Annotated in this window: 415 protein-coding genes, 8 tRNA genes, 2 other RNA genes, 2 pseudogenes and 1 riboswitch (2 of these 428 running past the window's edge); of the genes and pseudogenes, 231 read left to right on the top strand and 196 right to left on the bottom strand. The window is 65.4% G+C overall.

From position 1 onward, the window contains the following. Together recB and recC are read right to left on the bottom strand one after the other, a co-directional pair. A protein-coding gene (recB, locus tag ASD22_RS06675) for an exodeoxyribonuclease V subunit beta (protein ID WP_056080522.1) crosses the window boundary here: on the bottom strand, positions 1–2,864 show its 5' portion. The gene continues 808 nt to the left of window position 1, outside the view; 2,864 of the gene's 3,672 nt are visible here — the first part of the coding sequence; its start codon is at positions 2,862–2,864; its stop codon lies off the left edge, out of view. Continuing rightward, the gene (recC, locus tag ASD22_RS06670) at positions 2,861–6,343 is read right to left on the bottom strand and encodes an exodeoxyribonuclease V subunit gamma (RefSeq protein WP_082520172.1); all 3,483 of its coding nucleotides are present in this window, start codon (positions 6,341–6,343) and stop codon (positions 2,861–2,863) included. Before recC ends, recB begins: the two co-directional genes overlap by 4 nt. 92 nt (positions 6,344–6,435) lie before the next feature. On the opposite strand from recC, the gene ASD22_RS06665 reads away from it, so the two are divergent. After that, entirely contained in the window at positions 6,436–7,047 is a 612-nt protein-coding gene (locus ASD22_RS06665; protein ID WP_056080516.1) for a class I SAM-dependent methyltransferase, read from the top strand. Between the two features lie 157 nt (positions 7,048–7,204). Here the strand turns inward: ASD22_RS06665 and typA are convergent, their stop codons facing one another. After that, entirely contained in the window at positions 7,205–9,031 is a 1,827-nt protein-coding gene (typA, locus tag ASD22_RS06660) for a translational GTPase TypA (protein ID WP_056080515.1), read from the bottom strand. Between the two features lie 508 nt (positions 9,032–9,539). Between typA and ASD22_RS06655 the strand changes: the two genes are divergently transcribed. From ASD22_RS06655 to ASD22_RS06630, 6 genes are all read left to right on the top strand, one after another. Beyond that, positions 9,540–10,316 carry an iron-containing redox enzyme family protein gene (locus ASD22_RS06655; protein ID WP_056081076.1) on the top strand — a complete coding sequence of 259 codons (777 nt, stop codon included), beginning with the start codon at positions 9,540–9,542 and terminating at the stop codon, positions 10,314–10,316. Positions 10,317–10,379: 63 nt separating this feature from the next. After that, on the top strand, positions 10,380–13,136 hold the full coding sequence (locus ASD22_RS06650) for an EAL domain-containing protein (RefSeq protein ID WP_056080512.1): 2,757 nt from the start codon (positions 10,380–10,382) through the stop codon (positions 13,134–13,136). Between the two features lie 66 nt (positions 13,137–13,202). Next, entirely contained in the window at positions 13,203–14,189 is a 987-nt protein-coding gene (gene lipA, locus ASD22_RS06645; RefSeq protein ID WP_056080511.1) for a lipoyl synthase, read from the top strand. A gap of 59 nt (positions 14,190–14,248) precedes the next feature. Next, on the top strand, positions 14,249–14,449 hold the full coding sequence (locus ASD22_RS06640; RefSeq protein ID WP_056080508.1) for a hypothetical protein: 201 nt from the start codon (positions 14,249–14,251) through the stop codon (positions 14,447–14,449). Positions 14,450–14,506: 57 nt separating this feature from the next. Continuing rightward, positions 14,507–14,848 (top strand): carboxymuconolactone decarboxylase family protein, encoded by a 342-nt coding sequence (locus tag ASD22_RS06635; RefSeq protein ID WP_056080505.1) that lies wholly within the window; start codon positions 14,507–14,509, stop codon positions 14,846–14,848. A 75-nt stretch (positions 14,849–14,923) separates the two neighbouring features. Next, a complete protein-coding gene (locus tag ASD22_RS06630; protein ID WP_156458954.1) occupies positions 14,924–15,739 on the top strand; it encodes an arylamine N-acetyltransferase in 816 nt (271 codons plus the stop codon). Between the two features lie 205 nt (positions 15,740–15,944). On the opposite strand, the gene ASD22_RS06625 is transcribed toward ASD22_RS06630, so the two are convergent. The 4 genes from ASD22_RS06625 to ASD22_RS06610 all read right to left on the bottom strand — a co-directional run bounded on the left by ASD22_RS06625 (position 15,945) and on the right by ASD22_RS06610 (position 18,092). Then, on the bottom strand, positions 15,945–16,172 hold the full coding sequence (locus ASD22_RS06625; RefSeq protein ID WP_056080498.1) for an RNA-binding S4 domain-containing protein: 228 nt from the start codon (positions 16,170–16,172) through the stop codon (positions 15,945–15,947). A 48-nt stretch (positions 16,173–16,220) separates the two neighbouring features. After that, positions 16,221–16,652, bottom strand: coding sequence for a barstar family protein (locus ASD22_RS06620; RefSeq protein ID WP_056080495.1), 432 nt, complete (start codon positions 16,650–16,652; stop codon positions 16,221–16,223). Beyond that, a complete protein-coding gene (locus ASD22_RS06615) occupies positions 16,649–17,071 on the bottom strand; it encodes a ribonuclease domain-containing protein (RefSeq protein WP_056080492.1) in 423 nt (140 codons plus the stop codon). Before ASD22_RS06615 ends, ASD22_RS06620 begins: the two co-directional genes overlap by 4 nt. A 181-nt stretch (positions 17,072–17,252) precedes the next feature. Next, a complete protein-coding gene (locus tag ASD22_RS06610; protein WP_056080489.1) occupies positions 17,253–18,092 on the bottom strand; it encodes a DUF72 domain-containing protein in 840 nt (279 codons plus the stop codon). A 153-nt stretch (positions 18,093–18,245) separates the two neighbouring features. Between ASD22_RS06610 and ASD22_RS06605 the strand changes: the two genes are divergently transcribed. Then, positions 18,246–19,907, top strand: coding sequence for a serine hydrolase (locus ASD22_RS06605; protein ID WP_056080486.1), 1,662 nt, complete (start codon positions 18,246–18,248; stop codon positions 19,905–19,907). 215 nt (positions 19,908–20,122) lie between these two features. After that, a complete protein-coding gene (locus ASD22_RS06600) occupies positions 20,123–21,769 on the top strand; it encodes an alpha/beta hydrolase-fold protein (RefSeq protein ID WP_056080482.1) in 1,647 nt (548 codons plus the stop codon). A 45-nt stretch (positions 21,770–21,814) separates the two neighbouring features. Here the strand turns inward: ASD22_RS06600 and ASD22_RS06595 are convergent, their stop codons facing one another. After that, positions 21,815–24,223, bottom strand: coding sequence for a DUF3772 domain-containing protein (locus tag ASD22_RS06595; protein WP_056080481.1), 2,409 nt, complete (start codon positions 24,221–24,223; stop codon positions 21,815–21,817). 258 nt (positions 24,224–24,481) lie between these two features. On the opposite strand from ASD22_RS06595, the gene ASD22_RS06590 reads away from it, so the two are divergent. The 5 genes from ASD22_RS06590 to ASD22_RS06570 all read left to right on the top strand — a co-directional run bounded on the left by ASD22_RS06590 (position 24,482) and on the right by ASD22_RS06570 (position 29,284). Then, positions 24,482–26,320 (top strand): ABC transporter ATP-binding protein, encoded by a 1,839-nt coding sequence (locus tag ASD22_RS06590; RefSeq protein WP_056081073.1) that lies wholly within the window; start codon positions 24,482–24,484, stop codon positions 26,318–26,320. An 82-nt stretch (positions 26,321–26,402) separates the two neighbouring features. Further along, positions 26,403–26,675: a hypothetical protein gene (locus ASD22_RS06585; protein WP_056080478.1), complete on the top strand. Its 273-nt coding sequence runs from the start codon at positions 26,403–26,405 to the stop codon at positions 26,673–26,675. 281 nt (positions 26,676–26,956) lie between these two features. Then, positions 26,957–28,015: a Gfo/Idh/MocA family oxidoreductase gene (locus ASD22_RS06580; RefSeq protein ID WP_082520139.1), complete on the top strand. Its 1,059-nt coding sequence runs from the start codon at positions 26,957–26,959 to the stop codon at positions 28,013–28,015. A gap of 185 nt (positions 28,016–28,200) precedes the next feature. Further along, on the top strand, positions 28,201–28,710 hold the full coding sequence (locus ASD22_RS06575) for a peptidylprolyl isomerase (RefSeq protein ID WP_056080476.1): 510 nt from the start codon (positions 28,201–28,203) through the stop codon (positions 28,708–28,710). A gap of 157 nt (positions 28,711–28,867) precedes the next feature. After that, a complete protein-coding gene (locus ASD22_RS06570) occupies positions 28,868–29,284 on the top strand; it encodes a YidB family protein (RefSeq protein WP_056080473.1) in 417 nt (138 codons plus the stop codon). Between the two features lie 39 nt (positions 29,285–29,323). On the opposite strand, the gene ASD22_RS06565 is transcribed toward ASD22_RS06570, so the two are convergent. Further along, positions 29,324–29,575: a GlsB/YeaQ/YmgE family stress response membrane protein gene (locus ASD22_RS06565; RefSeq protein ID WP_056080470.1), complete on the bottom strand. Its 252-nt coding sequence runs from the start codon at positions 29,573–29,575 to the stop codon at positions 29,324–29,326. Between the two features lie 311 nt (positions 29,576–29,886). On the opposite strand from ASD22_RS06565, the gene ASD22_RS06560 reads away from it, so the two are divergent. After that, positions 29,887–30,873: a malate dehydrogenase gene (locus ASD22_RS06560; RefSeq protein WP_056080468.1), complete on the top strand. Its 987-nt coding sequence runs from the start codon at positions 29,887–29,889 to the stop codon at positions 30,871–30,873. Between the two features lie 144 nt (positions 30,874–31,017). Here ASD22_RS06560 and ahpF read toward each other — a convergent pair whose 3' ends face one another. After that, the gene (gene ahpF / locus ASD22_RS06555) at positions 31,018–32,613 is read right to left on the bottom strand and encodes an alkyl hydroperoxide reductase subunit F (RefSeq protein WP_056080465.1); all 1,596 of its coding nucleotides are present in this window, start codon (positions 32,611–32,613) and stop codon (positions 31,018–31,020) included. A 188-nt stretch (positions 32,614–32,801) separates the two neighbouring features. After that, complete coding sequence (ahpC, locus tag ASD22_RS06550; RefSeq protein ID WP_056080462.1) at positions 32,802–33,365, bottom strand: alkyl hydroperoxide reductase subunit C; 564 nt, start codon at positions 33,363–33,365, stop codon at positions 32,802–32,804. Between the two features lie 167 nt (positions 33,366–33,532). On the opposite strand from ahpC, the gene prpB reads away from it, so the two are divergent. From prpB to ASD22_RS06515, 7 genes are all read left to right on the top strand, one after another. Beyond that, positions 33,533–34,417, top strand: coding sequence for a methylisocitrate lyase (prpB, locus tag ASD22_RS06545; RefSeq protein ID WP_056080458.1), 885 nt, complete (start codon positions 33,533–33,535; stop codon positions 34,415–34,417). Positions 34,418–34,539: 122 nt separating this feature from the next. Beyond that, a complete protein-coding gene (prpC, locus tag ASD22_RS06540; RefSeq protein WP_056080455.1) occupies positions 34,540–35,685 on the top strand; it encodes a 2-methylcitrate synthase in 1,146 nt (381 codons plus the stop codon). Between the two features lie 506 nt (positions 35,686–36,191). Next, entirely contained in the window at positions 36,192–37,097 is a 906-nt protein-coding gene (locus ASD22_RS06535; RefSeq protein ID WP_056080453.1) for a hypothetical protein, read from the top strand. A 103-nt stretch (positions 37,098–37,200) separates the two neighbouring features. After that, complete coding sequence (locus ASD22_RS17025; RefSeq protein WP_235577561.1) at positions 37,201–37,590, top strand: hypothetical protein; 390 nt, start codon at positions 37,201–37,203, stop codon at positions 37,588–37,590. Beyond that, complete coding sequence (locus ASD22_RS06525; protein WP_056080451.1) at positions 37,587–38,279, top strand: C39 family peptidase; 693 nt, start codon at positions 37,587–37,589, stop codon at positions 38,277–38,279. Before ASD22_RS17025 ends, ASD22_RS06525 begins: the two co-directional genes overlap by 4 nt. Positions 38,280–38,404: 125 nt before the next feature. After that, positions 38,405–38,824, top strand: a complete 420-nt coding sequence (locus ASD22_RS06520; protein ID WP_056080448.1) for a hypothetical protein — start codon at positions 38,405–38,407, stop codon at positions 38,822–38,824. A gap of 56 nt (positions 38,825–38,880) precedes the next feature. Then, complete coding sequence (locus tag ASD22_RS06515) at positions 38,881–40,221, top strand: acetate kinase (RefSeq protein WP_056080444.1); 1,341 nt, start codon at positions 38,881–38,883, stop codon at positions 40,219–40,221. A gap of 286 nt (positions 40,222–40,507) precedes the next feature. Here ASD22_RS06515 and ASD22_RS06510 read toward each other — a convergent pair whose 3' ends face one another. Beyond that, on the bottom strand, positions 40,508–41,215 hold the full coding sequence (locus tag ASD22_RS06510) for a TerC family protein (protein ID WP_056080442.1): 708 nt from the start codon (positions 41,213–41,215) through the stop codon (positions 40,508–40,510). A gap of 266 nt (positions 41,216–41,481) precedes the next feature. Here ASD22_RS06510 and ASD22_RS06505 point away from each other — a divergent pair, with 266 nt between their 5' ends. The 3 genes from ASD22_RS06505 (at position 41,482) to ASD22_RS06495 (ending at position 45,134) form a co-directional block, all read left to right on the top strand. Then, the gene (locus ASD22_RS06505; protein ID WP_056080440.1) at positions 41,482–42,933 is read left to right on the top strand and encodes a bifunctional 2-methylcitrate dehydratase/aconitate hydratase; all 1,452 of its coding nucleotides are present in this window, start codon (positions 41,482–41,484) and stop codon (positions 42,931–42,933) included. Positions 42,934–43,117: 184 nt separating this feature from the next. Next, positions 43,118–44,236, top strand: coding sequence for an OmpA family protein (locus tag ASD22_RS06500; RefSeq protein WP_056080436.1), 1,119 nt, complete (start codon positions 43,118–43,120; stop codon positions 44,234–44,236). A gap of 124 nt (positions 44,237–44,360) precedes the next feature. After that, positions 44,361–45,134, top strand: coding sequence for a pseudouridine synthase (locus ASD22_RS06495; RefSeq protein WP_056080434.1), 774 nt, complete (start codon positions 44,361–44,363; stop codon positions 45,132–45,134). 27 nt (positions 45,135–45,161) lie between these two features. Here the strand turns inward: ASD22_RS06495 and ASD22_RS06490 are convergent, their stop codons facing one another. Then, complete coding sequence (locus ASD22_RS06490) at positions 45,162–47,306, bottom strand: EAL domain-containing protein (protein ID WP_056080431.1); 2,145 nt, start codon at positions 47,304–47,306, stop codon at positions 45,162–45,164. A 299-nt stretch (positions 47,307–47,605) separates the two neighbouring features. Between ASD22_RS06490 and ASD22_RS16360 the strand changes: the two genes are divergently transcribed. Together ASD22_RS16360 and ASD22_RS06485 are read left to right on the top strand one after the other, a co-directional pair. Beyond that, positions 47,606–47,806 (top strand): oxidoreductase-like domain-containing protein, encoded by a 201-nt coding sequence (locus ASD22_RS16360; protein ID WP_082520138.1) that lies wholly within the window; start codon positions 47,606–47,608, stop codon positions 47,804–47,806. Positions 47,807–47,856: 50 nt separating this feature from the next. Then, positions 47,857–48,573 (top strand): ion channel, encoded by a 717-nt coding sequence (locus ASD22_RS06485; protein ID WP_082520137.1) that lies wholly within the window; start codon positions 47,857–47,859, stop codon positions 48,571–48,573. 24 nt (positions 48,574–48,597) lie between these two features. On the opposite strand, the gene ASD22_RS06480 is transcribed toward ASD22_RS06485, so the two are convergent. Next, positions 48,598–49,584: an HDOD domain-containing protein gene (locus ASD22_RS06480; protein ID WP_235577560.1), complete on the bottom strand. Its 987-nt coding sequence runs from the start codon at positions 49,582–49,584 to the stop codon at positions 48,598–48,600. Positions 49,585–50,097: 513 nt separating this feature from the next. Then, on the bottom strand, positions 50,098–50,820 hold the full coding sequence (locus ASD22_RS06475; RefSeq protein ID WP_056080420.1) for an rRNA pseudouridine synthase: 723 nt from the start codon (positions 50,818–50,820) through the stop codon (positions 50,098–50,100). A gap of 131 nt (positions 50,821–50,951) precedes the next feature. Here ASD22_RS06475 and ASD22_RS06470 point away from each other — a divergent pair, with 131 nt between their 5' ends. Together ASD22_RS06470 and ASD22_RS06465 are read left to right on the top strand one after the other, a co-directional pair. Then, a complete protein-coding gene (locus ASD22_RS06470) occupies positions 50,952–51,938 on the top strand; it encodes an LLM class flavin-dependent oxidoreductase (RefSeq protein ID WP_056080418.1) in 987 nt (328 codons plus the stop codon). 58 nt (positions 51,939–51,996) lie between these two features. Beyond that, a complete protein-coding gene (locus tag ASD22_RS06465) occupies positions 51,997–52,854 on the top strand; it encodes a PA4780 family RIO1-like protein kinase (protein ID WP_056080414.1) in 858 nt (285 codons plus the stop codon). Between the two features lie 137 nt (positions 52,855–52,991). Here ASD22_RS06465 and ASD22_RS06460 read toward each other — a convergent pair whose 3' ends face one another. Then, positions 52,992–53,426, bottom strand: coding sequence for an FKBP-type peptidyl-prolyl cis-trans isomerase (locus tag ASD22_RS06460; RefSeq protein ID WP_056080411.1), 435 nt, complete (start codon positions 53,424–53,426; stop codon positions 52,992–52,994). A 24-nt stretch (positions 53,427–53,450) separates the two neighbouring features. After that, positions 53,451–54,008: a YaeQ family protein gene (locus ASD22_RS06455; protein ID WP_056080408.1), complete on the bottom strand. Its 558-nt coding sequence runs from the start codon at positions 54,006–54,008 to the stop codon at positions 53,451–53,453. Between the two features lie 59 nt (positions 54,009–54,067). On the opposite strand from ASD22_RS06455, the gene ASD22_RS06450 reads away from it, so the two are divergent. From ASD22_RS06450 to ASD22_RS06390, 13 genes are all read left to right on the top strand, one after another. Next, a complete protein-coding gene (locus ASD22_RS06450; protein ID WP_056080405.1) occupies positions 54,068–54,982 on the top strand; it encodes a pseudouridine synthase in 915 nt (304 codons plus the stop codon). Between the two features lie 51 nt (positions 54,983–55,033). Next, entirely contained in the window at positions 55,034–57,037 is a 2,004-nt protein-coding gene (locus tag ASD22_RS06445; RefSeq protein ID WP_056080402.1) for an oligopeptide transporter, OPT family, read from the top strand. Positions 57,038–57,186: 149 nt separating this feature from the next. Continuing rightward, positions 57,187–58,257, top strand: a complete 1,071-nt coding sequence (locus tag ASD22_RS06440) for a class I SAM-dependent methyltransferase (RefSeq protein ID WP_056080400.1) — start codon at positions 57,187–57,189, stop codon at positions 58,255–58,257. Between the two features lie 13 nt (positions 58,258–58,270). Continuing rightward, complete coding sequence (locus ASD22_RS06435) at positions 58,271–58,984, top strand: pseudouridine synthase (protein ID WP_056080397.1); 714 nt, start codon at positions 58,271–58,273, stop codon at positions 58,982–58,984. Positions 58,985–58,993: 9 nt separating this feature from the next. Continuing rightward, complete coding sequence (gene miaA / locus ASD22_RS06430; RefSeq protein ID WP_056080395.1) at positions 58,994–59,953, top strand: tRNA (adenosine(37)-N6)-dimethylallyltransferase MiaA; 960 nt, start codon at positions 58,994–58,996, stop codon at positions 59,951–59,953. 148 nt (positions 59,954–60,101) lie between these two features. Then, positions 60,102–60,395 carry an RNA chaperone Hfq gene (hfq, locus tag ASD22_RS06425; protein ID WP_056080391.1) on the top strand — a complete coding sequence of 98 codons (294 nt, stop codon included), beginning with the start codon at positions 60,102–60,104 and terminating at the stop codon, positions 60,393–60,395. Positions 60,396–60,453: 58 nt separating this feature from the next. Beyond that, the gene (gene hflX / locus ASD22_RS06420; RefSeq protein ID WP_056080387.1) at positions 60,454–61,752 is read left to right on the top strand and encodes a ribosome rescue GTPase HflX; all 1,299 of its coding nucleotides are present in this window, start codon (positions 60,454–60,456) and stop codon (positions 61,750–61,752) included. Positions 61,753–61,980: 228 nt separating this feature from the next. Beyond that, positions 61,981–63,057, top strand: coding sequence for an FtsH protease activity modulator HflK (gene hflK, locus ASD22_RS06415; RefSeq protein ID WP_056080384.1), 1,077 nt, complete (start codon positions 61,981–61,983; stop codon positions 63,055–63,057). Continuing rightward, positions 63,054–63,923 carry a protease modulator HflC gene (gene hflC, locus ASD22_RS06410; protein WP_007081727.1) on the top strand — a complete coding sequence of 290 codons (870 nt, stop codon included), beginning with the start codon at positions 63,054–63,056 and terminating at the stop codon, positions 63,921–63,923. Before hflK ends, hflC begins: the two co-directional genes overlap by 4 nt. 9 nt (positions 63,924–63,932) lie before the next feature. Then, the gene (locus ASD22_RS06405) at positions 63,933–64,115 is read left to right on the top strand and encodes a DUF2065 domain-containing protein (RefSeq protein ID WP_056080380.1); all 183 of its coding nucleotides are present in this window, start codon (positions 63,933–63,935) and stop codon (positions 64,113–64,115) included. 80 nt (positions 64,116–64,195) lie between these two features. Next, on the top strand, positions 64,196–65,488 hold the full coding sequence (locus ASD22_RS06400) for an adenylosuccinate synthase (protein WP_056081068.1): 1,293 nt from the start codon (positions 64,196–64,198) through the stop codon (positions 65,486–65,488). A 285-nt stretch (positions 65,489–65,773) separates the two neighbouring features. Then, positions 65,774–66,028, top strand: a complete 255-nt coding sequence (locus ASD22_RS06395; RefSeq protein WP_056080377.1) for a helix-turn-helix transcriptional regulator — start codon at positions 65,774–65,776, stop codon at positions 66,026–66,028. Continuing rightward, positions 65,958–67,259 (top strand): type II toxin-antitoxin system HipA family toxin, encoded by a 1,302-nt coding sequence (locus ASD22_RS06390; protein ID WP_082520136.1) that lies wholly within the window; start codon positions 65,958–65,960, stop codon positions 67,257–67,259. The genes ASD22_RS06395 and ASD22_RS06390 overlap by 71 nt, the downstream gene beginning before the upstream one ends. Positions 67,260–67,352: 93 nt before the next feature. Here ASD22_RS06390 and ASD22_RS06385 read toward each other — a convergent pair whose 3' ends face one another. Next, positions 67,353–67,883, bottom strand: coding sequence for a winged helix-turn-helix transcriptional regulator (locus tag ASD22_RS06385; protein WP_056080372.1), 531 nt, complete (start codon positions 67,881–67,883; stop codon positions 67,353–67,355). A gap of 141 nt (positions 67,884–68,024) precedes the next feature. Here ASD22_RS06385 and ASD22_RS06380 point away from each other — a divergent pair, with 141 nt between their 5' ends. From ASD22_RS06380 to ASD22_RS06365, 4 genes are all read left to right on the top strand, one after another. Further along, the gene (locus ASD22_RS06380; RefSeq protein ID WP_056080368.1) at positions 68,025–69,302 is read left to right on the top strand and encodes a D-amino acid dehydrogenase; all 1,278 of its coding nucleotides are present in this window, start codon (positions 68,025–68,027) and stop codon (positions 69,300–69,302) included. Beyond that, positions 69,302–70,375 (top strand): alanine racemase, encoded by a 1,074-nt coding sequence (gene alr / locus ASD22_RS06375; protein ID WP_056081065.1) that lies wholly within the window; start codon positions 69,302–69,304, stop codon positions 70,373–70,375. The genes ASD22_RS06380 and alr overlap by 1 nt, the downstream gene beginning before the upstream one ends. Before the next feature lie 76 nt (positions 70,376–70,451). After that, positions 70,452–71,744, top strand: a complete 1,293-nt coding sequence (locus ASD22_RS06370; protein ID WP_056081062.1) for a homocitrate synthase — start codon at positions 70,452–70,454, stop codon at positions 71,742–71,744. 115 nt (positions 71,745–71,859) lie between these two features. Further along, entirely contained in the window at positions 71,860–72,807 is a 948-nt protein-coding gene (locus tag ASD22_RS06365; RefSeq protein WP_056080365.1) for a sensor domain-containing diguanylate cyclase, read from the top strand. A gap of 81 nt (positions 72,808–72,888) precedes the next feature. Here ASD22_RS06365 and gcvP read toward each other — a convergent pair whose 3' ends face one another. Then, complete coding sequence (gene gcvP / locus ASD22_RS06360) at positions 72,889–75,813, bottom strand: aminomethyl-transferring glycine dehydrogenase (RefSeq protein WP_056080363.1); 2,925 nt, start codon at positions 75,811–75,813, stop codon at positions 72,889–72,891. 37 nt (positions 75,814–75,850) lie between these two features. Next, a riboswitch (glycine riboswitch) is annotated at positions 75,851–75,952 on the bottom strand. A gap of 168 nt (positions 75,953–76,120) precedes the next feature. On the opposite strand from gcvP, the gene ASD22_RS06355 reads away from it, so the two are divergent. Beyond that, complete coding sequence (locus ASD22_RS06355) at positions 76,121–76,588, top strand: VOC family protein (protein WP_056080360.1); 468 nt, start codon at positions 76,121–76,123, stop codon at positions 76,586–76,588. A 180-nt stretch (positions 76,589–76,768) separates the two neighbouring features. Here the strand turns inward: ASD22_RS06355 and ASD22_RS06350 are convergent. Beyond that, positions 76,769–76,855: transfer RNA gene (locus ASD22_RS06350), tRNA-Leu, on the bottom strand. A gap of 263 nt (positions 76,856–77,118) precedes the next feature. On the opposite strand from ASD22_RS06350, the gene rnr reads away from it, so the two are divergent. Genes rnr through ASD22_RS06335 form a run of 3 tightly spaced genes read left to right on the top strand, consistent with a single transcriptional unit; the run spans position 77,119 to position 80,719 of the window. After that, positions 77,119–79,707, top strand: a complete 2,589-nt coding sequence (gene rnr, locus ASD22_RS06345; protein WP_056081059.1) for a ribonuclease R — start codon at positions 77,119–77,121, stop codon at positions 79,705–79,707. Beyond that, complete coding sequence (rlmB, locus tag ASD22_RS06340; RefSeq protein ID WP_056080357.1) at positions 79,704–80,450, top strand: 23S rRNA (guanosine(2251)-2'-O)-methyltransferase RlmB; 747 nt, start codon at positions 79,704–79,706, stop codon at positions 80,448–80,450. Before rnr ends, rlmB begins: the two co-directional genes overlap by 4 nt. Beyond that, positions 80,447–80,719: a hypothetical protein gene (locus tag ASD22_RS06335; protein WP_056080354.1), complete on the top strand. Its 273-nt coding sequence runs from the start codon at positions 80,447–80,449 to the stop codon at positions 80,717–80,719. The genes rlmB and ASD22_RS06335 overlap by 4 nt, the downstream gene beginning before the upstream one ends. An 88-nt stretch (positions 80,720–80,807) precedes the next feature. On the opposite strand, the gene ASD22_RS06330 is transcribed toward ASD22_RS06335, so the two are convergent. Further along, a complete protein-coding gene (locus tag ASD22_RS06330; protein ID WP_056080352.1) occupies positions 80,808–81,590 on the bottom strand; it encodes an enoyl-CoA hydratase-related protein in 783 nt (260 codons plus the stop codon). A gap of 141 nt (positions 81,591–81,731) precedes the next feature. Between ASD22_RS06330 and ASD22_RS06325 the strand changes: the two genes are divergently transcribed. From ASD22_RS06325 to ASD22_RS06300, 5 genes and pseudogenes are all read left to right on the top strand, one after another. Next, positions 81,732–82,487 carry an FKBP-type peptidyl-prolyl cis-trans isomerase gene (locus tag ASD22_RS06325; RefSeq protein ID WP_235577558.1) on the top strand — a complete coding sequence of 252 codons (756 nt, stop codon included), beginning with the start codon at positions 81,732–81,734 and terminating at the stop codon, positions 82,485–82,487. Positions 82,488–82,524: 37 nt separating this feature from the next. After that, positions 82,525–83,312 (top strand): annotated as a pseudogene (locus ASD22_RS06315) (DUF1289 domain-containing protein). Next, on the top strand, positions 83,309–84,157 hold the full coding sequence (locus ASD22_RS06310) for a sulfurtransferase (RefSeq protein ID WP_056080344.1): 849 nt from the start codon (positions 83,309–83,311) through the stop codon (positions 84,155–84,157). Before ASD22_RS06315 ends, ASD22_RS06310 begins: the two are co-directional and overlap by 4 nt. 358 nt (positions 84,158–84,515) lie before the next feature. After that, positions 84,516–87,497: a TonB-dependent receptor gene (locus ASD22_RS06305; protein ID WP_056081053.1), complete on the top strand. Its 2,982-nt coding sequence runs from the start codon at positions 84,516–84,518 to the stop codon at positions 87,495–87,497. A 271-nt stretch (positions 87,498–87,768) separates the two neighbouring features. After that, on the top strand, positions 87,769–89,421 hold the full coding sequence (locus ASD22_RS06300) for a DUF5597 domain-containing protein (protein WP_200946323.1): 1,653 nt from the start codon (positions 87,769–87,771) through the stop codon (positions 89,419–89,421). A gap of 153 nt (positions 89,422–89,574) precedes the next feature. On the opposite strand, the gene ASD22_RS06295 is transcribed toward ASD22_RS06300, so the two are convergent. The 4 genes from ASD22_RS06295 to uvrA all read right to left on the bottom strand — a co-directional run bounded on the left by ASD22_RS06295 (position 89,575) and on the right by uvrA (position 95,295). Beyond that, on the bottom strand, positions 89,575–90,330 hold the full coding sequence (locus tag ASD22_RS06295; RefSeq protein ID WP_056080338.1) for an enoyl-CoA hydratase/isomerase family protein: 756 nt from the start codon (positions 90,328–90,330) through the stop codon (positions 89,575–89,577). Between the two features lie 11 nt (positions 90,331–90,341). Then, entirely contained in the window at positions 90,342–91,796 is a 1,455-nt protein-coding gene (locus ASD22_RS06290) for a DUF4139 domain-containing protein (RefSeq protein ID WP_056080335.1), read from the bottom strand. Between the two features lie 101 nt (positions 91,797–91,897). Further along, a complete protein-coding gene (locus tag ASD22_RS06285; protein ID WP_056080332.1) occupies positions 91,898–92,347 on the bottom strand; it encodes a thioesterase family protein in 450 nt (149 codons plus the stop codon). Then, entirely contained in the window at positions 92,344–95,295 is a 2,952-nt protein-coding gene (uvrA, locus tag ASD22_RS06280) for an excinuclease ABC subunit UvrA (protein WP_056080329.1), read from the bottom strand. Before uvrA ends, ASD22_RS06285 begins: the two co-directional genes overlap by 4 nt. A 193-nt stretch (positions 95,296–95,488) precedes the next feature. Between uvrA and rplU the strand changes: the two genes are divergently transcribed. The 3 genes from rplU to cgtA all read left to right on the top strand — a co-directional run bounded on the left by rplU (position 95,489) and on the right by cgtA (position 97,330). Then, positions 95,489–95,803 (top strand): 50S ribosomal protein L21, encoded by a 315-nt coding sequence (gene rplU, locus ASD22_RS06275; RefSeq protein ID WP_056080326.1) that lies wholly within the window; start codon positions 95,489–95,491, stop codon positions 95,801–95,803. A 19-nt stretch (positions 95,804–95,822) separates the two neighbouring features. Then, positions 95,823–96,080 (top strand): 50S ribosomal protein L27, encoded by a 258-nt coding sequence (rpmA, locus tag ASD22_RS06270; RefSeq protein ID WP_056080323.1) that lies wholly within the window; start codon positions 95,823–95,825, stop codon positions 96,078–96,080. Between the two features lie 170 nt (positions 96,081–96,250). Then, positions 96,251–97,330, top strand: coding sequence for an Obg family GTPase CgtA (gene cgtA / locus ASD22_RS06265; protein WP_056080319.1), 1,080 nt, complete (start codon positions 96,251–96,253; stop codon positions 97,328–97,330). A 154-nt stretch (positions 97,331–97,484) separates the two neighbouring features. Here the strand turns inward: cgtA and rpsT are convergent, their stop codons facing one another. Then, on the bottom strand, positions 97,485–97,748 hold the full coding sequence (gene rpsT / locus ASD22_RS06260) for a 30S ribosomal protein S20 (protein ID WP_007081762.1): 264 nt from the start codon (positions 97,746–97,748) through the stop codon (positions 97,485–97,487). A 249-nt stretch (positions 97,749–97,997) separates the two neighbouring features. Here rpsT and murJ point away from each other — a divergent pair, with 249 nt between their 5' ends. The 5 genes from murJ to ispH all read left to right on the top strand — a co-directional run bounded on the left by murJ (position 97,998) and on the right by ispH (position 105,313). Next, positions 97,998–99,608 (top strand): murein biosynthesis integral membrane protein MurJ, encoded by a 1,611-nt coding sequence (gene murJ / locus ASD22_RS06255; protein WP_056080316.1) that lies wholly within the window; start codon positions 97,998–98,000, stop codon positions 99,606–99,608. A 61-nt stretch (positions 99,609–99,669) separates the two neighbouring features. Next, complete coding sequence (locus tag ASD22_RS06250; protein WP_235577553.1) at positions 99,670–100,620, top strand: bifunctional riboflavin kinase/FAD synthetase; 951 nt, start codon at positions 99,670–99,672, stop codon at positions 100,618–100,620. A 98-nt stretch (positions 100,621–100,718) separates the two neighbouring features. Then, positions 100,719–103,580 (top strand): isoleucine--tRNA ligase, encoded by a 2,862-nt coding sequence (gene ileS, locus ASD22_RS06245; RefSeq protein ID WP_056080310.1) that lies wholly within the window; start codon positions 100,719–100,721, stop codon positions 103,578–103,580. 173 nt (positions 103,581–103,753) lie between these two features. After that, positions 103,754–104,251, top strand: a complete 498-nt coding sequence (lspA, locus tag ASD22_RS06240; protein ID WP_056080307.1) for a signal peptidase II — start codon at positions 103,754–103,756, stop codon at positions 104,249–104,251. 99 nt (positions 104,252–104,350) lie between these two features. Continuing rightward, positions 104,351–105,313, top strand: a complete 963-nt coding sequence (ispH, locus tag ASD22_RS06235) for a 4-hydroxy-3-methylbut-2-enyl diphosphate reductase (protein WP_007081767.1) — start codon at positions 104,351–104,353, stop codon at positions 105,311–105,313. 77 nt (positions 105,314–105,390) lie between these two features. On the opposite strand, the gene ASD22_RS06230 is transcribed toward ispH, so the two are convergent. Beyond that, a tRNA-Pro gene (locus ASD22_RS06230) sits at positions 105,391–105,467 on the bottom strand. Positions 105,468–105,630: 163 nt separating this feature from the next. Between ASD22_RS06230 and hisS the strand changes: the two genes are divergently transcribed. Together hisS and ASD22_RS06220 are read left to right on the top strand one after the other, a co-directional pair. Further along, on the top strand, positions 105,631–107,004 hold the full coding sequence (gene hisS / locus ASD22_RS06225) for a histidine--tRNA ligase (protein ID WP_056080304.1): 1,374 nt from the start codon (positions 105,631–105,633) through the stop codon (positions 107,002–107,004). A gap of 104 nt (positions 107,005–107,108) precedes the next feature. After that, positions 107,109–107,507: a DUF6165 family protein gene (locus ASD22_RS06220; protein WP_056080301.1), complete on the top strand. Its 399-nt coding sequence runs from the start codon at positions 107,109–107,111 to the stop codon at positions 107,505–107,507. Between the two features lie 81 nt (positions 107,508–107,588). Here the strand turns inward: ASD22_RS06220 and ASD22_RS06215 are convergent, their stop codons facing one another. After that, positions 107,589–108,644: a glycosyltransferase family 9 protein gene (locus ASD22_RS06215; RefSeq protein WP_056080298.1), complete on the bottom strand. Its 1,056-nt coding sequence runs from the start codon at positions 108,642–108,644 to the stop codon at positions 107,589–107,591. Positions 108,645–108,678: 34 nt separating this feature from the next. On the opposite strand from ASD22_RS06215, the gene ASD22_RS06210 reads away from it, so the two are divergent. The 8 genes from ASD22_RS06210 (at position 108,679) to ASD22_RS06180 (ending at position 113,941) form a co-directional block, all read left to right on the top strand. Next, the gene (locus ASD22_RS06210; protein ID WP_056080295.1) at positions 108,679–109,410 is read left to right on the top strand and encodes a 3-deoxy-D-manno-octulosonic acid kinase; all 732 of its coding nucleotides are present in this window, start codon (positions 108,679–108,681) and stop codon (positions 109,408–109,410) included. Continuing rightward, entirely contained in the window at positions 109,407–110,165 is a 759-nt protein-coding gene (locus tag ASD22_RS06205) for an MBL fold metallo-hydrolase (protein ID WP_056080291.1), read from the top strand. Before ASD22_RS06210 ends, ASD22_RS06205 begins: the two co-directional genes overlap by 4 nt. A 95-nt stretch (positions 110,166–110,260) precedes the next feature. Beyond that, positions 110,261–110,350 (top strand) — tRNA-Ser (locus ASD22_RS06200). A gap of 65 nt (positions 110,351–110,415) precedes the next feature. Further along, an RNA gene (gene ffs / locus ASD22_RS16355) (signal recognition particle sRNA small type) lies at positions 110,416–110,512 on the top strand. A gap of 336 nt (positions 110,513–110,848) precedes the next feature. Continuing rightward, positions 110,849–112,540, top strand: coding sequence for a DNA polymerase III subunit gamma/tau (gene dnaX / locus ASD22_RS06195; RefSeq protein ID WP_056080288.1), 1,692 nt, complete (start codon positions 110,849–110,851; stop codon positions 112,538–112,540). Between the two features lie 20 nt (positions 112,541–112,560). After that, positions 112,561–112,884: a YbaB/EbfC family nucleoid-associated protein gene (locus tag ASD22_RS06190; protein ID WP_056080285.1), complete on the top strand. Its 324-nt coding sequence runs from the start codon at positions 112,561–112,563 to the stop codon at positions 112,882–112,884. Positions 112,885–112,980: 96 nt separating this feature from the next. Then, entirely contained in the window at positions 112,981–113,580 is a 600-nt protein-coding gene (gene recR, locus ASD22_RS06185; protein WP_056080282.1) for a recombination mediator RecR, read from the top strand. A 16-nt stretch (positions 113,581–113,596) separates the two neighbouring features. Next, positions 113,597–113,941, top strand: a complete 345-nt coding sequence (locus ASD22_RS06180; protein ID WP_056080280.1) for a histidine triad nucleotide-binding protein — start codon at positions 113,597–113,599, stop codon at positions 113,939–113,941. Between the two features lie 64 nt (positions 113,942–114,005). Here the strand turns inward: ASD22_RS06180 and ASD22_RS06175 are convergent, their stop codons facing one another. From ASD22_RS06175 to ASD22_RS06150, 6 genes are all read right to left on the bottom strand, one after another. After that, positions 114,006–114,611, bottom strand: a complete 606-nt coding sequence (locus ASD22_RS06175; protein WP_056081050.1) for a Slp family lipoprotein — start codon at positions 114,609–114,611, stop codon at positions 114,006–114,008. Positions 114,612–114,658: 47 nt separating this feature from the next. Further along, the gene (locus ASD22_RS06170; RefSeq protein WP_056080277.1) at positions 114,659–116,635 is read right to left on the bottom strand and encodes a DUF3488 and transglutaminase-like domain-containing protein; all 1,977 of its coding nucleotides are present in this window, start codon (positions 116,633–116,635) and stop codon (positions 114,659–114,661) included. Then, on the bottom strand, positions 116,632–117,585 hold the full coding sequence (locus ASD22_RS06165) for a DUF58 domain-containing protein (protein ID WP_056080274.1): 954 nt from the start codon (positions 117,583–117,585) through the stop codon (positions 116,632–116,634). The genes ASD22_RS06170 and ASD22_RS06165 overlap by 4 nt, the downstream gene beginning before the upstream one ends. Continuing rightward, complete coding sequence (locus ASD22_RS06160) at positions 117,585–118,526, bottom strand: AAA family ATPase (protein ID WP_056080270.1); 942 nt, start codon at positions 118,524–118,526, stop codon at positions 117,585–117,587. The genes ASD22_RS06165 and ASD22_RS06160 overlap by 1 nt, the downstream gene beginning before the upstream one ends. 96 nt (positions 118,527–118,622) lie before the next feature. Continuing rightward, the gene (locus ASD22_RS06155) at positions 118,623–119,213 is read right to left on the bottom strand and encodes a Maf family nucleotide pyrophosphatase (protein WP_056080268.1); all 591 of its coding nucleotides are present in this window, start codon (positions 119,211–119,213) and stop codon (positions 118,623–118,625) included. Continuing rightward, entirely contained in the window at positions 119,210–119,656 is a 447-nt protein-coding gene (locus ASD22_RS06150) for a hypothetical protein (protein ID WP_056081047.1), read from the bottom strand. The genes ASD22_RS06155 and ASD22_RS06150 overlap by 4 nt, the downstream gene beginning before the upstream one ends. Before the next feature lie 152 nt (positions 119,657–119,808). On the opposite strand from ASD22_RS06150, the gene ASD22_RS06145 reads away from it, so the two are divergent. From ASD22_RS06145 to gyrA, 42 genes are all read left to right on the top strand, one after another. Continuing rightward, positions 119,809–120,324: a YceD family protein gene (locus ASD22_RS06145; protein WP_235577550.1), complete on the top strand. Its 516-nt coding sequence runs from the start codon at positions 119,809–119,811 to the stop codon at positions 120,322–120,324. Positions 120,325–120,404: 80 nt separating this feature from the next. Further along, entirely contained in the window at positions 120,405–120,599 is a 195-nt protein-coding gene (gene rpmF, locus ASD22_RS06140; protein ID WP_007081784.1) for a 50S ribosomal protein L32, read from the top strand. A 158-nt stretch (positions 120,600–120,757) separates the two neighbouring features. Then, positions 120,758–121,732, top strand: coding sequence for a beta-ketoacyl-ACP synthase III (locus tag ASD22_RS06135; protein ID WP_056080265.1), 975 nt, complete (start codon positions 120,758–120,760; stop codon positions 121,730–121,732). A gap of 146 nt (positions 121,733–121,878) precedes the next feature. After that, entirely contained in the window at positions 121,879–122,826 is a 948-nt protein-coding gene (fabD, locus tag ASD22_RS06130; RefSeq protein ID WP_056081042.1) for an ACP S-malonyltransferase, read from the top strand. A gap of 65 nt (positions 122,827–122,891) precedes the next feature. After that, entirely contained in the window at positions 122,892–123,635 is a 744-nt protein-coding gene (gene fabG, locus ASD22_RS06125) for a 3-oxoacyl-ACP reductase FabG (protein WP_056080262.1), read from the top strand. Between the two features lie 196 nt (positions 123,636–123,831). Next, on the top strand, positions 123,832–124,071 hold the full coding sequence (gene acpP / locus ASD22_RS06120; RefSeq protein ID WP_007081788.1) for an acyl carrier protein: 240 nt from the start codon (positions 123,832–123,834) through the stop codon (positions 124,069–124,071). Between the two features lie 229 nt (positions 124,072–124,300). Further along, positions 124,301–125,590 carry a beta-ketoacyl-ACP synthase II gene (gene fabF / locus ASD22_RS06115; RefSeq protein ID WP_056081039.1) on the top strand — a complete coding sequence of 430 codons (1,290 nt, stop codon included), beginning with the start codon at positions 124,301–124,303 and terminating at the stop codon, positions 125,588–125,590. 2 nt (positions 125,591–125,592) lie between these two features. Beyond that, positions 125,593–126,942: an aminodeoxychorismate synthase component I gene (locus ASD22_RS06110; protein ID WP_056080259.1), complete on the top strand. Its 1,350-nt coding sequence runs from the start codon at positions 125,593–125,595 to the stop codon at positions 126,940–126,942. Continuing rightward, complete coding sequence (pabC, locus tag ASD22_RS06105; RefSeq protein ID WP_056080257.1) at positions 126,942–127,769, top strand: aminodeoxychorismate lyase; 828 nt, start codon at positions 126,942–126,944, stop codon at positions 127,767–127,769. The genes ASD22_RS06110 and pabC overlap by 1 nt, the downstream gene beginning before the upstream one ends. After that, positions 127,766–128,803 carry an endolytic transglycosylase MltG gene (mltG, locus tag ASD22_RS06100; protein WP_056080254.1) on the top strand — a complete coding sequence of 346 codons (1,038 nt, stop codon included), beginning with the start codon at positions 127,766–127,768 and terminating at the stop codon, positions 128,801–128,803. Before pabC ends, mltG begins: the two co-directional genes overlap by 4 nt. Continuing rightward, entirely contained in the window at positions 128,800–129,450 is a 651-nt protein-coding gene (gene tmk / locus ASD22_RS06095; RefSeq protein WP_056080250.1) for a dTMP kinase, read from the top strand. The genes mltG and tmk overlap by 4 nt, the downstream gene beginning before the upstream one ends. Continuing rightward, on the top strand, positions 129,447–130,388 hold the full coding sequence (gene holB / locus ASD22_RS06090) for a DNA polymerase III subunit delta' (RefSeq protein WP_056080247.1): 942 nt from the start codon (positions 129,447–129,449) through the stop codon (positions 130,386–130,388). Before tmk ends, holB begins: the two co-directional genes overlap by 4 nt. 2 nt (positions 130,389–130,390) lie before the next feature. Then, positions 130,391–131,332 carry a PIG-L family deacetylase gene (locus tag ASD22_RS06085; RefSeq protein WP_056080244.1) on the top strand — a complete coding sequence of 314 codons (942 nt, stop codon included), beginning with the start codon at positions 130,391–130,393 and terminating at the stop codon, positions 131,330–131,332. Positions 131,333–131,508: 176 nt separating this feature from the next. Continuing rightward, a complete protein-coding gene (locus ASD22_RS06080) occupies positions 131,509–133,896 on the top strand; it encodes an EAL domain-containing protein (RefSeq protein WP_235577543.1) in 2,388 nt (795 codons plus the stop codon). A gap of 84 nt (positions 133,897–133,980) precedes the next feature. After that, positions 133,981–134,334, top strand: a complete 354-nt coding sequence (locus tag ASD22_RS06075) for a PilZ domain-containing protein (RefSeq protein ID WP_007081797.1) — start codon at positions 133,981–133,983, stop codon at positions 134,332–134,334. A gap of 296 nt (positions 134,335–134,630) precedes the next feature. Beyond that, positions 134,631–134,987, top strand: a complete 357-nt coding sequence (locus ASD22_RS06070) for an NADH-quinone oxidoreductase subunit A (protein WP_007081798.1) — start codon at positions 134,631–134,633, stop codon at positions 134,985–134,987. After that, entirely contained in the window at positions 134,978–135,535 is a 558-nt protein-coding gene (locus ASD22_RS06065; protein WP_056080241.1) for an NADH-quinone oxidoreductase subunit B, read from the top strand. Before ASD22_RS06070 ends, ASD22_RS06065 begins: the two co-directional genes overlap by 10 nt. 8 nt (positions 135,536–135,543) lie before the next feature. Continuing rightward, positions 135,544–136,272: an NADH-quinone oxidoreductase subunit C gene (locus ASD22_RS06060; RefSeq protein WP_056080238.1), complete on the top strand. Its 729-nt coding sequence runs from the start codon at positions 135,544–135,546 to the stop codon at positions 136,270–136,272. 2 nt (positions 136,273–136,274) lie between these two features. Continuing rightward, a complete protein-coding gene (locus ASD22_RS06055; RefSeq protein ID WP_056080235.1) occupies positions 136,275–137,528 on the top strand; it encodes an NADH-quinone oxidoreductase subunit D in 1,254 nt (417 codons plus the stop codon). A 169-nt stretch (positions 137,529–137,697) separates the two neighbouring features. Next, a complete protein-coding gene (gene nuoE, locus ASD22_RS06050; protein ID WP_056080229.1) occupies positions 137,698–138,264 on the top strand; it encodes an NADH-quinone oxidoreductase subunit NuoE in 567 nt (188 codons plus the stop codon). Further along, on the top strand, positions 138,264–139,574 hold the full coding sequence (nuoF, locus tag ASD22_RS06045) for an NADH-quinone oxidoreductase subunit NuoF (protein WP_056080223.1): 1,311 nt from the start codon (positions 138,264–138,266) through the stop codon (positions 139,572–139,574). Before nuoE ends, nuoF begins: the two co-directional genes overlap by 1 nt. Next, the gene (gene nuoG / locus ASD22_RS06040) at positions 139,571–141,898 is read left to right on the top strand and encodes an NADH-quinone oxidoreductase subunit NuoG (RefSeq protein WP_056080219.1); all 2,328 of its coding nucleotides are present in this window, start codon (positions 139,571–139,573) and stop codon (positions 141,896–141,898) included. The genes nuoF and nuoG overlap by 4 nt, the downstream gene beginning before the upstream one ends. Positions 141,899–141,903: 5 nt before the next feature. After that, positions 141,904–142,932: an NADH-quinone oxidoreductase subunit NuoH gene (gene nuoH, locus ASD22_RS06035; RefSeq protein WP_056081034.1), complete on the top strand. Its 1,029-nt coding sequence runs from the start codon at positions 141,904–141,906 to the stop codon at positions 142,930–142,932. A gap of 3 nt (positions 142,933–142,935) precedes the next feature. Beyond that, positions 142,936–143,427, top strand: coding sequence for an NADH-quinone oxidoreductase subunit NuoI (nuoI, locus tag ASD22_RS06030; protein WP_056080215.1), 492 nt, complete (start codon positions 142,936–142,938; stop codon positions 143,425–143,427). 9 nt (positions 143,428–143,436) lie between these two features. Continuing rightward, positions 143,437–144,081: an NADH-quinone oxidoreductase subunit J gene (locus tag ASD22_RS06025; protein ID WP_056080209.1), complete on the top strand. Its 645-nt coding sequence runs from the start codon at positions 143,437–143,439 to the stop codon at positions 144,079–144,081. Further along, positions 144,078–144,383 carry an NADH-quinone oxidoreductase subunit NuoK gene (gene nuoK / locus ASD22_RS06020; protein WP_007081808.1) on the top strand — a complete coding sequence of 102 codons (306 nt, stop codon included), beginning with the start codon at positions 144,078–144,080 and terminating at the stop codon, positions 144,381–144,383. The genes ASD22_RS06025 and nuoK overlap by 4 nt, the downstream gene beginning before the upstream one ends. A 127-nt stretch (positions 144,384–144,510) precedes the next feature. Further along, a complete protein-coding gene (nuoL, locus tag ASD22_RS06015; RefSeq protein WP_056080206.1) occupies positions 144,511–146,550 on the top strand; it encodes an NADH-quinone oxidoreductase subunit L in 2,040 nt (679 codons plus the stop codon). Positions 146,551–146,564: 14 nt separating this feature from the next. After that, complete coding sequence (locus ASD22_RS06010; RefSeq protein WP_056080203.1) at positions 146,565–148,073, top strand: NADH-quinone oxidoreductase subunit M; 1,509 nt, start codon at positions 146,565–146,567, stop codon at positions 148,071–148,073. An 18-nt stretch (positions 148,074–148,091) separates the two neighbouring features. After that, positions 148,092–149,546 (top strand): NADH-quinone oxidoreductase subunit NuoN, encoded by a 1,455-nt coding sequence (nuoN, locus tag ASD22_RS06005; protein WP_056080199.1) that lies wholly within the window; start codon positions 148,092–148,094, stop codon positions 149,544–149,546. A gap of 80 nt (positions 149,547–149,626) precedes the next feature. Next, positions 149,627–149,703 (top strand) — tRNA-Met (locus ASD22_RS06000). Positions 149,704–149,899: 196 nt separating this feature from the next. Further along, positions 149,900–150,433 carry a ribosome maturation factor RimP gene (rimP, locus tag ASD22_RS05995; RefSeq protein ID WP_056080196.1) on the top strand — a complete coding sequence of 178 codons (534 nt, stop codon included), beginning with the start codon at positions 149,900–149,902 and terminating at the stop codon, positions 150,431–150,433. 105 nt (positions 150,434–150,538) lie between these two features. Next, positions 150,539–152,044, top strand: a complete 1,506-nt coding sequence (gene nusA, locus ASD22_RS05990) for a transcription termination factor NusA (RefSeq protein ID WP_056080194.1) — start codon at positions 150,539–150,541, stop codon at positions 152,042–152,044. 127 nt (positions 152,045–152,171) lie between these two features. Then, positions 152,172–154,985 (top strand): translation initiation factor IF-2, encoded by a 2,814-nt coding sequence (gene infB / locus ASD22_RS05985; protein ID WP_056080191.1) that lies wholly within the window; start codon positions 152,172–152,174, stop codon positions 154,983–154,985. Between the two features lie 135 nt (positions 154,986–155,120). Further along, positions 155,121–155,501 (top strand): 30S ribosome-binding factor RbfA, encoded by a 381-nt coding sequence (rbfA, locus tag ASD22_RS05980; protein WP_056080187.1) that lies wholly within the window; start codon positions 155,121–155,123, stop codon positions 155,499–155,501. A 29-nt stretch (positions 155,502–155,530) separates the two neighbouring features. After that, positions 155,531–156,517: a tRNA pseudouridine(55) synthase TruB gene (gene truB / locus ASD22_RS05975; protein ID WP_082520168.1), complete on the top strand. Its 987-nt coding sequence runs from the start codon at positions 155,531–155,533 to the stop codon at positions 156,515–156,517. A gap of 106 nt (positions 156,518–156,623) precedes the next feature. Continuing rightward, entirely contained in the window at positions 156,624–156,893 is a 270-nt protein-coding gene (gene rpsO / locus ASD22_RS05970; RefSeq protein WP_007081817.1) for a 30S ribosomal protein S15, read from the top strand. Positions 156,894–156,978: 85 nt separating this feature from the next. Beyond that, positions 156,979–159,084 (top strand): polyribonucleotide nucleotidyltransferase, encoded by a 2,106-nt coding sequence (gene pnp, locus ASD22_RS05965; RefSeq protein WP_056080181.1) that lies wholly within the window; start codon positions 156,979–156,981, stop codon positions 159,082–159,084. A gap of 142 nt (positions 159,085–159,226) precedes the next feature. Next, positions 159,227–160,375 carry a poly(R)-hydroxyalkanoic acid synthase subunit PhaE gene (locus ASD22_RS05960; protein ID WP_235577541.1) on the top strand — a complete coding sequence of 383 codons (1,149 nt, stop codon included), beginning with the start codon at positions 159,227–159,229 and terminating at the stop codon, positions 160,373–160,375. 9 nt (positions 160,376–160,384) lie between these two features. Then, positions 160,385–161,449, top strand: a complete 1,065-nt coding sequence (locus tag ASD22_RS05955) for a class III poly(R)-hydroxyalkanoic acid synthase subunit PhaC (protein ID WP_056080176.1) — start codon at positions 160,385–160,387, stop codon at positions 161,447–161,449. Positions 161,450–161,518: 69 nt separating this feature from the next. Continuing rightward, positions 161,519–162,541 (top strand): S-methyl-5-thioribose-1-phosphate isomerase, encoded by a 1,023-nt coding sequence (gene mtnA, locus ASD22_RS05950; RefSeq protein WP_056080174.1) that lies wholly within the window; start codon positions 161,519–161,521, stop codon positions 162,539–162,541. Positions 162,542–162,559: 18 nt separating this feature from the next. Continuing rightward, a complete protein-coding gene (locus ASD22_RS16655; RefSeq protein WP_156458951.1) occupies positions 162,560–162,724 on the top strand; it encodes a hypothetical protein in 165 nt (54 codons plus the stop codon). Positions 162,725–162,841: 117 nt separating this feature from the next. Next, complete coding sequence (gene gyrA, locus ASD22_RS05945; protein WP_056080171.1) at positions 162,842–165,487, top strand: DNA gyrase subunit A; 2,646 nt, start codon at positions 162,842–162,844, stop codon at positions 165,485–165,487. A 63-nt stretch (positions 165,488–165,550) separates the two neighbouring features. Here the strand turns inward: gyrA and ASD22_RS05940 are convergent, their stop codons facing one another. Then, positions 165,551–166,048, bottom strand: coding sequence for a peroxiredoxin (locus ASD22_RS05940; protein WP_056080169.1), 498 nt, complete (start codon positions 166,046–166,048; stop codon positions 165,551–165,553). Between the two features lie 163 nt (positions 166,049–166,211). Here ASD22_RS05940 and ASD22_RS05935 point away from each other — a divergent pair, with 163 nt between their 5' ends. Both ASD22_RS05935 and ASD22_RS05930 read left to right on the top strand, forming a co-directional pair. Further along, on the top strand, positions 166,212–166,679 hold the full coding sequence (locus ASD22_RS05935; protein ID WP_056080166.1) for an Hsp20/alpha crystallin family protein: 468 nt from the start codon (positions 166,212–166,214) through the stop codon (positions 166,677–166,679). Between the two features lie 88 nt (positions 166,680–166,767). Then, positions 166,768–167,664, top strand: coding sequence for a DnaJ C-terminal domain-containing protein (locus ASD22_RS05930; RefSeq protein ID WP_056080163.1), 897 nt, complete (start codon positions 166,768–166,770; stop codon positions 167,662–167,664). A 72-nt stretch (positions 167,665–167,736) separates the two neighbouring features. Here the strand turns inward: ASD22_RS05930 and pilH are convergent, their stop codons facing one another. The 9 genes from pilH to ASD22_RS05885 form a co-directional block, all read right to left on the bottom strand. Beyond that, entirely contained in the window at positions 167,737–168,102 is a 366-nt protein-coding gene (pilH, locus tag ASD22_RS05925) for a twitching motility response regulator PilH (protein WP_056080160.1), read from the bottom strand. 68 nt (positions 168,103–168,170) lie between these two features. Continuing rightward, positions 168,171–169,169: a YhdH/YhfP family quinone oxidoreductase gene (locus tag ASD22_RS05920; protein ID WP_056080157.1), complete on the bottom strand. Its 999-nt coding sequence runs from the start codon at positions 169,167–169,169 to the stop codon at positions 168,171–168,173. 12 nt (positions 169,170–169,181) lie between these two features. After that, complete coding sequence (locus tag ASD22_RS05915; protein ID WP_056080154.1) at positions 169,182–169,778, bottom strand: TIGR00730 family Rossman fold protein; 597 nt, start codon at positions 169,776–169,778, stop codon at positions 169,182–169,184. A gap of 114 nt (positions 169,779–169,892) precedes the next feature. Beyond that, positions 169,893–171,317, bottom strand: a complete 1,425-nt coding sequence (lpdA, locus tag ASD22_RS05910; RefSeq protein ID WP_056080151.1) for a dihydrolipoyl dehydrogenase — start codon at positions 171,315–171,317, stop codon at positions 169,893–169,895. Positions 171,318–171,428: 111 nt separating this feature from the next. After that, positions 171,429–172,646 carry a 2-oxoglutarate dehydrogenase complex dihydrolipoyllysine-residue succinyltransferase gene (gene odhB, locus ASD22_RS05905; protein ID WP_056080149.1) on the bottom strand — a complete coding sequence of 406 codons (1,218 nt, stop codon included), beginning with the start codon at positions 172,644–172,646 and terminating at the stop codon, positions 171,429–171,431. Between the two features lie 83 nt (positions 172,647–172,729). Continuing rightward, a complete protein-coding gene (locus tag ASD22_RS05900; RefSeq protein WP_235577535.1) occupies positions 172,730–175,612 on the bottom strand; it encodes a 2-oxoglutarate dehydrogenase E1 component in 2,883 nt (960 codons plus the stop codon). Positions 175,613–175,825: 213 nt separating this feature from the next. Then, a complete protein-coding gene (locus ASD22_RS05895) occupies positions 175,826–176,776 on the bottom strand; it encodes a GNAT family N-acetyltransferase (protein ID WP_056080142.1) in 951 nt (316 codons plus the stop codon). Further along, positions 176,773–177,966 (bottom strand): cupin domain-containing protein, encoded by a 1,194-nt coding sequence (locus ASD22_RS05890; RefSeq protein ID WP_056080140.1) that lies wholly within the window; start codon positions 177,964–177,966, stop codon positions 176,773–176,775. The genes ASD22_RS05895 and ASD22_RS05890 overlap by 4 nt, the downstream gene beginning before the upstream one ends. A 24-nt stretch (positions 177,967–177,990) precedes the next feature. After that, entirely contained in the window at positions 177,991–178,740 is a 750-nt protein-coding gene (locus tag ASD22_RS05885) for a sulfite exporter TauE/SafE family protein (RefSeq protein ID WP_056080137.1), read from the bottom strand. 159 nt (positions 178,741–178,899) lie between these two features. Between ASD22_RS05885 and ASD22_RS05880 the strand changes: the two genes are divergently transcribed. From ASD22_RS05880 to ASD22_RS05870, 3 genes are all read left to right on the top strand, one after another. Further along, a complete protein-coding gene (locus tag ASD22_RS05880; protein WP_056080135.1) occupies positions 178,900–180,735 on the top strand; it encodes an assimilatory sulfite reductase (NADPH) flavoprotein subunit in 1,836 nt (611 codons plus the stop codon). An 81-nt stretch (positions 180,736–180,816) separates the two neighbouring features. After that, positions 180,817–182,505 (top strand): assimilatory sulfite reductase (NADPH) hemoprotein subunit, encoded by a 1,689-nt coding sequence (gene cysI, locus ASD22_RS05875; protein ID WP_056080132.1) that lies wholly within the window; start codon positions 180,817–180,819, stop codon positions 182,503–182,505. After that, on the top strand, positions 182,502–183,224 hold the full coding sequence (locus tag ASD22_RS05870) for a phosphoadenylyl-sulfate reductase (RefSeq protein WP_056080131.1): 723 nt from the start codon (positions 182,502–182,504) through the stop codon (positions 183,222–183,224). The genes cysI and ASD22_RS05870 overlap by 4 nt, the downstream gene beginning before the upstream one ends. Positions 183,225–183,699: 475 nt before the next feature. Here ASD22_RS05870 and ASD22_RS05865 read toward each other — a convergent pair whose 3' ends face one another. Continuing rightward, entirely contained in the window at positions 183,700–184,698 is a 999-nt protein-coding gene (locus ASD22_RS05865) for a LysR substrate-binding domain-containing protein (RefSeq protein ID WP_056080127.1), read from the bottom strand. 301 nt (positions 184,699–184,999) lie between these two features. Here ASD22_RS05865 and cysG point away from each other — a divergent pair, with 301 nt between their 5' ends. Together cysG and cysK are read left to right on the top strand one after the other, a co-directional pair. Then, positions 185,000–186,487, top strand: a complete 1,488-nt coding sequence (gene cysG, locus ASD22_RS05860) for a siroheme synthase CysG (RefSeq protein ID WP_056080125.1) — start codon at positions 185,000–185,002, stop codon at positions 186,485–186,487. An 82-nt stretch (positions 186,488–186,569) separates the two neighbouring features. Beyond that, positions 186,570–187,508, top strand: a complete 939-nt coding sequence (cysK, locus tag ASD22_RS05855; protein ID WP_056080121.1) for a cysteine synthase A — start codon at positions 186,570–186,572, stop codon at positions 187,506–187,508. 85 nt (positions 187,509–187,593) lie between these two features. Here cysK and ASD22_RS05850 read toward each other — a convergent pair whose 3' ends face one another. Beyond that, a complete protein-coding gene (locus tag ASD22_RS05850; RefSeq protein ID WP_056080118.1) occupies positions 187,594–187,941 on the bottom strand; it encodes a helix-turn-helix domain-containing protein in 348 nt (115 codons plus the stop codon). A 163-nt stretch (positions 187,942–188,104) separates the two neighbouring features. Between ASD22_RS05850 and gstA the strand changes: the two genes are divergently transcribed. Continuing rightward, positions 188,105–188,722 (top strand): glutathione transferase GstA, encoded by a 618-nt coding sequence (gene gstA / locus ASD22_RS05845; protein ID WP_056080115.1) that lies wholly within the window; start codon positions 188,105–188,107, stop codon positions 188,720–188,722. A 288-nt stretch (positions 188,723–189,010) separates the two neighbouring features. Next, positions 189,011–189,475: a glutathione binding-like protein gene (locus tag ASD22_RS05840; protein WP_235577531.1), complete on the top strand. Its 465-nt coding sequence runs from the start codon at positions 189,011–189,013 to the stop codon at positions 189,473–189,475. 140 nt (positions 189,476–189,615) lie between these two features. Here the strand turns inward: ASD22_RS05840 and ASD22_RS05835 are convergent, their stop codons facing one another. Further along, positions 189,616–190,074: a GNAT family N-acetyltransferase gene (locus ASD22_RS05835; protein ID WP_056080112.1), complete on the bottom strand. Its 459-nt coding sequence runs from the start codon at positions 190,072–190,074 to the stop codon at positions 189,616–189,618. 445 nt (positions 190,075–190,519) lie between these two features. Between ASD22_RS05835 and ASD22_RS05830 the strand changes: the two genes are divergently transcribed. Both ASD22_RS05830 and ASD22_RS05825 read left to right on the top strand, forming a co-directional pair. Further along, positions 190,520–190,732, top strand: coding sequence for an AbrB/MazE/SpoVT family DNA-binding domain-containing protein (locus ASD22_RS05830; RefSeq protein ID WP_056080110.1), 213 nt, complete (start codon positions 190,520–190,522; stop codon positions 190,730–190,732). Then, positions 190,732–191,109 (top strand): type II toxin-antitoxin system VapC family toxin, encoded by a 378-nt coding sequence (locus ASD22_RS05825; RefSeq protein WP_056080107.1) that lies wholly within the window; start codon positions 190,732–190,734, stop codon positions 191,107–191,109. Before ASD22_RS05830 ends, ASD22_RS05825 begins: the two co-directional genes overlap by 1 nt. A gap of 298 nt (positions 191,110–191,407) precedes the next feature. On the opposite strand, the gene ASD22_RS16350 is transcribed toward ASD22_RS05825, so the two are convergent. The 5 genes from ASD22_RS16350 to purB all read right to left on the bottom strand — a co-directional run bounded on the left by ASD22_RS16350 (position 191,408) and on the right by purB (position 195,124). Continuing rightward, positions 191,408–191,854 carry an HIT family protein gene (locus tag ASD22_RS16350; protein WP_082520134.1) on the bottom strand — a complete coding sequence of 149 codons (447 nt, stop codon included), beginning with the start codon at positions 191,852–191,854 and terminating at the stop codon, positions 191,408–191,410. A gap of 55 nt (positions 191,855–191,909) precedes the next feature. Continuing rightward, entirely contained in the window at positions 191,910–192,332 is a 423-nt protein-coding gene (locus ASD22_RS05820; RefSeq protein ID WP_056080104.1) for a VOC family protein, read from the bottom strand. A gap of 101 nt (positions 192,333–192,433) precedes the next feature. Beyond that, complete coding sequence (locus ASD22_RS16345) at positions 192,434–192,880, bottom strand: HIT family protein (RefSeq protein WP_082520133.1); 447 nt, start codon at positions 192,878–192,880, stop codon at positions 192,434–192,436. Between the two features lie 54 nt (positions 192,881–192,934). Continuing rightward, a complete protein-coding gene (locus tag ASD22_RS05815; RefSeq protein WP_056080100.1) occupies positions 192,935–193,597 on the bottom strand; it encodes a hypothetical protein in 663 nt (220 codons plus the stop codon). A 159-nt stretch (positions 193,598–193,756) separates the two neighbouring features. Then, positions 193,757–195,124, bottom strand: coding sequence for an adenylosuccinate lyase (gene purB, locus ASD22_RS05810; protein WP_056080098.1), 1,368 nt, complete (start codon positions 195,122–195,124; stop codon positions 193,757–193,759). A 157-nt stretch (positions 195,125–195,281) separates the two neighbouring features. Between purB and ASD22_RS05805 the strand changes: the two genes are divergently transcribed. Continuing rightward, positions 195,282–196,664, top strand: coding sequence for a class II fumarate hydratase (locus tag ASD22_RS05805; RefSeq protein WP_056080095.1), 1,383 nt, complete (start codon positions 195,282–195,284; stop codon positions 196,662–196,664). A gap of 30 nt (positions 196,665–196,694) precedes the next feature. Here ASD22_RS05805 and ASD22_RS05800 read toward each other — a convergent pair whose 3' ends face one another. The 9 genes from ASD22_RS05800 to ASD22_RS05760 form a co-directional block, all read right to left on the bottom strand. Further along, on the bottom strand, positions 196,695–197,219 hold the full coding sequence (locus ASD22_RS05800) for a hypothetical protein (RefSeq protein WP_056080093.1): 525 nt from the start codon (positions 197,217–197,219) through the stop codon (positions 196,695–196,697). Between the two features lie 22 nt (positions 197,220–197,241). Then, positions 197,242–198,135: a retropepsin-like aspartic protease gene (locus ASD22_RS05795; protein ID WP_162245062.1), complete on the bottom strand. Its 894-nt coding sequence runs from the start codon at positions 198,133–198,135 to the stop codon at positions 197,242–197,244. Between the two features lie 179 nt (positions 198,136–198,314). Next, a complete protein-coding gene (locus ASD22_RS05790) occupies positions 198,315–199,016 on the bottom strand; it encodes a hypothetical protein (RefSeq protein WP_056080085.1) in 702 nt (233 codons plus the stop codon). A 33-nt stretch (positions 199,017–199,049) separates the two neighbouring features. Further along, entirely contained in the window at positions 199,050–199,703 is a 654-nt protein-coding gene (locus ASD22_RS05785; protein WP_056080082.1) for a GDSL-type esterase/lipase family protein, read from the bottom strand. 142 nt (positions 199,704–199,845) lie between these two features. Further along, positions 199,846–200,817: an ABC-2 transporter permease gene (locus ASD22_RS05780; protein ID WP_235577530.1), complete on the bottom strand. Its 972-nt coding sequence runs from the start codon at positions 200,815–200,817 to the stop codon at positions 199,846–199,848. Beyond that, positions 200,814–201,671, bottom strand: a complete 858-nt coding sequence (locus ASD22_RS05775; RefSeq protein ID WP_056080079.1) for an ABC transporter ATP-binding protein — start codon at positions 201,669–201,671, stop codon at positions 200,814–200,816. Before ASD22_RS05775 ends, ASD22_RS05780 begins: the two co-directional genes overlap by 4 nt. Next, positions 201,668–202,042: a GntR family transcriptional regulator gene (locus ASD22_RS05770; RefSeq protein ID WP_056080076.1), complete on the bottom strand. Its 375-nt coding sequence runs from the start codon at positions 202,040–202,042 to the stop codon at positions 201,668–201,670. The genes ASD22_RS05775 and ASD22_RS05770 overlap by 4 nt, the downstream gene beginning before the upstream one ends. A 2-nt stretch (positions 202,043–202,044) precedes the next feature. Next, positions 202,045–202,359, bottom strand: coding sequence for a hypothetical protein (locus ASD22_RS05765; RefSeq protein WP_056080073.1), 315 nt, complete (start codon positions 202,357–202,359; stop codon positions 202,045–202,047). A 272-nt stretch (positions 202,360–202,631) separates the two neighbouring features. Beyond that, on the bottom strand, positions 202,632–203,216 hold the full coding sequence (locus tag ASD22_RS05760; protein WP_056080070.1) for an FMN-dependent NADH-azoreductase: 585 nt from the start codon (positions 203,214–203,216) through the stop codon (positions 202,632–202,634). Positions 203,217–203,328: 112 nt separating this feature from the next. Here ASD22_RS05760 and ASD22_RS05755 point away from each other — a divergent pair, with 112 nt between their 5' ends. The 3 genes from ASD22_RS05755 (at position 203,329) to ASD22_RS05745 (ending at position 206,325) form a co-directional block, all read left to right on the top strand. Next, positions 203,329–204,306, top strand: a complete 978-nt coding sequence (locus tag ASD22_RS05755) for a LysR substrate-binding domain-containing protein (RefSeq protein WP_056080067.1) — start codon at positions 203,329–203,331, stop codon at positions 204,304–204,306. 73 nt (positions 204,307–204,379) lie between these two features. Beyond that, the gene (locus ASD22_RS05750) at positions 204,380–205,522 is read left to right on the top strand and encodes a pyridoxal phosphate-dependent aminotransferase (RefSeq protein ID WP_056080064.1); all 1,143 of its coding nucleotides are present in this window, start codon (positions 204,380–204,382) and stop codon (positions 205,520–205,522) included. A 2-nt stretch (positions 205,523–205,524) separates the two neighbouring features. Beyond that, positions 205,525–206,325 (top strand): amidohydrolase, encoded by an 801-nt coding sequence (locus ASD22_RS05745; protein ID WP_056080061.1) that lies wholly within the window; start codon positions 205,525–205,527, stop codon positions 206,323–206,325. Positions 206,326–206,433: 108 nt separating this feature from the next. On the opposite strand, the gene arsC is transcribed toward ASD22_RS05745, so the two are convergent. Genes arsC through ASD22_RS05725 form a run of 4 tightly spaced genes read right to left on the bottom strand, consistent with a single transcriptional unit; the run spans position 206,434 to position 210,182 of the window. After that, positions 206,434–206,778: an arsenate reductase (glutaredoxin) gene (gene arsC, locus ASD22_RS05740; RefSeq protein WP_056080058.1), complete on the bottom strand. Its 345-nt coding sequence runs from the start codon at positions 206,776–206,778 to the stop codon at positions 206,434–206,436. Positions 206,779–206,809: 31 nt separating this feature from the next. Beyond that, on the bottom strand, positions 206,810–208,348 hold the full coding sequence (locus ASD22_RS05735) for a pseudouridine synthase (RefSeq protein WP_056080055.1): 1,539 nt from the start codon (positions 208,346–208,348) through the stop codon (positions 206,810–206,812). Continuing rightward, complete coding sequence (gene scpB, locus ASD22_RS05730; RefSeq protein ID WP_056080052.1) at positions 208,345–209,214, bottom strand: SMC-Scp complex subunit ScpB; 870 nt, start codon at positions 209,212–209,214, stop codon at positions 208,345–208,347. Before scpB ends, ASD22_RS05735 begins: the two co-directional genes overlap by 4 nt. A 35-nt stretch (positions 209,215–209,249) precedes the next feature. Further along, entirely contained in the window at positions 209,250–210,182 is a 933-nt protein-coding gene (locus ASD22_RS05725; protein WP_056080049.1) for a ScpA family protein, read from the bottom strand. A gap of 891 nt (positions 210,183–211,073) precedes the next feature. Between ASD22_RS05725 and ASD22_RS05720 the strand changes: the two genes are divergently transcribed. Beyond that, on the top strand, positions 211,074–211,439 hold the full coding sequence (locus tag ASD22_RS05720; protein WP_200946322.1) for a PilZ domain-containing protein: 366 nt from the start codon (positions 211,074–211,076) through the stop codon (positions 211,437–211,439). A gap of 52 nt (positions 211,440–211,491) precedes the next feature. Here the strand turns inward: ASD22_RS05720 and ASD22_RS05715 are convergent, their stop codons facing one another. Then, a complete protein-coding gene (locus tag ASD22_RS05715; RefSeq protein WP_056080045.1) occupies positions 211,492–213,189 on the bottom strand; it encodes an AMP-binding protein in 1,698 nt (565 codons plus the stop codon). 139 nt (positions 213,190–213,328) lie between these two features. On the opposite strand from ASD22_RS05715, the gene ASD22_RS05710 reads away from it, so the two are divergent. Next, the gene (locus ASD22_RS05710; RefSeq protein WP_056080042.1) at positions 213,329–213,775 is read left to right on the top strand and encodes a hypothetical protein; all 447 of its coding nucleotides are present in this window, start codon (positions 213,329–213,331) and stop codon (positions 213,773–213,775) included. An 88-nt stretch (positions 213,776–213,863) separates the two neighbouring features. Here ASD22_RS05710 and acnA read toward each other — a convergent pair whose 3' ends face one another. Further along, complete coding sequence (gene acnA, locus ASD22_RS05705; protein WP_056080039.1) at positions 213,864–216,617, bottom strand: aconitate hydratase AcnA; 2,754 nt, start codon at positions 216,615–216,617, stop codon at positions 213,864–213,866. Positions 216,618–216,847: 230 nt separating this feature from the next. Between acnA and ASD22_RS05700 the strand changes: the two genes are divergently transcribed. Further along, positions 216,848–217,774, top strand: coding sequence for a LysR family transcriptional regulator (locus ASD22_RS05700; RefSeq protein ID WP_056080036.1), 927 nt, complete (start codon positions 216,848–216,850; stop codon positions 217,772–217,774). A gap of 123 nt (positions 217,775–217,897) precedes the next feature. Here ASD22_RS05700 and hflD read toward each other — a convergent pair whose 3' ends face one another. The 3 genes from hflD to ASD22_RS05685 are packed head-to-tail and all read right to left on the bottom strand — an operon-like array spanning position 217,898 to position 220,158. Further along, positions 217,898–218,521, bottom strand: coding sequence for a high frequency lysogenization protein HflD (gene hflD, locus ASD22_RS05695; RefSeq protein ID WP_007081866.1), 624 nt, complete (start codon positions 218,519–218,521; stop codon positions 217,898–217,900). Positions 218,522–218,557: 36 nt separating this feature from the next. Then, positions 218,558–219,667 carry a tRNA 2-thiouridine(34) synthase MnmA gene (gene mnmA / locus ASD22_RS05690; RefSeq protein WP_056080033.1) on the bottom strand — a complete coding sequence of 370 codons (1,110 nt, stop codon included), beginning with the start codon at positions 219,665–219,667 and terminating at the stop codon, positions 218,558–218,560. After that, a complete protein-coding gene (locus ASD22_RS05685; protein WP_056081029.1) occupies positions 219,664–220,158 on the bottom strand; it encodes an NUDIX hydrolase in 495 nt (164 codons plus the stop codon). Before ASD22_RS05685 ends, mnmA begins: the two co-directional genes overlap by 4 nt. Before the next feature lie 110 nt (positions 220,159–220,268). Here ASD22_RS05685 and clpS point away from each other — a divergent pair, with 110 nt between their 5' ends. Beyond that, positions 220,269–220,595, top strand: a complete 327-nt coding sequence (clpS, locus tag ASD22_RS16340) for an ATP-dependent Clp protease adapter ClpS (RefSeq protein WP_007081869.1) — start codon at positions 220,269–220,271, stop codon at positions 220,593–220,595. A 64-nt stretch (positions 220,596–220,659) separates the two neighbouring features. After that, complete coding sequence (gene clpA, locus ASD22_RS05675; RefSeq protein ID WP_056080025.1) at positions 220,660–222,927, top strand: ATP-dependent Clp protease ATP-binding subunit ClpA; 2,268 nt, start codon at positions 220,660–220,662, stop codon at positions 222,925–222,927. 132 nt (positions 222,928–223,059) lie between these two features. Here clpA and infA read toward each other — a convergent pair whose 3' ends face one another. Together infA and ASD22_RS05665 are read right to left on the bottom strand one after the other, a co-directional pair. After that, entirely contained in the window at positions 223,060–223,278 is a 219-nt protein-coding gene (gene infA / locus ASD22_RS05670) for a translation initiation factor IF-1 (RefSeq protein WP_007081871.1), read from the bottom strand. 101 nt (positions 223,279–223,379) lie between these two features. After that, positions 223,380–223,655, bottom strand: coding sequence for a polyhydroxyalkanoic acid system family protein (locus ASD22_RS05665; RefSeq protein WP_040670856.1), 276 nt, complete (start codon positions 223,653–223,655; stop codon positions 223,380–223,382). Between the two features lie 109 nt (positions 223,656–223,764). Here ASD22_RS05665 and ASD22_RS05660 point away from each other — a divergent pair, with 109 nt between their 5' ends. From ASD22_RS05660 to ASD22_RS05620, 9 genes are all read left to right on the top strand, one after another. Next, positions 223,765–224,526 carry an FHA domain-containing protein gene (locus ASD22_RS05660; protein ID WP_056080023.1) on the top strand — a complete coding sequence of 254 codons (762 nt, stop codon included), beginning with the start codon at positions 223,765–223,767 and terminating at the stop codon, positions 224,524–224,526. Positions 224,527–224,593: 67 nt separating this feature from the next. Further along, a complete protein-coding gene (gene serC, locus ASD22_RS05655; protein ID WP_056080020.1) occupies positions 224,594–225,679 on the top strand; it encodes a 3-phosphoserine/phosphohydroxythreonine transaminase in 1,086 nt (361 codons plus the stop codon). Positions 225,680–225,752: 73 nt separating this feature from the next. Next, on the top strand, positions 225,753–226,841 hold the full coding sequence (gene pheA, locus ASD22_RS05650; RefSeq protein ID WP_056080017.1) for a prephenate dehydratase: 1,089 nt from the start codon (positions 225,753–225,755) through the stop codon (positions 226,839–226,841). A gap of 17 nt (positions 226,842–226,858) precedes the next feature. After that, positions 226,859–228,163, top strand: a complete 1,305-nt coding sequence (gene aroA, locus ASD22_RS05645) for a 3-phosphoshikimate 1-carboxyvinyltransferase (RefSeq protein ID WP_056080014.1) — start codon at positions 226,859–226,861, stop codon at positions 228,161–228,163. Positions 228,164–228,295: 132 nt separating this feature from the next. Then, complete coding sequence (gene kdsB, locus ASD22_RS05640) at positions 228,296–229,066, top strand: 3-deoxy-manno-octulosonate cytidylyltransferase (protein ID WP_056080011.1); 771 nt, start codon at positions 228,296–228,298, stop codon at positions 229,064–229,066. Then, positions 229,063–229,530 carry a low molecular weight protein-tyrosine-phosphatase gene (locus tag ASD22_RS05635; RefSeq protein WP_056080008.1) on the top strand — a complete coding sequence of 156 codons (468 nt, stop codon included), beginning with the start codon at positions 229,063–229,065 and terminating at the stop codon, positions 229,528–229,530. Before kdsB ends, ASD22_RS05635 begins: the two co-directional genes overlap by 4 nt. Positions 229,531–229,583: 53 nt before the next feature. Beyond that, the gene (uvrC, locus tag ASD22_RS05630; RefSeq protein ID WP_056080005.1) at positions 229,584–231,422 is read left to right on the top strand and encodes an excinuclease ABC subunit UvrC; all 1,839 of its coding nucleotides are present in this window, start codon (positions 229,584–229,586) and stop codon (positions 231,420–231,422) included. Positions 231,423–231,493: 71 nt separating this feature from the next. Then, positions 231,494–232,099, top strand: coding sequence for a CDP-diacylglycerol--glycerol-3-phosphate 3-phosphatidyltransferase (gene pgsA, locus ASD22_RS05625; RefSeq protein ID WP_056080002.1), 606 nt, complete (start codon positions 231,494–231,496; stop codon positions 232,097–232,099). Between the two features lie 37 nt (positions 232,100–232,136). Then, a tRNA-Gly gene (locus ASD22_RS05620) sits at positions 232,137–232,212 on the top strand. 246 nt (positions 232,213–232,458) lie between these two features. On the opposite strand, the gene ASD22_RS05615 is transcribed toward ASD22_RS05620, so the two are convergent. Beyond that, positions 232,459–233,046, bottom strand: a complete 588-nt coding sequence (locus ASD22_RS05615; protein WP_200945330.1) for a DNA-3-methyladenine glycosylase — start codon at positions 233,044–233,046, stop codon at positions 232,459–232,461. A 130-nt stretch (positions 233,047–233,176) separates the two neighbouring features. On the opposite strand from ASD22_RS05615, the gene ASD22_RS05610 reads away from it, so the two are divergent. Next, the gene (locus ASD22_RS05610) at positions 233,177–233,893 is read left to right on the top strand and encodes a uracil-DNA glycosylase family protein (RefSeq protein WP_056079995.1); all 717 of its coding nucleotides are present in this window, start codon (positions 233,177–233,179) and stop codon (positions 233,891–233,893) included. Positions 233,894–233,925: 32 nt separating this feature from the next. Here ASD22_RS05610 and ASD22_RS05605 read toward each other — a convergent pair whose 3' ends face one another. Then, on the bottom strand, positions 233,926–235,347 hold the full coding sequence (locus ASD22_RS05605) for an FAD-binding oxidoreductase (RefSeq protein WP_056079993.1): 1,422 nt from the start codon (positions 235,345–235,347) through the stop codon (positions 233,926–233,928). A gap of 177 nt (positions 235,348–235,524) precedes the next feature. On the opposite strand from ASD22_RS05605, the gene ASD22_RS05600 reads away from it, so the two are divergent. The 4 genes from ASD22_RS05600 to ssrA all read left to right on the top strand — a co-directional run bounded on the left by ASD22_RS05600 (position 235,525) and on the right by ssrA (position 236,410). Further along, positions 235,525–235,600 (top strand) — tRNA-Gly (locus ASD22_RS05600). 56 nt (positions 235,601–235,656) lie between these two features. Further along, positions 235,657–235,730: transfer RNA gene (locus ASD22_RS05595), tRNA-Cys, on the top strand. A 147-nt stretch (positions 235,731–235,877) separates the two neighbouring features. Next, positions 235,878–235,964 (top strand) — tRNA-Leu (locus ASD22_RS05590). Between the two features lie 91 nt (positions 235,965–236,055). Continuing rightward, positions 236,056–236,410: a transfer-messenger RNA gene (gene ssrA / locus ASD22_RS16335) on the top strand. An 86-nt stretch (positions 236,411–236,496) separates the two neighbouring features. Here the strand turns inward: ssrA and ASD22_RS05585 are convergent. Next, positions 236,497–237,687 (bottom strand): cation:proton antiporter, encoded by a 1,191-nt coding sequence (locus tag ASD22_RS05585; RefSeq protein ID WP_056079989.1) that lies wholly within the window; start codon positions 237,685–237,687, stop codon positions 236,497–236,499. A gap of 58 nt (positions 237,688–237,745) precedes the next feature. Then, positions 237,746–239,218 (bottom strand): MFS transporter, encoded by a 1,473-nt coding sequence (locus tag ASD22_RS05580; RefSeq protein ID WP_082520166.1) that lies wholly within the window; start codon positions 239,216–239,218, stop codon positions 237,746–237,748. A gap of 184 nt (positions 239,219–239,402) precedes the next feature. Here ASD22_RS05580 and rnk point away from each other — a divergent pair, with 184 nt between their 5' ends. The 3 genes from rnk to epmA all read left to right on the top strand — a co-directional run bounded on the left by rnk (position 239,403) and on the right by epmA (position 243,244). Then, positions 239,403–239,813 (top strand): nucleoside diphosphate kinase regulator, encoded by a 411-nt coding sequence (gene rnk / locus ASD22_RS05575; protein ID WP_056079987.1) that lies wholly within the window; start codon positions 239,403–239,405, stop codon positions 239,811–239,813. A gap of 85 nt (positions 239,814–239,898) precedes the next feature. Beyond that, positions 239,899–242,283, top strand: a complete 2,385-nt coding sequence (ligA, locus tag ASD22_RS05570; RefSeq protein WP_056081022.1) for an NAD-dependent DNA ligase LigA — start codon at positions 239,899–239,901, stop codon at positions 242,281–242,283. Next, positions 242,276–243,244, top strand: coding sequence for an EF-P lysine aminoacylase EpmA (epmA, locus tag ASD22_RS05565; RefSeq protein WP_056079984.1), 969 nt, complete (start codon positions 242,276–242,278; stop codon positions 243,242–243,244). Before ligA ends, epmA begins: the two co-directional genes overlap by 8 nt. A 48-nt stretch (positions 243,245–243,292) precedes the next feature. Here epmA and aqpZ read toward each other — a convergent pair whose 3' ends face one another. Beyond that, complete coding sequence (gene aqpZ / locus ASD22_RS05560; RefSeq protein WP_056079982.1) at positions 243,293–244,024, bottom strand: aquaporin Z; 732 nt, start codon at positions 244,022–244,024, stop codon at positions 243,293–243,295. A 196-nt stretch (positions 244,025–244,220) separates the two neighbouring features. On the opposite strand from aqpZ, the gene ASD22_RS05555 reads away from it, so the two are divergent. After that, a complete protein-coding gene (locus ASD22_RS05555; RefSeq protein ID WP_056079979.1) occupies positions 244,221–245,564 on the top strand; it encodes an MFS transporter in 1,344 nt (447 codons plus the stop codon). On the opposite strand, the gene ASD22_RS05550 is transcribed toward ASD22_RS05555, so the two are convergent. Both ASD22_RS05550 and sbcB read right to left on the bottom strand, forming a co-directional pair. Next, the gene (locus ASD22_RS05550) at positions 245,531–246,214 is read right to left on the bottom strand and encodes a DUF2461 domain-containing protein (RefSeq protein ID WP_056079977.1); all 684 of its coding nucleotides are present in this window, start codon (positions 246,212–246,214) and stop codon (positions 245,531–245,533) included. The genes ASD22_RS05555 and ASD22_RS05550 overlap by 34 nt on opposite strands. Positions 246,215–246,258: 44 nt before the next feature. Then, the gene (gene sbcB, locus ASD22_RS05545; RefSeq protein ID WP_056079974.1) at positions 246,259–247,707 is read right to left on the bottom strand and encodes an exodeoxyribonuclease I; all 1,449 of its coding nucleotides are present in this window, start codon (positions 247,705–247,707) and stop codon (positions 246,259–246,261) included. A gap of 75 nt (positions 247,708–247,782) precedes the next feature. Between sbcB and orn the strand changes: the two genes are divergently transcribed. The 4 genes from orn to ASD22_RS05525 all read left to right on the top strand — a co-directional run bounded on the left by orn (position 247,783) and on the right by ASD22_RS05525 (position 251,710). Then, entirely contained in the window at positions 247,783–248,349 is a 567-nt protein-coding gene (orn, locus tag ASD22_RS05540) for an oligoribonuclease (protein ID WP_056079971.1), read from the top strand. Between the two features lie 36 nt (positions 248,350–248,385). Continuing rightward, a complete protein-coding gene (gene folP, locus ASD22_RS05535) occupies positions 248,386–249,294 on the top strand; it encodes a dihydropteroate synthase (RefSeq protein WP_200946321.1) in 909 nt (302 codons plus the stop codon). A 52-nt stretch (positions 249,295–249,346) separates the two neighbouring features. Next, on the top strand, positions 249,347–250,699 hold the full coding sequence (gene glmM, locus ASD22_RS05530) for a phosphoglucosamine mutase (protein ID WP_056079969.1): 1,353 nt from the start codon (positions 249,347–249,349) through the stop codon (positions 250,697–250,699). Positions 250,700–250,771: 72 nt separating this feature from the next. Then, a complete protein-coding gene (locus ASD22_RS05525; RefSeq protein WP_056079967.1) occupies positions 250,772–251,710 on the top strand; it encodes a 2-oxoglutarate and iron-dependent oxygenase domain-containing protein in 939 nt (312 codons plus the stop codon). A gap of 4 nt (positions 251,711–251,714) precedes the next feature. Here the strand turns inward: ASD22_RS05525 and smpB are convergent, their stop codons facing one another. Beyond that, positions 251,715–252,203, bottom strand: a complete 489-nt coding sequence (gene smpB, locus ASD22_RS05520) for an SsrA-binding protein SmpB (protein ID WP_056079964.1) — start codon at positions 252,201–252,203, stop codon at positions 251,715–251,717. 82 nt (positions 252,204–252,285) lie between these two features. Between smpB and ASD22_RS05515 the strand changes: the two genes are divergently transcribed. Both ASD22_RS05515 and ASD22_RS05510 read left to right on the top strand, forming a co-directional pair. Further along, the gene (locus ASD22_RS05515) at positions 252,286–252,717 is read left to right on the top strand and encodes a type II toxin-antitoxin system RatA family toxin (protein WP_056081016.1); all 432 of its coding nucleotides are present in this window, start codon (positions 252,286–252,288) and stop codon (positions 252,715–252,717) included. Beyond that, the gene (locus ASD22_RS05510) at positions 252,710–253,009 is read left to right on the top strand and encodes an RnfH family protein (protein WP_056079960.1); all 300 of its coding nucleotides are present in this window, start codon (positions 252,710–252,712) and stop codon (positions 253,007–253,009) included. The genes ASD22_RS05515 and ASD22_RS05510 overlap by 8 nt, the downstream gene beginning before the upstream one ends. A 40-nt stretch (positions 253,010–253,049) precedes the next feature. Here ASD22_RS05510 and bamE read toward each other — a convergent pair whose 3' ends face one another. Continuing rightward, positions 253,050–253,520, bottom strand: a complete 471-nt coding sequence (gene bamE, locus ASD22_RS05505; RefSeq protein WP_056079957.1) for an outer membrane protein assembly factor BamE — start codon at positions 253,518–253,520, stop codon at positions 253,050–253,052. A 77-nt stretch (positions 253,521–253,597) separates the two neighbouring features. Here bamE and fur point away from each other — a divergent pair, with 77 nt between their 5' ends. Then, positions 253,598–254,020 carry a ferric iron uptake transcriptional regulator gene (gene fur, locus ASD22_RS05500; RefSeq protein WP_007081897.1) on the top strand — a complete coding sequence of 141 codons (423 nt, stop codon included), beginning with the start codon at positions 253,598–253,600 and terminating at the stop codon, positions 254,018–254,020. A gap of 407 nt (positions 254,021–254,427) precedes the next feature. Here the strand turns inward: fur and ASD22_RS05495 are convergent, their stop codons facing one another. After that, positions 254,428–256,035, bottom strand: a complete 1,608-nt coding sequence (locus ASD22_RS05495; protein WP_235577529.1) for an MASE1 domain-containing protein — start codon at positions 256,033–256,035, stop codon at positions 254,428–254,430. Between the two features lie 80 nt (positions 256,036–256,115). On the opposite strand from ASD22_RS05495, the gene ASD22_RS05490 reads away from it, so the two are divergent. Next, complete coding sequence (locus ASD22_RS05490) at positions 256,116–256,748, top strand: response regulator transcription factor (protein WP_056079954.1); 633 nt, start codon at positions 256,116–256,118, stop codon at positions 256,746–256,748. 108 nt (positions 256,749–256,856) lie between these two features. Beyond that, positions 256,857–258,167: an MFS transporter gene (locus ASD22_RS05485; RefSeq protein ID WP_056081009.1), complete on the top strand. Its 1,311-nt coding sequence runs from the start codon at positions 256,857–256,859 to the stop codon at positions 258,165–258,167. Positions 258,168–258,226: 59 nt separating this feature from the next. Here the strand turns inward: ASD22_RS05485 and yidD are convergent, their stop codons facing one another. Beyond that, complete coding sequence (gene yidD, locus ASD22_RS16330; RefSeq protein ID WP_082520131.1) at positions 258,227–258,490, bottom strand: membrane protein insertion efficiency factor YidD; 264 nt, start codon at positions 258,488–258,490, stop codon at positions 258,227–258,229. Further along, positions 258,396–259,166 carry a hypothetical protein gene (locus tag ASD22_RS16860; protein WP_162245052.1) on the bottom strand — a complete coding sequence of 257 codons (771 nt, stop codon included), beginning with the start codon at positions 259,164–259,166 and terminating at the stop codon, positions 258,396–258,398. Before ASD22_RS16860 ends, yidD begins: the two co-directional genes overlap by 95 nt. Here ASD22_RS16860 and dksA point away from each other — a divergent pair. After that, positions 259,156–259,830 (top strand): RNA polymerase-binding protein DksA, encoded by a 675-nt coding sequence (gene dksA, locus ASD22_RS05475; protein WP_235577580.1) that lies wholly within the window; start codon positions 259,156–259,158, stop codon positions 259,828–259,830. The genes ASD22_RS16860 and dksA overlap by 11 nt on opposite strands. Positions 259,831–259,934: 104 nt before the next feature. Here dksA and ASD22_RS05470 read toward each other — a convergent pair whose 3' ends face one another. Both ASD22_RS05470 and cysS read right to left on the bottom strand, forming a co-directional pair. Further along, positions 259,935–260,360, bottom strand: coding sequence for a SufE family protein (locus tag ASD22_RS05470; protein WP_056079951.1), 426 nt, complete (start codon positions 260,358–260,360; stop codon positions 259,935–259,937). 67 nt (positions 260,361–260,427) lie between these two features. Beyond that, positions 260,428–261,792 carry a cysteine--tRNA ligase gene (cysS, locus tag ASD22_RS05465; protein ID WP_056079949.1) on the bottom strand — a complete coding sequence of 455 codons (1,365 nt, stop codon included), beginning with the start codon at positions 261,790–261,792 and terminating at the stop codon, positions 260,428–260,430. A gap of 178 nt (positions 261,793–261,970) precedes the next feature. Between cysS and ASD22_RS05460 the strand changes: the two genes are divergently transcribed. The 12 genes from ASD22_RS05460 (at position 261,971) to ASD22_RS05405 (ending at position 275,046) form a co-directional block, all read left to right on the top strand. After that, the gene (locus ASD22_RS05460) at positions 261,971–262,498 is read left to right on the top strand and encodes a glycine zipper 2TM domain-containing protein (RefSeq protein WP_056079947.1); all 528 of its coding nucleotides are present in this window, start codon (positions 261,971–261,973) and stop codon (positions 262,496–262,498) included. A 376-nt stretch (positions 262,499–262,874) separates the two neighbouring features. Further along, positions 262,875–263,882 (top strand): N-acetylornithine carbamoyltransferase, encoded by a 1,008-nt coding sequence (locus ASD22_RS05455; protein WP_056079944.1) that lies wholly within the window; start codon positions 262,875–262,877, stop codon positions 263,880–263,882. A gap of 10 nt (positions 263,883–263,892) precedes the next feature. Beyond that, the gene (locus ASD22_RS05450) at positions 263,893–264,516 is read left to right on the top strand and encodes an FMN-binding negative transcriptional regulator (RefSeq protein WP_056079942.1); all 624 of its coding nucleotides are present in this window, start codon (positions 263,893–263,895) and stop codon (positions 264,514–264,516) included. Continuing rightward, the gene (locus ASD22_RS05445) at positions 264,513–264,986 is read left to right on the top strand and encodes an OsmC family protein (RefSeq protein ID WP_082520128.1); all 474 of its coding nucleotides are present in this window, start codon (positions 264,513–264,515) and stop codon (positions 264,984–264,986) included. Before ASD22_RS05450 ends, ASD22_RS05445 begins: the two co-directional genes overlap by 4 nt. Positions 264,987–265,067: 81 nt before the next feature. Continuing rightward, on the top strand, positions 265,068–266,330 hold the full coding sequence (locus ASD22_RS05440) for an argininosuccinate synthase (RefSeq protein WP_200946340.1): 1,263 nt from the start codon (positions 265,068–265,070) through the stop codon (positions 266,328–266,330). Positions 266,331–266,340: 10 nt separating this feature from the next. Beyond that, the gene (locus ASD22_RS05435; RefSeq protein WP_056079937.1) at positions 266,341–267,546 is read left to right on the top strand and encodes an acetylornithine deacetylase; all 1,206 of its coding nucleotides are present in this window, start codon (positions 266,341–266,343) and stop codon (positions 267,544–267,546) included. Then, positions 267,539–268,861, top strand: a complete 1,323-nt coding sequence (locus ASD22_RS05430; protein ID WP_056079934.1) for an acetylglutamate kinase — start codon at positions 267,539–267,541, stop codon at positions 268,859–268,861. Before ASD22_RS05435 ends, ASD22_RS05430 begins: the two co-directional genes overlap by 8 nt. Then, on the top strand, positions 268,858–269,811 hold the full coding sequence (gene argC / locus ASD22_RS05425) for an N-acetyl-gamma-glutamyl-phosphate reductase (protein ID WP_056079931.1): 954 nt from the start codon (positions 268,858–268,860) through the stop codon (positions 269,809–269,811). Before ASD22_RS05430 ends, argC begins: the two co-directional genes overlap by 4 nt. 84 nt (positions 269,812–269,895) lie before the next feature. Next, a complete protein-coding gene (argH, locus tag ASD22_RS05420; protein ID WP_056079929.1) occupies positions 269,896–271,191 on the top strand; it encodes an argininosuccinate lyase in 1,296 nt (431 codons plus the stop codon). A 157-nt stretch (positions 271,192–271,348) separates the two neighbouring features. Then, positions 271,349–272,518, top strand: coding sequence for a glutamate 5-kinase (gene proB, locus ASD22_RS05415; RefSeq protein ID WP_056079926.1), 1,170 nt, complete (start codon positions 271,349–271,351; stop codon positions 272,516–272,518). Positions 272,519–272,608: 90 nt separating this feature from the next. Further along, entirely contained in the window at positions 272,609–273,787 is a 1,179-nt protein-coding gene (gene proB / locus ASD22_RS05410; RefSeq protein ID WP_056079923.1) for a glutamate 5-kinase, read from the top strand. Next, the gene (locus tag ASD22_RS05405) at positions 273,784–275,046 is read left to right on the top strand and encodes a glutamate-5-semialdehyde dehydrogenase (protein ID WP_056079920.1); all 1,263 of its coding nucleotides are present in this window, start codon (positions 273,784–273,786) and stop codon (positions 275,044–275,046) included. The genes proB (ASD22_RS05410) and ASD22_RS05405 overlap by 4 nt, the downstream gene beginning before the upstream one ends. A 124-nt stretch (positions 275,047–275,170) precedes the next feature. Here the strand turns inward: ASD22_RS05405 and ASD22_RS05400 are convergent, their stop codons facing one another. The 4 genes from ASD22_RS05400 to ASD22_RS05385 form a co-directional block, all read right to left on the bottom strand. Further along, the gene (locus ASD22_RS05400) at positions 275,171–275,668 is read right to left on the bottom strand and encodes a pyridoxamine 5'-phosphate oxidase family protein (RefSeq protein WP_056079915.1); all 498 of its coding nucleotides are present in this window, start codon (positions 275,666–275,668) and stop codon (positions 275,171–275,173) included. 95 nt (positions 275,669–275,763) lie between these two features. Continuing rightward, the gene (kynU, locus tag ASD22_RS05395) at positions 275,764–277,059 is read right to left on the bottom strand and encodes a kynureninase (RefSeq protein ID WP_056079913.1); all 1,296 of its coding nucleotides are present in this window, start codon (positions 277,057–277,059) and stop codon (positions 275,764–275,766) included. Positions 277,060–277,094: 35 nt separating this feature from the next. After that, on the bottom strand, positions 277,095–277,604 hold the full coding sequence (locus tag ASD22_RS05390; protein WP_056079909.1) for a hypothetical protein: 510 nt from the start codon (positions 277,602–277,604) through the stop codon (positions 277,095–277,097). After that, complete coding sequence (locus tag ASD22_RS05385; RefSeq protein ID WP_056079907.1) at positions 277,601–278,635, bottom strand: amidohydrolase family protein; 1,035 nt, start codon at positions 278,633–278,635, stop codon at positions 277,601–277,603. Before ASD22_RS05385 ends, ASD22_RS05390 begins: the two co-directional genes overlap by 4 nt. A gap of 212 nt (positions 278,636–278,847) precedes the next feature. On the opposite strand from ASD22_RS05385, the gene ASD22_RS05380 reads away from it, so the two are divergent. Further along, positions 278,848–279,408: an ECF-type sigma factor gene (locus ASD22_RS05380; RefSeq protein WP_056079905.1), complete on the top strand. Its 561-nt coding sequence runs from the start codon at positions 278,848–278,850 to the stop codon at positions 279,406–279,408. A 26-nt stretch (positions 279,409–279,434) separates the two neighbouring features. On the opposite strand, the gene ASD22_RS05375 is transcribed toward ASD22_RS05380, so the two are convergent. From ASD22_RS05375 to ASD22_RS05340, 8 genes are all read right to left on the bottom strand, one after another. Beyond that, entirely contained in the window at positions 279,435–281,552 is a 2,118-nt protein-coding gene (locus ASD22_RS05375; protein ID WP_056079902.1) for an FUSC family protein, read from the bottom strand. Between the two features lie 792 nt (positions 281,553–282,344). Then, a complete protein-coding gene (yeiP, locus tag ASD22_RS05370) occupies positions 282,345–282,908 on the bottom strand; it encodes an elongation factor P-like protein YeiP (protein WP_056079900.1) in 564 nt (187 codons plus the stop codon). 112 nt (positions 282,909–283,020) lie between these two features. After that, a complete protein-coding gene (locus tag ASD22_RS05365; RefSeq protein ID WP_056079897.1) occupies positions 283,021–283,788 on the bottom strand; it encodes an SDR family NAD(P)-dependent oxidoreductase in 768 nt (255 codons plus the stop codon). A gap of 30 nt (positions 283,789–283,818) precedes the next feature. Next, positions 283,819–284,400 carry a GNAT family N-acetyltransferase gene (locus tag ASD22_RS05360; protein ID WP_056079894.1) on the bottom strand — a complete coding sequence of 194 codons (582 nt, stop codon included), beginning with the start codon at positions 284,398–284,400 and terminating at the stop codon, positions 283,819–283,821. A 55-nt stretch (positions 284,401–284,455) separates the two neighbouring features. After that, positions 284,456–284,944 (bottom strand): GNAT family N-acetyltransferase, encoded by a 489-nt coding sequence (locus tag ASD22_RS05355; RefSeq protein WP_056079892.1) that lies wholly within the window; start codon positions 284,942–284,944, stop codon positions 284,456–284,458. A 38-nt stretch (positions 284,945–284,982) separates the two neighbouring features. Continuing rightward, positions 284,983–285,885, bottom strand: a complete 903-nt coding sequence (locus ASD22_RS05350) for a hydroxymethylglutaryl-CoA lyase (protein WP_056079888.1) — start codon at positions 285,883–285,885, stop codon at positions 284,983–284,985. Between the two features lie 86 nt (positions 285,886–285,971). Further along, positions 285,972–287,978 (bottom strand): biotin carboxylase N-terminal domain-containing protein, encoded by a 2,007-nt coding sequence (locus ASD22_RS05345; protein ID WP_056079886.1) that lies wholly within the window; start codon positions 287,976–287,978, stop codon positions 285,972–285,974. 155 nt (positions 287,979–288,133) lie between these two features. Then, positions 288,134–288,928, bottom strand: coding sequence for an enoyl-CoA hydratase-related protein (locus ASD22_RS05340; protein ID WP_056079883.1), 795 nt, complete (start codon positions 288,926–288,928; stop codon positions 288,134–288,136). 115 nt (positions 288,929–289,043) lie between these two features. Here ASD22_RS05340 and ASD22_RS05335 point away from each other — a divergent pair, with 115 nt between their 5' ends. From ASD22_RS05335 to ASD22_RS05315, 5 genes are all read left to right on the top strand, one after another. Then, positions 289,044–289,289, top strand: a complete 246-nt coding sequence (locus ASD22_RS05335) for a FeoA family protein (RefSeq protein ID WP_007081932.1) — start codon at positions 289,044–289,046, stop codon at positions 289,287–289,289. After that, on the top strand, positions 289,286–291,121 hold the full coding sequence (locus ASD22_RS05330) for a ferrous iron transporter B (RefSeq protein WP_056079878.1): 1,836 nt from the start codon (positions 289,286–289,288) through the stop codon (positions 291,119–291,121). Before ASD22_RS05335 ends, ASD22_RS05330 begins: the two co-directional genes overlap by 4 nt. After that, positions 291,118–291,411, top strand: a complete 294-nt coding sequence (locus ASD22_RS05325) for a DUF6587 family protein (protein ID WP_056079875.1) — start codon at positions 291,118–291,120, stop codon at positions 291,409–291,411. The genes ASD22_RS05330 and ASD22_RS05325 overlap by 4 nt, the downstream gene beginning before the upstream one ends. Positions 291,412–291,507: 96 nt before the next feature. Further along, a complete protein-coding gene (locus ASD22_RS05320) occupies positions 291,508–291,846 on the top strand; it encodes a cupredoxin domain-containing protein (RefSeq protein WP_056079872.1) in 339 nt (112 codons plus the stop codon). Positions 291,847–291,851: 5 nt separating this feature from the next. Continuing rightward, positions 291,852–292,703, top strand: a complete 852-nt coding sequence (locus ASD22_RS05315) for an FTR1 family protein (protein WP_056079869.1) — start codon at positions 291,852–291,854, stop codon at positions 292,701–292,703. A gap of 33 nt (positions 292,704–292,736) precedes the next feature. Here the strand turns inward: ASD22_RS05315 and ASD22_RS05310 are convergent, their stop codons facing one another. From ASD22_RS05310 to ASD22_RS05300, 3 genes are all read right to left on the bottom strand, one after another. Beyond that, complete coding sequence (locus tag ASD22_RS05310) at positions 292,737–294,344, bottom strand: carboxyl transferase domain-containing protein (protein WP_056079865.1); 1,608 nt, start codon at positions 294,342–294,344, stop codon at positions 292,737–292,739. 175 nt (positions 294,345–294,519) lie between these two features. Further along, on the bottom strand, positions 294,520–294,915 hold the full coding sequence (locus ASD22_RS05305) for a hypothetical protein (protein ID WP_056079862.1): 396 nt from the start codon (positions 294,913–294,915) through the stop codon (positions 294,520–294,522). Positions 294,916–295,075: 160 nt separating this feature from the next. After that, a complete protein-coding gene (locus ASD22_RS05300) occupies positions 295,076–296,260 on the bottom strand; it encodes an acetyl-CoA C-acyltransferase (protein WP_056079859.1) in 1,185 nt (394 codons plus the stop codon). A 219-nt stretch (positions 296,261–296,479) separates the two neighbouring features. Here ASD22_RS05300 and ASD22_RS05290 point away from each other — a divergent pair, with 219 nt between their 5' ends. Next, positions 296,480–299,335 carry a S8 family serine peptidase gene (locus ASD22_RS05290; RefSeq protein WP_056079853.1) on the top strand — a complete coding sequence of 952 codons (2,856 nt, stop codon included), beginning with the start codon at positions 296,480–296,482 and terminating at the stop codon, positions 299,333–299,335. A gap of 110 nt (positions 299,336–299,445) precedes the next feature. Here the strand turns inward: ASD22_RS05290 and ASD22_RS05285 are convergent, their stop codons facing one another. The 20 genes from ASD22_RS05285 to ASD22_RS05190 form a co-directional block, all read right to left on the bottom strand. Then, positions 299,446–300,603 (bottom strand): isovaleryl-CoA dehydrogenase, encoded by a 1,158-nt coding sequence (locus tag ASD22_RS05285; protein WP_056079850.1) that lies wholly within the window; start codon positions 300,601–300,603, stop codon positions 299,446–299,448. A 95-nt stretch (positions 300,604–300,698) separates the two neighbouring features. Next, entirely contained in the window at positions 300,699–301,139 is a 441-nt protein-coding gene (locus tag ASD22_RS05280; protein WP_056079849.1) for a hypothetical protein, read from the bottom strand. Positions 301,140–301,230: 91 nt separating this feature from the next. Next, on the bottom strand, positions 301,231–301,959 hold the full coding sequence (fabG, locus tag ASD22_RS05275; RefSeq protein ID WP_056079846.1) for a 3-oxoacyl-ACP reductase FabG: 729 nt from the start codon (positions 301,957–301,959) through the stop codon (positions 301,231–301,233). Beyond that, entirely contained in the window at positions 301,952–302,419 is a 468-nt protein-coding gene (locus ASD22_RS05270; RefSeq protein WP_056079843.1) for a hotdog family protein, read from the bottom strand. Before ASD22_RS05270 ends, fabG (ASD22_RS05275) begins: the two co-directional genes overlap by 8 nt. Then, the gene (locus tag ASD22_RS05265; protein WP_056079840.1) at positions 302,416–303,627 is read right to left on the bottom strand and encodes a beta-ketoacyl-[acyl-carrier-protein] synthase family protein; all 1,212 of its coding nucleotides are present in this window, start codon (positions 303,625–303,627) and stop codon (positions 302,416–302,418) included. Before ASD22_RS05265 ends, ASD22_RS05270 begins: the two co-directional genes overlap by 4 nt. After that, a complete protein-coding gene (locus ASD22_RS05260) occupies positions 303,624–304,343 on the bottom strand; it encodes a class I SAM-dependent methyltransferase (RefSeq protein WP_056081004.1) in 720 nt (239 codons plus the stop codon). The genes ASD22_RS05265 and ASD22_RS05260 overlap by 4 nt, the downstream gene beginning before the upstream one ends. A gap of 8 nt (positions 304,344–304,351) precedes the next feature. After that, positions 304,352–304,795 carry an acyl-CoA thioesterase gene (locus tag ASD22_RS05255; RefSeq protein ID WP_056079838.1) on the bottom strand — a complete coding sequence of 148 codons (444 nt, stop codon included), beginning with the start codon at positions 304,793–304,795 and terminating at the stop codon, positions 304,352–304,354. Beyond that, on the bottom strand, positions 304,767–305,765 hold the full coding sequence (locus ASD22_RS05250) for a glycosyl transferase (RefSeq protein WP_056079835.1): 999 nt from the start codon (positions 305,763–305,765) through the stop codon (positions 304,767–304,769). Before ASD22_RS05250 ends, ASD22_RS05255 begins: the two co-directional genes overlap by 29 nt. Continuing rightward, positions 305,758–306,387, bottom strand: a complete 630-nt coding sequence (locus tag ASD22_RS17020; RefSeq protein WP_056079832.1) for a hypothetical protein — start codon at positions 306,385–306,387, stop codon at positions 305,758–305,760. Before ASD22_RS17020 ends, ASD22_RS05250 begins: the two co-directional genes overlap by 8 nt. Then, positions 306,384–306,935, bottom strand: coding sequence for a hypothetical protein (locus ASD22_RS05240; RefSeq protein ID WP_056079829.1), 552 nt, complete (start codon positions 306,933–306,935; stop codon positions 306,384–306,386). The genes ASD22_RS17020 and ASD22_RS05240 overlap by 4 nt, the downstream gene beginning before the upstream one ends. Continuing rightward, positions 306,923–307,219: a phosphopantetheine-binding protein gene (locus tag ASD22_RS05235; protein WP_056079827.1), complete on the bottom strand. Its 297-nt coding sequence runs from the start codon at positions 307,217–307,219 to the stop codon at positions 306,923–306,925. The genes ASD22_RS05240 and ASD22_RS05235 overlap by 13 nt, the downstream gene beginning before the upstream one ends. After that, a complete protein-coding gene (locus ASD22_RS05230; RefSeq protein ID WP_200946319.1) occupies positions 307,216–308,004 on the bottom strand; it encodes a lysophospholipid acyltransferase family protein in 789 nt (262 codons plus the stop codon). The genes ASD22_RS05235 and ASD22_RS05230 overlap by 4 nt, the downstream gene beginning before the upstream one ends. Continuing rightward, positions 307,983–308,717 carry a beta-ketoacyl synthase chain length factor gene (locus ASD22_RS05225; RefSeq protein ID WP_056079824.1) on the bottom strand — a complete coding sequence of 245 codons (735 nt, stop codon included), beginning with the start codon at positions 308,715–308,717 and terminating at the stop codon, positions 307,983–307,985. Before ASD22_RS05225 ends, ASD22_RS05230 begins: the two co-directional genes overlap by 22 nt. Continuing rightward, positions 308,714–309,973: a beta-ketoacyl synthase N-terminal-like domain-containing protein gene (locus ASD22_RS05220; RefSeq protein WP_056079821.1), complete on the bottom strand. Its 1,260-nt coding sequence runs from the start codon at positions 309,971–309,973 to the stop codon at positions 308,714–308,716. Before ASD22_RS05220 ends, ASD22_RS05225 begins: the two co-directional genes overlap by 4 nt. Then, positions 309,973–311,196: a beta-ketoacyl-ACP synthase gene (locus ASD22_RS05215; protein ID WP_056079818.1), complete on the bottom strand. Its 1,224-nt coding sequence runs from the start codon at positions 311,194–311,196 to the stop codon at positions 309,973–309,975. Before ASD22_RS05215 ends, ASD22_RS05220 begins: the two co-directional genes overlap by 1 nt. 40 nt (positions 311,197–311,236) lie before the next feature. Next, positions 311,237–311,998, bottom strand: a complete 762-nt coding sequence (locus ASD22_RS05210) for a glycosyltransferase family 2 protein (RefSeq protein WP_056080997.1) — start codon at positions 311,996–311,998, stop codon at positions 311,237–311,239. Positions 311,999–312,033: 35 nt separating this feature from the next. Beyond that, positions 312,034–312,306 carry an acyl carrier protein gene (locus ASD22_RS05205; RefSeq protein ID WP_007081957.1) on the bottom strand — a complete coding sequence of 91 codons (273 nt, stop codon included), beginning with the start codon at positions 312,304–312,306 and terminating at the stop codon, positions 312,034–312,036. A 350-nt stretch (positions 312,307–312,656) separates the two neighbouring features. Then, positions 312,657–314,801, bottom strand: coding sequence for a YccS family putative transporter (yccS, locus tag ASD22_RS05200; protein WP_056079815.1), 2,145 nt, complete (start codon positions 314,799–314,801; stop codon positions 312,657–312,659). 132 nt (positions 314,802–314,933) lie between these two features. Further along, positions 314,934–316,037 (bottom strand): Glu/Leu/Phe/Val dehydrogenase dimerization domain-containing protein, encoded by a 1,104-nt coding sequence (locus ASD22_RS05195; protein ID WP_007081959.1) that lies wholly within the window; start codon positions 316,035–316,037, stop codon positions 314,934–314,936. Positions 316,038–316,230: 193 nt separating this feature from the next. Continuing rightward, complete coding sequence (locus ASD22_RS05190) at positions 316,231–317,028, bottom strand: M48 family metallopeptidase (RefSeq protein ID WP_056079812.1); 798 nt, start codon at positions 317,026–317,028, stop codon at positions 316,231–316,233. A 103-nt stretch (positions 317,029–317,131) separates the two neighbouring features. On the opposite strand from ASD22_RS05190, the gene ASD22_RS05185 reads away from it, so the two are divergent. The 7 genes and pseudogenes from ASD22_RS05185 (at position 317,132) to ASD22_RS05170 (ending at position 325,632) form a co-directional block, all read left to right on the top strand. After that, positions 317,132–317,734, top strand: a complete 603-nt coding sequence (locus ASD22_RS05185) for a TetR/AcrR family transcriptional regulator (protein WP_056079809.1) — start codon at positions 317,132–317,134, stop codon at positions 317,732–317,734. Positions 317,735–317,744: 10 nt separating this feature from the next. After that, positions 317,745–318,671 carry an alpha/beta hydrolase gene (locus tag ASD22_RS05180; protein WP_056079807.1) on the top strand — a complete coding sequence of 309 codons (927 nt, stop codon included), beginning with the start codon at positions 317,745–317,747 and terminating at the stop codon, positions 318,669–318,671. A gap of 104 nt (positions 318,672–318,775) precedes the next feature. After that, positions 318,776–322,417 carry a methylmalonyl-CoA mutase family protein gene (locus ASD22_RS05175; protein WP_056079804.1) on the top strand — a complete coding sequence of 1,214 codons (3,642 nt, stop codon included), beginning with the start codon at positions 318,776–318,778 and terminating at the stop codon, positions 322,415–322,417. Between the two features lie 65 nt (positions 322,418–322,482). Then, entirely contained in the window at positions 322,483–323,655 is a 1,173-nt protein-coding gene (locus ASD22_RS16325) for a hypothetical protein (protein ID WP_200946318.1), read from the top strand. Between the two features lie 9 nt (positions 323,656–323,664). After that, positions 323,665–324,780 (top strand): hypothetical protein, encoded by a 1,116-nt coding sequence (locus ASD22_RS16650; protein WP_156458950.1) that lies wholly within the window; start codon positions 323,665–323,667, stop codon positions 324,778–324,780. A 347-nt stretch (positions 324,781–325,127) separates the two neighbouring features. Further along, a pseudogene (locus ASD22_RS16645) lies at positions 325,128–325,367 on the top strand (hypothetical protein); the annotation flags it as partial. A 28-nt stretch (positions 325,368–325,395) separates the two neighbouring features. Further along, complete coding sequence (locus ASD22_RS05170) at positions 325,396–325,632, top strand: hypothetical protein (RefSeq protein ID WP_056079802.1); 237 nt, start codon at positions 325,396–325,398, stop codon at positions 325,630–325,632. A gap of 57 nt (positions 325,633–325,689) precedes the next feature. Here the strand turns inward: ASD22_RS05170 and ASD22_RS05165 are convergent, their stop codons facing one another. Continuing rightward, the gene (locus tag ASD22_RS05165) at positions 325,690–326,388 is read right to left on the bottom strand and encodes a transposase (protein ID WP_056079797.1); all 699 of its coding nucleotides are present in this window, start codon (positions 326,386–326,388) and stop codon (positions 325,690–325,692) included. Between the two features lie 205 nt (positions 326,389–326,593). Here ASD22_RS05165 and ASD22_RS05160 point away from each other — a divergent pair, with 205 nt between their 5' ends. Beyond that, positions 326,594–327,511: an NADP-dependent oxidoreductase gene (locus tag ASD22_RS05160; RefSeq protein ID WP_056079794.1), complete on the top strand. Its 918-nt coding sequence runs from the start codon at positions 326,594–326,596 to the stop codon at positions 327,509–327,511. 232 nt (positions 327,512–327,743) lie between these two features. On the opposite strand, the gene ASD22_RS05155 is transcribed toward ASD22_RS05160, so the two are convergent. Continuing rightward, positions 327,744–328,760, bottom strand: coding sequence for an alpha/beta hydrolase (locus ASD22_RS05155; protein WP_235577579.1), 1,017 nt, complete (start codon positions 328,758–328,760; stop codon positions 327,744–327,746). Positions 328,761–328,954: 194 nt separating this feature from the next. On the opposite strand from ASD22_RS05155, the gene ASD22_RS05150 reads away from it, so the two are divergent. From ASD22_RS05150 to ASD22_RS05135, 5 genes are all read left to right on the top strand, one after another. Beyond that, a complete protein-coding gene (locus ASD22_RS05150; RefSeq protein ID WP_156458948.1) occupies positions 328,955–329,209 on the top strand; it encodes a hypothetical protein in 255 nt (84 codons plus the stop codon). A 672-nt stretch (positions 329,210–329,881) separates the two neighbouring features. Further along, positions 329,882–330,208, top strand: a complete 327-nt coding sequence (locus tag ASD22_RS17125) for a transposase (protein WP_343123423.1) — start codon at positions 329,882–329,884, stop codon at positions 330,206–330,208. Between the two features lie 39 nt (positions 330,209–330,247). Continuing rightward, on the top strand, positions 330,248–330,529 hold the full coding sequence (locus ASD22_RS05145; RefSeq protein ID WP_056079787.1) for a type II toxin-antitoxin system RelE/ParE family toxin: 282 nt from the start codon (positions 330,248–330,250) through the stop codon (positions 330,527–330,529). Between the two features lie 14 nt (positions 330,530–330,543). Then, complete coding sequence (locus tag ASD22_RS05140) at positions 330,544–330,834, top strand: HigA family addiction module antitoxin (RefSeq protein WP_056079783.1); 291 nt, start codon at positions 330,544–330,546, stop codon at positions 330,832–330,834. A 362-nt stretch (positions 330,835–331,196) separates the two neighbouring features. Then, entirely contained in the window at positions 331,197–332,039 is an 843-nt protein-coding gene (locus ASD22_RS05135; protein ID WP_056079780.1) for a glycoside hydrolase family 11 protein, read from the top strand. A 182-nt stretch (positions 332,040–332,221) separates the two neighbouring features. On the opposite strand, the gene ASD22_RS05130 is transcribed toward ASD22_RS05135, so the two are convergent. The 3 genes from ASD22_RS05130 to ASD22_RS05120 form a co-directional block, all read right to left on the bottom strand. Further along, complete coding sequence (locus tag ASD22_RS05130; protein ID WP_162245061.1) at positions 332,222–333,769, bottom strand: peptidoglycan-binding domain-containing protein; 1,548 nt, start codon at positions 333,767–333,769, stop codon at positions 332,222–332,224. 24 nt (positions 333,770–333,793) lie between these two features. Beyond that, a complete protein-coding gene (locus tag ASD22_RS05125) occupies positions 333,794–334,243 on the bottom strand; it encodes a lysozyme inhibitor LprI family protein (RefSeq protein WP_056079774.1) in 450 nt (149 codons plus the stop codon). 309 nt (positions 334,244–334,552) lie between these two features. Continuing rightward, positions 334,553–335,428, bottom strand: a complete 876-nt coding sequence (locus tag ASD22_RS05120) for an SMP-30/gluconolactonase/LRE family protein (protein ID WP_056079770.1) — start codon at positions 335,426–335,428, stop codon at positions 334,553–334,555. A 320-nt stretch (positions 335,429–335,748) separates the two neighbouring features. On the opposite strand from ASD22_RS05120, the gene gndA reads away from it, so the two are divergent. Then, on the top strand, positions 335,749–337,158 hold the full coding sequence (gene gndA, locus ASD22_RS05115; RefSeq protein ID WP_056080994.1) for an NADP-dependent phosphogluconate dehydrogenase: 1,410 nt from the start codon (positions 335,749–335,751) through the stop codon (positions 337,156–337,158). Positions 337,159–337,308: 150 nt separating this feature from the next. Beyond that, complete coding sequence (locus ASD22_RS05110; protein ID WP_056079768.1) at positions 337,309–338,103, top strand: class I SAM-dependent methyltransferase; 795 nt, start codon at positions 337,309–337,311, stop codon at positions 338,101–338,103. Between the two features lie 136 nt (positions 338,104–338,239). On the opposite strand, the gene ASD22_RS05105 is transcribed toward ASD22_RS05110, so the two are convergent. Both ASD22_RS05105 and ASD22_RS05100 read right to left on the bottom strand, forming a co-directional pair. After that, entirely contained in the window at positions 338,240–338,596 is a 357-nt protein-coding gene (locus ASD22_RS05105; protein ID WP_056079765.1) for a DUF1428 domain-containing protein, read from the bottom strand. Positions 338,597–338,709: 113 nt separating this feature from the next. Next, the gene (locus tag ASD22_RS05100) at positions 338,710–339,111 is read right to left on the bottom strand and encodes a YciI family protein (protein ID WP_056079761.1); all 402 of its coding nucleotides are present in this window, start codon (positions 339,109–339,111) and stop codon (positions 338,710–338,712) included. Between the two features lie 162 nt (positions 339,112–339,273). Between ASD22_RS05100 and ASD22_RS05095 the strand changes: the two genes are divergently transcribed. The 4 genes from ASD22_RS05095 to ASD22_RS05080 all read left to right on the top strand — a co-directional run bounded on the left by ASD22_RS05095 (position 339,274) and on the right by ASD22_RS05080 (position 341,922). Then, the gene (locus tag ASD22_RS05095; RefSeq protein ID WP_056079758.1) at positions 339,274–339,693 is read left to right on the top strand and encodes a YciI family protein; all 420 of its coding nucleotides are present in this window, start codon (positions 339,274–339,276) and stop codon (positions 339,691–339,693) included. 25 nt (positions 339,694–339,718) lie between these two features. Next, a complete protein-coding gene (locus tag ASD22_RS05090; RefSeq protein WP_056079755.1) occupies positions 339,719–340,126 on the top strand; it encodes a VOC family protein in 408 nt (135 codons plus the stop codon). Positions 340,127–340,159: 33 nt separating this feature from the next. Further along, positions 340,160–340,564 carry a VOC family protein gene (locus ASD22_RS05085; RefSeq protein ID WP_056079752.1) on the top strand — a complete coding sequence of 135 codons (405 nt, stop codon included), beginning with the start codon at positions 340,160–340,162 and terminating at the stop codon, positions 340,562–340,564. A 68-nt stretch (positions 340,565–340,632) separates the two neighbouring features. Further along, positions 340,633–341,922 (top strand): RNA polymerase sigma factor, encoded by a 1,290-nt coding sequence (locus tag ASD22_RS05080; protein WP_056080991.1) that lies wholly within the window; start codon positions 340,633–340,635, stop codon positions 341,920–341,922. Here ASD22_RS05080 and ASD22_RS05075 read toward each other — a convergent pair whose 3' ends face one another. From ASD22_RS05075 to ASD22_RS05050, 7 genes are all read right to left on the bottom strand, one after another. Then, positions 341,923–343,248 (bottom strand): dicarboxylate/amino acid:cation symporter, encoded by a 1,326-nt coding sequence (locus ASD22_RS05075; protein ID WP_235577528.1) that lies wholly within the window; start codon positions 343,246–343,248, stop codon positions 341,923–341,925. A 166-nt stretch (positions 343,249–343,414) separates the two neighbouring features. Beyond that, on the bottom strand, positions 343,415–344,998 hold the full coding sequence (locus tag ASD22_RS05070) for a Gfo/Idh/MocA family oxidoreductase (protein ID WP_056079749.1): 1,584 nt from the start codon (positions 344,996–344,998) through the stop codon (positions 343,415–343,417). A 228-nt stretch (positions 344,999–345,226) separates the two neighbouring features. Beyond that, complete coding sequence (locus ASD22_RS05065; protein WP_235577527.1) at positions 345,227–345,943, bottom strand: sulfur transferase domain-containing protein; 717 nt, start codon at positions 345,941–345,943, stop codon at positions 345,227–345,229. Continuing rightward, positions 345,879–346,535, bottom strand: coding sequence for a hypothetical protein (locus ASD22_RS05060; RefSeq protein WP_156458947.1), 657 nt, complete (start codon positions 346,533–346,535; stop codon positions 345,879–345,881). The genes ASD22_RS05065 and ASD22_RS05060 overlap by 65 nt, the downstream gene beginning before the upstream one ends. A 124-nt stretch (positions 346,536–346,659) precedes the next feature. Further along, positions 346,660–346,962 carry a hypothetical protein gene (locus ASD22_RS16640; protein WP_156458946.1) on the bottom strand — a complete coding sequence of 101 codons (303 nt, stop codon included), beginning with the start codon at positions 346,960–346,962 and terminating at the stop codon, positions 346,660–346,662. Between the two features lie 246 nt (positions 346,963–347,208). Further along, positions 347,209–347,658: a hypothetical protein gene (locus tag ASD22_RS05055; protein ID WP_056079743.1), complete on the bottom strand. Its 450-nt coding sequence runs from the start codon at positions 347,656–347,658 to the stop codon at positions 347,209–347,211. Between the two features lie 71 nt (positions 347,659–347,729). Continuing rightward, on the bottom strand, positions 347,730–348,641 hold the full coding sequence (locus ASD22_RS05050) for an AraC family transcriptional regulator (protein ID WP_056079740.1): 912 nt from the start codon (positions 348,639–348,641) through the stop codon (positions 347,730–347,732). A gap of 157 nt (positions 348,642–348,798) precedes the next feature. Between ASD22_RS05050 and ASD22_RS05045 the strand changes: the two genes are divergently transcribed. Next, a complete protein-coding gene (locus ASD22_RS05045) occupies positions 348,799–349,632 on the top strand; it encodes an oxidoreductase (RefSeq protein ID WP_056079737.1) in 834 nt (277 codons plus the stop codon). A gap of 162 nt (positions 349,633–349,794) precedes the next feature. Further along, positions 349,795–350,301: a methylated-DNA--[protein]-cysteine S-methyltransferase gene (locus ASD22_RS05040; protein ID WP_056079734.1), complete on the top strand. Its 507-nt coding sequence runs from the start codon at positions 349,795–349,797 to the stop codon at positions 350,299–350,301. A gap of 160 nt (positions 350,302–350,461) precedes the next feature. Here ASD22_RS05040 and ASD22_RS05035 read toward each other — a convergent pair whose 3' ends face one another. Together ASD22_RS05035 and ASD22_RS05030 are read right to left on the bottom strand one after the other, a co-directional pair. Next, on the bottom strand, positions 350,462–351,391 hold the full coding sequence (locus tag ASD22_RS05035; RefSeq protein ID WP_056079732.1) for a hypothetical protein: 930 nt from the start codon (positions 351,389–351,391) through the stop codon (positions 350,462–350,464). A 239-nt stretch (positions 351,392–351,630) separates the two neighbouring features. After that, the gene (locus ASD22_RS05030) at positions 351,631–352,368 is read right to left on the bottom strand and encodes a tannase/feruloyl esterase family alpha/beta hydrolase (RefSeq protein ID WP_056079729.1); all 738 of its coding nucleotides are present in this window, start codon (positions 352,366–352,368) and stop codon (positions 351,631–351,633) included. Positions 352,369–352,667: 299 nt separating this feature from the next. On the opposite strand from ASD22_RS05030, the gene ASD22_RS05025 reads away from it, so the two are divergent. Continuing rightward, complete coding sequence (locus ASD22_RS05025; RefSeq protein ID WP_056079726.1) at positions 352,668–354,317, top strand: sensor domain-containing diguanylate cyclase; 1,650 nt, start codon at positions 352,668–352,670, stop codon at positions 354,315–354,317. 31 nt (positions 354,318–354,348) lie between these two features. After that, entirely contained in the window at positions 354,349–355,353 is a 1,005-nt protein-coding gene (locus ASD22_RS05020; protein WP_162245060.1) for an alpha/beta hydrolase, read from the top strand. Between the two features lie 76 nt (positions 355,354–355,429). Here the strand turns inward: ASD22_RS05020 and ASD22_RS05015 are convergent, their stop codons facing one another. Both ASD22_RS05015 and ASD22_RS05010 read right to left on the bottom strand, forming a co-directional pair. After that, entirely contained in the window at positions 355,430–355,684 is a 255-nt protein-coding gene (locus ASD22_RS05015; RefSeq protein ID WP_200946316.1) for a DNA/RNA helicase domain-containing protein, read from the bottom strand. Between the two features lie 48 nt (positions 355,685–355,732). Beyond that, positions 355,733–356,401 carry a helix-turn-helix transcriptional regulator gene (locus ASD22_RS05010; protein WP_056079718.1) on the bottom strand — a complete coding sequence of 223 codons (669 nt, stop codon included), beginning with the start codon at positions 356,399–356,401 and terminating at the stop codon, positions 355,733–355,735. Between the two features lie 72 nt (positions 356,402–356,473). Between ASD22_RS05010 and ASD22_RS05005 the strand changes: the two genes are divergently transcribed. After that, the gene (locus tag ASD22_RS05005) at positions 356,474–356,998 is read left to right on the top strand and encodes an OsmC family protein (protein ID WP_056079714.1); all 525 of its coding nucleotides are present in this window, start codon (positions 356,474–356,476) and stop codon (positions 356,996–356,998) included. Next, positions 356,995–357,405: a hypothetical protein gene (locus ASD22_RS05000; protein WP_056079711.1), complete on the top strand. Its 411-nt coding sequence runs from the start codon at positions 356,995–356,997 to the stop codon at positions 357,403–357,405. The genes ASD22_RS05005 and ASD22_RS05000 overlap by 4 nt, the downstream gene beginning before the upstream one ends. A gap of 215 nt (positions 357,406–357,620) precedes the next feature. Here the strand turns inward: ASD22_RS05000 and ASD22_RS04995 are convergent, their stop codons facing one another. The 8 genes from ASD22_RS04995 to ASD22_RS04960 all read right to left on the bottom strand — a co-directional run bounded on the left by ASD22_RS04995 (position 357,621) and on the right by ASD22_RS04960 (position 363,108). Further along, complete coding sequence (locus ASD22_RS04995) at positions 357,621–357,818, bottom strand: hypothetical protein (protein ID WP_156458945.1); 198 nt, start codon at positions 357,816–357,818, stop codon at positions 357,621–357,623. A 137-nt stretch (positions 357,819–357,955) separates the two neighbouring features. Next, positions 357,956–358,609: a glutathione S-transferase family protein gene (locus ASD22_RS04990; RefSeq protein WP_056080983.1), complete on the bottom strand. Its 654-nt coding sequence runs from the start codon at positions 358,607–358,609 to the stop codon at positions 357,956–357,958. A gap of 167 nt (positions 358,610–358,776) precedes the next feature. After that, a complete protein-coding gene (locus ASD22_RS04985) occupies positions 358,777–359,481 on the bottom strand; it encodes a thioredoxin family protein (protein WP_056079706.1) in 705 nt (234 codons plus the stop codon). Next, the gene (locus ASD22_RS04980) at positions 359,478–359,912 is read right to left on the bottom strand and encodes a VOC family protein (RefSeq protein ID WP_056079705.1); all 435 of its coding nucleotides are present in this window, start codon (positions 359,910–359,912) and stop codon (positions 359,478–359,480) included. The genes ASD22_RS04985 and ASD22_RS04980 overlap by 4 nt, the downstream gene beginning before the upstream one ends. 67 nt (positions 359,913–359,979) lie before the next feature. Continuing rightward, positions 359,980–360,603, bottom strand: a complete 624-nt coding sequence (locus ASD22_RS04975; RefSeq protein WP_056079702.1) for a glutathione S-transferase family protein — start codon at positions 360,601–360,603, stop codon at positions 359,980–359,982. 54 nt (positions 360,604–360,657) lie between these two features. After that, the gene (locus ASD22_RS04970) at positions 360,658–361,113 is read right to left on the bottom strand and encodes a MarR family winged helix-turn-helix transcriptional regulator (protein WP_056079700.1); all 456 of its coding nucleotides are present in this window, start codon (positions 361,111–361,113) and stop codon (positions 360,658–360,660) included. 606 nt (positions 361,114–361,719) lie between these two features. Continuing rightward, on the bottom strand, positions 361,720–362,619 hold the full coding sequence (locus tag ASD22_RS04965) for a DUF1080 domain-containing protein (RefSeq protein ID WP_056079698.1): 900 nt from the start codon (positions 362,617–362,619) through the stop codon (positions 361,720–361,722). A gap of 57 nt (positions 362,620–362,676) precedes the next feature. After that, entirely contained in the window at positions 362,677–363,108 is a 432-nt protein-coding gene (locus ASD22_RS04960) for a hypothetical protein (RefSeq protein ID WP_056079695.1), read from the bottom strand. A 186-nt stretch (positions 363,109–363,294) separates the two neighbouring features. On the opposite strand from ASD22_RS04960, the gene ASD22_RS04955 reads away from it, so the two are divergent. Beyond that, positions 363,295–364,122, top strand: a complete 828-nt coding sequence (locus ASD22_RS04955; protein WP_056079691.1) for an SDR family NAD(P)-dependent oxidoreductase — start codon at positions 363,295–363,297, stop codon at positions 364,120–364,122. 42 nt (positions 364,123–364,164) lie between these two features. Here the strand turns inward: ASD22_RS04955 and ASD22_RS04950 are convergent, their stop codons facing one another. Then, positions 364,165–365,073 (bottom strand): polysaccharide deacetylase family protein, encoded by a 909-nt coding sequence (locus ASD22_RS04950; protein WP_235577526.1) that lies wholly within the window; start codon positions 365,071–365,073, stop codon positions 364,165–364,167. A gap of 136 nt (positions 365,074–365,209) precedes the next feature. After that, the gene (locus tag ASD22_RS04945; protein ID WP_056079690.1) at positions 365,210–365,554 is read right to left on the bottom strand and encodes a zinc ribbon domain-containing protein YjdM; all 345 of its coding nucleotides are present in this window, start codon (positions 365,552–365,554) and stop codon (positions 365,210–365,212) included. Between the two features lie 74 nt (positions 365,555–365,628). Between ASD22_RS04945 and ASD22_RS04940 the strand changes: the two genes are divergently transcribed. Then, positions 365,629–365,994: a DUF6164 family protein gene (locus ASD22_RS04940; RefSeq protein WP_056079687.1), complete on the top strand. Its 366-nt coding sequence runs from the start codon at positions 365,629–365,631 to the stop codon at positions 365,992–365,994. A gap of 41 nt (positions 365,995–366,035) precedes the next feature. Here ASD22_RS04940 and ASD22_RS04935 read toward each other — a convergent pair whose 3' ends face one another. Next, entirely contained in the window at positions 366,036–366,920 is an 885-nt protein-coding gene (locus ASD22_RS04935; protein ID WP_235577525.1) for a LysR family transcriptional regulator, read from the bottom strand. Positions 366,921–367,043: 123 nt separating this feature from the next. On the opposite strand from ASD22_RS04935, the gene ASD22_RS04930 reads away from it, so the two are divergent. Beyond that, positions 367,044–368,093 carry a hypothetical protein gene (locus ASD22_RS04930; protein WP_056079672.1) on the top strand — a complete coding sequence of 350 codons (1,050 nt, stop codon included), beginning with the start codon at positions 367,044–367,046 and terminating at the stop codon, positions 368,091–368,093. Between the two features lie 17 nt (positions 368,094–368,110). Here ASD22_RS04930 and ASD22_RS04925 read toward each other — a convergent pair whose 3' ends face one another. From ASD22_RS04925 to ASD22_RS04900, 6 genes are all read right to left on the bottom strand, one after another. Beyond that, entirely contained in the window at positions 368,111–370,486 is a 2,376-nt protein-coding gene (locus ASD22_RS04925) for a glycoside hydrolase family 95 protein (RefSeq protein ID WP_056079670.1), read from the bottom strand. Between the two features lie 162 nt (positions 370,487–370,648). Further along, on the bottom strand, positions 370,649–371,284 hold the full coding sequence (locus ASD22_RS04920) for a DUF4893 domain-containing protein (protein WP_156458944.1): 636 nt from the start codon (positions 371,282–371,284) through the stop codon (positions 370,649–370,651). Between the two features lie 100 nt (positions 371,285–371,384). After that, positions 371,385–372,926, bottom strand: coding sequence for an XVIPCD domain-containing protein (locus ASD22_RS04915; protein WP_056079663.1), 1,542 nt, complete (start codon positions 372,924–372,926; stop codon positions 371,385–371,387). Positions 372,927–372,952: 26 nt separating this feature from the next. Beyond that, positions 372,953–373,468, bottom strand: coding sequence for a lysozyme inhibitor LprI family protein (locus ASD22_RS04910; protein ID WP_056079661.1), 516 nt, complete (start codon positions 373,466–373,468; stop codon positions 372,953–372,955). Between the two features lie 427 nt (positions 373,469–373,895). Then, positions 373,896–375,344: a hypothetical protein gene (locus ASD22_RS04905; RefSeq protein WP_056079658.1), complete on the bottom strand. Its 1,449-nt coding sequence runs from the start codon at positions 375,342–375,344 to the stop codon at positions 373,896–373,898. A 123-nt stretch (positions 375,345–375,467) separates the two neighbouring features. Beyond that, complete coding sequence (locus ASD22_RS04900; RefSeq protein WP_056079656.1) at positions 375,468–377,579, bottom strand: M48 family metalloprotease; 2,112 nt, start codon at positions 377,577–377,579, stop codon at positions 375,468–375,470. A 219-nt stretch (positions 377,580–377,798) separates the two neighbouring features. On the opposite strand from ASD22_RS04900, the gene ASD22_RS04895 reads away from it, so the two are divergent. Next, complete coding sequence (locus tag ASD22_RS04895; protein WP_056079653.1) at positions 377,799–380,282, top strand: glycoside hydrolase family 9 protein; 2,484 nt, start codon at positions 377,799–377,801, stop codon at positions 380,280–380,282. A 37-nt stretch (positions 380,283–380,319) separates the two neighbouring features. On the opposite strand, the gene ASD22_RS04890 is transcribed toward ASD22_RS04895, so the two are convergent. From ASD22_RS04890 to ASD22_RS04855, 7 genes are all read right to left on the bottom strand, one after another. Further along, complete coding sequence (locus tag ASD22_RS04890; protein ID WP_082520124.1) at positions 380,320–381,450, bottom strand: GGDEF domain-containing protein; 1,131 nt, start codon at positions 381,448–381,450, stop codon at positions 380,320–380,322. Between the two features lie 123 nt (positions 381,451–381,573). Then, entirely contained in the window at positions 381,574–382,251 is a 678-nt protein-coding gene (locus ASD22_RS04885) for a glycosyltransferase family A protein (RefSeq protein ID WP_156458942.1), read from the bottom strand. Between the two features lie 171 nt (positions 382,252–382,422). Next, the gene (gene msrA, locus ASD22_RS04875) at positions 382,423–383,115 is read right to left on the bottom strand and encodes a peptide-methionine (S)-S-oxide reductase MsrA (RefSeq protein WP_056079637.1); all 693 of its coding nucleotides are present in this window, start codon (positions 383,113–383,115) and stop codon (positions 382,423–382,425) included. Between the two features lies 1 nt (position 383,116). Next, positions 383,117–383,641, bottom strand: a complete 525-nt coding sequence (gene msrB / locus ASD22_RS04870; RefSeq protein ID WP_056079634.1) for a peptide-methionine (R)-S-oxide reductase MsrB — start codon at positions 383,639–383,641, stop codon at positions 383,117–383,119. Between the two features lie 93 nt (positions 383,642–383,734). Beyond that, positions 383,735–385,081: an MFS transporter gene (locus ASD22_RS04865; RefSeq protein ID WP_056079633.1), complete on the bottom strand. Its 1,347-nt coding sequence runs from the start codon at positions 385,079–385,081 to the stop codon at positions 383,735–383,737. 134 nt (positions 385,082–385,215) lie between these two features. Continuing rightward, positions 385,216–385,593: a hypothetical protein gene (locus tag ASD22_RS04860; protein ID WP_056079630.1), complete on the bottom strand. Its 378-nt coding sequence runs from the start codon at positions 385,591–385,593 to the stop codon at positions 385,216–385,218. An 11-nt stretch (positions 385,594–385,604) separates the two neighbouring features. Beyond that, positions 385,605–386,624, bottom strand: coding sequence for an NADP-dependent oxidoreductase (locus tag ASD22_RS04855; RefSeq protein WP_056079627.1), 1,020 nt, complete (start codon positions 386,622–386,624; stop codon positions 385,605–385,607). A 75-nt stretch (positions 386,625–386,699) separates the two neighbouring features. Here ASD22_RS04855 and ASD22_RS04850 point away from each other — a divergent pair, with 75 nt between their 5' ends. Then, entirely contained in the window at positions 386,700–387,308 is a 609-nt protein-coding gene (locus tag ASD22_RS04850) for a TetR/AcrR family transcriptional regulator (protein ID WP_056079624.1), read from the top strand. 25 nt (positions 387,309–387,333) lie between these two features. Here the strand turns inward: ASD22_RS04850 and ASD22_RS04845 are convergent, their stop codons facing one another. Continuing rightward, positions 387,334–388,527 carry a PLP-dependent aminotransferase family protein gene (locus tag ASD22_RS04845; protein ID WP_056079622.1) on the bottom strand — a complete coding sequence of 398 codons (1,194 nt, stop codon included), beginning with the start codon at positions 388,525–388,527 and terminating at the stop codon, positions 387,334–387,336. A gap of 262 nt (positions 388,528–388,789) precedes the next feature. On the opposite strand from ASD22_RS04845, the gene ASD22_RS04840 reads away from it, so the two are divergent. Both ASD22_RS04840 and pbpC read left to right on the top strand, forming a co-directional pair. Continuing rightward, positions 388,790–394,795, top strand: coding sequence for an MG2 domain-containing protein (locus tag ASD22_RS04840; protein WP_056079620.1), 6,006 nt, complete (start codon positions 388,790–388,792; stop codon positions 394,793–394,795). An 11-nt stretch (positions 394,796–394,806) separates the two neighbouring features. Continuing rightward, positions 394,807–397,203 (top strand): penicillin-binding protein 1C, encoded by a 2,397-nt coding sequence (gene pbpC / locus ASD22_RS04835; protein WP_235577524.1) that lies wholly within the window; start codon positions 394,807–394,809, stop codon positions 397,201–397,203. 1 nt (position 397,204) lies between these two features. Here pbpC and ASD22_RS04830 read toward each other — a convergent pair whose 3' ends face one another. From ASD22_RS04830 to ASD22_RS04815, 4 genes are all read right to left on the bottom strand, one after another. Then, positions 397,205–398,431 (bottom strand): MFS transporter, encoded by a 1,227-nt coding sequence (locus ASD22_RS04830; protein ID WP_056079616.1) that lies wholly within the window; start codon positions 398,429–398,431, stop codon positions 397,205–397,207. Between the two features lie 112 nt (positions 398,432–398,543). Beyond that, positions 398,544–399,383 (bottom strand): hypothetical protein, encoded by an 840-nt coding sequence (locus ASD22_RS04825; protein ID WP_056079613.1) that lies wholly within the window; start codon positions 399,381–399,383, stop codon positions 398,544–398,546. Between the two features lie 123 nt (positions 399,384–399,506). Next, positions 399,507–401,978 carry a hybrid sensor histidine kinase/response regulator gene (locus tag ASD22_RS04820; protein ID WP_056079610.1) on the bottom strand — a complete coding sequence of 824 codons (2,472 nt, stop codon included), beginning with the start codon at positions 401,976–401,978 and terminating at the stop codon, positions 399,507–399,509. 126 nt (positions 401,979–402,104) lie between these two features. Then, entirely contained in the window at positions 402,105–403,013 is a 909-nt protein-coding gene (locus ASD22_RS04815; RefSeq protein ID WP_056079607.1) for a LysR family transcriptional regulator, read from the bottom strand. 106 nt (positions 403,014–403,119) lie between these two features. Here ASD22_RS04815 and ilvD point away from each other — a divergent pair, with 106 nt between their 5' ends. Continuing rightward, positions 403,120–404,961 carry a dihydroxy-acid dehydratase gene (ilvD, locus tag ASD22_RS04810; RefSeq protein ID WP_056080978.1) on the top strand — a complete coding sequence of 614 codons (1,842 nt, stop codon included), beginning with the start codon at positions 403,120–403,122 and terminating at the stop codon, positions 404,959–404,961. Between the two features lie 223 nt (positions 404,962–405,184). Further along, entirely contained in the window at positions 405,185–406,750 is a 1,566-nt protein-coding gene (locus tag ASD22_RS04805) for an alpha-L-arabinofuranosidase C-terminal domain-containing protein (protein WP_056079604.1), read from the top strand. 103 nt (positions 406,751–406,853) lie between these two features. Here ASD22_RS04805 and ASD22_RS04800 read toward each other — a convergent pair whose 3' ends face one another. Continuing rightward, the gene (locus ASD22_RS04800) at positions 406,854–407,357 is read right to left on the bottom strand and encodes a PepSY domain-containing protein (RefSeq protein ID WP_056079601.1); all 504 of its coding nucleotides are present in this window, start codon (positions 407,355–407,357) and stop codon (positions 406,854–406,856) included. 300 nt (positions 407,358–407,657) lie between these two features. On the opposite strand from ASD22_RS04800, the gene ASD22_RS04795 reads away from it, so the two are divergent. Then, positions 407,658–408,854: a serine hydrolase gene (locus ASD22_RS04795; RefSeq protein ID WP_056079598.1), complete on the top strand. Its 1,197-nt coding sequence runs from the start codon at positions 407,658–407,660 to the stop codon at positions 408,852–408,854. Between the two features lie 121 nt (positions 408,855–408,975). Here the strand turns inward: ASD22_RS04795 and ASD22_RS16635 are convergent, their stop codons facing one another. Together ASD22_RS16635 and ASD22_RS04790 are read right to left on the bottom strand one after the other, a co-directional pair. Continuing rightward, complete coding sequence (locus ASD22_RS16635) at positions 408,976–409,425, bottom strand: hypothetical protein (RefSeq protein WP_156458337.1); 450 nt, start codon at positions 409,423–409,425, stop codon at positions 408,976–408,978. 373 nt (positions 409,426–409,798) lie between these two features. Further along, positions 409,799–410,356, bottom strand: a complete 558-nt coding sequence (locus ASD22_RS04790) for a DUF3228 family protein (RefSeq protein WP_056079595.1) — start codon at positions 410,354–410,356, stop codon at positions 409,799–409,801. A gap of 163 nt (positions 410,357–410,519) precedes the next feature. Between ASD22_RS04790 and ASD22_RS04785 the strand changes: the two genes are divergently transcribed. After that, positions 410,520–410,921, top strand: a complete 402-nt coding sequence (locus ASD22_RS04785; RefSeq protein ID WP_056079592.1) for a VOC family protein — start codon at positions 410,520–410,522, stop codon at positions 410,919–410,921. Positions 410,922–410,997: 76 nt separating this feature from the next. On the opposite strand, the gene ASD22_RS04780 is transcribed toward ASD22_RS04785, so the two are convergent. Both ASD22_RS04780 and ASD22_RS04775 read right to left on the bottom strand, forming a co-directional pair. Next, positions 410,998–412,767 carry an ABC transporter transmembrane domain-containing protein gene (locus ASD22_RS04780; protein WP_056079589.1) on the bottom strand — a complete coding sequence of 590 codons (1,770 nt, stop codon included), beginning with the start codon at positions 412,765–412,767 and terminating at the stop codon, positions 410,998–411,000. A 129-nt stretch (positions 412,768–412,896) separates the two neighbouring features. Then, on the bottom strand, positions 412,897–413,493 hold the full coding sequence (locus ASD22_RS04775; protein WP_056079586.1) for a YigZ family protein: 597 nt from the start codon (positions 413,491–413,493) through the stop codon (positions 412,897–412,899). A 113-nt stretch (positions 413,494–413,606) separates the two neighbouring features. On the opposite strand from ASD22_RS04775, the gene ASD22_RS04770 reads away from it, so the two are divergent. Beyond that, a complete protein-coding gene (locus ASD22_RS04770; RefSeq protein ID WP_056080975.1) occupies positions 413,607–414,398 on the top strand; it encodes a YdcF family protein in 792 nt (263 codons plus the stop codon). Positions 414,399–414,443: 45 nt separating this feature from the next. Here the strand turns inward: ASD22_RS04770 and ASD22_RS04765 are convergent, their stop codons facing one another. After that, positions 414,444–415,298, bottom strand: coding sequence for a fumarylacetoacetate hydrolase family protein (locus ASD22_RS04765; protein ID WP_056079583.1), 855 nt, complete (start codon positions 415,296–415,298; stop codon positions 414,444–414,446). A 190-nt stretch (positions 415,299–415,488) separates the two neighbouring features. Here ASD22_RS04765 and ASD22_RS04760 point away from each other — a divergent pair, with 190 nt between their 5' ends. After that, complete coding sequence (locus ASD22_RS04760) at positions 415,489–415,956, top strand: DUF1456 family protein (RefSeq protein WP_056079580.1); 468 nt, start codon at positions 415,489–415,491, stop codon at positions 415,954–415,956. Positions 415,957–416,037: 81 nt separating this feature from the next. On the opposite strand, the gene ASD22_RS04755 is transcribed toward ASD22_RS04760, so the two are convergent. The 3 genes from ASD22_RS04755 to ASD22_RS04745 form a co-directional block, all read right to left on the bottom strand. Beyond that, positions 416,038–419,460: a glycosyltransferase gene (locus ASD22_RS04755; RefSeq protein WP_056079577.1), complete on the bottom strand. Its 3,423-nt coding sequence runs from the start codon at positions 419,458–419,460 to the stop codon at positions 416,038–416,040. Positions 419,461–419,565: 105 nt separating this feature from the next. Further along, positions 419,566–420,999: a hypothetical protein gene (locus ASD22_RS04750; protein ID WP_056079574.1), complete on the bottom strand. Its 1,434-nt coding sequence runs from the start codon at positions 420,997–420,999 to the stop codon at positions 419,566–419,568. Between the two features lie 178 nt (positions 421,000–421,177). Beyond that, the gene (locus ASD22_RS04745; RefSeq protein ID WP_056079571.1) at positions 421,178–422,608 is read right to left on the bottom strand and encodes an aldehyde dehydrogenase family protein; all 1,431 of its coding nucleotides are present in this window, start codon (positions 422,606–422,608) and stop codon (positions 421,178–421,180) included. A gap of 250 nt (positions 422,609–422,858) precedes the next feature. Between ASD22_RS04745 and ASD22_RS04740 the strand changes: the two genes are divergently transcribed. Next, entirely contained in the window at positions 422,859–423,950 is a 1,092-nt protein-coding gene (locus tag ASD22_RS04740; RefSeq protein ID WP_056079568.1) for a hypothetical protein, read from the top strand. Between the two features lie 138 nt (positions 423,951–424,088). Here ASD22_RS04740 and xseA read toward each other — a convergent pair whose 3' ends face one another. Continuing rightward, positions 424,089–425,432, bottom strand: coding sequence for an exodeoxyribonuclease VII large subunit (gene xseA / locus ASD22_RS04735; protein ID WP_056079565.1), 1,344 nt, complete (start codon positions 425,430–425,432; stop codon positions 424,089–424,091). Between the two features lie 100 nt (positions 425,433–425,532). After that, positions 425,533–426,990 (bottom strand): phospholipase D-like domain-containing protein, encoded by a 1,458-nt coding sequence (locus ASD22_RS04730; protein WP_056079562.1) that lies wholly within the window; start codon positions 426,988–426,990, stop codon positions 425,533–425,535. A gap of 71 nt (positions 426,991–427,061) precedes the next feature. Here ASD22_RS04730 and ASD22_RS04725 point away from each other — a divergent pair, with 71 nt between their 5' ends. The 3 genes from ASD22_RS04725 to ASD22_RS04715 all read left to right on the top strand — a co-directional run bounded on the left by ASD22_RS04725 (position 427,062) and on the right by ASD22_RS04715 (position 430,659). Next, complete coding sequence (locus ASD22_RS04725; RefSeq protein WP_235577523.1) at positions 427,062–429,005, top strand: acetyl-CoA hydrolase/transferase C-terminal domain-containing protein; 1,944 nt, start codon at positions 427,062–427,064, stop codon at positions 429,003–429,005. Between the two features lie 263 nt (positions 429,006–429,268). After that, positions 429,269–430,225: an XVIPCD domain-containing protein gene (locus ASD22_RS16310; RefSeq protein ID WP_156458941.1), complete on the top strand. Its 957-nt coding sequence runs from the start codon at positions 429,269–429,271 to the stop codon at positions 430,223–430,225. A gap of 11 nt (positions 430,226–430,236) precedes the next feature. Continuing rightward, positions 430,237–430,659: a hypothetical protein gene (locus ASD22_RS04715; protein WP_056079555.1), complete on the top strand. Its 423-nt coding sequence runs from the start codon at positions 430,237–430,239 to the stop codon at positions 430,657–430,659. A gap of 65 nt (positions 430,660–430,724) precedes the next feature. On the opposite strand, the gene ccoS is transcribed toward ASD22_RS04715, so the two are convergent. The 7 genes from ccoS to ccoN all read right to left on the bottom strand — a co-directional run bounded on the left by ccoS (position 430,725) and on the right by ccoN (position 436,724). After that, positions 430,725–430,898: a cbb3-type cytochrome oxidase assembly protein CcoS gene (gene ccoS / locus ASD22_RS04710; protein WP_056079553.1), complete on the bottom strand. Its 174-nt coding sequence runs from the start codon at positions 430,896–430,898 to the stop codon at positions 430,725–430,727. Then, on the bottom strand, positions 430,895–433,123 hold the full coding sequence (locus ASD22_RS04705) for a heavy metal translocating P-type ATPase (RefSeq protein WP_056079551.1): 2,229 nt from the start codon (positions 433,121–433,123) through the stop codon (positions 430,895–430,897). The genes ccoS and ASD22_RS04705 overlap by 4 nt, the downstream gene beginning before the upstream one ends. Further along, entirely contained in the window at positions 433,120–433,350 is a 231-nt protein-coding gene (locus ASD22_RS04700; protein WP_056079549.1) for a hypothetical protein, read from the bottom strand. The genes ASD22_RS04705 and ASD22_RS04700 overlap by 4 nt, the downstream gene beginning before the upstream one ends. Next, positions 433,337–434,263 carry a cytochrome-c oxidase, cbb3-type subunit III gene (gene ccoP / locus ASD22_RS04695; RefSeq protein ID WP_056079547.1) on the bottom strand — a complete coding sequence of 309 codons (927 nt, stop codon included), beginning with the start codon at positions 434,261–434,263 and terminating at the stop codon, positions 433,337–433,339. The genes ASD22_RS04700 and ccoP overlap by 14 nt, the downstream gene beginning before the upstream one ends. Continuing rightward, a complete protein-coding gene (locus ASD22_RS04690) occupies positions 434,260–434,481 on the bottom strand; it encodes a cbb3-type cytochrome c oxidase subunit 3 (protein ID WP_235577522.1) in 222 nt (73 codons plus the stop codon). The genes ccoP and ASD22_RS04690 overlap by 4 nt, the downstream gene beginning before the upstream one ends. Continuing rightward, the gene (gene ccoO / locus ASD22_RS04685; protein WP_056079543.1) at positions 434,478–435,131 is read right to left on the bottom strand and encodes a cytochrome-c oxidase, cbb3-type subunit II; all 654 of its coding nucleotides are present in this window, start codon (positions 435,129–435,131) and stop codon (positions 434,478–434,480) included. Before ccoO ends, ASD22_RS04690 begins: the two co-directional genes overlap by 4 nt. Positions 435,132–435,257: 126 nt before the next feature. After that, positions 435,258–436,724, bottom strand: coding sequence for a cytochrome-c oxidase, cbb3-type subunit I (ccoN, locus tag ASD22_RS04680; RefSeq protein WP_056079540.1), 1,467 nt, complete (start codon positions 436,722–436,724; stop codon positions 435,258–435,260). A 264-nt stretch (positions 436,725–436,988) separates the two neighbouring features. Between ccoN and ispG the strand changes: the two genes are divergently transcribed. Together ispG and ASD22_RS04670 are read left to right on the top strand one after the other, a co-directional pair. After that, on the top strand, positions 436,989–438,248 hold the full coding sequence (gene ispG / locus ASD22_RS04675; RefSeq protein WP_056079538.1) for a flavodoxin-dependent (E)-4-hydroxy-3-methylbut-2-enyl-diphosphate synthase: 1,260 nt from the start codon (positions 436,989–436,991) through the stop codon (positions 438,246–438,248). 175 nt (positions 438,249–438,423) lie between these two features. Further along, the gene (locus ASD22_RS04670; RefSeq protein WP_056079534.1) at positions 438,424–439,263 is read left to right on the top strand and encodes an HD domain-containing phosphohydrolase; all 840 of its coding nucleotides are present in this window, start codon (positions 438,424–438,426) and stop codon (positions 439,261–439,263) included. A 72-nt stretch (positions 439,264–439,335) separates the two neighbouring features. Here ASD22_RS04670 and aat read toward each other — a convergent pair whose 3' ends face one another. The 3 genes from aat to trxB all read right to left on the bottom strand — a co-directional run bounded on the left by aat (position 439,336) and on the right by trxB (position 442,279). Then, positions 439,336–440,058: a leucyl/phenylalanyl-tRNA--protein transferase gene (gene aat, locus ASD22_RS04665; RefSeq protein WP_056079531.1), complete on the bottom strand. Its 723-nt coding sequence runs from the start codon at positions 440,056–440,058 to the stop codon at positions 439,336–439,338. After that, the gene (locus ASD22_RS04660; RefSeq protein ID WP_056079529.1) at positions 440,055–441,227 is read right to left on the bottom strand and encodes a GNAT family N-acetyltransferase; all 1,173 of its coding nucleotides are present in this window, start codon (positions 441,225–441,227) and stop codon (positions 440,055–440,057) included. Before ASD22_RS04660 ends, aat begins: the two co-directional genes overlap by 4 nt. An 86-nt stretch (positions 441,228–441,313) precedes the next feature. After that, on the bottom strand, positions 441,314–442,279 hold the full coding sequence (gene trxB / locus ASD22_RS04655) for a thioredoxin-disulfide reductase (protein ID WP_007079738.1): 966 nt from the start codon (positions 442,277–442,279) through the stop codon (positions 441,314–441,316). Positions 442,280–442,734: 455 nt separating this feature from the next. On the opposite strand from trxB, the gene ASD22_RS04650 reads away from it, so the two are divergent. The 5 genes from ASD22_RS04650 to ASD22_RS04630 all read left to right on the top strand — a co-directional run bounded on the left by ASD22_RS04650 (position 442,735) and on the right by ASD22_RS04630 (position 448,755). Beyond that, the gene (locus ASD22_RS04650) at positions 442,735–445,062 is read left to right on the top strand and encodes a DNA translocase FtsK (RefSeq protein ID WP_056079523.1); all 2,328 of its coding nucleotides are present in this window, start codon (positions 442,735–442,737) and stop codon (positions 445,060–445,062) included. Between the two features lie 171 nt (positions 445,063–445,233). After that, a complete protein-coding gene (lolA, locus tag ASD22_RS04645; RefSeq protein WP_056079522.1) occupies positions 445,234–445,887 on the top strand; it encodes an outer membrane lipoprotein chaperone LolA in 654 nt (217 codons plus the stop codon). A gap of 10 nt (positions 445,888–445,897) precedes the next feature. Then, on the top strand, positions 445,898–446,572 hold the full coding sequence (locus ASD22_RS04640; RefSeq protein ID WP_056079519.1) for a YoaK family protein: 675 nt from the start codon (positions 445,898–445,900) through the stop codon (positions 446,570–446,572). A gap of 40 nt (positions 446,573–446,612) precedes the next feature. After that, positions 446,613–447,950 carry a replication-associated recombination protein A gene (locus ASD22_RS04635; RefSeq protein ID WP_056079516.1) on the top strand — a complete coding sequence of 446 codons (1,338 nt, stop codon included), beginning with the start codon at positions 446,613–446,615 and terminating at the stop codon, positions 447,948–447,950. A 19-nt stretch (positions 447,951–447,969) separates the two neighbouring features. Beyond that, positions 447,970–448,755: a sterol desaturase family protein gene (locus ASD22_RS04630; RefSeq protein ID WP_056079513.1), complete on the top strand. Its 786-nt coding sequence runs from the start codon at positions 447,970–447,972 to the stop codon at positions 448,753–448,755. An 88-nt stretch (positions 448,756–448,843) separates the two neighbouring features. Here the strand turns inward: ASD22_RS04630 and ASD22_RS04625 are convergent, their stop codons facing one another. The 7 genes from ASD22_RS04625 to ASD22_RS04595 all read right to left on the bottom strand — a co-directional run. Further along, on the bottom strand, positions 448,844–449,602 hold the full coding sequence (locus ASD22_RS04625) for a DUF1499 domain-containing protein (protein WP_082520121.1): 759 nt from the start codon (positions 449,600–449,602) through the stop codon (positions 448,844–448,846). Between the two features lie 163 nt (positions 449,603–449,765). Then, positions 449,766–450,494, bottom strand: a complete 729-nt coding sequence (locus ASD22_RS04620) for a DUF2064 domain-containing protein (RefSeq protein ID WP_235577521.1) — start codon at positions 450,492–450,494, stop codon at positions 449,766–449,768. After that, positions 450,491–451,228: a glycosyltransferase family 2 protein gene (locus ASD22_RS04615; RefSeq protein WP_056079508.1), complete on the bottom strand. Its 738-nt coding sequence runs from the start codon at positions 451,226–451,228 to the stop codon at positions 450,491–450,493. The genes ASD22_RS04620 and ASD22_RS04615 overlap by 4 nt, the downstream gene beginning before the upstream one ends. Next, positions 451,228–452,304 (bottom strand): methyltransferase domain-containing protein, encoded by a 1,077-nt coding sequence (locus ASD22_RS04610; protein WP_056079503.1) that lies wholly within the window; start codon positions 452,302–452,304, stop codon positions 451,228–451,230. The genes ASD22_RS04615 and ASD22_RS04610 overlap by 1 nt, the downstream gene beginning before the upstream one ends. Positions 452,305–452,440: 136 nt before the next feature. Continuing rightward, positions 452,441–453,424 (bottom strand): arsenosugar biosynthesis radical SAM (seleno)protein ArsS, encoded by a 984-nt coding sequence (gene arsS, locus ASD22_RS04605; RefSeq protein WP_056079501.1) that lies wholly within the window; start codon positions 453,422–453,424, stop codon positions 452,441–452,443. Then, on the bottom strand, positions 453,417–454,163 hold the full coding sequence (locus tag ASD22_RS04600; RefSeq protein ID WP_056079498.1) for a DUF3047 domain-containing protein: 747 nt from the start codon (positions 454,161–454,163) through the stop codon (positions 453,417–453,419). The genes arsS and ASD22_RS04600 overlap by 8 nt, the downstream gene beginning before the upstream one ends. Then, positions 454,160–454,270, bottom strand: partial view of a bifunctional TVP38/TMEM64 family protein/FAD-dependent oxidoreductase gene (locus ASD22_RS04595; RefSeq protein ID WP_056079493.1) — the final stretch only. It continues 2,031 nt past the right edge of the window; only the last 111 of its 2,142 coding nucleotides appear in the window; its start codon lies off the right edge, out of view; the stop codon is at positions 454,160–454,162. Before ASD22_RS04595 ends, ASD22_RS04600 begins: the two co-directional genes overlap by 4 nt.

Raw genomic sequence — 454,270 nt, 5'->3', positions numbered from 1 at the left:
TTGTCCTGCTGTGCCGTTTCCGGCGCCGGGTGACGCGGCGCCGCCTCCACCGAGGCGACTTTCAACGCGCTGTAACTGGCGATCCACCACGGTTCGGCCGGTTGTCCGTGGAAAGTGCGCGCGGGCTGGATGGCTGGTGTCTCGGCGGTGGGCTGGTGGCGCCTTGTTTCCGCTGGTTCTTCCAGCTTGCTGACATGGACGTATGGATGGCCATTTGAAAGCTGTTCGATCCGCGCCGAAAGCGCTTCCGCCTCGATGCTTTCGCCGCCGGCCAAGACATGGCCGAACGCGGATTTGTGCAGGCCGGAGGTTTTCTTCTGGCCATCCTTGAGATTGCCGATGCCCAGCCAGCAGCTGTGGCGCGCGCGGGTGAGCGCCACGTAGAAAAGCCGCAGATCCTCCTGCAACCGTTCGCGTTCGGCGGCAGCGAGTGCAGCGCCGGTCGGTTGAAGATCCAGCGCGGGTTGGTTGGCGTCGTCGTGCCAGACGAAGCTGTCGGTGAGTTTTGTCTCGCGCAGGCCGCAGACGAAAGGCAGCATTACCACGGGGTATTCCAGCCCCTTGGACTTGTGGATGGTGACGATCTTGATCAGCCCGGCCTCGCTTTCCAGCCGCACGATTTTCTCGTCGGCGGTTTCCATCGCGCTGCCGGCATCGGCGATCTGGGTGGTCAGGTGGCGGATCAGCGCATGTTCGCCATCCAGCGCGGTGGCGGCTTGCTGCAGCAGTTCGGCCAGATGCAGCAGGTTGGTCAGCGCGCGCTCGCCATCGGCGCGGGCCAGCAGTGCCGCGGGCAGGCGGAACGCATGCAGCAGGTCGTGCATCATCGCCAGCACGCCATGGCGCAGCCAGGTGTCGTGCAACTGGCGGAAGCGGTCGCCGCAGCTTTCCCAGTACATCTCGTCCTGATTCAGGCGATCCAGCTCGGCATAACCCTGGCCCAGCGTGTCGCTGGCCAACGCCGCGCGCATGGCGCGGTCGGAGCCGGGCTCGGCGCAGGCGTGCAGCCACAACAGCAGGTCGTGGGCCTCGGGCGAGGCGTACACCGAATCGCGGTCGGACAGATAGACGCTGGCCAACCCGCGCGATTGCAGCGCATCGCGCATGAGCTTCGCTTCGCTACCGGTGCGCACCAGGATGGCGATATCGCCGGTGGACAATGGCTTGAAGCCGCCCTGCGCATCGGCGAAACCGCATTCACCGCGCTGCGCCGCATCCAGCCATTGCACCAGCGTGGCGGCGGCGTGTGCGGCCATCATCTTCTGGTAGGCGTCCTTGCTCATCGGCGTTGGGTCGGCGGCCACGGCGAGTTGCAGCGCGGGCATGGGCAGGTCGTGCAGCAGCAGGCGCTCCGCGCGCCCTTGCGCGGTTACCGGCAGGAAGGGCAGGCCGTGCTGATCCTTGCCGAACAGGAAGGCACCCTGTGCGTGTTCCTCGGCGAAACCGAACACGCGGTTCACTGCTTTGACCATGTCCTCGGTGGAGCGGTAGTTGGTGGTGAGCGTCCAGGTCGGCTGGCGGGCGCTGTTGCGCGCCAGCAGGTAGGTGTGGATATCGGCGCCGCGGAAGCTGTAGATCGCCTGCTTGGGGTCGCCGATCAGCAGCAGTCCGGTGTCGGCGCGCTGCGCGTAAATCTGCCGGAAAATGCGCCATTGCTGCGGGTCGGTGTCCTGGAACTCGTCGATCAGCGCCACCGGGTATTGCGCGGCGATCGTGTTCGCCAGTTGCTCGCCGTTGCCGTCATGCAGCGCCCGGTCCAGACGCTTGAGCATGTCGTCGAAACCCAGTTGCGCGCGCTGCTGCTTGGCCGTTTCCATCTGCGCCGCGATCCATGGCACGGCGTGGGCCAAGATCAGCGGTTTGAGTGCCTTGCCGATGGGCCGGGCTTCCAGCAGTTGCTCAATGGCGGCGAAGGCGGGGTGCCGCGGTGTCTCGTGGTTCTTGTTGGTGGCGGCCAGCAGTTTGTTTTGCGTGTAGCGCGCCAGCGTCTTGTCGTCGATGGCGGCGTTGTCGCTGGCCCAGTGGCGCAATTCGTCCATGTCCAGGGGGAATTGCGCCGCCTTGTAGGTGGCAGCGCTGAGCGCCTTGGCCTCGATCGCGGCTTTCAGTTTGGCCTCGATGGTGTCGGCGGCGTCGCGCCAGAGCTGGCGCGCGATGTTGTCTGCTTCATGCAGCGGAGCCAGTTGTGCCTGCATGGCTATGGCGAGGCTGTCGATGACCGGCAGGGTTTGGCCGTCCAGACGAAGATTCTCCAGCGGCTGGCGCAACAGCGGTACGACGCTGGATTGCAGGTCGCCGGGTGCTTTCCACAGCGCGGTGACCTGCTCGGCATCGCGGCGGTCGAGCGCGAAAAAGTTCTGGCGCCAGTAGTCGCGCACGGCCTCGACAAGCAGTTCGGTTTCGTCGCCGGTGGCGTTCTGCACGAACGCGTGGCCGCTGTCGAACGCATGCTGGCTCAACATGCGTTGGCACCAGCCGTGGATGGTGTGGACGGCGGCCTCGTCCATCCATTGCGCGGCAAGTTCCAGCTGGCGGGCGGCGCGGGCGCGATCGTCGGCCTCCGGATACTCGGCGACCAGTTTGGTCAGGAAATCGTCGGCAAGGCCCTGGCCGCGGAACGCGGCGGCGGCTTCGCCCAGGCGTGCACGGATGCGCTCGCGCAGTTCGGCGGTGGCGGCCTTGGTGAAGGTGACCACCAGGATTTGCGGCGGCAGCAACGGCGTTGCGGTGTCGCCATGCCCGAGCACCAGGCGCAGATACAGCGCGGCGATCGTCCATGTCTTGCCCGTACCTGCGCTGGCCTCGATCAGGCGTACGCCGTGCAGTGGCAGGTGCAGGGGGGCGAGGGATTCGATCCGCGTCATGCGTCGCTCCCGCTGGTGGCATCAACCACGGCCTGATACAGCGGCAACCAGCGCTCGAAGCCACCCGCCTGCAATGCCTCGAAGCTGGGCCAGGCACGCGCCAGATAGGCGTCCTCGCCCGCTTCGCCGGGGATGTGGGCGAAGCTGTTGCCTTCGTAACAGGCCTTGGCCGCCGTGACCGGGTTTTTCGGTGATTGCAACCACGCGAACGCGGTTTTGCGGGCGATGGGCAGCGGCGATTGCATGCCTTCATGCAGGGCGGCGAGCAGGGCATCCAGTTGGGCAGCCGCGTCTTCGGGCGGCAACGCATCCAGCCGCGCCTGCGCATCGGCGCCGATCAGTCGGGTCTGCATGTGCAGGCCGTTCGCATTGGCCAGCAAATGGATCACCCACGCAGACAACAACTTTTCGTGGCGCAGTTTGCCGTTCTTGTCCGCCAAGGCGCCGTTGACCAGTTCCAGGCGGCCGTACTGTTCTGCGTCGTTGCGGCGCAGATCGGTGAGCCAGTCTTCGACCTGCAATCCCGCGCCGGCGTAATGCAGCTCGTGCTTGTCGTCGGTGAGTGGCCACTGCGCGCATGCCTCGCGCCATTCGCCGGCCAGCGCCTTGACCTGTTCGGCGATGTCCGCCTGCAACGCGGCACCGAATCCACCGGGCGGCAGGCGGCCTTCATCGTGCAGGCGCGCGGCCGCCGCGACGATGGCATGGTCGACGTCGTCGACGGCCGGGTCGATCGCGGCGTGCAGCACGGCCTGGGTGGCGCTGTAGCGCTGCAACCCATCGAGCGCGAACGGTTCGTCATCGCTGACGTCGTCGTTGTTTTCCGCGAAGAACACGTTCAAACGTTGATTGAAAAAATACGCCACAGGCTTGTGCAGGAAGCGTTGCAACGCGCCGATGCCCAACGCCACATCCGGTTGCCACGGCGCCAGCGTCGATGCCGGCAATGCGGCGGGAGCGGGCTGATGCGCCTGCTGCCACTCCCGCGCGTAGGTGAATACCCGCGCATCCTCGCCGGCGCCGAAATAGCAGCGGCTGAAGTGCTGCAGCGGATAGGTCGTGGTGAGCGCGGCGAGCAAGTTCTTGCCCGCGCCGGCGTCGGTGGGCGTATCACCGTTGCGGTACCAGCCGGCGGCCAGGTAGTCGCGCAATTGCCCCACCAGTACGGAGGGAGGCAGCGCGCTGTTGTCCCGCGCGCTGCGGCCGACCCAGCTCACGTACAAGGTTTCGCGGGCGGACAGCAGGGCTTCGAGGAACAGGTAGCGATCATCCTCGCGGCGCGAACGGTCGCCCGGACGGCTGTGGCCCGGTTGCGCCATCAGGTCGAAATCCAGCGGTGTCTGCTGGCGCGGGTAAGCGCCGTCATCCATACCCAGCAGGCACACCACGCGAAAGGGAATCGCGCGCATCGGCATCAGCGTGCCGAAGCTCACCGCGCCGCCCATGAAGCGCTGCGACAGCCGGCTCTCGTCGATGGCCTGCAGCCAGTGTTCGCGCACGATGGCCAGCGGAATGGGCTCGGCGAAATCCGCCTCGCGGCAGGCTTGCTGCCACTCGTCCAGAGCCTCGTCCAGGCGGTTCAGGCGCAGTGCGTCCTCGGCGTCGCTGCGGTCGAAGAAATCCGCCAGCAGCCCGTGCAGGCGGTCACTCCACACATCGGGCGTGGCGGGCAATCGCAATTGCTGCCAGTGGTGTTCCAGTTGATCCAGCAGCAGGCTCAGCGGCCCCAGCAGTGCAGCGTCCAGCCCGCCGACATCGGCGTACGGCGCGATGCCATCCAGCGATTCGCCATCGCCTACCGCGTAGCCAAGCAGCATGCGACGCAGGCCGAAGCGCCAGCTGTTCTGTTCCAGCGCGGGCAGGTTGAGGCTGCCTTTTTGCGCGCCATCCAGACCCCAGCGGATGCCGGCGTCCTCGATCCAGCGCCGCAGCGTGGGTAGTCCGGCTTCGGTAAAACCGAACCGCTCGCGCAGGGCCGGGACATCCAGCAGATCGAAAATTTCGCTGGCTGCGAAGCGTGATTCCGGCAAGGCCAGCAAGTGCTCCAGCGCCACGATCAACGGCACGCTGCCGCGCGCGGACTGGTCGGCCACACTGCAGGGCAGGTAGCGCGGATCGCTGGCCGGCAACCGTCCGAACACGGCCTGCACGTGCGGCGCATAGGTCTGGATGTCGGGCACCATCACGATCACGTCGCGTGGCGCCAGCGGCGTGCCCGCAGCGGCGGCGCGTTCGAACATCGCCAGCAACTGGTCGTGCAGGATTTCCACCTCGCGCTGCGGGCTGTGCGCCACATGGAATCGCAACGATGCGTCGTCGGCCCGCCAGGGTTTGCGCAATGACGGGTCGGCGGGCAGCGGTTCCAGATCCAGGATGGCTTGCTGAACCTGTTGCAGCAGGCCGTGGCCTTCCACGTCGTGGAACAGGTCGATGCCGCGGTCGATCGCGGCGAATTGCTGGCGGTAGCGGTCGGGCTGGTCGCAGCCATCCAGCAGGCGGATGTAATCGCGCCCCTGCTTGCCCCACGCCGCCAGCAGCGGATGGGCGTGCAGGTGCAGATCCTCGTAGCGCGGAACGGCGGGCGCGCCAGGTTTGCCGGCCTGTCGCCGCTGGCTGGCCTTGAGCAGTTCGCGCTCCTCGATGATGTCGGCCCAGTAATGGCGGCAGGGATTGGCGACCACCAGCAGCACCTGGGAAAAGCGCGCCAGCGCGGTGAGCGCCTCCAGCGTCTGCTGCGGCAGCGACGACATGCCGAACACCACGATGCGCCGGGGCAGCCCCGCTGGCCGTGCATCCAGTGTCGGTACGCGCTCGACGAACGCCTTGTGCACGGCGGCGCGATGGCTGCGCACCGACGCCGCGCCCACATCATCGAGCAGCAACCGCCACAGTCGCGGCTGCCAGCGCTGGTTCGGCGCCAGTGGCGTGAGGCGGTCACGCAGGGGATCGTGCAGGTCGTCGCGCCCGTGTTCCCAGTCGTCCAGCCAGTCGGCGCGGTAGACCTGGTATTGGTCGAACAGGTCGGCCACGCGCGCGGCCAACTGGTAGCGCTTCTGCCAGTCCGGGTCATCGCCCAGGAAATCGCGCATGGGCGCGAAGTCGTTGTCGTCCAGATGCTGCGGGATCAGCCGCAACAGCCGCCAGGCGAGCCGCGTCTTGTCGAACGGCGAGGTGGCCGGCACTGCATCGCGGCCCAGCACGGCGCGGTAGGCGGTCCACAGGAAACGCCCCGGCAGTTGCACGTCGATCGCCGCGCTGATGCCCAGCCCGCCGGCGTCCGGCGCGCGGGCCAGGGCCAGTTTCAGCCACTGCGCGATGCCGTTGCTCTGCACCAGCATCAGCTCGTTTTCCAGCGGCCGCAACGGCGCGCGGCCCAGCCAGGCGGCAAGCAGGTCGCGCAGATCCTCCAGCCGGTTGCCGTGCAGCACCATCAGGCCGGGTTCGATCGGTAGGGCAGTGGATCGCGCAGCTGAACTCACGGAAGGCAGCACTCCTGTGTGATCGGGGATTGTCGCCCAGATGGGTCGCGCCGTCTGCGACAGTTACCATGCAGCTTTGCCCGGGCCAGCGCATGCCGAAGACTTACGACCGCAACTATTTCGACAAGTGGTATCGCGATCCGCGTCACGCGATCGGTTCGCCCGCCGAGTTGCGGCGCAAGGTGGCGATGGTGGTGGCCCAGGCCGAGTACTACCTGGCGCGACCGATCCGCAACGTGCTCGACGTGGGATGCGGCGAGGCCGTGTGGCGCGCGCCGCTGCGCGCCTTGCGACCGGGCATCGATTACCGCGGGCTGGATGCCAGCGAGTATGTCGCCGCACGTTACGGCCGCAGCCGCAATGTGGGGTTGGCCAGCTTCGGCCAGCTGGAATACCTGCGTTTCGACCAGCGCTTCGACCTGATCGTATGCACCGACGTGCTGCATTACCTGAAGCCCGCCGAGATCCGCGCCGGCCTGGGCGGCATCGTGGAGATGCTGGAGGGGATCGCCTTCCTGGAAGTGTTCACCAGCCGCGATGACGTGATTGGCGACCGCCAGGGTTTCATCTCCCGCGCGCCGGCGTGGTATCTGCGCGAGTTCGGCGCCGCCGGGTTGTTGTCGTGCGGCTCGCATTGCTACCTGGGGCCGCGGCTGGAGCGGCATATTGCGGCATTGGAGCGGGCGCAATTGCCGGTGGTGTAACAGCCTTGGCGATGTCCCCTGTGGGAGCGGCTTCAGCCGCGATGCTCTTCGTTCCATTGAGCAAAAGCATCGCGGCTGAAGCCGCTCCCACAGGAGCATCGCCAACGACAAAAGGCCGCCTTGCGGCGGCCTTTTGTCTTTACCCGGCTGCGACAGCTCAGCTGCGCGAGGCGCGCTTGCGGTCGTTCTCGGTGAGGTGCTTCTTGCGCAGGCGGATCTCTTTCGGGGTGATCTCGACCAGCTCGTCGTCGTCGATGAAGTCCAGCGCCTGTTCCAGCGAGAACTTGATCGCCGGGGTCAGCTGAATCGCATCGTCCTTGCCGGAGGCACGCATGTTGGTCAGCGGCTTGGGCTTGATCACGTTGACGGTGAGGTCGTTGTCCTTGGCGTGAATGCCGACCAGCTGGCCTTCGTACACGTTGTCGCCTTCGGCCGCGAACAGCTTGCCGCGGTCCTGCAGCGGCCCGAGCGAGTAGGCCGGGGTGGTGCCGCCGGCATTGGCGATCATCACGCCGTTGAGGCGCTTGGCGATCTGGCCGTCTTCCTTCGGACCGTAATGGTCGAACACGTGGAACAGCAGGCCCGAACCCTGGGTCAGGGTCTTGAACTGGTTCTGGAAGCCGATCAGGCCACGCGCCGGGATTTCGTAATCCAGCCGCACGCGGCCCTTGCCGTCGGATTCCATGTTCTTCAGCTGGCCCTTGCGCATGCCCAGCTTTTCCATCACGGCGCCCTGGTGGACTTCCTCCACGTCGACCACCAGCTGCTCGATCGGCTCCATCTTCTTGCCGTCGATCTCCTTGATGATCACTTCCGGGCGCGACACGGCCAGCTCGTAGCCTTCGCGGCGCATGTTTTCGATCAGCACCGACAGGTGCAGCTCGCCGCGGCCGGAGACCAGGAACTTGTCGGCGTCCGAACCCTGCTCGACCTTCAGCGCCACGTTGTGCACCTGCTCGCGGTCCAGGCGGTCCTTCAACTGGCGGCTGGTGAGGAACTTGCCGCCGCTGAGGTCCTTGTTGCCGGCGAACGGCGAGTTGTTGACCTGGAAGGTCATGCTGATGGTCGGCTCGTCCACGGTCAGCGCGGGCAGGGCCTCGGGGGCCTCCAGCGCGCACACGGTGTCGGAAATGGTCAGCTCGGAAATGCCCGAGATGGCCACGATGTCGCCGGCCTCGGCGGTTTCCTGCTCGATCCGCTCCAGGCCCAGGAAGCCCAGCACCTGCAGCACCTTGCCCTGGCGCTTCTTGCCATGGCGGTCGATCACGGCCACCGGCATGTTCTTCTTCAACGTGCCGCGCTGGATGCGGCCGATGCCGATCACGCCCACGAAATTGTTGTAGTCCAGCTGGCTGATGCGCATCTGGAACGGGCCGTCCGGGTCCACGTCCGGCTTGCTCACGTGCTGCATGATCGCTTCGTACAGCGGGGTCATGTCGCCTTCGCGGACGTCGTCATTGAGGCCGGCGTAGCCGTTCAGCGCCGAGGCGTAGACGATCGGGAAATCCATCTGCTCCGGCGTGGCGCCGAGGCGGTCGAACAAATCCCATACCTGCTCGACGACCCATTCCGGACGCGCGCCCGGGCGGTCGACCTTGTTGATCACCACGATCGGCTTGAAGCCCATCGCGAACGCCTTCTGCGTCACGAAGCGGGTCTGCGGCATCGGGCCGTCCATCGCGTCGACCAGGATCAGCACCGAGTCGACCATCGACAGCACGCGCTCCACCTCGCCGCCGAAGTCGGCGTGTCCCGGGGTGTCGACGATGTTGATGCGGTTGCCCTGCCAGGTGATGGCGGTGTTCTTGGCCAGGATCGTGATGCCACGCTCCTTTTCCTGGTCGTTCGAGTCCATTACGCGCTCGGCCAGCACGGTGCGCTCATTGAGCGTGCCGGACTGCTTGAGCAGGCAATCGACGAGGGTGGTCTTGCCGTGATCGACGTGGGCGACGATGGCGATATTGCGCAGGTTTTCGATAGACATGGGATCGACTCGGGCGGCGCACAGGCCGTCACGCAGGTTTTTGAAGGACGAATTAACCGATTATACGGAGTTGTGCGCCAACTTGCCCGTGATTTCGTTCAGGCGGGGAGCGGTGGCGGAACCCGGCCCGTTCAGGAGCCGCCGTCGGATGGCTGCGGGGCGCCATCACACCGTGGACGTTCGGTGCTTTCTCTTGCCGCGGGACTGCGCGAGTATCGAAGGTCAATGCAGGTGGCGACCGTTGGCGCGCAGCCCATGAGAGTGGGCGCGCGGAGCCAGGCGCGCAAGGGGTGAAACCGGACGGTGCAAACACACACGTAGCAGACGGCGGCAGGCACAGGCTGATCGGGATTGTCGACCCACCAACGCCGACCACAGGACGGCGACAAAACGAGAATTTGGCATCGCTCGCGATGTTGAAGCACGCCGGCAACGGGATCCCTGTCTCCTGCCGGCTCAACGAGGCTGCAGCCCTGCAGCATTCCACTTGCATCTCAAGGAGAACGACATGAATACGCACTTCGAACGTACCGGCCCGCTGACCGAGCTGCGCAGTTACCCGCAATGGGCCCAGGATATGGTGGCGGACTGCGAGAGCACCAAACAGAGCGTGCTTGACCACGAACTGTGGGCGATGATGCGCGACGCCACGCTGGACCAGGCTTCCACGACCAACTTCATGGTTGGCGTCTGGCCCTTCATCGAACGCTTTCCCAGCTACATGGCGCTCAACTTGCTCAAGACCCGCTATGGCCGCAGCGAGGGGGACAACCTGGCGAGGCGCTGGCTCGTGCGCAATATCCGCGTCGAACAGAACCACGGCGAGTACTGGCTCAACTGGGCCGAAGGCGAGGGGGTTCCGCGCGAGGAAGTGTTGAATGCCCGGCCACCCCACGGTACCCAGACGCTGGCCAACTGGTGCGAGGAAATAAGCGCGAGCGGCACGTTGGCGGCCGGCATGATCGCCACGAACTACGCCATCGAGGGTGTCACCGGGGAGTGGTCGCAACCCATCTACGAAAGCGCGATCTACGGCGAGAGCTTCCCCGAGAAAACCAGGATACGCAGCCTGCGCTGGTTGCAATTGCACGCCGCGTACGACGATGTGCACCCATGGGAGGCGCTGGAAATCGTCTGTACCCTGGTGGGTACATCGCCGACTGCCGCCGAGGTGAAACACCTGGGCGAATGCGTTCGTCGCAGTTACACCAGCATGCGCATCATTGGTGATCTTTGCCTCGCGGATCGCCGTAGTCCACGGAGGGTGGTGGAAGCTGTCGCCTGATCGGAGGCGTCCAGTATCATCGCGGTCATTCCACTGATGGGCTTGGCGTGAGATAACGTAGGCATGCACGAGCCCTCACCACGGTTGCAGAGACCCCTGTCACGACGTTTACTGCCGTTGGCTTATGCGCTGATGGTGCTTGTCGGCGTGATTCTTCTGCTGACGTGGTTCGCGTTGCAGATTCAGGTCACTCTCGCTGGTTTTCTGAACAGCGAGAGTGTCTGGTCCAAGGCCCAGAAGCAGGCGGTCATCTCCCTTGACGCCTACGCGATCAGTGGCAACAGCGCGGACATGGCCACGTTCCGGCGCAACTACACCATCCTCGATTCCGATCGCCAGGCGCGGGACGAAATAGCCTCGGGCTCGTTCGACCGTGCCGTGGTCTCGCAGGCTTTCGTACGCGGCAATGTCATGCCCTCCGCCAAGTCGGGCATGATTTTCATGCTTCAGCATTTTCACCGTGCGCCTCACATGTACGAGGCTTTGCGCGAATGGCGGGCCACCGATACAGCGATTGCCGAGCTCGGCGCGATCGCCCGCGAGATCCAGCAGTATCGGCTTGAAGGTGGTTCGGATCCGAACGAGATCCGCCGCCAGATCCAGCGCATCAACGCGCTGAACGACGTGATCGAGCCCCGTGCGAACCAGTTTTCGGTAGAGATAGCAGAGGGTGCTGTCTGGCTTGGGCGCGTTCTGTTCAGCGGCGTACTGGCGGCGGCGACCATCGCCGTGCTGTTGTGGATACTCATGGCCCGGCGCACGCTGGCCAGCATTCGTGGTACCGAGGAGCGTTACCGGTTGCTGTTCGACAGCGCTTCGGACGCGATCGTGATGGTGGATGAAGCCAGCGGGCGCATCCTGGACGCCAACCGGGCTGCATCGGAATGGACCGGGCGGCGTGCCGGGGAGTTGATCGGCGACCGCTTCGTGCACCTGTTCACCCAGACGGTGTCCCAACTGGAAGGCCGCGCCGCCATCAATGGCTTGCTGGGCGCCGATGGCACCAAGCTCCCGGTGGAAACGCAGTGCAGCCTGGTCAATTGGGGCGACCGGCGTGTGCGCCAGGCGATCATCCGCGACATTTCCGAGCGGGTGGCGATGGAGCGGGAGCGGCGCATCGCCGCCGAGGCGCTGGCCAGCATCGCCGAGGGCGTGATCATTGCCGACCCGCAGCGCCGGATCATTTCCGTCAACGACGCGCACGAGCAGCTCACCGGTTTCGATGCCGATGCCGTGCGCGACAAGCGCCTCGACGCCACGCGCCGCCTGCCCGACGGCCACAGCCTGCCGCAGTCGATATGGGATGACATCGCCGCCGGCCGGAACTGGCTGGGCGAGGTGCAGAGCGTCCGTCGCGACGGCACCAGCTACCCCGAGCAGCTCAGCATCAGCGCCATTCGCGATACCGAACACCAGGTGCTCTATTACGTGGCGGTGTTCACCAATATCTCCGCGACCAAGCAGCAGCAGCAGCGCCTGGAACACCTGGCCCGGCACGATCCGCTCACCGGCCTGGTCAACCGGGCGGAGTTCGAGCGGTATTGCACCGACGCCATTGCCATCGCCGAGCGCGAGCGGTTGGCCACCGTGGTGCTGTTCATCGATCTGGACGCGTTCAAGATCGTCAACGACAGCTACAGCCATGCGATTGGCGACCGGCTGCTGGTGAAAGTGGCCGAGCGCATCCGCCGCCAGTTGTCCGAGGGCGATGTGGCCGGGCGCATTGGCGGCGACGAATTCACTGTGCTGATCCATCACCTCAACCTGCGCGAGGACGCGCGCGTGATGGCCGAGCGGCTGCTGGCGGTGTTGTCCGAACCGCTGCTGGTGGACGACTACGAGATCGTGCTGAGCGCCAGCATCGGTATCGCCGGCTACCCGCTGGACGGGCTCGACGCGGCGACCCTGGTCGCCAACGCCGACGCGGCGATGTACGCCGCCAAGACCGAAGAACGCAACACGCTGCGCTTCTACACGCCGATGATGCACGCCAGCACCAGCCGCCGCCTGCTGCTGGCCACCGAGCTGCGCCAGGCGTTGGCTCGCGAGGAGTTCCGGCTGGTTTACCAGCCCAGCATCGAGATGCGCACGGGCCGCATCGTGGCGGTCGAGGCGCTGGTGCGCTGGCAACATCCCGACCGGGGCGAGGTGTTGCCCAGCGAGTTCATCCCCGTGGCCGAAAGCCTGGGCCTGATCCGCCGCATCGACGAATGGGTGATGCAGACCGCCTGCGCCCAGATCGAGGCGTGGGACCTGGCCGGCATGCCGCCGGTGCGCGTGGCGGTAAACGTATCGGCGCGCGGGTTTGGTCACGCGGCCTTCGTCGATGGCGTGAGCCGCGCGATGCAGCAGCGGCGGGTGCCGCCCGGGCGGCTGATGCTGGAGATCACCGAAAGCGCCATGTTGCGGATGGGCGACGACACCGAGCGCACCATGCGTGCGTTGCATGCGCTGGGGCTGGAAGTGGCGGTCGACGATTTCGGCACCGGCTATTCCTCCATGGCCTATCTGAAGTTGCCGGCGGTGGCGTATCTGAAGATCGACCGCTCGTTCGTGTCCGGCCTGCCGGAAAGTACCGACGACGTGGCGATCATCGAAGCCATGCTGGCCATGTCGCGCAGCCTGGGGCTGAAGACCATCGCCGAGGGCATCGAGACCGAGGCGCAACACGAGTTCCTGATGCGCGCCGGCTGCAATGAGGGGCAGGGCTATCTGTATTCGTACGCGCTGACGGCCAGCGCCATCGAAAAGCTGATGTCGCCGCGCTCGTTTCACGTGCCGACCAAGCTGCGGCTGGTGCCGCCGAAGCGTGGCCTGTAGCCACCGACCGGGTGGCGCCTGATACATGTCATGGCGGGTCGCGCAAGTACGCGCGACACTCCGCCCATGTCCAGTGACCCGCAACCCACCCACGTCCCCGACGGCACCAAGTTCACCAGCCCGCAGGGCACCCGTGCGATCAAGGGCGGCATCCGCCCCAACGCAGGCAGTGCCACGCCCGACATCGGGCACAAACCGCCGTGGCTGCGCATAAAACTGCCCAGCGGCGCCCGCTACGAGGAAGTGCATGAGATCGTGCGCAGCCACAACCTGCACACCGTCTGCGCCGAGTCGAAATGCCCCAACATCGCCGAATGCTGGGGCCGCGGCACCGCTACGCTGATGCTGATGGGCTCGGTGTGCACGCGGGCCTGCCGCTTCTGCTCGGTCAGCACCGGCAACCCCAACGGCTGGCTCGATCCGCTGGAGCCGATGCAGGTGGCCGACGCGGTGGCCTTGATGGGGCTCAACTACGTGGTGCTGACCTCGGTGGATCGCGATGACCTGCCCGATGGCGGCGCCGCCCATTACGCCGCCTGCGTGCGGGCCATCCACCAGCGCTCGCCGCAAACCGCGGTGGAGGCGCTGACCCCCGATTTCGCCGGCCGACATGCCGACGTGGCGACGGTGCTTGATGCGGGGCTGGCCACGTATGCGCAGAACCTGGAGACGGTGGAACGCCTGACTCACCCTGTGCGCGACCCCCGCGCCGGTTACGCGCAGACGCTGGACGTGCTGGCGTTTGCCAAGCGCCACGCACCGAAGACGCTGACCAAGACCAGCCTGATGCTGGGGTTGGGCGAGACCGACGAGGAGATCGACCGCAGCCTGGACGACATCCGTGCCGCCAACGTCGATGTGGTCACCCTCGGCCAGTACATGCGGCCCAGCCCGCATCACCTGGCGGTGCAACGTTTCGTGACGCCGGAGGAGTTTCGCCAGTACCGCGAATTGGCCCTGGCCAAGGGTTTTCTGGAAGCCGTGGCCGGGCCGCTGGTTCGTTCAAGCTATCGCGCCGAGCGCGTGCTGGAGCACAACAACCTGGGGTTGTGAGCGCCATGCACGGTGGGCCCGGTGGCAGTTTCGTCGTTCGTTCACCAGGAGGTATTGCCATGTCCGTGTTTCGCCATCCATTGCATCGCCATGCCGTTGTGCCGGAGCGCGGCGGTATCAGCGGGCCCGGCCTTTCCGCATCTTCCGCGCTGGAACTGAGGCTGCAGCGCGAGCAGCGCATTGACGAGGAGCTGGCGCAGAGCTTTCCCGCCAGCGACCCGCCGAGCTGGGTGCAAGGCGTCTCGCCACGGCCTTCCTGATCCCCGTTCGATACCCCTGCGATCGAACCGGAAGCCGATTCCCCACGGAGCACAACCATGGACACACCCCTCTATCCCCAGGCCAGCGCCGAGCTGGCGCGCAAACGCCGCGAGCTGGCACCCGAGCCGCTGAAGGCGTTCAAGGCGTTCAGTGCCGCCGTGTTTGCCGAGGGCGCCGTGCCGGCCGTCACCAAGCAGCTGATTGCCGTGGCGGTGGCGCATGTCACCCAATGCCCGTATTGCATCAAGGGCCACACCGCCGAAGCGTTGAAGCAAGGCGCCAGCGAACAGCAGATCATGGAGGCGATCTGGGTGGCAGCGGAGATGCGCGCCGGCGGCGCCTACGCGCATTCGGCGCTGGCGCTGGACACCATGCAGCACGCGCACAACCACGATTGATCGGCGTCGCCTGCCATGGGGCGACGTGGCCCCGACGGTGATACCGTCATGTGCCCCATAACTACGGCCACCCGCGTGCTCCCGCCCATCGACTTGGACGCCTACCTGCGGCGCATCGACTATCGCGCCACCGTGGCGCCCGACCTGCCGACCCTGCGCGGGCTGGTAGCGGCCCATGCGGCCACCATTCCCTTCGAAAACCTCACTCCCTGGCTTGGCCTGCCGGTCGACCTGGAGCTCTCCGCGATCGAGCGCAAAGTGCTCCACGATGGCCGCGGCGGTTACTGCTTCGAACAGAACCTGTTGCTGCAAGCCGCGTTGCGGGCCATCGGTTTCGAGGTCTCCGCGTTGATCGCGCGGGTGCTCTGGCGGCAAACCGACGACACCATGACGGCGCAGACACACATGTTGCTGCGCGTCGATCTGGATGGTGATACCCGATTGGTCGACGTGGGCTTCGGCAGCCAGACCCTCACCGGCGCCCTGCGCCTGCAGGCAGATATCGAACAACCGACACCGCTCGAACCTTTCCGCCTGGTGCGGATGGACAGCGACTGGTGCATGCAATCGCGGGTGCACGGTGTCTGGCGCCCGCTGTACCGCTTCGACCTGCACACGCCGCATCCGATCGACCTGGTGGTCGCCAACCACTACGTCTCGACCTATCCCGGCTCCCGCTTCACCACCCATCTGGTGGCCGCCCGCATCGAAGGCGACCGCCGCCTGACCCTGCTCGACCGCGAGTTCACCGTGCGCCGGCTGGGCAATGAGCCCGAGCATCATTCGTTGCGTGATGGCGGGGAGGTGCGGCGGGTGTTGGAGGAACGGTTCGGGCTGCGTTTGCCAGAGCATGCCGACCTGGGTCGGCGGCTGGACGAACTGCCGGGTTGAGCGCCCCCTTCAGCCCTCCGGGCAGCTTCCCCCGCAGGCGGGGGAAGCAAGGCGTGAGCCTCGTCGTTTCCTTCCCCCGCTTGCGGGGGAAGGTGCCGAAGGCGGATGGGGGCGCTCTTGCTTCTGCTTTTCGCCGTCGGGAAAAGCCCCCCTTCAGCCCTCCTGGCAACTTCTCCCGCAAGCGGGAGAAGCAAGGCGGTTGCTCTCAGCCTTCGGGGTCGGCCAATACCCGGATTTCCACATCGCCAAGCGTGACCGTTTGGCCAGCTACGATCTTGCAGGTCTTGCGCAATTCGGTGGCGCCGTCGACCTTGACATCGCCCTCGGCCACCAGCCGCTTGCCGGCGCCGCCGCTGTCGCACAGGCCGACCAGCTTCAGCAGCATGTTCAACTCGACGTAGCTACCTTCCAGTTCGAAATCGATCGTTTGCATGGGTATCCAGGGTGATGGGTGCGTTGGCAAAGGCGTAGCGTGACACGATCAGCCGCCGTCGAATGCCTCGTCGGGCAGGGCCAGAAACGCGAACCAGGGTTTGTCGTGGTCGGCACCGAAGGTGGCCGCGTCGTCCAGCACGCCGAGCAGGGTGGTGAAATCTTCCGGTGCGGCCTTGCGCAGGTCGTCGCCGCGTTCGAACAGCAGCGCGTAGCCCCACGCGGGCAACCAGCTCATGTCGCGCAGGCAGTCCGCCAGGGCATCCCAGTTGTGGCCGAAGCTGGCGGGCAACGTCAGTGAAACGGCCAGGCGCTGCAGCAATTCGTGTTTGTCCGCGCAGCCGCCAAGGTCCGTGCGGCACACCTGCAACTCGTCGCGCCGCGCGGCCTTCGCCAGCCGATCGAGGTCGTCGGTGCCCACGAAATACACCCCGCTTTGCGCGGGCTGGGTCAGGTTGAGGTCGAAACGGTGCGCGCTCATGGTTGTAGCGTGAAGCGGCGGAAGCTGCGGTAATGGTCGTCGGTGTAGTAATAGACCCGCGGTGGTGTGTCGCCGGTGATGATGCGCCGCGCGCCGCGGTTGCGCGCGCCGGGCGTTTCCACGGTGTACTCGTGGTAATAGCCGCGCGGTTGTTGTGGCAGGTGGCGCTCGTAATTGCCGAATACGTTGCCATCCTGGCTATGGGCGAATGGCCCGCCGCTGGCGATGCGGCGCAAGGTATCGCGGGCCTCGGGCGGCAGGAACGCTGGCAGTGTCGACGAATCGCCCGCGTGATCGATCTGGCTGGCGACTTCCGGTGCGGTAGGGGTCACCCCCGGCGAGGTCGACGGTGGCTGTCGCCACATGACCAGCGCAACCACCAGCGCGGCAAGCAGGATCAGCGGATGGAATCGGCGCATGGCAGGTTGGCGGCAGGTCGGCTTGGGTCAGTCGTGATGATACGGAAACGCAACGGGCGAGTGCCGGTTGGCCGTTCGCATCGTAGCCGCATCGCGGCGAAACACCCTTCGACTTCGCCGCTGCGCGGCTACCCTCAGGGCGAACGGTGAGGGGGCGGCGCGCTGCCTTTCCCGATTCCCGTCAGGCCAGCCGATCAACTCGCTCCTGCAACGCCATCGCGGCGGCCGGGTTGCGCAGTTTTGCGCTGCTGATGAAAAAAACGAACACCTCGCGCGGTGGCCCGGGCGGTTGGGTGGGGCCGACGTGGGGTAGGGCAGCGATGTCGCGGCCCGCGGCCCATGCCTGGGCATGCGCCGCCCATTGATCCAGCGCCCTGTCTTCGTAGCCGGTGGCGATCTCTTCGATGCTGCGCATCAGCCGGGCATAGACGAAGTCGCCGGTGAGGTCGGCCAGCGATGGGAATTTCGGCGAGTCGGTGAACACGGTGGGGATCGCGTGCTTGCGCGCCAATTCCACATAAGCCGGGCACAGGAAGCCGGGGTTGCGCACCTCCAGCACGTGGCGCAGTGGTCGCCCGTTCAATACGCGAGGCAGCGCCTGCAGGAAGGCGTCCAGGTCGTCGGCATCGAATTTTCGCGACGGCGGCAGCTGCCACAGGATCGGGCCCAGCCGATCCCCCATTTCCTCGATGCCGCCGTAGATGAAGCTGTCCACGCCCTTGCCGCTGTGCGCCAGCGGCCGGCTTTCGGTGATGTAGCGCGGCGCTTTCAGCGAGAACACGAAACCCGGCGGCGTGGCCTCGGCCCACTTGGCGTAGGTGGCCGGTTTTTGCGCACTGTAGTAAGTGCCGTTGACCTCGATGGCGCGCAGGTGGCGGCTGGCGTAATCCAGCTCCAGCCGCCGCAGCAGGTCGGCGGGATAGAAATTGTCGCGCCAGGGCGCATACACCCAGCCGCCCACACCGACGCGGATGGGCCCGTGCAGCGCGCTGCTGGCGGCGGTGTGGTCAGGGTGTTCCATCGGAAACAGGCCTGGCGGAGTTGGTAACGCAGCATGCCGCGACGTGCATGCAACTGTCGTGAACGGCCGCCAGCGGCCGCGTGACTTCCGGCGCTGGCCTGCCGCCCGGTTTGCCGCGATAGTGGTGCGACTGCCCCTGTCATGGAGTTATCGATGCTGCAGCGACCTCTTGTCTTGCGCCTCTCGGTGGCGTGCGCGTTGTGCGTCGCCACGTTGGGTGCCGCGGCGCAGGCGCCGACCTCCTCGATACCGCAGCTGCCCATCTCCACCAACGACCAGGTACGCCCGCTGCTGCCCGCGCAGTTGCAGGATTTCGATGCGTATGTGGAAAGCGCGCGCAAGGCGTTCGACGTGCCCGGCATCGCCGTGGCGATCGTCAAGGACGGCAACGTGGTGCTGGCGCGGGGCTTCGGCCAGCGCGAGCTGGGTAAACCCGACGCCGTCGATGCGCACACCTTGTTCGCGATCGCCTCCAATACCAAGGCGTTCACCGCCGCCTCGCTGCAGCAGCTGGCCGAGGCGGGCAAGCTGAACATGGACGACCGGGTGATCGACCATCTGCCGTGGTTCCGCATGTCCGACCCGTACATTACCCACGAGATGCGTATCCGCGATTTGCTGGCGCATCGCAGCGGTCTGTCGCTGGGCGCGGGTGATCTGCTGTATTGGCCGCCCACCTCATACACCACCAAGGAGGTGGTGCAGCGGTTGGCGCATGTGCCGATCGCCAATGGTTTCCGCAGTGGCTATGCCTACGACAACATCCTGTTCGCGGTGGCCACGCTGGTGATCGAGGAAGCGTCCGGGCAGAGCTATGCCGACTATGTGCGCGACCACATCTTCAAGCCGGTGGGCATGGACGAGTCGCTGATCGACAAGACCTACATCAAACCCGGGATGGATGTGGCCACGGGGCACGCCAAGGCCGATTTCAAGGATCTGCAGCCGGTGCCGCCGATGGCCTGGCTCAACGATCCGGGCGCCGGCGGCATCTATGCCAGCGTGCACGACATGGCCAAGTGGATGAACGTGCAACTGGCCGGCGGCGTCCTGCCCACCAAGGGTACGGACGGCAAGTCGCAACGGCTGTTTTCCGAGAAGAGCCAGCAGCAGATGTGGAGCATGCTGACGCCCATCACTATCCGCAAACCGTCGATTCCCGAGCTGGCGCCGCTGACGCCGAAGTTCTCCGGCTACGGCGAGTCGTGGTTCCTGTCCGACTACCGCGGACAACGGCTGGTGTGGCACACCGGCGGCTGGCCCGGCATGGTGTCGCGGGTGACCCTGGTGCCCGACCAGCACCTGGGCGTAGTGGTGTTGACCAATGCCGAATCGGGCGCGGCCTTCAACGCGGTAACCTACCGCGTGCTGGATGCCTACCTGAACCGCGATCATAAGACGGACTGGGTGGCCGTCTATACCAAGGCGGTGAAGAAATCTCAGGCCCATGCCGACGACAGCTTCGCCAAACACGAGGCCGCCCGCGACAAGCACAGCAAGCCCTCGCTGCCGCTGGCGAAATACGCCGGCACCTACCGCGACCCCTGGTACGGCGACATCATCGTCAGCCAGGAGAACGGCAAGCTGCGCATGCGCTTCAGCAAGACCGCGCAACTGGTCGGCACCATGACGCCGTGGCAGCACGACACCTTCGTGGTGCGCTGGGACGACCGCACGCTGAATGCCGATGCGTTCGTCAGCTACGCGCTGGACCCGGACGGGGCCGTGCGCGAGGTGCGGATGGAGCCAATCTCGCCGCTAACCGATTTCAGTTTCGATTTCCAGGATTTGCGATTGAAGCCGGCGAACCACTGATAACTGATCCACCACCGCGCTGTTCGCGGCGCTCAGGCTAGGAGCGTGGGCGGTAGAAATCTTCCGGGCTGCAAAAGCGGTTGCGTGGTCCATATTTCCGCCGCTTCTTGGCCCATGGAACCACCACGGGCCGGCAAATCGGCAAAAATCTGTCCTCACGCAACCACTTTTTCGCCTCGAAAGTTTCTACCGCCCACACTCCAAGGGGAAGGGACATGAAGTATCGGCATCATGCGGTGGCGGTCCTGCTGTCGTTCGGGTTGCTGGTTGGCGCTGCCCAGGCGCGCGGCGACCACGCACTGGATCATCACTACATCCGGGTCGAACTCGGAACCAACGGCGCGCAACCGACCTCGGGCCGGCTGCTGCTGTTCGCGACAGACGCGAAAGTGGCCGAAGCGGCCGCCAAGGCAGAATCGAAGGGCAAGAGCAGCGTGGTCGAATCGGTGGATGCCGATCCGTTCAGCGGCACGGTCACCAGCGTGGCGGCACGCGAGGTGGAGCACTGGGTGCCGGGGAAGACGATCGACGTCGACCCCGAACACATGGCGTATCCCGCCGGCTGGTCGCAGCTGCCCCCGGGCGATTACCTGGTGCAGGCCGTGCTGGACGTGAACCACGACTACAACTACCTGGGGCGTGGCGCCGGCGACCTGGTCAGCGAGGTGGTCAAGCTGCATCTGCCCGCCGCCGGTGTGCCGAAACTGAAGCTGGCGAAGGCCTTGCCGGCAGACGATGACCCATGGACCGTGCCGCTGTCGGCGTCGCCGGCGATGCGCGAAAACGTGGCCGCGGCACGCCCGCACGCGCACTTGGTCGATTTCACCAGCCCGCTGCTGAGCGCGTTCTGGGGCCGGCCGATCCACATGCGCGGCTGGGTACTGACGCCGCCCGGCTACGACGCCAATGCCGCCACCCGCTACCCCACGGTCTATTACACCCAGGGTTTCGGCGGCAACAACGATCGCGTGATCCGCCCCATCGTCACCGTCTACACGGCGATGGCGAAGCAGCAGATGCCGCCGATGATCTGGGTGTTCCTGGATGAGTCCAGCCCCACCGGCACCCACGAGTTTGCCGACTCGGTCAACAACGGCCCGTGGGGACAGGCGCTGACCACCGAGCTGATCCCGCATCTCGAAGCGCATTACCGCATGGACGGTGACGTCAACGGTCGCTTCCTCAACGGCCACTCCTCCGGTGGCTGGGCCACGTTGTGGCTGCAGACGCGCTATCCGAAGGTCTTCGGCGGCACCTGGTCGACCTCGCCCGACCCCAGCGACTTCCACGACTTCACCGGCGTCGACCTGTACGCGCCGCATGCCAATGTCTATCGCCGCGCCGACGGCTCGGCCTACCCGCTGGTGCGCAACCACGACAAGGTGCTGGGTACGTTCGAGCAGTTCGCGAAGCTTGAACGCGTGCTGGGCAGCTACGGCGGCCAGCTGGCCTCGTTCGAGTGGGTGTTCTCGCCGCGCGGCAAGGATGGCCGGCCTGTGCCGATGTTCGATCGCGACACCGGCGACGTTGATCCGGCGGTGGTGTCATACTGGCGCGACCACTACGACATTGCGTACCGCCTGCAGCAGCAGTGGCCCGAGCTGAAACCCGACCTGGACGGCAAGATTCATCTCTACGTGGGCACCGCCGACACGTTCTACCTCGACGGCTCCGCGCACAAGCTGAAGGCTGTGCTCGATGGTCTGGGTGCGAAGTCCGAGTTCCGTTTCCTGCCCGACCGCACCCACGGCAATGTGTACTGGATCGGCGACGACCACCACGGCCTGCTCAAGCAGATCAGCTGGGCGATGTATGCCGTCGCGCGACCGGATTCAAGGCTGAAGCCTGTCGCCACGCCCTGAATTTCCGGCCCGCCGGTTAGCCTGCCGCGGGTTGCAACTACCGGCTCAGCCCGTGGGTTCGGCGTCCCCGGGCAGCGGCAGCGTGCGCACCAGCATGCTTTGCGTGCGCGCCAGCTGGAGCCCGGCCTTGCGCAGGCGGTCGAGCAGTTCGAACAGCAGGTCGCTTTTCACGCTGCCCACGTCGCGCGGGCTGTTGACGTAGGCGGTGCAACTGAAGGTCATCGAGTTGGCGTCGATGCCGGACAGCTGCACCAGCGGCGCGGGCGAGTCCAGCGTGGCCGGATGCGCCTGCAGCACCTCCAGCACCAATGACCGCACCTTGCCCGCGTCGGTATCCAGCGGCAGCGGCAGCACGATCTGCACGCGGCCCAGCGCGTTGGCGAGGGTCACGTTGCGCACGTTCTGGGTGATCAGTTGCGAGTTGGGCACGATCACGGTGGAGCGGTCACCCATGCGGATTTCGGTGGCGCGCACGTTGATGCGCTGGATGTCGCCCTCGACGTCCGACGACAGGCTGACCCAGTCGCCCACCTTCACCGGCCGCTCCACCAGCAGGATCAGGCCGGAGATGAAGTTCTGCACGATCGCCTGCAGGCCGAAACCGATACCCACCGACAGCGCGCTGACGATCCAGGCGATGCTTTTCAGATCCACATGCAACGCAGCCAGCGTCAGCACGAACACCAGCATGCTGCCTAGGTAGCCGAGCAGGGTAACCAGCGATTCCTGCATGCCGAGCTCCATGGTGGAGCTCGGCAGCAGTTTGTCGCGCAGCCAGCATTTGAGTCTGCGCAGCGTGTACCAGCCGATCGCGAACACCAGCGCGGCGGTGAAGATGCTGCCCGGATCGATCGCCAGATCACCCAGCTTGAGGTTGCCGAACGTTTGCTTCGCGCTGGTGATCAGGTCGCCGGGGCCGGCGCCGAACGGCGTCAGCACGGTCGCCAGCGCCAGCAGCACCAGAGTCACCCGCAGGACGGCATTCAGCACGATCACCGCCTGCTCCAACGTGTGCGGCCGCAGGTCGAACGTGCTTTGCAGACGCTGGCCGCCACGGCCCTGCGGCGCCAGCAGGGCCGTGACCAGATCCGTCAGCAGATGGATCAACAGGTAGGTGGATGCCACGATCACGCCCACCCACAGCATTTCCCTGGCCAGGAAAAATGCCAGCGCAATGAAGCCGGTCGCCACTGCCAGCCAGCAGAGCACCACGGCCAGCGTGGCGGCGGCCATCAGGATGCCTACCCACACGGGGCGATGTTGTGGTTCGGAGCCGCTGCTGGCTGATGCCAGGCGCGTGCGATGCATCCGCATCAGCGCCATGCCGATCAAGCCGCTGACGACCAGTGCAAACAGGCCGCGCGCCGCTACCGTGGCGGGCAGGCTGGTGCCGATCGTGCGGCTGGCGCGGTCGAACAGGCCAAATGCCAGCGCCGCCGCGCCCAGCCACCAGGGAAACGGACGCAGGCACTGCGCGACCCGGTCGGTCAACGCCGGCAGCCGCCACGACGGGCGCCGCACCGAGAGCAGCGCCCGGCCCAGCCCCACCACGTACGCCGCAAAGCACACCAGTTGCACCGCGGTATGGGCCAGCGTGGCGGTGTCGTCGTCGAGGATGTCGTTCCAGTTCAGCCCGAGGTAGGCCAGCTCCGCCGCCAGGCCGGTGGTGAAGACGGCCGTCAGCGCCACCGCCGTGGCCATCGCGCTGCGCCGCAGATGGCCATCCGGAACATGGCGCTTGGCCAGCCCCAGCAGCGCCCGTTCCAGCGCCCAGCGGCCGCCGCCGAGCAGCAGCACCGCGCCGATCAGGCAAAGCAGCAACGGTTTCCGGTTGGGCGGCTGCCACGCGTCGCTCCACGCATTGCCAAGGCGAACGCCAAGCCGTTTGAGCCGCTGGGTGTCGCCCGGCAAGGTGCGCGCCACATCGAGCCAGAACGCACCGCTGAACGGCGTGGCCGTACGCGAGGCCAACCTCGCCTGAAACTGGTCGTTGCGCATGCCGCTGATCTGCGCGGCCAGTTGCAATGCGTTCTGGCTGAGCAACTGCGCCTGCTTGATCTGCGCGTCCAGGTTGGTCTGCGCCCGGTCCAGTTGGCGTCGTTGTGCGGCAACCTCGGACGCTTCGGCGGGTGCGCCGCTGGCCGGCGCCGGCCCCAGCACGGTCAATTGCGCCTGCAAGGCCATCATTTGCGGCGCCAGACTGGCGGCCAGCTGGCGCGCCTGGTCCTGCACGCCCAGGGCGGTGGCGCGCAGGTCGGCCAGCGGCGGATTGCCATCCTTGCTCTTGAGATCGGCCCGCACCGAATCGAGTTGTTCGGTGAGTTGATCCAGCGATTGCGCCGGTGTGGCCGTCGGCGTGGCGGCGGCCGGCGACGGATCGCCGGTCTGGGCCAATGAAAGGCTGCTGCCGAAGCTCAGCAGCAGAAGCAGGAGACAGCGGAGCAGGATAGGCATCCGTGCATGATCGGAGCGCCGCCGCAGGCGGTCAATCGCGGCCGGCGCGTACGTGCCGGTTGCGGCGGCTGGCGTTCATGTTCGTGCCGATGGCCCCATCATGTGGGAGCGACTTCAGTCGCGATGCTCTTGGTCGGGAGTTTCAAAGCAAAAGCATCGCGACTGAAGTCGCTCCCACAGAAGTCGGTTCCACAGGCCCTTGCGAAACCCGGCGCGGACACGCAAGTTATCCCATCCCCCGCTCGTTGCCTCCCCATGATCTTCCGCTGGTTCGAATCCCTCATCGACGCATTCAAGGAACCGGTCGACGTGATGCCGCCGACGTCGGTGCGGCGCTTCTACCTGTTCTACCTGCGCCAGGCGTGGCCGGCATTCGCGGCGGCCATCGTGGTGGGTTTCGGCGTGGCCATCGTGGAGGTGGCGCTGTTCGGATTCATCGGGCGGCTGGTGGATCTGGCGCAGAGCGGGCCGGACGTCTTCTTCCGCACGCACGGCATGGAGCTGCTGGGCATGGCCTTCGTGGCCCTGGTGGCGCGGCCGCTGCTGAACAGTTCCCATGACCTGCTGGTGAACCAGGCCATCGTGCCCAGCCTCACCAACCGCATCCGCTGGCAGAACCATCGCTACGTGATCCGGCAAAGCCTGGCGTTCTTCCAGAACGATTTCGCCGGCCGCATCGCCAACCGCATCATGCAGACCGGCAGCGCGCTGCGCGCCTCGGCGGTGCAGATCGTCGATGCGATCTGGTACGTGGTGATCTACACCGGCAGCGCCATCGTGCTGTTTGCGCAGGCCGACCTGTGGCTGGCACTGCCGTTGTTCGCGTGGGTGTTTGCGTATGTCGGCCTGCTGGCGTTCTTCATCCCGCGCATCAAGCAGCGCTCGTGGCTGGCCTCGGAGGCACGCTCGAAACTGATGGGCCGCATCGTCGACGGTTACAGCAACATCCTGACGCTGAAACTGTTCGCGCATACGCGGCGCGAGGAAGCCTATGTGGCCGACGCGATGGCCGAGCAAACGGACAAGCTGCGCCGGATGACCCGCGTCACCACCGCGATGGACGCCAGCATCACCGTGCTCAACGGTTTCCTGATCGTGGGCACCTCGGCGCTGGCGCTGTGGCTGTGGAGCGAGGGCCGGGTGACGGTGGGCGCGATCGCGCTGTCGACCGGGCTGGTGATCCGCATCAACAACATGTCCGGCTGGATCATGTGGGTCGTCAACGGCATCTTCGAGGACGTGGGCACCGTGCAGGACGGCATCACCACGATCTCGCAGCCGCGCGCGGTGCAGGATCGCGAGGGCGCCATGCCGCTGGAAGTGGTCAACGGCGCGGTGCGTTTCGAGCACATCCATTTTCATTACGGCAAGCAGGGTGGCGTGATCGCGGGACTCGACCTGGCCGTGCGGGCCGGCGAGAAGATCGGCGTGGTCGGCCCTTCGGGTGCGGGCAAATCCACCCTGGTCAACGTGCTGCTGCGGCTGTACGACCTGGAATCCGGGCGCATCCTGATCGACGGCCAGGACATTGCCCACGTCACCCAGGAAAGCCTGCGCTCGCAGATCGGCGTGGTGACGCAGGACACCTCGCTGCTGCATCGCTCGATCCGCGACAACATCCTGTATGGACGTCCAGACGCCAGTGATGCGCAGATCGCCGCCGCCGTACGCAAGGCTCGGGCGGACGAGTTCATCCCCACGCTCAGCGACGGCGAAGGCCGCCGCGGCTATGACGCGCTGGTCGGCGAGCGCGGGGTGAAACTCAGCGGTGGCCAGCGCCAGCGCATCGCCATCGCCCGCGTGCTGTTGAAGGACGCGCCGATCCTGGTGCTGGACGAAGCCACCTCGGCGCTGGATTCCGAGGCGGAAGCCGCCATCCAGGACAGCCTCGACCTGCTGATGCAGGGCAAGACCGTGATCGCCATCGCCCACCGCCTGTCCACCATCGCCCGCATGGATCGGCTGGTGGTGCTGGACAAGGGCGTGATCGTGGAGAGCGGCACGCACGCCGAACTGATCGCACGCGATGGGCTGTATGCGCGGCTGTGGAAGCGGCAAACCGGCGGTTTCGTGGCGGCGGAGGATGCGCCGGGGTGAGGAGCGAATCCGCGCGGCAGCCAGCCGTTGGCTCGAGTCATGCGACAATATCGGCCTTCGCCATCCCGCACCTTCGAGTTTCATGACCGTCCCCAACGATGCATTCCGGCGCTTCCAGGAGGAACTCGCCGCCATCGATCGCAAGGAGCACCTTCCCGCTGATGTCCCCGTCGCCGACCAGCGACTCGCCAACGCAAGGGCGGATTTTCTGTCCCTGCGCAAGCGCTATGGCCTGACCGTGGCCGACGTGGTGGCGTTCTTTCCCGAGGAGGAGGGCATCGCGTATCTGCAGCAGCTGATTGCCGCCAGCGAGGCCAAGCCGGTGCGGCGCAGGAAGTCGCCGGCGGCGGATTGATTTGGGGTGTGCTGAAGATCGGGCCCCCTTCCGCCTTCGGCACCTTCCCCCGCAAGCGGGGGAAGGAAGCGATCGGACTCCTCGAAACGGCCAGTTTCCTTCCTCCGTATAAAGGGGGAAGGTGCCCGGCAGGGCGGATGGGGGCGCTCCTCAACGCCGAACAAAAACCACATCAATGCGCCCGCACTTTGCGGCTGCAATACTCCCGAACGTCCAGCGTCCCTCAGCCGACGCACAGCCCAACCGCATCTCCCCAAGCCAAACCATCACGGAGCTACCCCATGGCGGAAAACAAGCGCCCCATCGTCACCGGACTGTGCGCGTTCGGCATGTCGGGTCGGATGTTCCAGGCGCCGTTCCTGCATGCAATGGACGAGTTCTCGTTGCACGCCGTGGTGGAACGCCATGCCAAGCGCGTTGCGAACACCTATCCCGACATCCGCTCGTACGATTCGGTCGAGGCGATGCTGGCGGACCCGGCCATCGAGCTGGTCGTGGTGAACACGCCGAATGTGGACCATTTCGAGCACGTGCGGATGGCCCTGCTGGCGGGCAAGCATGTGGTGGTGGAGAAGCCTTTCTCGGTGACGTCCGCACAGGCCGCCGAGATGGTCGAACTGGCCGCACGGCAGGACCGCAAGCTGGTCGCATTCCAGAATCGCCGCTGGGACAGCGATTTCCTGGCCGTGCGGGAGGTTGTCGAAAAGGGACTGCTGGGGCAGCTGATCGAGGCGGAATTCCATTACGACCGCTACGAAAAAAACCTCAGCGCGAAGGCGCACAAGGAGGTCGATCAGCTGGGCACGGGCGTCATCTACGACCTTGGCCCGCATCTGATCGACCAGGCGATCTGCCTGTTCGGCAGGCCGGAGCGTGTTTTCGCAGTGCTGCGCACCCACCGGCCCGGCTCGGTGGTCAACGACTATTTCGACCTGACGCTGCTGTACGGCGCGTTTACCGTACGACTGAAGAGCAGCCTGCTGGCGCTGGAGCCGGTACCCGGATTCGTGGTGCATGGCGCGGAGGGCTCGTTCCTGAAATCCCGCGCCGACGTGCAGGCCGACATGCTGGATCAGGGCATCTCGCCGAATGTCGCTGACTGGGGCCGGGAGCCGGTGACGGAGCATGGCGTTCTGCACACCTGCGTCGATGGCCGCGACGAACGCCGCCGGTTTCCCTCGCCGGCGGGCCACTACCAGTCGTTCTTCGCGGGCGTCTATCGGCATGTGCGCGAGGGTGCGCCTTCGCCGGTGGCGCTGGCCGATACCTTGCTGAACGTGCGCATCATCGAGGCCGCGCTGGAGAGCAGCCGGACGCAGGCCGTGGTTTCGCTCAGCTAGTTTCCGGCCGCCGTGGATGAGGTCGCGCGGTTTTCACCCGCGCCACCGCATGCTGCGGAGGTAGCCGAGCGCACTGCGTCGCGGAAGGGCCTGGGTTATTCTTGGTGACCCCGGCGGCTCGTTTTGATGCAAGCCCCTCGTCCATGGCCATGGGCGCAAACCGTTTCCGACCTCAAGGACTATCGATGACCATCAATGTCACCTTCACCACCAACCGCGGCCCGATCCACCTGCGGCTGCACGACGACAAGGCGCCGGTCACCGTGGCCAGTTTCGTGAACCTGGCCAAGCGTGGTTACTACGACGGCCTGTCGTTCCACCGCGTGATCGCCGACTTCATGATCCAGGGCGGTTGCCCCGAAGGCAGCGGCCGCGGCGGCCCGGGCTACAAGTTCGAGGACGAGTTCAACCCGTCGCTGCGCCACGACAAGCCCGGCGTGCTGTCGATGGCCAACGCCGGCCCGCGCACCAATGGCAGCCAGTTTTTCATCACCCATGGCGCCACGCCGTGGCTGGACGGCAAGCACACCGTGTTCGGCGAAGTGCTGGGCGAGGAAGACCAGAAAGTGGTCAACGCCGTGCAGCAGGGCGACGTGATCGAGAAGGTGGAAGTGTCCGGCGACGTCGACGCGTTGCTGGCGGCGCAGTCCGAGCGCGTGGCGGAATGGAACGCGGTGCTCGACCAGCGCGGCTGAGTTGTCCACCCCGTACGCAAAAACCGCCGGTATCGAGCCGGCGGTTTTTTTATGGCGAGGTGAATGGGCGGCCAAGACATGGTTGGGGCTACGGCCTATGATCGAGCGGTTCCATGTATGCGCATTCCTCGACTGACAGTGCACAAGGAGAACGACCATGTCATTGCTCAATGATCTGCTGGGTGGCCAGGGACAACAGGCCGGAGCCGGTTCGCTTATTTCGGTGGCCGGACAATTGATCGAGCGCGCCGGCGGCGTGCAGGGCCTCATCGCCATGCTGCAGCAACACGGACTTGGCGACGCGGTGCAGTCGTGGGTGGGCACCGGGTCGAACCAGCCGGTCTCGGGCGACCAGTTGGGCCAGGCCTTGCAGAAGGGCGGCCTGGGTTCGCTTCTGCAGGAGGCGGCAGGCAAGTTGGGGGTCGATCAGGGCCAGTTGCTCGGCCAGCTTTCGCAGGTGTTGCCGGGCGCCGTTGATCACCTGACACCTGGCGGCCAGGTGGCTGCGCCGGGAGCGGGCGGCGGTTTCAACCTGGGCGCGCTCGAGGGCCTGGCCGGCAAGTTGCTGGGTTGAGTGGAGGCCCGGCGGGGGAAGACCCCGCCGGGCGCACGGTCAGGTCGTTTTGCGCTTGACCAGGTGATACAGCAACAGCAGCACGATGGCGCCGATCACCGAGGCGATGAAGCCGGCGGTTTGTCCTTCCTGATACCAGCCAAAGTTCTGGCCGACCCATGTCGCCAGCAGCGAGCCGGCGATGCCGATGATGGCGGTGATGATGAAGCCGCCCGGGTCCTTGCCCGGCATCAGCAGTTTGGCCACCAGGCCAACGATCAAACCAATCACGAATACCCATAGCCAGTGCATGCGCGTCTCCTTCGGTCGTGAGGTTGCGGTGCCCGCGGTGCGGACCTTCGTATCATGCCCGCGTTGCGACGGGCAGCACAGCAGGCTGCTGTCCCTGCGACGGAGAGGCTGGCGTGCGGGGCGCGGCAGCATTTCCAGCGCGCATCCGGTGCCGTGGTAAAATCCCCGCCTTTGTTCACCTTGCACGGGTGAAGGCCATGCCGCGGCGCGCATCGTATTCGCGTGTTTCCGGCGGGTAGCTGAGAAATCGCCACTGAAGTCGCACCAAACCAAGCCAACCGTTGAACATCCCCACGTAGGAGTCACCGCTCATGAAAGCCCCCGTTCGAGTTGCCATCACTGGCGCTGCCGGCCAGATCGGCTACGCGCTGCTTTTCCGCATCGCCGCTGGCGACATGCTGGGCAAGGACCAGCCGGTCATCCTGCACCTGCTGGAAATCACCCCGGCGCTGCCCGCGCTGCAGGGCGTGGTGATGGAACTGAACGACTGCGCGTTCCCCACGCTGGCCGGCGTCGTGGCCACCGATGATCTGAACGTGGCCTTCAAGGACGTCGATTACGCGCTGCTGGTCGGCGCGCGTCCGCGCGGCCCCGGCATGGAGCGCAAGGATCTGCTGGAAGCGAACGGCGCCATCTTCGGGCCGCAGGGCAAGGCCTTGAACGACCATGCCAAGCGCGACGTGAAGGTGCTGGTGGTGGGCAACCCGGCCAACACCAACGCGCTGATCGCGCAGCAGAACGCACCGGATCTGGATCCGAAGTGCTTCACCGCGATGGTGCGCCTGGACCACAACCGCGCGCTGAGCCTGCTGGCCGAGAAAACCGGCAAGCACAACACCGACGTCAAGCACATGACGATCTGGGGCAACCACAGCTCCACCCAGTTCCCCGACCTGTCGCACGTTACCGTCGACGGCAAGCCGGCGCTGGAGCTGGTCGACCAGTCCTGGTACGAAACCGATTTCATCCCCACCGTGCAGCAGCGTGGCGCGGCCATCATCAAGGCGCGCGGCGCCTCGTCCGCCGCCTCGGCGGCGTCGGCCGCGATCGACCATGTGCGCACCTGGGCGCTGGGCACGGCCGAGGGCGACTGGGTGTCGATGGGCATCCCGTCCGACGGTTCGTACGGCATCGAGCCGGGCGTGATCTACGGTTACCCGGTCACCGTGAAGGGCGGCAAGTACGAGATCGTGCAGGGCCTGGCCGTCAGCGATTTCGCCCGCGCCCGCATGGACGCCACCGCCAAGGAGCTGCGCGAGGAGCGTGCTGGCGTCGAGCATCTGTTTGCCAAGAAGTAAGCGGCGGATCCATGTGACACAAAAAAGCCGGCTTTCGCCGGCTTTTTTGTGTCACATGACTGTAGGAGCGACTTCAGTCGCGATGCCTTTGCTCTAAAAATTCGAAGCAAGAGCATCGCGACTGAAGTCGCTCCTACAGGTTCTTCAAGCGGCGACAGCGCTTTTGGTTTCGGCTGCCGGTGCCGACGTGCGGATCAGGTGGTCGAACGCGCTCAACGCCGCGGCCGAACCCGCACCCATCGCGATCACGATCTGCTTGTACGGCACCGTGGTGGCGTCGCCGGCGGCGAACACGCCAGGCAGGGAGGTCTGGCCGCGTTCGTCGATCACGATCTCGCCGCGCGGGGACAGTTCCAGCGTGCCCTTCAGCCATTCGGTGTTCGGCAGCAGGCCGATCTGCACGAAGATGCCTTCCAGCTCGAGCGTGTGCATCTCTTCGCTGACGCGATCCTTGTAGACCAGCGCGCTGACCTTCTGCCCGTCGCCCAGTACTTCCGTGCTGAGTGCGCTGACGATGACGTCCACGTTGGGCAGGCTGCGCAGCTTGCGCTGCAGGACATCATCCGCACGCAGCTTGCTGTCGAACTCGATCAGCGTGACGTGGGCCACGATGCCGGCCAGGTCGATGGCCGCCTCGACGCCGGAGTTGCCGCCGCCGATCACCGCCACGCGCTTGCCCTTGTACAGCGGGCCGTCGCAGTGCGGGCAGTAGGCCACGCCCTTGTTGCGGTACTGGTCTTCACCGGGCACGCCCATCTGCCGCCAGCGCGCGCCGGTGGAGAGGATCACGGTCTTCGATTTCAGCGTGGCGCCGTTGGCCAGTTGCACTTCCACCAGGCCGCCGGTGGCGTCGCTGGCCGGCACCAGCTTCTCGGCGCGCTGCAGGTTCATCACGTCCACCTCGTATTCGTGCACGTGCTGTTCCAGCGCCGCCGCCATCTTCGGGCCTTCGGTGTAGGGCACCGAGATGAAGTTCTCGATCGCCATGGTGTCCAGCACCTGGCCGCCGAAACGCTCGGCTGCCACACCGGTGCGGATGCCCTTGCGCGCGGCATAGATCGCCGCCGCCGCGCCGGCCGGGCCGCCGCCGATGACGAGCACGTCGAACGCGTCCTTGGCCTTGATCTTCTCCGCTTCGCGGGCGCTGGAGCCGGTGTCGATCTTCGCCAGGATCTGCTCCAGGCTCATGCGGCCCTGGTCGAACACCTCGCCGTTGAGAAACACCGTGGGCACCGACATCACTTGGCGCGCCTCGACCTCGTCCTGGTACAGCGCGCCGTCGATGGCGACGTGCTGGATGTTGGGGTTCAGCACGCTCATCAGGTTCAGCGCCTGCACCACGTCGGGGCAGTTCTGGCAGGACAGCGAGAAATAGGTCTCGAACTTGTACTCGCCATCGAGATTGCGTACCTGCTCGATCACGTCCGCCGCGGTCTTGGACGGATGCCCGCCGACCTGCAGCAGGGCCAGCACGAGCGAGGTGAATTCATGGCCCATCGGAATGCCGGCGAAGCGCACGCCGATATCGGTGCCGACGCGGTTGATCGCGAACGAGGGCTTGCGCGCTTCGCTGTCGTCGCGGCGCAGCGTGATCTTGTCGGACAGCGCGGCGATCTCCTGCAGCAGCTCGTCCAGCTCTGTGGATTTGGCGCTGTCGTCGAGCGCGGCAACCAGTTCGATCGGCTGCAACAGCTTTTCCAGATAGGCCTGCAACTGGGTTTTGAGGGTTTCGTCGAGCATGGCTACCACTCCAGTGATGGATGCGGAGAAAAATCGTGGGGGGAGGAAAGACGTTTGTGACAGCGGCCTGTACCGAGGGGAGGGTCGGCAGGCGGGGGAGCGTTGCCGGGCGCAAGCCGCTGACAGAAGCATCCAGAGTGAGGTGAAGCCGGGCGCTTTTCAGCGCCCGGTTTCGGTGGCGCGGTGAATCAGATCTTGCCGACCAGGTCCAGCGACGGCGCCAGGGTCTTTTCGCCTTCCTTCCACTTGGCCGGGCAGACCTCGTTCGGATGGGCGGCGACGTACTGCGCGGCCTTGACCTTGCGCAGCAGCTCCGCGGCGTCGCGGCCGATGCCGCCGGCGTTGATCTCGACGATCTGGATCTTGCCCGCGGGGTCGATCACGAAGGTGCCGCGATCGGCGATGCCGTCGGCTTCGATCAGCACGTCGAAGTTGCGCGAGATCGCGTGGGTCGGGTCGCCGATCATGGTGTAGTTGATCTTCTTCACCGCGTCGGAGGTGTCGTGCCACGCCTTGTGGGCGAAATGGGTGTCAGTGGAGACGCTGTAGATTTCCACGCCCAGCTTCTGGAATTCGGCGTAGTTGTCGGCCAGGTCCTCGAGCTCGGTGGGGCAGACGAAGGTGAAGTCGGCGGGGTAGAAGAACACGACCGACCACTTGCCCTTCAGGTCGGCGTCGGTCACTTCGATGAACTTGCCGCTCTTCAGAGCCTGCGCCTTGAATGGTTTGATTTCGGTGTTGATCAGGGACATCGGGAGCATCCTCGTTGGTGAAGGTGAGTCCTAAGATACGACGCAGCAATCGATATATCTAATTGATTGTCGGCATCGCTTCGATTGGCTGCGGCTATCGATATGTTGCCCTGCAGAACGGCCGCGCAGACGTGGTGGGCTAAAATCGCGGCTTTGACGGAGGCGCCATGACACAGACAGCTTCCCCCGGCGCGCGATTCCGCGCCGCCGTGGCGCAGGAGCAACCGTTGCAGGTTGTCGGCGCCATCACGGCCTATGCGGCGCGCATGGCCCAGCGCACCGGTTTCAAGGCCATTTACCTCTCCGGTGGCGGCGTGGCGGCCAATTCGCTGGGCGTGCCGGACCTGGGCATCAGCAGCATGGAAGACGTGCTGATCGACGCGCGGCGCATCGTCGATGCCACTGGCATGCCGCTGCTGGTCGACATCGACACCGGCTGGGGCGGCGCGTTCAACATCGCCCGCACCATCCGCAGTTTCACGCAGGCCGGCGTTGCCGCCGTGCACATGGAGGATCAGGTGGGCCAGAAGCGTTGCGGCCATCGTCCCGGCAAGGAAGTGGTGAGCAAGGAGGAGATGGTCGATCGGGTGAAGGCCGCGGTGGACGCGCGCACCGAGCCCGGCTTCGTGATCATGGCGCGTACCGACGCGGCGGCGGTGGAGGGCATCGACGCGGCGATCGACCGCGCTTGCGCCTATGTCGAGGCTGGCGCCGACATGATCTTCCCCGAGGCGATGAAGACGCTGGACGACTACCGCCGCTTCAAGGCCGCGGTGAAAGTGCCCATCCTGGCCAACCTCACCGAATTCGGCAGCACGCCGTTCTTCACCACCGACGAGCTGCGCGAGGCGAACGTCGACATCGCGCTGTATTGCTGCGGCGCGTACCGCGCGATGAACAAGGCCGCGCTGAACTTCTACGAAACCGTGCTTCGTGACGGCACCCAGAAAGCCGCGGTGCCAACGATGCAAACGCGCGAGGAGCTGTACGACTTCCTCGACTATCACGCGTACGAGGACAAGCTGGACGAGCTGTTTTCCCAGAAGAACTGACTCCCCCTGCAGGAGCGCACCCTGTGCGCGAAAGCTCTTCACGGACGCATTTCGCGCACAGGGTGCGCTCCTGCAGGACACACGTTTCAAGGTTCGAATTCCCTGCATCACAGGAGATATCCATGAGCGAGCAAGCCCTGCCCAAGGCCAAGAAATCCGTCGCACTGTCCGGTGTGGCCGCCGGCAACACCGCGCTGTGCACGGTGGGCCGCAGCGGCAATGACCTGCATTACCGCGGCTACGACATCCACGACCTGGCGTCCAAGGGCAACTTCGAGGAAGTGGCGTACCTGCTGGTGCACGGCGTGCTGCCGAACTGGACCGAGCTCAACAATTACCGCCAGCGGCTGAAGCGACTGCGCGGCCTGCCGGCGCCGGTGAAGGCGGCGATGGAACTGCTGCCGGCCTCCACCCATCCGATGGATGTGTTGCGCACGGGTTGCTCGGTATTGGGTACGGTGCTGCCGGAGAAGGACGACCACAACGTCACCGGCGCGCGCGACATCGCCGACCGCCTGATGGCCAGCTTCGGCTCGATGCTTTTGTACTGGTACCACTTCAGCCACAACGGCAAGCGCATCGAGACGGAGACGGACGACGAATCCATCGCCGCCCATTTCCTGCACCTGCTGCACGGCAAGAAGCCCAGCGACCTGCACGCGCAGGCGCTGGACAAGTCGCTGGTGCTGTATGCCGAGCACGAGTTCAACGCGTCCACCTTCGCCGCGCGCGTCATCGCCGGCACCGGTTCGGACATCTATTCGGCGATCACCGGGGCGATCGGCGCGCTGCGCGGTCCCAAGCATGGCGGCGCCAACGAGGTGGCGATGGAGATCATCTCCCGCTACCGCAGCGCCGATGACGCGGAGGCCGACATCCGCGCCCGCGTGGAGCGCAAGGAGATCGTGATCGGCTTCGGCCACCCGGTGTACACGGTGTCCGATCCGCGCAACGAGATCATCAAGGAAATCTCGCGCCGGCTGTGCACCGAGGGCGGCAACCCCACCTTGTTTGATGTTTCCGAACGCATCGAGACGGTGATGGCCGAGATCAAGAAGATGTTCCCCAACCTCGACTGGTTCTCCGCCAGCGCCTACCGCATGATGGGCGTGCCCACCGCGATGTTCACGCCGCTGTTTGTGATCGCCCGCACCTCAGGCTGGAGCGCGCACGTGATCGAGCAACGCGAGGACGGCAAGATCATCCGCCCCAGCGCCAACTACACCGGCCCGGAAGACCGCAGCTATATCCCCATCGACAAGCGCTGACGCTGTATATGTAGGAGCGACTTCAGTCGCGATGCTCTTCCACACGCCTGATTGAGGCCCCGCGGCAGCGGCAACACCGCCTTGCCGCGATACACCTGTAACAACCTCGATACACCACTCATTGACGCCACGGCGGGCACACCGAGCCCGCCGTGGCGCCATCGGTGCGCCTAATTGCCGACGGGTGATGCGCAGCGGGTGTATCACCGGTGTTACACCGTTTCCGCAACGGAAGCGTTTCGTTCTCCTGGTTTTAACCGCAAATCAATGATTTCGTTGAAATTAATCTGATCCGTCTGATCGGCACCGTTTATGCAAATTCCGCACGCTGCGAACACGAGCCGGTTGTAGCCAGGATCAGCAAGTCTTGATGGTTGTCATGGAATCGCCGAACGCACTGTCGTTCCGGTGAGCGCCTGATCCGACCCCTCTGGCATCGCAGACAACGGCCCCGGCCCGCCGGGGTGATTCCAGAGCTTGATCAGGCTTTCAAACGGAGAACGACCATGCGCAAGACACTTATCGCTACTGCCATCTGCCTCGGTATCGGCCTCACCTTGCCCGCCATGGCGGACAAGACCCAGAACAACGGTGGTGGCTCCAACGCCCAGGACAACGCGGCCGTGCTGCAAAACGTGGCGAACAGCAGCGACTCCAGCAGCCACTCCAACTCCAGCACCCACGCCGATTCGCATGACATGACCAGCTCCAACAACGTCAACCGCGTCGCCGCCAACAGCGAACTGAGCGGCATGGTCTCGAACGTGGGTGTCACCGTGGGCAACGCCGCCAACAACATGGGCAATGCCGACGGCGGGCGCGGCGGTGCCGGCGGTGCCGGTTACGGAGCCAGGGGCAATGGCGGCGATGCCGGCCATGGCGGCCGCGGTGGCGATGCGCAGGGTCATAGCGGCGCCGGTGGCTACGGATCGGCGAGCAGTGGCGGTGTCGCCGCGGGCAGCCTCGGCGCGGGCGGCAACAGCAGCGGCGCGGCTGGCGACAACAACAACGACAGCTCCGGCATGCTCTCCGGCGGCAACAGCGGTACCGCGACGGGTGGTGCGGACAGCTGGATGGCCGGTGCCGGTACCGGTGGTGCGGCCACCTCGGAGAGCGGCGCGGCAACCGGCAGCGGCGGCGGCAGCGGTGCCAGCGGCAATACCGCCGGCAACGGTGGCGCGGGCGGCAACGGTGGTGCCGGCAACGGCGGCGATGGCATGGGCGCGGCCGGCGGTGCTGGTGGTGCCGGCGGCACGTCCTACGCGGACGCCGGCAGCTTCGACATGTCCAACCAGATGAACGGCACCGCCGTGGGTGCCGCGGGTATCGCGGTGATCGCCCAGAACAGCGGCGCTGCCGCGCTGGTGCAGCAAAGCGTGAATGTGCAGGCCAACCTCACCGTCGGCCCGTAACGGAAAGCCCGCCGTGGAGTAATGCTCCACGGCGTTTTCCCTGACCTGGCCAAGGCACGGTAATGCGCCGTGCCCTGGCGCCGAGCATTCACGGAGTGACGCCATGCGAAGCTGCCGATTTCTTCTGCCCACATTGCCGGGATGCCTGCTGGCACCCATGGCGATGGCGGCCCTCGCACAACCATCGGCCCCGACGATTCCCTCGCCGGCAACTGCGGCTCACGTCGCCGCGCCGGCCAGCACCGACGGCTTTGGTCCCAGCGTCACCTCCGCCACCCTGGCCACGATGCGTGGCGGTAGCGACGTCGTGGAAAACATGCACCTGCACGGCACCGTGGACAACAACAGCGCCGATCACGTCGCCAGCGGCTACAACACGATTTCCGGCGGCGCATTCACGGGTGCGGCGGGCGTGCCGATGGTGATCCAGAACAGCGGCAACAACGTGCTGATCCAGAACGCCACGATCATCAACGTGCAATTCCAGCCATGAAGCATGGCAACTGGTGCAAGGTGTTGCCGGCGGTATCGATGCTGCTGCTCGGCACGGCGTGGGCGGCCACGATGGAGGTGCCAGGCATCCAGGGCAACGGCTATACGTTCCACCTCACCAGCCTCAAGGAAGCGCGTTTCAAGAACACCATCCGCCAGCATTTCGACTTCAGCTGCGGCTCCGCGGCCACCGCCACCCTGCTGACGTATCAGTATGGCTACCCGGTGGACGAGCAATGGGTGTTCGAGCAGATGTACACCCATGGCGACCGCGCGAAGATCCGGCGCGAAGGTTTCTCCCTGCTGGACATCAAGCGCTTTCTGCACGCCAACGGTTTCGAGGCCGACGGGTTCCATGTGCCGCTGGACAAACTGCGCCAATCCAGCGTGCCGGCCATCGTGCTGCTGAACGAGAAGGGCTACCACCATTTCGTGGTGGTGAAGGGCCTGCGCAACGGTCGCGTGCTGGTGGGCGACCCTGCGCGCGGTACCCGGGCAATGGCGCGCAGCACGTTCGAGGCGGCATGGCAGAGCAAGCTGGTTTTCGTCATTCACAACCGCCGCACCCTGGCTGTGTTCAACAGCGCGGACGATTGGCGCGCCGCGCCGCTGGCCTCGCTGGGCGACGGCATCGACCGGCGCGGGCTGGACCGGATCACCCTGCCCAAACGCGGTCCCAACGACCTCTGAGCGTGGAACGAACCATGACCAGGACCCGACATTCGCGGCATCTTCGTTCTTGCTCATTGGGTTTGGTTGCAGCGGCCACGCTCGGTGCGGCACCGCTGGCGACGGCGGCATGCGGGTCGCCCTGCGTGAATGCCTGGTCGCTTCCGGTCGGCAACGCGCAGCTCGACACCATGCGCGGTGGCTTCGACAACGGCAGCGGTTTGCTGGCGTCGTTCGGCATCGATCGCGTGGTTTATATCAACGGCAATCTGGCCACCCGCACGAGCGTGTCGATACCCGATATCGGCCACATGTCGCCCGCGCAGGCGCAGGCGCTGGCCGCGGTCGATGGCGTCCTCACGGTGGTGCAGGGCGGGCAGGGCAACACCGCGGCACTGGTGCCATCGGGCGCCGCCACGGCCACCGTGATCCAGAACAGCCTCGACGGCCAGCACATCCAGAGCCTTACCACGATCGACGCGTCGGTGGATCACCTGGACCAGTTTCGCAGCGCGCGCCTGGGCGACACCTTGCAGGGCGCGTTGATCCAGTCGCTGGGGCATTGAGTGGCGACGCGGTGAGTGCGGCTTCGCACGTGCTTTTGGGCTCAAGAGGAAAGGGCATGGCAGGGAAATCGTCGCGAAGCAAATATGCCGCCGGTTGCGTCGGCTTGCTCTGTCTCGGGATGGCGCATGCCCAGCAACCGGCATCGTCCACCGCCGATGGGCTGCCCGCCGCCATCAGGCAGAATGTGATCCAGCAGGGTGAGCGGCTGGATGCCATGCGCAGCCAGCTGGCCGCCCAGATGGCGCAGATCGAACAGCTCAAGCGCGCGCTTGCGGCACAGGAGGCGGATTACCGCACATTGCGCCACGAGATGGGCATGGACGGCGGTGACAAGTCTGCGGGCACCGCAAATACGGCCGCCACATCCGGCGTGGCGACAACTGGAACGGCCGTCGCCGCGGCATCGCAACCGGTTGGCCGCGCGCCCGTGCGCGAACCGGGGCCGCCCGCGGTGGCGCCCATCTTCGAGCAGCCCGGGGTGCTAACGCCGCGCGGCAAATTCGTGATCGAGCCGTCGTACCAGTTCGGCTATTCCTCCGCCGACCGGGTCGACCTGATCGGCTACACGGTGATCCCCGCCGTGCTGATCGGCTTGATCGACGCGCGCCAGGTCAGGACCACTACGCAGACCGGCGCGCTGGCGCTGCGCTACGGGCTCACCAACCGGATGGAGCTGGAGCTGCGGGTGCCATACCTGCACAGCCATACCGACACGACCAGCCGCGAGATATTCACCGGCAGCGCGGAGGATCGCGTGTTCACCTCCAGCGGGCACGGCCTGGGCGACATCGAGGCGACCGCGCGCTATCAGATGAATGACGGTGGCGCCGACAAACCCTATTTCGTGGGCTGGCTGCGTTTCAAATCGCGCACCGGTCGCGATCCGTTCGATGTCACCACCGATTGCGTCAACCGCTGCATCCAGAACGTCACCGGCACCGGCATGCCGCTGCAACTGCCGACGGGCTCGGGTTTCTATTCATTGCAGCCGGGCGTGACCTGGCTGTATCCGTCCGACCCGGTGGTGTTTTTCGGCAACCTCAGTTACCTGCACAACTTTGCCCGCCATGGCGTTAGCCGCCGCGTGCTGGGTGGGGACAGGGAATCGCTGGGCACGATCGAGGTGGGTGACGTGGTGGATCTCAGCCTGGGCATGGGCTTTGCGCTGAACGACAAGGCGTCCATCAGCCTGGGCTACGACCAGAGTTTCGTGGGCCTGACCAGGCAGAACGGCAAGACGGTGGCGGGGTCGGCGAAGACGGTGCTGGGCACCTTGCTGGTCGGCGGTTCCTATCGCCTCAGCGACCGGCGCACGCTGAACGTGGCGCTTGGCGTCGGCATTACCCGCGACACGCCCGACGCCACCGTAACCGTGCGCCTGCCCACCACGTATTAAGGCAACGCTGACCAAGTATCACCGCCGTCACCCACCCTCTCTGTTCGCAGGCCACAGGGCCGTCGGCGAAGGCAGACTGGCCGTCTGTCGAGGCGGCGGACCGAAGGCATGCGAACAGAGAGGGTGGGCCTCAAGCTATTGAATTTGAAATGATGAGGTGATGACTGGAAGGCCCGCAGGCGACGCCGCGCGGCTTGACAAGACGGCCAGTCTTGCCAGCGCCACGCGCCACCACCTGCGGGCCTTCCAGTCATCATGACGGCGGCGATACTTGGTCAGCGTTGCCTTAACCGTGGGTGGCGACCTTCGATGCGGACGCGGATCGTGCCGCCCGCCGCCGTTGCGCCAGCCAGCCGCCCACGCAAACCGCGCCGACCAGCAGCACGTCCAGCGCGTATTGCGCCCAGCCGTGCGCGGCGAACCAGCCCGCCAGCCAGTGGTCGTGCCCGATCATGCGCGCGGCGGTGAACGCGATGGCGCCAGCACCCACGTACATGATGATCGGGAAGCGCTCGATCAGTTTCAGGATCAGGGTCGAACCCCATACCACCAGTGGCACGCTGATCAGCAGGCCGATGATCACCAGGCCCAGGTGGCCGCGTGACGCACCGGCGATCGCCAGCACGTTGTCCAGCCCCATCAGCGCGTCGGCCACGATGATCGTGCGCAAGGCGCTCCAGAACGTGCGGCCTGCCTTGATCTCGTGGCTCTCATCACCGTCGTGGCGCAGCAGGTTCCAGGCGATCGGCAACAGCAACGCGCCGCCGACCAGCATCAGGCCTGGCAACTTCAGCAGGTAGACCACCACCGCGGTCAGGGCGAAACGTACGGCGACGGCGCCGAAGGTGCCCCAGAACACCGCTTTCTTCTGCAATTCCTTGGGCAGGCGGCTGGCGGCCATCGCGATGACGATGGCGTTGTCGCCCGCCAGCACGAGGTCGAGCAGCACGATGGCCAGCAGGCCGGAGAAGAAATCAGGGGTGAAAAAATCCATAGGACAATCCATGCGCGGCGGACAATGCAGCGGGTACGGACGCGCGCGGCCCGTAGCCACCGCAAAAGTCTCGTTCGCAACGTGGCTGCCGCGATGACCGGAGCGAAACGTCGCTCGTGTTGACGATCACCGCACCGATGCGGGAAGCCGCGCCGGGAACTACTCCCTTTTGGGAGCGGCCATTGTCCCCATGTGCCCCCCGCGTGGCAAGCGGTCGACGGGTGCTCAGGCTAAAATGGTGGTTTCCGATTTAGCGAGAAGACCCCATGAGTGCGCCCGACGTCCGCTCCGCCATCCGTCCCGATCCCGATCAGCCGATGGTCGACATCGCCGACTACGTGATCGACTACCGCATCGACTCGACCGAGGCCTACGATACCGCCCGCTACGTCCTGCTCGATTCGCTGGGCACGGCGATGCTGGCGATGAAGTTTCCCGAATGCGTGAAGCACCTCGGCCCGCTGGTGCCCGGCGCCAGCTTGCCCGGCGGCGCACGCGTGCCCGGTACCAGCCACGAGCTGGACCCGGTGCAGGCGGCGTTCGCGATCGGCACGCAGATCCGCTGGCTGGATTTCAACGACACCTGGCTGGCAGCGGAGTGGGGCCATCCTTCCGACAACCTGGGCGCGATCCTGGCGGTGGCCGATTACCTCAGCCGCCAGGCGGTGCGTGAAGGCGGCCAGCCGCTGACCGTGCGCGACGTGCTGGGTTATGCCATCAAGGCGCACGAGATCCAGGGCGGCTACGCGCTGCTCAACAGCTTCAACCGGGTGGGGCAGGACCACGTGATCCTGGTGCGCCTGGCGTCCACCGCAGTGGCTGCGGCGATGCTGGGCGGCAACAAGGACCAGGTGGTCGCGGCGGTCTCGCACAGCTGGATCGACAACGGCGCGCTGCGTACCTACCGGCACGCGCCCAACACCGGCCCGCGCAAGAGCTGGGCCGCCGGCGATGCCTGCCGCCGCGCGGTAACCCACGCGATCAACGCGGTGCATCGCGGCGTGGTGGGTTATCCGTCGGCGTTGAGCGCGAAGACCTGGGGCTACTACGACGTGGCGTTCAACGGCAAGCCGTTCGAGTTCGAGCGCCCGTTCGGCAGCTACGTGATGGAAAACGTGCTGCTGAAGATCAGTTACCCCGCCGAGTTCCACGCACAGACGGCGGTGGAGTGCGCCATGCAGTTGCACGCGCAGGTTGCCGGCCGGCTGGACGATATTGACCGGATCGTGATCGAAACCCAGGAGGCGGGCTGCCGCATCATCGACAAGACCGGCCCGCTGGCGAACTACGCCGATCGCGATCATTGCATCCAGTACATGGTGGCCGTGCCGCTGATCTTCGGGCGACTGGTGGCCAGCGACTACAGCGACGACGTGGCCGCCGACCCGCGGATCGATGCGCTGCGCAACAAGATGACGGTGAGCGAGAACCCGCAGTTCACCCGTGATTACTTCGACCCGGCCAAGCGCTACATCGGCAATGCCGTGCAGGTGTTCTTCAAGGATGGCAGCAGCACGGAGAAAGTCTCCGTCGATTTCCCGATCGGCCATCGCCGCCGCCGTGCCGAAGGCATCCCGGTGCTGCTGAGGAAGTTTGAATCCGCCCTGCGCGGGCATCTGCCCGAGCACCGGGTGAATGCCATCCTGGCGGCAACCGGTGACGCGGCCGCCCTGGATAAAATGCCGATTCAGGACTTCCTCGGTCTATTCACACTGTAAAGACGACATAAGCGGAAAATGAACGAGCCGTCGCGGAAGCGGTCGGGTATGTTTATTTTTTGCTAAAGTTCGCGTCGAACGTGGCACGGCGAATCGGTGAAAGAGCCGTTGTCATTGGCCATTCGTTCGATCCCCGTATTTATGTTGTCAAGCGGACGAAAAATCCCACACAAGGAGACACCCGATGAAACGTAAGGGCTTGTATTTTCTGATTGCGCTGGCTTTGGGCGGCGTTGGCGCCGTACACGCGCAGGACACCACGGGCGCCGTTGATACCGCCTCTTCGTCCACCGCGACGGCCGACTATGATGGTCGCTGGTACATTGCCCCGACCGTTGGTGGCTATTACAACGACACCGACCGCAATACCAACAGCCGCCAGGTTTATTACGGTCTGGGTGTCGGCCGCTTCATCTCGCCGAATGCGTCCATCGACATTTTCATTGACCGCACCAAGCGCGACGTCGATGGCGGCGGCAGCTGGGCCAACAACACGGTCGGCGCAGCCGTTCGTTTCTACGCTGGCGCCTGGGATTCATGGCGTCCGTACGTGCTGGCCGGCGTCATGGGCAGCCACCATCAGAACGCGGGCGACAAGGGCTGGTCGCCGGCTGCCGAACTGGGCGGCGGTTTGTCCAAGACCATCACCGACAGCTCCGATGTCCGCATCGAAGCCGGCTACCGCTACGACTGGGATGACAAGTCCCAGCCGGCCGAAGACGGCTATGGCGACTGGTTCCTGGGCTTCAGCATCGTTTCGCGCTTTGGCGAACCGGCCGCGGCTCCGGCCCCGGTTGAAGCACCGGCCCCGGTGGCTGACTGCTCCACCATGGACAGCGACAACGACGGCGTGAACGACTGCGAAGACAAGTGCCCGGCGACCACGGCCGGCACCATCGTCGGCCCCGACGGTTGCGCGCAGAAGGTCGTCATCGACCTGCGTGGCGTGAACTTCAAGTTCGATCGCCCGAAGAAGAACGAGACCGATATCTCCGGCGCGCTGGCCGAGCCGAGCTCCGATTCGATCGCCGTTCTGAACCAGGCCGTCGACACCCTGCAGCGTTACCCGCAGGTGCACGTCACCGTCGCCGGCTACACCGACTCGGTGGGTACGGATGCCTACAACCAGAGCCTGTCGGAGCGTCGCGCCTCGATCGTCTACAACTACCTGACCAGCCATGGCATCGATGCCAGCCGTCTGGAAGGCCCGATCGGCCACGGCGAAACCAACCCGATCGGTGACAACGAGACCGATGCCGGCCGCGCGCAGAACCGTCGCACGGAACTGCAGGTTCAGCAGTAATCGAACCGCGGCAGTAAATGCCGGGCTCCATTCGGAGTCCGGTGAATGAAAAAACCCGGCTTCGGCCGGGTTTTTTTTGTCTTCACGGTCGGCGTTTGCGGCATGTATTCGTTACGCTATCGCGATGCGTTCCCCCATTTCCGGCAACACCCGCACCAGCGTAAAGGCTGCCACTCCACGTCACGGCCTTGCGCGGGTATTGTCGAAGGCCGGCGTTTGTTCGCGCAGCCAGGCAGAACAATGGATTCGCGACGGTCGGGTCAGCGTGGCCGGGCGCGTGGTCAGCGATCCGCACTTTCCCATCCGGCCGAACGGCCCGCCGATCACGGTCGACGGCAAGCCGCTGGCATCGGCGGAAAAAGTCCATGTGATGTTCAACAAGCCGCGCGGCCTGGTGGTGAGCGCGTCCGACGAGCACGGCCGCGACACGGTCTACACGGCACTGGCCGCCGCCGGCTTGCCCTGGCTGGGCCCGGTGGGGCGCCTGGACAAGGCCAGCGAGGGATTGCTGTTGCTGAGCAATGACACGACGTGGGCGGCCGGCATTACGGATCCGGTCACCCATCTCGACAAGACGTATCACGTGCAGGTGGCGGGCCAGCCGGATGCGGCTGCCCTGGCCGCCATGCATGCCGGGATCGCGGACGGCGATGAGTGGCTGAAAGTGCGTCACGCCAGCGTGCTGCGGCAGGGTGAAAAGAACGCCTGGCTGGAGGTGATGCTGGATGAGGGCCGCAATCGCCACATACGCCGTCTGCTGGCGGCGCTGGGGTTTGACGTGCTGCGGCTGATCCGCGTGGCGATCGGCTCGCTGCCGTTGGGCGATCTGCCGAAGAACCAGTGGCGTCGCCTGAGCGACGCCGAAGTGGCGATGCTGGACCGGCGGCGTGCGAAGTAAACGGGCAGGCGGCGCGCGTCCGGGCTTCTAGGTGATCGTGCTTTTTTCGCTGGCGGTGGTTTTGCGCGCGGCCAGCCAGCGCAGGTAGTCCGCTTCGGGGAGTGGACGGCAGATCAGGTAACCCTGCAGCGTGTCGCAACCCATGGCGCCCAGCCGCGCGCGTTGTTGTTCCGTTTCCACGCCTTCGGCGATGGTGGCCATGCCCAGGCGGCGGCCGATGTCCACGATGAATCCCGCCAACGGGTCGGGAACCGACGGCTGCAACGCGCTGACGAAGGAGCGGTCGATCTTCAATTCATCCAACGGCAATTGCTGCAGATAGGCCAGCGATGAATAGCCGGTGCCGAAATCGTCCATCGCCAGCCGGAAGCCGATGTTCGAGAGTGCATGCAGGGTGGCCAGCGCCGCCTCGAAATCGTTCAGCAGCGCGCTTTCCGTAAGCTCCAGCGTCAACCACTCCGGGTCGATGCCGGCGGTTACCACGATGGCCTGGATGTGTTCGACGAACTGGGGGTGGGCAATCTGCCAGGGGCTGACGTTCACGGCGAGGCGGCCGCCGAAATCCACGCCCTGGCTGCGCCAGGTCTGGATATGCGCGCAGGCGCGCGTGATTACCCAACTGCCAAGCGCGTGGATCAGGCCGGTTTCCTCGGCCACCGGAATGAAGACGTCTGGCGGTACGTCGCCCAGTTCCGGGTGGCGCCAGCGCAGCAGCGCTTCGGCGCCCATCAATTTGCCGCTCATGCTCACTTGCGGCTGGAAATGCAGCGACAGCTCGTTGCGCTCCAGCGCGGTGCGCAGGCCGCGCTCCAGTTCCAGGCGGTTGTCCGCATCCCGTTGCATATGCGGCAGAAACAGTCGCGCGCCGTTGCGCCCTGCAGCCTTGGCGCGGTACAGCGCGATGTCGGCGCAGCGCACGATGTCGGCTGCTTCGGCATCGCCGTTGGGAAAAACCGCGACGCCGATGCTGGCACCGATGGCCAGGATGCGGCTGTCGATCGGCAGCGGAACGGAAAGCCGTTCCACCATGCTTTCGGCCACGTCCATGGCGAGTGCGGCGGTGGCGTCCGCATCCATGGCTTCGTGCGATCCGGCATCCAGCAGCACCAGGAACTCGTCGCCCCCGAGCCTGGCCACGGTGGATTCGCCGGGCGCTACCGCAAGCAGGCAATCGGCGATGGCCTCCAACACGCGGTCACCGACGTGGTGGCCCAGCGAGTCGTTGATGGTCTTGAAGTTGTCCAGGTCGATCATCAGCACGGCGCCATGCCGGCCGGACTGGTTGGCGTCGGCGAGCATTTCGGCCAGTGAATGCAGCGCGCGCGAACGATTGGGCAAGCCCGTCAACGGATCGTGGTAGGCGATGTGGCGCAGGTCCAGCTCGGCTTCGCGCCGCGTCTCCGCTTCGGCGCGCAGTTCAAGCGTGGTCTGTTCCAACTGCAGCGTGCGGGCGCGCAACTGGCTGGCCAGCGAAACGCCCATCAGCAACACAAACGGCAGGAACGCGAAGGCGTCCAGATAGGGGTAGGGCTGGTCGAAAATATCGATCACGATATCGCCCCAGAGCATGGCGGTGAATTGCACCAGCAGGCAAATGCCCAACAGCAGCCCGGGCCGCGCCTGGCCACCGCGGTAAAACCGCCACGAACGCAGCAGCGCCCAGAGGAAAACCACGTAGGTCAGGATGTGGAAGGCGTGGCTGGCGACGGATGGCTGCACCTTCAGCGTGAACAACGATTCCCCCCATGGAAGCACCATCGGGGCACCGGCGCTGAGACTGGCATGCAGTCCGTAAGGTGCTCGCAGGTCGAACCAGAAGAAGCCTGTCGCGACCATCAGGATCACGCCGAAGGTGAAGCGACTTACGGGTTTTCGGGTGTAGGTGCTGACAAAAACGATGAAGGCCGGGAACGAGAAAATCGACGAGGCGTACATGAGCCGCAGCGCGAGCGTGGCTTGCGCCAGCGTCGTGGCGCAGTCCAGCAGCACGTTGGAGAGGGCGAGGGCGGCGATGCAGATGCACAACACCGCATACGCCTGGTACATCAGTTCACGCTGATGGCGCAGGCCGATAACCAGAAACTGCATGCCCGACGACAGCGCCACGGCTGCCGTTGCCAGCAAGGCGGCCGTGAAATAGCCGAAGCTCGGTTGGCTTGCAATTTCATGCATGCGCGGTTTTCCCCTGGCGTGCGCCTGCTCGGGTCTACGGCGCGCAACGCACGGAGAACGATAGCCTATTGCAGCACCGGTGCCCACTGAGGTGCTGCCGGAGATGAACAGTTGCCGCTGCGACGGAGCGACGCATGGGCCGAAATGCTTATGGACGTCTCTTTTCTTTCATTCCGCCTGCCAGCACTGGATCGGCCTGCCGGCGGCCTTTTGCCCCAGGGCGCTTCAAGCGCCATCGAAAGTGCCGGTGAAACGCGCGAATATGCGAGCATCAGACGTTCCATCGATGGGCTGAAACCATGACGCACGATCCGGCGGGCCCGAGCGATCCACTCCCGATTCCGCCCGTTGCGCCGGACCCGGGCGATTGCTGTGGCGAAGGCTGCGTCCGCTGTGTCCATGACGTATACGAGGCGTCACTCGAACGCTACCGTATGTTGCTGGAGGCGTGGCAGGCGCGGCATCCCGACGATGGGGATGGCCATGGCCCATCGTGTTGAATATCGTCAGCGCCGTCTTCGAAACGGCCTTTGGAGCAAAAGGGTGATGCATGCGAACGAGTGACGGCGATACCGTGTGGAGCATGCGTCGTTTGCGGTGGCTCGCCATCCTCATCCGCCATCCGTCCGCGGCACTGCTGCTGGTGCAGCTGGCCGGGTTGCTGCTGTATCCGTTCATCGAGCAGACGCGTGCGGCACGCGCGTTGTTCGGCGCCTTCGGCGTGGTGGTGTTGATACTGGCCATTTCGATGGTGCAGCGGACCCGCGGCCGGGGCTGGATCAGCGTGGCCATCGCCGTGCCCGCGGTCGTGTGCAACGCGATGGGTTTGATGCTGGACATGCCGGCACTGAAACCGTGGTGGGCCGCGCTGGAGGCACTGTTCTACTTCTATGCGGCCGGTTGCCTGATCGCCTACATGCTGGCCGATCGCCGCGCCACCACCGACGAGATGTTCGCCGCCGGCGCCACTTTCACCCTGCTTGTATGGGGCTTCACCTATCTGTTCGTGCTCTGCCAGGTATTGCAGCCGGGCTGCTTTGCCGCCGCGGTCAATCCGGCCGCTCCGCGCAGCTGGACCGAACTGCTGTTTCTGAGCTTTGCACTGATGTCGAGCACCGGCATCGGTGACGTCATACCCATCACCGTGCATGCGCGCGCATTGGCCTGCCTGGAGATGTTCGTGGGCGTGATGTATATCGCGTTGGTGGTATCGCGACTGATCGGACTGAGCGTCAGCCGGGAGGACGAGCGCGAACTCCACCGCTGACGGTCACGCCGAATGACGCGGCTCTCAGATCGACTTCTCGGCCGCGGGAAAATGGCGCCGCAGGTCCTGCTGGCAACGCGCCAGCAGCGCCGGCGCAAAGGCATCGGGCCAGCTGTGGCTGAGGTCCACGTCGCGATCCAGTCGCTCGTGTTCACCCAGCAATTGCGCCATCGCCAGGCCATCGGCTGCGGCCAGCGTCTTGCCCAGCGGCGAACTGGTGGCGACTGACTTGCCGGGCTGGCGATCGGCCATCGCCTCGACCACGCGCGGCGGCAGCTCCCAGTGTTGCGCTGCCTGCAGCGACAGCCGCGCCGCCAGTGCGCTGCAGCTGGCAATGAACTCCGCCGAGGGTGATGTGAGGGCGGAATCCTGCGCCAGCTGGTCGAGCAGGCGCACCACCGCGCCGGTACCGGTGTGGCAGATGGTGCCGACCAGGTAGGCTTCGAACGTATCGCCGCCGTTGTGCCGGGCCAGCCATGCGCACGCGTGCGAGCAGCGCTCGGCGTGATCCCACAGGCGCTCGCCGGCAGCCTGGCCGAAACTGCCGGCATTGGCCTGCAGGATGGGTTTCATCACGTATTGCGTAAGCACCCGGCGCAAGCCGTCCTGGCCCAGCAGGACCACTGCCTGCTGCAGGCTGCTGATCGGCTGGGCGGAGCGGTAATACGAGCTGCTGGTGACCCGCATGACCTCGCCCACCATCAGCGGATCGCGGCCCACGAGTTTGGCGAGCTGGCCACCGGCCGCGTTGTCGTTTTTCAGCGTGCGCAGCAGTTGCGGCAGCACGCTGGGCAGGCGCGGCAGGCTGCGCATGTCGAAGCGCGTGCTGAGCAGGTCCAGGCGTTTGAGTATGGCCTGCTCGGCAGCACTGGGTTCGCCCGCCTCGCTGGGCGGCAGATCGAGTACGAAACGGTGAAAGCGGTCTTCGATTTCAGTCAGCGGAAAGTCCGGCTCCACCACCACGTCATCGTCGGGAATCCGCGCGGACGCCCGCACGGGTCCGGTCGCCATGGGTCGCATGCGACCCGCAACCGGCTTCTGGCTGCGAAACAAACGCTGCCAAAGATTCCCCATGCAAACGTCCCTTTTCGAGAAAACGCAAGCGTCCCACAACTTGCGGAGATAACGGCAGGGCGACGGAAAAATTGAGTACTCCGATCGTCCGCTGCGGTGTCTGGTGCAGCCGGCCGTGGTGAGCCGGCTGCCTGCGATGGTGCGGGTTTGCTGCCCGGATTTCAGCCCTGGTTACTGGCTTTTCTTCTTTTCCTGCTTGGCCGCCCTTTTTTCCTTCATGGTCTTGGCCGGCTTTTTCTTCTCGGTTTTCTTTGAATCCATGCCCTTGCTCATGTCGAACTCCGCACTGTGGAAGGTTGGACGGGAGCGGCAGCGCCGATCCGGGCACCGGCAGAAACTTCGAGCGCGGCGCGATCGGAGTTTAGGGGTGGGCGCAGTGGAAGCCAAGCCGGTGCCGCTTGGCGTTTTCAAAGCGGTCGTGGCGATGATGCCAATCGCCTCGCGCCGCTGTCAGATGCGCTCGTGCGGCGCCAGGTAGCGCCACTCGCCGGGCGGCAGGCGGCTCAGTGAAATACGGCCCACGCGCAACCGTTTCATCGCCACCACCTGCAGGCCCACCGCGTTGCACATCGGTTCGATCTGGCTCGGTTGCAGGCCCTTGAACGCGAAACGCAGGCGGTGCTCGCTTTGCCAGCTGACCTTGATCGGCGGCATCGCGTAGTTGTTGAAGCGCAGGCCATGGTTGAGCAGCGCCAGGCCGTTCTCGATCAGCTCGCCATCCACATCGACCACGAACTCCTGCTCGATTCGGCTGGCGTCCTCGGTGAGCTTGCGCGCCACGCGCCAGTCCTGCGTGAAAAACAGCAGGCCGCTGGCCTTGGTCGGCAACGACAGGGGCGCTGTGAGGCGGGACATGTGCCGCTTCAGTGGCCGCACGCCGGAAGCGTCGTCGGCGCTGCGCGTTGCCGGCGTGACCAGTGTGGCGGCGCCGTCCGGTCCCGGCCCGGCGTCGATGCCGGCCGGTTTGTTGAGCACCAGCGTGACCGCTTCCAGCGGCGCCAGCCGGGCGGCGGGGTCGATGGCCACGGTTTGCGCGTCCACCATGAACTGCGGCTCTTCCACCACCACGCCGTCCACCCGCACCCAGCCGCCTTCGATGAATTGCTCCGCCTCGCGGCGCGAGCAACCCGCCAGGGCGACGACCCGTTTGGCAAGGCGGACAGGTTCGGTCATGGGAAGGGCCAGCGCAGGGGAATCCGCCATTGTAGGCATCCGTGGGCAACCGCACGAAAATAGACCGTCGCGGTGGCATTCCCGGTGCGCGCCCCCAGATTGGAAACCTCCACCATGGCGGACGTCCCCACATGATCCCTTTCTCGATACTCGACCTGGCGCCGGTTACCGAAGGCAGCGATGCCGCGCAGGCGTTCCGCAACACGCTGGATCTGGCGCAGCTGGCCGAGCGACTCGGCTACCACCGCTACTGGCTGGCCGAGCACCACAACATGCCCGGTATCGCCAGTGCGGCGACGGCGGTGTTGATCGGACACGTGGCCGGCGGCACCTCGACCATCCGCGTGGGCGCTGGCGGCATCATGCTGCCGAACCATGCACCGCTGCAGGTGGCCGAGCAGTTCGGCACGCTGGCGTCGCTGTATCCGGGCCGCATCGACTTGGGGCTGGGCCGCGCGCCGGGCACCGACCAGCCCACCGCGAAAGCCTTGCGCCGCTATTTCGACAGTGCCGACGCGTTTCCGCAGGACGTGATGGAACTGCTCGGCTATTTCGAGCCCGCCACGCCCGGCCAGCCGGTGCGCGCGGTGCCTGGCGCCGGCATCGACGTGCCGGTGTGGCTGCTGGGTTCCAGCCTGTTCAGCGCCAAGTTGTCGGCGGCGTTGGGCCTGCCGTTCGCGTTCGCCTCGCATTTCGCCCCCGATGCGATGGACGAGGCGCTGGCGCTGTACCGTCGCGATTTCCGGCCGTCGGCGCGGCTGGAACAGCCGTACGCCATGCTGGGCCTGAACGTGGTGGCGGCCGACAGCGATGCCGAGGCGCGGCGGCTGTTCACCACCCAGCAACAAAGTTTCATCAATCTGCGTCGCGGCCGGCCGGGGCTGATCCCGCCGCCGATCGACGACATCGAGACCTACTGGTCGCCGGTGGAGAGGATCGGCGTGGAGCGCGCGCTGGCCTGCGCCGTGGTGGGCGACGAGACGACCGTGCGGCAAGGCATCGACGCATTCATCGAGCGGCATCGGCCGGACGAGGTGCTGATCACCGCGAACGTGTTCGACCACGCCGCCCGCCGGCGCTCGTTCGAGATCGCCGCCGTGTGCGCGTCGAACAAATAGCAACATCCGATCGGCCATAATCGCGACCTTTCCACGACGACTTGAAGCTTTCCAACGCATGAAGACACCCCAGGGCCTGCAGACATTGATCGAGGAAGGCGTGATCGACCAGGTGCTCCGCCCGCTCAAGAGCGGCAAGGAGGCCTCCGTTTACGTGGTGCGCTGCGGCGATGAAACGCGTTGCGCCAAGGTCTACAAGGACATGGGGCAGCGCAGTTTCCAGGCGCGCGTGCAATACCAGGAGGGCCGCAAGGTGCGCGGCAGCCGCCAGGCGCGCGCGATCGGCAAGGCCAGCAAGTTCGGCCGCAAGGAGATGGAGGAGAACTGGAAGAACGCCGAGGTCGACGCGCTGTACCAGCTCACCGCCGCCGGCGTGCGGGTGCCGCGGCCGTTCGGTTATTTCAGCGGCGTGCTGGTGATGGAGCTGGTCACCGACGCGGACGGTTATTCGGCACCGCGACTGGGCGAGGTGGAGTTGTCGGCCGACACGGCGCGCGACTACCACCGCTTCCTGATGCAGCAGGTGGCGCGCATGCTGTGCATCGGCCTGATCCACGGCGACCTGTCCGAATACAACGTGCTGGTGGGCCCCGAGGGCCCGGTGATCATCGACCTGCCGCAGGTGGTCAGCGCGTCGGGCAACAACGCGGCGCGCGCCATGCTGCGCCGTGACGTAGGCAACATCACCATCAGTCTGTCGCGCTTTGCGCCGGAGTTGCTGGACACCTATTACGGCGAGGAGATGTGGGCGTTGTACGAACTGGGCGAGCTGCATCCGGACACCGAGCTGACCGGCCAGTTCGAATTCGACGAAAGCATCGCCGACGTGGACAGCGTGATGCAGTCGATCATCGATGCGCGCGAGGAAGCCATCATCCGCCAACAGGGGCGCGAGGCTGCGGCGCAGGAGGATTGAATGGATGGTGGAACCGGTGGCTCTTGTAGGAGCGACTTCAGTCGCGATGCTCTTGCTCTTCCGAATCCCGGCTTTCAACAGACGAATGTCTGGTCATCCCTTCAAGAGCATCGCGACTGAAGTCGCTCCTACAGGGGTCAGTGCTTGCTGACGTCGATCAATTCCACATCGAACACCAGCGACGCATTCGGCGGGATGTCGCCGCCGGCGCCTTGGGCGCCATAGCCGAGCGCGGCGGGAATCAGCAACGTGCGCTTGCCACCCACGCGCATGCCGGCCACGCCCTGGTCCCAGCCTTCGATGACGCGGCCGGCGCCCAGCTGGAAATTGAACGGCGTGCCGTGGTCGCGTGAGCTGTCGAATTTCGTGCCGTGCTTGTCGGTGGCGGTGTCGTCATACAGCCAGCCGGTGTAGTGCACCAGCACGTCCATGCCGGCCTTCGCCTCGGCGCCGCTGCCGACGGTGTGGTCGATGGTGGTGAGCTTGTCCACGTGGCCGTGGGTGCGGACCTGGGGCGAGCCGCCGCAGGCGGCGAGGGTGAAGACGGTGAGCAGGGGCAGCAACCAGCGCATGGGTATCTCCGGAAAAGGTGAGGGTTATTTCGACGCGTCCGTGGCGAGCATGCGCTTCACCGGGTCCACGGCCACCGCGTCGGTGTCGTTCATCAATTGCAACTGGCCATCCTGGATCAGGCACTGCAGCCGCATGCCCCGCTGCAACAGCGCAACCAGTTCGGTCACGGTCGCGGCGGGAATGTCGAGCACGGTGAGGTTCCTGTTGCGCGCCAGCGCGGAGCCGACCTTGCTCCACCAGATCTCCGCGGCGTTGCCGCCGTAGCTGATCACCACCACCTGGCGCGAGCGGCCGCAGGCCTTGCGGATGCGGCTTTCGTCGGGCTGGCCCAGCTCGATCCACAGCTCGATCTCGTCGGTGTACGCCTTGCGCCACAGGGCCGGTTCGTCCTCGTCGCTGAGGCCCTTGCCGAACTCCAGCCGATCGTCCGCGTACAGCGCGAACGCCAACAGCCGCACCATCAGGCGCTCCTCGGTTTCCGAGGGGTGCCGCGCCAGGGTCAGCGCGTGGGTGGCGTAGTAATGCCGATCCATGTCGCTGATCTGCAGTTCGACTTTGTAGATGGTGGAGTTGAGCGCCATGGGCCAGCCTTGAGACAACAGCCGGCCATTCTACGCGTTGGCTCTAGACTGCGGTGCTTATGACTGACGCCTTCCACGATCCCCGCGCCAGCACCGTGCATCTGCCTGCCGGCGAATGGGCCACGGTGCTGGACGCGCTGTGCGCGCATTTCGCCAGCGTGAGCCCTGCGCAGTGGCTGGACCGGATCGAACGCGGGCGGGTGCTGGATGCGCAGGGGCGGGCGATCACGCCGCGCACGTCGTATCGCGCGGGGCTGCGCATCCACTATTACCGCGAGGTGGCGCAGGAGGTGCCGATTCCCGGCGTCGAAACCGTGCTGCATGTCGATGCGCATCTGGTGGTGGCGGACAAGCCGCACTACCTGCCGGTGACGCCGGCGGGCGGCTTCGTGGAGCAGACCTTGCTGCGGCGACTGATCCGTCGGCTGGACAATCCGGACCTGGTGCCGCTGCACCGGATCGATCGGGCCACGGCGGGGCTGGTGCTTTTCTCGGCCAACCCGGCCAGCCGCGCGGCGTACCAGGCGCTGTTCCGCGAACGGCGCATCGACAAGCTTTATCACGCGCTGGCGCCGGGTTTGCCGCAGCTGTCATTTCCGCAGCATCGCCGTTCGCGCATCGTGGCGGGCGAGCCGTTTTTCCGCATGCGCGAGGTCGAGGGCGAACCCAACAGCGAGACGTTGATCGAGGTGATCGAGCGCGGGGTCGATATCTGGCGCTATGCGCTGCGACCGGTCACCGGCAAGAAGCACCAGTTGCGCCTGCACATGGCCGCGTTGGGCGCGCCGATCCTGCACGACACGTTGTATCCCGAACTTGCGCCCGCGGCCGATGACGACCATCGCCGCCCGCTGCAATTGCTGGCGCGCAACCTGGCGTTCGACGACCCGCTGTCGGGCGAGCGGCGCCACTTCCAGAGCGGGCTGGAGCTTGCGGGGCCAGTGCCAGAAGTTGGTTCCGCCGACGCGCGGTAAGCGACCATTCCGCGTTATCGTTGCGCGCACTATTGGCGCGGGAGAGCCGTCGTGAATGCACAACCCCTGTCCGGCGCCACGCCGCGCACCGAGCTCACCGTACGCGGCCTGATCATCGGCATCGTGATCACCTTGGTATTCACCGCGGCCAATGTGTTTTTCGGACTCAAGGCGGGATTGACCTTCGCCACCTCGATTCCCGCGGCGGTGATCTCGATGGCGATCCTGCGCGCGTTCAAGAATTCCACGATGCAGGAAAACAACATCGTGCAGACGGTGGCCTCGTCGGCGGGCACGCTGTCGGCGATCATCTTCGTGCTGCCCGGGCTGGTGATGATCGGCTGGTGGAACGGCTTTCCGTTCTGGATCACCTTCGGCATCTGCGCCACCGGCGGCATCCTGGGCGTGATGTACACGATCCCGCTGCGCCGCGCGCTGGTGACCGATTCCGACCTGCCGTATCCCGAGGGCGTGGCCTGCGCCGAGGTGCTGAAGGTGGGCGGTGGCGACGATGCGGCTGCCACGTCCGAGGAAAGCAGCCGCGCCGGCTTGCTGGCCGTGGCCGCCGGCACCGTGGTGTCGGCAGTGTTTGCGGTGGTGGTGGCGACCCGCGTTTTCGCCGGCAACGTGGCGCAGTATTTCCGTTTCGGCGATCGCGGCGGCGCCACCGGTTACGACTTCGCGCTGTCGTTCGCGCTGCTGGCGGTGGGTCATCTGGTGGGCTTGTGGGTGGGCCTGGCGATGTTGCTGGGCGCGGTGATCGCGTGGGGCTGGGCGGTGCCGCATTACACGATGCTGGCGGCGACCGCCGGCGCCGCGGCCGACGTGGCGCAGGCCGCGTGGAGCGCCAGGGTGCGTTTCATCGGCGCCGGCACGATCGGCGTGGCGGCCATCTACACGCTGGCCAAACTGGTGAAGCCGGTGATCAGCGGGTTGACCTCGGCGATGGCCTCGTCGCGGGCGCGCAAGGCGGGCCAGGGATCCACGTTGCCGCGCACCGAACACGACATGCCGATCGGCCTGGTAGGCCTCATCAGCGTGGCCTGCCTGCTGCCGATCGCCTGGTTGCTGGGCGATTTCAGCTTCGCCACCGGACTGGGCGATCATCTATGGCTGCTGGTGATCGGCGGCCTGGTTTTCGTGGTGGTGATGGGTTTCCTGGTCTCGGCGGTGTGCGGTTACATGGCGGGGCTGATCGGCTCGTCCAACAGCCCGCTGTCGGGCGTGGGCATCCTGGTGGTGATCATCGCCGCGCTGCTGCTGATGCTGGGCGTGCAGGCGCAAACCGGCGACGCCGGCAAGGGCATGGTGGCGTTTGCGCTGTTTGCCACCTCGGTGGTGTTCGCGGTGGCCACCATCGCCAACAACAACCTGCAGGACCTGAAAACCGGCCAATTGGTGGATGCCACGCCGTGGAAACAACAGGTGGCATTGGTGGTGGGCGTGCTGGTGGGCGCGGCGGTGATCCCGCCGGTGCTGGATCTGTTGAACGAAGCGTACGGCTTTGCCGGCATGCCCGGCGTGGACCCCACGCGGGCGCTGGCGGCGCCGCAGGCCGGGTTGATCTCGGCGCTGGCGCAAGGCGTGATCCAGGGCAATATCGACTGGAGCCTGATCGGCCTGGGCGCCGCCATCGGCGTGGCGCTGATCGTGCTGGACGAGATGCTGGGCCGCACGACGCGCACCGCCAGGTTGCCGCCGCTGGCCGTGGGCTTGGGCATCTACTTGCCCAGCTCCACCACGCTGATGATCGTGGTCGGCGCCATCGTGGGCTGGTACTTCGACAAGCGCGCCGACCGCGGCGCCAACCCCGAAGGCACCAAGCAACTGGGCGTGCTGTTGGCCTCGGGCATGATCGTGGGCGAAAGCATCATCGGCGTGGTGATCGCCGCGATCGTGGTGTTTTCCGGCAAGAGCACGCCGCTGGCGCTGGTGGGTGATGGCTTCGGTACCGCCGCGATCTGGATCGGCGGCATCGCCTTCGTGCTGGTCAACGCGGCGCTGTACCGCTGGGTGGCGCGGTTGGGGCGCAACCAGTCCAGCGGAATGGCGTAACGCCGTTATGTGGGAGCGACTTCAGTCGCGATGCTTTTTTGCATTGAGCCTCAAAGCAAGAGCATCGCGACTGAAGTCGCTCCCACACAGGGAAGCGCTTCCCTCGGCCACGTACAATGCGTGCATCAATCGCCTGCTGAAGTAATGACGTGACGGCATCCGGATTTTCCGCGGCCGCGCCCGACACGGCGCTGGCCGCCTTGTTCGTTCCCTTCGAGTTGGGACACTTGCACTTGCCGTCCGACGGCCGCGTGCTGTTCCTGCGTGCGCGGGCCGGCGTGCGCCTGCGCGAGATGGCGCAGCCGGCATGGCTGTGCGAGCAGGGCTTCATGCCGTTCGCCGATGAGCTGAGCCGCTGTGGCCTGCACGTGGGCGAGGCATCCGTGGGTGAGCTTTTCCCGCTGGTGTTGATCCTGCCGCCGCGCCAGCGCGACGAGGCGCGCGCGCTGTTCGCCCGCGCGCTGCAGCACACGGCGCCGGGCGGTACCGTACTGGTCAGCATGCCCAATGCGGAAGGCGCGAAATCCGGCGAGGCCGACCTCGTGAAACTGGCCGGCGCCGTGCAGCATCTTTCCAAGCACAAATGCCGCGTGTTCTGGACCACGCCCACGGCGGACAGCGTCGATCACGAGTTGCTGACGCAATGGCTGGCGCTGGATGCACCGCGCGAAACCGACGACGGCTTCGTCAGCCGGCCCGGGCTGTTTGCCTGGAACCGGATCGATCCCGCCTCCGCCTTGCTGGCCGCACATCTGCCGGCCGACCTGCGTGGGCGGGTGGCCGACCTGGGGGCCGGCTATGGTTATCTGGCCACACAGATCATCGCCCGCTGTCCGCAGGTGTCATCGATCGACCTGTACGAAGCGGAGGCGCGTGCGCTGGAACCGGCGCGGATCAACCTGACGCGTGCGCAACAGGCCAGTGGCCGCGATGTCGAGATTGCGGTGCACTGGCACGATGTCACCCGCGGTTTGCCGCGGCGTTACGACGCCATCGTCAGCAATCCGCCGTTCCACCAGGGCCGCGCCGACCTGCCCGAACTGGGCCGCGCCTTCATCACCAGCGCCGCCGACGCGCTGGGGCCGGAGGGCCGGCTGTGGCTGGTGGCGAACCGGCACCTGCCGTATGAGGCGATCCTGGCTGCGCGTTTCCACCACGTCACCACGGTGACCACGCAGGACGGTTTCAAAGTGATCGAAGCGAACGGAGTGCGCCCATGAAACGGGTCAAGCCATGAAACTGGTCAAACTCATAGCCAACCTGGGCTACGGTAGCCGCAAGGATGTGACCCAGTTGTTCCGTGCCGGGCGCATCACCGACGCCGATGGCGAGGTGCTGTACGCCGACGACGTGGTGCCACACGAAAACATCCGCGTCGATGACGAACCGCTTGATCCGCCGCCCGGCCTGGTGCTGATGCTCAACAAGCCGCTGGGCGTCACCTGTTCGCGCAAGGACCCGGGCCGGGTGGTGTACGACCTGCTGCCGCCGCGGTTCAACGTGCGCACGCCGGCCTTGTCCAGCGTGGGCCGGCTCGATCGTGACACCACCGGCCTGCTGCTGTTCACCGACGATGGCGCGCTGTTGCACCGGATCATTTCGCCCAAGGCACACGTGGCCAAGGTGTACGAGGCCACGCTGGCGCAGGATCTGCGGGGCGACGAAGGCGCGCTGTTCGCCAGCGGCAGCCTGATGCTGGAGTCGGAAAAGGAACCATTGGCACCGGCGCAACTGCAGGTGCTGGGCCCGCGCCATGCGCGGCTCACCGTCACCGAAGGGCGTTACCACCAGGTGCGGCGGATGTTTGCCGCTGCGGGCAACCATGTGGAAACCCTGCAGCGCGTTGCGGTCGGCGCGTTGACGCTGGGCGACCTGCCGCTGGGCGAATGGCGGGCGCTGGATGCCGACGAGGTGGCCGCCGTTTTCGCGCCGCCGACGGTTGGTTGATTGCCCGCCATGCCCATCGACCAGCGCCCCCTCGCCATCTTCCTGATGGGCCCCACCGCCTCCGGCAAGACCGCGCTGGCCTGTGAGTTGAGCGAGCGGTTCCCGCTGAATCTGGTCAGCGTGGATTCCGCACTGGTCTATCGCGGCATGGACATCGGCACGGCCAAGCCCGACGCGGCGACGCTGGCGCGCTACCCGCACGCGTTGGTGGACATCCGCGACCCGGCGCAGCCGTATTCGGCGGCGGATTTCAGTGACGACGCGCTGGTGGCGATGCAGTCGATCAGCGCGCGGGGCAGGGTGCCGCTGCTGGTCGGCGGCACCGGTCTGTATTTCCGGGCCTTGCAACAGGGGCTGTCGGCGTTGCCGCAGGCCGACGCGTCGATCCGGCAGCGGCTCGGTGCCGAGGCGCAGCAACTCGGCTGGCCCGCCCTGCATGCGCGGCTGGCACAGCTCGACCCGGCGGCGGCCGCGCGTATCGGCAGCAATGACGCGCAGCGGTTGCAGCGGGCGCTGGAGGTGATCGAACTCAGCGGCCGCCCGCTGTCCGAGTTGCAACAGCGCGGCCACGAAACACCTTTCCCCTGGCGCGTGCTGAAATTGGCGCTGATGCCTCGCGATCGCAGCGTGCTGCACGAACGCATCGCGCGGCGTTTCGACATCATGTTGTCTGAGGGTTTTCTGGACGAGGTGCGTGCGTTGCGCGAACGTGGCGACCTGCATGCCGACCTGCCGGCCATTCGCGCGGTGGGTTACCGCCAGGCGTGGCAGTACCTGGAAGGAAAGATCGACGCGGCCGCCTTCCGCGACCAGGCCATTTTTGCCACCCGCCAGCTGGCGAAACGGCAGATCACCTGGCTGCGCAGCGACCTCGGTGCGCGGTTTTTCGACCCCGACGAATCGGGCTGCACGCTCCGCGCAACCGACGCTGTGCAACGGCTGCTGGACGGCGTCGCTGGGCCTCGCTGAACGTGCTTTTGCCAACCCCTGCTCATTTGCGCCGGCAGGTTGAAAACCACCTTTCATCAAGCATTTGAAAGCGGTTACCATCACCGGAGTTGGGCCGGACGCCGCAGGCGTTTTTTTCCGGACCCGTCCGTCGCCAGGGGAACAAAATATGTCCAAGGGACAATCGCTGCAGGATCCGTTTCTCAATGCATTGCGGCGCGAACGCGTGCCGGTGGCCATCTACCTGGTCAACGGCATCAAGCTGCAGGGTACGGTGGAATCGTTCGACCAGTTCGTGGTGCTGCTTCGCAATCAGGTAAGCCAGATGGTTTACAAGCACGCCATCTCCACTGTGGTACCCAGCCGCAACGTGCGTATCAGCGGTGGCGCGGATGACCACGACGGCCACGCCGACCACGACGCCGCGCCCGCCGCCGGCACGCCGGCCGACGCAGGCGCTTGATTGATGGGGTGTTGGCCCGCATGAAGTAGGTTCGTTTCCGCAAAGGCCCACCCCATTCGTGTTTGATCGACAGAAGAAAGGCGACCGCGCCGTACTGGTCATGCCGCATTCGCGCGGTGAGGGCGACAGCGCCCGCCGTGCCGAGGAATTCGCCGAGCTGGTCAAGTCGGCCGGCGCCGAGGTGCTGGCGGCCATCACCGCCCGTGTCGATGTACCCAGCCCGCGCTTCTACATCGGCAGCGGCAAGGCCGATGAAGTGGCCGAGGCGGTGGCCGCGCTGGAGGCCGACCTGGTGCTGGTGGATCACGAACTCACCCCGGTGCAGGAGCGCAACCTCGAAAAGCAGCTCAAGGTGCGCGTGGTCGACCGCGCCGGGCTGATCCTGGACATCTTCGCCCAGCGCGCCCGCTCGCACGAAGGCAAGCTGGAAGTGGAGCTGGCCCAGCTCAAGCACATCGCCACCCGGCTGGTGCGCGGCTGGACCCATCTGGACGCGCAGCGCGGTGGTGCCATCGGCAACCGCGGCCCCGGCGAAACCCAGCTGGAAACCGACCGCCGCCTGCTCAACGAGCGGGTGAAGATTCTCGGCAAGCGGCTGGAAAAAGTGCAGACCCAGCGCACCCAGCAGCGCCGCGCGCGGCTGCGCAACACGGTGCCGCGCGTGGCCCTGGTGGGCTACACCAACGCGGGCAAATCCACGTTGTTCAATGCGCTCACCACCGGCGAGGTCTACGCCGCCGACCAATTGTTCGCCACGCTGGACCCCACCGTGCGCAAGATCGACGGCCTCAGCTGCGGCCCCGCAGTGTTGGCCGACACGGTCGGTTTCATCCGCGAATTGCCGCATGACCTGGTGGCCGCGTTCCGCGCCACCCTGGCCGAGGCGCGCGAGGCCGACCTGCTGTTGCATGTCAGCGACGCCGCCGACGACGAGCGCGAGCCGTTGCATCGGGTGGTCAACAAGGTGCTGCAGGAGATCGACGCCGGCGACCTGCCGCAGTTGCAGGTGATGAACAAGATCGACCTGGCCGGGCTTGAGCCGCGGATCGACCGCGATGGCGACGGGCGCCCGTATCGGGTGTGGCTGTCAGCCGCCACCGGCGCGGGGGTGGAGCTGCTGCACCAGGCGCTGGGCGAGTTGCTGGGTGGCGACCGGGTGCAGTCGTCGCTGCATCTGCCACTGACCGCCGGGCGCCTGCATGCCCGGCTCAAGGCCTCCGGCGCAATTGCCGAGGAAACGGTCGACGAGCACGGCTGGCGCCTGCGAATCGATGCGCCACGCAGCGTGCTGGCGCCATTGGGCGCGGATGCGACCGAGGCCGGCATGCTGCGTGATCTGCTGGCCCCGGCGTCCTAGCGGTGCTCCCCGTCCAGGGCGCCTGGCGGCGCCGGCGTGGCCCGGTCGAGACGGTCGCGGGCAGCGGATCAATGCGTCAGGCTCTGCTAAACTGTCCGGCGTTTGTGCTGCCGCCTGACCGGGTCGGCACATGCCCCCACCGTTATGGCAGACATCATGTGGTTTCCCCTTTCAACGTGTGCTCCGGCCGTGGCTGCCGGCCTCCAGCGGTCCCAAGGAGACTGACTCATGGCGTGGAATGAACCCGGTAAGGGACAACAGGGCGATCCATGGAACCGCAAGCGGCCCTCGGGCGGTGCGCCGAACCTGGACGACCTGCTCAAGCAGCTGAAGAGCCGTTTCGGCAAGTTCGGCAATGGCGCGGGCGGCATCATCACCGTCGTGGTGGTGTTGATCGTGCTCAGCGTGCTGTTCAGCAGCTACACCATCGTCGGTGCGCGCGAGGCGGGCGTGGTGCTGCGCTTCGGCCAGTATTCGCGCACGTTGCCGCCGGGCTTCCACCTGAAGCTGCCGGTGCCGTTCGAGACGATCACCAAGGTTGAAGCCACCCGCATCCGCTCGGTGACCGACAAGGTCGCCATGCTGACCCGCGATGAAAACATCATCACCATCGATTTCACCGTGCAATACCAGGTGGACGACGCCCGCAAATACCTGTTCTCGCTGAACGATCCCGATGGCACCACGGGCGCGGCGGCGGAGGCGGCAGTGCGTTCGGTGATCGGCGGAAGCGACATGGACCAGATCCTGTCCGCCGCGGGCGCCAGCCTGGTCAGCGAGGCGCAGGTGGCGTTGCAGAAAACGCTGGACAGCTACAACTCGGGCCTGCGCGTCACCGAGGTGAGCTTCCAGAACGTGGCGCCGCCGAACGAGGTGAAGGATGCCTTCGACGACGTCAACAACGCCCGCGAAGACAAGCAGAGCATCGAGAACGGCGCCTTGGCCTACGCCAGCAAGGTGGTACCGGTGGCACGCGGCGACGCGGCGCGCATCGCGGCCGAGGCGGCCGGCTACAAGGCCGAGCGTATTGCCCGCGCCGAAGGCGACACCGACCGCTTCGACCTGATGCTGAAGCAGTACCAGGCGGCACCGGAGGTCACCCGCAAGCGGCTGTGGCTGGAAACCATGGAACAGGTGATGGCTGACAACCCCAAGGTGATCGACGGCTCCGACGGCCGCAACATCATCAACCTGCCGGCACAACAGGGCGGCACGGCCACTTCGGCCAATGCGGATTCATCCAGCGCGAATGTCGTGGTGCCCGCCGCCAGCAGCAATTCAGCCGACAAGGGAGCGCAGCCATGAGCCGGATAGCCGCAGGCGTCGTCGCGGTGCTGTTGATCCTGCTGGGGCTCAACAGCATGTTCGTGGTTCGCGAAGGGCACAGCGCGCTGCTGCTGCAATTCGGCCGCATCGTGCACACCGATTACCAGCCGGGGCTGCATTTCAAGATCCCGGTGATCCAGCAGGTGATGCATTTCGACAAGCGCATCCTGTCGCTGGACGCGCCGCCGGAGCGTTACTTCACCTCCGAGAAAAAGAGCGTCAACGTCGACTTCTACGTGAAGTGGCGCGTGCTGGACAACGCCGCGTATTACCGCGCCACCGGCGGCGACCAGCTGCAGGCGGCGCAGCGGCTGACCCCGATCGTGAAGGATGCGCTGCGCTTCGAGTTCAACGCCCGCACGCTGCCCGACCTGATCTCCGGCGGCCGCAAGGACATCACCGAGCGCGTGCGTGCGCAAACCGATGCGTCGGCCCGCAAGAACCTCGGCATTGCCGTGGTCGACGTGCGCATCAAGCGCATCGACCTGCCCAACGAGGTCAGCGAATCGGTCTACAAGCGCATGCGTGCCGAGCGCCTGCAACTGGCCAATGAACTGCGTTACACCGGTCAGGAAGCGGCCGAGAAGATCCAGGCCGACGCCGATCGCCAGGGCCAGGTCCTGCGTGCCGATGCAATGCGTGACGCGGCCAAGATTCGTGGTGAGGGCGATGCGCAGGCGGCGGCGATCTACGCCAAGGCCTATGGTCAGGATGCCGAGTTCTTCACCTTCTACCGCAGCCTGGCGGCTTACCGTAAGTCGTTCGAGGATGGCAAGGGCATGCTGATCCTGAAGCCCGACTCGGAGTTCATGCGCTACTTCAACCAGCCTGTACAGAAGCGCTAGGCGGCATCGATGCATCAGTTGGCGGCCGCGCTGTGCCTGGTGCTGGTGCTCGAGGGTCTGCTGCTGTTTGCGGCACCGGCATCCTGGCAGGCGATGATGCGACAGGCGTTGACGTTGTCTCCGCGGACCTTGCGACTGTTCGGCGCGTGCGCCGTCATCATCGGCCTGGTGCTGTTGCGGTGGTTCCATTGAGGTGCATCGCGGGCTAGCCCGGATGCGCGAGTTATTTCCCGGTTCCCGCGTGGAATCAACGCATAGTGAGCGAGAAGATCATGGGCAAGTCAGTCGTAATCCTTGGCGCGCAATGGGGCGACGAAGGCAAGGGCAAGATCGTCGACCTGCTGACCGAGCGGGTCAGCGCGGTGGCGCGTTTCCAGGGTGGCCACAATGCCGGCCACACGCTGGTGATCAAGGGCAAGAAGACCGTGCTGCACCTGATCCCCTCGGGCATCCTGCGCGACGACGCGCTGTGCCTGATCGGCAATGGCGTGGTGCTGTCGCCCGAAGCGCTGATCAGCGAGATCGCGGAGCTGGAAGCCAACGGCGTCGAGGTGCGTTCGCGCGTGAAGATCAGCCCGGCCACGCCGCTGATCATGCCGTACCACATCGCGGTCGATAAGGCGCGCGAGATTGCCGCCGGCGGCAAGGCCATCGGCACCACCGGCCGCGGCATCGGCCCGGCGTACGAAGACAAGGTGGCCCGCCGCAGCGTGCGCGTGGCCGACCTGATGTACCCGCACGAGCTGCCGGCACTGCTGAAGACTGCCGTCGAGTACCACAACTTCATCCTCACCCAGTGGCTGAAGGCCGAACCGGTCGACTACGACACCGTGTTGAAGGACGCGTTGGCCTGGGGCGAATACATCCGCCCGCTGGTCGACGACGTGGCCACCATCCTGCACGACGTGCGCCGTGACGGCGGCAACATCCTGTATGAAGGCGCGCAAGGCGCGCTGCTGGATATCGACCACGGCACCTATCCCTACGTCACCTCGTCCAACACCACCGTGGGCGGCGCGCTGGCCGGCACCGGCGTGGGCGCGGGCGACATCGACTACGTGCTGGGTATCTGCAAGGCCTACGCCACGCGCGTCGGCAGCGGCCCGTTCCCCACCGAGCTCAATGACGAGATGGGCGAGCTGCTGCGCAAGAAGGGCAACGAGTTCGGCGCCAGCACTGGTCGTCCGCGCCGCTGCGGCTGGATCGACCTGGTGGCGTTGAAGCGCGCCGTGCAGATCAACGGCATCAACGGCCTGGCCATCACCAAGCTCGACGTGCTGGACGGCTTGCCCAGCATCAAGGTCTGCGTCGCCTACGAATACCGCGGCAAGCGCCGCGAACTGGCGCCGCTGGACGCGGACGGCTGGGAAGAGTGCAAGCCGGTGTACCTGGAGTTCCCCGGTTGGGAGGAATCCACCGCCGGCATCCGCGACTGGAACAAGCTCCCCGCCGCCGCCCGCGCCTACCTGCGCGCGGTGGAGGAACTCTCCGGCTGCCGCCTGGCCCTGGTGGCCACCGGTGCCGACCGCGACGACACCATCAGCCTGGATGATCCGTTCGCCTGATCACGGCTGATCGCGCGACAGGCGGGTCTTGCATCGCGAGGCTCGGGACTGACGAACCCCGCGTTGTGGAAACGCGGGGTTTTTCTTTGGGCCGCGCGTGCAGGCCGCGGATCACCCATTCCCATGTGATGCGGTGCGGAAGGTTGATCGACATTGCATGTTGATCGAACTCATCGCCGCACCCTGGGAATGGCTTCGTTCCCGCCGCGGCGGAGGTGGTCTGGATTCATAAACTAAATGACTGTCAAGCTGGACATTTAGAGATGGATGTCTGATATTCGAGACATGGATATCGATTTCCTTCTACGCGACACGGGCCGCCAGATCCGCGAATTGCGCAAACGCCGGGGCCTTACCCAGGCTGCTCTGGCTGAGCGCGCCGGCATGGCGCGCTCCAAGCTCGTGCTGCTGGAACAGGGCAGGGGCTCGGTGGCTTTCGAAAGTTACGCCCGGATCGCGGCGGCGCTGGATGTGGCGTTCCGGCTGGAGCCGGCGCAACGCCCGGCCTTTGAGGAGCTCGCGGAGCATTACCGTGAGTAGGGAAACGGCCACCGTCGTGCTTGCGCAGGTGTTGACGCCGCAGGGCGTGAGCGGCGACCTGCATCATGAAGCCGGGCACTATGAATTTCGCTATTCGGGCAGCACCCCTGATGTCGCGGTAAGCCTGACCATGCCGGTGCGGCGCGATCAGTACCGCGCCACCCAACTGCTGCCGATCTTTCAGCAAAGCCTGCCAGAGGGTTTCGTGTTGGAGCAGCTGCGCCTGCGTCTGGCCAAACTCAGCCATTTCGATCCCATGTTGCTGCTTGCGCTCACCGGGAACGATGGCGCGATCGGTCGTTTGTGCGTGCAATCGCCGGAGATCGAGCATCTGTTCGGCAAGACGAAAACGGCGGCGAAAGGTGAGCGGTTGGCAGAGATCCTCGCGTGGGACGGCACCGAAAATCTGTTTACCGAATTGGTGGAACGCTATCTGTTGCGCACTGGCGTTTCGGGCGTGCAGCCGAAGGTACTGGTACCCGAGCGGTTCGAGCCTCCGGCATCGAAAGCCACCTTGATCGCCGGCGACCTGATCGTGAAAAGCGGCCAGGTGCAGTACCCGGGACTGGCGATCAATGAGTTCGTATGCATGTCGATCGCGCGCGCCGCCAACATTCCCGTGCCCGAGTTTTATCTGTCCGACCGACACGACCTGTTCGTGATGCGTCGTTTCGATCGCCGACATGACGACGGGATGCCGTTGGGCTTCGAGGACATGGCGACGCTGATGGGGCTGGGTACGCCGCAAAAGTATGAAGGCAGCTATGAGCGCCTGGCCAGGGTCATCCGCAACAACTGCCCGGCCGAAAACGTACGGGCGGCGCTGACCCAGTTGTTCGACATGGTGGCGCTGTCGGTGATCGTGGGAAACGGTGATGCACACTTGAAGAACTTCGGTTTGCTCTACACCCACCCCGCCGCAGCCGACTGCCGCATTGCGCCGGCCTATGACATCGTCAACACCACCGCGTACCTTCCCGACGATGCGCTGGCGCTCACTCTCGGAGGCAGCAAGAGCTTCCAGGCAGCGCGGCTGCATCTGCTGGAGCTGGCCGGACGCTGCGATATCGAGCAGCCGCGCGAACGGGTTCGGCAATTGTTGGAGGCCTGCGCGCAGCAGCTGCAAACCCACGCCGACCTGCTTGAGGAAGCACCTGTCGTGAAGCAGGCCTTGCATCACTGCATGCAGCGAATGGAGGCGGGTTTCAGTCGTCCGCTGGCGTCGCGTTGATTCCGGGGTTTGTGCACGCTGCATCCAGCCACGTGTACATGCTGCCTGGCATGGGCAGGATTTTCAGACGCTGTGAGCGACAACCTCGGCCGCTCATGGCCCTGAGTCGCCCTTGCCATCCCGCCCGCCCTCGGCGCGACCGATGCGGTCGCCGATGGGCAGGGTCAGGGTTTCCTTGGCTTCTTCCATCACGATGTAGCTTTTCGAGTCGCGCACGTTGGGCAGCGTCAGCAAGGTGCTACCCAGCAACTTGCGGTACGACGCCATGCCGGAGATGCGCGCCTTGATCAGGTAATCGAACGCGCCGGAGACCAGGTGGCATTCCAGTACGTTGGGCAGGCGCAGCGCGGCGGTGCGGAATTCCTCGAAGATGTCGCCTGATTTGTAGGCCAGGCTGATCTCCACGAACACCAGCAGGCCGGCGCCGACCAGTTGCGGATCGAGCCGCGCGTGGTAGCCGGTGATCACGCCGTCGCGTTCCAGTCGGCGCACGCGTTCGGTGCAGGGCGTGGTGGAAAGGCCGACCCGCTCGCCCAGGTCGGTGAACGATATGCGGCCCTCTTCCTGCAGCACGCGCAGGATTTTCCGGTCGATTTTGTCGAAGTTGCGGCGTTGGCCGGCCATGAAAGCTCCGTTGCTTGCCTGTTTGGCAGTGATTTTACCTGTCATTGGCACAAAAGACGGAAAACAAGCCTGGTCGAACCTTCCTATACTCGCCTCCGATTCCCGCGCAGGTGCGGGCGAACGACAGGGCGGGCGAGGGCAATGCGGGTATTGATATTGGGCAGTGGCGTGATCGGCGTCTGCAGCGCGTGGTATCTGGCGCGCGCCGGGTTTGAGGTCACCGTGGTCGATCGCCAGCCGGGGCCCGGGCTGGAAACCAGCTTCGCCAACGCCGGCCAGATTTCCCCCGGCTATGCGTCGCCATGGGCCGCCCCGGGGGTGCCGCTGAAGGCGTTGAAGTGGCTGTTCATGCGTCACGCGCCGCTGGCGATCCGGCCCGGCCTCGATCCGCAGCAATACCTGTGGCTGCTGCAGATGTTGCGCAACTGCACGGCCAGCCGCTACGCCATCAACAAGGCGCGGATGGTGCGCCTGTCCGAGTACAGCCGCGACTGCCTGGATGAGCTGCGCAAGGAAACGGGGCTGGAATACGAAGGCCGCCAGTTGGGCACCATGCAGGTGTTCCGCACCCAGGCACAGCTTGACGGGGCGGACAAGGACACGGCCGTGCTCGATCAGTACGGCGTACCGTACGAACTGCTGGACCGCGCCGGCATCGTGCGGGCCGAGCCGGCGCTGGCCGGCGTGGTCGACCAGTTGAGCGGCGCCTTGCGCCTGCCTCACGACGAAACCGGCGATTGCGAGCTGTTCACCCGGCGCCTGGCCGAGCGCGCGCAGGCGGCCGGTGTCGAGTTCCGCTTCGGTGCCACCATCGAGAGGTTCGAGCACGATGGCGGCCGCATCACCGGCGTACGGATAGACGGCCAAACGGAACGCGCCGATCGCTACGTGCTGGCGCTGGGCAGCTATTCGCCGCGGCTGCTGGTACCGCTGGGCATTCGGTTGCCGGTCTATCCGTTGAAGGGCTATTCGCTGACAGTGCCGATTACCGACCCGGCAATGGCCCCAACCTCCACTATCCTTGACGAAACCTACAAAGTTGCCGTGACCCGGCTTGGCCAGCGCATCCGCGTTGGCGGCATGGCCGAGGTCGCCGGCTTCGATCTGTCGCTGTCGCCACGCCGGCGCGCGACGCTGGAGAAAGTGATCAACGACCTGTACCCCCATGGCGGCGACCTGACCCGCGCCTCGTTCTGGACTGGCCTGCGCCCGGCGACGCCGGATGGTACGCCCGTGGTCGGCGCCACCCGCCTCGACAACCTCTACCTCAACACCGGTCACGGCACGCTGGGCTGGACCATGGCCTGCGGCTCGGGTCGCTACCTGGCCGACCTGATGACCGGGCGGCCGCCGCAGATCAGTGGCGAAGGCCTGGATATTTCCCGCTACGGCACGCGTGCTGCGGGGGCGAACGCTTGATGCGCCCGGCACGTGCGCTCATCGATCTGGCCGCGTTGCGCCACAACTATCGCCTCGCACGCGAGTTGGGCGGCCGCAAGGCGCTGGCCGTGGTCAAGGCCGACGCCTATGGTCACGGCGCGGTGCGCTGTGCCCGCGCGCTGGAACCCGAAGCCGATGGTTTTGGCGTGGCCTGCATCGAGGAAGCGCTGGAGCTGCGCGAGGCCGGCATACGCGCGCCGATCCTGCTGCTGGAGGGTTTTTTCGAAGCGTCCGAGCTGGCGTTGATCGAAGCCCACGACCTGTGGTTCGTGGTGCAGGCAGACTGGCAGATCGACGCCATCGAGCGCGCGCGGCCGGCGAAGCCGTTCACGGTATGGCTGAAGCTTGATTCGGGCATGCATCGGCTGGGTCTGGCGGCGCAGGATTACGGCGCCGCGCTGCATCGCCTGCAGGCAATGCCGCACGTTGGTGAAGTGGTGGCGATGACTCATTTCGCCCGCGCCGACGAACTGGATTGCGACCGCACCGGGCAGCAGCTGGCGCTGTTCAACCAGGTTTGCGCGGAGGCGTCGCTGCCGACCAGCCTGGAAAACTCGCCCGCACTGCTGGGCTGGCCGGATGTGCATGGCGACTGGTCGCGGCCTGGCCTGATGCTGTACGGCGCCTCGCCGTTTGCCGGCACCCATCCCGTGGCAGACCGCTTGCGCCCGGTGATGACGGTGGAGTCGGGAATCATCAGCGTACGTGACCTCGGCGTGGGCGAACCGGTGGGCTACGGCGCGCGCTTCGTCACCCGCCGGCCCAGCCGCATCGGTGTGGTGGCGATGGGTTATGCGGACGGCTATCCGCAATTCGTTCCCAATGGCACGCCGGTAGCCATCGATGGCCAGCCCGGCGACCTGGTCGGCCGCGTGTCGATGGACATGCTGACGGTGGATCTCACCGATCATCCGACTGCCGGCCTGGGCAGCCGGGTCGAGTTGTGGGGTGCGCAGGTGCGTGTGCATGACCTGGCTGCGCGCTGCGAGACCAGCGCGTACCAGTTGCTGTGTGCGCTGAAGCGGGTGCCGCGTACTTACGTGGAGGAGTAAGCGCGGCGTCAAACACCGCTTGTATGATCTCGGGCGCCGCGATCGATCGTGCGTCGACGTCAACAAGGGGACCATCGTGCCACTGACACAGCAAGCGCTGGAGCGTGCCCATGCCATCCTGGCCCGGGCGGACGCCAAGCTGGACCAACTGCGCCGCATCGAGCCGTACCTGATCGATCTGTCACTGCGGGAAAATCCGGTGGGCTCGAACCTGGGCCAGACGCTGGCGGACAAGCTGGCGATCCTGCCGAAGCTGCGCGAGTTCGGTTTCCGGAATATCTCGCTCGGCACGCTCGATTACGCGATGCCGGAGGAGCTCGAGGTCGACGACGATTTCATGCAACACCTGCGTGACCAGCAGGTCGACATGACCGGCTGCTTCGCGTTCACGGCGATGGGTATCCAGTCGGCCGGTGGCACGTTCACGCCCGATCCGTCGCAGTTGAAGTTGCGTGCGTACGGCGTGCCCAACACGGTGCAAGAGATCTCCATCACCAAGGCGGGCAGGGGTACGCAATACGACCTGGAAACCCTGCGCCGCAGCCTGCCGGCGAGCATCGACTGGTTGTGCCAGAACATCCGCGGCGAGGACGGCACGCGGCCGCGCATCCTGGTCAATATTGTCGATGGCTGCGATGCCTTCGCCGAATGTCCCGAGGTGACCTGTTCCATCATCGACCTGCTGGCGGGGCTGCCGATCGAGGGCGTCACCTTCGAGGACGACCGCGGCAGCTACCTGCCGTTCCAGGTCGGCGCCTATGTGGCGGTGGCGCGCAGCCTGTTGCCGCCGCCGCTGAAACTGCTGGTGCATATCCATGCCGGCGCCGGTTTCGAGAATGCCTCGGTGATCGAGGCGCTGCTCAATGGCGCCGATGGCATCTGGGGCGGGTTGCCCAAGCGCGCGGCGATCATCGGCCATGCCTCGCTGGGCGAACTGATCGCCAACCTGGCGCGCGTGGGCAATCCGCATGTGCAGGATTACCAGTTGGACCAGCTGTTGCCGTTGGCGACCGGGCTGCAGGAGCTGGACGACCTGAAACCGGTGCCCGACGACCTGCCGGTGCTGGGTCACAACGCGTACCGCCTCACCCTGAGTTCGTTCAGGCAGATCCCGGGCCGCTTCATGGATCTGGCGCCACGGGTGATCGGTGGAAGCTACCGTTATCGGGTCTGCCCGGTAGTCAGCGATCCGACGGTGATCGCGGGCCGGCTGGCGGAAGTGACCGGGCAGCCGGCGAGCGATTTCCCCGAGGAGATCACCCGGCAGATGATTCGCCTGATGCGCCGCGATTTGCGCGCCGGCGAGCGCATTGACTATGACGAGCCGCAGCAACTGCTGGCCTTGCTGGCTCGCGCCGGACAGCCCTGAGGTGTACTTTGCGCGGATGGACGGCATGCAGCGGTGCGTCTCATCGCCTGATTCGCGGCTCCTGCAAGATCAAAAAAACGTCGGCATGCCGGCTCTGGATCGGATGGAGGGAACGATGGTGGACATCGAAGCAAGGACCGAGCTCGACGGTGACGTCTACAGGACGTTGCTGGAATCCACCAACGCGATTCCCTGGAAGATCGACTGGGCCACGATGGCGTTTGCCTATATCGGGCCGCAGATCGAGAGCCTGCTCGGCTGGACGCCGGAAAGCTGGGCAAGCGTGCAGGACTGGGTCGACCGCATGCATCCGGAAGACCGCGCCTGGGTAGTGGATTTCTGCGTGGCGCAGTCGAAGGACGGCGTCGACCACGAGGCGGACTACCGCGCGCTGAGCAAGAACGGCGAATACGTGTGGATCCGCGACGTGGTGCACGTGGTGCGCAACGCCGAGGGTGAGGTCGAGGCGCTGGTCGGTTTCATGTTCGACATCAGCGAGCGCAAGCGCACCGAGGAGAAGCTGCTCAACATGCAGCGCGAGCTGGAACGGCTTTCGTTCAAGGACGGCCTAACCGGCGTGGGCAACCGGCGTTGTTTCGACAAGGTGCTGAAGAACGAATGGAGCTGCGCGCAGCGCAGCCGGCAGCCGTTGTCGCTGGTGATGCTCGATATCGATTATTTCAAGCAGTACAACGACCACTACGGCCATATCCAGGGCGACAACTGCCTCAAGCAGGTGGGCGCCTTGCTCGACTCCATGGCCACCCGGCCGCGCGATTTCCTGGCCCGCTACGGCGGCGAGGAGTTCGTGCTGGTGTTGCCCGAGACCGACGCGCAGTCCGCTCGCAGCATGGCCGAGCGTTGCCGCGAGTTGATCGAGCAGACGCAGATGCCGCACGAGAAATCCAGCGCGGCCCCGGTGCTGACGGTCAGCCTGGGTGTGGGCGCGGTGGTCCCCGACATGGCCGACGAGCCGTTGTCGTTGATCGACGCAGTGGATCGCGCGCTGTACCAGGCCAAGTTGCAGGGCCGCAACCGCATCGCGATGGCCGACGAGCCGTAGCGGGCGACATGGTCGACAGGCGTCAACAAGCAAAGGCCCCGCATGCGGGGCCTTTGCCGTTTCCGATGATGCAACGGCGGTTTACGCCTCGACGTCTTCCTTGTACGCGTCCACCGGAATGCAGGCGCACATGATGTTCTTGTCGCCGTAGACGTTGTCGACGCGGGCTACCGGCGGCCAGTATTTCTGCAGCTTCAGGCTGGCCAAGGGGAAGGCGGCCAGTTCGCGCGGGTAGGCGTGCGTCCATTCGCTGGCGGTGACCGTGGTGGCAGTGTGCGGCGCGTTTTTCAGCGGGTTGTCCTCGCGGTCGAGCTGGCCATTCTCGATGGCGCGGATCTCGTCGCGGATCTGGATCATCGCGTCGATGAAGCGATCCAGTTCGCCCTGCGATTCGCTTTCCGTCGGCTCCACCATCAGCGTGCCCGACACCGGGAAACTCAGCGTGGGTGCGTGGAAGCCGAAATCGATCAGCCGCTTGGCCACGTCCTCGGCGCTGATGCCGGTGCTGTCCTTCAGCGGGCGCAGGTCGAGGATGCACTCATGCGCCACCAGTCCGTTGCGGCCGGTGTACAGGGTGGGATAGTGCGCTTCCAGGCGCCTGGCGATGTAGTTGGCGTTGAGCAGCGCCACTTGCGTGGCCTTGCGCAGGCCCTGCTGGCCCATCAGGGTGATGTACATCCAGCTGATCGGCAGGATCGACGCGCTGCCGAAGGTGGCGGCGCTGACCATCGCGCCGTTGCCGGTGCCCTGGGTGCGCGCGCCGTCGTTGCCCAGCGCGCCCGGCAGGAATGGCGCCAAGTGCGAACGCACCGCGCACGGGCCGACGCCGGGGCCGCCGCCGCCATGCGGGATGCAGAAGGTCTTGTGCAGGTTGAGGTGACTGACGTCCGAGCCCCACTTGCCGGGCTTGGCCACGCCGACCAGCGCGTTCATGTTGGCGCCGTCGGTGTACACCTGCCCGCCGTGCTGGTGGACGATGTCGCAGATGGCGACCACGTCTTCCTCGAACACGCCGTGGGTGGACGGGTAGGTCAGCATGATCGCGGCGAGGTTGGCCGAGTGCTTCGCGGCCTGCGCGCGGATGTCTTCCAGGTCCACGTTGCCGTTCGCGTCGCACTTGGTGACCACCACCTTCATGCCGCAAAGGTGGGCGGACGCCGGGTTGGTGCCGTGGGCGGATTCGGGGATCAGGCAGATGTCGCGATGGCCTTCGCCGCGCGACTGGTGATACGCGCGAATCGCCAGCAGGCCCGCGTATTCGCCCTGGGCGCCGGAGTTCGGCTGCAGGCTCACCGCGTCGTAGCCGGTGATCTCCGCCAGCTGCGCTTCCAGCCCCGTGATCAGTTCCTGGTAGCCCTGCGTCTGAGCGGCGGGTGCGAACGGGTGGATGTTGGCGAATTCCGGCCAGGTGACCGGGATCATCTCGGCGGTGGCGTTGAGCTTCATGGTGCACGAACCCAGCGGAATCATCGTGCGATCCATCGCCAGATCCTTGTCGGCCAGCGCACGCATGTAGCGCAGCATCTCGTGCTCGCTGTGGTGGCTGTTGAACACCGGGTGGGTGAGGAAGGGCGAGGTGCGCCGCAGCGTCTCGGGGATCAGCGACGGCGCGTTGGCGTCCAGTGCATCGATGCTGGGCAGCGTCGCGCCATCGCCGCCGAAGATGCGCCACAGCAGTTCGATGTCGGCGCGCGTGGTGGTTTCGTCCAGCGAGATGCACAGGTACTCGCCCCACGCCTTGCGCAGGTTGGCGCCCAGCGTCACCGCGCGGGCGGCGAGGGCGTCGGTGCGGTCGCCGGTCTTCAGGCTGATCGTGTCGAACGCGCTGTCGTGGTGGCTGGCGCTGAAGCCGAGTTGCTGCAGGCCGGCCTTCAGGATCGCGGTGAGCCGCGCCACGCGCGAGGCGATGCGCACCAGCCCGTCCGGGCCGTGGTAGACCGCGTACATCGAGGCCATCACGGCAAGCAATACCTGGGCGGTGCAGATGTTGCTGGTGGCCTTCTCGCGGCGGATGTGCTGCTCGCGCGTTTGCAGGGTGAGGCGGTAGGCCGTGTTGCCCTGCGCGTCCACCGACACGCCGATCAGCCGGCCCGGCATCGAGCGCTTGTACGCATCGCGGCAGGCCATGAAGGCGGCATGCGGGCCGCCGAAACCGAACGGCACGCCGAAGCGCTGCGAGTTGCCGATCACGATGTCGGCGCCCATTTCGCCGGGCGTCTTGAGCAGGGTCAGCGCCAGCAGATCGGTGGCGAAAATCGCCAGCGCATTCTTCGCATGGATCTTCGTGGTCTCTTCGCTCCAGTCCATCAGCCAGCCGCTGCTGGCCGGGTACTGGATCAGCGCGGCGAAGTAGTCGTCCGCGGCGATCGCGGCGTCCCACGCCTCGGCCGAGTCGGCCAGCTTGATCACCAGGCCCAGTGGCTCGGCGCGCGTGCGCATCACCTCGATGGTTTGCGGGTGGGCGTCGCCAAACACCACCACGACGTTGCCCTTGGCCTTGGCCGAGCGCCTGGCCAGGGTCATCGCCTCGGCCGCGGCGGTGGCCTCATCCAGCAGCGAAGCGTTGGCGATGTCCATGCCGGTGAGGTCGGCGCACAGCGTCTGGAAGTTGATCAGCGCCTCCATGCGGCCCTGCGAGATTTCCGCCTGATACGGCGTGTATGCCGTGTACCAGGCCGGGTTCTCGAGGATGTTGCGCAGGATGACGTTGGGCGTGAACGTGCCGTAGTAGCCCTGGCCGATGAAGCTGCGGAACACCTGGTTCCTGTCGGCGATGGCGCGGATTCGGGCCAGTGCGTCCTCTTCGGTGATCGCCTCGGGCAGGGCCAGCGGCGCGGTCGACTTGATCGAGCCGGGCACGATGGCGTCGGTCATCGACTCCAGCGAAGCGTGGCCGATCGTGTGCAGCATGCGGGCGATTTCGGTGTCGTCCGGGCCGATGTGACGTTCGATGAACGCGCCATGGTGTTCCAGGTCGCGCAACGAGGCATGGGTGGGGTAGCTCATGTCAGGGCATCCGAAGACAGCGTGCGTGCCGCACGCGGGGCGCCCCTCTGTCCTTTTGCCTGAGAGTTTGGAAGCACCGTTGTGGTCGCTTCGTGCCCCTTCGGCGCCGGATTCAACCGGTCTCTCCAGAGTGTTTGCGCGCGGTGGTATGGGGGCCTGAGCGATTACGGGCGTTGCGTCTTCGGCAGCAGTCAATTCCAGCAAGGGACGACCGCTTCTCCCACCATGCGTTTACCGCGGCGATTATACAGGGGCTGGCGGCGCGACGGCGCTATCCTCGGACACCGGTTCATGCAAGGAAAAGGTGATGATCCGTATTGGCGAAATCGACCATGTGGTGCTTCGCGCCATCGACATTGAAGCCATGCAGCGCTTCTACGTCGAGGTGCTGGGATGCCATGAGGAGCGCCGGCAGGACGAGATCGGCCTGTTGCAGTTGCGCGCGGGCGCATCGCTGATCGACCTGGTCAGCATGGACGGCAAGCTGGGTCGTCAGGGTGGCGCGGCGCCCGGCCCCGAGGGTCACAACGTGGACCACATCTGCCTGCGCGTGGAGGCGTACGACGAGGCGGCAATCATGGCTCATCTCAAGTCGCATGGTGTGCGCATCGGCGAGTCGGGTTCGCGCTACGGCGCGCGCGGCGAGGGGCCGTCGATCTATCTGTACGACCCGCAGGGCAACATGATCGAGTTGAAGGGGCCGGCGGTTACGGGCGCGGCTCCTTCCCTGCGCGCAGGGGAGGTCGGGAAGGGTGAGGCTTCTGCCCTGGATTGACGAAGAGCGACCCCTCCCCAACCCTCCCCTGCTGCGCAGGGGAGGGAGCAGGGCGCAGGTTCTTCCTGACTTCAATCAGACCCGGAAAAGACGAAGGCCGCTTTGAAAGGCGGCCTTCCTGACTTTAATCGAACCCGGAAAAGACGAAGGCCGCCTTGTTAGGCGGCCTTCGTTTACAATTGGTGCCCAGAAGAGGACTCGAACCTCCACGGAGTTGCCCCCGCTAGCACCTGAAGCTAGTGCGTCTACCAATTCCGCCACCTGGGCAGTGGGTCTCACGTCGCTGCAGCAGCTGCGTGAGCCGCGTAATGTAGGCACCTGCCGATAGCTTGTCAACACTTTTCCACCCCCCTTTCCCTCGCGCCGTGGCATTCTCCGCGTCGCGTACATCACAAGGACACTGAGTGACCAGAAAAACCCCTCCCCATTCCGGCAAGCCGCCGGAATCCTCGCCCGCGAAGAAACCGGCCCGCCGCTCGCCGCGTGCCAACGCTCCCGCGGACAAGCGCAACCGGGCTGCCGTCGGCGCCGTGCGCGATCCGCAAGCCGAGCGCGAGGCCCGTCGCTACGACCGGCCCATCCCCAGCCGCGAGGCGATCCTCGCCCTGCTCGAAGAACGCGGCGAATTGCTGACCGAGGCGCGCATCGCCGAGGCGTTGCAGATCATTGAGGAAATCGACCTCGAAGCGCTGCGCAAGCGTCTCGCCGCCATGGTGCGCGACGGCCAGTTGCTGCTGGGCCGTCGCGGCGGCTACGCGCCGACGCAGAAGCTCGACCTGATTGCCGGCCGCGTGTTGGCCAATGCCGAGGGCTACGGCTTCCTGCGCCCGGACGAAGGCGGAGAAGATCTTTATCTGTCGCCGCAGCAGATGCGCGCGGTGATGCATGGTGACCGCGTGCTGGCCAGCGTGGTCGGCATCGACCGTCGCGGCCGCCGGCAGGGCGCCATCGCCGAAGTGCTGGAGCGTCGCTCGCCGCGGCTGGTCGGCCGCGTGGTGATCGAGAACGGCGTGACCCTGGTGACGCCCGACGATCGCCGCCTGCATCTTGATGTGCTGATCAAGCCGGGCGAGGACCAGGGCGCACAGTCCGGCCAGATCGTGGTGGCGGAAATCACCGATCCGCCCACGGCCCAGCGTGGCCCGATGGGCGTGATCCGCGCCGTGCTGGGCGAGCGCCTGCAGCCGTCGCTGGTGGTGGAAATGGCGATCGCCAGCCACGACCTGCCGCACGAATGGCCTGCCGCCGTGCTGCGCGATGCGGCCCAGGTGGAATCGGTGGTGACCGCCGCCGAGCGCGAAGGCCGCACCGATATCCGCAAGCTGCCGCTGGTCACCATCGACGGCGCCGACGCCCGCGATTTCGACGATGCGGTATACGCCGAGCCGAAGCGCGGTGGCGGCTGGCGGTTGATCGTGGCCATCGCCGACGTGTCGCACTACGTGCAGGTGGGCAACGCGCTGGATCGCGAGGCCTACGAACGCAGTACCTCGACCTATTTCCCCGGCTTCGTGGTACCGATGTTGCCGGAGACGCTGTCCAACGGCATTTGCTCGCTGAACCCGAAGGTCGACCGGCTGTGCATGGTCTGCGACATGGTGGTCGACGCCGATGGCGCGGTCAGCAAGGCGAAGTTCTATGACGCGGTGATGCTGTCGCACGCGCGGCTCACCTACGACAAGGTGTGGCAGGCGGTGGGTCTGAAAGACGCCGATGCACGCCACGAAGTGGCCGACGTGCTGCCGCAGCTGGAAAACCTGCACGCGCTGTACAAGGCGATGGCGGCGCAGCGCAAGCGTCGTGGTGCGATCGATTTCGAGACGCCCGAGGTGAAGTTCCGCCTCGACCAGACAGGCAGCGTGGAGTCGATGGGCGCCACCGAGCGCAACGACGCGCACAAGCTGATCGAGGAATGCATGATCGCCGCCAACGTGCAGGCGGCGCTGTTCCTGGAGAAGAAGAAAATCCCCGCGCTGTTCCGTGCCCACGAGCCGCCGCCGGCGGAGAAGTACGAGGATCTGCAGCAGTTCCTGCGCGAGTTCAAGTTGCGCATGCCGCCGGTGGATGAAGTGACCCCCGCGGATTTCTCCGAAATCCTGGCGCTGGTGCACGACCGCCCCGAGCGCGAGCTGATCCAGAACGTGCTGCTGCGCTCGCAAAGCATGGCTGCCTACCAGCCCGAGAACCGCGGCCACTTCGGCCTGGCGCTCACCGCGTACGCGCACTTCACCTCGCCGATCCGCCGCTATCCCGACCTGCTGGTGCATCGCGCCATCCGTTACGCGCTGACCGGCCGCAAACCCGCCGATTACACCTACAGCCCCAGCGACATGGCGGCGATGGCGATCCATTGCTCGCAGCGCGAGCGCCGCGCCGAGGAAGCCGAGCGCGACGTGGACGAGCGCTTCAAGTGCGCCTGGATGGCCAAGCACGTGGGCGAGGAATTCGACGGTGTGGTCACCGGCGTCACCTCGTTCGGGCTGTTCGTGGAGCTGGACGCATCGAAAGTCTCCGGCCTGGTCCACATCAGCCAGCTGGCCAACGACTACTACCACTTTGACGCCACCCGCAAACTGCTGAAGGGCGAGCGCACCGGCGCGCAGTTCCGCCTGGGCGACCACGTGCGCATCCAGGTGCTGCGTGCCAGCCTGGAGGATCGCAAGATCGATTTCCGGCTGGTGGCACCGCGCGCCACGGCGGTGCCTGTCGCCAGCGGCAAGGCCTACGACTATGCCGCCAGCGGCGAGCGTTACTCGCTGCCGAAAGCGGCTGCCGCCAAGAAGCAGGGCATGTTCGGTCGTGCCGCCAAGGCCATCGGCCGCGCGTTCGGCCGCAAGGACGCCGTGGCGGCGCCCGAGGCGGCACCGCCCGCCGTCACCACTGCCGAGCCCGCACGGCGCACACGCCAGCAGGCCGACACCAGCCAGCGCCCGCGCTCTGCGAAGAAGACAGGCGACGCTACGGCCCGCCGCCCGCGCAAGCAGGGCGGGGAAGCCGCGGGCAAGCGTGAAAAGGCGGCGGTCGCTCCGAAGGCCAAGCCGGCCGGCGCATCGAAAAAAGCCGCGCCCGGCAACAGCAGCCGGCGTCGATCGAAACAGAAACCGAAGGGCGAGCAATGAGCGAAAGCTGGATCGTAGGCATCAATCCGGTCGAAGGTGCACTGAGCAATGATGCCGAGCGCGTGCGCGAGGTACTGGTGGAAAACGGCCAGCGCAACGCGCGCGTGCTGGAGCTGGCCGAGCGTGCGAAGAAACTGAAGATTCCTGTGCAGCATCGCCCGCGCGACGAACTGGACAGGCTGGCCGGCGAAGCGCGCCACCAGGGCGTGGTCGCTCGTTACGAAGCGGCACCGGCCGCGCATGAGAGTGACCTCGCCGGCCTGCTGGAGCGCGACGGCAACACCGCGCTGGTGCTGGTGCTCGACGGCGTCACCGATCCGCACAACCTGGGTGCTTGCCTGCGCAGTGCGGCGGCGGCCAAAGTCACCGCGGTGATCGTGCCCAAGGACCGCGCGGTGGGGCTCACCCCGGTGGTGCGCCGTGCTTCGGCCGGCGGTGCCGACCGGGTGCCGCTGATCGCCGTCACCAACCTGGCCCGCACGCTGCGCGAGCTGAAGGATGCGGGCGTGTGGATCACCGGCCTGGCCGGCGACACCGACACCTCGATCTATGGCGTCGACTTCAACGGCCCGGTGGCCATCGTGCTGGGCAGCGAGGGCGAGGGCATTCGTCGGCTCACCCGCGAGTTGTGCGATTTCGTGGCGAAGATTCCCATGCCCGGCACGATGGAAAGCCTCAACGTTTCCGTCGCCACCGGCGTGGCGTTGTTCGAAGCCTTGCGCCAACGGACGTCCAAACGATGACGACACTTTATTGGCACGACTGGTCCGGCTACATCGGCGTGTTGCTGGTGCTGTTGGCGTTCTTGCTGTTGCAGGCGCATCGCCTGCACGGCAATGGCCTGACGTATCAGTTGCTGAATGCGTTCGGTGCGCTGGGCGTGCTGCTGTCGCTGGTGTTCGGCAGCTTCAACACGTCTGCCTTCGTGATGGAAGCGGCGTGGCTGTTGATCAGCGTCTACGGCATCGTGCGCGGCACGCGTCTGCGTCGCGAGAAACGCGACATTTCCTGATCGCTGTGGGAGCGACTTCAGTCGCGATGCTTTTTACTCCCGGATTCACCCAGGAGCATCGCGGCTGAAGCCGCTCCCACGGCCCAGGTTAGATGCCGTGGAACACGGCTTTGCGCTTTTCCAGGAAGGCAGTGGTGCCCTCGCGCATGTCGTCGGTGGAAAAGCTCAGCGCGAACGCCTGCGTTTCGAATGCCAGGCCTTGGTCGATCGCGTTCTCGCCGCCTTCGAGCACGGCGTCGAGAATGCGCCGGGCCGCCAGCGGTGCGGCGGCCGCCAGCTGATCGGCGAGGGCGTTCACGGTTTCGTCCAGCGCTTCGGGCGCCACCACGCGCGTCACGATGCCCAGTTCATAAGCGCGCTGCGCGGTGATCGGTGTGCCGGTGAGGCACAGCTCCAGCGTGGCGCCGCGGCCGGCCAGCCGCAGCAATCGCTGGGTGCCGCCGAAGCCGGGGATCAGGCCCAGGTTGATTTCCGGCTGGCCGAACTTCGCCTTCTCGCTGGCAATGCGGAAATGGCAGGCCATCGCCAGCTCCATGCCGCCGCCCAGCGCAAAGCCCTGCACGCGGGCGATGACCGGTTTGCCCAGCCGCTCGATCGACGTCATCAACTGCTGGCCGGCGCGCGAAAACCCCTGCGCCTGGGTTGCCGTGTAGCCATGCATCTCCGCGATATCGGCGCCGGCCACGAAGGCTTTCTCGCCCGCGCCCGCCAGCACCACCACACGTACCGCGTCGTCGTACGCCGCCTGCGTGAAGGCCATGCCGAGTTCGTTGAGCGTCTCCCGGTTCAGCGCGTTGAGCTTGTCGGGGCGATTGACGGTGATCACGTTCACCGCGCCGCGGTTCGTGATTTCCAGATTGCGGTAAGCCATGCCTGACTCCGGCCGATTGCGGGCCTTCGATGGTAGCAGCGGGAACCTTTGTGCCGGCCCGGTTTCTCAGCCATGCGTCCTCAAACCACGCGCCCTGCAGGAAACCCGCGGGGCGCATGACACTGGCAGAATCGGCTTGGCATGAACCTACCGTATCGACAATCGCGCCGGGCTTTTCCCGCGTTGGAGCGAGCCCTGCGCACATGGTGCTGGCTGTCGCTTGGCGCGTTGCTGCTGGCAGGCGCCGCGCAGGCACAGACGCCAGCCGCGCATCCGCCGGGGTTGGACAAGGCCAAGCTGTCGTATGCCATCGGCTACAAGATCGGCAGCCAGTTTGCCGACCGCAAGCCATCACTGGATATCGCCGCGATGCAGCGAGCGATCCAGGATGCCTACGACAAGCGCGACCCCAGCGTGTCGATGCAGGACATGCACCAGCAACTGCAATGGCTCGACCAGCAGATGCACGCCGATGCGGTGGCCACCTTCAAGCGTATGGCGATCGAGAACGCGAAAAAAAGCGCCGCCTACCTGGCGCAAAACCGGAAGCAGCCCGGCGTGGTGCAACTGCCCTCGGGCATCCAGTACGCGGTGCTGAAGAAGGGCAGTGGCAAGGTCCATCCCACGGTAACCAGCCGGGTGGTGGTGAACTACCGCGGCATGCTGGTGGACGGCACCGAATTCGACAGCACCTGGGCGCACGGCGCGCCGGTGAGCTTTATCGTGAACAAGGTGATCCGCGGCTGGCAGGACGTGATACCGCGGATGCGCGTGGGCGATCGCTGGAAAGTGGTGATTCCGTCCGAGCTTGCCTATGGCGAATACGGCCAGTTGCCACGCATCGGGCCGAACGAGGCACTGGTGTTCGAGATCGAGCTGCTCGACATCAAAAGCTGACCGCGCGCCGGCACCGGCGCGGTACCATGGCCGGAGCATGTCGAACGATCGCCCCTCTCCCCCCGCACCGCTGACGCCCTGCATCCAGATCTGCCGCCTCGATGCGCGCGGGTATTGCATCGGTTGCCGCCGCACAGGCGAGGAAATCGGCCGCTGGAGCGCACTGGATGATGCCGAACGGTGGCGGCTCATGCGCGACGTGTTGCCGTTGCGCATCCTGGCCAAACAGCCATGATCGACGACCTGACCGACGCGCTGCGACCCTTGTCGGCGCCGCCGATCGAGCGGGCCTGGAACCATGCGGACATGGCCGAACTGCTGGGCGACGCACCACGCCAGCCGGCCGCCGTATTGATCGGCCTGCGCGAGGGCGTGCAGCCGCGCATGGTGCTCACCGTACGCACCGATCACCTGCATGCGCATGCAGGCCAGGTGGCGTTCCCCGGCGGACGCAGTGAGGCGGATGATGGCGACGCCATCACCACCGCGCTGCGCGAGAGCGAGGAGGAGATCGGGCTGGAGCGGCGGCTGGTAACGCCGCTGGGTTTCCTCGACCGTTTTGAGACCATCAGCGGCTTCTGCATCACGCCGGTGGTGGCGCGGATCGCGACCGAGGCGCAACTGTACCCGGCGCCCGACGAAGTGGCCGAGGTGTTCGAGGTGCCGCTGGCGTTTTTCATGGAGCCGGCCAACCTGCGCCGCTACACCATGGAATTTCGCGGACACCAGCGGCCGATGGTGGAATTCGTGCACGGCGGCCACCGCATCTGGGGCGCCACCGCGGCGATACTTCTCAACTTGCTGCAGAGGATGGGACGCGCATGACCTTGCTCACCACACTCATCGATCCCGCCACGCTGTCGGCCATGGCGCCGGGCGAGGTGTTGATCGTCGACTGCAACTTCGACCTGGCCGACCCCGGCAAGGGCGAGCGCGAATTCCGGCTGGGCCATATTCCCGGCGCGGTCTACGCCAACCTCGACCACGACCTGTCCGATCTTTCGCGCCAGCACGAAGGGCTGGGCCGTCATCCGCTGCCGCTGGAAACAGCCTTCAGCGCCGTGCTGTCGCGCTGGGGCTGGCGCACCGGCACGCCGGTAGTGAGCTACGACGCCGGTAGCGGTGCGCTGACGGCGGCGCGGCTGTGGTGGTTGTTGCGGCTGGCCGGGGTGCGCGATGTGGCCGTGCTCGATGGTGGCTTTGCCGCCTGGAAAAAGGCCGGTTTGCCGGTGGAAGAAGGCGAACCCGCGGCGCGTGCCGCCACCGAGGTGGCACTGCATTACGACGAAACCCAGGTACTCACCGACCACGCCGCGCTGGGCCAAGGTTCGGGGCAATTGCTGGATGCCCGCGCCGCGCCACGCTACCGCGGCGACGTGGAGCCACTGGACCGCGTCGGCGGCCATGTGCCTGGTGCCTTGAACCGGCCGTTCCCCGACAACCTTGCCGACGACGGCCGCTTCAAGCCGGCGGCGCAATTGCGTGCGGAGTTCTCCGCGGTGCTGGGCGACACCAAGCCCGCCGATGTGGTGCACATGTGCGGCTCCGGCGTCACCGCGTGCCACAACCTGCTGGCGATGGAGCATGCGGGCCTGCACGGCTCACGGTTGTATGCGCCGTCGTGGAGCGGCTGGATCAGCGATGCCTCGCGACCCGTGGCGAAAGGGTGAATCGTTGGCAAGCGTTCGCCGACTGCTTGTGCAGGCGGCTTTGAGGCCGCAGCGACCGTATCCGGCTTTCGACTGTCTGGCGCCAAACGCCGTCGCCAATGGCCCGCATGTCAGCGCCAAACGCCAGCAATGGATACAAGAAACATAACGCGCCCTGGCAATTTTCATAATTGCCAGCCCGCAAGATCACGCCCCAGTATCAATGAGCCCAGGCGTCGGGGGACGCGTAATCCAGGTAGATGAATCGGCAAGGAGCGTCGCGTCAGTCATGCCGCGCCGTCACCGCCGGTCAAGGTACGCCATCGCGATTGAACATCGCGAGGCATCCCATCACTTGGTGAAACGTGGAGACGCCATGATCGAGAATATCTACCTGAAGGCGGCGCTGGCGCAGGCATTGGGGCTGGCGCTGCTGGGCACGGCCAGCGGCGCCATCGCCGCCACCGCGTCCGCGGCGGCCCGGCAGGAAGTGCCAGCTTCGCAGGTCGCCCCGTCGCCGGGCGCTAAGAACGGCGAACCGGTCAAAACGCAGGACGACAAGTCGCAGGCCACCAACCTGGGCACGGTGACGGTCACCTCGGGTTATCTGCACAGCCTGCAGTTCGCGACCGATGCCAAGCGCGATGCCACCAACATCACCGATACGGTCTTTGCCGAGGACATCGGCAAATTCCCCGACAACAACATCGCGGAGTCGTTGAACCGCATCCCTGGCGTGCAGTTGTCGCGCGGTGTCGGCGGGCAGGGCATGCAGGTTTCCATTCGCGGCCTGGGGCCAAGCTTCACGCGGGTCACGCTCGATGGTGGCAGCGTTGCCACGGCGTACACCGATCGCAACCAGCAGAATCAGGACCGCGAAATCAACCTGAATCTGTTCCCCACCGAGTTCTTCAGCCAGTTGGCCGTCAGCAAGACGCCCGTGGCGAGCATGCTTGAGGGCGGCATCTCCGGAAACGTCGACCTGCGCCTGGTGCGGCCATTCGACAACCCGGGGACCCATCTCACGTACAACGTGAAAGAGGGCTGGAACAGTCAGGGCGGGCTGTACAGCCCCAGCGCGAGCCTGATCGGTAGCTGGACCAACGCCGACAACACGTTCGGCGTGGTTGCCGGTGTCGCCACCAAGCATGAGAGGGCGCTGGAGACAGGTTACGAAACCATCGGCTGGACGACCCCTGGCCTCACCTACGACCAATGCGGCCTTACCCCGCCGGCCGGCACGGCGGCGAATACGCAGGTGAGCGGGACGACCGGATGCAACTCGTATGGCGGCGGCAATTGGCGCATTCCCGACATCGTGCCGATCACGGCCGGTGCCGGGCTGGTCGCCGGTCAGCCCATCGACGACGCGTTCCTGTTGCAGAACAATCCCGGGTTGACCATCGAGCAGATCAGCAACTCGCTGATCCCGCGCCTGAGCCGACCGCTCCATCTGACCGATGTCCGCGACCGCAAGGCCGCCGTCATGTCGCTGGAATACCGGCCTGACGTCAACATGCACTTCTACCTGGATACGTTGTTCACGAAACAGAAGCGCGATACCGACAGCACCGACATGAACCTGATCGGCCGCAATGGCACCATGATCCCGCTCAACGAGGAGGTCGACGGCAATGGCGTGGTCACCTCGGCCACGTTCACCAACGCGCAGTACTTTCTCGAAGCCAGCCTGCGCCACCAGACGACCAAGTTCTGGTCGGCCAATCCGGGCGCGGACATTTATTTCGGCGACGACGCCGACATCAAACTCCACGTCCAGGCGCACGTGAATCGCAGCTGGATGTACGAGGAAGTACCCAGCATCCTGTTCAATTCGCCGTTCACCACCGTCCAGTACAGCAACGACAGTGGCTCGCACCCGACCCTGAGCACGGACGTCGACCTCAACGACCCCGCCAGCGGATGGAGCTGGAACCGCGTCAACATCCAGGCCGAGCGTCGTGTCACCACGACCAAGGGCGTGGGGTCCTATCTGCAATTTGGCGAGGACGACAACAACCTCAAGGCCGGTTTCTCCTTCGATCAGCAAGGCCGCCAGATCACGGGCTACGACAACAGCAAGGCCTGGTCGCAGGTCATCTGCCAGGGCACGGCCACGGGCGTGTGCGATGGCGGCCCGGGTTCGGCGGTGCCGCAGTCCGACATCGCGTCCTATCTGAGGCCAGGCCCGGCGGGGTTCATTGCCGTGGATTACGCCGGCATTTATGCGGCCTCCAATTACCGCAACCTGCTCGAGAGCGCGCCCGTTGCCGGGTCGGTATTCACCGGGGCGACGACCGGCGGCTTCCGTGAAAAGAGCTGGGCGTACTACATCGAGGCCAACGCCACCACCGAGGTACTTGGCCGTCCCCTGCGCCTGAATGCCGGCCTGCGTTACGTCACCACCGACCAGAACATCAGTGGGCCGGTCACCAATGGCAGCACCACCGAAGTGCGCTCGTTCGATTCGGACCTGTCCAATACCCTGCCGTCGTTCAACCTTGCCTGGAGCGTGCGGGACAACGTGGTGCTGCGGCTGGCCGGGTCGCGCTCGATGACCCGACCCAACCCCAGTTACATGTTGCCGAACACCAACTTCAGCGATCCCTCCGCGCAGAATGCCAGCCAGGGCAATCCGGACCTGCAGCCATACACGTCGGACAACCTCGACCTGGCTGGCGAGTGGTATACCGGCGGCGCCGGGTATGTCGCCGTGGATTTGTTCAACAAGGAGATCACCGGCTTCACGGTCAACGGCATCCGCACGATCCCGTTCGGCGAGCTGGGCGTTTCTTACGACAGCCTGCAGCCTTATCAACAGGCGGCGATCCAGCAGCGTGGCGGCCCTGATGTGGCGACCGTGCTGGTACAAAGCCAGGTCAACGCAGACGGCAAGCTGAAGATCCGCGGTGAGGAAATCGACTGGGTGCAACCACTCGACTGGATGGTGGATGGCCTCGGTTTCACGGCCAATTACACCCACATCCGGCAAACGTCGTCGGGCTCGGGTGTGTCGGCGGTTGCCGTGGGCGTCGCGCCGAACTTGTGGAATGGGACGGTGTACTGGGAAAAGGGGCCGGTATCGGCGCGCGTTTCCTACAACTGGACCGACAACCAGATCTCCTCCGGCGCCAATCAGAACGGTATTTCGTTTGCACGCATCAAGACCGATGCGCGGGGCGAGTTCGACCTGTCGGCCAGCTACACGTTCGAGCATCTGCCCACGTCGCCGCAGATCACGCTGGATGCCACCAACCTGACCGACGAACCGCTGCGTTCGACGTTCCAGTATTCCAACGCGGCCTACAGCATCTACAACCCGGGCCGTACGATCACCTTGGGCGTTCGCGGCACGTTCTGACCTGGATGGGGCGATGATCCCCGGGAGAAAACTCCACGCTCAAGGCCGGCAGACGGCCGTGAACGTGGAGCGCTTCGCTGACTTCCGCTCCGTGCGCGCCTGGGTACATGCATCCGCGCGATGGGGCACGCTGCGTGATCGCATCGACTTCGCGGCTTCGCAGCATGAACATGCGCAAGACGGTCGTGGCTGAAAAGCTGGAAAGGGGGATTGAATGCACAGCACGGTGAGAAGAGTGGTTGCGCGAAAAAGCCGGTGGCGCATGAGCGGCATGATTGCCGTTGTCCTCATCTTGTTGCCGGGCCTGGTGCTTTCGGCGCAGGCTAGGGATGTGCCGGGCATGCCGCACCTGGCGCAGCGTCACGGTGCCACGCAACTCATCGTGGACGGCCAGCCATTCCTGATGCGCGCGGGGGAGCTTGAGAACTCCTCCGCATCGAGCCTGCCTTACCTGGAAACGTTGTGGCCCAAATTCGAGGCCATGCATTTCAACTCGCTCATCGCTCCCGTTTACTGGAACCTGATCGAGCCGCAGCAGGGGCAGTTCGATTTCAGTACCGTGGATGGACTCATCGAGGGCGCGCGCGCTCACGACATGCGCCTCGTCCTGCTGTGGTTCGGCAGCTGGAAAAACAGCATGTCGAGCTACGTCCCTGCGTGGGTCAAACGCGATTCCCGTCGCTATCCACGCGCCCGGCGCTCCGACGGCAGGCCGATGGAAATACTGTCGGCGCTGGACCAGCCCAACCTGCAGGCAGACAGCGCCGCGTTCGTGGCGTTGATGAAACACCTGAAGCAGATCGACGGCGAGCGGCACACCGTGGTGATGGTGCAGGTGGAAAACGAGGTCGGCATGATCCCGGAAGCGCGTGACCACGGCCCGCTGGCCGATGCCGCTTTCCATGCGCCGGTGCCGACGGCGCTGACCGACTATCTGTCGAAGCACAAGGAAAGCCTGGCGCCGGCACTCAAGGCGGCGTGGCGCGCGCACGGGTTCAAGACCGGGGCCAACTGGGAAGGCACGTTCGGTGCCGGCGAGCAGACCGACGAGTTGTTCACGGCGTGGACGGAAGGCCGTTACACGGGGGAGGTCGCGGCGGCGGGCAAGGCGGTTTACCCGCTGCCCCTGTACGTCAATGCGGCACTGATCCGGCCCGGCAAGCATCCCGGTGAATACCCCAGCGGCGGCCCGCTGCCGCATCTTTTCGACGTGTGGCGCGCGGCGGCCCCGGCGGTGGACTTTCTGGCGCCGGATATCTATTTCCCGAATTTCACCGAGTGGGCGGAAAAGTACGCGCTCCCCGGCAAGCCCTTCCTGATCCCCGAAACCGGCCGCGTCTCGGGTGCGCAGATGGGCGCCAATGGCCTGTACGCGTATGCGCATTTGAACGCGATGGGCTATTCACCCTATGCGCCTGAATTCCTGTCGCCCGATGACGCGAAGGCGCTGGGGCAGGCGTATGACGTGGTCGAGCAGTTGACGCCGCTGATCCTCGCCCATCAGGGCAGCGGAAAAATGGTCGGCATGCTGCCGCGCACCCAGTTCGACGGCAGCGTCGACCTGAGCCCGCAGACTTTCGTTTTCGGCGACTACAAGGTGACGGCGAGCTACCGCAAGCCGGGTTCCGCATCGATCGGCGCGAAGATCGACGCCGACACGTCGACCACGCATGGCGGCCTGATCATCCAGACCGGTCCGAACGATTTCTGGTTCGCCGGCACCGGCATCACGGTTTATTTCGAGCCGCCCGGCAAAGGGCGATCCGCCGTGGGCATCGAGTCGATCCGGGAAGGGCGTTTCATCAACGGGCAGTGGGTGCCGGGTCGCGAAATGAATGGCGACGACACCAACCAGGGCCGCCACCTGAGCTTGCCGGATGACGAATTCTCGATTCGTCGGGTGACGCTCTATCACTACGACTAGGCAGCATCCGGAATACGTCATCCCGGCGAAAGCCGGGATCCAGCGACTCGGATCTTTGCGGCCGGCGGTGGTGCCTGTGAAGAATACAGGCCGGTGCGAGAGAGCGATGCAGTTTCTTCCCCCGCGAGCGGGGGAAGCGAAAGCGGGTGCTGCTCAGCCCTTGTTCTTCAACCGCGCGACTAACTCTTGCAAGGTAGCCTGCGCTTCGGGGCGGAAATACGCATCGAGGAAATCGTCCAGCGGCAGCGTGTCCGGGTCGACCGCGGCGACCAGATCCGCGCGTGCCAGCGCGCGCGTGGCCAGCATCGCCTGCGAAGGCAGCGCCAGCAATTCGCCCAGCCAGTGCAACGCGCGGGTGGTGACCTGTTCGGCCACGGTCAGCTCGTCCACGAAGCCGCAGGCCAGCGCCGCGTCCGATTCGATCATCGCGCCGGATACCAGCAGGCGCTCGGCGCGATACGTGCCCACCACGCGGCGCAGTGCGTGCTGGATGCTGTCCGGCACGATCAGGCCCACCTGCACCTCGTTGAGGCCGATGCGGTACGGCCCCTGCGCCATCACCCGGTAATCGCAGAACAACGCCAGCACCGCGCCACCGGCGGGGCTGTGGCCGGTGATGGCGGCCACGATCGGGATCGGCAGCCGCGCCAGCGTCGAGCACAGCGCGAAGAATTCCTGCCAGAACCGCCGCACGCCATCACGGTCCAGCGCCAGCAGGGCGGGAATATCCACGCCCGCCGAAAACAGCCCTTGCGCGCCGGACAGCACCAGGCCGCGCTGGCCGTTTGCCGGTGCCTGTTCGAAAGCTTCGCGCAGGGCCACCAGCAAGGCGGTATCCAGCGCGTTGACCGGCGGCCGGTTCAGCCGGATCTCGGTGATGTCGTGCTCGTGCGGGAAAATGTCGAACATGGTTGATGTCCTCAAGGCGTCTGTTCGGCGGTCCACTGGTAGCGCACGGCGTAATCCAGCGTGGCCTTGCCACCCGCCGGTACATTGACGCGGAATTCCAGCGCGTCGGGCGTCTGCTTGCTGGGCTTGCTCGACGAGGACGCCAGCGTCCACTGCTGCCAGCGGTTGGGATGCTCGCGCACGGTGACCACGCGCGTGCTGTTGCCGGCATTGGTCAGCGTGATGCGGTACGCCTCGTCCATCGTGCGGCCGGCCTTGTCGACGTGGAACGCGGTGCGTTCGCGCTGGGCGCGCAGGTCGAATGCGGTGCCCAGCGTGATCGTGGCATCGCCGCCCTTGGGCGTGTCGTCGATGCGGCCTTCGCCGATGAATTGCGGCGTGCCGTTGCGGTCGGCGCTGAGCACGCGCAGATAACCGGCGGGCAGGCTGTCGAACGCTTTCACACGCAGCGTGCTGATGATGGAGTCGTTGCTTCCCGTATTGAAATTGGCGTCCAGCATCGGCTGTGGCGGCTGGTAGCTGTTGCCGTTTTCCAGCAGCGCGGTGCGTTCGCAATCCAGCGTGCGAGTGGCGTACAGCAGTACCTGGCTGACGCTGCCGTCGGGCAGGTCGACCGGCGCGGGCAGGGCGTAGCTGCGGTAATCGGCGAGCGTGGATTGCGCGGGCATGTCGGCGCTTTCGGCCTTGGCGTAACCACGCGCCATGGCCATCATCGGCCGCGGTGCGGAGGCCTTGGCGAAGTGCGGCTCGCCGGCGATCAGGGTGAGTTGCGTATCGTGCCAGTCGCGGCCGCTGCGGTTGGCGATGCTGGCGCGCGACTCGAACTGCATGCGGCAGGCGCTGCCCGGCTGCAGTGTGCCGACATACGCGGCGCGCCAGCCCAGTCCGGCGGTGGGATAGCTGAGCACGGCGTTGGCGGTGCCCGCGCGTTGCGCATCGACGCGCAGGCTGAGGCTGGAGCCGGTGGGGAAGTTGGCGCCGGTGGTACGCACCGCCGCGTAGTTGCGTACCAGCGTGGTGACGCCGTTGTCGCCGTGCACCAACAACCCGTCACCGGCGCGCAGCAGGTTGCCGCTTGCCAGCCGTTGGCCGTTGTCACCGAGCACTTCCACTCCGTGGCCGACCAGGCCGGTCAACGCCGCGTTCTGGCCCTGGCCCAGCAGCAGGCGCTGCGAAATGACCTTGGCGTTACCGGAGGGGAAACCCAGCGCCATTGCCTCGGGATCGATATGGTTCGGCAGGTCGCCGATCACCACGTCATGGCTGCCGGCGGCCAGCGTCAACGAGCGCTGTTCGCGCACCACGGCGTAGCCGTCGTCGACCGAGCCGTCGCCACTGCTGGCGTACAGCGCGCTGCTGTCGCTGCGATACAGGGTCAGCTCGGTATCGTCGGCGGCGTGGGCGGTGGCGACTGCGCCCAGGGTGGTCAGGCAGGCGAGGGCGAGAAGGGTGTGGCGTGGCGTCATCGGTGTGCTCCATCGAGGCATCGACGGACATCATAACGATGCTGTGTGAACACCGTGCGCTTGCGTATGTGAGCAGCGTCGCGACTTGGGTGGTTGCGTTATTACGCGGCGTCTGCCGGCGGTGCGGGATGCTGCGCGGCCTGGCGCACGGATGGCGGCAACGGCACCGGTTTTCCGGTGGACGGATCGATCCACACCATCACCACGCGGCCGTCGCAATACAGCGTTTGCGGATCGCTGGCATCGACCATGCGATGGGCGATGGTGATCGAGCTGTTGCCTACGCGCTCGCACAGCAACTGCACCTGCAGTTGCGCCGGCCATGCGATCGGCCGGCGGTAATTGAGTTCGCTGGCCGCGAGCACGGGCGTGGTGGACGACTCGAACGCGCCGCCCATCGACTGCATCCATTGCAACCGCGCCTCTTCCAGATAGGTGAGGTAGGTGGAATTGTTGACGTGGTTGAACGCATCCAGGTCGCGCCAGCGCACCGCGATGGATGCCACGAACAGGGGCGCGCCGGCCAGCGGTGCTGAGGCGTGCCCGCTCACGATGTCTTTTTCTTCCGCGGCATCGGCTTGTATTTGTCGGCCGAGGCGATGTGCTTGGCGGCCGACTTGACCCGCTTGGTGGCGGCCGGCTTCACCGCCTTGGCGATCTTCAGGTGCGGTGCCAGGAAATGCCCGGTATGCGAACCGGCCGTGGCCGCCACGGTTTCCGGCGTGCCGGTCACCAGGATGCGACCACCGCCGGCGCCACCTTCGGGGCCCAGATCCACGATCCAGTCGGCGGTCTTGATCACGTCCAGGTTGTGCTCGATCACCACCACCGTATTGCCCTGGTCGACCAGTTGGTGCAGCACGTCCAGCAATTGTTCGATGTCGTGGAAATGCAGGCCGGTGGTGGGCTCGTCGAGGATGTACAGGGTGTGCCCGGTATCGCGCTTGGACAGCTCCTTGGACAGCTTCACGCGCTGCGCCTCGCCACCGGAAAGCGTGGTGGCGCTCTGGCCCAGCTTGATGTAGTCCAGCCCCACGGCGCGCAGGGTGTCGAGTTTGCGCGCCACGGTGGGCACGTTCTCGAACAGCTTCAGTGCGTCCTCCACCGTCATGTCCAGCACGTCGGCGATGGTGTGGCCCTTGTAGAGGATTTCCAGCGTCTCGCGGTTGTAGCGCTTGCCGTGGCAGGCGTCGCAGGGCACGTAGACGTCGGGCAGGAAATGCATCTCCACCTTGATCAGGCCGTCGCCCTCGCAGGCCTCGCAGCGACCACCGCGCACATTGAAGCTGAAGCGCCCCGGCGTATAGCCGCGTGCACGCGCCTCGGGTACCTGCGCAAACATCTCGCGCAGCGGGGTGAACAGGCCGGTGTAGGTCGCCGGGTTGGAGCGCGGTGTGCGGCCGATCGGTGACTGGTTGATGTCCACCACCTTGTCGAACAGCTCCATGCCCTCGACCGAGCGGTGCGGCGCCGGCTGCGTGCTGGCGCCGTTCAACTCGGCCGCGGCCAACCGGAACAGCGTGTCGTTGACGAGGGTGGATTTGCCCGAGCCGGAGACGCCGGTGACGCAGGTGAACAACCCGGCCGGAATCGCCAGGTCAACATCCTTGAGGTTGTTGCCGGTGGCGCCCTTGAGTTGCAGCCATGCTTCGCTGTCGGCGGGCTGGCGGCGTTTTTCGGGTACTTCGATGCTGCGGGCGCCGGACAGGAACTGGCCGGTGACCGAGCGCGGCGAATCGAGCATGTCCTGCACCGTGCCTTGCGCCACGATCTCGCCGCCGTGCACGCCCGCGCCGGGGCCGATGTCCAGCACGTGGTCGGCCATGCGGATGGCGTCCTCGTCGTGCTCCACCACGATCACCGTATTGCCCAGGTCGCGCAGCCGGGTCAGCGTGCCCAGCAGGCGCTCGTTGTCGCGCTGGTGCAGGCCGATCGAGGGCTCGTCCAGCACGTACATCACGCCGACCAGGCCTGCGCCGATCTGCGAGGCCAGCCGGATGCGCTGCGCCTCGCCGCCGGAAAGCGAATCGGCCTGGCGGTCCAGGGTGAGGTAGTTCAGGCCCACGTCGTTGAGGAAGCTCAGCCGCTCGCGGATTTCCTTGATGATCTTCACCGCGATCTCGCCGCGCCAGCCGGGCAGGGCCAGCTTGTCGAAGAACGCCAGCGCGTCGTCGATCGATCGGCGGGTGAGCGCGGGCAGCGCCTGTTCGGCCACGAACACGTTGCGGGCGGAACGATTCAGCCGCTGGCCGTCGCATTCGGGGCAGGGCTGGTCGCTGATGAAGCGCACCAGTTCCTCACGCACCGCCGCCGATTCGGTTTCCTTGTAGCGCCGCTCCATGTTCGGCACGATTCCTTCGAACGCATGCTCGCGGGTGACCTTGCCGCCGCGCTCGGTGAGGTAGCGGAACGCGATGCGCTGCTTGCCGCTGCCGAACAGGATGGCCTTCTGGACGTCCTTCGGCAGCTCCTGCCATGGCGTATCCACGTCGAAGCCATAGTGCGCGGCCAACGACAGGATCAGCTGGAAATAATGCGCATTGCGCCGGTCCCAGCCGCGCACCGCGCCGCTGGCCAGCGGCCGCTCCGGATGGCTGACCACGCGTGCCGGATCGAACACCTGGGTAATGCCCAGGCCGTCGCAGGTCGGGCAGGCGCCGGCCGGCGCGTTGAACGAGAACAGGCGCGGTTCCAGCTCGGGCAGCGAGTAATCGCACACCGGGCAGGAGAAGCGCGAGGAGAGCAGTTGCTCGGCCGGAACCTCGCCGCTGGCATCCGCCTTGGCGTCCATGTCCACCAGGATCACCAGCCCCTCGCCCAGCCGCAGCGCGGTCTCGAACGATTCGGCCAGGCGCTGCTTGATGTCCTCGCGCGGACGGAAACGGTCGATCACCACTTCGATGGTGTGCTTCTGGCGCAGCATCAGCGGCGGCACGGCGTCCAGGTCGTAGACCGCGCCATCCACGCGGGCGCGTACGAAACCCTGGGCGCGCAGCTGCTCGAACACCTGCACGTGCTCGCCCTTGCGCTCGCGCACCACCGGCGCCAGCAGCATGTAGCGCTTCTCCGGATCCAGTGCCAGCGTGGCGTCCACCATCTGGGTCACCGTCTGCGCCGCCAGCGCGATGCCGTGGTCGGGGCAGCGCGGCGTACCCACGCGGGCGTACAGCAGGCGCAGGTAATCGTAGATTTCGGTGATCGTGCCCACGGTCGAGCGCGGGTTGTGCGAGGTGGATTTCTGCTCGATCGAGATCGCCGGCGACAGACCCTCGATGTGGTCGACGTCGGGCTTCTCCATCATCGACAGGAACTGCCGCGCGTATGCGGACAACGATTCCACATAGCGGCGCTGGCCTTCGGCGTAGATGGTGTCGAACGCCAGCGAGGATTTGCCGGAGCCGGACAGTCCGGTGATCACGATCAACTTGTCGCGGGGCAGATCCAGGTCAATGTTCTTGAGGTTGTGCGTGCGGGCGCCGCGAATGCTGATGTTGTCCATGACGGCTGAATATGGGGGAGCCGATTACTATACCAAGGCGTTCAGATGGTCTTTTTTTGTGGGCTGCGGCGGGATCGTCCGGCCTGTGGTCAGTAATTGACCAGCGCGGCGGCGGGTCGCTATAATCCGCAGTTCGCCAGACCTGAAGGGGTCATGGCGATACCCAAGAGAATAACGACAGAAGGGCATTCCCATGAGTTACGCAGTCATCAAGACTGGCGGCAAGCAGTACCGCGTTCAGCAGGGCGATGTCCTGCGCGTGGAGCTGTTGACCGCCGAAGAAGGCGCCACCGTGAGCTTCGACCAGGTGTTGATGGTCGGTTCCGGCGAGTCGGTCACCGTCGGTGCGCCGGTCGTGGAAGGCGCCACCGTCAGCGCCACCGTCCGCAAGCACGGCCGCGCCGACAAGATCCGCATCATCAAATTCCGCCGCCGCAAGCACTACAAGCGGCAGCAGGGTCACCGTCAGCACTTCACCGAAATCGAGATCACGGGCATCAACGCCTGAGCAACTGGAGCATTGAGTCATGGCACATAAAAAAGGCGTAGGTTCCAGCCGCAACGGTCGCGATTCGAACCCGAAATACCTGGGCGTGAAGATCTACGGCGGCCAGGCCATCGAAGCCGGCAACATCATCGTGCGTCAGCGCGGCACCCAGTTCCACCCGGGTGTGGGCGTCGGCTTGGGCCGCGACCACACGCTGTTCGCGCTGGTCGATGGCACCGTGCAGTTCAAGGTCCGCGGCGACAAAAACCGCCGTTTCGTCGACGTCGTGCAGGCGTAAGCCTCCCGCGACGCGGTAGCGAAGGCCCCGCTTCGGCGGGGTTTTTCGTTTGTAGCGAGGCGTTGGGAACAGGGAATGGCAGAAGCGGGCTCGCCGCTAATCCCGTACCCTCTCCGGATCGCCGGCTTTTCCTATTCCCCATTCCCTATTCCCCATTCCCGGCCTTCCCAATGAAATTCGTCGACGAAGCAAACATCACGGTCCAGGCGGGCAATGGCGGCAATGGCTGCATCAGTTTCCGCCGCGAGAAATTCATCCCGTTCGGCGGGCCCGATGGCGGTGACGGTGGCTATGGCGGCTCGGTGTGGCTGGTGGCGGATGAAGGTCTGAACACGCTGGTCGATTTTCGCCATCAGCGCAGCTTCAAGGCCAAGCGCGGCGAGAACGGCATGGGCAGCCAGATGTACGGCAAGGGCGGGGAAGACACGGTCATCCGCGTGCCGGTCGGCACCATGGTCACCAATGTCGACACCGACGAGGTGATCGGTGACCTGACCAGCCACGGTCAGCGCATGCTGGTGGCGCAGGGCGGCAAGGGCGGCCTGGGCAATATCCACTTCAAGAGTTCGGTGAACCGGGCGCCGCGCAAGGCCACGCCGGGCACGCCGGGCGACGCGCGCGAACTGAAGCTGGAGCTGCGCCTGCTGGCGGACGTGGGCCTGCTGGGCTTTCCCAATGCGGGCAAATCCACCTTCATTCGGGCCGTGTCGGCGGCCACGCCGCGGGTGGCGGATTACCCGTTCACCACGCTGCATCCGAATCTGGGCGTGGTCAGCCTGGGTACCGACCAGAGTTTCGTGATCGCCGACATTCCCGGCCTGATCGAGGGCGCCGCCGATGGTGCGGGGCTGGGCATCCAGTTTCTGCGCCATGTGGCGCGGACGTCGCTGCTGCTGCACCTGGTCGACATCGCACCCATCGACGACACCGACGTGGTGGCGCAGGTGCGCGCGATCGAGAATGAGCTGGCCAAGTTCAATCCCGAGTTGCTGGAGCGCCCGCGCTGGCTGGTGCTGAACAAGGCCGACATGCTGGCGCCGGACGAACGCGACGCCGTGGCCGCGGATATCGTGCAGCGGCTGGGCTGGACGCAGCCGTGGTTCCTGGTGTCGGCGGCGACGCGCGAGAACACGTTGGCGGTGTGCCAGCAGGTGCAGCAGTTCTTCGACGCGCAGCGCGAGGAGCACCAGGGCCGCACCGACATGCTGGCCGGCGACGTGCGGCTGCGCGGGGAAGAGCCGCAGGGCTGAGGTCCCATCGCAAACGTGAAAAGCCGGCGCGCGCCGGCTCCGCTTCAGGCCATGAATAAAACTGGCCCATGAATAAAGCCGGCTTGCGCCGGCTTTATCGTTTCAATGGCGGGGGATTTCCCCGCCATTGCCAACCCGGATCGCGGTGGCTGGCTTACGCCAGTTCGCGGATCTTCGCGTTGAGGCGGCTCTTGTGACGGGCGGCCTTGTTCTTGTGGATCAGGCCGCGCGCGGCGTAACGATCCATCACCGGCTGGGCGACGGTGAAGGCGGCAACGGCGGCTGCCTTGTCCTTGGCCTCGATGGCCTTGACGACCTTTTTCAGGGCGGTGCGGACCATGGAACGTGCGCTGATGTTGCGCAGGCGGCGCTGTTCGGACTGGCGCGCGCGCTTCTTCGCGGACTTGATGTTGGCCAAGGTAGAACTCCGGAATGCAGTGTTGGGGTTGGAAAAAGACGCCAATTATGCGGGTGATTCGGCCGTGCGTCAATTGAATGCAGGCCATGGCCGGGTCATCGTCGAGCCCCGGCCATGGCCTTGCCGCCAGGATGCCCGGATTCTGCCCGCGCCGGGCTGTCAACTTGGCGCCGGCCGCTGTCAAACTACGCGCCGCGCCCGGCTGGCCCGGGCGCCTCCCTCCGCTCAGCACAAGGCGATATCAGGCGCATGAAGTCTCCCAGCATGTTCCGCGGGCTGCTCTCATTCAGCAGCATGACGATGATCTCGCGGGTGCTCGGGCTGGTGCGCGACATGTCGATCAACGCGGCCTTCGGCGCCAACGGGGCCACCGACGCGTTCTGGGTGGCGTTCCGCATCCCCAATTTCATGCGCCGGCTGTTTGCCGAGGGTTCGTTCTCCACCGCCTTCGTGCCGGTGTTCACCGAGGTGAAGGAGAAGGGTACGCATGCGGAGCTGAAGAACCTGATGTCGCGGGTGTCGGGCACGCTCGGCGGCGTGTTGCTGCTGATCACGGCGCTGGGCATTTTCTTCGCGCCGCAGGTCACCGTGCTGTTTTCGCCCGGCGCGATCGACGAGCCGCGCAAATTCGAGTTGACCGTCGATCTGCTGCGGCTGACGTTTCCGTTCCTGCTGTTCGTGTCGTTGACCGCGCTATCGGGTGGCGCGCTCAACAGTTTCCATCGGTTCGCCTTGCCGGCGCTGACGCCGGTGATCCTCAACCTGTGCATGATCGGCGGCGCGCTGTGGCTGTCGCGGCGGCTGGATACGCCGATCATGGCGATGGGCTGGGCGATCCTGGCCGCCGGCATCCTGCAGTTGTTGTTCCAGTTGCCGGCGTTGCGCGGGCTGGATCTGCTGACCTTGCCGCGCTGGGGCTGGAGCCATCCCGAGGTGCGCAAGATCATGCGGCTGATGGTGCCCACGCTGTTCGGCTCGTCGGTGGCGCAGATCAATCTGCTGTTCGATACCGTGATCGCTTCGCTGCTGATCGCCGGTTCGCAGAGCTGGCTGTCGCAGGCGGATCGGTTCCTGGAACTGCCACTGGGCGTGTTCGGCGTGGCGCTGGGTACGGTGATCCTGCCGTCGCTGTCGCGCCATCACGTCACCACCGACACCGCGGGTTTTTCGCGGGCGCTGGACTGGGGCCTGCGCATCACCTTGCTGATTGCGGTGCCGGCGATGTTCGCGCTGCTGCTGCTGGCTGGGCCGCTGGTGGCCACGCTGTTCCAGCACGGCCACTGGACCGCGCACGACACGCATATGGCGACGTTGTCGATCACTGCGCTGAGCTTCGGCCTGCCGGCGTTCGCGCTGGTGAAGGTGTTGCTGCCGGCGTTCTATTCGCGCCAGGACACCCGGACGCCGGTACGCGCGGCGGTGGCATCGTTGCTGACCAACATGGTGTTGAACGTGGTGTTCCTGCTGCTGCTGTTCGAGTGGTGGGCGCCGCCCGCGCTGAAGCAATTGCCCTTGCTGGATGGCCTGGCCCGGCTGCCCGGCCTGCACATGGCGCTGGGCATGGCCAGTGCGGTGGCGGCTTACGTCAACCTGTGGCTGTTGTGGCATTGGCTGAAGCGCGCCGGCGTGTATCAGCGCCAGCCCGGCTGGGCGCGCCACCTGCTGCGGCTGGCGGTGGCATGTACGGCGATGGTGGCCGTGCTGTTGCTGGGGCGCTGGGTGTGGCCGGACTGGACGGTCGGCGTATCCGTGGTGGACCGCTTGTGGCATCTGGCGCTGCTGGTTTGCGGCGGCGGCCTGACGTATGTCGGCATGCTGTTCGCCACCGGCTTCCGCCTGCGCGATCTGCGCGGCGCGTGATGGCGTCGACGCGGCGCTTGCGCTCAATCGCGGCGGGTGCGCCCGTTATACTGGCGCCATGATGAGACTTTCCAGGGATGTCGCGGGCCCTTGCCTGGCGCCACACGGCAGTGTGGTTGCCGTGGGCGCCTTCGACGGCCTCCATCGCGGGCACCAGACGTTGTTGGCCAAAGTGCGCGAGCGCGCCCGGGCGCTCGGTTGCACGCCGGCGGTGGTGAGTTTCGAGCCGTTGCCGCGCACGTTTTTCTCGCCTGAACCGGTGCCGCGGTTGTCCAGCGTGCGCGAGAAGATCAAGGGCTTTGCCGCCGCGGGCATGGAGCAGGCCCTGTTGCTGCGCTTCAACCGCGCGCTGACCGCGATGCCCGCCGAGGACTTCGTGCGCCGCGTGTTGTGCGACCGGCTGGCCACGCGCGAGGTGTGGGTGGGCGGTGATTTCCGCTTCGGGCACAAGCGCGGCGGCGACGTGCCGCTGCTGGAGCGCATGGGTCGCGAGCTGGGTTTTGACGCATGCACCATGCCGGCGGTGCAACTGCACGGTGCGCGGGTCTCCGCCAGCCGCGTGCGCGCGCTGCTGGCCGCGGGCGAGTTCACCGGCGCCGAGCCGTTGCTTGGCCGTCCATTCGTGATCGACGGCAAGGTGGAATACGGCAACCAGCTGGGCCGCACGCTGGGCTACCCCACCGCCAATATCCACCTGCAGCAGCGGGTCAGCCCGGTGCAGGGCATCTTTGCCGTGCGTGTGGGCCTGGGCGAAGGCGAATGCAGTTGGCCGGGCGTGGCCAGCCTGGGTGTGCGGCCCACGGTGAACGAGGTGAGCCAGCCGCTGCTGGAAGTGCATCTTTTTGATTTTGAGGGCGACCTCTACGGCCAGCGCATGGCGGTGGAGTTTGTCGCCAAGCTGCGCGACGAACAGAAATTCGACGGGCTCGAACCGCTCAAGGCGCAGATGCATCTGGACGCCTGCCGGGCGCGCGAGCTGTTGGGCATGAACCCGCGATTGAGTGCCCCGTGAAACCTCGCCACGGATTCCCGCACGCCGCGTAATCCATTAACGTTGAACCCTTTGCCCGCCCAAGGCGGGCGGCAACCGCTAGCCATGGCAACCCCGCAATGACCCACGATTACAAGAGCACCATCAACCTGCCGCAGACGGCGTTCCCGATGCGCGGCGACCTGCCCAAGCGCGAGCCGGGCTGGCTGGCGGAGTGGGAACAGGTCGATCGCTATGCGCAGATCCAGCAGCTAACCGCCAACCGCGACAAGGTGTTCGTGTTGCACGACGGCCCGCCGTACGCCAACGGTGCGATCCACATTGGCCACGCCGTCAACAAGATCCTGAAGGACATCACGGTCAAGTCGAAGCTGCTCTCCGGCCATCGCGCGCCGTACGTGCCCGGCTGGGATTGCCACGGCCTGCCGATCGAGATCGCGGTGGAGAAGAAATTCGGCAAGCCCGGGGTGAAGCTCGACGCCGCCGCGTTCCGGCAGAAATGCCGCGAATACGCTGCCGAACAGGTCGACACCCAGCGCGCCGATTTCAAGCGCCTGGGCGTGCTGGGTGACTGGTCGCACCCGTACCGCACGATGGAATTCAGTTACGAGGCCGACATGCTGCGCGCGCTGGCGCGCATCGTCTCCAACGGGCATGTGCTGCGCGGCGCCAAACCGGTGTATTGGTGCTTCGACTGCGCCTCGGCGCTGGCCGAGGCGGAAATCGAATACGGCGACAAGGTCTCGCCCGCCGTCGACGTGGCCTACGACGCCGTCGACGCCAAGGCGCTGGCGGCGCCATTCGGCGTGGACGCGGGTGACGCCATCGTGGCCATCCCGATCTGGACCACCACGCCCTGGACGCTGCCGGAAAGCCAGGCGGTGTCGCTGGGTGCGGAGCTGGAATACGCATTGATTGAAGGGCCGCAGCGCGGTGGCAAGCGCGTGCTGCTGGTGGTCGCGTCCGCGCTGGTTGAAAAGGTGACGCAGCGTTACGGGCTGGAGCAGGCGATCGTGTTGGGCCACACCGAGGGCAAGGCGCTCGAAGGCCAAAAACTCCACCATCCCTTCTACCCGCGCGAAGTCCCCGTGATCCTCGGCGATCACGTCAGCGCCGAAGACGGTACCGGCGCCGTGCACACCTCGCCCGATCACGGCGTCGAGGATTTCGTGGTGGCCCGCGAATACGGCATCGAGTTGCTCAACTACATCGAGCCGCGCGGCACCTACCGTGCCGATACGCCGGCCGCCGATGGCCTCGAGCTGGGCGGCATGCACATCTGGAAGGCCAACGACGCCCTCGTCGACCTGCTGCGCCAACGCGGCGTGCTGCTGGCGTTCGCGAAAATCGAGCACAGCTACCCGAACTGCTGGCGCCACAAGACGCCGGTGATCTATCGCACCACGCCGCAGTGGTTCATCTCGATGGAGCAGGCGAAGCTGCGCGAGACCGCGCTCACCGCGATCAAGTCCGTGCGCTGGGTGCCGGGCTGGGGTGAGGAGCGCATCGCCGGCATGGTCGCCGGCCGCCCGGACTGGTGCATCTCGCGCCAGCGTACCTGGGGCGTGCCGATCGCGCTGTTCGTGCACAAGGCCACGCAGGAACCGCATCCCGATTCGGTGGCCTTGCTGGAGCAGGTGGCGAAGAAAGTCGAGCAGGGCGGCGTCGATGCCTGGTTCACGCTGGACCCGGCCGAACTGCTGGGCGACGACGCGGCCAACTACGAGAAAGTCACCGACGTGCTGGACGTGTGGTTCGATTCCGGCGTCACCCACTTCGCCGTGATCGGCCAGCGCCCGGAACTGCAGCAGGGCACCGCCTCGCATTACAAGGTGATGTACCTGGAAGGCTCCGACCAGCACCGCGGCTGGTTCCAGTCGTCCCTGCTGACCTCGTCGGCGATCTTCGGCCGCGCGCCGTACCAGGATGTGCTGACCCACGGTTTCGCGGTGGACGCCAACGGCCGCAAGATGTCCAAGTCGCTGGGCAACGTGGTGGCGCCGCAGAAGGTGATGGACACGCTGGGCGCCGACGTATTGCGACTGTGGGTGGCCTCGGCCGATTACCGCAACGAGATGACCGTTTCGGACGAGATCCTGAAGCGCGTCTCCGACACCTACCGCCGCATCCGCAACACCGCCAAATTCCTGCTCGGCAACCTCGACGGTTTCGACCCGGCGAAACACCTGCTGCCGGTGGAAGACAGCCTGCTGCTCGACCAGTGGGCCGTGCAGCAGGCATACGACGTGCAACAGGCGGTGCTGGCGGCGTATGAGCGTTACGACTTCCCCGAAGTGGTGGCGCGCATCCAGAACTTCTGCACCAACGAGCTCGGTGCGCTGTACCTGGACATCACCAAGGACCGGCTCTACACCATGCCGACCGACAGCCGCGGCCGGCGCAGCGCGCAGAGCGCGATGTACCGCATCGCCGAGGCGCTGGTGCGTTGGCTGGCGCCAGTGCTGGCGTTCACTGCCGAGGAAATCTGGCAGCAGTTGCCCGGTGAACGCGGCGACAGCGTGCTGTTCGAAACCTGGTACGACGGCCTGGTCGCCACCCAGGATTCGCCCGCGCAGCGCCGCTATTGGGCCGAGCTGCTGGCGATCCGCGATACCGCCTCGCGCGTGCTGGAAGGCATGCGCAAGGCCGAGCGCATTGGCGCCGCGCTGGAGGCGAAGCTGGTGATCCATGCGGACGACGCCACGCAGGCGCGCCTGGCCGACACCGCCGACGAACTGCGCTTCTTCTTCATCGTTTCCGACCTGCACGTGGCGCCGTTGCTGCCGCGGCCGGAGGATGCCGTGAAGGTCGATCTGGAAGGCGCCGAGGCCTGGGTCTCGGCCAGCGTCAGCGACGCCGCCAAGTGCGTGCGCTGCTGGCATCGCCGCGATGACGTCGGCAGCCATGCGGAGCATCCGGAGTTGTGCGGGCGCTGTGTCAGCAACGTCGAAGGGCCGGGGGAGGATCGGCGCTGGTTCTGATCCCGGGGCACCCCTTCCGCCCTTCGGGCACCTTCCCCCGCGAGCGGGGGAAGGAAGCTGGCTGTTTCGAGGAGTCCGATGACTTCCTTCCCCCGCCTGCGGGGAAAGGTGGCCGACAGGCCGGATGAGGGCCGCTCCGCGGCGCTCTCCACTAACCCACACACGAGCCACCCATGACAAAACCCAACGCACTCCCCTGGCTGTGGCTCTCCGCCATCGTCATCGCGCTCGACCAGCTCAGCAAATGGTGGGCGCTGCACGCGCTGCAGCCGATGGGTGTGCCGCATCCGGTGATTCCCGGGTTCCTCAACTGGACGCTGGCCTTCAACCGTGGCGCCGCTTTCAACTTTCTGGCCGATGGCAGCGGCTGGCAACGCTGGTTTTTCGTGGTGCTGGCGCTGGTCATTTGCGCGGTGCTGCTGGTGTGGCTGGCGCGCACACCGCGACGCGACTGGCGCACCGGCCTGCCGCTGGGCCTGATCGTGGGTGGCGCGCTGGGCAACCTGATCGACCGGCTGCACGCGGCGCAGGTGACCGACTTCATCCATGTCTATTTTCGCCAGTGGGACTACCCAGTGTTCAACGTGGCCGATTGCGGCATCACCGTGGGCGCGGTGCTGCTGATCGTGTTCGGCATGTTCGGCGGCAAGTCTGGGGACGGCGTGCGATAATCGGCGTTCTTGTAGGAGCGGCTTGAGCCGCGACCGCGTAGCCGGATGTCGCGACTGAAGTCGCTCCTACAGGTGCACCTCAACGCATCGAGACATTCATTGGACATCCTGCTCGCCAACCCCCGTGGCTTCTGTGCTGGCGTCGATCGCGCCATCGCCATCGTCGATCGTGCGCTGGAATCCTACGGGCCGCCGATCTACGTGCGGCACGAGGTGGTACACAACCGCTACGTGGTGGAGAAACTGCGCGCCGACGGCGCGGTGTTCGTCGAGGAGCTGCACGAGGTGCCCGACGGCGCCACGGTGATCTTCAGCGCGCACGGCGTATCGCAGGGCGTGCGCGAGGAGGCCGCGCAGCGTCACCTGAAAGTTTTCGATGCCACCTGTCCACTGGTCACCAAGGTGCATATGGAAGTGGCGCGGCTGGGCCGCATCGGCCGCAGCGTGGTGTTGATCGGCCACGCCGGTCACCCGGAAGTCGAAGGCACGATGGGGCAGTGGAACGCCGCCAATGCAGGCGAGATCTTGCTGGTGGAATCGCTGGAGTGCGTGGCGAAGCTTGCGCCGCGCGACCCGCACCAGCTTTCCTACGTCACCCAGACCACGCTGTCGGTGGACGACACCAAGGCGATCATCGACGCCCTGCGCCAGAAATTCCCCGACATCGAAGGGCCGCGCAAGGACGACATCTGCTACGCCACCCAGAACCGGCAGGACGCCGTACGCCGGCTGGCCGACTCGGTCGACCTGATGCTGGTGGTCGGCTCGGTCAACAGCTCCAACTCCAACCGCCTGCGCGAGCTGGCGCAGAAGCGTGGCGTGCGCTCCTTCCTGATCGACGGCGCCGAGCACATCGAGCGCAGCTGGCTGGACGGCGTGAACCGCATCGGCCTCACCGCCGGCGCATCCGCACCGGAAAAACTCGTGCTCGACGTGATCGAGCGCCTGCAGTCCTGGGGCGCCGGTGCCGTGCGCGAGCTGGACGGCGAGCCGGAAAACATCACCTTCGCCCTGCCCAAGGAATTGCGACTGGTGGACGGCACGGATTCCGCGACACCCTGAGCTCCACGCATCGCCGCATCAGGCGGCGAACTCGGGGCACAAAAAAGCCGGCGTAAAGCCGGCTTTTTCATCGAATTTGGTCGGGGAGACAGGATTCGAACCTGCGACTTCTACGTCCCGAACGTAGCGCTCTACCAGGCTGAGCTACACCCCGTGGGAAGCCGCGTATCTTAATCGCCGCGCGGGTGCTTGGCAACAGGTTTTGCGCAGCAACCGGATGGATGCGGCGGCGAGAGGACAGGGCGTTCTGCTAATCTAGGCGGCTCCGTCACGGACTCCACGGGACGGTATCTTCTCCCTTGCCAGCAGAGGCTTTCATGGCGCTTACCTTGGCCCGCACCATGCCCGGCGTGCTCGAGCTGCTGCCGCTCGACCAGATCGCGTTTCAACGCATGCTCGACGTGATCCGTCGCAATTACGAGCGCTTCGGCTTCCTGCCGGTGGAAACGCCGGCCATTGAACACTCCGATGTGCTGCTGACCAAGACCGGTGGCGAAACCGAGCGCCAGGTGTATTTCGTGCAGTCGACCGGCGCGCTGGACAAGGAGGGCGCGCCCGAGTTGGCGCTGCGTTTCGACCTGACCGTGCCGTTGGCCCGCTACGTTGCCGAGCACGAGCGCGAGCTGAGTTTCCCGTTCCGCCGTTATCAGATGCAGCGCGTCTATCGCGGCGAACGCGCACAGCGCGGACGCTTCCGCGAGTTCTACCAGTGCGACATCGACGTGATCGGCAAGGACGCGCTCTCGGTTCGCTACGACGCCGAAATCCCGGCGGTGATCTACAGCGTGTTCCGCGAATTGAACGTGGGCGCGTTCACCATCCAGTTGAACAACCGCAAGCTGATGCGCGGTTACTTCGAGAGCCTGGGCATCGTCGACGGCGAGCGGCAGATGCTGGTGTTGCGTGAAGTGGACAAGCTGGACAAGCGCGGCGCCGACGCCGTGCGCGACACCCTGGTGGGCGAGGTTTTCGGTCTCGACGCCGCCGTGGTGCAGAAGATCCTGGCTTTCGTGCAGGTGCGTTCGACCTCGCTGCAGGACGCCTTCGACAAGCTCGACGCGTTGGGTGCCGGCCCGGAAATCATGGAGCAGGGCCGCGCCGAGTTGAAGGAAGTGCTGGCGATGATCCGCGATTTCGGCGTGCCCGAATCGCATTTCGTGCTGAACCTGTCGATCGCGCGCGGCCTGGATTACTACACCGGCACGGTCTACGAGACCACGCTGAACGATCACCCGCAGATCGGCTCGGTGTGCTCCGGCGGTCGCTACGAGAACCTGGCGGGCCAGTACACCAAGTCGCACCTGCCCGGCGTGGGCATCTCGATCGGGCTGACCCGGCTGTACTGGCAGTTGCGCGACGCCGGCCTGATCAACACCGCGCAGAGCACGGTGGACGTGCTGGTGACGCAGATGGACCCGGCGCAACTGCCGGCGTACCTCGCGCTTGCCACCGAATTGCGCAGCGCCGGCATCGCCACCGAAGTGGTGCTGGAGGGCGGCAAGCTGGCCAAGCAATTCAAGTACGCCGACCGCGCCGGTATCCGTTTCGTGGTCGTGCTGGGCGAGGACGAGCTGGCCAAGGGCGTGGTGACCGTGAAGGACCTGCGCCGCCAGGATCAGTTCGAGGTGGCGCGCGGCGAATTGATCAAGACGTTGCGGGTGGAGCTGGAGCAGGCCGCTGCGATGGGCTGAAGGCGGGGCCGGATGTCGGCTGCCTCGCTTTCCACTCCGCGACAAGAACAACGGGTTTGGCACCAACAAGCCGAACCCTCAATTTCCCAAAGGAATCCCCAGCCATGAGCCTGATCCAGACGCCGGTGTCCTATGGCGAACTCATCGACAAGATCACCATCCTCGAAATCAAGTCGCGCCGCATCACCGACGAGGCCAAGCTGGCCAACGTGCGCAACGAGCTGGACATGCTCAACGCCACCTGGGCCAACAGCGCCGCGTCGCAAACCGACATCAGCGATGAGCGCGCGCGCCTGCTGGCGGTCAACGAGGCACTGTGGGACATCGAGGACAACATCCGCCTGATGGAGCGCGCGCAGACGTTCGATGCGGCCTTCATCGAGCTGGCGCGTTCGGTGTATTTCCGCAACGACGAACGCGCCGCGTTCAAGCGCGAGATCAACCAGAAGCTGGGCTCGGAACTGGTCGAGGAAAAGTCGTACCAGGATTACCGCCAGAAATGACGAGCTCCTGTGGGAGCGGCTTCAGCCGCGATACCTTAGCTACGAGACCTCAGAGCAAGAGCATCGCGACTGAAGTCGCTCCTACAGCAAACCCATCTCGTGGGCGGCGGCTTCGTAGCGTTCGATCGCGTCGTCGATGGTGATCAGATCCATCACGCCGGGCTTTTCGATCTTGCTTCCCCAGGCGATCTCGCTGGCTGGTTTGCCCAGGTATTGGCGGGCGGCCTCGTCGTATTTGTTCACGCACCAGCGGCGGTCGGAATACGGGCCGGAGCGGTCGGGATTGCTGGCGGCGTGCAATCCCAGCACCTTGGTGCCGACTGCGTTGGCCATGTGCATCGGGCCCGAGTCGGGCGTCAGCAGCAAGTGCGCGCGGCCGAGCAGGGCCATCAACCGCTTCAAGGTGTCCTTGCCGGTGAGGTCGAGTGGCGCGTGTTTGCAGGCTGCCAGCACCGCGTCGGCCATGTCGCGCTCGGTCGGCGAGGGCCCGCCGACCAGCGCCACGCGCCAGCCTCGCGCGTTGGCGTGATCCATCACGGCGGCGTAGCGCTCCGGTCGCCAGTTGCGTAGCGCATGGCTGGACGTAGGGCTCACCAGCAGGGTCGGTGTGTCGCCGGGCAATTGCGTGGCGGCCCACTCGTGCGCTTCCTCAGGCACGGGGATATCCCAGCGTACCTGCCGTTGTTGCAGCCCCAGCGGCTCGCAGAAACTACCGATCGCATCCAGCACGTGTTCGCCGCGTCGCGCCGGGATGCGTTCGTTGATCACCAGGCCATGCAGATCGCGCGCACGTGCACGGTCGTAGCCGATGCGGCGTTTGGCCTTGATGCCCAGGCTCAACAGGTTGGAACGCATCGCCACCTGCATCTGCAGCAGCGCGTCGAATCGCTGCCCGCGCAGCGCCTGATGCACCGCGCGCATGCCCGACCAGCCGGCGGCCTTGTCGAACGTGACAAACGCCACGCCGGGCAGGTCGCCCACCAGCTTGCGTTCGAGCTTGCCGACCACCCACTTCAGCGCCACCTCCGGCCACGCCTGTTGCAGCGTGCGCACCAGCGGCACCACGTGGGTGACATCGCCGATGGCGGAGGTGCGCAGCAGGCAGATCGAGGCGGGAGTCGTCGGGGTGGGGGTCATGGGCCTGGGTTAGAATCGTGAAGGATCACCGGGCATGATGATGCAGGAAGAGACGCTTAACGAGACGGGCGGCGCGATTGTCTTTGACGCCGCGCTGTCGGCACAAGTCACGCACGACTGGTTTGCGCCGGCGTACTGGCGTGAGCGCGATGCGTTGCGGGTGCAAGCCGGCGGACGCGGTGGCGTCGCGGTGATCGACACGCCGGCGGGTGAATGCGTGCTGCGCCATTACCGCCGTGGCGGACTGGTCGCCACACTGATGGGTGATCGCTACCTCTGGCGCGGCGCCGTGCACACGCGCCCTTTCGCCGAATTCCATCTGCTTGCCGAGATCGAACGGCTTGGGTTGCCCGGCCCCACACCGGTCGCCGCGCGCTACTGCCGCCAGGGGGCGTTCTACACCGCCGACCTGATCACCCGCCGTATCGCCGATGCGCACACGCTGGCCGAACGCCTGGCCGCGGGGCAACTGGATGGTGCGCTTGCCGAAGCCGTGGGTACGTTGGTGGCGCGCTTTCATCGCGAAGGCATCTGGCATGCGGATCTGAACGCGCACAATGTGATGGTGAGCGGGGACGCATTGTTCCTGATCGATTTCGATCGCGGCCGGAAGCGTGCGCGCCAGGCGGCATGGCAACAGGCCAACCTGCAACGTCTGCGCCGTTCGCTGCTGAAGCTGGGTGCGGCGGCGGGGGATGAAAGCGCTTTCGACCGCGAGCTGTGGCAGCCACTGCTGCGCGGCTACCGTCGTACGATGTCGGCATGAACTGGCATTTGCATTTTCTGGGAGTGGGCGCCGCCCATGCGGTGGAACTGGGTTCCTCCGCCGTGGTGCTGGAGCGCGACGGCGAGCCGCTGCTGTTGATCGATTGCGGGCCCGATACGCTGGACCGCTACCAGGCCGCCTATGGCAGCTTGCCGCGGGCGATCTTCATCACCCACACGCACATGGATCACGTGGGTGGCATGGAGCGGTTGTTCACCCGACTGTGGTTCGACGAGCGCCTGCGCGGTCGCACCCGGGTCTTCGCGCATGCCGCGCTGCTGCCGTGGCTGCAGACGCGGGTGGCCGATTATCCCGGCGCGCTGGCCGAAGGCGGGGTCAATTTCTGGGAGGCGTTCCACCTGGTGCCATGCACGCGCGGCTTCTGGCTGGACGGCCTGTGGTTCGACGTCTTCGCCACCCGCCACCACGTCCCCGGCACCTCGTATGGTTTGGCGCTGGACGGCAGCTTTGCCTACACCGGCGACACGCGGCCGATCCCGGAAGTGCTCCACGCACTGGCCGGCGAATCGATGCTGATCGCGCATGATTGCGGTTTGGTCGGCAACCCGTCGCACACCGGCGTCGACGACATCGAGCGCGAGTACTCCGAGACGCTGCGTCGGCAGATGATGCTCTACCACTACGGCAGCGCCGCCGACGGTGCCGCACTCGCGGCGCGCGGCTACCGCATCGCCATATCGGGCGAGCGCATTGCGCTGGCGTCGCCCGCCGTGCCGCGTGCCAGCGCCGGCTGAAACGCTCTCGATTCGCTTGCCTGTACCCCAAGCCAGCGGCTATCCTTCCGCTTCTTTGTCGGGCGGCGTTGCCTGCAAAGACGGTTTCACCCTGCGGAGAGGTGTCCGAGTGGTTGAAGGAGCACGCCTGGAAAGTGTGTATAGGGTAAAACCTATCGCGGGTTCGAATCCCGCTCTCTCCGCCAATTAAAAAAGCGCGACGGCTACGGCCGGCGTGCTGGGCTCCAGAAGCCCGCGTCCATGGTGGCCCCGTCGGTCCCCCCGCGACGATAGTTCGCAAACTCCGCCAGGTCCGGAAGGAAGCAACGGTAGCGAATGATTCGGGTGCCGGGGTGTGGCTGGCGGGGCCGCCACCATTTCATCTCCGCATTTTTTCCTTGGGCCGCAGCCTCATACCGGCCGCGACCCGGCAAGTGCGATTCCCGCACGGCACACTCGCTCCCTCTCCCGCTTGCGGGAGAGGGTTGGGGAGAGGGTTGGGGAGAGGGCCAGTTGGCCCCGCAACTCCCCAATCCCGTAACCGCACGCCAGCGGCAACCCCGCAAGTGCGATTCCCGCCCACCGCGCTAGCCCCCGCTCGCGGGAGAGCGGCGGGGAGAGGGCAATCGTACGAGCGCCCAGCCCTTTACTGACTTACCCCGCCCGACTTGGCACAATCGACCTTTGCCCCAACGTTGGTTGCCATGTCTTATCAGGTACTCGCACGCAAGTGGCGCCCCCGTAAATTTTCCGAGCTGGTGGGGCAGGAACACGTGGTGCGCGCACTCACCAATGCGCTCGATACCGGACGCATGCACCATGCCTACCTGTTCACCGGCACGCGGGGCGTGGGCAAGACCACGATCGCGCGCATCTTCGCCAAATCATTGAACTGCGAGCGCGGGCAATCAGCCGATCCGTGTGGCGAGTGCTCGGTGTGCACAGCGGTGGACGAAGGCCGCTTCGTGGATCTGCTGGAGATCGATGCGGCCAGCAACACCGGCGTGGACGATGTGCGCGAGTTGATCGAGAACGCGCAATACGCACCCTCGCGGGGCCGCTTCAAGGTGTACCTGGTCGACGAGGTGCACATGCTGTCGAAGAACGCGTTCAACGCGTTGCTGAAGACGCTGGAGGAGCCGCCGCCGCACGTGAAATTCCTGCTCGCCACCACCGACCCGCAGAAACTGCCGGTGACGGTGTTGTCGCGCTGCCTGAAGTTCAACCTGAAGCGCCTGCTGCCGGATCAGATCTCCGGCCAGATGCGGCATATCCTGGGCGCCGAGAACCTGACGTACGAGGAAGCCGCCATCGGTGAGCTGGCGCGTGCCGCCGATGGCTCGTTGCGCGACGGGCTGTCGCTGCTCGACCAGGCAATCGCCTATGGCGGCGGTGCGCTGCGTGGCGACGACGTGCGGACCATGCTGGGCAGCGTGGCGCGCGGCCAGGTATTGGGCGTGCTCGATGCGCTGGCTGCGGGTGACGGCGAGCGTCTCCTGGCCGAAGCCACGCAGATCGCTTCGTATTCGCCGGATTTCGGCAGCGTGCTGGACGACCTGGCCAGCGTGCTTCATCGGGTGCAGCTGATCCAGCTGATTCCCGGTTACCGGGCGGAAGAAGGTAGCGACGACGACCAGGCGTTACCGGCGCTCGCCGAGCGCATGGCGCCGGAAGATGTGCAGCTTTATTACCAGATCGCCACCTCGGGTCGCCGCGATCTGGCGCTGGCGCCGGATGCGCGCACCGGCTTCGAGATGGCGTTGTTGCGCATGCTGGCGTTCCGGCCGGGGGACGCGTCGCCCACGGGCACGGAGCGTTCGAACAGCCACACTCCGGCACCCGTGCCAGCGCCCAGGCCGGCACCGGCTCGGACGGAGCACCGCGCCACTCCCGTACCTCCCGCCACGGTTCCATCGCCGCCGCGCAATGCCGCGGTGTCGTCGCCGCCACCGCCGGTGGCACCCGCGCCGTCCGCACCGATGCCGCGCGATGCCAACGGCTTGCCGGTGTGGGAGGCCTTGATTGCCCAGGCGGGCTTGCGCGGCCCGCTGGGCTTGCTGGCGCAGAACGCCGTGCTGCGTGAACGCGAAGGGCAAACCCTGGTGCTGGCATTGCAGCCGGTGCACATGCATCTGGCGGTCGAGCCGATGGTCAGCCAGATGGAGGAGCGGATCGGCCAGGCGCTGGGCGAACACATCCGCCTGCGCTTCGTCGGCAGCAGCGCGGATGCGGCCGTGGAGACACCCGCGGCACGTGCCGCCCATGCGCGTGACATGGCGCAGTCGGCCGCCGAACAGGCGATCGAGGGTGATCCACTGGTGCAATCATTGAAACGCGATTTCGGCGCCAAGGTGGTGCCGCAATCGATCAAGCCCATAGTTGACAGTCGATCCTGACTGAAGAGCGGAGTAATGCCATGAGAGGACAGATCGGCCAGCTGATGCAGCAGGCCCAGCGCATGCAGGAAGACATGAAGCGCGCGCAGGAAGAATTGGCCAAACTGGAAGTCACCGGCAGTGCCGGCGGCGGCCTGGTCAGCGTGGTGATGACCGGTGCGCACGAAGTACGTCGCGTGCAGATCGACCGGCAAACCTTCGCTGATGACCCGGAAATGGCCGAAGACCTCGTCGCCGCCGCGGTCAACGACGCGGTGAACAAGGTGGCGCAGGCCAGCAAGGATCGGCTCGGCGGCGTCACGGCGGGCATGAGCTTGCCGCCTGGTTTCAAGATGCCGTTTTGATGCAGGGAATGGGGAATAGGGAATCGGGAATGGGTAAAAGCGGATGCTCTTGACGTTCCGAATCCCCAATCCCATATCCCCAATCCCGGACACTCAATGAGCAGCTCCCCCCTCCTCGCCGACCTCATCGAAGCACTGCGCTGCCTGCCTGGCGTGGGTGGCAAGAGTGCGCAGCGGATGGCCTTCCATTTGCTGGAGCGCGATCGCGAGCGCGGGCTGAAACTGGCGGCGGCGCTGGAGCAGGCGATGCAGCGCATCGGGCATTGCAATCGCTGCCGCAATTTCAGCGAAGACCCGCTGTGCGCGCTATGCGCCAACAGCAGTCGTGACCGCCAGGTGCTGTGCGTGGTGGAGTCGCCGGTGGACGTGGCGGCGATCGAGCAGGCGACCGGGTATCGCGGCCAATACTTCGTGCTGATGGGGCGGTTGTCGCCGCTGGACGGGCTCGGCCCGGAGGAGCTGGGCCTGGGGCTGCTCACCCAGCGCCTGGGCGAGGGCGAGATCGAGGAGATGATCATCGCCACCAACCCCACCGTCGAGGGCGAGGCCACGGCGCATTACCTGGCGCAACTGGCCCGCGCCGGCGGTATCCGGCCGACCCGGTTGGCGCATGGCGTGCCGCTGGGCGGTGAACTTGAATTCGTCGACCGCGGCACCCTCGCGCACGCGTTTGGTCGTCGACAGATCGTTGAGTGACTAAAGGGAAAGCACCATGAGCGACACGATTTTCAGCAAGATCATCCGCCGCGAAATCCCCGCGGATATCGTCTACGAAGATGACGATGTGCTGGGTTTCAGGGACGTCAATCCGCAGGCGCCGATCCACGTGCTGTTCATCCCGAAGCGGCCGATGGCCACCTTGAACGACGCCGAGCCGGGCGATGCGACGTTGCTGGGCAAGCTGTTGCTTGCCTGCGCGGATTACGCGCGCCAGGAAGGGGTTGCCGAGCAGGGTTATCGAACGGTGATCAATTGCAACGACGATGGCGGGCAGACGGTATTCCATCTGCATGTCCATTTGCTGGCTGGCCGTCGCCTGGCGTGGCCCCCGGGCTGAGCCGGCTAGACGGCATGGCAATACGAAAACGCCGGCACGAAGCCGGCGTTTTCTTTGGGGCCTGTTATTTCCCGCGAGGCGGATGCTGGTGCGGAGGCCGCACGATGATCACCCGTGGCTGGTTCCAGTAAGGGTTGCCCCAACCGTAGCCGCCGAAGCCGGGGCCGTAATAGCGGCCAAAGCCCGGGCCCCAGAACGGGTCGTAGAACCCTGGTCCGTAACGCTGCGGCGCGACCCGCTTCGGCCACAGGTAAACCACGTCGGCCTCCACCCGGGGGTAGGCGTAATCGAATTCGCCAACCTTCTGCGACACGATGCCGTGCAGCGTGCCGGTTACTGTCAGCTCGCGACCGCGGGTGAATACCTCGGGGTCATAGAAGCCGTTGCGGCAGGCGACGAAACGACCCTGGTTTTCACCTTCGACACCAGCCTTCGGGCGTGCCTGATCGTCGAGTGGGCGGGACAGCAGGTAGAAGCAGGTCTGCTGCGGGCCCGGCTCGGTCTTGATGATTTCGCCACCCCAGCGCACATGCGTGCCGCCGGCACCGCCCTGTTGGGCAGCCGCGGTGCTGACGCTGGAATAGGTGCCCTGCAGCGGTTGCGGAATGGTGGCGCAGCCGCCCAGCAGGGCGATAGCCGCGACGAGGGCAAGCGGGCGATAGGGGGACATGACGGTTTCTCCGGCAGGGGCGATGGCGTGCGCGATCACTTCGATGCTCATTTGACCACGTCGAGGGGGCGGAATTCCCGTACGGCAACAGAAAACGCCCGCACGGATTCAGTCGGTGGATGGTCCTGGGCATAACGCAATGACAGATACAGATTCATCAGTGCTTCCAGTTCATGGCGCTGCGCGGGCAAGGCTCTCGCGGCGCGGCTCAAATAATGCTGCGGCCCTTCGCTGGAACGCCGCGTGATCCCGCGACGCGCCAGCTTGTTTTCAAGCCGGTGCATGGCGGCGCGCAGCTGATCGCGCGCTTCACGCCGCCATAGCGCCCAGCCCAACCCGAGGGCTACAAACAGCACGCTGCTGATCGCCAGCAGCAGACCGAGCATCCCGGTATCCGTGTCGCGTATGCCGAAAGGCGTCAGCAAGCCCCGCTGGCGCAAGGCATCGAAACCCACAACGGCCTGATCCCACCATCGGTTGACAATGTCCCAGCGGTTGCGCACGTCCTGCAACCAGTCGTTGCGGTACCAGTCACGTTGATCGCCGGCCGCCGCGGCCGCGCCCAGGGTCACGCGCTCTGGCCGCACGGCCGCGGTGGGATCGACGCGAATCCAGCCACGCCCGGCCAGCCACACCTCGCTCCATGCATGCGCATCCGAATTGCGCACCAGCAGGTAGTCGGCCAGCTTGTTCCAGTAGCCGCCCTGGTAACCGGTGACCACCCGCGCGGGAATGCCGGCGGCGCGCATCAGCACGGTGAAAGAGGACGCGTAGTGCTCGCAGAAACCCTCCTGCGTGGAAAACAGGAAGTCGTCGATGGAGTCGCGGCCCAGCGGGGCGGGCGCCAGGGTGTAGCGAAAACCGCCATCGTGGAACAGTGCCAGCGCCGCCTGCACGATCGCCGCATCGTCGTTGCCGAAGCGCTGGCGCCATTGCGTTGCCAGGGCATGGGTGCGCGGATTGAATCCCGCCGGAAGCTGCAGGCCGCGTTGTCGCGATGCGGGGTCGAGCACGGCTTGCAGCCGGTATCGCGACGCCGACGTGCCGGCGTAGCTGATCGCCTCGGTCACGGCCTTGTCCGCAAGCACTTCGCGCTCGGGTTGCATCTGCGACTGCGCCGGCGCCTGCAGCGGTACGTCCAGGGTTGGCAGTACTCGTTGGCGGGTGGGCTGCAGTGTGATCCGGTAGCTGACTGTCGTGCCGGCCTCGATCGAGGCGACGGCTTCACGCGGATCGGGTGGCCGGCGGTGCCAGCCGCGACCGTCGTAGTAGCCCATCACGTAGGCGCGAAAATAGCGCAGATCGGCGGCCGGCGGCGGTCCGTCAAAACTCACCCGCATAGCGGGCCGGTCGTCGGTAAGCAGCTCGGTGAAGTTTCCCGGCGTCATGCTGTCGCTGAGGCCGGTGGTCGCCTGGCGCGGCGAAGGCGCACCCCACAACGGCGTGCTCAACCGCGGCACCAGCAGAAACGCCAGCAGCGCCAGTGGCAGCGCGGCGAACAACAACCCCAGGTTGGACATCACGGTGCCGCGCACACTGGCGGGCAGGCGCGCCGGTTGCAGCGCGCGCAAGGTGGCCAATGCCGGCAACAGGCCCAGCGCCACCACGAGGGTGGCGATCAGGCCCTGGTCGAACAGCAGGGCAACCATCAGCGCAAAGCAGGCGAAGCTGATGCCCACGCGCGCATCACGTTCGGTTTCGCTCTCCAGCAGTTTCAGCACCAGCAGGCCTACCGCCAGTGCAGTGCCCGGTTCGCGGCCGAAGATGCTGCCGTACCAGGCAATCACCACCAGGGTCAGCAACACCAGCATCGGCAACTTCAGCCAGGCCGGCACCCGGCCGGTTTGCCGCCGCCGCTGCCACCATCGCCAGCCGAGTATCAATGCCAGCGCTGCACTCAGCCACCACGGCAGATGCGACGCATGCAGCGCCAGGACCAGGGCGAGCGTGCCGCTCAGCAGGTCGAAGGCGCGGTTGTCGATGGGTGCATCGATGGTGGCTTTCGGGCCTGGCGCGCGTTTCATGGTAGTTGCGCCAGGGCGTTCATGCAGTGGGCGTAATGCTCCGGTCCGCTGCCGTTGGCGATGATGTTGCCGGGCAGCCACAGGCTGAAATGGCGCTGTTGCGCCTGTGCCTCGTTGACCCAGCGGGCCAGCCGGGAAATGCGTGATTCAGCGTCGAGCCCGTCGAGCCGGCGCCAGTCCAGTTGCCATTGCGGGCGGTTTTGCGCCCGCTCGAAATCCTTCACCAGCAGGTTGTCGTGGCGCGCGCTGGCTTTCCAGGCGACGTGGCGCTGTGGGTCGCCCACGCGGTACTCGCGCAGTGCCGCCAGCTCGTCACCCTGCAGCAGGCGCATGTGCCGCGCATCCTCGGCCGGTGCGACCGGCGGTGGGCCGGCTTCTTCCGGGCGCGGCCACACCAGCACGGCTTGCTCCGGATGCAGCCAGCTCCACGCGCGAAACAGCCCCAGCGGCCAACTGCTCCAGACCCGCAGGCGTGCCAGCGGCTGCCAGCCGCGCCGCGTTGTCGGCATCATCAATTTCAGGTGCACGACCGCACCGGCCTCGATCGCGAAGGCAGTGGCATCCCGGCCGAGTTCCACCCGGATCGCCTGGCGCACGCGTGATGAATCGAAAGCGAGCGTGAGCTCGATCGGTTGCCCCGCCACGGCATGGCCGGCACGGATATGGCCCAGCCGCAGTCCATCGAGATCGCGGAACGCCACCAGCATGCTGGCGGCGCTGGCCGCGCCCAGCAGGCAGGTCAGCAACAGGGCGGCGTTGTTGGCGTAGTTGAGCGCGCCCACCAGCATCACCAGCAGCAACACCGAAAAGCCCAGGCCGAAACCGGTCGGTACGATGTAGATGCGCCGCCGGTGCAATTCGATCGGCAGCTTTTCGGCCCGTCGGTAGCGGGTGAGGGACGGCAGCCGGCGCTCGGCCAGTTGTTGTGCGCGCTGCAGCAGCGGAGCCATCAATCCACCGCCACCTCGGCCAGCAGCTGGCGCGCCAGCGTTTCGCCGTTGGCGCCGCGTACGGGCAGCAGCCGATGTGCCGCCAGGGGCACGAACAAGGCCTGCACGTCCTCGGGCAGCACGTGGGTTCGACCACTCAGCAAGGCCCACGCCCGTGCCGCCGCAAGCAACGCCAACCCCGCGCGTGGCGACAACCCCGCGCGAATGTCCGGATGACGGCGGCTGGCCGTGAGCAGGGCCTGCAGATAATCGAGCAGGGCCGCGCTGGCGGTGATCGATTGCGCCTGCTGATGCAATGTGGCCAGGGCCGCGCCGTCGAGTTGCGGTGTCAGTTGCGCCAACAGGTCGCGTCGATCGCTGCCGGTCAGCAGCGCGCGTTCGGCCGCCGCGTCCGGATAATCCAGCGACAGCCGCAGCATGAAGCGGTCCAGTTGCGAATCGGGCAGCGGGAAGGTGCCGTTGAGATCGAGCGGGTTCTGCGTGGCCACCACGAAGAATGGCTGGGCCAGCGCGTGCGTCTGGCCGTCGACGGTGACTTGGTCCTCGGCCATCGCTTCGAGCAGCGCGCTTTGCGTCTTGGGGCTGGCGCGGTTGATCTCGTCGGCCAGCAGCAGGCCGGTGAAGATCGGACCCGGATGAAAGCGGAACTGGCCGGTTTCGCGCTCGTACACGCTGACGCCGATGATGTCCGAGGGCAGCAGGTCGCTGGTGAACTGCACCCGCTGGAACTCCAGCGCGAAGGTCGCCGCCAGCGCGTGCGCCAGCGTGGTCTTGCCTACGCCAGGCACGTCTTCCAGCAGCAGGTGGCCGCCCGCGATCAGGCAGGCAAACGCCAGCTTCACCTGCCGCGCTTTTCCCAGCAGGACCTGGTTGACCTGGGCGATGGCGGCGTCCAGCCGCTGCTGCAGGGAGGAATCACGAAGCGGCGTGGTGGCTGGCATGGGCTGTCGATGCGGGAAGGGTAGTGTGACCTTACCCATGCCGAGTCGGAACCGTCCAGCGACCGTGCCGCAATTTGCCGCGTGCCCGGCAGGCGCCTAGGGCAGGGCGATTCCGCAATCGCGCAACAGCCGGGCCACGGCGATCAGCGGCAGGCCGATCAACGCGCTGGGATCACTGTTGTCGATGCCCTCGAACAGGCTGATGCCCAGGCCCTCGCACTTGAAACTGCCCGCGCAATCGAGTGGTTGCTCGCGTTCGATGTAGCGGGCGATTTCCTCGTCCCGCAACGGACGGAAGCGCACCCGGGTGAGATCGACGTGCACGTGCCGGTGGCCATCACGGGTATCCAGCACGCAGACGGCAGTATGGAAATCCACCTGACGGCCCGAGCTGGCCAGCAGTTGCTCGCGTGCACGCGACGCTGTGCCGGGCTTGTCCAGCAGTGTTCCGTCCAGCTCGGCTACCTGGTCCGATCCGATGACCACCGCGTCGCGTCGCGTGCCGGCCGCCGCCTCGGCCTTGGCGATGGCCAGCCGCAGCGCCCGTGCGTGTGGGCTTTCACCGGCCACGGGTGCTTCATCGGTGCCGGGGGCGCGGGGCTCGAAATCCACGCCCAGCCGGCGCAGCAGTTCGGCGCGGTAACGCGAGGTGGAGGCGAGTACCAATCGGACCGCCGTGTCGGTCATGCGTCGGGATCGCGGCGGATGTGGTCGCGCATGGCGCTGTCCAGGTCGGTCTGGGCCTGGTTCAACGCCTGCAGCAGCGGACGCAGGCGCTCGCGCGCACTCAGCAGCGAGTTGCGTGCCTCGTCGACTTCATGCGCCTTGGCGTGGGGCAGGCGGTCGCGGATCCACAGCCGCTGCTGCAGCAGGGCGCGCAGGCCGGCGTCGATCGCGTGCTGTGCGTCTTCCTCGCCCGCGGCCGGCAGGTCGGGGTTGATCGACATCACGGCGTAGGCCTGCTGAAGGCCGCTGCGGCAGGTCTTGAGGTCGCTCTCCAGCCGGTCGGCCAGGTCGAGCAGGCTGGTGAGGCTTTCAGCGCGGCCCGGGCGGCGCAGCAACAGCCAGCCTGTCGCGGCAACAAGTAGCGCCAGCAACGCGGCGGCGCCGAGCGTCAGGTAGACATTCAAGGTGCGCATCCAGGCGACACGGGGTCGAAAGGCCTCAGTCTGCCGTATCGTGGGCGGATCAGGCAAAATGGGCGAATGGCCGGCCCCGGCCAGCCGGCCGTTGTAGCGTGCCGGTTGACTTCGATCGGGTTCAAACCTACCATTCCGCGACTATGTCCGTGACACTGCCAGAGTCCCTGGACGCTTGGCGCGTGGTTTCGGCGCGGCGTTCGTTCGAAGGAACACTCCCCATCGCGACCCTGTCGCGCCTCAGCGAGGCGCTGGCCGGCACCGACGGGTTGGTGCAATTCGAGCTGGATTTCGGACGCGACAGCCTCGGAACGGATTACGTCGCTGTACGGGCGCAGGCCCGGCTTACCCTGACCTGCCAGCGCACGCTTGAGCCATTCGTGCTGCCGGTGGTCGTGGACACGCGGCTGGGCCTGATCAGGCACGAGCGCGACGAGGCCGGGTTGCCACCGGACTACGAGGCGCTGCTGGTGCCCGAGGATGGGCGGCTGAATCCGGCGGACGTGATTGAGGACGAATTGTTGTTGGCGCTGCCGCTGGTACCGGTCAACCCGGACAGCAGCCTGCCCGACGAAGTGACAGGCCATGACGCCGAAGAGGATTCCGGCGAAGGGCATGCCGGGAATCCGTTCGCGGTGCTGCGCGAGCTGAAGAAATAACCATCGGGCCGGGTCAGTGATCCGGTCCATACCGATTCAGAACATACCTAGCAAATCATTGCTTTAGCTGGAGAACTACCATGGCAGTTGCCAAGAGCCGCCGTACCCCGTCCACCCGCGGCATGCGTCGTTCGCACGACTCGTTGAAGACCGTGCAGCTGTCCACCGATCCGACCAGCGGCGAGGTGCATCTGCGCCACCACGTCACCAAGGACGGCTACTATCGCGGCAAGAAAGTCATCGAAACCAAGGGTGCGGTGTCGGTCGAAGATTGACCGCGTGTTCCGGGGCCCGAGGTTCCGGTAGTCACGACCCCAGGCAAACGGCGCGGTGACGCGCCGTTTTGCGTTCCCGGCGGCTGAAACGTAACGTGGCGATGTCGTGTCGCCGCCCAGCCGACCGAATCCTTTGCAGTCATGGGATGGATAGCCGAATGCCGCAGATATATTCCCGCATCATCGCCACCGGCAGCGCCTTGCCGGAGCGAGTGGTCACCAATGTCGACCTGGAAAAGATCGTCGACACCAGTGACGAGTGGATCCACAGCCGCACCGGCATCCGCCAGCGGCACATCGCCGCCGATGGCGAGACCACCGGCGACCTCGCCTTCCGGGCCGCGCAGAACGCGCTGGAGGCGGCGGGCGTCAAGGCGTCCGAGCTGGACCTGATCGTGCTGGGCACCACCACGCCGGACATCATTTTCCCGTCCACCGCCTGCCTGGTGCAGCACCGGCTGGGCGCCAACGGTTGCGCCGCGTTCGACGTCAACGCGGCCTGTTCGGGCTTCGTCTATGCGCTGGGCGTGGCCGACAAGTTCATCCGCAGCGGCCAATCGAAAAAGGTGTTGGTGATCGGTGCCGAAACGCTGACGCGCATGGTCGACTGGAGCGACCGCCAGACCTGCGTGCTGTTCGGCGATGGCGCCGGCGCCGTGGTGCTGGAGGCTTCCAGCGAGCCGGGGATTTACGCCACCTGCCTGCACGCCGACGGCGGCTTCAAGGAGCTGCTGTACAACCCGGTGGGCGTGTCGGCCGGTTTCAAGGACGAACCCAACCACGGCGTGCGCATCAGCATGGCCGGCCGTGAAGTGTTCAAGGTGGCGGTGAAGACGCTCGACGCGCTGGTCGGCGAAACGCTCGAGGCCGCCGGCATGGTGGAATCGCAGATCGACTGGCTGATCCCGCACCAGGCCAACCTGCGCATCATCGAGGCCACCGCCAAGCGGCTGAGCATGTCGATGGACCGGGTCGTCGTGACGGTCGACAAGCACGCCAACACCTCGTCCGGTTCGGTGCCGCTGGCGCTCGATTACGCCGTGCGTTCGGGCAAGGTGCAGCGTGGCCAGAACCTGTTGCTGGAAGCTTTCGGCGGCGGCTTTACCTGGGCGTCGGCGCTGTTGCGTTACTGATTCCGGCACGCTTGCTGACTGCGTTCGTTTGAATCGATGCCGCCGCTGAGGCGGCATCGTCATATCGGGCGGGATGATCCGATACCGCTGCGCACGGATAGCCCGGCATGGCACCATGCCGTTTTTCCATCGATGGTTCGCGCATCATGAGTTCGATTTCCCCTTCGCTCGCTTTCGTATTTCCCGGTCAGGGCTCGCAGTCCGTAGGCATGCTGGCTGACCTCGCCGAGGCGCATCCGCAAGTGCGCGCGACGTTCGACGAAGCCTCGCAGGGCGCGGCCATCGATCTGTGGAAACTGAGCGCGCAGGGCCCCGAAGATCAGCTCAACAGCACCGAGAACACCCAGCCGGCGTTGCTGGCTGCCAGCGTGGCGGTGTGGCGGGTATGGCAGGCGCTGGGCGGCGCGCAGCCGGCGCAGCTCGCCGGCCACAGCCTCGGTGAATACAGCGCGCTGGTGTGCGCCGGCGCGTTGTCGCTGCATGACGCGGCGGCTCTGGTGGCCGAACGCGGCCGGCTGATGCAGGCGGCCGTCCCGGCTGGCGTCGGCGCGATGGCGGCGATCCTGGGTGGCGACGATGCGCAGATCGCCGCGGTGTGCGATGAGGTGGCGCAAGGGCAGGTGGTGGCGCCGGCCAACTTCAATTCGCCCGGCCAGCTGGTGATCGCCGGTCATGCGGAGGCGGTCGATCGCGCGCTGGCGAAGCTGGCCGAACTGGGTGTGAAAAAAACCATCAAGCTGGCGGTGTCGGTGCCGTCGCATTGCGCGCTGATGCGCGACGCCGCCGATCGCCTGGGTGAGCGCATGGCCTCGATCGCATGGCAGTTGCCGTCGATCCCGGTGATCCAGAACGCCGAGGCGCGCAGCTACGACACCGTCGAGGACATCTGCGGCGCGCTGCAGCGCCAGCTGTATCTGCCCGTGCGCTGGACCGAATGCGTGCAGGCACTGGCTGCCGGCGGTGCCACGCGCATCGCCGAGTGCGGCCCCGGCAAGGTGCTGGCCGGCCTGATCCGGCGCATCGACAAGACGCTGGAGGCACGCGCCATCGGCACCCCCGCCGAGTTGGACGCCGCACGCGCCGAATGGGTTTGAACGCGCTCTCGACGCGTCATTCGCCGCACACGATTTCTGTTATCGAACGTTGAGGATTCCACACGATGAGCAAGTCCCTGCAAGGCGAGATCGCCCTGGTTACCGGCGCCAGCCGCGGCATCGGCGCGGCGATTGCCGATGAACTGGCGGCGATGGGCGCCACCGTCATCGGCACCGCCACCAGCGACGCGGGCGCCGCGGCGATCGGTGAGCGCCTGGCGGCGCACGGCGGCCACGGTCGCAAGCTGGATGTCACTGACGGTGCTGCCGTCGAAGGCCTGATCGATGCCATCGGCAAGGAATTCGGCGCGGTGTCGATCCTGGTCAACAACGCCGGCATCACCCGCGACCAGCTGCTGATGCGCATGAAGGACGACGACTGGCAGGCCATCATCGACACCAACCTCACCTCGGTCTACCGCACCTCCAAGGCGGTGATGCGCGGCATGATGAAGGCGCGCAAGGGCCGCATCATCTCGATCGCCTCGGTCATCGGCCTTACCGGCAATCCGGGCCAGTCGAACTACGCGGCGGCCAAGGCCGGGATCATCGCGTTCTCCAAATCGCTGGCGCGCGAGATCGGCACCCGCGGCATCACGGTCAACGTGGTTGCACCCGGTTTCATCGACACCGACATGACCCGCGCCTTGCCGGAAGCACAGAAGGACGCCCTGCTGGGGCAGATCGCGCTGGGCCGTCTCGGCGAGGCCGATGACATCGCCAAGGCAGTGGGTTTCCTGGCCTCTCCGGCGGCCGCCTACATCACCGGCGAGACGCTGCACGTCAACGGCGGCATGTACATGGCGTGAGGATTCTCACACCGGTTGTCGCCAGCAGACGGTTTTTAGGCGACAATTACCCCTTCGCGCCGGCCATCGTGGCCTGTGCTGTGGTTTCACCAGCCGGCGATGGCGGCATCACTGCTTAGCCATTACAATGCGCCGGCCTTTTGCTGGCACGGTGCCGGCACAGACAAACAACTACTCCTTGAGAGGTATGGGCAACATGAGCACCATCGAAGAGCGCGTCAAGAAAATCGTCATCGAGCAGCTGGGCGTGAAAGAGGATGAAGTCACGACGAATGCTTCGTTCGTGGACGATCTGGGCGCAGATTCGCTGGACACGGTGGAGCTGGTGATGGCCCTCGAAGAAGAGTTCGAAACCGAGATTCCCGACGAGGAAGCCGAGAAGATCACCACCGTGCAGCAGGCCGTCGATTACATCAAGGCCCACTCCAAGGATTGAATGATCCGGGTTTGATCCCATCGGTCGGCGGCGTTCGATACCCGAGCCTGCCGCTCCCGTGGTGATAGCGAATGCTGCGCCTTCTGGCGCAGTTTTCGTTTCTGCGTTTTGTAACGTCCGATCCCGTATGGTGCGCCAGGCGCGCCTGCGGTGACGGGCGCCATATCCGCGGTGTGCACGGGCCTGTTCCGATTATGGGCAGCGCCACGCAACCTTGAAGGAAAACAGCATGAGCAAGCGACGAGTGGTAGTGACCGGCATGGGCATCATTTCGCCGGTCGGCAACGACATCGCCACCGCTTGGCAGAACATCGTCGAAGGCCGCAGCGGTATCGGTCCCGTGACCAGCTTCGACGCCAGCGCCTACGCTACCCGCATTGCGGGCGAGGTCCGTGATTTCGATCCGGTCGACGCCTATTTTGCCGGCACCGATACGCCGGACGACGAGCGCCGTGCGATCGCCAAGGACTTCAAGCGGATGGATCCGTTCATCCACTACGGCATCGTGGCGGGCACGCATGCATTCCGGCAGTCCGGACTGGTGGTCGACGAGCAGAACGCCGCCCGCGTCGGCATCGCCGCGGGCGCCGGCATCGGCGGCCTGCACACCATCGAGTCGACCGCGCTGGAGCTGGCCGAAAGGGGCCCGCGCAAGGTGTCGCCGTTCTACGTGCCCAGCTCGATCATCAACATGGTGGCCGGCAACCTGTCGATCTACCACGGCATCAAGGGGCCGAATATCGCCCTGGTTTCGGCGTGCACCACGGCCACGCACAACATCGGCATGGCGATGCGGCTGATCCAGTACGGCGATGCCGACGCCATGCTGGCCGGCGGTTCCGAGTTCGCCACCACGCCCACGGCGATGGCGGGCTTCTGCTCGGCCAAGGCCATGTCCACCCGCAACGACGATCCCACCCACGCCAGCCGTCCGTGGGACGTCGGTCGCGACGGCTTCCTGCTGTCCAACGGCGCAGGCATGTTGATGCTCGAGGAATACGAATTCGCCAAGGCGCGTGGCGCCAACATCCTTGCCGAGCTGACCGGCTTCGGCATGAGCGGCGACGCGTACCACATCACCTCGCCGAGTGGCGATGGCGCCGAGCTGGCCATGCTCAATGCACTGCATGACGCGCATCTGCAGCCGTCCGACGTGCAGTACGTCAACGCGCATGGCACGTCCACACCGGTGGGCGACCTGGGCGAGGCCAAGGCCATCCGCAGCGTCTTCGGCGAGCACGCCACGCAGAAGGGCAAGTTCGCGGTCAGCTCCACCAAATCGGTCACCGGCCACCTGCTTGGCGCTGCCGGCGGTGTGGAGGCGATCTTCTCGATCATGGCGCTGCGCGAAGGCGTGCTGCCGCCGACGATGAACCTGGTGGACGTCGATCCGGAGGTCGCCGCGCTCGGCATGGATCTGGTGCCGAACCAGGCGGAGAAGGCCAGCATCGACATCGCCATGTCCAACTCGTTCGGCTTTGGCGGCACCAACGGCTCGCTGGTCTTCCGCCGCGCCTGAGCGTGACCTGCCTCCGCCGCCTGTTGCCCGGCGGGCGCGATCTGCTCGCGCCCGCCGCGGTCTTTCCGCAGCGTTATCCCTGCCTGCTTGAAAGCGTGCTGCATGGCACGCGGCAGGCACGCTACGACATCCTGTTCGCGTTTCCCCGCGAGTCCCTGACCCTGCACGCCGACGGTTCGCTGCGCGACGAAGCAGGGCGCGCGCTGGACGGCCATTTCCTCGACGCGCTGGATGCCGCCTGGAAAAGCGAACAGTTGCCGCGCAGCCCGTCGGACGACTTGCCGTTCCACGGTGGCTGGGTATTGATGCTGGCCTACGAGCTGGCCGCGCAAATCGAGCCCACGTTGTCGTTGCAGCGATCGTCGTTGTTGCCGCAGGCACTGGCCGTGCGTTGCCCGGCCGCGATCATCGTCGACCACCAGCTCGGCTGCACCACGCTGGTGGCGGAAGCCGGCGGCGAGGCGCTGCTCGATGCGATGCAGGCCGATCTCGACACACCGCTGGCGATCGATGCCGCACCGCTACCGGCCTCGTGCGAAGAAGACGACCCACAACGCTTTCTCACCGGCGTGGCGCGGATCCACGAACACCTGCGTGACGGCGACATTTTCCAGGTGAACCTGTCGCGCGAGTGGCGCGCCCGCTACGCGAAGCCGCCCGCGCCCGCGTCGCTGTATGCCGCCTTGCGCCAGGCCAACCCGGCACCTTTCGCCGGCCTGCTGCAGCAGCCGGGATGGTCGCTGGTCAGTTCGTCGCCCGAGCGGCTGGTGGAAGTGCGCGACGGCCAGGCGCAGACGCGGCCCATCGCCGGCACGCGGCCACGCACCGACGGTGATGACGACGCTGCCCGCATCCGCGAATTGAGCGGTCACCCGAAGGAACGCGCCGAGCACGTCATGCTGATCGACCTGGAGCGCAACGACCTGGGTCGCGTTTGCATACCAGGCACGGTCGAGGTGGACGAGTTGATGGCGGTGGAGAGCTACGCCCATGTCCACCACATCGTGTCCAACGTGCGTGGCCGGCTGCGCGCCGGCGTGACACCGGGCGAGGTGATTGCAGCAACTTTTCCGGGCGGTACCATCACGGGTTGCCCCAAGGTGCGTTGCATGGAAATCATCGCCGCCCTGGAAGACGCACCACGCGGCGCCTATACCGGCGCGCTGGGTTACCTCGATCGACATGGCGACCTCGATTTGAACATCCTGATTCGCACGCTGACCTTGAGCGGCACACAGGCGAGCCTGCGCGCCGGCGCCGGCATCGTGGTCGACTCGGTGGCCGCGCTGGAACTGGAGGAAACGCGCGCCAAGGCGCGCGGCCTGTTGCGCGCGCTGGGCGTGGCCGGCTGATGGCGGGCCGCATGCTGGTCAACGGCGTTGCGTCCGAGGTGGTGTCCGCCACCGATCGTGGCTTTTCGTATGGCGACGGCCTGTTCGAAAGCATCCGCTTCGTGGGCGAGACGGCGCCCTTGTGGGGTCGGCACATGCAACGGCTGGCCGACAGTTGTTGCCGCCTGCAACTGCCGCTGCCCGATACCGCACAGCTTCTGCGCGAGGCACGGCAGGCGAGTGAAGCCATGGCGCACGCGGTGGTGCGTATCGCCTGGACCCGCGGCGTCGGCGAACGCGGCTATTCGCCGCCAATGGCAGCCACACCCACGCGAGTGGTGGCGGCCTTCCCGCCGCCACCGACGGATGGCGACGTGTATGCACGCGGCGTGCGCACGCGGCTGTGCACGCTGCGGCTGGCCGAACAACCGCAACTGGCAGGCATGAAACACCTCAACCGTCTGGAACAAGTGCTTGCACGCGCGGAATGGAACGATCCGGCGATCGCCGAGGGCCTGTTGTGCGATGGTGACGGCCGGCTGATTTCGGCGACCATGGCCAACCTGTTTGCCGTGATCGATGGCGAACTGGTGACGCCATCGTTGAAGCGCTGCGGCGTGGCCGGCGTGGCGCGCGCGGAGATCCTGGCCCACGCCGAAAGCGTTACGGAACGCGACATCCGGTTACCTGACCTGCAGCGCGCCAGCGAGGTTTTCCTCAGCTCCAGCGTGCGCGGCGTCGTGCCGGTACAGTCACTGGATGCATGGGGCTGGGCGCCGGGCCCGGTCACGCGGCAATGGCAACGTCACTGGCGGCAGTTGGGTTTCCCGATGGAGTACGCGGCATGAATCAGCATCGAACACGCGGTCGCGCGCTGGGACGCGGCCTGATGTGGCTCGCGATGCTGGCGCTGGTCGCGGCCGCCGCCTGGGGCTGGCACGATTTCAACCGTTTCGCCCGCACACCACTGCAGGTGGCGGCCACTGGCGACCATATCGACATCGCCCGCGGCAGCAGCTTCAAGACGATCGTGGCCGACCTGCGCCAGCACGGCGTCACCCGTGCCCATCCGTTGTACTGGCGGATGCTGGCCGAACAGATGCGGGTAGCGGGCAAGCTGCATGCCGGCGAGTACGCGCTGACCCCGGGCATCACCCCGCGCGCGCTGCTGACCAACATGGCCGCCGGCCGCGTATTGCAGCGCAATCTCACTATCGTCGATGGCTGGACGTTCCAGGAACTGCGCCAGGCACTGGCGCGCGCCGAGAAGCTGAAACACGACAGCAGCGGCCTCGACGACGCGGCCGTCATGCAGCGCATCGGTGCGGCGGGCGAGAATCCGGAAGGCCGTTTCCTGCCCGAGACCTACGCTTACGTCAAAGGTGACAGCGACCTGGACATCCTGCGCCGCGCGCACGAGGCGATGGTCAAGACCCTGGCCAGCCTGTGGGCCGGGCGTGCTCCCGACCTGCCGCTGGCCACGCCCTACGACGCGCTGATTCTTGCCTCGATCGTGGAAAAGGAAACCGGCAAGCCCGACGAGCGGGCGCAGATCGCCGGGGTGTTCGTGCGCCGCCTGCGCCATCACATGCTGCTGCAAACCGACCCCACCGTGATCTACGGCATGGGCGCGCGCTACGCCGGCAATATCCGCCGCAGCGACCTCACCACCGATACGCCCTACAACACCTACACCCGCCCCGGATTGCCGCCGACGCCGATCGCGCTGCCGGGCAAGGCGGCCCTGCAGGCGACACTCCACCCGGCGGCCGGCGATGCGCTTTATTTCGTGGCGCGCGGCGATGGTGGCCACGTGTTTTCCAGCACGCTGGCGGAACACAATCGCAACGTCGATTGCTATCAACGGAAACGCTGCCCATGAACGCGCCATCATCGACAGCACGCGGCCGCTTCATCAGCCTCGAAGGCGGCGAGGGTGCCGGTAAAAGCACCTTGTTGGCGGGGCTGCGCGACTGGATCGGGCAGCAGGGCGTCAGTCTGGTGCAGACGCGCGAACCCGGCGGCACCGAACTGGGCGAGGCGGTGCGCGCCATCGTGCTTGATCCGCGGCACCACGGCCTGGCCGCCGAAACCGAATTGCTGCTGATGTTCGCCTCGCGCGCGCAGTTGGTGCGCGAGCGGATCGAACCGGCGCTGGCCGCCGGCCAGTGGGTGCTGTGCGACCGTTTCGCCGACGCCAGCTACGCCTACCAGGGCGGCGGCCGCGGCCAGCCCATGCAACGTATCGCCGCGCTGGAGCAGTGGGCTTGCGCCGGCGTGACGCCGGACATGACCTTGCTGCTGGATCTTCCCGTGGCCACCGGTCGTGCCCGTGCCACGGGGCGCAGTGCGCCCGACCGCATCGAGGTCGAGGCGGATGGCTTCTTCGAACGGGTACGCGCCGCTTACCGCGAGCGCGCCGCGGCCGAGCCTTCGCGGTTCAGGGTCATCGACGCGACCCAATCGCCAGCGAAGGTACTCGCCGATGCCATCGATGCCGTGGCCGAATTGACCCGGAGCAACGCATGAGCACCCCGCCGTGGCATGCGGAGCACTGGTCGCGCCTGCAGGCGCGGCGGGCGCGTGGCGCGCTGCCTCACGCCTTGCTGCTGTGTGGCCCGACCGGATTGGGCAAGCGCGCGTTTGCGCAGCGCTTCATCCAGGGGCTGCTGTGCGAACAGCCGGACGGGAATACCGGCGTCGCATGCGGCCACTGCCGCGCCTGCCTGTTGCTGGCGGCGGGCAGCCATCCGGATCTTGTCAGCTTGACCTACGGCCTGCGCAAGGATGGCGTGCAGCGCAGCGAAATCGTGGTGGAACAGATCCGCGACCTGTCGGCACGGCTGGCGATGAGCAGCCAGTTCGGCGGCTGGCAGGTTGCCGTCATCGACCCGGCGGATGCAATGAACGCGGCGGCGGCCAACGCCTTGCTGAAAACGCTGGAGGAGCCAGCCGCGCAGACCATGCTGGTGCTGCTGGCCGACGCGCCCTGGCAATTGCCGCAGACCATTCGCAGCCGTTGCCAGCGCATCGAGTTTCACCTGCCTGCGCCCGATCAGGCACTGGCCTGGCTGCAGGCCGAAGGCGTCGCCGATGCGGCCACCGCGCTGCAGGCGGCTGGCGGCAACCCGGGGCTGGCGCGTGACTGGATGGCGCAGGGCGCGCTCGACCGCCGTCGCGAAGTACGCAAGGATCTCGCCGCGCTGGCGGCGGGGCGCGGGCAGACGGCTGACGTCGTCAAGCGCTGGCTGGACGACGAGCCCGCGCAGCGGCTGTGGTTTGCCGCGCAGGCGTCGGCCGACGAAATGAAAGCGCGGGCCGATCGACAGGCCCCGCCACTGTCCAGTGCCATGGATGCCGACATGCTGGCGCAGTGGTACGCCGCCGCCAACCGCACCCGCCAGGCTTTGCGTGGCCCGTTGCGCGATGACCTGCTGCTGCTGGAGTTGCTGGCGATGTGGCGGTGACAATGCCGTCCGCCGAACCCTCAGCAGCGGACGCCCTGACGAACTTTTCGGCGCGCACACGCCTGCTGATCGTGGCACCGCATCCCGACGACGAAACCATCGCCAACGGTTTGCTGATCCAGCAGGTGCGCGCCGCCGGTGGCGAGGTCGGCATCGTGCTGTTGACCGACGGCGACAACAATCCCTGGCCGCAACGCTGGGTGGAACGGCGCTTGTACATCGGCGCCGGGGAACGTCGGCGCTGGGGCGCGCGGCGTCGTGCCGAGCTGCTGCAGGCGATGCAGCGGCTGGGTGTTCCGGCCACGGCACTGCAGCAACTGCATTGGCCCGACCTGGGGGTGACCTCCCGCCTGCTTTCGACGCACCAGGCCGCTGTTGCCGCGTTGACCACCACCATCACCACGTTCCGCCCGGATATCGTGGTGGCTCCCGCGCTGGGGGATCGTCATCCCGATCATGGCTCGGCGCACGTGCTGGCGCGCCTGGCACTGACCCAGATGCCGTCGGCCCCTGCGTTGCTGACGTACATGGTGCATGGCCCACAGAGCGGTGCGCCCACGCTTCGTCTTGAAGGGGCGCCCGCGGAGCAGGCGGCAAAGCGGTTTGCGCTGTCGGCGCATCACAGCCAACTGGTGCTCAGCGGGGGCAGGGTGCAACGTCTTTCCGGGCGGGCGGAGCAGTTTTTTGTCGTTCCCCGGCCGGATGGCGGTTTGCCCTGGCGGCCGCCAGCGGTGCTGCACCCGTGGTTGCGACTCAGCCTGGTCGACGCCGCCGGTGCCCATACCTGGCGTTGGCACGAGGCTCCGCTTCAGCGCAGCGATGCTGGCGGGTATCAGCTGTCGTCGCGGCATGGCGAGCCGGTGGCCTCGCCCCGTTTCGCACGCCTGTCGCTGGCGGTTCCGTCGCCCTGGATATTTGATCATTGGGGCTGGTGTGAAGTGTGACGCAGCCCCGGGTCGAACGCTTTACACGCCGGGGTCACCCCGCTAGCTTGTGACGGTACAGGGTGCGCTGGGGGCCCGGATTTGCGACCGCAGCGTTCCGCTCACCGGTGTTCAGGGAGGAAGGGGCGACGGGCAAAGCAGGACTGCCGGTGCTGTCCATTCGCCGGACAACAAGCATGCGCGACGGGGACCAGCATCTGATGCCAGCAGCAACCGGTTTGCCGGTGGCGATGGCGGAGCACGGTCCGTCGTCCCGGTCGGTGGACGATGAAGCCCGGCAGCGACGCGCGCTGCGCCTGCTCAGCGACGTGGTCAAGGCCATCCATGCCCATCGCGACGAGTCGACCATGTTCGGCGACGTCTGCCGCCTGGCCGCAAGCTTTGATGATTGCCCGGTCGCGCTGATCGCCTTGCGCGAGCCGTCCGGTACGCTGCGGTTGCGCACAACGGCCGGGCTGGCATGGGATGCCGATACCACCGCCGACCTTGCCGGCTCCGGTCGCCTGGCCAGCGTCGCCAGCATGGCTATCGACAGCGGAAAGCCCGCGTGGCACACGCATGTCGCACCCGCCGAGGTGGCGGATGCGTGGGACGCAAGCCTCGCGCCGATCGGTGCGTTGCTGGCCTTGCCGCTGCACCGGGATCACGTTGTCGATGGCGTTTTCGTCATCGGCGCCCATCAGGCCGATGCGCTTGCCGGGGTGGGCATGTCGGTTTTTTCGGAGATCGCCGAGGAACTGGGCCGGGCCCTGCCATCCTCTGGCTCGCCCCCGGCGAGACTGCCGCACAGGTCTGACCTGCCCTTCAGTGCGGCGTATGTCCGGGCGGTGTTGTCCAGCCAGTACACCGGCGTGCTGGTGATGTCCGAGGACAATCGCGTGGTGCTGGCGAACGAGGCGTTCTGCGCCTTGTTCGGCATCACCGACCCACCCATCGCGCTGGAGAACATGCCGGCGGAAAGCCTGTACGAGCGCATGTGGTCCGCGTACGCCGATCCCGAGCAGGAGTGGGCCCGCGTCCGGGAGATCGTGGCCCGGGGCGAAACGGTGCGGGGCGACGAGGTGCAGGTCAAGGGCGGGCGCATCTTTCTGCGCGACTTCACCCCGATCACCACTCACGGCCGGCCAAACGGGCGGATCTGGCATCAGCACGAAATCACCGAGCGGAAGATGTACGAGGCGCGGGTCGAGCGACTGGCCTTCCATGACGTGGTGACCGGGCTGCCCAACCGGCGCCTGCTGTTCGAACGGCTGGAGCAGGGGCGCGTGCTGGCAACCACGCAGTGTTCGCTGATCGCGGTGGGCGTGCTCGACCTGGATCGCTTCAAGAGCGTCAACGACAGCGTCGGGCATGCCGGCGGCGACCACGTGCTGGCGGAGGCCTCGTCGCGCGTCGCCGCGCTGCTGCGCGAGGCGGACGTGCTGGCCCGGTTCGGTGGCGATGAATTCGGGCTTGTCATATCGGGCCTGGACAGCAAGGAGCAGCTGGACGCGATCAGTCGTTGCATCCTGCAGGCGCTGCGCGCGCCTTTCGATCTGCTGGGGGAGCAGCTCTATCTTTCGGCCAGCATCGGATGGACGCTCTATCCGCTGGATACCTCGGACGCCGAGGGCCTGCTGCGCCACGCGGACATGGCCATGTACGCGGCCAAGGAAGAGGGCAAGGACCGCGGCCTGTTGTACGAGCCGGCGATGGAAGAGGAGCAGGTGCGCCTGCAGGCGATGCGCGAACGGATGGCGCAGGCGCTGCTGCAGTCGCGCCTGCAGTTGCTGTTCCAGCCGATCGTGTACATCGACGGGCTTCCCGGCCTGCACGGCGTGGCCGGGATGGAGGCGCTGTTGCGCTTGCGCGATGGTGAAGACGGGCTGATCGAGCCTGTGCATTTCATGCACGTGCTGGATGACCCGCAACTGGCCCGGCCCATCGGCCGCTATGTGCTGGACGAGGCGCTGAAGCAATGCCAGGCGTGGATGCGCCTGGGCGTCTCGATTCCCGTCTCCATCAACATCAGCACGCGGCACTTGTTGCATCCGGCGTTTTTCGCCGACATCGACACGGCGCTGGACAGCTATCCGGGCGTGATGGATGTCGGCTTCGGCATCGAGGTGACCGAGACCGGCCCGACGATGGACCATGCCCGGGCCAAGGTGGTCATCGAGGAGTGCCGTCGCCGCGGCATCCGCGTCGGTCTGGATGATTTCGGCACCGGCACTGCATCGCTCAGCCACATCCAGAAACTGGATATCGAGCACATCAAGCTTGACCAGAGTTTCGTGCGCGACATCCTGAGTGACGAACGCAACGTGGCGATCGCCGCCGGCGTCATCACCACCGCCCGCATGCTGGCCAAGACAGTGATCGCGGAGGGGGTGGAAACCCCGGAGCAGGGTGACCTGCTCGCCATGCTGGGTTGTCACCAGTTGCAGGGTTTCTCCATTTCGCGCCCGATGCCCACCGAGGCGGTGCCTGGCTGGGTGGCGGACTGGAAGCCCCCTGCGTCCTGGGAGCGACTGGTCGGCGAGCGGCGGAACCAGCAGGCCGTGCAGCCCCCTGCGGTGCGCTGATCGCGCGCGGTGGTGCGATCGCCCGGCAGCATCTACCATCATGGCCATTGAGCGGGCGGTGCAGCCGCCATCCAGGAGTCGAACATGAAACCCGTGGCCGCCCGGCAGGGCATCATCTCGTTGAAGATCAAGGACGCCGTATCGCTGTACAACGCGTACATGCCCTTTCTGAAACATGGCGGATTGTTCGCCCCCAGCGAACACGTCTATGCGCTGGGCGACGAAGTGGTGCTGCTGGTTACCCTGGCCGAGGAAACCGAGCGCCTGTCGGTGGTGGGCAAGGTGGTATGGATCAGCCCGGCCGGTGCGCAGGGCAATCGTGCGGCGGGCATCGGTATCCACTTCAACGAATCCAGCGACGCGGAAGCCGCGCGCAGCCGCATCGAGAACATCCTGGCCGGCACACTCAATTCCGAGCGCCCGACCAACACGATGTGAAAAGGCGGCAATCCCGCGGACGTTGCGCGCTTTTCGTCGCATGTCTTCCGTCGTTCCAACGTTCGAGGCCGTTGCGGCTTCGTCAAGGCTTGTCGTTCTCCCCATGCGCGCTGATACAATGGCGAGATTCGCGAACTCGCTTCGCGGAACGTCGAGCGCCAGCGGATTCATCCGCCGACGTGGCTGGTAAGCCCAGAGCCCACGTGGCCTGTCGAATCGAAGTCGCCGGACCGTAAGTTGCTGGGTTGAACCCCGCGGTCACTGATGCGCCCGAGGGCGCGGAGGTACGTTGCACCGTGCTTGCCGAATATTGGCCTGTCCTGTTGTTCATCGGCGTTGCCACCGGCCTCGGGCTGGTGCTGCTGGCGGTTGGCCTGCTGGCCGGCCCGCGTCGTCCCGAAGCCGAGAAACTGGCGCCGTACGAATGCGGTTTCGAGGCGTTCGAGGACGCCCGCATGCGTTTCGACGTGCGCTACTACCTGCTCGCCATCCTGTTCATCATCTTCGATCTGGAAATCGCCTTCCTGTTTCCGTGGGCGGTGGTGTTCAAGCAGATCGGGCTGATCGCGCTGATCGAGATGGGCCTGTTCCTGCTGCTGCTGGTGATCGGCTTTGCCTACGTGTGGAAGAAGGGAGCACTGGAATGGGAATGATGGAATCCGTCAGCGGGGTGATGCACAACCCGCAGCCGCTGAACCTGGTGGACGACATCCTGCGCCCGGCCGGTGACAACCCGGTGGTGCAGCGCGGTTTTGCCACCACCAGCGTGGACGCCTTGATGAACTGGGCGCGCACCGGCTCGATGTGGCCGATGACGTTCGGCCTGGCCTGTTGCGCGGTGGAAATGATGCACGCCGGCGCGGCGCGTCTGGACTTGGACCGTTACGGCGTGATCTTCCGCCCCAGCCCGCGCCAGTCCGACGTGATGATCGTGGCCGGCACCCTGGTCAACAAGATGGCCCCGGCGCTGCGCAAGGTCTACGACCAGATGCCCGATCCGAAATGGGTGATCTCGATGGGTAGCTGCGCCAACGGCGGCGGCTACTACCACTACTCCTACTCGGTGGTGCGCGGTTGCGACCGCATCGTGCCGGTGGACATCTACGTGCCCGGCTGCCCGCCCACGGCGGAGGCGCTGATCCACGGCATCCTGCAACTGCAGAAGAAAATCCGCCGCACCAGCACCATCGCGCGTTCGTAGGCCCCGATATGACCGACACATCCGCGACCCCGCTGTCCGACCAACTCGCCGCCCGCTTCGGCGACACGCTCACCCTCAGCACCGTCCGCAACGAAACCACCGCCGACCTGGCCGCCGCCGACCTGATCGCCGTGGCCACCGCGCTGCGTGACGAGCCCGCGTTCCGCTTCAGCGAATTGATCGACCTGTGCGGTATCGATTACCTCGGTTATGGCCAGACCGAGTGGAACACCGAATCGGTTTCCGGCACCGGCTTCTCGCGCGGCGTGGAAGGCCAGGCGATGGGCCGCTTCACCTGGGCCGGGCGCCCGCGCGACAACGATCATCCGCGTCGCTTCGCCTCGGTGATCCAGTTGCTCTCGATCGAACACAACCGGCGCCTGCGCCTGCGCGTGTTCTGCGACGACGACACCATGCCGCTGCTGCCCTCGCTGACTTTGGTCTGGCCGTCGGTGAACTGGTTCGAGCGCGAGGCGTTCGATCTGTACGGCATCATTTTCGATGGCCACCAGGACCTGCGCCGCATCCTCACCGACTACGGTTTCGTGGGCCATCCGTTCCGCAAGGATTTTCCGCTGATCGGCAACGTGGAAGTGCGCTACGACCCCGAACAGAAGCGGGTCATCTACGAGCCGGTATCGATCGAGCCGCGCGTGCTGGTACCGCGCACCATCCGTGACGACGCCGACCTGATGCAGGCCCGGGCCGAAGCCGGCGATCAGTGGCGGGAGAATTGAGCATGCAGGAAATCCGCAACTACACGATGAACTTCGGCCCGCAGCATCCGGCCGCCCACGGCGTGCTGCGTCTGGTGATGGAGATGGACGGCGAGACCATCGTGCGCGCCGATCCGCACATCGGCCTGCTGCATCGTGGCACCGAGAAACTGGCCGAGTCCAAGCCGTTCAACCAGTCCATCGGTTACATGGATCGTCTCGACTACGTGTCGATGATGTGCAACGAGCACGCCTACGTGCGCGCCATCGAAACCCTGCTGGGCGTCGAGGCGCCGGTGCGCGCGCAGTACATCCGCACCATGTTCGACGAGATCACCCGCATCCTGAACCACCTGATGTGGATCGGCTCGAACGGGCTCGACCTGGGCGCCATGGCGGTGTTCCTGTACGCGTTCCGCGAACGCGAGGAGCTGATGGACGTCTATGAGGCCGTGTCGGGCGCGCGCATGCACGCCACGTACTACCGCCCCGGCGGCGTCTACCGTGACCTGCCGGCGCAGATGTCGCAGTACCGCGAGTCGCCGTGGCACAAGGGCAACGACCTCAAGCGCATCAACAGCTGGCGCGAAGGTTCGATGTTGGATTACCTCGAGGCCTTCACGGCGGATTTCCCGACCAAGGTCGACGAGTACGAGGAACTGCTCACCACCAACCGCATCTGGAAGCAGCGCACCGTCGGCATCGGCGTGATCAGCCCGGAGCTGGCCCAGCAATGGGGCATGACCGGCGTGATGCTGCGTGGCTCGGGTGTCGAATGGGATCTGCGCAAGAAGCAGCCGTACGCGAAGTATGCCGAGATGGATTTCGACATCCCGGTCGGCGTCAACGGCGACTGCTACGACCGCTATCTGTGCCGCGTCGAGGAGATGCGCCAGTCCAATCGCATCATCCAGCAGTGCGTGCAGTGGCTGAAGGCCAACCCCGGTCCGGTAATGGTGAAGAACTTCAAGGTCGCACCGCCGTCGCGGGTCGAGATGAAGGAGGACATGGAAGCCCTCATCCATCATTTCAAACTGTTCACCGAGGGCTATTGCGTGCCGGCCGGCGAAACCTATTGCGCGGTCGAGGCACCCAAGGGCGAGTTCGGCTGCTACCTGGTGTCCGACGGCGCCAACAAGCCGTTCCGCGTGCACCTGCGTGCACCGGGTTTTGCCCACCTCTCCTCCATGGACACCATCGTGCGCGGCCACATGCTCGCCGACGTGGTGGCCATGATCGGAACCTACGACCTCGTGTTCGGCGAAGTGGATCGATGAGCACGGGAATAGGGAATAGGGAATCGGGAATGGGTAGAGCGCATCGCTGCGGCTCCGCCTTTCGTATTTTGATGAGTCGTAAATGTTGCAATGGAGTAGGGACGGTGGTGCTGCGGGTCGGATCTTTCCGATTCCCCATTCCCCATTCCCCATTCCCGGAGTTTCACGCATGAAAGCCACCGGACATTTCGAGCAGGTCAGGCACGTCGATCCGACGGTCGTACTGACCGAGCAAACCCGTCACCACATCGACAAGTGGGTGGCCAAGTTCCCGCCTGACCGCAAGCGTTCGGCGCTGATCCAGGCGTTGTTCGGCGCGCAGGAGCAGAACCACGGCTTCCTCACCGACGAGCTGATCACGGCGGTGGCCAAGTACCTGGAAGTGCCGGCGATCTGGGCCTACGAGGTGGCCAGCTTCTACTCGATGCTGGAAACCAAACCGGTGGCGCGCAACAACGTGGCGATCTGCACCAACATCTCGTGCTGGCTGAATGGTGCCGAGGATCTGGTGCGTCATTGCGAACAGAAGCTCGGCATCAAGCTGGGCGAAAGCACCGCGGACGGACGCGTGTACCTGAAGAACGAAGAAGAATGCATCGCGGCCTGCGTTTACGCGCCGGCGGCCACGGTCAACGGTCACTACCACGAGCACCTCACCATCGAGAAGCTGGACGCCATCCTCGAGGGGTTGAGCGTCGATGGCCCGGATCACGGGCACGCAGGGGAGGCGCACTGATGGCCGTCGGAGCCGCACCGCAGGAACACCAGGTCGTCTACACCACCTTGCATTTCGACAAGCCGTGGGCAATGGCCAGCTATGAGCAGGTCGATGGCTACAAGGCCTGGCGCAAGATCCTGGCCGAAAAGCCGGATCCGGCGTCGCTGATCGAGGAGATCAAGAAAAGCAGCCTGCGCGGCCGTGGCGGCGCGGGTTTCCCGACGGGGCTGAAGTGGTCCTTCATGCCCAAGGGCGACATGCAGAAGTACATCCTGTGCAACTCGGACGAGTCCGAGCCGGGTACCGCCAAGGACCGCGACATCCTGCGCTACAACCCGCATGCGGTGATCGAAGGCCTGGCCATTGCCTGCTACTGCACCGGCACCACGGTGGCCTACAACTACCTGCGCGGCGAGTTCCACCACGAGCCGTTCGAGCACTTCGAGGCCGCGCTGGCCGAGGCGTATGCCGCCGGCCTGCTGGGCAAGAACGTGCAGGGTACCGGCCTCGACGTGGACATTTATGCCGCGCTGGGTGCCGGCGCCTACATCTGCGGCGAAGAGACCGCAATGATGGAGTCGCTGGAAGGCAAGAAGGGCATGCCGCGCTTCAAGCCACCGTTCCCGGCCAACTTCGGCCTGTATGGCAAGCCGACCACGATCAACAACACCGAGACCTACGCTTCGGTGCCGGCCATCATTCGCAACGGCGCGGACTGGTTCCTCAACCTGGGCAAGCCGAACAATGGCGGCCCGAAGATCTTCTCGGTGTCCGGCCACGTCAACCGGCCGGGCAACTATGAAATCCGCCTGGGAACGTCGTTCAAAGACCTGCTGGAAATGGCCGGTGGTGTGCGCAACGGGCACCAGCTGAAAGCCGTGATTCCGGGTGGTTCGTCGATGAAGGTGCTGCCAGCCGACATCATGCTCGAAAGCACGATGGATTATGACTGCCTGCAGAAAGCCGGCTCGGGCCTCGGCTCCGGCGCCGTCATCGTGATGGACGAGACCACCTGCATGGTCAGGGTCTGCCATCGCATCTCGCGCTTCTACAAGGCGGAGTCCTGCGGCCAGTGCACGCCGTGCCGCGAGGGCACCGGCTGGATGCATCGCGTGCTGACCCGCATCGTCGAAGGCAAGGGGACGCAAGAGGATCTGCATCGCCTGAAGGCCATCGCCGGCCAGATCGAAGGCCACACCATCTGTGCGTTCGGCGAGGCGGCCGCGTGGCCGGTGCAGGGTTTCCTGAACCGCTTCTGGAACGAATTCGAGTATTTCGTGCAGCACGGTCACTCGATAGTGGATTCTCGCGAGGAAGTGACGGCATGAGTGCGCAGCCAACCAACAACGCGCCCGATCTGGTAAGCATCGAGATTGACGGCAAGCCGGTCCAGATCCGCAAAAACGCCATGATCATCGAGGCGGCGGATACGGTCGGCATCACGATTCCGCGCTTCTGTTATCACCGCAAGCTGCCGATCGCCGCGAACTGCCGCATGTGCATGGTCGAGGTGGAAATGGGCGGTCGCCCGGTGCCCAAGGGCTTGCCGGCATGTGCCACGCCGGTCACCGACGGCATGAAGGTGCAGACGCGCTCCAAGCTGGCGCTGCAATACCAGCGCGACGTGATGGAATTCCTGTTGATCAACCATCCGCTCGATTGCCCGGTCTGCGACCAGGGCGGCGAGTGCGAACTGCAGGACGTGGCGCTGGGCTTCGGCCGCAGCGTGTCTCGCTTCACCGAGCGCAAGCGCACCGTGTCCGACGAGAACATCGGGCCGCTGGTCGCCACCGAGATGACGCGTTGCATCCATTGCACACGTTGCGTGCGTTTCACCAGCGAGATTGCCGGCACGTTTGAACTCGGCGGCATGAATCGCGGCGAGAACCTGCAGATCGGCACTTATATCGGCAAGACGGTGGAAACCGAGTTGTCCGGCAACATCATCGACCTGTGCCCGGTGGGCGCACTGACCGACAAGGTGTTCCAGTTCAAGGCGCGTGCATGGGAATTGATCGCCCGCCCGTCCATCGGCTACCACGATGCACTGGGTTCCAACCTGTGGCTGCATACGCGCCGCGGCGAAGTGCTGCGCACGGTGCCGCGCGACAACGAGGCGGTCAACGAATGCTGGCTGTCCGATCGCGATCGCTACAGCCACCAGGGCTTGACGGCCGCCGACCGCGCCATTTCACCTCAGGTGAAGCGCGACGGGCAGTGGCAGGAGACCAGCTGGGAAGACGCGCTGTCGTTTGCCGGTGAGGCGCTGAAAAAGTCGCCCGGCAGCGAGCTCGGCGTGCTGGTGCATCCGGCCACCTCGAACGAAGAGGGCGATCTGCTGATGCGCCTGGCACGCGGACTGGGCAGTGCCCACGTCGATCACCGCCTGCGTCAGCTGGATTTTGCCGACAACGCCGTGGCCACCACCTTTGGTACGCCGGTGGCCCAGGTGGATCAGCTCAAGGCCGCCTTGCTGGTCGGTTCCGACCTGCGCCTCGAATTGCCGTTGCTCAATCACCGCCTGCACCAGGCCGTGAAGAAGGGCGCGCGGGTTTATGCGGTCAACCCGGTGCATTTCGACTTCAATTACCAGTTGGCCGGTGAGGCGATCGCCGCGCCGCACGAACTGGTCGGCGCCTTGCTGGCCTTGGCCAAAGCCGCCGTGAGCGCGGGCGCTTCGGCACCCGCACCGCTGGCCGACGCGATCAACGGCGCGACCAGCGACCAGGGCGACAGCGATGCCGTGGCGGCACTGAAGTCGGGTGCGGCGGTGGTGATCCTGGGCGAAGCGGCGGTAACCCATCCGCAGGCGTCGTGGTTGCGCGCCATCGCACGCTTCATCGCCGACGCCACCGGCGCGGGCTACAACGAACTGCCGGTTGGCGCCAATGCCGTGGGCCTGGCGCGCCTTGGCGTGGTGCCGGGCAATGGCGGGCTGGATGCGCAGGCGATGCTGGCGCAGCCGCGCAAGAGCTATCTGCTGTATGGCGTGGAGCCGCCGCATGATTTCGCGGACGGCGCCGCCACGCTGAAGGCGTTGCGCGGGGCGGAGCAGGTGGTGGCGTTCAGTGCCTTTGCCAGCGACGCATTGCGCGAAGTGGCGGACGTGATCCTGCCGATCGCCTTGCTGCCCGAGATCGAGGCCACCCTGGTCAATGTCGACGGCCTGGCGCAGGGCGTGCTCGCCGGCTCCAAGGCACCGGGGCAGGCGCGACCGGGCTGGAAGGTATTGCGTGCGCTGGGCGGCTCGCTGCAGCTGGCTGGTTTCGAGTTCGACGATATCGCCGGCCTGCGCAACGGCATCACCGATCGTGCGGTGGTTGCGCGCGATGGCATGGCTTCGCGCGCCAGCGCCCCGGCGGGGCTGACCCGCGTCGCCACCTGGCCCATCTACCGCAGCGATGCCGTGTTGCGCCGCGCGACGGCACTGAACGCGCATCCGCTCAACCGGGCGCCCGCTGTCCGGATCAACGCGAATGAAGCGGCACGGCTGGGTCTTGCCGATGGCGAGCAGGTTCGCGTCGGTGATGCGTCGCTGCTGTTGCGGATCGATGTGGCGGTTCCCGATGGGGCCACCTGGATCGAGGCGGCACAGGACCTCACTGCCACGTTGCCGCCGTATGGCGCGACCATCACCTTGAGCAAGGCTTGAGCATCATGGCTGATCAACTCATCAACCAGGTCTTGTGGCCGGTGATCTACATCCTGTGCATCGTGCTGCCGCTGGTGATCGCGGTCGCCATGTTCGTGTACTGGGAGCGCAAGGTCATCGGCTGGATGCACGTGCGCCTGGGGCCGAACAAGATCGGCCCGTTCGGCATCCTGCAGGCCTTCGCCGACGTGGTGAAGTTGCTGATCAAGGAAGTGATCCTGCCGACCAAGGCCAATCGCTTCCTGTACTTCCTGGCGCCGTTGATCGCGCTGATACCGGCGCTGGCCGCGTGGGCGGTCATTCCGTTCAGTGGCCAGATGGTGCTGTCCAACGCGAACGCCGGCATCCTGTACCTGCTGGCGATGACCTCGATGGGCGTGTACGGCATCATCATCGCCGGCTGGGCATCCAACTCGCGCTACGCGTTGCTGGGTGCGATGCGCTCCGCCGCGCAGGTGATTTCCTACGAGTTGGCGATGGGCCTGTGCCTGGTCTGCGTACTGGTGCTGGCAGGCAGCCTCAACCTGACCGAGATCGTCAACGCGCAGGCCGGCAGCAAGGGCATCCTCGAGTGGTTCATGTGGCCGCTGTTGCCGGTGTTCGTGATCTATTTCATCTCCGGCGTGGCCGAGACCAACCGCGCGCCATTCGACATGGCCGAGGGCGAGTCGGAGATCGTGGCCGGTTTCCACGTGGAGTATTCCGGGTCGGCGTTCGCGATCTTCTTCCTGGCCGAATACGCCAACATGATCCTGATCAGCTTCCTGGCCTCGATCCTGTTCCTGGGCGGCTGGCTGTCGCCGTTCCCGGCGTCGTGGGGCTTCATCGGGCACGGCGGCTTCATCTGGCTGTTCATCAAGGCCTTCATGATGAGCTTCCTGTTCCTGTGGTTCCGCGCCACGTTCCCGCGTTATCGCTATGACCAGATCATGCGGCTGGGCTGGAAGGTGCTGATCCCGATCGCGATCGTCTGGGTGATGGTGGCCGGATGCCTGAAGTATTTCGACGTGGTGACCGTCGGGATGGGAGCGTAAGCCGTGAATACGATGATCCGTTTTTTCAAGAGCCTGCTGCTGATCGAGCTGTTCCAGGGCATGGGCCTGACCATGCGCTACATGTTCAAGCCGAAGTACACCGTGCGCTACCCGATGGAGCACATCCCGAAGTCGAACCGCTTCCGCGGCCTGCATGCGTTGCGTCGCTACGCGAACGGCGAGGAGCGCTGCATCGCCTGCAAGTTGTGCGAGGCGGTGTGCCCGGCGCTGGCGATCACCATCGACTCGGCGCCGCGCGAGAGCGACGGGCAACGCCGCACCACGCGTTATGACATCGACCTGTTCAAGTGCATCTATTGCGGTTTCTGCGAGGAAAGCTGCCCGGTGGATTCCATCGTCGAAACCTCGATCCACGAGTACCACTTCGAGAACCGCGGCGAGAACGTGGTGAACAAGCAGCAGTTGCTTGCCATCGGCGACCGCTTTGAACAGCAGATCGCCGCCGATCGCGCGCAAGACGCGGCGTACCGCTGAGGCCTTTTGATGAATCCCCAAACGCTGCAACTCATCTGTTTCTACGCCTTCAGCTTCGTCACCGTGGCCGCGGCGCTGTCGGTGATCTCGCTGAAGAACACCGTGCATGCCGTGCTCGCGTTGGTGCTCACGTTCTTCAGTGCCGCCTGCCTGTGGCTGCTGCTGGAGGCCGAGTTCCTGGCGCTGGCGTTGATTGTGGTCTACGTCGGCGCGGTGATGGTGCTGTTCCTGTTCGTGGTGATGATGCTGGACATCGACCAGGAAAAAATGCGCGAAGGCTTCGTCAAGTTTCTGCCCGTCGGCCTGATCGTGGCGGTGGTGATGCTGGTGGAAATGCTCGGGCTGGTCGGCGTGCGCGCGATGAACGCCCATGTGCTGGGGGAAAACCCGGCCGTGGCGGCGGGCATGTCCAACACGGAGTGGTTGGGCCATGCCCTGTACACCACGTTCCTGCTGCCGTTCGAGATCGCCGCGTTGATCCTCACCGTGGGCGTGGTCGCCGCCGTGGCGCTGACGCTGCGCGAGCGTCGCGACGCCCGCTACGAGACGCCGAGCCAGCAGGTCAGGGTCGATCCGCGCAACCGCGTGCGCATCGTGAAGATGGCCGCCGTCCGTCCGGATGAACCGACCGCCAGCCAGGAGCCGCAGCCATGATTTCGCTCGCGCACTACATCGTGCTGGGCGCGGTGCTGTTCTGCATCGCCGTCGCCGGCCTGTTCATCAACCGCAAGAACGTGATCGTGCTGTTGATGTCGATCGAGCTGATGCTGCTCGCCGTCAACATGAACTTCGTGGCGTTCTCGCGGTTTCTGGGCGACGTTTCGGGGCAGGTGTTCGTGTTTTTCATTCTCACCGTGGCTGCGGCGGAAGCTGCCATCGGCCTGGCGATCCTGGTGTTGCTGTTCCGCAACCGCAGCACGATCAATATCGCCGACATCGACAGCATGAAGGGGTGAGGCCGGAGCGACATGCCTGTGGCATGTCGCGCCAGGCCGAACGGCCGGACAGGACGTCCGGCCCGGCGCCCAGCACCATGGACGGTTCCTCGCAAGAAACTCCGGGTCACGCAGCAATGGAAGAACAATGGCGATATCCACAAACATCCTGCTGATCATCGCGCTGGCGCCGCTGGTGGGCTGCCTGCTGGCCGGCTTCCTGGCGCGCTTCATCGGCCGCATCGGCGCGCACAGCGTCACCATCCTCGGCGTGGCGGTGTCCTGCGCGCTGTCGTTCCTGGTGCTTTACCAGCTGACCGTGGGCGGCGCGGCCGAATACAACCAGAACCTCTACACCTGGTTCCAGATCGGCCACTTCAACGCCAGCGTCGGTTTCATGGTCGACCGCCTCACCGCGATGATGCTGGTGGTGGTGAGCTTCGTATCGTTGCTGGTGCACGTGTACACCATCGGCTATATGCGCGATGACCCGGGCTACACGCGCTTCTTCAGCTACATCTCGCTGTTCACCTTCTCGATGTTCATGCTGGTGATGAGCAACAACTTCATGCAGCTGTTCTTCGGCTGGGAAGCGGTGGGCCTGGTGTCGTACCTGCTGATCGGCTTCTGGTACAAGCGCCCCACCGCGATCTTCGCCAATCTCAAGGCGTTCATGGTCAACCGCGTGGGCGACTTCGGTTTCCTGCTGGGCATCGCCGCGGTGCTGTATTTCCTGGGCACGCTGGATTACGCCACCGCGTTCGCCAACGCGCCATCCCTGGTCGGCCGCACGCTGCAGATCACGGCCGGTACACAGTGGGACGCCGCCACGGTGATCTGCATCTGCCTGTTCATCGGCGCCATGGGCAAATCGGCGCAGGTGCCGTTGCACGTGTGGCTGCCCGACTCGATGGAAGGCCCTACGCCGATCTCCGCCTTGATCCACGCGGCCACCATGGTGACCGCCGGCATCTTCATGGTGTCGCGCATGTCGCCGCTGTTCGAGCTGTCGTCCACCGCGCTGAGCTTCGTGCTGGTCATCGGTGCCACCACCGCGCTGTTCACCGGGTTGATTGGCATAGTCCAAAACGACATCAAGCGGGTGATCGCGTATTCCACGCTGTCGCAGCTGGGCTACATGACGGTGGCGCTGGGCGTGTCGATGTATTCGGGCGCGGTGTTCCATCTGATGACGCATGCGTTCTTCAAGGCGCTGCTGTTCCTGGGCGCCGGCTCGGTGATCATCGCGATGCACCACGAGCAGGACATGCGTTACATGGGCGGCCTGCGCAAGTACATGCCGATCACCTGGATCACCATGTGGGCGGGCTCGATCGCGCTGGTGGCGGTGCCGTTTACCTCGGGCTTCTATTCCAAGGACGCGATCATCGAGGCGGTGGGTGAATCCCATCGATGGGGTGCGCATTACGCCTATTTCTGCGTGATGGCCGGCGTGCTGGTGACCGGGTTGTACACGTTCCGCCAGATGTACCTGACGTTCCACGGCAAGGAGCGCTTCACCATCGCCGAGCATCATGGCCATGGTCACGATCATGACGATCACGGCCACCACGAGCCGGGCGTGCTGGCGCATGCGCCGAAGGAATCGCCGTGGGTGGTGACGTTGCCGCTGGTGCTGCTGGCCATTCCGTCGCTGCTGGTGGGCTTCTTCACCATCGGGCCGTTGCTGTTCGGCAACTGGTTCGGCAGCGCGATCCACGTGGAGGCCGCCAACGACGTGCTGGCCGAAATGGGCGCCGAGTTCCATGGCCCGCTGGCGATGGCACTGCATGGCTTCACCCAGATGCCGTTCTGGCTGCTGCTGGCGGCGTTCATCATCTGCACCTATATCTACCTGTTCAACCCGGCCATGGCCGGCAAGATCAAGGCGGCGCTGAAGCCGCTGTGGACGGTGCTTGACCGCAAATACTGGGTCGACAACGTGTACTTCGCGCTGTTCGCCCGTGGCGGCGTCATGCTCGGCCGCGGGTTCTGGAAGGCGAGCGAGCGTGGCGTCATCGATGGCGCGATGGTCAACGGTTCGGTGGGCGTGGTGCATCGCATTGCCGCTGCCATGCGCCGGCTGCAGTCGGGCTACCTCTATCACTATGCCTTCGCGATGATTCTCGGCCTGATCCTGCTGCTTGGCGGGTACTGGCTGGTGGGTCCCGGGCTGGCCGGGCAATAAGGGAAACGGGATCGATGTTCAATCACTTGCTCAGCCTGCTGATCTGGCTACCCGTCGTTGGTGCCATCCCGGTGTTGTTTGCCGGCTCGGCCCGACCCAACCTTGCACGCTGGCTGTCGATGCTGGTGGCCGTGCTGACCTTCGTCGCCAGCCTGTTCCTGCTGGTGCGGTACAACGCCGATACCGGCGGCATGCAGCTCACCGAAAGCTATTTGTGGATCGCTTCGTGGGGCGTGCATTACGGCCTCGCGGTCGACGGCATCTCGGTGGCGCTGATCGTGATGACCACCTTCGTGGGCATCCTGGTGATCGCCGGCGCGTGGGAAGTCATCCAGGACAGGCCGCACCTGTACATGGCCGCGATGCTGATCCTCGAAGGCCTGCTGATCGGCGTGTTCTGCGCTACCGACGCGCTGCTGTTCTATGCGTTGTTCGAAGCCATCCTGATTCCGATGTTCATCCTGATCGGCATGTGGGGTGGCCCGCGGCGCGTGTATGCCACGCTGAAGTTCTTCATCTACACGTTCTTCGGCTCGGTCTTCATGCTGATCGCGCTGCTGTACCTGTACCAGAAGGCCGGCACGTTCGACCTGGCCACGCTGGCGGCGCTGCCGCTGACGTTCAAGGAGCAGGCCTGGATATTTTTCGCGTTCCTGATCGCGTTCGCGATCAAGGTGCCGATGGTGCCGGTGCACACCTGGTTGCCGGATGCCCACGTGGAGGCGCCGACCGGCGGCTCGGTGGTGCTGGCGGCGGTGATGCTGAAGGTCGGTACCTACGGCATGCTGCGTTTCATCCTGCCGATCGTGCCCGACGCGGGCGCGCACTTCGCCTGGCTGATCATCGTGCTGAGCCTCATCGCGATCGTCTACATCGGCTATGTGGCGCTGGTGCAGGAGGACATGAAGAAGCTGGTGGCGTATTCGTCCGTGGCGCACATGGGCTTCGTCACGCTGGGCATCTTCATCGCCTTCGCGCTGGTGCGCGAGCAGGGCAGCACCGACATGGCGCTGCTGGGCATGCAGGGCGCGATGGTGCAGATGATTTCGCACGGCTTCGTCTCCGGCGCGATGTTTACCTGCATCGGCGTGATGTACGACCGCATGCATACGCGCCAGATCAAGGATTACGGCGGCGTCATCAATGCGATGCCGTGGTTCGGCTTCTTCTATGTGCTGTTCGCGATGGCCAACTGCGGACTGCCGGGTACCAGCGGTTTCGTGGGCGAGTTCATGGTGATCCTGGCCAGCTTCGCCGCCAGCCCGTGGATCGCGTTGTTCGCCGCGTTCACCCTGATCATCGGCGCGGGCTACACGCTTTGGCTGGTCAAGCGCGTGCTGTGGGGTGAGATCACCAACCCGCACGTGGCGGAAATGAAGGAGATCAATGGTCGCGAGACCTTCGTGCTGGTGGCGTTCGCCGCCGCCGTGCTGGCGCTGGGCATCTGGCCGCAACCGCTGATCCACCTGATGGACAGCTCGGTGTCGCAGCTGGTGCAGCAGCTCGCCATTCACAAGATTTGATCGGGACACGGACACACCATGCCAACTTTGAATGACATCCTGATCCTGCTGCCGGAGTTCTACCTGGTGGCGGCAGCGTGCTTGCTGTTGCTGCTGGACGCCTTCATGAAACCGGCGCAGCGTCCGTTGTTGCACTGGATCTCGATCGCGGTGTTGCTGGTGGCGATTTACCTGGTGATCGCGGGCCAGCCGGATCGGGCGGTGACCGCATTCGGCGGCATGTTCGTGCGTGATGACGTGGCGGAGATCATCAAGGTCTTCGCGCTGGGCACCACGGCCATGATCTTCGTCTATGCGCGTCCGTACCTGATCGACCGCAAGCTGCTCGGTGGCGAGTTCTACACGCTGATGATCTTCGCCGTGATCGGCATCATGCTGCTGGTTTCGGCGGGCAACCTGGTCACCGTCTACCTGGGCCTGGAACTGCTCTCGCTGTCGTCGTATGCACTGGTGGCCCTGAACCGCGAAGCGAAGCTGCCGTCCGAGGCGGCGATCAAGTACTTCGTGCTGGGTGCGCTGGCGTCGGGCATGTTGCTGTACGGCATGTCGATGGTCTACGGCGCGTCGGGCATGGGCGGCACGCCCACCCTGGAGCTGGCCCAACTGAGCCATGTGATGGGCTACACCACGGCACCCACGCTGCTGCTGTTCGGCCTGATCTTCATGATCGTCGGCATCGGCTTCAAGCTGGGTGCCGCGCCGTTCCACATGTGGATTCCCGACGTCTACCAGGGCGCACCCACGCCAGTGACCACCTTTGTCGCCGCCGGTTCGAAACTGGCCGCGTTCGGCATGGCGTATCGCGTGCTGGCGGACGGCATGGGCGATCTGGCGCAGCATTGGCAGCTGATCCTGGCGGTGCTGGCGGTGTTGTCGCTGGCGATCGGCAACCTGGTTGCCATCGTGCAGACCAACCTGAAACGCATGCTGGCCTATTCCACCATCTCGCACATGGGCTATCTATTGCTGGGCCTGTCCGCAGCCGGCCCGGAAGGCTACGCCGCGGCGTTGTTCTACGCGATCTGCTACGCATTGATGGGTGTGGCCGCGTTCGGCGTGATCCTGGCGATGAGCCGGGCCGGGTTCGAGTGCGAGGAGATCGCCGACTTCAAGGGCCTTGCCCGCAAGGCGCCGTGGATGGCGTTCCTGATGTTGCTGGCAATGTTCTCGCTGGCCGGCGTGCCGCCGCTGTTCGGATTCTGGGCCAAGGTGCTGGTGCTGGAAGCGGCCATCCATGCGGACATGCTGTGGCTGGCGATCGTCGGCATCGTGTTCGCCATTGTCGGCCTGTACTACTACCTCTACGTCATCAAGGTGATGTATTTCGATGCGCCGGAAGAGGGTGGCGCACTGCAGGTGCAGCAGGACAAGCCGCTGCGCCTGGTGCTGTCGCTGAACGCACTTTCGCTGCTGGCGCTGGGACTGTACTGGGGGCCGTTGCTGGCCTGGTGCCGTCGCGCGTTCGGCGTGTAAGGGAATGCGGCGATTTGCGGAAATAATGGCGCCGAAGCTTGCAAGAAACCGGCCATTACGTTAATATCTTCGGACTCTGATGCGGGGTGGAGCAGTCTGGCAGCTCGTCGGGCTCATAACCCGAAGGTCGCAGGTTCGAATCCTGCCCCCGCTACCAGATCTTTCTTGATGCAAGAAAGCCTCCTCGTGAGGCTTTTTTGTTGGGCGCAAGGATGCGTAGTGCCGGGCGGCAAGTTTCGCCAGGGCACCGGAAGGAGCTGCACGAGGAGGAACATCGGCGACACAGGGAAATGGGCCGTTGGAGCCCATTTTTTGTTTCTGCCGTTCTGAGAGTGAGCCGGGAATAACGACCCATGGATACACAGGCACTGGCACAGCGTTTCAACGAGGTTCTGGCCGATCTGGGCCTGGAATGCCTTGGCGTGGAGTTCAACCCGTCGCAAGGGCAGAGTACCCTGCGCATCTACGTGGACCTGCTGGACAAGAGCGGCGCCGATGGTGAGCGTCGTGAGGTCGGCATCGAGGATTGCGAAAGCGCCAGCCGCGAGTTGTCGGCGCTGCTCGATGTGGAGGATCCGATCCCCGGCCATTACGTGCTGGAGGTTTCCTCGCCCGGTATTGATCGCCCGCTGTTCACCGCCGCGCAATTTGCGAAGGTCGATGGGCAGGAAGTGAAGGTGCTGCTGAAGGCACCGCTGGAAGGGCGCCGTCGCCTGCGCGGCAAGCTGGCATCGGTGGAAGGCGAGCACATCGTGCTGGAAGCCGAAGGCAAGACATTCGAATTCGATCATGCACTGGTGGAAAGCGCGCGTGTGGTGCCGGACTGGGTGGCGCTGGGTTATGCGCCGCAGCCCAAGCCCGGCGGCAAGGTGTCCGGCAAAAAGTGATTCGATGCGGCCTGACCATGGCCGCGTTCCAGGTTTTGTGTTCCGGGACGAACACAACAATTTCAACCATCGGTATCCGCACGTGATGCCTACGGAGTTGCTGCAATGAGCAAAGAACTTTTGCTGGTCGTCGACGCGGTCGCCAATGAAAAGGGCGTGCCGCTGGAAGTGATTTTCGAGGCGATGGAGGCCGCGCTGGCTTCGGCCGCGAAGAAGCGCTACCCCGAAGAAGAGCCCGACGTGCGCGTGTCGATCGACCATGACACTGGCGAATACGAAACCTTCCGCCGCTGGGAAATCATTGCCGACGATGGCGAGATGGAATCGCCGTCGTATCAACTGCGCCTGATGGATGCGCTGGACGTGCGCGCGGATGCCCAGGTGGGTGAATACATCGAGGAGCAGGTCGAGAACGCCGAGTTCGGCCGTATCGCAGCGCAGGCCGCCAAGCAGGTAATCGTGCAGCGCGTACGCGAAGCCGAGCGCCAGCAGGTGGTCGATGCGTTTGTCGATCGCGTGGGCGAGCTGGTCACCGGCATCGTCAAGCGGGTCGAGCGCGGCAACATCTATCTGGATCTGGGCAGCAACGCCGAGGCCTTCATTCCGCGCGACAAGACGATTCCGCGTGAATCGGCCCGCGTCGGCGATCGCGTGCGCGGTTACCTGTATGAAGTGCGTTCGGAACCGCGCGGCCCGCAGCTGTTCGTGTCGCGCGCGGCGCCGGAATTCATGATCGAGCTGTTCAAGCTGGAAGTGCCGGAAGTCGGTCAGGGCCTGGTCGAGATCAAGGGTTGCGCCCGTGATCCGGGCGACCGCGCCAAGATCGCCGTGCTGGCCCACGACAGCCGCACTGATCCCATCGGCGCCTGCATCGGCATGCGCGGCTCGCGCGTGCAGGCGGTGTCGAACGACCTCAACGGCGAGCGCGTCGACATCATCCTGTGGCACGAGAACCAGGCGCAGTTCGTCATCAATGCGATGGCGCCGGCCGAAGTGCAGTCCATCATCATGGACGAGGAAAAACACTCGATGGATATCGCGGTGGCCGAGGACAAGCTGTCCCAGGCGATCGGCCGCGGTGGCCAGAACGTGCGCCTGGCCAGCAAGCTGACGGGCTGGCAGCTCAACGTGATGACGCAGGACCAGGTCACCGCCAAGAGCGAGAGCGAGCAGGACGCCGCCCGCCAGTTGTTCATGGACAAGCTCGAAGTGGATCAGGAAATCGCCAACATCCTGGTGCAGGAAGGCTTCTCCAGCGTCGAGGAAATTGCCTACGTACCCAGCGCCGAGCTGCTTGCCGTGGAAGGCTTCGACGAGGACATCGTCGAGGAACTGCGTGCGCGCGCCCGCGATGCCCTGCTGACCGAGGCGCTGGCCGCGGAAGAGGGGGTCGATGAGGGCGAGGGCTCCGGTGATCTGCTGGCGCTCGAAGGCATGGACGAATCGCTGGCGCTGGCACTGGCCGCGCGCGAAGTTTTCACGGTGGACGACCTGGCCGACCTGGCCGTGGACGACCTGATCGATATCGAGGGCATGGACGAGGCGCGCGCGGCGGCGCTGATCATGTCCGCGCGCGCACCGATGATCGAGCGACTGGAGAAGGGCGGCTAACCGCGGTTGGCGGCGCCCTGGACGGGCGCACCAGGAAAGGCCTTCGGGCCTTTCACCACGGATGGAGGTGGCGGCGCAGACAATGCCGCACAGACGATAAGCGCGGGAACGGCGGAGCAACAAAACGATGTCGGACGTCACGATCAAACAACTCGCCCAGGTATTGGGCATGCCGGTGGACAAGCTGCTGACGCAGCTTGGCGAAGCGGGCATGAAATTTTCCGACCAGGAGCAGGTCATCAGCAGCACCGAGAAGGTGAAGCTGCTGGGCTTCCTGCGTCGCACGCATGGCAAGGGCGACACCGCGGCCGAGGCCGACGCCAGTGCACCCAGGCAGATCACGCTGAAGCGACGCACGGTCGGCGAATTGAAGGTCGCCACGCCCGGTGCGCGCGGCGCTGCCGGTACCGCCAAGACGGTGAATGTCGAAGTGCGCGCCAAACGCACCTACGTCAAGCGCAGCGTGATCGCCGAGGAAGCCAGTACCGAGCCCGAGCGCGAGGAGGCCACGCGCAAGCTGCAGGAATCGCAGCAGCAGCGCGAGCAGGAAGAGAACGATCGTCGCGAGCAGGAAGCACGGCGCCAGCAAGAAGCGCAGCAGCGCGCTCAGGAAGAAGAGCAGAAACAGCAGGCCGCCGAAGCCCAGCGTCGGGCGCAGGCCGAGGCGGAAGCCGCCGCCGAGCAGGCACCGGTTGCAGCGGAGGCTGCCGCAGCGGCGCCTGACGCTCCCGAGGTCGAGCCCGCACATGATGCCGCGGATTCGTCCGTGGTCCAGCGGATGGACCAGCGCGAGCTGGGCATGATCCTTCCGCGCATCCACGAGCCGCGCAAGCGCGAAAAGCTGGTCAAGCCGGCCCCGGTACCCGCTCCGGCGCCAGCGCCAGCCCCCGCGCGTGCGGCGGCAACGCGCCCCGCAGCCGGCGCGAGCGATACGGCAGCAGCACCCGCCAGCGATGCCGGGCGCGGCAAGGCCAAGCACGCCCGTGGCGGCGAGCGTGGGGATGCGAGCGGCAAGCGTTTCGCCGGCGGCGAACTGCACCTCAGCGAGGCCGATCGCGCCCGCCGTTCCAGCAACAACAAGCGTGGCAAGCCCGGCCGCAGCAGCGGTCGCGATGCCATGCGCAGCAGCCACAGCGCGCCCAGCGGCCCGCATGGCTTCTCGCGCCCCACCGCGCCGGTGGTGCGTGAGGTGATCGTCAGCGATGCCAACATCGTGGCCGAGCTGGCGCAGAAAATGGCGGTCAAGGGTTCGGAGGTGGTCAAGGCGCTGTTCAAGATGGGCGTCATGGCGACCATCAACCAGACCATCGACCACGACACCGCGGTGCTTGTGGTCGAAGAACTCGGTCACGTGCCAGTGGCCGATACGCAGAACAACGCCGAGGAAACGCTGGCCGCACACACCCAGAACGTGGAGCTGGAAGGCGAGAAGAGCACTCGCCCGCCGGTGGTCACCATCATGGGCCACGTCGACCACGGCAAGACCTCGTTGCTCGATTACATCCGCCGTACCAAGGTGGCTTCCGGTGAAGCCGGCGGCATTACCCAGCACATCGGCGCGTATCACGTGAAAACGTCGAAGGGCGTGATCACCTTCCTCGATACCCCGGGCCACGCGGCGTTCACCTCGATGCGCGCCCGTGGTGCGCAATCGACCGACATCGTGATCCTGGTGGTGGCCGCCGACGACGGCGTGAAGCCGCAGACGATCGAGGCGGTCAAGCATGCGCGCGCCGCCAAGGTGCCGCTGATCGTGGCTGTCAACAAGATGGACAAGGACGGCGCCAACCCGGACAACGTGAAGCAGGGTCTGGTGGCGCAGGAAGTGGTGCCGGAAGACTGGGGCGGCGACGTGCAGTTCGTGCCGGTGTCGGCCAAGACCGGCATGGGCGTGGAGGATCTGCTGGACGCCATCTCGATCCAGGCTGAAGTGATGGAGCTGAGTGCCGTAGTCGATGGCCGCGCCTCGGGCGTGGTGATCGAGTCCAGCCTCGATCGCGGCCGCGGTCCGGTGGCCACCGTGCTGGTGCAGCAGGGCACGCTGAAGAAGGGCGATTTCATCGTCTGCGGCATCGAATACGGCCGCATGCGCGCGCTGATTGACGAATCGGGCAAGCAGGTTGCTGAAGCTGGTCCGTCGATTCCCGTGCAGGTGCTCGGCTTGTCCGGCGTGCCGGAAACCGGCGACGACTTTGTCTGCGTCGAGGACGAGCGGCTGGCCCGCGAAGTGGCTGAGGAACGTCAGCAGAAGCGTCGCGAAACGCGCATGGTCAGCAAGGCCAACCGGCTCGAGGACATCATTGCCAAGATGGGCCAGGGCGAAGAGCAGCAGACGCTCAACATCCTGGTCAAGGGCGACGTGCAGGGCTCGGTCGAAGCGTTGCGCGAGTCGCTCACGCAGATCGGCAACGAGCGCGTGCGCGTCAACGTGGTTTCCTCCGGCGTCGGTGGCATCACCGAGTCGGACGCCACCCTGGCAGCCGCATCGAAGGCGTTGGTCATCGGCTTCAACGTGCGCGCCGATGCGTCGGCACGCAAGGTCATCGAAACCAATGGCCTGGACGTGCGCTACTTCTCGATCATCTATGACGTGATCGATCAGGTGACGCAGGCGGCTACCGGCCTGCTCGGCATGGAAGTGCGCGAGGACATCATCGGCATCGCCGAGGTGCGCGACGTGTTCCGCAGCTCCAAGTTCGGCGCCGTGGCCGGTTGCATGGTCACCGAAGGCACGGTCAAGCGCAGCAAGCCGATCCGCGTGTTGCGCGACAACGTGGTGATCTTCGAAGGCGAACTGGAATCGCTGCGCCGCTTCAAGGAGCTGGTGGACGAAGTGCGCAACGGCATGGAATGCGGTATCGCCGTCAAGCAATACAACGACGTCAAGGCCGGCGACCAGATCGAATGCTTCGAGCGTACCGAGGTGGCTCGTACGCTGTAACGCGGAGCGTTACAGCGTGGGAATCGGGAATGGGGAATCGGGAATCGTAAAAGCCGGTTCTCCCTCGATTCCCGGTTTCGCGCGTTCCTGGCTCTTGCCATTCCCTATTCTCCATTCCCCATTCCCGGCCCCTCTATGCCCTCCCGCGATTTCAAACGTACCGACCGCATAGGTGCTGAACTGCGCCGCGAACTCGGTTTGCTGGTGCATGCCGCCGTGCGCGATCACGGCTTGCCGTCGGTCAGCGTCTCGGACGTGGAGATCACGCGCGACCTGGATTGGGCCACGGTGTGGGTGACCGCACTGCTGCCCGACCAGGGCTTGCCCGCGGTGAAGGCGTTGAACCAGATCAGTCACGAGATCCGGCATTCGCTGGCGCACAGCGGCATGCGCATGCGTCGCGTGCCGGAGCTGAAGTTCAAGTACGACGACTCGGTCGACAAGGGCGAGCGCATCGACACGCTGCTGCGCGAGCAGGCGCGTACGCTGCCGCCGGCCGACGACAAGCAGGATTGACGGAAGGTCGAGTGGCATCCCGTGCTTCGATAAACCGGTCTGCGCGTATCCAGTGGCGTGACTTGCATGGCATCGTGCTGCTCGACAAGCCGATGGGCGTGAGCTCCAACCAGGCGTTGCAGTCCGCGCGCCGACTGTTTCGCGCGGCCAAGGGTGGCCATGCCGGCGCACTCGATCCGCTGGCGACCGGGTTGCTGCCACTATGCTTCGGCGAGGCCACCAAGTTGGCCGGTACCCTGCTGGGTTCACGCAAGGCGTATATCGCCGAATGCCGCCTGGGCATCACCACCGATACCGCCGATTGCGAAGGCGAAGTCCTGCAGCAACGTCCCGTGCCGCCACTCGACGCCGCCGCGATCGAGGCGGCGCTGGTGAAGCTGCGCGGCCGCATCCTGCAGGTGCCGCCAATGTACTCGGCGCTCAAACGCGACGGCGAACGGTTGTACGAGAAAGCACGTCGCGGCGAAACGGTTGAGGTGGAACCGCGGGAAGTCGACGTGTATCAGCTGGAATTGCAGGCGCGTACGGATGACACGTTGCAGTTGCTGGTCGAATGCGGCTCGGGTACCTACGTGCGTGCGCTGGCCACGGCCCTGGGCGAGGATCTGGGTTGCGGCGCCCATCTGACCGCATTGCGCCGCACCTGGGTTGAACCCTTCCGCGAACCGCGCATGATGACACTGGAGGATTTGCAGCAGGCCGCCGAGCAGGGTGACGACGTGCTGCTGTCGCAGATGCTGCCGGTGTCCGCGGGCCTGTCGGACATCCCCGCCGTGCAGCTCGATGAAACGCAAAGCATGGCGATTGCCCGCGGCCAGCCGGTGCAGTTGGACGCATCGTTGCCGACCGGTCGCTGTGCGGCATTTGCCAGCGATGGCGCGTTGCTGGCGGTGCTCGAGCTGGATGCACAACGGCAAACCCGCATCCTGCGCGGCTTCAACCTGCCGCCGGATGACGATTTGCGGCGAAAAAGCCGCTCTGCTCTTGTTGTAACACCGCTCCGGTCAGTAGAATAGACAAGTTATTTCAACGCTTTCACTCATCTAGGCGAAGCTTGCGCTTGTGTCATCGCTGATGATGCAAGCGCAAGCTTCGCATCGCCTTTTCAAGGAAACGTACTCCATGTCTCTTACCGCAGAACAGACCGGCAAGATCATCGCTGATTTCGGCCGCGTGCCGAACGATACCGGTTCGACCGAAGTCCAGGTGGCCCTGCTGTCCGCTCGCATCGAGCACCTCACCGGCCACTTCAAGGATCACAAGCAGGATCACCACTCCCGCCGTGGCCTGCTGAAGCTGGTCAACCAGCGCAAGCGTCTGCTGGCGTATCTGAAGGATCGCGATCTCGCCCGTTACCAGACCCTGATCGAACGCCTCGGCCTGCGTCGCTGATTCGCGCGCGTTCCTGCGTGAACGCAAGGATCAAGAAGCGCCCGTCGCAGGGCGCACTTCTTCAATCAGATCAGGAATCAAACACGTGGCAAAAGTAACCAAGTCATTCCAGTACGGTAATCACGAAGTCACACTGGAGACGGGCGAAATTGCCCGCCAGGCATCCGGTGCGGTCATGGTCAGCATGGGCGGCACCGTGGTGCTGGTCACCGCCGTGGCGGCCACCAAGCAGAAGGAAGGGCAGGATTTCTTCCCGCTCACCGTCGACTATGTCGAGAAGTTCTATTCGGCCGGTCGCATCCCCGGTGGCTTCTTCAAGCGTGAAGGCCGCCCGACCGAAAAGGAAACGCTGACCTCGCGTCTGATCGATCGCCCGGTGCGTCCGCTGTTCCCGGATGACTTCAAGAACGAAGTGCAGGTCATCGCGCAGGTCGTGTCGCTGAACCCGGAAGTGGACGGCGACATCGTGGCCCTGCTGGGTGCGTCCGCCGCGCTGAGCCTGGCCGGCATCCCGTTCAAGGGCCCGATCGGCGCCGCCCGCGTCGGTTACGCCAACGGCCAGTACCTGCTGAACCCGACCGCCACCGAACTGAAGACCTCCGATCTCGACCTGGTTGTCGCCGGTACCGCCGGTGCCGTGCTGATGGTGGAGTCGGAAGCCAAGCTGCTGTCCGAGGACGTGATGCTGGGTGCCGTGATGTTCGGTCACCAGCAGATGCAGACCGCCATCCGCGCCATCGCCGAGCTGGCCACCGAAGCCGGCAAGCCGTCGTGGGACTGGAAGGCGCCGGCCCGCGACGAGTCGCTGGTTGCCGCCGTCAAGGGTGCCGTCGGCGATCAGCTGGCTGCAGCGTTCCAGGTGCGCGACAAGCTGGAGCGTCGCGACGCGATCTCCGCGATCAAGTCCGACGTGCTGGCCGGCCTCAAGGCGCAGGCCGAAGAGAAGGGCTGGGCGTCCGCTGCGATCGCCAAGGAATTCGAGGAACTCGAATACCACACCATGCGCGACAGCGTGCTGAAGACCAAGGTCCGCATCGACGGCCGTCAGCTCGACGACGTGCGCGCCATCTCGGCCCGCATCGGCGTGCTGCCGCGCACGCATGGTTCGGCGCTGTTCACCCGTGGCGAAACCCAGGCGCTGGTCGTCATCACGCTGGGCACCACGCGCGACGCGCAGATCATCGACGCCCCCGGCGGCGAGTCGAAGGACCCGTTCCTGTTCCACTACAACTTCCCCCCGTTCTCGGTGGGCGAAGCCGGCCGTTTCGGCGCGCCGAAGCGTCGCGAGATCGGCCACGGTCGCCTCGCCAAGCGCGGTGTGCAGGCGGTCAAGCCGACGATCGAGGAATTCCCGTACGTGGTGCGCGTGGTCTCGGAAATCACCGAGTCCAACGGCTCCTCGTCGATGGCTTCCGTGTGCGGTTCCTCGCTGGCGATGATGGATGCCGGCGTGCCGCTGAAGGCGCCGGTGGCCGGTATCGCCATGGGCCTGGTCAAGGAAGGCAACGACTTCGTCGTTCTCAGCGACATCCTGGGTGATGAAGATCACCTCGGCGACATGGACTTCAAGGTGGCCGGTAGCGCCGATGGCATCTCCGCGCTGCAGATGGACATCAAGATCGACGGCATCACCGAAGAGATCATGAAGGTGGCACTGGCCCAGGCCAAGCAGGGGCGCCTGCACATCCTGGGCGAGATGGCCAAGTGCCTGAGCACGGCTCGCACGGAAATGAGCGAGTTCGCACCGCGCCTGCTGACCATCAAGATCCACCCGGACAAGATCCGCGAAGTGATCGGCAAGGGTGGCGCCACGATCCGCTCGATCACCGAGGAAACCGGCACCACCATCGACATCAGCGACGACGGCACCATCATCGTCGGCTCGGTCAATCGCGAGGCGGCCGAAGCGGCGAAGAAGCGCATCGAGCAGATCACCTCCGACGTGGAGCCGGGTCGCATCTACGAAGGCAAGGTCGCCAAGCTGATGGACTTCGGCGCGTTCGTCACGATCATGCCGGGCAAGGATGGTCTGGTGCACGTGTCGCAGATTTCCGATGAGCGCGTCGAGAAGGTGTCCGACAAGCTGAAGGAAGGCGACATCGTCAAGGTCAAGGTGCTCGAGGTCGACAAGCAGGGCCGCATCCGCCTGTCGATGAAGGCGGTGACCGACGAGGAACGCGCCAGCGTCTGAGGCGTTTCGCGTTGAACACCAGAAGGCCCGGTATTTCGATACCGGGCCTTCTGCGTTTTCGGTCCGCCATGCCATCCGCTGCGCTAAGATCGTGGCCATCAATGGACGAGGAATCGAGATGGCCCCTCCGGCGGATTTTCAGATGCCCGATTTTCTCAAGCCGGGGATCGATGCGGATTTCCTGCGCGATTTCCAGACATTGGCACAGCAGTCGTGGGATGCCTGGTTGCGCCAGCAATCGGCGTCGACGGGCGCTGGCAATCCATCGTTTGGTGCCGCCCCCAATGCCGCCGCCGGCAACGAGGTGCTCGATCGCACGCTGGCGGGATTGAAGAGCTATTTCGAATGGATGCAGGGCGTGACTGCGGGTGCCGCCGGCGTCCCCGGTGCCGACTGGCAACAACAGGTGCAGCAACTGTTTGGCGGCGCGCAGCAACCGTTTGCGCAGGCTTTCCAGCATATCGATGGCGCCGGGATGGAAGGTTTTGCCGGCAAGTGGCATTCCTGGCTGCAGGGAATGCAGCCTGCCGATGCCATGGCGTCCGGCCCCACTCCTGCTTTCGGGCAGGATCGCGAGCAGCAGATGCAGCGTCAGGCGCTGGCGGCGGCGATGCTGGAGTCGATGCAGGCCAGCGCGCGCTACCAGGCGCTGATCCAGCGTGCCAACACGCAAGGCATGCAGAAACTGCAGGACAAGCTGGCGGAACACGCCGAACCCGGCCGCCAGATCGAGTCGCTGAAGGCCTTGTACGACCTGTGGGTGGACGCGGCCGAGGAAGCGTATGCCGAGATCGCGTTGACGGAGGAATTTCGCGAAGCCTATGGCGCCATGGCCAACAGCCAGATGCGGGTGCGCAGCTTGCAGCAACAGCAGACCGAGCAACTGTGCCAGCAATGGGGTCTACCGACGCGCCGCGAGATGGACACGCTGGGTGAGCGCCTGCAGCAGGTGCGGCGCGAGGCGCAGGCATCCCGTGCCGGCACGGCAGTCGACCGCTCTGAGGAGATCGCCGATCTGCGCCGGGAGGTGGCCGAGTTGCGCCGTCAATGGGCCGCTGCGGGGGTGAAGCCTGTTCCCGCCAGGCGATCAACTGCAAAGAAGGCGACGGCGAAAGCTGCCGCGAAGGCATCGCGTTTGGCCGTAAAGAAGGCTGCAACCGCAAAACCGGTGGCAACAAAAAAAGCCGCCGTCAAAAGATCCGCGCCCCCCGCGTCGCGAAAGCCCGCAGGCAAGCCAGCAGTTCGCAAATCGTCCACGACGCGCACCCCCGCGCCACGCAAGCGCAAATAAGGAGTATCCATGTACACGCCGCTGCGCATCGATCCCACCCGCGCGCTTGCCGACATCAACACGTTCCAGCGCAAGCTGGCCGCCGGTATGGGCCATCTGCGCAACATGCGCGAGCCCGACTACGCCAACACCCCGCGCGAACTGGTCTACAGCGAGGACAAGCTCAAGGTCTGGCACTTCACGGGCGCCGCGCCCACCTCGAAGACACCGCTGCTGATCGTCTATGCGCTGGTCAATACGGTGTGGATGACCGACCTGCAGGCTGACCGCTCGATGGTGCGCAACCTGCTGGAGCAGGGCGAGGACGTCTATCTGATCGACTGGGGTTATCCCGACGGCGCCGACCGCTGGCTGACCCTGGACGACTACATCAACGGCTACCTCGACCGTTGTGTGGACGTGGTGCGTCAACGGCACGATCTCGAGGCGATCAACCTGCTCGGCATCTGCCAGGGCGGTGCGTTCTCGCTGTGCTATGCCGCGCTGCATCGGGACAAGGTGAAGAACCTGATCACCATGGTCACCCCGGTGGATTTCCAGACTCCGGACAACATGCTGTCGCACTGGTGCCGCAACCTCGATGTGGACCTGTTCGTCGACACCATGGGCAACATTCCCGCGGGGCTGATGAATTACGTCTACCTCACGCTGAAGCCGGTGCGGTTGAACCAGCAGAAATACATCGGCATGGTCGACATCCTGGACAACCCGGTGGAGCTGGAAAACTTCCTGCGCATGGAGCGCTGGATCTTCGATTCGCCGGATCAGGCCGGCGAGGCGTTCCGGCAGTTCATCAAGGATTTCTACCAGGGCAACAAGCTGATCAAGGGCACGCTGGAGATCGGCGGCCAGCGCGTGGATCTGGGCAAGGTGACCCAGCCGGTGTTGAACATCTTCGCCGAACAGGATCATCTGGTGCCGCCGGATGCCTCGCGCGCTCTTGGCGAACATGTCGGCAGCAGCGACTACACGCAGCTGGCATTCAAGGGCGGCCACATCGGCATCTACGTATCCGGCCGCGCGCAGCGCGAGGTGCCGCCGGCGATCCATCAATGGTTGCGTGCGCGGCAGTAATCGCCTTGTTGGCGCGCTGCTTTACCTATGGCTCACCCCCGAGGCGCGGAGCTCCCCTAAAATAGGGGGATGACCCAGACCCCATCGGCAACCCACGACACCATCCGCGCCGTGCAATGGCGTGGCGATCACCTGTGCCTGCTCGATCAGCGCCTGCTTCCCGCGGAAGAACGCTGGATCGAATGTCGGGACACCGCGCAGGTCACCACTGCGATCCGTGACCTCGCCGTGCGCGGAGCGCCGGCCATCGGTATCGCGGCGGCGTGGGGCGTGGCGATGGCCGCCCGGCAACAGGCGCCGCTGGACGATGCCTTGGCGATGTTGCGCGCCGCGCGGCCCACTGCGGTCAACCTGATGTGGGCGCTGGACCGCATGAAGAAGCGCATCGCCGCCGGTGCCGATGCTGATGCGTTGCTGCGCGAGGCGCAGGCGATCCAGGATGAGGACCTGGCCGCCAACCGCCGGATGGGCGAGCTGGGCGCCGGCTTGATCACGCCGGGCTCCGGCGTGTTGACCCATTGCAACACCGGGTCATTGGCCACCGCTGGATTCGGCACGGCGCTGGGTGTGATCCGTGCCGGTGTTGCGGCGGAACGCATTGTGCGCGTGTACGCCGGCGAAACCCGCCCGTGGCTGCAAGGTGCGCGGCTCACCATGTGGGAACTGGTGCGCGATGGTATTCCCGCGCAACTGATCGCCGACTCCGCGGCGTCGCACCTGATGAAGTCCGGCGCGGTGCAATGGGTGATCGTCGGCGCCGACCGGATCGCCGCCAACGGCGATGTTGCCAACAAGATCGGTACCTACCAGTTGGCGATCGCCGCGAAATACCACGGCGTGAAGTTCATGGTGGTGGCGCCGTCCTCGACCATCGACATGGCGACCGCCACCGGCGAAGAAATCGAGATCGAGCTGCGCGATGCCACCGAGCTGCTCGGCATCGCCGGCCGGCGCACGGTGGTCGAGGGTGCGCAGGCGTGGAATCCCGTATTCGACGTGACACCGGCGGAGTTGATCGACGCGATCGTCACCGAGCGGGGCGTGATCGAGCGGCCGAGCGTGCTGGCGATGCAGGCGATGTTCGGCAGCTGACGCTGCGCAAGCAAGTGCGTGAGCGGCAAAAAAGACGCCCGCACTCTTTACCGTTTCGCCGCCATTTTCGCGGCGCTGAAAGTCACTGTTCCGGCGCCTTTGCGCTTCCACTTCCAGCAGCCCGCGGAGCACTTTCCCGTGGCGGGGATGTGTCGTCGTAAGTTATTGATCGAAAAGCATTAAATACTGTCTTTTTGGGGCTGCGCGTGGTACACTCCGTGGGTTGATTTCGGGCCATCGGCGCATGCCGCTCCAGGCGCGTCGCCAGCGCCCCTTTTTCATACCCAGGGAAGCCGATTAATGGCAGAACTCGCCAAAGAAGTCATACGCGTCAATATCGAAGACGAGATGCGCCAGAGTTACCTCGATTACGCCATGAGCGTCATCGTGGGGCGCGCTCTACCGGATGTCCGTGATGGGTTGAAGCCCGTGCATCGCCGTGTGTTGTTCGCGATGAACGAACTGGGCAATGTGTGGAACAAGCCCTACAAGAAGTCGGCCCGCGTGGTCGGTGACGTCATCGGTAAATACCATCCGCATGGCGATCAGTCGGTCTACGACGCGATCGTGCGCATGGCCCAGCCGTTCTCGCTGCGCTACATGCTGGTCGATGGCCAGGGCAACTTCGGCTCGGTCGATGGCGACAACGCCGCGGCCATGCGATACACCGAGGTGCGCATGTCGCGCCTCACGCATGAATTGCTGGCGGACATCGACAAGGACACCGTCGATTTCGGCTTCAACTACGACGAGAGCGAGCGTGAGCCGCTGGTGTTGCCCTCGCGCGTGCCGAACCTGCTGATCAACGGTTCGGCCGGTATCGCGGTCGGCATGGCCACCAACATCCCGCCGCACAACCTCAACGAGGTGATCGCGGCAACCATCGCGTTGATCGACGAGCCGTCGCTCGGCATCGACGACTTGATGCACTACATCCCGGGTCCGGATTTTCCGACCTGCGGCATCATCAACGGTTCGTCCGGCATCATCGAGGCGTACCGCACCGGTCGCGGGCGCATCCTGGTGCGCGCCAAGGCGGAGGTGGAAACCGACGCCCATGGTCGCGAGACGATCCTCATCCACGAGCTGCCGTACCAGGTGAACAAGGCGCGGCTGATCGAGAAGATCGCCGAGCTGGTGAAGGAAAAGAAGCTCGAGGGCATCAGCGAGCTGCGCGACGAGTCGGACAAGGACGGCATGCGCGTGGTCATCGAGATCCGCAAGGACGCGATGGGCGACGTGGTGCTCAACAACCTGTTCCAGCAGACGCAGTTGCAGGTCACCTTCGGCATCAACATGGTGGCCCTGCTGGATGGCCAGCCCAAGCTGCTGAACCTCAAGGACATCCTTGAAGCGTTCATCCGCCATCGCCGCGAAGTGGTTACCCGCCGCACGATCTTCGACCTGCGCAAGGCGCGTGCGCGTGCGCATATCCTCGAAGGCCTCACGGTGGCGCTGGCCAACATCGACGAGATGATCGAACTGATCAAGACCTCGTCGTCGCCGGCCGAGGCGCGCGAGCGAATGGTGGCGCGGCGTTGGGAAGCCGGGCTGGTACGTGCGCTGCTTTCGGCCACCGGTGCCGAAGCGTCGCGGCCGGAGGAAATGGATCCGCGCGATGGCCTGAAGGACGATGGCTACCAGTTGTCCGAGGCGCAGGCGCTGGAAATCCTGGCGATGCGGCTGCACCGCCTCACCGGCCTGGAGCAGGAAAAACTCTCCGACGAATACCGGCAGATCCTGGAGACCATCCGCGGCCTGATCGAGATCCTGGAGAATCCCGCACGCCTGCTGGAGGTGATCCGCGAGGAGCTGGAGGCCGTCAATGCCGAATTCGGCGACGCCCGCCGCACCGAGATCCAGCATTCGCAGGAAGATCTCAACGTGCTGGACCTGATCGCGCCGGAGGACATGGTGGTCACCTTGTCCCACACCGGCTACGTCAAGCGCCAGCCGGCCAGCACGTATCGCTCGCAGCGGCGCGGTGGCAAGGGGCGTTCGGCGTCGGCCCTGAAGGAAGAGGATGTCGTCGAGCAGTTGTGGGTGGTGAACACGCACGACACCTTGCTGACGTTCACCAGCACTGGCCGCGTCTACTGGCTCAATGTGTACCAGATCCCCGAGGCGAGCCCGGGCGCGCGCGGCAAGCCGATCGTGAACCTGCTGCCGCTGGGTGAGGGCGAACACGTGCAGGCGGTGCTGCCGATTCGCGACTACAGCGACGACCGCTACGTGTTCTTCGCCACCCGCCAGGGCACGGTCAAGAAAACGCCGCTGAGCGAATTCGCGTTCCAGCTGCAAAAGGGCAAGCTGGCGATTCGCCTCAACGACGACGATGCGCTGGTCAACGTGGAGCTTACCGACGGCAACAGCGATGTCCTGCTGTTCGCCTCCAATGGCAAGGTCAACCGCTTCGACGAGAACACCGTGCGCTCGATGGGCCGTACCGCCGCTGGCGTGCGGGGCATGAAGCTGGCCAAGGATGCCCACGTGGTGTCGCTGATCGTGGCGGCCGAAGGCGACATCCTCACCGCCACCGAACGCGGCTATGGCAAGCGCACCCCGCTGGTGGAGTTCACCAAGAAGGGGCGTGGCACGCAGGGCGTCATCGGCATCCAGTGCTCCGAGCGCAACGGCGCGCTGGTCGCCGCCGCCCAGGTCACCGAGGAGCACGAGCTGATGCTCATCTCCGATCAGGGCACGCTGGTACGCACCCGCGTGGCGGAGGTTTCGCAACTGGGTCGCAATACCCAGGGCGTCACCCTGATCCGCCTGCCCGCCGACGAAAAGCTGGTCAGCGTGATGCGGCTCGATGCGGAAGAGGATTCCGCCGAAGAGGGTGCTGCCGTGGATGGCGACGCACCGATGAATGGAGGCGGCAGTGACGCAGCCGAGGGAAGCCCGGAAGTGACTGATCCGACCGAGACGGACCCGACGGAAGAGTGATTCCACCGCGTCTCTGAAGCAAAGGCCCCGGCAATGCCGGGGCCTTTTGCATGAGGGGCTTCGTCAGCTGGCCAGGCCCGACGCGTCGATCGCCGCCAGCATCGCCTCGGCCGTGGATACGCGCAGTTCACCCGGCGCCTCGACGTGCAGCAGCCGCACCTCGCCGTCGTCCGCGTACAGCGCAAAACGCCGCGTACGCACGCCCATGCCGAAGGCCGAGCCATCGAATTCCAGGCCCAGCGCGCGGGTGAAGCCGGCGTTGCCGTCGGCAAGCATCAACAGGCCCGGTGGTGTCTGCAGTGATGCCGCCCATGCCCGCATCACGTGTGCATCGTTGACCGCCAGGCACATCAGGTCGATCCCGCGAGCCTTGAAATCATCGGCGTGGTGGATGTAGCCGGGTACATGCAAGGTCGAGCAGGTGGGCGTGAAGGCGCCGGGGACGCCCACCAGCACGGTCTTGCGGGTGGCGAACAGTTCGCCGGTGTGGCGCGACTGGACATCGCCGTCGATAACCCGGATCGCCACGTCGGGGAGTTTGTCGCCTGGCTGGATGGGCATGTGCAAAGCCGGTAATCAGGAAGTGTGATGCTACGGCATACGCCAGGTGAACGGGGTAGCGAGGGGCCGCGCGGCAAGCGTGCCATTGCCTTGAATCGCCCGCGGAAGCACCTACTTTCACTGCAGGCGGCGACGGGCCGCATTCATCTTGAGGAGACGTGCAATGAACCTGGGTCGTCATTCCATCTGGAACGCGAGCAATGCCCTGCCTGAGGAAATCCGCCAGGCGTTCGACCGCTTCCTGCAACCGGCAGACAGTGATGCATCCAACGTGGTCACCAGCCAGTGGGCGCCGCGGGTGGACATTCGCGAGGACGAGCAGCGCTTCGTGATCCTGGCGGATATCCCCGGCGTGGATCCCGCGCAGATCGAAGTGAGCATGGACAAGGGCATCCTCACCATCAAGGGTGAGCGCGAAGCCGATCTCGGCGCCGAGGGCAGCGAGGCCACCAAGGGCAAGTTCACCCGGGTCGAGCGGGCGCGCGGGGCATTCCACCGCCGCTTTGCCCTGCCGGACAGTGCCGACGCCGAGGGCATCACCGCCAACGGCAAGCTCGGCGTGCTGGAAATCGTGATCCCGAAAAAGGCACTGGCAACGCCGCGACGCATTACCATCAACACCGGCCATTGAGCCGGCCGGCCACGGGCCGGACTATGTTGCATGAACACCCGCGGCGGCATGGATTCGCCGCGGGTTTTGCGTTCGTTGGGGAGTGGTAGTGGAATTCAAAGATTATTACGACATTCTGGGCGTCAAGCCCGACGCGACCGAGGCCGAGATCAAGGCGGCATATCGGAAGCTGGCGCGCAAATACCACCCGGACAAGAACAAGGACGCGGGCGCCGAGGAGAAGTTCAAGGCCGCCAACGAGGCGCAGGAAGTGCTGATGGATGCGGAGAAGCGCCGCTCCTACGACCAGTTGCGCGCGGGTGGCTATCGCGGTGGTGAACAGTTCCGGCCGCCGCCGGGCTGGCAGGGCCAAAGCCAGGGTTTCAACGACACGGGCGGCGATTTCAGCGATTTCTTCGAAAGCCTGTTCGGTCGCGGCGGTGCCGCCGGTGCGCGCGGGCAGGCACGTCCGCGGCGTGGGCGCGATGTGCAGGCGTCGGTGCAGATCGAGTTGCAGACGGCGTTCGATGGCGGCCGCACGCGGCTGGCCATGCAGGACCCTGCCGGTGGCGAGCGAGTGCTGGAGGTGAAGATTCCGGCCGGTATCCAGCCCGGCCAGGTCATCCGGTTGGCCGGGCAGGGCCAGGCTGGCGTGGCCGGCGGCCCCAAGGGCGATCTGCTGCTGGAAATCGGCATACGCGATGATCCGCGGTTCCGCCTGGATGGCCGCAACGTGGTGCATGTGTTGCCGATCAGCCCGTGGGAGGCCGCACTGGGCGCCACGGTGCCGGTGCCGACGCTGGCCGGTACGGTGGATCTGCGCATACCCGCTGGCAGCCAGTCGGGGCGCAAGCTGCGGTTGAAAGGGCGCGGCATGCCGGGCACACCGGCGGGCGATCAACTGGTGGAGTTGTCGATCCGGGCGCCGGCGGCGGAGACGGCAGGGCAAACGGAGGCGTATGAGGATCTGCGCAAGCAGTTCAAGGATTACGATCCGCGCAAGTAACCGGCGGCGTCATCACCCATAAAAAAACGACACCTGCGGGTGTCGTTTTTGTTGGTGAGGTGTTGCCGAAGATCAGCCTTGCAGCAATTCCTGCAGCGTCTTGGCCAGTTCGTCTTCCTTGATCGGCTTGGTGACATAGGCCTTGGCGCCCTGGCGCATGCCCCACACGCGATCGGTTTCCTGGTCCTTGGTGGTTACCAGCACGATCGGGATGTGCGAGGTGCCGGGATTCTTGCTGATGGTGCGGGTGGCCTGGAAGCCGTTGAGATTGGGCATGACCACGTCCATCAGGATCAGGTCAGGCAGCTGCTGCTTGGCCACTTCGACGCCGGCGGCTCCATCTTCGGCGGTCAGGGTTTCATGCCCGAGCTTTTCGACGATGCGTTTGATGCCCAGTAATTGCGACGGGGAATCGTCGACGATCAGGATGCGTGCCATAAGGTGATTGTCCCTGCGAGTTGCGTTAATTCTATGCTGCTGATGCTGCAGTTCCAAGCGCGGTGCGCTCAGCAACCGAGCGTATTGTTTACCACGGTGCGCCCGAAAGCGCCGCCCGCGAGCATGCGTGTAAAGGTCGCTGGCAGTTGCGCCAGGGCGATTTCATCGGTGGCGATACGCGCCAGCTGACGAGGTTTCCAGTCGCCGGCCAGGTGCTGCCAGATGGTGTCGCGGATGTCCCGCGCGGTGCCTGCCGAGGCCACGCCGAGCAGGCTGACGCCGCGGATGATGAACGGCATCACGGTGCTGTCGAATGCGATGCCACCCGCGTTGCCGCACAGCGCCACGTTGCCGTAAGGGTGGATCAGGGGCAGCAGGCCGCTCAGCATGCCGCCGCCCACTGTATCCAGCGCGCCGCCGAAGCGCGCCGAATCCATCGGCTTGCCACTGAAGTCCCATTGATGCCGGTCGATGCAAGCGTGTGCGCCCAGCGCGCGCAGCGCGTCGAAATGGTCGGGCTTGCCGCTGATCGCGTGAACTTCGTAGCCGGCGCGGCTGAAGATGTCGATGGCCAGCTGGCCCACGCCGCCGCTGGCACCGCTGATCGCGATGGGCCCCAGCTCCGGTGTCTGCCGGTTGTCCTGCATCCGCAGCAGGGCAAGTGCCGCGGTGAAGCCGGCGGTGCCGATGACCATGCTTTCGCGCAGGCTGAGGCCGGCGGGCAGCGGGATCGTCCAGCGTGCATCGAGGCGCGCGTACTGCGCGAACCCGCCATCACGCGTTTCGGACAGGCCGCTGCCGGTGCACAGCACGGCGTCGCCTTCCTTGAATGCGGGATCACTCGACGCGACCACGTGCCCGGCCACGTCGATGCCGCCGTTCAACGGGTAGCGGCGCAGGATGCGGCCCTTGCCCGTGCCGGCCAGCGCGTCCTTGTAGTTGACCGACGAGTACGCGGCCTTGACCAGCACTTCGCCCGGCGACAACGCGTCGGTGTCCATCGTTTCGAGCCCGGCCCGGTGGCCGTCGTCGTCGTGGTGGATGCGGAAGGCTTGGAAGCGGGTCATGCGGATTTCCCGTCAGGCGTCGACGCTCTGGTTGTCGATCCACTTGGGCAGGTAGGTGCCTTCGTAGGTCTGCATCCAGTCGAACAGCGCGGTCATGTCATCGCCGAACCAGAGGCTGTCGCGCTGTTCGGGGCGTACGAAACGTTCGTCGACCATGTGGTCCATCATTGCGCGCAGGTCGCGGTAGTAGCCGCGCGCATCCAGGAAGGCGCAGGGATAGCGGTGCAGCCCCAACTGCGCCCAGGTCAGCATCTCGAACATCTCGTCCATGGTGCCGAAGCCGCCGGGCAGGGCGACGAAGGCGTCGGACAGTTCGTACATGCGGGTCTTGCGCTGGTGCATGGTGTCCACCACCACCAGCTCGCTGAGCCCGGGATGCGCCACTTCCAGATCCACCAGCTGGCGGGGGATCACGCCAATCACCTTGCCGCCACCGGCAAGCACGGCGTCAGCCACCGTGCCCATCAACCCGACCTTGCCACCACCATAAACCAGCGCCATACCGCGCTCGGCCATTTCGGCCCCGAATGCGCGCGCCTGCTCGGCGTATTCGGGATGCTTGCCGGAGCTGGAGCCGCAGTAGACGCAGAGGGCGGTGGGCTGGGGCATGTTTCTGGAACCTCAATCAGCTTGGGTCCGGCTGAAACCCGGAACGGTTTTTTCTGAAAACGAGACGGCCCGCCCATGTCGCCACGAGCGGGCCGTGTTGATTTGCGCGAGCGCTCAGTTGCCCTTGTGGATGGCGCGCTTGTCGACCGACAAGGCGGCCTCGTGCACGGCTTCGGACAAGGTCGGGTGCGCGTGGACGATGCGTGCCAGATCCTCGGACGAGCCCTTGAACTCCATTGCCACCACGCACTCGGCGATCAGCTCGGAGACGCCCGGGCCGACCATGTGCACGCCGAGGATGCGATCGGTTTCGGCGTGGGCGATCATCTTCACCTGGCCGACGGCCTCGTTCATCGCCACGGCGCGGCCGATGGCGGCGAACGGGAAGCTGCCGACCTTGTACGGCACGCCGGCGTCCTTCAGTTCCTTCTCGGTCTTGCCGGCCCAGGCCACTTCCGGCTCGGTGTAGATCACGAACGGGATGGTGTCGTAGTTGACGTGGCCGGCCTTGCCGGCGATCCACTCGGCCACCGCCACGCCTTCCTCGGAGCCCTTGTGGGCAAGCATCGGGCCGCGCACGGCATCACCGATGGCCCAGACGCCGTCCACGCCGGTGTGGCAGTGCTCGTCGACCAGGATGCGGCCGCGCTCGTCCAGCTTCACGCCGGTGTCGTCGGCCAGCAGGTTCTGCGTGTAGGCGCGGCGGCCCACGGCGACCAGCAGCTTGTCGACCACCAGTTTCTGCTCGCCATCCTTGTTGGTGTAGACCAGATGCACGCCGTCCTTCTTCACCTCGGCCTTGTTGAGCTTGGCGTCGAGCTTGATGTCCAGGCCCTGTTTGGCGAACTCCCTCGCGGCAACCTTGGCAATGTCGGCGTCGGCCACCGAGAGAAAATCGGGCAGCGCTTCGATGATGGTCACTTCCGCGCCCATGCGGCGCCACACGCTGCCCAACTCCAGGCCGATCACGCCGGCGCCGATCACGCCAAGGCGCTTGGGCACTTCGGCGAAGTCCAGCGCGCCGGCGTTGTCGACGATCGCCTTGCCGTCGAACTTGGCGAACGGCAGTTCGATCGGGACGGAGCCGGAGGCCAGGATCACGTTGGTGGCGCTGATCGTCTCTTTCTTGCCGTCGGCGCCAGTGATCTCGACGCTGTTGCCCTTCAACAGCTTGCCGGTGCCGAAGAACGGCGTGACCTTGTTCGCCTTGAACAGCTGGCCGATGCCGCCGGTGAACTGCTTGACGATCTTGTCCTTGCGGCCGATGAACGTGCCCATGTCGACCTTGGCGTCGCCCACGCTGATGCCGTGCACCGGCAGGTTGTGCGCGATGTTCCAGAACTGGCGCGAGGAATCGAGCAGCGCCTTGGACGGAATGCAGCCCACGTTGAGGCAGGTACCGCCCAGCGCCGGCTTGCCGTCCTTGCCGGTGAAGGCGTCGATGCAGGCGGTCTTCAGCCCCAGCTGCGCGGCGCGAATCGCGGCCACATAGCCGGCCGGGCCGGCGCCGATGACGATGACATCAAATTGTTCGCTCATTTCATTCGCTCACGGGAATAGGGAATCGGGAGTAGGGAATAGGGAATCGTTGGGGCAGGGCAGGCTTCGCTTTGACGATTCCCGATTCCCCATTCCCGATTCCCGGGCTCGTCAGAGCCCCAGCAACATCCTCTGCGGATTCTCCAGCTGGTTCTTGATGTCGACCAGGAACAGCACGGCGTCCTTGCCGTCGATGATGCGGTGGTCGTAGCTGATCGCGATGTACATCATCGGTGCGGCAATGATCTGGCCGTTCTCGACGATGGCGCGTTCCTTGATCGTGTGCATGCCCAGGATGGCGCTCTGCGGCGGGTTCACGATCGGGGTGGACAGCAGCGAGCCGAAGGTGCCGCCGTTGGTGATGGTGAAGGTGCCGCCCTGCAGGTCGTCCAGGCTGAGCTTGTTGTCGCGCGCCTTCTTTGCGTATTCGGCAATGCCTTTCTCGATGTCGGCGAAGCTCATGTCCTGCACGTCGCGCAGTACCGGCGTGACCAGGCCCTTGTCGGTGGACACGGCGATCGAGATGTCCTGGTAGCCGTGGTAGATCACGTCGTTGCCGTCAACCGAGGCGTTGACGTACGGGTAGCGCTTCAGCGCTTCGGCGGCGGCTTTCACGAAGAAGCTCATGAAGCCGAGCTTGATGCCGTTTTCCTTCTGGAAAGCCTCGCCCAGCGATTTGCGCATCTTCACCACTTCGCTGAGGTTCACCTCGTTGAACGAGGTGAGCATGGCGATGGAGTTCTTCGACTGCATCAGTCGCTCGGCGATGCGCAGGCGCATGCGGGTCATCGGCACGCGCTCTTCCGGGCGCGAACCCGGGGTCGGCTTCGCTGCCGGCGCGGCGGCGGGAGCCGCGGCAGGGCGCGAGCCGGCGTTGACCACGTCTTCCTTGATGATGCGGCCGTCGCGGCCGGTGCCGGCGATGGCGGAGGTGTCGACCTTGTTCTCGGTAGCGACGCGCTGCGCGGCAGGCGAAAGCTCGGCGGCGGCCTTCGACGCCGCCGGGGCGGGTGCCGCGGCGGCAGGCGCGGGAGCAGGAGCAGCGGCAGCCGGAGCAGCAGCCGGCGCCGGTGCGGCGGCCGCGGCCGCGGCGCCTTCCTCGATGATCGCGATGACCTGCTCGCTGTTCACCGTGTCGCCCACGTCGTGGCGGATTTCCTTCAGCACGCCATCGACCGGCGCAGGGACTTCCAGCACCACCTTGTCGGTTTCGAGGTCGACCAGGTTCTCGTCGCGTTTCACCGCGTCGCCGGCTTTCTTGTGCCAGGCGGCGATGGTGGCGTCGGAGACGGACTCGGGCAGAACGGGGACTTTGAGTTCGATGGACATGAGAAAAGGGCTCTTGAGTGAGTGCGCTCATCCGTGGGCGCAAAATCAAAAGCGGCCATCCGTGGCCGCACTATCCAGGAAGTCTATTCTGCGGAATGGTCGGTGCCGACCGGTTCGATCAGCGCCTGCTCGACCAACGCCGCCTGTTCGGCGGCATGGGTGTTGAGGTGGCCGGCCGCCGGTGCTGGCAGGCGCGCGCGGCCCGCGTACGAAAGGCTGTGGTTCGCACCGCTGCAGGCTTGCAGGTGGTGGCGAATCTGGAACCAGGCGCCCTGGTTCATCGGCTCTTCCTGGCACCACACCACTTCCTTGGCGGCCGGGTATTTCTCCAGCTCGGCGCTGACCTCGTCCCGCGGGAACGGATACAGCTGCTCGACACGCACGATAGCGACGTCGGCCAGCTTCTTCGCTTCCGCCGATTCCAGCAGGTCGTAATAGACCTTGCCCGAGCAGAACACCACGCGCTTGACCTTCTTGGCGGCCAGCTTGCGGTGTTCGCCGATCACCAGCTGGAAGCTGCCGTTGGCCAGCTCGTCCAGCGTAGACACCGCCAGCTTGTGCCGCAGCAGCGACTTGGGCGTCATCACGACCAGCGGCTTGCGCACCGGGCGCAGCATCTGGCGCCGGATCATGTGGAAATCCTGCGCCGGCGTGGTCGGCACGCAGACCTGCATGTTCTCCATCGCGCACATCTGAAGGAAGCGCTCCAGGCGAGCGGAGGAGTGCTCCGGGCCCTGGCCTTCGTAGCCGTGCGGCAGCAGCAGCACCAGGCCACAGAGGCGGTTCCACTTCGCTTCGCCGGAGCTGATGAACTGGTCGATCACCACCTGCGCACCGTTGGCGAAATCGCCGAACTGCGCCTCCCAGATGCTGAGCGTGTCCGGGTCGGTGGTGGAGTGGCCGTATTCGAACGCCATCACCGCTTCCTCGCTGAGCAGCGAGTCGATGATTTCCACGTCGGCACCGGCGCGCACGTTGGCCAGCGGCATGTAGGTGTGGCCGTCCTTCTGGTCGTGCAGCACGGCATGGCGGTGGAAGAAGGTGCCGCGGCCGGAATCCTGGCCCACCAGGCGCATCTCGCTGCCGCCGTCGATCAGGGTGGCGTAGGCCAGGTTTTCGGCGAAGCCCCAGTCGGCGGGAAGTTCGCCGGCGGCCATCTTGCGTCGATCGTCGTAGATCTTCGCCACGCGACCCTGCAAGGTGATGTCCTTGGGCACATCCAGGATCTTCGCCAGCAGTTCCTGCAGTTTCTTCTTCGGCACCGTGGTGTCGGCGGGGGTGGTCAACTTGCCGCCGATGAAGCGCGACCAGTCCACGATATTGCTGTGCGCGGCGTCGGGATCGAGGTTGGCGACGGTGTCGCCGGCCTCCAGCTGGCCCCGGTAGGCGTCGAACATCTTCTGCCCGTCGCCTTCGGCGATCACGCCTTCCTTCACCAGCTGCTGCGCGTACAGCTCGCGGGTGGGTTTGCGCTTGCGGATGATCTGGTACATCACCGGCTGCGTGGCCGCCGGCTCGTCCGCCTCGTTGTGGCCGTGGCGGCGGTAGCAGACCAGGTCGATCACCACGTCCTTGCGGAAGGTCTTGCGGAATTCGTAGGCCAGGCGGGTGACTTCAATCACCGCTTCGGGATCGTCGCCGTTCACATGGAACACCGGCGCATTGACCATCTTGGCCAGGTCGGTGCAGTACATGGTGGAGCGAGCATCCTGCGGGTTGGATGTGGTGAAGCCGACCTGGTTGTTGATCACCACGTGCAGGCTGCCGCCGATCTTGAAGCCGCGGGCCTGCGACATGTTGAACAACTCCATGTTCACGCCCTGGCCGGCGAACGCGGCGTCGCCGTGGATCAGCACCGCCATGGACAGCTGGTGCATGGTGTCGCGGCGGCGGATCTGGCGCGCATGCACCGAGCCGGCGACCACCGGGTTGACGATCTCCAGATGCGACGGGTTGAACGCCAGCGCCACGTGCAAGCCACCCTTGGGCGTCTTGACGTCGGCGGAGAAACCCATGTGGTACTTCACGTCGCCCGAGTAGGAGGGGTCGTCGGCGTGCTCGAACTTGCCCTCGAATTCGTTGAACAACATCTTCGGCGGCTTGCCCAGGATATTGACCAGCACGTTGAGGCGGCCGCGATGGGCCATGCCCACCACCATTTCCTTGATGCCGTTGTCGCCGGAGGAGCGCACCACGTCGTTCAGCAGCGGGATCAGGCTGTCGCCGCCTTCCAGCGAAAAGCGCTTCTGGCCCACGTATTTCGTGTGCAGGTAGCGCTCGAGCCCGTCGGCGGCGGTGAGTTCGGCCAGCACCAGGCGCTTGCCTTCGGCATCCAGGCCCGCGCTGCCGTTGGCCTTTTCGAGCCGGGTGTAAACCCAGTTGCGCTGCTCGTGGTTGCTGATGTGCATGAACTCGGCGCCGACCGTGCCGGCGTAGACCTTTTTCAGGCGCGCCAGCAGTTCGCCCAGCTTCAGCCGCTGGCCGCCGCCGGCGTAGGTGCCGCAATCGAATTCAGTGTCGAGGTCGGATTCGGCCAGGCCGTGAAAGGCCAGCCCCAGATCCGGTGCCGGCATCCGCTCGGTAAGCCCCAGCGGGTCGAGGTCGGCTGCCAGATGGCCGCGTGAGCGGTAGGCGGTAAGCAGGCGCAGGACGCCGGCCTGCTTGCTCGGGTGTCCGTCGGACTGTGTCGAGGGGCCTGCGTTTCCACTGAAGTGGCGCTGTTTTTGCGCGGCCTCGATGCGGGCAATGGCGGCGCGTGGGGAAACATCGCCCGCCTCGCGTCCCTTGAACGTGTCGAAATAGCCGGCCCACTGCTCAGGCACCGAGGACGCATCGGCGAGCCAGGCGTCGTACAGCGCCTCGACGTAGTCGGCGTTGCCGCCGGCGAGTTGCGATGATTCCAGAAATTCGCGGATCAGGTTCTTGCTCACGTCACCACCGGTTGGGGAAGAGATGCTTGCAGCCACCGTTCTGATCGATGGGGATGATGGCTGGCGGCAATTCCTATAATTATAGCCCTCCGTCACGTCGGCAGGACAACCGCAAAAGTCTCACCACGCGGTCATCCGGCGGGCATCTGCGCCGGGTCATCGGCCATCGTGGCAATACCCGCGCAGTTTGCGCCGGCGCACGTGTAGGAAACGATATGCCGCTGCCACATCACCTTGGCCAGTGGGCGTTCATATGTCGAGTATCTGCAGCATGCTGGCGGGCGCGGAGCGGTCCCACGCATGGTCGAAATGCTGCCGCAAGGGCGCCTGCGCCACACGGTCATGGCGTGCGCCACGACCGGGCGGGCGCGCGGCGTCGGGCAGCAGCAGGTAGCCGCCGACGTCGTTGAGCAGATAGGACGAACCGTAGGTCAGGTCGGCATCCTCCAGCGGGGTGCGGATGTGCATCGCGCTGGGCAGGCGTTGGGCCAGTGCAATCAGGCGGTGGTCGTCACGCAAGGCCGCGGCTGGGTCATGCAGCACGATGCGGATCCGGGCATTGCGGCCGGACAGGGCCAGTCGGCGCCATTGCTCCAGCTCGTCATCGCTGGCGTAGATATCGACGGGCAGCAGGGGCGCGTACAACTCCACGCGGTGGTGCGCATCCCGCAGCAATTGCAGGCGCGCCAGGGCCAGCTCGACGCGGGTGGTCGCCGGCAGTGCTTCGGTCGCCTTGTGCGGCCTGTCGGGGCGTTTCGTGGCGGACAGCGAAAGCCGCATGGCGCGGTGCGCGATACCGGCGTCGTCGAATACCTCGCCGTGCGCGCTGAACCCCTGCCGTTCGTAGAACCCGATGGCGGGCAGCTGCGCCCCCAGGCTCACTTCGGGCCAGCCCAGCGCACGCGCTTTCTCGACCAGCTCGCGCAGCATCGCGGCGCCCACGCCCTGGCCGCGCCAGGCCTGGCGCACGGCCATGCGGCCGATCTTGTGTTGCGGGGTCAGTCGGCCACATCCGATCGGCTGGCCGTCGTCGTCACGGGCCAGCACGTGGTGGCAGTGCGCATCCAGGTCGTCGCGTTCCAGTGCCTCGGGTACGCCCTGTTCCTGCACGAATACTTCGTGGCGCAGGGCGAGCAGGTCGGTGCGTTGCGCCTCGCGGGCCCAATCGGCGGCTTCGACGTGGAAATGCTGGAGCTTCATTGACGGCGCGACTTGCGCGGCAGCAAATGACCCTCGTTCACCAGCGTGCGCAGCAGGTCCAGTTCCAGCTCGTCGAGCGGTCCGGAAGGCTGCCATGCGCGCTGTTCGCACAAGGCCTGCGCCAGCGCCGGCGAAGCGGCATGGGCCTGGCCGCTGACATACAGCGTGCAGCTGCCCTTGCCCTGGCTCCAGGCCAGCCGCGACCACGGGTGGCGCAACAGGCTGGCGCCCGCGGCGAGCTGCTTCTTCAGCGCGGCCTCGGTCAGCGGTCGCTCCAGCGGGGCCACCACCTGTGCGTTGCGGTAGCGCGTGATGAAGCGCCCGAACCAGTCGCGCAGCAGGGTTTCATCCAGCGCGGCGGCGAACGGCAGGGCGTCGCCGATGCGCGCGAGGGCGGCGCGATCGATCTCTCCGGTGGCGCGCGCCGGTTTCAGGTCGGGATCGGCGTAGCGCAGCTCGTCCGGCAGCAGGTCGGCGATGTAGTCGGCCAGGTCGCCGGTCATTTCCGCCTGGGAAGGCGCGCGCATGCCCACCGAGAACGTCATGCATGGCCCGCCGAACGCGATGCCGTCGTGCGGCACGCCCGGCGGCAGGTACAGCATGTCGCCCGGTTGCAGCAGCCATTCGTGTGTCGGCTCGAATACCGCCAGCTGTTTCAGTTCCACGTCGGGGCGGAACGCCTTCGGTGCCAGCGGATCGTCGCTGATCGCCCAATGGCGCTGGCCCAGCCCCTGCAGCAGGAACACGTCATATTGGTCCACATGGGCACCGACGCCACCCTCGGGCTCGGCGTACGACACCATGACGTCGTCCACGCGCCAGCTTGGCAGGAAGCTGAAAGGCTCCAGCAGGCGCGCCACGTCGGCGTCCCATTTGTCCACGTCCTGCACCAGCAAGGTCCAGTGGCTGTCCGGAGTGCGGGCGAAATCGGCTTCGCTCAGCGGGCCCGAATTGACATGCCAGCGGTCGCGCTTGGGGTCATGCACGATCAGCCGTGCCAGCGCGGCCGGCTCGCAGGCCAGGCCGGCCAGGTCATCCGGCTGCAGCGGCGGTTCGAAATCCGGAAAGGCACCGCGGATCAGCAGGGGCCGTTTCTGCCAGTAATCGCGCAGGAACCGGGTCGGGCTCATGCCCAGCGGCTGGCTTGCGCTGCCGCGGACTTCGATGGGGAAAGTTGGGTTCGGGGTCATCCGGCCATTGTAGATGCTGGATGCTCAGACAAGCAGCCGGAACGCATTGTGCAAGCCCAGCGCCAGCACGGCGAAACCGGCGAGATAGGTGGCCAGCCGGCCGGGGATGCGGCGGATGAACACGGCGCCGAACGGCGCTGCCAGCACGCCGCCGATGATCAGCCCGAAAACGGCGGTGAGATGGGTGGTGCCGATGCTGAGCAGGAAGCTGATGCTGGCCGCCACGCTGACCACGCACTTGGCCAGGTGCACGCTGCCGATCACGGCGCGCGGCGGCAAGCCGCGCGCCAGCAGGACGGTGACGGTCAATGCGCTCCAGCCGCCGCCGCCGATGGCATCCACGAAGCCGGCGACCGAACCCAGGGCCGACGTGCCGCGCGGCACGTCCGTGCGGTCACCGGGCGGGCGCGTGCCGCGGAACAGCAGGAACAGCCCCATGCCCAGCAGATACGGCGTCAATGCCACCCGCATCCAGTGCGCCGGCACGTTGATCGCCACGTAGGCACCCAGCAAGGCGCCGATCACGCCGGGGATCACCAGCGCCAGGAACAGCCGCCGGCGAACGTTGCCAGCCAGCAGGTGGCTGAGCCCGGAGGCGCCGCAGGTGAACGTTTCCGCGTAATGCACGCTGGCGCTGGCCGACACCGGCGGTACGCCCAGGCCCATCAGCAGCCCGGCCGAGGTCACGCCATAGGCCATGCCCAGTGCTCCATCGACCAGTTGGGCGAAAGCACCGACGGCGATGAAGACGAACAACTCGGCGAAATTGGGCATGGATATCTGGTGATGGAGGCCGGCGAGAGTATCAGACCGTCATCGCCTGCGCTGAAATGAAGAGCGGGCATAAGCACATGCCGACATATGCTTTTACCTGATACCGGCAGGTACCTAGGATTGGACGCCAAGAAGTAAAGACGTCCAAAAGGAAGCGCCGTGAACGTTGCGTTGAAACCCATTCTTCCCACCCCTGCACTTGGGGAGGAACGGCTCGCGCTGCTGGCGCGTTTGACCGACGGCCTCTCGCCGGCGGATCTCTACTGGGTGTCCGCCTATAGTGCGGCGCTGGCATCGCTGGCCACGCGCATTCCCGGCCACGCCGGTCTGGCGGTGGTTGCCGATGCCCCGCCGCCGGCCGAGCGCCCGGCCGAGCGGCTGACCGTGGTCTACGGCAGCCAGACCGGCAACTCCAAGCGCGTGGCGGAAAAGCTCGCCGGCAAGGCCGAGGCCGCCGGCTTGGGCGTCAGGCTGCTGCGTGCCGGTGCCTACCCGCTGCGCGAGCTGGCGCAGGAGCGTCACCTGGTGGTGGTGATCAGCAGCCAGGGTGAAGGCGATCCGCCGGATGACGCGATCGGCTTCATGGAATTCATTGCCGGCAAGCGCGCGCCCAAGCTGCCGCAACTGAAGTTCGCGGTGATGGGCCTGGGCGATTCCAGCTATGCGAAGTACTGCGCGGTAAGCCGCGACCTCGATGCCCGGCTGGCCGAACTGGGTGCGACCCGGTTCGCGGCGCTGGGCGAGGCTGACGTGGATTTCGAGGCGGCCGCGGCGACGTGGTCGCAGGGCGCGCTGGAGACGGTGAAGCAGGCGCTGAGTGCACCCGCGGCGGCTGCGCGCCCGGTCAGCCCGTTGCATGCCGTCAACGCGGCCCCGTTGCATTCACGCGAAAAGCCGTTCGCCGCCGAAGTGCTGGAGAACCAGCGCATCGTGTCGCGCGACAGCAACCGCGACGTGCGTCATCTGGAGTTGTCGCTGGAAGGCTCCGGCCTGCGTTACGAAGCGGGCGACGCCCTCGGTGTATGGCCCAGCAATCCGCCGGTACTGGTGGACCAGTGGCTGTCGGCGCTGAAGCTCGACGGCAGTCGGGAAGTGGCCCACGAAGGCAAGCGCCTGCCGCTGGCCCGCTGGTTGAGCCAGGAACGCGACATCACCCGTTTGACCCGCCCGTTGCTGGCGGCGCATGCCGCCCTCAGTGGCAACCACGACCTGCAGCGCGTGCTGGAGCCCGAGCACAAGGCGGATTTTGCCGCGTTGCTGGAAAGCCATCAGCCGATCGACCTGCTGCGCGAATTCCCCGCCGCGTGGGATGCCGACCAGCTCGTCGCCGCGTTGCGGCCGATGACCCCGCGGCTGTACTCGATCGCTTCCAGCCCCAAGCTGGTCGGTCCGGACGAAGTGCACCTCACGGTGGCCGTGGTCGAGTACGAAAGGCATGGCAGCAAGCACTTCGGTGCGGCATCCACCTTCCTCGCCACGACCGATGATGACGCCCGGGTACCGGTGTTCATCGAAGAGAACGAGCGCTTCCGCCTGCCGGCCGATGGCAGCCGCGACGTGATCATGATCGGCCCGGGCACCGGCATTGCGCCGTTCCGCGCGTTCGTGCAGGAGCGCCAGGCAGCCGGTGCCAGCGGCCGCAACTGGCTGTTCTTCGGCAACCGCCATTTCTCGCAGGACTTCCTCTACCAGGTGGAATGGCAGGAAGCCTTGCGCAGCGGCGCGCTGCACCGGCTGGACCTGGCGTTCTCCCGCGATCAGGCCGAGAAGCTGTACGTGCAGCAGCGGGTGCGCGAGAACGGCCGCGAGTTGTACGCGTGGCTGAACGAAGGCGCCCACCTGTATGTCTGCGGCGACTCCGCGCACATGGCCAAGGACGTGCACGAAGCGCTGCTCGACGTGGCCTCCGTCCACGGCGGTCTCAGTGCGGACGACGCCAAGGCCTGGTTGGCCGACTTGCTGCAACAGGGCCGTTACGCCCGCGACGTCTATTGAGGTTTTATTTCTGCGTTCATCCGTGAACGCCAGAGTCAAAAAGCGGCCATCCATGGCCGCACTCTTCAGAACAACATTCCCATGCCTTCCCATCTCGAACACATCAAATCCGAAAGCCGTCTTCTGCGCGGCACCATTGCCGAAGGGCTGGCCGACACCGTCACCGGCGCCATCGCCGAGTCGGACACCAAGCTGCTTAAGTTCCACGGCAGCTACATGCAGGACGATCGCGACATCCGCGACGAGCGCCGCCGCCAGAAGCTGGAGCCGGCCTACGCATTCATGCTGCGCGCGCGCTTGCCAGGCGGCGTGATGACGCCCGCGCAGTGGCTGGCGTTCGATGAACTGGCCAGCAACTACGCCAGCAGCGGCCTGCGCATTACGACCCGGCAGACCTTCCAGTGGCACGGCATCCTCAAGAAGAACCTGAAGGCCAGCATCGCGGCCATCAACGCCGCGGCAGCCAGCACCATCGCCGCCTGCGGTGACGTCAACCGCAACGTGATCTGCAACACCAACCCGATCGAGTCGGAAGCGCACGAGAAGGCCTACGCCTGGGCGGCGCGCTTGTCCGAGCATCTGAAGCCGAAAACCCGCGCGTACCACGAGTTCTGGCTGGACGGCGAAAAGCTGGTGGGCGAGGAAGCCGCCAACGAGCAGGAGCCGCTGTACGGCCCCACCTATCTGCCGCGCAAGTTCAAGATCGGCGTGGCCATCCCGCCGCTCAACGACATTGATGTCTACTCGCAGGATCTGGCACTGATCGCGATCATCGAGAACGGCGAACTGGTGGGTTTCAACGTCGGCATCGGCGGCGGCATGGGCGCCACCCACGGCGATCCGGCCACCTATCCGCGGCTGGCCGACATCATCGGCTTCGTGCGGCCGGAAAACCTGGTGGTGCTGGCCGAAACCGTGATCGGCGTGCAGCGCGACTGGGGCGACCGTGAGGAGCGCAAGCACGCGCGCCTGAAATACACGGTGGACACCTATGGCCTGGATGCAACCAAGGCCGAGATCGAAAAGCGGCTCGGTTTCGCGCTGGAGCCCGCGCGCGCGTTCCATTTCGATCACAACGGCGACCGCTACGGCTGGGTCAAGGGCCACGCCGGCCGCTGGCACCTCACCTTGCAGGTGGAATCGGGTCGTCTGCTCGACACCGAGGCGCACACCTGGCTCAGCGGCATGCGCGAGCTGGCGCACATCCACACCGGCGACATCCGGCTGACCTGCAACCAGAACCTCATCATCGCCAATGTGGCCGCCGAGGATCGCGACACCATCGACGAGCTGGTCGCCCGCCATCACATGGATGGCTACAAGCGGTACAGCGGCATCCGCCAGCATTCGATCGCCTGCGTGGCCTTGCCCACCTGCGGCCTGGCGATGGCGGAAAGCGAGCGCTACCTCCCCAGCTTGCTGCTGAAGCTGGAAACCCTGCTGGACCGCCACGGACTGATCGACGCGCCGATCCTGCTGCGCCTGTCCGGCTGCCCCAACGGCTGCTCGCGTCCCTACCTGGCGGAAATTGCCCTGGTCGGTCGCGCACCGGGTCGCTACGACCTGCGCCTGGGTGCGGATTTCCAGGGGCAACGGCTCAACCAGGCGTATCGCGAGAACGTCGACGAGGCGGTCATCCTGGAAGTGCTGGATGGCTTGTTCGGCCGTTACGCCGCCGAGCGCAACGCGGGCGAATACTTCGGTGATTTCCTGTTGCGCGTGGGTGTGTTGAGCGAACCGCGGAAGATTCCGCTGAAGGTGAACGCATGAACGCGATCCAGCTCCCTTTCAATGACCACAGCCCGCGCGCGCTGGCGGATATCAACGCCTGGATGGCGAGCCTGACTGCCGAGCAGCGGGTGGAATGGGCGCTGAAGAACACTGCCGGCAACCATGCGCTGTCGTCGAGCTTCGGTGCACAGGCCGCCGTCTCGCTGCATCTGGTCAGCCAGCAGAAGCCGGATATTCCGGTGATCCTGATCGACACCGGCTACCTGTTCCCCGAGACCTATCAATTCGTCGATACGCTGACGGAACAGCTGTCGCTGAACCTGAAGGTCTATCGCCCCGCGATCGGCCGCGCCTGGGCCGAGGCCCGCTATGGCCGGCTGTGGGAGCAGGGGCTGGAAGGCCTGGAGCAGTACAACCGCATCCGCAAAGTCGAGCCCATGCAGCGCGCGCTGGCCGAGCTGGAAATCAACGGCTGGTTCGCCGGCCTGCGCCGCAGCCAGTCCAAGAGCCGCCACGAAATCCCGTTCGTCGAATGGCAGCGCGGCCACTGGAAATTCCACCCCATCGCCGACTGGACCGACCGCGACGTGGGCATGTACCTGCAGCGCCACGGCCTGCCGTACCACCCGCTGTGGGAGCAGGGCTACGTCTCCATCGGCGACACCCACACCACCCGCCGCTGGGAGCCGGGCATGGACGCCGAAGACACCCGCTTCTTCGGCCTGAAGCGCGAATGCGGCCTGCACGAACTGGTGTAACGAGGCCTTTCCTTCTCCCGCTTGCGGGAGAAGGTGCCGAAGGCGGAAGAGGGCGCTCTTGCCTGGCTCGCGCCGAGCAAAAAGCGCCCCCTTCAGCCCTCCGGGCAGCTTCCCCCGCGACGCGGGGGAAGCGAAAGGCCGAGCTCCACGCCTTGAGCCGAACCCCCACGCCTTCCTTCCCCCGCTTGCGGGGGAAGGTGCCGAAGGCGGATGGGGGGCTCTTGCCTGGTTTGCGCCGAGCAAAAAGCGTCCCCTTCAGCCCTCCGGGCAGCTTCCCCCGCGGTGCGGGGGAAGCGGAAGGCCGTAGCTCCACGCCTTGAGCCGGACTCTCACACCTTCCTTCCCCCGCTTGCGGGGGAAGGTGCCGAAGGCGGATGGGGGTGCTCTTGCCTGGTTCGCGCCGAGCGAAAAGCCCCCCTTCAGCCCTCCGGGCAGCTTCCCCCGCGATGCGGGGGAAGCGAAAAGTCAAAGCCTCTTACTCCACGCTGGCTTTCCGTGCCCGCGCCACGTTCTGGCGCCAATGCGGAACCACGGTCGCCGGATGCGGCGTGCCGTTGGTTACCGTGCTGCGCACGTCGGCGCGATTCAGGTGCGGCGCAAACTGCACGATCCAGTCCAGGGTGTAGTCACGCAGCACGCTGTCACGGCGCAGCAGGATCCAGGTGGTGCAGGTCGGGAACAGTGCATCGGCGGTGATCGTGCGCAAGTCGTCGCCATCGCTGGGCAACATGGCCATTTCCGCCAGTACGCCAATGCCCATGCCGGCGCGCACGTAGGTCTTGATCAGGTCCGCATCGGCGGCGGTCATGGCGATCTGTGGCACCAGCCCCGCGGCGGCGAACGCACGGCGCAGTGAGGATTCGGGCTTTACCGAGGAGTCGTAACTGACCAGCGGCAAATCGGCCAGTTCGGCCAGGGTCGGCGCGCGCTTGAGCGAGGCCAGCGGGTGCGTATGCGGCATCAGCACCACGCGATTCCAGCGGTACGCGGGCAGGGCAATGCCACTGGCTGGCGCCGCCCCCGAGGTACTGACCACGGCCAGGTCGACGCGGCCACCTTCCAGCAACGCCAGTACTTCCGCGTCACCGCTGGGCTGCAGGTGCACGCTGACCTGCGGATAGCGCCGGCTCAGTGCCGCGATCGACGGCGGCAGGGCAAAGCGGGCCTGGGTGTGCGTGGTGGCGATGCGAAGTTCGCCGTGTTCCTCGTTGCGCAGGTTGGCGGCGATGGAACGGATGTTGACCGCTTCGGCCAGGATCACGCGGGCGCGCTCGAGCACGCGGGTGCCCGCATCGGTCACGCCATCGAGGCTCTTGCCCTTGCGCGTGAACAGCTGCAGGCCGAGTTCGTCCTCCAGTTGCTTCAACTGCTTGCTGACGCCCGGTTGCGTGGCGTGCACGCGTTCGGCGGCGGCGGTGATATTGAGTCCGCAATCGGCGATGGCGATGAGGTAGCGCAGTTGGGTCAGGGTCATGGCGTGGGTTCGCAGTGTACCGATGAGGAGTGTACGGGCAGACGGAGGAGCTGCGGTGGCTTCGACACGCCTGTGGCATAACGTCCCGGCCTTGCCGGATACCTGGCTGGACGACGGGCGACTTCAGGCGGACTTGGCAAATTCAGACGTCTAAACGCCCAAACAATGTTGTCATACTACATCAGGGTGGTGCTCATAACCTTGAGGTATATCAACGGCATCACAAGTCATTTCCCCAACAGTGGCCGCGCCTATAGCGTTACGGTGCCGCGCTGCCGTGGCGTCGATGCCGTATGTCCCCATGAAGTTGTATCCGTTGTTTGCCGATCTTTCCCGCCGCGCCGTGCTGGTTGTGGGCGGCGGTGCCGTGGCCGAGCGCAAGGTGGCGGCGCTGCTGGCCGCCAAGGCGCAGGTGACGGTCGGCGCGCCATTGCTGACGCCGCAACTGGAAAGCCTGGTCAGGAAGGGCCGCATCGCGCATCGCGCGGGCGTGTTCGAGGCCAGCTGGATCGACCACGCCTGGCTGGTGGTGGCCGCCACCTCGGATCAGGCGCTGAACGCCCAGGTGGCCGAACTGGCCACCTTGCAGCGCATTTTCGTCAATGTGGTGGATGACGCGCAGTTGTCCAGTTTCCACGTGCCGGCGGTGATCGACCGCTCGCCGGTGATCGTGGCCATTTCCAGCAGTGGCGAGGCGCCGATGCTGGGCCGGCTGCTGCGCGAGCGGCTGGAAACGTTGATCGACCACTCGGTCGGGCCGCTCGCCGCGCTGGCCGCACGCTTGCGCAAGCGCATCCGCCGGCGCTATCCGGACCTCGCCCTGCGTCGCCGGTTCTATCAAAAACTGCTGACCGGTCCGGTCGCTGACCTGCTTCGCCGCAACCAGCCCGAAGCAGCCACCGCTGCGGCCGAACAGGCACTCGCCGCGCCCCGCGCGGAGGCCGTCGGATCGGTGGTACTGGTAGGTGCGGGGCCGGGCGATCCGGGCCTGCTGACCCTGCGTGCGTTGCGCGCGCTGAACGAGGCGGATGTGATCCTGCACGACCGACTGGTCAGCCCGGACATACTGGAACTGGCCCGGCGCGACGCCGACCGGATCGAGGTGGGCAAGCAGGCCGGCAACCACCATGCCACCCAGGATCAGATTCATGCGTTGATGCTGGAACACGCGCGTGCCGGCAAGCGCGTGGTGCGCCTGAAAGGCGGTGACCCGTTTGTCTTTGGCCGTGGCGGCGAGGAACTGGAATACCTGCGCGACCACGGCATTGCCTATGAAGTGGTCCCCGGCATCACCGCGGCGCTGGCCTGCGCCGCCTACGCCGGTGTGCCGCTGACCCATCGCGACCACGCCCAGTCGGTGCGCCTGGTCACCGCGCATTGCCGCTCATCGATGGACACGCTCGACTGGGCCGCGCTGGCGCAGGAGCGGCAGACGCTGGCGGTCTACATGGGCGTGGCCGGGCTGGAAACGGTGCAGGCGCAGTTGCTTGCGCATGGCCGGGCAGCGGAAACGCCGTTTGCGCTGGTCGAGAACGGTTCGTGTGCTGACCAGCGCGTGGTGACCGGCACGCTGGCCGACCTGCCGGCACAGGCGCGTCGCCACGATGTGCGCTCGCCGGCGCTGCTGATCCTGGGCGAGGTAGCGTCGCTCAGCCATCGGCTGGCCTGGTTCGGCGCCGAGCCGCTGGGGGCGCCCGTCGCCATCGAGCCCGCGGCACCGCCCCAGCCCGTGCCGCGCCCCGCCCGGCACGCCACGGTGGAGACCTTGCGCGCCATCCATCGCGCGTAACCTCTGCGTCACCGCGGTTCTTTCATGCTGCGCGTTGCCGAGATTCCGGCAGCGCGCTTTTCTTTACCCACGGAGCGTTTCCATGATCTACAACAGCATCCTCGACACCATCGGCCGCACGCCCATCGTGAAGCTGCAGCGGCTGGCACCGGCCCACGTGGATATCTACGTGAAGGTCGAAGCGTTCAACCCGGCCGGTTCGGTGAAAGACCGCCTGGCGTTGGCCATCATCCTCGACGCCGAGCAGCGCGGCGTGCTGAAGCCTGGCCAGACCGTGGTGGAGTCCACTTCGGGCAACACCGGTGTGGCGCTGGCGGCCGTGTGTGCGGCCCGTGGCTATCCCTTCGTGGCGGTGTTGCCGGACTCCTTCTCGATCGAACGGCGCAAGCTGATCCGCGCCTATGGTGGCAAGGTTCTGCTCACCCCGGCGGCGCTGCGTGGCAGCGGTGCCTCGGCGAAGGCGCAGGAGCTGGCCGACAAGCACGGCTGGTTCCTCGCCAACCAGTTCGACAACCCGGCCAATCCGGCCTACCACCGCCAGACCACGGCCGCTGAAATCATCAGCGACTTCGCTGGTCGCCGCCTCGACTATTTTGTCAGCGGCTGGGGCACCGGCGGCACGCTTACCGGCGTGGGCGAGGTGCTCAGGGTGGCGCGCCCGGAGGTCAAGGTCGTCGGTGCCGAGCCCGCCGCCGCCTCGCTGCTGGGCGGCAAGGAATGGGCCTCGCACAAGATCCAGGGCTGGACGCCGGACTTCCTGCCTGCCGTGCTCAACGGCCAGGTGGTTGACCAGCTGGTAACCGTGGACGACGTGGTGGCCCGCGACACCGCACGCGTGCTGGCGCAGAAGGAAGGCATCTTCACCGGCCTTTCCTCCGGCGCCACGCTGGCGGCTGCGCTGCAGGTGGCGCAGACCGCGCCCGAAGGCTCCGTGCTGCTGGCGATGCTGCCGGACACCGGCGAGCGCTACCTGTCGACGTTCCTGTTCGAGGGCGTCAACGAGGGTTCCGACGAGGTTTGATCGTTGTGGTGGCGGGGCGCCCACGGCCCGCCCGCCTTGCTGTCGGTCGTGCGGCAGCGGTGGTTCTAGGCAGTTGCAGTCGGCGTCAGCTGGCCCGTCGCGCCATCACCTTCTCACCCACGTTGGCCAGCGCCTGGATCGCCGGCAGCAGTTCACGGCCCAACTCGGTCAGTGCGTACTCGGCCGATGGCGGCGAGCTGTCCAGCGCACGACGTGTCACCAGACTCCGCGATTCCAGCTCCCGCAACCGCGCGCTCAATACCCGCGCGGAGATGCGTGGAATGTCGTGCCGCAATTCCCCGAAACGGCGGGGCCCGGCGCTCAGATACCAGATCACGTTCGGCGCCCAGGCGCCGCGCAGCAGCGCCATGCTCTCGCTCAGCGGGCAGGTCGGCGGTATCGATGCGTTGTTTTTGCGTACGGGCAGGCCCATGGCTTCAGGGGAACCGGTTACTGGTGGGATACCGCATTTTCGCCTGATTCGGCGCCGGTTGGTATCCATAAGTAACCACGGTGGCTAGCATGCACTGCGTCGCCGCGATTCGCGCGGCGATCCCGCGTGTGCAGCGCGTGTTCCACCCCCTCATGGATCAACGATGAAACTCTATTACTTCCCCGGTGCCTGTTCCCTGTCCCCGCATATCGTGGCGCTGGAGGCGGGCATCCCGCTGCAACTGGAAAAGACCGACATCAAGACCAAACTCACCGAGAGCGGCGCGGATTTCGGGCAGATCAACCCGAAAGGCTACGTGCCGACCCTGGTGCTGGACAACGGCGAAATACTGACCGAAGGCACCGCCATCGTGCAGTACCTGGCCGATCTGAAGCCCGAGAGCGGCCTGGCTCCCGCCAACGGTACGTTGCCGCGCTACCGCTTGCAGGAAATGCTGGGTTACATCAACTCCGAACTGCACAAGAATTACAGCCCGCTGTTCAATCCGGACACGCCGGAAGCCGCGCGCGCCGAGCGCGAAAGCTACCTGTTGCGGCGCTACCAGCTCATCGAGAATGCGCTGGCGAAACAGCCGTGGCTGCTGGGCGAGCAATTCACCGTGGCCGATGTGTACTTGTTCACCGTCACCAACTGGGCCGGCCACGTGGGCCTGGATCTTTCCCGCTTCACCGCGCTGGCCGCGTTCCAGCAGCGCGTAGCCTCGCGGCCCGCGGTGCAGGCGGCGCTGGAGGCTGAAGGGTTGCTCAGCAAAGCCGCATAAAGCGGCGCGTACGGCAATGTTCGAGTTGACCGGGCCGGAAACTGCGGAACTGGGACGGAGGAAGTTAAATGCCGTCGGGCATGGTTTCCTCGCGCCTCGGCCGGCGTGTCGCAAGCTCACGGGCCGCCCCACTTAACTTCCTCCGTCCCGTTTTCCCGGAGCCTGTTCCTTGTCGCCGCATATCGTGGCGCTGGAGGCGAGCATCCCGCTGCAACTGGAAAAGACCGACATTACGACCAAGCTCACCGAGAGCGGTGAGGATTCGGGAAAATCAACCCGAAAGGCTACGTGCCGACCCTGACGCGGGACAACGGCGAAGTGCTGACCGAAGGCACCGCGATCATTCAGTACCTGGCTGACCTGAAACCCGAAAGCGGCCTGGCCCCCGCCAACGGCACGCTGCCGCGCTATCGCCTGCAGGAGATGCTGGGCTACATCAACTCCGAGCTGCACAAAAACTACAGCCCGCTGTTCAGTCCGGACACGACGGATCAAGTGCGCCAGCAGCGCAAGGATTACCTGCTCAAGCGCTACGCGCTGTTGAACGACATATTGGCCGGGCAACCGTATCTTCTCGGCAATACGTTCACCGCTGCCGACGCCTACCTGTTCACCATCACCAACTGGGCTGGCCACGTGGGCCTGGACCTTTCCCAGTTCGCAGCGCTTGCTGATTTCCAGCAGCGTGTGGCTTCGCGGCCTGCGGTGCAGGCGGCGATGGTGGCCGAGGGGTTGATCGAGAAAGCTGCGTAAAGCAGGGTCCGCGGCAAAATGGCGGGCAATGCGGGACGCCGGCGCACTGCCCAAAATTTTCCGATGCCTCGCGTGAGCGCTCTGACGCCTGTGTTCGCCGGACCCGCACGTCGGGTCCGGCTCGAGTGAATGGCCGGGCGTCAGTTCACCGGTCTCGTCATGAACACACTATTTGGATCCGGCTTGTAGTTTCCGAACGGCGCGCAGGGAACGAAACCGAAAGATGCATACAGGCGGCGCGCGGGCTCAAAGAATTCCATTGAACCCGTTTCCAGGCTGAGCCTCAGATAGCCACGGGAAGTCGCGTCCTCGATCAGATGCTGCAACATCCGTGTTGCCACCCCCTGCCGCAGATGAGAGACAGCAGTACGCATGGATTTGACTTCAGCATGTGACGTCGTCAGATGCCTGAGTGCACCAAATCCCGCCAGTTCGGCGCCATCCCAGATGCTCCAGAACGTAATGTCAGGGCTCCGAAGCCCGGCAAGGTCAAGGGCATGGCGGCTTTTTGATGGGGCGGTCGGCGCGAGCGAATCCAGATGCTCGCGCAGCAGCGCGAGAATCTGGGGACTTTCAAGAGTGTCGACGCGAATGTCCAAGAGCTTTTCCCTGGCGCACAGCGCTCGAATTGAGCGACGCACACAGCGTTCGCTGGGATGAGCGGTTGAATCGGATGCCCACGGTGCTTGTGCTTGAAAATGCCGGCTGGACTCCTGGTTACCGAACTCGCCTCGGCAAACCCCGCTAGCTGGCATCCCGCGGGCAGGGCGGTCTACACGCTGATTGTACCGTTGCCGGCAGAGACTGAAAGCCGACCCGGCGCTGCGACACCGGCGCGCGCTGTCGCGACAATCCCGCAATCACGGAGAAAGGCATCAGAGGAATTCCCGGAAGTCGACGTCAGCAAGCTCGGCGTACAGGGCCAAGGGCCTGTTGTTCTCTTCCAAAGGTGAAGCGCCGTCAACCGACTTTTTGGCAACTTGCCAGGGCCGTCTCGTGAGCTATATTCTTACCATATCGAGATCGATAGATTCGAGTAAAAACATGAACGCCACCGCCACGCTCTCCAGCAAATTCCAGATCTCCATTCCCAAAGCGGTCCGCGAGGAACAGCAGTGGGAGGCGGGGCAGGAGTTTGTGTTTATTCCCAAGGGCAAGGGAGTCTTGGTGATGCCGGTGCCGGAGTTGAAGCAGCTGGCGGGCATCGCCAAGGGCGCCAATACAGATGGCTATCGCGATCGCAAGGATCGCTATTGATGCGCGTGGTGGATACGTCGGCCTGGATCGAGTGGCTGGTCGGCGGCGCACTTGGCAGGAAGCTCGGCAAGATGTTTCCGGACAAGGAAGAATGCGTCGTGCCGACCATGGTGCAGCTGGAACTTTCCAAGTGGCTGGTGCGCGAAATGGGTGAGGAGCGCGCCGATCAGGTCATTGCCTTTACGCAGAAGTGCGTGGTGGTGCCGCTGGACACGCGCATCGCCTTGCTGGCGGCGGAGCTTCATCGCCAGTACAAGCTGGCTACCGCCGATGCCATCGTCTACGCGACGGCGCAGGAACAAGGTGCCGATCTGCTGACCTGCGACGCGCACTTCGAGAACCTGCCGGGAGTGGTGTATTTCCCGAAGTCCGGCTGAGTCGTGGGGCGAGCAGCGTAGTTTGTTGTGGGAGCGACTTCAGTCGCGATGCTATTGATCTGAAGTCCGCTCTGGGCCAGAGGCATGGCAACTGATGGCTTGCTGCAGCGCTGCGCAGGCGGCGGCCAATTGGGGGAGAGCTCAGCGCAGGCGAGAGCCCGGCTGAAGCACATTGCGAGAGAGCAACCAAGCAAAGGCCTAACGCTTGAGTTAAGCGGCGGCGTATCAGTCTGCCTAGAACGAATTGTTGAGCCCGCATGGTGCGTCCAGCCAGCCCGACCCGCAAGCAAAGTGCACGCTACCGCAAAGCAGCATGGAGGCTGGTTGCCAACTCAATTCGCTCCTCGGTGGTGTAGGGTACTTTCTTCCCCGCATACAGCCCGTCATTTGAGTAGCGAGGAAATACATGAAGATGGTAGTGCCACACATCTTGATTGCCGGCTGGCCCGTTGTGTTGGCGAGTGGAGATTCCTTCGCACCCGAAGGCATTCCGCATAGCGTGCGCTAAGCGACGCGTGGCACGAAAGAAGTCGCTACCAAGGTTGTCCGGAATGTCCAGCACGTTCTCACAGTGGCTCCGAGGTACCACCAAACAATTGCCTTTTATTCCAGCGTAGTGGTGAGTTGGAACTAAAGCGAATACGTTGGCATCCACCAAGACCACGGCTGATTCTGAAGCAGGCGATGGAAGTGTCTGAGCAATACCGCAGAACGGGCACTCGTATCCGGGCGGAGCATTCTTCATAAAAGCCTAGCGCTGGAATTGAATGGCGACGTCGTCGCCCACCTCGGATGAGATATTAGACCGCTGCCGACGCATATGGTGTGCTGGCGTTGTATTGCAACAGATCCAAGCGGTTGCCATAAAGGTCCTCGAACACTGCGACGGTGCCGTAGGGTGCCTCGCTAGGAGGCCGCACGAACGTGACGCCTGCAGAAACCATCCGGTCGTAGTCGCGGCGGAAATCATCAGTTTGCAGAAAGAGAAAGACGCGACCACCAGCTTGATTGCCGATAAACGCCTCTTGGCCCGGTGCGGATGCTCGTGCCAGAAGCAACGACGCGCCAGATGAGCCCGGCGGCGAGACAACTACCCAGCGTTTGTTCTGCTCCGGTTGGAACGTGTCTTCGACGACGCGAAAGCCAAGCTTGCCAACGTAGAAATCGAGCGCCTCGTCGTAGTCACGGACCACGAGCGCGATGTGAGCGATTGATTGCTGCATATGGTGGAAACTGCCTTGTGGTCTAACGCTGGAGTCCGCTTGGATGACTGGTTCGGCCTGCATGGTGCATCTAGGTAGCTCTACTAGCAAGCAAAGTACACCTACTGCAAAGCAGCTCGGAGACTTGCTGCCAACTCAATTCGCTCCTCGGTCGTGTAGGGCATTTTCTGTCCCCCATACAGCCCGTCATTTGAGTAGCGAGGAAACACATGAAGATGGTAGTGCCACACATCTTGATTGCCGGCTGGCCCGTTGTGTTGGCGGGTGGAGATTCCTTCACACCCGAAGGTATTCCGCATAGCGCGCGCTAGGTGCCGCGTGGCACGAAAGAAGTCGCTGCCGAGGTTGTCCGGGATGTCCAACACGTTCTCATAGTGGCTCCGAGGTACCACTAAGCAGTTGCCTTTTATTCCAGCGTAGTGGTGAGTAGGTACCAAGGCGAACACGTTGGCATCCACCAAGACAACGGCTGATTCTGGAGCAGGCGATGGAAGCGTCTCAGCAATGCCGCAGAAAGGACACTCGTATCCGGGTGGAGCATTCTTCATAAGGACCAACGCTTGAGTTAAGCGGCGGCGAAGCCGTCCGCCTTGAATGAACTGTTAGCCGCCCGGCACCGACGTTTCATACTTGATCATAAGTTGAACCCGGACTCTCAGCATGGAATAGAGGGCGCGCGCGTCGCTCGCGGAAATCATTATTTGACCTTGATCGATCATGGGCAAGTTTTGCATCTTCAGAAGCTTCCCGCTTGCCGCGCCACCGTTATGAACTAAGCAGTTCCTGATTTCTCGTGCTGTCGATATATGTGGGTCGTTCCAGAGCCGGGTGCTAAGTTTCTGCCCGAAATGAGAAGTGACGGCAACGTTGAAGCCCCGATGAGCAACACTTGCTGGCTCTTCAAGAAGAGCGTTCACGACACCAACAAGCAGAAGTTCATATGCGTAGTAGAGGCCGCAATAAGAACTCTCCGCAACCTTCCAAAGTGCCGCCTTAAACCCGTTGATCTTCAAATATTCATCCCATATCGCTTGTTTGGTCGAATTTTTGGAAAGAGGGTTCTGTTGGATCAGGTCGTGAATTGAACCAATGAAAAGCCAAGGGAGGATGAACGCTCTGGCATGCCCCCACCAAGCATAGCCAAAAGATGATACTTGCTTCTCGATGTGTGAGCCTTTCGCTAGATCGAATTGCTCGATCAACCAACCCTTGTCATGGAAGTCGGCGAAGCTATCGTAATCGTCTTCAATGAATATGCGAGTCATCGATATGGCAGCTAACGCAAAGTAGATTTCAAAACGCTAACCCCGCAGCCTGATCCTGCCATGTTTGCAGGAGCTCGCGCCTCATCGTTTCACAGCGCGGTGGCGGGGCCATTGAAACACCTCTTTGGCGTCTATTGCCCCGCAACCCCAGCTGCGCTGTCAAATGCTCTTTGCCAGTGTATGGGCCAAGCCGATATAACTTCCCGGCGTCAGATCGAGCAGACGCTGCTTCGCATCCGCCGGCAATTCCAGCCCGCCAATGAACTCACGCATCGAATCCTTCGTAATGCCATGCCCGCGAGTCAGCGCTTTCAGCTGTTCGTACGGTTGCGGCAGGCCATAGCGGCGCATCACGGTCTGCACCGCTTCGGCCAGCACTTCCCAACTGGCGTCGAGGTCGGCGGCGATGCGGTCGGCGTTGACGTTGAGTTTGCCCAGGCCTTTCCTCAACGATTCCAGTGCCACCAGCGTATGGCCGAAGGCGGTGCCCAGTGCGCGCAGCACGGTGGAGTCGGTGAGATCGCGCTGCCAGCGGCTGATCGGCAGCTTCTCCGCGAAATGGCCGAGCAGGGCGTTGGCGAGGCCGAAGTTGCCTTCGGCGTTTTCGAAGTCGATCGGATTGACCTTGTGCGGCATGGTCGACGAGCCGACTTCGCCGGCCTTCAGCGTCTGCTTGAAATAACCCAGCGAGATGTAACCCCAGATGTCGCGGGCCAGGTCGATCAGGATGGTGTTGGCGCGGCGCACGGCATCGCAGTATTCGGCGACGTTGTCGTGTGGCTCGATCTGGGTGGTGTAGGCGTTGTAGTCCAGCTCCAGGCTTTCCACGAAAGTCTGCGAGAAGCACTGCCAATCCAGGTCGGGGTAGGTGATGGCGTGGGCGTTGTAGTTGCCCACGGCGCCGTTGATCTTGCCCGAGACATCCACCGCGGCCAATTGCCGGCGCTGACGTTCGATGCGCGCCACCACGTTGGCGATTTCCTTGCCCAGCGTGCTGGGCGAGGCGGTCTGGCCGTGGGTGCGCGAGAGCAGCGGCAGCGCGGCGTTTGCGTGGGCCAGTTCGCGCAACTGCGCGGTGACGGCGTCCAGTTGCGGCAGCAAGACCTGGGCGCGCGCGTCGCGCAGCATCAGCGCGTAGGAGAGGTTGTTGATGTCTTCGCTGGTGCAGGCGAAGTGCACGAACTCCTTGGCCTGGGCCAGGCTGGCGTCGGCGCCGATCTTTTCCTTGATGAAATACTCGACCGCCTTCACGTCATGGTTCGTGGTGGCTTCGATCGCCTTGATGCGCTCGCCGTCGGCCACGCTGAAATCGTCCGCGATGGCTTTCAGGGTGGCGATCTGGGCAGCATTGAACGGCGGCAGTTCGACGATCTTCGGTTCGGCGGCCAGCGCCAGCAGCCATTCGATCTCCACGTGTACGCGCCGGTGCATCAGGCCGAACTCACTGAAGATCGGGCGCAGTGCTTCGACCTTGCCGGCGTAGCGGCCGTCCAGCGGGGACAGGGCGGTCAGGGTGTGAGTGGACATCGGCGGGTTCCGGCGGGAGGAAAACCGCCATTTTACATTGACGGCGGCTTGGTGTTTGGCGGCCTATAGTGTTTTGTCCCGTTTCCCCCGGGCGCGGCGCTTTCAGCGCCCCGTTCGGCATGAATGGTTGCGACCGAGAAATAAAAGGATCTCCCCAATGAGCAACTTCCGCATCGAGCACGACAGCATGGGCGAACTGCAGGTGCCCGCCGACGCGCTGTACGGCGCGCAGACCCAGCGCGCGATCGACAATTTCCCGATTTCCGGCCTGCATCTGCCCCGCCAGTTCATCCGCGCGCTGGGCCTGATCAAGGCCGCCGCGGCCGACGTGAACCTGTCGCTGGGTCATCTGAAAAAGGGGCAGGCCGCGGCGATCCGCAAGGCGGCGCTGGCGGTGGCGGACGGGCAGTACGACGCACAGTTCCCGATCGACATCTTCCAGACCGGCTCGGGCACCAGCACCAACATGAATGCGAACGAGGTGATCGCGCATCTGGCGGTGGCGGCCGGTGCCAAGGTGCATCCGAACGACCACGTCAATTACGGGCAGAGCTCGAACGACGTGATCCCCACCACGATCCACGTCAGCGCTGCGCTCACCACCAGCGAGCAGTTGCTGCCCGCGCTGAAGCATCTGAAGAAGGTGATCGACAAGCGCGCCCGCGAATTGAAGAACACGCCCAAGACCGGCCGTACCCACCTGATGGACGCGATGCCGATCACCTTCGGCCAGGAGCTGTCGGGCTGGTCGGCGCAGATCGCCAGTGCGATCGAGCGCATCGAGGATGCGTTGAAGCGCATGCGCCGGTTGCCGCAGGGCGGCACGGCGGTGGGCACCGGTATCAATGCCGATCCAAAATTCGGCCCGGCGATCGCGCAGCAGTTGAAGAAGCTGACCGGGGTGAAGTTCGAGTCGGCGGAGAACTATTTCGAGGGCATGGCGGCGCAGGATGCCGCGGTGGAACTGTCCGGCCAGTTGAAGACGCTGGCGGTGGGCTTGATGAAGATCGCCAACGACCTGCGCTGGATGAATTCCGGCCCGCTGGCGGGGCTGGGCGAGATCGAGCTGCCGGCGCTGCAGCCCGGTTCGTCGATCATGCCGGGCAAGGTCAACCCGGTGATTCCCGAGGCGGTGGCGATGGTCGCCGCACAGGTGATCGGCAACGATGCGTCCATCACCATCGCCGGCCAGTCCGGCAACTTCCAGCTCAACGTGATGCTGCCGCTGATCGCGCACAACCTGCTGCAGTCGATCGGCATCCTGGCCAATGTCAGCGTGCTGCTGGCGGACAAATCCATCGCCGGCTTCAAGGTCAACAAGGCGCGGGTGAACCAGGCGCTGGCGATGAACCCGATCCTGGTCACCGCGCTGAATCCGGTGATCGGTTATGAAAAGGGCGCCGCCACCGCCAAGCAGGCGTACAAGCAGCATCGCCCGATCATGGACGTGGCGCTGGAAACCACCGGTTTGTCGAAGGACGAGTTGAAGAAATTGCTCGATCCGATGACGCTGACCCGTGGTGGTATCCACGAGGGATGAGCCATCCAGCGTGTGGCCAAGGCGGGTGCATCAATCCTTGGTGCCGTTGTCGCAGCTCTTCACATCGGAAGTGCTGATGATGGCGGCGTAGGGCTTGAAGGCCGCCATTTGTGCGGCAAGCTGGTCCTGCGCGACCTTGATCGCGACCTCTGCTTTGCAGATGCCCAAGCTCAATGTCTTCAGGTTGCTGGCCTCGGCGGCCTTGTCCGCCAGATCCGGTGTGGCTGAGAGTTTGTTCTCGATTGCCTTGGTCGTCATCTTGAAACCGGTCTTGCCCATGGCAAGGCCGGTTTCGTGCACGTTCCGCACGTTGCGGTTGTAGTTGACCAGCAGGCTGCGTTCGGCAGGCGTGACCGTCACCGTCTTGCCGTCGATCGCGAACGCACCATCGGCACTGATCGTGGCTTTCGGCGTATCGATGACGCGCAGGGTAATCGTGTCCCCGTACAGCAAGATAGCGCCGTTTCCCGTGGCGATGGCGGTCTGGGGCGCGTGGCAGGCAGTGAGTGAGGCCGCCATCGTGGCGGCAAGAAGCAGGTGGATGGTTGTTTTCATGGGTGGCTCCCTGAGCGAATGCTCACGATGACTTGCGCGGTGCCTGGATGCAGATCTGCTGTTTGGGATAATTGAACGTGATTATCCCACCCGCCCACAAAGGGACTCCCAGGGACCCATCCACCTGTTCCAGGTTGAAGGCTTTTACTTGTTCGGTCAGGGCAAATTTGACGTTGTGAAAGTGCTGTGTGCCGACACTCAGCTCTGCGAATTCAGAAACCACACCCATGGCGCGTCCGCCCGTGCCTTCGCCGACCGCTTGCTTGTGGCCATTGGTGTAAAGCGCCTTGCCGGCGTCGGATTGCAGGAAAGCGGTTCCAAGGTAGTTGTGATTCCGGCTTCCCAGATCGATGACGAGATGCACAGTCTCTGGTGCTGACGTCGCCTGGCTCTTGACCGTCGCGGTCACAACAGGGACGTTGTGTATGAGCTCGAAGGAAATCGGGTTGGGGCAGCCCGGGGGATCGTTTTCGGGGTAGATGGATACGGTTGACTCAGCGTAATTCACGCGAACGACGTGATTTTCGAAAAACGGGTATCCCAGAAGGGCGTCGACCTCGAGGCCCGATGAAGACGATATTGAGCCGAGGTCGATGGCGTAGCCCGGTACGTCGTGCAGGGCCAGCGAACCGAATTCGACGCTCTTCAGCTTCACGGGAAAAAGGCTTTGGTTACCTGTGCCCCCACCGGACGCCTGCAGCGGTGAATGCCCCAGTTGCAGCCCGAGCTCGGTGGCGAGCGATTTACTGACGATCATGGCCCCGGAACCGCTGTCCAGGACCGCACTGACAGTCTTCCCGTTGATCGTCGCCTGGACGCTGACCAGGTTGTCGTGAAGGTGGAAGGGAAGTGTCTGCTGGGCCATGGCAAGGCCCGGTACGGCAAGAATCGATAGAAACAATCCACGACGCGACATTGACGTTACCTCCGGTTGCCACCTCCAGCACATGGGGTGACCGGCGGAGCAGCCATCCGCCTTTGAATGAATTGTCGGGCCAGCCGCGCCACCAAGTTGGCTACGTCGTAGTGTGCTTGCGCAGGCTGGATCACCTTGTTCCGAAATCATGGATTCCGATGAGGGTGTCGTGTTGCTCGTCAGTCGGAGAACACGGCAAAGCCGTGCTTGCCATCCTCGTCGGTCATGTCCTTGGCGCAGTCGTCGATGTCCTTCTGTTCCATCGTGGCGTAAGGCTGGAACTGCGGCATGGCGGCGGCCAGTTTCTGCTGGCTGGCCAGCAGGGCCGGCATGCGCTGCTGGCAAAGCTGGCGGGCGGCGGCCTCGATCTTGTCGGTCTGCGGCTTGATGGCGGCCTCGATCTGCTTGTCGCTCTTGCCGCTGAAGGCGCCCATCATCGCGGTCTTGGCGGCCTGCATGCCCAGGTCCGCGCCCTGCGTACCGATGTCCATGCCGGCGGAGGCGATGCCCACGATCTGCTGGCGGTAGTCCAGCAGCAAGGCGCGCTGTGCCGGTGTGGCGTCGACCTTCTTGCCGGCGATCAGCAGATCGCCCTGCGGGGTGATCTCGGCTTTTGGTCGCTTGTCGTTGTCGTCGTTGCTGTTGTCGTTGCCGAAGTGGACATGGTCCAGTTCGATGTTCTTGGTGACCAGATCCTTCTTGGCTTCCTGCATGGCCTTGTCGATCCCTCTGGCGAGCAACGAGCGCGGCGCAGTTTCACCGTTCTTGCTCGCTGGTGTTGTTTGCCCGGTCGACGCGGGCTGGGAATCAGGGGCCTGACTGCATGCGGCCAGCGGCAGCAGCAGAACCAGTGCGAGGGCGCGGTAAGAGAACGGTTTCATGGATGTGCTCCTTGGTCGAAGTCGATCACGGGATCAGTTGAGCAGCAACGGGCGCAGCGTGGCCCATGTGTTGTCGAGCAGCAGTTTCTGCGCGTCGACGCCGGGATGCACGCCGTCGTCCAGCAGCAGGGCGGGCTGGTCGGAAATGCCGGCCATCAACGAGGGCAGCAGCACGATCTGCTTGTCGTGCTGTATCCGCTGATAGACGCCGGCCAGCATGTCCGCGCAATGGTCCTTGTCCAGCTTGGGCGGAATCCGGAAGCCCAGCACGGCAACCTTTGCCCCCGACGCCTGCGCCATGTCGATCAGGCGTGTCATGTCGGTTTCCAGTTGCTGCCGGCTTGCACCGAGGATGGCGTCGTTGGCACCAAGCTCCAGGATGACCAGCCGCGGGTGGTGGGCGGCGATCAACCCGGGGAGTTCCTTCAGGGCATCGGTCAGTGTCTTGCCGCCGCGGCTGGCGTTGATGATCTTCGGCGCCGTGGTGCTGGCGGCGCTGACGCGTTGCTGCAGCAGATTGACCCAGCCCGCCTCGGCGGGGATGCGATGCGCGGAACTCAGGCTGTCGCCAACCAGCAATACGGTGCGTGTCGGCGGCGTGGCTGCGGCGACACTATTCGCAGCCGACGCAAGCGGGATGGCGACGAGTGTGAAGAGCGCGAACAGGGTGGCATGGAGCGATTTCATGGTGATCCTTGGGGCGCAGTGGGCCGGCGAAATCGCAAAGCGAATTCGGGCAGGGCAAGTCGTGGTGTTGGCCAATGTCCGAGAATGGACCGGGCGAATGTTTGTGTGACGGACGGGCCGGGCGACCCGTCCGTCACCGAGCTCAGGCGTCGTCGCGCCAGCGGCGGAACCAGATGGCGCCGGCCAGCAGGGCCACGCCGGCAACCACGCCGATCCACAGGCTGGGTGAGGCGGCCAGGTGCCAGGTCTGCGCCAAGTCCAGGACGTCCGTTCCCGTGTTGCCCGAGATATGGATCATGCTGTCGCCGAACATGCTGCCGGTGCCGGGGAACACGCTCAGCAGGGCGCGCTGCACGATGTTTTTCCAGAACCAGGCGGTGGGCAGGTTGAAAAGCCCCATGATGCCGAACCAGGTCACCAGCAGACCCACGCCCACCGGCAGTGCCACCGCCCACAGGAAGGGCTTGCTGCGCGACCAGGCGGAGCAGATCAGCAGCCAGCCGACGGCCGGTGCCGCCCACAGCGCATACAGCGGGATGTAGCCGATCAGGTTGAACATCACCCGGAATGGATGGGCCAGCAGCAGCAACTGCCACACGTTGACGCCGTGGAAGGACAGGGTGACGGCAAGTATCAGCAGCTGCAGCATGCCCACGATGATGCCCACGACCACGGCGATGACCGGTGCCAGCACGGTGGCGCTGATGACCTTGGATAGCACGGTGCTGGTGTCCGACACCGGCAGTGATTTCCAGAACAGGATGCTGCGGTCACGGCGGTCGTCGTACAGCGCGCCGAGGCAGTAGAAAAACACCACGAAACCCAGCACCACCACCAGCAGGCCCATGGCCGAATACATCGCGATGTCCAGTGCGAAGCCGACCTGGCTCAGGTCGCCGGCATCCATGTCGGCGATGACGTGTTGCAGGCCGCCGCTGGCGCCGAAGTTGATGCCGTTGCGGGCGCCCAGGACTTCGGCGGTGATGATGCCCATGATGTTGAGCAGCAGAAAGATGCCGCCGGTGATGACCGGTGCCCAGAAGAACCCGCCACGGTGCTCCCAGAATTCGCGTTTCACCAGCCAGTACAGGTCTTTCAACGTCTGGTTGTTCATGCGTAGGTTCCCTTCATGGTGGCCACGAACAAGTCGCTGACGGAGGGGCGGCGGGTTTCGCCCAGCGGCTCCAGCGTCGCGCGGCTCGCGCCGTCGAACAGAAAAATGCTCTTGCCGAAAACCTGGCGCTCGTCGATGGGTTTCAGGGCCCGGGCGGCGTCGGCCTGGTCGGCGTTGACCATCACCTCGATGAAGCGTTCGCCGACCGCATCCATGTCGGCGTCCAGCACGATCCTGCCGTCGCGGATGAACATCAGGTCGGTGAGGATGTGCTCGACTTCCTCCACCTGATGGGTCGTCACGATGATCGTCTTGTTCTCGTCGAAATAGTCCTCCAGCAGGTTCTGGTAGAACTGCTTGCGATAGAGGATGTCCAGGCCGAGGGTGGGTTCGTCCAGGATCAGCAGGCGTGCGTCGATCGCCATCACCAGCGCCAGGTGCAACTGCACGATCATGCCCTTGGACATCTGCCGCACGCGCTGATTCGGTTGCAGCTTGGTGCGCGCCAGGAAGGCCTCGCACTTCTTGCGGTTGAAACGCGGGTGCACGTTGGCGACGAAATCCACCGCCTGGCTGACCTTGATCCAGCGTGGCAACACGGCCACGTCGGCGATGAAGCACACGTCACCCATCAACTTGTCGCGCTGCTTGCGCGGGTCGTAGCCCAGCACGTTCAACTCGCCGGTGAAATCGGTGAGGCCGAGGATGGCCTTCAACGCCGTGGTCTTGCCGGCACCGTTGGGGCCGATCAGGCCGACGATACGGCCGGGCTCGATCTGGAAGCTGACGTCATCCAGCGCCACCGAGGATTTGTACCGCTTGCCCAGCCTGCTGGCCGTGATGACCGCACTCATGATTGTTGCTCCGTGTGGGTGCTCGCTTCGCGCAGCAAAGTCTTCAGATCCAGCCCCAGCCGCTGCAGCCGGGCGAACAGTACGGGCCACTCCTCGCGAAGAAACCGCTCGCGCTCGGATTTCAGCAGCGCCTCGCGAGCGCCTTCGATGACGAACATGCCCAAGCCCCTCCGTTTTTCCACCAATTGTTGATCGACCAGTTCCTGATAGGCCTTGGAGACGGTCAGCGGGTTGATCTGGTAATCCGCTGCCACCTGGCGTACCGACGGCAACGGGTCGCCCTCGTTCAAGGCGCCGTCCAGGATCATCGCCACCACGCGTTGCTGCAGCTGGCGGTAGATCGGCGCGTTGTCGTTCCAGGTGATGGTCATGCTTATTCCTTGCTGATGCCGCCGAATTGATTGGCGAACGAATAGTAGGGCATGGCCAATTGCGAGCTGACCAGGCTCAGGTGCGGCCCGCCGCCATGGCCGGCGGCGGCGCCGATGAAGTCGCCGCTGTTGATCAGCGCGGCCTCGCGCCGCTCGGCGGCGGTGGGGTGGACCACGATCATGGGCAGGTCGGTGACGGTCCGATGGGTCGCAGCGGCAGGTGCCGGCGGGACATCGACGTTGTAGGTGACCGCGCCCAGCGTGGCGAAGGTGAACAGGGCGGCGGCGATGCTGGCGATGAGGTTTTGCGATTTCATGGCGTGCTCCTCAGTGAACTCGTTGACCGGTGTTGTAGTGAACTATAACACCATGTTTTGAGCCGTCAATGGGCGGAGCCTGAAATCGGGATATGACTGATGGCAGGGGTGGCCGGAGCGCTGGGGATGGCCTTTCAGCCACGCAAAAGGCCAGCTTGTGAGGCTGGCCTTTGCTTGGCGGTTCCGGTATGCGGCCGCCGTGGGGAGCGACGTGACGCTACCGGTGGTTGTTATCGACGCACGGACCGCTGCCGCTGGCGTCTTGTGGCGCGTCAGGCGGCTTCGGCCACCAGCATGTGGATCGCGTCCTGCGCCGATTTCAACGCTGCCGATTTCTGTTCGTCGCCCACCGCCACGCCTTCGGCCCGCACGATTTCGATCTCGCCGATGCCGATGAAGCCGAATACCGCCCGCAGGTAGGGTTCCTGGAAATCCACGGCGGTGCGTCCGGTCCCCTCGCCGTAGAAGCCGCCGCGGCTGGAGGCGACGATCACCCGCTTGCCACCGGCCAGGCCCTCGGGGCCGTTCGCGGTGTAGCGGAAGGTCTTGCCGGCGACCAGCACGCGGTCGAGCCATGCCTTGAGCTGGCTGGGGATGCCGAAGTTGTACATCGGCGCACCAATCACCACCACGTCGGCGGCGAGAAACTCTTCCAGCATCGCGTTCCCCGCCACGGCAGCGGGGTCATTGGCGTCGGCGACCGGCGACCAGTGCGTCAGCGGTTGCGCCGCGAGGTCGCGATAGTTGACGGTGGCGTCGGGCGTGCCCTGCTTCAGCTCCGCTACGATGTCGGCGGTGAGCTGGCGCGACACCGAGTAGCTGCCGAGGGCGCTGGAATCGATATGGACGATTTTCATGGCTGGTTTCCTGTTTGGGCCGGAAGACCGGCGACGAAATCAGGATATATTCGAAACAATGTGGCGATAAGTCCGCAGTTATCGGACTTATCGTTCTGAAAAGGAAACAGTCATGACAGTATTGACGGGTGCGCTGCAGGATCTCAACGACCTGTACTTCTTTGCGGCCGTGGTCGAACACGGCGGCTTTTCCGCTGCCGGGCGGGCGCTGGGCGTGCCGAAATCCCGCCTCAGCAAGCGCGTGGCCCAGCTCGAGGAGCGGCTGGGCGTGCGCCTGCTGCAGCGAACCACGCGACGCTTCATGGTCACCGAGGTGGGCGAGCGCTTCTACGCGCATTGCCGCGCCGTGCTGGAAGAAGCGCAGGCCGCGCAGGATGCCGTGGACGAGTTGCGCGCGGAGCCGCGCGGCGTGGTGCGGCTGAGCTGTCCGATATCGCTGACGCAGACGGTGCTGGCGTATCTGCTGCCGGATTTCCTGGCGCTGTATCCGAAAATGCAGGTACGGCTGTTGTCCAGCGATCGCCGCGTCGATGTGATCGGCGAGGGCTACGACCTGGCCATCCGTGTACGCACCAAGCTGGATACCGACGCCAACCTGGTCATGCGCAGTTTCGGCCAGGCGCAGACCAAACTGGTGGCCAGCCCCACGCTGCTCGACGCGCAGGGGCGCCCATCGCAACCCGATGAGCTGGCCCGCTTGCCGGCGCTGTCGATGCGCGAGCACGAGGGCGCGCAGGTGTGGGAGCTGATCGATGCCGACGGCAAGCAGTCTGTCGTTGAAGTGCAGGCGCGGCTGATCACCGGCGATTTCGCCGTGCTGCTGGAAGCCGCCCGCCGCGGCATGGGGGTTGCGCTGTTGCCGGAGTCCGTCTGCGCGCCGGCCATCGCCAGCGGCGAGCTGGAAGTGGTGCTGCCGGACTGGAGCGTTCCCGGCGGCACCATGCACTTTGTCTATCCCAGCCGGCGCGGCATGCTGCCCGGCGTGCGCGCACTGGTGGATTTCCTGGCCGAGCGACTGCCGGCCACCACCTCGCTGAGGCACGAGCAATGCAAGAAGCGTCCGCTGGATGATCTGCCTGCCTGCCGCTGATCACGCCAATGCGCAGGGCAGCGTCGATATAATGTCCCATTCCCGATTCAGGCATCCAGACGGCCAAATCATCATGATCGAAACCAAGCTTCCGAAAGTCGGCACCACCATCTTTACCGTGATGAGCCAGCTGGCGCTGGAACACAAGGCGGTGAACCTGGGGCAGGGCTTTCCGGATTTCGAACCACCGCAGCCGCTGCGCGATGCGCTTGCGCGCGCCATGGATGAAGGCCGCAACCAGTACGCGCCGATGCACGGCACCGCCGGCCTGCGCGAGCAGATCGCGCTGAAGACCGAGCGGTTGTATGGCCGCAAGGTCGACGTCGACCGCGAGATCACGGTGACCTCCGGCGCCACCGAAGCCCTGTTCGCGGCGATGGCGGCGGTGGTTCGCGCGGGCGACGAGGTGATCGTGTTTGACCCGGCCTACGACAGCTACGAGCCGGCGATCGACTTGCAGGGCGCCCGCGCGGTGCACATCCCGCTGACTGTACCGGCGTTCTCGATCGACTGGCAGCGCGTGCGCGACGCGATTACGCCGAAAACCCGCATGATCCTGGTCAACAGCCCGCACAACCCATCGGGCGCCGTGCTGTCGGCGGGCGACCTGGACGAGCTGGCGGCGATCGTGCGCGACACGTCCATCGTGGTGTTGTCCGACGAGGTCTACGAGCACATCGTGTACGACGGCGCGCAGCACCAAAGCGTGCTGCGCCATCCGGAGCTGGCCGAGCGCAGCTTTGTGATCTCCTCGTTCGGCAAGACCTACCACTGCACGGGCTGGAAGGTCGGTTACGCGATCGCGCCGCCGGCGTTGTCGGCCGAGTTCCGCAAGGTGCATCAGTACCTCACGTTCTGCACGTTCCATCCGGCGCAGGTGGCATTTGCCGAGTTCATGGCCAGCAGCCCCGAGCATTACCTGGAGTTGCCGGCGTTCTATCAGGCCAAGCGCGATCGGTTCCGCGCCTTGCTGGCACCGTCGCGCTTCAAGCTGCTGGATGTGCCGGGCGGTTATTTCCAGCTGGTCGACTATTCGGCGATCCGCGATGAAGACGATGTGGCCTTCAGCCGCTGGCTGGTGGAGCAGGGCGGCGTGGCAGGGATTCCGTTGACGCCGTTTTACGAGACCGCGCCCGGCACGCGATTGTTGCGGCTGTGTTTCGCCAAGAGCGACGCCACCATGGAGGCGGGCGCCGAACGCCTGTGCCGGCTGTGAGCATGCAGCCGTTGAAGGTCTCGCTGGTGCAGGGCGCCACCCGCTGGCACGACGCACCGGCCAATCGCGACTACTACGGCGCGCTGGTGCGCCAGGCCAAAGGCAGCGACCTCATCGTGCTGCCGGAAACCTTCCTGTCCGGCTTCAGCAACGACACCCGCGCCAGCGCGGAAACCATGCAGGGCGAAGGCCTGGCCTGGCTGCGTGCGCTGGCGGCCGAGGTAGGCGCGGTGATCTGCGGCAGCCTGGCGATCCTGGAAGATGGCGTGGTTTACAACCGTTTGCTGTGGATGCAGCCCGACGGCAGTTTCCAGCAATACGACAAACGCCACCTGTTCCGCATGGCTGGCGAACACACCCGCTACGGCGGCGGCAATGCGCGTCTGATCGTGACGCTGAAAGGCTGGCGCATCCTGCCGCAGGTTTGCTACGACCTGCGTTTTCCGGTGTGGCTGCGCAATCGCCGGCTGGCCGTTGCGGAGGGCGGCATGGATTACGACCTGGCGCTGTTCGTCGCGAACTGGCCCGCACCGCGACGCCATCCGTGGCGCACGCTGCTGCGCGCCAGGGCGATCGAAAACCTCAGCTACGTGATCGGCGTGAACCGCGTCGGCGTGGACGGCAACGAGTTGCCGTATGCCGGCGACAGCGTGGCGGTTGATCCGGTAGGTGAGGCGTTGATCGAGCTCGGTGCGCAGGAACAGGTGGCCACCGTGACGCTGGACCCGGCGGTGCTGCTGGCGCATCGCGAGCGCTTTCCCGCATGGATGGATGCGGATGCGTTTTCGCTGGACCTCGACTGATACCGGGTTCCCCGCACGGGGATAACCCCCTGTAGGAGCGGCTTCAGCCGCGACCTGGCCTTGCCGTTACCCCGGGTCGCGACTGAAGTCGCTCCTACAGGAGCGCGCTCAGAGTATCGCGAGCACCGTCTCCGGCGGGCGGCCGATGGCGGCCTTGCCGTTGGCGACGACGATCGGGCGCTCGATCAGTTTCGGGTGCGCCACCATCGCCGCGATCAGGGCAGGTTCGTCGAGTGATTCGTCCGCCAGCCCCAGCGTCTGGTATTCCGCTTCACCCGTGCGCAACAGCGCACGGGCGGTCATCCCCAACTGCTTCAGCAACACGGCCAGCTCGGCCGCGGTGGGCGGGTTGTCGAGGTAGTTGATGACCTCGATGTCGTCGCCACGCGCTTCCAGCAAGGCCAGTGTGGCGCGGGATTTGGTGCAGCGGTTGTTGTGGTAGATACGCACCATCGTTAGTGGCTCCGATCAGTTTGCGACCGGCTCAGCGGTTGCCCGAGCGATTGCCGCCACGGCCACCCGGCGGGCGTCCACCGGCGGCGCCGCCGTGTCCATGCGGACGACCGGCTCCCTGCGAACGGTTGCCACCCTGACCCTGCGGTCGGCCGGCGCCTTGGGGACGGTTGCCACCCTGGCCTTGCGGACGACCGCCGCCAGCCTGATTGCCGTGCGCGCGATTGCCCTGACCCTGCGGCCGTGCGCCCGGGGCGCGATTGCCGTTGCCACCGCCGGTGCCGCGCGATTCGCCGCCGAAGCCGCTATACGGGTTGCCGCCGCTGCGGTTCTCGCCACCGGCGCGTGCGCCGAACGGCTTGCCGCCCGCGGGGCGACGATTGCCAGCACCACCGGCGGTGTTGCCGCGCGGTGCGCCGCCAGCGCGGTTCGCGCCGTCGCGGCTTTCACCGGCGAACCAGGTGCGTACCGAGGGCAGTTCCTGGCCCGGCGCCACGCGCCGGCCGCGGCCGGCGCCACCGCTGCGTGCGCCGCCGGCACGCTCGGGGCGGGCCACGTTACCGTTGACTTCCTTGCCGTCGCGCCGCGGCGGCTTGCGGCCACGGGTGGGCTCTTCGCGGATGCGGTCAAACGCGCGTATCTCGCGGGCTTCGTCCTGGCCGCCGGTCCAGGCGGTGCCGGCGCCGCGCTCGGGGCGGTATTCGGTGACGCTGCGGTTGGCGCGGCGCTGGTGCAGCACCGGGCTCAGGGTCAGCACCGGTTGCGGCGCGCCCAGGCCAGTGGTCTGGCGCAATTTTTTTACCGCTTCGGCATCGAGTGGCTCGCAGTCGCCGCGGCGCAGGTTGCGCGGCAGTTCGATCTGGCCGTAGCGGATGCGCTTGAGGCGGCTGACCAGGAAGCCCTGCGAATCCCACAGGCGGCGCACTTCGCGGTTGCGACCCTCGCGGATCACCACGCGGAACCAGCTGTGGCTGCCGCCACGGCTGATCACGGCGATTTCGTCGAAACGGGCGGGGCCATCGTCCAGCTCCACGCCGGCCTTCAACCGCTCGATGATCTCGTCGGGCACTTCGCCATGCACGCGGCACAGGTATTCGCGCTCGAGGCCGCTCTTGGGGTGCATCAGGGCGTTGGCCAGTTCGCCATCGGTGGTCAGCAGCAGCAGGCCGGTGGTGTTGATGTCCAGGCGGCCCACGGCGACCCAGCGCGCACCCTTCAGGCGCGGCAGCTGTTCGAACACGGTGGGGCGGCCTTCGGGGTCGTCGCGCGTGGTCAGCACGCCTTCGGGCTTGTGGTAGATCAGCACTTCGGTGTCGTCGCGGCTGTCGGTAGCCACCACGAACTGCTTGCCGTCGAGCGTGACGCGATCGCCGGCATGCACGCTGGTGCCGATTTCGGCACGCGTGCCGTTGAGCTCGACTTCGCCGGACTGGATGCGCACTTCGAGCGTGCGGCGCGAGCCCAGGCCCGCGTTGGCCAGCACCTTGTGCAGGCGCTCTTCCAGTTGGGCGGCGGCTTCGTCGCGCGGTTCGCGCTTCAGGGACAGGACGGATTTTTGCGGCGCAGTCATGCGCGGTACTCCTCGGAATCTTGGCTTGCGGCGTCGGGTTCGACGTCCGCGGCGGGGTTCGCTGCCTCATCGGCAGTGGCAATCGGGTTGGCGACGGCGGGGCTCGTGTCGGAGCCGGTCTCGTCGGACTCGGGTGAAGCGGCCGGCATGTCAGCACTGGTCGCGTTGTCGGTTTCGTGGTGATCGGCATCCGCGTCGTCGGCGGCTGCCTGGATGTCGGTGGTGCTTGCGTCGTCTTCCGCTTCCGCTTCGTCCGGCACGGCGTCGTCCGGATCGATGGGCAGGTCGCGTTCGACGCGGGCGGGCAGGGGTTCGGGTTCGAAGCGCAGCTGCGGGTCTTCCATGTCGCGGATTTCCGACAGCGGCGGCAACTGGTCCAGCGATTTCAGGTTGAAGTAGTCCAGGAACGCGCGGGTGGTGCCGAACAGCGCCGGCTTGCCAGGCACGTCGCGGTAACCGACCACGCGGATCCACTCGCGCTCCTCCATCGTCTTGATGATGTTGGAGGAAACCACCACGCCACGGATCTGCTCGATCTCGGGGCGGGTGATCGGCTGGCGGTAAGCGATCAGGGCCAGTGTCTCCAGCATCGCGCGGGAGTAGCGGCTGGGCCGCTCGGTCCACATCCGCGAGATCCATGGATGCACGTCCTGGCGCACCTGGTAGCGGAAGCCGGAGGCGACCTCCTTCAACTCGACGCCACGGCCTTCGCAATCGCCGGCCAGTGCTTCCAGCGCGCGGGCGATCTGTTCGTGACCGACTTCATCGGTTTCATTGAACAGGTCGCCGAGCTGATGGGTGGTCATCGGCTGGCTGGAGGCCAGCAGCGCGGCCTCGATGATGGGTTTGATTTGCTCGATCTGCATAACCTTGGGTCGGATGCCGATTCAATAAATGTCGTTCATTCGCCGAACGCGTCGTTGCGTGCCGGTGTATCCGCCTGGCCGGAATCGTCCGCCAGGTCGGCGAGGTCTTCGCCGTGGCTGATCTTTGCCTTGACGTAGATCGGTGCCAGCGGCGCCTCCTGCACGATTTCCACCAGCATTTCCTTGGCCAGCTCCAGCATCGACAGGAAGGTCACCACGATGCCCAGACGCCCCTCGGCGGGGTCGAACAGGCTTTCGAAGCGATGAAAGCTGTTGTCGTCCAGCCGGCTCAGCAACTCGCCCATGCGCTGCCTTACGCTGAGCGCCTCGCGCTTGATCGCGTGGTGCCCGAACAGTTCGGCCCGGTGCATCACGTCTTTCAGGGCCAGCAGCAGTTCGGTCAGCTCCAGCGGCGGCGGCAACCTGATCACGTTGCGCTCGCCCGTTTCGGCATGTACCACCACGGTGTCGCGCTCGACCCGCGGCAACGCCTCGATGTCTTCCGCGGCCCGCTTGAACCGTTCGTACTCCTGCAGGCGCCGCACCAGTTCGGCGCGCGGATCCTCTTCCAGCCCTTCTTCCAGCGGCGGTCGCGGCAGCAGCAGCCGCGACTTGATCTCGGCCAGGATCGCGGCCATCAGCAGGTATTCCGCCGCCAGTTCCAGTCGCATCACATCGCGCATCAGCTCGATGTAGCTCATGTACTGCCGGGTGATCTCGGCCACCGGGATGTCCAGGATGTCCAGGTTCTGCCGGCGGATCAGGTACAGCAGCAGGTCCAGCGGCCCCTCGAACGACTCCAGGATCACCTCGAGCGCGTCCGGCGGGATGTACAGATCCTGCGGCATCTGCAGCATCGGTTCGCCGCGCACGATCGCCAGCGGCATTTCCTGCTGCTGCGGCACCGACGCGAACGCATCCTGCGGTGCGGTTACCAGGCTCTGGGGCTCGACCGGCTCAGTGCTCATCAATGCATGTCGTAAAGGCCGCCTTCAGCGGCTGGCAGTGCGTTCAACGTGATTGGAACCCGTCCATTTACCGGGATGCCCCGCGGCAATGTCCGTACTTGGAGCGCGCCTCAATGCGTCATTCCCGGCTACATCTGGTTCAGCTGTCAATGGCGAACGGCAAGATTGCCTGGCGCCGTTGCCGACATGACGAAGCCACTCGATGGCGGTTCGGTCATGTGGGTTGACCGTCTCCGCGGTGCGTCGCAATCCGCCGTCACAGCGGCAATGACGTCAGCCAGAGATGGTGGAGCCCCGGTTTCGCTGGTTGCTTGTCGGTGGTCGTTATCGGTCTGCCCGAGCACCGGTTGACTGTCCCGCCAGCGCAATGCGCTGCAAGCCTGTTGCCGGGGAACCACGCGTGGTCGAAGCGTAACGGCTGCCACAGGACAAGTCCAGCCTTATATCGGATACACGTGCGGGGTTTCGTTCATGCCGGCGCGTTCCGGCGGCAGGGCGATCCGCCCAGGACCGGATGTCGGCAGCCGGGCGTGATGTGACCCAATTGGTCGCTGTGACGCTCCGGGTAACCCCGCATCCATCGACGGGACAGGGCGCATCACGGTCGGGAATGGGTGCACACTTGCCGACAGGACGGGTACGCCAGCGGGAATGGATCATCAGGCGATCCGTCCGTTGCAACCGCTACCACTGGCGCAGTGGCTTCGTGGCGTGGCATGTTGATTGCTTGACCACGCATGAGCCCCACTGCAAACGGTTGTCTGCTGCCGTTGCGGGGTGCATATCGGCAGCCCCGGATGTCATTGGCGCTGCCTGGTCAAGGATGCGGGGTGGCAACGAATGAACATGCTTTGTGGTGCCAGACGCCATCGTGGGTGGAAGGAATCTTTGATGATCGACGAAAACGAACGAGACGACGCCGGCGCGCCATACGAACAATTGCGACCGGCTCGAATGCAGATCGAGACCACCGTGTTGATGTGTCGCGGCGACAAATCCCACCCCACCGAACTGGTTGATATCTCCGCGACGGGGGCGTTGTTGCGCCGACCGCTGGGCTGGGTCGGCGAACCGGGGCAGAGTTGGGTGCTCGACATGATTTTCGGGCACAACCTGCACATCCATCTGCAGGCGGAGGTGGCGCGTATATCCGAGCACCACATCGGTTTTTCCTATACCCACATTCCCGAAGACAAGCAGGTACCGCTATGGAATCTGCTGGGCGGCTATGCCGACATCCTGGAGAACTGGAAGTAGGTCCGCTCGACCCACGAGGTCGCGCCTGCGTGTCCGCAGGCGCTGAACCCGATCAGCTGGCGCTTGCCGGCGTTGGCTTGTGCTCGTCGCGCAGCTCGCGGCGAAGGATCTTGCCCACATTGCTCTTGGGCAACGCATCGCGGAATTCGATCAGCTTGGGCCGCTTGTAGCCGGTGAGGTTTTCGCGGCAGAAGGCCTTCAGTGCCTCGATGGTCAGGTTCGGGTCCTTGCGCACCACGAACAGTTTCACCACCTCGCCGGAATGCTCGTCGGGCAGGCCAACAGCCGCCACCTCGGCCACGCCGGGATGCTGCATCACGGCGTCCTCGACCTCGTTCGGATACACGTTGAAGCCGGACACCAGGATCATGTCCTTCTTGCGGTCGACGATATAGACGTAGCCGCTCTCGTCCATCCGTGCGATGTCGCCGGTGTGCAACCAGCCTTCGGCATCCAGCACATTGGCGGTTTCGTTGGGGCGGTTCCAGTAACCCTTCATCACCTGCGGGCCACGCACCATCAATTCGCCGATCTCGCCGATGGGCAGGGGCTGGCCGTCTTCCGACCATATCGCCACGTCGGTGGAGGGGATCGGCAGGCCGATCGAGCCGTTGTAGGCGGCCAGGTCCAGCGGGTTGATGCACACCGCCGGCGAGGTCTCCGTGAGGCCGTAGGCTTCGGCCAGGGTGCAGCCGGTGGTTTTTTTCCAGCGCTCCGCCACCGACCGCTGCACCGCCATGCCGCCGCCGAGCGTCAGGTGCAGGCGCGAGAAATCCAGTTCGGCAAAACCGGGCGTGTTGAGCAGGCCGTTGAACAGCGTGTTGACGCCGGTGATCGCAGTGGGCCGGGATTTTTTCAGCTCCTTGACGAAGCCGGGCATGTCGCGCGGGTTGGTGATCAGCCAGTTCAACCCGCCCAGGCTCATGAACACCAGTCCGTTCGCCGTCAGCGAAAAGATGTGGTACAGCGGCAGCGCGGTGATGATGACTTCCTCACCCGGCGTGACCAGCTCGGTGCCGATCCACGCGCTGGCCTGCAACATGTTCGCCACCATGTTGCCGTGGGTCAGCATGGCACCCTTGGCCACGCCAGTGGTGCCTCCGGTGTATTGCAGGAAGGCCAGGTCGTCCCGCGTGAGTGTCACCGCGGGCAACGGATGGGTGGCGCCACGTGCCAGTGCATCGCGGAACCGCACCGCCTGCGGCAACCGGAACGACGGCACCATCTTCTTGACGTGCTTGAGCACGAAATTGATCAGCGCACCCTTGGGGAAACCGAGCATGTCGCCGATGCCGGTGGTCACAATGTGCTCGATCTGCGTGCCGGCCAGCGACTGCTGCAGCGTGGCCGCAAAGTTGTCCAGCACCACGATGGCCTTGGCGCCGGAGTCTTCCAACTGGTGTTTCAGTTCTCGCGCGGTGTACATCGGGTTGGTATTGACCACCACCAACCCCGCACGCAGCGCACCGAACAGCACGATTGGATACTGCAGCACGTTGGGCATCATGATCGCGACGCGATCACCCTTGGCGAGCTTCAGGACGCCGGTGAGGTAGCCGGCGAACTGGCGGCTCAACTCATCGACCTGGCCGTAGCTGAGCTGCTTGCCGAAACTGGAGAACGCCGGCCGCTGACGGAACTGCGCGAACGCTTCCTCCACCACGGCCACCACCGATGCGTAGCGGCCCGTATCGATCTGCGCGGGGACGCCCGCCGGATAATTCGCCAGCCACGGACGCTCATTGCTCATGCTCGGGTTCCCTGTTTGTCGATGACCATGGACCGCATGGATTCACAACGGTGGCACTATCCGTCATCAACCACGCATTCCAATTCATTGGAACATGCGCCCGCGTATAGCGGCAAGCCGCACCGCAACGAGTCCCGCCATGATCCGACCGAAGAAAACGATCCTCATCGCAGGTGCGCTTGTCCTGCTTGCGCTGGTGCTGCCGGGCTGTCGCCGCACGCCGGATGAAACGCGGGTACGCGAGGCGATCGTCGCCATGGCGCAGGCAGCCGAGGCCGGTTCGGCCGGGGATCTGGCCGAGCCGCTCAGCGAGGATTTCGACGGCAACGCAGGCAGGCTGGACCGGCGCAAGTTGACCGGCATGGTTCGTTTGCTGGCGCTGCGCGGCGACCATGTCGGCGTCACGATGGGGCCGGTGTCGATCGAGCACCGCGGTGAGCGGATGGTGGCCACGTTCACGGTCACATTGACCAGCGGTGGCAAGCTGCTGCCTGACCAGATGGGCGTGTATCAAGTCGAATCGGCGTGGCGCAACGAGGATGGCGATTGGCGTTGCTACACCGCGACGTGGAAACGCGTGATGTAGGGCCGTTCGCGGGATTCGCCAGGCATGGCCAGGTTCAAAAAAAGCGCCCCTTTCGGGGCGCTCCTTTTTTTCCAGGTGGCACTGAAACTCAGGCGGCTTTCTTGCCTGCCAGCTGGCGCAGCACGTATTGCAGGATGCCGCCGTGACGGAAGAAGTCGCGCTCCTTCGGGGTCAACAGCATCACGTGCACGGTGAACTGCCTGGTGCTGCCATCCGGTGCGGTGGCGGTGACGGTGGCTTCCTTCGAACGGCCGTCATCCAGACCGCTGATGTCGAACGTTTCGTTGCCGGTCAGGCCCAGCGTCTTGGCGTTCTCGCCGTCCTTGAACTGCAGCGGCAGCACGCCCATGCCGACCAGGTTCGAGCGATGGATGCGCTCGAAGCTCTCGGTGATCACGGCCTTCACGCCCAGCAGCAATGTGCCCTTGGCCGCCCAGTCGCGCGAGGAGCCGGTGCCGTATTCCTTGCCCGCAATGACCACCAGCGGCGTGCCCGATGCCTTGTACTTCATCGCGGCGTCATAGATTGCCATTTGCTCGCCGCTGGGGATGTGGCGGGTGAAGCCGCCTTCGACGCCGTCCAGCATCTGGTTCTTGATGCGGATGTTGGCGAAGGTGCCGCGCACCATCACGTCGTCGTTGCCGCGGCGCGAGCCGTAGGAGTTGAAGTCGATCGGCTGCACGCCACGCTCGATCAGGAAGCGACCGGCGGGTGAATCCTTCTTGATCGAACCGGCCGGCGAGATGTGGTCGGTGGTGATCGAGTCGCCGAACAGGCCCAGGCAACGTGCGCCGTGGATGTCCTCGACCTTGTTCAGTTCCATCGTCATGCCGTCGAAGTACGGCGGGTTCTTGATGTAGGTGGACGCTTCGTCCCACGCGTACAGCGCGCCGTCCGGCGAGGCGATGGCGTTCCAGCGCTCGTCGCCCTTGAACACGTCGGCATAGTTCTTCTTGAACATGTCCGAGGTGACCGCGCTGGCCAGCAGGTCGCTGATTTCCTGGTTGCTCGGCCACACGTCCTTGAGGAACACGTCCTTGCCATCGGAACCCTGGCCCAGCGGTTCGGTGGTGAGGTTGATGTCAAGCGAGCCGGCCAGCGCGTAGGCGACCACCAGCGGCGGCGAGGCCAGGTAGTTCATCTTCACTTCGGCGTGCACGCGGCCTTCGAAGTTGCGGTTGCCGGAAATCACGGCGCCCACGGTGAGGTCACCGGTGCTGATCGCCTGGCTGATTTCCTGCGGCAGCGGGCCGGAGTTGCCAATGCAGGTGGTGCAGCCGTAGCCGACCAGGTAGAAGCCGGTTTTTTCCAGCTCGGTCAGCAGGCCGGTCTTTTCCAGATAATCGGTGACGACCTTGGAGCCCGGTGCCAGCGACGTCTTCACCCACGGCTTGGCCTTCAGGCCACGCGCGGCGGCTTTTTTGGCGACCAGGCCGGCGGCCAGCATCACGGCGGGGTTGGAGGTGTTGGTGCACGAAGTGATCGCGGCGATCACCACCGAGCCGTCGCCGACCTTGAAGCTGTCGCCATTCATCTCGACCCGCACACGGCCGTCGGCGATCGTGTTGTTCGGGTTGCCGATGGCGGTGGCGCCGCCCTCGCTGGCAAAGGCCTCCGCCGCACCGTTCTTCGGCGCGCGATTGACCGTGGTGGCACCCAGGCTGTCGTTGTAGTTCTGCTTGACGTCGGTCAGCAGCACGCGATCCTGCGGGCGCTTCGGGCCGGCCATCGACGGCTTGACGTCGGCCAGGTCCAGCTCCAGCGTGGTGGTGAATTCGGCGTGCGGGCTGTTCTCGTCATGCCACAGGCCCTGGGCCTTGGCGTACGCCTCGACCAGCGCGACCTGCTCGTCGCTGCGGCCGGACAGGCGCAGGTAGCGCAGCGATTCGGCGTCGACCGGGAAGATGCCGCAGGTGGCGCCATATTCCGGTGCCATGTTGCCGATGGTGGCGCGATCGGCCAGCGCCAGATGCTGCAGGCCCGGGCCGAAGAATTCCACGAACTTGCCGACCACGCCCTGCTTGCGCAGCATCTGCGTCACGGTCAGCACCAGGTCGGTGGCGGTGGCGCCCTCGGGCAGCTTGCCCGACAGCTTGAAGCCGACCACCTGCGGAATCAGCATGGACGACGGCTGGCCCAGCATGGCCGCCTCGGCCTCGATGCCGCCCACGCCCCAGCCCAGCACGCCCAGGCCGTTGACCATGGTGGTGTGCGAGTCGGTGCCGAACACGGTGTCCGGGTAGGCCCACTGTTGGCCGTCGACCTCATTGGCCATCACCACGCGGGCCAGGTGCTCCAGGTTCACCTGGTGCACGATGCCGGTACGCGGCGGCACCACCTTGAAATCGGTGAGGGCTTTCTGGCCCCAGCGCAGGAAGCTGTAGCGGGCCTGGTTGCGCTCGAATTCGATGGCGACGTTCTTTTCCAGCGCGTCTTCGCTGCCGAACACGTCGACCTGCACAGAGTGGTCGATGACCAGTTCGGCCGGCGACAGCGGGTTGATCAGGGTCGGGTCACCGCCCAGCGCCTTCATCGCGTCGCGCATCGCCGCCAGGTCGACCACGCACGGCACGCCGGTGAAGTCCTGCAGCAGCACGCGGGCGGGCATGAAGGAGATTTCGGTGTCCGGCTCCTTCTTCGCGTCCCAGGTGGCGACCGCTTCGATTTCCTTGCTGGTCACGTCCACGCCATCCTCGTGGCGCAGCAGGTTTTCCAGCAGGATCTTCATCGAATACGGCAGCCGCTTCAGGTCGAAGCGCTGGCCCAGCTTGGCGAGGCTGGCAAAGGCGTATTGCTTGCCGTTGACTTCGAGTGTGTCGCGTGCGGAAAAGGTGTCTTTCATGGGAAGCTCCTGGCTGAATCCTGCGGCTGGGATGATGACCACGGCGACGGTTGGCCGTCCCGGCAAATTTGCCAATTATCGCCCAAACGCGGGGAACTCGCGAACGAATACCCGCAGGTTGGCGTCACGGAATGGCGGAAACGTCTGCAATGCCGCGCGACGAGTAGACTTCGGCGACCGTCTACCCAGCATGGGGTCCGCATACCCGTGGCGCAAACGCTTTTGATGACATGCAGCATTCGATGATTTCGACCACCCTGGCGGCAGTGTCGCTGCGTGATCTCGCGCTGGTGCAGGCGGTGCATCGCCATGCCAGTTTCAACAGCGCCGCGCGCGCCATGCACATCAGTCCGTCGGGCCTGTCGCACCAGGTGCAGAAGGTGGAACAGGCGCTGGGCGCGCCGCTGTTCGAACGCGGTGGCCGCAGCATCGTGCCTACCGCGGGCGGCCGTCGCCTGCTGCAGCAGATCGACGCGGTGCTGGCTGCAGCCGAGCACCTGCAGCAACTGGCTCGCGCCGGCGCGGTGGCCTTTGGTGGCGAATTGCGGCTGGGTTTGCCGGCGTCGCTGGGGCCGTACCTGTTGCCGCATCTCATTTCGCCGTTCCCGCAGCATTTTCCGGGTGCCCGGCTGGTGATTTCCGAAGGCAAGCCGCGTGGCCTGCTGCGCCGCCTGCACGAAGGTGAACTGGATGCGGTGCTGGCGCCGCTGGTTCCCGCCATCAGCGGCATCGCGATGAAGCCGCTGTTTTTCGAGCCGTGGGAACTGATGCTGCGCGCCGACCACGCGCTGGCCAGCCAGCGCAGCGTGACGCTGGAGCAGCTCGACCCGGCCCAGGCCACGCTGATGGCCGAGAGCCACGCCGACGGCCTGGGCGGTGATGGCGCCGATCACGGCCACGTGCAGGATGTGAGTCTGGAAAGCCTGGCGGCGCTGGTCAGTCTGCGTGGCGGTTACGCGCTGGTGCCCGCGCTGGCGCATGAGCGGCTGGCGTCGATGCCGAATATCGTGCTGGCCAAACTGAAAGGGCAGGCCACCGGCCGCGAGATCGCGTTGTACTGGCGCGACGCGTCGCCGTGGCAGGACAACCTTCAGGTATTTGCCACCTTGCTGCGCCGGCTGGCGCGGGCGCGTCCGGGGCTGAAGTTGCTGGGTTAAGTACGCGGGTTCCCGGCACTGCTTTTTTGTAGGAGCGGCTTCAGCCGCGATGCTTCTGCTTCTGGAGTTCCAAAACAAGAGCGTCGCGGCTGAAGCCGCTCCTACAGGGCGGCGCGCCGCCGCTCAGCCGTTGTCCAGCATCGCGCCGGTCAGCAATCCGCGCGCCAGCATGCTGCACTGGCGCCGATACAGCAGCAGTTGCCACTGGCGGCCGCCCACCTGACGCCACAACACGGCCGAACGCACGGCGGCCAGCAGGTTGGCGCGAATCTTCTCCACCACCGCCGGTTGCTGCAACTGTTGCGGGTTGCCGTTGACCATCACGCGCGGGGTCAGCAAAGACAGGGTGGAGACATACAGCTCCGCCAGCCGCCCCGTGACCTGCTGCGATGCCTGCCCGAAATGCTCCACCTGGCGCTGCGCCGCAACGATGCCCTGCTGCAGCTGCTCAAGCAGGTCCGGGCGTGCGGACAGGCTGCGTTCCAGCCGCATCACGGTGACCACCATGCGCGTCAGCGCCATGTCGCGGTCGCTCTCGTCCAGTTGCGACACCAATCGGCGCAAGCCCGGCCGCATGGTGGCCACCGAGCCGTAAACGCCCACCACCGACGGCGCGTCGATGCGGAAAATGCTGGCCACGCCCGCTTCCATCGCGGCGTCGTCGCAGCGCCCTTCGTTGGCCAGCTTCTGCGCCAGCGAGCACGCCTGGAAGATGCCGGCCAACGCCAGCACCCGCTCTTCATTCATCGAAAAAGTTTCAAACACCAGAACGTGACTCGCTGATCAAGAGGAGAGGAGAGGTGGCAGGCCACCATAGGTGGCGTCGGTGGCGGCGATCACGGCGCCACCGAGGCAGGCCTCGCCATCATAGAGAACCACCGATTGGCCGGGGGTGACGGCGCGCTGGGGTTCGTCGAAGCGTACCTCCAACCGGTCGGCATGCACCGTGACTTCGCAGGCCTGGTCGAACTGGCGATAACGAGTGCGCGCCGTGCAGCGGAAGTGCGACGCGGGCGCCTCGCCGGCGACCCAGCTCGGCGCTTCCGTTTCCAGCCGGTGCGAATGGAGCCAGTGGTTCTCGCCGCCCTGCGCCACGTACAGCACATTGCTCGCGACATCCTTGCCCACCACGAACCAGGCCTCGCCACTGGCGCCATGGCGCCCGCCGATGCCCAGGCCGTTGCGCTGGCCCAGCGTGTAATACATCGCACCCTGGTGCTCACCGATCAGTTCCCCCTCGGGCGTGCGCATCTCGCCGGGGCGGGCAGGGATGTACTGCGCCAGAAAGCTGCGGAAATCGCGTTCGCCGATGAAGCAGATGCCGGTGGAATCCTTCTTGGCATGGGTGGGTAGCGCCGCTTCGCGGGCCAGTTCGCGAACCCGCGGTTTCTCGATGCCGCCCAGCGGAAACAGCGTGGCGGACAGCTGCTGCTGGCCCAGCGCGTGCAGGAAATAGCTCTGGTCCTTGGCCGCATCCACGGCGCGCAGCAGCCGGTAGCGACCATCGCGCCGATCCACGCGGGCGTAGTGGCCGGTGGCGATCTTCTCCGCGCCCAGTGCCTGCGCCTCGTGCAGGAACGTCTTGAACTTGATCTCGCGGTTGCACAGCACGTCGGGATTGGGCGTGCGGCCGGCGCGGTATTCGTCGAGGAAATGGGCGAACACGCCATCCCAGTACTCTGCCGCGAAATTTCGCGCATGGAACGGGATACCCAGCCGTCCGCATACGGCCACCGCGTCCTTGCGGTCGGCATCGGTGGTGCACGGCCCGCTGCGCTCGTCCTCCTCCCAGTTCTGCATGAACAGGCCCTCGACCTCGTGGCCGGCCTGTTGCAGCAGCAAGGCGGCGACCGAGGAATCGACGCCGCCGGAAATGCCCAGCATCACCTTCATGCGGGCGTGTCCGGCGGGTTGCCCGGCAGGTAGTCCAGGGTTTGCAACGGCAAGCGCTGGCCCGCCAGCCAGGCGTCGATGCTGAGCAGCACCAGCGGGCTGCGCACGCGATCGCCCAAGGCAGCGATTTCGGCGCGGGTCAGCCACAGCGCGCGATGGATGCCGGTGTCCAGCGCTCGGGCCGGGTCGTGGCTCACGGCACGCGCCGCGAAGCTGAAGCGGACCACGCTCTCGCCATGCTCGGTACTGCGCCATTGCTGCACGCCGATGAGGTGCTGCAGCTCGACCGTCCAGCCGGTTTCCTCCAGCGTCTCGCGCAACGCGGCGTCGGTGAGGCTTTCGTGGTCTTCCAGGTGGCCCGCGGGCTGGTTGTAGGCGAGGCGACCGCAGGCATCTTCCTCCACCATCAGGTAGCGGTCGCCATTGGCGACGACACAGGCCACCGTGACATGGGGACACCAGACATTTCGCGGGGTAAGTGAATCAGGCATGGGCAGGCACTGGAAAAGCGCCCATTGTGCCATTACCTCATGCAGTTCTCGCCGCGGGGCGCCAAGTACCGCAGCGTATACTCGGTATCGAAAACAACACTCAAGAACTCATGGCCCACGAATCCGAACACGAACATGATCACGGCCGGGGACTGGCGGTGGAATCGGCCAAGCCGGAGGTGGCGCGACCACCCCTGTTTCGGGTATTGCTGCTCAACGACGACTTCACCCCGATGGATTTCGTGGTTGAAGTGTTGCGTGGCTTCTTCAACCTCGACCAGGAGCAGGCGGTACAGGTGATGTTGCACGTGCATACTCGTGGACGCGGCGTTTGCGGGGTTTTTACCCGGGAGGTGGCCGAGACCAAGGTGACCCAGGTAAACGAATATTCACGCGCTCATCAGCACCCATTGTTGTGCACTATGGAAAAGGCTTGAGCACCCCCATTTTGGTGGGCATGGCGACAACAAGTCGCTTCCAACCTCAGCGGAGTCGATCCGAATGTTCAGCAAGGATCTCGAAGTCACCATCGGCCATTGCTACAAGCAGGCCCGGGAGCAACGCCACGAGTTCATGACCGTGGAACACCTGTTGCTGGCGCTCACCACCAACCAGTCGGCGCTGGGCGCATTGCGCGCATGCGGCGTCGACCTGCCACGCTTGAGCAGCGAGCTCGAGCGCATCATCGCCGAGACCGTGCCGGTGCTGCCGCAAGGCGATGAGCGCGATACGCAACCGACGCTGGGTTTCCAGCGCGTACTGCAGCGCGCGGTCTACCACGTGCAATCCTCCGGTCGGAAGGAAGTCACCGGCGCCAACGTGCTGGTGGCGATCTTCGGCGAGAAGGATTCGCATGCGGTGTACTTCATGCACCAGCAGGAGATCACCCGCCTCGACGTGGTCAATTACATCTCGCACGGCATCGCCAAGATCGGCGAAGAGCCGGCTGCCGGTTCCGCCAGCGGGCAGGAGCGCGAGGGCGAGGAAGGCGAGGCCAAGGGCAACCCGCTGCACGAGTTCGCCAGCAACCTCAACGAACTGGCGCTGGAAGGCAAGATCGACCCGCTGATCGGTCGCACCGACGAGATCGAACGCACCATCCAGGTGCTGTGCCGCCGCCGCAAGAACAACCCGCTGTACGTGGGCGAGGCCGGCGTGGGCAAGACCGCGCTGGCCGAGGGCCTGGCCAAGCGCATCGTGGACGGTGAAGTGCCGCAGGTGCTGGAGGAAGCCACCATCTGGTCGCTCGACCTGGGCGCGCTGGTGGCCGGCACCAAGTATCGCGGTGATTTCGAGAAGCGCCTGAAGGGCGTGATCACCCAGCTGAAGAAACAGCCGGGCGCGATCCTGTTCATCGACGAGATCCACACCATCATCGGCGCCGGCTCCGCCTCGGGCGGCACCATGGACGCGTCCAACCTGATCAAGCCGATGCTGGCGTCGGGCGAGCTGCGCTGCATCGGCTCGACCACGTTCCAGGAATACCGTGGCGTGTTCGAGAAAGACCGCGCCCTGGCGCGGCGCTTCCAGAAAATCGACGTGGTCGAGCCCACCGTGGCCGACAGCATCGAGATCCTGAAGGGCCTGCGTTCGCGCTTCGAGGAGCATCACCACGTCGCCTACACCAACGAGGCGCTGAAGGCCGCGGTGGATCTTTCCGTCAAGCACATTCCCGACCGGCTGCTGCCGGACAAGGCGATCGACGTGATCGACGAGGCCGGCGCGCGCCAGCGCCTGCTGCCGGATGACGAGCGCACCGGCACCATCGACGTGGGCGAGGTGGAATACATCGTCGCCAAGATGGCGCGGATTCCCGCCAAGCAGGTCTCCGCCTCCGACCGCGATGTGCTGCGCAATCTCGAGCGCAATCTGAAGATGGTGGTGTTCGGGCAGGACCCGGCGATCGAGGCGCTGGCCGCTTCGATCAAGATGGCCCGTTCCGGCCTGGCCGATCCGTCCAAGCCGATCGGCTGCTTCCTGCTGGCCGGCCCTACCGGTGTGGGCAAGACCGAGGTCACCAAACAGTTGGCGATGCAACTGGGCATCGAGATGATCCGCTTCGACATGTCCGAATACATGGAGAGCCACTCCGTGTCGCGGCTGGTCGGCGCGCCTCCGGGCTACGTCGGCTTCGACCAGGGCGGGCTGTTGACCGAGGCGGTGGTGAAGCATCCGCATGCGGTGCTGCTGCTGGACGAGATCGAGAAGGCCCACCCGGACGTGTTCAACATCCTGCTGCAGGTGATGGACCGCGGTGTGCTCACCGACACCAACGGTCGCGAGGCCAACTTCAAGAACGTGGTGGTGGTGATGACCACCAACGCGGGCGCGGCGCTGGCTTCGCGGCGCAGTATCGGTTTCGTGGAACAGAAGCACGAGTCCGATGCGATGGAAGTGATCCGCCGCATCTTCACTCCGGAGTTCCGCAACCGGCTGGACGCGATCATCCAGTTCAGCGCGCTGGATTTCGAGCACATCCTGCGCGTGGTGGACAAGTTCCTGATCGAGCTGGAAAGCCAGCTTGCCGAGAAGCAGGTGGTGCTGGACGTGGATGCGGACGCCCGCCACTGGCTGGCCGAGCATGGCTTCGACGCGCAGATGGGTGCACGCCCGATGGCCCGCGTGATCCAGGAGAAGGTGAAGCGGGCACTGGCCGACGAGTTGTTGTTCGGCAAGCTGGCTGACGGCGGCAAGGTGCGGCTCAGCGTGCGTGACGGCGAGCTGCAGGTCGATTGCGAGGCCAGCGAGAAGTTTCCGGTAGTGGTGTAACCGGTAACTGCGCTCAAACGCGAGGCAAAACAAAGGCGGCGCATTGCGCCGCCTTTTGTCTTCGAGCATCCGGATCGCGCCAGTTGAGTGCAGGCCGTGGCAAAGCCAACGGGCCGACTACGTCACGCCGGTTTACTTCATGCGGTAGGTGATCCGCCCCTTGCTCAGGTCGTACGGGGTCATTTCGATCTTGACCTTGTCGCCCGTGAGGATGCGGATGTAATGCTTGCGCATGCGGCCGGAAATATGGGCGATGACAACATGCCCATTCTCCAGTTGTACGCGAAACATGGTGTTGGGCAAGGTCTCCTGGACCGTACCCTCCATTTCGATGACGTCGTCTTTTGCCATGTGGTCCGGTGTTCGTGCACAGCCATCGTGGCTGCGTAAGCCGACGAGTATGCCACGGATGTGGCCCTGGTCAAAGAATCATCAGTCGCGACCGCCCGGGGTCAGGCGAAGTGCTCGTCGAGCTTGCGCTGGATTTCCTGCTCGATCATGCCTTTCATCGGCGACAGCATCAGGCCCAGTTCGGCGTTGACCAGGATCTCGCTGGCACCGATGGCGATGTCGCCCTTGACGCCTGGCCGGGTGAAGCGCAACGCATCCCCCTGCCACTCGCATGCCATGCCGAACTTTTCGCGCATGCGCGCGGCGATCTGGTCGATCACCGAGCGGGCCTCGGCAGGCGTCATCTGGTGGGGTCGTTTCAGCTGGATTCTGGACATGCCGCGCTCCGCAGTAAGCCGCGTAGTTTAAGGCAGCGGTGCCTTCGGTTGCACGGCGGTTTGGCGGCTTGCGCATGCTAGAGTTTCGCTTCTCCTGCCTGGTACAGCGATGCGCATCGAGTTTCCCCGTTCGGCCCGCGAGGACTTCCTCTGGACGCAGCCTCAACTGCGCATCGGCAGCGCGCCCGACAACGACCTGGTGCTGGCGGCCAGCCATGCCGCGGAGCATCACGTGCGGATCCAGCACGATCGTCGCGGCTGGGTGCTGCAGGTGCTTTCCTCCGCCGCGCGCATCCACGTAAACGCGCGCCCCGTACGCGAGCGGGCGTTGCTGCGCGCCGGTGACGTGGTCAGCGTGGGCGGTTGCCGCATGCTGTTGCGCGACGACGAAGACCCGGCGCGGCGCGCGGCCTTGCAGGTGTCGCAGGAAGGGCGTTGCACCGTGGCGCTGCGGGCCGTGGGTGGGCCACTGTCGGGGCGCGTGCTGTCGTTGCGCGACAGTCTCGAACTTGGCTCGCAGAGCCGCGTGCCGCTCGACCTGCCGCAGGGCGAGCAGGCTTCGCTGCGCATTTTCTGGCACGACGGCGAACTGATGCTGGAGGCCGGCCAGGCTTCGGCCAATTACCCCTTGCGCGTCAACGGGGTCGTGACCGGGCGGCTGGCGCTGCAGCCGGGCGACCAGATCGGCGTGGCCTCGCATCGCTTCGTGGTGGATGCGCCCGGCATGATGCCCGAGGCGCCCATGCCCGAACTGCACCTGCCGATCGCGCCCGAAGTCGTGGCCGGACCGCGCGGTGAAGTCTGGTGGCTCATCGTTACCGCAGCGGTGCTGGCGCTGGGTATCGCGATGGTGTTGCTGATCCGTTTCTGATGGCGCCGCTTGACCGGCGGTTGTTGCGCTGCGCCATAATACTTGACCTACCTAGGGAGCCATCGCAGTGAGCAGAATCTGGAATTTCAGCGCTGGTCCGGCGGCGTTGCCGCTGGCCGTGCTCGAACGTGCGCAGCGTGACATGCTGGACTGGAACGGCAGCGGCGCATCGGTGATGGAGCAATCCCACCGCGGCAAGCGCTTTGGCGAACTGGCTGCGCAGACTGAAACCGACCTGCGCCAGCTGATGGCCATTCCGGATGATTACGCGGTGCTGTTCCTGCAGGGCGGCGCCACCCAGCATTTCGCCCAGATCCCGATGAACCTGGCGGCCCCTGACGGCAGTGCCGATTACCTGATCACCGGTCACTGGGGCGAAAAGGCCGCAAGTGAAGCGGCGCCGTACGTGCGGGTGAACGTGGCTGCCAGCAGCAAGGCGCAAAGCTATCTGCGCATGCCGCCGCGCGCGGAGTGGCAGCTCGATCCGAATGCCGCCTACGTGCACTACACCTCCAACGAAACGATCCACGGCGTGGAGTATCACGACGTCCCCGACGTGGGCGACGTGCCGCTGGTGGCGGACATGTCCTCCAACATCCTGTCCGAGCCCATCGACGTTTCGCGGTTCGGGCTGATCTACGCCGGCGCGCAGAAGAACATCGGCCCGGCCGGCTTCGTGGTGATGGTGATGCGGCGCGACCTGCTGCAGCGGGCTACGCGCCCGATGGCGCGGATTCTTCGCTACGCCGAACACGCCGCCGCCGGTTCGATGCTCAACACGCCCAACACCTGGGGCTGGTACATCACCGGCCTGACCCTGCAGTGGCTGAAGGAGCAGGGCGGCCTGGCAGCCATGGCCGAGCGCAATCGCGCCAAGGCCGAGACCTTGTACCAGGCCATCGATGGCTCGGGCGGTTATTACCGCAACCCCGTCGACGTGGCCGCGCGTTCGCGCATGAACGTGCCTTTCACCCTGCACGACAGCGCGCTCGACGCCGCTTTCCTGCAGGAATCCGAAGCGGCCGGGCTGATCGCGCTGAAGGGCCACAAGGCGCTCGGTGGCATGCGCGCGTCGCTGTACAACGCGGTGCCGTTCGAAGCGGTCGAGGCGTTGACCGGCTTCATGCAGGACTTTGCCAAGCGCCACGGGTAATGGCCGGGGACGGGCTCTTCAGGCAAGATGCCCGTTCATCATTTGGACTTCTTTCCATCCAGGCGGCTGAACCATGAGCGACCCCAAGATCTCGCTGAGTGACATGCGCGAGCGCATCGACAGCATCGACCGCCAGATCCAGGAGCTGATTTCCGAGCGTGCGCGCCGCGCGCAGGAAGTGGCACAGGTGAAGGGCGCCGGGCTTTCCGCGATCGACTATTACCGCCCCGAGCGCGAGGCGCACGTGCTGCGCATGGTGGTCGACCGCAACGACGGCCCGCTGCCCGATACCGAAATGGTACGGTTGTTCCGCGAAATCATGTCCTCCTGCCTGGCGCAGGAAGACCCCCTGAAGATCGGCTATCTCGGCCCCGAGGGCACCTTCAGCGAACAGGCCGTGCGCAAGCATTTCGGCCACGCCGCCTACAGTCTGCCGCTGGGCAGCATCGAGGAAGTGTTCCAGGAAGTCGCCGCCGGCAATGCCGATTTCGGCGTGGTGCCGGTGGAGAATTCCGGGCAGGGCATGATCCAGATAACGCTGGATCTGTTCCTCACCTCCGAGGCGATCATCTGCGGCGAGGTGGAGCTGCGCGTGCACCAATGCCTGCATTCGCAGAACGGCCGGCTGGAGGACGTCAAGCGTGTCTATGCCCACGCGCAGTCACTGCAGCAGTGCAAGAGCTGGCTGCGGTTGAACCTGCCCACGGTGGAATGCATTGCCGTCAGCAGCAATGCCGAGGCCGCACGCCTGGCGCGCCACGCCGACGACGTGGCCGCCATCGCTGGCGAAACCGCCGGGCGCGTGTACGGCCTTAAAACCGTGGCCGAGGCGATCGAGGATCGCGCCGACAACACCACCCGTTTCCTGGTCATCGGCCGCTCGCTGTTCCCGCCGTCGGGCAACGACCGCACCTCGCTGCTGGTCACCGTCAACGACAAACCCGGCGCGCTTTACGACGTGCTCAGCCCGCTGGCCAGGCACAAGGTGAGCATGAACCGCATCGAGTCGCGACCGGCTCACACCGGCAAATGGCAGTACGCCTTCTTCATCGACATCTCCGGCCACATTTCCGACGAGGGCGTGCAGGCGGCAGTGAAGGAGATCGACGGCAACGCCGGCACCGTGCGCGTGCTTGGTTCCTACCCGGTGGCATTGCCTTGAACGCAGGAGAGGGTGGAGTGAATTCATTTGACTGGGTCAGCGGCCAGGGCCAGCCATTGCACGGCAGCGTGCGTATTCCCGGTGACAAGTCGATATCCCATCGTTCGCTGATGCTGTCTGCGCTGGCCGATGGCACGTCGCGCATCCGCGGTTTTCTCGAAGGTGAGGACACCCGCGCCACGGCGGCGGTCCTGGCGCAACTCGGGGTGAAGATCGAAACGCCCGCCGAGGGCGAGCGTCTGGTGCACGGCGTGGGCCTGCACGGTTTGCGCGCCGCGGCGGAACCGCTCGATTGCGGCAACGCAGGCACTGGCATGCGCTTGCTGGCGGGTTTGCTGGCGGGGCAGGCGTTCGACAGCACCTTGATCGGCGACGCCTCGCTGTCGAAGCGTCCGATGCGGCGGGTCACCGATCCGCTGGGCCAGATGGGCGCACGCATCGATACGCAGGAAGGTTTGCCGCCGCTGCATATCCATGGCGCGCAGCCATTGCATGGCATTCGCTACGCGTTGCCGGTGGCCAGCGCCCAGGTAAAATCCGCCCTGCTGCTTGCCGGGCTGTACGCCGCAGGCAGCACCGAGATCATCGAACCGCATCCCACCCGCGATTACACCGAGCGGATGCTGGCGGCGTTCGGTTGGCCGATCACGTTCTCGCCAGGCCACGCGAAGCTCGATGGCGGCCACGCGCTGCATGCCACCGATGTCGACGTACCGGCGGACTTTTCCTCGGCGGCGTTCTTCCTGGTGGCGGCGAGCATCGTGCCCGGTTCCGAACTGCGCCTGCCAGCGGTGGGCCTCAACCCCCGACGTACCGGTTTGCTTCAGGCGCTGCGGTTGATGGGTGCGGATATCCAGATCGAAAACCCCCGCGAAAGCGGCGGCGAGCCGGTGGGTGATCTGCTGGTGCGTCACGCACCGCTGCACGGCATCGAACTGCCCGAGGCGCTGGTGCCGGACATGATCGACGAGTTCCCGATCCTGTTCATCGCCGCCGCGGTGGCCAACGGTCGCACCGTGGTGTGCGGCGCCGCCGAGCTGCGGGTGAAGGAATCCGACCGCCTCGCCAGCATGGCCACCGGCCTGCGCGCGCTGGGTGCACGCATCGAGGAAACGCCCGACGGCGCGATCATCGACGGCGGCGCGCTGGGTGGCGGTGAAGTGCAAACCCACATGGATCACCGCATCGCCATGAGCTTCACCGTGGCCGGCCTGGTCGCCACCGCGCCGGTGCGCGTGCGCGATTGCAGCCATGTCGCCACCTCGTTCCCCGGCTACCGGGAACTGGCCAACGCCTGCGGCTTCGCCATCGCATCCGTGTAGGAGCGCACCCTGTGCGCGATGGCTTTTGCGGGACTCGCATTTCGCAACAGCAAGAGCATCGCGCACAGGGGGCGCTCCTACCTTGTTCCAGGGCGGCAAGGTAGGCTTGGCGCCTTGCTTGCCGAGGTCCCCATGCCTGATCCCTCCTTCATCGTCGCCATCCCCGCGCGCTACGGTTCCACCCGCCTGCCGGCCAAACCGTTGCGGCCGATCGACGGAGTGCCGATGGTGGCGCGCGTGGCGCAGCGCGCGTTGCAGGCCGGCGCTACGCAGGTGGTGGTGGCGGTGGACGACACGCGCATTGCCGAGGCGTTGGCCGGGCAGGGTGTGGAAGTGTGCATGACCCGCGCCGACCACGCCTCGGGCAGCGACCGCCTGGCCGAATGCGTGGCGCATTACGGCTGGCCCGACGATGCCATCGTGGTGAACCTGCAGGGTGACGAGCCGTTCGCGCCGGCGGCCGGCATCCGCGAGGTGGCGCGTGCGCTGGCCGAGGACGACGCGCCGATGGCGACGCTGGCTGCGCCGATCGAGGACGCACACGAGCTGTTCGACCCGAACGTGGTGAAGCTGGTGCGCGGCGCCAATGGCCGTGCGCTGTACTTCAGCCGCGCGCCCTTGCCGTGGGCGCGCGATGCATTCGCGGCAAGTCGTGACGCCTTGCCCGCCCATACGCCATTCCTTCGCCATATCGGCATCTACGCCTACCGGGCCGGCTTTCTGCGCCAGTACACCCGGCTCTCGCGTACGCCGCTGGAGCAGGCCGAGTCGCTGGAGCAACTGCGCGTGCTGGAACACGGCCACGCCATCGCGGTGCGTCTGTCGCCCGAACCGTTCCCGCCCGGCATCGATACCGAGGCGGACCTGCTGCGTGCCGAAGCCTGGTTGCGGAGCCAGGCATGAGCACGCCGCGCATCCTGTTCGTCTGCCTCGGCAACATCTGCCGTTCGCCGCTGGTGGAAGGCGTGGCCCGCAAGCGCTGCGCCGAAGCCGGATTGGCGGTGACGCTGGCCTCCTGCGGTACCGGTGGCTGGCATGCCGGCCACGGCGCCGATCCGCGCATGCGTGCGGCGGCTCGTGCGGCGGGGTTCGATCTCGAAAGCCACCGAGCGCGGCAATTGCAGTCGGCGGATTTCGATCGCCATGACTGGTTGCTGGCGATGGACAGCGACAACCTGCTCGAACTGAATCGCCTGGCACGACCCGGCGCCGCAGGGCAGGCCGCGTTGTTCCTGCCGTGGGCCGGGGTGACGTCGGTACAGGATTTCCCCGACCCTTATTACGGCGAAGCCGAGGGCTTTCGGCAGTGCGTGGATCTGGCCGAACGTGGCGTTGCCGGGTTGATCGAGCGCCTGCGTCAGCGCTGAACCGCACGTTGCCGCGGCGCGGCGTACCTGGCCAAAACGGCTAGAATCAGCACATGCAGTCACCATCGTCGCCGGCCTTCGACGGCAAGGCCTTTGTCCACACGCTTACCGGCTCGCCTGGCGTCTACCGCTACTTCAACGCGGCGGACGAGCTGCTCTATGTCGGCAAGGCCAGCAACCTCAAGAAGCGCGTAGGCAGCTACTTCCTGAAGCCGCGGATGGAGCCGCGCATCGCCGCGATGGTGGCGCAGATCGCGCGCGTGCAGATCACCGTCACCCGTACCGAGGGCGAGGCGTTGCTGCTGGAATCGCAGCTGATCAAGTCGCTGAAGCCGCGCTACAACATCCTGTTGCGCGACGACAAAAGCTACCCGTACATCTACCTCTCCAGCGGTGAGGACTACCCGCGGCTGGCGTTCCACCGCGGCGCACGCAACCTGCCGGGACGCTATTTCGGGCCGTATCCCAGCACCTGGGCGGTGCGCGAAAGCCTCAGCCTGATGCAGAAGCTGTTCAAGGTGCGCCAGTGCGAGGACAGCTATTTCCGCAACCGTTCGCGGCCCTGCCTGCTGTACCAGATCGGTCGCTGCAGCGCGCCCTGTGTCGGCCTGATCAGCGTGGCCGATTACGCGCAGGACGTGCGGCATGCCGAGATGTTTCTGGAAGGCCGCAGCAGCGCCGTGATCGACGAGCTGGCCGAGGCGATGGAGCAGGCCAGCAAGGCCTTGAACTTCGAGCGCGCGGCCAAACTGCGCGACCAGGTCGCCACCTTGCGCCAGTTGCAGGCGCAGCATCACGTGCAGGGCGCCAGCGCCGACATGGACGTGCTCGCCTGCTGCATCGAGGCAGGCATGGCCTGCGTCAGCGTGCTGTTTTTCCGCAACGGCATCAGCCTGGGTACGCGCGATTTCTTCCCGCGCCTGCCGCTGGATGCCGAACCCGCCGACGTGCTCACCCAGTTCATCGCGCAGTACTACCTCGACCGGCCGGTACCGCGCGAACTGGTGCTGGGGGAAGACCTGGCCGACCAGCAGATCCTGGGCGACATGCTGGCGCAGCACTCGGGCCATCCGGTGGAATTGAAGGCCAGCGTGCGCGGCGAACGGGCGCGCTTCCTGCAGATGGCCCAGCGCAACGCGCAGGCCTCGCTGACGGGTCGTCTGGCCAGTCGGCAGACGCTGGGTACGCGCTTCGACGACCTGCAGAAGGTGCTGGGCCTGGACGAGCCGCCGCGGCGCATCGAATGCTTCGACATCAGCCACACCATGGGCGAGGCCACCGTGGCCTCGTGCGTGGTGTTCGGCCCCGAGGGCCCGGAAAAATCCCACTACCGCCGCTTCAATATCGCCGGCATCACGCCGGGCGACGACTACGCGGCGATGCACCAGGCGCTCACCCGCCGCTTCCGCAAGCTGGCCGAAGGCGAGGGCGCGCGACCAGACATCCTGTTGATCGACGGTGGCGGTGGCCAGGTGGCGCAGGCGCTGGCTGTGCTGGACGACCTGGGCGTCAGCGGCATCGTGGTGGTCGGCGTGGCGAAGGGGCCGGGCCGGCGCGCCGGCGAGGAAACCCTGGTGCTGGCGCGCGACGATCGCACCCTCGGCGGCGAACTGCATCCCGGTTCCTCATCGCCCGCGCTGCATCTGGTGGCGGCAGTACGCGACGAAGCCCACCGGTTCGCCATCAGCGGCCACCGCAAGCGGCGCGAGAAGGCACGCGAGCGCAGCGTGCTGGAGGACGTGCCGGGCATCGGCGCGCGCCGCCGCTCGGCGCTGCTGAAGACTTTCGGCGGCATGCAAGGCGTGGAAGCCGCCGGTGTCGAGGAGCTGATGCAGGTGAAGGGCATCGATCGCGGGCTGGCCGAACGCATCTACGCCATGTTGCACGGCTGAACACCGCAGCAGTTTTCACTCACCGACTGCGCGCGTGCGTGAGACACTGTGACAAATCACTGGATCGAATCATGCGCATCAATCTGCCGACCTGGCTGACCTTGTTCCGTGTTGCACTGCTGCCGGTCATGGTCGTCGTGTTCTACCTGCCGTTCCCCGGCCACAATGCCACCGCGGCAGTTGTTTTCCTGCTGGCCGCGTTCACCGACTGGCTGGATGGCTACCTCGCGCGGCGCATGAACCTCACCTCCGCCTTCGGCGCGTTCCTGGACCCGGTGGCGGACAAGTTGATGGTGGCGGTGACGCTGTTCCTGCTGGTGGAATCGCACCGCGGCGGCTGGCCCGGCATCCTGATGGCGGTGACCGCGGCGGTGATCGTGGGGCGGGAAATCAGCGTGTCGGCGTTGCGCGAATGGATGGCTGAAATCGGCATGCGCGCCACGGTCAAGGTGGCTTTCATCGGCAAGCTGAAGACCGTCATGCAGATGGTGGCGCTGGTGGTGCTGATCGTGCAGCACGAGAAAGCCGCCGAGGCGTTGCGGCTGTACCACATCGGCGAAGCGCTGCTGGTGATCGCAGGCGTGCTCACGATCTGGTCGGGCCTGCATTACCTGCGCGCGGCGTGGCCGATCCTCAGCGCCGACACGCAATCAGCGGCAAAAAGCAAAAACGCTTGACGCTCCGGATTCACGTATTAGAATGCGCGGCTCCAATGCGGGAATAGCTCAGTTGGTAGAGCACGACCTTGCCAAGGTCGGGGTCGCGAGTTCGAGTCTCGTTTCCCGCTCCAGAATTCGATCCGCCGGGCCGATGGGCCCCTCGCGGATTCCTCGAAAAGGGAGCGAAAGCTCCCTTTTTCGTTTCCGGATCTGGGCTCGGTGAAAGCGGCGTTCGCCGCGCTGCCCTGGTCCCTGTATCTGCGATCGACACGTCTGGCTGGGTCCTGCGCGGCTCGCGAGAACGGCTACGACGAGGCAGCTTTCACGAATCTCCCGCCGCCACCGGTCTCGATGACGCGCGCCTGCGCGACATCGACCTACCGACGCGAGACGTGGGGCTCATCGGCGACGTACCAGCGCCATGGCTCGTCGGCGGCCTGGGAAACCCCTACGCGTGAGGTTTCGATCGGCTTGGCCGGTGGCGGCGTGCCGTCATCGACGATGGTCAGGCTGCCGAGCCCGCCGACGAGGTCGAGGCCATCGCAGCTTCCGTCGATGTCGAACGCCTTGCACAGGCGGGCAGGCCCGCGACACAAATCCCGGTCGCGCCGACAGGCCGCACGCGCCGCGCGCATCCGCTCCAGGCCGGTCAATGGCGCCAACGCCCGCAGCAGCACGCCCACGCCTTCATCCACTTCCCCGCAAACGGCGTTGCAACACCAGTGCATGCCGTAGGTGAAGTACACATACATATGTCCAGCTGGCCCGAACATGCTGGCATTGCGCCGACTCTTGCCGCGGTAGGTATGCGCGGCCGCGTCGTTGGCGCCGCAATAAGCCTCCACCTCGACGATGCGGCCGCTGCGCCCGTCGTCGCGCAGCAATACCTTGTTCAACAAAGCCGGCGCCACCTCGCGCGGGTCGCGCTGGTAGAACCCCCGGTCAAGCAAAATGCAGCTGGACATGCTGTCCATATCCTCGTTGCCCGCAGACAGCGGGTGTCACCCGCCAGCGTAGCCGAAGGCACATATCGGGCGGCTGACTGCCTACCCCAGCGTTACACTGCCACGTTATCCGCTGCGTTCCACCCCACAGATGACCACCACCGGCCTGATCAATATCGTCCGAAAATTCGCGCGGGACATCGACCAGTTGCGCTGGAACACGCCCAGCCATGTCTATAACCCGCTCGTGTATGCGTGGAGCGCGCACCGCGAATACCTTCAGCGCTACGGCGCCGTACGCGGGCGCGTGTTGCTGCTGGGCATGAATCCGGGACCGTGGGGGATGGCGCAGACAGGCGTGCCGTTCGGTGACGTGGCGATGGTACGTGATTGGTTCCACATCGCGTCGCGACTGCGCGAACCGCTGCCGCCACAGCATCCCCGCTATCCGATCCTCGGCATGGCCTGCCATCGCAACGAGGGCAGCGGCTCGCGCGTCTGGCGTTGGGCGCAGGCGCGCGTGGGTACGCCCGAGGCGTTCTTCGAGCGCTTTTTCGTCTGGAACTACTGTCCGCTGCTTTTTCTCAAGGATGGACGCAACCTCATTCCGGAGCGGCTGGACAAGGCAGAAGCCGACGCCCTGATGGCGCTGTGCGACAGCGCGCTGGCAGCCGTGGTCCATGTATTGAAGCCATCCGTTGTGGTGGGCATCGGACGCTATGCGCAGCAGCGCGCCACCGCCGTACTCGGCGCGGACGCGGATGTGCGCTATCTGCTTCACCCCAGCCCGGCCAATCCGGCGGCGAACCGGAACTGGCCCGCGCTGGCCGAGCAGGTGCTTGGACCCTGGCTGCCACCAGCGCCCTGATCGAACGTCGAGCCGCCGTTGCGCAGTGGCGTTCACGAATCGGCGATCAGCACCTTGCCGGGGTTCATGGTGCCGTGCGGGTCCAGCGCGTGCTTGATCGTGTGCATCAAGGCGAGCTCGATCGGATCCTTGAATTGCGCGAGCGCGTCGCGTCGGAGCTGGCCGATGCCATGCTCTGCACTGATCGATCCGCCAACGCGGCCTATGTGGGCGTGCACCACGTCGAAGATCGCCTCCTGCCGTGCCAGCAAGGCGATATCGGTCCAGCCGGCACCAGGGGCGACGTTGTAATGCAGGTTGCCATCGCCCAGATGGCCGAAGATGACATGGCGCACGCCGGGAAAGATGTGTTGCAGGGCTTCGTTCGTGTCGCGCACGAATTCGGCCATGCGCGACACGGGAATCGAGATGTCGTGTTTCACCGCCTTGCCTGCCGCCTTTTCCGCCAGCGGAATGCTTTCGCGCAGATGCCACAAGGCCCGGCTCTGGGCGAACGAACTGGCGATCACCACGTCGCGGGCACTGTCGTTGGCGACGGCGTCGCCCAGGACGGTCTCGAACCGCTCTCGCGCATGCGCCTCGCTTTCGCTGTCGGAAAGCTCCAGCAGCACATACCAGGGCAGCGTCGCGGCATTGCCCTCGAAGGGCAGTCGTTGGGCGGGGAAAGCACGCGTGACCGAAGCGAGACAGTCGCCGGCCATCAACTCGAAGCCCGTCAGCGAGGCGCCGAGACCGCGCCGCGCGAGCGACAGCAGCGCGACGGCATCGTCGATCGAAGACAGCGCCACCAGCGCCGTGCAGCTCGCCACGGGCAGCGGGTAGAGCCGCAACGTCGCGGCGGTGATGACACCTAGCGTCCCCTCGCTGCCGATGAACAAATCACGCAGGTCGTAACCGGTGTTGTCCTTGCGCAAGCCGCGCAGGCCATACCAGATATCACCGCGTGCCGTGACTACCTCCAGCCCCAGGGCCAGTTCGCGCATCGTGCCGTAGCGAAGCACCTGGGTTCCGCCGGCATTGGTCGCCAGGTTGCCGCCAATGGTGCAGCTACCCTCGGAGCCCAGGCTCAGCGGAAACAGCCGGCCGGCCTCGCGCGCGGCGTCCTGCACCGACTGCAGCACGCAGCCGGCCTCCACATCCATGGTGTCGTTGTACGGGTCGATGGCGCGGATGCGATTCATGCGCCGCAGCGAGAGCACGACGGCGCGGCCCGAATCGTCCGGCGTGGCGCCGCCGCACAATCCCGTATTGCCGCCCTGCGGCACGATCGGCACGCCGGCGGTCGCACAGGTTCGCACCACGGCGGCGACTTCGTCGGTGGAGGCGGGGCTCACCACCGCTAGCGCGTGGCCGCGGTAGCGCTCGCGCCAGTCGGTCAGATAGGGAGCGGCGTCGGTGCCTTCGCGTACATGTGCGTCACCCACGGTGGCACGCAGGGTATCCAGGACACTCATCACGGTTCGCCGCTCACGACGGGGGGAGCACACATTGTAAGCGCCGCACACGGCGGGATCGTCGCTGTCCGCGGCCGTTCGGGCTCCGTCCTTGCGCGAAGTCGGTGTCACGGCGCCGACGTTGCACAAAGGTGACTTCACATCGGCCCTCGTTCTGCTATCATTCGCGGCTCAGATGCGGGAATAGCTCAGTTGGTAGAGCACGACCTTGCCAAGGTCGGGGTCGCGAGTTCGAGTCTCGTTTCCCGCTCCAGTTTTGCAAAGCCTCGGTTCACCGGGGTTTTGTTTTTTAAGAAGCAATTGCGCAACGGCCAGGTGGCAGAGTGGTCATGCAGCGGACTGCAAATCCGCGTACGCCGGTTCGATTCCGACCTTGGCCTCCATTGCGCAGCACGTTGCACGCCCACTTGAACCCGCCGATGGCGGGTTTTTTGTTGCCGCGGCCGCCGCTTCGAGTGCCATGGATCGCGGACCGCGCATGTTACGATTCGCGCCGCCGGCCGATGCGTCCGGCATGACCCGACATCCGCGCCCGGGTGGCGAAACTGGTAGACGCAAGGGACTTAAAATCCCTCCGCCGCAAGGCGATGCGGGTTCGATCCCCGCCCCGGGCACCAGCGTCCTGAACGGCACCGGCAAACGCCTGCGATTTGCATTGATGCCGCGCGCGGCGACCCCATATACTTGTCTGGTCATATCGTTTTCCCCGGGGGTGTCCTGGCTTCGACGGGGGTAGTGAGATGACTTGGTGCATGCCGAGGGGGCAGCTTTCCTCGTAAATCCAGCAGCAAACTCATAGTTGCCAACGACGACAACTACGCTCTCGCCGCTTAAGGCGTAAGCCCCGAACCCACTTGTGCTCATGCTCGTCGGTGTAGGGTCATTATCATGAGATCGCCGAACGCTGCTGCCTGGCGGTTCTAGGCTAGATCAATCAGGCTGGTTTCGCGGTGCGCTTTGCCCACCGTGCTTGTCGCGAAACGAGATCGAACGGTGAGCTAAGCATGTAGATCTGGGCATTGAGCATCCTCGGACGCGGGTTCGACTCCCGCCACCTCCACCAATACAAGCAACAACGCAGTCCAGAAAAAGCCGAAATCCCCAAGGATTCCGGCTTTTTTTGTGCCTGGTATCACGTACGCGTGACGCTTACGAAGGTGTGCCGTCGCTGACTTCCGACCGTTTCAGCAACCACGCCAGGATCGGTGGGGTGACCATGGCGGTGAGCAGCGACATGGCCACGATCAACGCGTAGATGCGGTTGTCGAACACGCCGGCGGCGAGACCGAGGGTGGCCACCACGATGCCCACTTCGCCGCGCGGCACCATGCCGAAACCGATGATGGTGGCGCTGCGCGTGCCCAGCGGCAGTGAACCCAGCCAGCCGCCGACCAACTTGGAAATCACCGCGATCCCGGTGACCACGGCCAGCATCATCAGGGTGTCGCCGTCGGCCAGTTCATGCAGGTCGATCTTGCTGCCAGTGACCACGAAGAAGAACGGCGTGAGCAACGCCAGCAGCGGTTTCACCTGTTGTTCCAGCGTGTGCTGCTGGCGGGTTTCCGAGGCGATCATGCCGGCCAGGAAGGCGCCGATGATCGCTGCCAGGCCGAACACGGTGGACAAACAGGCCAGCCCCAGGCACAGCGCCAGCACAATCATCAGGGGCGAATGCGGGCCCATGGGCGTATCCAGCCAGCGCGAATTCCAGCGCATCACGCGGGCGCCGCCCCAGCCGATCACCACGATGAAGCCTACGGCGCCGGCCAGCACCATCAGCAGGTGCAGCGCGTCGAACGAGCCGCCGCCCTGCAGCGACACCACCACGCCCAGCAGCAGCATGGCGAGGATGTCATCGATCACGGCGGCGCCCAGGATCACCTTGCTTTCCACCCGTTGCAGCGCGCCCAGCTCCTGCAGCACGCGGGCGGTGATGCCGGCGGAGGTGGCGACGAAGGCGGCGGCCACGAACAGCGAACGGTCCCAGTCGAAACCGTTGCCGTGGGCCCACACGCTGCCCATCGCGAACGGCACGATGACGCCGATGACGCCCACCGCGAATGCAATCTTGCCGACCTTTTTCAGATCCTCCAGCCGCGTCTCCAGGCCCACGGCAAACAGCAGCAGGATCACGCCGACCTCGGCCAGCACGTCCAGCGGCGTGCCAGGGAGTATCTGCGCCGGAGTGATCCAGCCGAGCAGCGAGGGGCCGACGGCACAACCGGCCGCGATCTCGCCCACCACGCCGGGCAATTTCAGCCGCTGGGCAATTTCGCCACCGATCTGGGCCGCCACAAAAACGATGAACAGGGTGAACAGGATGCTGCTGGGGTCATGCATGTGACACGTCCGCGTGGTGAAGCGGACATGCTACATGCGCGGTGCCGTGCGGTGGTCGTCAACCCGCCGCTGGGGCGCCGGCGGGCGGGCGATCGTGCCGCAACTGGCTGAACACGCGGCTGGCCCCGGCGGTGATCGCCGCGAGGATCAGTACCGTCCAGCGGAACGCCACCACGTACTGCTCGTGGGCGTGGCCGTCCAGCATCGCCTGCATCAACAAGGTGGCCAGCGCGATGCCGAAACTCATCGCCAGGTATTGCGCGGTGGAGGCCATCGACGAGGCCATCGATGCATGCTTGATGTCGAGGTCGGTGTAGATCAGCGTATTCATCGCGGTGTATTGCATGCCGGCGAAAGCGCCATAGAAGAACGCCAGCAGGCCGATGGCCCATACCGGCGTGGTCGGGCCCAGCAGGGCAAACATGGCCAGCAGCGCGGCCACGATCAAGGTGTTGCCCAGCAGCAGCCGGCGGTAGCCGAAATGCACCAGTACCCGGTTGATCGCCCACTTGGCGATGATGGAGCCCAGCGCCTGCGGCACCATCATCAGGCCCGCCGCCAGCGGTGACCAGCCGCATCCGATCTGCAGAAACAACATCAGCAGCAGGAACATGCCCGAGATGCCCAGCCGGGTGAACAAGCCTCCGGCCAGCGCCACGCGCACGCTGCGTACGCGCAGCAGGTTAAGGTCGGCCACCGGATGCGCGGTGCGCCGGCTGTGCCATACATACAGGGCGCCCAGCGCCACCGCCGCCAGCGTGTACAAGCCGATGCGCGACCACGGCACCGGCGTGCTGCCGGCCAGCTCCGAGGCGACCAGCAGCAGCGCCGAGGCCGCGGCGAACATCATGAAGCCGCGCCAGTCGAAGCGGTTGGCGCGTTCCAGCCGGTAGTCGGGCATGTCGCGGCGGTTCATCCAGTAGCCGGCGATCGCCACCGGTACGTTGATCAGGAAGATCAGCCGCCACGAGGTGTACTCGACCAGCGCACCGCCCATGAACGGGCCCAGCACCGAGCCGAGCAGGCCGAAGGTGGACACCGTACTCATGGCACGCACGAATTCGCGTTTCTCGATGCTGCGCACCAGCACGTAGCGGCCCACCGGCATCAGCGAGGCGCCGCCCACGCCCTGCAGCACGCGGGCGCCGACCAGTTGCGGCAGCGTCTGCGCCAGCCCGCACAACAGCGAGCCCAGCCCGAACACCATGATCGCGATGCCGAACACCCGCCGCGTGCCCAGGCGATCGCAGAGCCACGGGCTGGCCGGGATCAGGATCGCCAGCGTCAGCACATAACTGGTCAACGCCGTGCGCATGCCCAGCGGCGTCACGTCCAGCGCCCCGGCCATCGCCGGCACCGCCGTGTTGACCACGGTGGAATCCAGCGATTGCATGAAGAACGCCGCGGCCACCAGGTACAACAGGCCGCGAAACTGCACGCGGGACGACAGCCGCGGCGGCTCGCCGACAGCGGCCGCAGACGGGGCGAAAGCAGGGTCGGACGGGGAATCCACAGGCGCTGGGGCAGACATGCGGTGCATGGTATCCGCCATGACGGCTTGCTTTTCGTGAGCGTCCTGCGCAGAGTTACCCTTGTTTCATCCGCCGATCGTGACTACATAGGTCCTGACGGCCATACAATGACCACACGCGCCGGGGCGGTTTCGTTCCGGCGTGTGCTTTTGTGCGGCAACGCCGCCTGCACCAGGAAGAGCCATGAGCAACAAGCCACCGATTACTGTCTCCCGCATCGACATGGAACGCATCGAAGCGTTGCTGGAACGGCTGCCCGCCGCCGAAGCGGCCCGTTGTGCCGCGCTGATCTCCGAGCTGGATCGCGCCGAGGTGGTCGAGCCCACCGCCATGCCCGCCGACACGGTGACGATGAACTCCACCGTCAGTTTCGAAGACGAGCACAACGGCGAGAAGCTCACCCTGACCCTGGTTTACCCCAATGCCGCCGGCGCGCCAGGCACCATTTCCATCCTGGCGCCGGTGGGCAGTGCGCTGCTCGGCTTGTCGCTTGGCCAGCATATCGATTGGCCCACGCCGGATGGCCATCAGCGTCGGCTGCGCGTGCTGGGTATCGACTACCAGCCCGAAGCCGCTGGCCACTTCCATCGCTGAGCATGTCGTTGCCGGGTCGCCGCCGAAGCGGCGACTCGGCGGGTTCACGCGGCCTCGCTAAAATGCGCGGGACATGGAGACGCGCATGACCGAACCCTCGCCCCCGTCTGAAGCCATCGCCCGCGCCGCCACCTTGCGGGCGGCGATCGAGCAGGCCAACTACCGCTACCACGTCCTCGACGACCCGGACATCACCGACGCCGACTACGACCGGCTGATGCGGGAACTGGAAGCGCTGGAGGCCGCACACCCCGCACTGGCCTCGACCAGCTCGCCCACGCGCACCGTGGGCGCTCGGGCGCACGGCGGTTTTGCCGAAGTGCGCCACGCCATCCCGATGCTGTCGCTGGGCAATGCGTTCGAACAGGCCGGCGATACCGAACGCGAACGCTTCCACGAGATCGCCGAATTCGAGCGACGCATCGAGCAGACGCTGGATCGCTGCGCGCCGGTATTTTCGGTGGAACCCAAGCTGGACGGCCTGGCCATCAGCCTGCGCTACGAGCACGGCGTGTTCGTGCAGGGCGCCACCCGCGGCGACGGCGAAACCGGCGAGGACGTGACCGCGAACCTGCGCACGGTGCGCGCCATCCCGCTGAAAATGCGCGGCGAGGGCTGGCCCGACGTGCTCGAAGTACGCGGTGAAGTGATCATGCTGCGCAAGGATTTCGAGGCCTTCAACGACTACGCCCGCAAGCATGGCGAAAAGCCGCTGGCCAACCCGCGCAACGGCGCCGCCGGTTCGCTGCGCCAGCTCGACCCCGCGATCACGGCGAAGCGGCGGCTGAGCTTCTTCGCCTACGCCATCGGCGTGGTCGAGGGCGGTGAGTTGCCGCCCACCCATTCGGCCACTTTGCAGCAGTTGCGCGAGTGGGGTTTTCCGGTATCGCCCGAGGTGGCTACGGCGCGCGGTTTCGATGGCCTGATCGCCTATTTCCAGCGCATCGGCGCAAGGCGTGACAGTTTGCCGTACGACATCGACGGCGTGGTCTACAAGCTGGACGACTATGACGGCCAGCGCGAGATGGGCTTCGTGTCGCGGGCGCCGCGCTGGGCCATCGCGCACAAATTCCCCGCGCAGGAGCAGACCACGCGGTTGCTCGACATCGAAATCCAGATCGGCCGCACTGGCGCGGCAACCCCGCGTGCCCGGATGGAGCCGGTGCAGGTGGCCGGTGTCACCGTGACCTACGCCACCTTGCACAACGCCGACCAGGTCGCGCGGCTCGACGCGCGCGTAGGCGACACCGTGATCGTGCGCCGCGCGGGCGACGTGATCCCCGAAGTGGTGCGCGTCGTGACCGATCAACGCCCGGCGGACACCGTGCCCTGGACCATGCCGGCGCATTGTCCGGTGTGCGGCTCCGCGCTGATGCGTGAGGAGGGCGCCGCGGCCTGGCGTTGTTCCGGTGGACTGGTGTGCGGCGCCCAGCGCACGGAGGCGTTGATCCACTTCGCCTCGCGCCGCGCGATGGACATCGAAGGTCTTGGCCAGCGCTTCGCCGAGGCGCTGGTGGAACTGGACATCGTGCATACGCCGGCCGATCTGTACGCGCTCACCGTCGAAGGCTTCGTGGCCATGAAACAGGCGCTCGATGAGCGCGACGGCACCACGCCCGAAACGGTCAAGGCCGGCAAGGTGGCGACGCGCTGGGCCGAAAACCTGGTCGCCGGCATCGAGGCCAGCAAGCAGACCACGCTGGCCCGCTTCCTGTTCGCGCTGGGCATCATGCACATCGGCGAAAGCACCGCCAAGACACTGGCCAGCTGGCTGGGCCGGCTGGAGTTCGTGCGCAGCATGCCGGCCAGCGTGCTGCGCGTGCTGCCGGATGTGGGCGACGAAGTGGCTGCCTCCATCGCTGGTTTCTTTGCGCAGGAGGGCAACCAGCAGGTGGTTGATGACCTGCTGGCTGCCGGCATCGTGTTCAGCGATGAAGCGGCGCCGTCACCGCTGCTGCGCGCGCGGCTGGATCTGGGTGTATTGCTGGGCCTGACCGGCGTCAGCAAGCTCGGCCCCAAGAGCTGTCGCGTGCTGGCCGAACATTTCCCCAGCGTCGACAGATTGCTGGCCGGCGGCGCTGCCCACTGGATCACGGCCGGCGTGCCGCAAGCCGCCGCCACCGCCCTGGACAACCATCTCGCCGACCCATCGGCGCTGGCCATCCTGCGCGAGACGGAAACGGCCATGCGGCGTTTGCTGGATGCCATCCCCGCCACGGCCGCCGTCGCTCGCGCCCCGCTGGACGGCCAGACCTTCGTGCTTACCGGCACTCTGGCTTCGCTCACCCGCGAGGACGCCAAGGCCCGCCTGGAAGCGCTGGGGGCGAAGGTCTCCGGTTCGGTGTCGAAGAAAACCAGCGTGGTGGTCGCCGGCGAAGCGGCGGGATCGAAGCTGGACAAGGCGCAGGAGCTGGGCGTGCCGGTATGGGATGAGGCGCAATTGCTGGCGTTGTTGACAACGCATGAGTGACGAAACGAAGAGCGTGCTTCTGCCTTCCCTGCATCTGCGTGCGCGCCTCTATGCCCTGGTTCGCTCGTTTTTCGCCGAACGCCACGTGCTGGAAGTGGAAACGCCGATCCTCTCCGCCGCCGGCAACACCGAACCGAACATCGAGAGCTTCACCACGCATTTCAGCGGCCACGTGGACGCCGGCGCACGCGAACGCTGGCTGCGGACCTCACCCGAATACCCGTTGAAACGGTTGCTGGCGGCGGGCGTCGGCGATTGCTACGAGCTGGGCCGGGTGTTTCGCAATGGCGAGGCCGGCGGGCGGCACAATCCCGAGTTCACCATGCTGGAGTGGTACCGGGTGGGCTGGGATCACCATCGGTTGATGGAGGAAACCATCGCGCTGGTGCAGGCGGCGTTGGCGATGGCGGGCAAGCGCGCTGATGTGTTGGTGACGACGTACCGGCAATTGTTTCTGGACGCGTTGGCCATCGATCCCGACCAGGCCACTGTGGAAACATTGCGTGCGCCGCTGGCCGAGTTCGGCATCGATCCCGACGGCCTGATGCGCGATGACTGGCTCGATCTGCTGATCACCCATCGAATGCAGCCGACATTCCCGACCGATCGCATCACGGTGATCCACGATTACCCGGCCAGCCAGTGCGCGCTGGCCCGGATCCGACCCGGCGAGCCGCCGCTGGCCGAACGTTTTGAGCTGTACCTGGGGCGCTACGAACTGGCCAACGGCTATCACGAACTGAATGACGCGACTGAGCAGCGCGGGCGTTTCGAGCGCGACAACACGGTGCGCCGCAAACGTGGCGCGCGGGAGGTACCGCTCGATGAAAAGCTGCTGGCCGTACTCGGCGCCATGCCCGACTGCGCGGGCGTGGCCCTCGGCGTCGAGCGCCTGCTGATGTGTCTTGCCGGCACCGACGCGATCGCCGACGTGCTGGCGTTCCCGTTCGCCGACGCTTGAGCGCATGACGCGCGGCCCATGGGCTGCGCGTCGTGCGCCCGGATCAACTCAGACCGTATCGCCCTTGATGTCCGGCAGGGCGTCCCGATCGCTCCACAGATAACGGTAGATCAGCCCGCCGATGATGCCGCCGATGATGGGCATCACCCAGAAGAACCACAGCTGGTGCACGGCCCAGTCGCCCTGGAAGAACGCCACGCCGGTGGAGCGCGCCGGGTTTACCGAGGTGTTGGTGACCGGGATGCTGATCAGGTGGATCAGGGTCAGCGCCAGGCCGATCGCGATGCCGGCAAAACCCACCGGTGCACTCCGGTGCGTTGCGCCCATGATGATGAAGATGAAGAAACCGGTCATCACCAGTTCGCACAGCGCGGCCGCGCCCATCGAATAGCCGCCCGGCGAATGCGCGCCGAAGCCATTGGAAGCAAAACCGCTGGCCGCGGCATCGAAGCCGGGCTTGCCCGAGGCGATCACGTACAGGACCAGCCCCGCGAGGAGGCCGCCGAGTACCTGCGCCACGATGTACGGGATCACTTCCTTCAGCGGAAACCGGCCGCCGGCGGCGAGGCCGCAGGTCACCGCCGGATTGATGTGGCAGCCGGAAATATGGCCGATGGCGTAACACATGGTCAGCAAGGTCAGGCCAAACGCCAGTGCCACACCGGCGAAGCCGATACCCAGTTGGGGAAACCCGGCAGCCAGCACCGCACTGCCACAACCACCCAGAACCAACCAGAACGTACCGAAGAATTCGGCCGTCATACGTTTGCCCATGTTCATTGAAATGCTCCTTGCAACGGTGTGAAAGGAAAAGCCCGGTCAACGTGAACCATCAGGCGCCGCTGCTCCCCAAGCCTTGGTCGGCGGCGACCAGAGCGTAGCAAATCAACTTGCGTGGGGTGCCGCGATCCATCACCGAGCTCGGATATTCTTGCTCATCTTGCGCGACGCCCCGCCGGGTATCAGGTGCTGATTGATGGCAACAAAACCTCCCGAATTCTTCCGCGACCCTGGCGCCGACCGGACTCTTGATCGCCGTGACATCCGCACGCTGGGCCTGTCGGCGCTGGGCGGTGCGCTGGAGTTCTACGATTTCGTGGTGTTCGTGTTTTTCGCGATTCCCCTCGGTCATCTGTTCTTTCCCCCTGCAACGGCGCCCTGGCTGGCGCAGTTGCAGGTATTCGGCATCTTCGCGGCCGGCTACCTGGCGCGGCCGCTGGGCGGCATCGTGATGGCGCATTACGGCGACACGCTGGGGCGCAAGAGGATGTTCATGCTCAGCGTGTTCCTGATGGCGGTGCCCACGCTGTGCATCGGCCTGCTGCCGGTGTACGCGCAGATCGGCATGCTGGCGCCGTTGCTGTTGCTGCTGCTGCGGGTGGTGCAAGGCATTGCGGTGGGGGGCGAGGTGCCCGGTGCGTGGGTGTTCGTGGCTGAGCATGTACCGCCGCGGCGGACCGGATTCGCCTGCGCCAGTCTTACCTCGGGGCTGACCGTCGGCATCCTGATCGGTTCGCTGATCGCGGCATCGATCAACCGCGGCATGACGCCGGCGCAGGTACTCGACTATGGCTGGCGATTGCCGTTCCTGATCGGCGGTGTGTTCGGCCTGCTTGCAGTCTGGTTGCGCCGATGGCTCAGCGAGACGCCCGTGTTCGAGGCGATGCAGGCACGCAAGGAACTGGTTTCCGGCCTGCCACTGAAGCGGGTGCTGGAGCGGCATTTGCCCGGCGTGCTGCTGTCGATGCTGGTGACCTGGATGCTCACGGCGGCGATCGTGGTGGTGATCCTGATGACGCCATCGCTGGCGCAGTCGGCCTTCCATATCGCGCCGGCGCGCGCCTTCCTGGGCAACAGCGTGGCCTCGTTCGCGCTGGCGCTGGGTTGCCTGTTTCACGGCTGGCTGGCCGATCGCGTCGGGTATGCGCGCGCCCTGCTGCCGGGGGCGATCGGATTGCTGCTGAGCAATTATGTGCTGTACCTGGATCTGCAGGCGGGCGGCGCGCATTTCATCGCGCTGTATGCGCTGGCCGGTTTCGCCGTGGGCGTGGTGGGCGTGGTGCCGGCGGTGATGGTGGCGGCGTTTCCGCCGGCCGTGCGTTTTTCGGGCCTGTCGTTTTCGTACAACATCGCCTATGCGCTGTTCGGCGGGCTGACGCCGCCGCTGATCGGTTTGCTGGTGCGCCACGCCGGGGTGCTGGCGCCGGCGCATTACGTGGCGTTCACCGCGTTGATCGGTGCGGCCGTGGCGCTATGGCTGCTGGCCCGGGGCAGCGCCATGGCGGTTCAGAATTCCAGTTCCTGCGCGGCGCAAAGGTAGTCGACCAGCGGCGCGACCTGCTTGAAGGTGGCGACCGTCCAGGGCAGCAGTTCGCTGGAGCAGGCCAGTTCCTCGCTGAAGGGCGCGGAGGCGATGAAGTCCTTGCGCTTCAGGTCGTCGATCAACTCGTGCGTGGGGTCGTAGCCGCGTGGCGGCCGGATCAGCGATTCGCCGCCCAATTGCAGATCGCCAAATGCCTTGCCCCGCGTGGCGCGTTTCCATGCTGCCGGGTTGTCGACCAGAAACCCGCGGATGTGCTTCAGCGCATCCGGTTCGGGGTGCCACATGCCGCCGCCGGCGAAGCAGTCGCCCGGCTCGATGTGCAGGTAGAAGCCCGGCGCCTGGATTTCGTGGCGGCGCACGTGGAAGAAGCGCGAGCCCTGCCAGGGCTTGTATGGCAGCTTGTTGTTGGAATAGCGGGTGTCGCGATAGATGCGGTACAGCGAGCCGCCGTTCTTGCGCGGATCGGCACGGTAGTGCTCGCTGATGGTCACCAGCGGTTGCTGCATGTCGGTGATCAGTTGCAGGAACGGCTCGCGCACGTGGCGTTCGTAGTCGTCCTTGTGCGCGTGAAACCACGCGCGCTCGTTGTGACGGTCGAGCGCGCGCAGGAAGCGGAAGGTGGCGGGGGTGAAATAGCTTGTGGGCATGGCGTTTCGTTGGGGAGAGTGAGTCGCGGTCGGGCAGACAGGAATCAGGCAGACAGCGGCAAGTCGAGGGCAAGCTGTTCGCCCCAGGCCTGCAACTGGTCGATCAGGGTCAATTTGCCTTGGGCGGCAGGGTCGGCCCGCAGTTCGGCCAGACGCGCGAAGTAATCGTCGAGGGTCAAACCGGTCAGCGCGGTATGGCGGGTGAGCCGGTTGTGACAGAACTGCCGCCAGCGCTCGCGCTCGTCCGCATCCAGCGTGTCCGGCCAGTTGCGGGCGCGGTAGCGGAACAGCAGCTCCGGGTAGCGCGCATCGCGAAACGGGAATGCGCGCTCGCCCAACTGTTCCGGCGGTGTGGCGCGCACCTGGGCCAGCAGGCGCTTGTCGGCATCGGGCAGGAAACCGCCGCCATACAGGGCAAGCTCGGGGTCTTCCGGCGGCGGCAACACGCTGGCGCGCTGGAATACGCGGCGCAACTTTTCCGCCAACCCGTCCACCGCGTGCAGGACGTCGCGGTGGGCCAGGCAGCGATCGACGTCCAGTTGCAGCCGCGCCGTGTCCACGCCCTGCAAGACAGATAGCGGCGCCAGCGCGGGCGCGTGGTTGGCGCGGACGGTACGCAGCGGGATGCGCTCGATGCCTTCGGGCAGGTCGGCGCGGGCGGTGAAGATGCGGTCGGCGATGTCGTCCTCGTCCAGCGCCAGCCATTCGGCCGGGTCGGTGGAAAGGTCGTACACGATGATCTCGCCGGCACGCGTCGGATGCGTCGCCAACGGCACGATCAGCGCCAGGCAATGCCGGTTGGCGGGGTAGCGCGAGGACACGTGCACCATCGGCGTGCGATTCACCACGTCGAGCAGCTCGAACACCTTCTGCTTGCGGCGCAGGGCGTAATACCAGTCCCATAGCCGCGGCTGGCGTACGCGGATCAGCCGCGCCAAGTCGATCAGTGCGTAGACGTCGGACAACGCATCGTGCGCACGTTCCTGTTTCAACTGGTTGGCCTGGGCCAGGTGCTCCAGCTTGAAACTGGGCGAGCCGTCCTCGCGGGTCGGCCACACGATGCCTTCCGGTCGCAGCGCCTGGCACAGGCGCACCAGGTCGATCAGGTCCCAGCGTGAGTTGCCGTTTTCCCATTCCCGCCCATACGGCTCGTAGAAATTGCGGTACAGCATCTGTCGCGTGATCTCGTCATCGAAGCGCAGCGAGTTGTAGCCCACGCCGCATGTCCCGGGCTGGGCCAGCTGCTCGTGCACACGGGCGGCAAACTCGGCCTCGATCACACCCTCGTGCTCAGCCAGCTGGGGCGTGATGCCGGTGATCATGCATGCGTCGGGATGGGGCGGCATTTCCCGCGGCGGCTTGCCGTAGAACATCACCGGCTCGCCGATGACCTCCAGCTCCAGCGTGGTGCGGATACCGGCGAACTGCACCGGCCGGTCGCGCCGCGGGTCGGCGCCGAAGGTCTCGTAGTCGTGCCAGAAAAAGGTCTGCATGGATGAATCATCTCACGCGCCGATCACGGGCAAGCGGAGGCAAGGCTGATAAACTGGCGCTCCCAAGGAGGACCCATGAGCCAAGCCAACGACGAGAACCTGATCTGGATCGATCTGGAGATGACCGGCCTCGACACCGACAACGACTCCATCCTGGAGATCGCCACGGTGGTTACCGACAAGGATTTGAACGTGCTGGCCGATGGCCCGGTGTTCGCCATCCGCCACGAGATCGACCAGCTGGAATCGATGGACAGCTGGAACCGGAACCAGCATCACAAATCCGGTTTGTGGCGGCAGGTGCTGATTTCCGAAACCGACCACGCCATGGCCGAGCAGGCCACGGTGGATTTCCTGCGCGCCTGGGTGCCGCCGGGCAAGTCGCCGATGTGCGGCAACTCCATCTGCCAGGACCGCCGCTTCATGCATCGCGAGATGCCGCGGCTGGAGCGCTACTTCCATTACCGCAACCTGGACGTGTCCACGCTGAAGGAGCTGGCGCGGCGCTGGGCGCCCGATATCGCCAAGAGTTTCGGCAAGGAATCGGCGCACACGGCGCTGTCCGACATCCGCGACTCCATCAGCGAACTGCGCCACTATCGCCAGTTCATGGGCCAGCTGGGCGGGCTGCACACGCCGTGACGTCGCCCCGGCGCGGCGTCACCACGAGGTAATTGCATGTCGATGGATCTGCTGGCGCCCGTACTCGATTGCCACGGCCGGCCACTGCGGCTGGATCGCCCACGCGTGGTGGGCATTCTCAACCTCACCCCCGATTCGTTCTCCGACGGTGGCAGCCACGACAGCGTGGACGCTGCCGTGGCGCACGCGCTGCAGATGGTGGAGGAGGGCGCCGACATGATCGATGTGGGCGGCGAATCCACCCGTCCGGGCGCGGCCGATGTGCCGGTGGACGAGGAGCTGCACCGCGTCATCGCGGTGATCGAACAACTGGCCTCGCGCAGCGAGGTGCCCATCGCCATCGACACGTCCAAGCCCGAGGTGATGCGCGCGGCGGTAGCCGCCGGCGCGGGCATGATCAACGACGTCTACGCGCTGCGCCGCGAGGGCGCGATGGAAGCCGTCGCCGAGCTGCGCGTGCCGGTGTGCCTGATGCACATGCAGGGCGAGCCGCGCAGCATGCAGGACGCGCCGCATTACGACGACGTGGTCGGCGAGGTGCATCGCTTCCTCACCGACCGGCTGTTCGCCTGCGAGCTGGCCGGTATCGAGCGCAGGAACGTGATGGTCGACCCGGGTTTCTGCTTCGGCAAGACGCTGGAGCACAACCTGGCGCTGCTGGCCGCGCTGGATCGCTTCACCTCGCTGGGCAGCGGCGTGTACGCGGGCTTGTCGCGCAAGTCGATGATCGGCACGCTGACCGGGCGGCAGGTACCCGCCGAGCGCGTGGCCGGCTCGGTCGCCGCCGCGTTGATCGCGGTACAGCGCGGCGCGCGCATGGTGCGCGTTCATGATGTGGCTGCCACGGTGGATGCGCTGGCGGTGTGGCAGCCGGTGCAGGCGTTGGACGCGGCGCCGCGCCGCGAGGAAAAGAGCGCGATGCCGCGCTGGCCCGACGACGATTGATCCATCCACTTCTTCCGCCGGCCGGATGGCCGGGAATGGACAAGGAAACCCCATGACGCAACGCAAGTATTTCGGCACCGACGGTATCCGCGGCATGGTGGGTGAGTGGCCGATCAGCGCGGATTTCATGCTACGCCTGGGACGCGCCGCCGGCAGCGTGCTGGCGCGCAACAGCAAGGGCCGCCCGCTGGTCCTGATCGGCAAGGACACGCGCGTGTCCGGCTACATGTTCGAGTCGGCGCTGGAGGCGGGCCTGGTGGCCGCGGGCGTCGACGTGGGCCTGCTCGGCCCGATCCCCACGCCCGCGGTGGCGTTTCTCACCCGCTCGATGCGCGCCAGCGCCGGCATCGTGATCAGCGCCTCGCACAACCCGCACCACGACAACGGCATCAAGTTCTTCTCCGCCGACGGCGAGAAGCTGTCCGACGAGGTGGAGCTGGCGATCGAGCAGGAAGTGGATGCCGACTTCGTCACCGTGGCGTCGGAGAAGCTGGGCAAGGCCAGCCGCCTCACCGACGTGGTGGCGCGCTACACCGAATTCTGCAAGGCCACCGTGCCCGAGGATTTCAGCCTGCGCGGGCTGAAGCTGGTGCTCGATTGCGCCCACGGCGCCACCTACCAGGTGGCGCCGCGCGTGTTCAGGGAGCTGGGTGCCGAGGTGGTGGCGATCGGCGACAAGCCCGACGGTTTCAACATCAACCACGGCGTGGGCAGCACCCACCCGCAGGCGCTGCAGCAGGCGGTGCTTGAACATGCCGCCGACATCGGCATCGGCTTCGATGGCGACGGCGACCGCGTGGTGCTGGTCGACCGCCACGGCACGCTGGCCGATGGCGACGACATCCTCTACGTGCTGGCCCACAGCCTGCGCCGGCGTGGTCTGCTGCAAGGCCCGGTGGTCGGCACGCAGATGAGCAACTACGGCCTGGAGCTGGCGCTGGGCAAGATCGATGTGCCGCTGATCCGCGCCAACGTGGGCGACCGCTACGTGATGCAGCAGCTGAAGCAGCACAAGGGCATGCTCGGCGGCGAAACCTCGGGCCATATCCTGTGCCTGGACCGCGCCACCACCGGCGACGGCATCGTCTCCGCGCTGGCCGTGCTGGAAGCGCTCGGAGAAGCCGGCCAGGACCTGGTGGGCGCCCGCGCGGGACTGAACAAACTGCCGCAGGTGATGCTGAACGTGCGCGCCAACGGTGCCCGCGAATCCCTGGGCAGCGCCGAAGTGCGCCAGGCGCAGGCCGAGGTGGAGGAAATCCTGCGCGGCCGCGGCCGGGTGGTCTTGCGCGCGTCGGGCACCGAGCCGCTGGTGCGCGTCACCATCGAGGGCGCCGACGCCGACGAGGTGCAATCGTTGGCGGAGAAGCTGGCGGGGATAGTAAAATCGGTGGCCGAACGTTCGTGAACCTGTAGTTGTACGGGTCGCCATGGTAGGCCCGACGTGCACCGCCCATGCGGGCCCAACTGGACTACAGCCATGCAACACGTTCCCACGCTCGATATCCGCCGCTACGACAGCGACCGCGACGCCTTCGTCGCCGAACTGGGCGCGGCCTATCGCGAATTCGGCTTCTGCTGCATCAGCGGCCACGGCATCGCCCGCGAGCTGATCGACGGCGCCTACGACGCCTTCCAGCGCTTCTTCGCGCTACCTACCGAAACCAAGCTGAAGTACCACATCCCCGGCAGCGGCGGCGCGCGTGGCTATACCCCGTTCAAGGTGGAAACGGCCAAGGGCAGCCAGTACGCCGACCTCAAGGAGTTCTGGCACATCGGTCGCGAGATTCCGCGCGACTCGAAGTTCGCCGACGTGATGCCACCGAATGTGTGGCCGGCCGAGGTGCCGGATTTCAAGCGCTGGGGCTACGGCCTGTACCAGGCGCTGGACGATCTGGGCAGCCGCGTGCTGCGCGCGCTGGCGTTGCACATCGAACAACCGGAAAACTTCTTCGAGGACAAGATCGACGCCGGCAACTCGATCCTGCGCCCGATCCATTACCCGCCGATCGACGACGCCAGCGACATCCCGAACGTGCGCGCCGGCGCGCACGAGGACATCAACCTCATCACCTTGCTGGTGGGCGCCAGCGCCGAGGGACTGGAAGTGCTGAGCCACGGCCAGTGGCTGCCGATCACCACCGAGGGCGACGCCATCGTGGTGAACATCGGTGACATGCTGCAGCGGCTGACCAACCACGTGTTTCCGTCCACCTCGCACCGGGTGGTCAATCCGCCCAACGAGAATGCGCGCAAGCCGCGCTATTCGGTGCCGTTCTTCCTGCACCCGAACCCGGACGTGGTGCTCGATCCGCTGGCACCATGCATCACGCCGGACAACCCGCGCCGCTACGACACCTCGATCACCGCGCACGAGTACCTCATGCAGCGGTTGCGCGAGATCAAGCTGATCGGCTGAGCCCTCAGGCGCGGTTGTGCGCGCGCATGGTGCGCTGCTTCTCGATCTGCCAGTCGCGCTGCTTCTCGGTATCGCGCTTGTCGTGCTCCTGCTTGCCGCGGGCCAGGCCGATTTCCACCTTCACCTTGTTGCCTTTCCAGTACATCGCGGTGGGCACCAGGGTGTAACCCTTGCGCTCGACGGCGCCGACCAGCTGGTCGATCTCCTTGCGATGCAGCAGCAGCTTGCGGGTGCGCCGATCCTCGGCGATCACGTGGGTGGAGGCGCTGATCAGCGGCGGGATCGACGCGCCGACCAGGAAGATCTCGTTCTTCAGCACCACCGCGTAGCTGTCGCCGAAATTGATCCGGCCGGCGCGCAAGGCCTTCAGTTCCCAACCCTGCAAGGCCACGCCGCATTCGAAACGCTGGTCGATGTGGTATTCGAAGCGCGCGCGCTTGTTGAGCGCGATGGTGCCGCTGCCCTTGGTGTCCTTGTCCTTCGTTTTGGCCATGTCCGTTAAACTCTCGCCTTTCGGCCTGCTGCTGACGCGACCGCGGAAGGGGCCAGGCCATTGATGATTGGAAGAGGCTGCCGTGATCGAAATTCGTCGCAGTGCGCTGGTGCGCTTTACGCCCGAGCAGATGTTCGATCTGGTCAACGATGTGGAAGCATACCCAAAGCGTTTCAACTGGTGCGCCTCGTCGGAAGTGATCGAGCGCGATGGCAACGTGCTGGAGGCGCGGCTGGATCTGAACTTCGCCGGGTTGCGGCATAGCTTCACCACCCGCAACACGGCCGAGCCTCCGCAGCGCATCGACATCCGCCTGGTGGGTGGTCCGTTCCGCTCGCTCGACGGCGTATGGACCTTCACCGCGCTCGGCGATGCCGGTTGCAAGGTGGCGCTGGCGCTGGATTTCGATTTCGCCGGCCGCTTCGGCGGTACCCTGCTCAAGCTGGGTTTCCAGGGCCTGGGCAATCGCATGGTCGACGACTTCTGCCGGGAGGCCGAGCGCCTGTATGGATGACGCCACGCCAGACGGCTCTGCGATTACGGTGGAAGTGGCGTATGCCGATGCAACGCGGCAGATCGTTCGTCGCCTGGAATTGCCGGCTGGCACCACGGTGATGGAAGCGGTCACTGCTTCGGAACTGGAAAGGGACGTGCCAGTGGGCACGATTGACCCGACGCGATTGGGTATTTTCTCGCGTCGGGTATCCCCAGATCAGGTGCTTGGCCAAGGCGACCGGGTGGAAATCTACCGGCCGCTCGTGCTCGACCCCATGGAAGCGCGTCGGCGGCGGGCGCGGCGCCGCTGAGAAACCGTACCGGGCGTGCCCGGCCGGTTACTTCACACGGTCATTGACCGTCGTCGTTATCCCCGCCGCTGCTGGCGCCCGCGCCGAAACCGCCGTCGTCCTGTTTCGGCTTCTCACTCTTGTCGCCCTCGGTTTCGTTGACCGGATAGTCGGCGTGATACTTCTTGCTGTCTTCCAGCAGCTTCTCCGCGTCCTGCGGGAAGAAGTCACCTTCGGTACGTACCAGCGTGTCGTTGTTGAAGGTCAGCGTGAGGGTGCGTATCTTGATCGGGCCACCGCGATGCGACTGCGTGGACACGTAATCCCAGCGGCTCTGCTCGAAGGGCGTGGCCACCGACGGTGTGCCCATCAGCACCAGCACCTGACGCTTGGTCATCCCCGGCTTCAGCTGATCGACCGTCTTCTTGTCGAGCAGGTTGCCCTGTTGCACATCGGGTGTGTAGACGATGTGGCAGCCGGCGATGGAGACCGCCAGCATGGTGAAAACCAGCAGGGAGATCAGCTTTTGCATGCGTGGTGCGTCCCAATCATAAAGGTGTCGGATGATACACTACCGTTTCGGTAGCGCTGTGCGCCTGGAGGTCAGTGATGGAACAGGAAACCAGGGAACTGCGTCGGGTTGGCCTCAAGGTCACCCATCCGCGCATGCGCATCCTGCAGATCTTCGACGAGGAGGAGGGCAATCATCTCACCGCCGAAGACGTCTACAAGAAATTGCTGGCCCATCAGGAAGACATCGGCCTGGCGACGGTTTATCGCGTGCTGACCCAGTTCGAGGCAGCAGGCATCGTCGTCAAGCACAATTTCGAGGGCGGCCAGGCTGTCTACGAACTCGACCGCGGCAAACATCATGACCACATGATCGATGTGGACAGCGGAAAAGTGATTGAGTTCGTCAGCGAGGAGATCGAGCGGCTGCAGCACGAAATCGCGGCCCGGCATGGCTACGTTATCGAGGACCACAGCCTGGTTCTCTACGTGCGTCCCAAGCGGCGGGCCGGGAAGGCCTGAGCCTTCGGTCCCCGGGCGCTGATGCCGCTTGGCGGCACTCGGCAAGATCCGGGTAGGGGACAAAAAAAGCACAAAAAAAACCGCAGTTGGACTCCTGTCCGCCTGCGGTTGTTCCGTTACCTGTCGAGCTCCGATTCAGCGAATTGCTCGCTGGCATCGGGTACGCCACAAGTCGCGGCAAAAACGGCATCCTGCCGTTTTTCTCGAAGCGCCCGTCCCCACGGTTGCTTCGATACACCATCTTGCGATGGTGGCTCCCCCACATCGATGGAACGATACTAACGAAGCTTTCACGGGCCGGATATTGGAAAAATTCCTAGGTGACGCGGTGATTCACCGTGGCCTCCGCCTTGAAGCTGAATGACATCGGTGGCATCCGGTCAGGCAGGCTCTTTGTTCGCTGCGCCTCACGCCAGCGCGGAAGGGTCGGCGCCACCGTTGCTGTTTCGCAGCAGGATCCGCAGGTGAACGCCGGGCTGCTGCGGGTGCAGCCTGAAATCCCCACCCAGTGAGGTCACCCGGTCGCGCATGCCCTGCAGGCCGCGTCCGCCACGAGGTACGCGAGCGGGCAGGCCGGTACCGTTGTCGCGCAGGTCCAGCAGTGCCAGCGCGATGCCCTGGCGTTTGCCAATGCGCAGGCGCAAGCGGAATTCGGTGGCGCCGGAGTGCTTGACGGCGTTGGTGGCGCTTTCCTGCGCCAGGCGATAGATCGCCGTGCGGATGTCCTCGTCGAGCTGACGTGGATCGCCGTACAGGTCCGTGTGGTACGCGATGCCCGCGGTGGTCAGCAAGTCGCGTATCGGGCCTTCGTCAAGCGCGCGCATCAGGCCGAACTCGTCCAGCACCGCGGGGCGCAAGTCGTCGAGCAGCCGATGCAGGGCCCGCCGCATATGCCCCAGGATGGTGTTGATCGAGCTGCTGATGTCTTCCAGCCCGGCCTGCCGCAGACGCGCTTCCGCCAGTTTCACGTGGGTCTGGATGGCGGTGATGTTCTGCCCCAGTTCGTCGTGGAGTTCGGCGGCCAGGTGCCTGCGCTGGTTTTCGTCGGCGCGCAGGTTGCCGCGCGCGGCATTGCGCAGCTGGCCGGTGAGCTGGTCGAGGTGGTAATTGACCGCCCCCATGTAGGCGTTCTGCTCGGCCACGTACGCGCTGCTCTCGCGCAAGGCGTCGGTGGCCGATCCCAGCATGATGGCGCCGGTACCGGCCACCGCCAGCAGCAGATAGGCCGATGCAGTCGAGGGCGCATAGCCCAGGCGGTGCTCGGCCAGGGTAATGCCCGCGCTGGTGACCAGCATGGCCAGGCTGGCTCCGCGCCAGCCATGCCGGAACGCGAAATACAGGATCGGTGCCAGAGACAGCACGCGGGCGAATTGCGGCTCGGGAGCGGCCTGTCGCGACAGCAGAAGCAGGATTGCCATCGAAGGCAGCATCACCAGCACGCCGTCGATCAACAGGCTGATCAGCGCCCCGCGGTCCAGTCGATCCTGCAACAGCATCACCATCAGGGGGACCAGCAGGAGAATCGCCAGATAATGGCTGAGCAGTTGTTCGCCCAGGATCCTCAGCATCTGGTCGCTGCCACGATGGAGCGCGGTGAGCGCCGTGGCGTCGGTGATCGCGGTGGCAGCCACCAGCACCAGCACGATCAACAGCAGCCGCGCCATCTGCTGGGGTGTATTCAATGTGACCTGCCAGCCGAACCGGCGCACCAGCCACAAGCCGCCGGCCATCACCAGCATGTCCGGCAGTTCGCCGAAAAGGAGACCGTTCCAGCCGGCGGGCGCGCCCTGGTTCATGACGATGCCGAACGAGGCGACACATTCCGCGCCCAGCAGCCAGCCCCAATAACGCATGGGTGCAAGCAGCAGGGCGCCGAATCGCAGCCCGTACGGCAACATCCAGAATGGCTGCGCCGTGGGCCACAGCGCCATCCACGCCAGGAAATAAGCGAGCCCCAGCATGGGGCCGAGACATGACGTGAGGAACGACTTCGATAGCATGGCGCGATGGTACATGTGCGGCACCATGTCGCGGCGGTGGTTCCTTAGGAAGTGGAAGTCGTGCCGTGGCGCACGCGCGTGTGTAAAGTAGGGACATGCACAGTATCGTTCTGGTTGACGACCACGCCATCGTCCGCGAAGGGTTCAAGCGCTTGATCGAGCTTGAGCCCGATCTGGACGTGATCGCCGAATGCCGTTGCGCCGACGACGCGGTGGAGGCGGTAACCCAGTGGCTCCCCGATCTCGTGGCGCTGGATCTGTCGTTGCCTGACGGCAGCGGGCTGCCGCTGATCGAGCATCTGCTGAGCGTGGCGCCGCAGACCCGCATCGTGGTGCTGAGCATGCACGATGGCGAACCGTACATTTCCGAAGCCATGCGCCGTGGCGCCAGCGGCTACGTGACCAAGGGCGTTGCGCCGGAGGAACTGGTGGCCGGGCTGCGCGCCGTGATGAATGGCGAGAGCTTCCTGAGCTCGGATATCCGCAAGCGGCGTGCGGAACGGCCAGGCGACGCGCTTGATCCCATCCACCGGCTGACGGCCCGCGAACGCGAAGTCTTTTTGCTGCTTGCCGCCGGGCGCGCGCCCAAACAGGTGGCTGCCGAGCTGGGCATTGGCCAGAAAACCGTCTATATCCATCGGGCCAGCGTGATGGGGAAACTCGGCGCCGGTTCCGAGCTCGAGCTTTACCGCATGGCCAGCGAACGCAGCCTGTTGCCGGCGGCCTGACCTACCAGCAAGCCCTCGAATGGACGGCCATCCGCGATGAACCGCGATGATGCCGCGGTGGGCTGCGCTCTGTCAGAATTGCCGTCCAGCCAACAGGGGAGCCATGGCATGAGTGACACCGAGGTCGTGCCGGTCAATTCGCCGCGCCGCATTCTTTTTGCCAGCCTGATCGGCACCACGATCGAGTTCTTCGATTTCTACATCTACGCCACGGCGGCGGTGTTGATTTTCCCGACGCTGTTTTTCCCCGCGGCGGACGCCACCTCGGCCACGCTGGAATCGCTGGCCACGTTTGCGCTGGCGTTCTTCGCGCGCCCGATCGGTTCGGCCGTGTTCGGCCACTTCGGCGACCGCGTCGGGCGCAAGGCGACCCTGGTGGCGGCCTTGCTGACCATGGGCATTTCCACCGTGACCATCGGCTTGTTGCCCACCTATGCGGACATCGGCGTGGCTGCGCCCGTGCTGCTGGCGCTGTGCCGTTTCGGCCAGGGTCTGGGTCTGGGTGGCGAGTGGGGCGGCGCCGTGTTGCTGGCGACCGAGAATGCACCGCCGGGCAAGCGTGCGTGGTACGGCATGTTTCCGCAGCTCGGTGCGCCGATCGGCTTCTTCCTGTCTTCCGGCATGTTCTTGTGGCTGACCCAGGGTATCGGCGAGGCCGCATTCTTCGCCTGGGGCTGGCGCGTTCCGTTCCTGGGCAGCGCGGCGCTGGTGGTGATCGGCTTGTGGATGCGGTTGAAGCTGCACGAGACGCCCGACTTCGCCCGCGCGATATCGCGCCATGAGCGCGTGCGCATGCCGATGCTGACCGTGCTCGCCCACCATCCGCGCGCACTGCTGGCCGGCACCTTCACGGCGCTGGCCACGTTCGTATTGTTTTATCTGATGACGGTGTTCGCCCTGAGTTGGGCCACCACGCGGCTGGGTTATTCGCGCGAAGAATTCCTGCTGCTGCAGATGCTCGGCGTGATCCTGTTCGGTATCACCATCCCCCTGTCGGCCATCTTCGCCGATCGTTACGGTGCGCGTCTGGCGATGGTGCTTTCCACCTTGCTGATCCTGGCTTTCGGTATCGGTTTCGCGCCGCTGTTCACGGCCGGCAGCATGACCAGCGTTCTCCTGTTCCTTTCGCTGGGCCTGGGTGTGATGGGGCTGACATACGGCCCCCTGGGCACGGCGTTGGCGCAGATGTTTCCCACCGCGGTGCGCTATACCGGCGCATCGCTGGCGTTCAACATGGCGGGCATTTTCGGTGCGTCGCTGGCGCCGTATATCGCCACCTGGCTGGCGGCGACGCGTGGCCTGGCCTACGTCGGCTATTACCTTGCCGCGGCAGCGGTGGTGACGTTGCTGGCCTTGCTGATCACGCCGCGTTCCGCGCACGAACCCGTTGCGTCAGGTGAGCCGACGGTCGCGATCTAATGCAGGGGCGGGATCAGCGACGGCGTTGCTGGATCTCGGGTAATGTCGCCGCTCGACGGTCAATGGGGACCGGTGGTGTGGTCGTGTGATCGGCAGCGGGCAAGGTGGAAATGCTCGGGCACCGGATCCTCACCACCCGTGCACAGCGGCTGGCAGCGCAGCAGTCGCCAGCCGGTCAACAAACTTCCACGCCACGGGCCGAAGCGCGTCACCGCGATACGTGCATAATCAGAGCAACTGGGATGAAATCGGCAGCGCGGTCCCAGCAGTGGGCTGAGCCAACGCTTGTAGAAACGGAGCAACAACAGTATCAATCGGGTCAAGACAGACGTAACCGCGGCGAGCTGGGGAATTCAGTGCCACGAGTATTCCAGAATCGAGCTTGCCGGTGTAGGGCACATGGGCTATAACTCCCGGCCGCCACGGCCAAAAACGGTGAAGGAATATGGCGAATACGACGCGTAGTTCGACCGCTGCCAAGGTTAAAAAGGACAAGGTTCCGACCAAGTCGGCCGGCAAGCCCAAGGCTGCCGCCGTCAAGGGCGGCAAAGCCAAGCCCGTGGCGAAGTCGGCAACCGCCAAGCGCCCGGCCGCTGCGGCGAAGCCCGCCGCAAAGACCACGGCGGCACGCAAGCCGGCGACCGTGAAAAAGGCGAAGTCGGCTGCTGTGACGGCAAAGAAAGTCACGGCCAGGCCGGCAGCGAAAGCGTCTGCCAAACCGGCTAGCGCAAAGAGCGCGCCGAAGAAAGGGGTGGCAAAAAAAGCCCCCGTGAAGCAAGCTGTGACGAAGGCGTCGGTCAAACCGGCGGTCGCAAAGAAGTCGGCGCAGAAACCAGCATCCAGGCGCTCGACGGTTTCGAAAACCCCCATCAAGCCGGTAGCGAAGAAGTCTGCACCACCGGCAAAACCCGCGGCGAAGGTTGCTTCGAAGCCTGCTTCGAAACCCAAGGCGCCGCTGCCGGCCAAGGACAAAACGGCAAAGGCTGCCGTGTCGGCCAAATCCGCTCCCCGGCCCGCACCGGTGGCTGCACCCAACAAACAGGCTGTTCCGGCTTCCACCACCGCGCTCTACAAAGGCAAGGTGGCAAGTGCCATCGCCATGGTGACCCCGCGGAAGGCCCCGGCTCCCGCGCACCATGCCTCTCACCATAATCATAAAAATTCGTCATCATCAATGAATAAATCGGCTACAAAAAAGCTTGAAAACGGTGTCACTCGGGAAGACGGGCGCTACGCGCTGCCTTCCACCAGCGTCATCGCCTTGCCCAAGGGGTATCGTCCGTCCTCCGACGAGGAGTACATGAACCCGCAGCACCTGGCCTACTTCCGCAACAAGCTGCGCGACTGGCGCGACCAGTTGGTGGAAGAATCGCGCCAGACCATGGACAACCTGCGCGAAGAAGTGCGCGATGTCGGTGACGAGGCCGAGCGCGCCACCCGCGAAACCGAAAACTCGCTGGAACTGCGCACGCGTGACCGCTACCGCAAGCTGATTTCCAAGATCGACAAGGCGTTGCGCCGGATCGAGGAAGGCAGCTACGGCTTCTGCGAGGAGACCGACGAGGAAATCGGCGTGGACCGGCTCGATGCCCGCCCCATCGCCACCTTGTCGCTCGATGCGCAGGAGCGTCGCGAACATCTGCAGAAGCAGATGGGCGATTGATCACTCTGGTTCAATGACATGAAAAAGCCCCGCTTCAAGCGGGGCTTTTTCTTTGCCGGCGTACGCGCGGCGAGTGCGCTCGATGCGCAGTCGTGGACGTGCGGCTAGGCCAGTGCCTGCGCGGCGTAGCCCTTCAATTTCGCCAGCATCGACGCCAGCCCGTTCGAGCGGGTGGGCGAGAGGTGCTTGGCCAGGCCAATGGTGCCGATGAAGGCGGGTTCGGTATCCACGATGTCCCGTGCCGGGCGGTCCGAGTACACGCGCAGCACCAACGCGATCAGGCCGGAAACGATGGCCGAATCGCTGATCGCCTCGAAATGCATGCACTGGGCATCGCCGCTGGGAACCAGCCAGACCATCGACTGGCAACCGAGCACGCGGTAGTCCTCGGTCTTGTGCTCCTCCGGAAACGGCGGCAGTTGCTTGCCCAGGTCGATCAGGTATTGGTAACGCTCGGTCCAGTCGCCGAAATAGGCGAATTCCTCGGCGATTTCCTGCTGCGCCTCGTCGGCGCTGGTTTGCGTATTCATCGGCTCATTATCGCGCAACGGATGGAGGCGGGGGGATGCGGCTGGCTCATCGGCGCATCCATAACCCTCACTTGACGCTCCAGCGGGTTCCTTGGGCGCTGTCCTCGATCACGATGCCCAGCGCGTCCAGCTCGGCGCGGATGGCGTCCGCGCGGGCGAAGTCGCGCGCGGCGCGGGCGTCGCGGCGCTGCTGCAACAGACCTTCGATGTGGACGGCGTCGATCGTTTCCCCGCCGCGCTGGAACCATGCTTCGGGTGCCTGCTGCAGCAGGCCGAGCAAGGCGCCGCCACCGAGCAGCTCAGCCTTGGCCGCGGCCGTGCCGGCCTGGCGCGCGGCATCGGCCAGTTGCGACAACTCCGCTAGCGCCTGCGGGGTATTGAGGTCATCGCACAGCGCGGCCTCGACGGCGGGCGGCACCGGCAGCGCGCCTTCGGGGAGGTCGATCCCGTCCAGGTCGCGCAGCACGCGGTACCAGCCATCGAGTGTGTTTACCGCCTGCTGGATGGCGTCTTCGGACCAGTCCAGCGGCTGGCGGTAATGGCCGCGCAGCAACATGAGGCGCAGTGCCTCGGCCGGATGCTGCTGCAGGAGTTCGTGCACCAGCAGCACGTTGCCCAGCGACTTGGACATCTTGCGGCCGCCGAAGGTGAGCATGCCGTTGTGCAGCCAGTAACGGGCGAACGCCTTGCCGCCATGCGCGCAAGTGGATTGGGCGATCTCGTTTTCGTGATGCGGAAACTGCAGGTCGATGCCGCCGGCGTGGATATCGATGGTTTCGCCCAGGTGGGCGGCGCTCATCGCCGAGCATTCGATATGCCAGCCGGGACGACCGCGGCCCCACGGGCTGTCCCAGCCGGGCAGTTCCGGGGTGGACGGCTTCCACAGCACAAAGTCGCCAGGGCTTTTCTTGTAGGGCGCCACGTCCACCCGCGCGCCGGCGATCAATTCCTCGGTGTCGCGGCCGGACAGCTCGCCGTACGCCGGGTAGCTGCCCACATCGAACAGCACATGACCCTCGGCGGCGTATGCGTGGCCGCTGGCGAGCAACTGCTCGACCATCGCGACGATCTCGCCGATATGCGCGGTGGCGTGCGGCTCAATGTCCGGCGGGGCCACACCGAGGCCGGCCATGTCGTCGCGGAAGGCCTGGGCGAAGCGGTCGGTGATGGTGGTGATCGGCACGCCCTGTTGCTGCGCGGCGGCATTGATCTTGTCGTCGACGTCGGTGATGTTGCGGGCGTACACCACCTGCGGGTAATGCCGCCGCAGCAGCCGCGCCAGCACATCGAACACCACCGGCGGGCGCGCATTGCCGATGTGCACGAAGTTGTAGACGGTGGGGCCGCACACATACATCGTCACCCGTTGCGGGTCGAGCGGAACAAAGGGTTCGAGCCGGCGGGTGAGGCCGTTGTAGAGCGAAATCGGCATGGGTTGGAGCATCCGCGATGGAGAACAAGCGTGCTGGCGTTTTACGGCAGCCCGGCATCTTAACAAGGTGTAAGCGGGGCGGGCGGAACCCGCTGATTCTAAGCGTTTATTCAGCGTGAATTTGTTGCAATGACGGAGCAACCGCAATCCTTGCAGTGCTTATTGATCGGAGTTCGTAATGACCAAGCTGCTGTTTCCCATGCTGTTGCTGGCCTTGGCGACGACGGGCGTCCAGGCCCAGGACGGGCGCTACGCCAATGGCGACGACAACACGCATTACGGCTGGGCCGACGTATTGCGCGTCGATCCGGTGTCGGCCATCACCCAGACCGAAGTGCCGCGGCAGGAGTGCTACGACCAGCAAGTGGTGCATCAGGAGCGCGGCAACAGCACCGCGGGCACGATCCTCGGCGCCGTCGTCGGTGGCGTGCTGGGCAACACCGTGGGCAAGGGCGATGGACGCCGCGCGGCGACCGTGGCAGGCGCGGTGGCGGGCGGTGCCGTGGGCAATCGTGCGTCCAACCATGGCGGCACGTATGAAACCACGCAGACGCAGTGCCGGCAGGTCAGCACGGTCAGCGAGCAGCGCCGTATCGTTGGCTACGACGTCGAATACAAGTATCGGGGCGAGGTCTACGTGTCCCGGCTCAATTACGATCCGGGCGAACGGCTTCGGGTCCGGGTGAACGTGCAGCCGGCCGATTGACCCGCGCCAGCGTCACCGGAATGCGCCGCCTTCGGGCGGCGTATTCGTTTGCATCGCGTGTGCGGCTGGCGGCAGATTTTTGTTGCAAGGCAGCGAAATTCCCGCCATCATGCATGTTCATGTTCAACGCTGATCACCGATTTCCGCGCATGTCCATAGCCGTCTATACCGCCAACGTCCTCACCAGCGCCCGCATGGCCGCTGGCATGACGTCGCGCGCGCGCCGACCGCGGTACCGACTTTCGGCCGGGTAGGCAGTCGCGCACGTTAATTATGCGGATAGACGAAAAAGCCCGGCCCTCGTGCCGGGTTTTTGCGTTTTCGGAATTGGTTTCACACGTATCTATTGGCTGACTCTCACTCAAGGTATCGCCCCATGGCACCTCGACATTTCCTGACCACCCAGGATTACAGCCGCGCCGAGATCGACGCGCTGCTGACCCAAGCCGCCGAATTCAAGCGCTCGCCCGGCGGGCAGCAAATGGCCGGCAAGTCGATCGCGTTGCTGTTCTTCAACCCCTCGATGCGCACGCGCACCAGCTTCGAACTGGGTGCGTTCCAGCTGGGTGGGCATGCCGTGGTGTTGCAGCCGGGCAAGGATGCGTGGCCGATCGAGTTCGAAGTCGGCAGCGTGATGGATGGCGACACCGAGGAGCACATCGCCGAGGTGGCGCGCGTGCTTTCGCGCTATGTCGACCTGATCGCCGTGCGCGCGTTTCCCAAATTCCAGGACTGGGCGGTGGACCGCCAGGACACCGTGATCAAGGCATTCGCGCAATACGCCAAGGTGCCGGTGATCAACATGGAAACGATCACCCATCCCTGCCAGGAGCTGGCGCATGCGCTGGCGCTGAAGGAACACCTGGGCAGCCTGCAGAACAAGAAGTACGTGCTGACCTGGACCTACCATCCCAAGCCGCTGAACACCGCGGTGGCGAACTCCGCCTTGCTGATCGCCACCAAGATGGGCATGGACGTCACGTTGCTGTGCCCCACGCCGGATTACGTGCTGGACGAGCGCTACATGGCGTATGGACGTCTGAACGCGGAGCAGAACGGCGGCTCGCTCAAGGTCAGTCACAATATCGAAGAGGCCTACAGCGGCGCCGACGTGGTCTACGCCAAGAGCTGGGGCGCGTTGCCTTATTTCGGTCGCTGGGAGCAGGAAAAGCCCATCCGCGAAGCCAACAAGCACTTCATCGTCGACGAAGCGAAGATGGCGCTGACCAACAACGGCCTGTTCAGCCATTGCCTGCCGTTGCGGCGGAACATCAAGGCCACCGATGCGGTGATGGATTCGCCCGCATGCATCGCCATCGATGAAGCCGAGAACCGCCTGCACGTGCAGAAGGCGGTCATGGCCTCGCTGATCGGCCAGGGCTGAGCCAACCACCATGTACGCGCCCAAGTCATTTCGCGAAACACGCAGCGAGGTCCTGCGCGATCTGGTTCGTGCCTATCCGTTCGCCACCGTGGTCGTGCAGGCGCAGGGCGGGCTGGCGGCAAACCATCTGCCGTTCGAATGGAACGGCGACGCGCTGCAGGCACATGTCGCCCGTGGCAACGAGTTGGTGGCGATGGATGGCGCCCCGGTGCTTGTGGTGTTCCAGGGGCCGCAGGGCTATATCAGCCCGAACTGGTATCCGAGCAAGCACGAGACCGGGCGCGAAGTGCCGACCTGGAATTACACCGTGGTGCACGTGCACGGCCGGCTTCGCGTGGTTGACGACGAGGCATGGGTTCGCCGCCAGTTGGAAGCGCTCACCGATCACCATGAATCCGGCCAGCCCCTGCCATGGACAATCCGCGATGCGCCCGAGGATCACGTCGAGAAATTGCTGGGCGCGATCGTCGGTATCGAAGTCACGATCGAGCGCATCGAAGGCAAGTTCAAGCTCAGCCAGAACCATCCCGCGCGCAACCGCGAAGGGGTGATCGCCGGCTTGCGCCAGCGCGACGGCGATGGCGATGTGGAACTGGCCGCCATGATGAACCAACGCGAGGAATCCGCATCGTGAACCATCAGCATCACTATCGCGTCGACGTGGAATGGACCGGCAACCTCGGCAGCGGCACGGACGGCTATCGCAACTACAGTCGCGACCACGTCATCCGTATCGAGGGCAAGCCGCCGCTGGCCGGGTCGTCCGACCCGAGCTTCCGGGGCGACGCCGCAAAGCACAACCCCGAGGACATGCTGGTCACCGCCTTGTCGACCTGCCACATGCTGTCCTACCTCCACATGGCGACGGTGGCCGGTGTGGTGGTGACGGGCTATGTCGATGCGGCTGAGGGCACCATGGCCATGGAAGGGGATGGCGGCCATTTCGTCGAAGTGGTGTTGCGCCCCACCGTCACGATCAGCGCGGCCAGCGATGCAGCCAAGGCCGAAGCGGCTCACGAGTCGGCCCACCATGCCTGTTTCATTGCCAATTCCGTGAATTTCCCGGTGCGCTGCGAACCGCGCATTGTTGTGAGCCGGGAATAGAGAATCGGGAATAGGGAATCGTCCAGAGCAGCTTTTCGTAACTCGTCTGTTTTTGCTACGTCCGCATTTTTCAGGAAAACCATTATGTCGAACGCTTCTACCATTCCCCATTCCCCATTCCCCATTCCCGCCACCGGAGAAGGCAAGCACATCGTGCTTGCCTTCTCCGGTGGCCTCGACACCAGTTTCTGCGTGCCTTACCTCAAGGAGCGCGGCTGGGCCGTGCACACCGTGTTCGCCGACACCGGCGGTGTGGACGCCGAGGAGCGCGCCTTCATCGAGAACCGCGCGAAGGAGCTGGGCGTGGCCAGCCACGTCACCGTCGACGGCGGCCCCGCGATCTGGAGCGGCTTCGTCAAGCCGTTCGTATGGGCGGGCGAGGGCTACCAGGGCCAGTACCCGTTGCTGGTGTCCGACCGCTACCTGATCGTGGAGGCCGCGCTGAAGCGCGCCGCCGAGCTGGGTACGCGCGCCATCGCGCACGGCTGCACCGGCATGGGCAACGACCAGGTGCGCTTCGACCTGGCGGTGAAATCGCTGGGTGACTACGAGATCGTGGCGCCGATCCGCGAGATCCAGAAGGAACACACGCAGACGCGCGCCTACGAGCAGGCCTTCCTGGAAGAGCGCGGCTTCGGCGTGCGCGCCAAGCAGCAGGCCTACACCATCAACGAAAACCTGCTGGGCCTGACCATGTCCGGCGGCGAGATCGACAAGTGGCAGGCGCCGGGCGAAGGTGCGGTGGGTTGGTGCAAGCCGCGCGCCGAATGGCCGTCCAAACCGCTGCAGGTGAAGATCGGCTTCGAGCATGGCGAAGCCGTGTCGCTGAACGGCGAAAAGATCGCCGGCCACAAGCTGCTGGCGAAATTGAACGCCCTGTTCGCGCCCTACGGCGTGGGTCGCGGCCTCTACACCGGCGACACCACCATCGGCCTGAAGGGCCGCATCATCTATGAAGCGCCCGGCCTGATTTCGCTGCTGACCGCACACCGCGCGCTGGAAGAAGCCGTGCTCAGCAAGCAGCAGAACCGCTTCAAGCCCGATGTGGCGCGCAAGTGGGTGGAGGTGGTGTACGAGGGTTTCTTCCACGATCCGATCAAGACCGACCTGGAAGCATTCCTTGCGTCCAGCCAGTCCACCGTCAATGGCGAAGTGACGCTGGAGACGCATGGCGGCGTGGTCAACGCGGTGGCGATCGAATCGAAGCACATCCTCAACGCCAAGGGCGCCACCTATGCGCAGTCGGCCGACTGGGGCGTGGCAGAGGCGGAAGGCTTCATCAAGCTGTTCGGCATGAGCAGCACGCTGTGGGCCGAGGTCAACAGGACCGGGAATGGAGAATAGGGAATCGGGAATGGTCAAGAGCGATACGCTGCTTGAGGCGACGCTGGAGCACCTGCGTGCGCTGGTGGGTTTCGACACGCGTAACCCACCGCGGGTGGTCGACACTGGCGGCATCTTCGATTACCTGCGCGCTCAGTTGCCCGGCTTCGACGTGACCGTGACCGATCACGGCGCCGGCGCGGTGAGCCTGCATGCCGTGCGCGGCGCGCCGAAATACCTGTTCAACGTGCATCTGGATACGGTGCCGGATTCGCCGGCGTGGACGGCCGATCCGCATGCGTTGCGTGTCACGTCGGATCGGGCGATCGGCCTTGGTGCCTGTGACATCAAGGGCGCGGCGGCGGCGTTGGTGGCCGTGGCCAATGCCAGCGACGGCGACATGGCGCTGTTGTTCTCCACCGATGAGGAAGCCAACGATCCGCGGTGCATCGCGGGTTTTCTCCGTGCTTTTCCCCCTCTCCCTGTGGGAGAGGGTCGGGGTGAGGGTGGAGCGAACGGTATGACTCCGGCCGTACCCTCTCCCCCGACCCCTCTCCCAAAGGGAGAGGGGAGCTATCAAGCAGTGATCATTGCCGAGCCGACCAAGGGTGAGGCCGTGCTGGCGCATCGCGGCATCCAGTCGGTGCTGATGCGCTTCGCCGGCCATGCCGGCCACGCGTCAGGCGAGCAGAAGGCCAGCGACAGCGCGCTGCACCAGGCGGTGCGTTGGGGTGACGCGGCGCTGGATTTCGTGGACGCGCAGTCGCATGAGCGTTTCGGCGGCCTCACCGGTCTGCGCTTCAACATTGGCCGTATCGAAGGCGGCATCAAGGCCAACATGATCGCGCCCAGCGCCGAGCTGCGCTTCGGCATGCGGCCGCTGCCCACGATGCAGCCTGATGGCCTGCTGGACAGCTTCCGCGCCTTGGCCGAACCGGCGCCTGCGCATTTCGAGGAGACCTTCCGCGGCCCTTCGCTGCCGGCAGGCGACACGGCGCGGGCCGAGGAGCGCCGCCTGCGCGCGCGCGACCTGGCCGACGAGCTGGGTATCCCGGTCGGCAACGCGGTGGACTTCTGGACCGAAGCGGCGCTGTTCTCCGCCGCTGGCTATACCGCCTTCGTCTATGGCCCCGGCGACATCGCCCAGGCGCACAGCGCCGACGAATGGGTTGCGCTGGACCAATTGCAGCAGTACGCAGAAACCATCTACCGGATCGTCGATCGTGGAAATGCATAACAAGAGTACCCGTCAGACCATCGTGCGCCTGCTTTCGAGCATGGGCAGCGCGAAGGAAATTCAGCAGTACCTGAAGCGCTTCTCGCAGCTGGACGCCAAGCGCTTTGCCGTGGTGAAAGTCGGCGGCGCGGTGCTGCGCGACGACCTGTCCGCGTTGACCTCGTCGCTGACCTTCCTGCAGCAAGTGGGTTTGACGCCGATCGTGCTGCACGGCGCCGGGCCGCAACTGGACGAGGAACTGGCTGCCGCCGGCATCGTGAAGGAGACCGTCAACGGCCTGCGGGTCACCTCGCCCGAAGCGCTGGCAATCGTGCGCAAGGTGTTCCAGGCGCAGAACCTGCGGCTGGTGGAAGCGTTGCAAGGCATGGACGCGCGTGCCACCTCGGTGCCGTCGGGCGTGTTCGCGTCCAGCTACCTGGATCAGTCCGTGTACGGCCTGGTCGGCAAGGTGGACAGCATCAACCTGGCACCGATCGATGCCAGCCTGCGTGCCGGTTCGATCCCGGTGATCGCCAGCCTCGGCGAAACGCCGAGCGGGCAGATCCTCAACATCAACGCCGACTTCGCTGCCAACGAGCTGGTGCGCGTGCTGCAGCCGTACAAGATCGTGTTCCTCACCGGCACCGGCGGCTTGCTGGACGAGAAGGGCAAGGTGATCGATTCGATCAACCTCAGCACCGAGTACGACCACCTGATGGCGCAGCCGTGGATCAACGGCGGCATGCGGCTGAAGATCGAGCAGATCGCCGACCTGTTGTCGGACCTGCCGCTGACCTCGTCGGTGTCGATCACGCGGCCGTCCGAGCTGGCCAAGGAGCTGTTCACCCACAAGGGTTCGGGCACGCTGGTGCGTCGCGGTGAGCGCGTCCTGAAATACGACTCGTGGGAAGGCATCGACCTGGATCGGCTGCGCGCGCTGATCGAGTCCAGTTTCGGTCGCATGCTGGTGGCCGACTACTTCGAGCGCACCAAGCCGCGTTGTGTTTACGTCAGCGAGAATTACCGCGCCGCGATGATCCTCACCGAAGAGGGCGGTATGCCGTATCTCGACAAATTCGCGGTGCTCGACGACGCGCAGGGCGAAGGCCTGGGTCGCGCCGTGTGGCAGGTGATGCGCGAGGCGCATCCGCGGCTGTTCTGGCGTTCGCGCCACGGCAACGCGATCAACCCGTTCTATTACGCCGAGTCCGACGGCAGCCTCAAGCAGGAGCGCTGGAAGGTGTTCTGGTACGGGCTGGACAATTTCGATGACATCGGCCGTTGCGTGGCCCATTGCGCCACGCGGCAGCCGACACTGCTGGATCGGGAATCATGAGCACGGAAAAAAAGAGCATCGGCATCGTGGGCGCACGCGGCCACACCGGCATGGAGTTGATCCGCCTCATCGCGGCGCACCCGGCGCTGGAGCTGTCCTTCGTCTCCTCGCGCGAACTCGATGGCGAGCGCGTGGCCGATCACGTCGAGGGTTTTGCCGGTGAGCTGCGCTACGCCAGCCTCGACGCCGACGCCGTGGCGGCGCAGAAGGCTGACGTGGTGATCCTGGCGTTGCCCAATGGCAAGGCGGCGCCGTACGTGGCCGCGATCGAGGCCAGCCGGCCCGACACGCTGCTGCTCGACCTGTCGGCGGATTACCGCTTCGATGACCATTGGTATTATGGCCTGCCCGAGCTGACCCGCGGTCGCTGGCGCGGCGAAAAGCGCATCAGCAACCCCGGTTGCTATGCCACCGCGATCGAGCTTTCGGTAACACCGCTGAAGGATCTGCTGGCCGCGCCGCCGGTGTGCTTCGGCGTATCGGGTTACTCCGGCGCCGGCACCACGCCGTCGGACAAGAACGATCCGGAAAAGCTGCGCGACAACCTGATGCCGTATGCATTGACTGGCCACATGCACGAGAAGGAGGCCAGTCGCCATCTCGGCCTGCCGGTGGAATTCATGCCGCACGTGGCACCGCATTTCCGCGGGCTTACCGTCACCACCAACCTGTACTTGTCGCGTTCGGTGAAGCGCGAGGATGTGCTGGCGCGCTTCCACGCCGCCTACGACGGCGAAAAGCTGGTGGATGTCACCGACGAAGCGCCGTGGGTGAGTCGCGTGGCCCACACGCATCGTGCCGAAGTCGGCGGTTTTGCGGTCTCGGCCGATGGCAAGCGGGTAGTCGTGGTGGCGACGCTGGACAACCTGCTGAAAGGCGCCGCCACCCAGGCCATGCAGAACATCAACCGCGTGCTGGGCGTGGACGAGTACACCGGCATACCGGTGTAGGAGCACACCCCGTGCGCGAAAGCTCTTCCACAAGGCCTCATCAAGCCATCGCGCACAGGGTGCGCTCCTACAGGATTTCCTACGATGACCCAGCCCCTCTGGCAAAAAGACGGCATCAAGATCGATGCGAAGATCATGCAGTTCCTGGCCGGCAACGACGTGTTGCTGGACCGCGAGTTTTTCCTGCATGACATCACCGCCAGCAAGGCGCATGTGGAAGGCCTGGCGAACATCGGCGTGGTCGGCGCGGACGAGGCGGCGGCGCTGAAGCGCGAGTTGGATGCGCTGGCCGAGGATTTCCGCAGCGGTGTGTTCGTGCTGGATGAGCGCCATGAAGACGGCCATTCCGCGATCGAGGCGCGACTTACCGAACGGCTCGGTGACGCCGGCCGCCGCGTGCATACCGGGCGCAGCCGCAACGACCAGATCCTGGTGGCCACCCGGCTTTGGCTGAAGGAAAAGCTGGCCACGCTGCAGACGCTGTGCCACGACATCGCCCAGGTCTGCCTGGATCGTGCGGCGGAACCGACGTTGCCGCTGCCGGGCTATACGCACTTGCAGCGTGCCGTGGTGTCGTCCACCGCGATGTGGTTCGCCGGATTTGCCGAGGGTTTCACCGACAACGCGCTGCGCGCGCAGCAGACCGCCGTGTGGATCGACGCCAACCCGCTGGGCACCGCGGCCGGCTATGGCGTGAATCTTCCGCTGGATCGCGCGCACACCACGCAGGCGCTGGGCTTCTCCCGCATGCAGGTGTCGCCGGTCTATGCGCAACTGTCGCGGGGAAAATTCGAGATGGCGGTGCTGGAATCCATCGCCAGCGCACTGCTGGACCTGCGCCGCATGGCGTGGGATCTGTCGCTGTTCACCACCGCCGAATTCAATTTCGTGAAACTGCCGGCCGAGTACACCACCGGCAGCTCGATCATGCCGAACAAGCGCAATCCGGACGTGATCGAATTGCTGCGCGCCAGCTATGCCAGCGTGGCGGCGGCGCGCTGCGAGATCGAGCAGTTGCTGTCGCTGCCCTCGGGTTATCAGCGCGACCTGCAGTTTTCCAAGGGCTCGCTGTTTCATGGCGTGACGCACGGTTTGTCGGCGCTGGAGCTGGTGCCCGACCTGCTGGCGCGTTTCCAGTGGAACGAGCCGGCCATGCGCGCGGCGATCGAGCCGTCGATGTATGCCACCGACGTGGCGATCGAGCAGGCAGCGGCTGGCGTGCCGTTTCGCGATGCCTATCGCGCCGCCGCCGAAGCCGCCAGCGCGGCCGGTGCCGGGCGCACTCCCGAGTCCAGCCTGGAAGCGCGCGTCTCACCCGGTTCAGGCCATGACCTGAAGCTCGACCAGGTGCAACAGCGCCTCGACGCCATACGCGGCTGAACAAGATCGGCATGGAGAGGGAAGGGGAGATGTCCACAGTCCATTCGGCAAAGGCGTTGCATCGTGCGGGCATGCGGCATCATGGACGTCCAGGCGTCCATCCGGTCGTCCGCATGTTTGCCTGTTCCACCTCGATCGTTCTGTCGGGAAGCGAGCGATGAATCCGGCAACCCGAAGCTTGCCCGCCCAGCCGCTACCCCCGTGGAAGCGGGCCGTGCTGAAAGTCGGCAGCAACCTGCTGGCGGCCGATGGCGGCGGGCTTACGCCGCAGTACGCGGCCGCGCTGGCGGATTTCATGGCGGCCAGCCATCGCGCGGGCCGTCAGGTGGTGCTGGTGTCTTCGGGCGCCGTGGCCGCCGGACGGGCCATGTTGCGGGCGAAGTCGGGCGCGGGCCCGGATATCGCGGCGCGACAGGCGCTGGCGGCGCTAGGGCAGGCGCCGATGATCGCGCTGTGGCAATCGCTGGCGTCGCAGTCGGTGGCCCAAGTGCTGCTGACCCACGACGATGTGCGCAATCGCCGCCGCTATCTCAACGCGCGTGCCACCTTGCGCGAGCTGCTGGCGCTGGATGTGTTGCCGGTGATCAACGAGAACGACACCGTGTCGGTGGATGAGTTGAAGCTGGGCGACAATGACAACCTGGCCGCCATCGTGGCCACCCTGGTCGATGCCGACCTGCTGTTGATCGCGTCCGACGTCGATGCGCTGTACAGCGCCGATCCCCGGCATCACCCTGATGCCGTGCCGTTCGCGCAGATTCCCGCCCTGACCCCGCAGATCATGGCGATGGCCGGCGGCAGCGGCAGCAAGGTTGGCACCGGCGGCATGCGTACCAAGTTGCAGGCGGCGGCGCGCGCGGCAACCGCCGGCATTCCCACCGCATTGTTCAGCGGCCGCGACGCCGCCACGGTAGAGGCGCTGCAGCATGGCGTGTTGCACGGTACCCTTGTTGCCGCGGCAAGCACGCGCATGCATGCGCGCAAGCACTGGCTGCGTCACGCGCCCGCCGCACCCGGCAGCATCCGTATCGACACAGGCGCGGCACGCGCGCTGGCTGGCGGCCACGCCTCGCTGCTGCCTGGTGGCATGACCGGAGCCGAGGGCGAGTTTCATCGCGGCGACCTGGTCGAGATTATCGATATGGACGGCCAATCGGTGGCGCGTGGGTTGAGCCAGTACTCGGCCGCCGAGGTGCGACGCCTGGCGGGCCGGCACAGCCGCGAGATTGAAACCGTGCTCGGCTACAGCTATGGCGACGAGGTAGTGCACCGCGACGACATGGCGACCCTCACTGATGCCACCGGCGATGCGTTGCCGCAGCGCTAGCTGGAAGTCACCCCGCCGACCCCTCGGCGGGCATCGGTTAAAATGCGGGATTCACGACGTTGCATTTCCCTTGGCCACTTGTAGAGGACGATGACCCAGACACGACCATTCACACCACAAACCCTGCCGCCATGGCGGCGCGCCGTATTGAAAGTGGGTAGCAGCCTGCTCGCCGCCGACACTGGCGGACTCAGTACGCGCTACGCCCTGGGCCTTGCACAATTCATTTCAGCCTGCCACGCCGACGGTCGCGAGATCGTGCTGGTGTCGTCGGGCGCCGTCGCCGCCGGCCGCCTGATGCTGCGCGACCATTCCCACGAAGACACCAGCAATGCCGCCCGGCAGGCCATGGCGGCGCTGGGCCAGACGCAGACCGTGGCGTTGTGGCAACGCCTGTTCGACCATCCGCTGGCGCAGGTGCTGTTGACCCATGACGACCTGCGCGACCGGCGCCGCTACCTCAACGCGCGCGCCACGCTGAGCGAGCTGCTCAACTACAAGATCATGCCCGTGGTGAACGAGAACGATACCGTGGCCATCGACGAGCTCACCCTGGGCGACAACGACAATCTCGCGGCCATCGTGGCGGCACTGGTCGACGCCGACCTGCTGCTGATCGCCACCGACATCGACGGCCTGTATACGGCCGACCCGCGCACGAATCCCGATGCCGAGCCAGTCAACGAAGTGCTCGAACTCACTACCGGGATCATGGCGATGGCAGGTTGCGCCGGATCGTCCGTAGGCACGGGCGGCATGCGTACCAAGCTGGAGGCGGCGGAGAAAGCCGCGACGGCGGGCATCCAGACCGCGCTGTTCAACGGCCGCGACAGCGAAGTGGTGAGCCTGCTTGCGCGCGGCCAGCTGCGCGGCACGCTGCTGCATACCAGCGCCACCCGCCTGCATGCGCGCAAATACTGGCTGCGGCACATGCCGGCGGTGACGGGCCATATCCACGTCGATGCCGGCGCCGCGCACGCCATCGTGCGCGAGGGGGCATCGTTGCTGCCCATGGGCATCATCCGTGCGGATGGCATGTTCCAGCGTGGCGACATGGTCGAGATCGTCACGGGCGGCGATGATGGCATGCTGCACGTCATCGCCCGCGGCATCGCGCAATATGGCGCGGCGGAAATCAATCGCATCGCACGAACCCACACCCGGGACATCGGCGACCGGCTCGGTTACAGCTATGGCGAAAACGTCGTCCATCGCGACGACCTGGCCACGCTGGGCGATACCGGGTTGCTGACAGGAGAATACGCATGAGCGACATCCGTACCCAGGCCCTGGCCTGCCGCGACGCCGCCACCGCCATCGCGGCGCTCGACAACACTGCCCGGCGCCTGCTGCTGCTGGACATGGCCCAGGCGATCGACAGCCAGACCGATACCATCCTTGCCGCCAACGAAAAGGACATGGCGCAGGCCGCCGCCAAGGGCGTGCAGGGCGCGATGCTCGACCGGCTGCGTCTGGATGCGGGGCGCGTCGCGACCATCGCCAACGCCGTGCGCGAGGTGGCCGACCTGCCTGATCCGGTGGGCCAGGTGACGCGGCGCGATCAACTGCCCAACGGGCTGGCGATCGAGCGCGTGCGCATTCCGCTGGGCGTGATCACGATGATTTACGAAGCACGTCCCAACGTCACCGCCGATGCCGCGGCGCTGTGCCTGAAGGCCGGCAATGCGGTGATCCTGCGCGGTGGTTCCGAAGCGCTGCATTCGAACACCGCGATCGCGGCAGCGCTGCATGTGGCGCTGCAGAAGCATGGCATTCCCGCCGCGGCCGTCACTCTCGTCGAAGATTTGCGCCGCGAGACGATGGTCGAACTGCTGCAGCTGGCCGACATCATCGACCTGGCCATCCCGCGCGGCGGCGAAGGCCTGATCCGTTTCGTCACCGAACACGCGCGCGTGCCGGTGATCAAGCACTACAAGGGCGTCTGCCATCTCTACGTGGACAAGGCAGCGGACCTCACGCTCGCGCTGGATCTGCTGATCGACGGCAAGACTTCGCGGCCCGGTGTATGCAACGCGCTGGAGACGCTGCTGGTACATCGCGATGTGGCCGCCGAGTTCCTGCCGAAGGCCGCGGCAGCGCTGCGCCAGCGCGGTGTCGAACTGCGCGGCGACGAACGCAGCCGCGAGCAGGTGCCGGACATGGCCGTCGCCAGCGAGGACGACTACGCCGCCGAATTCCTCGACCTGATCCTGGCCATTCGTGTGGTGGATAGCGCGGACGATGCCATCGCGCATATCCGCCGCTACGGCTCCGATCACACCGAGGTCATCGCCACCACCGACCAGGGGACGGCCGACGCATTCGTGCACGCGCTGCGCAGTGCGGTGGTGATGGTCAACGCGTCGTCGCGTTTCTCCGATGGTGGCGAATTGGGGCTGGGTTCGGAAATCGGCATTTCCACCACGCGCCTGCACGCCTACGGCCCGATGGGTGCCGAGTCGCTCACTATCGAACGTTTCGTGGTGCGCGGGGACGGCCAGGTGCGGCATCCGCAAAGTCGCGCGTAGGGACGCGTGGATTTGTAGGAGCGCACCGTGTGCGCGATGCCTTTGGTTGGGTAACGAAGAGCATCGCGCACAGGGTGCGCTCCTGCACGCTCGCCTGGTAGGGCATGGGGGCGGACGCGGTGATTCAGCCTTCCAGATGGCCGTGCTCGCCGATGTCGCCGGGCGCGTCGCTGATCATGCCGCGCGCCAGGTCGAGCGCCCGTTCGACGAAATTCCCTGCCTCCCAATAACTGGCATCGCGTACCTGCACGCGCAGCACCATCAGGTTGGGATCGTCCTTGCCGTCGGGGAAAAACACCTTTTGCGCGGGCGACCAGAGTTCATTGATGGTGTCGGCGTCCCGATCCATGCGGGCTCGGCCGCGTACCGACACGTAGCGATGCTCGCCCGGGTGCGCGTAGGCGAGATTCACCTCATGGTCGTCGGTGAGTTCCGCCACCTTGTGGCTGTTGGCGGCGGTAAAGAAAATCAGCTCTCCGTTCGCGTCCAGCTTGAGCGTTTCCAGCGGGCGGCTGACCAGTGAATTGTCCGCGGCCCGCGTGGTCAGCATCGCCACCTCGATATCGTCGATGAGCTCTCCAAGCTTGCGCAGGTCACCCTGGTTCGGCGCGTCGTTCTTCATGGCGGACTCCGTCGTGGTCGAAAGCTCCACGATGGCGCAATGCAACTCAACGTCCGATGAAATCGATGTTCAGCAGTGTCGGATGGTGTTGCCGGTCAAGCGGATGCGTCATGCCAGCGTCGAACCGCATGTGCAAACGCCAGGCAATCGGCAAAGCGGTTGTACAGCGGCACCGGTGAGATGCGGATCACGTCCGGCTCGCGCCAGTCGCCGATGATGCCGTGTTGCATCAGGTACTCGAACAGTGCCCGGCCACGCTCGCGGCCGTCGGTAACGCGGATGGACAGTTGTGCGCCACGGCGTTCGGGTTCTTCGGGTGTCACCACGTGCAGCAGGTCGTTCAACTGCGTGTGCACCAGCCATTCAAGATAGCCGGTGAGTCGCACCGATTTTTCGCGCAGGCGGGCCATGCCGGCGCGGCGAAAAACTTCCAGCGATACGCGCAACGGGGCCAGCGCCAGGATTGGCGGATTGGACAGTTGCCAGCCGTCGGCACCGGCCGTGGGGATGAACTCTGGCCCCATCTGGAACCGCGTGGCCTTGTCGTGGCCCCACCAGCCGGCGAAGCGGGGCAGCACGGCGTTGGCGTGGCGCGCATGAACGAATGCGCCGCCGATGGCGCCAGGTCCGCCGTTGAGGAATTTGTAGCTGCACCAGATCGCGAAATCGGCGCCGCTGTCATGCAGCTGCAGCGGCAGGTTGCCCACCGCGTGGGCCAGGTCGAAGCCCACCTTGCAGCCGTGTCGATGCGCCAGCGCGGTGATCGCCGCCAGGTCGAACGCCTGCCCGTTGCGGTATTGCACGCCCGGCAGCATCACCAGGGCCGTGCGCGCGCCGTGCTCGGCCAGGACCTGCTCGATCGCCGCCAGCGACAAGGTGCCGTTGGGTTCGTCCGGTTCGATCTCGATCAGGTCGCGTGCGGGATCGAAGCCGTGGAAGCGGATCTGCGACTCCACCGCATAGCGGTCGGTAGGAAATGCGCCCGCCTCGATCAGGATCGCGGAACGCGCGGGCGTGGGGCGGTAGAAGCTGACCATCATCAGGTGCAGGTTCACGCCCAGCGTGTTCATCGTCACCACTTCGCCCGGTTGCGCGCCGACGATGGCTGCCAGGTCGTCGCGCAGGAACTCGTGGTAATCCATCCACGGCAGGCGGCCCTTGAAATGGCCTTCCACGCCCAGCTCGCCCCAGTAATCCAGCTCCGCGTTGACCGCCTCGCGTACGGCGCGAGGCTGCAGGCCCAGCGAGTTGCCGCAGAAATAGACGGAATCGACCGCGCGGCCACTGCCGTCCTCGTGCGGCGGAATCAGGAACTCGTCGCGGAAGTGGCGCAGGGGATCGGCGGCGTCGCGGGCCTGCGCCCAGGCGGCGCTGGCTTGGTAATCGTGCATGGATGAACTGTCCTCGCGGCGGATGCGTTTCGCGGTTACTTCAGTTGCGCGGCGATCGCATCGCAGCCCTTGTCGAATGCCGCTGCCCAGGTGGCACCGGCCTGGCTCTGCTGCGGCCGTACGCAACGCAGCTGGATCGAATGGTTGCCCTTGTACCAGTAGCGCTCGCTGTAGTTGAACTGCGCCCCGGCTTCCTGCGCGGTGTAGGTATAGGTGTTGTTCGCGCCGCCGTGGGCGGTGGCCGTGTAGCCGGGCAGGGCGGCGGCCTTGGCGGTGGCCTCGCCGACGTACTGCTGGAAGGCGGGGATGTCGGCGGTCTGCTTCACCGTCACGGTGACGCGGGCCAGGCTGCTTTGCGCGGTGGGCGAGGGGTCCGGCACCTGGAAGACGCGCGCCTCGGGGTCGCCCTCGGTTTCCATGATGTCCAGCCAGCCATTGGGGGTGGTGAAGTGGACCTGGCCATTGGCCATGCTCACGTCGGCGGCGTGCACGCTGGCGGCCAGCAGCATGGCGCTGGCGATAAGGACGGTACGCGGGAAGATCATGCTTGCTCCGATGGTGGGGCGTCAGGGGCGAAACGGTGTTTGGGCAGGCCCAGCCATTCCAGCGCGGTACCGTGGAACAGGCGGGCGCGATCGGCGTCGCCGCGTGCCAGTTCCTCGATGCCGCTGCCGGGCTGCTGTTCCCCCAGTGGGAAAGGATAATCGGTACCGAGCATGACCTGCTCGACGCCCGTCACATCCAGCAGATATCGCAAGGCCTGTTCGTCGTGCACGCAGGAGTCGAAATAGAATCGCTTCAGGTAGTCGCGCGGGTTGCGCGGGTTGTCGGTGGCGACCAGGTCCGGGCGCATGCGGAAGCCGTGCTCGATGCGGCCGATGGTGTAGGGAAAACTGCCGCCGCCATGGGCCAGCATCACGCGCAGTTTCGGCAGCCGCTCCAGCACGCCGCCGAACGCCAGGCAGCAGGCGGCGCGCGATTGCTCGGCCGGCATGCCGACCAGCCAGGGCAGCCAGTACTTGGGCATGGTGGCGGTGCCCATCATGTCCCACGGGTGCACCATCACGGCGGCGCCGAGATCGGCGGCGGCCTCGAAGAACGGGAACAGCTCCGGCGCGTCCAGGTTCCAGTCGCCGCAGTGGGAGCCGATCTGCACGCCTTGCAGCCCCAGCTCGTCGATGCAGCGTTCCAGCTCGGCGATCGCCAGCTCCGGCGCCTGCAGCGGCACCGTGCCGAGCGCCGCGTAATGGCGCGGATAGTCGCGGCACAGGCTGGCGGCGTGGTCGTTGAGATGGCGGTGCAGTTCCAACGCCTGGTAACCCGGCGCCCAGTAGGAGAACAGCACCGGCACGGTGGAGATCACCTGCACGTCCACGCCAAAGCGGGCGTAATCGTCGATACGCTGCTGCGGGTCGAAGGCGGAGTCCCACACTTCGCGGAAAAAGCGACCGCCCTTGTAGATGCGGTGGCGCCCGTCGGAATGGGTCATCACCGGAAAACGGTCGTTGCCGTACTTGGCCGCCAGATTCGGCCAGTCACGGGGGAGAATGTGCGCATGGCTGTCAATCTTCAGCATCCGGGCAGTGTAAAACCGGGCCGCGGCGGTGTCGTGCCGCGGTCGCACAATCCGGTGGCTGGAATGGCGCAGAAAGGCCGCCAGGAAGTGACATCCATCCAGACGCCAAACGGCTTTCCGGCTACGATAAGGGCTTGCATGCGGCAGTCTGGACGGGGTGAGGTCGGGGTTTCGGCCATCGAACCGCCGCCATGCGCGAGAGGCGGAATCCGATGAGCGATCAAGCCGAAGTCACACGCTTGCTGCATTCTGCGCAGTCGGGAAACCCGCAGGCGTTGAACGAGGCGCTGCGCCACATGTACGCGGCGCTGCATGGCATCGCCAAGGCCCAGCTCAACCGCGAGCAGATGGAGCGCACGCTCAGCGCGACGGCCCTGGTCAACGAGGCGTACCTGAAGGTTTTCGGTAGTTCGGAACCGCCGCAATGGGCCAACCGGCACCATCTGCTGGGCGTGGCCGCGCGTGCCATGCGTGAAGTGCTGGTGGATTCGGCGCGCCGGCGCAAGGCCGCCAAGCGGCCGCAGGAAGCCGGCCGCATGCAGTTGCTGGAGATCACCGCCGAGCTTTCCGACAACGTCGACTACGCCGTGCTGGCCGAATGCCTCGACCTGCTGGCTGCGCTGGACCCGCGCCAGGCAAACATCGTGGCCATGCGTTTTTTCATGGGCATGACCGGCGAGCAGATTGCCGCGGCGCTGGACATCTCCACCAGCACGGTGCAACGGGAGTGGCGCGTGGCGCGGGCCTGGTTGCAGCGCGAGCTGGAGCGCTAGCGGCCGCGCACCGACCTGGCCTCGGCTCAGGTTGCCTGGGTGGGTTTGCCCGGGTGGGAGCGCAAGCGCTGGCCATCCGAGGTGGTGACACTCTGCTGCACCACGTGGGCCAGCGTGTTCACGTTGTCGACCAGGCGATCGCTGATACGGGTCAGCAGGTCGGCGCCAGCGCGGTTCTCGGACATCAGCAGCAACACCACCAGCGTCTGCTGCAGGGCGCGCAGGTCGGGCAGGTCGATGGGCGCGCGTTGTTCGCGCAGGGCATCGGCGATCTCGCGCAGCGTGTTCGCCACCAGCTCGATGAAGTTGCCGGTTTCCCCTTGCTCGGGCAGGGCGTCGTTGTCGTCGATCAGGGCTTCCAGCGTCATCGCCGTGCGGGCCAGCCGGTTGCCGTTGGCGAACAGGGCGCGCGCCACTTTCAGAAGCTCGGGCGGCGTGGCCGGTTCGGCGCGCATGCGTTCGAGCGATGCCTGCGCGTTGCTGCGCCGGGTCCGCGCCGCGGTGCGGGTTTCGTGATGGGCCGTGCGCTGGCCGGGTTGCGCCAGCGCGGCCAGGTAGTCGGCGTAGCCCTCCAGCATCCGGGCCAGGGCGGCGCGTGCGCGGCCGCGCTCCCACGTCGGCCAGGCAACGTAGGCGAACAGGGCCATGCCGCAACCCAGCGTGGTGTTGATCACGCGATCCATCACCGCCACGCCGGAATTTACACCATCGAACGACAGCAAAATCACCACCGTGCCGGTCAGCGCCGCCACCGCGATGCCGTAGTGGGCGCTGGCCAGGTAGCGGAACGTCATGCACAGGATGGCCAGCAACAGCAGATGCGCCCACGGCTGGTCGGGGGTGACATGCAGCAAGACGGTGGTGACCACCAGGCCGGCCACCGTACCCAGCATGCGCAGCAGGCCGAAGTTGAAGGTGGCGGCGAAGTCCGGGCGCAGCACGATCGCCGCCGTCATCGGCAGCCAGTAGCCATGCGGCAGGTCCAGCAGGCGCGAAAGCCACAGTGCCGCCGTGAGGCACGCGGCCGTGCGTATGGCATGGCGGAACGCCACCGAGTGCACGGTGAGGTTGGCGCGCAACGTGGCCACGGTGGAGCTGCTGCGCAATGCCTGGGGCAACTGCGTTTCCGCGGCACGCGCGCGCAATTCACCCCGGCTGCCGGCCCAGTCGGCGTTGCGCACCGCGGCGGACAGCTGGCCGGTCAGCGCGTGCACGTGCCGGTTCATGCCGACGCTGCGCTGGGTGCCGTCGATCTCGGTCTCGCACGCTTGCAACCATTGCAGCGAGCGGGTGGCCTGGGTGGGTGTTTCGCCTTCTTCCAGTGCCGTGGCAATGCCCGAAAGCACTTCGGCGGCCTGCTCGCGGAATTTGCGATAGACGTCGTTGTCCGCGTCCAACTCGCCCATGGCGACGAATTCCAGCCGCATCCGCTCGGCCAGTTCCAGCAGCACGCCGAACGCCTCCATCGCCCGGCCATGCGAGCGGTGCCGGCCCAGCAAGGTGTGCTGCAGGGTGGTCATCGCGTCGGTCAGGGCGGGCGCGTCGGCGTTGTCCTGTGATGGCTGCATGGCTTGAGCGGCCAGGCCGGTGTACACGGTGGCCAGTATCTGGCGCTCGGGCCAGTAGCGCTGCAACGGCCACGCGGCCAGCGAAAACAGCGCCAGCAACAGGCCGCCGCAAACGATCAGCGCCGATGCGCTGGCCGCCTGTGCCAGTGGCATCGGCGTGGCCGCCGTGATCACCAGCAGGATCATGCTGGTCATGCCGACCCGGGCGGTATCGGTGCCGAACACCACCAGCAGCCCGCCACAGAAGCCGAACGCCGCGGTGGCCAGCAGGATCGGCAGCAGATGGCCGCCAATCAAGAACCCCAGCAACGAGGCCGTGCCGGCTGCCAACGACGCCAGCAGCAACTGGCGCATGCGCTGCCGGTACGGGCCGGGCTGATCGGAGAACATCGTGTTGAGCGCGCCAGCGGCCACGCCCAGGCCCACCTGCGGATGGCCGGTGCCCAAGCCGATTGCCAGCGGCAACGCCACCGCCGCCGTATTGCGCACAACCACCCGCCACGGCACATCGGGTCGCTTGATGCGGACCAGGCTCTCGATCGCGTGGGCGCGTAGCGAGTAGGCACTGCTGGACATGGTGTTCCTTGGCGCTACGGTTCGGGTTTACACGTGATGAGAGTAGCGCAGGAGAGGCGAGGCTTTGGGTGTTGTGGGGGGCGGGTTGGGTGCGCGTCGCGCCTGGTTTCCGTCCCGTCTTCGGTTGATGCGCGCAATGGGGGGCGAACAATCTCATCAGACCCGTCATTCCAGCGAAAGCTGGAATCCAGGGCCTCTTTCAGCGGCTGGAAGTCACTGGATTCCAGCTTTCGCTGGAATGACGTGGTTTTTGGAGGTCCTGGGGCGCGAAATGTCGCTCACTTCATGTGAAGCGGGCTGAGGCAAGTAGCCGTCCATGGAGCGCTGCCGCTCGGCTCCTGCCTCGCCCGAGCCTGACGCGCGGAATGCCTTTGGGCATTCCGCAAACGCGATGGCGGGCTGAGGCAAGTAGCCGTCCATGGAGCGCTGCCGCTCGGCTCCTGCCTCGCCCGAGCCTGACGCGTGGAATGCCTTTGGGCATTCCGCAAACGCGTTGGTGAGCTGAGGCAAGCAGCCATCCATGGAGCGCTGCCGCTCGGCTTCCTGCCTCGCCCGAGCCTGACACGGAATGCCTTTGGGCATTCCACAAACGCGTTGGTGAGCTGAGGCAAGTAGCCGTCCATGGAGCGCTGCCGCTCGGCTTCCTGCCTCGCCCGAGCCTGACGCGCGGAATGCCTTTGGGCATTCCGCAAACGCGTTGGTGAGCTGAGGCAAGCAGCCGTCCATGGAGTGCTGCCGCTCGGCTTCCTGCCTCGCCCGAGCCTGACACGGAATGCCTTTGGGCATTCCGTGTCAGGCTCGACCACTGAATTCGCCGGTCAGGGTGTTTACCCAGACTTTCTCGCCGTTGGCGATGTACTCGGGCACCTGGATCTCGATGCCGGTCGAAAGGCTTGCCGGCTTGTTGCGCTTGGTGGCGCTGGAGCCTTTCATTTCGGGAGCGGTGTCGACCACGGTGAGGATCACGCTGCTGGGTACCTGCAGGCCCACCGGCGCGTCGTCGATCAGCTGCACGTAGTAGCCCTCGATGCCTTCGACGATGTAGCCGGCGTTGTCGCCGACCAGCTCGGGCGACAGCGGGTATTGGGTGTAATCCTCGGCATCCATGAAGACGAACGCACCGTCGTCCATGTACGAGAAATTCGCCGCGCGGCGCACCAGATCCATTTCCCTGATGTCGTCGTCGGCGCGCAGGCTGAGGTCGTATTTGCGCCCGCCCGGAATCGAGTACAAGGTGAAGCGATAGGTGACATTGCCACCCCGCGCGCTGGGCGAGCTGCGCTCGATGTCGCGCACCTGATACACGGTGCCTTCGTGCTCGACGACGTTGCCTTTCTTGGTATCGGAAGCTTTCATGGGTTCGACCGGGAATGGAGAATCGGGAATGGGGAATCGGACAATCTGTTCACAACGAAGGAAGCGGAAAGGGTGGGGAGCCGGCTTTTCCTATTCCCCATTCCCTATTCCCTCACTTGGGCTGCAACCTTACCGCCCCGTCCAGCCTGATCGTCTCGCCATTGATATAGCGATTGCCCAGGATGAAGGCCACGGTATTGGCGAATTCGTCAGGTTGGCCCAGGCGGGCGGGGAACGGGATCGACGCGCTCAGTGAGGCCTGCACCTCGTCCGACATGCCGTCGACCATCGGCGTCCAGAAAATGCCGGGGGCAATGGTGGCGACGCGGATGCCGAAGCGGGCCAGTTCGCGCGCCATCGGCAAGGTCATGCCCACCACGCCGCCTTTGGAGGCGGAGTAGGCAGCCTGTCCGATCTGGCCCTCGTAGGCGGCGACGCTGGCGGTGTTGATGATCACGCCGCGCTCGCCATCCTCGCCCGCGTCGTTGTGCTGCATCAGCGCGGCGCCGGCCTTGGCGACATTGAAGCTGCCGACCAGGTTCACCATGACGGTGCCGGAGAAATTGGCCAGCGGCATCGCGCCCTGCTTGCCCAGCACGCGGCCCGCGCCCAGGATGCCGGCGCAGTTCATCACCACGTTCAGCCCGCCCATCGCGTGGTGCGCGGCGGCGGCGTTGGTGGCCACGCCATCTTCGGAGGTGACATCGGTGCGCAGGAAACGCGCGGCGTCGCCCAGTTCGCTGGCGGCGGCCTGGCCGTTGGCGTCGTTGACGTCGAACAGCGTTACCTTGCCGCCGCTGGCGACCAGTTGCCGCGCCACCGCCAGGCCGAGCCCGGAAGCGCCGCCGGTGATGATTGCCTTGACCTGATTGAGCTGCATGAGCCGTCCCCAGTGGGAAAGGCCGCCATCTTAACCGAGCGCGTCGTCGCCGTGACCCAGCCATGTCCGCAACGTTGCGGGCGCAAGCTGGGGAAATGGCGTGACCGGCCGGGGCGGGTTTGTCGCCGGTTGCAGCTCCTTCTGCCACACGCCCACGTCCCACCATTGGCCCAGCTTGTAGCCGCTCTGGCGCCACACGCCGGCCGGGGTGAACCCCATGGCTTCGTGCATCGCCACGCTGACCGTGCCGGGCAGGGTGATCACGCCCACAGCCTGGGTGATGCCCTGTTCACGCATCACCTCCAGCAGCACGCCGTACAACCGTCGCGCAATGCCACGCCGCTGCGCATTGCCGTGCACATAGATCGAGGTTTCGGCGATCCAGTCGTAGGCAGCGCGCTCGCGGAAACGTCCGGCGTAGGCATAGGCGAGCACGTCGCCGGCCTCTTCCCATACCAGCCATGGGTAATGCTGCAATTTGGCCCGGATGCGCCCGGCCATGGCATCCACGCCGGGCAGTTCGGTTTCGAAGGTGGCCACGCCGTCGGTGACGGACGGCGCATAGATGGCGTGGATGGCGGCGGCATCCCCGTCGCGGGCAATGCGGATCATCGGGTGACGGCCTTTCGCGCAGGGATGCAGGGATCGTGGTCGGGCATCGTCGCGCTCACAGGTCGCGGATGAAGTAGCGGTCGCAGCCGAAATGGCCGGTGCCACCGAGCGGCGCGCATAGCGGGGTGAAACCGCTGCGCTTGTACAACACTTGCGCGGCATCCATGCCAGTCAGGGTTTCCAGATAGCAGCGTTTGAAGCCATGCGCGCGGGCCGCGTCGAGGCAGCGCTGGATCATCGCGCTGCCGGCGCCGATGCCGCGCGCGGTGGGCAGGAAGTACATCTTGCGCAGTTCGCACACATCCGGCTCGGCGTTCTGCAGCGGCGCGACACCACCGCCACCGATCACCACGCCGTCGCGCTCGACCACGAAATAGCTGCTGCGCGGCTGTGCGTAGGAGGTGTACATCGTGTCCACCTCGGCATCGTTGATGGCGAAGCCGGGGCCGTCGGCGCCGAACTCGGGCATCACGGCGCGGATGATCGCGGCCATGGCCGCGTCGTCGTCGGGTTGGATCGGGCGGATCAGGAAAGTGTCGGTCATGGCGTGGGGTCGCCGCAGTGGCGGTGGAGGATGGTAGCTCAGGCGGCGGCGGTGCGCGCCCGGGTCACGCGGCTGGCGGTTTCCTTGTGGAGTTGGGTGGCCAGCCACGCGCCGGTGTTGATCAGCAGGTCGAGATCGATGCCGGTTTCCAGCCCCATGCCGTGCAGCATGTAGACCACGTCCTCGCTGGCCACGTTGCCGGTGGCGCCCTTGGCGTAGGGGCAACCGCCCGTGCCGGACACGGCGCTGTCGACCACGCGTACGCCTTCCTCCAGGCAGGCCAGGATATTGGCCAGCGCCTGGCCGTAGGTGTCGTGGAAATGCACCGCCAGCGCCGCCATCGGTAACTCGCCGGCCACCGCCTTCAGCATGGCCCGCGCCTTGGCCGGCGTGCCCACGCCGATGGTGTCGCCCAGCGATATTTCGTGACAACCCATCCGGTGCAAACGCTGCGCCACGCGCACCACGTCGCTCACCGGCACGTCGCCCTGGTAGGGGCAACCCAGCACGGTGGACACATAGCCGCGCACGCTCACGCCATCGACCCGCGCCTGTTCCAGCACGGGTGCGAAACGCTCGATGGATTCGTCGATGGAGGCGTTGATGTTGCGGCGGTTGAATGCCTCCGAAGCGGCCGTGAACACGGCCACGTCGGTGGCACCGGCGGCCAGCGCGCGCTGGTAGCCCTGCATGTTGGGCACCAGTACCGGATAACTCACGCCCGGTTTCTTGTGGATGCCGCCGAACACTTCCGCCGCGTCGGCCAGCTGCGGCACCCATTGCGGGCTGACGAAACTGGTGGCCTCGATGGTCTGCAAGCCAGTATCCGACAGCCGGTCGATCAGTTCGATCTTCACCGCCGCCGGCAGCAGCGTCTTTTCATTCTGCAGCCCGTCGCGCGCGCCGACTTCGACAATGCGTACGTGGTCGGAAGAGGTCATGGCAAGCTCCGGATTGATGCAGGAGCGGCTTCAGCCGCGATGCGTTACGTTACGAAGAGCATCGCGACTGAAGTCGCTCCTGCAGCTCATGTTTCGGCGAATTTCACCAGCACCGCATCGGCCTCGACGAATTCGCCTTGCGCTGCGCTCACGCTTTCGATGGTGCCAGCGCGCGGCGCCTTCAAGGCCAGTTCCATCTTCATCGCCTCCATCACCAGCAGATCCTGGCCCTGTTCGACCTGATCGCCAGCCTGCGCCTTCACCAGCACGATGCGGCCGGGCATCGGCGCGATCACCTGGTTGCCGCCGGCCGCATCGCTGGCTTCCCAGGCGAACGCCACGGCGCGGGTGAAGCTGTAGCGCTGGCCATCGGCGTCGTGCAGCAGGACATGCCGTGAATCGGCCCGCAGCGGCAGGCGCTGCGCCTCGCCGCCGAAGCGCGCGCTCAGCGCGTTTTCCAGCAGCCGCGCGCCGCGCACGTCGCGGGTGGCCTCACCATGACGCAGGCGATAGTCGCCGCCGTCGCCATGGGCTTCGATGTCGTGGCGTTGCTCGCGCCAGGTCAAGGCGATGATTCGTTTGCCGGCATGGCCGATGCGCCAGGCGTCGGCGCGCGCCCAGGGCGAATGCGGGTCGGCGGGTGCGCTGTCCACATGCGCTTCGTCATGCAGCAAGGCGGCGGTGGCGGCGGCGAACAGCACGCGGTCGCCTGGCGCCGCGTCGCCCACCACGAATTCATCCAGGTGGCGATCCAGATAGCCGGTGTCGATGCGCCCTTCGGTGATAGCCGGATGCCGTGCCAGCCGCTCCAGAAAACCGATGTTGGACTTGGGGCCGATGATCTCGCTGGCCGCCAGCGCTTCGCGCAATCGCTGCAGCGCTTTCGCACGGGTGGCATCGAACACGATCAGCTTGGCGATCATTGGATCGTAGAAGATCGTCACCGTGTCGCCTTCGACCACGCCGCCATCCAGGCGCACATGCGGCGACGGCTCGGGCAGGCGCAGCGTTTGCAGCTTGCCGGAGCCGGGCAGGAAATTCTGGTCCGGGTCTTCCGCGTACAACCGCACTTCGATCGCGTGGCCGTGGGCGCGCACCTGGTCCTGCTGCAACGGCAGCGGCTGGCCCGCGGCCACGCGCAATTGCCATTCGACCAGATCCAGCCCCAGCGTCATCTCGGTGACCGGATGCTCGACCTGCAGCCGCGTATTCATCTCCATGAAAAAGAACTCGCCCGGGCTGCCATCGGCCCGCCGCGCCACGATGAACTCCACCGTGCCGGCGCCCACGTAGTCCACCGCTTTTGCCGCCGCCACCGCCGCCTGGCCCATGGCCTGGCGGGTGGCGTCGTCGAGCGACGGGCAGGGCGTTTCCTCCAGCACTTTCTGGTAGCGGCGCTGCGCCGAGCACTCGCGCTCGTTGAGGTGGATCACCTGGCCGTGGGTGTCGCCGAAGACCTGGAACTCGATGTGTCGCGGGTGCTCGACGTAGCGCTCCAGGATCACCCGCGCATCGCCGAACGCACTGGTCGCCTCGCGCTGCGCCGAGGCCAGCGCATCGGCGAATTCCGCCGCATTGCGCACGATCCGCATGCCCTTGCCGCCGCCGCCGGAGGCGGCCTTGATCATCAGCGGGAAGCCGGTCTTTTGCGCCTGCTCCGCAAGAAACGCCGCATCCTGGTTTTCGCCGTGATAACCCGGCACCAGCGGCACGGCGTGTTTCTCCATCAGCGCCTTGGCCGCGGCCTTGGAGCCCATCGCGTCGATGCTTTCGGGCTTGGGGCCGATGAAGACAATGCCGGCGTCGGTGCAGGCGCGGGCGAAACCGGTGTTTTCGGAAAGAAAGCCGTAGCCGGGATGAACCGCCTGCGCACCGGATTTTTTCGCCACCTCGAGAATGACGTCGCCGCGCAGGTACGACTCGGCCGGGCGCGGCCCGCCGATCGGCCAGGCCTCGTCGGCCAGGCGCACGTGCTGGGCATCGCGGTCCGCGTCCGAATACACCGCGATGGTGTGGATGCCCAGGCGCCGGCAGGTGCGGATCACGCGGCAGGCAATCTCGCCGCGGTTGGCAATCAGTACGCGCTCGAACATGGGGTATTCCTGCAGCCGTTTGATGGTGGTGCAAAGCTTGTAACGCTAACAGATAGGCGCATGGCAACCGATGCGCGGCGCAGCATGGGAACGTGGGTCAAGCGGCTCGCAGAGAAGATTTCAGTGGCCAACGACCGCAAGGTTTGTCCATCGCGTCAGAGGCCGCCTACCCATGCCGGTGCGCGCTTGTCGAGGAAAGCGGCGAGCCCGTGCTGGCCTTCCTCGGAAACGCGCAGGCGGGCGATCAGCGCCGCATTCTCTTCATCGATGCGCTCGGCCTGCGCCGCGTCCGCGCCACCGATGCGCAGCGCCAGTTGCTTGGCTTCGTGCTGGGCGTTCGGGCCCGCCTTGCCCAGCAGATGCAGTTGGCGTGCGATGGCTTCGTCGAGTTCACCCGCCGGCACGCTGGCGTGAAGCAGGCCGATGCGGGCCGCCGTGGCGGCGTCGAACACTTCGCCGGTGATGAACAGCCGCCGTGCCTGGCGCAAGCCGATGGCGGCGACGACGTAAGGCGAGATGACCGCCGGCACCAGACCCAGCTTCACCTCGGACAGGGCGAACTTGCTGCCGTCCACGCCGATGGCGATGTCGCAGCAAGCCACCAACCCCACGCCACCGCCATAAGCGGCGCCGTTGACCCGTGCCACGGTGGGTTTGGGCAGGTATTGCAGCGTGCGCATGAGGCGGGCCAGGCGCAGGGAATCGGCGTGGTTCTCTGCCTCGCTGGCGCCGGCCATGCCGCGCATCCAGTTGAGGTCGGCGCCGGCGGAGAAGCAGTTGCCGTTGCCGCTCAGCACCACGGCGCGCACGGCCGGATCGGCACCGGCCTGTTCGAGGGCGAGGGTGAGCGCGGCGATCAGCGCGTCGTCGAACGCGTTGTGGACCTGCGGCCGGTTCAGCGTGAGCCAGCAGATGCCGTCGCGCCGTTCGCTGAGGATCGAGTCGGTCATGAGTGCATCCGGCAAAGAACCGCATCATAAACGCTGCCCGCGGATGACCGTGTCGTGCGGTGCAACCGGCCACGTGAGGGGATACAATGCGAACAATTCTTATTTGAGAAAAGCCGTGCGCCTTTCCGAGTTGCCCAAGGGATCTCCCGCCGTCGTCGACCGCGTGGACGATGCGCACGCGTCCGACCCGATTGCACAACGTTTGCGCGACCTGGGCTTCGTCGACGGCGAGCCGTTGCGGGTGGTGGCGATCGGCCCGATGGGCGGTGATCCGTTGCTGATCCAGATCGGCTCGACCCGCTTTGCGCTGCGTCGCGCCGAAGCGGCCCGGGTCAGCGTGCGTGTCGAGGTAGCCGCGTGAGTGCTTCCACGCTGAAGATCGCGCTGGTCGGCAACCCGAATTGCGGCAAGACGGCCTTGTTCAACCAGCTCACCGGTGGCCGCCAGAAGGTGGCCAATTACGCCGGCGTCACGGTGGAGCGCAAGGAAGGCCGCTTTACCGCGCCGTCCGGCCGGGTGCTGCAATTGCTGGATCTGCCTGGCACCTACAGTTTCGAGGCCAACAGCCCGGACGAGCAGATCACCCGCGACGTCTGCGCCGGCAATTACCCGGGCGAGACGCCACCGGACCTGATCGTCTGCGTGGCCGATGCCACCAACCTGCGCCTGCACCTGCGCTTCGTGCTGGAGGTGAAGCGGCTGGGCCGGCCGGTGGTGCTGGCGTTGAACATGATGGACACCGCGCGCCAGCGCGGCATCGTCATCGACGTGCCGCAATTGCAGGAACGGCTCGGCCTGCCGGTGGTGGAAACCATCGCGGTGAAGCGCGGCGGCGCCAGGGCGTTGATCGAACGCGTGGATGGCGAGGTGCCAGCTGCCGCGCCGGTGCAAGCGGACGATGCGGCCAGCCGCGCCGATCTGCATGCGCAAGTACGCGAACTGTTGGCGGCCACGGTGACGATGCCGCGCGCCACGGCCGTCATCGACGATGCGCTGGACCGCTGGACGCTGCACTCCGTATTCGGCCTGATGATTTTGGCCGTGGTGATGTTCCTGGTGTTCCAGGCGGTGTACTCGATCGGCAAGCCGATGACCGACCTGATCGGCGACGGTTTCGGCTGGATGGGCGCGCAGGCCGCCGCGCTGATGCCGGCCGGGCCGCTACAGAGTCTGGTGACCGACGGCCTGTTCGGCGGCATCGGCACGGTGCTGGGTTTCCTGCCCGAGATCCTGGTCCTTTTCCTGTTCATCATCGTGCTGGAGGAGTCGGGCTACCTGCCGCGCGCCGCGTTCCTGCTCGATCGGCTGATGCTGTCGGTGGGGCTGACGGGACGCTCGTTCATTCCGCTGCTGTCGAGCTTTGCCTGCGCCATCCCCGGGATCATGGGCACGCGCAGCATCCAGGACCCGCGCGACCGCCTGGCCACGATCCTGATCGCGCCATTGATGACCTGCTCGGCGCGGTTGCCGGTGTATGCGCTGTTGATCGGCGCGTTCATACCCACCCGTCGCGTGTTCGGCGTGTTCAACCTGCAGGGCGTGGTGCTGTTCGCGTTGTACCTGGCCGGCATCCTGGGCGCGATGGCGGTGGGTTGGGTGATGAAGCACATCCGTCGCGACAAGAGCGAGCACGCGTTGCTGATGGAGCTGCCGTCGTATCGGTTGCCCAAGGTGCGCGATGTGGCGATCGGCCTGTACGAGCGCGGCGCGATTTTCATGAAGCGCCTGACCGGCGTGATCCTGGGCCTGACCATCCTGATGTGGTTCATCTCCACCTTTCCGTCGCCGCCGGAAGGGGCCACGGGGGCGGCCATCGAGTACAGCTTCGCCGGCTATATCGGGCGCGCCTTGCATTACGTGTTCGCACCGATCGGCTTCAACTGGCAGATCAGCCTGGCGCTGATCCCGGCTTTCGCCGCGCGCGAAACGGCGGTGGCGGCGTTGGCCACGGTGTACCTGGTCGGCGGTGAGGCGAGCGGCCTGGGCCAGGCGTTGGCGGGGCAGATCTCGCTGGCCAGCGCGCTGTCGCTGTTGGTGTGGTTTGCGTATGCGCCGCAGTGCATGTCGACGCTGGCGGTGATCCGCCGTGAAACCGACTCCTGGCGCAACGTGGCCATCTCGTTCGGCTACATGTTCGTGCTGGCGTACGCAGCGTCTTTCGTCGTTTACCAGGTAGCGAGCGCACTGGCATGAGCATGGGGTTGCAATACGTGATCGTGGGGCTGATCGTGCTGGCCAGCGTGTTCATCGTGTTGCGCAAGCTGGCGCCCAAGCTCACCAACCGCTGGCTGGCGGCGGGGTCCATCCGCTTCAACCAGAAAGATCGGCCGGCCTGGGTACGTGCGTTCGGGCGCCGGCTGAAGCCGAAGGAAGCCACCGGCGATTGCAGCGACGGTTGCGCCACCTGCGGCGCCTGCGGACCCAAGCCGCCAGCCGGTGCGCAGGTCGAACCACAGCCGCTGGAATTCAGGCCTCGGCGCTAGGCTGAAAATCGAGCCCTTCTTGCCGATGCCGTGTTCCGCTTGAGCTCGTTTGTGAGAATGATTATCATTAGCCGATCAAGGTCGTCGGACATCGTCGTGAAATACACAGGATCCATCGCGTTTGGGGTGTTGCTGTCGATCGCCACCTCGGGGCTTGCCGTGGCTGCCGAGTCGAAGGATTACACGCTGGTGCTGCAGGACCACCGCTATCAGCCCACGGAGTTGCACATTCCGGCCGACACGCGAGTGAAACTGGAAGTGATCAACAAGGATCCCTCGCCGGAGGAGTTCGAGAGCAACGATTTTCCCGCCGAGAAAATCGTCATGCCGAAAAGCAGCGCCACACTTTTCGTGGGCCCGTTGAAAGCCGGCCGCTACCACTTTTTTGGTGACTTCCATCAGCCCACCGCACAGGGCACGTTGATCGTGGAGTAGGGCGCATGTGGGCTATCGCATTGCTGGTTTTTCGCGAGGTGCTGGAAGCGGCGCTGATCGTCAGCGTGGTGGCTGCGGCCACTCGCGGCGTGCGTCAGCGCGGCCTGTTCATCGGCGGCGGCATTGCGCTGGGCGTGGTCGGCGCGGCGCTCGTCGCCTGGTCGGCTGACTGGCTCGCCGCAGCGGTGAGTGGCGCGGGCCAGGAGGTTTTCAACGCGGGCGTGCTGCTGGCCGCCGTATTGATGATCGGCTGGCATGTGGTGTGGATGTCCAGCCACGGCCGCGAGTTGAGCCGGCAGATGCAGGCCATGGGCAGCGCCGTGAAAGCGGGTGCCAGTTCGATGGTGATGCTGCTTGCGGTGGTGGCGTTGGCGGTGCTGCGTGAGGGTTCGGAGATCGTGCTGTTCCTGTTCGGCATGCGCGCCGGTGGTGCGGACCACTTGTGGGCAGGTTTGTCGGTCGGCGTGGTCGCCGGTGCGGCCCTGGGTTACGCGCTGTACGCCGGATTGCTGCGCATTCCCCTGCGGCATTTCTTCAGCGCCACCAACGCGATGCTGGTGTTGCTGGCCGCGGGCCTGGCATCCACGGCGGCGCGTTACCTGATCCAGGCGAACATCGTGCCGGCCCTGGGTTACCGGTTGTGGGACAGCTCGTGGCTGCTCGCCAATGGTTCGTTGCCGGGGCAGGCGGCACACGTTCTGGTGGGTTACGACGCGCAACCGGCGGGCATGCAGATGCTGTTTTTCGCGGCGACCTTGCTGCTGCTCTGGGCTGGTGCGCGGTGGGCGCGCGGGCATGCTGGTGCAGCGGTCGCAAAGCACGCGCTGCCGGACGGCCTGGGCCAACCCGCGCAGTAGCTGCGCCGGCCAGTCAGCGCACCTGCGCGCGGCTTACATCCGGAACACGCCGTAGCGCTGCGGTTCGATCGGCGCGTTCATTGACGCGGAGATTGCCAGGCCCAGTACGCGACGGGTGTCGGCCGGATCGATGATGCCGTCATCCCACAGCCGCGCACTGGCGTAATAGGGATGGCCCTGGCGCTCGTACTGCTCGCGGATCGGCGCCTTGAACGCTTCTTCCTCGGCGGCCGGCCATTCGCCGCCACGCGCCTCGATGCCGTCGCGCTTGACCGTGGCCAGCACCGATGCGGCCTGCTCGCCACCCATCACCGAGATGCGCGCGTTCGGCCATGTCCACAGGAAACGCGCGCCGAAGGCGCGGCCGCACATGGCGTAGTTGCCGGCGCCGAAACTGCCGCCGATCACCACGGTGAATTTCGGCACGTGCGAGCAGGCCACGGCGGTCACCATCTTCGCGCCATCTTTCGCGATGCCGGCCTGCTCGTATTTCTTGCCGACCATGAAACCGGTGATGTTCTGCAGGAACACCAGCGGCACGTTGCGCTGGTTGCACAGTTCGATGAAGTGCGCGCCCTTGAGCGCGCTCTCGGCGAACAGGATGCCGTTGTTGGCGATGATGCCGACGGGATAGCCGTGGATATGCGCGAAGCCGCAAACCAGGGTCTTGCCGTAGCGCGCCTTGAATTCGTGCAGTTCGGAACCGTCGACGATGCGCGCGATCACTTCGCGGATGTCGAACGGGCGCCGGGTGTCTTCCGGAATCACGCCGTAGAGCTCTTCGGCGGGATATTTCGGTTCCATCGGCGCCCGAAGCGCCAACGGCATGGACTTGACCCGGTTGAGGCTGGCGACGATGTCACGGGCGATCGACAGCGCATGCGCGTCGTTCTCGGCGTAATGGTCGGCCACGCCGGAGATGGACGTATGGACGTCTGCACCGCCCAGGGTCTGCGCATCCACCACTTCGCCAGTGGCCGCTTTCACCAGCGGCGGACCGCCCAGGAAGATGGTGCCTTCGTCGCGCACGATGATGGTTTCGTCGCTCATCGCCGGCACATAGGCGCCGCCGGCCGTGCACGAGCCCATCACCACCGCGATCTGGGGAATGTTCAGCGCAGACATCCGCGCCTGGTTGTAGAAGATGCGGCCGAAATGCTCCTTGTCGGGAAACACTTCGTCCTGCAATGGCAGAAAGGCGCCGCCGGAATCGACCAGGTAGACGCAGGGCAGGCGATTTTCCAGCGCCACTTCCTGCGCCCGCAGATGCTTTTTCACCGTCATCGGGAAATAGGTGCCGCCCTTGACCGTGGCGTCGTTGGCGACCACGACCACTTCCAGCCCGTTGACGCGACCGATGCCGGTGATCAGCCCCGCTGCCGGTGCTGCGTTGTCGTACATGGCGTGAGCGGCCAGCGGCGACAGTTCGAGGAACGGCGAGCCCGGATCGAGCAGGGCGCGGATCCGCTCGCGTGGCAGTAGCTTGCCGCGTGCGGTGTGCTTGTCGCGGGCCTTTTCGCCACCACCGTTGCCCGCGTGGGCCAGTTGGTCGCGCAGGTCGTTCACCAGTGCTTGCAGGCGCGCATGGGCTGCCTGGTAATCAGGGGAACGAAGGTCGATCTGCGAGGCGATGACACTCATGCTGACAGGTCCATGGATTTTGCCGGGTATTGGCGTGGTCGATCCCCGATGATAGCCGTGGCGGTGGTTTCAACCAATTGACTCTCTCATCGTTTCGACCGGTGGTGCGTGCCGAATGACGGGCAAAAAAAAACGGCCGCACAAGGCGGCCGTTTTTTCGGAAACCAGCCAGGGATCAATTACCCTTCTTGGCGTCTTCTGCAGCGTCTTTCGCGGTGCTGGCAGCGTCTTTCGCAGCGTCGGCAGCCTTGTCGGCCTGGTCGGCAGCGTTCGAAGCGGCGTCCGTCGCCTGGTCAGCAACGTTGCCGGCTGCGGTGGAAGCAGCGCTGGCAGCCTGCTGGGCCTGCGTAGCCGCCTGACCGGCAGCGTCAGCCGCGGTGTTGGCCTGATCAGCAGCCTGCACCGCTTCCGTGGTCGGAGCCTGCGCAGCAGCCTGCTGCGCGGTATCAGCAGCCTGCTGAGCCGTATCAGCGGACTTCTGGGCGTCCTGCGCGGAATCCTGCGCGCCGTTGCTGCATGCCGCCAACAGCGCGACGAGCGCGGAGGCGAGTAGGGTACGCGTAAACTTCATGGTGGATCTCCTTTGCCGTGGAATGCCGTTTGGCCGTGTATTAATAGCGCTTTCGTCGAACCTGCGCCACATTTTTATAGCAACGCTTCAGTGCACATTAAAAACCGGTTTAACCCGCTTTCATTGGCGGAGCGGATTGTTGCGCGTCCCGCGTGAGGGTTCAGTCTACGGATTCGACCGCAATCGCGGTTGCTTCGCCACCACCAATGCACAAGGTGGCAATGCCGCGCTTGAGGCCGCGCGTTTTCAATGCGTTGAGCAGGGTGACCACCAGTCGCGCACCGCTGGCGCCGATGGGATGGCCCAGCGCGCAGGCGCCGCCATTGACGTTGATCTTGTCGCGCGGGATGCCGAGCTCGCGCATGGGTGCCATCGCCACCACCGCAAATGCCTCGTTGATCTCGAACAAGTCCACGTCGGCAATATTCCAGCCGGCCTTTTCCAGCACCTTGCCGATGGCGCCGACGGGCGCGGTGGTGAACCATTCCGGTTCCTGCGAATGGGTGGCGTGGGCCACGATGCGGGCCAGCGGGGTGAGGCCGCGTGCCTTGGCGTCGGCCGCGGTCAGCAGCACCACGGCGGCGGCACCGTCGGAAATGCTGGATGAGCTGGCGGCAGTGATGCTGCCGTTTTCCTTGCGGAAGGCGGGCCGCAAGCTGGGGATCTTGGCGATGTCGGAACGACCCGGCTGCTCGTCCGTATCGAACTGCACATCACCCTTGCGGCCGCTGACGGTGACGGGGACGATCTCGCCGGCAAACGCGCCGTTCTTCTGCGCGGCTTGTGCGCGCTCGACCGAGCCGATCACGAAGGCATCCTGCTCTTCGCGGGTGAAGTGGTATTTGTCCGCGCACAGTTCGCCGAAGACGCCCATCGACTGGCCGTCGTAAGGGTTGGTCAGGCCATCCCACGCCATGTGGTCGACCAGCTTGCCGTCGCCATAGCGGATACCCGTGCGCGCATTGACCATGTGCGGGGCGTTGGTCATCGACTCCATGCCACCGGCTACCACGATGGTGGCCGAGCCGGCCTTGATCAGGTCGTGGCCGAGCATGATGGCCTTCATGCCGGAGCCGCACACCTTGTTGACCGTGGTGGCACCGGTGCTTGCGGGCAGCCCGGCGGCCAGCGCCGCCTGGCGGGCTGGCGCCTGGCCCAGGTTGGCAGGCAGCACGCAACCCATCAGCACCTCGCTGACGTCCGCCGCGGCCACGCCGGACTGCTCCAGCGCCGCGCGAATCGCGGTGGCGCCAAGCGTCGGCGTGGGAACGCCGGTGAACTGGCCGAGGAATGAACCGATTGCGGTGCGCTTGGCACCGGCAATGACAATGCTGTCGTCCGACATGGGTATCTCCGCGATGCTTGAGAGGCGCTGGCGCCTGCAGGATATTCCGGTGATTATCCCAGTTGGCGACAAGTCGCCGCAAACCGGGAAGGGCGAAGCTACCATGCGGTGCGGGCGCTATCTCGTGAGCTTTTCGTTGTGTCAGTATTCGAGTTCGGCGCCGTAGCTCACGAAGTTTGGTGGCCATGCCCCGTTCCGGGACTCCAAAGGGGAAACAACATGAAAACTGTCGCTCAGAACGTGCGTCGCTGCGAGACGGCGCTGGTGGTTGGCATGGCGCTGGCCTTGAGCGCATGCGGTGGTGGAGGCGGTGGAGGCGGTGGCATCGGCAACGTGAAACCCACGCCGACACCGACGCCTGCGCCCACTCCGGCGCCAACCCCAACCCCCACGCCGACACCCACTCCCACTCCCGGGCCCACCCCGGATCCACCGATCGATGCCCAGCTCAGCATCACGAATACCAGGGCGGCGCATACGCAGGGTTTCAATGGCACCGGGGTCACCATCGGCGTCGTCGACAGCGGCATTATGCGCAACCACCCTGCGCTCGCCGGCCGGGTAGCGAAGGAGCTGATCTATGTCGACTCGTCCTTCAACAACACCTCCATCGATGACGTGGTTGGCCACGGCACCTGGGTGTCGGAAATTGCGGCGGGCAAGGCGTTCGGCCTTTTCGCTGGTGGCATCGCGCCGGGCGCGCAACTGGTGTCGGCACGCATCATCAGCGACGTCGAGCCGACCGACGATGGTACCGGCCAGGGCAACCTGGTCACTAGCGCCGACCCGCTGGGCACGATCAATGACGACCTGATAGCCAACAACGTCAAGATCTCGAACAACTCATGGGGCGGGCTGTACTGGTCCGATACCGCCACGGCCACGACAAAGAGCTTCCACGACGCCTACGCCCCCTTCATCAATACCTGGGGCGGGCTGGTCGTGATGGCGGCGGGAAACAGTGGCGAGGCCAACCCCAGTGACGTCGCGGCGTTGCCGAGTCGCGCACCCGATCTGGAGCGCGGCTGGCTTACCGTGGTGGCGGTTGACAGCAACCATCCGACCCAACTGGCCAGCTATTCCAACGCCTGCGGCGTGGCCATGAATTACTGCCTTGCCGCGCCCGGCGACGTGATCGTCAGCGCCAAGGATGACACCACCACCGACATCAACTATCTGGTCGTCGGCGGCACTTCGCTGGCGGCACCACAGGTTTCCGGAGCGGCCGCGCTGGTCTGGCAGGCCTACCCGTATTTCAGCAACGACCTGGTACGGCAGACCTTGCTTGGCACGGCCGACGACCTTGGTGTGGCGGGTGTGGACAAGGTGTTCGGCTATGGCGAGCTCAATGTAGGCAAGGCCGTCAACGGGCCGGCCAAGTTCAACTGGGGCGACGTCACCGTGAGCGTGCCGGGCAGCTCCAGCTGGAACAATCCGATCTCGGGTGCCGGCGGACTGGTCAAGCAGGGGGCCGGCACGTTGACCCTGACCCAGCCCTCGACCTTCGCCGGGCTGACCCAGGTGCAAGCAGGCACGCTGGTGGCGAAATCGCTGGCTTCGGGCGTAACCATCGGTGCGTCGGGTACGTTGGCCAACACGCATGCCATCGGTGGCGATGTCGTCAACGATGGCGTCATCGGGGTCAATGGCGGCAATGTTTCGGTAGCCGGCGATTACACCCAGCAAGGCAGTGGTCGCCTGGCCGTGTCGCTGGGTTCGATGTTGCAGGTAGCGGGCAAGGCGACGATCACCGGTGGCGATCTCTATGTGATCGGCAAGGAAGGCAGCTACGTTGCCGATTCGCACACCGTCGTGCTGAGCGCGGCGGGCGGCTTGACCGGCGCCTTCAGCGGCTATGCCAAGGCTTCCAACGTGACCCTGCTCAATGCCTCGCTGGGCTATGACGCCAATAACGCCTGGCTCAATGTCACTCAGGTGAATGCCACCACCGTATCGGGGCTTGCCTATACGGCGTCGTCGTACGGTGCCGCGCAGCGGGTCGATGCGGCGTTCGGCCAGATCAACAGCCAGCTCAGTGGTGGCACGTCGGGCAGTGCGGCAGTCAGCAGCGGCTTCATCAAGGCGGCAGCGAGCCTGCAGCGCACAGCCAACGTCGAAACGCTGCAACGCTCGCTGGAAAGCCTGTCCGGGCAGTTGCATGCGGCCAGCACGGCGATGACGTTCGAGGCGATCGATGCCGGTACGCGCGCCTTGTCGGATCGTTTCGACAACCTGCTGAGCACACCTGGCGCTGGTGGCTGGACGCAGAACCTGGGCTATCACGGCGGAATGTCGCGCAGCGGCTACAACGAGGTCGGTTACGACCTCAGCGGCTGGATGGCCGGCCAGGACTATCGTATCGGCGGCAACGGCGTGGCCGGCTTCGCGTTGAGCCAGAGCCAGGGCCTTGGCCGCCTGGCCGAGAGTGCGGACCAGGGCCGCAGTCACGCGGTGGAAGGCATGTTGTACGGCGGCGTGATCGATGGCGCGTGGTACACGATGGGCCGCTTCGGCATCGGCAGCTATCGCGAAAACATGCGGCGCACGGTTGAGCTGGGTGCGCAGTCCAGCAGTGTCAGCAGCCGAAGCGGTGGCCGTTACGGCGTGGCTTACGGGGAAAGTGGCTACCGCCTGGCGTTTGGTCGCAGCGTTGTCACGCCGTATGCCAACCTGCAGTACGCGCAGATCCGACGCGACGGTTTCAACGAACTGGGGGGCGCCGGGTTCGGGTTGAAATCGGAGGCGCAAACTGTTGCGCGCTGGCAGGCCGGTCTGGGTGTGCGCGCCACCCGCGGATGGCAGTTCGACCGCGGCGGCAGCGTGCAGTTGCAGACGCATCTGCTGTGGCAGCAATCGTTCGGGATGCGCGGCGACGTGTTCCAGGCCAGCTTCAGCGGCGTGAATCAATGGGCGCCGGTGGGTGGTATCGGGCTGGCGCGCTACGGCGGCATGGCGGGCGCGGCGCTGGACTGGACATTCAGCCCGCGGGTCAGTTTCCAGTTGGGCTACGACCAGTATCTGGGTCAGCGCCAGCAGGCGAAAATGGCAACGGCCAGCTTCAATTGGGTGTTCTGAAGCTAGCTCTTGCTCTTGCCCCTCTCCTTCGGGAGAGGGGCTTCAGAGCGGGAAGGTCGGGCGCTCTGCTCTAACGAATCCCCAATCCCGAATCCCCAATCCCGGCCTTTTCACGCCTTCCCGTGAAACAGCTCCCGCCCAATCAGCATGCGGCGGATCTCGTTGGTGCCCGCGCCGATCTCGTACAGCTTGGCGTCGCGCAGCAGCCGGCCGGCGGGGAATTCGTTGATGTAGCCGTTGCCGCCCAGCGACTGGATCGCCTCCAGTGCCACCTTCACCGCGTTGGCCGAGGCGTTGAGCAGGCAGGCGGCCGGGTCGATGCGTGACTTCACGCCGCTGTCGAACTGTTGCGCCACCAGGTAGGCGAAGCCGCGTGAGCTCTGCAGCGCGGTGTACATGTCGGCCACCTTCGCCTGCATGATCTCGAACGTGCCGATCGGTGCATTGAACTGCTTGCGCTCGCGCACGTAGGGCAGGGTGATGTCCAGCGCCGCCTGCATCAGCCCGATCGGACCGCCGGACAGCACCAGCCGCTCGGTGTCCAGCCCGTTCATCAGCACGCGTACGCCTTCGTTGACCTCGCCCACGATGTTCTCGGGCGGGATCTCGCAATCCTCGAACACCAGCTCACAGGTGTTGGAGCCGCGCATGCCCAACTTGTCCAGCTTCTGCGCGGTGCTGAAACCCTTCATGCCTTTTTCGACGATGAAGGCGGTCATGCAGCGGCTGCCCGCGGTGCGTGGTGCGGTGCGCATGTACACCAGCAGCACATCGGCGTCGGGGCCGTTGGTGATCCACATCTTGGTGCCGTTGGCCACCCACACATCGCCGCGCAACTCGGCCTTGCAGCTCATCGAGCCGACCACGTCGGAGCCGGCGCCCGGTTCGCTCATCGCCAGTGCGCCCACGTGTTCGCCACTGCACAGCTTCGGCAGGTATTTCTGCTTCTGCGCTTCGTTGCCGTTGTGGAAGATGTTGTTGACGCAGAGGTTGGAGTGCGCGCCGTACGACAGGCCGACCGAACCGGAGGCGCGCGAGATTTCCTCCATCGCCACCATGTGCGCCAGGAAACCCAGGCCGGTGCCGCCGTACGCTTCGTCGACGGTGATGCCGAGCAGGCCCATCTCGCCCAGCTTGTGCCACAGGTCGGCGGGAAACAGGTTGTCGCGATCGATCCTGTCAGCGCGCGGGGCGATCTCTTTCTCCGCGAACGCGTGCACGGTCTCGCGCAGCAGGTCGATGTCTTCTCCGAGCGGAAACGGACGCATTGACGGACTCCATGGCGACGCGGGTGTTGGGTCGTCGATGGTAACGCAGGCGCGGCTCGCCTCGCTGGCGACACCGCGCCGTGTTTCGTCCTGGCTCAGTGAACCTTGGCCAGCTTGCCTTTCAGCGCCACGCCCGACATCAGGGCGCCCTTGTGGCATTCGTAGTTTTTCGGGTCGCTGTGGACCTGTTTCTTGTAGTAGCTCTGGATGTCCACCACCGCATTGGCGCCGGCCTGCTTGGCCGCGTCCTGCAGCGTGATCAGCGCCGACTGCAGCGCCCAGCTGCAGGATTCCTGGCTGGACTTGCCGAAGGCGTTGGTTTTCTTGTTGGTGACGACGTTGTTGTTGACCACGTCCACCTTGCCGGCCGGCTGGTTGCCTTCCAGGTAGAACTTCACGCTGCCATCGAGCTTGCCGGATGCGGTGGCGGCGGCCACGGTGTCCTGGAACGACAGGTACACCACGTCTTCGGCCATGCCGATGGCGGGAACAGCGGACAACGCGAGCAGGGTCAGGGCGAGAACTTTAGCCTTCATGCGGGACTCCTTGGTGATGAATCGATGCGGTCGTCTGACCGCGGCAAAGCACGGGAAACCATCTCCGTAACGTGTGCTTGAACAATCCCCTTCAGCACAGGCCGCCGTTTACGGCCAACACCTGGCGGGTAATGTAGCCTGCGTCGGCCCCCAGCAAAAACTCCACCGCGGCCGCCACTTCGTCGGGCGTGCCGGTGCGTTCGGCCGGGACCATCTTCAGGATCTGCTCCACCGGCACCTCGGGGTCGAGCATGTCGGTTTCGATCAGGCCGGGGGCCACGCAGTTGACGGTGATCCTGCGCTTGGCCAGCTCCACCGCCAGCGCCTTGGCAGCGCCGATCACGCCCGCCTTGGAAGCGCTGTAGTTGACCTGGCCGCGGTTGCCGATGATGCCGGAGACCGAGGTGATGCAGACCACCCGGCCGGGTGCGCGGCGGCGGATCATCGGCATGATCAACGGATGCAGCACGTTGTAGAAGCCATCCAGGTTGGTGCGCAGCACGCTGTCCCAATCGTCGCCGCTGAGCGCGGGAAACGCCGCGTCGCGGGTCAACCCGGCATTGCAGACCACGCCGTAGTACGCGCCGTGGGTGGCCACGTCCGCTTCCAGTGCGGCGGCGCAGGCGGCGCGATCGGCGATGTCGAATTGCAGCACGCGGGCCGACTGGCCCCGCGCCTCGATTTCGCCGCGTACCGCGTCGGCCTCTTCGCGCCGTGAGCGGCAATGCAATACCAGCGTGTAGCCGGCGCGGGCCAGGCGCAGGGCAATCGCGCGGCCGATGCCGCGGCTGGAGCCGGTGACGAGAATGGTTTCAGACATGGGGCTGACTCGATGCAAGGGAGGCGAGGAAGGCGTCGCTGTCGGGTGGGCTGAAGACGGTCAGGCGGGCTTCGGCGTGGATGCCTTCGGCGTCGATGCGGCAGGCGAACATGGCCATGCCATTGTCGTCGTGAAAACTGCGGAATGCCTCGACGGCCAGCTCGCTGCCCGGCGCAAACGCGTCCACATTGCAGCGGTAGTGGCGGGTGCCGAGCAGGAAGCCCAGACGTACCGCGCGGTGCTCCTGCTTCCCCGTCCAACCCGACCATGCCGCCACGGCCTGCGCCATCAACTCCACGCCGCACCACGCGGGCAGGCTGCCATCGGTGTCGTTGAACGGGCCGTCCGGCCGCACCACGAGTCCGCAGACGATGCGGTCGGTTTCGGCCTCCAGCACCGAATCGAGCAGGATCATGTCGCCGGTGTGGGGCAGCAGGTCGGCAATCGGCCCATGCGTCATGGCGGGATTTCCTCGCTGTTTCCGGCGCTGGCATCGGCCAGGATCAGGCTGGCATTGTTGCCGCCGAACGCGAACGAGTTGCTCATCAGTCGCCGCGTGCCTTGTGCCGGCAGGCGGCGCTGCGTGTCGATCAGATCCAGTGCGGCCAGCTCCGGATCGGCCACGCCGTCCCAGATGTGCGGCGGCAAACGGTGCTCGCCGTCCAGCAGGCTCAGCCAGCAGAACGCGGCTTCCAGCGCGCCGGCGGCGGCGAGCGTGTGGCCGGTCAGCGACTTGGTCGAGGAGCAGGGCACGCCGCGCGGGAACACCGTCGTCATCGCGTGGCTTTCCATACGGTCGTTGTGTTCGGTGGCGGTGCCGTGCAGGTTGACGTAGTCGATCTGGCCCGGATCGAGCTGCGCCTGGGCAAGCGCATCGCGCATCGCCTGCTGCGCGCCCAGGCCCTGCGGGTCGGGTGACGACATGTGGTACGCGTCGGAGCTGGCGCCACTGCCGGCGAGAACAACGCCACCGTGTTCGCGCGTCATCAGGAACAGCGCCGCGGCCTCGCCGATGTTGATGCCGCGACGGTTCTGCGAGAACGGTTGGCAGTGGTCGGCATCGAGCGCCTCCAGCGCCAGAAAGCCGTTCACCGGCAATCGCGCGAGCGTGTCGACGCCGCCGCACAGCACCGCGTCGCATACGCCCATCTGCAGCAAGCGCTGTGCGCTGATAAGGGCGCGCGCGCCGGAGGTGCATGCCGTCGAGATGCCATAGGCGGGGCCGGAAAGCGCCAGCCATTCGGCCAGGAACTCAGCCGGCGCGCCCAGCTCCTGATCGGCATACCGGTAGTCGTCCGGCCACTGGCCGTGCCGGCGTCGATGGTCGATCGCTTCGGTGGTGTGCTCGATGCCGGTGGTGCTGGTGCCGATGACGACGCCGACGCGGTGCTCGCCGTGACGGTGGATGGCCGCACGGATATCGCTCTCGATCTCCAGCGCCGCGGCCAGCAACAGGCGGTTGGCGCAGTTGTCCCGCGTGGCTGCCAGCGCCGGCGGTATCGGCGGCAATTCATGGCTGACCGCACCCAGCGGCAGCGAGCGTCCCGGCACCCAGCCGGCTTCGGCGCGGATGCTGCTGGCGTCGCCGGCGAACAGGTCGGCGGCAACCTCCTGCTTTCCGTGGCCAAGACTGCAGATCACGCCCAGCGCGTTGAGATAAGCCGTCATGGGACGGCAGGCTTGCGGGCGGCCACGTTGACCAGGGTTTCCTCGCGCTTGCCCGGCGGTGGCGGCTGTTTCAGATGCCAGCGTTCCAGCAGGCCGAAGTCGCGCGCGCGGCTCCACCACAGATAGGGCAGCGAAACCTGCTGCGGCCCGAACACGAAACCCTGTTCGCGCAGCATCTGCAAATAGCCGTCCGCACTCTTCTGCACATGCATCGGATGGCGGAAGAACCAGCGGATCACCCAGGTGTCGATATAGGCTTTGGTCGACTCCGCAAACAGCAGCACGCCACCGGGTTTCAGCACGCGCCAGAACTCGGCCAGCGCGCGTTCCTGCTCGACCAGGTGATGGAAGGTCTGGTGGCAGAACACGATGTCGACGCTGGCGTCGGGCAGGTCGATCTGCGCGCAGTCGCCGGCGATCAGTTCGGCGCCGATCTGCTCCTTGTCGGCTTCGGCTCGCGACAACGCAATGCTGTGCGGATCGGCGTCCAGCCCGATCAACCGCTGTGGCTGGAAAGCATCCTGCAGCAGCCGGAACGACTTGCCCTGGCCGCAACCCACGTCCAGCAGCACGCCACCTTGCGGCGCCGGTTCGCCGCAGAGTTTCTTCAGGTCGTTGATGGCGACGCGGAGCACGTGGTGCTGCCAGGTGAATGTGCTCAGGAAGCGGAAACCGATACGGGTTTCCTCGACGTACGTGGAGCTGGCGTAATTCATGGCAGGCATCAGGCGAGGGTTGATGAAGAGGGTGGAAGATGGCGCTCGACCGCGTCGATCATCACCTGCGGCGAGACCAGCTGCATCACGCCGTCGGCGCTGACCGCGATCTGCACCGTGCTGGCGCGGGTCAGCCGCTCGCCGGTTTGCGCGTCGCTGATCAGGTAGTTGATCTTCAGCCGGTTTTCCCATTCGGCGAGATCCGCGCGCACGCGCAGCCGCTGGCCGAAGCGCGCGCCCTGCACGTAGCGCAATTGCAGGTCGATGATCGGCCAGGCATAGCCGGACGCCTGCATGTCGAGGTAGTTGTGGCCGATCATGTCGAGCAGCGCGCAACGCGCGATCTCCAGGTACTTCACGTAATGGCCGTGCCAGACCACGCTCATCGAATCGACGTCGAAGAATGGCACGGTGATCTCGGTATCAAGGTGCAACACGCCGCGGCTGCGCATCGTTTTCTCCAGTGGCGGGTAGTGGCGCGTCGACGTGCCAGTAGGGGTGAAAATTGAACCACTGCCGCGGCGCCAGCAGGCACTTGCGCGCCAGGTAATCGGCATAGCGCTGCGCCCAACCCTTGATCAGCGCCTCGCGCTGGCGGCGGTCCCAGGCCGGCGCGTCGATGAAGGATTCGAGGTGGATCTGGTAGCGGCCGTCGATCTTCAGGCAGCACATCAGGTTCACCGGGCAGCGCAGCAGCCCGGCCAGCATCCACGGGCCTTGCGGAAACGGCGCCGGATGACCGAGGAAATCCACCACCACGCGGCGGCCGTCCTGCAGCGGCACGCGGTCGCCGGCGATCGCCAGCCATTCACCGCGATCCAGCCGTTGCGACAGGTCGAGCATCAGCGCGGCGTCCATCTCGCTGACCTGCATCAGGTGCAGTTGATGATCGCCGGCGGCGCTCTGCAGGCGGTTGAAGTGGGCCACGTTGGCGGTGTGCACCAGCACGTTCAGCGGCACCTGCTCGCCCAGTTCGGCCAGTGCGCGGCATACCTCCAGGTTGCCCAGATGGGTGCCGACCAGGATCTCGCCGCGGCCGCCCTGGCGGTTTTTCATCAGCCGCTGGCGCACGCCATCGGGATCGTGCAGCGTCACCTGGCTGAGTTTCAGCTTGCCGTGCCAGGCGTCGAGCCGATCAAGCAGGCTTTCGCCGAAGGCCATGAACTGGCCGAACACGCTGCGCAGGGTGGGGCGCAGCTCGCTGCGTCCGCTCCATTGGGCGAGGTAATCCTGGTACTGGCGCACGTTGTGCCGGGCGCGGCGGCCGAACACGAAGAAGTACAGCACGATCCCATACAGCACCGGCGTCATCGGGCGCCGCCCCAGCAAACGCAGGCCGAACGCGGTGAGCTTCATCAGCCAGAAGCTTCCGCGCTCGCGCTGCGCGGCCCAATGCTGCTTGTCGGTGCTGTGCTCAGCCATGGGCGAGCGTCACCCGCAGGCGTCCGGACGAGCAATGCTGGCCGGCGAGGCGGTAGGCGAAGTGCAGCTTTCCGAGCGTCGTGTCGGGCTCGTCCTCGTAATGCAGGTCCAGTTGCAGCAGGTCGCCGGGGCGCAGCAGTCGCTGGAATTTCAGCGCCTCCATCTCGCGGCAGTGGTTCGACGTGCCCAGTCGCGGCGCAGCCAGCGCCAGCGCCCACGCCACCTGCACCACGCCCGGCAAGACCGGCGCCGTGCGGAAGTGGTCGTCGAAGAGGATCAGGTCAGATGGCAGCACCAGGTCCAGTTTCCAGCGGCCCGCGTTTTTCTGTTCGGCGATGGGCGTGATCTGGCGCGGACGCGGTGTTGCCAGCAGCTGCTCGATGGTGGCGTGGTCGGTGGCCGGTGGCGGTGCATCCAGCAGGCGCCAGTTGCCCGGTACAGCCAGATCGCGCGTGGCGAGCTGTGATTGCAATGCGTCCAGCAACGACTGGCGCCCTTCGCGATGGAACTCGGCCTGGCCCTGGCGGCTCAGCAACAGCAACGCGCCCGTGCTGCCGGCCCACGCGCCATCCAGCCAGGGATGGTCGGCGAGTGCCCTGGCCGCGGACGCCAGCGGGCTCATGCAAAGCTCCGGCGCAATCGCTGGCGAAGCACCCATTCGCCGCCGAACAGAATGCCCACCAGCGCGTAGGAAATCATGCCGTTGTAGAGCATCCACCACGAGAGCGGCGCCCACAGCGTCAGTGCGGCCGACATGCTGCCGTTGAACGCGAAAAAGCCCACCCACACCCAGGTCACCACGCGGGTGTAACGCACGGCGGCCGGCGGCAGATTGGGCTCGCGAAGACGGGCGAAGCGCTCGATGAAGGGCGGGCCGTAGACCAGGCTCCAGCCGAACGCGGCGAGCAGGAACAGGTTGATCAGCACCGGGTACCAGCGCAGCAGCATTGCCTCGCCGGTGAACATCAGCAGCACGCAGTAAAGCAGGGAGATGCCCACCATCCAGCGCCCGCCTGGCTGGCGCAGCAGGCTTGGGGCGCGGATCAGCCAGATCGCGCCCAGCACCAGCGCGAAGATCGGCGGCGCGACTTTCTCCGTGCCGAAATACACGACAAACGGATACAGCACGCCGGCCAGCGGCAATGCGATCCTGGCGATCAGCTGCCGCATGCGCTGCGCTGCTCCTGCACGAGGGCGGCCAGGCTGGCCACGGTGGCGAAATGCTTGCGCGATGCCTTGACGTCGGCTTCGATGCGGATGGCGTAATGCTTCTGCAGCGCCAACGCCAGCTCCAGCGCATCGACCGAATCCAGCCCCAGCCCTTCGCCGAACAGCGGCTGATCCACCGCCACGTCGGCGACCGTCAGGTGTTCCAGATTCAGCGTGTCGATGATGAGCTGGGCGATTTCCTGCTCCAGCGCGGCCTGTGCGGACACGGGGTCTTGGGTGGTCATGAGGCGTCGAGTCCTTGCAGGAAGAGTTGATGCAGGTGCTGGTTCAGGCGTCGCGAGGCGATCGGCATGGGGGCGTTGTCGAACGTGGCCGGGTCGATGTCGTCACCCACGCGCAGGTGCACCATCACCCGCCGCCAGGGGATGTGGTACCACGGTTCGGCCTTGGTCAGCGTGGTCGGTGCCACCGAGATGTACACCGGTGTGATCGTGCGTGCGCCGCGCAGCGCGATGGCCGCGGCGCCGCGATGGAACACCGGCGGCTGTCCCGGCGTGGTGCGCGTACCCTCGGGAAACATCACCAGGGTTTCGCCGCCGCGCAGCACGTTGGCGGCCTGCTCCAGCATTTCCGGGCTGCCGTTGTTGCTGATGTATTGCGCCGCGCGCACCGCGCCATGCATGCATGGGTTGTTCCACAGGCTGGCCTTCACCACGCAATTGGTATCGCGCATTTGCGAGATCAGGAACACCACGTCGATCAGCGACGGATGATTGGCCACCACCAGTTGCCCCGGCCGGCCCAACCGCTCGGCGCCATCGATGTGGAAGTCGAGCACGCGGGTGCGGTACATGAACTGCACATGCAGATGGAACGCGCGGCTGATCGCGGCACGGGCGCGGCGACGGCGCGCCAGCGGACCGCCGGGCAGCAGTGCAAACAACGGCAGGATCAGCACCCGCAGGATCACCCCGCCGATGCCGAACACGGCAAAGCTGGCGCCCGTGGCCAGCAGCCGCCACAGCCACGCATCGCGGCGGCGTTCCATCAGCTGCGCTGCCACTGCCATCGACGTCTCTTCCACGCGTGCTGCAACGAGGGGGCGGCGGTCTGCATGGCGCGCAGGAAATCCAGCGCATGCGGCCAGGGGCAGGGCGGCGTGTCGCCGTCGTGGCGATCCAGGTCGAGTTGCCAGGTGCTGCCCGGCATCGCCACATCGGCACAGCCCAGCCGCAGGGCCACGGCGTACGAGAACGGTACATCGGTGATCCAGCCGTCATAGGCATCCGGCGGTACTTCCTCGGCGATCACCGCCAGCACCGACGGGGCGCCGGCGGCCAGCAGGGTCGACGCTTCCAGCATGGCGTGCTCGAAGGTATCCGCCTCGCCGGCGATCGCCACCGATTCGCCGCGCTGGCCGCGCAGCAGCGACCACTGGCCGGCGATGGCGTTGTGTACCGACAGGCCGAACTGCGTGGGCGACAACGGTTGCTCGCCGGCCACGTCGCCCAGCAGGTCGAGCGTGCGCGTGGTTTCGCCGTGGCGCGAGGCGAACACGAACGGCAACTGCTCGTCATCGCCGCACAAGGGCGAGGCCACTTCCATCGTCATCCGCGCCAGCCGGCTCAGGCGGCGGCGCTGCATCGGCGGCAGCGACAGGCACTCGGGCTGCTCCTGCTGGTCGGCCAACACGCGCGGCGATTGCGCCCAGGCCAGCCACGCTTCTTCGGTGGCCACGCCGGGCGCCCACGCCCGCCATTGTTCGATGCGCAGCGCGATCATGCGGCTTGCTCCGCCGGCCGCTGGAACATCAGCGCGGCGCAGCTACCGCCGAAGCCGAAGTTGTGGGACAGCACGCTGTCGATGCGCCGCGCATGGGTTTGTTGCACCAGCGGCGCCGCCGCGAATGCGGGATCGGCGTCGATCACCGGCGCGCCCGCCGCCACGAAATCGTGCTGCATCATTAGCATGCTGGCGATCGCATCCAGCGCGCCGGCGGCGCCAGGGGCGTGGCCGCTCAAGCCCTTGATCGACGACATCGCCGGCACCGGCGCGTCGCGTTCGGCGAACACCGCCTCGATCGCCTGCCATTCCTGCAGGTCGCCCTGCGGCGTGGAGCAGGCGTGGGTGTTGATGTAATCGGGCAGCGTGCCGGCTTGCTGCAAGGCCTGCCGCAGCGCGCGCATCATGCCGTCCACGCCCGGGCCGACCATGCTGGCAGGGTCCGTGCCGGCGCCGAAACCGGTCAGCTCGGCCAGCACGGTGGCGCCGCGCGAGCGCGCATGCGCCAGCGATTCCAGCACCAGCGCACCGGCGCCGGCGGCCAGCACGAAACCATCGCGATGCAGGTCATAAGGTCGCGAAGCCCGCTGCGGCTGATCGGCGCTGGCCGCGGACAGCGCGCCGAACGCGTCGAACCAGGTGGCGGTGCCTTCGAACAATTCCTCGCTGCCACCGGTCAGCACGATCTGCTGGCGTCCCAACTGGATCAGCTCCATCGCCTGGCCGATCGCCAGCGTCGCGCTGGTGCAGGCCGAGGCCACCGTCTGGGTGACGCCGCGGATGCCGAACGCATGCGCCAGGCAGGCCGACAACGCACTGCTCATGCCGCGCGACACCAGGAATGGCGACAGCCGACCCACGCCTTTGCTGCGATAAGCGTCCAGGCCCACTTCGTATTCGTTCAACGAGGCGCCGCCGCCGATCACCAGTCCGCAGTCGCCGCTTTCCAACTGGTCCGCGCCGAGTCCCGCCTGTTCGATCGCCTCGCCCATCGCGTGCCAGGCGTACAGCGCCGGCTGGGCCAGGAAGCGGCGCAGCTTGCGTGGCGGCTCGGGCAGGGCGCTGACGTCGACCGGGCCGCCGACCCGCGTGTCCAATCCGCGGCGGGCGAAGCTGTCCATCGCGCGCAGGCCGCTGCGGTTGTTTTGCAGCGCGTCGCGGAACGCCTCGCAGCCATTGCCCAGGCAACTGACCACGCCCATCCCCGTCACCACCACCCGGGGCAGGCCGCGCGCGTCGAGGAGCTCGGGCGCCATCAGTCGCAGGCCCGGAAGATCAGCGAGGTGTTGATGCCGCCGAACGCGAAGTTGTTGTTCATCACGCAGTCGGTGGAAAGCGTGCGCCCGTCACCGGTGATGTAATCCAGCTCGGCGCATTCGGGGTCGACGTCGGTGAGGTTGATGGTGGGCGCAAACCAGCCCTCGCGCATCATGCGGATCGCCCACCACGATTCCAGCGCGCCGCAGGCGCCCAGCGTGTGGCCGACGTAGCTCTTCATCGAACTCACCGGCACGCGCGCGCCCAGCACCGAGGCCGTGGCGTGGCTTTCGGCCACGTCGCCGCGATCGGTGGCGGTGCCATGCGCGCTGACGTAGCCGATCGCCTCGCTGGGAACGCCCGCGTCCTGCAGCGCCCACTGCATCGCCGTGGCCATCGTCTCGCGGGTGGGCTGGGTGATGTGGTTGCCGTCGGAGTTGCAGCCGAAGCCGATGACCTCGGCGTAGATGGTGGCGCCGCGCGCTTTCGCGTGTTCGTACTCTTCCAGGATCAGCGTGGTGGCGCCTTCGCCCACCACCAGGCCGTCGCGGGCGCGGTCGAACGGCCGCGGCGTCAGGCCTGGCTGGTCGTTGCGGGTGCTGGTGGCGAACAGCGCGTCGAACACTGCCGCGCCGGGGCCGGACAACTCCTCCGCGCCGCCGCAAAGCATCATCGTCTGGCGGCCGTACTTGATCGCCTCGTAGCCGTAGCCGATCGCCTGGCTGCCCGAGGTACAGGCGCTGGAGGTGGGAATCACGCGGCCCTTCAGCTGGAAGAACACGCCGATGTTCACCGCCGTGGTGTGCGCCATCATGTGGATGTAGCTGGTGGCCGTGACACCCTGCATCGAACCGGTGTCCAGCATGTGGCCGACCACCCGCGCCGGCTCCACGCTGCCGCCGGACGAGCCGTAGGCCACGCCCATGCGGCCGTCGCTGACGCTGGGGTCGTCGATCAACCCGGCGTCGCGCATCGCATGCTCGCTGGCGGCCACCGCCAGTTGCGCCACGCGACCCATCGAGCGGCTGAGCCGGCGCGGCCACGGCGGCAGGGTGAAATCGTCCACCGGGCAGGCCAGGCGGGTATTGAGGGCGTCGAAATAATCCCACTCGGGCATCGCGCGCACGGCGTTGCGGCCCGCGCGCAATCGCGCCTCGATAGGTACCCAGTCGTGGCCGAGCGCGGTGATGCCGCCCATGCCGGTGATCACCACACGCTTCATCGCAACGGCTTCTCGTCAAGGTGGTGGGGAATGATCGCCTTCATGCAGCCTGCCTCTTCCAGCGGCGCCACATGAGACGCGGCGCGCGCGGCAGCATGCCCAGCAGCAATCGCGTGTGCATGGCGGTGATGCGCGCGTTGTCGTGCAGCATGCGGAAGTGCGACAGCCCGTCCTCGGGGTAGATCACCCGCGTGGGCAGGTTGCGCACCGGCACGCCGCGCCACAGCAGGCGCACGGCGATCTCGGTGTCGAAATCCATCCGTGCCGGCAATGGTGCGCGGGCGATTTCCGCGCAGGTTTCGTGCAGCGGATACAGCCGGTAGCCGCACATCGAATCGTCGATGGCCAGCGACAGCGTTTCCGCCCAGACGCAGACGTGGGTGAGGTAGCGGCCGTACAGGCGCGCCCTGGGCACGCTGTCGTCATAGACCGCGCGTCCGCACACCATCGCGTGCGGGTGATCGCGGGATTCGGCCAGGAAACGCGGCACGTCGCCGGTGTCGTGCTGGCCGTCGGCATCGATCTGCAGTGCGTGGGTATGGCCGGCGTCGCGCGCGGCCAGCAGCCCGGCGACCAGCGCGGCGCCCTTGCCCTGGTTGTGCGGCAGGCGCAGAAGCTGGATGTCGCCGTTTTCTTTCAGCGCATCGAGCACCGCGCGGGTGTCGGCATCGCTGCCGTCGTCGACCACGATCACCGGCAGGCCGTGCGCCCGTACGGCCTGCACGGTGCGCTCGATCGTGCGCTTGTGGTTGTAGATCGGAATCAACGCGCACGGCGCAAGGCGCGCCGCGGGCACTGACATCAGCGGGACCGACATCCGACGCAAGCCGCCGCCGGTCAGCGGGCGAGCAGGGTGTGCACGGTGGCGATGACGTCGCCCACCGTGCGCACGCTCTTGAAATCCTCGGGTTTGATGCGCATGCCAGTCATCTCCTGCACGTGGATCGCCAGATCCACCGCATCGATGCTGTCCAGCTCCAGCTCGGTGAACAACTGCGCCGACGGCGTGACCCGCGCCGGGTCGATCTCGAACGTGTCACGAAGCACTTCCCTGAGCCTGCCCAGAATCTCTTCGTCGCTGATCCCTGCTTCCATCATCATCGTGCTCATAACTGTTCCGCCTGCTCTTGTTCCGGTGATGCCATGCAACGCATGGACGGGGAGGGGCCGGGCGCTTTCGCGCACCGGGACGCTGGCATCCCCGTGTCTTGTCCCCAATGAGGTTCCGATGTTGGCGGAGCGGCCTGGCCGATCCCCCCCGCGATGCGGGTCCCCCGTGGCCCTTGCCCTTTTCAGGCAAGGGTTTACGCGTCAAAAACGCGTGATGGAGTGTACCAGAATCATGGCGGGCGTCAGCCACCTTTCGGCACTGGATGGCGGCTTTGGCGCAGCCGCAATGCGTGGGTATTCCGGCGCCCATCGGCAGGCCGACAGACGGGTGGGAATCACCTATTTTCCGCTCAGCGCGGCTGCCATTCCGCGGTCAGCTCGGCCAGCTTGCGGCATTGGCCGCGCACCAGCGCCAACTGGTTCAACACCAGGGTCGCCACGTCGTCATTCGGGAGGGAAGGTTCGGCACCATCTGCCGCAATGTCTGCCGGGTCGATGGCGAGTTTTTCGGATGCCAGTACCGCATCGGCCACACGCTGCAAGGCCGCCACGGCCTGGTCCCCCCGCTCGATGACCGCGTTGACGGCATCGGCGGACAGCATCTGCCGATGGCTGCCCAGGGTGGACAAGTGGCCCAGCAGGACCTGGGCGGCGGTCAGGAATCGCAACAGCACATCATCTTGGCGGTGCTTGCCGCCGGGCTCGCGCAACATCTGGCCGAGCAGGCCGCTCAGCGCGGCGATGGCGTTGTGGGCGTCGCGACGGGCAATGCGGTAGTCGAGGTCGTCGTGTTTGCCGCTGCGGTATTGCGGCAGGATCCTGGCCAGGTAACGGGCGTCGCTGTGCAGCGTATCGGCCAGCAACTGGCCCGGTTGCCGCGCTTGCCAGTCCGGCAGGATGAAGTGGATCGCCAGCGCGGCAATCGCGGCGCCGGCCAGCGTGTCGAACAACCGCGGCAGCATCACCGCGTAGCCGTCGCCCACCTGGTTCACCAGCATCACCACGAACAGCGTGATCATCGCCGTGGCCACGCCGTAGCGGCGATGGCGGGCTGCGAAAAACGCCACGCCGGTCAACGCGATCAGCGGCAACTGCCATAGCGGCGTGATCGAGTGCAGCGCCGCCCAGCCGATCACCAACCCCGCGATGGTGCCGCCCATGCGTTGCAGCAGCACGCGCCAGGTGGCGTGATAACTCGGCTGACACACGAACAGCGTGGTCATCATGATCCAGTAGCCATGTTGCGGATGTACCAGCCGCATCACCACGTCGCCCACCAGCAGGGCGGTGGCCAGTCGTATGGCGTGGCGGAACCGCGGCGCGCGGGGGCTGAACTGGGCGCGGATGCGCGCCCAGGCGTCGGCGAGGGATTGCGGCGCCGGGTCCTGCAGCGTCGATTCCATGTGCCTGTCCAGCAGCACCCTGCCATCGAGCAGGTCGTGGATGGCGGCCAGGTTGCTGGCCAGCCCATCGACGGCGCGCAGCAGCGCCGGTTCGTGCGGCGTCTCGCGCAGGGATTCGAGCGAGGTGCGCACGTCGGCAAACGCCGCCTCCACATCGTCGTCGCGCCCGATCCTGCCGCGCCGGCGCAACGCATCGGCAAGCTGGCGGCAGCGGCTGGCCTGCAACCGCAGCAGGTGCTCGCAGCGAAACAGCACGTCGCTGTGGAAGAACGCCCTGGCCAGCGCGTCGTAGGGATAGTGCGAGGAGTTGATCCGTTCGTGGATGTCCTGCGCCATGAAATAGCGTTGCAGCAATACCGCGGTGGTGCCGCGTGCGCGGCGGCTGCCGATGCGGTCGATCAGCATCAGGCGGGTGTCGTTGAGTGCTGCCACCACGTTCTCGTTGCGCCGCGCCAGGGCCAGTTGCAGCGCCTGGTCATCGCGCCCGCGCAAGGGCAGGAACAGCGCCGCCTTGCCGTCCAGTTGATCGGCCAGCGCGCGAAACAACCGGGCCAGCGCGTGCCGCACCGCCTGCTGCGGCGAGAGGGCGCTCCACAGCAGCGACAGCACGCCGTACCAGGCGGCACCGGCCAGCATCCGCGCCGGCTCCAGCAACAAGCCGCCCTCCGGCGCACCGCCGGCGAGGTCCGAGGCGAGCATCGTGTACACCGCCAGGATCAGCGTGGCGCCGGCGATCGTGCTGTAGCGCCCGCTCAACGCGCCCAGCATCACCAGCAGCACGGTCGACAACCACAGGCCGATCGCGAACGCCACCGGATGCGGCAACAGCCATTCCACCGCTACCGCGGCCACCGAGAAACAGGCCAGCGTCACCAGCAGGGTGATCAGGCGATTGCGCCACTGGTCTTCCGTTTCCGCCAGCGCGCAGGCGATCGCGCCCAGCAGGATCGGGATGATCGCGGCCAGCTGGCCACTGACCAGCCCATAGGCCACGATGCCGCCCAGCGCCAGCAGCACGCGCACGCATTCGGCAAAGCGGTCGTAGCCGAGCAGGCGAAACCAGTAGCTGGAGAGAGTGGACGTTTGCGTCATGCGTCAAGCATACGGTGCGAACCCGCGCCCGTGATGCTCTTCCTGTAGGAGCGACTTCAGTCGCGATGCTCTTGCTGCAGAGTCCAAGGCAAGAGCATCGCGACTGAAGTCGCTCCTACATGCGGGTCGGGCTTACTGCCCCCGCATCCGCCCCTGGAAGCGCGTCCCGCCGTTACCCATGTGCGCCAGCTTGATCTTGCCGATCGCGTTGATGCGTTCTTCGGCCAGGCGGTCGGCGGCGCGATAGGTGGGGATGTTCTCGGTCTTCGAAATCTCGAAGATGCGCCCCAGGTTGTAATAGATCGTGCGCATCATGCGCATCGCGCGCTCGCGGTTGTAGCCGTCGATTTCCAGCGACACGTTCATCACGCCGCCGGCGTTCACCGCGTAATCCGGCGCGTACAGCACGCCGCGCTTCTGCAGTTCATCGCCGATCTCGTCGGTGGCCAGCTGGTTGTTGGCCGGGCCGCAGATGATCTTCGCCTTGATGCGGTCGATGGTCTGCTCGTTGACGGTGCCGCCCAGCGCGCAGGGCGAATAGACGTCGGCGTCGACGTCATAGATCTCGTCCAGGCCCACCGCCTCGCAGCCCAGCTCGTCGACGCAGCGCTGCACCGCTTCCTTGTTGATGTCGGTGACGAACACCTTGGCACCCTGTTCGCGCAGCAGCTTGATGAACTCGCCGCCCACGTGGCCACAGCCCTGCACGGCATAGCTGTACTTGCCCACGTCCTCGTTGCCGTACTTCGCCTGCAGCGAGGCCATCACGCCCTGCAGCGAGCCGTAGGCGGTGAACGGCGACGGGTCGCCCGAGCCGCCATGCACCTGGTGCACGCCGGTCACGTAATCGGTTTCGCGGAACACGTACTCCATGTCGTTGACGTCGATGCCCACGTCCTCGGCGGTGATGTAGCGGCCGTTGAGCGAGTTGACGAAACGGCCGAACGCGCGGAACAGCGCCTCCGACTTGTCCTTGCTGGGATCACCGATGATCACCGCCTTGCCGCCGCCCAGGTTCAGGCCGGCCACCGCGTTCTTGAACGTCATGCCGCGCGACAACCGCAGCACGTCGTTCACCGCCTCCTGCTCGGTCTTGTACGGCCACATGCGCAAACCGCCGAGCGCAGGGCCCAGCACCGTGTTGTGGATCGCGATGATGGCCTTCAGGCCGGCGTCCTTGTTGTGGCAAAAAACGACTTCTTCGTGACCCGTGTTGGCGATGGTTTCAAAAATCATTGGAACGGTGACTCCATGGATTACGGTGCCAGACGGCATCTACAGACTGGGGCGATGCAACCACCACCGCCCCGGAAACAGAAAACCCTGAAACTGATCGCCCCGACCGAGGCCGGGGCGATGAAACTGGCGCGGAGTCTAATACTTCGTCCGTGAAGGTAGTTCCGCGACGCAGCAAACGCGGGGCCGCCAGTTACATGCGGCAATTTGGTGCGTGGCCGCTCTTGCGCGCGTTCTCGTACACCGGCATCAACTGCTGCGCCTGCTGGTTCAGCGCCTGCGCCCGGTTGCCGGTGGAAGGGTGGGTGGAGAGAAACGCCGGCGGCTTGCTGCCGCCTTGCGCGCCCATTTTCTGCCACAGCGTCACCGCCGCGCGCGGGTCGAAACCGGCCTTGGCCATGTAGCGCTGGCCCAGCGTATCGGCCTCGCTTTCCTGCGTGCGCGAGAACGGCAACAGGATGCCCACCTGCGCGCCCAGGCCCAGCGCCGCGGCAACATAGCCGGTGTTGGTGCCGCGCGTGCCGGCATACGCGGTGCCCGCCGCCACCGCCGCCTGCGTGGCCATGTTGTCGGAAACGCGTTCGGCGCCATGACGCGCCACCACGTGCGACAGCTCGTGGCCCAGCACCACCGCCAGCTGATCCTGGTTGTTGGCGAGCTTGAACATGCCCTTGTTCACGCCGATGCGGCCGCCGGGCAGGGCGAACGCGTTGGCCGTGTCGTCATCCACGATCTGCACTTCCCACTGCTGCGTGTTCCACGGCGGCGGCAGCACCGAGATCAGCGCTTTCGACACGCAGGTGGCGTAGGCGCGCTCGCGCGGCGCGTCGACAAACTTGCCCTGCTTGCGCATGTCGTTGAACGCAGTCAGCCCCATCTGGTTCATCTGCGTATCGGACACCATCATCAATTGCGAGCGACCGGTGGGCGAGGTGACACAGGCGCTCAGCAGCACGGTGGCCAGCGGCGCCAGCAGGTGACGGTATTTCATGGTGCTCCTCCTTGGACGTGTGACCGCCAGCATACGGACAACACATCACTGCCGCGTGGTTGTTCCATTGAAAAGAACGAACGATCGTGCTATTTATCATGTCATGAGCACCCCAATCACCACCGGAAAACGCGCCGCCACGCGCGAAACCATACTCGACCACGCCTACGCGCTGGCCTGCAACGGCGGGCTGGAAGGCCTGTCCATCGGCAGCCTGGCCGCCGACGTGGGCATGTCCAAGAGCGGCGTGTTCGCGCATTTCGGCTCGCGCGAGGAGTTGCAGCTGGCGGTGCTCGACGCCGGCGGCCAGCGCTTCATGGCCACGGTGCTGGCACCCGCGCTGAAGCGGCCACGCGGCCTGCCGCGGCTGCGGGCGATCGTGGCCAACTGGTTCGACTGGGGTCGCCAATTCCAGAGCGGTTGCGTGCTTCTGTCATCGGCCAGCGAATACGACGGCCGCAGCGGCCCCCTGCACGACAGCGTGGTGGCGCAGATGGCCGGCTGGCGCCACGAACTGTGCAAGGCGATCGGGCAGGCGGTGGATGAAGGCCACCTGCGCGCCGACACCGACGCCGAACTGCTCGCCTTCGAAATCTACGCGCTGATGCTCGGCCTGCACCACGACGGCGGGCTATTCGGTTTTGATCAAGCCAAACGCCACGCCGAGCGCGCCTTCGAGCGCCTGTGGCGCAGCTGGCAAGCCTGAGATCCCGCCCATGCCAACCCGAACCGTGATGGATCGCCCCGGATTTTCCGCCCGCCTCAAGCTGGGCGCCGTGCGTGCCGCGTTTGTACTGGGCGGGCGGCTTGCGCCCACGCACACGGTGAACCGCGCCGCGCGCCTGTTTGCCACGCCGTTCGCCAGCAGCCGCCGTCGCGCACAGGCGGCGCAGGCAGGCGACGACATGCAGCGCGGCCAGTTGCAGGTCAACGGCGAAACCATCGCCACCTATGTCTGGGGCGACCCCGCCACGCAACCGTACGCGCTGCTGGTGCACGGCTGGTCCAGCTTCGGTCTGCGTTTTCTGCCGTGGGTGGCCGCATTGCGGGCGATGGGATTTGCCGTGATCACCTTCGACCAGCCCGGTCACGGCCACAGCAGTGGCACGCTGTGCACGCTGCCCGAGTTCGCTGACACCGTGCGCGCCGTGGGTCGCCACTACGGCACCGCCGCCCTGGCCATTGCCCACTCTCTGGGCGGCGCCGCGCTGGCGTTCGCGCAGGATGAGCAGTGGCATGCCGAAAAATGCATCCTGGTGGCGCCCGCCGCCGACATGCACGCGGCGGCGGGCCGCTTCTTCCGTTTCGTGCGACTCGGCGAACACCTGCGCAAACCGTTCTTCGCCTGGCATCGGCAACGCACCGGTATCGACGTGGATGATCTGCAGGTTGCACGCCGCGTGCGCGACTACGGCCAGCCCTGCCTGATCGTGCATGATCTGGACGACGGCGACGTGCCGTGGGCCGAAGGCGAGCGTTACGCCCAGCACTGGCCCGGCGCCCGTATGCTCACCACGCAGGGGCTGGGGCATCGTCGCGTGCTGGTTGCGCCCGAGGTGATGGCCGCCGTGCTGGCTTTCATTCGCGGCGAACCCGTCGGCACACACGTCGTCGGCAGCCCGGATCTCTCGCTGAGCCTGTAAATCAGGGCTTTTTCGAACGCACGTTTATTGCATCGCGACAATCGAAAACGCACCGCGCGACTAGAATCGACCGGACCACGCAAGCTTTCGAGTCCGGAGTTGCCATGAGTTCCCCCGCCAAGCACGTCCCCCCTGGCACCCAGCCGGCAGAAACCACGCCACTGCGCTTCGTCACCGCCGCCAGCCTGTTCGACGGCCACGACGCGGCCATCAACATCATGCGGCGGATCATCCAGTCGCAAGGCGCCGAAGTGATCCACCTGGGCCACAACCGCTCGGTGGAAGACGTGGTGCGCGCCGCCCTGCAGGAAGACGCCGACGCCATCGCCATCTCGTCGTACCAGGGCGGCCACGTCGAGTACTTCAAGTACATGATCGACATGCTGCTCGAGCGTGGCGCCGGCCACATCCGCGTCTTCGGCGGCGGTGGCGGCACCATCACCCCGGAGGAAATCCGCGAGCTGCAGGACTACGGCGTCGAACGCATCTATCACCCCAATGACGGCATGAAGCTGGGCCTGGTGGAGATGATCGAGGATGTGGTGGCGCGCGCGGGGCGCGCGCGGGAATCGGGAATGGGGAATGGGGAATCGGTAAAAGCGCACGCGCCGGACATCGACGACGAGATCAGCATCGGCCGCATGCTCAGCGCACTCGAAGACGGCGTATTCAGCGATGCCGAACTCACCAAGTTGCGCAAAGAGTGGGCAAGCGGCTCTACCGATTCCCCATTCCCGATTCCCGATTCCCGACCGGCTACGCCGGTCCTCGGCCTCACAGGCACCGGCGGCGCCGGCAAATCCTCCGTGGTCGACGAACTGCTGCTGCGCTTCCTGCATGCGTTCCCCCACATGCGCATCGCCGTGCTGGCCGTCGATCCCACACGTCGCCGTTCCGGTGGCGCGCTGCTGGGTGACCGCATCCGCATGAACTCGCTGCGCAGCCACCGCGTGTTCATGCGCTCGATGGCCACCCGCCGCCAGCACGCCGCCACCAGCGTGGTGCTGCACGACTGCATCGCGTTCCTGAAAAGCCAGCCCTACGACCTGGTGATCGTCGAGACCGCCGGCATCGGCCAGAGCGATTCGGAAATCGTCGACCTGGTCGATTTCCCCGTCTACGTGATGACCAGCGACTACGGCGCCGCCAGCCAGCTGGAGAAGATCGACATGATCGACTTCGCCGAGCTGATCGTGCTGAACAAATACGACAAGCGCGGCGCCGAAGACGCCCTGCGCGACGTGCGCAAACAATGGAAACGCAACCGCACCGCGTTCACCGTGAAAGACGAGGACGTGCCCGTCTATCCCACCATCGCCAGCCAGTTCAACGACCCCGGCGTCACCTGGATGTTCGCGAACTTGTGCCGCCTGCTGCGGCACAAGTTGGGAATCGGGAATGGGGAATCGGGAATGGGAAAAGCGGGCTGCGATTTCCAGCCTCAGCTCGACACCACCCTGAAAGAACCCCGCGCCACCGTCCTCATCCCCGGCGCCCGCATCCGCTACCTCGCCGAAATCGCCGAGCAGGGCCGCGCCATCAACAAGGCCATCGAAACCCAGGCCGAATTCGCCAGCAAGGCGCAGCATTATTACGAGGCGTTGAAGGAATTGGGCGATCCACTTTTGCCGCGCCCGCTCGATCTGTACAGCAGCGCCGACCTGCGCGCGTCCTTCGACTCCGGCGCCGCGCGCCTACGCTCAGGAGGATCGGATGAGGAGACTGCACGCAAACCTGAAACCGATCACGCTGAGCGTAGCCCGCAGGGCGGAGTCGAAGCGCCCCCCCAGCCCGATCGCAGCCTGCTAACCCTGCGCCAACGCTACAACGCCGCCCTGAAGGAACTCACCCACGAAGCCATCCACCAGCTCCGCGAATGGCCCGCGCTCTACGCCTCCGTCACCGCCGACGTCAACGAATACAAGGTCCGCGACCAGGTCATCCGCGTCGACAACTACCGCGAATCCCTCAGCCACCAGAAAATCCCCAAAGTCTCCCCACCCAAATCCAAGGACTGGGGCGAACTCCTCACCTTCCTCGGCAAGGAGAACCTGCCGGGCCACTACCCGTACACCGGCGGCGTCTACCCGTACCGCCGCAGCGGCGAAGACCCCACCCGCATGTTCGCCGGCGAAGGCACGCCCGAGCGCACCAACCGCCGCTTCCATTACCTCAGCCAGGGCGGCGCCGCCACGCGCCTGTCCACCGCGTTCGACTCGGTCACCCTGTACGGCGAAGACCCGGCGCCGCGCCCGGACATCTACGGCAAGATCGGCAACTCCGGCGTCAACATCGCCACGCTCGACGACATGAAGAAGCTGTACTCCGGCTTCGACTTGAGCGCGCCCAGTACCTCGGTGTCGATGACCATCAACGGCCCCGCGCCGATGATCCTGGCGATGTTCATGAACACCGCCATCGACCAGAACGTGGAGAAATACCTGCGCGAGGACGACGCCCGCTGGGCCGCCGCGGAAAAGAAGATCGCCAAGCTCTACGAAGGCCGCCAGCGCCCGCAATACCTGGGCGACCTGCCCAAGGGCAACGACGGCCTTGGCCTCGGCCTGCTCGGCGTCGCCGGCGACGAACTGGTCGATGCCGAAACCTATGCGCGCATCAAGACCGAAACGCTGACCCAGGTGCGCGGCACCGTGCAGGCCGACATCCTGAAGGAAGACCAGGCGCAGAACACCTGCATCTTCTCCACCGAATTCGCGCTGCGCATGATGGGCGACATCCAGCAGTACTTCGTCGACCACAAGGTGCGCAACTTCTACTCGGTGAGCATCAGCGGTTATCACATCGCCGAAGCCGGCGCCAACCCGATCAGCCAGCTCGCCTTCACCTTGAGCAACGGCTTCACCATCGTCGAGTACTACCTCGCCCGCGGCATGAAGGTGGACGACTTCGCGCCCAACCTCAGCTTCTTCTTCTCCAACGGCATGGACCCGGAATACACCGTCATCGGCCGCGTCGCCCGCCGCATCTGGGCCCGCGCCATGCGCGAGCGCTACGGCGCCAGCAGCCGCAGCCAGATGATGAAGTACCACATCCAGACTTCAGGCCGCTCGCTGCACGCGCAGGAAATCCAGTTCAACGACATCCGCACCACGCTGCAGGCGATGTACGCGCTGTTCGACAACTGCAACTCGCTGCATACCAATGCCTACGATGAGGCGATCACCACGCCGACCGAGGAAAGCGTGCGCCGTGCGGTGGCGATCCAGATGATCATCAACAAGGAGCTGGGGCTCAACTTCAACGAGAACCCGTGGCAGGGCAGCTACGTGGTCGACACCCTGACCGACCTGGTCGAGGAAGCGGTGTACAAGGAGTTCGAGGCGATCAGCGAGCGGGGCGGCGTGCTTGGCGCGATGGATACCATGTACCAGCGCGGCAAAATCCAGGAAGAGTCGATGTATTACGAGCACAAGAAGCACGATGGCTCGTTGCCGTTGATTGGCGTGAATACGTTCCTGCCGAAGGACCATGGCGGGGAGATTGCTACCGAGATCGAGTTGATTCGATCGACCCCTGAGGAGAAGGGGGCGCAGATTGCGCATGTGAAGATGTATGGTGACGCGCGGAATGCGCTGGTGCCGGGGAGCTTGCGGTCGCTGCAGGACACGGCGCGGGAGCGGGGGAATGTGTTTGAGCGGTTGATGGAGGCGGTGAAGTACAACTCGTTGGGGCAGATTAGCCATGCGCTCTACGAGGTGGGTGGCGAATACCGGCGGAACATGTAAGGCGGCATCACGGCCATTAAAACAGCTAATGCCTCCTGAATGGGTATTGCGGATGAGGGGTTCTAATGATTAAGGCAGTTTCCGTACTAAAAGATCTTCGAATTAATGCCTATAACGTCCTCTTTGAGGTTTCGATAGAGCGGTATCGAGAGTTGACGCGTGACGTTCTTAGGAAGAATGAATTCCAGCGGAAGCGCGTTAGATCATCGAAAACTGTCTATTCGCTGCTTCGCAGCGATCTGCAGCGGCAGTGTGTGATTCCGCCTATTGTTTTGGCGGTGACCACAGAGATTGAGGGTTTGGCAGCCACAGATCATGCGGGCTTTGAAAATCTTTTGACCGTTAACTCGGATCATCTAGTCATTCTCGATGGGCTTCAGAGAACGTATACAATTCTCGATCTTCTCTCTGATTTAGAAAATTCCAACGACGACGCTGTCTTGCGAGAAGTTTTAGGTTCAAAAATTCGAGTAGAGGTCTATTTTGGAATTAATCGACTAGGAATTCTATATAGGATGTTAACCCTGAATACAGGGCAGACACCCATGTCATTAAGGCAGCAAATTGAGATCCTCTATCTCGATTACTTGGGTGCTAGGCCTGATGGTGTGGAGCTAATCAGAGAGGCTGATGGTCGAGTGGCGGTGGGTGAGCGGCAGTTCAACTTTAAGGATGTCGTAGAGGGTTTTAATTCTTACCTTGACAGAGATGAGTTGCCGATTGAAAAGTCAGACATTCTTGAGAACATAAACAGCCTCGAAAAATTGTCCAAGGAAAACCAGAACACAGAACTATTCGAAAAGTACGTCGAGGCCTTGTCATATTTCGTTGCAAGAGTTAACGGGCTGGCAGCTGGAGCTGAACTTGGGGAGGATTACTTGGAAGTCAATCCGTCTCCGTTCGGTAGAAATATGCTTCAAGTTTTTAAGAAGCCACAGGCATTCTCAGGGTTCGGGGCTGCAATTGGTCGCCTCATTGACGTCGAAGCAGTACGTTCCTTTGATGATGTAATTATTCAAATCCGAGATCTCGAGATGGATTCACCAATTGAAGTGTTAGAAGAGATAAATAACTCACTGAATTGGCTTAAAGATAATACAAAAAAAATCGGTAACGCACAGCGAAGCTTCTTTAGCTATTTCTTCCGTGATCTCTTCAACTCCGAAAGCGATGGATATCGAGATGCCCTGGCATGTGCAAGATCTGCATTAAGGAAATATCAAGGTCAGAACATGTGAGGCGGCACCATGCCTCTATTCTTGAATATTGATGGTGAACGCAGTGAGAGTCAGTTGGCGCGACTGGGCGATGGCTCTTATGAGTTGCAGGGCGAAGGTGTTAGTTCCCCGCTGCTCTGTCCTTTGTCCTTAACCTACGATCTAGACCCCGATGGTTACGATGTTTACGTCCTCTTTTCTGGGGAAATCCGAGAGAGTGACATATATCAAATTTATGTGTCGAGCGAAGATGGTGATCGTCGTATCGGATGGTTTTTTTCTCTTCTCTCGCTAGAGTCGAATCTCCACGATTTTGCGGACGACGAACACTTTCTCAGGTACGCAAGGGCTGCGATCGAGGATTTTTTCGATGTGTTTCCTCAGGATGTCGCAGACGCTACACCTTCTGTGTCTGTCGGCAATGGCTTACGTCTCACTTCTTTTGCGCCAGAGTCCACAGTTTTATTGGTTATTTCAAGAAAGGTCCTTGCCGGAGGGGCGGTTTTCGATTTGGGTCGCTTGTATCCATACCTGTCGTCGGTTGGTGTTTTGGATAACCGGCAATCAAAAGGTGGGCACGTCCTGGTCCCCTTCGTTCGTCCAAAAGGTAAGAGACTCAAACTCATTCATAGCTCGGCGGAGTTCGCGAACGATAAACTGGTTGCTGCACTTCTTACCTACGCTGCGCACGCATTCAGTAATCCGGTTTTGCAGTTTTTTTATCTCTATCAGGTTGTTGAACTGTTAATGGAAAAAGTCTTTTCGAATGAGCAAAAGGCAATCGTCGTCAAGATAAATCAGGCGAATGGTGCGGTTTCGAAGGTCAAAGAGGCGATGGATGACCTCGCGGAATGCCTCTCAGAGAAGCAACGAATAAATGCAGTGGTTGATAAGTACTGCAATCCGGCGCCCCCCATCTCTGATCTAATCAGAAGTTGTCGTTATCTGAATTCCTCACTGGGCATCAAAGAGGGCGAGACGCTCGCCAAATCGCTTTACCCACTGAGGAATCTGGTGTTTCATAACTACCGTTCGTTTCCTGATCATAATCTCGATGATCTAAATCGTATTAATCATCTGTTTTTCTCAGCAATACCGCACATTCTTGGGTCGTTCAGGTCCCCAGTAGAACAAAATGGACCGTAAAATTCGATAGAAGAAAACCCGGGTCAGAGTGCACTTTCCCGATGCGCGGGTGCTGGCTTTGCTGTAAGCGGTGGTCAATTTTGGACGTATCAGTAAGCACTTGGGGCGTATATGTCGATTAAGGGTTTCCTAGGCGATTTGAAGACGCTCTTTGTCCAGGAGAGGAGGTCGTATACGGTTATAGGCCAGAGCGAGTATGTAGCGCGCTTTAAGGGAAGGGAGGAGGCCGCTTTTAAGGTCGCGATGGAGGCTCGCCGAAACAGGGATCAGAGTGCACTTTAAATGGGCGACGTTGGTGTAAAAGTCGACTCTGACCCCAGTTTCGACCGACCCCAGTTTCGGGCGGCACCTCGCTGTTCGACGTGAAAAGTGTATTCAAGGGCAAGAGCTGGCTTTGCTTCGAAATTCCCGAGGGTACGGTCATTCCAGCATCATTGGTCGTCCGCGAGACCGGCTACAACCCGCGCCTCAAGGCAAATCATTACCAGATTGAATGCGCGGCCAAATCCCTCCGTATCGACGCATTCAAAGGTGCGCTGGACAACCTTGCACGAAACGCCATAGCCCGAGCGGTACAGCGCGCTTGATTCCATACTCCAACGATGAGCGAAAACCATGGCTGATATTGACGGGCAGACCCTGCTGATGGCCGTGCAGGCGGTGCAAATGCAGATCCACTCCTTGGAAACAGAGATCGACCAGGCGGGCGAGGACGACGACGTCAGTGATCAGGAGGATCTCCTGATGGGCTACATGCGGGCCGCCGCCACCCTGCGCCTTGCCTATGAAGCCGAAGAGATGGCCAGCAGCAACCTTCCCCCGTACGACAGGTTGGTTCCTACGCGAGGATAAAAATGGGGGTCTAAAAACAGGAGGCAAAAACAGGGATCAGAGTGCACTTTTCAGGGCTTATTCTCCTTGAGGCACTTTGCGCGGACGTCCGATTTTTGCCGGTCCTGCGCGGCGTGACAGCTGCGTTTCGATAGCGCTGCGGAAGCGGTCTGAGCCCAGCGCGTGCTGTCGTTGAAGATGCGCGCGTATGGCGTCGAGGTGATCTTGGGACAGGTTTTCCATGGTGAGGGTGCGGTATGCGTTGTATCGCTCCTCGTCGGTTCGTCCCAGCGCCAGATAGACGGGGTGGGGATGAATCAAAGGGTCGTCGTGGCCGAAAGCATTGTGTGCGTGGCTTGACCAGGCATAGTCGAGCGGGTCGGCGGTCATGCGAGCGCGGACCGGGTTGAGTTCGATGTAGCGATAGCAGTGGAGCAAGTAGGTTTCCCGATCTACCAGTGACGACTTGTAGCGACCTTCCCACAAGGTGCCGGTGCGCCGGTATCGATCGTTGATGTAGCGCACGTAACGTCGCCCTAGGGATTGCATCACGCGCGCAATCTGGCCACTGGCGGCGGGCGTCATCAAGAGATGTACGTGATTGGTCATGAGCACATACGCGTGGACGTTGCAGCCCTCGCGCATCGAGATCTCGCGCAAGTCTTGCAGGTAGCGCACACGGTCTACGTCGGTAAAGAAACAAGGCTGGCGATCATTGCCGCGTTGGACGACGTGTTGGGGAATGCAGGCAAGATCGAGTCGTGGCTGGCGGGGCATCGCGGCGTCCGTGCTGGGATGGCTCCAGTTTCCCAGTGCTGCGGGTCCCGTCTGTCGGGCCATTCCGCGAACCTCCGTCAGAAGTGCACTCTGACCCCGGTTTTCCTGACCCCGGTTTTCCTGCATTTTTCATCGAATAACCAATGACCTTTCCATTTCGACGACATGTCCACCCAGCGGACAAATCACCGAGGAGACAATGACAATGAAGGCGATCGTGGTAACCGACGAGGCCGCGGGAACGGCCGGGATGAAGCTGGTGGAGCGCCCCGAGCCGCAGGCCGCAATAAACGATGTCGTCGTGCAGATTCATGCGTCGGGATTCGTCGGAACCGAGCTGACGTGGCCCTCGACCTGGACCGATCGACTCGACCGCAGCAGGACGCCGACGATTCCCGGGCACGAGTTAGCTGGAGTGATCACTGCGCTGGGCTACGGCACGGCCGGGCTATCGGTGGGGCAGCGGGTATTCGGCCTCGCGGACTGGTATCGCGACGGCACCCTGGCGGAGTATGTGGCGATCGAGGCGCGCAACCTCGCGCCGCTGCCGGGCGACGTCGACTTCACGGTGGGCGCGAGCCTGCCGATCTCGGGCCTGACGGCATGGCAGGGACTGTTCGAGCACGGCCGTCTTCGGGCTGGGCAGAGCGTCATCGCGCACGGCGCGGCCGGTGCGGTCGGATCGATGGTGACGCAGCTCGCGCGTGAAGCGGGTGCCTATGTCATCGGCACCGGGCGCGCCGCCGACCGTCAGAAGGTGCTCGACTTCGGCGCGCAGGAGTTCGTCGACCTCGACAACGACACGCTGGAAGACGTCGGCAAGGTCGATCTGGTGTTCGATGTCATCGGCGGCGACATCCAGAAGCGATCCGCAGGCCTGATTCGAGCCGGCGGAACGCTGGTGACCATCGTCGCGCCGGCCGAAACGCGGCCCGTCGATGGCCTGGCGGTCGACTTCGTGGTCGAGTCCAACCGCGCCCAACTGGGCGAGATCGTCCAGCGCGTACGGGACGGCAGATTGCGGACGAACATCGGCAACATCGCCACCCTCGACGATGCCGTCGCTGCTTTCAACCCGACCCGACGGATCAGCGGGAAGACGATCATTCGCGTTCGTCCGTGAAGAACGAGGCCGGGTTGGGAGTAAAGGGGCGTGGCTAATTAAATGTCTTCCTGGATGCTTGCCCGCGGTGACCGCCCACGCGGGCGGTACACGGCAGGGCATCCGAGGGCGGCTTCCACCATGCGCTGGAAGCGTTCGTCACCAAGGGCGCGTTCCTGGCTGGCATACGCACGCAGGCGCTACAGATCCCCAAGTGCAATGCCTGTGTCCAACCATTGTTGGTAGGGCAGCGTTACCTCGCTGCGCGCTGCGTCATCCCCAGCGCTTGCCTGACCGCCTTGACCACCGCGCTCGGCTGATCGATCTGAATGTCATGTGAGCTGTCCGGAACGTGTACCAGCGTGCCGCGGGAGGATGTGGCGACGATCTGCGCCTGCGTGTGAGCCCGGGCTTCTTCCAGTCCCTTGCGGTCACGCGGCAGCGCATCGGCATAAGTGTTGGCGGCGGACAGCACGATCAGGGGTATCGAGCCATGCGTTTCCTGTTTCGACACGGGCTGCTTGAACACCTCGATATTGGCCTGGAGTACCGACAGCACGGTGTGCCAGTACGCCGGCTTCGACATCAGGGCCAGGTTCACCGCGTTGAGCTTGGCGCTGGCGTGCGGATGGGGCTCGCCGAGACACTGGCGCAGTTCCTTATGGGTGGATGTCAGTTCGTGCTTTTCGGCGGCGACCTCGCAGTGGCGAAGAAACGCGAACCGCTGTACCGAGAGGGTGTCCTCGTCCTTCTGCCATGCGGGGGCAAACCGGCCGATGTCCTGCGCGGGCGGATCGAGCAGGATCATCGCGCCCACGTCCGCCGGATAGCGGCTTGCGTACTGCCGAACGATGTTGCTACCCAGCGAATGCCCCACCATCACCAGTGGGGTCGAGAGGCCGGCACGCTGGATCAGGGCGTGCAGATCCGACACGTCGGCGTCGAGATCTCGCGGCATCGGCCCCTCGCTGCTGAAGCCGAAGCCGGCCCGGTCGTACGCGCAGACGCGCGCGTGGGCGGCCAGGAGCGGCTGCACCTTGAACCACGTGGAGGAATCGGCGGCTGCGCCAGCCTCCAGCAAGACGGTCTGCGGTCCGCTGCCCGAGCAGCGCAGGTTGAGATGGCGGCCATCGCCCAGGTCGATCAGCTTTGCCGCATGCGCATAGCTGTCCGGCATGCGCTGCGACGCGGGGGCGTGGCTGGCTTCGGTGGCCCTGGCCTGACCGAGCATCATGGCCAGTAAAAGGGCACCGCCCGCTTTCAGATGCATCCTGTTCAAGGAATGTCTCCCGTCGATGGCCCGGACCGAGGCGCGGGCAGGGCGTCTTCATCGACTTGAGGCGGCGCAAAAAGTTCAGCAAGAAGGTGTCAGCCTCGGCGACCCGATCAGGCGGCAACCGGAAGTGGACTGGCGAACGTCTCCCGCGAAGGCTCGGCCACGAAAACCGGGACGGAGGAAGTTAAATGGTCATGACGAGCGCGCTCGTCGTGTTTGAACTGCTGGCGATCCCGTTCTTCCCGCAGCGCGGTCAAGGTTGCGCCAAAACCGGACTACCTCAATCTGACTTTGGCCTCGATCTGCTGCCGAAAGCGTTCGCTTCCCCATGCGCGCTGTTGTTGGGTGTGCTGTCGGATTTCGTCGAGGAATTGTTCTTCCAGGTGTTCATGCACCAACGCGTAGTAGGCGGCTTGGCGCCCGGCGGGTGTGCTGGCCAGTAGCGTGTATTGCTCGTGCGGGGTGATGAGTGGTGTGTGCTGCCCCAGCGCGTTGTGGTGGTAGCTGGACCAACGACACCGGGACGGAGGAAATTAAATTCCCTCGTGCCCACTGTTCCGGCGCCTCGGCCGACCAAGACGGCGCAAGCTCACTGGGGAAAAAGGTGCCGGGGACAGTTGTTGGGTGCTTAGGGGGCTCAGGACGTACGAATCGTCCCTGGCACCGACATCTGCTAAAGGCTCGATCCGAATCAGCCAAGTGTCTTCAAGTCGTATGACACGGCTTCGAGCAGGTGTAGCAGCCGTTCGATTGAGGATAATGCTGTTTCGCTGCTCGTACAGCGCCTTCGCATGTGGGAAATTCGCCTAAATACTGCATGTGGCTGCGTTGGTAGACGCATGTAGCGGTGTGCACTTCATGGTCACCGTTGGTTTGAGCATTTTGGTTGACGTAGTAGCTCGTCATCTTCCTGTTCCTCTGGTCATTGCGCCTATCACGCGTGCGTCACCGTGCTCCGTCTCTGTCTCATATGCTGAGAAAACAGAAAGGGTGAAAAAAGGGTGTCAGAAAAAAGATGTCAGGGACAATGCCTGATGTCGGGTGGGTGGCTTGGACGATGGGTGGGGCGGTTTTAGTTGACAGCGGTCGGCTGGTGGAGCGGCGATGCTGCAGGCATGGCTCGACAACCTCGCTTTGATCTTCCCAGCATTGCGCAGCATGTGGTGCGGCGGGGCAATAATCGGTTGCCGTGCTTTCTGGATGATCTCGATCGCCAGCGCTACCTGCAATGCTTGCGGCAGGCGCTGGGGCGATTCGGTTGCCGGCTGCATGCATATGTGTTGATGAGCAATCACGTGCACTTGTTGCTGACACCGGATGGACTGACAACTGGGGAAGTTAAGTTGCCCGACGCCAGGTTTTCTCGATGCTTCCCACAGACTTCCGCATTCATGCTCCCGTGCTTTCGCTTCCCATCCGCGTTCGCGGTTGTCCAGCCATGACGACTTGCGTCATATGACGGAAAACGTTATGTTTGTTCCGTGATCAGGAATTTTGCCGACAGGGAAGCGGAAAAGATCTGGTGCGGTACGCCATCTCGGCGGCTGCCTGCGGATATCCAGCCCGTCGCGCGCCGCAAGCTGCGCATGCTCGGCAACGCGTCCAGGCTCGATGACCTGCGCATTCCTCCAGCCAATCGGCTCGAGGCCCTCAAAGGTAGTCGGAACGGCCAGCACAGCATCCGGATCAATGATCAATGGCGCGTCTGTTTTCGGTGGATCGACGGCGACGCCCACGACGTGGAAATCGTCGATTACCACTAACGAGCGACTTGACCATGAAGAGCCTGCCCAACATCCATCCCGGTGAAGTGCTACTCGAGGAGTTCCTGACTCCGATGGGTATCAGCCAGAACGCACTGGCGCGCGCTGCTGGCGTGCCGCCGCGGCGTATCAATGAGATCGTGCTCGGCAAGCGCGGTGTCACGGCAGATACCGCCGTGCGCCTGGCGGCCGCCTTGGGCACGAGCGAGCGGTTCTGGCTGGGCCTGCAGGCAGACTTTGATTTGGAGGAGGCGCATCGTTTGCTGGGCAAGGCGGTCCAACATATCGAACGAATCGCGGCGTGATTTGGACAAAAAGCGCGAGCCAGAGCGCACTTTTCTGACATTGGACGGCTGTCCCGCCGACTGTGAATCGCGGACGGTCGCCGCAGCTTCTGGGTTCTCTCGCCCAGTGAACCGCCCGACGCTACGCGTGAAGAGGCGTCCGAAACGGAGCCAGGTTCACTTGCCGCTTTCGAACGCGTCGCGCGCTGGCCGCTACGGCCATCCGCGCAACGGCACGTGAGAGGCGTCGGTAGTCTTGCTTCGGTGCGTGGTGCGTTGTCTTCGAAAATTGTCAGGCGCAATCTGCTTCACCCCACACCCTTGGCTAAACGCCACCGACAGGCCATGCTCTAGGGTCATCCCCTGATTCAGCACGGCACCTCATGACCTGTCACCTCACCAAAGCCCTCCTGACTTCTGCCCTGATCCTGGGCATCGCCGGTTGCGGCTCGCACCCGGCGCGTGTGGCTGATGCGGCGCAGCCGCAGTCCCGGCCCCAGCCGTCCGCTGCGGCGCAGGCCAAGCCGCCAATCACCAAGTTCAAGGCGTATACCCAGCGCTTCAGTGGCGAGACGCTGCTCACGCAGAGCCATGCGACCGGCCACGTGGGCGATCTGTTTTTTACCCACTGGAAGGATGGTGGCGCGGCCTCGTTCAAGCTGGATGAGCAAGGCAACTTCACCATCGACTGGGTAGGTGGCGACTACAACTATGTCGGTGGTGCGGGCTGGGATCATGGCGACCGCAACCGCGTGATCGGCTACCACCTCGACAAGGATTCGGGCGCCAGCTACGTGACCCTGTATGGCTGGGGCTACAACAAGGACATGGACCCGACCGACCCGGCCCACCTGGTGGAGTACTACGTTGTCCAGCGCGGCGTGCGTACGCCGGGGCAGGGCGGTGAGAAGGGCGTTTCCTTCGTCAGCGACGGCGTGGAGTACACCACCTACCGCACCCTCCGCAAGGAAAAGCCCTCGATCAACAACACCGCCACGTTCTACCAGTACTGGAGCCGGCCCAAGGAGCAGCAGCCGCTCGGGGTTGACCACAAGATCATCTTTGCCGACCACGTAAAGGCCTGGGAAGCCAACGGCTGGAAGCTCCCGAACCTGGACAACTTCGACGCCAGCGACGACCCCACCTACCAGGTGTTTGCGGTCGAGGTGTTCATGGTCGACAAGGGCGGCACCGTGGAGGGTCGGGTCTGGGACGCGGGCAAGTAACCCATAACCGAGGGCAGGTTCACTTGATTCGGTGAAGAAGTGGACCTGCCCTCGTCAGGCTTGCGGATACTTTTCGTAGGCGCGTTCAATGGCCAGTATGGGGACACGGGGACGGTGGGAAGATCCCTGGCGATGATGATCGGTTCCGTCACCGACACCTCACCATCCCCGGCTCCTTTCGTTCATCGTTGCAAGGGTGGCTGCGCCACCCGCACATCCGCTGACTGCGATAGCGGTGCTGGTTCCTGCGCGTTCTGTGTCGCAGGCGTCTGGATCAACGACCAGTCCGCGCTGCTCTGCGCGAGCGGTGTATTGATGCCGCCAACCACATCGACAAAGGCGAACCTCCGCAACAAGGAGCCTGCGTTTTCCTGCACGGCGAACGCGCTGGAGGAATCTTCGCTGAGGATCACTCGGTCGATTCGTTGCAACCCCTCCTTCTGCGCCGAGAGCGCCAGTGCGCCGGAGAGGTTATAGCTGAGCAAGTCCGTGGGGCGACCCTGCGCTTGGTCGAGCTGGCCTACGCCGTTGAAAGCCTGTTGGAACAGCGAAAACCCGGGGTGCTGGGGACTGTCGAGAGTCATCGTTGTGAGGGCGGATTGCTGGAGAGTAGCGTGCTTGAGGGCTTCTCTGGTGTCGTGTCCCACTTTGCCGTCCGGCTCCAGGCCATGGTTTCGCTGGAACGTCTCGACCGCATAACGGGTGGCTGTTCCGAAATCACCATCGGGCTTCAGTGCGCGGCCGTGTGTATCGGTGTATCCAAGTCTTGCCAGGTCGGTCTGGAGCGACGTGACATCTTTGCCGCGTGAGCCTTGATGCAACAGTGCAAGGTGGCTGCGATGACGCTGGCCGATGGCATTCAATGCTTGTTCGATATCCGGATCATTGGCGGATGTTGAAGGGTTGAAGTCGGCGTCGCCCACTTTTGTGTGTGCCCGGTCGATGGCCGCTGCCACCGCAGGGTCTTCGCAGGCGAGCTTGTATTGCTTGGCGATTGCGGCGGCTTTGGGGCCGTCATACCAGTCAAGTCTTCGATGGAGGTCGTTGGTGGACGAAAGAACGTCGGCGTAGTCACCGCCGTCTTTCAGCACCTTTTCGAATATTTTCAGCGCTGCCGGCATCTGGTTTGCGGTCTTCGCCAGGATGGCTGCCGTCTCCAGACGATGATCTTCCGCAATATGGGTGCCGTACTTGTCGAGCATATCGATCGCGGTTTGCGTCGCATGCTTTACCTGCGGATAGTCGATGTTCTTGTGGATCCACTTCTCTCCTTCCTCGGATGACGCCCATGCATTGATGCTGTCGCGGGTATCAGTGTCGATGAAGGCAAGTGTGTCTCGGTGGTTCTTTCCATTGCCATGGCTCAACAGGTCGGCTCGCAAGTGCGCTCGGTCGCTGGTGAAAGAGAGGCCATGCGCTTCGGCGTACCCGGAGGCTTGATCGATGATCGCGTCCACGTACGGCGTTTCACCCGGTTTCAGTGCGGTGCCATCGGTCGCGCCCAATGCCCAGGTCCCGCGTTGGCCGAGATCGACCTGGATTGTGCCGATGGTGTAGCCGCTATTCGCCTTGACGCGGTCTGCGTGGCCCCAGTTCGGGTCGGATGTCCCCGCGGTAACGCCGGCGATGCTCAAGCGATAGGAAGCTGGTCCCCCTTCCGTTCCGCGGCCCACGACAAAATAGGTGGCGCCGGTCATGGCATCGAGGTCATGGGTATCGAGGTGGGGCATGGTCTTCATCCTTGAAGAAGGGGATTACTGCAGGTTCGCCATAAACAGGTAGTCGTCCAGCGCGTTGGCGCGTTCGCAGATGCGGAAGATCTCGTTCTGCGTCACTTGGAGATTGGCGACCGCCTCGCTGCCGTAGACAGAGCTCTCCAGCTCGCCGTTCTTCTCCTGGAACTTCAGCCAGGCGCGCTCGGCGTTGATCAGTTCGTCCTTGGCTTTCGGGCTCAGTTTTCCCAGAAGCGCCTTGTACTTCGCGTTGAGGCGGCCATCCTGGCGAGTCCGTTCTTCCGTCAGGCAGTTGGCTGCCGCGTTGGCGTCTGAATCGGCCCGGTCGACACAAGCGTAAAACTCATCGGTGATCCCTGGCGGAGCGTGGCTCTTGATGCTTTGGCTTCTACTTTCCATACCCATCGCGGCGGCGGCTTGAGCCACGAGGCTGAGGGTGAGTGCGATAGCGAGCGGCCTGAATGTCTTCATGCTGGGGTTCCTGTCCGTATGGTCCTGACTTCCAAGGTCTGGAGCCTATCATCGAACCAGCAGTGTCGGATCCGAACGGTACTTGCTGGAGATCGTCATCTTCGCGAGGCGCTTTCAACAGCCGAAGGGCTGGTCAAGCGAGGATCCAGCGCCATCGGCACCTGGCAAAATGCCGAAGGCAATGGATGACCAGACATTCGTCTGTTGAAAAGCTCCTCCCGCTTTTGCGGGAATGACGAAAAGTGGGGTTTCGCGCGCAAGTATGTGCGGGTCGGTTCCGATCGCCGTTTTCGCCTTTACGGACCCTTCTTATTCCGGCATCGGCACGGACCAGACCTTGCCCGTCGCGCGCTCGGTGAACCACAAGGTATCGCCGGCCGGTTCGACGCCGGTTGGGGTTTTCAGCCCGTCCTTGATGACGGTGACGTGGGCGGTGTCGCCGTCGATCGTCAGGCTGCTGATCTCGCCGCTGCCGTTGGCGGCGACGAACAGCTTGCCGTTGGCGGCGCGCATGCCGTCCGGCCCGTGGACCGGGGCATCCATCCAGATGTCGACGGGTGTGCCCGGCTTGCCGTCGGCGCCCACGGGCACGCGGTAGAGCTTGTTGAAGAAGACGTTGTTGACGTACAGCGTGCCGCCGAGGAAGGCGATGCCGTCGATGCCGAGCAGGCTGCGGTGGTCGAGATAGAGCTGCGGGACCTGGGCGCCTGGCGCGAGGCGGTAGATCTTCTGGTTGGCGGTGTCGGTGATGTAGAGCGCCTTGTCCGGCCCCACGGCGAAATCGTTGCAGGTGGAGTTGTCGCCTGGCAGGGTCCAGCTCAGCTTGGGTGCGCCGGATTTCAGATCAAAGCCGCGCAGGGCGGTGCTGCGGCGCACCGGGGTGGCGCCCGCCACGGGCGTCAGCTGGCAGGTCCACAAGGTGTCGGTTGCCGCATCGGCCAGTACGCCGAAAAAGAAAGTGCCGGGGCCGGCGGCGCTGGCATCGATGAAGCGTGTTGCCGTCGTGGTGCCTTTCTTCACCGTATAGACGTAGGGCGTACTGGCGCTGCCGACGTACAGGGTGCCGTCCGGTCCCACGGCCATGCTCTCGGGCTGCGACTTGGTGTCGTGGATGACGATCTCCGCGGCGTTGGACGCTGAAGCGGCGGCGAGGATGGCGAGGGCGAAGCAAACGGCGCGGATCATGGGCGTGTCCTTTGTCGTTGTCGTGAAGAGGAAGGAGGAGTGGCGGCGGCCTTGGCTTCGCCTCGTGGCTCAACTATCCAGGGTAATGTACTGAAGCCGGGACCGTGTAAGTTAAATCCCACCTGCTTAGGGGACAAAAGCGCGAACAAGGTGCTCTGACCCGATTGGCTCGATGGGTTGGCAACGACTCGGCGGGTAGCGTCCAACCTCAGCGTCAGGTTCATTGCTTGAACGATTTCTTCACACGGTCTGACGCCTTACCTTGCACGCTCCATAATTCGCCCCGTTTTTGAAGTCAACAAGCACGAGGAGTGATCAAGATGAGTCAGCAGGCAATCGGCGTCGTCGGCATGGCCGTGATGGGTCGCAACCTGGCGTTGAATATCGAAAGCCGCGGTCACGCGGTGTCGATCTACAACCGCAGTCGCGAGAAGACCGACGAGGTGATCGCCGAGCACGGCGACAAGAAGCTTGTCGCCACCTACACGCTGCAGGAGTTTGTCGATTCACTGGAGAAGCCTCGACGCATCCTGCTGATGGTGAAAGCGGGCGCGCCGACCGACGACACCATTGCCCAGCTGCGACCGCTGCTGGACAAGGGCGACATCCTGATCGACGGCGGCAATACGAATTTTCACGACACCATCCGGCGCAACAAGGAGCTGGCTGCGGCTGGCTTGCACTTCATCGGCACCGGCGTGTCCGGCGGCGAAGAGGGTGCCTTGCACGGTCCTTCGATCATGCCCGGCGGGCCGCGCGATGCGTATGACCTGGTCGAGCCGATTCTCACCGAGATCGCGGCACGGGCCAAAGACGGCAAGCCGTGCGTGGCGTACATGGGCACGGACGGCGCCGGGCACTACGTGAAAATGGTGCACAACGGCATCGAATACGGCGACATGCAACTGATCGCCGAGAGCTACGCGATGCTCAAGTACGTGCTGGGTTTGTCCAACCAGGAATTGGCGGACGTCTACACCCGCTGGAACGAAGGCGAACTGGACAGCTACCTGATCGAAATCACGGCGACCATCTTCGGCAAGAAGGACGAGAAGACGGGCAAGGATCTGGTCGACGTGATACTCGATCGCGCGGCGCAGAAAGGCACCGGCAAGTGGACCAGCCAGAGCGCACTGGATCTTGGCGTGCCACTGCCGCTGATCACCGAAGCGGTGTTCGCCCGCGTGTTGTCATCGCTGAAAGACGAACGCGTCGCGGCGAGCGGGCAACTCGAAGGGCCTGGCAGCAAGGCTTTCAGCGGTGATCGGCAGGCGTTCATCGCGGCCGTCGGCAAGGCCTTGTACCTGAGCAAGATCGTCTCCTACGCGCAGGGGTTTGCGCAGTTGCGCGCCGCGTCGGACGAGTACAAGTGGCAGCTCGACTACGGCACCATCGCGCAGATCTGGCGCGGCGGCTGCATCATCCGCGCCCGCTTTTTGCAGAACATCACCGACGCCTACGCCGAGAACGCCAACCTGGCCAACCTGCTGCTTGCACCGTATTTCCGCGACATCGCCAAGACCTATCAGGTAGCGCTGCGCGAGGTGGTCAGTGCGGCCATTGCCGCCGGCGTGCCGGTGCCGTGCTTCTCCTCGGCCATCGCCTATTACGACGGCTATCGCAGCGAACGCCTGCCCGCCAACCTGCTGCAGGCACAGCGCGACTTCTTCGGCGCCCACACGTTTGAGCGCATCGACGAAAAAGGCAGCTTTCACGCGGAGTGGAGCTGAGGCGTTCGCGCGGGCACGGGCTTGCCCCGGTCTGACAAGCACCAAAGAATGGGGCCAGCTCGACTGGCCCCGTTCCCCAACGCTATTTGCGGTAGTGACCCTCGACGCCTCCGGAGTACGCTGCACGTTCCACCAAGGGAGGCTCGAACCATGATCCAGCCCACGCGAAAGCTCCTGCTGCTTGCCAGCGCCCTGTTGTGGCCATGCTTCGCCAACGCCGTCACACCGAAGACGGATACCACCGCCTCGTTGCAACAGGCCGTCAACGGCCCGGGGCGTTCCGCCGAGAACAGGGCGCGCGACCGCTACCGCCACCCGGTCGAGACGCTGCAATTCTTCGGCATCCAGCCGCACATGACGGTTATCGAGATCGCGCCGGGTGGTGGCTGGTACACCGAGATTCTGGCGCCGTTCCTGCGCGACCACGGACATTTGATTGAAGCGGGCTCGCCGAAGTTTGCCGACACGATCAAGGCCCATCCCGCCATGTTCGGCAACATCGAGAAAGTCGTGCCGTTTGCGCCACCGCTGCAGGTGAATCTCGGCAAGCCTGGCTCGGCTGACATGGTGCTCACGTTCCGCAATACCCACGACTGGCTGAACCAAAGCCCCGAGACCTTGGCCGTGGTGTTCAAGTCGGCGTTTCAGGTGCTCAAGCCCGGCGGCGTCTTCGGTGTGGTCGAGCATCGTGCCAAACCGTTTTCCGATGCCGTGGAAAGCGCGAAAGCGCTGCACCGTATTTCCGAGGACTACTTGATCGAACTGGGTCTGAAAACGGGTTTCCGCCTTGCGGGCGTATCCCAGGTCAATGCCAACCCGAAGGATCCCGAAGACATCAACGTCCACCGCCTGCCACCCAATCTGGCGGGGCCGGATAGCGAGCACGCAAAGCTTCAAGCGGTTGGCGAATCGGACCGGATGACGTTGCGGTTTGTGAAGCCTTGAAGGGAAGGGGCCGGTAACGCGGTCAGGTTCACCCGCGGTCGTCTTGATTTCCGCAGGCTGGCGATGCACGGACCCGAAGCCGGCGACGCAAAGAAAGGGGTCACCGTTTTGCGGGCCCCTTTTGTGGGAGCCGCGGTTACGCCGGCAGGCTCACGACCGGCACAAAGCCGCCAAAGATCATGCGTTTGCCGTCGAACGGACAATCGCTGGCCGCCTCCATGCGCGGATCCTTCATGAATTTCTCCATGCCGGCGTCGCGAGTGGCCTTGTCGGGCCATTCCACCCAGGAGAACACCACGGATTCGTCCTCTTTGGCCTGCACGGCGCGGCGGAAATCGGTGAGCTTGCCTTCGGGCACGTCGTCAGCCCAGCACTCCTGCACGCGCGTGGCGCCGAACTCCAGGAAGATGGCGTCAAAGGTGCTGGCATGCTTGATGAACGACTCGCGGTTGGCGTTGGGTACGGCGATCACGAAACCATCGACATAGGACATGGTTGTCTCCTCGGCGGCAACGGCCACCGGAATGGCGGCCTTGCTGTATCGACGAACGACGACGGCCGAAATCGACACGGCGGCGGGTTTTGACGCGCCGACCGGGCTTTCCGCTACTCCCGGTTGCCGCCGGCTGCCTGCTTTGCGCCGACGTGCGCCCGCACCGCCTGCATGTCGCGCACCGGACGCACTTCAATGCTGCCGAAACGCGCCCACGGGAATTCCCGGGCGATGGCCATCGCCGCATCCATCGAGTCCGCTTCAATCAGGTTGAACCCGGCCAGGAATTCGCGCGTTTCGGCGAACGGACCGTCGGTGACGCGGCTGATGCCGTCGCGTATGCGCAAGGTCCTGGCGCTGTCGGGGTTTTCCAGTTGCTGCGAACCGTGCAGACAGCCGTCTTGCTGGAGCGCATCGGCTTTCTCGAAGCAACCGCGCATCAGACGGTCGTATTCGGCCTGCGGAAGTTCGGCCAGCAAGCCCGGGTCGATATGGATCAGGGTCAGGTACTGCATCGCGGGCTCCGCAGCGCATCGGGATGCCGATCATGCCCGCTACTGGCGATCCGCTCAAACAGGGCCAGGGAAAATAGTTTTCAGGGTATGTCGATCCGGGGCGTGTCCGTTCGTCGTCTTCCTTGCGAGCGGCCAGATCGTGCCGCGAAACAGGAGACTGCAATGAAAGTCATGGTGATGGTGAAAGCCACCGACGAGTCCGAGGCCGGCGCGATGCCGAGCCAGGCGTTGCTCGAGGCGATGGGCAAGTTCAACGAGGAGCTGGTCAACGCCGGCGTGATGCTGGCAGGCGAGGGTTTGCATCCGAGTTCGCTTGGTGCGCGCGTCGCGTTTGATGGCTCGCAGCGACGGGTGATCGACGGCCCGTTCACCGAGACCCGCGAGTTGGTCGCCGGATTCTGGCTGTGGCAGGTGCGCTCGCTGGAGGAGGCCATCGAATGGGTCAAGCGTTGTCCGAATCCGATGCCTGGGCCATCCGAGATCGAGATCCGCCCGATTTTCGACACCGCCGACTTCGGCGACGAATTCACCCCCGAGTTGCGCGCGCAGTCGGAGCGCTTGCGCCAGCGACTTGGCAACTGAAACCACAGCCAGCAGGAGCGACACCATGAAACTGATCCCGTACCTGATGTTTCGCGAGGGGAAATGCCGCGAGGCGTTCGCGTTCTATGCGCAGGTCCTGCGCGGCGACGTTGTCTCCAGCGCGACCTATGGCGAGATGGGGCCCGATATTCCCGAGCCGATGCGGCCACTGATCGCCAACGTTCACCTCGTGGTGGGCGACGCTTCGATCATGGGCGCCGACGCCATGGAAAACCCCAACGGCCAGGCCACGACCTCGGTCAACATCGCGGTGGACAACATCGAGGAGGCCGAGCGCGTGTTCGCCATGATGTCGGACGGTGGGCTGGTTCGGATGCCGATGGCCGCGACCGCGTGGTCACCGCGGTTCGGCATGTGCGACGACCGTTATGGCCAACCGTGGATGGTCAATTGCGTGACGTCCGGGTCGTGAGCCACGTACCTTCCACCCGCACCAAGGACAACCATGCCCCGTAATCTCTACGTCAACCTGCCGGTGAAAGATCTGGAGCGCTCCGTCGATTTCTTCGAGGCGCTCGAGTTCTCGTTCAATCCGAAATTCACCGACGAAAATGCGGCGTGCCTGATCATCAATGAACGAACAGGTGTGATGCTGCTGGCGGAAAGCTTCTTCGCCGGCTTCACCAACAAGCCCCTTGCCGATGCGCGTGCCAACACCGAGACCTTGTTGGCGCTGTCGCTCGACAGTCGTGCCGAAGTCGAGGCGTTCATGGACAGGGCGTTTGCGGCGGGTGCCACCCCGACGATCGAGTCGAAGGACTACGGTTTCATGGTTCAGCATGGGTTTGCCGACCCGGACGGACACCAATGGGAAGTGTTCTGGATGGACGAGACGCAGATGCCGACCTGATGAGCCGGTGCGACAGGGATAGGCACGCTTGCGGCAGGCTGCCGGGGATGATGTGATCGATGGCGATGATGGCAAGCACCCACCCCGACGCGATACATCGTGCCCTGGACACGCTGTGGCGAATGGAATCGCCACGGCTGCTGGCGCGCATCGCGCGCATGACCGGCAACATCGACACCGCGGAGGAGCTGGCGCAAGACGTATTGCTGGGCGCGCTGGAACGCTGGCCGCGCGATGGCCTGCCCGACAACCCCGCGGCGTGGCTGATGACCGCCGCCAGGCATCGCGCCATCGATCATCTGCGCCAGCGCGCCTTGCACGCGCGCAAACACGATGCATTCGGCATCGAACGGGAGCTGCACGGAGCCGACATGCAGGGTGACGAAGCGCCGGACAAGGCGGACGACGACATCGGCGATGACTTGCTGCGCCTGTTGTTCGTGGCATGCCACCCGGTGCTTCCGATGGAATCGCGGGTGGCGCTGACCCTGCGCCTGCTCGGCGGATTGAGCACGCCGGAGATCGCCCGCGCCTTCCTTCAGGCCGAACCGACGGTGGCTCAGCGCATCGTGCGCGCCAAGCGCAAGCTGTCGAAGGAGGCGGTGGCGTTCGAGATACCGCGCAAGGCCGAGCTTCCCGAACGTCTTGACGCCGTGCTCGAAGTCCTCTACCTGGTCTTCAACGAAGGCTATGCCGCGACCGGTGGTGAAGACTGGATGCGTCCTGCGTTGTGCGAGGAAGCGTTGCGGCTGGGGCGCGTGTTGGTGGGGCTGCTGCCGGATCAAGCCGAAGTGTTCGGCCTGCTGGCCCTGATGGAATTGCAGGCGTCACGGATACCGGCACGCACCGAGGCCGACGGCACGCCGATCCTGCTGCCCGAACAGAATCGCGCGCGTTGGGATCGCCTGCAGATCCAGCGTGGCTTGGCCGCATTGGAGCGTGCGCAACGCCTCGGTGGAGCCGGCGGTGCCTATGCGCTGCAGGCAGCCATCGCTGCGTGCCACGCGCGCGCATTGCGGATGGAGGATACCGACTGGCCGCGGATTGAAGGCTTGTACGCGCAGCTCGTGCAGGTGATGCCTTCACCCGTGGTTGAACTCAACCGTGCGGTGGCGGTGAGCCGCGCGCGGGGCGCCGCCGCCGGACTCACCATCGTCGACGCGCTGGAGGACGCAGGGCAGCTTCGCGATTACGCGCCCTTGCCGGCGGTGCGCGGCGATTTGCTGCGGCAACTGGGTCGTCTGGATGAAGCGCGCAACGCGTTCAAGCTGGCGGCATCGCTCACCGCCAATGCACGTGAACGAGCGGTCCTGCTGGCGCGTGCACAGGCCTGCGATGAGCCGGGCGGCCCACGGTAACTACGCCTGCGCGTTTCGCGCCTCGGCCCGCTTAAGGCTGTCATCGACGATTTGCGCGGTGACGATATCGCTGCCCACGTTGACCGTGGTGCGCGCCATGTCGAGGAGACGGTCCACGCCGATGATGATGCCGATGCCTTCCGGAGGTATCCCGAACGTGGCCAGCAACCCCGCGATCATGGGCAGCGAACCGCCCGGGATGCCGGACACGGCCACGGCGCTGAGCACCGCCAGCAACAGCATGATGACCTGGGTAGCGAGACTCAGCTCGACGCCGAACACCTGTGCGATGAACAACACCACGCAACCCTCGAACAGCGCCGTGCCGCTCATGTTCATGGTTGCGCCCAGTGGCAGCACGAAGCCCGAGGTGGTGGGGCGCAGCTTGAGTTCTTCCTGGGCGATGGCCAGCGAGGTGGGCAGCGTGGCATTGCTGGAGCTGGTGCTGAAAGCGGTGACCAGCACGGGCCGGATGTTCTTGAAGAATGCCCATGGCGATTTGCGCGCCAGCAAGGCGATCCACAACGACATGGTGCCGAACAGGTGCAGCGCCATGGCCAGCAGGCAGCCGACCACGAACACGGACAGGGCCAATACCACGTCCAGCCCCACCTTCACGATCACGCTGTAAATCATCGCCGGCACGGCATACGGGGCCAGCTGCAACGCAAAGTCGACGATTTTCGTCATCAACTCGCTGATCAGATCCAGGCCATCCTGCAGGCGTTGGCGTTTGTCGGGCGCAAGCTGCGTGCCCGCGGCGCCGACCAGGATGGCGAACAGGATCAGCGGCAGCACGTCGCCGATGACCCCGCGGTTATTGCCCACTACCGCGCCGAACAGGTTGCGCGGCATGAACATTTCCACCAGCAGGCCGAGGCTGAGGCCGGGTTGCTCGGCGTGCGTGCGCACGCTTTGCACGGCCGAGCCGCCGTACTCGGCCATCAGTTTCTGCGCGGTGAGCGGATCGATGTGGTGGCCCGGCTGCAGCAGGTTCATCAGTACCAGGCCAATGGCCACGCCGATCACCATGTTGGCCGCGAACAAGGCGAAGGTGCGCGCTGCCAGCGGGCCGAGCCTGTTCAGCTGCCCCAGTTGCACGATGCCCGAAGCCAGCGACGAGAACACCAGCGGGATGACCACGAAAAAGAGCAGGCGCAGGAATACCTGCCCGAACGGGTCGAACACGGCCGAGGACACGCGTTGCATGAAGGCCAGCGTCGGTGCATGCCACTGGCCGATGGCGAGCGTGGCCAGCGCCGCCACGATGCCGATGACCAGTCCCCAGAGGATGCGTGTCGCGAGCGACATCTTGTGCTTTGTCATGCGGCAACGGTACGCGATGGGCTTCCCGGCGTCACCTGAAAGCAAAAAGGTAAAGTGGCCCGGTCGGGATGGCCCGGCTTTTTCGGGCACGCCGTCGGGCACCCATCGCCTTGATGCGGTAGCCCGGCGGGAAACCAGGGTTCGATCCGGTTTCCCGGTTCTGGTCCTAGATGACCCAACCTTCGCGATACTCGCGACGCAGGAACTGATTGGCTGACGGTGCATTGGTGACGCGCATGTTCTGTGCGTCGTACTCGATCCTGCCGCCCGCGCGCAGGGACACGACGCCCAGCAGCATGACCTCTGTCAGCCGTGCCGCATATGAGAACGGCGACGACGCTTCCGCGCGCCCCTTGCAGGCATCCACCCAGTTCATCTCGTGCGACGTCTTGATGCGCGGGTATTTCTGCGGAGGCGTGCCCACCGCGTCGTGCAACGACTGCGGCAACAGGCGCGGGTTGGCGCCGTACGTCTCGTGGATCAGCTTGCCCTTGTCGCCGATGTAGAGGACACCGCCGTCCTTGCTCAGCTGCCCCGCACCCAGCGCTTGCAGCCCGGGCGGCAGCAAGGCGCCGTCGTACCAGGTGAGCTTCACCGGCGGCCTGCCTCCGCGTGCCGGAAACTCGTAGTACGTCATCGTCGCCACGGGATACGACGCGCCGTTGAATGGCGTCGATACGGTTTCCACGGCCGTGGGAAAACCCAGGTCCAGCGACCAGAACGGCGAATCGATCAGGTGCGCGCCCATGTCGCCGATGGCACCAACGCCCCAATCCACCCAGCCGCGCCAGTTGAACGGGTGATACACGGGGTGGTAATCGACGACGGGACCGGGGCCCAGGAAGAGATCCCATGCCAGCCCTTCCGGCTTGGGATAATTGCCGACCATGGCATTGGCGAGCCGATCCATCACCGCGTCCTCGTTCCAGCTCGCGTCGTCCGGCCGTGGCCTGGTTTGCGGGCGCGGAATGCCCTGCGGCCAGTAGGCAAGCGGGCGGTTGGTCCAGACGTGGACCTCGCTGACATCGCCGATCGCCCCGGCCGCGATGTACTCGTTGATCAGCCGGGCATCGTCGGTCGAGTGGCCCTGGTTGCCCATCTGCGTGACGATCTTCGGGTTTTCCCTGGCCTTCCTGGCCAGCGTGCGGGCCTCGTCGATCGACCAGGTGAGTGGCTTCTGCACGTATACGTGTTTGCCATGGCTCATCACCGCGCTGGCGATCACGGCATGCAGATGGTCCGGCGTCGCGATCACCACCGCGTCGATGTCCTTCTGCTGCTCGAGCATGCGGCGGTAGTCGGTATAGCGCTTGACCGAATTGAACTTGCTGGCAAGCAGCCTTGTCTGCGCGATCTCGTCCCGCAGCTTCAGGCGTTCCTTGGCGGTCCGGGCCTTGTCGAGGCGGGCCTGCGCTTTCCCCAGGCCGTCGACCATCCCGTGAAAGCTCTTCTCCGTGTAGTGCCAGTCCACGTCGCACAGGGCCACGATGTTCTCACCGGCCAGGGCGCGCACGTTGTGCATGCCCATGCCGCCGACGCCGATGCCGGCAATGTTCAATCGATCGCTGGGCGGCGTGTAGCCGATCCCTCCCAAAACGTGGCGGGGCACGATCATCAAACCGGTCGCGGCGATGGCCGAGCCCGCGAGAAATTCCCGGCGCGTGATCTTGCCGATCGCTGCCGTGTCGCCGGAGGTACCCGAGGCGGCGTGGTCCGGTTTCACGTTTCCGATCTTCGATTCATCCGTCATGGCTGCCGCGACCTCCAGTTGGGCATCGATGGGTAAGGATGCCTGAAGAGATCGCGGAGAAACAAAACGGGCGTCAGGTTTACCTAAGGTCCCGCACGCAGGGGTGACGACGTGGAAGAGGGCGGTGCACCCATGCCCGGTTCCGGAGTCATCTCGGAAGATGGCTCGCAGGCACGTTGGCGGCTCAGTTGCCGCATCGCCCAGCGCACGAGCGGCGAGGGCGGGCGGTCAATGGGTGTTTTCGGTTGGTTCGCCAGACCATGCGTGCAAGCGTTCGCGTACGGCGGGCTCCAGGCTCTTCATGCCCCATCGCCGACCTTCGGCTAGCGCGGCATCCGTCGACAGGCCATCCACCAGGGCGGCGCGCAACGCGATCATGGCGCCCACCCGATTGCTGCTGGCGCAATGCACCAGCGTCGGTTGCTCGCCCGCGTCCCGCAGCAACCGGTCGAACTGTCTGACGCGGGCGCGCGTCAGGTCGCCGGCGCCGTGGATCGGCAATGCGTGATAGCCGATGCCGGCGGCTCGCACTGCGGCAGCCTCGTCGAAATCGGGCGTCTCGCTGTCGGCACTGAGATCGATGACCTGCTCGATGCCGGCGCGTTTCAGCGCCGCCACGTCAACCGCCTGCAGCCTGCCGGAAGCAACCCGGTGCGGCGCCGGGAACGAGACATTCGGCAAATCCGCCAGCGCGGCCTCGGCCGGCGTGGCGGCGTACCCGGCCAGCGGGATGATGGCCAGCATCAATGACAACAGCAGGAATCGAAACATGTCGGGCGTCTCGCGGTGAATCATCCACAGGATAGCCGAGTCGTTTAGGGCGTCGAAAAGGGGACGGAGGAAGTTGAATCCGTTGGATTCCGTATAGTTCGTCTTTCGCTCACGATAATGCGACTGCTCCGCAGAGAAGCCAGCCGTCCGCTGTGGTAGTCCTCCACCGATCATCCATCTGAATTTTGTGCGCAAATCGCTCCGTCCAGTTGAGTCCGCGTAATTTCATGAAGGGACTCTCTGGGTCGCTGCCCCATCGGCGTTTCCGAAGCGCCGCCATCGCCGCGCCGTCGTCGTCCATGCACCAAGCCTCCTGAAGATCACTTCCTCGGAACGACAAGATCAGCGCGAGCCCCCATCGCTGACTTGAGGTTTCCCACCATTGACGATTGGTGAAGCCTTCAGCCTTGAAACAACTTGGACTGAAATTTAAAAGACGCTCCACATCGTTTATTAGCTGGGACGACTGGTTGCTGATGTTGCCGAATCCCTTCGCTTCAATTGCCAATGAAAGCTCACCGTTGGAAGCCAGCAAATCCAGCCTCCCGTTTTTTTCCCCAATGCGAGCCTCCGAGTAAAAGTGAAATGACGGTTCAAGATGCGACATGCACGCCTGCAAATATGCGGTGACGTTGTGTTCGTCGGGATGGGCATCCACGCCACCGTTCGGCCATTCCAGAAAGTCGAGGGCCGCGCCGATTGAGTTGGCAGTATTCCGAAGGCAATCCTTCACGTAGTCAGGTAGTTTGTTAGATCGGTTCGTCATGATGCGGTCCTTCGGCACGTGATCATTGAACTGTTGAGTTGAGGGCTACGGAATGGCTGTTTGTGCCACTCCGTCGATGTTGGAAGTAGACAAGCTTCCGCGCATATCGTCAGAGTGGCTGCGCCTAAAAGGCCACTTGGATCATGGTGGTATTCCCTTCGGCGGCGCCTTCAAGCGTTTCAACCAAACAGGGATGGCAGACGCTGTAGGCGAAGCGCGTCGCCGTCAGATTTCCCTTCGTGATTGGATCCCCGCACATCACGCAGCGATCGGAAGCCGTGACCGAGGGGCGCTCCACCAGTTTGGACTTGGCGATGGCTTGCTTCGCCGCTTCTCCCAGGCACTCGACGCAGGCGCATCCGAAGCGACCTTGGATATGGTTTCGAGTGGTTGTCCCACAGAGTGCACACGGTGTTTGGTTGGGCATGGTATTCCCCCAGTTGGTCGGATTTGATAGGAAGATATGAAACACGTGTCTCACCGAAGGAGACACGGTCAGCAAAAGGGGCAATGTGGCTGGTCCGGGTTTGACGCTACCTTTGAAGGGGAATCAAAGAAGGAAGCCAGAACAGAGGGGAGGTGAATCCGATGCTCCTTGCTTCCTCCGTTCCTGATGCTGCTGCGGAGGCGCATCGGTCCCCGTCGCGGGTAGATGCGGGGACAAGCCGATTCGCTACCGTATAACCGGTTGGTCGTTCCCCGGGGCGTTCCGATCATCTTTTGCTTCCGGCCGACGGATGCGCGGCTGGCCGGAGATAGGATCGATGTCCGGTGGGGGCTCGGGAGTGGGCGCCGGGTGGCCGGAGACGCGTCGGGTCGCCGGATCGACCTCAAGCCGCAATCCTCGTTCGTTCTCGATCAGCAGCTTGCCGCCTTCGGCGCGCAGTGAGCGGAACCACACGTCCTGCACATCGCCTTCCAGTTCGGGCCGGCGCGGATTGTCGTAAACCTTGATGCGCCAGATTTCGCGGTTGGACGCGTCGTAAGCCGCAAGGAAGCCGCCGATCTGACCATCCGTTTCAACGTCGCCGGGAATCTGGGCATAGCGCACGCCCGCGATGAAGACGGAGGGGATACGCGGTGGAGGTGCGCGCTTGGCAGCGGGTTCGGGCGTATGCGTCATGGGCGTTTTCCTTGCCGGGAAGAAAGGTGTCGATGAAGCGCTGCGCACGACGGCCACCGCGCCGGACATGCTCAGTGCGATGAAATGTATGAGGACGCCGCGTGGGCTGGTGGAAGCGCAAAGCTCTCGCGCATGCGCCTGGCTTCCTCGATGGGTGGACGGCCGAACAGGCGCTTGAACTCGCGGTTGAATTGCGACGGGCTTTCGTAACCGGCGGCATAGCTGGCGGCTGTGGCTGTCATGCCTTGGCGCACCATCAACAGCCGCGCCTGGTGCAGCCGCGCCGACTTCACGTACTGCATGGGCGGCATGCCGGTGATCGCCTTGAAGTGGCTGTGGAAGGTCGGCACGCTCATGCCCGCCTCGTTGGCAAGTTGCGCGAGGTTCAATGGTTGCGCATACGTGGCGTGGATGCGCCGCAGCGCTTTGCCGATCTTGCCGAACTGCCCCTGCATCGCCAGCGCCGCGCGCATGGCGCTGCCCTGGGCGCCGGTCAACACATGAAAGTACAGTTCCCGCACCAGTGCCGGACCGAGTACGTGGGCGTCGAGGGGTTTGCCCATCGCCTCGAGGAAACGCAGTACCGATGATTTCATCGCCGCATCCATCGGGCTGGACATCATGCTTTGCGGCGCAGCCGCGGATGCGGGCGCGCCGTGATGGTCGATCTGGATCATCAACTCCGCCGCCACCTGGAAATCCAGGTGCATGTAGATGGCCAGCAGAGGGCGTTGTCGCGACGCCTCGGTTTCCATCACGAAAGGCACCGGAACGGACACGGCCAGGTAGTGCTGCGCGTCATAGCGATATACCTGATCGCGGAAATAGCCCCGCTTGCATCCCTGGCACACGATGACGATCCCGGGGTCGTAGAGCACCGGCGTGCGCGACAGCGGGCGGTCGGAGCGCAGGATGCGTACGTCCGGCAGCGCGGTCAGGTTGTAGCCCTCCGCGGGCGCGAGCGCCCGAAGCAGGCGCACCATGCGTTGCTGATCCGATTCCGCGTTGGGTGGTGTCGATCCCGCTCTCTTCATGGCACTGTCACTTCATAAGAATAGGCAATAAACAGGGAATATTCGGCGCGTAAATCCACGTGCCACAAGAATAGTATGCATTCTCCCTTTCATTGCAGGCTATGTCATGTCATCTCCAAAAACACTGCTGATCACGGGCGTGAGCAGCGGCTTCGGTCGCGCTCTCGCGCAAGAGGCGCTCGCGGCCGGCCACCGGGTGGTCGGTACGGTTCGCAGCGCCGAAGCCAGGCGATCCTTTGAGGCGCTCGACGCCGCCCGCGCCTTCGCACGCATCCTCGACGTCACCGACTTCGACGCCATCGATGGCGTGATAGCCGAGGTCGAAGCCGACATCGGCCCGGTGGATGTGCTGGTCAACAATGCCGGTTACGGCCACGAGGGCGTGATGGAAGAGTCGCCGCTGGAGGACATGCGTCGCCAGTTCGACGTCAACGTGTTCGGCGCGGTGGCGATGATGAAAGCCGTGCTGCCATACATGCGCGGACGCCGCCGTGGGCACATCCTCAACATCACCTCGATGGGCGGTTTCATCACCATGCCCGGCATTGCCTATTACTGCGGCAGCAAGTTCGCGCTGGAAGGGATTTCCGACACGCTGGGCAAGGAAGTTGCAGCTTTCGGCATCGCCGTGACGGCGGTGGCGCCGGGCTCGTTTCGCACCGACTGGGCTGGCCGATCCATGTTGCGGACGCCTCGATCCATCGCCGACTATGACGCGTTATTCGATCCCATCCGCAAGGGCCGCGAGGAAAAGAGCGGCAAACAACTGGGCGATCCGCGCAAGGCCGCTCGCGCGATGTTGGCCATCATCGACAGCGATTCGCCGCCCAGCCATTTGCTCCTCGGCAGCGATGCGATTGAGCTGGTTCGCGAAAAACTCGCTGCTTCTGCTGCCGAAATCGACAAGTGGGAGGCGGTGACGCGTTCGACGGATGGCTGACTGCCACGGAACCGGAACGCAGGTCGTTGAATCCGTCGTTGTCGGCTTCCTCCATCCCCTTGGCGCGCTTGGAGCGAGGCGGGCACGCTTCGCCCGAACCGCCGCAGGGAGTACCGTGCATCGCATCGGCCGTGTGGTCAGCCCTCTGCTTTCGTCTTCATCATGCTGGACAATCTGGTTTACCTCCCCATCGATACGCCGCTAGGGGTTTTCGTGGTCGCCGAGCGCGACGGGGCGCTGAAAGGCGGCTGGTTCGAGGGGCAGAAGTACTTTCCGGCGATCTCGCCGGAAGCCGGGTGGCGAAAGGCCACGACGGCCTTGTTGCGCGAGGCGGCGCGGCAACTGGACGCCTATTTCGGGGGTGAGTTGACGCAGCTGGACATGCCACTGGCGCCGGAAGGCACCGCGTTCCAGCAGCAGGTGTGGCGCGCGCTGTGCGAGGTGCCAAGCGGGGAGACGACGACGTACGCCGCATTGGCGCGGGCGATCGGCCGGCCCGAGGCGTTTCATCCGGTGGGCGCGGCGGTGGGGCGCAACCCGATTTCGCTGTTCGTGCCTTGCCACCGCGCGTTGGGCAGCAACGGTTCGCTGACCGGCTACGCGGGCGGCCTGGCCCGCAAGCGCTGGCTGCTCGATCACGAAGGGCGCGAGCGCCGCTTGTTCGATTGAGCCGCCGTGGCCGCTTCATTTCCTCCGCCGCGGTTCAGAGTCGTATGGATGATCTCTTTCCAGCTGTCCAGCGTGTCGCACTGGCCGATGCGCAAGACCTTTGTGCGGCCGAAGGACGGCCGTCCGGACGTCCAAATTGTGTGGGACGTCCTTGCTGGTGCTATGGGTTCGGATAGGGCAGCGTTCGGGGAACGACCTTGAGTGAAAAGTCGAGGTAGCGGCGCTCGGATGGCATCGAGTTGTGGCCGACCCATTCGCCGCTGCGGCTCCACACGGATTCGTCCGGGCTGATCGTCATGCCACGGGCGGGCAGATCCTGCGGAATGGGGTCGGGCCGGTTGCGCGGGCCATCGCAGAGCCTCAGCGAATGATTGGTGAACTCGGACTCGCCGTCGGCGTGGGTTCTGACGTCGAACGCCGAATAGTTGTTGTCCACCAGCGACGCCGGTGACGACTCCTCATGCTTGTGGCCGCCCTCGCTGCCGGTGGCATCGAGCACCTGGCTGCCGGACATTGGGGCGTCGAAATCCACCAGGATGCAGGTGCCATCGTCGTCCGGCATGGTTTCGTCGCGGGTCGGTATCGCCAAGGTGAGCCCCCGGAGCTTGCCGCTGGCCTGCACGGTTTGCTTCGAGGTGATGGTTTCACCGTGTACCACGGCATGCGTGGTCGCCAGACCTTTCAGGCTTGCGGTGCCGGACGCGGTGTTGGGAAAGGGCGGCAGGTCGTCCTCACTGGCGGGATGGAACATGTACTGGTTGTAGCCGAATTCCTTCCATGTGCAGGCGAGCAGGTCGGCAGAGCCCTGGACGAGCGCGTTCATTTCGGTTTGGTTGCTTGCGGTGCCGTCGCCGCTGTCGAATTCGTGGCGGTAATCGGTGCGGTAGCGCAATTCCATGCGCAACTGGATCAGGCGCGCAAAAGGCACCAGCTCACCGGTCTCGGCATCGACGGAGCTGCAGGCTTCGGACAGGTTCTCGCCATGGGCGGCTTTTGCCGATGGGGCATCTTCGGCATCCTGGGCTTGCGTGCATGCGGCGAGGGAAACGGCGAGCAGGGTCGCCAGCGTGCCGAGTTTGTTGTGTCTCATCAGGGCTCCGTTCGTATGGTGTCAGCGCCGGGTATGGGAAGGGTGGTTCGGATTATTGTGCAATCGCTTCACCGCATCGCGGCCCGCGCCCCCCGACGCCAGCCCGATTCGAGAGAGAATCATACGGGACGAAGCGCGTCCTCGATCCACCAGCAAGTGGCATCGGCCATCGCCTCCGGATACGGCGTATCGAGGTCGGGCGCGATCGTCGCTATCGAAGGGAGCGGTGGCTGTCTTCTTCATCGCTCAGCCCCGCCATCGAGGAAGGCCAGTGCGCGTTCGAGATCGTTCGCGCCAGGATAGTGATGAGCGAAGTGCGGCAGGTCGAGCAGCAGGGTCTGTGGTACGCCGGCCTTGCGATAGCGTTGGTGGACCTGCCGCATTTCGCGGCGATTGAAGTCCTTGTCGCCGGTCAGGAATACGTAGCGATTCGCGGCAATGGCGGCGAGCCGCGCTGGCTCGGCCTGGCCGAAATCGTCCGCGCCCGCGAGGTACAGCGCCCCGTCGAACCGCTGCGGGAAGGTGGTGGCGGCGATGCTGGCGATGCGTCCGCCGCCGGACATGCCGCCGATGTAGCGACGCGCGTCGGCCGGCACGTAGTCACGCCGTGCCAGCGCCAACCCCATCAATGCGACCAGCACGCGTTGATGGCTCGGTGCCGGATTACCGAAATCGCGGGCGGCGATCCACACCGTGGCGTGCCGATCCAGCACCGTGTCCCAGCCCGGCGGTGGGTCGGCCGCGGCGTTGGGGCTGACGAATACCAGCACGCTGCGCGGTGAGGTCGACGGCAAGCGCACGGCCCACGTTACCCGCTGATCGGCGGGCAACACCGATCGCAGCGCCTGGACCTGCGCCGCCGGAAAGACGTCGGCCAACGTGGCCGAGCGCTCGATGGTTGCGGGCTCGGCAGCGCAGACGTACGCCGCCGCGCACAGCCACAACCACAGGCTTGCCGATGCATATCGCAGATTCATGCCGCGAGATTAGCAGCGTGTTGCCGGCGCCCTGAAGCCTCCCGGCGCGGCGTGCCGATTGGCCCTGTTGCCACCCCGATCAGGATCCATTGGCCCGGGACCCTTCCGCTGTCTTCCTGCCATCGATGCCGGGCGCGCATCAGGTTTCGGCGCATTTCGCGGCAGCGCGATGCGATGCCCATTCAGTGCGCACGCGGCAGGTTGGCGCGTCGGCCTCTCGATGTACTCCGGGCTGGTCGGCCCAGGCGTCATGCCTGAGGGCTGGACTGGTGAGGGTGCTTCGGTAAGCATAAACAGCAATGCCCGACCGTTTGACACCGCCTCTGGAACTGCTGCAGCTGCTGCCCGAAGCGGTTGTGCAAACCGATGCCTTGTGGACGATCACCTACGTGAACCCCGCCTGGCACAAGCTAACGGGGCATTCGGTGGAGGAGGCGCTGGGTCGGTCGTTGCTGGACTTCGTGCATCCCGACGACACGGGTACCTTGCGGTCGGGCATGCCGGTGTTCCGGTTGCGCGTGGCCAACGCGGGCTATCGCTGGATGCGCCTGAAACTCCAGCCGAAGACAGACGACGCCGAGCGGGTGATCAGCCGCCAGGGCGTGCTGATCGAGATTGTCGAGATTACCGAGCAGGTGCTGGTGGAGGTTCGCCAACGCTTCCTGCGGTTGCTGGAAACCATCGACGGCGTGGTTTGGGAAGCCGAACGCGGCGTGGGCAATACGTTTCTGAGCCCGCAGGTGGAGCGCCTTTTTGGTTTCACGGTGGAGGAGTGGCGGGCCGACCCGGGGTTCTGGCGTTCGCGCGTGCATCCCGACGATCTGGAAGAGGCCTTGGTCATTGACAACGCCGCGTACAACGCGACGCACAGTTATGCGTACGAGATGAGTTACCGGCTGATCACCAAATCCGGCAAGGTCGTATGGGTGCGCGACCTGTGTCGGGTGGATGTCGACAAGGATCGCCCGAATCGCATGATCGGCCTGATGATCGACGTGACCCGGCAGAAACATACCGAGCTGGAGCTGGTGCAATCCGACAACCGTTATGCGCTGGCCACGCGCGGCTCCAATGACGGCATCTGGGATTGGGACCTGCACACGGATGTCCTGCACGTGTCCCAGCGCTTCCATGAGATTGTCGGGCTGAGCGGCGCCGGTGGTCTGCATGATGACGGCTGGCACTTCCTGCAACAGCTCATCGACCCCGATGACCACGAGCGCGTGCAGGCGGCGTATCGAAGGCACCTGTCGGGCGATCGGCCGAACTTTTCGGTGGATTTTCGCGCGCGTCATGGATCGGGGCGATTGGTGTGGCTCAACTGGCGCGGGGTGGCGCACTTCGAAGCTGGCGTTGCCGTGCGGATGGCCGGGTCATTGAGCGATCTGGCCGAGCGCGGCAGCTCGTACGACGCCTTGACCAATCTGCCAGGCCGGCCGTTGTTCCGCGATCGCCTTGAGCACGCGGTGGCGCTGCATCGGGACCACGCCTCCCAAGCGGCAGACGCGCCGGCACGCGCTGACAATACATTCGCCGTGCTGTTGCTGGACCTCAACCAGTTCAAGACCATCAATGACACGCTTGGGCACCATGTGGGTGACCAGCTGTTGCAGCAGGTTGCCCGCCGGCTCGAATCCTGTGTGCGGGCGGTCGATCTCGTCGCCCGCATGAGTGGCGACGAATTCAACGTGCTGCTTGAGTCTGTCGACCACGCCGGTGCGATCGAGCGCGCCCGGCAGATGGCCATTGCCCTCGCTGCTCCCTATCAGCTCGGCGCGCACAGCGTGACTTGCGGCGCCAGCATCGGGGTGGTCAGCAGCCAGGCCGGCTTCGCAACAACCGACGACTACCTGCGCGCTGCAGATGCCGCCATGTATAGGGCCAAGAGCCACTCATTGGGCGTATGCGTTTTTTCGGAAGAGGGGGCGCGAGGAAAAGGAGCGCTGTAACCTCTTGCCGTCTTCATGAAGGATGGCTGCCATGCGCGTACTTCGTCTTTTTACCTTGGTTCTGGCCGCTGGCCTCGTATGCACCGCCGCCAATGCGGCCGACGTCAACGGCGTGGCGGAGCCTGGGGCGCACGATGTCTTCAACCAGGTGCAGCGCAACGCCTGGTATCTGCCGACGACGGATCACGTTGCGAAGTTGTTCGTGACCGAGATCGGGCAGGGCGCGCCGGTGGTGTTCCTGCATGGCGGGCCGGGGCGCGACTTCCACTACATCATTGATGCCTTGCGACCGCAGCTGAAGCGGCATGCTTTCGTCCTGTACGACCAGCGCGGCAGCGTGTTGTCGCCGGTGCCGGCGGGAACGGAGGGCAAGCTGACCATGCGGCAGATGGTGGATGACCTGGAGGCATTGCGGGTTGCGCTGGGCCGCGATCGACTGGTGCTGTTCGGCCACTCGTTCGGCACCCTGCTTGCCATGGCTTATTACCGCGCTTACCCCACGCACGTGGAGCGCATGGTGCTGGCCGGCAGCATGCCGCCGGTAATGAACAAGGACATGTCGGATGCTTACGACAAGGCGCTGGAACAGCGGGAAACCACCATGATGTCGCGCGAAGACGCCATCGCGCGGGCGCTGGCCGAAGCCGGCCTGCCGCCGGACAAGCACCGCGACACGCCGCGGCAAGCGAGGATGCGCTTGCGCATCCGCTACAACGCGCCGCTGGACCTGGTGCACGTGGAACGCTGGCACCAGCTCACCAGCGGCGGCATCTACTACAACCACGCGGCGGGTGCCGCGATTGCCGCGAGCATGCCCGCGTGGGACGTGCGGCCGGCGATCGCCGCGCATCCGGTACCGATCACGGTGATCCAAGGCGACAGCGACTATCTCGATCCGTCGGCCCGCTTGTGGTCCGCCCTGGCCAAGGCGGGAAAAGTCCACCTGCACGTCATCCGCGATGCCGGGCATTGCGCCTGGATCGATCGGCCGCAGGCATTCGCCGAGGCACTGCGCGATGGTTTGGACGGCCATTGACGCTTGCTGCCGAGAAGGCGGGTGATCGTCAGGGCCCCGGCGTGACGCGCAAGGAGCTGGTCCGCCCCGGTTTGCGTCACAACCGGGGTATGCCCAGACTGGCGAGCAACCCGAAGGCAGGGTCGTAATAGCCTGGCTTCCGGCTCGGATCCTCGCTGCTGCCTTCCGGAACCACGATGACCATCCCTTGTCGTGCACGTGTGAGCAGCACGCGATATGCGTTGAGCAGGTAGCGTTGCCGGGCCGCGCTGCGGACGTGTTCCCAGCGTTTGCCCTTGAAGCTGAAATGGTCCCACTGGTCGGCGCTGAGTCGCAGGTCGCCATCCCACACCACGATCGTGCAGAGGACGAAATAGTCCGTCGCACCGCAGTCATTTGCCTAGAGTTGTTGGACAAATCGCACACCAGCCGGTGACACGACCAGCGCACGGCCCTGGCTCTGGCGACGGACCCAGCCGCGGGTGAGCATCCTCTCCAGGATCGCGGCGCCAAGTGCGCCGGAGAGATGTGTGCGTCGCTCGCTCCAGTCGAGGCAGCCGCGACATAGCGGGCGGCGCGAGTGGCGCAGGGTGGCAAGGTCGATCCCGAACTCGATGCACCAGCGTTCGCCCGCGGGCGGCAGGGTGAGCGCGCCGTCGCGTTCGCTGAGGTAACCGGCGGCGAGCAGGCCATTGAGAAGTTGCACGCCCAGTTCGCCGGCAAGGTGGTCGTAGCACACGCGGGCGCGGCGCAATGCCTTGTCGGACGGGCCGGTGCGTGGAGCGGGCGACGGATGCCCAGCGGCGATCGCCATCAGGGTTTCGGCGACATGCGCGACGGCTTCGTTGGCGATGCGAAAGTAACGGTGCCGCCCTTGCTTGATCATGGTCAGCAAACCCGAAGTGGTCAGCCGCGCGAGGTGGCTGCTGGCGGTGGGCGCGCTGACCTGTGCGGTTGCGGCGAGTTCGGTGGCGGTGAGGGCGCGGCCATCCATCAGGGCTGCCAGCATCGTGGCGCGGCTGGGGTCGGCAAGCAGGGCGGCGATGTTCGCCAGGTCGGGTTGCGGCATGATTCGATACCCATCGAAGTAAAGCGGGTGGACGCGACGCATGATGACCGCCCCACTGCTGCGAGGTCCGCCATGCCCCACGATCTTCACCGATATACCGCCGTGCTGGAATGGCACGGCAACCACGGCGACGGCACAAGCCGGTACGGCGATTACGGCCGTGAGTATGCCGCGCTTGTTGAAGGCAAGCCCACGTTGCGCGGCTCGGCGGATCCCGGCTTCCTTGGCGATCCAGACCTGCACAATCCGGAAGACCTGCTGCTGATCGCGCTGAGCAGTTGCCACATGCTGACCTACCTGGCCTTGTGCGCGCGCCAGCGTCTCCGCGTCGTGTCGTATCTTGATCGGGCCGAGGGTGTGATGCAGACGCGCGCCGACGGCGGCGGCCAGTTCAGCAGCGTGCTGCTGCACCCGAACGTGATGGTGGACGATGACGTTGTGGTCGACCGTGCCATGGCGCTACACGAACAGGCGCACCGGCTGTGCTTCATTGCCAACTCGTGCAATTTCCCCGTCGCGCATCGCCCCGTCGTGTGTGCTGCCGACGTCGAGGTCGTCGCGGTGCAGAGACCGGTCGCCAAGGAGTTTCTGCCATGAAGGACCTGAGCATCGTCCTGGATCACCAGCCGGGCTCACTGGCCCGGCTCGGTCAAACACTTGGCCGTGCCGGAGTCAGCGTGGAGGGCGGCGGCGCCTGGGTTGGCGGCGGGCTGGGCCTCGCGCACTTTCTGGTGCATGACGCCGCCGCGAGCAAGGCCGAAGCGGCCCTCGCGGATGCGGGCATCCGTGTCATGGCGGTGAGCGACGTCCTGGTGCAGCGCCTGCGCCAGGATGTGCCCGGCCAGCTGGGCGCGCTTTGCGGACGCATGGCAGAGGCCGGCGTGAACATCGAGGTGCTTTACAGCGACCACGACAACCAGCTGATCCTGGTGGTCGATAACCTGGCCCGTGGCCGCGAGGTAACCGCCACGTGGATGTGTGAGAACCGGGATGGGGAAAGTTGAACGTTTTTCGGCATCCTGTCGGGAAGTCGATGGCTTGGCCGAAACTCTTTCCCCTGCCGGGGAACTAACGCTGCATCGGCGCCGGCATCATCAGTGGAGGCGATGGCATTGTCTGCGGTTGAAGCAGGGGCCAGTCCGCGCTGCTTTGTACGAGTGGTGTATTGATACTGCTCACTACATCTACATCGGCGAAACGCCCGAGCGGCGAACTGGCGTCACCCTGCACTGCGAAAAAGCTCGTCCAGCACCAGGGCTCCGGGGATGAGCAGGCCGACGTTGGCCTGCGGCTTTTGCACCTTGCGGCGCTTCTCCACGTGGTATGTCACCCGTGGCCCGTCCAGCCATTGCTTGGGTGTGCCCGTGGTATCGAACACGTCCTCCTCAAGGTCGTCGTGGTCGACAGGCGTGATCATGGCGAAGTCGTTGGGTGTCGCGCACCTCAGTTCCCAGATGGCCATCCGGTGTCCTCTCAGCGTGAATATATCGACTGGCGGCTGTTGCCTGATGAGCGTTGGACAGCTTTCATTTCCCCTTTTCCCAACCCATCGCTTCAACGGCCGCCATGGGCAGGTTTGTTGACCGCCAACTGGTCCGCAAAAGCGCGCTTGTACGCAGGCCGGGCTTCTCCGCGAGCAACATAGGCGGCGAGAGCGGGGAATTCGTCCAGAATGCCCGAGGGGCGGAGTCGGAGCAGTACGTGCACCATCATCAGGTCGCCTGCACTGAAAAGGCCGTCAAGCCAGTCTGCGCCACCCAACCGGGAAGCGAGCTGGCGAAGCCGATGGCGGATGCGGTCCTGGACCAGGGGCAGACGTTCCATGCTCCATGGTTTGTCGCCCTCCAGTATTTTGGCGGTAACGAGATCAAGGATCGGCGGCTCCACCGTGTTGACGGCGGCAAACATCCATGAGATCGCCCGTGCCCGGGCGTTGGCATCATCCGGCAACAGTCCCGCATGGTGTTCTGCAATATGCAGGACGATCGCCCCGGTCTCGAACAGGGCAAGGTCGCCTTCCTCGTAGGTCGGAATCTGCCCGAAGGGATGGATGGCCAAATGGGCGGGCTCTTTCATGGCGTGAAATGAGACAAGGCGAACCTCGTAAGGTTGGCCCGCTTCTTCAAGCGCCCAGCGAACGCGTGTGTCACGCGCCAGCCCCTGGCCGCGATCCGGCGATTTTTCGAACGCGGTAATGGTGATGGTCATCATGCGGCTCCACTTGGGGGTTGACTCGACCCGTACGAGTGAGATGGACGTCTATTTGAATACGATGCTTGCGGCTCTTGGTGAAGGAAATCCCGCTTTCCATCGGCCAGGCGTTGCACGGTCGCCTCTTGCCGAAAGGGGGCAAGAGGACGGCCCATGGCAACCCGTCAATCTTCGTACTCGTCGTGCAGCCGCACCCAGCTCATGGTGCCGTCGCCTTCGTTACGACCCTTGGGAGTGAGGTCCAGCCAGTTGAACGCTCCGGCCAGGAGTTCCACACCGCGGTGATACGTGGAGTAGGTGTGGAAGATGTTGCCGTCATCATCCTTGGCGAAGATGCTGATGCCGAACATGTCCGGGCTGTTGCTGATGCTCGCAAGGCCGTAGTTGTAGCTGGCGCGACCCGCGGCGCGATCGGCTTCGGTGAACGAGACGCCAAAGTCATAGTTGAAATCGCTTTCCCCGGATGACACCCAGGGGAAGGTCCAGCCCATGCGTTGCCGTACTTCTTCAATGCGTTCGATGGATGCGCGCGACACCGCCGCGAAGGCGAGGTCGGCATGTTCGAAGTGCCGACGCGCCGCATCGACGTGATCCATCAGGAATGAACATCCCGGGCAGACATGGTGCGAGCCGGGAGTGAGCATGAAGTGATAGATCGCCAGTTGCTGCTGCCGCCCGAACAGGTCGTCGAGGTCGAGCGTGCCCTCGGGACCCTGGAACGTGTAACGCTTGTCGATCCGCACCCAGGGCAGCCGACGGCGTTCGGCATGCAATGCCTCAAGTTGGTGGGTCATGGCGCGTTCCTTCTCGAACAGCGCCTTGCGGGCTTCCAGCCACGTCGCGCGCGTGGCGATGGCTGGCGCGTTCATGGGGTGTTTCCCGCCACGGGGCGGTTGCAGTTGACCATCCAGTTCGCGCCGAACCGGTCGGTGAGCATGCCGAAGCGCAGGGCCCATTCCGTCTCGGCGATCGGCATCGTCACCTGGCCGCCTTCGGCAAGCGCCTTGAAAACGCGTTCGGCTTCGCCGGGTTCGTCGACACTCAGCGACACCGCATTGCCGTGGATGCCGGGATACGGGTCGGGGGTGGGGCCGCACCAGTCGGAGCCCATCAACACGGCGTCGCCGACTTCCAGCCGCACGTGGGCGATCAGGTTGCGGGCTTCTGCCGGTAGCGCTTCGGCACCGGGCATTTCGCCCATGGTCACCTTCATCGTGACCTTGCCACCGAGGGCATGGGCGTAGAAATCGAACGCCTTGGCGGCGTTGTCCTTGAAGAAAAGGTAGCTGACCAGGTTCATGGCATTTCCTCTTGTGGGACGGGAGTGGACACAACGACTGCCAGCGACGGCAATCGATCGCAGCGGCTCAGGCAGCGACGGCGATCTCGGGGAACGGCTCGCGCCATGCGTCGATTTCACACAACGTGTCGTGCCAGCGCTGGATGGCTGGGAATTCGGCAAGCGGAATATGCGCGGCTTCGGCGTAAGGCAGGGTGATTGCGAGCGAGAAATCCGCCACGGTGAGTGTCTTGCCCACCAGCCAGCGGCGGTCCTGCAGATGGTTTTCGAGGATGGCTGCGAGCTGACGGAAAGCCTCCTGCGCGCGCCCCGCCGCATCGACATCGGGTTCGCCGATATTGAAGCGCGGCTTGATGATGTATTCGAAGTAAAGCTGGCTCGCCACCGGATTGAATTCCTGGCCGGCCCAGCTCAACCAGCGCAGGACGTCGATCTGGCGATCGTCCTGTGGCCACAGGTCCGAGTCCGAACGCGCCGCCAGGTGGCACATGATCGCGTCGGATTCCCACAGCACGCGCGTGCCGTCGACGAGTGTCGGCACTTTGCCGTTGGGGTTGAGCGCCAGATATTCCGGTGCCTTCTGTTCGCCACGATCAAGATCGACATAGGCGTATTCGACCGGTGATTGCAGGTATTTCGCGACCACACAGGCCTTGCGCGGGGAAGTGACATTGGACCAGTAAAGCTTCATCGGGCGTCTCCTTGGATACGGCGGAAGGGGCTTTCGGTTTCCGTTACGGCTGTATCACTCGCCTTGGGTGGGCAGTGGCATGACGCATGGCCCCCCGGCAAGTCGATGCAGGCTTGCGGCGGTGGCTTCCCCAATGTCCTGGAGCAGCCGTTGCTGGGTTGCGTTCCAGCTGGGCATGGCGGCCTTGAGGGCGCGCGAGCCCTTGGGGGTGATCGCCGCCAGGCGCGAACGCGCGTCGGCGGGATCGGTGCGCAACGTCACCCACCCGCGTTGTTCGGCGACGGCAAGGTTGCGGGTCAGGGTGGTGCGATCGGCAGAGAGCATGTCTGCGAGCTCGCCGATGGCGCTCGAACCGGCCAGATGCAGCGCGGCCAGCAAGGTGAACTGGGTGGCGCGCAAGCCATGCGGCCGCAGCGCCTGGTCGAATTCGCGCGTGATCGTACGCGCCGCACGCCGCGCCGCGAGGCACAGGCAACGGGTGGTGGCGAAGATGGTGAGGTCCGGTGTCATGGGAGATATGTGTATATGCACATAAACGGGCTGTCAAGCGCCGGTGGCTCGGCTGGTGGTGTCGGATCGTAGTGTTGGGCGCCTGGTGGGTTGGTGGAAGCTCGCAAGCGACCGAGCAGGCGGCGTTCGATGTCACGCCGTGACGGTGGCAGCAGTTGCCGCCGACGCATGACCGTTGTCGGTAGAAGAAATACCTGTGCCGATCACCTTGCCGGCGCGTTTTCCATGCCAGCCTGATGGCCCAGCCAGGAGCAAGTCATGTCGTCAGCGTTACGCCATTTCATCACCGATCGCCGAGGCCACGTGGCGATCGCGCAATCACCCAATGGGCCGATGATCGCGTGGAGCGCGCTGGCGTTGGCAACGCGCACTTCAGCGGGGTCGGAGGCACCGCTGAAGTACCGCGCGCGACGCGGCGCTTGCTTGGTGGGCTGGTCTGGAGGTGCTCGACGGCGCCAGCCCGTTCCGACGTATGCTCGGCGCCGCGACGTTGCTGGCGCTGGCGTCATCAACGCTGCGCAACGTGCGCGGTCGCAAGTCGTAACGGAGACCGTGCTGCCTGCCTTGGGTTTTCAAGGAGGCTGGCGGAATGCACCAGGCCTCCGCCTACTTCACCACCTCAATCACCGGCAGCTGCTTGATCGGCTCAACCGTGATGTGGCGGAAGAAGGTTTCGGCGCCTTCGGACTGGAGCTGGATGTGGCCGTGGGTGAGGGGTTGGCAGACGCCTTTCGTGTCGGGCTCGCAGATGTTGCGCACTTCCATCACGGGCACGCCGTTGACGACGTGGATGGCGTGGTTGCCGACGACGTAGAGGTCGAGCACGTTCCACTCGCCGTCGGGTGCGTCGGCGTTGTGGTTGTTCTCCACGTTCCATGTGGCGGTGTTGCCGATGGCTTTGGCATCCACGCCGCCGACCATGTAGCGCAGCTTTGGATCGATGATGGAGGCGTCGTGCGCGGCGGTTGTCGTGACGCTCAGCTTGTCGCCCACCGGCACCACCATGCCGACGCTGCCGGACATGATCTCGAACTCGACCGAGCGCGCCCACGTGCCCCACACCGCGCCGGGTTTGCCGTGCGTGTGGTACAGCAGCCCGTTGTTCGGCAGCATCGCCTGGCGTGGTGCGTAGCGTGCCTTGCCCCATTTGTATTCGAGCCGCAGGTGATAGTTGGCGTAATCACCGCGATGAACCAGGCTGCCCCAGGTCGGGCCGTTGACGCGGATCGCCGGTTCGCCGTCCTCGTTCACCACGGTGAAGATGGTTCCCTTGCCGCCCACGCCGAGGGGTGCGTCGTGCTTGGCCAGATACGTCTGGCCCGGATCGGCGTAGCCCAGCCAGGCGTCCCACTGGTCCAGATTTTTGCCGTTGAACAGAGCAACGGCTGGCCCGGTTGCCGCCGGGATGTTTTTCAACACCAGGCTTTGGGGGGTGAACGAGGGCAGGTCACCGGACATTGCGGGTGAAACGACGAACGCCAGCGCGATGGCTGCAAAAATTCTCATGCTCAAGCCTTTTCAAGTCGTGGATGGCGGGCCGGACAAATGCCGGTATTTCGCCGATTATCCATTGATGACGGATGCCGCAATGCGCACTTCGCGGCATACGCCGAAGTTTGCTTCGTTGTGGTCGCTGGTGGTCAGCGCCAGTTTCACGACGTAGGTTTCGCGATCGAGCAGCGGCAGGCTGACCGGGCCCGCATGCGTTATCGGGCCGATCAAGGTGCCGTTCAAATAGAGATGGATGTGCCCCGTGCCCGGCACGGCTGCACCGCCGTATTGCTCCGGTGCGAACTGGATGTTTGTTTGCGGGGTCAGGAGCCATGCGTTCGCGTTGCGGGTCAGCTTGGCATCGAGCCAGTAACCGCCGGCTTTTGCCCGCCCGTCCTGTGCGCAAGCAGGTGCCGCTGATCCGTGAGGTTCGTTTGCCGCAACGCCGGAGGCCAGGCCCAGGCTCATCAGAATGGCTGCGGTCATCAGCGTCTTGAATGCCATTTTTCCCCCTCATTCCAAGGCGAAACGAAAGAATATACGAGGTGGGTGGTGGTGTCGCCCATGGTGGTTGGTGGCTGCGCGGCGAGCCGTGGAATAGTGTGAGTGCGATGTTCGGTTGATCTCCACGGGTGCCGGTGGAACTTCGTGGCCGTGGCGCATAATCGCGGCACAAACCCGGGGACAAACATGCGCACCGTCGAAAGCAGGATCGTTCTCATCACCGGGGCCGCCATGGGCATGGGCCGCCTGTATGCCGAGCGCGCGGTGGCCGAGCACGCGGCCGCCGTGGTGTTGTGGGACATGGACGCGGCGGCATTGGAGGCGACCCGCACGGAACTCGCCTCGCGCGGCGCCAGGGTGCTGGCCCAGGTGGTCGATGTGTCGTCGCCGCAGGCGGTCGCCGAGGCGGCGCAACGGGTGCAGGCCGAAGTCGGTACCCCGGACATTGTGATCAACAACGCTGGCGTAGTCCGCGGCAAACCGTTCTGGGAGCACGACCCGCTCACCGACACCGAGTTCGTCATCCGCGTCAACGTGCTGGGGCCGATGCATGTCACCCGGGCCTTCCTGCCGGGCATGATCGCCGCCGGCAACGAGGCGCGAATATTGAATGTGGCCTCGGCCTCCGGGTTGCTCTCCGTGCCGCGGATGACCGTGTACACCGGCTCGAAATGGGCACTGATCGGCTGGAGCGATTCGTTGCGGCTGGAGCTCAAGCGCGCGGGCCACGGCCACGTGCGGGTGACCACGCTGATCCCCAGCTACATTAAGACCGGCATGTTCGCCGGTGCCCGCGCGCCGTTGCTGACGCCGCTGCTGGAGCCGGCGCATGTCGTGGACAAGGCCTGGGCCGCGATGAAGGCAGGCAAGCCGCGATTGATGATGCCGTGGACGGTGGCGTTGAGCGGCGCCTTGCGCGGGCTGCTGCCGTTGCCGCTGTGGGATTGGGTGGCCGGAAGCGTGTTCAAGGTGTACTCGTCGATGGACGCATTCACCGGGCGCAAATCGGGGTGATCGAAGATGCGCCACGCCGGGTGCGCGTCTTCACAGCGGCAGTCAGCGGCAGAGCTTGTCCAGATCGAGGCCGGGGCTGGGAGCGGCTGGCAGTGGCAACCCGCGTGCGGCCATCGCCGCTTCGAGAGAGTCGGGTGACGACGGCAGGCTGAGGTCGAGATCGTTGCGGTAGAAGGGAGCGCTTTCGGCTTCCTCCAGCGTGACGAAGCTGAAACCGCGTTCTCGATAGAGCGCCAACAGGCGCGGCAGCATGCGGGCGTCGAACGCGCCCACGTGCATCAGCAGGACGTAGGGGATGTCGTGGCCGTAGAGCGCTTTCGACATGGCGCGGCTGTAGACGATGGCGGCGTCGGCGGCAGCGAGGTAGCTGGTTTCCAGTTTGGCGATGGCGGCATTGTCTTTTTTCGCGACGCAGCGCGCGTACGGCTCGTTGTAGAGGTAGTCGCTGAAGCTCATGGTGACATTGGCGATCTTGTAGCCACGCTCCGCCAGGAAGCGACGCTCGGCCGCGCGCTTTTGCGCGGTGTCGCCCTCGGCCAGATACGGGTAGCGCAGCCAGTGCCAATCGGCGCCGCCCATGTACTTCCGCAGCATCGGTTCGTTTCTGGTCACATCCTGTTCCCAGTCCGCGAGCGGATTGGCATTGAGGTTCATGTGCGACCAGGTGTGGTTGCCCAGCGGCAATCCGGCGTCGCGCCACAGCTGCAATACGGGCGTGGAGGCAGGCTCGTTCCGCGTCTGGATGCCGTTGACGAACCCGTACACCGGCGGCAGTTTCGCCTGCTGCATGGCGGTAATGATTTTCTGCGCGATCGCCACCCGCGTTTCGCCCGCAGGAAGCGGCCCATGGGCGGGCAGGTCATCCCAGGTGATCGCCAGTTGCTGCGCGGTGGCTGGCAGAGCGATGGCGGAACAGACGGCAAAAAGCAGGCGCGAGTGCAGGTTTTTCAAAAGAACCTCCAGATTGATCCTGGCCAGGTGCGATGGATGCGGTGTCCGGCAAATTCGGGGCGGGTGCCGGTTCGCGCATGGTGGGCCCGGCACGTTTTTCGTCATTCGCTGCGGCGCCTTGTCCTACGGCGCCTTGTCAGGCCTTGCGCAGGAAACACGTCTTGAGCACCAGCCCCTTGATCTTGTCGGCGTTGCCCTCGATGTGCTCGGCATCATCCGGCACCAGGCGGATATTGCGGATCAGGCTGCCCTGCTTCAGCGGAATCGAGCTGCCGCGCACCTTCAGATCCTTGATGACCACTACGGTATCGCCCGCGGCCAGCGGGTTGCCGTTGCAGTCGCGCACGATCGGTTCGTCCGAGGAGTTTTCGGCGGATTCCCCGGCCACCCACTCGTGGGCACAGTGCGGGCAGACGAGCTGGGCACCGTCCGGGTAGGTGTCGTCGAGTCCGCATTGCGGGCAGGCGGGATACGCGGGCATGGCCAGATCCGTTGATGGTGGGGAACACGTATTCTAGAGGGGACCGCCGCGGCGAGGGCAGCTATCATCACGCCATGTCCAGACTGCTTTTGAACCTGCGCAACGTGCCTCATGACGAGGCCGACGGCGTGCGCGCGATGCTCGACGCACAGGGGATCGCGTTCTACGAAACCAGGCCCAGCATGTGGGGCATTTCAGTCGGCGGCATCTGGGTGACCGAGGACACCGCCTACGCCGACGCCCGGCTTGCCATGGACGAGTTCCAGCGGCAACGCCGCGATCACGCCCGCGCGGAGTACGCCGCCGCCAAACGCGCAGGTACCGCGGACACGTTCTTCACGATGCTTCGTGCGGACCCGGTGCGCGTGGTGGTGAGCGTGCTGGGCATCCTCTTCGTGCTGGTCATGGTGGCGCTGCCGGTGTTCCTGCTGCGGGGTTGAGCCGGGCCCGCGTCGGGGCGATTACGGATGGCCGCTTGCGGTCAGTGCGAAGGATGCGCAAACGCCGCCACCAGGTAGTCGATAAATACCCTTACCCTCATCGGTACACGACGGCCGGCCGGATAGACGAGATGGATGGGCACGCGCGCCGGCTGCAACTTCGGCAGCAATACCTGCACCTGGCCGGACCGGATCTCTTCGGCCAGTAGCCAGCGTGGCGCCTGGGAGATGCCAAGGCCACACAGCACCGCCGCACGGACTTGCTCTGCATCGCCGGTCAGCAGCGAGCCGTGCGGGATATAGGAAACGGTTTCCCTGCCGACCTTGAGCGACCACGGGTAACGCTCGCGATCCTTCGCAAACACGATGCACGTGTGCTGGTCCAGATCCGCGAGCCGGGTGGGCACGCCGTGCCGGGCAAGATAATCCCGGCTCGCCGTGAGCACGGCATCCGCCTCCGACAATTTCCTCGCGGTGAGCGAGGAGTCCACCAGTCGCCCGTGGCGGATCGCCAGATCGACGCCTTCGCCGACCAGGTCAACGTGCCGTTCCGATACCGACATCTGAACCGTGACGTCGGGATACCGCCGGAAAAATTCCGGCAGCAGCGGCGTGATGCAGAGCCGGCCATGCGCTGGTGCGGTGTTGATCCGGATGGTGCCTCGCGGTGATTGCCGGCGCTCGCCCACGGAGGATTCGAGCGCATCGAAATCGTCCATCAACCGCTTGGCCGATTCGTAGAACGCGTGCCCCGCCTCGGTGATCACCACCTGGCGTGAGGTGCGCAGGACGAGTTGCTCGCCAAGGTACCGTTCCAGTGCGCCGATCTGCTTGCTGACGGCGGGTTGCCCGATCCCTTCCTCGCGCCCCACGGCGGAAAAACTGCCGCATTCGACGAGGCGTACGAACAGCCGAATCGCGTGCATCCGATCCATGTGAGTCACCGCCACCGATTCCAGGATGGAATGGATGGTATGTCGCTATCGGCCGTTTCGGCAATGGATGAGGTTGCTTAAGCTGCGCGCAGCCATCGAACCAGGAGCAAACCGATGAAAGCGATCTGCGTGACACCCAGCCGCACGTTGGAGGTTCGCGATATTCCCACGCCGAGCGAACCCGCGCCCGGGCACGTACTTGTCGAGATGGACGCCTCGGCGATCAACCAGGGCGACAAGACGTTCCTGCGCATGCCGACCGCGGTCGGCAATCCCCTCGCGCTCGACCGCCACGAGGTATGGGGTGCGTCGGGTGCGGGCAGGGTGATCGCGGTGGGGGCAGGCGTGCCCGCGGACTATGCGGGCAAGCAGGTGGCGGTCTACCGATCGCTGGGCCGAAGCGCGGAGAGTGTGGGGCTTTGGTGCGAGCGGGCACACGTGCCTTATTCGGCCTGCCTGATCCTGCCGGACCATGTTCGTGCGCGGGATTACTGCGGCTCGCTCGTCAACATCATGACGGCCTACGCTTTTCTCGAAGAGATCGCCGAGGCCGGCCACAAGGGCGTGATTGTCACGGCCGGCAATTCGGCCACGGGTTGCGCCATGGCTTCACTCGCGCGAAGCAGGAAGCTGCCGGCGATTTTTCTGGTGCGTACCGAGGCGGCACGACGCGCGCTCGTCCAGTCGGGCGTGGAGCATGTCCTGGTGACTGAAGAAGGCTTCACCGACAGGCTCGCTGCGCTGTCCGCCGAGCTGGCGACAACCGCCGTATTCGATGGCGTTGGCGGCGACCTGCTCGGGAAAATTGCGCCGAGCCTGCCGATGAATTCCACCATCTATGCCTATGGCTTTCTCGGCGGCGCCGTGCCGATCGCCATCCCGTCCGTGCTTTTCATGATGAAGAACCTGACCATGCGGCGGTTCAGCAATTTCGAGAGCCGGACAGTGAAGGAGCAGGAGCGACTTGTGGCGGCACTGAAAACGCTGGAGAGCCTGATCGACGACCCCCTGTTCGTCACCCGGATCGGCGAGGAATTCCGTCTCGATCAGATCGAGCAGGCCATGGCTTGCGAGCTGTCCGACGGTGCCAGGGCCGTCCTGGTTGCGGCGCTCGCCCGGCGAAGGTCTGATGTTGCTCGCAGGAATGATGAGCAAGCCGCTTGACCGGACCTTCCCAGGTGTCAGTCCGCCATAGTGGGTTGCCGCTCATTTGCCGGGGGCATCAGCCTCGCAGCGTTTACGATGAGCTGCTTGCCCGGCTCAAGCGCCACGACCACATCGTGATGCTGGTAGCGAAGGTGAACCGAGGTGGCGGCCTTGCTCAGCAAGCGCACTTCGGTAGGCGCTCCATCCCGCCAGGTGATGCCAACGCGCAAGCCACCGCGGGCGCGCAGGCCGTCGACTTCGCCTTCCGGCCATCGGCTCGGCAGGGCCGGCAGCACGGTGAGCTCGCCGATGCGGCTTTGCATCAGCATCTCCGCGATCGCCGCCGCGCCGCCGAAGTTGCCGTCGATCTGGAACGGTGGGTGGTTGTCGAACATGTTGGGCAGCGTGTTTTCGGCGATCAGATCGCGCAGCAGCTTGTAGGCGTGGTCACCATCGGCGAGCCGTGCCCACAACGCGATTTTCCAGGCCCGCGACCAGCCGGTGCCGCCATCGCCGCGCAGCTCCAGCGATCGTTTCGCGGCCTTGGCCAGCGCTGGCGTCTTGTCCGGCGAAATCGCGTGGCCCGGATAGAGTGCGTAGAGGTGGGAAACGTGCCGATGGTCCGGCTCGGTTTCGGGATAGTCCTCGATCCATTCCTGCAGTTGCCCCTTGCTGCCGATTTGCAGCGGAGGCAGGCGTTTCTGGGCGGCATCGATGCGGGATACGAGCGCCGCATCGACACCCAGATGGCGGGCGGCGGCGCGCACGTGGTTGAAGATATCGTTGATCAATTCAATGTCCATCGTGGGGGCGTAGGTCAGCCCCACCGGTTTCCCGTCGAGCAGGTAGCGGTTCTCCGGCGACGTGGAGGGGTTGGTTACCAGCTTGCCGGCGACTGGCGAACCTTTCGGCGCTTCCACCAGGAAATCCAGCACAAACTCCGCCGCACCCTTCATGGCGGGGTAGGCACGATGGCGCAGGAAAGTCTCGTCGCCGCTGAAGGTGTAGTGGTCCCACATCTGGTTGGATAGCCAGACCCCGCCCATCGGCCACAGGCCCCACGGCCCGTCGACGGGCGCGGTGGCGCGCCACAGGTCGCTGTTGTGATGAAGCACCCAGCCGCGCGCGCCGTAGTAGCGCTGCGCCGTTTTCGCGCCGGCCACCTGCAGGTCGTCGATCAGATCCCACAGCGGCGTCTGGGTTTCCCAGAGGTCGCCCGTCTCGGCCGGCCAGTAGTTCATTTCCAGATTGATGTTGGTGGTCCACTTGCTGCCCCAGGGCGGCAACAGCTCCTGGTTCCAGATGCCCTGCAGATTGGCCGCCTGACCACCCGCACGCGAGGAGGAAATCAGGAGGTAGCGTCCGTACTGGTAATACAGCGCCACCAGCGACGGATCGTCATGGGTCTTGAAGTCGCGAATGCGCTGGTCCGTCGCCACTGTGTCGTCGGAAGTGTCGTTGCCGAGGCGCAAATGCACGCGGTTGAAGAGCGCGTGATAGTCGGCCAGGTGGGCGTTCTTCAGTGACTCGTAGCTGTGCTGCGCGACCTTGGCCAGTGGTGTGCGAACCGCCGCCATGGCGTCGCCACTGATATCGCGATACGACTTGAAACTGGTGGCCCCGCTGAATACGAGGGTGACGGCGTCGGCGCCGTGCACTTCCAGGTGGTCGCCGGCCTGGCGGATGCTGCCGCCTTCGGCCTTGATGACGAGCCGTCCCGCATAGCTCATCCCGGGCTTTGACCACGAGCCTGTCCACGACGATGCCGGGTTGGCGCGCGGCTCGATCTGCCCGGTCAGCTCGATGGTGTCCTTGCCCACCAGCGCGACCTTGGCGCCGGGTTGGGGCGAGGTCAGCGCGACGGTGAAGTTCTGTTCGGCCGGCCGATCGGCGCCGAGGTGCATCACCAGCACCCGGTCGGGGTAGGAGATGAAGGTCTCGCGGCGAAAATGCACGCCATCGACCGCATAGGAAACGGTGCTGATCGCATCGTCCAGCCGCAGCTCCCTTCGGTAATCGCTCACCGTGCCCTTGTTCTCGACATGCAGCCGCAGATCGCCAAACGGCTGGAACGGCATCAGCAATTTCGGATCACCCATGAAGCCCGCGCTGAGCGTCTCGGCCTGCGCCACCTTGCCCGAGAAAATGAGCTTCTGTATCTGCTTCAGCTGCGTTGCGGCGCCGGGCGCGAGGTAGTCGTTCGGCACACCGCCCCACAGCGTGCCCAGGTTGAGTTGGACGCGCTCGTCAGGCACGCCGCCGAACACCATGGCACCCATCAGGCCATTGCCCAGCGGCAGCGCTTCATTCCACTGACTGGCCGGCTTGTCGTACACAAGGGCGGCGCTGCTGGCGCGCGCCTGGGAAGCCATGAGCAAGGTGGCGAATGCAGTAACCAGGGCCCACATCATGCGACGGGCGATGCCTTCAGGCCTGGTTGTCTGGGGGTGTTCGGCTGACGGATGCAATGCGTTGCCCTCTTCGGAAAGGGTTGAGTATCGGGGAATACCCGATCCCTTGCTTCCTGCGTTGCAGGGAGTCCGCTGTTTGGGAGATCGCCCGGGGCGTACGACTCAGCGTTCCAGCCGATACAACTCGAAGCCCTCGTCGTCCGCGTCCATGATCATCAGCAAGGTATCCGGTCCGATCCGCAGCAATCGACCTGCCGAATTGGATGGCCCCTCGAGACCCATCGGCTGTCCCATCGGCCGGTTGGTCGGTCCGTACGGTTTGCTGGTGTTTCCGTTGACGGTGGCAACGCCGAGAAACGCGAGGGTGCGCCCGTTTTCCTGCATGGGCAGCAATACGCCACTGCGGCGCTGCGAACCCCGAGTTTTGATAAAGCGATAGCCGCATGTCGTGCGGTCGATATGCCCGGCGAAATAGGGGTAGCTGTAGCCGCCAGTTCTTCCCACCTGGTAGGAGGCCACGCGCCAGGCACCTCTGATGTCCCCCAGAGGAAGCGGATGACCGGCACGGTGCAGCAGGTCGCGGGCTTCCTTCAATGCACGGATCTCGTCGTCCGCATATTCCGAGTCGGGATTGGCAGGTTGCACGGGAAGAAGACCGGCCAAGACGCTGACGTCGACCTGCACACTGGGGCGATCCGAAGGAAGCGCGACAGCCTTCCAGTTGCGGCATTCCTGCGCGCTGGCGACGGCCGGGGCGGCGAGCATCATGAGGCAGAAAATCGAATTGCGTAGTGACATGGTTTGGCGTTTCCGTCGGATGGCCGCTGTACGTATTGTTCCCGCAGTTCCATCTTGGTAGAGGGGAGGGAAATCCGACCGTGGCGCCGATCGCCCTTGCTCAGTGCGGTATTGGCGGTTGAGACATCTGAACGTCTGCCTCCGGCGTCGCCGGAGTGCTGGCCTGCACCGAAGGCATCTGCGGATTGAGTCGCAGCCAATCGCTACTGCTTTGCGTCAGCGGGGTATTCATGCCGTTGACGACCTCCACATCGGTAAAACGACGCAGAGGCGAGTTGAAATCGCCCTGCACTGCAAAAACTCGCATGGCGTCTTCGCTCAGGAGGACATGGTCGATCTGCTCCAGCCCCTCACGACGTGCGGCCACCGTTAGCGCACCAGAGAGGTTATAGCTGGCCATGTCGGGCGTCCGGCCCCGTGCTGTGTCGAGTCGACTTATGCCGGCGAGCGCTTGCTGAAAGATGGTGTGTCCCGGGTGCTGCGGATCCCCGAAAGTCGTGATCGGGGCAGATCGTTGCAGTGTGGCTTGGCGAAGTGCTTCAGCGGTTTTTGTTCCAACGACGCCGTCCGGGTCAAGTCCATGGTCTCGCTGGAATATCCGCACGATACCCTGCGTCGTCGGCCCGAAGGCACCGTCTACCTTAGGCGGCAGGTCGTCATGTTTGTAACCAAGCTCGGCCAGATCCTGCTGGAGGGCCTTTACCTCATTACCTCGACTTCCAAGTTTCAGGGGTGGTTTTCGGTCGCCGAGTTCGGCGAGTGCGCTCAGTTCCGGAGCGTCGAGCATATGCGCGTTGCGACCGTGATTCCTGAGGTAGGTTTCCAATCCACTTTTGAAAAATTGCGCCTCCTCATCGGACAAGCCGGTCTTGATGTTCTCGACACCTGCAGCTTCGATGCAGTGGGAAATGCGCCGGAGCACATCCTTTGCCCCGCGGTCGGTTTGTCCATAAACCGTTTCAAGCTTGTAGCGGACCATGTCGTCCAGGCCGAACGCTCCTTCGACCTTGACGGTGGTGCCTCTGGTACGGCCCGGCATGTCCATCGCGGGATCGGCGCTGGTCATGCTGATGAACTTTTCCAGGCCGCTGTTCACGGCGGACCCATATTGGTTCCGAGTGTCCACAAGGATGAGTTTGGCGGCATCGTTACGCTGCATGAAAGCCTGGTTCGCTCCGGCGTGCATGCCGTCTACGACGGCGTTCATCGACGCGACCTTCTGTCGTACCGCGGGCACGAAATCCGCATCGATCGCTTTGACGCCAGCATCGGATCCGATGGCGGCGTCGAGCTTGGGCTTCATTTGTTCGTAGAGCGTGTTGTCGGCGCCCGTAAATTCGTTGAAAGGCTTGTAGAAGTGGTCTTGGATGATCTGTAGATCCTGCTCGTTGATGATTCGCCGCCCCTTTTCGTCCGTGGCGCTTTCAGCGATGGATTCGAGAAGATGGCGCCCGTCCTGGTTCGCTCCGATGTCGTATTGGAATGGCCCGAAGCTGGGGCCGCTTTGGGCAGCTCCGGCGTTGCCCATTTCGTAGGCGCCCAGGCCTCCGCGCAATTCGCTTTTCATCATGATCCGGCAGACGCGGTACTCCATGGAGGTTGGGGCAAATGCGTCGCCGCCGCTGAACTCCCTTTCGCTCATTTCAAAGTCCCTTTGTTGTCGGGTTCTCAGTGTGCCGGATGCCTTTTGACGGTATTCGTCCAGTCTTCCAATTGCTGCGCACGATGGGCGGTGCTTTCCATGAGACAAGTCGATTGCGTCGTTGGGCCAGCGTCCGATCCAAACCGACCGGCGCGGGCCGCACAATCCTTGTCGCGAAAGCGCAGCCATGCCCGTTGCGCCTCGATGGCAGCCTGGCTGTCGTCGTGTTCGAGCGTGGCCAGAAGCGCCTTGTAGTCTCGATTCAAGCGGCCGTCCTGATAGGTGTACTCCGCGTCAGCGCAGTCCTGTTGTTTCGGAACTACGCCGAGGGTTTCCGTTATGCAGGCGTCATAGGCAGGGCGGATGCCCAGATAGCGAGGCGAAATATAGGACAGCCGCTCTACGTCAGCTCTTATGGCGATGCCATTGACCACATCGGCCTTGGGTTCGATCCGCGAGGGCGGGGGCAACGGCGCGGCAAACGCGGCGGTAACGATCGTTGAGGCCAGGAATGAGATCGTGAATCCGAGGTGGGGTTTCATGAAAGGGCTCTTTGGTTGTGAAGAGGATCGGGTTCTCTATGAGGGACTATGGATCGGATGTCGGTGGTCTGAGTCGTCTTGGCAATGGTTGCCATAAGCCTGATGACCGCCGGGTCTTCCGCTGGAGGCGTCTTCGTTTTGTTCGCGGCAGGTCGCGGCGCAACGGCGAGCACGCCAACAACCAACAAGTTGTGGAACGAAAGGTGATGGACGACATCCGATCTACTCGTGGGGTCGGCATGAGCTTTTCACCATCGAGCCTACTACCGGTCCGCAGCCGACGAACGTGAGTCACCTCTGCAATTTGCGTAAGGGAAAGCGCAACAGGCTCGGTGTTGATCGTATGGTCCCTCGATTTCTGAAAATGGCGCCGTCTACCTGGCTCGCAGACAATTCATGGCCGGCAGCTGTGTTTCGAAGCAGCCCGCTATGGCTCCGCAAACTCCCTCGCCGCAAACCGCAGGAAATACGGCCAGTTCGGGCTGGGCGTATGGCCATCCGTATGTTGGCGGAAGGCGAGCTTGCCGCTGTCGATCAGGGTCAGTGGCGGGGGCATGGTGTCGGTGCCGAGGCCTTTGGCGCCGAGCAGGGTGTAGATCGGGCTGGCGGCGACAGCGGCCATGAAGGTGCCGCGCGTGTCCTGCCAGGCGTCGCCGGGGATCTTTCCCGGCTCAGACATGAAAATGCCGCCGCTGAGGAAGAGTGGTCGCGGCGCGCACAGGGCGATGAGCTCGTGGCTGTCCACCGGCAGCTCGTCCGGCGAGCTGCCGACGGCGGCGTACTTCATCAGGTTGCCGGCGAACCAGTAGTACTCGCCGGGGCCGGTGAGATTGGCCAGCGTTTCGCCGAAGTTGCGCCGGAAGAGGGCGCTGCCGCCCGCGCCGGCGGCGCTGATGTAGCCGATGGCGAAACGCGGTTCGAACGCCATTGCCACCAGCGCTGCCTTGCCGAAGCGCGAGTGGCCGAAGATGCCGATCCGTCGAGCGTCCACGTCCGGATCGGTAACGAGATAATCCAGCAGGCGGCTGTCGGCCCAGGCCCAGGCGCGCACCGCGCCCCATTGGTCCATGCCGCGCGGCTTGCCCCGGTTGGCCAGGCCGATGATGCCCCTGCCGATGCCGTCGCCGTTGGGCAGGCTGTCCGGCTGCGCGCTGGTGCTGTCGAGCGCCACGTAGCCCCAGCCACGGCGGAGAAGCTGCTCCAGGTTGTCCTCGCCCAGCAGGCTGTAATAGCTGATGTTGTGCGGAAGCGATGCCGGTGGATTCCTGGGGATCGGTTGCAGGCGGCTGCCGTTCATCACGATGACGGGCACCGCGTGGCCCCGTGCATCGGCCGGCGTCACCAGATTGGCGCGGATGTTCACCGTGATGGATGGGTAGGCGCTGTTGTCGACGTGGCCGGTCAGTTCCTTGGTGACCACAGCGATACCGCCGATGGAGTGACGCAGGGTACGAGTGACTTTCCATGTCACCGCAGGCACGTTGCCGGGCACGAAACCGTAGACCTGGCTTTGCATCAGCTCGGCGATTTCCGGGCGTCGGTCATGCCGCCAATGCGACGTCGTGGTGACCTTCTTCCCTGCGCGTGTAGTGAGCGCGTCCGGCAATTTCGGATAAGGATTGGCCAGCGCCTCGTCGTAATTGGCGTTGCAGGGTTTGCCGATATCGAAGGCACCCACCGCGGGCTTCATCTGCTCGATGCCGAGTACCTTGAGCTCACGGCTGCGCTCTGCCACCGCTGCGGCGTCGGCCGCGTTCCGCTGGGTGCCGGGCGGGCACGCGGCCAGCGTGGTTCCGGGTGTCTGCGCGGGGCTTGCGGCGGCGAAAGCCAACATCGCGAAGGCCAGTGCGCGGCGGATGAGCGTGCTGTGGATCATGGCGTTCCCTTGAAGCCAAGCGGTGTGCATGCCGCCGTCTGCCGGCGGTGCCCGCGATGGCGGGTTTGTGTCGGTCGATTATGTGCGTTCGTACGCCCGGGTGCCTTGTTCGAGCTCGATCTGCTAGCGGGTTTCCGTGGTGAGGGCATCGTTTTCTCGGGTCAATGGATTGGGCTCGCTACCTTCGGTGAACGCGGATCGGTATTCGTGTTTGCCCCGGCCATCCGCCATCACCAGGAATGGCGGCAACGGGCAATGCAGGCAGGCGCAGATCAGTCGCAACAGCTCCGCTTCCTCCAGGGTGACGCGCTGGTCGGCGAGCACGGCGATGGCAAGGCCCTCGATCGCGAGCTCCTTGTCGATGGGGCGCAGCGCATCGAGGCGTTGCAGCAGCGCATCCAGCGAGGTTTGCCAGGCGGGTGGCACGGCGTATGCGAGGCCGTGATCGGGCAGGGCGCTGTCCATGGCCTGCTGCCAGATGTGACGCGCGGCATTGCCGTCGACACCGTCGCGGCCGGCGAGAATCGCGCACAGCGTGGCGAAATCGGCGCGTCGGTCGAACAACCGCGCCGGTCCGGCGATGCGGGCGCGCGCCGGTTGCGCGGCTTCGTCCAGGTACAGGCGAACCAGACGCACCAGGCAGAATTCGTAGAGGCCGATGCGGCCGTCGGCATGGATCAGTGCATCCAGCGCTTGCAACAACATCTGCCCCTGCGCGTGCGGCATGCGGCGCAAGCGTGGCAAGGCGAGCTGCAGCAGGGGCAGACGCGCTTTTGGCGTCAACCGGGTGCCGGCATCGAGCAGGGTGTCGACTTGTGCGCGGAATGTTGCGCCCAGGTGGTGCTCGATGTGATCGAGCTGGGTGGTGCGCCACGCCCGGTCCGTGTCGACGGCCAGGCTCAGTATCAGGGCCGGCGCGTCATCGGTGCTGGCGGCTGCGTCAAGGAGCCGGCGGGGTACGGACTGCAATAAATGGTTGGCCGTATGGATGGCCGTTTCGATAGTCTGGCCAATGCTGGTCGTCAGTGCTCTCGGTGTCGCGGTACCCGGCGTTTGTGCGACGCGTGTGGTGGCGCGGTTGCCTTCGTGGGCCGTTGCCATCGCCGGAGCGAAACCGGCAAGGGAGACGTGACGGGCGTCCGCGTCTGCCGTCCGTACCGTTGTCTGCCAATCGCGCGCGATGCGTGCGATGTCCTGCTCGCGGTAGGGCATGCCGAGCGCGCGGATGCGCACGGGCACGGTCGGGTGCGTCGCCAGCAGTCGTGACCAGCGGCCGCCTTCGCCGAACAGCATGTGCGCCACCTCGCTGCTGTCGAACCCGTGCAATGCGGAGCCTGCGCTGAGCGCCTGGATCTTGCGCAACGCACCCACCAGGCCCAGTTGCTGGCGGGTGAACTGCACCGCGGCCGCGTCGGCCAGGAACTCGCGCGAGCGCGAAACCGCCGCCTGCAGCACGCGGCCGGCGAGGTGGCCGATGGAGCCCACGCACAACAGGATGAAGCCGATGCTGTATTGCCCCAGCATGTAGAAGGTCGGGTCTTTCCTGCCGCTGCTGAAGTCGCCGTAGATCATCGAGCGCCCCGTGGTTGCCAGGAACATCACCCCGGCAAGCAGGCCGATCAGGCGGATATTGAGCCGCATGTCGCCGTGCACGATGTGGCTGAATTCGTGTGCGATCACGCCCTGCAGCTCGTCACGGGTGAGCTTGTCCAGGCAGCCCTGCGTGACACAGATCGCGGCGTCGGCGGTACCATGGCCGGCGGCGAACGCGTTGATACCGTCTTCGCGCACAAGCAGGAAGACATCGGGCGGCGGGATCGAGCTGGCGATCGCCATTTCCTGCACGATGTTGTTGAGCCGGCGGTGCACCGGGTCGGTGGTGTCCGGGTCGACGTCCCGCGCGCCGATCCATTCCATGACGACGCGGCCGCCAAGGTCCAGTTCGCGCATGCGCGACCACGACACCCACCCTATGGCGCCGGCGGCGACGATGGCGATGCCGGCCATTGTGGATGTGGCCGGCCACGGCGAGTAGCCCGCGTAGACCAATCCGAAGTAGTGCATGAACGCGTATTTGCCCAGCGCCAGCGCGGCCACCAGCGCGACGAGCACCAACGTTACGGCCAGCGCGAGGAGCAACAGCATGCGCCGCGTGGCGCGTTGCGCATCGTCCTGGCGACCGAAGAAATCCGTGGAAGAGCGGCCATCGCCTGGCCGTCCGCGTTGTTCGCTCATGCCGTATTCCCCTGCGGAGGAGCTCCGCGCGATGAGTCTAGCGCGGCCGAAGCAGCGGTTCCCGGTGAGGCGCACCGGCCCGTGGATTTCCGATGCGGGCTTTGCGAAGCCTTCGACGAACGGATACGGGTCGCTTGCTTGCCGTACCCGGACACGTGGGCTAGTTTCTGGCGTTCGCTCACAGCGCGGCCGAACCGGGTCCGCCTCCAGGGGATATCAATGAAACGCACGCTTTCGATGGCCGTCGGTCTGCTGGTGGCACTGGTTGCAAGAGGAGCCGGCGCGGCCCCGGCCGAGCCGCAGCTGAAGCTCAACGACAAGGGCTATTTCGAGGCGCCGGGGCTGAACGTCACGGTGTTTGCCGACATCTATCCCGACGGCCACCAGACAGGCGTGACGGTGATTCAGCACGGCACGCGCGTGGCGGCCAATGGCGACCTGCGGCTTGAGTCGTCGCCGGGGCAGTGGTCGCCGATGCCGGCGGGCGATGGCGAACCGGTGGTCGACGCGGCGGCGCAGACCGTCACCCAGACGCTGCACTATCCCGACGAGACGAAGAACCGCAAGGGCTTCAACCCGATCGAGTACCCCGACCTCCATTTCAGCTACCACGTCAGCGTGACGCCGATGGACGGCGATGCGTTCAAGGTCAGCGTCGACCTGGACAAGCCGCTGCCGGCGGAGTGGGAGGGCAAGGTCGGTTTCAATTTCGAGCTGTTTCCCACCGACCTGTTCGGCAAGAGCTGGTTGATGGATCAGGTGTCGGGCATCTTTCCGCGCCAGGCGGACGGCCCCATCAGTGACGACCATGGCCAGCTGATTTCTGCCCCGATGGCCGAAGGCAAAACCCTGGTGGTGGCGCCGGAAAGCAAGCTGCAACGGCTGAAGATCGAGAGCCGCACGGGTCGGCTCGAACTGCTCGACGGGCGCGGCAACCAGAACAACGGCTGGTACATCGTGCGTGAGATCACGCGCCCGGGCGCCACGAAGAATGCGGTGTCGTGGGTCATCACACCGAACGTCGATCCGGACTGGCGCGGCGCGCCGGTGGTGCAGGTGTCGCAGGTCGGCTATCGACCCGGTCAGGCCAAGACCGTGGTGATCGAGCAGGACAAGCGCGACGACAAGGCCGATGCGCTGATCCTCTACAAGATGACCGCCGGCGGCCCTCGGCAGGTGGCCAGCTTCAGGCCCAAGCCGTGGGGCCATTTCCTGCGCTACAACTACCTGACCGCCGATCTCGGCGCGGTGACCGACCCCGGCATGTACCAGCTGTCCTATCGCGGGCAGAAGACGCACGTTTTCCGCATTGCCGACGATGTCTACGATCGCGGTGTGTGGCAGCCCACGCTCGAATATTTCCTGCCGGTGCAGATGTGCCACATGCTGGTGAAGGAGAACTACCGCACCTGGCACGGACTCGATCATCAGGACGATGCGCGCATGGCGCAAATCGGCGTGCACTTCGACGGCTATGCGCAGGGGCCAGATACGCTGACCCGCTACAAGCCCGGCGACCGCGTGCCAGGCCTGACCTCGGGTGGCTGGCACGATGCCGGCGATTACGACCTGCGCGTCGAGAGCCAGATGGGCACGGTATGGCTGCTGGCCAAGATGGTGGAGGAGTTCGGCCTCGACTACGACGCTACCAGCATCGACGAGATGAACAAGGTGGCCCATATCCACCGGCCGGACGGCGTCAACGACGCGATCCAGCAGATGGAGCATGGCCTGCTCAGTGTGCTCGGCGGCTACAAGGCGCTGGGCCGCACCTATCGCGGCATCATCGAGCCGACGCTGGAGCAATACGTGCTGCTCGGCGATGTCTCCACCCAGACGGACGGGCTCGATTACGATCCCGCGCTCAAGCCGGGCCAGAAGACCGCGACGACCTCGTCCATTCCAGACGACCGCTGGGTGTTCACCGAGGACAACCCCGATCGCGAACTCACCACGGCGGCGCAACTCGCGACCGCCGCACGGGTGCTAAAGGCGGCGAACCCGGCGATGGCGAAGCAGTCGCTCGATGCCGCGCTCGACCTCTACCGCCACGCCATCGACCGCGCCGACGACCTTGGCGCCAAGGTATTCGCGCTGGCGGAACTGGCGAAAACCACGGCCGACGCGACGTACGTGCAGCGCCTGATCGCCCTGAAGCCGCAGATCGTCGCGCACATCGACAAGACCGGCGCCATGCTGGCCGAAGCGATGCCGCTGATCCACGACCAGGCCTTCATCGACGAGGTCGGAGCGGCGGTGAAAACCTATCAGGCCAAACTCACCGCGGACGCCACCAAGACACCGTACGGCGTGCCGTATGTGCCGTACATCTGGGGTGCTGGCTGGGACATCCAGAAGTTCGGCGTCAGCCAGTATTTCTTCCGCAAGGCGTGGCCGCAATTCACGCCGGACACGCTGCAGATGGAGGCGCTCAACTTCGTGCTCGGCGTGCATCCGGGTGACAACCCCGAGTCGTTCGCCTCCGGTGTGGGCGCGCTGTCCGCCACGGTGGCCTACGGCGGCAACCGCGCCGACTGGAGCTACATCCCCGGCGGCGTGATCTCCGGCACGGCCCTGATTCGACCCGACCTGCCGGAGCTGAAAATCTGGCCCTACTTCTGGCAGCAGCGCGAATACGTGCTGGGCGGCGGCGCCACCAACTTCATGTTTTTGGCGCTGGCGGCGCAGCACGAGGGGAAGTAGGCGGGAGGGGAAAGTGGCGGCATCCTGCGTTCATCGATCACGATGACACCATGTTGCCACCCAGCTTCTTGGCCCGGTAGAGCGCCTTGTCCACCTGCTGAAAAATGGTGTCGGTGGTGTCGCCATCCAGCACCCGCGTGATGCCTACAGATGCGCTCACCAGCGACACCGGCTCGATCGACAATTCAGTGATGGATTTTCGCAGCCGCTCGGCCAGTGCGTGCAGGGCAGTGGCATCGACATCCGGCACGACGACGAGGAACTCCTCGCCGCCCCAACGGGCCAGGCATTCGTTCTTGCGCAGCAGCTCCTGACATCGCTGCGCCACCTGCTGCAAGACGCGATCGCCAACCGGATGGCCGTAGGTGTCGTTGATCGCCTTGAAGTGATCCATGTCGAACATGATCACGCCTGCCGGGATCTGCCGGGTGAGCAGGTCTCGCAGTACCAGTTCGCAGAAGCGGCGGTTGTAGATGCGGGTCAGCGGATCCCGGTTGACCATGGCTTCCATGTGGGCCTGCTCCGAGACCAGGTGCTGGATCCTTCTGGTCAGTTTGCGCTGCACCGGCAGCAGCACCAGCAGCAGCACGAAGACTGGCCCATAGCTCATCAACAGGTCGGCGCCTCGCGGCGTGCGTATTTCCTGGGGATGGGCAAACAGGTAGACCAGCACCGGCAAGGCCACCAGCAGCCAGCCGGCCACGACGATCGTCACGCCATCGCGGGTCGGCAGGTAGATCATTGCCGTCACCATCAGCACCAGCAGCAGCGAGCCGATCGGCGGATAGATGTCGATCAACCGCAGTCCCTGCGTCTGCGTGGCCTGCCAGGTGTAGAACCACGCTGGCGCGACAAGTGCGGCCAGCGCGGCCGCCAACGCGACGCGCATGATGAGACCAAGGCGATGCGGCCAGCGCACAAGCATGATCAGCAGGACAAGAAAGAAGACGCACGTGAGCGGCGGGATCACCATGTCCATCGGCCGGTGCACGGGCCCGAGCCAGGCGAGCGCGGTGGCTGCAGCGCCGGCAAGCGATGTCAGCGACAAGGTGATCATGCTTGCGCCGTGAAGGAGACGATCGCGGGAAACGGATGGCGCCATGTGGGGAGAATCCTCGGCGAGTAGATGAGTGTAGCCGAGGCCGATTTGCGTGCGGGCAGGGCGCATGCCGTGATGGTTGCGGCCACTCCGCCATCGCGAACTGAGGTGCCGGCGTGGTTGCCCGCCGCCGCAAGTGCATCGATTCTGGCTGCGGGATGGCGGCTGTCCGGCCGAGCGCCAAGGGGGCGCTCAGCCCGCGACGGTTTCGGCCACCACATGCTGCCGGGAAGGCTGGGTCTGCCGCGCCTGATGACCGGTGATGCTGTCGGCGTGATCGCGGTGATAGACGTAGGTGCGATGGGTCAGCCACGCGGTTCGTGTGCCCATGATCCGCAGTTGCGTCATCAGTGCGGCGTCTTCGGCGTAACTGATATCGGGAAAGCCGCCGGCGCGCAGGATCGCCTCGCGCCGGACGGTGATCATGCCCACGCCGATGCAGCGATCGACATGGATCATCTCGCCGGGATGCATACAGCTCGGCACGAAGGGATTGCCGACGATGCGCATCGGCGACAACCACAGCTCGGTAGCGGGTTGCGCGGCGATGGCCTCGCGGCGCAGGGCAAGGTGATCGGGCAGCAGTTCGTCATCGCTGTCCAGGAACACGATCCACTTGCCGCGCGCGTGGCGCAGCAGCGCATTGCGGCTTGCCGCCGGCCCACGGTTGGCGTGTCGCCAGCAGCGCACGCGGCCGTCGCGGCGCGTCCAGTCGCACAGCGACGCCCATGTGCCGTCGGACGAGCCGTCGTCGGCAATCAGCAGCTCCCACGATGACTCCTGCTGCGCCAGCACCGACGCCAGCGCGCGGTCGAGCCATGCGACGCGGTTCCAGGTGGGCATGACGATGGAGAAGAACGGTGTCGACATGAAGCTCGGCTGGCTTTTCGGGAGAGGCTCGCGGACGAGTCCGGTCGCCACGATCACGTGCGCCCGCGCGGTTGCGCGGGGCCATGGCACGGATCGGATGAAGCAGGGGCGCAAAAGGTTCCCGGGCTGTGAAGCCTGGCAAGCGCATGCGCGGTGTGTGGCCCGCGTCAGCTAACCGGCATTGCCCCAGATCTGCTGCAGGCGCTGGTCCCGGCCGCAGCCGTAGCGGTAGTACTTGTAGCGCAGCGGATTTTTCCGGTAATAAGCCTGGTGGTATGCCTCGGCCGGGTAGAACGTTGTGGCCGGTTCGATGCGGGTGGCGATGGGGCGCTTGAAGCGTGGGTCGGCCTGTATCGCGCGCAGGCTGGCCTCGGCCTCGCTGTGTTGCTGCGGTCCGATCGGGAATATCGCGCTGCGGTACTGGTCACCGACATCGCAGAACTGCCGGTTCACCGCCACCGGATCGATGTTGTGCCAGAACACGTCCAGCAGCTTCGGGTAGCTGACCTTGCGCGGGTCGTAGGTCACCCGCACCGCCTCGGCATGGCCGGTGCCGCCGGCGGATACCTGCCGGTAAGTTGGCCGGGATGTGTGGCCGCCGGTGTAGCCGGCTTCGGTGGAAATCACGCCGGGGAGCTTGTCGTAGGGCGGCTGCATGCACCAGAAGCAACCGCCCGCGAACACGGCTACGGCCGTACCACCCGAGGTCCGTGCCGATGACGGAGCGTCGACCGTTCTGGATGACGGGCTGGTAGCGCCCGCGCCGGAGGGCGCGCAGGCGGCCAGTACGATCAGCATCGGCAGGCTCGCCAACGCCCGCAGCCATGAAGGATGCCGCAGCGCGGCCAGGGCATGCATGCTCATGTCAGCCTCTCAGCGCGGGCAGCGGTTGGCCTTCCGGCACGAAGCGCAACGCCAGCCCGTTGTTGCACCAGCGCGTGCCCAGCGGCGGCGGGCCGTCGTGGAAGATGTGCCCTTGATGACCGCCGCAGCGGGCGCAGTGGTATTCGGTGCGCGGAATCAGCAGCACGAAATCGCGCTTGGTCGCCGTACGCCCGGGCAGCGCCTGGGTGAAGCTGGGCCAGCCGGTACCGCTTTCGAACTTGTGCTCGCTGGCGAACAACGGCGACCAGCACGCTGCGCAGAGGAAGGTGCCGGCACGCTTTTCCGCATTCAGCGGGCTGCTGCCGGAACGCTCGGTGTCTTCCTCGAACAACACCTTGAACGCCGCGGGGCTGACCTTGTCACGCCAGAACTCCGGCGGCACGTCCAGCGCTTTTACCGTTGCGGCGTCCGAGCCGGCGGGTGGCGCGACGGTGCGCGCGCAGGCTGACAGCCAGGGCAGGGTTGCCGCGGCTCCAAGATATTTCAGGACACTGCGTCGTTTCATGGTTCAACTCCGGAAGACTGGCGTTGGTGGCCGTGGGTAGCTTGTGTCGAGCGGCAGCTCCGATGCGGGACGGCTCGTGCGGGTGGTTGTGCGCTAGCGCGTGCCGCCATCGGCCTGGTCGTCGCTCAACAAGCTATTCGTTGCCCGGTGCGTTTTCGTTACATGCCATCCCGGACGCGTCTCCGGCATGGTCAGGAAGGCCGGCAGCACGACAAGCGCCACCGCCGCGATCATGGCGCCGGGCACCGCGTTCCAGCCGGTTTGCTGGACCAGGAGTTCGGCGAGGAACGGCGTCAGGCCGCCGAAGATGGCTGTCGCCATGGTGACACCCAGGGCCAGGCCGCTGAGCCGGCCTTCGCCCGGAAACTGTTCGGCGGTGGCCGGCGCGCCCACGGCACTGACGCCGCCGGCAAGGCAGGCCAGCACGATCGCGCCGCCCGCTATCGCCAAGTCACCGCCGCCGCCCATCAGGCCGAACATCGCCAGCGGCAACAGCATGCTGGCGACGGCGAACGCGATCAGCACCGGCTTGCGACCAACCCGGTCGGATAGCGCACCAGCCAGCGGTGTGACGAGGATGACCGCCACGGCAGCGCCGCTCGACATCCACAGCGAACGGCCTTCGGCGAGGATGCCGGACGAGGTCAGGAACGCCGGTACATAGGTGATGCCCACGTAATAGGTGATCGAGCCCAGCGCCGAGATGGCGAAGGTGCGCAGCAGCGCGGGTTTGTGGTGGGCGAGCGTGTGGCGCAGCGGCGCATCGGGCACGGTGTGCTGCCGCACCTGGCGCAGGAAATCCGGTGACTCCTGCATGGTGGATCGCGCAAACCACACGCAGCCGGCCAGCGCCGCGCCCACGAAGAACGGAATGCGCCAGCCCCAGGCGTCGAGATGGGCAGCGCTCATCAGCGCTACCGTCAGTGCGGACAGCGCCACCGCCAGCAGCGCCCCGATCTCGCTGGCGGCGGACGCCAGCGAGGTGATCAGGCCGCGGCGATCCGGCCGCGCACCTTCCAGCAGATAGGCCACCACGCCGGTGTATTCGCCGCCCACCGAGAACGCCATGAGGCAACGCAGCAGGATCAGCAACACGCCCGCCGCCGGCCCGATCGCCGCGTAGTCGGGCAGCAGCGCCGTCGCCAGCATCGCCAGCGTCATCAACATCATCGACAGCAGCAAGGTGCGTCGCCGCCCGAGACGGTCGCCGATATGGCCGAACACCATCGCGCCGAACGGCCGCATCGCGTAGGAAATGGCGAACCCGCCCAGCGTCGCCAGCAGCGAGTTCTCGCCACCCCCGAAAAACACCCGCGACAGCACCGTGGCGAAATACAGGTACAGCGTGAAGTCGTACCACTCCACCACCGTCGACAGTGCCGCCACGATCATGGAGCTGCGCGAGACTTGGGGCGTGCTGTGCTTTTCGGGCCGGGTCATGCAGGTGGGTGCGAAGGGGGTCAGGGCAGGAGCGGAGCAGGCAGTCTATTGCGCATTGGCCGGCGAGGTGCGCTGCCCTGAAGGGCATGGTGAGGAACAGGGCGACGATGCAACGACGCCCGCATGCCATCGCTTCAAGTCGATCCAGGCATCTCCTGCTGCTGTTCGAGCAACAGCGTCGTCTCTTCGATGCGTGCGAAGCGCCCGTCCGGGTCCCGCGTCGCAAACACGTAGACCTCTTGCCGGATTCGCCCGCCGTCGCGCTCGAGCAGGTCGATGACATGGCGTTCGGCGTAGCGGTCGGCATCACCAAGTTCGTCGAGAACGGTGATCGTGGCGTGCGCGACCACGTCCCGGAAATGGTTGATGCGGGCGAGGAACGTGGCCCGGTCGTCCCATGTCCCGTTCGTGCGCTGGCGGAAGCCGGGACCGAAGTGCCGGTCGACCGCTTCGGCGGGCGTCAGCTGGCGGTTGTTGAGAAGGTCTTCGATGGCGTCCTTGAGGGTGGTCATGGCGAGCTCCCTCAGCAGACCGTGAGCACGATCTTTCCCTGGATGTGCCCGTGGGCCGCCCGCTCGTGCGCCTTGCGCGCGTCCGCCAGGGCGAACGTGCTGTCGACTGCGACGCGCACCGTCCCGGCGTCGAGCAGCTTGCCGAGTTCCGCCAGTTGGGCGCCGCTTGAACGGACTTGCGTTGCGGACACGGTGACGCCCAACTTGCCAGCCTCATCCGCACCGCCGAAGCCCAGCGGAAAGATCGGGAACAACGCGCCACCACGCTTGAGTGTGCGCAGGAAGCGCGCCGCGCCCGGTCCACCTACAGCGTCAACGACCAGGTCGACGTCGCGAACCACCTCCTCGGGCGCCGTCTTCGTGTAATCGATGAATTCGTTCGCGCCCAGATCGCGCACAAACGCCTCATGCCTGCCGGACGCCACGGCGATCACCCGCGCGCCTTTCCACCTGGCCAGTTGCACGGCGAAATGACCCACGCCGCCGGCGGCACCGTTGACCAGCACGGTCTTGCCCGCCAGCGGCACCGGCTGGTGCGCTTGCGGCTGAAGCGGGTTGGGCGCGTCGTGGCCCAGTTCGATCATGAACTGCCAGGCGGTGAGCAGGGACATCGGTGCGCCGGCGGCGTGCATGTGATCGATCCCGGCGGGCTTGGGTGCGACTTCCGCCGCGGGCACCGCGACATACTCGGCGTAGGCTTTGCTGTCCCCGGCAAGGCCTTCGGGAAAGCGGACCATCGAATACACCTCGTCACCGATGGCGAAATTGGCGACGTCATCGGCAACCGCGGCGACCACGCCCGACACATCCGTCCCCGGAATGATGGGCAAGGACATCGGCGGCCGCCATTCCGGCGGCAGGCTGGCGTAGCCCTCGCGCAAATACCAGTCGGGTGGATTGACGCCCACCGCGTGCACGCGGATGAGCACTTCGCCAGTCTTCAGTCCGGGCAGCGGTGCGTCTTCGTAACGCAGTACATCGGGGCCGCCGAATGCGTGCAGCCGGATCGCTTTCATCGTGTTTGTCGGCATCAGCCTGTCCTTCTATAATTAACGGAGCGGTGTTCCGATTATGCGGAGCACTGCTCCGGTTTTCAAGAGGAAGCCATGCGAGCCGATGCCAGGAAGAACTACGAGGACTTGCTCACCGTTGCGCGCGGCGTTGTCGTCGAGCAGGGCGCCGGTGCGTCGCTGCGCGACGTGGCGCGCCGGGCGGGCGTGGGGCTTGGCACGCTGTACCGGCACTTCCCCACGCGCGAATCGCTGCTTGAGGCCTTGTTGCGCGAAAGCTTCGATGGCCTGACGACGAAGGCCATCGAACGCGAAACGTCAGCTTCGCCGGGCGACGCACTGGTGACGTGGCTGCGCGACGTGGTCACGCTGGCGAACGATTACCGCGACGTGGTGGCATCGATGGTCGCTGCCATCGATGACGAGGACTCGGCCCTCCATGCCTCGTGCGTCAGCATGAAGGCAGCCGGTGCGAGATTGCTCACCCTTGCGCAGGCAGCGGGTGTGGCGCGAACCGATATCGACGGCGCCGACCTGTTTGCGCTGGTGGCGGCGCTGGCGTGGCTGGGCGACCAGCCGGCGCTGGCACCGCGCGCCGATCACCTGTTTGGCGTCATCGCCGGGTCGTTGCTGGTGACTGGGGCTGGCGGAGATGCCAAGGTCAAGACCAGGGCGCGGGTTGCGGGCAGCAAGAGTCGCCGCTGAAAGCCACGCCGCAGGTCTTCCGCTCTTACATCCGTGCGGCGATCAACTTGCCCAGAACGGCGATGCCATGGCGTATGCGCTCCGGCGGCACAGTGACGAACGACAGGCGCAGCGTGTTGGTTTCCGGTGCGTTCGCGTAGAACGGGGCGCCGGGCACGAACGCCACGTTTTCCTTGATCGCGGCGTCCAGCAGTTCCATCGCGTCGATGTGCGGCGGCAGCGTGGCCCAGATGAACATGCCGCCTTCCGGCCTGGTCCAGGTGGCGCTGGCGGGGAAGTGTTCGGCCATCGCGTCCAGCATCACCTGGCACTGGTTGCCGTACAGCTCGCGGATGGTGGGGATGTGGCGATCGAGGAAGCCGTCCTTCACCACCTCGTGGACGACCATCTGGGTGAGTTGCGCCGTGTGCAGGTCGGCCGCCTGCTTGGCCCGTTCCAGGACGCGCACCAGCGGCAACGGGGCGACGACATAGCCCAGCCGGATACCGGGCGTCAGCACTTTCGAGAACGAGCCCATGTAGATCACGCCGGCCGGGTTCATCGCCACCATCTTCGGCAGCGGGTTGCCCTTGTATGAGAGCGCGCCGTACGGATCATCCTCGATCAGCGGCAGGCCGAGGCCGGCGCAGGTTTCCACCAGCTCGACGCGACGTGCGGTGGACAGCGTGCGGCCGGTCGGGTTCTGGAAATTGGGCAGCGCGTACAGCAGGCGCGCGCCGTCGGCGACGGCAGGGATCGATGCGGGCACCAGGCCGTGGTCGTCCGTCAGCACCGATTTGAATTCGGGCCGGTACACGGAGAACGCCTGCAGGGCACCCAGGTAGCTCGGCGTTTCCACCAGCACGCGGCTGCCTTCGTCGATGAGCACCTTGCCCAGCAGATCCAGCGCCTGCTGCGAGCCGGACACCATCAACACCTGTTCCGGCACGATCGTGGCGCCGTCCTTCGAAAGCATCTCGGCGATCCACTGGCGCAGCGGCAGGTAGCCGTCCGTCGGGCCGTACTGCAACGCGGTCTTGCCGGCCGTGGACAGCACTTTGTCGAAGGCCGCTTTCATCGCGTCCACCGGAAACGTGGCCGGCGAGGGAAGGCCGCCTGCGAACGAGATGATCTGTGGTTGCTGCGTGATCTTCAGGATTTCGCGAATGAACGAGCTTTGCAGTTGCCCGGCGCGCTCGGAAAAACGCCACGCGATGGGGCTGGGACTTTCGATGTTCATTCGGTGCTCTTTGGCGGCAGGGGCGTCGGGCGATTATCCAACAAGCGCGAACGGCGCGCGTTCATTGCGTCCCGTCTTGAGGCGGCTTGGCACAACCGGCCGCCCAAAAAACGGGTGGCTCGCCGTGCTGGCACCCACGGTTCGCGCCTTCCCGCCGATCGCCGCGCACGTCCCCACATTGGCCACAATCGCCGGTTACTATCCCCACCAGTGGTCACGCCCGTCCTGCCGGACGGCGCCTTCTGGATGATGGGGAAACACCATGGATTTGCTGAAATGGCTGCTGATGCTGCCCTGGCGTGTAGTGCGCTGGCTGACCCGCATGCTTGGCGCCGGCCTGCGGCCGCTGCTGGGTGATGTCAGCTGGGGCGCGCCGGGCTGGATGCACGTGGTGCGGCGTCATCCGCGCCGTTCCGGCGGCGTTGCTCTGGCCTTCGTCGGGCTGGCGCTGGCTGGCTGGTTTGGCTGGCAGTGGTATCAGCATCGGCCGCGTCCGCAGCAGATGACATTCGAGGTGACGGCACCGGCCATCACCGATTACACCCAGGACACGCCGGTCATCCAGCCGCTGGTGGTGACGTTCTCCGGTTCGGCTGCACCGATCGAGCAAGTCGACAAGGCCGTCACCGACGGCATCGCCAGTAGCCCCGCGGTGAAGGGCCAATGGAAGTGGACGGACGACCGCACCCTCACGTTCACACCCTCGGCCGATTGGCCGGTGGGGCAGAAGTACACGGTGCGCCTGGACGCGCCCAAGCTGCTGGCGCCGCAGGTGCACCTGGCCGAGAGCCGCTTCGATTTCAGCACCGAGGCATTCACCGCCACCCTGGGCGAGGGCGAGTTCTACCAGGATCCGCAAAACGCCAGCGCCAAGCAGGTGATCCAGAAGCTGGACTTCAACTATCCGGTGGACCCGGCGCAGCTGGAAAAACGCATCAGCCTGTCGAACGCTGATGCGGACGGCAAGGCCACCACGCCGGTCAAGTTCAGCGTCACCTACGGCAAGGACAAGCTGCACGCGTGGATCCACTCGCAGCAACTTGCGTTGCCGCATGATCCGGGCCTGCTGCTGGTGAACGTGGATGACGGCGTCACCAGTTCGCGCGGCGGCGACGGCACGCGCGATGCCTTGCACGCGCGGGTGCGCATCCCCGGCCTCTACAGCCTCACCGTCGATGACGTCAGGCCGACCCTGGTCGACGATGACATGAACGAACCGCAGCAAGTGCTGGTGCTGAATTTCACCGGCGCGGTGCGCACGGACGAGGTCGTTCCGCTGGTCCATGCGTGGGTGTTGCCGAACCGCAGGCCGGGTAGCTCCGACAACGGTGATGGCCGCACGTATCCGTGGGGTGTATCGCAAGTCGGCGCCGATGTGCTGCGGCAATCGCAGGTGTTGCCGCTCACCGCTACGCCGACGGAGGAGAACTACCAGGCGCTGCAGAGTTTTGGTTTCCACGCGCAGCCGGGCCAGCGCATCTACGTGCGGATTGACAAGGGGCTGACGTCCTTTGGCGGCTATGTGCAGGGCCAGCCGGTGACGCGGGTGATCACCGTGCCGGAATATCCGCAGTTGCTGCGTTTCGTCGGCTCCGGCTCGCTGCTGTCGATGAGCGGCAGCAAGCGCCTTTCGGTGGTGTCGCGCAACCTGCCGGGCATGCGCCTGGTGGTGGGCCGCGTGCTGCCTGACCAGTTGCAGCATCTGGTCAGCCTCAATCAGGGCGACTACAGCCATCCGGAGCTGATGTACGGCTTCAGCGAGGATCAGATCGTCGAGCGCTACGTGGTCAAGCAGGCCTTGTCCGACGATGATCCGGCGAAGGCCAGCTACACCGGCGTGGATCTGGGCAAGTACCTGGCCGACGGCAAGCGCGGCGTCTTCCTGCTGCATCTGGGCGGCTACGATCCGGCGGTCGAGAAGCGTGCCGGGCGCGATGCGGCCCGCCGCTGCACGGCGGCAAAACAGCTGCTGGCGCCAGCGGTCGGTACGTCGGCGAACGCGCCGGCGTCAGCGGGCATTCCGGCCTGCGACCCCGTCGATGAAAGCGCCGGCAGCATGGGCGACGCGCCCACCGACAGCCGCCTGATCGTGGTTACCGATCTGGGCATGCTGGTGAAAAAAGCCGACGACGGCAGCCAGGATGTGTTCGTGCAATCCATCCACGGCGGCCAGCCGGTGGCGGGTGCCACGGTGGCGGTGGTGGCGGTGAACGGCAAGACCTTGCTGTCGCGCACGACCGGTGCCGACGGCATGGCGAGTTTCCCCAGCCTGGCGGGCTTCGATCACGACCGGCGGCCGGTGATGTATCTGGTGACCCAGGGCGCGGACATGTCGTTCCTGCCGATCGGTGCCAGCGGGCGGGAGCTGGATTACTCGCGCTTCGACGTGGGCGGTGCCGACAACGCGCCGAATCCGGGCCGGTTGTCCGCCCACCTGTTCTCCGACCGCGGCTTGTATCGACCGGGCGAGATGATGCATATCGGCCTGATCGTGCGCGCGGCCAGCTGGACGCGCAGCGTCGCCGGCATTCCGCTGCAGGCGGAGATCGTCGACCCGCGCGGCAATACGGTGAAACAGTTTCCGCTGGCGCTGGACCGCTCCGGTTTCGGCGAGCTGAGCTACACCACGGCCGACACCGCGGCCACCGGCGCGTGGACGGTGAACCTCTACATCATGCGTGATGGCCGCGCCAACACGCAGATCGGCAGCACCACGGTGCAGGTGAAGGAGTTCCTGCCCGATCGCATGAAGGTGCGCGCCAGCCTGTCGCAAACCGTCACGGAAGGCTGGGTGAAACCGGCGCAGCTGCAGGGTGTGGTGGACGCGCAGAACCTGTTCGGCACGCCCGCCGCCAACCGGCGCGTGGCGGTGTCGATGAGCCTGCAGCCGGCGTTCCCCGCGTTCAAGAGCTGGTCCGGCTGGCATTTCTACGACATCCGCCGTGCCAAGCAGGGCTACCAGCAAGACCTGCAGGATCAGCAGACGGATGCCCAGGGCCATGCCGCGTTCGCGCTGGATCTTTCGCGCTACGAGGACGCGACGTATCAGCTGCATCTGCTGGCCAAGGTCTACGAGGCGGACGGTGGCCGCGCCGTGGCCGCGGCGACCGGCTCGATGGTCTCCAACGACGACTGGCTGGTGGGCTACAAGAGCGTGGACAACCTCGATTACATCGATCGCGACGCGGTGCGCCGCGTGCGCCTGGTGGCGATCGACCCGCAGGCGAAGTCGATCGCGTTGCCGGGACTCACGGCGCAGCTGGTCGAACGCAAATACGTATCGGTGCTGACCAAGCAGTATTCGGGCGTCTACAAGTACGAGTCGCGGCTGAAGGAAATACCGCTGGAGAAACGCCAGCTGACGATTGCCGCCGGCGGCATGGATTACACCTTGCCCACCGACAAGCCCGGCAACTACGCCTTGCTGATCCTGCGCGCCAATGACGGCAAGGAGGTCAACCGGGTCGAGTATTCGGTGGCCGGTGCGGCCAACCTGTCGCGCTCGCTGGAGCGCAATGCCGAGCTGCAACTGACCCTGGACAAGCGCGTCTACCAGCCGGGCGACACCATCGAGGTGGCCATCCATGCGCCCTACGTGGGCAGCGGCCTGATCACGCTGGAGCGCGACAAGGTCTACGCGCATGCCTGGTTCCGCACCGACACCACCAGTTCGGTGCAGCACATCACCATCCCCGCGGGTTTCGAGGGCAACGGCTACGTCAACGTGCAGTTCGTGCGCGATCCGTCGTCCGACGCCGTCTTCATGAGTCCGCTCAGTTACGGCGTGGCGCCGTTCCGTCTGAGCCGTGAGGCGCATCAGGACAAGCTGGACGTGGCGGTGCCGACGCTGATCAAGCCCGGCACCACCGCCACGTTCAAATTGCATGCGGACCAGCCGGCCAGGGTGGTGCTGTTTGCGGTGAACGAGGGCATCCTGCAGGTGGCGCGCTACGAGCTGGCCGACCCGCTGGAATACTTTTTCCGCAAGCGCATGCTGGGTGTGTCCACCGCGCAGATCCTCGACCTGATCCTGCCCGACTTCGAGAAGCTGATGTCGCTTTCGGCGGCGACCGGCGGCGACGCCGACGCGGCGATCGGGCGGCAGCTGAACCCGTTCAGCCGCAAGAAAAAGGCGCCGGTGGCGTACTGGTCCGGCATTGTCGATGTCGATGGCGACAGGGATTTCCACTACGCCGTGCCGGACGATTTCAATGGCACGTTGCGGGTGATGGCCGTGGCGGTGTCGCCCGATCGCATCGGCACCTGGCAGGGCACGACCACCGTGCGCGGCGATTTCGTGTTGTCGCCGAACGTGCCGACCACGCTGGCGCCGGGCGACGAGGCGGAAGTCAGCGTAGGCGTGGCCAACAACCTCACCGACATCGGCAAGCAGGCGGTGCCGGTGGCGGTCACGCTGAAGACGGGCGCGGGGCTGGCGGTGGTCGGCGCGGCTACGCAGAACATCGACCTGGCCTCGATGCGCGAAGGCGTGCTGCTGTTCCGGGTCAAGGCCACCGACACGCTGGGCTCGGCCGATCTCGCCTTCAGCGCCAGCCATGGTGCGCACGCGGCCCGGCAGACGGTCGACCTGTCGGTGCGACCGAACGTGCCGTATCGCACCTCGATCTCCACTACCCGGGTGAAGTCGGGCAGCCAGGTGGACGATGCGACGCTGCGTTCGCTGTACGCGCCGTATGCGCGACGCGACGCGGTGCTGTCGTCCTCGCCGGTGGTGCTGGCGCGCGGGCTCACCAGCTATCTGATCAATTACCCCAACTACTGCACCGAGCAGATCATCAGCTCGGCGATGCCGCGCCTGATCGTGGCCAACTGGAATGCGGCACCCGGGTTCGTGCAGGCGCTGCAACCGGCGTTCGAGGGCAAGCCGGTCAGCAACGCCAAGGCGCTGGGGGATTTCATCAGCAGGCTGGAAACGCGCCAGAACGATGCCGGTGGCTTCGGCCTGTGGTCGGCCACGCCGACCTCGCTGCCGTTCGTCTCTGCCTACGCCATGAACTTCCTGCTGGAGGCACGCGAGCGTGGCGTGGCGGTACCGCAGAACGTGCTCGACAACGGCAATGCCTACCTGCGCGAACTGGCGGCGGACGACAGCCTCACCTCGCTGGCGCAACTGCGCGACCGCGCCTACGCGATCTACCTGTTGACCGTGCAGGGCAACGTCACCACCAACCAGATTGCCGCCGTGCAGCAGCGCCTGGAGGCGTTGTATGCGAAGCAATGGCGCAGCGACCTGGCTGCTGCCTGGCTGGCCGCGTCGTACAAGTTGCTGCAGCAGGACGATGAGGCCGACAAGCTGATCGCCGGGCCGATCAAGGTGCTGGAACGCGGCAAGCCGGACAGCGACAGCTTCGACTTCGCCGAGTACTACAGCCCCGCGGTGCGCGATGCCAGCGTGCTGTACATCGTGTCGCGGCAATTCCCGGCGCAGGCCAAGGCGCTGCCGCCGCAGGTGTTCGAGAACATCGCCTGGCCGCTGCAACGGAACGACTACAACACGCTGTCGTCGGCGATGACGATCCTGGCGCTGGACAGTTACGCCGGGATGGAGCCGGGCAACCTCGCCAAACTTTCCATCGAGGCCGTCGGCGCGGGTGGCGCGGTAACGTCCATCGGCAAGGCGCAGGGCCACCTGCTGCAGGCGCAAACGTGGGATGCGGCGACCGCCAAGCTGCGCTTCGTCAATCACAGTGCGCAGAGCGCGTGGGGCGTGCTGACCCAGAGCGGCTACGACCGACAGGCGCCGGCCAAGGCGATCAAGCAGGGCCTGGAAATTGTGCGCGATTACACCGACGACAAGGGACGGCCGCTGGACAAGATCACGGTGGGGCAGGAGATCGACGTGCACGTGAAGGTTCGCGCCATCGGCGACGAGGAGCTGGACGACATCGCCGTGGTGGATCTGCTGCCCGGCGGCTTCGACCCCGTGCTGCGCACGCCGCCGCCGGCCACCACCGACACCCCGGAAGACGGCGAGTACGCCGACGACGACAGCGCGCAGGCGCAATGGACGTCGCCGCTGGGCCTGGACAGCTCCAGCTGGCATGCCGATCACGCCGACGTGCGTGAGGATCGGGTGGTGATCTACGGTTCGGTATCGTCGGACGTGCGCGAATTCGTGTACCGCATCCGCGCCACCAATGCGGGCAGCTTCCGGATTCCGCCGGCCTATGCCTCGGCCATGTACCGGCCCAGCGTGCAGGCCGAAGCGCCCGCCGCCGGCGTGCTGACCGTGGTGCGACCGAAGTGAGCTGAGGGCGCGTGCGCACGGAGTGGGCAAACGCCGCGCGCGCCGGAGCAGGGCGCTGGTTGCGCCGCTGGCAGAACGTGCTGGCGGCGCTGGGGCTGATCGCGGCGATCCTGATCGGCTGCCGGTTGTGGCCGCATCCGTCGTTGCGCGACGCGTTGCCGCGATCGACCGCGATCCATGACGACACCGGCCGCCTGCTGCGGCTGACTCTGGCCAGCGATGACCAGTACCGGCTGTGGACACCGCTGGCGGAAATTTCCCCGCAGTTGGTCGACGCCACGCTGATGCACGAGGACCAGTGGTACTGGTGGCATCCGGGTTTCAACCCGTGGGGGCTGCTGCGCGGGGCGTGGATCACCTACGTGCGCCACGGACATCCGCAAGGCGGTTCCACCATCACCATGCAACTTGCCCGGCTGCTGTATCGGCTGGATACGCGCACGCCGCTGGGCAAGCTGCATCAGGTGGCGTTGGCGCTGCGGCTGGAGCTGTTCCATTCGAAGAAGGACATCCTGGCCGCGTATCTCAACAGCGCGCCTTACGGCGGCAATATCCAGGGCGTCGGCGCGGCGAGCGTGGTGTATTTCGAGAAGTCCGCCGCCCGGTTGAGCCTGCCCGAGGCGCTGACGCTGGCGGTGATTCCGCAGGACCCGTCGCGCCGGCTCGACGCGCGCCACGGTCCGGAGGCCACCGTGGTGGCGCCGCGCCTCGCCGCCGCACGCGACCGGTTGTTTCAGCGCTGGCTGCGCAAGCATCCGGATGACGCCAGGTGGCGCGCGGTCTTCCGCATGCCGCTGGCGTTGCACACCATCGCGCAGCTGCCGTTCGAGGCGCCGCACGCGGTCGATCAGTTGATTGCCGGCGCGAACGCGCGGGGCGAGCCGCTGCCGTCGCAGGTGCGCAGCACCATCGACCTCGGCCTGCAGCAATTGCTGGAACGGCAGGTGCGCGATTACGTGCAGCACATGGCTGGCGTGGGCGTGCGCAACGCCAGCGCCATGCTCGTCGACACCCGCAGCATGGACGTCAAGGCGCTGGTGGGTTCGGTCGATTATTTCAACAAGGACATCCACGGCCAGGTCAACGGCACGCTGGCATCGCGTTCGCCCGGTTCCACCCTGAAACCCTTCATCTACGGGCTGGGGCTGGATCAGGGTGTGCTGGGGCCACAGACCGTGTTGCGCGATGTGCCCAGCTCGTTCGGGCCGTACACGCCGGAAAATTTCGACGGGCGTTTCCTTGGGCCGGTGACGGCCACCCAGGCGCTGATCCACAGCCGCAACATTCCTGCGGTGTGGGTCGATGCGCAATTGCGCGATCCGGACCTGTACGGCTTCCTGCGCCAGGCTGGCGTGCAGAACCTGGCCAGCGAGCAGCACTACGGCCTGGCGCTGGTGCTGGGCGGCGGCGACGTGACCATGCAGGACCTGGCGCGCATGTATGCGCTGCTGGCCAATCGCGGTGTGCTGAAGCCGTTGCGCCTGCGTCAGGACGTGCCAGCGGTGCCGGGCAAGCGGCTGCTGAGCGAGGCGGCCAGCTTCATCGTCACCGACATGCTGGAGCAGAACCCGCGACCGGGCACCACCTTCGGCAGCCGGCCCGCCGCCGCGCCGGTGTTCTGGAAGACCGGCACCTCATGGGCGTTCCACGACGCCTGGACGGCGGGCGGTTTTGGCCCCTACGTGCTGGTGGTGTGGGTGGGCAATTTCGACAGCACGCCGAACCCGGCGTTCGTGGGCATCGATGCGGCAGCGCCGCTGTTCTTCCGCATCCACGACGCGTTGCTGGCCGGCCATCCGCAGCTACGCCCGCCATCACGCTCGTTGCCCGACGGCCTGAAGCGTGTGCGCGTGTGCCTGGCCACGGGCATGCTGCCCAGCCGCTGGTGTCCGGCGACCGGCGAGACCTGGTTCATCCCCGGCGTCTCCCCGATCAAGGTGGGCAATGTGTATCGGCCGGTGGTGATCGACAACGCCAGCGACCTGCCGGCGTGCCCGCCGTACGCCGGCAGGTCGACTCGCACCGAGGTGTTCCAGTACTGGCCTTCGGATCTCGCCGCGGTGTTCGCCCGTGCCGGCATCCCGATCCGCAAGCCGCCGCACAATCCTGCATGCGCCAACGCGGGCCAGGCGCAAGGCGATCCGCCGGCGATCACCTCACCGTTGCGCGGTGCGTCCTACGCGCTGCGGCTGGATCGTCCCGAGGGCAATGCCGTGGTGCTCGCGGCCACCAGCGACGCCGACGTGCGTGCGCTGTACTGGTTCGTCAACGACGCCTATATCGGCCGCGCCACGCCCGCGCATGCGTTGACGTGGCAGCCGGTGCAGGCGGGCACGTATCAATTGCGCGTGGTGGACGACCACGGCCGCAGCGACGCGCGCAGCCTGGAGGTCGGCGTGGTGCAGTAGCTCATTGCCGCGCCACAACGGCGCGGGACGCCGCCGCAAGGCCGAACGAGGCGACCACGCACCAGCCGGCCATCCACAGCATCTGCGTCGGCAGCGCCACGCCAAGATCGATGAAGGCGCCGCTGATGCCAGGCCCCAGTGCCGTGGACAGCACCATGGCCGACACGATGATCGCGCGGATGCCGCCGAGGTTGGCGGCGCCGTAGACCTCCGGCCACAGCGCCCCCAGCAGCGTCTGGGTGAAGCCGCTGCTGATGCCGAGCAGAAACATGAAAAGGTAGATGCCCCAGACCGGCGTCAGCAGGCCAACCGCTGCCGAGGCGACGGCCAGCGGGATCAGGAAGAACGGCAGCAACCGCAGCGCGCCGAGCCGGTCGACGAGTTGACCGCATATCAGGCCGAACACCACGGTTGTCACCGCCATCACCGGGAAGGCGGCCGCGAAAACCAGCGCGTCGTAACCACGCAGTGCAATCAGGTAGCCCTGATGAAAGAAGATCGTGGTGCCGATGAAGGGCGGTGCCAGCACACCGCTCAGCAACAGGTAGAAGATGGGGTCACGGATCACTTCGGCGCGCGTCCAGTGGCGTGTCATTCGCGCGCCGTCCGCCTGGTATTCGGTCGAATGCGGTACGCGCTCGGTGGCTAGCAGCCGGAGCACCGATGGATAGCCGACCAGCATCAACACGATGGCCGAAGCGATCCATGGCAACCGCCAGCCACCCACGTCCCGCAACAGCACCACCGCCACCGGCAGCAACGCCGAGCCCACCTGCACGCCGAGCACCACCAGCGCCATCGCGCGGCCCCGGTTGGCCACGAACCAGCGGCCGGTTTCGGTGTAGGCGATCTCGGTCATCATGCCCTGGCCGAACAGGCGCAGCAGATAAAGCGCAAGCGCCACCACGGCGAGATGCGGAGCCAGTGCCAGCAACACGCAGGCGCCCGCCAGACACGGGATGGTGAAACGCGCGACCTTCCATCCCGGCATCAGGTCAAGGGTGCGGCCGAGCCAGGGCAGGGTGATCGCGCTCATCAAGGTCGCGGCCATGTACAGGCCGCCGAACTCGCCACCGGAAAGATCGAACTGCTCGCGCAGGTCGTTGCCGGACAGCCCCACGAAAAATGTCTGGCCGAACGAGGAAAACAGGGTCAGCAGAAAGCAGCCACCGATCCAGCGGATGTTGCTGGTCGCGAAGCGCACGTTGTCGGCGATCAGGGTGCGCATGAGTCCACGGGGCAGGTTGGGAGGAAGGCGTTATCGACGGGTCGGACGAGGATGCGCGGAACGCGCCGTTCCATACGGACCGTCACCCACCGCGGGTTGAAGCTGCAACGCGCTATGAGCCACTCCCCTTGCACCGACCCGCCGCCCAGGTCTTGCTGTCTTCGAGCGCGGCTGCGAGGCTCGCCGATTCGATCCTGGGCTCATGGGCATGGCGGCGTACTTCATCCGCGATGATGGTGAAATCCTTTTTCAGGCGCTCGGAATGAAAGTGCTCGGCCACCTTGCCGGTGGCACGGGCCAGTTCGATGCGCGATGCCGGGGTGGTGGCGATGCTGCCGGGTTCCGCCAGGGGTGTAAGCGGCAGCGTGGCCGGAATCAGCAGCACGCAGTCGTCGAAATCCTCGGGGTCGATGCTGCGCAGGTCGTGCGCCATGCGCTCGTCTTCCTCGGGGGAATAATCGGGATTGTTCAGCGCGTTCAATGCCGAAATTTTCGCGGCGTGCTGTTTGTAGAAATTGATGTTGCGCGGGTCGACGGATGCCGCGCCAGGCATGGTCGAGGCCCACTTGGTTCCGGCCATCCGTACCTGCGCGCCGGCATGGGCCAGGGTGGTCATGGCAAGCAGGTAGCTCTTTCCCGTGAAGCCATGCCGCGCGAGCATCGCGCGGGTGTCGGGATCGGCGTCCATCCGGCTCGCCATCGATGCGAGCGTGGGCACACCGGTGTCGTCGTCATCGTCGCTGTCGTCTTCGTCGTTGCCGGGGTGGGCTTTCTCGAAGGCCCCGCGTTCCCTGGCGAAGGCGATCATGCGGTCGAGCAGGTCATCCGACAGCAACAGGTGCTGGGTGGCGGACGATGACACCAACGGCGCTGCCTGTGCGGTTTGCCCATACCCGCCGCCGATGAGCAGCAGGGCGAGGGTGAGCAGGGTCGGCATCCAGCGGGTTGTCATCGGCGTTCTCCAGTCCGGGTAGAACCTTTCATCCTATAAGACCCCGGAAACATCGGCATCCTTGCCACGGCCGCAGGGGAACCTCGCCCGATGGGTCACACTCAATGAATCAGGCTCAATGAATCAGGCCGACAGGATGTCGTGGATCTTTCGCCGCAGCACATCCAGCGAGAACGGTTTGGTGAGGATATGCATCCCAGGCTCCAGGTGGCCATTGCCCACGACGGAGTGTTCGGCATAGCCGGTCATGAACAGGACTTTCAACCCGGGGCGGACGGTGCGGGCGGCGTCGGTCATCTGCCGACCATTCAGCGTGCCGGGAAGGCCGACGTCGGTGATCAGCAGGTCGATGGTGGCCGCCGACTGGAGGATGCGCAGGCCGGCGCTGCCGTCCGCGGCGTGCAGCGTGCGGAAGCCCGACTCCGTCAGCAGTTCGCAGACCAGTTCGCGGATCGAGGGTTCGTCCTCGACCACCAGGACTGTCTCGCGGCGCGGGGTGGCTGCCGGCAGGCGTCCGGGCTGGCTGGGCTCGGCCTCGTGCGGCGCTTCGAGGTGGCGTGGCAGGTAGATGGTGAACGCCGAACCTTTGCCGGGTTTGGAGTGAATCCTCACCTGGCCGCCGGATTGGCGGGCGAAGCCGTAGATCATCGACAGGCCCAGCCCGGTGCCCTGGCCGATCGGCTTGGTGGTGAAGAAGGGGTCGAAGACGCGCGCGATCACTTCGGGCGTCATGCCGCTGCCGGTGTCGGTGACGCGCAACGACACGTATTCCCCGGGCTGGAGGTCGAAGGCCGCCGCCGCGGCGGGATCATCGAGCGTGCGGTTGGCGGTTTCAATCGTGAGGTGGCCGCCGTCGGGCATCGCGTCGCGGGCGTTGATGCACAGGTTGAGCAGCGCATTCTCCAACTGCGGGGGGTCCACCCTGCACAGCCACAAGGTGTCGGCTTCGACCACTTCCAGCTGCACCGGCGGGCCGATGGTGCGGCGTATCAGCTCTTCCATGCCGGCTACCAGCCGGTTGATGTCGGTGGGGCGCGGGTCCAGCGTTTGCTGGCGGGAAAAGGCCAGCAGGCGCTGGGTGAGCGAGGCGGCGCGGCGCACCGCGGTGTCGCCGATTTCAAGCAGGCGTGGCAGATCCTCGATCTTGCCTTGCTCCAGTTTCATCCGGGCGACTTCCAGCGCGCCCATGATGCCGCCCAGCAGATTGTTGAAGTCGTGGGCAATGCCGCCCGTGAGCTGGCCCACGGCTTCCATTTTCTGTGCCTGGCGCAACGCCGCCTCGGTGCGCGCCAGTGATTCGGCGGCCTGTTTTTCGGCGGTGACGTCGCGCGCGCTGCAGTAGATCTTGTCGTCTTCGGGAATGGCTACCCACGACAGCCAGCGGTAGCCGCCATCGGCGTGGCGATAGCGGTTTTCGAAGCTGAGCGCCGGCTCGCCCAGTTCCAGGGCGCGGCTGAACGCGCGCCGGTTGCGCTCCAGGTCGTCCGGATGCAGGAAGTCGAAAAACGGGGTGGAGGCGATGGTTTCCTCGGGCCAACCCAGCACGCGCTGCCAGGCGGGATTGGAAAGCTCGAAAATGCCCTCGGCATTGAGCACGCCCATGATGTCGGTGGTCAATTGCCAGGTGCGCGCACGGCCATGCATGCGCTGCGCCACTTGTTGTTCCAGGTCACTGTTGATCGCGCGCAACCTGATTTCGCTGGCGCGCAGTGCCTTTTCCGCCAATGCCCGCTCGGTGACATCGGTGCCTTCGACGAAGATGCCGGTGACCCTGCCGGCATCGTCCCTGATCGGCTGATACACGAAGTCGAGATAGCGCTGGCTGATCGGCGCGCCCGGTGCCGGTTGCATGGCGAAGGGCGTGGCCGTGGCCACGTACGACTGGCCGCTGACGTAGACGATGTCCAGCAGGTCGACGAAGCCCTGGCTGGCCGCGTCGGGCAGGGCTTCGGCCACCGTGCGGCCCAGCAGCGGACGGCCGCCGATCAGCCGCATGTAGCCGGGGTTGGCCAATTCGACGACATGGTTGGGCCCGCGCAGCATGGTGATGAACGAGGGGGTCTGTTCGAACAACTCGGCCAGCCGCTGGCGCTCCTCCAGGGCACGCCGGGACACCAGCACCTGCTCGGTGGTTTCCGTGCACACCACCAGCACGCCGCCGACGTCGCTGTCGGCGTTTTCATCATCGATCGGGCTGTAGCTGTAGGTCCAGTAGGTGTCCTCGTCGCGGCCATCGCGTTGCATCACCAGGCGCTGGTTTTCGTGCCAGGTGGCGCTGCCGCCGCGCATGACCTGGGCGATCTGCGCACCGATGTCGTCCCAGATCTCGGGCCACACCTGCCGCCCCGGTTTGCCCAGCGACGAAGGATGGCGCTCGGTCGTGAGCGTCTCCCGATAAGCGTCGTTGTAGAACCAGAACGCCTCGCCGCCCCAGAACACGCACATCTGGTGGCGCGAATTGAGCATCGAGCGAAGGCTGGTACGCAGCGACTGCGGCCAGCCCTCCGGCCGGCCCAGCGGATGGTGCGACCAGTCATGGGCACGCATCAACGCACCCATCTCGCCGCCACCCGACAAGAAGGAGACTTCCGCCATGAACCCCCCAGTGCTGCGTCGACCAATAACCACGGATCGTGCCGTCTTCTGCGCAGGCTGGCAATGACGCGTGGATGGACTTGCCTGGTAGCGCGCGTTTGATACGGGACACGCACGGCAAAACCGCTACGTCGGCTTGCGGGCTCCGCGCTCCGCGGCTGCTGAGCGCAGCGCCGCAATGAAGTTTTCGGCCAGCGGGTTGACCACGTTGCGCAGACGCAGGATGCCCAGCTCGATGAAGGCCGGTTTGCCGCGCAGCGGCCGGTAACGCACGCCGGGACGTTGCAGGTTGCGCACCGACGAAGGTACCAGCGCGAAGCCCATGCCGCTGGAGACCAACCCGATCACCGTCTGCATCTGCCGCGCGTGCTGGGTGATCTGCGGGGCGAAGCCGGACGCGTGGCAATGACTGATGGTGAGGTCGTACAGGCCGGAGGCGACCTCGCGTGGCGGTACGATGAAGCTGGCCTTCGACAGGCTGCGCAGGCTGATCGGCCCGTCGCCTTTCGCTGCGGGGGCGTCGGCGGGTGCGGCGAGCACCAGCTCCTCGCGCATCACGCCCTTGAACGCCAGGTCCGGCTCGTTGACGGGCGCCAGGGCGATGCCCAGGTCGAGCCGCGCCGCGCGCAATTCGCGGATCTGTGCATCCGTCGTCAACTCGTGCAACTGCACTTCCACCATCGGAAAGCGGGTGCGGAAGCTTTTCAGCGCCGGCGGCAGGATGCCGTAATCGGCGATCGACACGAAGCCGATCGAGAGCATGCCGATGTCGCCGCGCTCGGTCTGCACCGTCTTCACCCGGGCATGTTCCAGCCGCGCCAGCACTGCCTGCACTTCGTCGTAGAACACCGCGCCGGCCGTGGTCAGCACCACGCCGCGATTGCTGCGTTCCAGCAGCTGCACGCCCAGCTCGTTCTCCAGATTCCGGATCTGGGTCGACAGAGGTGGTTGCGATACATGCAGCCGTTCGGCGGCGCGGGAGAAGCCGCCTTCCTCGACGATGGCGGCAAAGTAGCGAAGCTGGCGCAGTTCCACTATTCGTATGTCGTATGGCTGGACTCCACGTATTGTATTGGACGGTATGGAGGTCGCCAAGCAGAATGGGCGTTCGCCCAGCAGCCACCGCCATCAGGGGAAATCCATGCCCGCTTATCGTTCCCGTACCAGCACCGCCGGCCGCAACATGGCCGGCGCCCGCGCGCTCTGGCGCGCCACCGGCATGAAGGATGGCGACTTCCAGAAGCCGATCATCGCGGTGGCCAACTCGTTCACCCAGTTCGTGCCCGGCCATGTGCACCTGAAGGACATGGGCCAGCTGGTGATCGAGGAGATCGAGCGGGCCGGCGGCGTCGGCAAGGAGTTCAACACCATCGCCGTCGATGACGGCATCGCGATGGGCCACGATGGCATGCTCTACAGCCTGCCATCGCGCGACATCATCGCCGACAGCGTGGAGTACATGTGCAACGGCCATACCGCCGACGCGCTGGTGTGCATTTCCAATTGCGACAAGATCACCCCCGGCATGCTGATGGCGGCGCTGCGGCTGAACATCCCGGTGGTGTTCGTTTCCGGTGGTCCGATGGAAGCGGGCAAGACCAGGCTGGCCGGCAAGGAGGTCGCGCTGGACCTGATCGACGCGATGGTGGCCGCCGCCGACGACAGCGTGTCCGACGCCGACGTGCTGGCCATCGAGAGTTCCGCCTGTCCCACCTGCGGTTCCTGCTCGGGCATGTTCACCGCCAACTCGATGAACTGCCTCACCGAGGCACTGGGCCTGTCGTTGCCGGGCAACGGTTCGCTGGTGGCCACGCATGCCGATCGCGAACAGCTGTTCCGCAAGGCCGGTCGCACGATTGTGGAGCTGGCCCGCCGCTATTACGAAACGGATGACGAACGCGCGTTGCCGCGCAATATCGCCAGCAAGGCCGCGTTCGTGAATGCGATGTCGCTGGATATCGCGATGGGCGGCTCGACCAACACCGTGCTGCACCTACTGGCGGCGGCGCAGGAGGGCGGCGTCGACTTCACCATGAGCGATATCGACCGGCTCTCGCGCAAGGTACCCAACCTGTGCAAGGTGGCACCGTCGAGCAGTTACCACCTGGAGGACGTGCATCGCGCCGGTGGCGTGATGGCGATCCTGGGCGAGATGGATCGCGCGGGTCTGATCGATACATCCGTCCCCACGGTGCACAGCCCGTCGCTGGCCGAGGCGCTGGAAACGTGGGATGTGGCGCGCACGAACGATGCCGCGGTGCAGGAGTTTTTTCGTGCCGGCCCGGCGGGCATCCGCACCCAGACCGCGTTTTCGCAGAGCTGCCGCTACGACGCGCTGGATACCGACCGCGAGTCCGGCTGCATCCGTTCGCGTGAATTCGCCTACAGCCAGGATGGCGGCCTGGCGGTGCTCTACGGCAACCTCGCCGAGCGCGGCTGCATCGTGAAAACCGCCGGCGTCGACAAGAGCATCCTCGCCTTCAGCGGCCCTGCGGTGGTGCTCGAAAGCCAGGATGCGGCGGTGGCGGCCATCCTCAGCGGTTTTGTGAAAGCCGGCGACGTCGTCGTCATCCGCTACGAAGGCCCGCGCGGCGGACCGGGCATGCAGGAGATGCTGTACCCGACCAGCTACCTGAAATCCAAGGGACTGGGCAAGGCTTGCGCCCTGATCACCGACGGCCGTTTCTCCGGCGGCACCGCCGGGTTGTCGATTGGCCATGTGTCGCCCGAAGCGGCCGAGGGCGGCAACATCGGCCTGGTGCAGACTGGCGACACCATCGTGATCGACATCCCCAACCGCATCGTGCGTTTCGAGGTCAGCGACGAGGAACTGGAACGCCGGCGTGCGGCCCAGGCGGCGAAGGGCTGGCGACCGGCATTGCCGCGCAAGCGCAAGGTCAGCGCCGCGCTGAAGGCGTACGCCAAGCTGGTGACCAGCGCCGACAAGGGTGCCGTGCGCGATCTGGATCTGCTGCAGGATTGAGCGACGGCCCACGCCCGCGCGCGACGGCGGTGACCGGCCCCGAAGGGCCGCCGCGGGCGTGATGCAACGGATCTGTGCGTGCTCCCGCGGTGCTTCGACTTTGCCCGCGTCGCGGGTTACGCTCAGTGGGAACGGTCGGCATGGACAGGCGGAGCGACGCCTTCCATCGTCGGTTTTTTTTGGCCGGTGCCGCCGTCGCATCGACTCAACGGGGATATCTGCAATGCCACAAAAACCTGCACGACGCTGGCACCTTTTTTCGCTGTCCGTCCTGATGACACTGGGGATGGGCCAGGCACTGGCCGCCGACGTATCCGTGAGCGGCAGCCTCGAGGCCGGCAAGCCCGGCGCCGTGGTCTCGCGCCATCTGTTCGGTCAGTTCGCGGAACACCTGGGCACGGGCATCTATGGCGGCCTGTGGGTCGGGCCGGATTCGTCCATCCCGAATACGGACGGCTATCGCAACGATGTGATCAAGGCGCTGAAGGCCCTGCATGTACCCAACGTGCGCTGGCCCGGCGGTTGTTTCGCGGATGAATACCACTGGCGCGACGGCGTGGGCCCCAAGAGCAAGCGCCCGACCAGCGTCAACACCAACTGGGGTGGCGTGACCGAGTCGAATGCGTTCGGCACGCACGAGTTCATGAACTTCGTGGAGCTTATCGGCAGCGAGGCTTACGTGGCCGGCAACGTGGGCAACGCGCCGCCTGAGGAAATGGCGCAGTGGGCCGAGTACATGACCGCCACCGGCAAATCGACACTGGCCCAGGAGCGCGTCGCCAACGGCCGCGAAAAGCCCTGGAAAGTGCCGCTGTTCGGTATCGGCAATGAGTTGTGGGGTTGCGGCGGCAACATGCGCGCGGAGTACGCGGCGGATCTGTACCGGCGCTACCAGACCTTCGTGAAAGTGCCCGCCGGCGAGACCATGTTGAAGATCGCGCCCGGCGCCAACGGTGACGACTATCACTGGACCGAGGTGATGATGCGCGAGGCCGGCAAGCTGATGGACGGCCTCAGCATGCATTTCTACACCGTGGCCGGTGGCTGGCCGCCGAGCCAGTCGTCCACCGATTTCGACAACAAGGGCTGGATCCAGACCTTGTCCGAAGCACTGCGGATGGATGACCTGATCACCCGCCACAGCGCGGTGATGGACAAGTACGATCCGGAAAAGAAAGTGGCCCTGGTGGTGGACGAGTGGGGCACCTGGTATGCGCCGCTCCCGGGCACCAACCCCGGCTTCCTGCAGCAGCAGAACACGCTGCGTGATGCGCTGGTTGCCTCGTTGACGCTGGACATCTTCACCCACCACGCCGATCGCGTGCGGATGGCCAACATCGCGCAGATGATCAACGTGCTGCAGGCGATGATCCTCACCGACGGCCCGCGCATGCTGCTGACGCCCACCTACCACGTGTTCGCCATGTATCTGCCGTACCAGGACGCCACCGAACTGCCGTTGCAGCTCGACACGCCGAAGTACACGCTCGACGGTATTTCGGTACCCGAGGTGCACGGCTCCGCGGTGCGGGCGAAGGACGGCCATGTCTACGTGGCGCTGACCAACCTCGACCCGGCTCGCGCCGCGCAGGTTCAGGTGAAGGTGCAAGGCCTGCAGGCGAAGGGTGTCAGCGGGCAGATCCTCACCGCGCCGAAGATCACCTCGCGCAACACCTTCGACCAGCCCAACGCGGTGAAGCCGGCGGCCTTCAACGGCGCGCGCGTGCAGGGTGACCAATTGAAGGTCGCGCTGCCGGCCAAGTCGATCGTGATGCTGCAATTGCGCTGAGGCGTACAACCGTGACGGCGACGGAATCACCGTAGCCGTCGACCTGATGCAGGAAAGCCCGGCCATGCTGCGCCGGGCTTTCTTTTTTGCGGGTGACGCGATGTCAGTCGCGCGATTTGGCCACGATGCTGCCATCACCCGGATCGACCAGCAGATCGACGGCGGTGCCGTGGTGGGTGGAGGCGTCAGCGCTCCACAGGCCGTGTTCGTATTCCACGTCGTGGACTTTTTCATAGCCCGCGGCGGCCAGCTTGGCTTTCACCTCGTCCTCGTTGAGTTTGGAAGGCGCGTCGCTGACGTAGACCCTGCCGGTCTCCGGACCCACCGCGATCTCCACCCATTGCTTGTTGCCGCCGCGTGCTTCGCTGCGCCACACGCCATCCTTGAATTCCAGGTCCTTGACCTCCTTGTAGCCCGCATTGGCGACCGCCGTCTTGATGGCCTCCTCGCTCAACGCGCCGGCGGGCGGCTCAGTGCTCCAGGTGGATGCACTGGTAGTGGTCTGGGTGGTGGTTGTCTGCGACTGGGTAGTGACAGGTGGATCCTGCGCCAGGGCCACACTGCAAACCGACAGTCCAATCAGTAGGGGAAGCGTGCGCTTGATCATCGATAACTCCTTTCTCGGGTTGGCACTACAGATGGCGTGCCGGCTGGCCGGCGTCGCCCAAGTCATGGGAGTGCTGGAAAGCTGCTCCGCAATGACTTGATCGAACCATCTTGTGCGCAATGCAGCGTGAAGGCCGCGGCGCCAACGTCGTCTGGAGGTGAAGCCGGAACCTTCCCGCGAACCTGCAACCGCCTGATGTCCCTGTTCAGCGCTTCAAGATAGGCGCAAAACATGTTGGACATATCCATGTGGTGCTGGCCGGTAAAATGATGGTCCCGCCATCGCTCCGGCCGTATCGCCATGTACCGTGTCATCCGTGTCCGTCTGCTCGTCGCCGCCCTTGGCCTGATTGTCGCGTTGCCATCGGCAGCGGCCGGGCAGGCGACCCCCACCATCGGCCAGCAACGCGAGCAGGTGCTGTTCTGGCCGCAGGCGCAGCGCGAGGCGCAATTCCGCCAGATGGCCACGCTGTTTCCCAGCGACCTTGCGCCGCACGGCACGCATGTCCACGAACTGCCACCAGGCAAGCCTTTGCCGCTCGGTGGATCTACGTCGCTGGCGAGTTACATGGAGCAGCACCATCTTGCCGGCGTGATGGTGCTGCAGCACGGACGCGTTCGCCTCGAGCGTTACGCGTTGGGCTTCGGGCCGCAGCAGCGGTGGGAGTCGTTCTCGGTGGCCAAGTCGGTCACCTCCGCCTTGCTGGGCATCGCGCTCCAGCGCGGCGAAATCCACAGCCTGCACGACACGCTGGGCACCTATATTCCGGAGCTGCGCGACAGCGCCTACGCCGACGTCACGGTGCAGCAGTTGCTGACGATGACCTCCGGCGTGCAGTGGGACGAGGATTACGCGGACCCCAAATCGGATGTGGCGCAGATGTACCTCGGCGCCTGCATCGACGGCCAGGCGCATGTGCTGTCGTACCTGCGCAAGCAGCCACGGCAATGGCCCGCCGGCACGCACTGGAACTACAACACCGCTGAAACCGACCTGCTCGGCATCCTGGTGCAGCGGGCCACGCACCGTTCGCTGGCGGCCTACCTGTCGCAGACGATCTGGAAGCCGTACGGCATGGCGTCGGACGCCACCTGGATCAAGGACGAATGCGATGGCAGCGATACCGGCGGCAGCGGCCTGTCGGCCACGTTGGGCGATTACGCGCGGCTGGGCCAATTCATGCTCGACGGCGGTCGCGTCGACGGCAAGCCGGTGGTGGCGTTGGCCTGGCTCAAGGGCGCATTGCAACGCCAGGCCAGCGTCGACGCGCCGGACCGTGGCTACGGTTATCTGTGGTGGACGGATACCGACGGCAGCTATGCCGCCATCGGCATCTTCGGCCAGATGATCTACGTCGATCCCGCGCGCCAGCTGGTGATCGCCCAGGTGGGTGCCTGGCCGCACGCGACATCGGATGCGCTGGTCGCGGCGCGGCGTGCCTTCGTGGCGGCCGTCAAGGAATCGGTGGATGCGGAGGGAAAGCGGGTGGCGCACTGAAACCTGACGACGTGACTCGGGAGGGAGTCTGGCGTCAACGGGGACTGGTCGTCCGTTCTGAACGAATAGCCAGTCCCCGCGTGAACGATATGTCCACCGCCGAAATTCAACCTGCGGCGGATTACAAACAGGTTTCCTGGCCGCCTACCGAAGAACACATCATTGGGCGTGGATGTTCCTTCATGGGCTTCGGATCCATGCCCGGGGTTCGTTTGGTTTCCCTTTTTATCGCCTGGATTTTCCGATTGAACTTCTCATCCTTCTCGGAACCTGGACCCTCCGGCCTCACCAGCGTGAACTCGGCCTGGCCTCCGGAGGAGACCTCCACCTTTGCAGGGTAGGTTGCCTTGACTCCGCTGGACCAGACGGCGTTGCAGTTGCTCGCATCGACATAGGTCTCGTGTGGGACGGTGTTGTAAGGCAACGTTACTGGCGCATAGCCCTGATCGGCCCCATTGCAGACGACCCTGGCGCTTTGCGGTTTCGAATCAAGCTTGACCTGATATTTGGGCGAACATCCAACTGTCACGGAAACTGCTGCGAGTACTAGAACGATTTTGGTCTTGAGCACTGTATATCCTCCGATTCCTATGGACATGGAACTGCATCTAGCGAATGCAAATTGAAACACCCTGAGTTCAATTTTCTAATGCATCAGCGGATGAAAGCCGGGGTCAAGCCGCGATGAGGGGGTGAATTGGCGTTACACGTGCGGCACGCGGCCGTGCAAGTCTTCATGGGTCGTTGCACCGATTTCGACTGTAATGGAATTCCCCTCTCCCGCATCATAAACAATATCGATACTTCGCGTTACGACGTTATCGGGAACAGATAGTTCAACGCATGAGCTCAATGGCGAAATCGTGGTGTATCCCACGATTGGATACCCGACGCGAACGGTTTGGGCAGTAAATACGTCCAAAACCGTCGCCACGTCCGGGCGTTCACCCACGCCAGTTCGCGTGTGCATCCCAGAACGCCACCGCACGTCGATACGCCTCGCGATCGAGCGGTACGCCGGAACCGCCCTCGGCCACGCCGAGCGCATTGCGCAGCATGGTGATCGGCACCATCGGAATCTCTTCCGGCTCGGCGGTGTAGAGGCAGCCGACCACGCCCCAGTCGGCGTCGATGGGCGCGCCTTCCTTCGCCAGCTGTTCGCGGCTGTAAAGGATCGGCAGCAGGTAGTTGGCGACGGGTGGATCGATGCCTTCGAACCAGCGCACCAGAACCGGCAATTCATCGCGGCTGCGTGCCTCGTAGGCCGAGTGGAGCTGATGGCGGTTCGCATCGGTGATGGGCGTGGCGGTGCAGCGCGTGCTGGTCCAGTTGCGGTGCACGTGCAGCTTGCAGAACGGCGCGTAGCCATCCAGCACCTTCAGTGGCGGTTCGCTGGTGAGGTGTCGTTCGAACGCCTCGGCGCTGCAATCCTGGATGGCGCTGGGGCGGCGGTCGCGCGGAAACAGGCGGGTGCGGGCGAACGGGGTGAGGACGATGGACATGGCGGTCGCGGGTGATGGGTCAGCGCACGAGGATATCGCGACGCTGCTTCCACCAACGCGTTGCGCGTTCCCGGCCGCAGGGCTGCGGCGGGCTGAAGGCCGACTGGCGATGCGTGGAGCGGGAGTGGCACACTGCACCGCTTCAGCGCAAGCGGGGGCAACCATGTTTTTGCTCGACCACGTCTCCATCACGGTCAGGGATTTGGCGCGTTGTCGCCCGTTCTACGACGCCATCATGGGCGCCCTGGACGCCGCCAAGGTCTACGATCGCGAGGATGCGCTGGGGTACGGTGTCCGCTGCAGTGCCGCCGAAGACTCGCACACCTGTCTGGCGGTCTACGCCTCGGAAAACGCTGCGGCCGACCCTCGCCGTCACTGGTGTTTCAAGGCGGCCAGCCGCGCGCAGGTGCGCGCCTTCCATGAGGCCGGCCTTCGTCACGGCGGAGACGACGGCGGCGCTCCGGGCCTCCGTGCGCATTACCACGAGACATACTTCGGCGCGTTCCTGCTGGATCCCGAAGGCAACAAGGTCGAGGCGGTTTGCCACCGTGCGGAAGATCGGTGACGGCGGGCCCGGCGACAACATCAATGGCTGGCGTCAGCCGCGCCGCGTGACGCTTCGGTCGGCAGGTTGCGCGGGCTCATGCCACAAATTGCAGCCGCGCCAGCTCCGCATACAAACCGCCTTCGGCCAGCAGGCTTTCGTGCGTGCCTTGCGCCACGATGCGGCCGCCGTCCATCACCACGATGCGATCGGCGCGTTGCACGGTGGCCAGGCGATGGGCGATGACAAGGGTGGTGCGGCCTTTTTCCAGTCGCTCCAGTGCCTGCTGGATCGCCGCTTCGGATTGCGCATCCAGCGCCGAGGTGGCTTCGTCCAGCAACAGCAGCGGCGCGTCGCGCAGGATCGCGCGGGCGATGGCCACGCGCTGGCGCTGGCCGCCGGAGAGGCGTACGCCGCGCTCGCCCATCTCGGCGTCGTAGCCATTGTCCAGCGCGCTGATGAACTCATGCGCTTCGGCCGCCCTGGCGGCTTCGACGACTTCCGTATCGCCGGCATCCTGGCGACCGAAACGGATGTTGTCGGCGGCGCTGCCGCTGAAGATCACGGTTTCCTGCGGCACCAGCGCAATGGCGCCGCGCAGGTCGGGCAGGGCCAGCGCGCGCAGGTCGATGCCGTCGATCTTCACCGTGCCCGATTGCGGATCGTAGAAGCGCAGCAGCATGGCGAACACGGTGCTCTTGCCGGCGCCCGAGGGACCGACCAGGGCCACGGTTTCGCCGGGCTGCACGTCCAGCGTGAAATTTTCCAGCGCCGCGGCGTTGGGCCGGGTGGGGTAGTGGAAGGTGACGTCGTCGAACTGCAGCGTGCCGCGCATGGGGCTGGGCAGGGCCAGCGGCTGCTCGGGCGCGGTGACGCCGGGGCGCTCGGCCAGCAGCTCGCCGATGCGTTCCATCGCGCCGGCGGCACGCAGCACGTCGCCCCACACTTCCGACAAGCCGGCCACCGAGCCGGCCGCGAAGATCGCGTACAGCACGAACTGGCCCAGCACACCGGCATCCAGCGTGCCGGCCAGCACGTGGCGGGCACCGGCCCACAGCACCAGGGTGATGGCACCGAATACCAGCACGATCACCGACAACGTCAGCAGCGCACGCATGCCGATGCGTCGGCGCGCGGTGGCCAGTGCGCGGAAGATGGCGCTGGAGTAGCGGTGACTTTCGATCGTCTCGCGCGCGTACGCCTTCACCGCCGTGGAGGCATTCAGCGTTTCGTTGGCGATGGCGGCGGCGTCGGCCAGGCGATCCTGGCTGGCGCGCGACAGCTTCTGCACGCGGCGACCGAATACCAGGATCGGCAGCATCACCGCGGGAATCACCAGCGCGGTCAGTCCGGCCAGCGACGGCGCGGTCCACACCATCGCCACCGCGGCGCCCACCAGCATCACCGCGCTGCGCAGCGCCACCGACACGCCCGAGCCGACCAGCGCCTGCACTACCTCTGTGTCGGCGCTGAGGCGCGAGGTGAGTTCGCCCACGCGGGCTTTCTCGAAGAAGCTCACGTCCAGGCGGATCACATGGGCGTACAGCGCATCGCGCAGCGAAGCCAGTGCGCGCTCGCTGAGCAGGGTGATGCAGAAATAGCGCGCGGCGGTGGCGAAGGCCAGCACCAGTGCCACGCCGAACATGGCCAGGAAGGTTTCGTTGATCACCGCCAGGCTGGAGTTGCCGAAACCCTGGTCGATGATGTGGCGGAACGCCATCGGCAATACCAGCGACGCGCCCGACGACAGCGCCAGGAACAACAGCCAGCCGAACGCCAATGCCCTGTGCGGTTTGATGAAGGGCCACAGCTCGCGCAGCGCGCCGATGCGGCGGGAGGGTTTCGGCGTTTCGGCGGCGTCGCTCATGGAATCTCGCAGTGGCTGGAGGCGATGCGTGCCGGGCACGCCGTCATTGAAGTGGGGCGTGTGGGCGTTGATTCAATTGGTTGAGGCGGGATTGGGGATTGGGAATTCGTAAAAGCAGGAGTGCCCGTCTTAATCAAGGCGCTTCGCCGTGCTGCGGCCGCGAGTGATGTCGTTGATGCGGGCCTGCGCTTCGGCGACGTGGCTGTCCGGTAGGCGCAGTTGCAGGGTCACGCCGTCCGCGCCGAAGGTTTCCTGTTCGACTTCGGCCTGCAGTTCCTTCAGGCGCGCCTTCAGCAGGGCCAGCTCGGCGAAGTCGCAATGCAGCCCGAGCCGCGCCATCGCCACGATGGGTTGGCGTGGTGCCAGCCGCAGGCATTCGGCGGCCGTGCCACCGTAGGCGCGCACCAGGCCACCCGCGCCCAGCTTGGTGCCGCCGAACCAGCGGGTGACCACGACCACCACGTTGTCGATGCCCTGGCCCTCGATGGCTTGCAGGATCGGCCGGCCAGCGGTGCCGCCGGGTTCGCCGTCATCGTTGAAGCGGTATTCCTGCCCGATCCGGTAGGCCCAGCAGTTGTGCGTGGCGACCGGATCGCTCGCCTCGCGCAGGAAATCCAGTGCCTGCACCGCCGTGGCCACGGGCGCGGCCTGGGCCAGGAAGCGGCTTTTCCTGATCTCCTCGCTGTGGCGGCAGCGCTCGGTGAGGGCGTGAAGGGCTTCGCTCATCTGTCTATTGTCGCGGATGCATTTCGCGTCATGGGTCGTAGCGGCGGGCGATGGATCGCCGTGCGCGCGCGGCTTCCCTACAATCGGACGCTGATGGATTGCTGCTGGTCGCCATGATCTTCACTGCTCTTGCCGTTGCGCTGGTGCTTGCCTGCGTCTTGCGTTGGGTCCGCTGGCGTGGCTGCAGCCGCGTGGTATTCGCGCTGGCGCTAATCCTGTTTCTGCTGGCCGGAAGCGGTTTGTTGCCGATGCTCCTGCTGCAGCGATTGCAGGCGCCGTACGTGGTGCGACCGGCACCGGCATGGGCGTCCGACAATGCGATCGTGCTGTTGACCTCGGGCGCGGTGCCGGTTCCGGACGAACCGGTGGAGCCCGGTTTCGCCGCTTATGGCCGCATCGTGCAGGCCGCCACGATGTATCGCGATTGCACCAGCGCGGCGCGGCGCTGCACCGTGCTGGTGACCGGCGGCGACCCTTCGCTGCTGGGTACGCCGCTGGCGGTGACCTACGGCGCGGTGCTGCAACGACTCGGCGTGCCGGTGGCGGATCTGAAGCTAGAATCGCGCAGCCGCAACACCTGGCAGAACGCGCAATTCAGCCGACCGTTGTTGCAGGCGATCGGTGCGCAACGCATCTGGCTGGTGACGTCGGGCTTCCACCTGCAGCGCGGTTTGCTGTACTTCGCGCATTTCGGCATCCATCCAACCCCGGTCCGCGCCGATTACCTCGCCGCCACCTTCAGCCTGTGGCCCAGCGCCAGCAACCTGGTGCTGACGAACCTGGCGCTGCACGAGTACGCGGGTATCGCGCGCTATTACGTCTACAACGCGTTGGGCTGGAATGCGCCGCAAAGCATGGCGCTGGACGTCGCACCCGTGGTGGACGACGCGTCGGCGCCGAAGTGATCGTCAACCCGGTGTCCGTCGCCACGGAAAGCGGGGAGGTGTGTTTCAACGGTCGGCGGGATGAGCCAGCACCTGCTGGCGTTGTTGCCCCAGGCCTTCCACGCCCAGCTCGATCACGTCGCCGGCGCGCAGGTAGGTGGGCGGCTTCAGGCCAAGACCCACGCCGGCCGGGGTGCCCGAGCTGATCACGTCGCCGGGCAGCAGCGTCATGTAGCGGCTGATGTAGCTCACCAGATGCGCCACGCCGAACACCATCGTGCGCGTGCTGGCGTCCTGGTAGCGGTGGCCGTTGACCTCCAGCCACAGCGCCAGGTTCTGCGGGTCCGCCACTTCGTCGGCGGTGACCAGCCAGGGGCCGATCGGGCCGAAGGTGTCGCAGCTCTTGCCCTTCACCCACTGGCCGCCATGCTCCAGCTGGAACTCGCGTTCGGAGAGGTCGTTGACCACCGTGTAGCCAGCCACGTGGTTCAGCGCATCGTCGACGGATACGTCGCGGGCCACGTCGCCGATCACGATGCCCAGCTCCACTTCCCAGTCGGCCTTTACCGAGCCGCGCGGAAGGATCACATCGTCGTTGGGGCCGATGATGGCACTGGTGGCCTTCATGAAAAGCACCGGCTGCTCGGGCACCTTGGCACCGCTTTCGGCCGCATGGTCGGCGTAGTTCAGGCCCACGCAGATCATCTTGCCCACTTGCGCCACCGGCGTGCCGTAGCGGGGTGAACCCTCGACCAGCGGCAATCGCTCGGGATCCAGCGCGCCCAGCTGGCGCAGGCCGTGGCGGCTCAATACGGCGGCATCGATATCCGTCACGGCGGCGGAAAGGTCGCGCAGGCGGCCTTCGGTATCCAGCATGCCGGGCTTTTCGTGACCGGGGTTGCCATAACGCACGAGTTTCATCAGGAGTATTCCAGGGGTGGGGCCGGGCAAACCGCCGCCGGCATTCCACCGATCATCGTGCATTCGCCGCTTCGTGTGTGCATGGAATGAGGTGCATCGGTGATCCTTTTGGGCGGCCGAATGGTCGGCGGCAGGCCCATGCCGAGCCCGGTCGCGGTAGCATGGCGTCCCCGCAAACCCCGGCGATCCCATGATCAACAACGATGTACTGCGCGCCATCCGCTACATGCTCGATCTCAGCGACGCGAAAGTGGCGCAACTCGTGAACCTGGCCGACCCGACGGTGGAACTGGAGCGGGAGCAGGTGCAGGCGTACCTGAAGAAGGAAGGCGAGCCCGGCTACGAGGAATGCAGCAACCAGGTACTCGTGCTGTTCCTGGACGGTCTGGTCGTGCAACGCCGCGGCCGCGACGAAAGCCAGCCGCCGCGGCCGCCGGAGAAGCGCGTCACCAACAACGTGGTGCTGAAAAAACTGCGCGTCGCCTTCGAGCTGAAGGACGTGGACATGCACCAGATTCTGGAGAGCGCCGGCATGCCGGTGTCCAAGCCCGAGCTGAGCGCACTGTTCCGCCAGAGCGACCACAAGAACTTCAAGCTGTGCGGCGACCAGTTGCTGCGCAATTTCCTGAAGGGGCTGACGATGCGGGTGCGCGGTTGAGCCTGCAGGGCCGTGGTGTGTTGGCTTTTGTTTCTGCAATACCCGGCACTCGCGCAAGGCTATCGCGCACAGGGTGCGCTCCTACGGGCTTTGTGCTCCGGCATTCACCGTGGCCTTGCGCTCCTGCTTGCCCCAGCCCACCGACGGGCCCTTGATGGCCGTCCAGACGGAGCGCACCACCACGTAATACATCAGCTGGCGGTAGCCGAAACGTTGCAGTACCAGCCACCACAGCAGGCTCCATTTTTCCTTCTTCTCCATCGCGAAGGCGAGGGCCGAGGCGGCGAGGTCGACGGCCATGAAGGCGGCGTAGAACACCAGCATGCGGATCAGGTTGGTGTCGTCGAACTGGCCGCGGTGCTGCAGGTAATCCAGTGTGGTGGCCACGATCTGCCAGACCAGCACCAGGTCGACCAGTGGCGAGACCACCGAGAACAGGATCTGGAACAGCCACACCTGCGGCAGTGCCACCGTGCCCAGTGATCCGTGGCGCGGGTTGAAGGTGGCGTCGCGGTGTTTCCACAGGCATTGCAGCGTGCCGTACGACCAGCGGAAGCGCTGGCGCGCGAGGCCGCGTGCGGTGTCGGGCGCTTCGGTCCAGGCGATGGCGTCGGCATCGAACAAGGTGGTGTAGCCGGCTTTCTGCACCGCGATGGTCAGGTCCTGATCCTCGGCCAGGGTGTCGGCGGGGAAGCCACCGAGTTGTTCCAGTGCTTCGCGACGCCATGCGCCGACGGCGCCGGGCACCACGGTGATCGCGCCCAGCGCGGCCAGCGCGCGGCGTTCCAGGTTCTGCGCGGTGATGTACTCCAGCGCCTGCCACAAGGTGATCAGGTTGATCCGGTTGCCGACTTTGGCGTTGCCGGCCACGGCCCCGACCTTCGGGTCGGCGAACCAGCGCACCAGGTGCGGGATGGTGTCCGGCTCGAACTGGGTGTCCGCGTCCAGCGCCACCACCACGGTGCCGCGGGATTCGCGCAATGCGGTGTTGACGGCGTGCGCCTTGCCGCCGTTGGGGATGGTGATCAGGCGCACGCGCGGCTCGTCGGCGTAGTGCTGGCGTACCACGGTGGAGGTGGCGTCGATCGAGCCGTCGTCGACCACGATCACTTCGAGGTTGGTGTAGTGGCTGCGGAGGATCTGCCGGATCGAGCTGGCGATCACCTTTTCCTCGTTGTAGGCCGGAATCAGCACTGACACCAACGGCGGCTCGGCGCCGAGCACCGGCACGATGCGCCGCTTTTCGCGGCGGCGGTTGAGCAGCGCCAGGCCGCCCAATATCAACAGCCGCGCCACACCGAGCGTGATCGCCGTGGTCAGCAGCCAGCGGATGAAGTGGCCGAAAAACCCCAGCCCCAGGAACACCATGCGGTCGGCCCACTGCGACACCGAACCGGGCTGGATGGCGGGCATGGTCTGCGCCTGGGTCAGCCCTGCCAGTGCGGAGACGGTGACGAACTCATAACCCTGCGCGCGCAGGCCGTCGATGATGCGCGGCAGCGCGGCCACGGTTTGCGAGCGCTCGCCGCCGCCATCGTGCAGCAGCACGACCTGGCCCTTGCGGTCGACGTTGGTGGTTTCGATGCCGGCGACCACGTTCTTCACGATCGCATCGACGCCGGGGCGCTGCCAGTCTTCGGCATCCACATGCAGGCCCACCGAGAGGTAGCCCATTTTCTGCGCGATCTGGATCGGCACCAGTTCGTCGGCGGTGGTCGGTTCGGCGTCGCCGAAGTAGGGCGCGCGGAACAGGCGCATCGAGTGCCCGGTGAGCGCCTCGAACAGCCGCTGGGTGGCGTTGAGCTCCAGCGACACGATGCGGGCGGGGCTTTCGCCGAGGTTGGGGTGGGTGAAGGTGTGGTTGCCGACATCGTGGCCTTCGGCGACTTCGCGCTGCACCAGCTTTGGCGACATCTCGGCGTTCTCGCCGATGATGAAGAACGTGGCCGGCACGTGTTTGGCCTTGAGGATATCGAGGATCTGCGGTGTCCACTCCGGGTCCGGGCCATCGTCGAAGGTCAGCGCGATCTTGTGCGGCAGCGTGCCGGCGCGCTGGATCACGTACGAGCTGGGCAGGCTGGCGTAGCTTTCGTCGTCGATGCTGCCGTCGTCCTTGTCGACCTCGATCTTGCGCGCGCCGGGCGATGGCTGCGAGGCGATCTCCAGCACTTCGCCCTGGCCTTCGATGTCGATGTCCTCGCCCGCGCCGATCGAGCGCAATTGATCGGGCGCCCGTGCGCCATAGCGGCGGTCAAGCACCGACCACACCGACGGGTCTTCCGAGCCGAGACGCCACAGGGCATAGCCATAGGGCTTGTACTCGTCGGCGGCGTGGATCTGGTTGTACGCGGTGACGCCGTCGAGAAACCAGACCTGGTGGGTGGTGCCGTCGTCTTCGTCGTAAGAGAAGTGCGGGTTCTGCGTGTCCGGATCGAAACTGATGTCGGCCTGCGCATCCGACGCCCGGTCCATCGCGTCCTGGAAGGTCAGCGCCTCGGCATTGTTGCCGTGCGACCAGTCGTAGCCGTAACCGCCGATCGCCACGATGGTCTGGTCGGGGTCCAGGTCCTTCATGCGTTTTTCGAGCGTGTCCTCGAACCATTGCTGGCCGGCGATGCTGCCCGGGGTCTTGCCGGCCCAATGTTCGTCGTAGGCCATCAGCACCACGAAGTCGACGATGTCGGCGTAGCCGGCGTAATCCCAGTTGGCGTCGTCGAACGGCACCGACAGCACGATGCCCCAGCCATGCGGATCGAACGCGTCGTTGAGTTCGCCGAGGAAGGCTTTCAGGTCGCCTTGCGCGGTATCGGGCACTTCCTCGAAGTCGACCGTCACGCCCTGGAAATGATTGGCCGCGACGAACGCCACGATCTGCGCGATGCGCGCCTGCCGCAACGCCGGGTCGGCCAGCATGCGCGCCAGCCCTGGGCCATCCCAGTTGGCGTCCACCGCGTTCTGCAGCAGCGGCAGGATCGGGGTGGAAGGCTTCTGCTGGCGAATCAGGTCGATCGCCTTGGCGTCGATGCTGGTGTGCAGCGCCATGTCCTTGCCGCTGAGGCTCATCCACGACGGGATCACCCAATCCAGTTGCGGCAGACTGCGCTTCAGCGAGGCATAGCTGTTGTCGTCCCAGTTGACGTAGAAGCCAATTGCCAGCGGCCGGTCGGTGGGCTTGTCCAGCGACAGCGGCGGCACGTGGGTGGCGGGCGCCTTGCTGGCGTGGGTGTGCGGCGCGTGCAGCTGTTTCTGGCGGGCGCGGACTTCGGCGGCCAGTTTCGCGGCGGGCTTCAGCAGTTCCGGCGCGGCGGCCTTGACGTTGGCCAGCGCGTGGCGCGTGCGGGCATGCTCACCGATATGCAGGCCGCCCATGGTCGGCCCCACGAACAGGCTGACGGCGCAGGCCACCACGAACAAGGTACTGATGACGCCAGCCAGCAGGACCAGCAGCGAAACCCGACCGGCGCGGCGGCCGGTAGGATCGAAGAAGACGGGTTTCTTTTGCATGTGCGCTTTCGATGTGGCCACCCGTGGACAGCGTGCGGGGCACGTCTCGACCGGGCGGAGCGAGCGCGATCATAGGCCAAAAACCACAACGGCAGCTGAGGCTCCTCAGCTGATGAGCGGACCGGGTACAGGGTTGTGGAAGTCGTGTGGTGCGAGGTCGCGGGTCAGGCGGAACACGCCCTCATGCACGTGCCTCGGCAACACCACGTCCAGCACCGTGGTCTGGTGCGCGCCCAGCATGTTGAACAGGTCGTCGGCCGCCGCGCTTTGTGCCAGCGCATGGTGCACCAGCCCGGCGAGATCGGCCGGCTGCACTCTTGCCCCGTACGGGCGATGACTGGCCACCGCCGCGCGCAAGGTCTTGCGGCTGTTGCGCGGGTCGGCCACGCGAGCATCCCCAGCCAGCAGGCTGTAGTTGAGATATAGCGATGTCGCGCGGGTTTTTGCATTGGCCTGGCGGTCGACCAGGAAGCCGTCGGGCATCAGGTCGGGACTGGCCTGCGCGCCTGCGGTGAGCAGGAAGCCGGCCTCCGGCAGCGGCTCGCCTGCCTCGTCGGACAGGCGCACGATCAGCAGGCTGCGCGGGTCGTGGATGTGCACGCGCGGGGCAAACGGACCGGCCGGTTCCAGCTCCACCTTGTCCGCATCGCGTGCGTCGTTCTCCTGCTCGAATGCAGTGCACAGCGCGGCGTACGCCGCGGCGCCGCGCACCTGCAGGCAGCGCAGGATCGCGTCCACGGTGGCGGGCGCGGCACTGGCCATGATCCCGTGCGCATCGCCGGAGTGCGACGCACCGGCGATCAGCTTGAACGCGCAGCGGGGACCGCGCTGCAGGTTCAGCGCCAGGGTGTCCACCGTGGCGGCCTTGCCGTCGGACGCCAGCACCGCGTGGCGCGCGTTGAGGTTGGCGGCGGCGATGCGCACCACGCCGTCGGAGCCGTCCTCGCCGGTGTAGCTGTTGAGGTGATCGTAGAACGCGCGGTCGGGACGGTCGCCGGTCAGCACGAACAGGTACTGGCCCACGCTGGTGGGATCGGCGCCATGGATGTAATCCAGATTCAGCGACAGCGACGCATCACTGCCCAGTGCCAGCCAGTCCAGGATGCGCTGGCCCGGCTCCACCCCGTTCCACCACGACTTCAACTTGCCCAGCGTGCCCTTTCCAAGCTGCGCCAGGGCAGAGCCGTAGTTGGCGGGCGCCAGCATCACCAGGTGGCTCAGCTTGATGGTGCTGTGGCTGCCGGGTTTGTCGCGCTGCGCACGCAGCCATTCGCGCACCACCGGACCGCCGGTGGAATGGGTGATGCAGGCAATGCTTGCGTCCAGCAGGTGCAGGTCGCGCAGCGCGTGGTCGAACGCGCGCACCAGGTCGGCCATGGTCACCGCGTCGTCGAAACTCACGTATTCCGAGAGCCAGATGTCCGCCAGCGTCAATGGCATCCCGGCCGCGACAGCCTGCTGCTGCAACTGCCGCGGCAGTTGCCCGTAGGTCGAGGTGTTGGTGACGCTCCAGCCGTGGACGAACACAAGCGTGGTCATGGCACCGCTCCGCGAGGAGATGCTGGGGATGATGGCGCAATGCGTGGCGCGGCGGTACCGGCCAGATGCTGTAGGAATGGCTTGTGGGGCGGCTGTGGGAGCGACTTCAGTCGCGATGCTCTTTGCCGCGGATTCCAGAGCAGAAGCATCGCGACTGAAGTCGCTCCCACAGAGTGGGTCAGGACTCGCGCATCACCATCAGCCGGATCTCGGTCATGTCCTCGATCGCGTAGCGGATACCTTCGCGGCCGAAGCCGGACAGCTTGCCGCCGCCGTAGGGCATGCTGTCCACGCGGAAGCTGGGGATGTCGTTGACGATCACGCCGCCCTGGTCCAGCTCGTTCCAGGCGCGCATGGCGTGGTCCAGGCTGTCGGTGAAGATGCCCGCCTGCAGGCCGTAGTCCGAATCGTTGACCATCGCGATGGCCTCGTCGAACGTGCTGTAGCGCTGCAGCAGGGCGAACGGGCCGAACGCTTCCATGCGGTTGGCCTTGGCGTCGGCCGGCACGTTTTCCATCAGCGTGGCCTGCAGCATGTTGCCCTCGCGCTTGCCGCCGCACAGCAGCTTGCCGCCGGCTTCGCGCGCTTCCTCGATCCAGCCGTGCAGGCGTTTGGCGGCCGCTTCGTCGATCATCGGGCCGAGGAAGGTGTCGTCCTTTTTCGGGTCGCCGCTTTTCAGCTTTTTCGTGGCCGCCACCAGCCGTTTCTTCAGGGCGTCGTAGATGTCGTCGTGCGCATGGATGCGCTGCACACCGATGCAGCTCTGGCCGGACTGGTAGAACGCGCCGAAGATCAGCCGCTCGACCACGTGCTTCAGGTGCGGGCCCTGGTCCGCATCGACGATGCAGGCGGCGTTGCCGCCCAGTTCCAGCACCACTTTCTTGCGGCCGGCACGCGCCTTCAGGTCCCAGCCGATCTGGCTGCCGGTGAACGAGAGGAGTTTGAAGCGCTCGTCCTCGACCAGTGGCGAGGCGTGCTCGCCATCGATGGGGAGGATCGAGAACGCGCCCCTGGGCAGATCCGTCTCGGCCAGGATCTCGCCGATGATCAGCGCCCCGATCGGGGTTTTCTCCGCCGGTTTCAGCACGAACGGGCAGCCTGCGGCGATGGCGGGGGCGACCTTGTGCGCCACCAGGTTCAGCGGGAAATTGAATGGCGTGATGAACGACACCGGTCCCAGCGGCACGCGCTTCGTGTAGCCGTGATAGCCATCCAGACGGCTGGCCAGTTCCAGGTTCAGCGTCTCGCCGTTGATGCGCACGGATTCCTCGGCGGCGATCTGGAAGGTCTCGATCAGCCGCGTCACCTCGCCGGCGGAATCGCGAATCGGCTTGCCGGCCTCGATGCACAAGGCCTCGGCCAGCTCATCGCGGCGCTCGCTGAAGCGCTGCACGCAATGGCGCAGTACCGCCTGCCGCGCCCAGGGCTTGAAGTTGCGCATCGGCGTGGTGGCTTTCACCGCGGCGGCGATGGCCTTCTCGACCGTCTTCGCGTCCGGCACCGCCACGCGGGTGGCGATCCTGCCGCTGTATTTGTCGCGCACGACGAGGTCGGTGTTCGGTTGCTGTGGCTGGTTGGCGAGGTAGTAGGGGTAGCTCTTGTTCAACATGGCGCCTGCCCGCGGTTGCGATCGGGCAAGCATAGGACGTGGCGATGTTCAGAGCCTGTGAGGCGGTTTGCCTGGGCGCATCGTGCTATGGCGTCGGCACTACCGTGCTCGTTGCCGGATGCTATGCTCCCGCACCGTGGACGGTCCCGTTCGATGATCACTGGTCTCGGGATTCGCGGGGCGCGTGGGGCGCATGGTTCGTCGAACGTGGGCACGTGGATGTCCATTGGGTACATGTCATGGAGGATCGATGATTATTTCGTTGAATAAGCGATGGGCGCGGACAATTGTCCTGTTTCTGGCTCTGATGGCGGCACCTGCCATCGGCATGGCCACGGCGTTATGTGCGGATAGCCTGCATGTAGTCACGGCGAGCGATGGCGCGCGGCTTTTCACGGCGACATCCACTCACGCCGGACTCAGCGTGCGGCAGACGTTCGACGATGTGCGGAAGATAGCCGCCGCCGACGGATACGTGATTGCCATCGAGCCGGACTACAGCAGCCCGAATCCCAGCATGGGGATCGGCAAGCCGCCGTCTCCCGTACCGACGCTGGTCCAGGTTCAGCAACCGTCCGGGATTTCATTTACCTCGATTGTGCCGCCCGGCAACGCGAGCAAAGGCGTGCCGGAGCGGCTGTGCGCGATGGTCGGCAAGTTCGAGGCCGGTCGGCCCGCCGTGCCGAATCAGTTCGAACCTGCCATGACGGCGGAGACTCTGGAACAGTCGCGCACCACGATTCCCGTGACCAAGCCGGTCGTGAATATCCTCAAGCCGGACGTACCGTTTGATCTGGCTGCGGCCAAAGCCGCGCTGGAGCCGGGGCGCTCGACCATCAGGGGGCAAGTGTGCGGGAGTTGGCGGGGAAATCTCGTGTTGGGAAGCCAGCCGGTGCTTCTATATCCCGTGACGCCGTATTTGCAACAGATCCTCGCACTCGGCAAGAAGGCAAAACGAGGCAAGGATCAGGTGGTCACGGATCCGGACCTGGTCGTCGCGAGGATGGAAGCGAAGCCCAACGAAAACGGCGAGTTCCAGTTCTCCCGGATGAAGCTTGGCGAGTATTACCTGGTGACCAGCATTTCAGCGGTGCTTGGTGGCTCCCGCGACGTTTATGCCGGGCATGTAGACACGGATTACGGTTCGGGCAACGTGTACACCAGCCAGAACTTCAGTTTCGGATCGGATGCCGGCATCGAGCGGATCGTGGAGGTAAAAAAGGATGGCGATACCGTCAAGGTCACCATGCAACCGCACATCAGCGCGTTCAATCATTCCGGGTTGAGCGGATCGATTCTCGGCTGCAGCAAGTTTGGCAAGAAGGTGTCTCGCGGTATGTAGCGGCGTGGTCGTCAGGCGCCATCCCGGCATGGCTGCCGAACCACGAATCGGGATTCGAGTGGCGGTCGAACGCCCCATTTCATTCGTTTGGTCGAGCCCCTGAACGCACCGGCGGAAGGCAATCGCCGCTTGCGCGGCTCAGTCCTCACACACCCGCAATGCAAGTTCGCCATCCGCCAGCCGAGCGCGCAGCGGTGTGCCGGTGGCGACGTTTGCTGCCGAACGCAGCACCTTGCCGTCGGCGTCGAACATGATGGCGTAGCCACGCTCCAGCGTGGCCAGCGGGCTCACGGCGTGCAGTGCACGGCCGTCGTGGCGCAGTTGGGTCTGGCGCCGCTGCAGCAGTTGGGTGATGGCGCGGCGCAGGCGCTGGTCCTGCTCTGCCAGGCGGCGCTGCAGCAGGGGTAGCTGGTTGCGCGGGTGGCTTGCCAGCAGGCGTGCGTGCAGGCGTTCCAGTCGGGTGCGGCGGCGCTGATCCTGTTCGCGCAGCACGGTGGTCAGGCGGCGTTGCAGATGCACCAGCCGCTCGCGGTCGCGTTGCAGCCGCGCCTGCGGCCGTTGCGCCTGCAGGCGTGCCAGCAGGTGATCGACGCGTTGCGATTGCGCCTGCAGCCGGCCCAGTTGCACTGCCAGCAGGCGCTGCTGCAATTGACGCAGGTGACGGCCCACCGCCACCGCATCGGGCACCAGCAGTTCGGCCGCGGCCGAGGGCGTGGGTGCGCGCAGGTCGGCCACGAAGTCGGCAATGCTGAAATCGATCTCATGGCCCACGGCAGAAATGACCGGAACCGCGCTGGCATGGATGGCCCGTGCCACGATCTCCTCGTTGAACGCCCACAGGTCTTCCAGCGAGCCGCCGCCGCGGGTCAGCAACACCACGTCGTAGCGGGCGCAGGCCGACGCCTTGCGCAGCATCGCCACGATCGCCGGTGGCGCTTCGCGGCCTTGCACCGGTACCGGCAGAATTTCCACGTGGGCCAATGGCCAGCGCCGTGCCAGCACGCTCAATACGTCGCGCACCGCCGCGCCGGTGGCGGAGGTGATCACGCCGATGCGGCGCGCGTAACGCGGCAACGGGCGCTTGCGAGAGGGGTCGAACAGGCCTTCGGCGTTGAGCCTGGCCTTGAGTTGCTCGAACTCCCGCTGCAGCGCGCCTTCGCCCGAGGGCTCCATGTATTCGGCCACCAGCTGGAATTCGCCGCGCGGCTCGTACAAGCCGACCTTGGCGCGCACCATCACCTGCAGGCCATCGACCGGGCGGAAGCGCAGCGTCGACGCCTTCATCTTGAACATCGCACAGCGCACCTGGGCGCCGCTGTCTTTCAGCGTGAAGTACACATGGCCGGAGGCGGGGCGGGCCACGTTGGAAAGCTCGCCCTCGATCCACACCTGCGGCAGTGCATCGCCCAGCAGGTCGCGCACCAGCCGGTTGAGCGAGCTGGGCGTCAGGACATGGCGGGTGGTGCTGTCGAAAGCGGGCATGGGACGGCGAGCCTATCACGCGCCGTCAGACCTAGTCCTGTAGAAACATCCGCTTGGCGAAGCTTTCTGAGAGATTGCTTTGAACAGGCCGCATCCTGCCTCAGCTGCTCTTGCCCGGCGCCGGGCGGCGCCGGCCGCGATACATGCGCCAGGCGGCGATGCCCAGGTTCAGCGCAAACCAGGCGGCCAGCAGGCCGAGCGGCCAGCCGACCCAGGCGGGCCACAGCAGCGACACCACGGCCAGCAAGGTCAGCCCGGCGGTGCCGGCGAACAGCGGGCCGCTGGGGGTGTCGCCCAGCACGCGGCGGTTGCTCAGCACGGCGCCCACCGTGTTGGCAATGCGCAATGCGCCCACCGCGGCGCGGCTGGAACTGCCGCCGGCATGGCGCACCCGGCGCGGCCGGTCCTGACTGCTGCGCACGCGCTCGCTGCCGGGATGGCGGCGACGTGGCGCCAGCACGATCTCGGTGGCGTTCTCCAGGTCGCGCTCGTACTGCGCGGCCAACTGGCCGGCAAAGCCGGCATCCTCCACCGAAACGTCGATCTCGCGGTTGCTCAGCCAACTGGCGATGTTGAGGTTGGACGAACCCACCCGCGCCCACTGGCCGTCGGCCACGGCGGTCTTGGCGTGCAGCATCGAGCCATTCCACTCGAACACGCGGATGCCGGCTTTCAGCAACGGCCGGTAGCCCGAACGCGACATGCTGGCCACCACGGGGATATCGCTGTTGCCTGGCACCAGCAGGCGCACATCCACGCCGTCGCGCGAGGCGGCCACCAGCGCCTGCACGTAAGGCGCCAGGCCCACGAAATACGCGTCGGTAAGCCACAGGGTCTTGCGCGCCATCGAGGCAATCAATTGATCGAGCCGGTACATGCCGGCACTGGCCGGCTGGGTGGCGATCACCCGCAGGGCGACCGAGCCGGCGGGTTCGTCCGGCTCGGGCAAGGGCGCAAACGGTGCCAGCGGCGTGCCGATGCCACCCCAGCTCTGCGCGAACGCGGCTTCCATTTCGGCCACAGCCGGCCCGCGCAGTGCCACGCCGGTGTCGCGCCACGGCGGCACATCGTGCGCGGGATCACCCAGCCACTTCGCGCTGATGCACACGCCGGAAAGAAAACCCTGCACGCCATCGACCACCAGCACCTTGCGATGGTCGCGGCTGAGCCAGCCGAACGATTGCCCCAGTTGCGGTGGATTGAACACCCGCACTTCGCCGCCGGCCGCCCGCAACGGCGCCCAGAAGCGGCTGCGCGACTGGCCCAGGCAACCCATCCAGTCCACCACCACGTTCACCAGCACGCCGGCCTGCGCGCGCTCGACCAGGGCATCGCGGAAAGCGCGGCCCACGTCGTCGTTGCGGATGATGTAATTCTCCAGCAGCACGCGGTTCTGCGCGCCGCGGATCGCCGCCAGCCAGGCCTCGTAGTGGGCAGCGGCATCGATCAGCAACTCCACCGCGTTGCCGTTGAGCAGCGGCGCACCGGCGGCGCGGCTCAGCGCCTGTTCGGCCAGTAATCGGCTCGGTGTAGTGGGGATGAGCGGTAGCGATGACATGGCCCGAGTGTAAGCGAAGCCTTGTTGACGTAGCGCCATCGCCGCGCGGCGCTTCTGGCATGATCGCAGGCATGCCGATCCGTCGCCTTTACGCCGATACCGCCACCTGCGCGCAGCAGGTCGCCGACGCGCTTGGCCCGGACCTGCGCGTGGCCGCGCCCTTGGGGCTGGGCAAACCGCATGGCCTGCTCAACGCGCTGTACGCGTTGACCGCCGCGGACACCACCCGGTCGATGCGTTTGTACACGGCGCTGTCGCTGACGCGTCCGCGACCCAAGCCGGGGCTGGAGGCGCGTTTCCTCGAACCTTTCCTGCGGCGGCATTTCGGTGCCAACCAGATTGACCCGCAGTACGCGATCGACCAGGCGCGCGATGCCTTGCCGCCCAATGTCGAGGTGCACGAGTTCTACCTGCAGTCGGGTGCGCTGCTGCATTCGGCCAGCGCGCAGCGCAGCTACATCAGCCAGAACTACACCCACGTGGCGCGCGACCTGGTGCTGCAGGAGATCAACCTGCTGGTGCAACTGGTGGCGCGGCGCGAGGACCCCGACGGCGTGCACTACAGCTTGTCGAGCAACCCCGACCTGACCCTGGATTTCCTGCGCCAGATGCAAGCCGCCGGCAAGGCGCGGCCGTTGTGCGTGGCCGTGGTGCATCCGGATCTGCCGTACATGAGTGGCGCGGCCGAAGTGCCCGAAAGTTTCTTCGACATCGAACTGCAGCCGGCAACCTCGCCACCGCTGTTCGCATTGCCGCGCCTGCCGCTGGACGTGGCCGAATATGCGTTGGGCCTGCACGCCAGTGCGCTGGTGAAGGATGGCGGCTGCCTGCAGATCGGCATCGGCGCGTTGTCCGATGCGCTGGTCAAGGCGCTGCTGTTGCGCCAGCAGTCCAACAGCGCGTGGCGCGGCGCGCTGGCGTCGCTGGATGCGGGCGGCAACACGCGCACGCTGGCCGGCTACCTGGGTGGTACGGCGCCTTTGGTCACCGGCCTGTACGGTGCCAGCGAGATGGTGATGGACGGCTTCATGCATCTGCAGCGCGGCGGCATCCTGAAGCGCCGCAGCTGGGACAACCTGGCGCTGGAACGCGCCTCCGTCGCGGGCCGGTTGAATCCGGCGACGCCGGGCGGGCATTTCCTGCGCGGCGCGTTCTTCCTGGGTTCGCGCGAGTTGTACGCATGGCTCGGCGAGACCGAGGCGGCCGATCCCGATGCGATCGACATGTGCCCGGTGTCCCACGTCAACCAGTTGTACGGCGACCACCAGACGCTGGCCGCCTTGCAGCGGCGCGGCGCACGCTTCTTCAACACCTGCATGATGGCCACGCTGCTGGGCGCGGCGGTTTCCGACACGCTGGAGGAGGGCGCGGTGGTCAGCGGCGTGGGCGGCCAGTACAACTTCGTGGCGATGGCGCACGAGTTGGCCGACGGGCGCTCGGTGCTGCTGCTGCGCGCCACCCGCATGGGCCGCAACGGCCTGGAAAGCAACATCCGCTGGAACTACGGCCAGACCACCATCCCCCGGCATCTGCGCGATATCTACGTCAGCGAATACGGCGTGGCCGACCTGCGCGGCAAGAGCGACAGCGAGTGCGTGGAGGCGATGCTGTCGATCAGCGACGCCTGCTTCCTCGACGCGCTGTGCGCGGAGGCCAAGGCGCATGGCAAGCTGGCGCCGGACTTCGTGATACCCGCCGCCTGGCGCCACAACCGCCCCGACTGCCTGCGCCAGTCGCTGGCGCCGCTGCAGCGCAAGGGCCTGCTGCCCACGTTCCCGTTCGGCAGCGATTTCGACGACGTGGAACAGCGGCTGCTGCCGGCGTTGAACTGGCTGAAAGGCTGCGCCCTCAGCTGGCGTGGAAAGTGGCGGCTGCTGAAGGCCGTGATCCGGCCAGGCGACGCGGTGACGGGCGAAGCCGAGGCCTTGAAGCGGATGGGCCTGGCGGCGCCGGCGACGTGGAAGGATCGGCTGCAGCAGCGGGTGTTGCTGGCGGCGTTGCGGAATACCCGGTAGGAGCGGTTGCTGTGGGAGCGACCTCAGTCGCGATGCTCTTTGTTTGGGGGCCAGAGCAGAAGCACCTCGACTGAAGGTTCCTACGCCGGTCGCGGCAAAGGTTCGACCATCCCGCGGCGCTCTACCCGGCGTGGCCACGATGTCCAGGACTACGAAATCGCATTCCGCCAGAAGTAAGATTGTGACCGAACGAACAACGCATCCATCAGGCCGGTAGCTGGTAGCCAGAAGCGCATTTGAACGACCCCAGGGAGTTCCTGTCCATGACTGACACGCACCACGGAACAACAACTCAACTCGTGCCCGTTACGCTGTCCGGCATGGGTCATACCTATCTCGACCAATCGATGGTTCCAAAGGTCAACGCTTTCATAGCGAATGCGCGAGCTCACGGTGTAAGCCTCCATTTCAATAGCGCGTTCAGGACCCCAGAACATCAGGAACGGTTGCACCACGATCCCAACGCCATTACCCCGGCCACGCACAGTCTTCATTCGGCCGGGTTTGCCGTCGATGTGAATTATTCGACCGTCAGCGAAGCGCAGCGTGAAATCATTCGAACGGCCGCACACAATGCGGGATTGAGCTGGGGCGGCAATTTTCACCGGCGCGACCCGCCGCATTTTTATGTGGATCCGCCCATAGACAGAAACACGGCTATCGCGAATGCAACCCGGCAATATAACGAGCTGACCGGACGCCATCGGTCGCGCGCGCCTGAGCACCACGACGCACCAACTCACCAGCAAAACGCGCAGCAGGCGTCGCCAGGATATCCGGCACCTGGTACATCAGCGCAGGTATCACCACGTCTGGACGAAGCCTCACATCCGGATCACACGCTATTTCAGCAGGCGTATGCCGGTGTGAAAAAAATTGATGCCGAGCGAGGCCGCGCGTCGGATCGTATCAGTAAAAACCTGGCCGGTGCATTGGCTGTCGAGGCAAAATCGCAGGGCTTGAAGCAAATCGACAGTGTTGTTCTGAGCGACGATGGTTCCAAGGCGTTTGCTGCTGAGCAACCCATGCTTGGCGTGGTAACGAAGGTCGCAAATGTAGATACGGTCAGAGCGGTCAATATGTCGATCGAGCAAAGCACACAGCAGATGGCGCAGGTCAATCAGACCTTGCAACAGCAAGGCCAGCACAGGGCGCAGCAGATGGCTCAACAGGGAAACCTGCAGGTGACCGTCACACAGAATGTTTCATGCATGGGTTAGGGCATGGGCCGATGATTGACGATTTCGGGAGCAAGACGATGAAACGGATGAACCATGTATTCCTGATGATGCTTGTTTTCAGCATCTTCTTGACGGCGGCCACCGCTGCTACCGCCGGGCAACCGAAGCCGACGGGCATGTTTTCGAACATGGCATACAACGACGAAGGAGGCGACCTGCTTGGGACGGAGATTTTCGTCACCTATGCTCGCGACGGCTACTTTGTCGTCTATCAATCGAGCGAGGGTGACCCAACAACGCCCGTGGTGGTACCCGCGACAATATCCGGTACATCAATCAAATTTTCGGTACCAAAATCCGTCGATCCTCGCGGCAACTTTGTCGGAACGATCGGACCACAAGAGCTGACCGGATCGTTCTCGGCAAACAAAGAGGTCATCCATCTCAAGCGCAAGGCCAGTTACTGGCAGTGAGGATTGATACAAGGCGGAGCGGTGAATTCTCGCGGATGTGCGCCGTTGTGCTGGCTCCTGGTTAGTCACCAGGGCGCATCTTTTTCATCCGTGTCCGCAGGCGGGTCATCCATCAACGGCAGCACGGCGGGGCTGTCCAGGTCGTCGAATTGCTGGTGGTTGACCGCCCAGAAGAACAGCGCCACGGCCACGCCGATGACGATCAGGGTGACGGGGATCAGGATCAGCAGGATGTTCATCTGGAGGCTCCCCGCGCGGGCGTGGTCGTGCCGACCCGTTGCGCGTTGAGCACGACCACCAGCGAGCTCAAGGTCATGCCGATGCCGGCCAGCCACGGCGGCACCAGCCCGAACGCGGCGAACGGCACCGCGCAGAAATTGTAGGCCAGCGACCAGCGCCGGCTCTGGGCGACCACGTGACGCACCTGACGCGCGATCACGCGGGCGCTGGCCAGGCCATCCAGACGTCCATCCAGCAACAGCAGGTCGGCGTGCGCCTGGGCCAGGCCGGTGCCGCTGTCGAGCGCGGCGGAAACGTCGGCGCCGGCCAGGAGGGGGGCGTCGTTGGTGCCGTCGCCCACGGCCAGGGTGACATGACCTTGTGCCCGCGCGCCCTGCAGCACGGCGAGCTTGTCCGCCGGGGTTTGCCGCGCATGCCAGTCGTCGATACCCACCGCGCTGGCCAGCGGGGCCACGCGTTCAGCCACGTCGCCGCTGGCGATGGCGCAGGCGATGTTGTCGGCGCGAAGAAATTCCACGGTGTCCGCGGCGTCGGATCGGGCTCGTTCGTCCAAATGAAACGCGGCGATGGCGCCCTGCGCATCGGCCAGTACCAGGGTGCCCGCAGCCAGCGCGGACGCGTTTTCGCCGCTGTGTTCCAGCGCAAAATCCGCGCGGCCCAGGCGCAGGGCACGGCCGTCCAGTTCGCCACGGATGCCCGCGCCGGCGACGACTTGCATCGCGGTGGCGCGTATCGGGGAACCATGCGCGGCGGCTTCCGCGGCCAGCGCGCGGGCCAGCGGGTGCGAGCTTTCGCGCGCCAGTGCGGCGGCCCATTGCAGGGTGCGGGCGGGGTCGTCGCCGCGCAACGGTTCCACCGTGGCCAGCGACAGTTGCGGGGTGGCCAGCGTGCCGGTCTTGTCGAACAGTGCGAAATCGACCCGCGCCAGCGGCTCCAGCGCCGCGCTGTCGGTCACCAGCACGCCGCGCTGCGCCAGTACGCCCAGCGCGCGGGTGAGGGTGGCCGGCAAGGTCAGCGCGAAAGCGCAGGGGCAGGCCACCACCAGCACCGCTACCGCGGCTTCGAACGCACGCGTGGGATCGACCAGCAACCAGCCCAGCGCGGTCAGCAGCGTCAGCAGCAATACGCGGGCCACGAAGCGGCTGGCGTCGCGTTCGCTGGCCAGCATCGAGGGCGAACGGGCCTGGCGTGCTCGCGCCGCCAGTGCGCCCAGCCGCGCCGCGACCGTATGCGAGCCGCTGGATTCCACCCGCAGTTGCGCCGGCCCGGTCAGTACCACGCTGCCGGCCACCAGCCGCTCGCCGGCATGCCGGGTGACCGGCCGCGATTCGCCGGAAAGCAGCGCTTCGTCGACACGCACCGTATGGCCTTCCAGCACGCCGTCGGCGGGCACCGTGCCACCCTCGCTGACGTGGACCAGGTCGCCGGGGGCCAGCTCGATAGCGGCCACGGTTTCCAGTTGGCCATCGCTGCGGCGGCGTTCGGCCAGCAGTGGCGTGGCATCGATCACCGCATCGCCCAGCGCGCTGCTGCGATGGCGTGCGCGCAGTTCCAGGTAGCGTCCGCCCAGCAGCAGGAACACAAACATGCTGACCGAGTCGAAATAGATCTCGCCGTCGCCGCGCAGCGTGTTGACGGAGCTGGCCAGGAACACCAGCGCCACCGCCAGCGCCACCGGCAGGTTGATCCCCAGCCGTCGCTGGCGCAACTCGGCCTGCGCGCCGGCGAAAAACGGTTGCGCCGAATAGAACACCACCGGAATGGTGGACAACAGGCTCAGCCAGCGGAACAGCCCGCGGGTGGTGAAGTCCACGAAATCGACCGCGCCGATGTACATCACGAACGCGTAGGTCATCACCTGCATGGCGAACATGCCGCCGACCAGCAGGCGCTTCAGTGCCGCATGCATCTCGATCGCGCGGGCGTCGTCGATGCTGTCGTGGCGCAGCGGCTGCGCGGTGCAATGCGTGCTGGCGAAAACGGCGAGCAGGCGCGGCAACGGCGTGCGCCGCGCGTCCCACACCACCCGCACGCGTCCGGCCGGTGCATCGATGGCCACGCGTTTCACGCCGGGCAAGGCGTGGATCAACTGCTCCAGGGTCAGGATCTGGCGGGCGTCATGCAGGCCGTCGACGCGAAGGGCGATTTCGCTGCGGCCATCGCGGCGCGGGCGCATGACCTGCGCGGCGAGTTGCGGGTGCGCCCAGGCCGCGTAGGCATTCATCGCGGGCTGGCGGGCGGCGGGCCGTGGCTGCTGTGCGCAGCGGACGGCACGCCGAACAGGCCGCTGCCGGCATGTTCCACCGGCGTATCGGGATGGTGCGCGGCGACCACGATGATCCACACGCAACCGGCCAGCGAAGCCACGAACAGCGCCACTCCCAGCCACACGATCGGCTGGCGATACCACGCTGCCCTGGCGGGTACCGGCACCGGGTCAGCGCTGGGCATGGCCTTGGCTCGCGGCGGCATCGCCCTGGTGCGAGAGGTGGTAGACGTAAGCGGCCAGTACGCGGATCTGGTCACTGGTCAGGCGCGTGCTCCACGCCGGCATGGCACCCTGGCGACCGCCGCCGATCGAGTGTTCGATGTCCTCCAGCTTGCCGCCGTGCAACCAGATGTGGTCGGTGAGGTTGGGCGCGCCCAAGGCGGGATTGCCCTTGCCGTCGGGGCCGTGGCAGGCCGCGCAGGTGGTGAACAGCGGCTTGCCGGCCGCCGCCTTGGCTGCGTCGTGCGGCGAGTCGGACAGGCTCAACACGTACTGGGCCAGGTTCTTGACGTTGTCCTCGCCCAGGCTGGCCCACGGCGGCATCAAGCCGCTGCGGCCATCGTGGATGCTGGCCAGGATGTCCGCGCCGGTACCGCCGTACAGCCAGTCGTTGTCGATCAGGCTGGGCGCGCCCACCTTGACGTTGCCGTAGCCGCCGCGGCCGTGGCAGGCGGCGCAGTTGTCCACGAACAGCCGCCCACCCATTTGCAGCGCGGCGGGGTCATTGGCCAGTTGCTCCACCGGGTACTGGCGAAAGCGCTCCAGCAGCTCATCCAGTTTCGCGTCGTTGGCGGCTTCATCCCTGGCCAGCTCGCCGTGCGAGGTCCAGCCGAGGATGCCCTTGTGGCTGCCGAAGCCCGGGTACAGCACCAGGTAGGCGAACCCGGCCAGGAACATCGCGCCGGAAAACAGCAGCCACCACAACGGCAGGTTGCGCACGCCTTCGCGCACGGTGCCGTGCGCCCAGACGTGGCCGCTGGTCTGGTCGGGCAGGGTGGGGATCTTGGCCCGCGGCGCCCACAGGAAAAGGAAGAACGTGATGCCCAGGTTCAGCACCACCAGGAACATTACCCACAACGACAATCCAGTGGTCACGGCTGGTCGCTCCCCTGGTTGTCGGCGACGTCCTTTTTGGCAATGTCGGCCGGGTCGGGCAGCGGGCCCTCGGGTTTGTCTTCCATCGGAATCTCCGACATCCGCTTGAACGTTGAACGATGGCGCTTGCGCCAGGCCCAGACCCAGATGCCGATGAAGATCAGCATCAGCACCACGGTCACCACGCCGGTGATATGGCCCCAGATCGGATTCATCATGGCTTGTCTCCGTGGCCGGCCGGCACCGGCACGGCAGCGACCGGCTCGTTCTTGATGCCCAGCCCCTGCAGGTAGGCGATCAGCGCATCCATCTCGGTCTTGCCGGCCAGCGCCTCGTTGGCCCTGGCAATGTCGTCGTCGCTGTACGGGTCACCCAGCCGGCGCAGGGTGCGCATGCGCGCCTGCACGTCGGCGATGTCCAGCTTGTTGTCATTCAGCCAGGGATACGCCGGCATGTTCGACTCCGGCTCCACCTGACGCGGGTCCTCCAGGTGCAGGCGCTGCCAATGGTCGGAATACTTGCCGCCCACGCGGGCCAGGTCCGGTCCGGTGCGCTTGGAGCCCCACTGGAACGGTCGGTCGTAGACCGACTCCTCCGCGGTGGAGAAGTGCCCGTAGCGCTGCGTCTCCGCCCGCAAGGCGCGGATCATCTGCGAGTGGCACAGGTAGCAGCCTTCGCGCACATACACGTCGCGACCGGCCAGGCGCAGCGCGTCATAGGGTTTCACCCCCGGCGGCGCCTTCACCGAATGCGCCTGGATGAACAGGGGCGTGATCTCGGCCAGGCCGCCGATGGACACCATGATCGCAATCAGGACGCCGAGCAGGCCGGCGTGCTTCTCGATGACTTCGAAATGTTTATAGGCCATGGTTGAGCTCTATTTGAAGAGTGCGGCGATGGATGGCCGCCTTTGGGCTTGCAGGGCCGGAAGGGTTTGCAGAATCGGTAACCCGATCGAAGTGGCGATCACGGACGAGCGCATCAGCCAGGCTCCTCAATTGGCCGCGGGCAGGGGCACCGGCACCTGGTGCGGGTAGGGCTCGGGGATGGGCACGGGGATCGGCTTGATCAATCGCGCACGCGCATCGGCTGCGGTGTGCCACAGGTTCCAGGCCATGATCACCATGCCGCTGAGCACGAACACGCCACCCAGCCAGCGGATCCAGTACATCGGCTTGACCGCGATCAGGCTGTCGATGAACGCATACGCCAGCGAACCATCGGGCAGCGTCTTGCGCCACATCAGGCCTTCGGTGACGCCAGCCGTCCACATCGAACCCACGTACAGCAGCAGGCCCATGGTGTGGATCCAGAAGTGCCACTCCATGCCCTTGCGCGAGTACATCTTCTCCTGCCCCAGCGCGCGCGGCGCCATTGCATACAGCGAGCCGATGGTGATCATCGCCACCCAGCCCAGCGAGCCCGAATGCACGTGCGCGATGGTCCAGTCGGTGTAGTGCGACAGCGAGTTCACCGTCTTGATCGCCATCATCGAGCCTTCGAAGGTCGAGGCGGCGTAGAACACCAGCGACAGCACCATGAACTTGGCCGCCGGGTCCATCTTCAGCCTGTGCCACGAGCCGTTGAAGGTGAGCAGGCCGTTCGCGGCCGAGCCCAGGCTGGGCATCAGCAGCACCAGCGAGAACGCCATGCCCACCGACTGCACCCAGTCGGGCAGGGCGGTGTACATCAGATGGTGCGCGCCGGCCCACATGTAGACCGAGATCAGCGCCCAGAAATTGACGATCGAGAAGCGGTAGCTCCACAGCGGCTGTTGCGCCTGCCGCGGCACGAAGTAATACATCATGCCGAGGAAGCCGGCGGTGAGGAAAAACGCCACCGCGTTGTGGCCGTACCACCACTGCACCATCGCATCGACCACGCCGGCGTAGACCGGGTACGACTTGAACAGCGATGCGGGCAGCGCGAGGTTGTTGACGATGTGCAGCAGGCCTACCGCGATGATGAAGGCGCCGTAGTACCAGTTCGCCACGTAGATGTGCTTGATCCGGCGCCGCGTCAGGCTGCCGAAGAACACCACGCCGAAGCTCACCCACACGATCGCGATCAGGATGTCGATGAACCACTCGGGCTCGGCGTACTCCTTGCTCTGGGTGATGCCCAGCGGCATCGTCACCATCGCCAGCACGCAGACCAGTTGCCAACCCCAGAAGGTGAAGCCCGCCAGTTTGGTGAACGCCAGCCGCGCATGGCCGGTGCGTTGCACCACGTAGTAGCAGGTGCCCATCAGCGCCGAGCCGCCGAACGCGAAGATCACGCCGAAGGTGTGGTCGGGGCGGATGCGGCTGAAGGTCAGCCACGAGGTGTCGAAATTCAGCGCGGGCCAGGCCAGTTCGGCAGCGGCATATACGCCCACCGACATGCCGATGATCCCCCACACGGCGGCAGCCAGCAGGAACTGACGCACCACTCTGTCGTTGTAATACTCGGTGTTCGGCATGCGGATCCCCGACGGTTAACTGCGCTATTTTGCGTAAAGCGTGACGCGATGCCATGACGCCAATCAAGCCGCTGCGACAATGCGTACCGAACTGCCCGGTGCGCTCCCAGTCTGGCAGCTGCGGCTTGCAGCTTTCGTGAAAGATATCCCGTGCCGCTCGATGGCGCGCGCCGGCCACCTTCGCTCCATGGCGCCATCGGGCCGGGTCATCGGAGGCGTACCGGTGATCGGTTATCCTTGGCGCTGTTTTCCCGAACAAGAAGCATGAGCGAAATGGTTACCCAGGTGCCTCTCACGGCAGGTCCGGCCCCGCGCCGACACAGTGTTGCCGTGCAGGTCGGCAAGGTCCGCGTCGGTGGCGATGCGCCGATCGTGGTGCAGTCGATGACCAATACCGACACCGAGGACGCCGCCAGCACCGCCAGGCAGGTTGCCGAGCTGGCCCGCGCCGGGTCCGAACTGGTACGCATTACGGTCAACACGCCGGCCGCCGCCGCGGCGGTGCCGCGGATCGCCGAGCGGCTGGCGATGATGGGCGTGGACGTGCCGCTGGTTGGCGACTTCCACTACAACGGCCACCAGTTGCTGGAACGCGAACCGGCCTGTGCCGAGGCGCTGGCCAAGTACCGCATCAACCCCGGCAACGTGGGTTTCGGGGCCAAGCGCGACACCCAGTTCGCGTCGATCATCGAAATGGCACTGCGTTACGCCAAGCCGGTGCGCATCGGCGTCAACTGGGGTTCGCTGGACCAGAGCATGCTGGCCGCGCTGATGGACGAGAACGCGCAGCGCGCCGAACCGTGGGATGCCTCGCGGGTGGCGCGCGAGGCGCTGATCCGCTCGGCGCTGGAGTCGGCCGCCAAGGCCGAGGAAATCGGCCTGGGACGCGACCGCATCATCCTGTCGTGCAAGGTCTCCGGCGTGCAGGAGTTGATCGCCGTGTACCGCGACCTGGCCACGCGCTGCGATTATGCCTTGCACCTGGGCCTCACCGAGGCGGGCATGGGTTCCAAGGGCATCACCGCCTCCAGCGCCGCGCTGGCCGTGTTGCTGCAGGAAGGCATCGGCGACACCATCCGCATCTCGCTGACGCCCGAACCTGGCGCCTCCCGCACCGGCGAGGTGATTGTGGCGCAGGAGCTGCTGCAGACGATGGGGCTGCGTTCGTTCACGCCGCTGGTCACCGCCTGCCCGGGCTGCGGCCGCACCACCAGCGAGTTCTTCCAGGTGCTGGCCAAGACCGTGCAGGAACACGTGCGCGAACAGATGCCGTTGTGGCGGGTGAAGTACGACGGCGTCGAGAACCTCACGCTGGCGGTGATGGGCTGCATCGTCAACGGGCCGGGCGAATCCAAGCACGCCAATATCGGCATCTCGCTGCCGGGCAACGGCGAGGCGCCGGCCGCGCCGGTTTTCATCGACGGCGAAAAGGCGATGACCCTGCGTGGCGACAATATCGCCAACGAATTCGTGGGCATCCTGGACGATTACGTGGAGCGCAAATACACCGCCCGCACGAGCTGATGGATGCGTCACAATGCGCGGGTACGGTTTTCTTCACACTGCGTTGCCAGCTCGTGTGTTGACCCAGGGAGTCAGTCGGGCTTGAGTGGGCTGGGCTGCAAGGCCAGCTCTTCGCCTCGACCACACAAGTCCGACAGGCCCCTGAAGCGAAACCTCCTCAATGGGATGACTATCCGTGACGAAACGCCCACAGCTGCGCACCGTCGTTCTTTACGTATCCGTGTCGGCACTGTGGATCTGGTTTTCCGACCACGCGTTGAATGCCGTGGCCGGCGACCGCGCCGATCTGCCATTCCTGCAGAGCATCAAGGGCTGGTTCTTCGTACTTGGTACCGGCGCGTTGCTGTATTGGATGCTCGGCCGCGACATGCGCCGGCTGCAGCAGGCCACCCAGCGACTGCTGGACGGGCAGGAGCAGGCATTGCGCGTGTTGGTGTCGGCGATCGACATCCGGCACAAGGAAACCGGGGATCATTCCGGCCGCGTGATGCGCATGGCCACCGGCCTGGCGCGCGTGGCAGGGGTGCATGGCGATGCGCTGCGCAACCTCTCATTCGGCGCCTTGCTGCATGACATCGGCAAGCTGGCGGTGCCCGACGCGATCCTGGTCAAGCCGGGCAGGCTCGACGAAGGGGAGATCGCCGTCATGCGCCAGCACGCGCGGTTCGGCGGCGACATGCTGCAGCGGGTGGATTTCCTGCGCGGTGCAAGCGACATCCCTTACAGCCACCACGAGCGCTGGGACGGCGCCGGTTATCCTGCCGGCCTGCGCGGCGAAGCCATCCCGCTGGCGGCGCGGATATTCAGCGTCGTCGACATCTGGGATGCGCTGATTTCCCCGCGCGTCTACAAGCCCGCCTGGCCCGAAGCCGACGTCCTCGACTACCTGCGCAAGGTGGCCGGCAGCCAGCTCGACCCCCGACTGGTCGCGCTGTTCATCGAGCACTACGACGACATCAAGGCGCTGGGCGAGCCACCCGAAACCGCCGAGCCGCCACGCGCCGCGCTCTCGTAGGAGTGCACCCTGTGCGCGACGCTTTTTGCCGAAAATGACGAAGAGCCTCGCGCACAGGGTGCGCTCCTGCCGCTATTTGCAGGGCTGGATCAGCTCATCCGTAAATGCCGCCCAATTGCCCGGCTGACCGGGCCGGCGACGTAACGTGGCCACGTCCTGCAGGTACTGCGCCCGCGGTATCTCGACAGCGCCGAGGCTCACGGTGTGTGCGTTGGCCACCTGGGTGTCGATCAGCGGGAAATCCCAGCCGTGCAGCAGCTTGGCCAGCGCAACCAGCGCCAGTTTGGATGCGCCGCTCTGGCGGCTGAACATCGACTCGCCGCAGAACAGTTGCCCCAGCGCAATGCCGTAGATGCCACCGATCAGTTGCGTGCCCTCCCAGACTTCGAGGCTGTGGGCGTGGCCCAGGTGATAGAGGCGGTTGTAGGCATCGACCATCGCCGGCACGATCCAGGTGCCCGAGGCGTCCCGGCGCGGCGCGGCACAGCCGCGAACCACCGCGTCGAATGCGTGGTCGAGCGTGAGGTGCCAATGCTTGCCCGCCAACTGCCGACGCAGGCTGCGGTTGATGCGCAGGTCCTGCGTGTGCAGCACGCAACGCGGATCGGGCGACCACCACAGGATCGGCTCGCCATCGCTGAACCAGGGAAAGATGCCCTTGCCGTAGGCCGCCAGCAGCCGCGTCGGCGAAAGGTCGCCGCCAAACGCCAGCAGGCCGTTGGGTTCCGTCAACGCCTGCCGGGGGTCGGGGAACGACGCCGGCGCGTCCGGATCGAGCAGGGGCAGGCGGATCACGGCGACAGGTCGCGCGGTGAGCCGGTTTCGTTGTCCTCGCGGGTCTTCGCATACGGGCTGTGCGCCAGCAGTTCGGCCGCATAGCCGTCCACCGCTTCCGCTTCGTGGATCAGCGCGTCCGCCACCGCCGCGCGGAAGCCGGGGTTGACCAGGAAATGCCGCGAATGCGTGCGTACCGGCAGAAAGCCGCGTGCCAGCTTGTGCTCGCCCTGCGCGCCGGGTTCGAAACGCTGCAGGCCCTGCGCGATGGCGTAGTCGATGCCGCGGTAATAGCACAGCTCGAAATGCAGCCCCGGTACGTCCACCGACGCGCCCCAATAGCGCCCATACAACACGCCGCCGCCCTGAATGAACAGCGCCATCGCCACGATGGTTTCGCCGTCGCGCGCCAGCGCCAGTTGCGCGGTCTGGCCCAGTTCGCCCAGGTGGCTGAAGAACGCGGCGGTGAGCGCAGCGTGGTTGCCCTTGGCGTCGAAGGTGGTCTCGTACAACGCATGCACGCGGCGCCATTCGAGCAGGCTGAGGCTGTCGCCGCTGCGCCATTCGATGGCGAGGCCGCTGGCCGCCACCTGTTCGCGCTCGCGCAGGATGTTCTTGCGCTTCTTGTGGTTGAGCGTGGCCAGGAACGCCGGGAAATGGCGGTAGCCGTGGTTGTGCCAATGGAACTGCACGTCCGACCGCACCAGCCAGTCCTCGTCAAACGCCTCGGTTTCGCCGGCCTCCAGAAAATTGGCATGCACCGAGGAAAGCCCCAGCTCCTCCGCTTCGCCGCGCATCGCCTCCACCAGCGCCCGCTGCAGCAGGACCGTTTGCCCGTCGCCGCCAGCCAGCAGCCGCGGCCCGGTCACCGGCGAGTAGGGCACGCCGTTGAGCAGTTTCGGGTAGTACTCGCCGCCGGCCTGCTGCCAGGCACGCGCCCAGCCGAAATCGAACACGAACTCGCCGTGCGAGTTGCCCTTGAAGTACAGCGGTGCGGCGGCAATCAGTCGCTCGCGCTCGTAGATGCCCAGATGATGCGGCTGCCAACCCCAGTCCGGCCGGATACAGCCGGAACGCTCCAGCGTGGCCAGGAACGCATGCGAGACAAACGGATTGTCGTCGCCACGCAGCGCGTCCCACGCCGCGGCAGGCAGGTCGGCAATGGCGTCATGGAAGCGGGTGGTGAGCATGGTTCGGCCTGTAGGAGCGCACCTTGTGCGCGATGCTTTTCGTTACGTGACGAAGAGCTGTCGCGCACAGGGTGCGCTCCTACATCTCACGCTGCCGGCGTCTGCTGATCCAGCCAGCGCTCGGCATCCAGCGCGGCCATGCAGCCGAAGCCGGCCGAGGTGATCGCCTGGCGGTAGACATGGTCGGCCACGTCGCCGGCGGCGAACACGCCTTCGACCGAGGTCATCGTGGCCATGCCCTGCTGGCCGCTGTGGATCCTGATGTAGCCGTCGTGCATGTCGAGCTGGCCCTGGAAGATGCCGGTATTGGGCGTGTGGCCGATCGCCACGAAGAAGCCGGTGGCCTCGATGTCGCGGGTGGCGCCGGAGTTGACGTCCTTCACGCGCACACCGGTGACGCCGGAGTCGTCGCCTAGCACCTCGTCCACGCTGTGGTTCCACACCAGCTCGATCTTGCCGGCGGCGGCCTTCTCGAACAGCTTGTCCTGCATGATCTTCTCGGCGCGCAGCTTGTCGCGGCGATGCACCAGGTAGACCTTGCTGGCGATGTTGGACAGGTACAACGCCTCTTCCACGGCGGTATTGCCGCCGCCGATCACCACCACCGCCTGCTCGCGGAAGAAGAAGCCGTCGCAGGTAGCGCAGGCGGACACGCCCTTGCCCTTGAACTTCTCCTCCGAGGCGATGCCCAGGTACTTCGCGGTGGCGCCGGTGGTGATGATCAGCGCGTCGGCGGTGTAGTCGCCGGAGTCGCCGCGCAGCCGGAACGGGCGCTGCTTCAGATCCACCGTGTGGATGTGATCGAAGATCATCTCGGTGTGGAAGCGCTCGGCGTGTTCGGCCATGCGCTGCATCAATGCCGGCCCCTGCAGCCCCTCGACGTCGCCCGGCCAGTTGTCCACGTCGGTGGTGGTCATCAGCTGGCCGCCCTGCTGCAGGCCGGTGATCATGGTCGGCTTGAGGTTGGCGCGCGCGGCGTAGACCGCCGCGGTGTAGCCGGCGGGGCCGGAGCCGAGGATCAGCAGTCGACTGTGCTTGGGAACGGTGTTCATTTTTGCCAGTTACTCCGCGGAGTTTTGCAGCGGTTGCGGGATGGTGTGCGCTGGGGCGGTTGTCCGGGGTTGCCCGCGCAAGCCGTTGATCCGGCGGTCGCTGTGCGTCGATGACGCGTGGCAGGGTCCTGAAAAATCGCCGGTCCAGCGGCGCACCGTTATAATCCTCGTCAGCTGTCGACGGCCGTGGCATGCGGTCGCGGCTTTTCGCGAAGGCTTGCGCATGACCGACGAACAGCGGCGGTTCAGTCGGCAAGGATGGGGAATCGAAGCCGCCGATTCAAGGCGAGCGGCGTTGCCACGGTGATTTTCCGCCACACTTCTCCCTCGACAGGATTTGCCCGCATGGTCTGTAAAACCCCGAATCCCGGCACCGGCGGTGCCCCTGACGGCAAGCTGGTACAACCGGCGTTGCAAGGTATGCTCTGACGTTGGTCAACAGGAAGAGGTCGTCCATGGCGACACGCAGCACGAACGCCAGACAGCCGGCCCGGGAAGGCCTCAGCGAGGAGTTGAAACGGCGCTTGCGCGAAGCCGGCGCGCTGCTGTTGCTGCCGCTGGCGCTGTACCTGCTGGTGTGCCTGTTCAGTTACAACCCAATGGACCCGAGCTGGTCGCATGTGGGTAGCGCCGATCACGCGCGCAACTTCGGCGGCATGCTGGGTGCGTACGTGGCCGACCTGCTGCGCTACCTGTTCGGCATGGTGGCGTATGCATTCCCGCTGCTGCTGGTCCTGCTGGGCGTGAACGTGCTGCGCCACCGGGCGGAACCCAGCAGCAGCCGTTGGGAGCCTTCGCTGCGGCTGATCGGCTCGGTGTTCTTCTTCATTACCGCGCCGGGCCTTTGCTGGCTCAATTTCCCCGACAGCGGCATGGCGCCCCAGGGCGCCGGCGGCATGATCGGCGAGGCAGTGGGCAAGGGGCTGCAATACGTTTTCGGCTACAAGGGCGCGCCGCTGCTGTTGCTGGCGGTGTTCCTGGTGGCCGTGACGCTGGCCACCGGGCTGTCGTGGTTCAAGGTGATGGACTGGACCGGGCACACGGTGCTGCGGCTGACCGAGATGGTTCGCGAGCGCCTGCGCCAGGCGCCGCAGGAACGCGCTGCGCGGCTGGCGCGCACCGAGCGCGCTGCGGTGAAGAAAGACGACGCGGTGAAGCAGGCGAAACGCGAGCCGGTGCGGATCGAATCGGCCCCCGCGCCGGTGACCAAAAGCGAGCGCGCCCGGCTGGAAACACAGATCCCGCTGTTCGTGGGCGCTGCCGCGCCGGGCGAGCTGCCACCGCTGTCGCTGCTGGACGAGGCGCCGGAGCAGGGCCCGGGCTATTCGGAAGAAACGCTCGAGGTGCTGTCGCGCCAGGTGGAGTTGAAGCTCAAGGATTTCCGCATCGAGGCCAAGGTGGTGGGTGTGTACCCCGGCCCGGTGATCACCCGCTTCGAGCTGGAGCCGGCCGCCGGCGTGCGCGGTTCGCAGGTGTCCAGCCTGGACAAGGACATCGCCCGCGGCCTGTCCGTGGTGAGCGTGCGCGTAGTTGACGTGATCCCCGGCAAGAACGTGATCGGCCTGGAGATCCCCAACACCCGCAAGCAGATCGTCTATCTCTCCGAGATCCTGCGATCGGACAAGTACGACCAGCAGAAATCGCCGCTGGCGCTGGCACTGGGCAAGGACATCGGCGGGAAACCCGTCGTGGTGGACCTGGCCAAGATGCCGCACCTGCTGGTCGCCGGCACCACCGGTTCGGGCAAGTCGGTGGCGGTCAACGCGATGGTGCTTTCGCTGCTGTACAAGGCCAGCGCCAAAGACGTGCGCATGATCATGATCGACCCGAAGATGCTGGAGCTCTCGGTCTACGAGGGCATCCCGCACCTGCTGGCGCCGGTGGTCACCGACATGAAGGAAGCGGCCAACGCGCTGCGCTGGTGCGTGGCCGAGATGGAGCGCCGCTACAAGCTGATGGCCGCCGTGGGCGTGCGCAACCTGGCCGGCTTCAACAAGAAGGTGAAGGACGCCGAGAACGCGGGCCAACCACTGCTCGATCCGCTGTTCCGCCCCAATCCGGAGATGCCCAACCTGGCCGCCGAGCCGCTGGAGCCGCTGCCGAACATCGTGGTGATCATCGACGAGTTCGCCGACATGATGATGATCGTCGGCAAGAAGGTGGAGGAGTTGATCGCCCGCCTGGCGCAGAAGGCGCGCGCCGCCGGCGTGCACCTGATCCTGGCCACCCAGCGTCCGTCGGTGGACGTGATCACCGGCCTGATCAAGGCCAACATCCCCACCCGCATCGCGTTCCAGGTATCCAGCAAGATCGACTCGCGCACGATCCTCGACCAGTCCGGCGCCGAAGCGCTGCTGGGTCATGGCGACATGCTGTACCTGCCGCCGGGCACCGCCACGCCCGAGCGCGTGCATGGCGCCTTCGTCGACGACCACGAGGTGCACGGCGTGGTCAACTGGCTGAAATCCCAGGGCGAGCCCAACTACATCGAAGGCGTGCTGGAGGAAGTACAGGCCACCAGCGACGGCAAGTTCATCAATGATTCCGGCATCCCGCAGGATGGCGAGGAGGGTGGCGATGCCGAGGCGCAGCTGTACGACAAGGCCGTCGCCATCGTCACCCAGACCCGCCGGGCCTCCATCTCCGGCGTGCAGCGCCATCTGCGCATCGGCTACAACCGCGCCGCCCGCCTGGTCGAACAGATGGAGCAGGACGGCGTGGTCAGCGCGCCCCAGCACAACGGCAATCGCGAAGTGCTGGCGCCCCCGCCGCCGCGGGATTGAGCCGCGGCAATGCGGGATGCGGGAAAATTGTAGGAGCGACTTCAGTCGCGATGCTCTTGTTCCGGGGCTTCAGAGAAAAAGCATCGCGACTGAAGTCGCTCCTACAGAGAACACGCTCCGGTTAAGCCAATACGTCCCACAATCCGCACCGCCATCGCTTTGGGAATCCCGATGAAACGCCTCACCCTCGCTGCCGTCCTCCTGCTGCTGTCGTTCGTGACCCAGGCCGCCACCGGGCCGGCCCGCGCGCGGTTGGATGCGTTCGCGCAGAACCTGCATTCGCTGACCGGTCATTTCAGCCAGACCCTGATCGACATCAACGGGCACGATAGCAAGACCAGTGCGGGTACGCTGGCGCTGCAGTCGCCGCGGCAGTTTCGCTGGGAGACGTTGACGCCGTACAAGCAGACCATCGTGGCCGACGGCAGCCGCGTGTGGATGTACGACCCGGAGCTGGACCAGGTCACCGTGCGGATCCAGAGCGCCGAGGAGGCGCACAGCCCGCTCACCGTGCTCACCGACGTGTCGCAACTGGACAACAACTTCAAGGTGGCCGAACGCGGCGAGCGCGACGGCCTGCAATGGCTGCGGCTCACCTCCACCGCGAAAGACCCGCAGTTCGACTACGCCGACCTGGGTTTCGATGCGAACGGCCTGGCGCGCATGACGTTCCGCGACCAGCTCGGCTCCACCACGGACATCCGCTTTTCCGGCTGGCAGCGCAACGTGGCAATCCCGCCATCGACCTTCAACTTCGTGCCGCCGCCGGGCGCCGACGTGATCGGCGATGCGCCGGTGATCAACGTGCAGCCGCTGAAAGACTGACTGCATCCTCATGCCGGTCTTGCGTCAACTGCCGCGTTGGGCCTGGTTCGGCGGCGGCGTGCTCGCCTTCATCGCGGGCATCGTCAACGCCGCCGGCTACATGGGTTTTCGCCACCAGTCGATCACCAACCTCACCGGCTCCGCCAGCCTGTTCGGCGTGGCGCTGGGCACTGGCGACAGCGGCGAAGCCTGGCATTGGCTGCTATCGATCGGTGCGTTCGTGCTCGGTGCCGTGGTCAGCGGCATGATCGTGCAGCAGAGCACGCTGCAACTGGGCCGCCGTTACGGGGTGACCCTGGTACTGGAATCGATCCTGCTGTTCGCGGCCGTGCCATTGCTGCATCAGAACGATTCGCTGGGGCTTTACCTGGCTGCGATGGGCGCCGGGTTGCAGAACGGCATGGCCAGCACGTACAGCGGCATGGTGTTCCGCACCACCCACGTCTCGGGCATGTTCACCGACCTCGGCATCTACATCGGCCAGCGCCTGCGTGGCCTCACCGTGGATACCTTGCGCGTGCGGGTGTGCGTGCTGGTGATCGTCACGTTCACCCTGGGCAGTGCGGCAGGCGCGCTGCTTTTCCCCGCCTTGCATGAGCGCACCCTGCTGGTGCCCGCCGTGCTGACGGGTTTGTGCGGCCTGGGCTACACGCTGTATCGCCGCCGGGTCCCGGCCGACGCCTGAGCGAACGCGGTGCCCACAACCCGCGGGTTATCATCCGCCCATGCCTCGCAATCCATCCCCGTCCGCCGATCTGTTCGCCACCGAAACCGATGCGCTGAAACCGCTGGCCGAGCGCATGCGCCCGCAAAGCCTCGACGAAATCGTGGGCCAGCAGCGGCTGGTGGGGCCGGACAAGGCGCTGCGCCGCGCGCTGGAGGCGGGCAAGATCCATTCGATGGTGTTGTGGGGCCCGCCCGGTTGCGGCAAGACCACGCTGGCGCTGCTGGTGGCGCGCTACGCCGACGCGGATTTCCGCGCGATTTCCGCCGTGCTTTCCGGCCTGCCGGACGTGCGCAAGGCGCTGGCCGAGGCCGAGGTGAACTTTGCCCAGGGCCGGCGCACCGTGCTGTTCGTGGACGAGGTGCACCGCTTCAACAAGACCCAGCAGGATGCGTTCCTGCCGCACATCGAACGCGGCGTGATCATCTTCATCGGCGCCACCACCGAAAACCCCTCGTTCGAGCTGAACTCCGCGCTGCTGTCGCGCTGCCGCGTGCACGTGCTGGAGCCGGTTTCCGGCGACGACATCATTGCCGCGCTGAAACGTGCGCTGGCGGACAGCGAGCGCGGACTGGGCACGTTGCAGTTGCAGGTCGGCGACGAAGCGCTGGATTCCATCGCCCAGGCCGCCGACGGCGACGTGCGCCGCGCGCTGACCCTGCTGGAAATCGCCGCCGAACTGGCCGACGACGGGCGCATCGATCAAACCACGCTGACCCAGGTCCTGGCCGACCGCACCCGCCGTTTCGACAAGCAGGGCGAGCAGTTCTACGACCAGATCTCGGCGCTGCACAAATCCGTGCGCTCGTCCGATCCCGACGCTGCGGTGTACTGGCTGTGTCGCATGCTCGATGGCGGCGTCGATCCGCTGTACCTGGCGCGCCGCATGACCCGCATGGCGGTGGAGGATGTCGGCCTGGCCGAACCACGTGCCTGGCGCATGGCGCTGGATGCATGGGACACCTACGAACGCCTGGGCAGCCCCGAAGGCGAGCTGGGCCTGGCCCAGCTGGCGATCTGGCTGGCCATCGCGCCCAAGAGCAACGCCGCCTACATGGCCTACAACAAGGCCCGCGCCGCGGTGCGCGAAGGCGGCACGCTGGAAGTGCCGATGCACCTGCGCAACGCGCCCACCAAGCTGATGAAAGGCATGGGCTACGGCAAGGGCTACCAATACGACCACGACGCCGAAGGCGGCATCGCGCTGGATCAGCAATGCCTGCCCGACGCACTGGTCGGCACCGTGTTCTACGAGCCGGTCGAGCGCGGCCTGGAACTGCAATTGCGCGAGAAGCTGCTCGACCTGCGCAAGCGTCGCCGCGACGCGCAGAATTCGTGACCGCGGCCGGCATGCGCCGATGAACGCCGTGGCCTGGCGCGCTGCCATCTTCGTCGTGCTGCTGTTGCTGTTGGTGCTGGCCGAATGGCGCTGGCCGCGGCATCAAGGCAATCCCGACCGGCGTCATCGCTGGCCGGTGAACCTGGGCTTCGGCCTGGCCGGCGCGCTCTGCCTGCGCTTGCTGTTGCCGTGGCTGGCCATCGATGCCGCGCTTTGGGCGCAGCAACACCACGTCGGCCTGTTGCACCTGTGGACGCTGCCATCGTGGCTGGCGATCGTGGTGACCTTGATGGCGCTGGACTTGTTGATCTATGCCCAGCATCGGCTGATGCACCGGGTGGGCTGGCTGTGGCGGTTGCATCGCCTGCACCACAGCGACCTCACGCTGGATGCCAGCTCCGCCATGCGTTTCCACCCGCTGGAAATCTTGTTTTCGATGGGCCTGAAAATCGCCGCGGTACTGGCGCTGGGCGCCACACCCGCGGCCGTGCTGGCGTTCGAGATCCTGCTCAACGGCTTTGCGATGTTCACCCATGCGAACCTGGCCTTGCCGCTTGGGCTGGATCGCGCGCTGCGCTGGATGGTGGTCACGCCCGACATGCACCGCATCCACCACTCGGTGCTGCGCGACGAGCACGACAGCAACTTCGGCTTCAACCTGTCGTGGTGGGACTGGTTGTTCCGCAGCTACCGCGACGCCCCACGCCAGCCGCAGGCAACCCTGCGGCTGGGGTTGGACCGGTTCCGCGACAGCCGCGAGCAGCGCTTCGGCGCCCTGATGCTGCAACCGTTCCGCCGCCGGTGAACCCGTAGGAGCGACTTCAGTCGCGATGCCTTTCGACGTCCCTCAAAAGCATCGCGCACAGGGTGCGCTCCTACAAAAAACGGGCGCGTCAGTGGGCGCCCACCGCCTCGCGCAATTTGCGGCTGTACGCGCGAATACGCGCCGCGTTGGCGCCCACGTCGCTGCCGCCCACGCGCGATTCGGAGCGCACATCCACGCGCGTACCGCCGGCCTCGGGCCGCAGGCGAATCACCACGTCGTCCTTGAAGCCAAACCAGAACGTGGTGGCGGTGGCCTCGATGCGGCCCTCATCCGGCACCTGCGCCGCGATCACCCAGCCCATCGACTTGGCGCTGTCCAACGCCGCCTTGAAGACTGTCGCCGGCGGCGCGTCGAACTGCAGCGGCTGGATGTCCGGATACGCCGCGTGCTGCTTGGCCGCCACCTCGGCACCACCGTAGACGGCCGAGTTGGGTGCGTCCGCGCGCTCGGCCAGCAGCGTCTGGAACGGCGGCGGGTTGGCCGTGTCGGTGGTGATGTCGTGGATCGCCGGCACCGAGCCGGCCTTGTGCTTGAACAGCATCGGCGGCACGAACGCAATCACGCCCAGCACGATCGCGATCAGCGCCCGCACCAGGTAGCGCCGCGGCTGGGCGAACAGCGCCAGCAGCAGCGCGACCACGCCGAACAGCGCCGCCAGCAGGCCCAGCCAGTAGCCGAAGAACACGCTTGAGAAAGCGGCGCCCAGGCCGATCATCCCGGCCCGATAAAGCGGCCCGGCCAACATCGCCACCAGCGCGACGATGCCGGCCAGCAAACCGAGCGAGGCGATGCGGCGAGTCCAGGGGAAGGGTGGTCGAGTATTCATGCGATGGCTCCAGGTTGGTGTACGGGCTCTTGGGCGTGGCGTTCAATCAGACATCGTGGAAATCGGCACTTTCCGCTTCCTTCCCCCGCAACGCGGGGGAAGGTGCCCGAAGGGCGGATGGGGGCGCTCTTGATCTTGTTTCGCATGACGAAAAGCGCCCCCCTCAGCCCTTCGGGCAGCTCCCCCCGCTGTGCAGGGGGAGCAATCTATCAGGGCTTCTCGGGTCGTCCATGCATTCCTCCAGTAGCCAGTCGAGCAGCTCGCGTTGTTCGGGCAACGGCGCGGGCAGGGCTTTCAAATCGACGATGAGCGACGCCAGGTCGCCGCCGTCATCGACATCGTTGAGCATCGGCAGCGACGCGATGGCGCCGCCGCTCGACAAGGCGTCGATCAACGCGCTGGCGGTATCGGCGCATGAATAACGCGGCGCCAGCCACGCAGCCTCCGGTACCGGCTGGCGTGTGCCGAACAGCCAGAAGCCGCCATCGTGCGCCGGCGCCAATACGAAGGGCGTGGCGGGATCGTCCAGCGCTTCGAGCGCCGCAGACACTAGGTCGACCCGGATCTGCGGCGCATCGGCGCCGATCAGCAGCACGCGCCCGTGACGCTGCTGCAGCAACGCACAGACGTGATGCAGCCGCGCGCCGAGTGTGCCTTCGCCTTGCCACAGCGTGGACAGCGTGCTCCACATCGGATCATTGAGGGCGTCGCGTTCGGCGACAGCCCAGCACGGTTGAGCGGCGGGCATCGCGGCGCGGGCCACGGCGGCGACGGCCGCGGCGGCCAGGCGGTGGAAGTGTTCGGCGCGTGGTTGCCCGATGCTCGCCGCAAGACGGGTCTTCACCGGCGAGTGGCCGGGCGTCTTGACGAAGATGGCCAGCGCCGCGCTCATCGTCGTTCCCGCCGCAGGCGGCGCCATTGCGGCCACGCCTGGATCAGGGTCAGCCAAAGATGCCGCGAGGTCGTTCGCCACCAGCCATGCCGTGCGTATTTGCGGGCGCTGGTTTGCAGCGCCGCGCCGACGCCGACGATGGGCAGGCCGGCGCGCCGCGCGGTCCATACCAGCAGGTGATCCTCGCCGTAGCGCACGCGCTCGTCGAAGCCGCCCAGCGCGGTGAAGCAATGCGCCGGCAACAACAAGCCCTGGTCGCCAAAAGGCATCTTCAGCCAGTGCGAGCGAAGGTTGGCGCCACAGGCGTTCAACGTGGCCAGCCGCGGGCCGTCGCGGCTGAAGGACAGGTCGAAGAAACCCAGCGCGTCATCCGCGCGCTGCGTGAAGCGCTGCAACGCCGCAAGCGTTTCCGGTTGCAGTCGGGAGTCGGCATGCACAAACCACAACCATCGTCCGCGCGCGGCCTGGGCGCCGCTGTTCTGCTGCCGCGCGCGACCCGGTGGGCTGCCGATCTGGCGCAGCGTCGATCGTGTCGACGACGGCAGTGGCGGCAATGCTTGCGCGCCGGCATGCACCAGGATCACTTCGCTGTCGTGGGGCAAGCCTTCGGACAGTTGATCGAGCAAAGGACGCCATGCCGTTTCGCCCGGTGCCAGCGGCACGATCACCGACAGGCGCAGCGAGCCTGCGGCGGCCGTGTCGTGATCGATACCGCTGGCGGGGCTCGCGTTCATCAGCAGCAGGCGCCGCCCGTGTCAGCAGCGGCGTGCGTGTCCGGCGCGCAATCGAACAAGCCGAAGTGCCGCTGCTTGTCGCCGTCGATGCGGAAATGCCCCGCATAACGGCTGGCGCCCAGCATGTCGGCAGTGTTGCCGCAAACGCTTAGCGGGCGGCCGGTTTCGAAATGGTGGTGGTCATCGAGGTCGAACGCATGCGGCTGGTGCGGCAGCGTGCCGAGATACGTGGCGACCTGGCCATAGTCCTCGCAGCGATCCTCCAGCGGCAGCTTGAACGCGCGCCAGGTGATGGATTCGAAACGGGCAAAGCCGATGCGCTGCTCCACCGCGGGGTCGGTCAGTTCGATCGGGCTGCGGGCGCATACGCGCGCATCGGCCACGCCCAGCGTGCCCAGCAGGCGGCGGAAGTCCTCGACGTACAGCGCGCCGGCCAGGCACTCGCCCAGCAAGACCGGGTCACGCATCAGTGCGGCAGGCAGGCGGCGGTCGGCGAACACGTCGGAGAAGTACAACTCGCCGCCGGGCTTCAGCACACGCAGGATCTGCGCGAACGCACGCGCCTTGTCGGGCACCAGGTTGAGCACGCAATTGGAGACCACCACGTCGACCGAGTTGTCGGCGATGCCCAGCGCGTCGAGGTTGGCCAGATCGCCGGCCAGCAAGCTGACGTTGCTGCGCGCGTGGCCGAACGCTTTGGCGTGGTAATCGCGATGACGCTCGGCCACGGCCAGTTGCGCGGCGGTCATGTCCACGCCGATCACGCGGCCTTGCTCGCCAACCAGGCGCGACAGCAGATAGACGTCGCGACCGGTGCCACAGCCCAGGTCCAGCACGGTGGCACCCGTCAGCGCAGGCGGGATGGGCGAGCCGCAACCGTAGAAGCGTTCGGTGATTTCCGGGTGCAGCAGGGCGGCGGTTTCGCGCAGGTGCAGCGGCATGGCGCTGGTGCTGCAGCAGGCGGTGGTGCGCAGGTCGGTGCTGCTTTTCAGCGTCTCGCCGTAGTACTCGCGTACGTCGTCGCGGACGCGGGAGTCGTCGCCGCAGCAGGTCTTGGTTTGGGTGTCTTCAGTCATGTTTGTGCTTCGGGTTGGAGGTTGATGAATAGCGCCGGTCCGGTTCCTTTGTAGGAGCGACTTCAGTCGCGACGCTCTTCTTCATGCCGACGAAGGGCAAAAGCGTCGCGACTGAAGTCGCTCCTACAGGTCCCCGTTACACGGTCAGCGCGCCGCCGCAGGAACTGCCTGCGCCGGCCGTGCAGCCGTAGCAATGGCTGCCGAAGGCGATCCGCTCATGCTCGATGTCGGTCAGTGCGTCGATGTCCCACAGCGTGCGTTCGCGACCGCCCAGTGGCAGCTCCAGCGCCTGGTTGAAATCGCAGTCGTACAGGTGCCCGCGCCAGTCCACCGACAACTGGTTGCGGCACATCACGCCCAGCGCCGCCTGCGGATTGAACGCATCCAGCAGGGTCTGCATGTAGCTGTCGTAGCGGCCCTCACGCTCCAGCAGGTGCAGGAAGCGCTTGATCGGCATGTTGGTGATGGTGAACAGGTGGTTGAAGTGGATATCGAAATGCTGGGCCAGTTCGCGCCTGTAGTCCGCCTCCAGTGAGGCCTGCGCGGGCGGCAGGCTGGCGCCTAGCGGGTTGTAGACCAGGTCGATTTCCAGGCCCGAACCCTCGCGCCCGTAACCCAGCTCCGACAGCATGCGCAGCGCCCGGATGGACGGATCGAACACGTGCTGGCCGCGCTGCTTTTCCACGTTGGCCTTGGTGTAGCAGGGCAGCGAGGCCACGATCTTGACGCCCTGGTCGGCCAGGAATTGCGCGGTGTCTTCCTGGCCTTCGCGGAACAGGATGGTGAGGTTGCAGCGGTCGATCACCGTCTTGCCCATGGTGCGCGACTCGCGCACCAGCTGGCGGAAGTGCGGGTTCATCTCCGGTGCGCCACCGGTCAGGTCCACGGTATGGATGGTCGGCGCATCGGCCAGCAAGGCCAGCAGGCGGTTCACCGTGGCGGCCTGCATGATTTCCGTGCGCTTGGGGCCGGCTTCGACGTGGCAGTGATGGCAGGCCAGGTCGCACAGCTTGCCCACGTTGACCTGCAGGATTTCCAGCGGCGTGCGCGGCAGGGCCACGCCATGCATGCGCAGCGTGTGCGCGAAGGACGGTCGCACGTCGATGGCGATGTCATTCATCGGTGGACTCCGGTGTGGCGGTGGACGCCGAGAAAGTGAGGTCGCCGAACCATGCGTTGACGTGGCCTTTGGTGTTGTCGGTGTCGCTGGCAACGGCCACGCCGGTGATCGATGGTGCCGGGCGACCGAAGGCGGCGCGGAAATCGGCGGCTACATCGCGATGCTCGCTCTGCCATTGACCTGCGTGGGCATTGCCGCTTTGCAGGACGATGGTGCGCACGGCGCCATAGTAGGCGTTCGGCGCGATGGTGCCGACCGGGTGCGTGTTGTCCCACACGTAGCACAGCGCGGCGCGGGGCAGCGCATGCCCCATGACCACGCGCGCCATCCGCAGTTTCAGTCGTTCGCCCAAGGTCAGCGCGTTGGCGGGCATGTCGAAAAACACGTAGACGCGCGCCGCGAAATCGTCGCCATGCTTCTTCGCGAGGTTCGCCCTGGCCACGCTGTGGTCCACCTTCCAGCGCCAGCTCAACACCTGATCCGGCGGCAGCTTCAGCGGGTGGGCGATACCCCCTGCACCGCGGTTGGCATCGATGTGCAGCACGGTGACATCGCCGTCGCGGACCAGCATGACGCCGGCCTTGGTCTTGTGCCGCGACATCGCGTAATGCTTCCAGCCGGAGGGCAGCTGGCTTCCCGTGGCGCTGTCGGAAAAACGCAGCGACAGCGTCCCGTCGCTCGCCATGGCCAACGGGGCGACAAGGCCCAGCGTGATGCAGAGGAGAAACCGGGTTTTCATCGTCGCCGCCAGCGAAACCAACGTTCCGCCCAGCGTAGCGCGCCCTGCGGTGCGTGTGCCTTGCGCCAGGCGCCGGCGGCGTATTTGTTGGCCTCCGCCCAGGTCGG

Source organism: Rhodanobacter sp. Root480 (assembly GCF_001426645.1).
GTDB lineage: Bacteria > Pseudomonadota > Gammaproteobacteria > Xanthomonadales > Rhodanobacteraceae > Rhodanobacter > Rhodanobacter ginsenosidimutans.
This window is presented reverse-complemented; position numbering and strand designations above follow the sequence as displayed.

What these genes read in the sequence shown, in the direction of transcription:
- ASD22_RS06665 (WP_056080516.1), top strand. Translation starts at nt 6,436, where the DNA reads ATGCCGAAGACTTACGACCGCAACTATTTCGACAAGTGGTATCGCGAT.
- typA (WP_056080515.1), bottom strand. Translation starts at nt 9,031, where the DNA reads ATGTCTATCGAAAACCTGCGCAATATCGCCATCGTCGCCCACGTCGAT.
- ASD22_RS06655 (WP_056081076.1), top strand. Translation starts at nt 9,540, where the DNA reads ATGAATACGCACTTCGAACGTACCGGCCCGCTGACCGAGCTGCGCAGT.
- ASD22_RS06650 (WP_056080512.1), top strand. Translation starts at nt 10,380, where the DNA reads ATGCACGAGCCCTCACCACGGTTGCAGAGACCCCTGTCACGACGTTTA.
- lipA (WP_056080511.1), top strand. Translation starts at nt 13,203, where the DNA reads ATGTCCAGTGACCCGCAACCCACCCACGTCCCCGACGGCACCAAGTTC.
- ASD22_RS06640 (WP_056080508.1), top strand. Translation starts at nt 14,249, where the DNA reads ATGTCCGTGTTTCGCCATCCATTGCATCGCCATGCCGTTGTGCCGGAG.
- ASD22_RS06635 (WP_056080505.1), top strand. Translation starts at nt 14,507, where the DNA reads ATGGACACACCCCTCTATCCCCAGGCCAGCGCCGAGCTGGCGCGCAAA.
- ASD22_RS06625 (WP_056080498.1), bottom strand. Translation starts at nt 16,172, where the DNA reads ATGCAAACGATCGATTTCGAACTGGAAGGTAGCTACGTCGAGTTGAAC.
- ASD22_RS06620 (WP_056080495.1), bottom strand. Translation starts at nt 16,652, where the DNA reads ATGAGCGCGCACCGTTTCGACCTCAACCTGACCCAGCCCGCGCAAAGC.
- ASD22_RS06615 (WP_056080492.1), bottom strand. Translation starts at nt 17,071, where the DNA reads ATGCGCCGATTCCATCCGCTGATCCTGCTTGCCGCGCTGGTGGTTGCG.
- ASD22_RS06610 (WP_056080489.1), bottom strand. Translation starts at nt 18,092, where the DNA reads ATGGAACACCCTGACCACACCGCCGCCAGCAGCGCGCTGCACGGGCCC.
- ASD22_RS06605 (WP_056080486.1), top strand. Translation starts at nt 18,246, where the DNA reads ATGCTGCAGCGACCTCTTGTCTTGCGCCTCTCGGTGGCGTGCGCGTTG.
- ASD22_RS06600 (WP_056080482.1), top strand. Translation starts at nt 20,123, where the DNA reads ATGAAGTATCGGCATCATGCGGTGGCGGTCCTGCTGTCGTTCGGGTTG.
- ASD22_RS06595 (WP_056080481.1), bottom strand. Translation starts at nt 24,223, where the DNA reads ATGCCTATCCTGCTCCGCTGTCTCCTGCTTCTGCTGCTGAGCTTCGGC.
- ASD22_RS06585 (WP_056080478.1), top strand. Translation starts at nt 26,403, where the DNA reads ATGACCGTCCCCAACGATGCATTCCGGCGCTTCCAGGAGGAACTCGCC.
- ASD22_RS06580 (WP_082520139.1), top strand. Translation starts at nt 26,957, where the DNA reads ATGGCGGAAAACAAGCGCCCCATCGTCACCGGACTGTGCGCGTTCGGC.
- ASD22_RS06575 (WP_056080476.1), top strand. Translation starts at nt 28,201, where the DNA reads ATGACCATCAATGTCACCTTCACCACCAACCGCGGCCCGATCCACCTG.
- ASD22_RS06570 (WP_056080473.1), top strand. Translation starts at nt 28,868, where the DNA reads ATGTCATTGCTCAATGATCTGCTGGGTGGCCAGGGACAACAGGCCGGA.
- ASD22_RS06565 (WP_056080470.1), bottom strand. Translation starts at nt 29,575, where the DNA reads ATGCACTGGCTATGGGTATTCGTGATTGGTTTGATCGTTGGCCTGGTG.
- ASD22_RS06560 (WP_056080468.1), top strand. Translation starts at nt 29,887, where the DNA reads ATGAAAGCCCCCGTTCGAGTTGCCATCACTGGCGCTGCCGGCCAGATC.
- ahpF (WP_056080465.1), bottom strand. Translation starts at nt 32,613, where the DNA reads ATGCTCGACGAAACCCTCAAAACCCAGTTGCAGGCCTATCTGGAAAAG.
- ahpC (WP_056080462.1), bottom strand. Translation starts at nt 33,365, where the DNA reads ATGTCCCTGATCAACACCGAAATCAAACCATTCAAGGCGCAGGCTCTG.
- prpB (WP_056080458.1), top strand. Translation starts at nt 33,533, where the DNA reads ATGACACAGACAGCTTCCCCCGGCGCGCGATTCCGCGCCGCCGTGGCG.
- prpC (WP_056080455.1), top strand. Translation starts at nt 34,540, where the DNA reads ATGAGCGAGCAAGCCCTGCCCAAGGCCAAGAAATCCGTCGCACTGTCC.
- ASD22_RS06535 (WP_056080453.1), top strand. Translation starts at nt 36,192, where the DNA reads ATGCGCAAGACACTTATCGCTACTGCCATCTGCCTCGGTATCGGCCTC.
- ASD22_RS17025 (WP_235577561.1), top strand. Translation starts at nt 37,201, where the DNA reads ATGCGAAGCTGCCGATTTCTTCTGCCCACATTGCCGGGATGCCTGCTG.
- ASD22_RS06525 (WP_056080451.1), top strand. Translation starts at nt 37,587, where the DNA reads ATGAAGCATGGCAACTGGTGCAAGGTGTTGCCGGCGGTATCGATGCTG.
- ASD22_RS06515 (WP_056080444.1), top strand. Translation starts at nt 38,881, where the DNA reads ATGGCAGGGAAATCGTCGCGAAGCAAATATGCCGCCGGTTGCGTCGGC.
- ASD22_RS06510 (WP_056080442.1), bottom strand. Translation starts at nt 41,215, where the DNA reads ATGGATTTTTTCACCCCTGATTTCTTCTCCGGCCTGCTGGCCATCGTG.
- ASD22_RS06505 (WP_056080440.1), top strand. Translation starts at nt 41,482, where the DNA reads ATGAGTGCGCCCGACGTCCGCTCCGCCATCCGTCCCGATCCCGATCAG.
- ASD22_RS06500 (WP_056080436.1), top strand. Translation starts at nt 43,118, where the DNA reads ATGAAACGTAAGGGCTTGTATTTTCTGATTGCGCTGGCTTTGGGCGGC.
- ASD22_RS06495 (WP_056080434.1), top strand. Translation starts at nt 44,361, where the DNA reads ATGCGTTCCCCCATTTCCGGCAACACCCGCACCAGCGTAAAGGCTGCC.
- ASD22_RS06490 (WP_056080431.1), bottom strand. Translation starts at nt 47,306, where the DNA reads ATGCATGAAATTGCAAGCCAACCGAGCTTCGGCTATTTCACGGCCGCC.
- ASD22_RS16360 (WP_082520138.1), top strand. Translation starts at nt 47,606, where the DNA reads ATGACGCACGATCCGGCGGGCCCGAGCGATCCACTCCCGATTCCGCCC.
- ASD22_RS06485 (WP_082520137.1), top strand. Translation starts at nt 47,857, where the DNA reads ATGCGAACGAGTGACGGCGATACCGTGTGGAGCATGCGTCGTTTGCGG.
- ASD22_RS06480 (WP_235577560.1), bottom strand. Translation starts at nt 49,584, where the DNA reads ATGGCGACCGGACCCGTGCGGGCGTCCGCGCGGATTCCCGACGATGAC.
- ASD22_RS06475 (WP_056080420.1), bottom strand. Translation starts at nt 50,820, where the DNA reads ATGACCGAACCTGTCCGCCTTGCCAAACGGGTCGTCGCCCTGGCGGGT.
- ASD22_RS06470 (WP_056080418.1), top strand. Translation starts at nt 50,952, where the DNA reads ATGATCCCTTTCTCGATACTCGACCTGGCGCCGGTTACCGAAGGCAGC.
- ASD22_RS06465 (WP_056080414.1), top strand. Translation starts at nt 51,997, where the DNA reads ATGAAGACACCCCAGGGCCTGCAGACATTGATCGAGGAAGGCGTGATC.
- ASD22_RS06460 (WP_056080411.1), bottom strand. Translation starts at nt 53,426, where the DNA reads ATGCGCTGGTTGCTGCCCCTGCTCACCGTCTTCACCCTCGCCGCCTGC.
- ASD22_RS06455 (WP_056080408.1), bottom strand. Translation starts at nt 54,008, where the DNA reads ATGGCGCTCAACTCCACCATCTACAAAGTCGAACTGCAGATCAGCGAC.
- ASD22_RS06450 (WP_056080405.1), top strand. Translation starts at nt 54,068, where the DNA reads ATGACTGACGCCTTCCACGATCCCCGCGCCAGCACCGTGCATCTGCCT.
- ASD22_RS06435 (WP_056080397.1), top strand. Translation starts at nt 58,271, where the DNA reads ATGAAACTGGTCAAACTCATAGCCAACCTGGGCTACGGTAGCCGCAAG.
- miaA (WP_056080395.1), top strand. Translation starts at nt 58,994, where the DNA reads ATGCCCATCGACCAGCGCCCCCTCGCCATCTTCCTGATGGGCCCCACC.
- hfq (WP_056080391.1), top strand. Translation starts at nt 60,102, where the DNA reads ATGTCCAAGGGACAATCGCTGCAGGATCCGTTTCTCAATGCATTGCGG.
- hflK (WP_056080384.1), top strand. Translation starts at nt 61,981, where the DNA reads ATGGCGTGGAATGAACCCGGTAAGGGACAACAGGGCGATCCATGGAAC.
- hflC (WP_007081727.1), top strand. Translation starts at nt 63,054, where the DNA reads ATGAGCCGGATAGCCGCAGGCGTCGTCGCGGTGCTGTTGATCCTGCTG.
- ASD22_RS06405 (WP_056080380.1), top strand. Translation starts at nt 63,933, where the DNA reads ATGCATCAGTTGGCGGCCGCGCTGTGCCTGGTGCTGGTGCTCGAGGGT.
- ASD22_RS06400 (WP_056081068.1), top strand. Translation starts at nt 64,196, where the DNA reads ATGGGCAAGTCAGTCGTAATCCTTGGCGCGCAATGGGGCGACGAAGGC.
- ASD22_RS06395 (WP_056080377.1), top strand. Translation starts at nt 65,774, where the DNA reads ATGGATATCGATTTCCTTCTACGCGACACGGGCCGCCAGATCCGCGAA.
- ASD22_RS06390 (WP_082520136.1), top strand. Translation starts at nt 65,958, where the DNA reads ATGTGGCGTTCCGGCTGGAGCCGGCGCAACGCCCGGCCTTTGAGGAGC.
- ASD22_RS06385 (WP_056080372.1), bottom strand. Translation starts at nt 67,883, where the DNA reads ATGGCCGGCCAACGCCGCAACTTCGACAAAATCGACCGGAAAATCCTG.
- ASD22_RS06380 (WP_056080368.1), top strand. Translation starts at nt 68,025, where the DNA reads ATGCGGGTATTGATATTGGGCAGTGGCGTGATCGGCGTCTGCAGCGCG.
- alr (WP_056081065.1), top strand. Translation starts at nt 69,302, where the DNA reads ATGCGCCCGGCACGTGCGCTCATCGATCTGGCCGCGTTGCGCCACAAC.
- ASD22_RS06365 (WP_056080365.1), top strand. Translation starts at nt 71,860, where the DNA reads ATGGTGGACATCGAAGCAAGGACCGAGCTCGACGGTGACGTCTACAGG.
- gcvP (WP_056080363.1), bottom strand. Translation starts at nt 75,813, where the DNA reads ATGAGCTACCCCACCCATGCCTCGTTGCGCGACCTGGAACACCATGGC.
- ASD22_RS06355 (WP_056080360.1), top strand. Translation starts at nt 76,121, where the DNA reads ATGATCCGTATTGGCGAAATCGACCATGTGGTGCTTCGCGCCATCGAC.
- rlmB (WP_056080357.1), top strand. Translation starts at nt 79,704, where the DNA reads ATGAGCGAAAGCTGGATCGTAGGCATCAATCCGGTCGAAGGTGCACTG.
- ASD22_RS06335 (WP_056080354.1), top strand. Translation starts at nt 80,447, where the DNA reads ATGACGACACTTTATTGGCACGACTGGTCCGGCTACATCGGCGTGTTG.
- ASD22_RS06330 (WP_056080352.1), bottom strand. Translation starts at nt 81,590, where the DNA reads ATGGCTTACCGCAATCTGGAAATCACGAACCGCGGCGCGGTGAACGTG.
- ASD22_RS06325 (WP_235577558.1), top strand. Translation starts at nt 81,732, where the DNA reads ATGAACCTACCGTATCGACAATCGCGCCGGGCTTTTCCCGCGTTGGAG.
- ASD22_RS06310 (WP_056080344.1), top strand. Translation starts at nt 83,309, where the DNA reads ATGACCTTGCTCACCACACTCATCGATCCCGCCACGCTGTCGGCCATG.
- ASD22_RS06300 (WP_200946323.1), top strand. Translation starts at nt 87,769, where the DNA reads ATGATTGCCGTTGTCCTCATCTTGTTGCCGGGCCTGGTGCTTTCGGCG.
- ASD22_RS06295 (WP_056080338.1), bottom strand. Translation starts at nt 90,330, where the DNA reads ATGTTCGACATTTTCCCGCACGAGCACGACATCACCGAGATCCGGCTG.
- ASD22_RS06290 (WP_056080335.1), bottom strand. Translation starts at nt 91,796, where the DNA reads ATGACGCCACGCCACACCCTTCTCGCCCTCGCCTGCCTGACCACCCTG.
- uvrA (WP_056080329.1), bottom strand. Translation starts at nt 95,295, where the DNA reads ATGGACAACATCAGCATTCGCGGCGCCCGCACGCACAACCTCAAGAAC.
- rplU (WP_056080326.1), top strand. Translation starts at nt 95,489, where the DNA reads ATGAGTTACGCAGTCATCAAGACTGGCGGCAAGCAGTACCGCGTTCAG.
- rpmA (WP_056080323.1), top strand. Translation starts at nt 95,823, where the DNA reads ATGGCACATAAAAAAGGCGTAGGTTCCAGCCGCAACGGTCGCGATTCG.
- cgtA (WP_056080319.1), top strand. Translation starts at nt 96,251, where the DNA reads ATGAAATTCGTCGACGAAGCAAACATCACGGTCCAGGCGGGCAATGGC.
- murJ (WP_056080316.1), top strand. Translation starts at nt 97,998, where the DNA reads ATGAAGTCTCCCAGCATGTTCCGCGGGCTGCTCTCATTCAGCAGCATG.
- ASD22_RS06250 (WP_235577553.1), top strand. Translation starts at nt 99,670, where the DNA reads ATGAGACTTTCCAGGGATGTCGCGGGCCCTTGCCTGGCGCCACACGGC.
- ileS (WP_056080310.1), top strand. Translation starts at nt 100,719, where the DNA reads ATGACCCACGATTACAAGAGCACCATCAACCTGCCGCAGACGGCGTTC.
- lspA (WP_056080307.1), top strand. Translation starts at nt 103,754, where the DNA reads ATGACAAAACCCAACGCACTCCCCTGGCTGTGGCTCTCCGCCATCGTC.
- hisS (WP_056080304.1), top strand. Translation starts at nt 105,631, where the DNA reads ATGGCGCTTACCTTGGCCCGCACCATGCCCGGCGTGCTCGAGCTGCTG.
- ASD22_RS06220 (WP_056080301.1), top strand. Translation starts at nt 107,109, where the DNA reads ATGAGCCTGATCCAGACGCCGGTGTCCTATGGCGAACTCATCGACAAG.
- ASD22_RS06215 (WP_056080298.1), bottom strand. Translation starts at nt 108,644, where the DNA reads ATGACCCCCACCCCGACGACTCCCGCCTCGATCTGCCTGCTGCGCACC.
- ASD22_RS06210 (WP_056080295.1), top strand. Translation starts at nt 108,679, where the DNA reads ATGATGATGCAGGAAGAGACGCTTAACGAGACGGGCGGCGCGATTGTC.
- ASD22_RS06205 (WP_056080291.1), top strand. Translation starts at nt 109,407, where the DNA reads ATGAACTGGCATTTGCATTTTCTGGGAGTGGGCGCCGCCCATGCGGTG.
- dnaX (WP_056080288.1), top strand. Translation starts at nt 110,849, where the DNA reads ATGTCTTATCAGGTACTCGCACGCAAGTGGCGCCCCCGTAAATTTTCC.
- ASD22_RS06190 (WP_056080285.1), top strand. Translation starts at nt 112,561, where the DNA reads ATGAGAGGACAGATCGGCCAGCTGATGCAGCAGGCCCAGCGCATGCAG.
- recR (WP_056080282.1), top strand. Translation starts at nt 112,981, where the DNA reads ATGAGCAGCTCCCCCCTCCTCGCCGACCTCATCGAAGCACTGCGCTGC.
- ASD22_RS06180 (WP_056080280.1), top strand. Translation starts at nt 113,597, where the DNA reads ATGAGCGACACGATTTTCAGCAAGATCATCCGCCGCGAAATCCCCGCG.
- ASD22_RS06175 (WP_056081050.1), bottom strand. Translation starts at nt 114,611, where the DNA reads ATGTCCCCCTATCGCCCGCTTGCCCTCGTCGCGGCTATCGCCCTGCTG.
- ASD22_RS06170 (WP_056080277.1), bottom strand. Translation starts at nt 116,635, where the DNA reads ATGAAACGCGCGCCAGGCCCGAAAGCCACCATCGATGCACCCATCGAC.
- ASD22_RS06165 (WP_056080274.1), bottom strand. Translation starts at nt 117,585, where the DNA reads ATGGCTCCGCTGCTGCAGCGCGCACAACAACTGGCCGAGCGCCGGCTG.
- ASD22_RS06160 (WP_056080270.1), bottom strand. Translation starts at nt 118,526, where the DNA reads ATGCCAGCCACCACGCCGCTTCGTGATTCCTCCCTGCAGCAGCGGCTG.
- ASD22_RS06155 (WP_056080268.1), bottom strand. Translation starts at nt 119,213, where the DNA reads ATGACCGACACGGCGGTCCGATTGGTACTCGCCTCCACCTCGCGTTAC.
- ASD22_RS06145 (WP_235577550.1), top strand. Translation starts at nt 119,809, where the DNA reads ATGTCCGTGACACTGCCAGAGTCCCTGGACGCTTGGCGCGTGGTTTCG.
- rpmF (WP_007081784.1), top strand. Translation starts at nt 120,405, where the DNA reads ATGGCAGTTGCCAAGAGCCGCCGTACCCCGTCCACCCGCGGCATGCGT.
- ASD22_RS06135 (WP_056080265.1), top strand. Translation starts at nt 120,758, where the DNA reads ATGCCGCAGATATATTCCCGCATCATCGCCACCGGCAGCGCCTTGCCG.
- fabD (WP_056081042.1), top strand. Translation starts at nt 121,879, where the DNA reads ATGAGTTCGATTTCCCCTTCGCTCGCTTTCGTATTTCCCGGTCAGGGC.
- fabG (WP_056080262.1), top strand. Translation starts at nt 122,892, where the DNA reads ATGAGCAAGTCCCTGCAAGGCGAGATCGCCCTGGTTACCGGCGCCAGC.
- acpP (WP_007081788.1), top strand. Translation starts at nt 123,832, where the DNA reads ATGAGCACCATCGAAGAGCGCGTCAAGAAAATCGTCATCGAGCAGCTG.
- fabF (WP_056081039.1), top strand. Translation starts at nt 124,301, where the DNA reads ATGAGCAAGCGACGAGTGGTAGTGACCGGCATGGGCATCATTTCGCCG.
- pabC (WP_056080257.1), top strand. Translation starts at nt 126,942, where the DNA reads ATGGCGGGCCGCATGCTGGTCAACGGCGTTGCGTCCGAGGTGGTGTCC.
- mltG (WP_056080254.1), top strand. Translation starts at nt 127,766, where the DNA reads ATGAATCAGCATCGAACACGCGGTCGCGCGCTGGGACGCGGCCTGATG.
- tmk (WP_056080250.1), top strand. Translation starts at nt 128,800, where the DNA reads ATGAACGCGCCATCATCGACAGCACGCGGCCGCTTCATCAGCCTCGAA.
- holB (WP_056080247.1), top strand. Translation starts at nt 129,447, where the DNA reads ATGAGCACCCCGCCGTGGCATGCGGAGCACTGGTCGCGCCTGCAGGCG.
- ASD22_RS06085 (WP_056080244.1), top strand. Translation starts at nt 130,391, where the DNA reads ATGCCGTCCGCCGAACCCTCAGCAGCGGACGCCCTGACGAACTTTTCG.
- ASD22_RS06080 (WP_235577543.1), top strand. Translation starts at nt 131,509, where the DNA reads ATGCGCGACGGGGACCAGCATCTGATGCCAGCAGCAACCGGTTTGCCG.
- ASD22_RS06075 (WP_007081797.1), top strand. Translation starts at nt 133,981, where the DNA reads ATGAAACCCGTGGCCGCCCGGCAGGGCATCATCTCGTTGAAGATCAAG.
- ASD22_RS06065 (WP_056080241.1), top strand. Translation starts at nt 134,978, where the DNA reads ATGGGAATGATGGAATCCGTCAGCGGGGTGATGCACAACCCGCAGCCG.
- ASD22_RS06060 (WP_056080238.1), top strand. Translation starts at nt 135,544, where the DNA reads ATGACCGACACATCCGCGACCCCGCTGTCCGACCAACTCGCCGCCCGC.
- ASD22_RS06055 (WP_056080235.1), top strand. Translation starts at nt 136,275, where the DNA reads ATGCAGGAAATCCGCAACTACACGATGAACTTCGGCCCGCAGCATCCG.
- nuoE (WP_056080229.1), top strand. Translation starts at nt 137,698, where the DNA reads ATGAAAGCCACCGGACATTTCGAGCAGGTCAGGCACGTCGATCCGACG.
- nuoF (WP_056080223.1), top strand. Translation starts at nt 138,264, where the DNA reads ATGGCCGTCGGAGCCGCACCGCAGGAACACCAGGTCGTCTACACCACC.
- nuoG (WP_056080219.1), top strand. Translation starts at nt 139,571, where the DNA reads ATGAGTGCGCAGCCAACCAACAACGCGCCCGATCTGGTAAGCATCGAG.
- nuoH (WP_056081034.1), top strand. Translation starts at nt 141,904, where the DNA reads ATGGCTGATCAACTCATCAACCAGGTCTTGTGGCCGGTGATCTACATC.
- ASD22_RS06025 (WP_056080209.1), top strand. Translation starts at nt 143,437, where the DNA reads ATGAATCCCCAAACGCTGCAACTCATCTGTTTCTACGCCTTCAGCTTC.
- nuoK (WP_007081808.1), top strand. Translation starts at nt 144,078, where the DNA reads ATGATTTCGCTCGCGCACTACATCGTGCTGGGCGCGGTGCTGTTCTGC.
- nuoL (WP_056080206.1), top strand. Translation starts at nt 144,511, where the DNA reads ATGGCGATATCCACAAACATCCTGCTGATCATCGCGCTGGCGCCGCTG.
- ASD22_RS06010 (WP_056080203.1), top strand. Translation starts at nt 146,565, where the DNA reads ATGTTCAATCACTTGCTCAGCCTGCTGATCTGGCTACCCGTCGTTGGT.
- nuoN (WP_056080199.1), top strand. Translation starts at nt 148,092, where the DNA reads ATGCCAACTTTGAATGACATCCTGATCCTGCTGCCGGAGTTCTACCTG.
- rimP (WP_056080196.1), top strand. Translation starts at nt 149,900, where the DNA reads ATGGATACACAGGCACTGGCACAGCGTTTCAACGAGGTTCTGGCCGAT.
- nusA (WP_056080194.1), top strand. Translation starts at nt 150,539, where the DNA reads ATGAGCAAAGAACTTTTGCTGGTCGTCGACGCGGTCGCCAATGAAAAG.
- infB (WP_056080191.1), top strand. Translation starts at nt 152,172, where the DNA reads ATGTCGGACGTCACGATCAAACAACTCGCCCAGGTATTGGGCATGCCG.
- rbfA (WP_056080187.1), top strand. Translation starts at nt 155,121, where the DNA reads ATGCCCTCCCGCGATTTCAAACGTACCGACCGCATAGGTGCTGAACTG.
- rpsO (WP_007081817.1), top strand. Translation starts at nt 156,624, where the DNA reads ATGTCTCTTACCGCAGAACAGACCGGCAAGATCATCGCTGATTTCGGC.
- ASD22_RS05960 (WP_235577541.1), top strand. Translation starts at nt 159,227, where the DNA reads ATGCCCGATTTTCTCAAGCCGGGGATCGATGCGGATTTCCTGCGCGAT.
- ASD22_RS05955 (WP_056080176.1), top strand. Translation starts at nt 160,385, where the DNA reads ATGTACACGCCGCTGCGCATCGATCCCACCCGCGCGCTTGCCGACATC.
- mtnA (WP_056080174.1), top strand. Translation starts at nt 161,519, where the DNA reads ATGACCCAGACCCCATCGGCAACCCACGACACCATCCGCGCCGTGCAA.
- gyrA (WP_056080171.1), top strand. Translation starts at nt 162,842, where the DNA reads ATGGCAGAACTCGCCAAAGAAGTCATACGCGTCAATATCGAAGACGAG.
- ASD22_RS05940 (WP_056080169.1), bottom strand. Translation starts at nt 166,048, where the DNA reads ATGCCCATCCAGCCAGGCGACAAACTCCCCGACGTGGCGATCCGGGTT.
- ASD22_RS05935 (WP_056080166.1), top strand. Translation starts at nt 166,212, where the DNA reads ATGAACCTGGGTCGTCATTCCATCTGGAACGCGAGCAATGCCCTGCCT.
- pilH (WP_056080160.1), bottom strand. Translation starts at nt 168,102, where the DNA reads ATGGCACGCATCCTGATCGTCGACGATTCCCCGTCGCAATTACTGGGC.
- ASD22_RS05920 (WP_056080157.1), bottom strand. Translation starts at nt 169,169, where the DNA reads ATGACCCGCTTCCAAGCCTTCCGCATCCACCACGACGACGACGGCCAC.
- ASD22_RS05915 (WP_056080154.1), bottom strand. Translation starts at nt 169,778, where the DNA reads ATGCCCCAGCCCACCGCCCTCTGCGTCTACTGCGGCTCCAGCTCCGGC.
- lpdA (WP_056080151.1), bottom strand. Translation starts at nt 171,317, where the DNA reads ATGAGCGAACAATTTGATGTCATCGTCATCGGCGCCGGCCCGGCCGGC.
- odhB (WP_056080149.1), bottom strand. Translation starts at nt 172,646, where the DNA reads ATGTCCATCGAACTCAAAGTCCCCGTTCTGCCCGAGTCCGTCTCCGAC.
- ASD22_RS05895 (WP_056080142.1), bottom strand. Translation starts at nt 176,776, where the DNA reads ATGAAGCTCCAGCATTTCCACGTCGAAGCCGCCGATTGGGCCCGCGAG.
- ASD22_RS05890 (WP_056080140.1), bottom strand. Translation starts at nt 177,966, where the DNA reads ATGACCCCGAACCCAACTTTCCCCATCGAAGTCCGCGGCAGCGCAAGC.
- ASD22_RS05885 (WP_056080137.1), bottom strand. Translation starts at nt 178,740, where the DNA reads ATGCCCAATTTCGCCGAGTTGTTCGTCTTCATCGCCGTCGGTGCTTTC.
- cysI (WP_056080132.1), top strand. Translation starts at nt 180,817, where the DNA reads ATGCCTTCCCATCTCGAACACATCAAATCCGAAAGCCGTCTTCTGCGC.
- ASD22_RS05870 (WP_056080131.1), top strand. Translation starts at nt 182,502, where the DNA reads ATGAACGCGATCCAGCTCCCTTTCAATGACCACAGCCCGCGCGCGCTG.
- ASD22_RS05865 (WP_056080127.1), bottom strand. Translation starts at nt 184,698, where the DNA reads ATGACCCTGACCCAACTGCGCTACCTCATCGCCATCGCCGATTGCGGA.
- cysG (WP_056080125.1), top strand. Translation starts at nt 185,000, where the DNA reads ATGAAGTTGTATCCGTTGTTTGCCGATCTTTCCCGCCGCGCCGTGCTG.
- cysK (WP_056080121.1), top strand. Translation starts at nt 186,570, where the DNA reads ATGATCTACAACAGCATCCTCGACACCATCGGCCGCACGCCCATCGTG.
- ASD22_RS05850 (WP_056080118.1), bottom strand. Translation starts at nt 187,941, where the DNA reads ATGGGCCTGCCCGTACGCAAAAACAACGCATCGATACCGCCGACCTGC.
- gstA (WP_056080115.1), top strand. Translation starts at nt 188,105, where the DNA reads ATGAAACTCTATTACTTCCCCGGTGCCTGTTCCCTGTCCCCGCATATC.
- ASD22_RS05830 (WP_056080110.1), top strand. Translation starts at nt 190,520, where the DNA reads ATGAACGCCACCGCCACGCTCTCCAGCAAATTCCAGATCTCCATTCCC.
- ASD22_RS05825 (WP_056080107.1), top strand. Translation starts at nt 190,732, where the DNA reads ATGCGCGTGGTGGATACGTCGGCCTGGATCGAGTGGCTGGTCGGCGGC.
- ASD22_RS16350 (WP_082520134.1), bottom strand. Translation starts at nt 191,854, where the DNA reads ATGAAGAATGCTCCGCCCGGATACGAGTGCCCGTTCTGCGGTATTGCT.
- ASD22_RS05820 (WP_056080104.1), bottom strand. Translation starts at nt 192,332, where the DNA reads ATGCAGCAATCAATCGCTCACATCGCGCTCGTGGTCCGTGACTACGAC.
- ASD22_RS16345 (WP_082520133.1), bottom strand. Translation starts at nt 192,880, where the DNA reads ATGAAGAATGCTCCACCCGGATACGAGTGTCCTTTCTGCGGCATTGCT.
- ASD22_RS05815 (WP_056080100.1), bottom strand. Translation starts at nt 193,597, where the DNA reads ATGACTCGCATATTCATTGAAGACGATTACGATAGCTTCGCCGACTTC.
- purB (WP_056080098.1), bottom strand. Translation starts at nt 195,124, where the DNA reads ATGTCCACTCACACCCTGACCGCCCTGTCCCCGCTGGACGGCCGCTAC.
- ASD22_RS05805 (WP_056080095.1), top strand. Translation starts at nt 195,282, where the DNA reads ATGAGCAACTTCCGCATCGAGCACGACAGCATGGGCGAACTGCAGGTG.
- ASD22_RS05800 (WP_056080093.1), bottom strand. Translation starts at nt 197,219, where the DNA reads ATGAAAACAACCATCCACCTGCTTCTTGCCGCCACGATGGCGGCCTCA.
- ASD22_RS05795 (WP_162245062.1), bottom strand. Translation starts at nt 198,135, where the DNA reads ATGTCGCGTCGTGGATTGTTTCTATCGATTCTTGCCGTACCGGGCCTT.
- ASD22_RS05790 (WP_056080085.1), bottom strand. Translation starts at nt 199,016, where the DNA reads ATGAAACCGTTCTCTTACCGCGCCCTCGCACTGGTTCTGCTGCTGCCG.
- ASD22_RS05785 (WP_056080082.1), bottom strand. Translation starts at nt 199,703, where the DNA reads ATGAAATCGCTCCATGCCACCCTGTTCGCGCTCTTCACACTCGTCGCC.
- ASD22_RS05780 (WP_235577530.1), bottom strand. Translation starts at nt 200,817, where the DNA reads ATGAACAACCAGACGTTGAAAGACCTGTACTGGCTGGTGAAACGCGAA.
- ASD22_RS05775 (WP_056080079.1), bottom strand. Translation starts at nt 201,671, where the DNA reads ATGAGTGCGGTCATCACGGCCAGCAGGCTGGGCAAGCGGTACAAATCC.
- ASD22_RS05770 (WP_056080076.1), bottom strand. Translation starts at nt 202,042, where the DNA reads ATGACCATCACCTGGAACGACAACGCGCCGATCTACCGCCAGCTGCAG.
- ASD22_RS05765 (WP_056080073.1), bottom strand. Translation starts at nt 202,359, where the DNA reads ATGAAATCGCAAAACCTCATCGCCAGCATCGCCGCCGCCCTGTTCACC.
- ASD22_RS05760 (WP_056080070.1), bottom strand. Translation starts at nt 203,216, where the DNA reads ATGAAAATCGTCCATATCGATTCCAGCGCCCTCGGCAGCTACTCGGTG.
- ASD22_RS05755 (WP_056080067.1), top strand. Translation starts at nt 203,329, where the DNA reads ATGACAGTATTGACGGGTGCGCTGCAGGATCTCAACGACCTGTACTTC.
- ASD22_RS05750 (WP_056080064.1), top strand. Translation starts at nt 204,380, where the DNA reads ATGATCGAAACCAAGCTTCCGAAAGTCGGCACCACCATCTTTACCGTG.
- ASD22_RS05745 (WP_056080061.1), top strand. Translation starts at nt 205,525, where the DNA reads ATGCAGCCGTTGAAGGTCTCGCTGGTGCAGGGCGCCACCCGCTGGCAC.
- arsC (WP_056080058.1), bottom strand. Translation starts at nt 206,778, where the DNA reads ATGGTGCGTATCTACCACAACAACCGCTGCACCAAATCCCGCGCCACA.
- ASD22_RS05735 (WP_056080055.1), bottom strand. Translation starts at nt 208,348, where the DNA reads ATGACTGCGCCGCAAAAATCCGTCCTGTCCCTGAAGCGCGAACCGCGC.
- scpB (WP_056080052.1), bottom strand. Translation starts at nt 209,214, where the DNA reads ATGCAGATCGAGCAAATCAAACCCATCATCGAGGCCGCGCTGCTGGCC.
- ASD22_RS05725 (WP_056080049.1), bottom strand. Translation starts at nt 210,182, where the DNA reads ATGAGCACTGAGCCGGTCGAGCCCCAGAGCCTGGTAACCGCACCGCAG.
- ASD22_RS05720 (WP_200946322.1), top strand. Translation starts at nt 211,074, where the DNA reads ATGATCGACGAAAACGAACGAGACGACGCCGGCGCGCCATACGAACAA.
- ASD22_RS05715 (WP_056080045.1), bottom strand. Translation starts at nt 213,189, where the DNA reads ATGAGCAATGAGCGTCCGTGGCTGGCGAATTATCCGGCGGGCGTCCCC.
- ASD22_RS05710 (WP_056080042.1), top strand. Translation starts at nt 213,329, where the DNA reads ATGATCCGACCGAAGAAAACGATCCTCATCGCAGGTGCGCTTGTCCTG.
- acnA (WP_056080039.1), bottom strand. Translation starts at nt 216,617, where the DNA reads ATGAAAGACACCTTTTCCGCACGCGACACACTCGAAGTCAACGGCAAG.
- ASD22_RS05700 (WP_056080036.1), top strand. Translation starts at nt 216,848, where the DNA reads ATGCAGCATTCGATGATTTCGACCACCCTGGCGGCAGTGTCGCTGCGT.
- hflD (WP_007081866.1), bottom strand. Translation starts at nt 218,521, where the DNA reads ATGAATGAAGAGCGGGTGCTGGCGTTGGCCGGCATCTTCCAGGCGTGC.
- mnmA (WP_056080033.1), bottom strand. Translation starts at nt 219,667, where the DNA reads ATGAAGGTGATGCTGGGCATTTCCGGCGGCGTCGATTCCTCGGTCGCC.
- ASD22_RS05685 (WP_056081029.1), bottom strand. Translation starts at nt 220,158, where the DNA reads ATGCCTGATTCACTTACCCCGCGAAATGTCTGGTGTCCCCATGTCACG.
- clpS (WP_007081869.1), top strand. Translation starts at nt 220,269, where the DNA reads ATGGCCCACGAATCCGAACACGAACATGATCACGGCCGGGGACTGGCG.
- clpA (WP_056080025.1), top strand. Translation starts at nt 220,660, where the DNA reads ATGTTCAGCAAGGATCTCGAAGTCACCATCGGCCATTGCTACAAGCAG.
- infA (WP_007081871.1), bottom strand. Translation starts at nt 223,278, where the DNA reads ATGGCAAAAGACGACGTCATCGAAATGGAGGGTACGGTCCAGGAGACC.
- ASD22_RS05665 (WP_040670856.1), bottom strand. Translation starts at nt 223,655, where the DNA reads ATGTCCAGAATCCAGCTGAAACGACCCCACCAGATGACGCCTGCCGAG.
- ASD22_RS05660 (WP_056080023.1), top strand. Translation starts at nt 223,765, where the DNA reads ATGCGCATCGAGTTTCCCCGTTCGGCCCGCGAGGACTTCCTCTGGACG.
- pheA (WP_056080017.1), top strand. Translation starts at nt 225,753, where the DNA reads ATGAGCGACCCCAAGATCTCGCTGAGTGACATGCGCGAGCGCATCGAC.
- kdsB (WP_056080011.1), top strand. Translation starts at nt 228,296, where the DNA reads ATGCCTGATCCCTCCTTCATCGTCGCCATCCCCGCGCGCTACGGTTCC.
- ASD22_RS05635 (WP_056080008.1), top strand. Translation starts at nt 229,063, where the DNA reads ATGAGCACGCCGCGCATCCTGTTCGTCTGCCTCGGCAACATCTGCCGT.
- uvrC (WP_056080005.1), top strand. Translation starts at nt 229,584, where the DNA reads ATGCAGTCACCATCGTCGCCGGCCTTCGACGGCAAGGCCTTTGTCCAC.
- pgsA (WP_056080002.1), top strand. Translation starts at nt 231,494, where the DNA reads ATGCGCATCAATCTGCCGACCTGGCTGACCTTGTTCCGTGTTGCACTG.
- ASD22_RS05615 (WP_200945330.1), bottom strand. Translation starts at nt 233,046, where the DNA reads ATGTCCAGCTGCATTTTGCTTGACCGGGGGTTCTACCAGCGCGACCCG.
- ASD22_RS05610 (WP_056079995.1), top strand. Translation starts at nt 233,177, where the DNA reads ATGACCACCACCGGCCTGATCAATATCGTCCGAAAATTCGCGCGGGAC.
- ASD22_RS05605 (WP_056079993.1), bottom strand. Translation starts at nt 235,347, where the DNA reads ATGAGTGTCCTGGATACCCTGCGTGCCACCGTGGGTGACGCACATGTA.
- ASD22_RS05585 (WP_056079989.1), bottom strand. Translation starts at nt 237,687, where the DNA reads ATGCATGACCCCAGCAGCATCCTGTTCACCCTGTTCATCGTTTTTGTG.
- ASD22_RS05580 (WP_082520166.1), bottom strand. Translation starts at nt 239,218, where the DNA reads ATGTCTGCCCCAGCGCCTGTGGATTCCCCGTCCGACCCTGCTTTCGCC.
- rnk (WP_056079987.1), top strand. Translation starts at nt 239,403, where the DNA reads ATGAGCAACAAGCCACCGATTACTGTCTCCCGCATCGACATGGAACGC.
- ligA (WP_056081022.1), top strand. Translation starts at nt 239,899, where the DNA reads ATGACCGAACCCTCGCCCCCGTCTGAAGCCATCGCCCGCGCCGCCACC.
- epmA (WP_056079984.1), top strand. Translation starts at nt 242,276, where the DNA reads ATGAGTGACGAAACGAAGAGCGTGCTTCTGCCTTCCCTGCATCTGCGT.
- aqpZ (WP_056079982.1), bottom strand. Translation starts at nt 244,024, where the DNA reads ATGAACATGGGCAAACGTATGACGGCCGAATTCTTCGGTACGTTCTGG.
- ASD22_RS05555 (WP_056079979.1), top strand. Translation starts at nt 244,221, where the DNA reads ATGGCAACAAAACCTCCCGAATTCTTCCGCGACCCTGGCGCCGACCGG.
- ASD22_RS05550 (WP_056079977.1), bottom strand. Translation starts at nt 246,214, where the DNA reads ATGCCCACAAGCTATTTCACCCCCGCCACCTTCCGCTTCCTGCGCGCG.
- sbcB (WP_056079974.1), bottom strand. Translation starts at nt 247,707, where the DNA reads ATGCAGACCTTTTTCTGGCACGACTACGAGACCTTCGGCGCCGACCCG.
- orn (WP_056079971.1), top strand. Translation starts at nt 247,783, where the DNA reads ATGAGCCAAGCCAACGACGAGAACCTGATCTGGATCGATCTGGAGATG.
- folP (WP_200946321.1), top strand. Translation starts at nt 248,386, where the DNA reads ATGTCGATGGATCTGCTGGCGCCCGTACTCGATTGCCACGGCCGGCCA.
- glmM (WP_056079969.1), top strand. Translation starts at nt 249,347, where the DNA reads ATGACGCAACGCAAGTATTTCGGCACCGACGGTATCCGCGGCATGGTG.
- ASD22_RS05525 (WP_056079967.1), top strand. Translation starts at nt 250,772, where the DNA reads ATGCAACACGTTCCCACGCTCGATATCCGCCGCTACGACAGCGACCGC.
- smpB (WP_056079964.1), bottom strand. Translation starts at nt 252,203, where the DNA reads ATGGCCAAAACGAAGGACAAGGACACCAAGGGCAGCGGCACCATCGCG.
- ASD22_RS05510 (WP_056079960.1), top strand. Translation starts at nt 252,710, where the DNA reads ATGGATGACGCCACGCCAGACGGCTCTGCGATTACGGTGGAAGTGGCG.
- bamE (WP_056079957.1), bottom strand. Translation starts at nt 253,520, where the DNA reads ATGCAAAAGCTGATCTCCCTGCTGGTTTTCACCATGCTGGCGGTCTCC.
- fur (WP_007081897.1), top strand. Translation starts at nt 253,598, where the DNA reads ATGGAACAGGAAACCAGGGAACTGCGTCGGGTTGGCCTCAAGGTCACC.
- ASD22_RS05495 (WP_235577529.1), bottom strand. Translation starts at nt 256,035, where the DNA reads ATGTACCATCGCGCCATGCTATCGAAGTCGTTCCTCACGTCATGTCTC.
- ASD22_RS05490 (WP_056079954.1), top strand. Translation starts at nt 256,116, where the DNA reads ATGCACAGTATCGTTCTGGTTGACGACCACGCCATCGTCCGCGAAGGG.
- ASD22_RS05485 (WP_056081009.1), top strand. Translation starts at nt 256,857, where the DNA reads ATGAGTGACACCGAGGTCGTGCCGGTCAATTCGCCGCGCCGCATTCTT.
- ASD22_RS05470 (WP_056079951.1), bottom strand. Translation starts at nt 260,360, where the DNA reads ATGAATACGCAAACCAGCGCCGACGAGGCGCAGCAGGAAATCGCCGAG.
- cysS (WP_056079949.1), bottom strand. Translation starts at nt 261,792, where the DNA reads ATGCCGATTTCGCTCTACAACGGCCTCACCCGCCGGCTCGAACCCTTT.
- ASD22_RS05460 (WP_056079947.1), top strand. Translation starts at nt 261,971, where the DNA reads ATGACCAAGCTGCTGTTTCCCATGCTGTTGCTGGCCTTGGCGACGACG.
- ASD22_RS05455 (WP_056079944.1), top strand. Translation starts at nt 262,875, where the DNA reads ATGGCACCTCGACATTTCCTGACCACCCAGGATTACAGCCGCGCCGAG.
- ASD22_RS05450 (WP_056079942.1), top strand. Translation starts at nt 263,893, where the DNA reads ATGTACGCGCCCAAGTCATTTCGCGAAACACGCAGCGAGGTCCTGCGC.
- ASD22_RS05435 (WP_056079937.1), top strand. Translation starts at nt 266,341, where the DNA reads ATGGTCAAGAGCGATACGCTGCTTGAGGCGACGCTGGAGCACCTGCGT.
- ASD22_RS05430 (WP_056079934.1), top strand. Translation starts at nt 267,539, where the DNA reads ATGCATAACAAGAGTACCCGTCAGACCATCGTGCGCCTGCTTTCGAGC.
- argC (WP_056079931.1), top strand. Translation starts at nt 268,858, where the DNA reads ATGAGCACGGAAAAAAAGAGCATCGGCATCGTGGGCGCACGCGGCCAC.
- argH (WP_056079929.1), top strand. Translation starts at nt 269,896, where the DNA reads ATGACCCAGCCCCTCTGGCAAAAAGACGGCATCAAGATCGATGCGAAG.
- proB (WP_056079926.1), top strand. Translation starts at nt 271,349, where the DNA reads ATGAATCCGGCAACCCGAAGCTTGCCCGCCCAGCCGCTACCCCCGTGG.
- proB (WP_056079923.1), top strand. Translation starts at nt 272,609, where the DNA reads ATGACCCAGACACGACCATTCACACCACAAACCCTGCCGCCATGGCGG.
- ASD22_RS05405 (WP_056079920.1), top strand. Translation starts at nt 273,784, where the DNA reads ATGAGCGACATCCGTACCCAGGCCCTGGCCTGCCGCGACGCCGCCACC.
- ASD22_RS05400 (WP_056079915.1), bottom strand. Translation starts at nt 275,668, where the DNA reads ATGAAGAACGACGCGCCGAACCAGGGTGACCTGCGCAAGCTTGGAGAG.
- kynU (WP_056079913.1), bottom strand. Translation starts at nt 277,059, where the DNA reads ATGCACGATTACCAAGCCAGCGCCGCCTGGGCGCAGGCCCGCGACGCC.
- ASD22_RS05390 (WP_056079909.1), bottom strand. Translation starts at nt 277,604, where the DNA reads ATGATCTTCCCGCGTACCGTCCTTATCGCCAGCGCCATGCTGCTGGCC.
- ASD22_RS05385 (WP_056079907.1), bottom strand. Translation starts at nt 278,635, where the DNA reads ATGCTGAAGATTGACAGCCATGCGCACATTCTCCCCCGTGACTGGCCG.
- ASD22_RS05380 (WP_056079905.1), top strand. Translation starts at nt 278,848, where the DNA reads ATGAGCGATCAAGCCGAAGTCACACGCTTGCTGCATTCTGCGCAGTCG.
- ASD22_RS05375 (WP_056079902.1), bottom strand. Translation starts at nt 281,552, where the DNA reads ATGTCCAGCAGTGCCTACTCGCTACGCGCCCACGCGATCGAGAGCCTG.
- yeiP (WP_056079900.1), bottom strand. Translation starts at nt 282,908, where the DNA reads ATGAAAGCTTCCGATACCAAGAAAGGCAACGTCGTCGAGCACGAAGGC.
- ASD22_RS05365 (WP_056079897.1), bottom strand. Translation starts at nt 283,788, where the DNA reads ATGCAGCTCAATCAGGTCAAGGCAATCATCACCGGCGGCGCTTCCGGG.
- ASD22_RS05360 (WP_056079894.1), bottom strand. Translation starts at nt 284,400, where the DNA reads ATGATCCGCATTGCCCGCGACGGGGATGCCGCCGCCATCCACGCCATC.
- ASD22_RS05355 (WP_056079892.1), bottom strand. Translation starts at nt 284,944, where the DNA reads ATGACCGACACTTTCCTGATCCGCCCGATCCAACCCGACGACGACGCG.
- ASD22_RS05350 (WP_056079888.1), bottom strand. Translation starts at nt 285,885, where the DNA reads ATGACCTCTTCCGACCACGTACGCATTGTCGAAGTCGGCGCGCGCGAC.
- ASD22_RS05345 (WP_056079886.1), bottom strand. Translation starts at nt 287,978, where the DNA reads ATGTTCGAGCGCGTACTGATTGCCAACCGCGGCGAGATTGCCTGCCGC.
- ASD22_RS05340 (WP_056079883.1), bottom strand. Translation starts at nt 288,928, where the DNA reads ATGACCGACTCGATCCTCAGCGAACGGCGCGACGGCATCTGCTGGCTC.
- ASD22_RS05325 (WP_056079875.1), top strand. Translation starts at nt 291,118, where the DNA reads ATGAGCATGGGGTTGCAATACGTGATCGTGGGGCTGATCGTGCTGGCC.
- ASD22_RS05315 (WP_056079869.1), top strand. Translation starts at nt 291,852, where the DNA reads ATGTGGGCTATCGCATTGCTGGTTTTTCGCGAGGTGCTGGAAGCGGCG.
- ASD22_RS05310 (WP_056079865.1), bottom strand. Translation starts at nt 294,344, where the DNA reads ATGAGTGTCATCGCCTCGCAGATCGACCTTCGTTCCCCTGATTACCAG.
- ASD22_RS05305 (WP_056079862.1), bottom strand. Translation starts at nt 294,915, where the DNA reads ATGAAGTTTACGCGTACCCTACTCGCCTCCGCGCTCGTCGCGCTGTTG.
- ASD22_RS05300 (WP_056079859.1), bottom strand. Translation starts at nt 296,260, where the DNA reads ATGTCGGACGACAGCATTGTCATTGCCGGTGCCAAGCGCACCGCAATC.
- ASD22_RS05290 (WP_056079853.1), top strand. Translation starts at nt 296,480, where the DNA reads ATGAAAACTGTCGCTCAGAACGTGCGTCGCTGCGAGACGGCGCTGGTG.
- ASD22_RS05285 (WP_056079850.1), bottom strand. Translation starts at nt 300,603, where the DNA reads ATGCGTCCGTTTCCGCTCGGAGAAGACATCGACCTGCTGCGCGAGACC.
- ASD22_RS05280 (WP_056079849.1), bottom strand. Translation starts at nt 301,139, where the DNA reads ATGAAGGCTAAAGTTCTCGCCCTGACCCTGCTCGCGTTGTCCGCTGTT.
- fabG (WP_056079846.1), bottom strand. Translation starts at nt 301,959, where the DNA reads ATGTCTGAAACCATTCTCGTCACCGGCTCCAGCCGCGGCATCGGCCGC.
- ASD22_RS05270 (WP_056079843.1), bottom strand. Translation starts at nt 302,419, where the DNA reads ATGACGCATGGGCCGATTGCCGACCTGCTGCCCCACACCGGCGACATG.
- ASD22_RS05265 (WP_056079840.1), bottom strand. Translation starts at nt 303,627, where the DNA reads ATGACGGCTTATCTCAACGCGCTGGGCGTGATCTGCAGTCTTGGCCAC.
- ASD22_RS05260 (WP_056081004.1), bottom strand. Translation starts at nt 304,343, where the DNA reads ATGAATTACGCCAGCTCCACGTACGTCGAGGAAACCCGTATCGGTTTC.
- ASD22_RS05255 (WP_056079838.1), bottom strand. Translation starts at nt 304,795, where the DNA reads ATGCGCAGCCGCGGCGTGTTGCACCTTGATACCGAGATCACCGTGCCA.
- ASD22_RS05250 (WP_056079835.1), bottom strand. Translation starts at nt 305,765, where the DNA reads ATGGCTGAGCACAGCACCGACAAGCAGCATTGGGCCGCGCAGCGCGAG.
- ASD22_RS17020 (WP_056079832.1), bottom strand. Translation starts at nt 306,387, where the DNA reads ATGAGCCCGCTGGCGTCCGCGGCCAGGGCACTCGCCGACCATCCCTGG.
- ASD22_RS05240 (WP_056079829.1), bottom strand. Translation starts at nt 306,935, where the DNA reads ATGCGGCAGCTGATCGCCAGGATCGCATTGCCGCTGGCCGGCGTGCTG.
- ASD22_RS05235 (WP_056079827.1), bottom strand. Translation starts at nt 307,219, where the DNA reads ATGACCACCCAAGACCCCGTGTCCGCACAGGCCGCGCTGGAGCAGGAA.
- ASD22_RS05230 (WP_200946319.1), bottom strand. Translation starts at nt 308,004, where the DNA reads ATGGCAGTGGCAGCGCAGCTGATGGAACGCCGCCGCGATGCGTGGCTG.
- ASD22_RS05225 (WP_056079824.1), bottom strand. Translation starts at nt 308,717, where the DNA reads ATGATCGCGCTGCGCATCGAACAATGGCGGGCGTGGGCGCCCGGCGTG.
- ASD22_RS05220 (WP_056079821.1), bottom strand. Translation starts at nt 309,973, where the DNA reads ATGGCGCCCGAGCTCCTCGACGCGCGCGGCCTGCCCCGGGTGGTGGTG.
- ASD22_RS05215 (WP_056079818.1), bottom strand. Translation starts at nt 311,196, where the DNA reads ATGAAGCGTGTGGTGATCACCGGCATGGGCGGCATCACCGCGCTCGGC.
- ASD22_RS05210 (WP_056080997.1), bottom strand. Translation starts at nt 311,998, where the DNA reads ATGTCAGTGCCCGCGGCGCGCCTTGCGCCGTGCGCGTTGATTCCGATC.
- ASD22_RS05205 (WP_007081957.1), bottom strand. Translation starts at nt 312,306, where the DNA reads ATGAGCACGATGATGATGGAAGCAGGGATCAGCGACGAAGAGATTCTG.
- yccS (WP_056079815.1), bottom strand. Translation starts at nt 314,801, where the DNA reads ATGACGCAAACGTCCACTCTCTCCAGCTACTGGTTTCGCCTGCTCGGC.
- ASD22_RS05195 (WP_007081959.1), bottom strand. Translation starts at nt 316,037, where the DNA reads ATGATTTTTGAAACCATCGCCAACACGGGTCACGAAGAAGTCGTTTTT.
- ASD22_RS05190 (WP_056079812.1), bottom strand. Translation starts at nt 317,028, where the DNA reads ATGAAATACCGTCACCTGCTGGCGCCGCTGGCCACCGTGCTGCTGAGC.
- ASD22_RS05185 (WP_056079809.1), top strand. Translation starts at nt 317,132, where the DNA reads ATGAGCACCCCAATCACCACCGGAAAACGCGCCGCCACGCGCGAAACC.
- ASD22_RS05180 (WP_056079807.1), top strand. Translation starts at nt 317,745, where the DNA reads ATGCCAACCCGAACCGTGATGGATCGCCCCGGATTTTCCGCCCGCCTC.
- ASD22_RS05175 (WP_056079804.1), top strand. Translation starts at nt 318,776, where the DNA reads ATGAGTTCCCCCGCCAAGCACGTCCCCCCTGGCACCCAGCCGGCAGAA.
- ASD22_RS16325 (WP_200946318.1), top strand. Translation starts at nt 322,483, where the DNA reads ATGATTAAGGCAGTTTCCGTACTAAAAGATCTTCGAATTAATGCCTAT.
- ASD22_RS16650 (WP_156458950.1), top strand. Translation starts at nt 323,665, where the DNA reads ATGCCTCTATTCTTGAATATTGATGGTGAACGCAGTGAGAGTCAGTTG.
- ASD22_RS05170 (WP_056079802.1), top strand. Translation starts at nt 325,396, where the DNA reads ATGGCTGATATTGACGGGCAGACCCTGCTGATGGCCGTGCAGGCGGTG.
- ASD22_RS05165 (WP_056079797.1), bottom strand. Translation starts at nt 326,388, where the DNA reads ATGCCCCGCCAGCCACGACTCGATCTTGCCTGCATTCCCCAACACGTC.
- ASD22_RS05160 (WP_056079794.1), top strand. Translation starts at nt 326,594, where the DNA reads ATGAAGGCGATCGTGGTAACCGACGAGGCCGCGGGAACGGCCGGGATG.
- ASD22_RS05155 (WP_235577579.1), bottom strand. Translation starts at nt 328,760, where the DNA reads ATGCATCTGAAAGCGGGCGGTGCCCTTTTACTGGCCATGATGCTCGGT.
- ASD22_RS05150 (WP_156458948.1), top strand. Translation starts at nt 328,955, where the DNA reads ATGGTCATGACGAGCGCGCTCGTCGTGTTTGAACTGCTGGCGATCCCG.
- ASD22_RS17125 (WP_343123423.1), top strand. Translation starts at nt 329,882, where the DNA reads ATGGCTCGACAACCTCGCTTTGATCTTCCCAGCATTGCGCAGCATGTG.
- ASD22_RS05140 (WP_056079783.1), top strand. Translation starts at nt 330,544, where the DNA reads ATGAAGAGCCTGCCCAACATCCATCCCGGTGAAGTGCTACTCGAGGAG.
- ASD22_RS05135 (WP_056079780.1), top strand. Translation starts at nt 331,197, where the DNA reads ATGACCTGTCACCTCACCAAAGCCCTCCTGACTTCTGCCCTGATCCTG.
- ASD22_RS05130 (WP_162245061.1), bottom strand. Translation starts at nt 333,769, where the DNA reads ATGCCCCACCTCGATACCCATGACCTCGATGCCATGACCGGCGCCACC.
- ASD22_RS05125 (WP_056079774.1), bottom strand. Translation starts at nt 334,243, where the DNA reads ATGAAGACATTCAGGCCGCTCGCTATCGCACTCACCCTCAGCCTCGTG.
- ASD22_RS05120 (WP_056079770.1), bottom strand. Translation starts at nt 335,428, where the DNA reads ATGATCCGCGCCGTTTGCTTCGCCCTCGCCATCCTCGCCGCCGCTTCA.
- gndA (WP_056080994.1), top strand. Translation starts at nt 335,749, where the DNA reads ATGAGTCAGCAGGCAATCGGCGTCGTCGGCATGGCCGTGATGGGTCGC.
- ASD22_RS05110 (WP_056079768.1), top strand. Translation starts at nt 337,309, where the DNA reads ATGATCCAGCCCACGCGAAAGCTCCTGCTGCTTGCCAGCGCCCTGTTG.
- ASD22_RS05105 (WP_056079765.1), bottom strand. Translation starts at nt 338,596, where the DNA reads ATGTCCTATGTCGATGGTTTCGTGATCGCCGTACCCAACGCCAACCGC.
- ASD22_RS05100 (WP_056079761.1), bottom strand. Translation starts at nt 339,111, where the DNA reads ATGCAGTACCTGACCCTGATCCATATCGACCCGGGCTTGCTGGCCGAA.
- ASD22_RS05095 (WP_056079758.1), top strand. Translation starts at nt 339,274, where the DNA reads ATGAAAGTCATGGTGATGGTGAAAGCCACCGACGAGTCCGAGGCCGGC.
- ASD22_RS05090 (WP_056079755.1), top strand. Translation starts at nt 339,719, where the DNA reads ATGAAACTGATCCCGTACCTGATGTTTCGCGAGGGGAAATGCCGCGAG.
- ASD22_RS05085 (WP_056079752.1), top strand. Translation starts at nt 340,160, where the DNA reads ATGCCCCGTAATCTCTACGTCAACCTGCCGGTGAAAGATCTGGAGCGC.
- ASD22_RS05080 (WP_056080991.1), top strand. Translation starts at nt 340,633, where the DNA reads ATGGCAAGCACCCACCCCGACGCGATACATCGTGCCCTGGACACGCTG.
- ASD22_RS05075 (WP_235577528.1), bottom strand. Translation starts at nt 343,248, where the DNA reads ATGACAAAGCACAAGATGTCGCTCGCGACACGCATCCTCTGGGGACTG.
- ASD22_RS05070 (WP_056079749.1), bottom strand. Translation starts at nt 344,998, where the DNA reads ATGACGGATGAATCGAAGATCGGAAACGTGAAACCGGACCACGCCGCC.
- ASD22_RS05065 (WP_235577527.1), bottom strand. Translation starts at nt 345,943, where the DNA reads ATGATCGGTGGAGGACTACCACAGCGGACGGCTGGCTTCTCTGCGGAG.
- ASD22_RS05060 (WP_156458947.1), bottom strand. Translation starts at nt 346,535, where the DNA reads ATGACGAACCGATCTAACAAACTACCTGACTACGTGAAGGATTGCCTT.
- ASD22_RS16640 (WP_156458946.1), bottom strand. Translation starts at nt 346,962, where the DNA reads ATGCCCAACCAAACACCGTGTGCACTCTGTGGGACAACCACTCGAAAC.
- ASD22_RS05055 (WP_056079743.1), bottom strand. Translation starts at nt 347,658, where the DNA reads ATGACGCATACGCCCGAACCCGCTGCCAAGCGCGCACCTCCACCGCGT.
- ASD22_RS05050 (WP_056079740.1), bottom strand. Translation starts at nt 348,641, where the DNA reads ATGGTGCGCCTGCTTCGGGCGCTCGCGCCCGCGGAGGGCTACAACCTG.
- ASD22_RS05045 (WP_056079737.1), top strand. Translation starts at nt 348,799, where the DNA reads ATGTCATCTCCAAAAACACTGCTGATCACGGGCGTGAGCAGCGGCTTC.
- ASD22_RS05040 (WP_056079734.1), top strand. Translation starts at nt 349,795, where the DNA reads ATGCTGGACAATCTGGTTTACCTCCCCATCGATACGCCGCTAGGGGTT.
- ASD22_RS05035 (WP_056079732.1), bottom strand. Translation starts at nt 351,391, where the DNA reads ATGAGACACAACAAACTCGGCACGCTGGCGACCCTGCTCGCCGTTTCC.
- ASD22_RS05030 (WP_056079729.1), bottom strand. Translation starts at nt 352,368, where the DNA reads ATGAATCTGCGATATGCATCGGCAAGCCTGTGGTTGTGGCTGTGCGCG.
- ASD22_RS05025 (WP_056079726.1), top strand. Translation starts at nt 352,668, where the DNA reads ATGCCCGACCGTTTGACACCGCCTCTGGAACTGCTGCAGCTGCTGCCC.
- ASD22_RS05020 (WP_162245060.1), top strand. Translation starts at nt 354,349, where the DNA reads ATGCGCGTACTTCGTCTTTTTACCTTGGTTCTGGCCGCTGGCCTCGTA.
- ASD22_RS05010 (WP_056079718.1), bottom strand. Translation starts at nt 356,401, where the DNA reads ATGCCGCAACCCGACCTGGCGAACATCGCCGCCCTGCTTGCCGACCCC.
- ASD22_RS05005 (WP_056079714.1), top strand. Translation starts at nt 356,474, where the DNA reads ATGCCCCACGATCTTCACCGATATACCGCCGTGCTGGAATGGCACGGC.
- ASD22_RS05000 (WP_056079711.1), top strand. Translation starts at nt 356,995, where the DNA reads ATGAAGGACCTGAGCATCGTCCTGGATCACCAGCCGGGCTCACTGGCC.
- ASD22_RS04995 (WP_156458945.1), bottom strand. Translation starts at nt 357,818, where the DNA reads ATGATCACGCCTGTCGACCACGACGACCTTGAGGAGGACGTGTTCGAT.
- ASD22_RS04990 (WP_056080983.1), bottom strand. Translation starts at nt 358,609, where the DNA reads ATGACCATCACCATTACCGCGTTCGAAAAATCGCCGGATCGCGGCCAG.
- ASD22_RS04985 (WP_056079706.1), bottom strand. Translation starts at nt 359,481, where the DNA reads ATGAACGCGCCAGCCATCGCCACGCGCGCGACGTGGCTGGAAGCCCGC.
- ASD22_RS04980 (WP_056079705.1), bottom strand. Translation starts at nt 359,912, where the DNA reads ATGAACCTGGTCAGCTACCTTTTCTTCAAGGACAACGCCGCCAAGGCG.
- ASD22_RS04975 (WP_056079702.1), bottom strand. Translation starts at nt 360,603, where the DNA reads ATGAAGCTTTACTGGTCCAATGTCACTTCCCCGCGCAAGGCCTGTGTG.
- ASD22_RS04970 (WP_056079700.1), bottom strand. Translation starts at nt 361,113, where the DNA reads ATGACACCGGACCTCACCATCTTCGCCACCACCCGTTGCCTGTGCCTC.
- ASD22_RS04965 (WP_056079698.1), bottom strand. Translation starts at nt 362,619, where the DNA reads ATGAGAATTTTTGCAGCCATCGCGCTGGCGTTCGTCGTTTCACCCGCA.
- ASD22_RS04960 (WP_056079695.1), bottom strand. Translation starts at nt 363,108, where the DNA reads ATGGCATTCAAGACGCTGATGACCGCAGCCATTCTGATGAGCCTGGGC.
- ASD22_RS04955 (WP_056079691.1), top strand. Translation starts at nt 363,295, where the DNA reads ATGCGCACCGTCGAAAGCAGGATCGTTCTCATCACCGGGGCCGCCATG.
- ASD22_RS04945 (WP_056079690.1), bottom strand. Translation starts at nt 365,554, where the DNA reads ATGCCCGCGTATCCCGCCTGCCCGCAATGCGGACTCGACGACACCTAC.
- ASD22_RS04940 (WP_056079687.1), top strand. Translation starts at nt 365,629, where the DNA reads ATGTCCAGACTGCTTTTGAACCTGCGCAACGTGCCTCATGACGAGGCC.
- ASD22_RS04935 (WP_235577525.1), bottom strand. Translation starts at nt 366,920, where the DNA reads ATGCACGCGATTCGGCTGTTCGTACGCCTCGTCGAATGCGGCAGTTTT.
- ASD22_RS04930 (WP_056079672.1), top strand. Translation starts at nt 367,044, where the DNA reads ATGAAAGCGATCTGCGTGACACCCAGCCGCACGTTGGAGGTTCGCGAT.
- ASD22_RS04925 (WP_056079670.1), bottom strand. Translation starts at nt 370,486, where the DNA reads ATGATGTGGGCCCTGGTTACTGCATTCGCCACCTTGCTCATGGCTTCC.
- ASD22_RS04920 (WP_156458944.1), bottom strand. Translation starts at nt 371,284, where the DNA reads ATGTCACTACGCAATTCGATTTTCTGCCTCATGATGCTCGCCGCCCCG.
- ASD22_RS04915 (WP_056079663.1), bottom strand. Translation starts at nt 372,926, where the DNA reads ATGAGCGAAAGGGAGTTCAGCGGCGGCGACGCATTTGCCCCAACCTCC.
- ASD22_RS04910 (WP_056079661.1), bottom strand. Translation starts at nt 373,468, where the DNA reads ATGAAACCCCACCTCGGATTCACGATCTCATTCCTGGCCTCAACGATC.
- ASD22_RS04905 (WP_056079658.1), bottom strand. Translation starts at nt 375,344, where the DNA reads ATGATCCACAGCACGCTCATCCGCCGCGCACTGGCCTTCGCGATGTTG.
- ASD22_RS04900 (WP_056079656.1), bottom strand. Translation starts at nt 377,579, where the DNA reads ATGAGCGAACAACGCGGACGGCCAGGCGATGGCCGCTCTTCCACGGAT.
- ASD22_RS04895 (WP_056079653.1), top strand. Translation starts at nt 377,799, where the DNA reads ATGAAACGCACGCTTTCGATGGCCGTCGGTCTGCTGGTGGCACTGGTT.
- ASD22_RS04890 (WP_082520124.1), bottom strand. Translation starts at nt 381,450, where the DNA reads ATGCGCCCTGCCCGCACGCAAATCGGCCTCGGCTACACTCATCTACTC.
- ASD22_RS04885 (WP_156458942.1), bottom strand. Translation starts at nt 382,251, where the DNA reads ATGTCGACACCGTTCTTCTCCATCGTCATGCCCACCTGGAACCGCGTC.
- msrA (WP_056079637.1), bottom strand. Translation starts at nt 383,115, where the DNA reads ATGAGCATGCATGCCCTGGCCGCGCTGCGGCATCCTTCATGGCTGCGG.
- msrB (WP_056079634.1), bottom strand. Translation starts at nt 383,641, where the DNA reads ATGAAACGACGCAGTGTCCTGAAATATCTTGGAGCCGCGGCAACCCTG.
- ASD22_RS04865 (WP_056079633.1), bottom strand. Translation starts at nt 385,081, where the DNA reads ATGACCCGGCCCGAAAAGCACAGCACGCCCCAAGTCTCGCGCAGCTCC.
- ASD22_RS04860 (WP_056079630.1), bottom strand. Translation starts at nt 385,593, where the DNA reads ATGACCACCCTCAAGGACGCCATCGAAGACCTTCTCAACAACCGCCAG.
- ASD22_RS04855 (WP_056079627.1), bottom strand. Translation starts at nt 386,624, where the DNA reads ATGCCGACAAACACGATGAAAGCGATCCGGCTGCACGCATTCGGCGGC.
- ASD22_RS04850 (WP_056079624.1), top strand. Translation starts at nt 386,700, where the DNA reads ATGCGAGCCGATGCCAGGAAGAACTACGAGGACTTGCTCACCGTTGCG.
- ASD22_RS04845 (WP_056079622.1), bottom strand. Translation starts at nt 388,527, where the DNA reads ATGAACATCGAAAGTCCCAGCCCCATCGCGTGGCGTTTTTCCGAGCGC.
- ASD22_RS04840 (WP_056079620.1), top strand. Translation starts at nt 388,790, where the DNA reads ATGGATTTGCTGAAATGGCTGCTGATGCTGCCCTGGCGTGTAGTGCGC.
- ASD22_RS04830 (WP_056079616.1), bottom strand. Translation starts at nt 398,431, where the DNA reads ATGCGCACCCTGATCGCCGACAACGTGCGCTTCGCGACCAGCAACATC.
- ASD22_RS04825 (WP_056079613.1), bottom strand. Translation starts at nt 399,383, where the DNA reads ATGACAACCCGCTGGATGCCGACCCTGCTCACCCTCGCCCTGCTGCTC.
- ASD22_RS04820 (WP_056079610.1), bottom strand. Translation starts at nt 401,978, where the DNA reads ATGGCGGAAGTCTCCTTCTTGTCGGGTGGCGGCGAGATGGGTGCGTTG.
- ilvD (WP_056080978.1), top strand. Translation starts at nt 403,120, where the DNA reads ATGCCCGCTTATCGTTCCCGTACCAGCACCGCCGGCCGCAACATGGCC.
- ASD22_RS04805 (WP_056079604.1), top strand. Translation starts at nt 405,185, where the DNA reads ATGCCACAAAAACCTGCACGACGCTGGCACCTTTTTTCGCTGTCCGTC.
- ASD22_RS04800 (WP_056079601.1), bottom strand. Translation starts at nt 407,357, where the DNA reads ATGATCAAGCGCACGCTTCCCCTACTGATTGGACTGTCGGTTTGCAGT.
- ASD22_RS04795 (WP_056079598.1), top strand. Translation starts at nt 407,658, where the DNA reads ATGTACCGTGTCATCCGTGTCCGTCTGCTCGTCGCCGCCCTTGGCCTG.
- ASD22_RS04790 (WP_056079595.1), bottom strand. Translation starts at nt 410,356, where the DNA reads ATGTCCATCGTCCTCACCCCGTTCGCCCGCACCCGCCTGTTTCCGCGC.
- ASD22_RS04785 (WP_056079592.1), top strand. Translation starts at nt 410,520, where the DNA reads ATGTTTTTGCTCGACCACGTCTCCATCACGGTCAGGGATTTGGCGCGT.
- ASD22_RS04780 (WP_056079589.1), bottom strand. Translation starts at nt 412,767, where the DNA reads ATGAGCGACGCCGCCGAAACGCCGAAACCCTCCCGCCGCATCGGCGCG.
- ASD22_RS04775 (WP_056079586.1), bottom strand. Translation starts at nt 413,493, where the DNA reads ATGAGCGAAGCCCTTCACGCCCTCACCGAGCGCTGCCGCCACAGCGAG.
- ASD22_RS04770 (WP_056080975.1), top strand. Translation starts at nt 413,607, where the DNA reads ATGATCTTCACTGCTCTTGCCGTTGCGCTGGTGCTTGCCTGCGTCTTG.
- ASD22_RS04765 (WP_056079583.1), bottom strand. Translation starts at nt 415,298, where the DNA reads ATGAAACTCGTGCGTTATGGCAACCCCGGTCACGAAAAGCCCGGCATG.
- ASD22_RS04760 (WP_056079580.1), top strand. Translation starts at nt 415,489, where the DNA reads ATGATCAACAACGATGTACTGCGCGCCATCCGCTACATGCTCGATCTC.
- ASD22_RS04755 (WP_056079577.1), bottom strand. Translation starts at nt 419,460, where the DNA reads ATGCAAAAGAAACCCGTCTTCTTCGATCCTACCGGCCGCCGCGCCGGT.
- ASD22_RS04750 (WP_056079574.1), bottom strand. Translation starts at nt 420,999, where the DNA reads ATGACCACGCTTGTGTTCGTCCACGGCTGGAGCGTCACCAACACCTCG.
- ASD22_RS04745 (WP_056079571.1), bottom strand. Translation starts at nt 422,608, where the DNA reads ATGTTGAACAAGAGCTACCCCTACTACCTCGCCAACCAGCCACAGCAA.
- ASD22_RS04740 (WP_056079568.1), top strand. Translation starts at nt 422,859, where the DNA reads ATGATTATTTCGTTGAATAAGCGATGGGCGCGGACAATTGTCCTGTTT.
- xseA (WP_056079565.1), bottom strand. Translation starts at nt 425,432, where the DNA reads ATGCCCGCTTTCGACAGCACCACCCGCCATGTCCTGACGCCCAGCTCG.
- ASD22_RS04730 (WP_056079562.1), bottom strand. Translation starts at nt 426,990, where the DNA reads ATGTCATCGCTACCGCTCATCCCCACTACACCGAGCCGATTACTGGCC.
- ASD22_RS04725 (WP_235577523.1), top strand. Translation starts at nt 427,062, where the DNA reads ATGCCGATCCGTCGCCTTTACGCCGATACCGCCACCTGCGCGCAGCAG.
- ASD22_RS16310 (WP_156458941.1), top strand. Translation starts at nt 429,269, where the DNA reads ATGACTGACACGCACCACGGAACAACAACTCAACTCGTGCCCGTTACG.
- ASD22_RS04715 (WP_056079555.1), top strand. Translation starts at nt 430,237, where the DNA reads ATGATTGACGATTTCGGGAGCAAGACGATGAAACGGATGAACCATGTA.
- ccoS (WP_056079553.1), bottom strand. Translation starts at nt 430,898, where the DNA reads ATGAACATCCTGCTGATCCTGATCCCCGTCACCCTGATCGTCATCGGC.
- ASD22_RS04705 (WP_056079551.1), bottom strand. Translation starts at nt 433,123, where the DNA reads ATGAATGCCTACGCGGCCTGGGCGCACCCGCAACTCGCCGCGCAGGTC.
- ASD22_RS04700 (WP_056079549.1), bottom strand. Translation starts at nt 433,350, where the DNA reads ATGCCCAGCGCTGACCCGGTGCCGGTACCCGCCAGGGCAGCGTGGTAT.
- ASD22_RS04690 (WP_235577522.1), bottom strand. Translation starts at nt 434,481, where the DNA reads ATGATGAATCCGATCTGGGGCCATATCACCGGCGTGGTGACCGTGGTG.
- ccoO (WP_056079543.1), bottom strand. Translation starts at nt 435,131, where the DNA reads ATGGCCTATAAACATTTCGAAGTCATCGAGAAGCACGCCGGCCTGCTC.
- ccoN (WP_056079540.1), bottom strand. Translation starts at nt 436,724, where the DNA reads ATGCCGAACACCGAGTATTACAACGACAGAGTGGTGCGTCAGTTCCTG.
- ispG (WP_056079538.1), top strand. Translation starts at nt 436,989, where the DNA reads ATGAGCGAAATGGTTACCCAGGTGCCTCTCACGGCAGGTCCGGCCCCG.
- ASD22_RS04660 (WP_056079529.1), bottom strand. Translation starts at nt 441,227, where the DNA reads ATGCTCACCACCCGCTTCCATGACGCCATTGCCGACCTGCCTGCCGCG.
- trxB (WP_007079738.1), bottom strand. Translation starts at nt 442,279, where the DNA reads ATGAACACCGTTCCCAAGCACAGTCGACTGCTGATCCTCGGCTCCGGC.
- ASD22_RS04650 (WP_056079523.1), top strand. Translation starts at nt 442,735, where the DNA reads ATGGCGACACGCAGCACGAACGCCAGACAGCCGGCCCGGGAAGGCCTC.
- lolA (WP_056079522.1), top strand. Translation starts at nt 445,234, where the DNA reads ATGAAACGCCTCACCCTCGCTGCCGTCCTCCTGCTGCTGTCGTTCGTG.
- ASD22_RS04640 (WP_056079519.1), top strand. Translation starts at nt 445,898, where the DNA reads ATGCCGGTCTTGCGTCAACTGCCGCGTTGGGCCTGGTTCGGCGGCGGC.
- ASD22_RS04635 (WP_056079516.1), top strand. Translation starts at nt 446,613, where the DNA reads ATGCCTCGCAATCCATCCCCGTCCGCCGATCTGTTCGCCACCGAAACC.
- ASD22_RS04630 (WP_056079513.1), top strand. Translation starts at nt 447,970, where the DNA reads ATGAACGCCGTGGCCTGGCGCGCTGCCATCTTCGTCGTGCTGCTGTTG.
- ASD22_RS04625 (WP_082520121.1), bottom strand. Translation starts at nt 449,602, where the DNA reads ATGAATACTCGACCACCCTTCCCCTGGACTCGCCGCATCGCCTCGCTC.
- ASD22_RS04620 (WP_235577521.1), bottom strand. Translation starts at nt 450,494, where the DNA reads ATGAGCGCGGCGCTGGCCATCTTCGTCAAGACGCCCGGCCACTCGCCG.
- ASD22_RS04615 (WP_056079508.1), bottom strand. Translation starts at nt 451,228, where the DNA reads ATGAACGCGAGCCCCGCCAGCGGTATCGATCACGACACGGCCGCCGCA.
- ASD22_RS04610 (WP_056079503.1), bottom strand. Translation starts at nt 452,304, where the DNA reads ATGACTGAAGACACCCAAACCAAGACCTGCTGCGGCGACGACTCCCGC.
- arsS (WP_056079501.1), bottom strand. Translation starts at nt 453,424, where the DNA reads ATGAATGACATCGCCATCGACGTGCGACCGTCCTTCGCGCACACGCTG.
- ASD22_RS04600 (WP_056079498.1), bottom strand. Translation starts at nt 454,163, where the DNA reads ATGAAAACCCGGTTTCTCCTCTGCATCACGCTGGGCCTTGTCGCCCCG.